Raw genomic sequence first — 461,373 nt, forward strand, 5'->3', positions numbered from 1 at the left:
GCGCCGGTCCAGGCCGGGACGCGACCACACGGCGCCCCAGGCGTGTTCGGTCACGAACTCCTGCATCGCCTCGGAGTCGGTGCCGCGGGAACGCTCGAACGCCCGCTCGACGAAGTCGTCACCCATCACTTCGCGCCGGATCTCCAGACCCGCCGTGAATCCCGGAGTGTGCTCGCCGTCGGACATGTTCATCGCTCCCTGCTGATCTGTCGCCGAACGGTTCGGCGACGAACGGATTCTATGCGGGCGTCCTCGGGGGAGCGGTGGGGGTGAGGATCGTCAGGAGCGACGCAGGACGGCGCGCAGTACGCCCACGACGGTTCCGCGGAGGAAGGTGAGGACGTCGAAGTGGTCGTCCCACACGGCGATCCGTCCGTCGCGCAACTCGAAGGTGCCGCACACCCAGAACTCGATGTTCACCGGCCCGAAGCGCAGGATGTCGGTGCGTTCGGTGAGCACGATGTTGCCGTCGGCCGCGATGTGATGGATGACGACGCCGAAGCCCACCGCAGGTCGCGCGAGACCGGCGAGGATCTTCCGGACCCGGGTCCCGCCGCGGATGGTGGGGAGCCAGGTGTTGTGCCACGCGATGTCGTCGGTGATCAGTGAGCCGGCGAGGTCGATGTCCTCCGCGGCCGTCGCCTCCAGGAAGTCGGTCACCGTCGCGACGGCGTCCCGCGCGGTGGTGGTCTGTGTGCTCATCGTTCTCCTCGGCGTCGGCTGCGTCGCATGGTAACGGCAGGAGCCCGGGGGTGGGGCGGATTCGTGGACGGCACGGAATCACCGGAAACCGGGTTGTGTCGCCGAGGAGTCGGGCACCCTGAAATCAGGTACCCGTCCTCTCAGTGACAGGAGCGAACCGATGAATCGAATTCCCCGACGCAGAGCAGCGTTGGTGGCGGCCGCGGCGGCGGTCGGACTGGTGGTCGCAGGTTGCAGCGACGACCAGTCGGCGGAGGACACGGTGGGCAGCGCGACCAGCGCGGTCCAGTCCGCCGCGGAGAGCGTGGCATCCGGGGCGGAGAGCGCCGTCGAATCGATCACGCAGGGCGACGATTCGCCGGAGGGCGACGAGCCCGCGGCCGATCAGTCCAGTGCGGTGCCGGGACCGGACGGCGAGCAGGTCGAACTCAGCGGACCGATCCTGCAGAAGTACGACGAGGTCGGCGGTGCGTCCAGCCCGCTCGGTGCCGCGACCGGCGAGCAGGAGGAGGTCGGCGACGGTTACGTCGCGGAGTTCGAGGGCGGCATCATCGCGTGGAGTCCCGACACCGATTCCCACATCGTGTGGGGTGAGATCCGCACGGCCTGGGAGGCCGCGGGCGGTGCCGGTGGTGATCTGGGATTCCCGATCAGTGACGAAGAGCAGAACGTCGACGGTGCCCGCAGCAACTTCCAGTTCGGGTACATCACCTGGTCGCCCGAATCCGGGACGGAGGTGGTCCAGGAGTGAGGTGACTCCCCGGATCGCTGAGCCCTCGCTGTCCGCTCACGTTTTCGCCATCCGCTACAGCAATTGCTGTAGCGGATGGCGAAATTCGTAGCTGATGCAGGCGGGGTCCGTAGGGACCCTGCGGGTCAGGACTCCTCGTCCACCCGCGTCATCGCCAGGACGTCGAGGCGGCGGTCCAGTTCCTCCTCGCTCAGCCGGTCGCCGACGAGGCCGCGGTCCACGACCGTCTGACGGATCGTCTTCTTCTCCCTCAGGGCCTCCTTGGCGACGGCGGCCGCCTCCTCGTATCCGATCGCGGAGTTGAGGGGAGTGACGATCGACGGCGACGACTCCGCCAGGGTGCGCAGATGCTCGACGTTCGCGACCAGTCCGGTGATGCAGCGATCGGCGAACAACCGGGAGACGTTGGCGAGCAGACGAATCGACTCGAGGACGTTGCGGGCCATCACCGGGATGTAGACGTTGAGTTCGAACGCCCCGGCCGCGCCGCTCCACGCGACGGTGGCGTCGTTGCCCACCACCTGTGCAGCGACCTGCGTAACCGCTTCGGGAAGAACGGGATTGACCTTACCCGGCATGATCGAGCTACCGGGCTGCAGATCGGGGAGCTGGATCTCGGCCAGACCGGTGAGCGGGCCGGACCCCATCCAGCGGATGTCGTTGGCGATCTTCGTCAGCGACACGGCGACGGTGCGCAGCGCGCCGGACACCTCGACCAGCGCATCGCGCGCGGCCTGCGCCTCGAAGCTGTTGCGGGCCCGCTGCAACTCCTCGAGCCCCGTGGTCTCGACGAGCACGGCCACCACGCGCGGACCGAAATCCGCCGGCGCGTTGAGACCCGTGCCCACCGCTGTGCCGCCGATCGGAAGTTCACCGAGGCGGGGGAGCGTCGCGCGGAGACGCTCGATCCCGGCCTCGATCTGGCGGGCGTAACCACCGAACTCCTGGCCCAGGGTCACCGGGACCGCATCCATCAGGTGCGTGCGACCCGACTTGACGACCGTGCGCCACTCCTTCGCCTTCTCGTCGAGGGCACCGTGCAGGTGCTCGAGAGCGGGGATCAGATCCTTGACCGTCGCCTCGGTCGCGGCGACGTGCGTCGCGGTGGGGAAGGTGTCGTTCGACGACTGCGACATGTTGACGTCGTCGTTGGGGTGGACCGTGACGCCGGCCTTCGCTGCGAGCGACGCGATGACCTCGTTGGTGTTCATGTTCGAGCTCGTACCCGAACCGGTCTGGAAGACATCGATCGGGAACTGGTCGTCGTATTCACCCGCGGCGATGGCATCGGCGGCCGCGACGATCGCCTCGGCCTTGTCGGGGTCGAGCAGCCCCAGGTCCTTGTTCACCCGGGCGCAGGCACTCTTGAGCAGACCCAGCGCGCGGATCTGCGCGCGTTCGAGTCCACGGCCCGAGATCGGGAAGTTCTCCACGGCGCGCTGCGTCTGGGCGCGCCACAAGGCGTCGACCGGAACCTGGACCTCGCCCATCGTGTCGCGTTCGATACGGAACTGCTGAGAAGACTGTTCGGTGTCGGTCATGTCCTCCACGTTATGCCGACGGAACGAACGAGGAGGGGCACTGCGACGAGAACTCGTGGCAGTGCCCCTCCTCGGGAGCGATCGGTGAGGATCAGGGCCGTGTGGATCAGGGCCGTGTGGATCAGGGCCGGGTGGATCAGGGCATGGGATACGGCGAGCCCGCGACACCGTGGAAGTCGATGGACGAGAACTCGCTGAGCTTCTGCAGGCGGTGGTACGCCTCGATCATGCGCACCGTGCCCGACTTGCTGCGCATGACGATCGACTGCGTCTCCGCGCCACCCGCGGAGTAGCGGACGCCGCGGAGCAGCTCACCGTCGGTGACGCCGGTCGCGCAGAAGAAGATGTTCTCGCCGGTGACGAGATCGTCGGTGGTGAGGACACGAGCAAGATCGTGACCGGCGTCGATCGCCTTCTGGCGCTCGGCGTCGTCCTTCGGCGCCAGTCGACCCTGGAGTGCGCCGCCCATGCAACGCATCGCGGCCGCGGCGATGATGCCCTCGGGGGTACCGCCGATGCCGAGCAGCATGTCGACACCCGAACCCGGACGAGCAGCGGCGATCGCGCCGGCGACGTCGCCGTCGGAGATCAGACGGATGCGGGCACCCGCCTCGCGCACCTCCTTGATGATCTGCGCGTGGCGTGGACGGTCGAGGATCGTCACGGTCAGGTCGGCGTGCGCGATGTTCTTCGCCTTCGCGACGCGACGGATGTTCTCCGCGATCGGGGCGGTGATGTCGATGACGTCGGCGGCCTCGGGACCGACGGCGATCTTCTCCATGTAGAACACGGCGGACGGGTCGAACATCGCGCCCCGCTCGGCCACGGCGAGCACCGCGATCGCGCCGGGAGCGCCCTTCGACATGAGGGTCGTGCCGTCGATCGGGTCGACCGCGACGTCGCACAGCGGACCGTCGCCGTTGCCGACCTCCTCGCCGTTGTACAGCATGGGCGCTTCGTCCTTCTCGCCCTCACCGATCACGACGACACCCTGCATCGACACGGAGCTGACCATGTGCCGCATCGCGTCGACGGCGGCGCCGTCGCCACCTTCCTTGTCGCCGCGTCCGACCCACCGGCCGGCCGCCATCGCCGCGGCCTCGGTGACGCGGACCAGTTCGAGCGCGAGGTTGCGGTCCGGAGCTTCGCGGCGTGGGGTGCTGGCCGTCATGGGCTACTGCCTCCTGGAGACTTTTCGGTCGACGCGGGTTGCGCCGGCAGAGGGAGCGGACGCCGAGGGTGTCCGCACGATCGGTGTGTGTCGCGTGGCTATTGTCTCATCACGGCCGATGCTGTGGGCTGTCGGACCCGCCCGGCCTGAACATGCCCGTTTCGTAGCTGTCAGACTGGACGCGTGGCATCCAAGAAACCTCGCATCCTGCAAGACGGTCGCGATATGGCGTGGTCGCTGATCCCGCTGCTCGTGCTGATCCTGTTCATCGCGGCGATCGCCAGCCAGTGCGAGTTCAAGCCCGGCGGGCCCACGGCGGGTCCGGTGCCGAGCTTCGACATCGATGCCGGCCTGAAGTACGACGCGGCGGAGCTCGGATTCCCGATCCGCCATCCCGAGGTGCCCGAGGACTGGCAGCCCAACTCCGGTAGCCGCAGCATCGTCTCCGGTGGCCAGGGAGGTGATTCGAGCACCGTCGGTTTCATCACTCCCGCAGGTCGCTACGTACGTCTCACCCAGTCGGATGCCGGTGAGGACGAACTGGTGCGATTCGTCGCCGGAGGTGCCCGCACCGCCACCGACACCCGTGCCGTCGAGGACCACGACTGGGTGGTTTACGGAGGCGAGGGTGTCGAGGCACTCTGGGTGTCCGACTTCGGCGACGTGCGCATCCTGATCGGTGGCTCGGGCGACGAAGCCGAGTTCACCACCCTGGCCACGGCCGCGGGCAGGGCCGAGCCGCTCGAACCCTGATCCGGGTCGGATCGGTCGAGGTCAGTCCTCGTACTCGTCGTCTTCGTCCTCGTCGTCCGCGAGGGAGAGGGCCTGCTCGACACGTTCGCGGGCGCCGGCGAGATGTTCCTCGCAGCGCTTCGCGAGCGCCTCGCCGCGCTCCCACAGCTGCAGCGAGTCGTCGAGGTCGAGACCGCCCTGTTCGAGCATCTTCACGACGTTGACGAGTTCGTCCCGAGCTCGCTCGTAGCCGAACTCCCGCACATCGGCGTTGGCGTCGTCGGTTCCCACGTTCGTCACTGTCCTGATCTTCCTTGTCGTTCGTGTCCCATGACGGCGGCGCGGGCCGCGCCGTCCGCCACGCGCACCCGCAGCTGGGTGCCGATGGGCATCTCGTCGAGTGTGCGTACCACTTCGGGGGCGCTGCCCGGCACGATCCGCTGGACCACGGCGTAGCCACGCGCCAGGGTCGCCGCGGGTCCGAGGGTCGCCAGCCGTGCCCGCAGGTGTTCGAGCGTCGACGACTGCGACGAGATCAGCCTCGTGACGTCGCGCCGTGCCGCGTGCTGCAGCCGCTCGATCTCCTCGTGCCGCCGGTCGAGATCGCGGAACGGATCGGCCAGGACGGGACGGTCGCGCAGCTGCGCGATCACATGTTCCTCGCGTCGGACCCAGTTGCGCAGCGCTGCCGCGGACCGTGCTCTCAGCTCGTCGACGAGATCGAGTTCGGCGACCGCATCGGGTACGACGCGCTTCGCGGCGTCGGTCGGGGTCGCCGCCCGCAGGTCGGCGACGTGATCGCAGAGCGGACTGTCGGGCTCGTGGCCGATCGCGCTGACCACGGGCGTCGTGCACGCGACGATGGCACGGCACAGCGCCTCGTCGGAGAACGGCAGCAGGTCCTCGACGCTGCCGCCGCCGCGGGCGAGGACGATCACGTCGACGTCCGGGTCCTTGTCGAGTGCTTCGAGGGCCTCGATGAGCTGCGTGACCGCGGTCGGACCCTGCACGGTCGCGTGGCGGACGTCGAACTGCACGGCCGGCCAGCGACGCTGCGCGACCGACAACACGTCGCGTTCGGCCGCGCTGCCACGGCTGGTGACCAGGCCGACGCGGCGCGGCAGGAAGGGGAGGGGGCGCTTGAGCCGCGGGTCGAACAATCCCTCGGCCGCGAGCAACACGCGCAGTCGTTCGAGCCGCGCGAGCAGTTCCCCGATGCCGATCGCCCGGATCTCGGTGACCCGCAGCGCGAGGCTGCCGCGGCCGGGCCAGAAGGTCATCTTCCCGAACATGATGACGCGGCTGCCCTCGGTGAGCGGCACCCCCGACTGCTGCAGAAGTTGCGGCGAGCAGGTCACCTGCAGGGACATGTCCACCGACGGGTCGCGCAGGGTCAGGAACGCCGTCCGCGTCCCGGGACGAGCGTTGATCTGGGTGATCTGCCCCTCGACCCAGATGGTGCCGAGCTTGTCGATCCACCCGGCGACCTTCTGCGCCACGGTGCGGACGGGCCAGGGCTGCTCCGCGGAGTTCGGGCGTGCCGCGTTCTGTCCGGCCGTCACTTGTTACGCGCGCTCGTGATCCGGTTCGACAGCATCGTCACGAACGGAGTACGCGCGGCGTGAGCATTCTCGTATTCGAGCAACGCTGTGAGCTCGTCCACCGACAGTGCGCGCAGTCGGGCGCGCAGCTGCGCGAGGGTCAGCGAGTCGTAGTCGAGGTATTCGACGATCTCGGAACGGTCGTCGGAGGCGACCTTCGTGTCCGTGGTCTCGCCGATCTTTGTGACCTCGGCGTCGGCGGACTTCGCGGCGGCCTTCTTCGGAGAAGACTTCTTGGCTGCCGTCTTCTTCGCGGGCCCCTTCGTCGTCGCGGTGCCCGCCTTCACCGGTGCGGCCGGCTCGGCCACGGGCGCATCGGCCTCGGTCGCCGGCGGGATCGAGTACAGGGCGAACCGGCCGGGAGCGCCGTTCGGGGTGTTGTTCGTCGAGGTCGTGGGCTCGTCCGAAGGGGCAGAGCCGTCGTCGTCGAAGGTCGCCCACTGTGCGGTCTCGCCGGGCTCCGCTCCGAAGATCTCGAAGAACTGGTCGCCCTTGATGGCGAGCGAGGTCATGACCTGCTGCACTCGCATCGTCGTCTGCAGGATCTGGCTCACCGTCGTCATCGGCAACGAAACGGCTGTGCTCGGCAGCTTGAGGGTCTCTTCGTACGCGGTGACAGCAACGCCGGCAGCCACCCGTGCCAGGAACGGTGGACGGATCATGCCCCAAGACTGCCCGATGATCGGCGTGATTGGTAGCCGGGGAGCACGTCGGCCGCGAGCTGGGAAGCCCCGCTCCGACGCGCCCCGTACTCTGGAGGTATGTCTGCGCCTGTTCCTCTCGAAGTCGGGATCACACGGTCCGCCGGTCCCTCCACCTCCGGAAAGCGCGTCCTGCTCGCCGAGCCGCGCGGCTACTGCGCCGGCGTCGACCGCGCCGTCGAGACCGTCGAGAAGGCGCTCGACAAGTACGGTGCGCCGATCTACGTCCGCAAGGAGATCGTGCACAACCGCCACGTCGTCGACACGCTCGCCGACCGCGGTGTGGTGTTCGTCGACGAGACCGACGAGGTGCCCGAGGGCGCCGTGCTCGTGTTCTCGGCGCACGGTGTGTCGCCCGCGGTCCACGAATCGGCCGCCTCCCGGCAGCTGCGCACCATCGACGCGACCTGCCCGCTGGTGACGAAGGTCCACCAGGAGGCCAAGCGCTTCGCCCGCGACGACTTCGACATCCTGCTCATCGGTCACGAGGGCCACGAGGAGGTCGAGGGCACCGCAGGTGAGGCCCCCGACCACGTGCAGCTCGTCGATGGCCCCGACGCCGTCGATTCGGTGACCGTGCGCGACCCGTCGAAGGTCATCTGGCTGTCCCAGACCACCCTCAGCGTCGACGAGACGATGCAGACCGTGCAGCGTCTGCGTCAGAAGTTCCCGCAGCTGCAGGATCCGCCGAGCGACGACATCTGCTACGCCACCCAGAACCGGCAGGTCGCGGTGAAGGCGATGGCACCCGAGTGCGATCTGGTGATCGTCGTGGGGTCGCGGAACTCGTCGAACTCCGTGCGGCTCGTCGAGGTCGCCCTCGGCGCGGGTGCCCGGGCAGCGCACCTGGTCGACTACGCCAAGGAGATCGATCCGGCCTGGCTCGAGGGCGTCGAGACCGTCGGCATCACCTCCGGTGCGTCGGTCCCCGAGATTCTCGTGCAGGGCGTCGTCCAGTTCCTCGACGAGCGCGGCTTCCACGACGTGCAGTCGGTGACGACCGCCAACGAGACCCTGGTGTTCGCCCTGCCGCGCGAACTGCGCGCGTCGCGTCGCTGAACCGGGTAGTTCCGTAGAGCGAAGACGACCGGTCACCGCCGTCCATCGGCAGGTGACCGGTCGTCTTCGTCGTGTGGGTCAGTCCTCGTAGCGGTCGCGGTACCGCACGCGCGGCGGCTCGTAGCCCTGCGTGGGTGCGGGGGAGGGCGCCGGCCGACCGGTCTCCGGATCGGGTGCCGGGCGGCGCCGCGGCTCGCGGACCTCCGGCGGCACCGGGTCCGCAGGTCGGGGAGCGCGAGCACGTCGAGGAGCGGGCTGCTCGGCGGCCGGACCTTCGGGACGGACGCGGCGACGCGGACGGGTGTCGGCGACCTCCCGGACCGACGCCTTCGCGGTCGGCGTGCTGCGGCCCGCGGCGGTGCGAGGTGCATCCGCAGGGGTAGCCGTCGCCGATCGTTCCCGGGCCGCACGCCTGGTCGGACGGTCGCTCGCAGCGCGGGTCGGCCGATCACCGGCGGCGCGGGCCGGGCGTTCCTTCGCGGTTCCGGCCTTCGCCGCCCGCGGCTTCGCCCGCTCTCGCGGCGCACGGGCACGTACCCCCGTGTTCTGTCGGGTCACGAAGATCCGGAAACCGCCGATCGCCAGAGCCAGGAGCGTCGCCACCAGCATCGCCGGAAAGCGGTTCACGAGCGGATAGGCGACGTTGAGCGCGAGATCCTTCAAACCGCCGGTGCTGTCGGGGGAGACGATCTCCTGGCCGATCGGCACCGCGAGGAGCAGCAGCAGAGGCGGCTGGGCCATGGCCGTGAACAGTCCGCGATAGCGCACCGCCACCACGGCCGCGACGCAGCCGAGCACATAGAAGACAGTGAACGCAGAGGTCAGCTCGTTCCCGCGTGCGCTGTCGAGCAGCACCCCGAGAAGCGTCGTTCCGGCTGCGATCGCCACGGCACCCCACCAGGGCACACCGGGCACCGTAGGCACCAACGACCGCATGTCGAGCGGCACCGCCGAACGTGCACGTTGGGTTGCAGACACAACGTAGACATTAGCGTGGCTGTGTCAGCTCGCTTCGTCGACAGGACCGTCCGCCACTGCTCTTTCTGCCAGAGTGCTGCGTCGCGGCCAGGCATCGACACGCTGCACCTCGGGCACCTCACCGTCGAATATTTCCAGGTCGTGGAGCTTGCGGGCAGTCACGCCCACGCGGGTGTCCATCGACGAGACCGTCATGTTGAACGAATCGACGGCCTTGCCGAGCTGGTTGCCGAGCCGATCGAGGTGGGAACCGACCACACCGAGCCGTTGGTACAGCTCACGGCCCAGCCGGTGGATGGTCGCGGCGTCGCGGGAGAGCGCCTCCTGCCGCCAGGTGTGCGCGATCGTGCGCAGCAACGCGACCAGCGTGGTGGGTGTGGCGAGGATGACGTTCCGGGCGAAGGCGTGCTCGAGCAGATCGGGATCGGCGCCGAGCGCGGCATCGAGGAACGGATCGCCGGGGACGAACAGCACGACGAACTCGGGCGTCGGGTCGAACGACTCCCAGTAGGCCTTGGCCGACAATTGGTCGATGTGGGTGCGCAGCTGGCGTGCGTGGCGCGTGAGGTGCCGGTCGCGCTCGTCGGGTTCCTCGGCCTCGGCGGCATCCAGATAGGCGGCGAAAGGCACCTTCGCGTCGACGACGATCTGCTTGCCCCCGGCGAGGTAGACGAGCAGATCGGGACGTACCCCGTCCTTGCTCACCTGGGTGTCGAAGTCGCAGTGCCGGACCATCCCGGCGAGCTCGACAACACGTTCGAGCTGGATCTCGCCCCATCGTCCGCGGATCTGCGGCGCACGCAGCGCGGTGACCAGCTGCTGGGTGCGGGTGGACAGCAGCTGCGACGCGCGGTGCATGCCCTCGACCTGCTCGCTCAGCCCGGCGTAGGCGTGCACGCGGTTGCGTTCGACGTGCTCGACCTGCCGGGCCAGCGCGCCCACGGCCTCGTTCAACGGGCCGACGAGCCGCGACACCTGGTCGCCGATGGCGCCGGACTGCCGGCGGGCGGCGTCCTCGCTCACCGCGGCCAGCGACTGACGCAGCTGCTCCTCGTTGTCGCGGAGGGCCGCCAGCTGAGCCTCGGCACGGGCTGCACGTTCGCCGTCGCGGGAGGCCCGCAACAGCCAGCCGAGCACCACCCCGAGACCGAGCGCGACGAGCAGGCCGAGTGCCGTGAGTGCTGTCATGTGGCGGATGATGCCTCATCGATGCGACATCCACCCGACATCCGGGGATGTCGGTCCTCTCCTCTACCGTCTGTCCCATGCGGATCCTGCACACCTCCGACTGGCACATCGGCCGCACCTTCCACGGTGTCGACCTGCTCGCCGACCAGGCGCGTGCGCTGCGGGCCATCGCCGATCTGGTGGCCGAACGCCGGATCGACGTGGTGGTCGTGCCGGGCGACGTGTACGACCGGTCGATCCCGAGTTCCGACGCGGTGGCCGTGTGCAACGCCGGCCTCGAGGCCATCCGTGAGGCAGGGGCGATCATCGTCGCCACCTCCGGCAACCACGACTCGCCGGTCCGTCTCGGTGCCGGCGCTGCCTTCGCCGCGCACGGGGGTCTGCACCTGATCACCCGCGTATCTCAGATCGACAGCCCTGTCGTCCTGCACGACGAGCACGGCCCGGTCTGCTTCTACGGCATCCCGTATCTCGAACCCGAGATCACCCGCGCCGAGCTCGGTGTCCCCGAGGCCCGCTCACACCAACAGATCCTCGACGCGGCGATGGAACGCGTGCGGGCCGATGCCGCGGGTCGCGACGGCCGCACGGTCGTCCTGGCCCATGCCTTCGTCGTCGGTGGCGAGCCCAGCGACTCCGAGCGGTCCATCTCCGTCGGCGGAGTCGAGACGGTGGCTGCGTCGTCGTTCGACGGTGCCGACTACGTCGCGCTGGGGCACCTGCACTCCCCGCAGACGGTGAGCGAGACGGTCCGGTACTCGGGGTCGCCGTTGCCGTACTCCTTCGGCGAGCGCTCGCACCGCAAGGCGGTCTTCGTCGTCGACCTCGACGCCTCGGGTGCGGCGTCCGTCGAGCGCGTCGACCTCCCGGTGATCCGCGAATTGACCCGTCTCGAAGGCGAACTCGACGATCTGCTCGCCGATCCCGCGCATGCTGCCGTCGAGGAGCACTACGTCTCCGCGGTGCTGATCGATGCGATCCGCCCGCTCGACGCCATGCGCCGCCTGCAGGAGCGGTTCCCGTACGCCGTGCACGTCGAATGGCAGCGACCGGCCGGATCCACGGAGGGCAACTACCGCGACAAGGTGCGCGGGCGCAGCGATCGCGACATCGCCGCATCGTTCCTCACCGATGTGCGTTCCGAACCGTCCGAACGCGAGCGCGGCTGGATCGACGAAGCGTTGAGGGAGGTCGACCGCCGACGCGGCATCGGCGACGAGACCGACACGCAGTGGCGGACGGACGTGCCGGCATGAGACTGCACCACCTCGAGATCACTGCTTTCGGTCCGTTCGCCGACACCGTCGAGATCGACTTCGACGAGCTCGGCGCCGACGGGTTGTTCCTACTGCACGGGCAGACGGGCGCGGGCAAGACGTCGATCCTCGACGCGGTCGCGTTCGCGCTCTACGGCACCGTCCCCGGTGCTCGCTCCGAGGGACGCCGGTTGCTGTCCGACCACGCACGGGTGGGTGCCGTGCCGACGGTCCGGCTCGAGGCGACCATCGCGGGTCGCCGTCTGGCCATCGAACGCAGCCCCGAATTCGAACGCCCGAAGAAGCGCGGCACCGGCACGATCAAGCAGCAGGCCAAGGCGAATCTCACCTGGCTCGACGGGTCGGGGGAGAACCTGTCCCGCGCCCAGGAGATCGGCGACGTCGTCAAGTCGCTGCTCGGGATGAGCGCCGAACAGTTCTTCCAGGTGGTGCTCCTTCCGCAGGGCGACTTCGCCCGGTTCCTGCGCGCGAACAGCGAGGAGCGCGGCAGGCTGCTCGAGCGTCTGTTCGACACCACCCGTTTCGGCGACGTCGAGCAGTGGTTCCGCGATCGTCGCGGTGCCGGAACGAAACTGCTTGCCGAGCAACAGAAGAAGGTCGAGGTCCTCGCGGCGAAGGTAGCCGCGTCCGCCGGGATCGAGGCGGGCGCCGACGCCGATCCGGTGGAATGGGCGGGCCGCCTGCTCGCCGAGGCCGCCGAGAACCGCGACGATGCCGCCGCAGCGCTCGCACGAGTCCGGGCCGTCGACGAGGCCAACCGGCGCAGGCTCGACGAGACCGTCGCTCTCGCCGACCGACTCCGCCGCCGCCGCGACGCCCTGAACATCCTCGCCGAACTCGAGCAGACGCAGACGCAGCGCGTCGCCGTGACAGCCGAACGCGACGCCGCGCATCGCGCGGTGAGCGTCGCGGTCGTCGATCGGGAGGCCGCCCGCCTCGCGCGCGAGGCCGATGCCGCCGTGGCGCGCGCCGAGACGGCCGCCGCGCCGCTCCGCAACGACGACGAAGGACGCGAACTCCTCGGGGCTGTCGGGCCGACGCCGTCCGCCGCCGACCGCGACATCATCCGACCTCGATGCGAGGAATGGTCCTCGGAGGCAGCGCGACTCGACGTCCTACTCGATCGCCGTCGTCGTCTCACCGAGCTCGAGAACGAACGCGAGAAGTTCGCCGGACGTCGCCGTGCCCTCACCGACGAGCGTCGGCAGGTGATCGACGAGCGCGCCGCGCTGCCCGAACGATCGACCGCCGCTGCTGATGCGGTCGCCGAGGCCGAACGCGCAGCCGCGATGCTTCCCGGGCTCTCCACCGCGCGCGACCGCGCCGCCGACGCGCTCGACGCCGCCACCGAACTGGCTTCGCGCCGAACCGAACTCGAAAGGCTCGAAGCTCGGGTACTGCAACTGCACTCCGAATTCAACGACGCGCGCGACGCGCACCTCGACGTCCGGCAGCGCCGGATCGACGGAATGGCAGCCGAACTCGCCGCGCGTCTCACCGACGGCGAACCGTGCGTGGTCTGCGGTTCCACCGAACATCCCGAGCCCGCGCGCCCGGCTCCCGACACTGCGACGAAGGCAGACGAGGAACGCGCCCACGCCGCCGAGCAACGCGCCGCCACCGCGCTGAGCGAAGCACGCGAGGCCGTCACCGAACTCTCCGGGATCGTCGCCGTCCTCCGACAGCGTTGCGGCGACGCCGAACTCGCCGAACTCACCACCGCCCACGCCGAGGCGGTCCGCGCCCACGACGAGGCCGCCACCGTCGTCGGCCGGCTCGACCACCTGCGCGCGGCGGTCGAGGACCTGCGCAAACTCGACACGGTGTTGGCCGAACAGGAGAAGCGGCTCGACGCCGAACTGTCCGAGCTCGCCCGCGAGGACGCGGTCCGTGCCGCCGAGATCACGGAGATCCGCGAGCGCATCGTCGAGGCCGTCGGCGACCTCGATCTGCTCGCCCCGCGACGGAAGACGGTCGCGGCGCTGTCCGCCGCGGCCACCGCGCTGCTCGATGCTCGCACCGCAGCCCTCCAGGCCCGCACGGCCGCCGACGAACGCGCCGCCGACGCCCGCACCGCGGCCGCCGAGGCAGGCTTCACCGATCTCGAAAGCGCCCGCGCCGCCGTCCGGACGCCCGAGCGACTCGCCGAGATCGACCGCGTCCTGCGCGCCGCCGACGACGAACGCGCGGTGGCCACCTCCACGCTGAACGACCCGGCGATCGCGGCTCTCACCGGCGACGAGGTCGCCGACGTGACGGCCGCGCGCGCAGTGGTGGACGACGGTGCCGCCGCGGTCGAGGCAGCCCTGAGCGCGGCCACCGAGGCCGAGCGCCGGCACCTCGACATCGAGAACTACACCCGGCGACTCGAGCGTGCCTGCGCCGAACTTGCCCCGTTGCTCGACGAACACGCCGAACTCTCCGCACTCGCCGACGTCGTCGCCGGGATGGGGTCGAACGCCAAGAAGATGTCGCTGCGCTCGTACGTGCTCGCGGCGCGACTCGAGGAGGTCGCCGACGCGGCCTCCGAACGCCTGCGCAGGATGTCCGGCGGTCGCTACGAGTTCGTGCACTCCGACGCGGCCGAGATCCGGGGTCGTCGCGGCGGTCTCGGCCTCGACATCCACGACGAGTACACCGGCGCCGTGCGATCGACGAAGACACTGTCGGGTGGCGAGTCCTTCCAGGCGTCCCTCGCGCTCGCCCTCGGCCTCGCCGACGTCGTCGCCGCCGAGGCCGGTGGGCTCGTGCTCGACACGATGTTCATCGACGAAGGGTTCGGCTCACTCGACGCCGACTCCCTCGAAGCGGTCATGGGTGTGCTCGACGAACTGCGCGCGGGAGGCCGTGTGGTGGGCGTGGTCAGTCACGTCGACGAGATGCGGCAGCGGATCCCGAGCAGGCTGCACGTCATCCGTGGCCGCTCGGGATCCACCGTCCGCGTCGCGAGCTGACCGCCCCTCAGTCCTCGGAGGCGGCCGGTGCCGGAGATGCCGGCTTCGGATCGGGCACCGAGGTGTCGCCGGGAGCAGGGAGTGCCTTCGTCTCGTCGTCCTCGCCTTCACTGGCGCGTTCGTCGATCTGTTCGCCGATGTAGCGGATGACCACCGCGGCCACCGCCGCGACCGGCACCGCCAGGAACGCACCGACGATCCCGAACAGCGACGATCCGGCCGTCACCGCGAGCAGCACCACGGCTGCGTGTAGGTTCATCGACCGCGACTGCAGCACCGGCTGCAGCACGTTCCCCTCGATCTGCTGCACCGCGATGATGAGGACCAGCACGATGATCGCGGTCGTGAAACCGTTGGCGACGAGTGCGACAAGCACCGCCAGCGCACCGGCGACGAACGCACCGACGATGGGAATGAATCCGCCGATGAAGGTGAGAATCGCCAGCACGGGTGCGAGCGGGACACCGAGGATCAGCAGGCCGATACCGATGAAGAGGGCGTCGATGAAGCTCACCAGGGCCTGCGTGCGGATGAACCCGCCCAGCGTGTCCCACATGCGGCCGAGTACCGCTTCGAGGTGACGTCCGGCGCGGCCACCGCTCACGCGGTGCAGCCACGGCACGAAGCGCGGGCCGTCCTTGATGAAGAAGAACGTCAGCACGAGGACGAGAGCGAGCGTGACGAGCAGCGAGCCCGCCGTGCTCACACCGGAGAAGACACCGCCGGCGATGGTGGCGGCACTGCCCTGCACTCGCTCGACCACCGCGTGGACGGCGTTGTCGAGTTGTTCGTCGCGCAGGTTGATCGGGGGTCCCTTCACCCATTCCTGCACGGTGTTGATGCCTTCGGTGGCCTTGTTGGCCAGGTCGGGCATCTGGGAGACCACCGACGGGACGATGCCGGCGATGATGCCGCCGACGATCGCGAAGAACATCACGAGGGTCAGGCCGGCCGCAGCAGCCGGAGGAACGCCGCGTTTGGTCATGAAGCGGGTGGGCGGCCACAGGATCGTGGAGACGACGATCGCCAGGGCGACCGGCAACACGATCACCCACATCTTCTCGATGATCCAGCCGATCACCACCGCACCGGCGGCGATGACGACCAGGCAGGCCGACCACTTGGCGAGCCAGATTCCGCCCGTGCCCAGCAGGCTCCCGCGGTCGGGTTCAGCCGACGGCTTCTCACTGCTGTTTCCGCTGGGCGCGGTCTTCGATTCGGTCAACGACGGTCCTTCCGACATGTATCGAGCTCGATACCGATCGACAGTCGCCAATCTACGGTCACCGAGCGCCGCGCGTGGTCCGGACGACACGCCGGAAACGGCGCTGAAGGGTCCCCGGCCGTGGCATTCTCGAAACGTGACGAACCGAACGGGCACGACCCGACGCCTGCGTGTACCTGCGGCGGTCGTGGCGATCGCCGCCGCCTTCGCGCTCACCGCGTGCAGCTCCGACGACAGTTCGAGCAATGAGGACGTGCGGTCGTCGGCGGATGTCGCCGTCACGAGCGTCCAGGAGCAGGCCGAAGGCGCCATCTCGTCGGTGCAGAGCATCGCGTCCAGCGCGGCCCAGCGGGCCGGCGACATCTTCGACAAGGCGAAGCTCGACATCTTCGTCGCGGCCTTCCGCACCGGCTATCCGCAGCTGTCGGCCGACCGGGAGACGCAGGACATCGAGTCCATCGTCACCGAGACCTGCCCGCTCATCGACGAGGGTGCATCCGACCAGGAAGTGAACGCGAAGGTCCAGGAGGTCGCGACCAACGGGTCGACCGCGCCAGACGAGGATCAGGCTGCGCGCATCGCGCAACTGGTGCGGGCGGCGTGCGGATGAAGTGAGTGGAGGGCGGCCGCGTAGAATATCGATTCCGTGAGCCTTACCCTCGGAATCGTCGGTCTTCCCAACGTCGGCAAGTCGACGCTGTTCAATGCGTTGACCAAGAACGATGTGCTGGCAGCGAACTATCCGTTCGCCACCATCGAGCCCAATGTCGGCGTCGTCGAACTGCCCGATCCGCGTCTGAACCGGCTCGCCGAGATCTTCGGTTCCGAGCGCATCCTCCCGGCCACGGTGTCGTTCGTCGACATCGCCGGCATCGTCAAGGGTGCTTCCGCCGGTGAGGGTATGGGCAACAAGTTCCTCGCCAACATCCGCGAGGCCGACGCCATCTGCCAGGTCGTGCGCGTGTTCGACGATCCCGATGTGGTCCACGTCGACGGCAAGGTCGACCCGATGGCCGACATCGAGGTCATCGCGACCGAGCTGATCCTCGCCGATCTGGAGACGATCGAGCGGGCACTGCCGCGGCTCGAGAAGGAGTCCCGGAAGAACAAGGAACTCGTCGCCCAACTGGAGGAGACGAAGAAGGCGCAGGCGATCCTCGAGGACGGCCGCACCATCTTCTCCGCCCAAGGCGAGGTGAAGAGCGAGCTGCTGCGCGACCTGCACCTGCTCACCGCCAAGCCGTTCCTGTACGTCTTCAACGCCGACGAGGCCGTCCTCACCAACGAGGAACGCAAGGAAGAGCTGCGCAAGGCCGTCGCACCGGCCGACGCCGTCTTCCTCGATGCCAAGGTCGAGTCCGAGCTCCTCGAGCTCGACGAGGACGAGGCGATGGAGCTGCTCGAATCCATCGGCCAGACCGAGGCCGGTCTGAAGCAGCTCGCGCGCGCCGGTTTCCACACGCTCGGCCTGCAGACCTACCTGACGGCGGGTCCGAAGGAATCGCGTGCCTGGACCATCCGCAAGGGTGACACCGCCCCCAAGGCGGCCGGCGTGATCCACACCGACTTCGAGCGCGGCTTCATCAAGGCCGAGATCGTCTCGTTCGCCGACCTCGACGAGGCCGGCTCGATGGCCGAGGCGAAGGCTCGCGGCAAGGTCCGCATGGAGGGCAAGGACTACGTCATGGCCGACGGCGACGTGGTGGAGTTCCGCTTCAACGTGTGATGGGGCTACGTCGCCCCAGGTGGGCAGCTCGCCAGCGCCACAAACGCGCTGGCGAGACGCACTTTCGGACTAGCGACTGCGTAACTGTGGCCACCGGCGGATTAGCCCCCGCTGGGGCTAAGACGGGGCTGGGCCATAGGCACGTTCCCTGACCCTGGATACCTACGGCGACTGGATCCCGGAGGCGGCGGCGCAGGCAACAACCGCCCGAGCCCGCTACCATCGCCCCGTCCGCCCCAGAACCCGAGGCGTCCAACGTCATCCAGCTATTCGGACGGCCTAATCGCTGAGTGCTTGGAAGTCGACGGCTACACCAGCGCTGTTCAACTCCTTTGCAAGGGGCAGCTTCCAGCCGCCGTGGGGGTCGAGCGTGATGTAGACGATGCCGTCAGTGTCAGATGGCCGCTCGACGCCTTCTTCGACGAGCAGAGCGACACGTGACCTGCTGAGCTTGCCGATGAAGTAGCCCAGCTCAAAAATCACGTTCTGGCGGGCGCGCGGTGACAGTGAACCTTCGTCACTCTTTCGCGCTCCAAGATCGTCCGCGCTTGCGATCACGACCGCAAATGCGGCCTCGCTGCTGGCACGTTCGAACTTCTCAATGATCGTGTCGCCCTGGTTTGGGTACTCGCTAAGGATCGTCGCCTTCACCCCAGTGAGGTCTCGAACCAGGCTTGCGACCTCCAGTTTTCGCACGTCATCGTGGCCGTGAACAACGAACACTCGGGTGCCACCCGGCGCGGCCTTCGCTGATGACGCAGGCTCATCCGCAGGGTCAACGAGCTCAATTTCCCCCTTGGCGGCCTTCAGCAATGCCACCGACTGTCGCACACCCGAAAACCTTGCACTGATATACGGCTCGTTGCCCATACCCGAGTAATAGACGCTTGGGGCGAACTTGACCGATACGAGCTTCTTGTACGTCGGATTGTCGATGCCTAGAGCGTTTCGGATCGCGACTTCATTCTGATGCTTCCATTGCTCTAGGTCGTCCACGTCGCCGTTGGAGTTTACAAGGTCCAGTTGCGCTTGGACGAGAGCGATCTTCTGTTCACGTTTCACACTAACGATCGTCCCACGTAGCCCTGACAGCCCGGACGAGGTTACCCCCGGCGGGTTGCACGTGAGTAGTACGCCCCACTCCTGGCCGATCCTCCCGGCGGGGAGAACGCCTCTACCAGGGGTTATAGGGCGCCCCCAGTCGGACTCGAACCGACGCTTGGCGGATTTCAAGTAAGCACTGCGAGCTATTTTCCTGCCCACGCCACCTGCGGTAATTCGGCGACGAACGAAGTAGTGTCGCAGGTAGAAGCACACACTGCCCTACCCCTGGCTACCGCAGGGCTACCTCTGAACCGCCCCCGAACTACCGCCGTTGGGTATCACGGCGGTCAGCCTGGCGCGTAGCCACCAGCAGGCCGTAGCCTGGCGTCAACCGGGCAGTGCCCGCCTCGCAATACCCCCGCATTACCCGCGTGACAGCGTCCGCGGACAGTTGAGCAAATCAGCAGTACCCAGTTCGGTCAGGGACCGGCAGCAATTACAGAACCGGAGCAGAGCTCGGTTCGCTCGCCCGTTAACTCTCGTACCGAATTGGAGCAATCAATGAACACCCACATTTCCCAGCTGTACGCCTGGGGCGGCGACCAGGGCTACGCCACCGAAGGCGACGTACTGGTCAACCAGACCGCCGACGGCGTGGACCTGAACGCCATCTGGACGCAGGCCGCGACGGCGATGTCGCTCTACAACCGCGAACGGTCCGCCTTGGCGGCACTCATCAGCTACCCGACGACCAACGTCGGCGACGCGATCCCGCAGCAGGCCGCCAGCGACAACTTCGAAGAAGCCTCCGAATTCGGAGAGCCTGTGGGACTGCGTAATTCGCCGGACGCGCTGATTCTCGGTTACGACTTCAAGGACTTCGACCTCGCGTCGCGCATGACGTGGAAGTTCCTGCGTTCTGCCACGGCGGAACAGGTCCAGACCGCGATCAACAGCGCGCTGGAGGCCGACAACCGTCTCGTGACCGGGACGCTGCTGCGGCGGCTGTTCAACCTGACCGAAGGCGCCAACGAACACCTGCACCGCGTCTTCGGGCTGTGGAACGGTACCGACGGTATGGCACCGCCCCCGCACGCCGGTCTGGAATTCCCCACCACGACGAGTCACTACCTCGCCAGCGGCAATGCGGCCATCGACCCCGGCGACCTGCTGGACGCGATCAACGCGGTGCGGCTGAAGGGCTTCGGCACTTCGGTGGATACGCGGCTGATCGTGCTGTGCCACCCCAACGAGGCCGAAGAGATCAGCACTTTCCGTGCAGGGGTGGAGGCCAACGGCGTTGTCAGCAAGTTCGACTTCATCCCGTCGGACAGCGCCCCGGCGTACCTGACGGCCGAGAACGTGGTCGGGCAGGTAGCGCCCGGTGAGTTCGGCGGTCTGGAGGTGCTCGGCAGCTACGGCCCGGTCTGGATCGTCCCGTCGTACTTCGTCCCTGCGGGCTACTTCGCCGTGGTGGCGACGGGCGGGCCGAACAGCGCCCGGAACCCCGTCGCGTTCCGCCAGCACACGAACCCCGCGTACCAGGGCTTGCGGATCATCCCGGGCCGCGACCAGCGGTACCCGTTGCAGGATTCGTTCTTCCAGCGTTCGTTCGGGTGCGGCATCCGGTACCGCAGCGCGGCGTGCGTCGTGCAGGTGACCACCGATCTCACCTACACCGCTCCCACGTGGGCGTGGTCCTGATGAGCTGGCGGACAGGTGCGTACGGTCCCGTTGAGGACCTTCCCGTCGCTGAGGGTCACCCCGACGCCGGCGAGTATTCCTGGGGTCCGGGGCTGACGCCCCAGGGCTTGGAGGACGCGCTGCCAGCAGACGGCGGGCGGTATCGCGGCAAAGCACCGAAGATGGCCGAACCGAAGGGGTTACGCGCCCTGGCCGACGAGCTGGAACGCCGGGGTAGCTGACATGGCCCGCCGACGGAATCAGCGCCGCGATCGGCTGGGTCGGTTCGCTGGCGCGGGGACCAAGGTCGCCACTACCGCGAAGGGCGCTCGCACTGCCGCCAAGTCCGCGACGAAGACCGGAGCGACGAAGGTCGCCACGGGCGTCGGCAAGAGCTACGTCAGCGGTAGCTTCAGTAAGAATCTCGTCGTGGGCCAGGGCGGCGAATACAAGGGCGTGAAGCTCGGCGCAGAGTTCAAGACGCCCAAGGGCCGGGGCGTGCTTGTGAAGGGCATCGTCGGCTATCACGGTAAACCGGACCGCCTCGTCGAGATCAAGCCCGAGCTGGACCTGAAGCAGAAGAAGCTGAGCGTCCACGCGACGCCGAACCCCAATCGGCGAGCGACGGCGGGCACGAAGCTCAAGCGGTAGCGGTTGACCTGCGGGGCGGGCCAGCCAACCACCCCAATCACGCCCGCAGCACAGCCCTGGCGACGCTCAGCTAGGTCTAAACGGCCACACAGCCCAGCGCCACGGCCGCCCAGACCGCCGCGCCCCGTTGGTTCCTTGCCTCTCCGGCGGGGCGCGGCACCCAACTTCACGAATAACTCCACAGACTCCGTGGATTACGCCGTACCCCGGCCCCCGCGGATACAAAGGCCGTCGGGCGTGAGCATGCTCTGGCGACGGCGCGAGCAAGCCCGGATCGACTTGTCTCCGGGTGGCTACTCCTGAAGACCCCGCGACGGAGTTCTCTCCGGTTCATCGTCGCGGGGTCTTCTGCTGTGTAAGTCGGAATCCCACCAGTCACACAAGCCCCATGCGTACCGCTCTTTGACTTCTTTTCGCGGACAGTCGTAGACCCGCGAGCAGTCCGAGGCCGTCAGCGTTGAGGTGAGACGGCAAATCACACTCCGCCTCAAGACGTCAAACCGGCGTCGTAATCGGTGGAATACGTTCCCTACCAGCATATTTGGCACGCACACCGCTTGCATAGCTGGGGCTACCTGTGCCATGCTTAGGCAGCACCACAGCGGCCACCACGGCGCAGGTGCGGCACCCATACGAAACGCAGCCCCCGCACGTAAACGTAAGAATTCTGGTCGACGCCTTTAACAAAGCGGTTCAATCGCCGGTCACCGCCCGGTCCGAGGCAGCATCGCGGCTCACCTTCTGAGCAGAGAAACGCGCACATCCCGAGAAACGATCATGGGAGACGCGCTGCGTTCTCTCGTATGCAACGGAAGGTTGACAATGAGCCAGCAATACGGACACGCCCACGCGGCCCGTCCCATCACTGCACCGCAGCGTCCAGCACGGCGAGCGCCGATCAATCGCGATGAGCTCTCGAACCTGCCGACGCGCAAAGGTCGTGCCGGGGCGGTCCTGTTCTTCCATGAGATCGGCGTGCAGGGGATCACCGACACCCGCATCCGCAACGCCACCGAACAGAAGGAGCTCCGGCGATTCAAGATCGCTGGTCAGAACTGGTACAGCGACCGAGACTTGTGGGATTTCCTGCAGAGCCTCGCTGAAGGCGGTCGTGGTACTCAGAACAGCAAGGGTGGTGCAGCATGAACGAGATTCTCGGTGACTGGACGCCCGAAGAACTGGCCGCGCAACGGGCTCAGGCCGATCAGGTGCTCGCGGTTCTGAAAGAGGCCGAGACGTACGACAGTCCACTCTGCGACGATAAGTTGCAGCGAGCGGTAGACCGCGTGATGGCAAGAATGCGCCGTGCCTGCACTACGGTCCCGGAGGAGCTTCGGGACGAGGACTTCCGCGGAGGTGGGGGCCGCGATCTTGCCCCACTCGTTGATCCGGCGATGCCGAAGTGGAGCAAGGACTTCCCCGAGCATGCCCCGGTCGTCCTCTTCAGCTGGAGGGCGGGAAACCGCTGGATCGTGCGTATTCCTCTCCGACCGAGCGATGTATTGGGGATGCCTACACCACCCACCGAAATGGAGTGCGTATGGCACAGAGGCCCTGTGACGGGTGAAGCGTCGTACCTCACCGTCGCACGCGGGCAGTACGTCATCGCTCTGGTGATCTGCGGGCGGTGTCGTCGGTCGCTTGATCGCAAGTACCCCGAAGCGTTGCGGTGGGCGGCAATTGGTCCAGGCACATTGCCCAACGTCCCGTAGGTGGCCTATCGCTGGTGCCCGGCTGGCCGCTGCCGGGCTTGCAGGGCTACCGGGCAACCCCGGCAGGGTGGTGGGTAAGTCAAGCGCCACAACGAGAAAGAGCGCGCCCGGTGTGAACCGAACGCGCCCTTCTCAAACGGAGAGCGGGGCCTTCTCCAGCTGACGGAGCCAGCAAGTTTCACCCTACCTCGTGTGACTTCCTTTGCTGAGTCTATAGTGTCGAATCTATTGTGCAGCAACGGCTTCTGATGAGCGCAGGTAGTAGGCTAAGGGGTGCCCCACAACGCAACGCCCGCCTCGGTGTAGCGACCAGGGCGGGCGTTGTCTTCAAGTTCCGAGGCTCCCATCTCGGATTCCATCGCCACCATCCAGAAAGCGACCGAACATGACCAATGCTACCAGCACGCCGGTATCGCAGGCAACTACCGGTACTGCGGAATCGTCAGCGGCAGAGTCGAATCCATTGCTGTGCATCCCCAATGTGAATGGGCTAACGCTTGCCGAAGCTGCCCTGGCCTACGCCTCGGCCGGATGGTTCTTGGTGCCGGTCAGGCCCGGTACGAAGAACCCTGGCAGTCTGCTCGGTGCCGAGTGGCCGGACAAGTCCTCCCGCGACGCGGAACAGATCGAGCAGTGGTGGGACGAGAACCCCGATTACGGAATCGCCTTGCACGTAGGGAAGTCCGGGGCAATCGTGTTTGACTTGGACGTGGAAGACCTGAGCGACCTCCCTGGTGAAATGCGGGAAGGGCTGCGAAAGGGGCGCTTCCAGAGCACTCGCAACGGAGCGAACGATCGCGGGCACTACGTGTTCGGTGTTCCTGCGGGAGAGTCGTACGGCAACTCTGCCGGGGCGTTTGTGTCGTTTGGAGAGGTGCGCGGCAAGAACGGCGTCATCATCGCGGCCCCGACTCCGCACGTCGACGCCGACACGAAGGGTGGTGGTTACCTGTGGCCGGAACCCGGCCCGCTGCCCCTCGTGAGCGAGGCACCGCAATTGCTCGCGTGCTTGCGTGCTGCTCCCGAACACGAAGCGCCGTTGCTCGCTCCCGACGAGATGAAGGCGTTCCTTGACACCTACACCCGCAGCGAGCGGATGCCTGCGTTCGCTGGCCTGATCAAGACGTTTGAGAGGGAGCTCAAGGAGCACGGTTCCCGGCACGGAGCAATGATCAACGCCTTGGCGATGGGGTTCCGTGAGGCGATCGCCGGGTCGTACCCGGCGAGTGACGTCTACACGACCGCGCAGAGGATGTTCAAGGAGTCGTTCGAGGACAAGGAACTCTCAGCGCGCGAAGGCCGTACGAGGCCCAGCCGGGACGAGTTCGTTCGTGGCGCTCAATGGGCGGCAGCGCAGGCGCTGCTCGTCGACCCCGAAGAGACGCTGGCCCGCCTGAACCGTGACGAGATCGCCCTCGAAGAACGAGTGGAGGCGTTCTGGACGGCGCGTCCGGAGCTGTCGGCAGTGCGTCAGTTCGCGCAGGCGCGGATGATCGCGCCGTGGGCGCTGTTCGGTTCTGCGATGATGCGGGCGCTGGCGGTGGTCCCACCGCGTGTGGTGCTGCCTCCATTGGTCGGCAGTCACGGCAGCGTGAACTCGTACGTTGCGCTGGTCGGACCGTCGGGCGCGGGTAAGAGCGTGACCCGCGCCGCGGCACGCGACCTGGTCCGGCTCAAGCTTCCCGGCGACGGGCGGCTTCATGCACCAAACGTCGGCAGCGGTGAAGGGATGGTGGATCAGTTCGCCGCGTACGACTCCAAGGCCAAGGAATTCGTTGGTCTTCGGACGCGGGTCATGTTCACAGTGGACGAAGTCGAGTCCCTTACCGCGCAGGGTGGCCGCAGCGGGTCCACGCTGTTCCCGACTATGCGCTCTGCGTGGACAGGCGATGCGCTCGGGTTCGCCAATCGTGATAAGACCAAATCGGTTTTCGTGGAGGCGCACCGATACAGGCTGACGATGATAATTGGAGCGCAGCCGACCAAAGCGCAGCCCCTTCTGGACGATGCCGACGGTGGCACCCCGCAGCGGTTTCTATGGATGCCGACCATCGACGCCGACGCGCCCGATGTTGAACCCGCCGAACCGGAACCGATCATCGTGGGTCCTTGGCCGCAGCCTAAAACTGGATTCTCGGTCGCCCATGCCGAGACGGGAGAGATCGCGTTGGTGACCGTCCCTGCTGATCCGAAGAGCTTCATCGTGCTCGCCGTCCCGGAAAGCGTGCGGGAAGACGTTCTGGCACAGCGAAAGAAGGTGCTGCGTGGTGATCCCGATGCGAACCCTCTCGACGGCCACGCATTGATGACGCGGCTCAAGGTGGCGGTCGGATTGATGGTGATGAACGGACGCTACGACAAGGTAGGCGACGAGGATTGGGATCTGGCCGGGGTCGTGATGGAGGTCAGTAATCGCACCCGCCGTGAGGTCGAGAAGGTAATTGCCTCCGAGGCGGCAAAGTCCAATCAGGCTCGGGGAGAAGCCGAAGGACAGCGTGAGCTCGCCAAGGTGGAGGTGTTGCAGAAGGACGGCCTCTCGCGAGTGTGTGATCGAATCATGAAGAAGCTGAAGGACGTCGGTGAGTTGAAGCGCTCGGATATGCCGGACTTTCTCGGTCGAGACAAGGGCTTGAAGGACGACGCTGCCGAACTCCTCGCGGCACGCGGCGAAGTGGAGCTCGTTCGCTACGAGGCCAAGAACGGTTCGCCGACATGGCTGATCAGGCTCGTGGAGAAGGAGTGATGGTGCGGGCGAACAGTGACCCGGCACAAGGGGGTACAGGGGTACGGGTACCCCCCATGCCCCGCGTCAACCCAAAATTAGGGTCCCCTTGAAAGACCAGGTAAGAGAGAGATTCATTCGTGGGAAGGCCCCTCAAGGGGTCAGATCGGAAAGGTAGCCGGGTACAGGTACCCATGTACCCCCTACCCGGTCCTAGTGGCAGTCACAGCCTCAACAACACACCCCGGCAATGTGCCGAAGTCGTTTCAAAGGAGCAGGCATGAGCACGGAACAGGCAATGGACGGGACGATGAGCTTTCCGCCGAAGGGGACCATCGGCCGGCCCCGTGAAGAGCGCGCCGTGGAAGGCGCGGTGCTGGTGTATCGGGCGGTAGTAAAATGTTCGGCGGAGGGGAAGCTGCCGAACGTGAAGACTATCTGCCAACACGCGGGAGTCTCAGCTACAGATCGTAATCCGTTGAATAGCGTGTACTTCTTCCACCTCGGGCGGACCCTGTGCGTGGAGGCGGGGCTGTTGACGGTGACGGCTCGTGGGCGTTCCCAGGTGTATTCGGCAGTGGGGCAGTCGCTTACCGACGTAGAAGTCGCATCGGCAGTCACGAAGGTCATCACTCCAGAAATGGTGGCGCTCCAACGGAAAGGTCGAAAGAGCCGAAAGGGTCGAAACATTATCAAGGGTAATCGTTTAACTGATAACGAGTTCACTTGGGACTTTGGCAACGGGGCGGCAGGTGAGGCCGGTTTTCCTGTTCCTCTGTCCGGTGAGACCGCGTCCCCGCAAGGTGCCCTGTGACGCGCCGCTGGGCGTGGGTGTACGAGGAGCTCGCCGACCTCCAAGCAGTGGACGCTGAGGAGCTGCGCCGCCAGGCCGAGGACGACCTGCCGCCCGCGCGGCCTGACCCTGAGCCGTACTCCGCCCCGGCTGACGAAGTAGTGGACCTGGGATTGATGAGCTACGAAGACGCCGTTGTTGAGCTGCGGCGTAGCACCCCACCACCGCGCCACCCCCGCGCCAGCAGGCGGCGCAGGTAGGCATCGCTGCCGCCCAGCCGTCGCCACATCGGAGTAACGGGGCGGCTGGGCGGTACCGGCAGGTAGGCGGCACAAGTCAACCGGCAGGGCGACATTGGCGACCGAAAACAACCGATTTGGGGCTGGATCAGGGCTATTGAAGGCGTCCGTTCAGTTGAACGCGCAGGTGAAAGCTCGACTCGGACAACGTGACTGACGTGTGAGCTGAACGTTTGACCCGGTAGGCTGTGAACAAACGTTGGACGGCAAGGGAGCGAAACATGACCAACCGCTATGCAATTCGTGAACAGACCACCGGACGATTCCAGGCGCGGTGGTACGACGACGGAGGTAAGCGCCGCAGCAAGACGTTCGGCACGCGGACTGAGGCGAAGCGGTTCCTGGAGAACATCAAGGCCGACCGCAACCGAGGCGACTACATCGACCCCAGCGATGCACGGCGCAGCTTCCGGGAGGTGGCGGAGCTGTGGCTGGGCAGCCGCAACCTGCGGCCGAAGACTGAGCAGTCGTACCGGACGATCCTGGAGCAGCGCATCTACCCCAGGTTCGCGGATAGGGCGGTGGGCAGCATCACCACGATGGACCTGGTCGCGTGGATTACGGACCTGTCGTTGCACGGTAAGCGGGTCGGTCATAACAACAAGCCAGCGAAGGCGGATTCGTCTCGGGCCGAACGAGACACGCGGTACCGGGAGCGAGCCGGCCGTACCTCAGCAGGGAAGCCGCTGGCCCCCGGCACGGTCCATAACGCCGTGCGAGTAATGCGGCAGGTGCTTGACGCCGCTGTGCGCGCCCGGTACCTACGCGGCAACCCGGCACACGGCCTTACCCGCGACGACTTACCCAAGGCTCACCGCGACACGACGTCGACGGCGTACCTGTCCGCGGCCCAGGTAGAGCGATTGGCCGTGGCGATGGAACAGACGAGCGGTGACGCCGCGTACGGGTTGCTGGTGCGGTTTGCCGCGCAGACGGGAATGCGAGCGGGGGAGTGCTGCGGCCTGCGATGGGAGAACGTGGACCTACTGCGCGGGCGCATCACTGTGGCGGAATCCATCAGCACCGTGAAGAACGGCGACTGGTGCGTCGTCCCGCCGAAGAACGGCAAGACGCGGGTAGTGCCAATCCCGCCTCCCCTACGCGACGCCCTGGCCGACCTGGCAGCCGAGCGCGCCAAGGCCGAAGCCTTCGCTCCCGAGGCGTACGTGTGGCCCGGACCCGACGGAGCGACCACACCGCTGAGCTGGGGCCGCGACTTCTACCTGAAGTGGTGGAAGACTGCCGTCGGCATGGCAGGACTGCCGAGCGCGCTCCGCTTCCACGACATGCGCCACACGACGGCAGCGTTGCTCATCGCGGCCAACGTCCCAGCGAAGGCGATCCAGGTACACCTGGGCCACTCATCGTTCAAGATCACGATGGACACGTACGGGCACCTGTACGAGGACGCCAGCGATCACGTCGCCAACGCGATGGGTGCGGCGTTCGCGGCCCCGGCAGCACCAGCGATGGGGAACGTGCGAGCGATCAGGGGCTAATCGCTTGGTGGCGTTATCTGGAGGAGTCGATATGTGTGGTGGACTTCGTTCGTGATCTCGTCTGTCACTCGTGATACCGCGATAATCGCGTCGTACTCGGCCGATAATGGGAAAATTCCAAATTTCGGCTGTGCGGCCTCGTCGATGAAGCCGGAAATGGTCTCGCCTGTTCGAGTGTCGGTTGCGGCAAATGTATTTCTTTTAGTATCGGCTCGGAAGATGAAAATTCGAGCGCGAATTGGTTCCTCTTCCTCATCGGGAGTGAGGTCATTTACGGTTTCGACCATATTCACCAGCTTCTCTTTTGAAAGGCGGGCTTCATGGTAAGTGGCGTCGTCATTTGCGAGTGCCATGACGGCAGGTCCGTCCATTCGGGCCACATGGGAAACAAATGTGCGGAAACTCTTGGCGGCCCTCGGCGTCAGGCTTCGGACTGCCTGCCGGAAATCGTCGGAACCTTCGTCCATTGCCAATGTGTCGACAATTGTTTTGGCGGCTTCCTCAAAGACTGATCCGAAGAGGTCAAATCGTCCTGTGGACCCAATATCGATGACTACACTTGCTGCTGAAAGGCTCACGATCTCACTTGCCGTTTGGCTGAGGATATCGTTAGGAATCCGTCCGCGTTGCCCCACATCGGATCCGAACGCGCGGACGGATTGGCCGACATTATCGAGAAGGTTCTGAGTGAGATTCAGGAGATTGCCTACCGCACGGGTGGGGGCAGTAGTGCGAGTCGAGAAGCTTGGATCAACTTCAATCCGAAACAGCGGTCGTCTCTGCTGGCGTGCTAACTGAGCGAGTTCTGTCCCAGGAATGGCGGGTGGAGCCGTATCGGTCTTAAGATCCAGGTAGTACCCATTTTCTGGGAGCCATTCCTCCGGAATGTCAGCACCGTGCCTCAACTCCGTTATCCTGTCTTGGAAGTCGCCGTCGGTAGGCATTTCTATGACAAATACCGGAGATTCTGGCTCTTTGAAAGCTGTGTGTGGTGATATTCCGCCGGAGCGAACTGTCCGGAAACGCTGTTCCGACACGGGTAGATAGAGCCACAGATCGCTCGTGTCCATCTCTTCTATCCATGTGGCGAGGTACTTCTGCCCGGTCGCCGACTGGCACGAGAAAAACCTCGGGCCATCGTAGAACTCATACGTCTCAATCAAGGTCAGGGATCCGAGTGAAGTGTTTCGTGGCAGCCAACTCATGTCAGGCTCTCGCTGTTCTCCCACGATATGTCCCCAAGTGGCCGCCACCACGTGAAGTGGCCCTGGTTCGATCCCGTCTGCTTCATCACGCCGGACCCTGTCACATCAACGCGGGCGAGTTTCTTCGTGCGCAGTGCTTTCGCAAACCGCAGCACCTTTGCGGCGGACGTCGGACTGTCGAAGACACTGTAACCGGCCGCCATGCATGGGTCGCCAAAATCGCGGTTCTTATAGCGGGGATGACCCCGGAGCTTGAGTTCAAGGTGGCTTTCGGTATCTTCCTCCGAAGACGGCGGCACTGTGTCCACGTAGCGAAGGTATGCACCCTGGGCAGGCCAAGCGTCTGATGGCGGGCATTGCTCAGGGTAGTGACCGGGCCAAGCGATGATCGGCTCATCGCCAGAACTCTCAGTCTGTGAAGTCATGCTGTGATTCTGGCACGTTGATCTTCGGCTGGTGTGATACGGGGCTAGAACGGGGCTAAGGACCCTGGTTCAAAGCATATTTCCGCAGGTAGATCAGCCAAACCGGCCACCCGCTAGCGTTCCGCTTCAACGTCTAGCACCACGACACTTCGGTGGTTTCAACCCCGCTCAGCGGGGTTGAAACCACCGAAGTTCGTTTCTATCGCCCCCGAACGCGGTGGTGGCGATCCTTTCGGCCAGAGCGGTGAGTTCCCGCTCGACGTCCTCAGGGGTCCCTGTCAGATCGATCGGGCAGCAGACGAGCCGCTTGTCGGCGTTGCGCACCGTCACCGTGCGGAGAGCGGTGGTGTCCTGCCGGCGGCAGTAGATCAGCATGCCTTCGGGCAGGTCCATTGCTGTTGTGTACGCGAGAAGCTGGTAGTAGTCCTGACTGCGGGCGCGCGCATCGTCGGTGAGCTTGTACTTGATGTCCGCGACGTAGACATGGCGTCCGCCGGGTGTACGGAAGACCATGTCCGGGAGCATGGTCACGCTGCGGCCGGTGCCCAAATGTACGGTCGGCTCGCCGATGACGTCGAGCGTGCCGCGCAGCATGCGCCGCAGCCGCTCGGTGATGAATCGCTGGAACAGGTCGTTCATGTCGACCATGAACGACGAAGCCTGCACCTTCCCGTGGACGTCGGTCAGCGTGAGGTTCGCGAGCACGAGACGAGCCAGCCGCAACGCCGGTGCGTAGTGCCGGTTGAGCCGCGTGAACGGAATCGAGTCGATCGACTCGGGGCGGACGTGGATGTCGTCTACGCCTTCGAGGGCGATCAACTGTTGCATGAGCCGTCGACGAGTGCCCGCGTCGATCAGTGGAACACGCAGCGCTGCCCGCACGGCGGAGCGAAGTGCCCGGTTCTCGGCGATGTTCTCCGAGAAGTCGTCGAACGAACAGGAAGTCGGGGTCAGCACACCCGGATTCCGGAACTGCCCGGTGAGGTTCGGCCGCCCGCGGAGAGCGACCAGTGCCTCCTCTCTCTGTTCGTATGAGCGAAGCACCCCGCGCCGTAAGGTGCCCTCCACCGTTCTTGCGAAGAACGAGATCACCGCCGGCAGTAGATTCGACGACGCACCGTACTCGAACGCCTCATTCCGCCATGCGTTGGCCGGCAGGCCCGGCTCGAGCAGCAGAAAGAGGTTATCCGGCTCGATCTTCGGTCTGATCAGCAGTTCGAGTCCGTCCGAGACGAGCGTGCCGACGTAGTTCTTCGCACTCACCCGCCAACGATCCCCGGGTAGGGGCTGGACGTCGACGTAACCGGTCTGTTGGAGTTCCTCGGCCTGGCGCCGGGTCAGACTCAGGCTCTCGTCCGATTGATGTTCGAAGAGGACCGACACGTCCGTCAGCTCCCTACTTCTCCGGAGGACTCACCTTCGCTGATGGACTCGGCTGCCAGATAGCTGAACCGGCTCCAGACCTGACCGAAGCGGAACCTGTTGATCCGTTCGGGATCGCCGAAGAACTGGTCCTCGATGAACGGCTCGACGTTGTATTCCCAAATACGGCGAAGGGCGTCGCGGTCGAGATTGTGCTTCATGAAGTGGCTCGAGCCGAGTTGCAGATGAGGTCCACCGAGTTCGCGCTCGAGTTCGTCGTTCACCTGTGCCACGAGCTCGCCCACCCACGCCGGCTCGCCTTCACATGCCAACCATCGATCTAGAACCCCCTTCAACGGCCCGCGGTTCGGGAAGAACGGAATGAAGTGGAACCGACGCCGCAGTGCCGCGTCGATCAGGGCGATGGAGCGGTCCGCCGTATTCATGGTGCCGATGAACCAGATGTCCTTCGGTAGTTCGAACGGATCATCGGGGCGGTAGAGGGTGCGCACCGGGGTGTTGCGGTACTCGAAGAGGAACAGCAGTTCACCCAGTACTTTCGGCAGGTTGGCACGATTGATCTCGTCGATGATCATGATGTGCTGGCGACCGGGTGCGTCCTGCGCCCGCGCCGCAAGCTCGGCGAGAGGACCCCTCTTGAGGCGATAGGTCATCACCCCGTCGGCGTCGGTCTCGGGACGGTACCCCTCGAAGAAGTCCTCGTACGAGGTGGACGGGTGGAACTGGACGATCGGGCGCCGCTCCGCGTCGGGCACCAGTGCCTCGGCGAGCTTGCGCGCGAAGTAGGTCTTGCCAGTTCCCGGCGGGCCGTAGAAGACGACCTGCTTTTTGTCCTCGAGCAGCGCCACGATGTCGTCGAGGAAGGACCGCTCGACGAGCAGTTCCTCGGCCAGCGCGTCGAGAGGATCGGAATCCGTCTCGTCCTGAGGCTGTTCGTCGCGTTCGGCCAGCCAGTAGAGGAAGGACCCGATGCCCAGCGGATCACCGGGAAAGTGATTGTCCAGGCGTGCGCGCAAAGCGTCGTTGGAATTCACCTGCAGTTCGCCGCGGGACGACAGCTGTGGTGTTTCGAGTCCAAGCAGCTTGAGCATCTTCAGCTTCCCCCGAGGACCCGTGTACGGATAGACGGTGATGAAACGTTCGGGATGTGTGATCGCCAGCATCTTCATGATTACCGACTCGCCGAGCCCTCGGACACGCAGGGCCTCGTCGTCGAGAACACGGTCGATGCGGGTAGCCGGCGGATCGCCGCCCCAGCAAAGGTACTTGAAGGTTTGGATGATCCGGCGGTACTCGGCCTCGTCTGCGTCGCGGATGCTGGTGTTGAGCACCGACATCGGCCCGGTGCTGCCGTAGCGGCCGGAATTCCAGATGCGCCGGAGTTCCGCGGGATCGGCAACCTGCAACTCGTCGACGTCGAGTAACCGGGCGAAGTCCCGGCGGTCGGCGATGTCCTGCTCGTGACCGGGAGTCGGATATCCCGCCGCCTCTTTGAATTCCGCCACGAGCGTTGCCAATTCGTCGTCCTGGGTAGAGGTACTCGTGGCTTCGCCGTTCAATTCGGCGATCAGCGGAGCCACTTGCTCGGTGGTACGCAGGATCTCCGCAGGCAGGTCCAGCGACGACAACTCGCTGCGGTCGAACCAGCGCGCGTAGACGATCTCGCCCGATCCGCCACCCACGAAACCCCGGTCCGTACCGACGATGGACCGGCCACCGGCGATGATCTCGTAATCTGGGAGGGGGTGACTCTCGATGATTCCTACCGCTTCCTCGGTGGCTCCTGATTCGGCGTGCGGGAAGGGACGCAGCCCCACAGCGAGTCCGTGACCGTTGAGCCAGATACGAACGGCAAGACCGTAGGTTCCGGGCACCCGCCAGTCGACCCACATGTCCCCGCGGGGCCAGATCTCGTCCCACATCGGCGTTGGCTTGAATGCTTTCAGTGTGCGACCCGCGGCCTGCGCGACATCGCCTTCGAGGGCAGCACCGATATGGCGCGCAACGGAGACCAGAACCCGGGCGTTGTCACGGTACAGTTCGGGATCGTCGCCACGTTCCTTGGCGCCCTCACGCAAAAGCGCACGATCGCACAGGACCTCGTCGATCACCGCTGGTCTGGTATCGGCCCACCAGGCTGCGACTTCCTCGAACCGGACTACGTCGCCGTCCAACTCCCTCGCGAAGCGATACAGTTCAGCGTAGCGCTCACCTTGATCGGGATATTCAGACTTTCCCGTGCAGAAGTCCACATACTCTGTGGATTTTGGCCACGCTACCGGCCAGGTCTCCGGGGCGTCGAGACCCCAGTAGTACGACGCGACGAACGGTGCGCGCTTCGGGCTCGGGTGCGCGCCCACCCGAATCTCTTCCAGATGGTCGGCCAGGACCCGGATCTTCCGCTCAGCATCGTCGAGGTCTATTGGGGTCGCCAGTGCGTCGACCAACACAGCGACGGATGTCTCCGGAGCGGGCGACATCTTGTTGATCTGGTTGATGATCATCTGCCCGGCCGCACCGCTGTACCCGGACTCGAAGCTTCCCACCCATCGTGAGTTCTCGGCTTGGAACGCGCCGAGGTTGCGGGTTCGCCGCAGTGTGTCGAGCAGCAGACGGGCCTCGTTTGCGTGGGAAGTCAGATTCCTGGCACGCCAGCCCGAACGGAAATCGAGCGCACCTTGTGCGTGCTCGACGTGGGCCATGTGCCATCGACGTCGAAACTCGAGTTCGCGCGCGTCGATTTCCGTGTGATCGACCATGTCCCACCTTTCAATCCGCGAGGAGTCTATCGGTGGGGTGCGACGAGCCGGTTGGGGCCGGATCGGCAGTCGTACATCATCGGATGTCGATGGTTCCGGCCCCGCCTATCCCTACGCGATCGGGATATCGGCATCGCCTCAGTACCTGTGCGGTCGAAATTCCTACGGCGCGGGACCACCGTCGTGAATACTCCTCCGGTATGCGCCCCGTCCGAACCGGTCTCTCCGTTGTATCGACGGTGGTGTTCGTGATCGCGAGCCTGCTGGTCGCGACGTCGGGAAGCAGTACCGCCGCACCGCTCGGCCTGCGGTACACGATGGTCGGGTTCAGCAGCACCAGCGACCGAGACATGGACGTCTACGAGTCCGTGGACGGCACACGGTTCGACCTCGTCCAGGCCTCGGCCTACCGGCCGCCGTCCGGACTGGTGCGCGACCCGAGTATCTTCCGGCATTCCGATGGCTTCTACTACGTCACCTACACGACGGCGGACGGCGCAAGTGTCGGCTTCGCCCGTAGCCCGGACCGCGTCGCGTGGACACACGTGGGGGAATGGCCCGTCCCGTTCTGTTGTGCTTTCCTGCCGGGAACGGGGGACGGCACCGGCTCCGCGAGCCTGCCGGGGTCGTCGGGGTCAGCGGGGTCGAGTGACGGACCGTCGTTGTCGCCGTTCACCACCAAGGCCTGGGCCCCCGAATGGTTCGTGGAGGGCGACCGCGTCCACGTGATCCTGTCGATGTCGACCGGCGGCGGCTTCGTGCCCTATCTGATGACCGCCCTCGACCCGTCGCTGCAGCGGTGGAGCTTTCCCGTGCCGCTCGACGGCATCGGCGCCGACCGCATCGACACCACGGTCGTGGAGGTCGGCGGGACCTATCACGCCTTCACGAAGAACGAGCACCGGAAGGTCATCGAGCACGCCGTCGCCCCGTCGGTGACGGGCCCCTACCGGTTCGTCGAACCCGGGGACTGGGGAACTTTCGTCGAGGGCCCGTCGGTGATCCAGCTGCCCGACGGCACCTGGCGGCTGTTCTTCGACGCCTACGACGAGGGCAAGTACTACTACTCCGACAGCCGGGATCTGAACACCTGGTCGCCGCGGCAGGAACTTCCCGGCCTGTCCGGAACCGTGCGGCACTTCACCGTGATCCGGGAAGCCGCCTGACACTTCGGTGTTCTCGACTGCGCGTGCTGCAGTCGAGAACACCGAAATCCAAGTCGGGGCACGTAGGCACGAACGTCGTCACCGCGAGTCAACCGTGCCGGGCGACGTCCTCGCAGAGGATGCTCGGCCACTGTGCGAGATCGGCCGGGGTGTGCGCGATCTCCAGCTTCGCGTGGGGGAGCAGACCCACCAGCGCCTCCGCCGTGGACACCGGGTGGGCGGGGTCGTCGATCCATGCCAGCACCGTCACCGGAATGTCGATGCCGGACACGGCCTCCGGATCGGGCAGGTCGCTCAGCGCGGCGCCCCGGAACAGCGACGGCAGCAGTTCCTCGGTGACGTCGGGGACGGTCTCCGGCGCGTCGACGGTGGCCGGTGGTCGTGGCGCGGTCAGATCGCGCGTGAGGAACGCCGCGAGTCCCTGCTGCTCGATGAGATCGGCGGCGGCCCGGTACTCGGCGGCCTTCGCGGCGCGGGTGGCCCAGGCGGTCGCCGGCACCAGCAGCGTGAGGCTGCTGAACCGCTCCGGATCCCTCACCGCCGCGTGCAACAGGGTCCCGGTGCCCATCGACGGTCCGACCCCGTGCACCCGCTCGCCGGGGAAGTAGTGGTCGAGCAACCGCAGCAGGTCGTCGGCGAGCACCGGCCAGCGGTAGTCCTCCGGCACCGCACGCCCGGTCGAGTGGCCGTGCCCCCGTGCGTCGTAGCGCAGCAGCCGGGTGCCGCTGAGCCCGCGGCCCAGGTCGAGGTCCATGAGGCGGTCGCGGTGGCGGCTCGAGGTCAGGCCGTGGAGTTGGACGACGGGGTGGCCGCCCTCGTCGCTCAGCTCCACGTCGAGTTCGGCCCCCGGCACACTGAAGGTCGGCACGTGGTCTCCCGATGTCGGAAAGCGGTTGCTGGGGAAGGCGCCTAGGATACCCGGCATGCGGCTGACAAATGTGGCGCACCTGCGCCTGCCGTTCGGCCGACTGCTCGGTTACGACGTGACCGTCGCGGGGCTCGGCCGGGCGCTTCCCGTGTCGTTCGATCAGCGGCGGCACGTCGGTGCGGGTGATCGTCCCGGCTCCTGGATGGCTCTGTCCTTCCGTCTGTTCGAGCCGGTCTCGTCCGACGATCTCGCGACCGCATGGCTGGCGGTGGTCGCGCGGCACGGCACCCTGCGCTCGGTGTTCACCCACGGCGACGACGGGGAGCCGCGCCTGCACGAGGCCGAGATCCGCCCGGGCGGCTGGGTCGAACATCCGATCGGCCCCGGTCAGGCCGTCAACGACGCTCTGCGGGACGTCCTCGACAGCGCATGTTCGCCCTACAACCGGCCGTCGCACCGGCTGTGCGTGCTCGAGACCGCCACGGAACCGACCGTCGTGGTCGCCGCCGATCACTCGCACGTCGACATGTGGTCCATGCTGGTGATCGCCCGCGACCTGCTCGCCGCCCTCGCCGCCGTGCGTGCGGGACGGGAACCGTCCCTGCCGTCGACACCGGCCTTCGCGGAACACACCCGGGCACTGCAGGACCGCGCGGCCGCACCTGCCGAGGTCCACGAGCGCTGGGCCGAGGTGCTCGCCGCCAGCGGCGACGTGATGCCGCGCTTCCCGCTCTCCCTCGGAGTGGCGAGTCTCCAACGCGAACGCGTGGAGGTGCGCGACGTGCTCGACGTCGACGACAGCGCCGCATTCTCCGCCCAGGCCAAGGACGACGGGGTGTCCACCCTCGCGCTGGTGGTCGCGGCCATGACCGAGGTGACCCTCGAACTGGCCGGATCCCCGTTACGGGCGGTGTTCCCGGTGCACAGCCGGTACGACGCCACCTGGCACGACTCCGTCGGCTGGTTCATCACCAATTCGGTGCTCGAATCGTCAGTCCCCGAACCTCGTGCGGCCGCGGACGCGGTCAAGGAGGCGGTCCGGCTCGGATCCTGGCCGCTCGAGAGCATCCTGCGCCCGTGGGACGGCATGCCGGAGGCCCCGGGCATGTTCGCGATCTCCTGGCTGGACCTGCGCCGGCTTCCCGTCCGGGTCGACGCCACCGGCCTCGAGGCCCAGTACGTCGGCGCGACCATCCGCACCGACGGCGTGATGCTGTGGTTCATCCTCGACGAGTCGGGTCTGCACCTGCGGTGCCGCTATCCCGACACCGTCGAGGCCCGACGGCACGTCGGTGGCTGGCTGGACCTGCTCATCGCCCGGTTGCAGGCCCGCGCCCGCGAATCGGTCGGCGGGCAGATCCGGTTGGGCGACAGGAGCTATCGGGTTCAACGTGCCGTCCGATCCGACGTACCGGCGATCGTCGGTTTGCTCTCCGGCGACGAGCAGGCCCCCTGCGACGGTGCGGAACTCGCCCGGTACGAAGAGGCCTACGACGCCGTCGCCCGCGACCCCTCGCACTATCTCGCGGTGGTGCGCGACGAGGTCGGCCGGATCGTCGGCACGATGCAGTTGACGATCGTGCCGGGTCTCTTCCGTGGTGGTGCCACCCGCCTGCTCGTCGAAGGAATTCGGGTCGCCTCGTCCGAACGTTCCCGCGGCATCGGCACGGCCATGCTCGAGTGGGCCCACGATCACGGCCGGAACCGGGGTGCCACGCTCGCACAGATCGCCGTAGACCCGGCCGACGAGCAGGCCCGGGCGTTCGGGGCGCGGCTCGGTTACGGCTGCACCCACGCCGGATTCGAGCGGGCGCTCTGACATCGGCCGGCTCGAGGGCCGAGGACTACGTCATGGCCGACGGCGACATGGTGGAGTTCCGCTTCGACATGTAGCGCGTCGTGTGCCGATCCGGATCCGTTCCGGCGGACGTGGGTGCGCCGCGCGCGACGAGGTGACGGACGACGTACTCCGCGTCCGCGCCGGCCCCGCCGACGAGCATCGACCGGAACGACGACTGGAAGCACAGACCGGTGAAGTACAAGCCGGGCACCGAGGGGACCACGCCGCGTTCCTCGCGCGGCCAGCCATCCGTGTCGAACACCGGTAGGTCGATCCAGTCGTAGTTCTGGCGGAATCCGGTGCACCACACAATATTCGCCACGTCGAGAATCCGGCCGTCGGACAGTACGGGACGGAGTTCGGTCACCCCGGTCACCCGCTCGGTGATCCGGGTGACGCCGCGCGCGGCCAACTCCCGCCGGCGGATCCGCAGCAGCGGCGCGCCGTGACGCCGTTCGTCCTCGCGAGCACGTCGTCCCATCGGGGTGCGCACGGACAACACATGGCCCCACACGAACCACAGGACCGGGAACAACACGCGCATCGCGGGACTGTCCACGCGCACCGGCAACTGCCCGGTGTCGCGTCCGCACAGGATCGTCGGATGGGACGCCGCCAGCTCGTAGGCGATCTCGCTGCCGGAATGGGAGGCCCCCACCACGAGTACCGGACCGTCACGCAACTGCGACGGATCGTGATACTCGCTCGAATGCAGCTGGACGATGCCGGGATCCAGTTCGGAGGCGAAGCTGGGGACGTGTGGGGTTCGACCGAACGTGCCCGTGGCCACGACGACGTTGTTCGCCTCGATCCGCGTGTCGCCGCAGTCGAGGACGAACCGGTCGCCGTCGCGGGAGAGCCGACGCACCCGGGTGCTGCCGAGCACGGGCAGATCGAACCGGGAGGCGTAGGACTCGAGATAGTCGGCGAGCTCGTCCTTGGTGGGGGAGCGGTGCGGGTCGCCCGGGAACGGCATGCCAGGCAGGCCGTCGTAGCCGGCGGGACTGTACAGCCGTAGCGAGTCCCAGTGGCAGCGCCAGTTGTCGCCGACGCGTCGGTTCGTGTCGACGACGAGGAACGGACGGCCACGACGGGCCAGGTGGTAACCGGCGGACAGGCCTGCCTGACCTGCGCCGACGACGACGGTGTCGATCTGCTGGGGTGCGCTGTGGACGGTCATGACGACTCCCCGAGGTGAGGGAACTACACCGACGACGTTAGGCACCGCTGCCCGTCTGCCGCGTCGGGAGGAATGCGCAATCGAAGGTGGCGACGTATGGGCAGTTCTACCCAGTCAGAGCAGACGATGCTCGTACGCATAGGCCGTCGCCGCTGCTCGTGAGGACACGTCGAGCTTGGTGAATATGTTGCTCAGGTGCCGGGCCACCGTCTTCTCGCTGATGACGAACTCGTGGGCGATGGCTCGATTCGTCCTGCCCGTGGCAACGGCGCGCAACACTTGGATCTCCCGGGGCGTCAGTCCGTTCCGTGCGTTCGCGAGCGCGGGAACGCGGAGCTCACGTAGATCCGGCAACGCGTGCAGGCCGTGGAATATCGATGCTGCCGAGTCGAATTCGAGGCGGGCCTCATCGTCGTCGCCGAGTGCGGCACAGCAGCGACCCTGCAGCACTCGTACCCGGGCGCGTTCGTAGGGTGCGCCGAGGTCACGCCAGTGCCTGCCGGATCGTCGCAACCGTGCGAGGGCGCCGCAGGGATCGCCTTCGGCGAGCAGGACCGCACCCTGTGCGTGGTCGGCCATCGCTGTCAGTGCCGGAGCATCCTGTGTCCGGGTCAGTGCCTCGAGTTCGTCGGCGCTGCGCCGTGCGGCGGCGACATCCCCGGTGGCGAGCACGATCTCCGTGTGGGCGGCGAGCATCCGCGGCCGGTCGAGATTCGAGGCTTCGCCGAGACCCCGGAGGATCCCGGCGACCGCTGCGGCGGTGTCACCCTGTCGCAGACGCAGCAGAGCCAGACCCGGCTGCACTTCCTGCCCGTACCTGCCCGCAGCTCGGTAGGCGGCGTCCGCCTCGGCGAACTCGCCGCGCAGACGGTGCAGTTCACCCTGTTCGTACAGGGCCATTCCCATCGCGGGTTGACCGGGCGGATCCGACAGTCGCTGCAGGGCGAGGCGGGCGAGGTCCATCGCCTGGGACCAGTCGCCCTCGAGTTGCAGCATCTGGGCGCGGTGGACGAGGCACTGTCCCCGGAACGGCACGAGGCCGGTCTGATCGTCGCACCAACGGCCGAGTGCCTGTGTCCACTCCTTCGCCCGTTGCAGATGATATGTGCCGTAACAGGTCTCGATGACCGCGCAGTACACCAGGCCGGAGACGACGGGTGAGACCTCGCCCAAGCCGACGGAGACGAGTACCTCGTCGAGTGTCCGCAGCCCGCCCTCGACGTCGCCCAGCAGGACTCGGCATTGTCCGATGCCCAGTGAGCCGAGGGCGAGGAGGTCGGCGTCGTGGCATGCCCGTCCGATGTGCTGGGCAGCGGTGAAGATCGGCAGGGCCTCGTTCGGACGGTTCGCGTACATCTCCTGAACCGCTCCGGGGATCATCAGAAAGCCGCTGGTCGCGCAGTCCGGTCGCTCGGCGACACCCGACTGTCGTGCTCGTTCCAGCCAACCTCCGGCCCGTGCCACCTCACCGCGTCCCATCAGAAGGAAGCACAGCCAGAAGGCACTGCGGCCCGCGCTCTCGGATTCTCCGGCTTCGAGATGTGCGGCGAAGGCGCGCTCGTACAGCGCGACGCTGTCGTCGTCGTGTCCCGTGAGGTATGCGGCTCGCGCGAACAGATCGAGGTCGTCCGCGGCCAGGGCGGCGAGTGTGTCGGCCCTGCGGAATCCGTCCAGGGCACGTGGCCACTCGCGCGCGCGGAACGCTGCCCGCGCGTGGTCCAGGACCGTCGACCTGCCCATGTCCGCTCCCGCGATCGAGCGCCGCCGACACCGGCTGATTGTGATCCTACGCCCGCGGATACGAAGGGACGCCGGTGTGCGCGCGGCTCACGACGGTCGCATGCCCGCCAGGACGATCGACACCAATCGCGGAACGAGATCCGGGGTCGCCGCGCGGATCGCCTCGGGTTGGGGGCGGGTGATCAGTCCGATGGCCAGGACCAGTTCCAGTGCGTGGAGGTCGGTACGCACGATGCCGGCGGCCCGCACCGCGTCGAGCAGCTCCTCGACCCCGGTGAGCGTCTGCGCCTGGGCGTCGCGCACCGATCCGGAGATCTCGTCCGTCACGAACTCGGCGAGGGTCGCGGAGAGGGCGCCCAGGTCGAGTTCGACCAGCCGCTGTACGTAGCCCACCCAGGCGTCCTCGGGGGATGAGCCGACCCGCTCCAGGGCTTCGGTGCCCGCTGCACGCATGTCGCCGAGGATCGCGAGCGCGACCTCGTCGGCCAGCGCGGCCCGGGACTCGAAGTTCCGGTAGAGGGTGGCGATGCCGACTCCGGCGGCCTCCGCGACCGCTTCGAGTGCGACGTCGCTGCCGTGGGCTGCGAACAGTCGACGCGCCTCCTGGACGATCAGCTGACGACGCTTCGCGGCATCGGCGCGCATCGGTTCCCTTCCTTCCGGACCGGGCTGTGAGGAACTTCGCTTGACATGTCCATCCTAACCGGAGGAATATTCTCCGATAGAAGTGGAGGAAAATCATCCACTTAACGATGGTCGGACAAGGAAGACGCGATGGCAGACGCCGCTACGACGACAGTTCCCGACGCGGGTGACTCCACCGCGCGCAAGCCTCACCCCGCGCTGGCGCTACTGGGGATGACATGCGGGCTCGGGGTGATCCTGGTACTCATGCTGCTGGTCTTCATCATGCCGTCGCTGAAGAGCGGACCACACGACCTGCAGGTCGGCATCGTCGGAACCTCCGCGGCAGCAGATCGATTCGAGACGTCGCTCGCGACGGCCGCCCCCGACGCCTACACCTCGCAGCGGTTCGCCTCCGAACAGGAACTGCGCGACGCCATCCACGACCGCGACGTCATCGGAGGGTTCGTCGTCGCCGAGTCGGGCGTCCGCACGCTGGTCGCCGGCGCGGGCTCGACCGCCATCTCCGGTTCGCTCGCCGGCACCGCGCAGGCGGTCGGCGGAGCGATCGGGACCGACGTGACCGTCGAGGACGTCGTCCCGCTGCCGGAATCCGACCCCACCGGTGTCGGTATCGGTGGCCTCGCCTTCCCGCTCGTCTTCGGTGGCATCGTCCCGGTCGTCGCATTCCGGAAGATCCTGCCGCGCAGCGACGGCTGGTACCTGACCGGCCTGCTCGTCTTCGCCGCAGTCGGTGGCATCGTCGTCGCGTCCATCCTCACCTTCGCCTTCGGAAGCATCGAATCGACCTTCGGGCCGGTCGCGGGATCCATGGCCCTCGGTATCGCCGCCCTTGCACTTCCGCTGGCCGGACTCCAGAAGGCCTTCGGTGCCAAGGGGTTCACCATCGGTGCGATGGCCATGATGTTCCTCGGCAATCCGCTGGCCGGTATCGCGACGACGTCGGCATGGTTGCCGTCCGGACTCGGCACCTTCGGTCAGATCCTTCCCCCGGGTGCTGCCGGAACCCTCGTGCGCTCGGCCGCATACTTCGACGGCGCAGGCGGACTCGCGGCACTCCTGACCCTCGTCACGTGGATCGTCGTGGGAGTGCTGCTCTACGTGGTCGGTATGCGACGTGCGGTGGGTGAGGAACCGGCAGAGCGTCCTTCCGCGCAGCTCGCGGCCTAGCGGACCACGTCGAGCGGTCCCTCCTCGGGCGTCGGCGGCTCGAACCGCTCGAAGTACTCCGTCGCCGTCTGCTCGGTCAGCGGCCAGTCGTCCGCCCACCTCCCGTGCCGGTTGCCGACCCGGCTCAGGATGGTCTCGAGATCCGTTGCGATGTAAACGGTCTCCGGCACGATGCCCTGCGGCGCGAGAAGTGCGCGGAACTCGTCACGTTGTCGCCGGAACCAGAATCCGAAGTCGAGCACGACATCGTTCCCCGCCGTGACATAGCGAAGCAAGCGCGCTTTCAGGTCTGCCGATACTTCGGCAACCACCTCGGCGGAGGGCATGGTCGTGATCCCGCGATCCCAGAACTCCACCTCGTACGACAGACGCGTCCAGCCCGCGCGCTCCAGGCGCTTGGCGTAGGTGGTCTTGCCTGCACCGGCCGGACCGCACATCATCACGACGCGAGGCACTCGGGTCCTGTTCACTGCCACCGGCCCGACGGTACACACCGCCACCGGCATCGAGACCGGTGATGCGTATCGCCGATCCGGATCGGATCGGACTCGATCCACACGCTCCTGGGCGTCAGGGCACGGTGAAGGTAGCGAAGCCCGGCGTCATCGGCGGACCGGGAAGGGGATGGAGTACGAGCGCGACCTGTCCGCTCCCCGTCGCCAGGGTGGCTTCCGGTGGGAAACCGTTCAATCCGTCCGACATCCGCGCAGTACCGGATGCGCCGGTCGTCAGGTTCAGCCAGTCGACCTGGGCGTAGATCAGGCATCCCCAACCTTCCGGCTTGCTGCCCGTGACGGTCACGCTCCCTTCGGTCTCGCCGATCCGGACGGCGCACCGGCTGGGCGGCACATCGAAGCTTCCACTGGGATTGCCGTAGGAAGCCGGGTTGATCTGGAACGGGACGGTCACCTCCGCGGCCGCAACCCCGGGCGTTGCAAGGGCAGAGGTCGCAACAGCGAATGCGCAAGCTCCGATGACGCGGGCGAGACGGGCCACAGGGTCTCCTTCGGGTGCCGGTCGGGTTCGCCCCATTCTCATCGGCTCGAACGGCCCCGTCCGCCGATCGGCCGAATTGCTGTTCCCGAGTCCGCTATGTCTTCGAGGCCTTCTCGGTCTTCGACGAGAGTCTGCCGATCACGGCGCTTCCGATGATGCCGACGACGATCATGCCGATCCCGACCGCGTCCGGTATCGAGTCGGTGACCCACCCGAAGATGCCCGCGACCAGCACGAAGGTCGGCAACCAGTCGATCAGCTTCAGGAGCGACGGGGCGGCTTCGGTCTCGCCCTGCGACGCCGCGAACTTCGCTCCGGCGTAGTCCGGGTAGAACTCGGTGAAGGAGACCGCGAAGAAGATCGCCGCGAGTTGGAGCACCCAGCCGGTCCAGAAGTTGCCAGGGTCGCGCATAACGGCGTCGCCGATGAATCCGACGATGGCGGAGAAGGTGAACGCACCGGCCCAGACCGCGGAGATCACGTAGTTGATCTTCATGAACAGGGGAGACGTCCAGTATTCCTGGGGCGTGTCCTCTTTCGCGTAGGGGAGTGTGAACGGCCTGCGTGCGATCAGGGTGGCGAAGACGAACACCGCGAGCGCGATGTTGGTGAGTTCACCGGCCCAGATCTCCATCCAGTCGATGACACCGTCCGAGGCGATGAGGCCCACCGCGGCCAGCACGGCGAAGAACGCCGCGCCGAACGTGTCGAGGGCGTGTATCTTGATGCCGCGTCGCGCACCCACCCACATCGTCAGCAGGACGAGGCCGAGAGCGAAACACACTGCTTCCTCGAACCGTCCCGGGGCCGACAGGACGGACATGAGGATCCACGGTGCGATTCCCGACAGTGGCGACCGGAGGTAACCGTCGACGACCATGGTCATGCCTACCAGGGTATTTCGTGAAGCCGCAGGCGTCGGAGTTTTCGAAGGATCGACCAGGATCCGCTCGGAGGCACTCAGTCCTGCGTGGTCGGTGCCTCGGCCAGGGTGCGCCGGGTGGCGAAGCGGCGCTCGGCGCCCGATAAGGGGTCGACGAATTCGAGTTCCCGCGCGAGCAATTGGAGGGGGAGCGAATGGTCGTCCGGTGTCTCGGGCAGCAGGACGGGATACCAATGGTCGCCGAGGATCCCGATACCGAGCGCCGCCAGGTGCACTCGCAGCTGATGCATCCGACCTGTGTGCGGGCGCAGCAGGGTGTGCAGGACGGCCCGCCCCGACCTGCTCACCCCGGATCCGAGCACCTCGATCAGCGTCTCCGAGTTGGGTTCGCGGGTGTCGTCGACGACGACGCGCAACTCACCGCGCCGCGCCTCGATGTGATTGCGGTACAGCACGGGGAGCGGGCGTCCCGCGATCTCCGGCGTTGCCGGATCCCACTCCGCCGGCAGTGTGGACACCGCCTCGTACACCTTGGTGACCCGGCGCTTCTCGAACAGCGACTGGTAGGCGCCACGGGTCTCGGGCCGGGCCGAGAACATCACCAGTCCGGCGGTCGCCCGGTCGAGCCGGTGGATCGGTGTCAGATCAGGGTTGTCGAGGCGGGTCCGCAACCGGACCAGCGCCGACTCGCGCAGGTAGCGCCCGCCCGGAGTGGTCGGCAGGAAGTGCGGCTTGTCGACCACGACGAGGTCGTCGTCGGCATACAGGATGTCCTCGTGGAACGGCACCGGTTCCTCGACGGGCAGATCGCGGTAGTACCAGACGAACCGGTGCTCTCCGAGTTCGGTGCTGCGACCGATCGGTTCTCCGTCGATGCCCACGATCTCTCCGTCGTCGAAGCGGCGGTAGAGATCGTCGGCGTCGAGATGGTCGAAGCGTGCGACGACGTACTCGGCGACCGTCGACCACGGACCGGAGGTCGGAACACGCAGTCGCGTGGGCCCGACCCCGTTCCTGACGGGCAACGGTGAGGGCATCGGCACGGGCACCATCCTCCCATCGGCTGCCACGTGAGCTGCGCCTCGGGCGACTGTGCGATCGGGGAGCGACGGTGTGATCAGAGCTTGTCGAGATCCACAGGCGGATAGTTGCCGTAGATGCCGTGGTCGAATCCCTGCAGGTAGCTGTGATGCTGGGCTGCGGCGTTCTGCGTCAGCTCGTGCGCGCGAGCGGCGTTCCGGGCGCGCGCCTCGCGATGCTGCTCGAGCAGATACTTCAGAACGAACCAGGCGACCGCTCCGACGACCGCGATCACCAGGATGCCGAGAAAGACCTCCCAATAGGAGATGACGAAACCGATCACGAGCAGGATGGCGAAGAACGCCAGGAACTCCCTCATCACGTCCTCTCAGGAGAAGCGGCTGCCGCTTTCGTCTGTTTCGCCGACTGTATCGCCGGGGACCGACACCGCGTTTCACAGATGCTCGTCGGGGCTGTCCGCAACCGCTCTGCCACCATGTCCGCATGACTGCACCGGCCCGGCTCGGTATCCCGACCGGCACGCTCGCACTGCTGGCAGCCCTGTACTTCGCGCAGGGCCTGCCGTACGGGTTCTTCACCCAGGCGCTTCCGGTGGTGCTCCGTGAGTCCGGTTTCTCGCTGATCGCGATCAGCGCGACGGGTGTGCTCTTCGCGCCGTGGGCGCTCAAGTTCCTCTGGGCGCCGTACGTCGACCACTACGGAACCCGGCGTCAGTGGCTGCTCTCGCTCCAGCTCGCGGCGTCGGCGGTGTCGCTGATTCTGGCGTGCCTCGACCTGTCGTCGACGCTGCGGTGGCTGCTCGTCGGCATCGCGGTGGTCAACGCCCTGTCGGCCACGCAGGACGTCGCCACCGACGGTCTGGCCGTGCAACTGCTCGGACCGAAACAGCGCGGGCTGGGGAACGGCATCCAGGTCGGCGCGTATCGCATCGGCATGATCGTCGGCGGGGGAGCACTGCTGTGGGTGTTCTCCCTCGCCGGTTGGCGCAGCCTGTTCCTCGCGATGGCATTCCTGCTGGTACTGACGACGATCCCGGTATGGCGACTGCCGCGCACGGAGCGACGGGCCACGCCGGATCGGGAACCGCGAAGCGCGACCCGCATGACGGTCGCGTGGTGGGCGCGTCTGCGCCGCCCCGGGATGCTCGCGTTCATCCTGCTCATCGGCGGCTTCAAGTTCGGTGACTCGATGGGCTCGGCGATGGTCGGCCCGTTCATGTCCGACTCGGGACTCACCCTCGGGCAGATCGCGCTGGTCAAGGGTGTGCTGTCCTCGGCAGGCGCTCTCGGCGGTGCCGCCCTCGGTGGGTGGCTGTGCTTCCGTCGCGGTCGTCGGCAGGCCCTGCTGATCGGTGGTGTCACCCAGACCGCGAGCCTCGCGCTGTACGTCGTCGCGTCGCTCGGCTACGGCGGGTTCGGGCTCATCGTCTCCGCGAGCCTGGCCGAACACGTCCTCGGTGGCGCCGCGACGGTCGCGGTGTTCACGCTCATGATGGACGCCGCGGACAGGGACCACGCCGGCAGCGACTACACCCTGCTCGCGTGCGCGATCGTCGTCGTGCAGGGCATCGCGGGATTCACCGCCGGTGTGGTCGGAGACGTGTTCGGTTATCCCGCGCTGTTCGGCACGAGTCTGGTGCTGTCGGGAATCGGATGTGCCGTCCTGCTGCTCGCTCTCGATCGGGGCATCGGGCCGACCGGGGTGCACGATGTGTGGCGGAGCGGCGCGGGGCAGGCGGCCTCGCGTCCCCGGTGATCCCCGGAACTGTCGATCACCGCGACCAGTACTGCAGCATCGGCTCCTCGGCGAGCACCGTCGACCCTTCGGAGATGACGAGAGCGCTCGACGAGATGCTGTACTGCACACCGGCGTTCGTGGCGGTGAAACCGTCACCCGAGGGTACGGGGTCGTCGATCTCGATCGCCGCACCGTCGTTCGTGCGGACACCCTTGTAGTAGTACCGTCCGGCCCCGGTCTCGCACACCACGACGAGCGAGTCGGCCGTCTGCCCGATGGCCACAGCGGGATTCGTGTGGTTGCACCGTGCCTCGGGGATGCCGACGAAGCCCTGGGCGTCGGTGTCCTCGGAGGCCGACACGGGCGGTAACGGCCGAGCGGGCCCGGCTGCGGGCGCGGGATTGCCGGTGGCCGTGAGTTCGAGATCCTCGATCCGCAGGGCCACGTCGCCCGGAAGCACGGTGACGTAGCTGTTGCCCTGCACGATGCTGTTGGCCGTGATGCACTCGAAGTCTCCGGTCAGGCACGACAACCGCTCCCAGTAACCGCCGAGCGAACCCGTCGGGCGTAGCGCGTATTCGCCGGGGCGATGTCCACCCCGACCTTCAGAGTGCCGTTGGTCGGGAAGCCGCTCGGGGTGAGGGACCGACTCGCCTGTGCTCGTGGGGCGGGCGGATCCGTTTCCGCACGCGGAACTGCGGACGGCGAGACGGTGACCGTCACGGTCGACGGGGGCGGGCTCGCGGCGACAGTGCTCTCCGGGTCCGTATCGGACGAGCGGGTCAGGACGACGACCAGCGCGGCAACTGCGGCGATGACGGCGACCAGCAGGGCACCGCCCACGAGCCACGGCCACTTCGGTCGTCGCGGCGGGGTCGGGGTGGGCCAGGGCGGCGGGGGAGCGCCGTAGCCGTAGCCGTACCCGTCCTGCGGAGGCTGCATCGACATCCGGATCCCTTCGCTGTCGCGGTGGTGTGCCTCCGGATATCGCTGCCGATGTCTCCTGCTGTTACGTCCGGTGGGGAGGCGCTATCCGGTGCGTTGCAGGTCGGTGCAGGGAAGGGCCAGTTCGGCGAGATCGTCGAGAGAGACGGGTAGCACCCGTGCGAGAGCGGCGATCGTCGCGAAGGCCGGCGTCGCCAGTCGTCCGGTCTCGATCTTCCGAAGGGTCTCCGGCGAGATGTCGGCGGCCCGGGCCACCTCGGTGAGCGTCCTGCTGCCTCGGGCTTCGCGCAGCCGACCACCCAGGCGTTTGCCGGCGGCCAGCTGTTCCGGGGTCAGGGGGAGTCGCACCATGACCCGCAGTCTAGCCGCGTCGGTATGAAAATACCGATCGTCGCGTTAGGGTGGTATTTAAATACCGTTCTGTGATCCTGAGGAGTGCCCCGTGTTGGAACTGAAGACCCCCGGTGAGATCGCGGCAATGGACGTGACCGGCACGTTCATCGCCGAGCTGCTCGACGATCTGACGGGCCGCGCCCGACCCGGCGTGAACCTGCTCGATCTCGAACAGCGCGCGCGGGACATGATCGAGGAACGCGGCGCGGTCTCGTGCTACTGGGACTACGCGCCCTCGTTCGGGCGCGGACCGTTCCGCAACGTCATCTGTCTGTCCGTCAACGACGCAGTGCTGCACGGGCTCCCGCACGACTACGTACTCCGGGACGGCGACCTGCTCAGCATGGACATCGCCGTCTCGATCGACGGCTGGGTCGCCGATTCGGCACGCAGCATCATCGTCGGCGCGGAACGTCCCGAGGACCGGCACCTCGTCGAGGCGACCGAGGTGGCGCTGGACGCGGCCATCGCCGCCGCGCTCCCCGGTAACCGCCTCGGAGACATCTCCGCAGCGATCGGCGCTGTCGCCGCCGAGTACGGCTATCCCGTCAACACCGAGTTCGGTGGTCACGGACTCGGCCGCACCATGCACGAGGATCCGCACGTGGCGAACACCGGACGTGCGGGTCGCGGGCTCGTGCTGCGTCCCGGCCTGACGCTCGCCCTCGAGCCGTGGTTCGCGGCGGGGACGGACAAGATCGTCTACGACCCCGACGGCTGGACCATCCGTTCCGCCGACGGCTCGCGCACGGCGCACAGCGAGCACACGATCGCGATCACCGAGGGTGGACCGCTGGTGCTGACGAAGCGAGAGCGTGTCACCGAATAGAGATGGCACCGAACAGCTCCGGACAGCAGGAACATTCGGAGTAGGGGAGCGGGCTTGCGTGCGGTCCGTTATGGTCGGTGCACCGACGGGCGAAAGGCGATGCCGATGCCGCTGTACGAGTTCCGATGTGCCGACTGCGGGCCGTTCGACGTCTCCCTCCCGATGAGCGAGGTCTCCGCGTCGACCCCGTGCCCCCAGTGTGCTCGGCAGGCTCGTCGTTCGCTCACCGCGCCCCGTCTCGGCCGCGGCGGTTCGGCGTCGATGCGCCTGCACGACGCCACGGCACGGACCGCATCCGAACCCGACGTCGTCTCGGGCGCCCTGCCGGGTGTGCCGAGGCGTCCGTCACGGCCGGTCACCACCGACCCCCGACACCGATCCTTACCACGTCCCTGATCGTCACAGCCCCTGATCCGTCACCGCTGCAGGAGGTCCCGTGCCCGACGTCGTGTTCCCCCTCGATTCGACCCGCCGGTTCACCGATCAGGAGAAGATCGGCCACAACCGCTGGCACCCGGACATCCCGCCCGTCGCGACGCTGAAACCGGGGGATTCCTTCCGCGTGCACTGCCGCGAATGGTTCGACGGTGAGATCCACAACGACGATTCCGCCGACGACATCCGCAATGCCCCGCTGCACATCGTGCACGCGTTGTCGGGACCGTTCGCGGTGGAAGGAGCCAAGCCCGGCGACCTGCTCATCGTCGACATCCTCGACCTCGGCCCGATCCCGCAGGAGGACTCGGGTCCGCTCGCCGGGCAGGGCTGGGGTTACACCGGCATCTTCGCGAAGACGAACGGCGGGGGATTCCTCACCGACCAGTTCCCCGACGCCTACAAGGCGATCTGGGACTTCTCCGGGCAGAAGGCGACGAGCCGCCACGTGCCCCACGTGTCGTTCACCGGCATCGTGCATCCCGGCCTGATGGGGACGGCGCCCTCGCACGAACTGCTGTCGACGTGGAACACCCGGGAAGCAGCGCTGATCGCGACGGATCCCGACCGCGAACCGGCGCTGGCGCTGCCGCCCGAACCGAACGGAGCCATCCTCGGCAGCCTGTCGGGCGCCGATTTCGACCGGGTCGCGGCGGAGGCGGCGCGCACCGCTCCGCCGCGGGAGAACGGCGGCAACCAGGACATCAAGAACCTCACGAAGGGAAGCCGGATCTTCTATCCGGTGTTCGTCGACGGGGCGAATCTGTCGGTCGGCGACCTGCACTTCTCCCAGGGTGATGGCGAGATCACCTTCTGCGGCGCCATCGAGATGGGCGGGTTCATCGACCTGCGCGTCGACCTGATCCCCGGTGGTATGGAGACCTACGGGGTGAGCGAGAACGCCATCTTCATGCCGGGCAACACCGACCCGCAGTACTCCGAGTGGCTCGCATTCTCCGGCACGTCCGTGACGCTCGACGGCGAACAGCGGTATCTGGATTCGCAATTGGCGTACCAGCGGGCGTGTCTGCACGCCATCGACTATCTGACGAAATTCGGCTACAGCCCCGAGCAGGCGTATCTCCTGCTCGGGGCTGCACCCATCGAGGGACGTTTGTCGGGTGTCGTGGACATTCCGAATTCGTGTGCCACGGTGTACCTTCCGACGGCGATCTTCGACTTCCCGGTCGCGCCCACCGCATCCGGCCCGGTGACGATCGATCCGGGTATCGGAGCGCCGCGTTCGTCGGCGTGAGGGCCGCGAAAATCGTTTGTCGGGTGTGAGCGCGGCGCGTACCGTCCTCGGGTCGGTACATACGCGAACGAAAGGTGGTTCCGGCCATGGACCCGCTCACCGAACGGGACATTCGAACATCCTTCGTCAACTGCTCCAAGGGTGATGCGAAGCGGCTTCCGGTGCCGCGCGATCTCGACGACCGGCCGTGGGACGAACTCGACTTCCTCGGCTGGACCGACCCGTCGTTCCCCGGACGCGGCTACATCGTCGTCCCTCGCGACGGCGAACTCGTCGGTGTCGCCATGCGGTTCGAACAGCAGGGCTCGGGCAAGACGCAGATGTGCACCATCTGCCTCACCACCCACACCCGGGGCGGCATCGCCCTGATGACGGCCAACAAGGTCGGCGATGCGGGGCGAGCGGGCAACGCTGTCGGGACGTACATGTGCATCGACCTGCAGTGTTCGCTGTACGCGCGCGGCAAGAAGAAGCCCGCTCTGGGAAGCCGGTACCGCGAGGATCTCGAGCCGGAGGAGAAGGCCGCGCGCGTCCGCGAGAATCTCGGGGCGTTCGTTGATCGCCTGTACGCCTGACGGGCGAACCCGGCCCTTTCAGTGCGATGCGGGGTTGCGCAGGTGCGCACGCTCCCCGTTCTGATCGAGGATCGTGAGGATCTCCACCGGTCCGTCGTGCGCGCTGATGGCGTGTGGCGTCATCGTCGAGAACTCGGCGGCGTTGCCCTCCTGGATGAGAATCGTCCGCTCGCCGAGTTGGAGCCGGGCGGTGCCGGTCAGGACGGTGAACCATTCGTGCCCCGGGTGCACCGGGAGTGTGTGGGCCGGCACCGGCTCCTGCTTCGTGATCCGCATCTTGGCGATGGTGACGCCGCCCAGTGATCGTTCCCGCGACAACAGCCAGGTCGTGTACCCCGGGGTGTCGCAGGGCTGAGGTCTGATCACCACGTCCTGGTCCTCGCCGGATTCGACGAGCTGGTCGATCGTGGTGTCGAGTGCCCGTGCGATGGGGACGAGCTGGTCGAGTGCGATCCTGCGACGGCCCGTCTCGATGCGGCTCAGGTTCGACGGGCTGATGTGGCACCGGGCTGCGAGAGCGTCGAGGGTCCACCCCTGCGCGAGCCGCAGGCTGCGGATGCGCTGGCGGATGAGTTGGTCCAGATCGGACGATTCTTGCTCCATAGGCAAGAGTGTATGCCGAAACTGGATGACGCGTTCTAGCGTGGAGTCATGCACCACCACGCCCATCACGGACACCACGCCGTACACGACCACGCGCACGACGAGTCGATGGCCGAGGTCCTCGACCTCGACGCCGCGATGCACCGGCCGTATTTCGAGTCGTTGCTCGACCGGGTCGCCGGACAACTCGACCGGGAGCCTCGCACCATCGTCGACATCGGCGCCGGGACGGGCACGGGAACACTCGCCCTGGCCCGCCGGTTCCCCGACGCGCAGCTCGTCGCACTCGACCGCTCCGCCGGGATGCTCGAACGCATCCGGAAGACCGCCGAACGCAACGGGTTAGGCGATCGGATCCGGACCGTCGAAGTGGATCTCGATGCGGGACTTCCGGCCGTCGGTGCGGTCGACCTCGCCTGGGCGGCACTGTCCCTGCACCACATCGAGGATCCGGATGCGACGCTCCGGCAACTCGCCGAGGCGATGACACCCGGGGGGACGGTGGTCGTCACCGAGATGGAGTCGCAACCACGATTCCTGCCCGACGACATCGGTATCGGTACGCCGGGACTCGAAACGAGATGCCACGACGCCGCGGCGTCCCGAGGGTGGAACAGGTGGCCCGACTGGAGCGCCAACCTGCGTCGCGCCGGGTTCGGGATGGTCGAGATGCGCCGCGACGAACTCGCCGTCGACGTCGACGACACCGCTCGGCGATACGCCCACGCAGTGCTGGGCCGGATGCGGACCGGTCTCGACAACGCCGTGTCCGACGAGGATCTCGACGCGCTCGAGCGGCTCGTCGGCGACGGTCCCGATTCGGTGCTGCACCGGGCAGATCTGGTGGTGCGTGGATCCCGAACCGTGTGGATCGCACGGGCAATCAAGGAGGAAACCCGATGAACACCCAGGAGAATCCCTCGAAGGACGATTACGACGTCGTCGTGATCGGCGGCGGCTCCGCCGGGCTGAGTGCCGCCACCGCGCTGGCACGCTCACGCCGCTCGGTGCTCGTCGTCGACGCCGGCGAACCGCGCAACGCCCCTGCCGCGGCCGCGCACAACGTGATCGGACACGAAGGCATCGCGCCGACCGAACTCCTGGCTCTCGGACGGAAGGAGGCCACCGGATACGGCGCCGAGATCCTGTCCGCACGAGCAGAATCCGCTCGTCGCAGCGACACGGGATTCGAGATCGGTCTCTCCGGTGGCACCACCGTGCAGGCACGTCGACTGATCCTCGCGACGGGACTGGTCGATGAGCTGCCCGACCTGCCCGGAGTCCGGGAGCTGTGGGGCAAGTCTGTCCTGCATTGCCCCTACTGCCACGGCTGGGAGGTCCGGGACCGGCGCATCGGCGTGATCTCCTCGGGGCCGATGAGCGTGCACCAGACCCTGTTGTTCCGCCAGCTCAGCGACGACGTCACCTTCTTCACCCACTCGGCGCCCGCCCTGGAGAGCGAGGCCCGCGACCAGCTCGAGGCACGCGACGTGCGGATCGTCGACGGCACCGTCGCGGAACTGCGAGCGGACGGCGAGGAGGTTCGTGCCGTGGTGCTCGAGGACGGCACCGAGGTCGAGGTCGACGCCGTGGTGGTCGCACCGCGTTTCGTCGCCCGCGCCGACCTGTACGAGCAGCTCGGCGGAACGGTCACCGACCATCCCGTGGGCACCCTCATCGAGACCGACCCGACAGGGAAGACCGCTCTGCCCGGCGTGTGGGCGGCGGGTAATTCGGCCGATCTCTCCGCGGTGGTCGTGGTCGCTGCAGGAGCCGGCGTGATGACAGGGGCGGCCGTGAACGCCGACCTCATTGCGGAGGAAACGGCCGCCGCGGTGGAGGAACGAGCCGCCCGCCAGGATGCTCGGGTCTAGCATCGCAACATGACGACGCCTCCGGGTGACCTCCCCGCGATCGGAGGTCCCGCGACCCGTGCGCTCCTCGCCGAAGGGATCGGAACCCTCGACGACGTCGCGCGGCATTCGAGACGGGAACTCGCGGCATTGCACGGGGTGGGGCCGAAGGCGCTCCGCATCCTCGAGGAGGCACTCGCCGCACGCGGACTCGCCTTCGCCGACTAGCCCTGTCGGGCATACGAGACGGCCGGGCGAGCACGATCACGTGCTCGCCCGGCCGATTCGAGATCTACGTCAGAACGGGTAGGGCGCAATGTCTGGACGCACCGTGACCCACTGGGTCTCGGTGAACGCCTCGATGTTCGCGGCCGGACCGCCGAAGCGGGAGCCGATACCGGATGCCCCGACTCCGCCGAAGGGAGCGTTGGCCTCGTCGGCGACGGTCATCTCGTTGATGTGGATCTTGCCCGAGTGGATGCGGTCGGCGATCTTCATCGCCTGTCCCACGTCACCGACGATGCTCACCGACAGGCCGTACTCGGACGCATTGGCCAGTTCGACGGCCTCGTCCGCGTCGGAGAACTTCGACACCGGAGCGACGGGACCGAAGATCTCCTGGCCCCAGGCGGGCATCTCGGTGGTCAGATCGGTCAGGACGGTGGGCCGGTAGAACAACCCCTCGTGCGTGCCGCCGGCAGCGAGAGTGCCGCCCGCGGCGACGGTGTCCTGCACGATCGTGTCGATGTTCGCCAGCTGGCGCTCGTCGATGATCGGGCCCAGATGCACCGGGCCGCCTGCGGGATCGCCGACGACGAGCGCATCCGCCTTCGCGGCGAGGGCGCGCACGTAGTCGTCGTAGACGGACTCGTGCACCAGGTGCCGGCCGGTGGTCATGCAGATCTGGCCCTGGTGGAAGAACGATCCCATCGCTCCGACACCGGCAGCGAGGTCGACGTCGGCGCCGGGGAGCACGATCATCGCGTTGTTGCCACCGAGTTCGAGGTGGGTGCGCTTGAGATGTTCCGCGCCCGCCTTGCCGACGTGGCGTCCGGCGGCGGTGGATCCGGTGAACGAGACCACCCGCACTTCGGGAGCGTCGACGGTCGCGGCACCGACGTCACCACCGCCGGGCAGCACCTGCAGCACACCGGCGGGCAGTCCGGCCTCCTCGAAGATCCGGGCCACGGCGACACCGCCGATGACGGAGGTCCGCGGATCCGGCTTGAGCAGCACCGCATTGCCGAGGGCGAGGGCCGGGGCGACCGAGCGCATCGCGAGCAGCAACGGGAAGTTGAACGGCGCGATCACCGAGACCACGCCGACGGGCAGGTGGCGCGCGATGGACCAGTGACCGTTGTCCGACGGCAGGTACTCACCGTGCGGGTGGGTGGGCAGCGCCGACGCCTCGAAGCACTCGGTGGCGGAACCGAACACCTCCATGGCGGCCTTGTCCGGGATGGACCCGGCCTCGCGGAGACCCCAGCCGATCAGTTCGTCGGCGTGCTCGCGGAACTTCTCGCCGGCGCGGCGGAGGATCTCCGCACGCTCGGACGGTGCGGTGGAAGCCCAGGACTTCTGCGCGGCGGCGGCAGCACGGGAGGCGGCGTAGACATCGTCGGCGTCGGCGAGGCCGATCTCGGCGATCTGTTCGCCGGTCGAGGGGTTGGTGACCTTCGTGGTCCCACCGTTACCGGGGCGCCAGCCGTCGAGATGGATCTTTCCCGTCCACAGGGCTTCGTCGAGCAAGGCCATAGGTTCTCCTCAGCATGGTCGTCGCCGTCCCGCGCGCGTGGGACACCGATGTGTTCCACGAGTGTGGGAGCGATGACGGCTCGCAGGATCGACTCTTCTCATTCAACGAGAAAGGCTGCGATATCCGTCGACGCACGATGAACGCCACGTGCACCGCTCCCCGGCCGAAGGGTCATGAGCGAGCACAATGATCCGAATGGATCTGGTTCTCATGGCAGTGGTCGGCATCGCCGGCATCGTGAGCATCGCGGTGTTCTCGCAACGTCTCGGAGTAGCGGCGCCGCTCGGTCTGGTGGTGGTCGGGGCGGTGCTGAGCTTCGTCCCGGGTGTCCCCGATGTGGAGATCGAACCGGAGCTGGTTCTCACCGTCATTCTTCCGCCCCTGCTGTACTCGGCCGCCCTGAGCATGCCGGCCCAGGACTTCCGCCGGAACTTCAAGGCCATCAGCGGACTCGCGGTCCTTCTCGTCGTGGTGACGACGGCGGGCGCGGGAGTGCTGTTCCATCTGCTCATCCCGGATCTCGGATGGGCCGCATGTTTCGCGCTCGGCGCGGTCGTCAGCCCCACCGACGCCGTCGCGGCCACCTCTATGGGGCGCCGGCTCGGCCTGCCGTCACGTCTGCTGACCGTGCTCGAGGGCGAAGGTCTCGTCAACGACGCGTCGGCGCTGGTCCTGCTGCGCTCGGCTATCGCCGCGATGGCGGGAGCGGTCTCGCTGTGGCAGGTCGCCGGGGACTTCTTCTACTCGGTCGTGGTCGCCACGGTCATCGGCATCGTCGTCGGGATCGTCAACGTCCGTATCCGAGGCCTGTTCCAGGACGCGGTGTTCAACACCGCCGCGTCGTTCATCCTGCCGTTCGTCGCCTTCGTGCCCGCGGAGGAACTCGGAGCCTCCGGCGTGCTGGCAGTGGTCGTCGCCGGGGTCGTCACGGGACATCTCGGCCCGAAATACCTGCGCGCCGCCGACCGCGTCACCGAGGAGGTCAACTGGCGGACCGTCGCCTTTCTGCTCGAATCGGCGATCTTCCTCCTCATGGGTCTGAGCCTCGAACATCTCCTCGACGAGGTCGACGCAGCGAGACTGTCGACCACGGAGGGACTGCTCATCGGCCTCGTCGCCAGCGCGTTCGTCATCGCGGTGCGCATGCTCTTCGTCGTCCCGCTCGTCGCCGTCCTCAAACGGGACGAGCGCAGAGCGGCGGAAGCGCTTCCGGTGCTCGAACAGCGCCGCGAGAAGATCGCGCAGCGCTTCGCCGACGCCGATGTTCCTGCCAGCCGGAGGGCATACATCGGACGGCGGTTCGACCGTGCCACCGCCGACGCGGACTTCCTCGTCACGGAGAAACTCGGATGGCGCGGCGGGGTGGTGCTCGCATGGTCCGGTATGCGCGGCGCCATCACGCTGGCAGCGGCCCAGTCCCTCCCCAGCGACACGCCCTACCGCGCCGAACTGATCCTCATCGCATTCGTCGTCGCCATGACGACGCTGCTGCTGCAGGGTCTGACCCTGCCGACGGTGATCCGGCTCGTGAAGATCCCGGCCGACGACCAGGAGCGTCTCCGGACCGAATACGGCACGCTGCTCGCCGAGCTCGCCGACGCCGGGGAGAAGGAGCTCGCCGGGTCGTCGTCCGGAGCCGATCCGCAGACCGTGGAGCGGGTCCGGGCGGACAGCCTGATCGGTGTGCGGGACGAGCGCGGCTCGTCGTCGCCGGATCCCGACCACGACGAACGGCGCGAGCAGTACATCCGGCTGCGGTTGCTCACCATCGCGGCCGAACGCGGGGCGCTGCTCGAGGCTCGGGCGCGCGGTACCTACAGTTCGCAGACACTCGGTGCGGCCCAGCGTCGCCTCGACCTCGAGGAGACGCGGTTGCAGGCGCTGAGCGAACAACCCTGACCGACGACCGCGCCACGCGGACGGGTCCGCGTGGCGCGTCGTGCATCGAGGGAGAGTCGTCAGCCTGCAGCGACGAGCCGGCTCTCTTCGGGGGTGGGTTCGGACGACAGGATCGCCGACTCGAGCAGCTTTTCCGCCTGCTCGTCGGACAGCGACATGCCGAGGGAGAGTTCGGCGAGTACGGAACTGTGTGCGGTCTTCAGCATGCCCTTCTCACCCGCCGACAGACCCTTCCGATGTTCGCGACGTGTCAGGTCGCGAACCACGGCGGCGGTGACATGGAGATCACCGACGTTCAGCTTCTCCCGGTTGTTCTTGAATCGACGCGACCATGTCTGTTCTTCGTGCTCGGTCGGAGCATGCAGGATCGCGAACAGCTCTGCGAGTTCGCTCGGGTCGTAGACGTTGCGTAGCCCGATCTCCTCGGCCTTCCCCACCGGCACGGCGACCATGAGGTCGGAGCGATGAATCTTCAGTTGCAGATACGGCACGGGCGCCTGCTTGATCGTCCGGGTGATGATCGCGGACACTGTGGCAGGTCCATGATGGGGGTGGACGACGATCTGTCCGGTCGAGAACTGCATACGACTTCTCTCTGTCGGTGGGTGTCACACCCGGCCGTCCGATTCGTAAGGGCACGAACGGAACCGCACGACCGTCGCATCACTGCAGCGTTCCGGGAACGAGGACTGATGCGGACGCGGGAAGGCTCATCCATTCGAATGATCGATCCGGAACCCGCGAGGCGACATCCCCCATCATCTCAGGTATGCCGCGCGCATGTTCGCTGTGGGGTGGGTCACAAGGTCTCGATGGTGGCCGGCGCCCTGCTGTCGAGCCACACGCGGGGGAAACATTTGACATGATCGGCGGGCCGGACGCGCCGGTGCGAACGCAGAGCAGGAGTGACAATTGGCCGAGGACGTCACCGAGAACAGGCCTCGTCGCCCGATCGGACCCCGGGTCGTACTCGTTCTGGCATTCGTCGTGGTGGTCACGGCCGCCGCGTTCGTCCTCACCCCAGTGCCGGGATCACTGGTGGTGCGGAAGGTGTTCGAACGCGACGCACGGGAGCAGACCGCAAAGCTTGCGGTGGACGCCCCGGAGACGGATTTCGTCGCCGACCTCCACTACCGGGAGGACGACCCGGACGCCTACCTCGACGTATACACACCGCCGGGGACCACCGAGGCGCTGCCGACGATCGTGTGGACGCACGGCGGCGCGTGGCTGTCGGGCAACCGCACCAACTACGCGGGCTACTACCGGCGTCTCGCGGCGGCCGGATTCACCGTGGTGTCGGTCGGCTACTCGCTCGCACCGGGCCACCGCTATCCGACCCCGGTGCGGCAACTCGTCGACGCACAGAGCTACCTGCTCGAGCACGCCGACGAACTGCACATCGACACCGAGCGGATCGTGCTCGCCGGTGACTCGGCCGGGGCGCAACTGTCCGCGCAGATCGCCGCGGCGATCACCGACCCCGACTACGCCGCGAACCTCGGTGTGGACCCGGCGTTCACTCCGGAGAACGTTCGGGGTGTCGTGCTCAACTGCGGCATCTACGACGTGTCCGTGATCGGTGGGAGCGGTGGGCTGATCGGGTGGGGCGTGGAGCAGGCGATGTGGGCCTACACCGGCGCCCGGGAGTTCGCCACTTCGGATGCGGCGGGCCAGATGTCGGTGTTGAACTCGGTCACCGAGAACTTCCCGGCCACCTACATCTCCGGTGGCAACGCCGATCCACTCACCGCCACCCAGTCCGAGAGGCTCGCGCGGCGGCTCACCGGACTCGGTGTGCAGGTGGATGCGTTGTTCTATCCGGACGACCACACACCGGAACTGGCACACGAGTACCAGTTCGATCTGTCGACACCGGATGCGCGTGCCGCGCTCGAGCGGACGATCGATTTCGTCCGCAAGGTCACGACGTAGCGCGCGCGGGGATCTCGGCGACGACGCGTTCGGCGAGCGGCCGCGAGGAGGCCGGGTTCTGGCCCGTGTACAGGACGCGGTCGACCACCACGTGCGGCTGCCAGGCGTCCGTGGACGAGAAGACCGCGCCGGCCTCCTGGAGGCGGTCCTGCAGCAACCAGGGTGCCTTGTCGGCCAGTCCTGCCTGGACCTCCTCGATGTTCGTGAACGCCGTCAGGCTGTAACCCTCGAACAGCCAGCGGCCGCCGGACTCGTGGGCGGTGAGCAGGGCCGCCGGGGCGTGGCACACCATCGCGACGACCTTGTCGGCCTCGACGAAATGCCGGACGAGTTCACCGAACCGCTCGTCGACCGCGAGGTCCTCCATCGGGCCGTGGCCACCGGGCACGAACAGCAGGTCGAAGTCCTCGGCCCGCTGGTCCTCGAGCACCGCGGTACCGGACAGCACCGGCTGCAGCTTCTCGAGCGCCGACTTCAACTCGGCCACACGGTCCTCGCCGCCCGCGGCGTCGGGTTCGAGACTGGCCTGGTCCACGACGGGCGTGCGGCCGCCGGGTGTGGCGACGGTGATGTCGTAACCGGCCTCGTCGAAGACGGTGTACGGCTCGACGAGCTCCTCCGCCCAGAAGCCCGTGGGGTGGCGGGTGCCGTCCTGCAACGTCCAATGATCGGCGGAGCTGACGACGAAGAGGATGCGGGTCATGGTGTGTCCTTTCGAATGAACGTAGAGGTCGCGTACCCGCTGTGAGCGGGGCCGACACGAGGAGTGACGACGATCGCCGGGCCCACGAGGGACCCGGCGATCGTGTGACGTGACTGTGGGGTGCGGCGGATCAGACGCCGACCACCTCCTGGGCGATGGCGGCCAGACGGGTCTGGGCCGCGGAGATCACGCCGTGTCGTGCCTTGTGCGCTTCCTCGTAGGCGACGATCGCCCGGATGTCCGCGGGTTCGGTCAGTTCCTTGACCGCCGCCACCGCCTTCGGGACGGTGAGATCGTCGTAGTTCCGGATCGGCAGCTCCTCCTCGGTGAGGACCCCCGAGGCGCTGCGTGCCTTGTGCAGGGCGTCGGCGGTGCCGTCCGCACCTTCACGACGGCTCACGCGCTCGGCCGTCTCGAGAGCCGCGTCGCGCGAGGCGCCGATCGTCTTGGCTGCGACGTCACCGGCATGTGCGCCGCGTGAGAGCAGCGATTCGATGCGGGGACGCGTCGAGCGGGCGACGTCGATCGCTCGATCGATGCTGCGCGCCGACCAGGTGACCGGCGTGTTGACCAAGCGCACCGCTGCGCCGGCCGCGGCCTGCAGAGGAGTGCGACGCAGAGCGGCAGGGCCGCCGAGCGCTTCCTCCGCGATGACGGTGGTGAGCCATTCGACCGTCGCCGTGTGGGCCGTGATCAGGCGGTCCGCCAGCGACACGATCGACTTGTGTCCGCCTGCGGTGGCCAGCGCCTTCACGTAGCGGGCGCGGTCGAGGAGCTGATGTTCGAGGGCGAGGTCGGACAGCAGTGCTTCGTCGAACGGCTGCGCCTGCTCGGTGAGGGTCTTCACCATGATGGCGGCGCGGCCGATGAACGGCCCGACCACATCGGGAAGTCCGCCCAGATCGCGGATCGCCTCTTCGATCGCCACCGCACGGATGCGGCAGTTCTCGGCGTTCTCGGTCAGCTCCTTGCGTACCGCTTCGGTTCGGGCCTGCGCGACACGCGTTTCGGCGACCTGGGTCTCTGCATGGGTCAGTTCGTGGAGAGTGCGCAACTGGGTGAGCAACGCGGGAGTTCGGTTCTCTGTCATCGTGCGTTCGCCTCCTTCGCACTGGAAGAGTCGGTGATCTACCGACGAATTCACATCCATCGAGAAAATGACGTGACAACTGTCGGCTACCCGACCCCCGGAACTGCTAACGTCTATGTGATCCATAACACACCCCCTGGTCGGGTTCGTTGCTGTAGTGACCACTCGGCGCACGTGAGTCACACCGGTTCCGGTTTGAGCCGGTTACTCGCGGGGAAACTTCGGAGCACACCTTGACGTGAGAGATCGAGGCCGGGACGAGGCGCGGTCCGCCTGACCACTCAGGTGACCGGCGACCGTGAGACGGCCGCAAGTAGTACGAAGGAAAGCGGGGACGACACGATGACCACGGCAGCACCCGTCATGCCCACGGACGTGATCACCGCTCCGGCGACGGTTGCTCCGTCGCAGCCGGCCGAGACTCCGGCGCAGACGATCGACGCGCGGCCCGTCGAGGCCCCGCAGCCGGTGGACATGGCCCCGCAGTCGGTGGACGCGACGCCGGACGAGGCGGACCCGCCGGTGACGGAGGAGCTGCCGGCTCTGCTCGAGCACCCCATCGCGGGTCTGCTGATGTTCGTCGTCCTCGCCGTCTGCGGATTCGCAGCCGCCGCGGTGGTCGCAGGATCCCTGGCGGCCGGGCTCGCTCTGGTGGCGGTCGTCGGAGGAGCGGCGGCGCCTCTCGTCGCTGTTCTCTGACGTGGCAGAACGTCACCGGTAGGCCCGTTTCGTCCAGATCCGGGCGGGAGGCTATCGTCTCCGGTCATGTCCAAGGAATTCGTTTTCACGTCCACGCTCGACCACAGCGTCGAACGCGTCCACGGCGCTTTGACCAGCGAGGACTTCTGGAACAGTCGGTTGGCTGCGAGCCGAACCGGCGTGGGGCAGCTCGAGGTCGGCTCCGGCCCCGGAACCTTCCGCGCGAAGGTCTCCGACCAGATCGACACCTCCGCTCTGCCCGCCGTCGTCCGGGGCGTGGTGCGAGGACCTCTGATCATCGAGCGCACCGACGAGTGGGGTGGACTCGAGGGCGGTGCGGCGCAGGGAACCCTCGCGGGCAGCACGTCGGGACTGCCGATCACGATCGCGGCCCGTTCGGAGCTGCGCGGCAACGCGGCCGGCGGCACCGAGATCGAGGTGCGTGGCGAGGCCACCGTCAAGGTCCCCGTCGTCGGCGGGCAGATCGAGGGCCTGATCGTCCAGCTCGTCGAGAACATCGTCCAGAACGATCGGACCGACATCGACAAGTGGCTGACCGAGAACTGACCCGAGGGGTCGCCTGATCGGTCGGCTCCCGATCGGTGGGCCGTCATCCGTTCCGATGCCGCCGTTCCTCTCCGGAGGTGCGGCGGCATCGTCGTTCCCGCAGGATTCGTCGACGACACACCGGGTCGGGTCGTTGATGAGTGGTGTGACCCGGGCCACCATCGGATCATGTCGATGCCGTGGGACGAGGACGGCGGCTACGCGTGGGAACGCCGCGAGGCCGGATACACCTGGGAGCAGATCGGCAGCGAACTCGGTTGCCCTGCTCATGTCGCACAGAATCTGGGGGAGCGATACCACGCGGATGTCACCGCCGAGATGACGAGGAACCAGCTGTCGCTGTTCGACATCTCGACGGAGACCTGACCGTTCCGGGCAGGTCCTGCCTGCCGACCCTCCGCCGCATGCACCCGCGACCTGCGGCGCAGTCGCCTGTCCGGGCGGTGTGATAAGCCGTACCCGACGGAACGAGCGACGACGAGGGAGAGCGACGCGTGCTGATACTGCACCGTGCCGAGCGCACCGGCATCCTGGCGGATGCGCTGGCCGAGGTGCTCGCCCAGCCCCTCGACGATCCGTTCGCGCGGGAGGTCGTCGCGGTGCCCGCGCGCGGTGTCGAAAGATGGCTCACCCAGCGGTTGTCGGGAATGCTCGGTTCCTCCGCCGGCGACGGGGTGGCCGCCAACATCGACTTCCCGTCCCCGTCCCGCCTCGTCGACGAAGCGCTCGCCGCGGCCTCCGGCATCACCGCCGACGACGATCCGTGGCATCCCTCCCGCATGTTGTGGTCGCTGCTCGGGGTGATCGACGAGTGCGTCGGCGAACCGTGGTGCGCCACCCTCGCGCGGCATCTCGGCCACGGCGCCGACGACCACCGGGCCGGACGCCGGTACGCCACCGCAGCGCATCTCACCGGCCTGCTCCGCAGTTACGGACTCCAGCGCCCCGGGATGATCGCCCAGTGGGCGGCGGGGAACGACACCGACGGCACGGGTGCGCCCCTCGACGACCACCTGCGTTGGCAGGCCGAGCTGTGGCGACGGCTGCGCGCCCGCATCGGGGTCGACAGCCCGTCGCAGCGACTCGACGAACTGTGCGGCCGGCTGCGCAACGACCCCGACGTCGTCGACCTGCCCGAACGACTGTCGATCTTCGGTCCGACCCGGCTCGACACCGCCCTCGTCGAGGTGCTGTCCGCGCTCGGGCACCACCGCGACGTGCACATCTGGCTCCCGCACCCGAGCCCGGTGATGTGGGACGGACTGACCCGCCGCCCGGCGTCGATGCGCCGCGCCGACGACCACAGTGCCCTCGGGGTGCAGCACCCGCTGCTCGCCGCGCTCGGCCGCGACGTGCGCGAACTCCAGAGCCGGCTCTCCGGCCTCGAGTGCACCGACGTTCCCCATCCCTCACCCCGGCCGCCGTCGACGCTCCTCGGCCGGTTGCAGGCCGATCTCCGCGACGACCGCGCCCCCGAACGCGGATCGGCCGCGCCCGACGGGACCGTGATGATCCATGCCTGCCACGGCCCCACCCGACAGATCGAGGTGCTCCGCGAGTGCCTGCTGCACCTGTTCCGCGACGACCCCACGCTCGAACCGCGCGACGTCGTCGTCATGTGCCCCGACGTCGAGACGTACGCGCCGCTCGTCCACGCCGCCTTCGGTGCCGGAGTCGGTGAGCATCCCGGCCACACGCTGCGGGTCCGTCTCGCCGATCGTGGCCTGCGCCGCACCGATCCGGTGCTTGCGGTGGTGTCCGAACTGCTCGCGCTCGCCGACGGCCGGGTCACCGCCAGCGAGGTCCTCGATCTCGCCGCTTCCGCCCCGGTGCGCCGCAAGTTCGGATTCGACGACGACGAGCTCGAACGCCTGCAGGAGTGGACCACCGAGACCGGTGCCCGTTGGGGTCTCGGCCCGTGGCAGCGCAAGAGCTTCGGTCTCGGCGACTTCATGCAGAACACCTTCGGGGCGGCACTCGACCGCATCCTTCTCGGTGTCGCCGCCGACGGAGCGGACGGGGAGTGGCTGTCGCTGTCACTGCCCCTCGACGACGTCGACAGCAACGACATCGACCTCGCCGGTCGGTTCGCCGAGTTCATCGACCGGCTGACGGTGGTGTTGCTCCGACTGCGCGGCCCGCATCCGGCGGCGCGGTGGTCGGACGAACTCGGTTACGGCATCGACCTGCTCACCGACGTTCCCACCGCCGACGCATGGCAGCTCACCCGCGCGCGGCGCGAGATCGGCGACGCCGTCGAGCATGCCGGCGACACGCGGTTGTCCCTGAGCGACGTCCGATCCATGCTCTCCTCCCGGCTCGCCGGGCGTCCGTCGCGCTCGAACTTCCGGACCGGCGAACTGACCGTGTGCACGATGGTGCCGATGCGCTCGGTGCCCCATCGTGTGGTGGTGCTCCTCGGTCTCGACGACGACGTCTTCCCCCGCACGGCCCACATCGACGGCGACGACGTCCTGACCCAGAATCCCTGTGTGGGAGAGCGTGATCCGCGCAGCGAGGACAGGCAGTTGCTCCTCGACGCGCTGATGGCCGCGGAAGAACGGGTGCTGTTGTTCCACACCGGCGCCGACGCTGTCACCGGAGCGCTGCGCCCACCGGCGATTCCGCTCACCGAGGTGCGCGACGTGGTGGCGACGATGACGGGCGTCGACGTCGACGACGAACGCATCGTTCGGCGACATCCCCTGCAGCCCTTCGATCCGCGCAACTTCCGGGCCGACGACCCGTTCGGGTTCGGTGTCACCGCACTCGCGGGAGCCCGTGCCGGGCAAGGAGGTTCGACCGCGCGCGACCGACCGGGCGCGCTCCTCGTCGACGATCTTCCGGCCCCGGCGCGCACGGATGTCGATCTCGACGAACTCGTCGCCTTCCTGACACATCCGACGCAGGGATTCCTCCGGCAGCGGCTGGGCCTGCGTATCCCCGACACCGACGAGGGCATCGCCGACGCGCTCGACGTCGAGCTCGACGGTCTCGCGCAGTGGCAGCTCGGCGACCGCATGCTCGAAGCGCGGCTGGCGGGCATGTCCGCGGGCGCCTTCCAGGACGCGGAGTGGCGGCGCGGCACGCTCCCACCCTTCGCGCTCGGCCGCAAGACGCTCGACGCGGTGAGCGACAACGTCGAACGCCTCGTGCACGCCTGCGCCGGTGTGCACACCGGGCAGGCCCGCACCGTCGACATCCGCGTGGATCTCGGCGACGGCCGTCGGCTCACCGGAACCGTCGGAGGTGTGCACGGCGAGGTGCTGGCCCGCAGCACGTATTCCAAGCTGTCCCCGAAACACCGGCTCGAAGCATGGATCCGGTTGCTCGCCGTCGTCGCCTCGGGTCATCCCGGGCAGTGGCGTGCGGTGACCACGGGACGCAGCCGCTCACGCTCGTATCCGGCCTGGCGCTCGACCCTTCTGGCTCCCGCCGATCCCGTCGCGCTGCTCGCCGCACTCGTCGATCTGCGCGACCACGGACTGTGCCGGCCGCTGCCGCTCGTGACGGGCGCGTCGGCCGAGTACGCCGATCGCCGCCACCGCGGTGATTCCGTGGAGATGGCACTGTCGGCCGCCGGGAAGGCGTTCGGTGGCGCGTTCGGCGACGGCAAGGACCGTCACGTGCAGTACCTGTACGGACCCGATGTGACGCTCGGCCGGCTCACCGCCGACGCGCCGGACGGCGTCGAGGCCGGCTGGTTCGACGACCCCAGCCGTTTCGGTGTGCTCGCCCGACGGTTGTGGGAACCCCTGCTCGCCTCCGAGAACCAGGGACGCCCGTGAGAGAAGGACACAGCGTGCCCGACACCGCTATCACCGATCCCCGCGACGCGGGCGGCCCGCCGCCGGCAGGCTTCGATCTGCTCGGCCCGCTCCCGAGCGGCACCACCGTACTCGAGGCCAGCGCGGGAACGGGAAAGACATATGCGATCGTCGGGCTCGCCACCCGGTTCGTCGCCGAAGGACACGCCCGCCTGTCCGACCTGCTGCTCGTCACCTTCAGCCGGGCCGCGACGCAGGAACTGCGTGAACGCACCCGGAACCGGTTCGCGCAGGTCGCCACCGCCCTCGCCGATCCCGACGGTGCACGGGCGAGCAACGACATGCTCGTCCGTCATCTCGCGAGCGAGGACGTCGACGCGCGGCGGGCCCGGCTGCGACAGGCGTTGTCCGACTTCGACTCCGGCACCATCTCCACCACGCACGGTTTCTGCCGCCGCATGCTCGACGAACTCGGCATCGCCGGCGAACGCGAACCCGACGTCACGGTCGTCGAGGACGTCGACGACCTGCGAGCAGAGGTCGTCGCCGATCTCTACCTGCGGCGCTACGGCAGGGGACAAGCCCCCATCACCTACGCCGAGGCGGCCGTCGCCGCGAAGGAGGCGATCTTCGACCCGCAGGCCGAACTCGCACCGAACGATGCCGACGGCACCGCGGCCGGTGAACGGGTGGAGTTCGCGCGAGCGGTCCGCGAGGAGGTCGAGCGACGCAAGCGCCGGCTCGGACTGCGCGACTTCGACGACCAGTTGTCCCTGCTGCACGCGGTGCTCGGCGATCCGGAGCACGGCGACGCCGCCTGCCGGCGGGTGCGCGCGCGTTTCTCCGTCGTCCTCGTCGACGAGTTCCAGGACACCGACCCCAAGCAGTGGGAGATCCTGCGCCGGGCATTCCACGGGCACAGCACGCTCGTGCTCGTCGGCGACCCGAAGCAGGCCATCTACGCCTTCCGCGGCGCAGAGGTGCTCAGCTATCTCGATGCCGTCTCCGAATCCGACACCTACTGCGAGCTGACCACCAACTGGCGCAGCGACGGCGATCTCGTCCGGGCGCTCGAACACGTCCATCTCGGTGCCACCCTCGGTGATCCGCGCATCGTGGTGAACCCGGTGAAGGCGGCGGCCGCCGATTCCCGGCTCTCGGGTATCGCGCCCCTGCGCGTGCGCCACCTGCCCCGTGCCGGTGCCGGTCCGCTCAACGACTGGGGTTTCCCGCAGAATCTCGACGGCCTGCGCGGGCGGGTCGCCCGCGACGTCGCGGCCGACATCGTGCGCCTGCTCGACGACGAGAACGTCACCGTCGACCTCGGTTCCGGCCCCGAACGCGTGCAACCCGGGCACATCGCCGTCCTCGTACGCAAGCACAAGCAGGTGACGCTCGTCCACGACGCTCTGACGAAGGCGAACGTGCCGTGCGTGGTCGCCGGGGGCACGAGTGTGTTCGCCACACCGTCCGCGCAGCACTGGCTGTGGGTGCTCTACGCGCTCGAGCAGCCCCATCGCGCCGATCGTGTCCGGCTCGCCGCGCTCACTCCGCTGCTGGGCCGCACGATGACCGACATCGATTCGGAGGGCGAAGCGCTGGTCGTGGAGGTCGGCGGACTGCTGCGCGAACTGAACGACGTCTACGCCCGTACCGGATTCGCCGCCGTCTTCGAGCGACTGGCGTCCTTCGGTTCGGTCGAGGCCCGCCTCCTCGACGAGCCGTCCGGGGAACGCACCCTCACCGATATCCGGCACGTCGCGCAGCTGCTCGAGGACGTCGCCTCGGCACAGTCGCTGGGGCTGGCCGCGCTCACCCGTTGGCTCGAGGATCGCATCAACGACCCCGACCGTGGTGGGGCCGACCGGATCCGGCGTCTCGACAGCGACGCCGCGGCGGTCCAGATCCTCACCGTGCACGGCAGCAAGGGACTCGAGTTCCCCGTCGTCCACGTTCCGTACGGGTGGGATGCCGCGAAGAACCCCGAGCCCGACAAGCTGCTGCTGCACGAGAACGGCCGACGCATCCTCGACGTGGGCGGCAAGAGCGGTCCCGGCTACGTCGCGCGGCGTCGTCAGCACGAACTCGAGGAGGCGGGGGAGGAACTGCGCCTGCTGTACGTGGCGGTGACGCGCGCGCAGTGTGCGCTCACTCTCTGGTGGGCGCCGTCCACTCCCACCTCGCGGTCGCCGCTGCACCGGTTGCTGTTCGCCCGCGAGCCCGGCTCGCCCGAGGTCGCCGCGGAGGGCCGGATCGGTCACGACGAGGCCATGGCCGAGGAATTCGAGCGGTGGGCTGTGCGCGCCGGTGGGGTCATCGCCGCCGAAGCGGTGGGGTCGCATCCGATTCCGGTGCTGCGCTGGACCCGCCCCCGAGTGGAGACCGGCCCTCTTGCCGCCGCCCGTTTCGATCGGGTCGTCGACGAGAACTGGCGCAGGACCTCCTATTCGGCGCTCACCGCCTCGGTGCACGATGCACCGGTGGTGAGCGGTGAGGTGGAGGAGCCGGTGACGATCGACGAGCCGGACGAGCCTCCGCTGAGCGCAACGGAACCCGCGTGGGAAGGCATCCCGTCACCGATGAACGGACTGCCGGGCGGCACCGTTTTCGGCACGCTGGTGCACGCCGTCCTCGAGGTCGTCGACACCTCCGCCCCAGATTTGGAGGCCGAACTGCTCGACTGCTGCCGCGAGACGGTGCGTCGCCAGATGTCGCCGATCGACCCCGCGCAGCTCGCGGCGGCGCTGCTCCCGGTGATGCGCACCCCGCTCGGGCCGCTCGGCCGGACCCTCGCGGATTTCGCTCCCTCCGACCGGCTCTCCGAACTCGACTTCGAGTTGCCGCTGACCGGCGGCGACAGTCCGGTGCCCGTCACCGTCACCCTCGACGCGGTCGGCGGGTTGCTGCGCCGGCACCTGCCCGCCGACGATCCGATGGCGGCCTACGCCGATCGGGTGCGCACCCTCGAACCCGTGCCGCTGCGGGGTTACCTCAACGGCAGTATCGACGCCGTACTGCGCACCGAGGGGCCGGCATTCGTCGTCGTCGATTACAAGACCAACCGGCTCGCGCCCGTCGACGAACTGACCACCGCGCACTACACCCGCGAGTCGATGGCAGCGGAGATGCTCCGCGCCCACTATCCGATGCAGGCTCTGCTCTATTCCGTTGCCCTGCACCGTTATCTGCGGTGGCGGATGCGCGACTACGACCCGCACGTCCATCTCAGTGGTGTGCAGTACCTGTTCGTCCGCGGCATGGCCGGACCGGACAGCCCATCCGGCAGCGGCGTGTTCGACTGGCACCCGCCGGCCGGCCTCGTCACCGACCTGTCCGACCTCCTCGCCGGAAAGGCCGTGATCTCGTGATCGAGTCCATGACCGACGTTCGGATCGCCCAGCGCGGCAAGGGCGCTCTGCGGCAGTTCAACGAGGTGGGCGCACTCTCCGCCGCCGACGTGCACGTCGCCCTGCGACTCGCGGCGCTCGGCGGCGAGGACGACCCGCACGTGCATCTCGCCACCGCGCTGGCGGTGCGCGCCGTGCGCTCCGGGTCGGTGTGCCTCGACCTCACGCGTTTCCGTGAGGTCACGGTCGAGGAGGACGCGGATGGTCATCCCGTCGTCGATCCCGCGAGCCTGCCGTGGCCCCGCGACGAGGACGTGCTCGCGGCGCTGCGTCGCAGCCCTCTCGTCGTCGGCGGCGACCGCGGGCCTCTGCGTCCGTTGCGTCTCGTCGACACCGCGGAAGGTCCGCTGCTGTATCTCGACCGGTACTTCCGGCAGGAGCAGACGATCCGCCGGGTGCTCGCCGAACGTACGGCGACCTTCCCGGACCTCGACGAGGAGCGCATCGCGGCGACGCTCGACGAGCTGTTCCACCATCCCGACGATCCCACCCGGCCCGCGTCGGCACCCGACCGTCAGCGCGTCGCGGCGGCGCTCGCGGCCACCCGCCCGACCGCGGTGATCGCGGGCGGACCGGGCACCGGCAAGACCCACACCGTGGCGCGGATCCTCGCGCTGCTCACCCGCCTGTACGGTCACGAACTGCGCATCGGCCTGGCCGCTCCCACCGGCAAGGCCGCTGCGCGCCTGCAGGAATCGGTGCGCGAGCAGGAGACCGAGCTGGGTCTGCCGCCGAATCTCACCGCCATGACCGTGCACCGCATGCTCGGCTGGCAGCGCGGCCGCACCCGCTTCCGCTACCACGCGGGCAATCATCTGCCGTACGACGTGATCGTCGTCGACGAGACGTCGATGGTGTCGTTGACGATGATGTGCCGCCTGCTCGAGGCGGTGCGTCCCGACACCCGGCTCGTCCTCGTCGGCGACCCCGACCAGCTCGCTTCCGTCGACGCCGGTGCGGTACTGGCCGACCTCGTGGGGCGACCGGTCGGCGGCGCCCTCGATCCGGTCTTCGAACGGGTCGTCGCCCGCGATCTCGCGGCCGCCGACGACCCTGCCGAAGCGGCCTTCACTCCGGCCGAACGCGCCCGGCTCGGCGGTGGGGTCGTGCGCCTGAGCCGCGGCCGCCGCTTCGGTGGTGCGATCGCCGAGCTGGCGGTGGCCGTCCGCAAGGGCGACGGCGACGCGGTGCTCGACATCCTGCGCAGCGGCGACCCGCACGTCTCGTTCGTGGCCCCCTCCGAGCTCGACGCCCTGCGCGACGACATCGTCCGCTCCGCCGCCGAGGTCACCAAGTCTGCCGAGACGGGGGACGTCGAGACGGCGCTGAAGCGGTTCGAGGAACATCGGTTGCTGTGCGCGCACCGCGACGGCCCGGCCGGTGTGCAGTGGTGGGCGAGGCAGGCAGCCGAGTGGATCGGGGAGGCCGCGGGGCAGCGCCTCGATCCCGAGAGCTGGTATCCCGGCCGGCCGTTGCTCGTCACCGCGAACGACCACGACATGCAGATCTACAACGGCGACACCGGCGTGGTCGTGCGTCGCGGCGACGAACTCGTCGCGGCGTTCGCACGCGGCGAGACGCCGTTCGAACTGCGCCCGAGTCAGCTGCCGGCGGTGAGCACCGTCTACGCGATGACGATCCACCGCAGCCAGGGCAGTCAGTACGGCACCGTCTCGGTGGTGCTGCCCGACTCCGGATCGGCGTTGCTCACCCGCGAACTGCTGTACACCGCGATCACACGTGCGCGGTCGCACGTGCGGATCATCGGAACCGAGGACGCGGTACGGGCGGGCGTGGCACGGCAGGTGCTCCGAGCGAGCGGGCTGCGGCGGGAGATCCGCGTGTAGCCGGTCGTCAGCGGTCGTCGACTTCCGCACCCGAGCGGGTGAGGACGAGTCCGGTCCCGACGATCCCGATGAGGCTGATGGCCAGTGCGACGGAGGGCCAGCCCTCGGTCTGCCAGTACACGTCCTCGAGCGTGATGAGCAGGGCTGCCTCGTCGACGATCAGTGCGAGGGCCACGCCGAGCGCGAGACCCATCCAGGTGCGGGTCTTCGGGGATCGGTCGACCATGCCGTAGATCGCCACTCCGGCGAGCAGCAGAATGCCCCACAGGTAGTGGTGGAGGTGCACACCGCCGACGCTCACGTCGCCGAAACCCCTCGTGTCGATCTGGATCAGCCAGGTCACGAGGCGGGCACCGCCGAAGGTCACGGTGAAGGCCAGCCATGCGAGGACGATCCCGCGGCGCGACGGGTCGATCTGACTCCATCGCCGCGGAAACGAGATGCGGGATCGGGTGTCTTCCGATTCGTTAGGGATGCTCACTATTCCTGTTTACACCCGCACGTCGTCGCGAGACCGTCTCCACCGGCGAACCGGACGTGGCATGCTCGAATCGGCGCGCACGACAGACGACGAACGAGCCGAGCGATGGACTGGTTGGACGCGGACGGGTACACGATCGGGCGGCTGCTGGCCACCCGTGGACTCGCGGCGCTGTACGCCGTGGCCTTCCTCGCGGCCCTGCTGCAGTTCCGGGCGCTGATCGGCGAACGCGGCATCCTTCCCGCCCCGCGATTCCTGTCTCTCACGTCGTTCCGGCAGTCGCCTAGCCTGTTCCACTGGAGATACTCCGACGGTCTGTTCACCGCGGTCGCCGCGGTGGGTCTCGTGCTGTCGGTGGTGACGATGCTCGGTGTCACCGAGCAGTTGCCGCTCGTGGTCTGCATGCTCGTGTGGTTCGTGATGTGGTTGCTGTACCTGTCGATCGTCAACGTGGGTCAGGTCTGGTACTCGTTCGGCTGGGAGTCGCTGCTGCTCGAGGCCGGCGTGCTCGCGATCTTCCTGGGCAACGCCGATACCGCGCCGCCGCTGCTCGTGCTGATCCTGCTGCGCTGGTTGTTGTTCCGGCTCGAGTTCGGTGCCGGGCTGATCAAGATGCGCGGCGACCGGTGCTGGCGCGACCTGACCTGTCTGTACTACCACCACGAAACCCAGCCGATGCCCGGCCCGCTCAGCCGGTACTTCCACCTGATCCCGCGGCCGCTGCACAAGGTGGAGGTGGCGGGTAACCATTTCACCCAGCTCGTCGTGCCGTTCGGGTTGTTCCTGCCGCAGCCGGTCGCCGGGATCGCCGCACTGATCATGATCGTCACGCAGTTGTGGCTGGTGACGAGCGGCAATTTCGCGTGGCTCAACTGGATCACCATCGTCATCGCGTTGTCGGTGGTGCCCGACAGTTTCTACGGGTTGCTGATCGACTCCACCACGACCTACGGTCCGACACCGATCGCGTTCACCGTCGTCGTGGTGGCGCTGACCGTGCTGGTCGCGGTGCTCAGCTACTGGCCGGTGGCGAACATGATGTCGCATCGGCAGGCGATGAACGCCTCGTTCAACAAGTGGCACTTCGTGAACACCTACGGCGCGTTCGGCACCGTCACACGCACCCGGCGGGAAGTGATCGTCGAAGGCACCACCGATGCGGTGGTGACACCGGCGACGGAGTGGCGCGAGTACGAGTTCAAGGGCAAACCGGGCGACGTGTACCGCAGGCCTCGTCAGTACGCGCCGTACCACCTGCGTCTGGACTGGTTGATGTGGTTCGCGGGGATCTCGCGCGACTACGCCGCGGGATGGTTCCCGCGGTTCGCGGGAAAACTGCTGGAGAACGATCCGGCCACCGTGAAACTGCTCCGGCACAACCCGTTCCCGGACGAACCGCCCCGTCTGGTGCGGGCCCGCCTGTTTCGCTACCGCTTCGCGACGCACGCCGAGCGACGCGCGACGGGCCAGTGGTGGATGCGGGACGAGATCGGCGATTTCATGATGCCGATGGCGCGGGACGACCTGCCCTGACCACCCCGAGCACCGCCGCGATCACCAGACTTCGCCGCCGGTCGCCGACACGGTGAATCCGTGGGCGTCCGTCTCGCACGTGACACCGGTCTTCTCGTCGACGGTGCACGTGAACGGATCGACGGTGAGAGTGCTGCCGTGCGGCAGCGTCTTCGGGGCACCCCCGAAATCCGTGAACGCGATGTCGCCGATGCTGACCCACTCTCCGGGACCGTCGCCTTCGAGCATCAGGGCGTTCGCGGGCACCAGCACGTCGGGCGCGCCGCTGCCGGGGACCCGGGGTGCACTCGTCGGCATCGTGCCCTGGCAGCCTGTCAGGGGAGCGGTGTGGACGAGGATGGCGCATCCGAACTGCCCGCCCGGGGACGCGAAGTAGTACACGCCCTCGCTGGTCGCGGCGTAGTCGTCGGGGTCGACCGGCTTCGGCGCGGCCGTGGTGGTCGTGGTCGTGGGCGGCGCCGACGAGGTGGCGGTGGTGGTGCTCGCCGGCTCGGTGGGTGCTTCGGATGCGGTGGCCTCACCCTCCACGCTCCGCGAACACCCTGCCGCGACGAGTGCCGCACCCGCGACGACGACGAAGCTGACGAGGCGTGCGCGGCGACTGATCATGCGGGGCAGCATAGCGAGCGCCGGGATCGACGCAAGTTCCGCTCCGATCGTCTCTGAGCCGGTGGCTTCGATCGGCTCAGAGCCGGCGCGTCACCCGCGCAGGTACGCCCGTCGCCACGACGTTCGGTGGCAGGTCTCGGGTGACCACCGCGCCGGCTCCCACGACGGTGTTCTCGCCGATCGTGACGCCCGGTCCGATGATCGCGCCACCGCCGAGCCACACGTTGTCGCCGATCGTGATGGGTTGCGCCGATTCCCACTTCGCGCGGCGGAGATCGGGATCGAGCGGATGAGTGGGGGTGAGGAGTTGCGCGTTCGGGCCGATCTGCACGTCCGAGCCGATCGTGATCGGCGCGACGTCGAGCATGATCGCGCCGAAGTTGACGAATGTCCCGTTCCCCACGGTGATCCGGTACCCGTAATCCACCTGCAGTGGCGGCCGGATCTCCACGTCGTCACCGATCGAGTCGAACAACTCCTCGAGCAGCGCGCGACGCGCATCCGGATCCGCTGCACTCGACGCGTTGTACTTTTCGGTCAGCAGCGCTGCCCGGAGTGCGTCGGCGGCGAGTTCGGGATCGTCGGCGATGTAGAGTTCGCCGGCCAGCATCCGTTCCTTCTGCTCGCCCACGGTGATCCTTCCGTCGCCGGGTCAGTCGCCCACCCGCTCTCCGGTGTCGACGTGGAACAGGTGCACCGTACCTTCGCGCTTGCGCAGGTGCACGGTGTCGGCGAGGCGTGCGGGGGTACGGACCAGGGCCCGCGCGACCACCTGATTGCCGGTGCCGGGCACCCGCGTGTACAGGTACGACTCGCTGCCGAGTTCCTCGACGAGTTCGACGACGGCTTCGACTCCCTCGTCGGCGATCTCGAAGTCCTCGGGCCGGATCCCGGCGGTGACTTCCTCGATGCCTGCGGAGTGCAGTCGCGCGATGCGGTCGCGTTCGACGGGGATGACGGTGCTGCCCACGACGACTCCGTCGTCGACGACCTTCGCGCGGAGCAGGTTCATGGACGGCGAGCCGATGAAACCGGCGACGAATGCGTTGGCGGGACGGTCGTAGAGTTCGGTGGGGCTGGAGAACTGCTGCAGCACTCCGTTCTTCAGGACGGCGACGCGATCGCCCATCGTCATCGCCTCGACCTGGTCGTGGGTGACGTAGACGGTGGTGGTGCCGAGACGGCGTTGCAGCGCCGCGATCTCGGTGCGGGTCTGCACGCGCAGCTTCGCATCGAGGTTCGACAACGGCTCGTCCATGCAGAACACCTGCGGCTCACGCACGATCGCGCGTCCCATCGCGACGCGCTGGCGCTGACCACCCGACAGCTTGGCCGGCTTGCGGTCGAGGAACTGGGTCAGGTCGAGGATCTTCGCTGCCTCCTCGACCTTGCGGCGACGCTCGTCCGCGCTCACACCGCGCATCTTCAGGGCGAATCCCATGTTCTCGGCGACCGTCTTGTTCGGGTACAGCGCGTAGTTCTGGAAGACCATCGCGATGTCGCGGTCCTTCGACGGAACACCGGTCATGTCCTTGCCGCCGATGGAGATCGACCCCTCGTCGATGTCCTCGAGCCCGGCGAGCATGCGCAGCGCGGTGCTCTTGCCGGATCCGGACGGTCCGACGAGGACCACGAACTCGCCGTCCTCGATGTCGAGGTTCAGCGAATCGACCGCGAAGGTGTCGGAGTTCTCGTAGATGCACGAGGCGTTGCGGTAGGTGATGTCGGCCATGGTGGAAGTCCTTGCTGGTAAAGGGAATCGGGTCTACTTGATGGCGCCGAACGACAGGCCGCGCACGAGCTTGTTCTGGGCGAGCCAGCCCGCGAGCACGACGGGCAGCGCCGCCATCGTCGCGGCGGCGGACAGCCGGGCCCAGTACAGGCCCTCACCGGTGATGAAGCCGACGAGGAAGACGGGGATCGTCTGCGCCTGGACGGCGGTCAGGTTGACGGCGAAGAAGAACTCGTTCCACGAGAAGATCACGCAGATCAGGGCGGTGGCGGCGATGCCGGGGGAGACGAGCGGCAGGATCAGCTCGCGCACCGCCGTCCACAGGCTCGCGCCGTCCATGCTCGCCGCCTCGAGCAGTTCGCCCGGGACCTCGAGGAAGAACGATCGCATCATCCATACCGCGATGGGCAGGTTCATCGCCGTGTACAGGATGATCAGGGCCCAGATGTTGTCGAGCAGGCCGACGTTCGCGACGATCACGTACAGCGGGATGATCGCGGCGACGATGGGCAGCATCTTCGTGCTGATGAAGAAGAACAGCACGTCCTTGGTCTTCTTCACCGGCCGCAACGACAGGGCGAAGGCCGCCGGCACGCCGAGCAACAGGACCAGCACCGTCGAGACGATCGTGGCGAAGGCCGAGTTGAGCAGGGCCGTGCCCACTCCGGTCTCGAACACCGCCCGGAACTGGTCGAGGGTGGGGGTGAAGAAGAACTTCGGTGGGTCGGAGTAGGCGTCGGCCTCCTGCTTGAAGGCGGTGAGCACCATCCAGAAGACCGGGAAGAAGAATCCGATGGCGGCGATCCACGCGACCACACCCCAGGGATTGAACTTGCGGTTCTTGCGTTTCCGGGCCGTGCGCATGACACGGCCGGTGGGTTCCGTGGTGTCCGAAGCCTGCGGCTCCGTGGCCGTGGTGCTCATGCCGCTTCCTCCTTGCCGGTGAACGATGTGAAGATCAGGCGCAGTGCGAAGGTGGCGATGACGATCGTGCCGATGACGACCACGACACCCATTGCCGCGGCCTGGCCGATGTCGAAGCCGAGGAACGCGCGCTGGTAGATGTAGAACGGCAGGTTGGAGCTGGCCGTGCCGGGTCCGCCCTGGGTCATCATGTAGATCGCGTCGAACGTGTTCACCAGGTAGATCGCGCCGAGAACGGTGCCGAGTTCGATGAACCGGCGCAGGTGCGGCAGCGTCAGTTCGCGGAACAGTGCGAACGCTCCGGCGCCGTCGACGCGGCCGGCCTCGAGGATGTCGCGGGGCATCGACTGCAGGCCGGCGAGGATGAGCAGCATCATGAACGGCGTCCACTGCCACACCAGCGCGACCATCACGGCCGGGAGCGGGAATCGGCTGATCCAGTCCACCTCGCCCACTCCGAAGGGGGAGAGTACGAAGTTGACGATGCCGAAGACTGGATCGAACATCGACGTCTTCCAGATCAGCGCACTGGCGACCGGGGTGACGAGGAACGGCGTGATGAGCAGGGTCCGTGCGATACCGCGTCCGAGGAACGCCCGATCGAGCAGGAGCGCGAGGAGCAACCCGAGTATCACGGAGATCAGGACCGTGCCGACGATGAGGATCACCGTGTTCAGGGTGACCTGCCAGAACTGGCTGTCCTGGAAGACGTCGACGTAGTTCTGGAGCCCGACGAACCGGCGGGAACCGGGGCTGACGAGGTTCCACGACTGGGTCGAGTAGTACAGCGTGAACAGGAACGGGATCTGCGTGACCACGATCGTGAAGATCAGGGCCGGGAGCAGGGGTCCGCGGCGGCGCCATCCTTCGGCGCGGGAGATCTGTTCCTCCTTCGCCTCCCGTACGGCGCGGATTCGCTCGTCGGCGTCCGGTGCGGGACGCTGCGCTGCAGGTGCGGTCATTGGTCCTTCTCCCGGTATGTCGCGCCGACGGCCTCGGCGTACTTCTGTGCCTGGTCGAGGGCTTCCTCGACGCTCTGCCGTCCGGCGATGGCGGCGCTGATCTGCTGGCTGACCCGGGTGCCGAGATCCTGGAACTCGGGGATGGCCACGAACTGGATGCCCGTGTACGGGACGGGGTCGACCGTGGGGTTCTGCTGGTCGGCTCCTTCGATGGATTCGAGGGTGATCGGGCCGTAGGCTGCGGCGGCTTCGGCGTATTCGGGGATCTCGTAGGTCGACAGTCGGCTACCCGGCGGCACCCGCTCCCAGCCGAGTTGCTCGCCGACGGTGCGCAGGTACTGCTGGTCGGTCATCCACGAGATGAACTTCCACGCGTCCTCGGTGTGCTCGCTGCTCGCGGGGATACCGAGCGACCACGTGTAGAGCCAGCCCGAGGGATCCTTCTCCTGGACGGGCGCGGCCGCGTAGCCGATCTTGCCGACGACGTTGCTCGACGCGGGATCCTCGAGAGTCGAGACGGCCGAGGTGGAGTCGTACCACATGGCGACCCGACCCTGCGCGAGTTGCGTTGCGCACTCGCTGAATCCGCTCGTCGCGGCACCGGGCTGACCGTACTCGCGGACGAGGTCGACGTAGAACTGCACCGCTTCGCGTACCTCGGGGCTGTTCAGCTGCGCGTTCCAGTTCTCGTCGAACCACCGTCCGCCGAAGGTGTTGATGACGGTGTCGAGCGGTGCGAGCAGTTCACCCCAGCCGGGCTTGCCGCGCAGGCAGATGCCGTTGATGTCGGGGCCGTCGAGTTGCGCTGCGGCCTCGGCGACCTCGGTCCAGGTCGGTGGATCGGACAGCGTGATGCCGGCCTGCTCGAACAGGTCCTTGCGATACATGAGGAACGACGATTCGCCGTAGAAGGGCACCGAGTACAGATCGCCCTCGTACGAGAGTGCGTCGCGCAGCGAGGGAATGATGTCGTCGGCGTCGTAGCCGTCGGTCTGCTCGATGTACGGCGACAGGTTCGTGAGCCAGCCGTACTCCGCCCATTGGGGCGTCTCGTAGTTGCTGATCATCACGACGTCGAACTCGCCGCCGCCCATCGCCGTGGACGCGGTGATCTTGGCGCGGGCCTGGTTCTCGGAGAGTGTGACGAACTTCAGGTCGATCTCCGGGTTCTCGGCCTCGAACTGCGACGCGAGTTGCTGTGCGTCCTGCATCTGGGAGTTCGACACCATCGCGATGGTGACGGTGCGGCCGGACGTACCGATCGATCCTGCACCGGCACAACCGGTCAGTGCGACGCTCAGGGCCACGGCTCCTGCCGCGGCCGCGCGGATGGATCTTCTTGCTGTAGGCACGATGGTCTACCTCATTTCGGTGGTGCCTCGTCCTTGGGGGTGTCGTTCTCGAGGGCGTGGTCGGGATGGTCGAGCAGGTACTGGGCGCACGCGATGTCGCAGACGAGCATGTTCGCGAGACCGCCTCGAAGAGCACCGAGTACAGCGCGGTGCTTGGACTGTCCGCCGGTGACGAGAATGGTGGCGGGGCAGTTGCGGACGTCGTCGAGGGGGACCGACATGGTGCGGGTCTCGAGTTCGCCGTGCACGGCGGTGCCGTCGGCGCGGAAGAACCGGCCGCCGATCTCACCGACCGCACCGAGGCCGTCGAGTTCGTGGAGCATCGCGGTGTCGAGGAAACTGCCCTCGAACAGAGTGGTCGAGGTCGACACCGCGCCCACACCGAAGATCATCACCTCGGCGCGACGTCCGACCTCGAGCGTGCGGGAGATCAGTGAGTCGGTGCGCATCGACGCGACCGTGGACGGATCGGCGTACAGCGGTGTGGGAAGCCGGAGCGGTTGTGCCCGAAGTTGTTCGGCGCAGCGGCCGAGGACGAACTCGGTGCCGGTCTGGTAGGCGCTCGTGGAGATGGATCCGTCGAGCTGGACGATCGTCGCGCAACTGGCGACACCCGACGGAAGGGCCTGTGCCACAGCGACGGTCTCCGGACCCCACGTGAATCCGAGGGTGTCGGAGGGGCGGAGGCGGCGGGTGAGCAGGCCGGCGGCGGCGCGTCCGAGGGCAGCGAAGCTCGCGGAGTCCTCGATCGGGCCGGCGTCGTCGACGCGGCGCCCGACCACGACGGCCTCGACGAGTCCGTAGCGCTCCTCGAGTGCCCGTTCGGTCTCGGCGTGCAGGTCGTCGCGCCAGGTGGGTGGCACGGTGACTTCGATGCGCACCAGACCCTGGGCGCGAGCGCGCGCGACGAGCCGGCCGGCGGTGGGGCGGGAGACGCCGAGGCGCTGCGCCACCTCCGCCTGCGTGAGGCCGTCGAGGTAGTAGAGCGTCGCGGCCCGCACGGCGAGACGGAGATCCTCGGTGGATACCGGGCTCTCCGTGTCCGGGATGTTGGTGGGGCCGGGGGCGGTCACGAGCTCTCCTTGGTGCGAGCAGTCTTCGTCGCGCTCCGTGAGCATCTGCTCAGGGGTGCGTGCATCTGCTCAGTACGTTAGCATCGGAGTGTGACCCACACAACAGTTCGCCCGACGCTCCCGGACACGATGCGTGCTGCCGTGCTTCTCGAACCGGGCCGCATCGAGATGCAGGAACGGCCTCTACCTGCACCGGAGCCCGGCGACGTCCTCGTCCGGGTGACCACCGTGGGGGTATGTGGCTCGGACGCGCACTACTACCGCGAAGGGCGGATCGGCGAGTTCGTCGTGACCGATCCGATCGTGCTCGGCCACGAGGCGTCCGGGGTCGTGGTCGCGGTCGGGGACGGTGTTCCGCAGAGCCGGATCGGCGAGCGGGTCTCCATCGAACCTCAACGTCCCGACCCGCTCACCGAGGAGACGCGCCGCGGCGACTACAATCTGTGCCCGCACATGCGCTTCTACGCCACGCCGCCCGTCGACGGCGCGCTGTGCGAGTACGTCACCATCGGAACGGCCTTCGCACATCCCGTTCCGGACACCGTGTCCGACGACGCCGCCGCGCTGTGCGAGCCGTTGTCGGTCGGCATCGCGGCCGTCCGCAAGGCCCGCGTCACCGCCGGCTCCCGCGTCCTCGTCACCGGCGCCGGGCCCGTCGGCATCGTCGTCGCCCAGGTCGCGCGCGCCTTCGGTGCGGTCGAGGTCGTCGTCACCGACCTCGACGAACGACGACGCGAGACCGCACTGTCGTTCGGGGCGAGCGCTGCGCTCGATCCCCGCGTCGACGACCCCTCGGCGCTGCGCGTGGACGCCTACATCGACGCGTCCGGTGCCCCCGCCGCCGTCGACTCGGGTATCCGCGCGGTCCGTCCCGGCGGCACCGTCGTCCTCGTCGGATCCGGCGCGGAGACGATGACCCTGCCGGTGCAGCTGGTCCAGAACCGCGAACTGATCCTGACCGGCGTGTTCCGTTACGCGAACACGTGGCCGACCGCGCTCGCGCTCCTCGGGGCGGGCCGGGTCGATCTCGACTCGATGGTCACCGCCCGGTTCCCCCTCGACAAGACCGCCGACGCACTCGAATCCGATCGGACACCCGGAAACATCAAGGCCGTCGTGGACGTGACCGATCCGGCGGGAAAGGACTGAAGATCCATGCACGTGAACGAGCAAACGCTTCCCGAGCTGGGTGTGCCCGTCCCGAGTTACAGTCGGGACGACGTCTCCGTCGGCATCGTGCACTTCGGTGTGGGCGGATTCCACCGCGCGCATCAGGCGATGTACGTAGACCGGCTCCTCGAACAGGGGAAGGCGAAGGAATGGGGTATCTGCGGCGTCGGGGTGCTCCCCGGTGATCGCCGTATGCAGGAGGCGCTCGCCGCCCAGGACCACCTGTACACGCTGGTGCTCACCCACCCCGACGGCACCTGGGAGCCGCGGGTGATCGGCTCCATCGTCGACTACCGTTACGCCCCCGACGATCCCGAGGCGGTGATCGAGCTCCTCGCGGCCCCGACCACCCGGATCATCTCGCTGACCGTCACCGAGGGTGGGTACAACATCCGTCACGACACCGGTGAGTTCGACGTCGACGATCCGGCCGTGCAACACGATTTGCGGTCCGGTGAACCCCCGGCCACCGTCTTCGGTCTCGTCACCGAGGCTCTCGCCCGGCGTCGGGAGCGGGCACTGCGCGCCCCGACGGTGATGTCGTGCGACAACATCGAGGGCAACGGAAGCGTCGCGCGCCGCGTCTTCACCGAATACGCGCGTCTTCTGAATCCCGATCTCGCAGAATGGATCACCGAGCACGTCCGTTTCCCCAACTCGATGGTCGACCGGATCACCCCGGTGACCACCGACGAGGTGGTCTCGACGCTCTCCGAACGCTTCGACGTGCAGGACCGCTGGCCGGTCGCCGCCGAACCCTTCACCTCCTGGGTGCTCGAGGAGGACTTCGCCGACGGGCGACCGCCCTTCGAGGATGCGGGAGTGCAGATCGTCGACGACGTCGCTCCCTACGAGCTGATGAAGTTGCGTCTGCTCAACGCGGGTCATCAGGGGCTCTGCTATTTCGCGTATCTCATGGGATACCGGCTCGTCCACGAGGCCGCACAGGATCCGCTCCTCGCCGGATTCGTCCGTGCCTACATGGACACCGACGCGACGCCGACCCTGAAACCGGTGCCGGGCATCGATCTCGACGAGTACAAGACCACCCTCATCGAGAGGTTCGCGAACCCCGAGATCCGGGACACGATCGCCCGCTTGTGCGCCGAGTCGTCCGACCGCATCCCGAAGTGGCTGGTGCCGGTGATCCGGGAGAACCTGGCCACCGGTGGTCACGTGCAGTCGTCCGCGGCGATCGTCGCCTCGTGGGCGCGCTACGCCGAAGGCGTCGACGAACAGGGGCAACCGATCGAGGTGGTCGACCGGCTCGCCGACACGCTCGTCCCGATCGCGCGACGACAACTCACGCATCCCACTGCTTTCATCGAGAACACCGAGGTCTTCGGTGATCTCGCGCAGAACCACCGCTTCGTCGACGCCTACACCTGGGCGCTCAACGCCCTGCACAACGACGGCGCCCGCGCCACCCTGAAAGAACTTCCGGGAGAGCCGGAATGAACGGCCACGCGCTCGTCGTCGGAGAAGCCCTCGTCGACATCGTCCACCGCGGCGGTGCCGAACCCGTCGAGCATGTGGGCGGGAGCCCGCTCAACGTCGCGCTGGGTCTGGGGCGGCTCGACCGGCCCGTGCAGTTCACGACACGCGTCGGCACCGACGCCCGCGGACGGCGGATCGTCGACCATCTCGCGGCCTCCGGTGTGTCGTTGACGCCGGGCAGCGCGGCAGCCGAGCGCACAGCGACCGCGCAGGCGGAGATCGACGAGAAGGGTTCCGCGAAGTACGAATTCGATATCGTCTGGGATCCGGTCGAGCCACCACCGTCGGTGGACGCCGTGCTCGTGCACACCGGATCCATCGCGACGGTGCTCGAACCCGGTTGTGAACTCGTCGCCGAACTCGTCGCGCAGCAGGCAGGAACGTCCACGGTGAGCTTCGACCCGAACGTCCGCCCGGCACTGATCGACGACCCGGCGTGTGGGCGGGAACGGATCGAACGCCTCGTCTCGCTCGCCGATGTGGTCAAGGCCAGCGACGAGGACCTGACGTGGTTCGCACCCGACCGCGATCCCCTCGACACCGCACGGGACTGGCTCTCGCGAGGGCCGGCGATCGTCGCGGTGACCCGCGGAGAACGCGGTGCGGTGGCGCTGTGTGCGGCCGGAACCGTCGAGGTGCCCGCCGTGCGGGTCGAGGTTGTCGACACCGTCGGGGCAGGCGACGCCTTCACCACCGGTCTGCTCGACGGATTGTGGACCTGCGGACTCCTCGGCGCCGATAATCGGGAACCGCTGCGCGGCATCGGGATCGACGACCTGCGTGACGTGCTCGACACCGCCGCGTGGACGTCCGGTCTGACCGTCGCGCGCGCCGGCGCCGACCTGCCCACGCTGGCCGACCGTACCGCGGCCCGGGAGGCGGCACGATGACGCTCGTCGCCGGGATCGATTCGTCCACCCAGTCGTGCAAGGTCGTCGTGTGCGACGCCGACACCGGAACCATCGTGCGCGAAGGTCGTGCTCCGCATCCGCCCGGCACCGCGGTGGACCCGCTGGAGTGGCGCGCCGCCTTCGATCGGGCATGTTCCGAAGCGGGCGGACTCGACGACGTCGCGGCGATCTCGGTGGGAGCGCAGCAGCACGGCATGGTCTGCCTCGACGACCGCGGCGACGTGGTCCGCGACGCGCTGCTGTGGAACGACACGAGATCCGCAGCGGCAGCAGCCGATCTCGTCGACGAGGCCGGTGGCTCGGCCGCGTGGGCCGAGGCCGTCGGGGTGGTCCCGCTCGCCGCGATCACCGTCGCGAAGACCCGCTGGCTCGCCGACCACGAACCCGGCAACGCCGACCGCACCGCGGCGCTGTGCCTGCCGCACGACTGGCTGACGTGGACGATGCGTACCGACCGCGACCTCGACCGGCTCGCCACCGATCGCAGCGACGCGAGCGGCACCGGCTACTTCGACGCGTCCACGGACACCTATCGCCGGGATCTGCTCGAACTGGCCCTGCGCCGGCCGAGTCCGATCCTTCCGCGGGTCGCCGGGCCGGCCGAGAGCGTCGGTGAGACGGTCGCCGGTGCCCTGCTCGGTCCGGGGGCCGGCGACAATGCGGCGAGCGCGCTGGCCCTCGACGTCCGCGAAGGCGATGTGGTCGTCTCGATCGGCACGTCGGGCGTGGTGTGCGCGGTGTCCACGACACCGGCCCGCGATGCGGACGGTTACGTCGCGGGATTCGCCGACGCGACCGGCCGGCATCTGCCACTGGTGTGCACGCTCAACGGGGCCCGGGTACTGGACGCCACCGCGACGATGCTCGGCGTCGACCACACCGAGCTCACGCGGCTCGCACTCTCGGCGCCGGCCGGCAGCGACGGACTCGTGCTGGTCCCGTATCTGGAAGGGGAACGTACCCCGAACCGTCCCGGCGCGACCGGCGCACTGCACGGGCTGCGGCTCGGAACGGCGACTCCCGCGCATCTCGCCCGCGCGGCGTTCGAGGGCCTGCTGTGTTCGCTGGCCGACGGCATCGACCACATCCGGGCGCAGGGCACCGAGGTCCGGCGGGTGCTGCTCGTCGGCGGTGGGGCGCGCTCGCAGGCGGTGTGCGAGCTGGCGCCGGCGGTGCTGGGCATGCCTGTCGACGTTCCCGAACCGGGGGAGTACGTGGCGCGGGGCGCGGCCCGACAGGCGGCGTGGGTGCTGCGCGGAGGCGACGAGCCTCCCACCTGGGAACCCGAACCGAGCCGCCACTACGAAACCGACCCGGCCCCGCACGTGCGGGAGCGTTACGCGGAGGTGCGGGATCTGACCGACCGCTGACGAACAGTGCTCAGGGAAGGTCCTCGATGCGCAGGCCCAGATGGGCGGCGAACTGTCCTGCCAGCGCTACGGCCTGGTGGGCGTCGATCGTCGCGCCCTTCATCCCGTCCATGTTGCGGATCGTGTCGATGCGCAGGCCGCGCAGATCGACCTGGTCGAGGGTTGCGCGGTCGACGTCGAGGACGCCGACGGAACAGTCCTCGAAGGCGACGCGGGTGAAGGTGCCCCCGCCCAGATCCAGTTCGTCGAGGATGCAACCGCGGAAGAGCACATCGCGTCCCGTGGCGGCCCGCAGATTGACCAGGCCGAGTTTCGAATCCGCGATCGTGACACTGCGCAGATCCGCATCGAAGAGGTCCAGCGCACCGATCCGGCTGTCCCGGATGTGCACGCGGTGCAGGCTGCTGCGCGGCGCGAACAGATTCGGTGCCTGCATGCGCTCGACCAGAATGTCGCGCAGGCGTGCGCTCGTGAGGTCGCTGTCGGCGACGATCGGTGCGACGAGTGAACATTCGGACAGGACGACCCCCGTCAGATCACGGCCCGTGAGGTCCGCGCCGGTGTAGCGCACGCTCTCGAAGATCCCGTGGGCGAGCAGCTCGTCGTCGTCCGCGTCGGTGAGGACACCGAGGTCCGGAGCGTCGATCCTCGGCGGGCGGGTGGTGGAACGAGCAGCCATGGTTCTCGGAGCCTCCGGATCGGTCGGGTGTCTGCCGTTCAGCTTCCCAACCCGTCGGGCTCGGGGGAACGCGGGGGACAGGCACGTCCCCGGTTGCGATGTGCTACTCGGCTACGCGGATCGACGCTGCTGGGCCGCCCGCGCTCGGTGCCGGCGCACCGCGGCGCGGTTCGCGCAACGCACGGAGCAGTACTGCTGGCGACCGTTGCGGGTGATGTCCACGACCACGGCCGAGCACGGGTTGGTCGGGATGCCCGCTGCGGCGCACCGATGGAGGCGGTGCATTCCGCGAGTGGTGAGGTGCAGTGCCGTGCCGACGCTGATCACCGCGCGCAGTACGTCGGGGAGCGGTTGGACCTCGTCGCGGTAGTGCAGGTGCCATCCCTCGCCGTCGTGATCGGTCAGTCGGGGATAGGCCGCTGCGGTGGCCATCTGCGCGTTGAGCAGGCGCGCACGTTCCCTGGGGTCGGACGCGTCGACGATGGCGAGCCAGTCGTCGATGACCTCGCGGGTGCGTGGATGGTCTTCGGGCGCGGTCGGGAAGTCCATGGTCATCCCCACCTCGCGCGTACGGGCCACGATGCCGTCCCGATCGTCGGGCCAGTCACCGGCCAGTGACGCCGCGAGGAGGACCGCATACTCGCCGTAAGGGTTGAGATGCATAAGACCATTACATCATGGTGGTGGACATGACCGCCATCGAAGCTCGGAACCCACAGGAATGCCCCGCCCGGACTCCCGCTCACGAACACGCGTGGAGCGTGGAGTCGAGCCACGCCACGTCGATCGGACAGGTGCTGTACGTGCGCTGCGTCGGATGCGGGACCCGGCGCGTCGATCTCGGCGGAGCGCCCTTCGTTCCGCCGACCGCGCTGAGTGCCGAAGTGTCCCTGAATGATTGAGTCACCGTCCGAGAACCGGGCGTGTGCAGATTCCCGTCAGAAATCGCCCTCGGCGACCTGGAAACACACCAGTCCCATCCGCCGCCACATGCGCACCACCTGATCGCGATCGTCGAGCACCGCGATGATGCGGTAGCGGTGCCGGATGTGACGGTCGAACAATTCGGCCTTGACGATCGAATCCTTCCGATTGTCGCCTGCCGGACGCATGTACAGCTCGTCGTAGGGGATGTCGTGCCGGGCGAGCCACTCCTCGGTCTCCGGTCGGCACACGCCGTCGCGTCCCGAGAGCAACACGATCGCGGCCCGGTCGGGGGCGGCGGCGAACGCCCGCACCGCGGCCTCGACCGCCGGGGAGACGGTGTCCTCACCCACCCTGTGCCAGTGGAAGGGACTCCGGTCGCTCATGTGCGCGAGCGTTCCGTCGATGTCGACGAGCCAGGCCGCCGGCAACGTCGGATCCTCGAAGTACCGCGCCGGCGGTGCGGGCGCGGTGCTCGGCGGGCGGTGCCGTTGCCTCCCCGGTTTCCTGCGATCGCGCGTCTTCTTCGTCACGGACGACGTATACCCACTCCTGCTCCGCGATGAGTATGCGAGCCGACCGAGGTCTGCCTTCGTGACAGGGGAACACATTCGACGACACGAGGAGTCACGATGCCCAGGATCACCCCGTGGTTGTGGTTCGACATGAACGCCGAAGAGGCCGCGAACTTCTACATCGGCATCTTCCCCAACTCCAAGATCGGTGAGATCACCCATTACACCGAGGAGTCCACCGGAGGCGACATCCCGGTTCCGCCGGGGACCCCGATGACGGTCGAGTTCTTCCTCGACGGCCAGGTCTTCTACGGACTCAACGGAGGACCGCAGTTCCGGTTCTCCGAAGCGGTGTCCTTCCAGATCGACTGCGCCGATCAGGAGGAGGCCGACCACTACTGGTACGCGCTGACCGCCGACGGCGGCGAGGAATCCGCGTGCGGATGGTTGAAGGACAAGTACGGCCTGTCGTGGCAGGTGGTACCGAAACGGCTGAACGAACTGCTCGCCGACCCCGATCCGGAGGTCTCGAAGCGCGTGACCGCCGCGATGATGAAGATGCGCCGGATCGACGTGTCGGCGCTCGAGGCCGCCGCACGCGGCTGATCGGCGCCCGAGCGCTGCGGTACGTTTCGGTGCATGACCACTCGCACCCAGCGGCTCGACGACCTGCCGTTCACCGGCAGACATCGCCGCCTGCTGACCGGCTCCGGCGTGGGCTGGGCCCTCGACGCCATGGACGTCGGGCTGATCTCGTTCGTCATGGCGGCCCTGGCGGTGCAGTGGGATCTGTCGTCGACGCAGCTCTCGTGGATCGGATCCATCGGCTTCGTCGGCATGGCGATCGGTGCGTCCCTCGGTGGTCTGCTCGCCGACCGCATCGGACGCCGGCAGGTCTTCGCCGCGACGCTGCTCGTCTACGGTCTCGCGACCGGTGCGGCGGCGCTGTCGACGTCGGTGGCGATGCTCATCGCCCTGCGGTTCGTCGTCGGACTCGGACTCGGCGCAGAACTGCCGGTCGCGTCGACGCTGGTCAGTGAATTCGCGCCCCGCAAGGTGCGAGGGCGCGTGGTCGTCGCCCTCGAGGCGTTCTGGGCGGTCGGCTGGCTGCTGGCCGCTCTCATCGGCTATTTCGTCGTTCCTACCAGCGACAACGGATGGCGGTGGGCGCTCGCCGTCGGTCTCGTCCCGGCCGCCTACGCCCTCGTCGTGCGGTTCGGCCTACCCGAATCGGTGCGCTATCTCGAAAGTCGCGGACGGCACGCGGAAGCCGAGGCGATCGTGCGGGACTACGAGCGCTCGGCCGGGGTCACCTCTGTTCCGGAGGACAGCGACGATACGAACGACAGCGACGATACGAACGACAGCGAACAGTCCGTCGCAGAAGTCGAGCGTGCACCCCGCGGATCGGTGTGGGCGCCGAACCTGCGCCGCCGCACCGCGGCGCTGTGGATCGTGTGGTTCGGCATCAACTTCTCGTATTACGGCGCGTTCATCTGGCTGCCGAGCCTGCTCGTCGCGCAGGGCTTCGACCTGGTCACCTCGTTCGGCTACACGTTGCTCATCACGCTCGCTCAGCTACCGGGCTACGGCGTCGCGGCGTGGCTGATCGAGGTGTGGGGACGCCGCCTGACGCTGGGGGTCTTCCTCGCCGGGTCGGCCGTCTCGGCGGGGTTGTTCGGGCTCGCCGAGACTCCGGGAACGATCGTCGCGGCGGGCATGGCGCTGTCGTTCTTCAACCTGGGCGCATGGGGTGCCCTGTACGCGATCGGACCCGAGCTGTATCCCACGCCGGTGCGGGGTGCCGGCACCGGTTCGGCGGCGGCCTTCGGGCGGCTCGCGTCGATCATCGCGCCGCTGCTGGTGCCGGTGCTGCTGGGCGCCGGCGGCAACGGTCTCGTCTTCGGTGCGTTCGCGGCATCGTTCGTCGTCGCCGCGCTCGCGGCGTTCACGCTGCCCGAGCGGGCCGGGACGGTTCTCGACGAGAGGTGACCTCGGGAACCGCCCCGGCCGGTGCTCAGAGACGCTCGCGCAGTTCGACCTTGCGGATCTTGCCCGAGGCGGTCTTCGGCAGGGCGCCGAAGACGATGCTGTCGGGAACCTTGAAACCGGCGAGCTGCGAACGCACGTGCGCGCGCAGTTCCGCCTCGTCGGCGCTCGCGCCGCTGCGCAGTGCCACGTAGGCGACGGGACGTTCACCCCACTTCTCGCTCGGCGCCGCGACGACGGCGGCCTCGAGAACGGCCGGGTGGCTGATGAGAGCCGCCTCGACCTCGACGGACGAGATGTTCTCGCCACCGGAGATGATGACGTCCTTCGCGCGGTCGCGGATCTCGATGTAGCCGTCCGGATGCATGACGCCGATGTCGCCGGTGCGGAACCAGCCGTCCGGCACGGCGCGGGCGGTCGCGTCCGGGTTGTTGTAGTAACCGAGCATCACATTGTTGCCGCGCAGCGCGATCTCACCGGTCGTCTCGCCGTCGGCGGGAACGTCGGATCCCATCGGGTCGACGATGCGGAGTTCGCCGGCCACGACGTTGCCCACGCCCTGCCGCGAGCGCAGCCGTGCCTTCTCGTCCTCGGGGAGGACGTCCCATTCCGAACGCCACTCGCAGATCGCCGCCGGACCGTACGTCTCGGTGAGCCCGTACAGGTGGGTGATGTCGAGTCCGAGCGCGGTGCAGCGCTCGATGAGGGCGGGCGCCGGCGGTGCGCCACCGATCGCCGCGACGACACGATGATCGATGCCGCCCGCGTTGGGGGCGTCGACCAGCGACGCGAGGACGGTCGGCGCGCCGCACAGGTGCGTGACGTTCTCGGTGCGGACGAGATCCCAGATCCGCTCGGGGTCGACCTTGGGCAGACACACGTGCGTGCCACCGGCTGCGGTGACGGCCCAGGTGAACGTCCAGCCGTTGCAGTGGAACATCGGCAGCGTCCACAGATAGGTGGATCCGCTGTCGAGTCCGAAGTGCGCGACCATCGCCAGGGCCTGCAGGTAGGCGCCGCGCGCGTGGTACATCACGCCCTTCGGATCACCCGTCGTGCCGGACGTGTAGTTCAGGGCGATCATGGTGCGCTCGTCGGCGAGCGGCACGTACCGGTGGCGGGCGGCGGCGAGCTTGTCCTCGTAGTCGTCGCCGACGACCGTGATCGACGGCAGATCGGCCGTCGCCTCGCGTGCCAGATCGGCCAGCGACTCCTCGACGAGCAGGACCCGGCTGCCGGAGTGCTCGAGAATGAACCGCAGCTCCGGCGCGGTGAGGCGCGTGTTGAGCGAGACGAGCACGGCGCCCGCGTAGAGCACGCCGTAGTGCGCCTCGAGCATCAGCGAGGTGTTCGGCGCGAGTACTGCGACACGGTCGCCGGGTTCGACGCCGAGAGCGTGCAGCATGCCCGACTGTCGCAGGCAGCGATCGCGCAATTCGGCGTAGGTGCGACGGACATCGCCGTCCACCATCGCGAGGTCGTCACGGAAGACCCGGGCGGAACGGTCGAGAAATGCCGTGGGCGTGAGTGTTTCGAAACTGAATTGCTCGGTCACGTCTGTCGGTGCTCCTTCGGATTACGTCGCGCGCGCACTCCCCATCGCGAACGATGATGCGCACACCTCCCCGTGTGCTGTGAGGGCATTGCTCATTCTTCCAAGAGCCGTTACCGATCTTGAACAGGGTCCATCCCTTTTCCGTACCGGCTGAACGCTCCGTCTGCCGTTGACCGGACCCGGAATCCGGCGTTCACTGAGAGGCACCGTGCCCGTCCACGAGAGAAGGCGAGCGGTATGAGTGCTCGGCAGAACGAAGCCCGCCGAACCTCCCGTCCAGTGCGGCGGCCGACCGCGACGCATGCGAGGACCCCGAGGACGGAGACCCCCGCCGAGCCTGTGCGGACGCGCAGCCGTCGACCGTGCGAGCCCGAGCCCACCGAGCGGCGTCGCACCCGCGAACCCGAGACCACCCCTCAGCGGCGCACCCGCGAGCCCGAACCCGCTGCACGGCGTCGGGACCGCGACTCCGGCTCGCGGCGCACCTCGACCCGAACCTCATCCCGATCGACCACTCGGACATCGACCCGTTCGGACACCACGCCCCGCTCTCGTGCGAAGCCGGCGCCTCCGAAGGAGAGACGACGACCGCGTCCGCCGGCGAACGACGCCCGGGCAGGGAAACCGACCCGCCCCGCACGTGAGCGGCCACGAACCGAGCAGGCACGGTCGGAACCCACATCGCTCCTCGAGAGGCTGAAGGATGCGCTGCGGACCGGTGTCCGTACCGCGCTCGGCGGGTTCCGGGGACTCGGGGCGGGACTGACCCGGAAGATCCGCGGATGGGTGGACTCGCTCCTCGGCGAGGTCACCAGCGGCGGCGTGGGACTGCAGGCGGTCCTCGCCGGCATCCGGGCCGCGCTGGAAGGCCGCAATCCGGCCCTCGCCGCACTGGGCGGGCTGATCTCCGGACTCAGCACCAAGGCGAAGATCGGACTGGCCGTCCTGATCGTGCTGGTGCTGCTGCTCGGACCGGTCCTGCTCGTGATCCTGTTGCTGGCCGTCCTCGTCGCGGCGGTGATCAGCGCCGTCCGGTCCGCGGGGGACTGATCTGCCGGAACGACCGGTCCGTCTGCCGTGAGCAGACGAACCGCCGGTTCGCGCCCGTCCGGGGTCAGGCTGGCTGCATGACGACCACCGAACCATTCTCGTACCGGGACCAACTGGCCGACAGGCTTTTCCGTCAGCGCATCCTGCGACTGACCGGGGAGGTGGACGACGAGATGGCCGAGCGCGTCTGCTCGGAACTCGTCCTGCTCGCCTCCGCCGACGACCGGCGCGACATCGTCCTGCATATCAACTCACCGGGCGGATCGGTCTTCGCCGGCCTCGCCATCTACGACACGATGCAACTCGTTCCCAACGACATCGTCACCGTGGCAGCGGGATTCGCCGCCAGCATGGGGCAGGTCCTGCTGGCGGCGGGCACGAAGGGCAAACGCGCGAGCCTCGCCCACAGTCGGATCATGATGCACCAGCCCTCGGCCGGATTCTCGGGGACGGCCGTCGACATCGCGATCCAGGCCGAGAATCTCGAATACATGAAACTGCAGTCGCAGCAGATCCTCTCGGACGCCACCGGACATTCGCTCGAGGAGATCGAACGCGACAGCGACCGCGATCGGTGGTTCACCGCCGAACAGGCACGCGAGTACGGCATCGTCGACACCGTCGTCGGGTCGCTGGCCGAACTGGCGCCGTTCGCCACGGGACGGCAGATGGGACTGGGACGATGAGCACCTACACGATCCCGAACGTCATCGAACGCACACCGGCGGGGGAGCGGTCGTTCGACGTCTTCAGCCGGTTGCTCAACGAACGCATCGTCTTCCTCGGTACCGAGATCGACGACGGGGTCGCCAACGTCATCATGGCGCAGATGTTGCATCTCGAGGCCGAATCCCCCGATCGGGAGATCGGCCTCTACATCAACTCACCCGGCGGATCGTCCACTGCGATGCTCGCGATCTACGACACCATGCAGTTCCTGCGCCCGAAGGTCGCGACCTACTGCATGGGACAGGCCGCGTCGGCGGCCGCCGTGCTGCTCGCGGCCGGAGCGCGCGGCCGTCGGCACGTGCTCGCTCATTCGCGGGTGTTGCTGCACCAGCCGTCGGCGCAGGGGCAGGGCACCATCTCCGATCTGGCCCTGCAGGCAGCGGAGGTGATGAGGGTGCGGGCCCAGACCGAGGAGATCCTGGCCGCGCACACCGGACGAGATATCGACCAACTGCGCCGCGACACCGACCGGGACCGAATCTTCTCACCGGCGGAGGCGGTCGCCTACGGCCTGGCCGATCACGTCATCGTCGACCGGGACGGATGACCCGTCACGTGGTCACACTGTGACGTAGTTGCACCGTCACGTGGTCACACTGTGACGTAGTTGCACCGTCACGTGGTCACACTGTGACGTAGTTGCACCGTCACGCGGCGCACAACTCGACGCCGGCGTGACCAGTGGTCCGGAGTGTGCGGTGCGCGGTCATCCGGCGGATCCCGCGCGCGAGCAGTTGCTCCATCGGAAGATCCAGCGCATCGCACACGGACCGCAGCATCTCGGAGGATGCCTCCTTGCGCCCACGTTCGACCTCCGACAGGTACTGCTTCGACATCCCGACCGTGCGGGCGACGTCCTCGAGGCTGCGGTCCTGATCGCGACGCTCGTCGCGCAGGATCTCACCGTAGATCTGACGGAGCAGACGGGGTTCGGTGCCGTCGGCTCCCCGCACGGGAGTCCGTGCAGCCCGTGCCGCCCTCGCGGCGGTCGCCCGTGCCGCCTTCGCGGCGGTGGCGAAGTCGATCACACGACCCTGCTCCGGCTCCATGCCGACCATTGTGCCGTCGATCCGGCGGCATCGGACCGGGTTCAGCCGAGGACGAACACCGCCCCGGCAGATGTGTAACGGGCCCGTAACCGCAGTTAACCGAACACATGACCTGGCGCCGATAACGTCGGCGCACCACGACGTATACAGCCGTGGATACAGGACAGGAGTTCGGGTGCCGACAGGATTGCACAGGCTTGCGGCTGCGCTCGACGCGCAGCTCGCGGACACCGACGCGGCATACGCCGCGACCTATCCCGGGACCGACGGTGCCCGCCAACCGGTGCACACCGTCTACGTCCCGGCCGACCGCTACGACGCCGGGATCGTGGCGGGGTGGGGAGTCGACGCGCTCGACGTCCTCGACACCCACATCGACGGACCCGCGGACCTCGCCGCGGTCACCGGCATCGAACCCGAACTGGCCGAGACGGTCCTCCCGCTCGTGGAGGCCAAACTGCGCACCGAACCGATCGAGGATCTGCGCATCGACTTCGAGGACGGGTTCACCCGCCCCGGCATTCCCGAGCACGAACGCGACGCCGACGAGGACGCCCACGTCGCCCGCGCCGCCGCCGAACTCGCGACCGATCCCGCCGCGACACCCTTCGTCGGCATCCGGTTCAAGTCCTTCGAGGCCGCCACCCGGCGCCGCGGCCTCCGCACGCTCGACACCTTCGTCGCCGAACTCACCGGAAAGTGTGCTCTCCCCGACGGATTCGTCGTGACGCTGCCCAAGGTCACCGCGCCCGAACAGGTGGCCGCCATGGTGACGGTCTGCGAACACCTCGAGGCCACCTACCCCCTCGCCGCACCCCTGCGGTTCGAGATCCAGATCGAGACGCCACAGGCGATCTGCGGACCCGACGGCACCGCGGCCGTCGCCACGATGATCCGAGCGGCCCGCGGACGCTGTTCGGGACTGCACTACGGCACCTACGACTACTCGGCCGCGTGCGACATCGCCGCGGAGTACCAGGCGATGGACCACCCCGTCGCCGACCACGCCAAGGCCACGATGCAGGTCGCGGCAGCGGGCACCGGGGTGCGGTTGTCCGACGGGTCCACCAACCGCCTTCCCGTCGGCACCCGCGACGAGATCCGTGCGGCATGGGGACTGCACGCCCGCCTGATCGACCGGTCGCTGCGCCGCGGTTTCTACCAGGGCTGGGATCTGCACCCGGCGCAGTTGCCCACCCGCTACGCCGCGACCTTCGCGTTCTATCGCCGGTCGCTGTCCACCGCCGCGGGACGCGTCGCGGCCTATCTCGACCCGGCCCTGTCGTCGGGATATCTCGACGAACCCGCCACCGCCCGTGCTCTCGCCGCCTTTCTCCTGCGAGGAACGAGCTGCGGAGCCCTCACCGAGAAGGAAGTATGCGATCGCACCGGCACGAATCTCGACCACCTGGCCCGGCTCGCGGGTCGACCGACGACGGTGACGCGATGACCACCGTGATCCGCGCGCGACGTGCCGTGGTGGGGGACGAGGAAGGCAGCTGCGCCGTCCACGTGCGCGACGGCCGCATCGTCGCGATCGAGGAATACGACGGTGCCGTTCCGGCCGATGCGCGGGAGATCGTCCTCGCCGACGACGAGGTGCTGCTCCCCGGCCTGGTGGACACGCACGTCCACGTCAACGAACCCGGCCGCACCGAATGGGAGGGCTTCGCGACGGCGACACGTGCCGCCGCGGCCGGGGGAGTGACGACGATCGTCGACATGCCCCTCAACTCCATTCCGTCCACCGTCGACGTGGCGGCCCTCGAGGTGAAGCAGAAGGTCGCGGCCGAGCAGGTCACCGTCGACGTCGGATTCTGGGGCGGTGCGATCCCCGGCAATCTTGCCGATCTCGAACCGCTCTGGGACGCAGGGGTGTACGGCTTCAAGTGCTTCCTCGCCTATTCGGGTCTCGACGAGTACCCGCCGCTGGACCGTGAGCAGATGATCGAGGCGATGCGCGTGATCGCCGGCTTCGGTGGCCTGCTCATCGTGCACGCCGAGGACGGACCGACCCTCGACGCGCAGGACCCGCCGGCCGGACCCCGATACGACGACTTCCTGTACTCGCGACCACCGGTCGCCGAGTCCCGTGCCGTCGCCCAGGTGATCGACGGTGCACGGCAGACCGGATGCCGCGTGCACATCCTGCACCTGTCGGACGCGGGAAGTCTTCCGCTCGTCGCCGCGGCGAAGGCCGAGGGCCTGCCCGTCACCGCGGAGACCTGCCCGCACTATCTGTCGCTGTTCAGCGAGGAGATCCTCGACGGCTCCACACATTTCAAGTGCTGTCCGCCGATCCGTGAGGCCCGCAACCGGGAAGCGTTGTGGCGCGGCCTGGCCGACGGCACGCTCGACTGCATCGTCTCCGATCACTCGCCGTGTCTGCCGGAGCTGAAGAAGTTCGTCACCGGCGACTTCGGTGAGGCATGGGGCGGTATCTCGTCGCTGCAACTCGGACTGCCCATCGTGTGGTCGGAGGCCCGCAAGCGCGGGCACACACTCGTCGACGTGGTGCGCTGGATGGCCGGCCGCACCGCCGACCTCGTTGGCCTGGCCGACCGCGGTGCGATCGCCGTGGGCAACAGTGCCGATCTGTGTGTCTTCGCGCCCGACGACGCCTTCGTCGTCTTCCCGGAGCGGCTGCACCACCGCAACGCCGTGACGCCCTACGCCGAACGCGCGCTGGCCGGGGTCGTGCGGCAGACCTGGCTCGCCGGTGAACCGCTCACCGTCACCCTCGGCGCCACCGACCCCGCACCGCGTGGTGCGTTGCTCTCCCGAAAGGAAAACCGTTGACCGAAGCAGATTTCCTGCAACTGCCCGATCTCGCCGCGCGATCGCTGGGCGGGGCCGTCGTGTTCGCGAACGACGAGTTCTTCGCGAGTCGCGAGAATCTGATCTCGCCGGGTGCACCCGATTTCGATCCGTCCGAGTTCGGGCACAAGGGAAAGGTGTACGACGGGTGGGAGACCCGGCGTCGCCGCGAACCCGGGCACGACTTCGCGGTGGTCCGGCTCGGCGTTCCCGGTGTCGTCGAGGGCGTCGTGATCGACACCGCCTGGTTCACGGGCAACTACCCGCCCTTCGCGTCCGTCGACGGGGTGGACCTCGTCGGCTACCCGACCGATCAGGAGTTGCTGGACGCGCCGTGGGAACCGGTCCTCGAGCGCGTGGCCCTGAAGGGCGACACCGCGAACGCCTTCGCGGTGGACGACGATCGGCGCTGGACGCACCTGCGCCTGAACATCTTTCCCGACGGCGGTGTGGCCCGCTTCCGGGTGCACGGGCATGCGCGCCCGGACCCGGCCTTCCTCACGGGCACGATCGATCTCGCAGCCCTCGAGAACGGTGGCGACGTCGTCGCGTGCTCGAACCGTTTCTATTCGTCGCCGCGCAACATCATCGGCCTCGGTCGCTCGCGGCACATGGGGGAGGGCTGGGAGAACGCCCGGCGCCGCGACGACGGCAACGACTACGTGGTGATCCGTCTCGCCGGGCCGGGCTGCGTCGACCACGTCGAGATCGACACCTCCTATTTCGTCGGCAACGCACCGGGAGCGGCGCGCCTGAGCGGAATCCCCAGCGGGGACGCGATGTCCGACGAATCGTCCTGGGTCGAACTCGTCCCGCGGACCGCACTGCTGCCGGACTGCCGGCACCGTTTCCGCGTCGATTCGCCGACGCCGGTGGAGTTCGTGCGGCTCGACGTCTATCCCGACGGTGGCATCGCCCGTCTGCGCGTGAACGGTCGACTGACCTAGCTCCGATGCGGGTGCGGTGAGCGGTTTCTTACCCGCGCGAAACACGATGACTCGAGCCCGAAAACTTCGGCCCCCAAGCTGTATCCGGCACCGTATACAGCACTGCATCCGAAATGGGAGCGATCACATGACCTCACCGCACCCCGTCGACGCGCGACTACCGTTCCTCCGGCAGTTCGCGTTCGGCCTCCAGCATGTCCTGATCATGTACACCGGATGCATCACCGTTCCGCTGGTCTTCGGCGCGGCCGTCGGACTCGACCGCGACACCATCGCGATGCTCATCAGCGCCGACCTGCTGATCGCCGGTCTGATCACCATCGTCCAGAGCCTCGGTGTCGGCAAACTCGTCGGTGTCCGCCTACCCATCGTCTGCGGTGCGACCTTCGCCGGCCTGACGCCGATGATCCTCATCGCGAAGGAATACGGCCTGCAGGCCGTCTACGGCTCCATGCTGATCGGCGGCATCGTCGGTCTCGCCCTGGCCTGGCCGTTCGCCAGGATCATCCGGTTCTTCCCGCCGCTCGTCACCGGTGTCGTTCTCACCGTCGTCGGGATCTCGCTCATCGGCGTGGCAGGCGGGCTGATCGTCGGCACCGACCCGTCGTCGCCCACCTTCGCCTCGCCCACCAACATCGCCCTGGCCGTGCTCGTGATCGTCGTCGCCGTCGCCTTCCTGTGCCTCGGGCGTGGCATCTGGGCCCAGCTCGGAGTGTTGATCGCCCTTGCCGTCGGCACGGTCGTCGCGGTTCCGCTCGGCCTGATCGACCTCGGCGGCGTGGCGGGCTCGTCGTGGGTGGGTCTGCCCGCTCCCTTCCACTTCGGCGCTCCCGAATTTCCGATCACCGCCGTCGTCGCCATGAGCATCGTCATGGCCGTGGTCTTCGCCGAATCCACCGCGAGCATGCTCGCCGTCGCCGAGATCACCGGTAAGCGCGTCAGCAAGGGCGACATCGCCCGCGGACTCGCCGGTGACGGAGCGTCCGCTGTGCTCGCGGGTGTCTTCAACGCCTTCGTCGACACCGTCTTCACCCAGAACGTCGGTGCGGTGGCCACCACCCGTGTGTACAGCCGCTACGTCACCGCCACGTCGGGTGCGATCCTCGTGGTCCTCGGCGCGCTGCCGAAGGTGAGCTCGGTGGTCGCGGCGCTGCCGAAGCCGGTGGTCGGCGGTGTCGGCCTGATCCTGTTCGCCACCGTCGCCCTCGTAGGCATCAATACGCTGCGCTCGGTGGACCTGTCCGACCGCATCAACTCCACGATCGCCGCCGTCGCAGTGGGTGTGGGTCTGCTGCCCGAACTCGCCGAGGGCATGTTCGAGCGCTTCCCGTCCGCCGCGCAGATCCTGCTCGGCAGCGGCATCACCCTCGCCGCGATCGCGGCGTTCTCGTTGAACCTGCTGTTCAACCACACTCGTCTCGGGACACTGGCTCGCGCGTCCCGGTCCGGCACACCGGCCCCCGTCACCTCGGCCGGTACCACCTCTCCCCACGGAGTTGCCCATGAACCAGTCGCCGTCTGACGCCTTCGTCGTTCCCGCCGTCGACATCGGCCCGTACGTCCGGGCCGGCGAGGAAGCCGAACGCGCTCGTGTCGCCCGTGAGATCGACGAAGCCTGCAGCCGTGTGGGATTCGTCCAGATCCTCGGACACGGCATCCCCGATCCGGTGGTCGACGGCCTCGCCGCCGCCCTCGACGACTTCTTCGGTCTGCCGATGGACGACAAGCAGCAGTACCGGGTGGTCGGCGCGAACCGCGGATACAGCCCGCCGAAGAGCGAGTCGCTGAGCCTGAGCCTCGGCGTCGAATCCGCCAGCCGTATGAACGATTTCTTCGAGGCATACAACGTCGGCGTGGAGGCCCGGTCGTTCCCCCACCTGGACCTGTCGGAGGACGACTACGGAATCAACGTCTGGCCCGACGTCCCCGGCTTCGAGGACCGCGTGCAGACCTATTTCACCGAGGCCTCGCGGGTCGCGCGGACCCTCACCCGGATCTTCGCCGACGCACTCGGGCAGGCCCCCGACTACTTCGAACGGCTCACCGACCACTCGATCGATGTGCTGCGCATGAACAACTACGCGCTGCCCGAGGGCACCGTCGACCTCGACGGCGACCTCACCGGCATGGGCGAGCACACCGACTTCGGGATCGTCACCGTGCTGTGGGCCGACCGGGTCGCAGGGCTGCAGGTGCTCGGCTCCGACGGCATCTGGCACGACGTCGAACCGCTGCCCGGAGCCCTACTGGTCAATCTCGGTGATCTCACCGCCCGCATCACCGACGACCGGTGGATGTCGACGCTGCACCGCGTGAAGCCGCCGATCGTCGACGGCAGGATCCGGCGCCGTCGTTCGGTGGCGTTCTTCCACGACGGCAACGTCGACGCGGTGGTCTCCACCCTGCCCGAGTATGCGGGCCCGGAACCCTACGAACCCATCCTGATCCGCGACCACATCAAGGCGAAGCTCGCCGGGTCGCGGCACGGCAAGGCCAACACCGCCGCAGTACGGGAAGCCGCCCGTGTGCTGGCGGCGACGGGGGAGAACCGCGCGTGAGTCATATCGTGCTCGTGCACGGCGCCTGGGCCGGAAGCTGGGTGTGGGACACGCTGCTCGAACCGCTCCGCCGGGCCGGGCACGTCCCACACCCGCTCGCGCTTCCCGGTGTCGGATCATGGGGCGCCGACGACGTGACGCTCGACGACGTCGCCGCGGTCGTGGCCGACCACGTTGCCGGACTGGATGGCCCGGTGATCCTCGTCGGTCATTCCGGTGGCGGCATCGTCGTCACGCAGGTCGCGGAGATGCTGCCGGAGCGCGTCGCCAGGGTCGCCTACGTGGCGGGGATGATGCTTCCGTCCGGGGCCGACTTCGGGATGCTGTGCGACGGCATCGGTCTCGACGCGCCGGTGGGTATCTCACGCTGGCTCGAACCCACCGAGGACGGTCGCGGGACGGTCGTGCCCCCGGAGGCCGGCGCGGCGGTGTTCTTCCACGAGGCGGATTCGACCGACGCGATCGGAGCCGCACGCCGACTCGTGCCACAACTCGAAACCGCCCGGCTCATGGCACCCACCTGGACGCCGGAACGATTCGGCAGCCTGCCACGCCTGTACATCGAAGCGACACTGGATCGTTCGGTTCCGCTCGTCACCCAGCGGGAGATGCAACGCCTCACCCCGGGTGCGCAGGTCGTGTCGCTCGAGTCCGACCACGCACCACAGCTGTCCGCCCGCGACGACCTCGCGGCGGCGCTGGTGGAGTGGTGCGCGGAGCGCGTCCGAACATAGGCCGGATCTGTCGAACGAGACCGACGTCGTGTGCGAAATCCGTCGGGAAATCGCACACAACGTCGGTCTCGTTCGGCCTATCGGATGGTCTCGGGGTCAGTCGCCGCCCTTGTACTCGACCTCGAACTCACCGGCCATGATCTTCTCGCGGTACTCCTCGAACAGCGCCATCGCCTCGGGCGAGATCTTGTCGACGAAGGCCGGATTGATGACCACGTCCAGACCGCCCTCGGTGATGTCCACCTCGTAGTACTTCGCCGGGTCGACGTTGCCGGCCTCGACGTCGGCGATCATCGCGCGGAGGACCTCGTCGAGATTCCACACGACGGATGAGACGACGTTCTCGGGTGCCAGCGGGGTCTGATCCATTGTGTAGCCGGCGACGCCGACACCACGCTGCTTGGCACCCTCGATGGTGGCCGCGTCGACGCCGCACGTGGAGAACTGGTCGGCGCCCTGGTCGACGAGGGCGTTGACGGCCTCGAGAGTCTGGGCCGCCGCGTCGGACCATCCGCCGATGTAGGACGGACGCAACTGGATCTCGCCGGGGCCCTTGTAGGTCAGGCGGGCACCGTCGGCGAACGCCTCGATCTGGGCCTTGCACACCGGGATCTCGAAACCGGCGGTGCCGGCGAGGATGCCGGTCTTCGTCAGGTCGCCGGCGAGGATGCCGGTAAGAAATGAACCCTGGTAGAACGGCTGGCTGTAGTCGGCGAGGTTGGCGGTGATGTCGCCGAAGCCGCCGGGATAGGCGAACAGCACGTCGGGGTAGTCGGCGATGATGCCCTTGATGGGTTCGCCGTAGTTGAACGAGTGGCCGACGATGAGCTCGTTGCCGTCCTCCGCGAGATCGGTGACGATCTGGGCGATCTGCTCCGAGGTCGCGCCCGAATCCTGCTGCACGACCGTCAGATCGATGAGGCCTTCCACTTCGAGCTTCTCGGCGCCCTCGACCATGCCCTGATTCCAGCCGACGTCGTTGACCGGACCCGAAGTGATGATCGCGGCCTTGACGACCCCGTCGGCCGAGCCGCTCCCACCGGAGTCGGAACTCGAACACCCGGTCACGGCGGCTCCGACGACGGCGGCGGCCGCCACAGCGGTACCCAATTTCTTCACGTGGTTCTCCTCGGGGAAGGGAGGGCTCGCGACTACGAGCCCCATGACTGACGGGAAAGCTGACGGGAAAGCTATTTCGCGGGGACGAACGGGACGCCGAGCGCCTTCGGGGAATTGCTGCGCGAGAACCACACGGTGGTGGCGATGACCGCGAGCAGCGTCACGGCGTACGGCATGGCCTGGAACAGCTCGTACGGCACCGACGTGGCCTGCCCACCCGAGGCGGCCTGCACGCGCAACTGGAAGGCGTCGACGAGACCGAACATGAAGCCACCGGCGATGGCGCCGAGCGGATTCCACCGCGCGAGGATGACGACACCGAGCGCGATCCAGCCGCGACCACCGGTGATGCCGTCCTGGAAGAAACCCAGACCGTCGATGACGAGCGCGCCGGCCATGCCCGCTGCGGCCCCGGAGATCAGCAGCGTGCTCCACCGGGTGCGGGGGACGGAGACACCGACCGAGTCGGCGGCCTCGGGGCTCTCACCGGCCGCGCGGATCGACAGGCCGAAAGCCGTGCGGGTGAGTACCCACCACAGGACGACGACCAGCGCGAGCGCGAGGTAGACGAGCGGCGACTGTGAGAACACGATCGGGCCGAGCGCCGGCAGGTCGGACAGCACCGGAAGATCGAGGGGCGTGGTGCCCTGGATGCGCGGCGGTGTGCCGGTCACGCCGAACACCTGCAGGTACAGGAAGGACGCGAGTCCGGTCCCGAGGATCACCACCGAGATGCCCGTGATGATCTGGTCGACGGCCATCGTGATCGTCAGATAGCCGACGATCGCGGCGATCACCAGGCCTGCAGCGGCACCGGTGGCGGCGCCGAGCATCGGTTGCCCGGTGTAGTACACCGTCACGAACGCGATGATCGCACCGACCATCATCTGCCCCTCGATGCCGAGGTTCATCAGCCCCGAGCGCTCGGCGAGGCACGCGCCGGCGGCGGCGAGGATGATCGGCACCGCCAGGCGCAGCGCGGCGGTGAACAGCGGGACGAGCGCACCGGCGCCCAGGACATCGGACCAGTTCATCGGGCACGCTCCACGATTCGGTTGGCGAGCAGCACCGTCACGATCATCACTGCCTGGACGACGGTGCCGATGGACGCGGGGATCTCCTGGGTGCGCTGCACCGCCTGGCTACCGAGGGTGAGCCCGGAGACCAGCGCCGCGGCAAGGACGATGCCGAACGGATTGCGGCGCCCGAGCAACGCCACCACGATCGCGGTGAACCCGATCCCGGACGAAATCGCCAGGGACAGGCGGAACTCGCTGCCCAGCAACATGATCGCTCCGGCGATACCGCCGAGGGAACCGCTGATCAGAGCGGAGGTGACCACGGTGCGGGCGACGGAGATGCCGTTGGCCTCGGCGACGCTCGGGCTCTCGCCGACGATCTGCGACGCGAAACCGAACCGGGTCGAGCGCATGAGCCACCACACCAGCGGAACGGCCGCGATCGCGACGAACACACCGATGTGGATGCGGGTGCCGGGGATGGTCGCGAGCGCTGCCCAGTCGGGGATGCGCTCGGACTCGGGGGTGAAACCGTTGGGGTTGGCGAGGGGTTTGCGCACCGCCCACGCCAGTGTGTAGAAGACGAGGTAGTTGAGCATGAGCGACGAGATGATCTCGTTGACCCCGAGCCGCGCCTTCAGCACACCCGCGATGCCGCCGATGCACGCACCTGCGGCCGCGGCGGTGACGGCGACGATCGGGATCGCGATCCAGCTCGTCCCCAGCGGCATGCTCAGCACCACGGCCGTGGCGGTGATGGCGCCGACGTCGTAGTGTCCCTGCGCGCCGATGGTGATGAAGCCGGTGCGGTACGCGATCGCGTAGCCGAGCCCCATGAGCACGAGCGGCGTCATACCGGTGAGCAGGCGACCGAGCTGCGTGTCGCCGCCGAGTGCAGCGTCGAGCATTGTCGCGTAGGCCTGCCCCGGATCACCGCCCGCGAGGACGATGAGGATCCCACCCGCCGCGAGGCCGACGGCGACGGCGAGCAACGGCACCCCGATGGTGGTCGCGAGGCCCCGGATCCGCGACGCGGTGGGCGGCTCGGGTGGCGTCGTCACCGGTGGGCTGAGTGTGGCGGTCATGCTGCGGCCTCCTGGAATCCGCCCATGGCCGAGCCGAGGGCTTCGCGGTCGAACGGGCCTTCGTCGAACTCGGCGACGATCCGTCCGCGGTAGAGCACGACGATCCGGTCGGCGAGGCTGCAGATCTCGTCGAGATCGGACGAGATGAGCAGGATCGCGGCGCCCCGGGAGCGGTGTTCGACGAGGGTGTCCCACACGAATTCGGTGGCACCGATGTCGAGACCGCGGGTGGGCTGGGCGACGACGAGGACGTCGGGCTCACCGTCGAGGACCCGACCGAGCACCACGCGCTGCGCGTGCCCACCGGACAGGGTGCCGGCGAGCGTGCGCGGGCTCTGGGCCTTGACCGACAGTGCGGCGATGATGCGCTCGGCGCGTTCACGGACGGCGGTCCGCGACAGGCGTCCCCAGCGACGCGCGAGCGGGGGATCGGTGTAGCTGTCGATCGCGAGATTGGTATCGATCCCCAGCGACTTGATCAGTCCTCGGGTGTAGCGGTCGGCGGGGACGATGCCGACACCGGCCTCGCGCATCGCGCGGGGGGACGAGGCGTCGATCTCGCGTTCGGCGACGACGACCGCGCCGGTGGAGTCGGGGGCGAGCCCGGACAGGACGTCCTCGAGGGCGGACTGACCGTTGCCCTCGACTCCGGCGACGGCGACGAGCTGCCCGGATGCGACCCGGAGGGTCACGTCGTGCAACTGATCGGGGACGGACACGCCGACCAGTTCGAGCTTCCGGCTCCCGGCCGGTTCGGTGGCCGCGCGGCAGATGCCCAGTCCGACCTCGCGGCCGACCATGTCGCGGGCGAGTTCGGCGGTGGTGACGCTCTCGGCGCCGTCTCCGCGGATGGGGCGTTCGGCGACGAGCTGCCCTCCTCGCAGCACACCGACCCGGTCGGCGGCCTCGAGGACCTCCTCCAGATGGTGGGTGATGAGCACGATCCCGACGCCGCGTTCGGTGGCGAGTCGGCGGACCTGTGCGAGCAGTGAATGCACCTCGGCCGGGGCGAGATTCGCGGTCGGTTCGTCGAGCAGCAGGTAACCGGCGCCCAGGTGCAGGGCACGCAGGATCTCGACGCGCTGCTGCTCGCCGACCGACAGGTTCTCCACGCGTGCGGTGGGGTCGCAGGCGAGACCGGTGTCTTCGGCGAGGGCGGCGATCTCAGCCTCTGCGCGCCGCAGACGTTTCCGGCCGATCACTCCGGGGGACCGGCCGAGCAGGAAGTTCTCGGCGACCGTCATGCTCGGCACGAGCATGAAGTGCTGGTGGACCATGGCGATCCGCTCCCGGCCTCCGTTGGTGAGCGACTTTCCGTCCACCGCAATGGAACCGGAGTCCGGCGGGAGCAACCCGGTGAGGATGCGCATCAGGGTCGACTTGCCGGCGCCGTTCTCGCCGAGCAGCGCGTAGACCTCGCCGGGCCGCACATGCAACGACACGTCGCGCAGGACGGTGTTCTCACCGAAGGACCGGTGGATACCACGCATCACGACGCCCTCGGCGGAAACCGATTCTGTCGCTCCCGCGGCGGTGGTGATGCTCGCGGGCGAAGTTGCTGTCACCATACGGTGGGACCTTCCGAGTAATCGCTCTGTGTTAAGTCGAGACGATCCAGGTTCGTAATTGAGCGGCCGTGTCCGATTCATGACGATTGTGTTTCGGGCGGCGGGAGGAGATGAATTTCGTGATGCCGACGGAGAGTGCAGTGCCGGAACAGGATCGCGTCGCCAGGGTGGGCAGCGTCATCCGCTCCGTTCGCAGGCAGGAGGGCCTCACCGCGCGGGCGCTGGCCTCGCGCGCCGGGGTCAGTCAGGCGTTCCTCAGCCAGGTCGAACGGGGCCTCAACGCGCCCTCGCTCGCGACGCTGTACAGGATCGCCGACGCGCTCGGACGGTCGCCGTCGGACTTCCTCGATCCGGCTCCTGTCGACGACGTACTGGTCGTGCGTGCCGAGGGACGTCTCGCGCGGGCGGTGACGGGAACCCCTGCTGCACCGGTGACCTGGATGGCCCGCGGCAACAGAGCGATCGCCGAGGTGTACCAGTACGAGATCGGTCCGGACGACGACATCGCCGGTTGGTTCCGCCGCTCGGACGATCTCGTGCTGGTGATGACCGGCGGACGGCTCGAGGTGGAGGTACGCGGGCGCCCCGCGGTCGAGCTCGCGGAGGGGGACTGCCTGTTCGCCGCGGCGGGGACCGAGATGCAGTGGCGCCATCGGGGTTCGGAGACGGCGCGTCTGGTGTTGTGCGTCGGTACGCGGCCCGAGAATCCGTAACACGGTCCTCACCGCACCGAGACGGATCCGCAGTATCGCAGGAATTAACTCAGAGCGATCATCCGTCCGCTCTGTCCAGGAGTCACCCATGGAATCCCTGCCCCTCATCGATCTGCGTCCGCTGCGCGACGGGAGTGATCCGCGTGCCGTCGCCGACGCGCTCGACGCTGCGTGTACCGACCTCGGGTTCTTCGTCGTCACCGGTCACGGACTCGACCCCGACCTCCGCGCGGCGACGATGGAGCAGGCGCGGCGCTTCTTCGCGCTGCCCTTCGCGGAGAAGATGGAGATCGCGATCGCGAAATCCACCTGCCACAGCGGATACGTTCCGCCGAAGACCGAGACACTCGACCCCGTCGTCGGAGCCGACGGCAAGGAGGCCTTCGACATCACCACCGACCGCGCGGCGGATCATCCCGAGGTGGTCGCGGGCACGCCGCTGCACGGTCCGGCGCAGTGGCCGGCCTCGCTGATGCCCGACTTCAAGAGTGTCGCCGACGAGTACGCGAAGGCGTGCCTGGACATCAACGCCCACCTCATGCGCGGTCTCGCACTCGCTCTCGGTCTTGACACCGACGCCTTCGTGCCGATGTTCACCGACCCGCTCGCGTCGCTCCGTATGCTGCACTACCCACCCGTTCCCGTCGGCGACACCGCACTCGGCATCGCGCCCCACACCGACTACGGCTCGTTGACCCTGCTCGCCCAGGACGACATCGGTGGGCTGCAGGTCGCCGCGCGAGGTGGCGGGTGGATCGACGTGGTGACCCCGCCCGACGCGCTGATCGTCAACCTCGGCGACATGATCGCCCGGTGGACCAACCACCGCTACGTCTCCACCCGTCATCGTGTGCTGAATCCCACGCACGGGCACCGTTATTCGCTGCCCTGTTTCGTCACCCCGGACTACAACGCCGTGATCGAGGCGATCCCGACCTGTGTCGAACCGGGCGCGGAGCCGATCCACCCACCGATCGGGGCCGGCGAGTACCTGCAATCGCGGTTCGAAGCGACGCACGCGTACCTCGGGGCCCCGACCGACGGTCAGATCGACAAGCACACCGTCTTGGTCTCCAAGTAGTTCTCCAGTCCGGCGGCGCCGTTCTCGTAACCCCAGCCGGACTGCTTGTGGCCACCCTTGACCAGTTCGGGGGAGAAGTAGGAGTGGCAGTTGATCCACACGGTGCCGGCGCGGATCGCGTCGGCCACCCTGTGGGCCCGCGACAGATCCGACGTCCACACGCTCGCCGCGAGACCGTAGTCGGTGTCGTTGGCCCAGGTGATCACTTCGTCGGGGTCGTCGAAGGGGGTCACCGTCACGACCGGGCCGAAGATCTCCTCGCGCATCATCGGCAGATCCGGGGCGGCGTCGACCACCACGGTGGGCTCGTAGAAGCTGCCGGTCTCGCCCACCATACGACCACCCGTCACGACCGTGGCCCCCGCGCGGACTCCGTCGTCGACGTAGGACGCCACCGTGTCGCGGTGCCGCAGGCTCACCAGCGGACCCAGATCGGTGTCGTCGTCGAGTCCGTGGCCGAGCCGCAGGGTGTCCGCAGCAGCGGCGAGACCGTCGACGACCTGCTCGTAGACGCGCCGCTCGGCGTAGATCCGGGAACCGGCGACGCACACCTGCCCGCAGTTGGCGAAGATGCCGCGCGTGAGACCGGGGATCGTCAAGGGCAGATCGGTGTCGTCGAAGACGACCGCCGGGGACTTGCCGCCGAGTTCGAGGGTGAGTCGCGAGAGGTTGCGTGCCCCGGCCGAGGCGACGAGCTTCTTCCCGACCTCCGTGGACCCGGTGAACGTCACCTTGTCCACCCCCGAGTGTTCGGCCAGCATGCGTCCGACCTCGCCGCCGCCGGTGAGGATGTTGACGACCCCGTCGGGAATTCCACTCTGCGCGAGCAGTTCCCCGAACCGCAGGGCGGTCAGCGAGGTGTCCTCGGCCGGCTTGAGCACGACGGTGCATCCCGCGGCGAGCGCCGGCGCCAGCTTCATCGCGGCCATGAGCAGCGGCGAGTTCCACGGCACGATTGCGGCCACCACACCGACCGGTTCGCGCACGGTGTGCGCCACGACCTTCCGTCCCGGAGATGCGTAGGTGATCGACGGCGTGACGGTGGTCCCCGTGATCTTCGTGGCCCATCCCGCGTAGTAGCGGAACTGTTCGGCCGCGGAGGGAATCTCGGCGAATCGGGAGGTTGCCCAGGCCTTCCCCTGGTCGAGGGTCTCGAGTTCGGCGAGTTCGTCGGCATGGGCGTCGATGGTCTCGGCGATCCGCCACAACACGCGTGCGCGGGCCGCGGGGGTGCACGATGCCCATTCGTTCTGCAAAGCGCGGCGCGCGGCGGCGACCGCGGTGTCCACCTCGCCGGCTCCCGCCGACGCGAGTGTCGCGAGCGGTACGCCGGTGGCCGGGTCGATCGTCTCGAAGGGTTCGCCGGAACCGGGGACCCACCGGCCGTCGACGAGCAGCGATTTCGTGCCGTCGCGGAGGAAGTCGGCACAGTACCGGGGGAGGGCGGCGGTGATCACGTGTCTGCTCCTCGGGTATGGACGGGACGGAACGGCAGGGCGCCCCAACGCAGTCCCTTGGCCTTGAGCCAGCGCCGGTAGGTGACCGACGAGGCGTCGGCGCGGGTGGGGATCTCGTCGCGCGGATCGAGCGGCAGCAGCAGCGGACGCTGGTTCTCGACGATGATGCGGTCCTGCAGGAAGATCACCTGCTCGAACTGCACCAGCTCGGTGTGCGTGGAATCCGGGTCGACGAGGTACATCACCGGCTGTGCGCGGCACAGGGTTTCGTCGATCGGCTGGATGAACAGGGCGATCGCGTCGAGACGGGTGGGATCGGAGGGCGAGACCCGGTAGAGTATCACCTGATACGGATTCGGGACGCGGTAGGTCAGCTGTGCGAACGTGCCCTCGGAGGCCGCGGAGATCTGCGGCTGGAAGAACGTGCAGTCGGTGGCCCACACCTCGTCGGTCTCCCGGCGGATCTCCCACTTGTAGCGTGCGACCTCCGTGGCGGCCTCGCCGCCGAGGATGCCGGTGTGCACGAACGGGAAGTGCGCCATGTCGAGGAAGTTCTCGACCACCCGGCCGGGGGACGACCGGAGCGTGACCCACCCGCACGGCACGTAGCGCCGGTCGGGTTCGTCGGCCTCGTCGATGGGGAAGACGTCCTTCTCGGGGGTGCCGAGCGTGGTCCACACGAACCCGTATCGGCGTTGCACGGGAAGCACGGCGTCGCCGTCGTGCACCGTCGGTTCGCCGTCGGCGTCGACGCTGCACTCGATGTCGGCGCCGAGCAGGCGGGTGCGCACGACGGCCTCGGCGACCTCCTGTTCGGAACAGACCGGATACCACTGGTTCAGCACGACCGGGTCGTCGCAGCGTGTGGTGATGCTGGTCGTCACGACAGTCTCCTCTCGGTTCCGGTGATCAGCGCGGCCGCGCGCTCGGCGAGGGCGATCACGGGGGCGTTGGTGTTGCACGACGGGAGCACCGGGATGACGGAGGCGTCGACGACGCGCAGTCCGTCCACGCCGTGGACGCGCAGGTCCGGGTCGACGACGGCGTCGGGTCCCACGCCCATCGCGCACGTGCCGCCCGTGTGGAAGAAGGTCGCGCAACTCGCGCGGACGAAGGCCTCGGCGTCGGCGCGGCCGGGACGACGGTCCGGTGCAACGGGTGCCTCGACCAGATCCTGCAAGGCGGAGGTCTCGGCGAGGTCGAAGATGCGGTCGAGGCCGGCGACGAGGGCGTCGAGGTCGCGGGGATCGGACAGATAGCGCGGATCGATGATCGGTGCTGTGCCCGGATCCGCGGACCGCAGCGTCAGCTGTCCGACGCTGTAGGAACGCATGAGACCCGGGGAGATCGCGAAGACGTCGCCGGTGACGTCGTAGCGTGCGGCCACCTCCGGGGTGGCGTGCGCACCCTGGACGACGAAGGCGTGCAGATCGGGTAGGTCCAGCGACGGGTCCGAGCGCCAGTTCAGGATTGCCCCGCCGCCGTTGTCGCGGGCCGGTCCGAGTGGGTTGCGGGCCCGGAAGTTCACACCCATGAGCAGGGGGTGGTCCTGGAGGTTGCGTCCGACACCGGGAAGTGCGGTGTGGACAGGGATTCCGTGTTCCTGCAGGTGCGCGGGATCGCCGATCCCGGAGAGCAGCAGCAGGTGCGGGCTCGAGATCGCCCCGGCGCAGAGCAGGACTTCGGTGTCGGCACGGACCACGGTGTCCGTGCCTTCACTGCCGTACCGCACACCGACACACCGGTCGCCGTCGAACACCAACCCCGACACCGTGACGTCGGTGCGCACGGTGAGATTGGGCCGGGTCCGCGCCGGATCGAGATAGGCACGGGCCGTGCTGACGCGATGGCCGTCGTCGATCGTGAGGTTCGCCAAGGAGGCGCCCTCGATGTCCGGTCCGTTGCAGTCGTCGAGCACGGCCATGCCGAGTTCGGCTGCGGCGTCGAGCAATCCGGCGGCGATGGGATGAGGGTCGGTGGGTCGGGTGATGCGCACCGGGCCTCCGGCGCCGCGGAAGGCGGTGGCGCCGCCCTCCCAGTCCTCGGCACGGCGGAACCAGGAGAGCAGCGACGCGAAGTTCCAGCCCTTCGCGCCGGCGGTCTCCCACGCGTCGTAGTCCGAGGGGTGCCCGCGATACCAGAGCATCGCGTTGAGGCTGCTCGATCCGCCGAGAACCCGGCCGCGGGGGATGGGCACGGCGCGACCGTCGAGCAACGGGTTGGGCGCGTAGCTGTGCCCCCAGTCGTAGTCGCCGCCGAGCAGTCCCGCCCAGGTCGCCGGCGCGTCGATCGAGGGGAGGCCGGCGTGGTCCGGTCCTGCCTCGAGGAGCAGCACGGTGGTGTCGGGATCCTCGGTCAGGCGGGCGGCGAGGACGCACCCCGCCGACCCGCCACCGACGACGACGTAGTCGAATCCGTCAGTTGTGTTCACTGGGACCCATGATGGTGATGCCCTCCGTCGCCTCCACGTGGCGAACGAAGATGTACTTGTCCTCCCGGCCGTCGCTGTGCTTGCGCTTGATGCCCGGCTGCACGACGCTCGAGACCTTCGCGACGAGCACGTACGGCTCGTCGGCGGACAACCCTGCGACGCAGTGCTTGTCGAACTCTTCGAGGGTCTCCGCGGTGTAGGCCTTCTCGATTCCCGCTCCGCGGGCGATCGCGGCGATGTCGACCTTGCCCTTCGCCGTGTGGGTCGGTGGCCCACCGATGGACTGGTAGCACTCGTTGTCCCACACCACCGTGAACAGGTTGCGGGGCTGCTCGTTGGCGAGGGTTGCGAGGATGCCGAGGTTGAACAGCATGCCGCCGTCGGTGTCGAGCGAGACGATGCGGCGGTGGGGCAGGCCCACCGCGAGACCGAACGCCTGCGGGGTCACGCAGCCGAGCTGCTGCTGGAACAGGCTGGCCTCACGCATGTGCGGGGCGGCGTTGTACCACTCGTCGACGCTTGCGCCGAGGGAGAGGATGACGAGTTCGTTCTCGAGCCGGGCGGCGAGTGCCTGCATGCACTCGAATCGGGTCATGCGCATGGTGGTCATCGGACGAGTCCTCCTCCGAGGGCGATGGCGGAATGGTGGTAGGCGGAGTAGGACCACTCGAACGCGTCGTGGATGGCGCGTTCGATCGCGTCCTCCTCCCGCACGATGCGGTACGGGATGCGCAGGGCGTCGAGGATCGGCTCCATCGTGATGCCGTGCGGCACGGCCCACCAGTTGTTCTCGCCGAGTTCGCCGCGGTAGCTCATGAGCATGATCACCGGGATGCCGGCACCGAGGCCCATGCGGGCGAGGGGTTCGACGGACGCACGCAGGCCGGAGTTCTCCATGATGAGTGCGGCACGCTTGCCGGACAGGAAGATTCCGCCGCAGATCGCGGCGCCCTCACCCTCGTTGGTGACCTGGATGGTGCGGATGGTGGGGTGCGCGTCGAGGGCGGGGTAGAGCTCCTTGAACAAGGAGTCGGGCAGGTAGCACACGGTGGTGACGCCGGCCTTCTCCAGGCCGCGGATCACCGCGTCGACGGTGGACTGTTGCATGTGGCGTCCTTTCGGAATGTGGGCAGTCGGAAAGATCAGGGGAAGACGGGGATTCCGGGCATCTCCACGAAACCGGGGAGCTGCTTGATGCGCCGGATCCAGCTGCGCAGGGCCGGGTAGCGGTCGTGGTCGATCCCGATGTCCCGGCTCAGGGCAGCGGCGGGGAACAGGGCGATGTCGGCGACGGTCGGCAGGTCGGCGGCCACCCACGCTTCGTCCGTCGTGCGGGCGGCGAGAAGGTCGTCGAGCGACTGGACCACCGCACGAGCGGCCGTGGTGTCGACGGGATCCGTCGTGTACAGCGACTGTTCGCGGCAGGAATAGAACTGTTCGAGCGGTCCGGTTGCGAAGTCGATCCAGTCGTCGGACGTTGCGGACCATACGGTTCCGTCGGCGAGGTGGACGAGGACATCGACCGAGCCGACGAGCGCCGTCGTTCCGGTCTCGAACACCGGAAGTTCGCCGGTGGGGGTGAGCTCGCGGTAGGGCGATTCGAGATGGGCGCCACCGGGGAACACGTCGACCGGTTGCACCCGATGTTCGACGCCGAGCAGCGCCAGCGCCAGTCGCACCGAGTAGCACCGAGGGTCGAGCGGGAAGTCGTGCAGCACTGGGACGCTCACGAGGCCACCACCTCTCGAGCGGACGACACGGAGTCGCGGAGTTCGTGCAGCCGCAGGACGAGGGCGTTCACGGTGTCGGCCGGGACAATGCCGGCGGCGACGACGTGCACGGCCGTGGTGTGCGCGTCGATCGTCTGGATGCCGGCGATCACGTCGGTTCCGTCGATCATGCCGGTGGCGACGGCACCTGATCGGTCCAGGCCGAGGAGGGAGAGAGCGGTATCCGGATCGCCGTCGATCCACACCGACCGGACCGGGGTGATCGCCGTGTCGGGAACGTCGGGTGCGTCGCCGGCATCGGTGGGTGCCACCCACACGAATCCGGCGCTCTCGACGGTCCGATACTGCTGCGGCTTCACGGTTTTCGGCGGCTCCATCCGTGGGTGGGCAGGGACGTGCCTGCACGCGCCGGCGCCGTCGAACTGCCACCCGTGGTAGAGGCAGACGAGGCGGTCCTTGCGGACGAATCCGAAGGACAGGCGCATGCCGCGGTGCGGGCAACGGTCGGCCCACGCGTGCACGGCGCCGTCGGTGCCGCGCCACAGCGCGACGGAGTCCCCGTCGACGGTGGTGCCGGTCGCGGTGCCGGGCTCGATGTCGCGCGCGAGAGCGACGGGAGTCCAGACGGTCATGGGGTCGGGTTCCTCTCGGTCGAAGTGAGATCGAGGACGACATTGGTGCCGGGGGCGAGGGCGCAGGCCGTTTCGAGGGCGTCGACGAGGTCGGGTTCGCCCTCGGTGCGCAGCTCGATGAGATGCCGGGTCGCCGTGACGACGGTGGCACGTACCTGCAGCAGATCGGCGCGGGCGGCGACGAAGTCCGCCATGGCTCCCGGATCGAATCGTCCTACCAGCGTGAGGGTGGACGAGATCGTGCCGCACATGTCAGCAGTGGGTGCGCCGGCCGTGGAAGGGGCTCGGTGTGGGGGAACATCGCATGGAAACCTCCGGGGACGTGGGGTGCTTCGTCTGCGACGGCCCTCGCGCCCGTCACCGGAGAGTCCTCCTCCGGAGGGGAGCTCCGGATCGTTCACCGGCACTGGGCCGGACGGACATCATCGGTTCGATTCCCGATGTGGTTCAGTACTTTACACAGCGCGGTGGGTCGAAACGACCCCGCTGCATCAACTTCGTGTTACAGCTGCGTTGCGTGTCCGGCCGTACAGCGAACGAGACCGATGTCGTGTGCGAAATCCGGCCGGAAATCGCACACAACACCGGTCTCGACGGGTCGGGGTCACTGCATGAGGCGCCAGATTCGGTCGCGGGAGAGCGGCAGCTCGTGCGGTCGCACCCCGATGGCGTTCCGCACGGCGTTCGCCAACGCCGGGGCCACCGGGTTGAACGGGGCCTCGCTCATCGACTTGGCGCCCATCGGCCCGAGTTCGTCGTAGGTGTCGGCGAAGTAGACCTCGGTACGCGGGACGTCCGCGAACTGCGGAATGTGGTAGTTGCGCAATACATCCGTCGTCACACGACCCGCGTCGTCTGTGATGATCTCCTCGTACATCGACGCACCGAGCGCCTGCGCAGCGCCGCCTTCGATCTGCCCACGGCACTGCTCGGGGTTGAGGACGGTGCCGGCATCGGCGGCCTGGACCGAGCGGAGGATTCGCACCTCACCGGTGCGGATGTCGACGGCGACGCGGAAGGCCTGCACGTTGAACGACAACGACCGCGGCAGACCGCCGTGCCTGCCCTCGGCCCGCAACCGGCCACCTGCGACCTCCAGTAACTCTTCCGGCGTGACGAGACGATCGCCGCACCGCATGCCGTCGACCTGCAGTTCGGCCTGCTCCGGGTCGGTGGCGGTCAGCTCCGCGGCGGCCTTGGCCATCCGGCGTCGCAGTTCGTGGGAGGCTGCCAGCAGGGCCTTCGATGCGACGACCGTGCCCGACGAACCGAACGCGCCGGTGTCGTGGGTGGTGACGTCGGTGTCGGACTGGTGGACGACGATCCGGTCGGGGGTGGTGCCGAGCGCCGTGGCCGCGATCTGGGTGTGGATCGTGGTGGTGCCGTTGCCGAACTCTGCGGTGCCCACCCGGGCGAGATACCGGCCGTCGGGCAGAAGTTCGATCGATGCCTCGGAGATGTGCCCGTTGGGCGGGTTGGTCGCGATCATCGCGAGCGCCATGCCCTCGCCGATCCGCCAGTGATCACCCGTCGGCGCGGGCCGGCCACCGGTGCGCGCCATCGCGCGTTCGGCAAGATCGAGGCACTGGTCGAGTCCGTAGCTGCCGTACGTCAGGTCGGCGCCCTCGGGATGCGCGGCAACCAGCGGGTCTCCCGGCACGATGATGTTGCGGCGCCGGAACTCGTACGGGTTGATGCCGAGCTTTCCGGCGAGTTCGTCCATGGCGGACTCCACGGCGAAGATCACCTGGCCGAGGCCGTAACCGCGGAAGGCGCCCGACGGCCGGTTGTTCGTGTACACGGATTCGGCGTCGACGCGCTTGTTCGGGCACCGGTACACCGCGATCGACTCCGTGCAGCCGTGGAACATCACCCCGGGGGTGTGGTTGCCGTAGGCGCCCGCATCGGCGAGCACGTCGATCGCGAGGGCGGTGAGGACGCCGTCGGCGTCGGCGGCGAGGGTGACGTCGACCCGCATGGGATGCCGGCACGGAGCGACGGTGAGCTGATCGGAGCGGGTGAACTCCCACTGCACCGGGCGTCCCGTCTTCAGGACCGCCGCCGCGACGACGTCCTCAATCAGCATCTCCTGCTTGGCGCCGAAACCGCCGCCCACCCGGGCCGTGTGCACGCGCACCCGGTCCCGGTCGAGTCCGAAGATGTGGCACAGCTCGTCGCGCACCAGGAACGGAACCTGGGTGGAACTGCGGATGACGAGCCGTCCCGTCTCGTCGAGATGCCCTATGGCTCCGTGCGTTTCGAGGTGGGTGTGCTGGACGCGGTGGGTCTGCCAGCGTCCCTGCACCACCACCGCAGCGGAGGCGACCGCCGCGTCGACGTCCCCGCTGCTGCCGTGAATCGCGGCGACGACGTTGCGTCCGGGATCGGCGATGCGCGCGTCGGCGGACTTGTCGGCGTGCAGCAGGGGAGCACCCGGCTGCCGGGCCTCGTCGGGATCGAGGACGAAGGGCAGCTCCTCGTACTCGACGTGGATCGACTCGAGCGCCTGGTGCGCGATCGCCGGGCTTTCGGCGACCACCGCAGCGACCCGCTGTCCCCGGAAGCGCACGACCCGGTCGAACAGGTAGGTGTCGTCGGGATCGTCGTTGCGGTTCTCGTGACGGGCCGTCGAATAGGCGGTGGCCGGGGCGTCGCGGTGGTACAGCACCGCGTGGACACCGGGGAGCGCCTCGGCGGCCGAGGCGTCGACGGAGACGATCCGCGCATGGATGTGGGGGCTGCCGAGGACGGCGATGTGCAGCAGACCCTCGACGGTGGTGTCGAGGGTGTACGGCTCGGTACCGGTGACGACGCGCGTCGCGGCAGGCGCGCGCTGCGAGCGGCCGCACGACGGGCCGTCGACCTGTTCGACGTTGGTGCGCGACCGCAGGGCGTCCTCGATCGAGCGGTAGCCGGTGCACCGGCACAGGTTGCCCTTCAGTCGTTTCGGCAGGTCGTCGAGATCCTCGTCGGTGAAGGTGGACGCGGTGACGATCATGCCGGCGGTACAGAAGCCGCATTGGAAACCGGCGGCGTCGGCGAACTGTTGTTGGACGGGATGCAGGTCGCCGGGGGTGCCCAGACCGGCGACCGTGGTGACCTCGCGACCCTCGACCCGCACGGCCGGGACCACGCAGGAGTGGACGGGTTCGCCGTCGAGCAGGACCGAGCACGCGCCGCAGTCGCCGGCGTCGCAGCCCTTCTTGACCTCGAAGTGTTCGGTCTCGCGCAACAGGGTGCGCAGGCACTGGCCGGGCCGGGGGTCGACGTCGCGTTCGCGGCCGTTGACGGTGAGTTTCACGGCTGAACCTCCGTTTTCGGCAGTGCAGTGTTCGACAGTTCGGTGCGGATCTCTTCGGCGAGAACCGCGGTGACAGCACGCCGCCAGTCGGCGGCGCCGTGCGCATCGGTGTAGTAGCTCGTCGCGGGGATGAGACGGGCCAGTGCGTCGGACAACGCCTGTGTCGACGGGACTTCCGTGAACCGCAGGAGATATGGACGCACCGTCGACGCGGTGATCGACAGCGTGACACTGCCGTCGTCGTCGCGGCGTCCGATCACGACGGCCCCCGAACGTCCCAGCGGAGAGAGGGCGATCTTGCGGAAGACCGTGCGGGAATTCAGAACCCGCAGAGGAATCCGGATGCTCCGCAGGATCTCTCCGGGTGCGAGGGCGTTGGAGGCGACTCCGAGGACGAAGTCGGCCACCGGGATCCGCCGTTCGCCGCCGTCGATCGTCCAGATCACCGCGTCCGCGTCGAGTGCGGTCGCCAGCGAGATCATGGCACCGGCGGGGAAGGACAGGCAGATGTTGCCGCCGACCGTGGCGCGCTTCCAGATCTTCCACGACGCCAACAGTGCCTCGGCGCACTGCCGGAACAGCGGTGCCGCAGTATGTTCCGTCTCGTCCGAGAGTGCGGCCATCTGTTCGACCGTGCAGGTCGCGGCGATCTCCAGGGCATCGGGATGCCGGGTCACCGCGGGCCAGTCGAGACCGGACAGGTCCACGAGTCGGTGCAGGTGCGGTTGCGGTTCGGAGAACAGCCAGGTGCCGCCGCCGAGCGGGGCCGCGCCCTTCTCGAAGGTCAGATCGGCGCGGTCGCGGGCGATGTCGTAGGCGGTGATGTTGTGCAGATCCATCGCCTTCACCCCGCCTTGGCGACCAGCGCGGCGTGTTCCGCCGCGACCTGCCGTGCCACGACGTTCTCGTCGACGGTGCGGACCTCGTCGCGGACGACCACCTCGCGGCCGTTGATCAACAGCAGTTCGAGAGGAGGTGTGCTGCCGAGGACGAGGGCCGCGACCGGGTCGGCGATGCCGGAGTGGGCGAGGCCGTCGATCCGCCACAACGCCAGATCGGCGAGCTTGCCGGGCTCGATCGATCCGATCTCGTCCTCGCGTCCGAGGACCCGGGCGCCGCCGATGGTGGCGAGTTCGAGGCTCTGCCGCACCGTCATGGCGCGGGGGCCGCTGCGGGCACGGGCGAACAGTGCGGCGTGGTGGGCCTCTTCGAGCATGCAGCACGACTCGTTGCTCGCGGCACCGTCAACGCCGAGGCCGAGCGGCACGCCCGCGGCGTAGAGGTCGGCGGCGCGGGCGATGCCGGCACCGAGCCGGGCGTTCGAGGTGGGGCAGTGGGCCGCACCCGTACCCGACGCGGCGAGCACACCGATGTCACGGTCGTCGAGGTGCACGGCGTGCGCGTACCAGACGTCGGGTCCGGTCCAGCCCAGCGACTCCATGTACTGCACGGGCTTGCATCCGAACTTCTCGAGGCAGAAGTCCTCCTCGTCGAGGGTCTCGGCGAGATGGGTGTGCAGCCGCACCCCGAGATCGCGGGCGAGCAGTGCGGACTGCTTCAGCAGCTCACCGGTCACCGAGAACGGTGAGCACGGCGCGAGCGCGACCCGCAACATCGAATCGAACGACGGATCGTGCCAGCGGTCGACGGCCTCACGGCTGCCCTCGAGGATCGCGTCGATGTCCTCGACGATGTGATCGGGCGGCAGACCCCCGGCGCTCGCACCGAGGTCCATCGACCCGCGGCAGGGATGGAAGCGGATACCGACCTCGGCCGCTGCGGCGATCTCCGCGCCGAAGACGTCACCGCCCTCGCGGGGCACGACGTAGTGGTGGTCGGTGCTGGTCGTGCATCCGGTGCGCACCAGATGCGCGAGTGCGCCCTTGGCCGCGACGTGCACGGCGTCGGCGTCGATGCCACCCCAGACTGGATAGAGGGTGGTGAGCCATTCGAACAGGGTGTGGTCGGCGGCGAGCCCACGAGTGATCCATTGGTACAGGTGGTGGTGGGTATTGATCAGACCGGGGGTGAGCACGCACCCGGTGCCGTCGACGATCTGCGCATCGTCGTAGCCGGTCGGTTCGCCCGACCCGACCGCGACGATCCGGTTGCCGGAGACGACGACATAACCGTCGCGGTGTTCGGCGCGAGCGGCGTCCATGCTCACCACGTGTGCGCCGCGGATGACGAGCGGCCGGGTGGTGGGATGCGCGTGCATAGTCGACTCCTCGGATCGTCGGGAGTCTTCAGTCAACTGCGCCGAACAGATGTACCTCTGCGGCAGCACGCACGAAACACCTCGGAAATCCGCGGCTCGTACTGTGCGATCGTCCAAGACCGTCACCAGGAGGTGAACATCGTGCTTCTTCGAGATGTGGTGGAGGCGCCGGGGCTCGGAATCGGTGTACTGCACGGCGACGCGGAGGCCCTGAGCCGTCCCGTGCTGCGCGCGTGCACCACCGACATGCCCGACCCCACGCGCTACGTCAGCGCAGGCTCGCTCGTGTTCACCGGCCTGGTGTGGCGGCGCTCCGCCGAGGACTCCGACCTGTTCGTCAAACGGCTCGTCCGAGCGGGGGTGACGGCGATGGCCGCCGGCGAGGCCCTGCACGGCCGCGTACCCGACGACGTGGTCGAGGCGTGTGCACGACACCGCATGCCGCTGCTGGTCGTGCCCGACGAGATGCCGTTCAGCCGGGTCATCGAGTACATGACCGGGCAGATGGCCGGGGCCCGGATGGATCGTCTGCAGACGGGACTGGCGCGGCAGCGGCAATGGCTCGCCGCCGTCGCCGACGGTCGGAGTGTGGGGGAGCTGCTCGACGGACTCGCGCAGCAGCTCGGGGTGGAATCGGCGCTGATCACCTCCACGGGAGTGACCGTCGCGGGAGGCGCCGAGCTCGACGAGACCGAACTCGACCGGATCACCGCAGCCGCGCTGACCGCCGACCGCTTTCCACTGCGGCTCGCGGGCGACCTCACCGTCCTGCCGGTGGGACGCGGACTGACGGACCGGATCGACGCGTGGTTCCTGGTGATCCGGCACGACGAGAGCGGACCGGAGTGCGTCGAGGCGTTCTCCGAGCTCGCCGCGGTGGTCGCTCTCGATCGGATCCGGCGCGACGAACGGCGCCGGGTGGCATGGGAGATCACCGACCGGACCCCGACCGTGCGCGCTGCGGACTCGCGGGTCGCGGTGGTGGCCGAGGCCGAGGGCCGGATCTCGTCGGACGTCCTGCGCGGTCTCGTCGAGGACGTCCTGGACGGAGCGGTCACGTCGATCGACGCGGCGAACAGGGTGGTCGCCCCGGCGATCGGCAGCGACGTCGATGTGGCACGGCTGTTGAGCCGACGCCTCGGGCGTCTCGCGCCGGCGTTGCGCGGCGACCGGATGTTCGTCGGTGTCGGCGGGCAGAGTTCCGACGACGACCCGGCGGGCGCGGTCCGCGCGGCATCGTCGGCATGCGCTGCAGCACACAATGATCCGGGTCCGGTGTCGGTGCGACGCGCCGAACTCGATTCGGCGCTCGACCTGTTGTCGACCCTGCCCGACGAACTGCGGCGTGCCTACGCCGACCGGCTGCTCGGGGATGTCGTCGAACACGACCGGCGCACCGATGCGGGTCTGCTCGCGACCCTCGAGGCATTCCTCGACTGCGACGGATCGTGGCGGCGCACGGCCGATCGACTGCACGTGCACCTGAACACGGTCCGCTACCGCATCGGACGGGTCGAAGCGCTCACCGGGCGTTCCCTCGCGCGCACCGGTGACCGCTTCGACCTGTATCTCGCGCTGCGTTCCTTGGAACCCGCGCTCGCGTGAGCGACATCCGTCGTGGCCGCGTGAGCGACATCCGTTGTCGCGCCGCGTGAGCGGTCACATGATGCCGGTGTAGGGCTCCCAGGCGATGCCGGCATCGGGGGCGTCCTCGCGCAGCACGCTCGCTTGGATGAGTCCGTAGGGCCGGTCGTCGGCGTGGAAGACCTCACCGGCGTTCTCGACTCCGAAACGTGCCAGGTCGTAGAGGAAGTGGTGCTTGTTCGGTGCGGACAGGCGGATCTCGGCGATCGATGGGTACCGCTCGAGCACGGCGCGGCCGATCTCGTACAGGCTCTGCTGCAGGGCCTTCGAATGGAGGTTCGCGAACACCTCGAGGAGGGTGGCGCGCACGCCCGCGTACACGGTGTCCCAGTCCACGTCGGTCGACGCGAACCGCCAGCGCGCCTGGAGACTCGTCGCCATGATGCGATCCTCCGCCGGTTCGAGAACCGTGTACGGGTCGGTGAGGAAGCCCTGGAACTCCGAGCCGGTGGACTTGAGGACGACGAGATCCTTCAGACCGCCGACCACCCATTCGCGTCGGTCGGTCCCGGTGCCCTCGACGGTGATCGCGGCGGTGCGGACCTCGGATCCCTTGCGCGTCCAGGTGTGGTCGTGCTCGGCACCGTCGACGACGACCCGCTCCCAGGCGTACTCCTCGATCTCGATGCGCGCGGAGCGGACGGGTTCGACGTCGTCGACGAAATGCCGCGCGAGCGCGAGACCGTACTCCTCGATGAACTCGACGCCCTTCTCCTTGGCGTAGGAGTAGATGGTCTGCTTCTGACTGTCGGTGGGCAGCACCGTGCCCTGATCACCCTCGAGATGCGCGGCGTCGAAATCGCCGTGCAGGCAGGACGAGACGTTCAGGTCGCGGATCTCGTGCCGGTCGGTGTCACGCACGATGCGCACCACCCGGTTCTCGGCCTTGCCGTAGCGGTGCGGTCCGAGGACGATCTTGCCGGTCAGTTCGGTCATGGTGGTCAGCTCCCGCGGTAGGTGGAATACGAATAGGGCGACAGGAGGAGCGGCACGTGGAAGTGGCTGCTGCCTTTCGGGATGCGGAAGGTGACGGTCACCTCCGGATAGAAGGACGCGACTTCGCGGCGCGAGAACCAGTCGCCGGTGGCGAAGGTCAGGTGGTAGGTGCCCTCGGGCAATGGATCGGTGAAACCGGTGAGGCGGCCGTCGTCGTCGGTGACGCCGGCGCCCAGCGAGGTTCCGTGCGTGTCGGTGAGGGTGACGTGCAACCCCACCGCGGGTGCACCGGCCGTCGCGTCGAGGACGTGGGTACTCAGGGTGTTCATGCGCGGCTCCCTGCGGTCTCGATGACGATCCGCTCGAGGCGGAGCCGGGTGATCTCGGCGAGCGCCGCACGCATCTCGGCCTTCTCGCTCTCCGGGTCGTTGCCGAGGCGACGTTCGAGGATCTCCAGCAGTTCCGGCGCCGTGCGGCCGGCGGCGCGGACGAGGTAGACGTGCCCGAACCGTTCCTCGTATTCGCGGTTGCCGGCGGCGAGCCGGTCGAGGATGTCGGCGTCGGCCGTGGCGACGGCGGACTGCTCGCGACGGGAAGCAGCGTGTTCGCTGCGTTCGCCGATGCGCGGGTGGCCGGCGAGAGCGTCGGCGAGGTCGTCACCGTCGAGGTTCTCGGCCGCGGCAGCGGCGGTGGTGAGCAGCACGGTGCGTGAACCGAACGGGCGCGCCGCGACGACGGAGTGCGCCCATGTCCGGCTCGAGCAGCAATCGAGCAACAGTGCGATGGCCTCGTCCTCGGGCATCGCATCGAACCGGGCCGTTGTGAGCTGCACGGACCCTCCTTTCGTCGGTGCATTCGATACTGTCCGGTGGGCGTGCGGCGGGGGAGGTGCAAGCGCTACAGAGTTCGGTTCGCCGCGGGTGCGCCGGTTGGATGATCGGCCAACGAGGTGGTTGCGTCTTGAACGTTTTTCTGGAATAGTTCCAGTTATTGGATTTATTCCAGAAAAAGTGGGCGACCCAGATGGGGTCGCAGGGTTGAAGGAGTGATCACATGTTCACCGCCGACCGTCCTCGAGCAGTGACGCTTCCGCCGGTCGTGCTCGGCGGACTGCGGCCTCTCTACCGGCAGATGGTCCGCAACAACGTTCCGGCCGCATCGTTCGAGCACACCGCCGGACGGGCCGTCTTCGAGGTCTGCCTGATCGCAGGAGAGCACGGCCCACAGCTGCAGGTCCGCGCCCGCGACTTCGGGATCGACTTCACGCTCGCGATGACTACGCACTTCCGTATCGCGCCCGTGATGAGCGACGACCAGTACCGCGCACTGTGCTCGGTACTCGCACCCGGCGCCGAACCGGCACCGGGCATCGTCCTCGACTTCCTGCAGCAGGTGGTCGTGCAGTCGCCCGCGGTGCTCGCGCGGACGCATACCTGCGCTGCCTGACGAGCACACGACGGTTCGAGCCCGGTGGGATCACTCCCGCCGGGCTCGACCCGTATCGGAGCGGGCGTCAGAGCAGAGCCGTGTCGAGCGTGGTGATCGCCTCGGGATCCGCGATCACCTCGAGCGCCACGATGCGACCGTCCTCGACGGTGAAGCGGAACACCGACCGCACGATCCCGCCCGGCGCCCACGCCGCCCCGGGCACACCGTCGATCGTCGCGGGCACCGCGCCGCGTGCGCGGCCGTGGAAGGCGTGTGCCACCGCGTCGGCGCCGCGCAGTTCCGGCTCGAGTGCGGGGCCACCGTGCAGCCGGCCCGTCTCGGCGTTCGCTGCCGCCATGGTGTCGGCGCGGAGCACCACGTCGGGATCGAGCACCGCGAGCAGATCCTCGAAACGACCCTCGCGGGCCGCGACGAGGAAGGCGTCGACCACCCGACGCGGATCCCCGGCACCCGCCGACGCCGTACGTGCACCGCGCACGCGCCGCCGCGCACGACTGGCGAGCTGACGCGTCGCGGCAGCGGATCGGCCCACGACGGGCGCGATCTCGTCGAACGGCATGCCGAACATGTCGTGCAGCACGAAGGCGAGACGTTCGGCGGGACCGAGCGCGTCGAGGACCACCATCATCGCGATACCGATCGAATCCGCAAGCACCGCCTCGTCTTCCGGCGCCTCGGAGCTGTCGTTCCGTCGAGGCGGTTCGACGGGTTCGCCGACGACGATCTCGTGACGCGCCGAACGTGCGCGCAGCATGTCGAGACACACGCGGCTCATCACGGTGGTGAGCCAGCCGCCGAGATTGTCCACGGCGTCGGTGTCGGCGCGGGCAACCTTCAACCACGTCTCCTGCACCGCATCGTCCGCCTCCGCAGCCGACCCCAGCATCCGGAAACCGACCGCGCGCAAGCGCTCGCGGTGTGCGTCGAACTCCCTCGCCAGAAATTCCTCGTCCATCGTCGTCACATTCTTCCGTCGGGATCCGTCAAGGAAGTGACGGATCCCGAAGAACCGATGTGACAGGAGCAGACGATGGAAGCACGAATGAACAATCCCGTGATGGTGCTGCCCGGCACCCTCGACGCGTTGCAGGCCGCGGGCCGGACCTACGAGAACACCGGGCTCCCGGCCCGCACGGTCCACCTGGTGCACCTGCGGGCCAGCCAGATCAACGGGTGCAGCTTCTGCGTGGAGATGCACACGCGTGAAGCACTGGACGACGGGGAGAGCATCGAGCGGCTCACGGCGGTCGCGGCCTGGCGCGAATCGCGACGGTTCACCGAGGCCGAGCGCGCCGCACTCGCGCTCACCGAGGCCGTCACGCGGATCGCCGACCGACCCGAGTCCGTCTCCGACGAGGTGTGGGACGCCGCGGCCGACATCTACGACGAGAAGCAACTGGCCGCGCTGGTCATGCAGATCGCGACGATCAACATGTGGAACCGGGTCAACGCCACGATCCGGCAACCGGCCGGAGTGGCACCCCGGAGCTGACATCACGAACGGCCCGGCAGGAATCCTGCCGGGCCGTTCGGGGTAGTGCGTCTACAGCGAGCCGGGTCTACAGACCGGGGCGCTTGCCGACCGTGAGCGTGACCTCGCCGGTGTGCGCGAAGAAGTCGTTGCCCTTGTCGTCGACGACGATGAAGGCGGGGAAGTCCTCGACCTCGATCTTCCAGACCGCTTCCATGCCGAGCTCTTCGTACTCGACGACCTCGACGTTCTTGATGCAGTCGAGCGCCAGGCGCGCGGCCGGGCCGCCGATCGAACCGAGGTAGAAGCCGCCGTACTTGTGGCATGCGTCGGTGACCTGCTTGGAGCGGTTGCCCTTTGCGAGCATCACCATCGAGCCGCCGGCGGCCTGGAACTGGTCGACGTAGGAGTCCATGCGACCGGCCGTCGTCGGGCCGAACGAGCCCGACGCGAGACCCTCGGGGGTCTTCGCGGGACCGGCGTAGTAGACCGGGTGATCCTTCAGGTACTGCGGCATCTCCTCGCCGCGGTCGAGGCGCTCCTTGATCTTCGCGTGCGCGATGTCGCGCGCGACGACCAGCGGACCGGTGAGCGACAGGCGCGTCTTGACCGGGTGCTTGGACAGCTCGGCGAGGATCTCCGGCATCGGCCGGGTGAGGTCGATCTTGACCGCGGCACCCTTGCCGGTGCCCGAGACGCCCGACGTCTCGGCGTCGAGCTGGCTGTCGGTGACCTCGGGCAGGAACTGTCCGGGGTTGAATTCGAGCTGCTCGAGGAAGACACCCTCGGGGGTGATCTTGGCCTTGGCCTGGCGGTCGGCCGAGCAGGAGACGGCGATCGCGACGGGCAGCGACGCGCCGTGGCGCGGCAGGCGGACGACGCGGACGTCGTGGCAGAAGTACTTGCCGCCGAACTGCGCGCCGATGCCGATCTTCTGGGTGAGCTCGAAGACCTTCTTCTCGAGTTCGAGATCGCGGAAGCCGCGGCCCGTCATGGCGCCCTCGGTGGGCAGCTCGTCGAGGTAGTGCGCCGAGGCGTACTTGGCCGTCTTGAGCGCGAACTCGGCGGAGGTGCCGCCGACGACGATCGCGAGGTGGTAGGGCGGGCACGCCGCGGTGCCGAGCGAGCGGATCTTGGCCTCGAGGAACTGCATCATCGAGTCCGGGTTCAGGATGGCCTTCGTCTCCTGGTACAGGTACGACTTGTTGGCCGATCCGCCGCCCTTGGCCATGAACAGGAACTTGTAGGCGTTCTCGTGGCCCTTCGCGGTGTCCGCGTACAGCTCGATCTGCGCCGGCAGGTTGTTGCCCGTGTTCTTCTCGTCCCACATCGTCAGCGGGGCGTTCTGCGAGTACCGCAGGTTCAGCTTCGTGTACGCGTCGTACACACCCCGCGCGATGGACTCCTCGTCGTCGCCCGGGGTGAGCACCTGCTGGCCGCGCTTGCCCATGACGATGGCGGTGCCGGTGTCCTGGCACATGGGCAGCACGCCGCCGGCGGCGATGTTCGCGTTCTTCAGGAGGTCGAGTGCAACGAACTTGTCGTTGTTCGACGCCTCGGGATCGTCGAGGATGCTCGCGAGCTGCTTCAGGTGATCCGTGCGCAGGTAGTGGGAGATGTCGTGCAGCGCGGTCTCGGTGAGCAGGCGCAGGGCCTCGGGCTCCACCTTCAGGAAGGTGCGGCCGTCGGGTCCTTCGACGGTGGACACCCCCTCGGTGGTCAGCAACCGATACTCGGTGGGGTCTTCCCCGATCGGCAGCAGGTCCTCGTAGAGGAAGTCGGCCATTGTTTCTCCTGGAAGAGGGCTGATGATCGCCGTACACGTTAGCGGCGCCGACGCAAGGCCTTGACAACGGGGCATGTGACGGACTCGACCTGCAGGCTGAATGTGACCTGCATCTCGCAACTTTCGGCGGCGTGTTTATGTCGCCGACAACCGGAAATCCCGAAAAGAAGTCGAGGCCGGAGTGTTCGCAGTCACGGCGGCCGGCAGGCCCCGAACCGTACACTTGACCGGATGTTCGAGAGTTTCCGGAGGGATCGCACGTGACCGTAGAAATCGAACGGTTGCCCTCGCCCGAGACCGGACGCCTGCCGTCGCTGGCCTGGCTTCCCCGTTTCCACGCCTGGATCGATGTCGCCGTCGTGATCGCGGTGCTCGTCACCACCAACCTGATCGCCCACTTCACCACGGCGTGGGCGTCGATCGCGACCGTGCCGATCGCAGCATGCGTGCTGGTCGTGATGATGCGTCGACGCGGCATGCGCTGGTCGGAACTCGGCCTCTCACCCCGGCACTGGAAGAAGGGGACGCTCTACTCGGTAGCAGCCGTGGCCCTCGTCCTGGCGGTGGTGGCGATCGGCATCGCCCTGCCGTTCACCAGGCAGTTCTTCCTCTCCGAGCGCTACGCCACGATCTCCGGTGCCCTCGTCGCCTCGATGATCATCATCCCGCTCCAGACCGTCATCCCCGAGGAACTCGCCTTCCGCGGGGTGCTCCACGGAACCCTCGAGCGCGTGTGGGGCGCACGCGGGGTCTTCGCCGCGGGATCCCTGCTGTTCGGCCTGTGGCACGTCGCCTCGTCGTTCGGTCTCACGGCGGGTAACGCCGGCCTCAGCGCCTTCCTCGGCGCCGGGCTGCTCGCGCAGATCGCCGGCATCGTCGGCGCGGTGATCGCGACCGCCGCCGCGGGCTTCGTGTTCACGTGGCTGCGTCGCCGCAGCGGCAGCATCCTCGCGCCCATCGCGCTGCACTGGTCGCTCAACGGCGCCGGTGCCCTCGCCGCCGCGCTCGTCTGGCACGCCACACTCAACTGATGGCGCTGGCGGTCTGTCTCCTGTTCGACACCGAGACCGACCGCGCGATCCGGCGCCTGTGGGGCCGGCTCGAGGAGAGCGGTATCCCGACCCTGCTCACCCACACGCACCGCAAGCACGTGCCGCACCTGTCGTACGCGGTGCTGCGGACCTACGACCGGGCCGCCGTCGTCTCGGCTCTCGAGGACATACCCGACGGGGGACCGGTCCCGGTCTACATCGACACGCTCGGACTGTTCCGGCGCGGCCGGGCGTCGCTCGTGCCCGCCCCGTCGTCCGAACTCGTGCAGCGGCAGGACCGCGTCGTGCGTGTCGTGGAGACGACAGGAGCGGACCTGCACCGCTACTACGTCCCGGGGCGCTGGACCCCGCACTGTTCGCTGAGCCCTCGAACCCGGCGCGAGGAACTCGACCGTCTCGGTGCGGTCGTCTACGACGTGCTGCCGATCGAAGCGACACTCGATCGCGCGGTGCTGATCGACACCGCCACCGGCGAGCACACGCCGCTACGGATGATCCCCTGAGGGAAACTCACTCCTCGGGGTTCTCCACCCACGGCCCGTACGGGGGCGGGCCCTCGCTCTGGATCTGCAGGCCGAAGTGCGGACAGTGCTTCCACACGTAGCCGTGCAGGACGTGTTCTTCCGACGTCGCGGTGTTCATCAGTACGAGGTCGCCGCTGGGGCGGTGTTCGAGGGCGAAGCCGGACTCCCGCTGGTCGAGAACCCACCATTTCGCAGGGCTCATGTCGGTGTCCTCCGCATGATCCGCTCGGCAGAAGCGCACCTCCACGTTAGCGCGGAAACCGTTCGTGATCGGCCGATTCGGCGATCACGAACCGCTCAGCGCCCGGGCCGTCGCATCGTCGGCGGGATAGAACGCCTCGATCGCCAGTTCCGAAACCGTCACGTCGAGCGGGGTCCCGAAGAGGGTGGTCGTGCTGAAGAACGACAACTCGCCGGCCTCGGTCCGCAACCGCATCGGCACGACCAGCGAATGCGGTTCGACCTCGTCGACCGGATCGTCGCAGGGATAACCGGCGAGTTCGTCGTACAGGCGCAGCAGGACGGGGTCGGCGGTCGCACCGATCTGATGTTGCAACCGGTCGAGCAGATGAGCGCGCCACTGTCCGAGATCGACGATGCGCGGCGCCAGTCCCCGCGGGTGCAACGTCAGTCGCAGTACGTTCACAGGCGGCTCCAGCAGTTCCGGAGCGCACCCCTCGACGAACACCCCGACGGCGTCGTTGGAATCGACCATCGTCCAGTGCCGGTCGACGACGAGGGCGGGAAAGGGGCGATGCGACGACAGGATTCGCGTGATCGCGTCGGATATCGCCGCCATCGGCAGGTCGCCGAGACGATGCTCGGGGTAGACGGGCGCGTGTCCCGCCGCGACCAGGATGGTGTTGCGTTCGCGCAGCGGGATGTCCAATCGGTCGCTCAGTCTCAGGACGGTCGCGCGCGACGGACGGGACCGGCCGGTCTCGACGAAGCTCAGATGCCGCGACGAGATACCGGCGGTGTGGGCCAAGGACAGTTGGCTCAGGCCGCGCCGCTCGCGCCATGCCCGCAGCAGCGCTCCGGCGTGGGGAGTGTCGACCGTGGTCATGCACCCGACAGTAGAGCCGGAGGGGAACGGCCACCATTACTTCCCGGGTAATCGATTCCGCGCACGACGAGGCGCAGGGTGGTCCCCATGAACGCATACGCAGTAGCTCATCTCCGCAACGTCGACCTCAACGACGACATCGCCGGGTACCTCGGGGCCATCGACGACACCCTCGCCCCGTACGACGGGCGGTTCCTCGTCCACGGCGTCGATCCCGTAGGGATGGACGGACCCTTCGAGGGGAACGTCGTGATCATCGAATTCCCCGACGTCGACCGTGCCCGGTCCTGGTACGAATCCCCGGAGTACCAGGCGATCCTCCCGCTCCGCACCGAGAACTCCGAGGGATGGGCGGTCCTCGTGCAGGGCACACCGCCCGGCTACCGCGCCACGCACTTCCTCGACAAGGTGTTCGGCGCCCAGCGGTAGGCGGACGGGCTGCAGTTCAGGGCAGGATGCCGGCCGCCCGGGCCGGTTCGGCGTAGGCCCGCGCCAGCGACTCCACCGTCTCGTGGGCGTTCAACCCGCTCGGATTGGGCACCACCCACAACGGGACGTCGCCGATCGTGTCGTCCTGCCGCCCGGCCTTCGCCTTGCGCCGACCGAAGGCCGCGCGGTAGGCGGTGATGCCCGCGACCGCCACGGCACGAGGGCGGAACTCCGCCACCACATTCGCCAGGTGGCGTCCGCCCTCACGCAATTCCTCGTCGGTGAGTTCGTCGGCGCGGGCCGTCGCGCGCGGCGCCAGGTTCGTGATGCCGACACCCCGCTCGAGCAGGTGATCGCGGTCGGCGTCGCTCATGCCGGCCGATGCGTCGATCGGCCGGTCGACGATGCCGGCGCGGAACAGGGCGGGGTAGAAGCGGTTTCCGGGCCGCGCGAAGTGGGCTCCCGTCGCCGCGGTCCACAGTCCCGGGTTGATGCCGACGAACAACAGGCGGCAACCGGGCGCGACGAGATCGGGGATCACCGCATCGCGGAAGGACTCGAGTTCGGCTCGTGTGAAACCCATCCACCCAAACTAGCCGGAGCGACGCTCAGTCCGACGGGAGCCAGGCGCCGTGCAGACCGGCCGGGACACGGATCGGCAGACGGACCCGCGCGATCGGGCCCGATGCCGGGTCGGATGCGGGGAAGATCAGGAACCAGCTCGACATGTCCTCGCGGTCGGTGGCGATGGTGCCCCAGTGGTCCGCCGCGTCTCCCGGCATCAGGATCGGCTCGCCGGGAGCGAGGCTCTCGTGCGTCCACACCGATTCCGTACCCGCCTGTACGTCGAACCAGCACAACGAATCGGCCGCTCCCGGAGGTAGATTCGAGGATCCGCTCTTGCCGATCGTTGCCACCACGCGGTGACCGAGGGTTGTGGACCGGTCGTCTATACGCGGGAACTCCATGTCGCGCTCGCACAGGACGGTCCGCGTGATCCCGTTCCGTCCGATCACCGCACGGCTCAGGGTGGACCGGTTCGGTTCCCTCTGCCGGGTCAACCCGCCGGGATAACACCATTCGACGTAGTCGAGCGCGACGTCGCCGTCGGGCAGGTCGAAGGCGTTGGCGGTGTGCCACATCCAGAACGTGTCGGTCGAGAACCACCGCACCGCACCGCCGTCGCGGGGGACGAGCGCGACACGCACTCCGAGATCCGGCTTCCAGTCGAGCGGCGACCCGCCGGAGAAGATCTGCGAGAGATCGAACACCAGCGGGGCCAGGACCAGGACGACGTAGGTCGGCGTCAGCGCCATGTCGTGGATCATCAACGGCCGGTCCATGCCGTCGATCGGGGTGGGCGCGCGCGTCACCGTCCCGTCCGGTGCGATCACAGACCAGGTCAGGTACGGCGGGTCGAGCATGTAGCAGAAGGCGACCATCTCGCCGGTGTGCGGATCGATCTTCGGGTGCGCGGTCAGACCGACCGGCAGGGTTCCGTCGAAGGTCTCGCGTCCGAGCGTCTCGAGGTCGGAACCCAGGGTGTACGGCGGCGCCGCCTCGGCCATCGCCATGAGCCGCCCGCCGTGCCGGACGATGTTGATGTCCGGCAGCTCGCGCATAGTGTTCGCCAGCTCCGGCCCGACCTCTTCCTCGGGAGGGAAGTACGGATCGGTGATGCCGGCCCACAGCGCGCGACCGGCCTTCTCCTCCGCGACGACCTGCGGGGTCCGCACGAACCTGTTCGTGTAGCGCGCGGTGTCCTCGACGATCTGCACGCGGTGGACCATGCCGTCGCCGTCGATGGGGTAGACGTAGTGACCGATCGGGTCGAAGCGCGGATTGGGTCCGTTGCGGAGATAACTTCCGTGCAGATCGGCGGGGAGTTCCCCCTGGACCTCGAGATCACGGACGTCCACTTCCTCGCGTTGAGGCGCGAACAGGCCGCTGAGGTGCGGATGGTGTGCCGGATCGACAGGCGCCGGACGTTGCATGGCGACTCGCTTCGGTGGAGGCGAAATTCTTCCGTGGGGAAATCGTAGGACCGGGGAGAGCGATCGGTTCGTGATTCGGCGCGCCCGATCCGGCAGCCACGGACAGCGGCCGTGCATCGGATAGGGTTGTTGCCTACGTGCAGGACCGATAGTGCGGCCGCACGGCCGCGACGTTAGGGGAAGGTGTGCAGCGCCGGAACGCGATCGGAAACTCCGTCCGGAACACCGGAGGTGGCGAGGCCACGTTGCCGCCGTACACGGATCTTCTCTGGCCGACCGTGCAGGCGGTGATCGAACTCGGCGGATCCGGTGTCATCGAGGAGATCGATTCCGCCGTGATCGCCCGGACGGGACTGTCCGAGGCCGCACAGGCGGTACTCCACGGTGACGGCCCCGGAACGGAGATCGAATACCGGCTGGCCTGGGCCCGGACCTACCTCAAGGGCATGGGTCTGCTGTCGAACACCCGCCGCGGTGTGTGGAGCGTGACCGACCGTGGCCGCGCCGTGCGTGAGTCGGAGATCAAGCCCATGCAGGTCGCGTACACGGCCGAGAAGCGTCGCAAGCGCATGGTGCGGAACGTCTCGCAGGGTGCCCAGGTCGTGCCGCTCGCAGCCGCCCCCGAGGATCCCGAACTGTGGCGCGAGCCCGTCCTCGGTGCCGTCGCCGACCTGTCGGAGGACGGTTTCGAACGCCTCGCCACCGCGGTGCTGCGCGCGGCCGGATTCACCACCCTGACGATTCCGGCCCCGGGCGGATCCCACGCCCCGGAGGGCGCCGGTCACGTCGAGGGCACCGGTGTCCTGCGCGTGTCGCTGCTGAGCTTCTCGGTGTTCTTCCGTTTCCTGCGGGCACCGGAGAAGGCGGGTGCCGACGTGGTCCGCGAGTTCCGCGCCGCGATGGTCGGGCGGGGCGAGAAGGGTCTGCTCGTCACCACCGGATCGTTCACCGAGGACGCGCGCGCCGAAGCCCACCGGCACGGCGCCCCGCCGATCGATCTCGTCGACGGCGACGGGTTGTGCGATCTGCTCAAGGAGCACGGTCTCGGTGTCCGTTCCACGGTGCGGACGGTCGAGGACGTCTCCCTGGTGCCGGCCTTCTTCGCCGAACTGTCCGGCCGCTGACCGCGTAGCGCCGTCGCGGATATCGCCTGCCGCAACCTGTCGAATTCCCCGTGTGGCCGGTGGGACGCCTGTGATTGTGATGCAATACGGCGGACGTACAGACGGCATTACGAAGGACAGGTTGCGATGAGCCTTTCGCGGCGGGACATGTTGCGGTACGCGACGCTCGGATCGGGCGTCGCGTTGATCTCTGCGCTCGGCGCACCGGGCCTGGCCCAGGGACGCCCGGTGCTCGGGACCATCATCGACTACTCGGCCGCCGTGCCGTCGCCGTCGTCGATCCGCGCCGCCGGCCATATCGGCGCCATCCGGTACGTGTCCGATGCGCGACCCGATGCCGCGTGGATGCGCGCCAAGCCGCTCACCGGACGGGAAGCGGACGCGCTGCTCGACAGCGGACTCGAAGTGGTCTCGTGCTACCAGTACGGCAAGGCCGCGACCGCCGATTGGCTCGGTGGTTACGAGGCGGGTCTGAAGCACGCCCGGCGCGGCCTCGACCTCCACTACGCGGCCGGTGGCCCGGAGAACCGGCCGATCTACGCCTCGATCGACGACAACCCGACCTTCGAGCAGTTCACGCTCCAGGTCGTGCCGTATCTGCTGGGCTGGCAGGAAGTGGTCGGCGCCGGAAATCTCGGTGTGTACGCCAACTCGCCGACGATCGACTGGGCGTCGGCGGTCTCCCTCGGGTCCTTCTACTGGCAGCACGACTGGGGCACGCCCAAGGGCTACGTGCATCCGCGGGCGAACCTGCACCAGATTCCGGGCGAGGTCCGGATCGACGGCATCGGCGTCGACATCAACCACGTGCTCACGTCCGACTACGGCCAGTGGTCGCTCGCCGGCAGCGCACCGAGTTCCGACCCGGGACTGCTGGGCAGCTAGCGATCGGGCCGGGGCTCGTCGACGGGTCGCACGGAGCGGCCCGGCGGCGGGATGAGGATCGTGAAGACCAGCCCCACCACAGCCGCCCCCATCGCCACCAGGAAGGTGGCGCGGAACCCTTCGAGGGCGGGCACCACGGAGTCGCCGATGCGCTGGGTCATCGCTGCCAGCATCACGCCCACCACCGCTGCGGCACTCGTCGTGCCGATGGACCGCATCAGGGTGTTGAGGCTGTTGGCCGCGGCGGACTCGCGTAGCGGCACGGCACCCATGATGAGTGCGGGCATCGCGGCGTAGGCGAGGCCTATACCGGCGCCGATGAGCATCGACGCGCCGACGATGTGCCAGACCTCCTGGTACAGCACGTACGCCATCAGGTATCCGAGGCCTACGAGCACCGTGCCGCAACCGAGGGTCACGCGCGCGCCGAACCGCGTCGTGATGCGCGCCGACACGGGGGACAGCGCCATCATCACGAGCCCCGCGGGGGCGAGCGCGATACCGGCGGTGACCATCGTCTGCCCGAAGCCGTAGCCGGTCTCCGTCGGTGCCATCAGCAGCTGCGGGAACGCCAGGATGTTCGAGTACATCGAGAAGCCGATCGCGACCGACGCGAGATTCGTCATGAGGATCGGCCGGCGAGCCGACAACCGAAGGTCCACGAGAGGTCGCGGTACCCGCAGCTCGTACAGGCCCCAGCCGACGAACACCACGACTGCCCCCGCGAGCATCCCGAGCGTGGCCGGGGCGGTCCATCCCCAGTCGTTGCCCTTGGTGACCGGCAGGAGCAACAACACGAGGGCGACGGAGAGCAGCAGCGCCCCGGTGATGTCGAATCGTCCCGGATTGCGGTGCGACGACTCGGGCACGACGAACAGGATCGCGGTGATACCGACGAGGCCGAGGACCAGCGACGCGACGAACAGCATGTGCCAGTCGGTCGCCTGGGCGACGAAGGCCGCGGCCGGCAACCCGATCGCACCGCCCACACCCATCGTGGCACTGATGGTGGCCATGGCGCCCGGGAGTCGTCGGGAGGGCAACTCGTCGCGCAGGATCGCGATACCGAGCGGGATGGCGCCCATCGCGGCGCCCTGCAGCGCCCGACCGACCACGAGCGGGACGAGGGTCGCCGCGATCGCGCAGACCGCCGAACCGAGCACCATCAGTGAGAGCGAGGTCAGCAGCATCCGGCGTTTGCCGAACATGTCGCCGAGGCGACCGCTGATCGGGGTGACCACCGCGCCGGCGAGCAGGGTCGCCGTCACGGCCCAGGACGTGTTCTCGGGAGTCGCGCCGACGAGCACCGGCAGTCGGGGGAGGATCGGGACGATCAGGGTCTGCATGAGCGCGACGCTGATACCGACGGTCGCGAGGACCGGCACGATGCCGCGCGGGGCAGGAACCTCCCTGGTGGAGAGCGGTGTCTCTACGGCCATGCGGCTCCTCTGTCCGGGGCCGGGGGTGACGCGGCCTACGACGACAATTTGTGCGCAATACGAACGATGCTGACATCGTGTCTAACACGGCAGGACCGTCGATCCCTAGTGGCCTCCCGCCGTCCGGCCGCTGAACGGTCGTTCGACCGGGCTCCCGGAATCAGGACTGACAGTGCCTGTCGGGCTCGGATTCGTCGACGGTGATCGAGAGCGGCGGATGCTCGTCGGGTGCGGCATGATCGCCGCGCCACGCCAGCAGCGACCAGCGCGACAGCCCGGACAACGCCGAACCGAGACTCGCGAACGACAGTGAGGACAACGCCGAACCGAACGACCCGACCGAACCGACGGACAGGATCGACCCGCAGCTACCGATCGACAGGATCGAGTACGAGGAACCGATCGACAGGATCGACCGCTCGGAGGCGATCGACAGGATCGAGCGGTGGGAGAGGAGCGAACGGCGGGAATTCACGGACGCGTGCCGCAGACGACGCTGCTTCGACGGGATGCGCGACGCGAGGAAGGCCATGCACCGGTCTATCACGCCCGACGGTGACGGGGGAAGAGACGGCGGTGGTGGTGGAGGAACGACGGTGGTGGAGGAACGACGAAGGCCGCCGGGAGGACTCCCGGCGGCCTTCGATGCATTCGAAGTGAGCTGCGTTCGAAGTGAGCTGCATTCGAAGTGAGCTGCGTTCGAAGTGAGCTGCGTTCGAAGTGAGCTGCGTTCGAAGTGAGCTGCGTTCGAAGTGATCAGGGAACGGCGACGAGACCCACGGTGGGGAGGAAGGTGCACGAACGCGGATCGGCGCCCTCGTCCTGCGTGGTGATTCCACCGGAGATCACGGCCAGGACCTGACCCGAACCGGTATCGGCGATCGTGCTCAGCGTGGTCGGGCCGTCGGGGTTGATCTTCGCGTCGTTGGTGAGCGGCTGCGTGCCCGTGCGTCCGTTGGAGACGTTGACCCAGCTCAGGGTGAGCGGCTGCTGCTGCTCGCCGGCGGCGGGGGCGGTGCCCAGCGCGGTGAAGACGAAGCCGGTCTGGCCTGCGGCCGGTCCGGGAGGGGGAAGGTGGGACGGACCCGCGACCGCGAGGGCGGTGCCCACGGAGTCCTGGCTGTCGCCGATGCAGCCCTTGCCGATCGTCGGGTAGAGGAACTGCGAGATCACCACGGCACCGGGCTCGGGGAGGTCGGGTCCGCCGCCGCCGCTGCCGTCGAGGAAGGTGATGACCCGCTGGAGGGTGCTCTTCACCGACTCGGGGAGCTCGGAGTTCTCGAGCAGTTCCTTGGCCTGCGCGAGCAGGTCGTTCTTGCCGTCGGCCGCGTCGGCGACGTCGGCGGGGCCCGCAGCCGCACCGATGATCGCGGGCGCGAGGGAAGCCAGTGCCTCGACCTCTTCGGGGTTCGCCCGGACCCCGGCGAGCAGGTCGGTCAACGACTCGACGGAGAGATCGGCGGGAATCTCGAACTGGGGCAGTTCGACGAGCCCTGCCAGATCCGGCAGCACGGGTGGCGCCGGTTGCGCGACGGCCTGCGTAGGCACGGCCAATCCCGCGGTGGCGGCGAGTGCGCACAGCGTGAGCGCCCGTCGCATTCCTCGAGTACGAAGCACTGTTCCCCATCCTTGTCGTTGAAGCATTCGGACGTTCGGGACGAACGACCGCATGCTGACGGCTCGAGGGGACACTCTATGGACCCCCCGCACACGGGACAAGCCTGCCGTTTCGGAACGGCGCGCCCATCGCTGGTTCGGGATTCTAACCACGGGGTGTTCCGTTCCTCGGATCCTGTCGAACATAACGCGTCCGACCTGAGAAGATTGTGACTGTAGATGAAATCGTTACGGGAGTGAACTCCGGTTCGTTTGCATGCCTATCGGAACGGTAATCTCCTTCGCCGGGTCCGGTTCACCGGACGGACGTTCGACGGGAGAGGCCGCACCGCAGTGCCACGAGGGTTTCCTTCGCACCGGATGTGGTGGTGCGCGGCGTTACTGGTGCTGTCCGTCGTCGTCCGCGTGGCCTGGGGATTCATCACTCCCAACGGGATGAACCTCGTCGACCTGCACGTCTACGTCGACGGATCCGCCGCTCTGCTGCAGGGCGACCTCTACGGGTTCACCTATTCGGAGGACACCCCCGACTTCCCCCTGCCGTTCACCTATCCACCTTTCGCCGCGCTCGTCTTCCTGCCCCTGCACCTGATCCCGTTTCCGGTCCTGGGGGTGGCCTGGCAGCTGCTCACGGTCGCGGCGCTGTTCGCCGTCGTGTCGATCTCCCTCGAACTCGTCGTGGGTGCGAGGGCGCGGAGCAGGTCGTGGATCGGTGTCGCGATGCTGTGGACGGCTGCGGGAATCTGGACCGAGCCGGTACGTACGACCCTCGACTACGGCCAGATCAACGTCTTCCTCGTCCTCGGCGTGATGCTCGCGGCCCGCAGTTCCCGATGGTGGCTGTCGGGTGGGCTCGTCGGCGTGCTCGCCGGCATCAAGCTCACCCCCGCCATCACCGGCCTGTACTTCCTCGCGCAACGGCGCTGGCGGGAGGCGGCCTTCTCGGCGGTGGTCTTCGTGGGAACAGTCCTGGTGAGCCTGCTCGTGCTCGGATCCCAGGCCGCCACCTACTTCGGTTCCCTCTTCGGCGACGCGGATCGGATCGGGCCGGTCGTCTCGGTGTGGAACCAGTCGCTGCGCGGAGCGCTCGGTCGTCTCGCGGGTGAGGACGTCGGGCTCGGCCCGGCGTGGCTGTGCGGCGTCGTCGTCTGCGCGGTCCTGGCTTTCGCGGCGTGGCGGTCGCTGGGACCGCTGCCCGACGGAACACAGGATCGCCTCGGCACGCTGTTGATCGTCCAGCTGTTCGGTCTGCTCGTCTCGCCCATCTCGTGGGTCCACCACTGGGTGTGGGTGGTCCCGTTGCTGCTGTGGCTGGTCTACGGCCCGTTGGCGCGGTCCCTCGGGGCTCGCATCGTCGCCGCGTGCTGGGCCGCGGTCACGCTGATCGGCGTTCCGTGGGTGCTGAGCACGGCGCAGAACTCGATCTGGGACGTCGAACGTCCCGCCCCGCTCGCCTGGCTCGGTGCCGTCAACGTGGTCGGCGTCCTGGCCGTCTACGTCGTCGTGATCCTTGCGGGTCGGCGGCGCGGGAGACGGGACGAGCCGGCGACTACAGGCCCGAGCGCCGTGCCTCCTCGTCGATCCGACGCGCAAGAGCCGGATCCGACTCCGTGATGCCACCGGCGGAATGCGTACTCAATGCGAAGGTCACCTTCCGCCACCTGATGTCGATGTCCGGATGGTGATTCGCCTCCTCGGCGACGACGGCCACCCGATCGACGAGCGCGATCGCGTCGGGGAAGGTGGGCGCTTCGATGGTGCGGACCAGGGACTGTCCCGCGCGGTGCCAGTGCGGCAGCTCGGCCAGCGCGGCGTCGATCTCTCCGTCCGTCAGCAGCTGGGACATGACTCATTCTGGGACGATGCAGGTCATGTCTGCAAGCACATCGTCTGCGAGTACACCGGCGCCCGACGGGCACGTCGTGGCCGGCGCCGTCATCAGGGACGGACGCGTGCTGCTCGCCCAGCGCACGCGACCCGTCGACCTCGCGGGCCTGTGGGAGTTGCCCGGCGGCAAGGCGGAACCGGGGGAGAGCGTGGAAGCGGCGCTCGTGCGGGAGTTGCGGGAAGAACTCGGTGTCGAGGTACGCGGTGCGGAGCGGCTGGGGGTCGCGGTGCCGCTGGCCGGAGGTCGCGAGTTGTGTGCCTACAGGGTCGAACTCGTCTCGGGTGATCCCGAGCCGCTGGACCATGCGGCGTTGCGGTGGGTCGACGCGGACGAACTCGGGAAGGTCGATCTCGTCCCCGCCGATCGTGCGTGGATCCCGGACCTACGCGAACATCTGCAGCGCTGAAGGTCGGGCGGCGCGCGCCTTGTGGTCAGGCGGCGCGTGCCTTGTCGAGATACTTGCGCAGCTCCTTCTTGCTCAGGCCGTCGTTCTCGACCTTCCTCATGCGCATGACGACGACGGGGCATTTGAGGCACCGCGTCTTCTTGCGGCAGCACTTCTTCTTCGGCTTCAGGCCCGCAACCTTGCTCGCCTTCACCTTCCCCATACGTTCCGCCTGCCTTCCACGGTCCTGCGCGCGGTGAATCCACCGGCGGGCCGAAGGTTAGCATTCCCTTACTTGTGAGCCAAGGGGTGCATGTGGTGTCGGATTCGGTGCTCACGTCTCCCCTGGGAGTGTCGAGCGTCACCCCGAGCGTCGCCGACCTGCGGGTATCGGATGAGGTAGAAGCGCCGACCGACAAGGGCCCTGTAAAGTGTATTGATGGCCGCAGTGCCTGCACGCCGAAGATCGGACGGGGTAGGTAGCTCGCAATCTCGCGTCGCGGCCATCTAGACGAACGCCGTACGGGCGAGGTGCCGACCGGGTCCAGTGCCGTGTGGCCGGACTACAGCCAGGAGAGCTATCGCGTGAGCACCGCTGATTTTCGGAACGTCGCCATTGTGGCGCACGTCGACCATGGAAAGACCACTCTCGTCGACGCCATGTTGCGCCAGTCGGGCGCGTTCGCCGAACGTGCGGAACTCGTCGACCGGGTCATGGACTCGGGCGACCTCGAGCGCGAGAAGGGCATCACCATTCTCGCGAAGAACACCGCGGTGCACCGTCACCACCCGGACGGCACCGTCACTGTCATCAACGTCATCGACACCCCCGGCCACGCCGACTTCGGCGGTGAGGTCGAGCGCGGCCTGTCCATGGTCGACGGCGTCGTCCTGCTGGTCGACTCCTCCGAGGGCCCGCTGCCGCAGACCCGCTTCGTGCTCCGCAAGGCGCTCGCCGCGTCGCTGCCGGTGATCCTCGTGGTCAACAAGACCGACCGCCCCGACGCCCGCATCGCCGAGGTCGTCGAGGAGAGCCAGACCCTGTTGCTCGACCTCGCGTCCGACCTCGACGACGAGGCCGCCGAAGCCGCCGAGCTCGCCCTCGGGCTGCCCGTCCTCTACGCCTCCGGTCGTGAGGGCAAGGCCTCGAAGAAGCAGCCCGAGAACGGTCAGGTCCCCGACGCCGAGAACCTCGACGAGCTCTTCGAGGTCCTCATGGAGTGCATCCCCGCACCCAAGGGAGATCCGTCTGCGCCGCTGCAGGCCCACGTCACCAACCTCGACGCCTCCGAGTTCCTCGGTCGTCTCGCGCTGCTGCGCATCCACCAGGGTGAGCTGCGCAAGGGCCAGACCGTCGCGTGGATGCACGCCGACGGCGTCAAGAACGTCAAGATCACCGAGCTGCTCAAGACCGTCGGTGTCGAGCGCCAGCCCGGCGAGGTCGCGGTCGCCGGCGACATCGTCGCCGTGGCCGGTATCCCGGAGATCATGATCGGCGACACCCTCGCCGATTCGGAGAACCCGGTGGCGCTGCCGCGCATCACCGTCGACGAGCCGGCCATCTCGATGGTCATCGGCACCAACACCTCGCCGCTCGTCGGCCGGGTCAAGGGCCACAAGCTCACCGCCCGCATGGTGAAGACGCGGCTCGACTCCGAGCTCGTCGGCAACGTGTCGCTGCGCGTCCTCGACATCGGACGCCCCGACGCGTGGGAGGTGCAGGGCCGAGGCGAACTCGCCCTCGCCATCCTCGTCGAGCAGATGCGCCGTGAGGGCTTCGAGCTGACCGTCGGCAAGCCGCAGGTGGTCACCCGCACCATCGACGGCAAGCTGCACGAGCCCTACGAGGAGCTGACCATCGACAGCCCCGAGGAGCACCTCGGCGCCATCACCCAGCTGCTCGCGAACCGCAAGGGCAAGATGGTCCAGATGACCAACCAGGGCACCGGTTGGGTCCGCATGGAGTTCATCATCCCGTCGCGCGGTCTGATCGGTTTCCGCACCGACTTCCTCACGGAGACCCGCGGCACCGGCATCTCGAACGCCATCTTCCACGGTTACGCGCCGTGGGCCGGCGAGATCCGCGCCCGCCACACGGGTTCGCTCGTCTCCGACCGTGCCGGCTCGGTCACCCCGTTCGCGATGATCCAGCTCGCCGACCGCGGCACGTTCTTCGTCGAACCGGGCAGCGACACCTACGAGGGCCACGTCGTGGGCATCAACCCGCGCGCCGAGGACCTCGACATCAACGTCACCCGCGAGAAGAAGCTCACCAACATGCGCTCCTCGACCGCCGACGTGATGGAGACGCTCGCCAAGCCGATCGAGCTGACCCTCGAGGCCGCGCTCGAGTTCTGTGCTGCGGACGAGTGCGTCGAGGTCACCCCGGAGGACGTGCGCGTGCGGAAGCTGCACCTCTCGCAGACCGACCGTGCGCGTGCGCGGTCGCGGGAGAAGGCCCGTAACAAGTAGTCCAGGTGTGGGGTGGCCCCGGCGAGCGCATGCTGGCCGGGGCCACCCACGTACCACCTGCCTCACGGAAGGAGCCCGAGTGTCGCGTACGCGCGCTCGCCGCCGACTGATCGGGGCGACGGCCGGCCTGGCCGTGGCTGCGCTGGTCCTCACCGGCTGCACCGCCGACCCGCCGCCGCCCATCGAGCAGACGGAGCCGACCACGACTCCCGCTCCCGCTCCGAAGCGCAGCACGGTGGTGGTCGCGATCGACGAGGTCGGCTCGGGTTTCAACCCCCACCTGCTCGCAGACCAGTCGCCCGTCGCGAACGCCGTCGCCGAACTCGTGCTCCCGAGTGCCTTCCGTGCCGTGCCCGATCCGGAGAACCCCGCTGCCACCCTGTGGGTTCCGGACGACTCGCTGCTGCTGTCCGCCGAGGTCACCGACGAGGCGCCGTTCACCATCACCTACCGCCTGCGCGACGAGGCCCAGTGGTCGGACGGAGCGCCCATCGCCGCCGAGGACTTCCGGTATCTGTGGCGGCAGATGATCACCCAGCCCGGCGTGGTCGATCCCGCCGGCTACCGCCTCATCGACGACATCCGATCGTCGGGCGGAGGCAAGACCGTCACCGTCACCTTGCGCGAGCCGTATCCGGCGTGGCGCGAACTGTTCACCAATCTGCTGCCCGCGCACCTGGTCAAGGACACTCCGGGTGGCTTCTCCACGGGCCTGTCCGAGACGATCCCGGTGTCCGGCGCGCGATTCCACGTCGACAACGTCGACCGCGGGCGCGCCGAGGTGCTGCTCGAGCGCAACGACCGGTTCTGGGGCACCCCGGCCGGACCCGACGAACTGCTCATGCGCCGCGCCGGTACCGACGCCCAGGTGACCGAATCGGTGCGCAGCGACGACGCCCAGGTGGTCCAGAGCGCGGGTGGTGTCGCTCTCGAAGCGCAGCTCGCCGCTGTGCCGGGTGTGCGGACCGGCGTCCAGCTCCAGCCGCGCACCCTCGAGCTGACCCTCAACACCCGTACCGCCGAACTCGCCGACCCCGGAGTCCGGCGAGGCGTGCTCGACCTGCTCGATCCCGAGCTGCTCGGACTCGTTGCGACGGCGAACAGCACCGAGGTCGTGCGGGCGCGGGCCCAGGTGCTCGCGCCGTCCGATCCGGGATACACCGACACGATGCCGCCGCGGCTGCCCCGAGAGCAGGCCCTCGGCCGTCTCGCCGCTGCCGGATATCTGCCCGTCCCGCCCGCCGCGCCCCCGGTGCCGGCGGACCCGGACGCACCAAACCCCGGAACTCCTGAGACCGAGGGGTCCGAGACCGAGACCTCCGAGACGACATCCGAGACCGCGGCGCCGACGAGCGCGACTCCCGAACAGGGAACCACGAACGCTCCGGCTCTACCCGAAGGCACCCTGGCCCGCGCCGGCGTGCCGCTGACGCTGGTCGTGGGCGTGCCGGAGGGCGACGAGACCGCCCGCGCGGTCGCACGCACCGCCGTCGATCTGTGGCGTGGCGCCGGGATCGACGCGTCCGTCGACGAACTGCCCCCCGACGAGCTGTACGGCGAAGCCCTCGTCGAGGGCAGCGTGCATGCGGTCGTCGGCTGGATGCGTGCGGGTGGAGATCCCGCCACCGCCGCGCTGTCCCGATTCGGATGTGTCCCCGTGGCCGCAACACCCACCGCGGCGGGGGAGGCCCTGCCGACCACGCCCGGGTCCGACCTCCCGGCGCAGCCCGACGCCCCCGGGACGACGGCCGCCCGGCCGTCGGACCCCGCGACCACCACGCTCGACGAGGACGACGTCGAGGAACGTGAGGACGCGCTCGCAGCGCAGCTCGAAGCCCCGAGCAACCTCTCGGGTGCATGCGATCCGGGTCTCGAACCCGACCTGCTGGCGGCGCTGAACGGTGCCACCGATCCGGCGAAGGTCGTCGCCGACGCACAGACCGGGCTGTGGGATCTCGCCGTGAACCTGCCGATCCTGCAGGACCGGGCCGTCGTCGCCGCCGGTCCGGGCGTCGAGAACGTCTCGCTGACAGCCGCTGTCGCCACCGGTATTCTCGGCGACGCCCATCTGTGGGGAAGGACCACACCGTGACCGATACTCCGGGCGCCGTCCCCGATGTTGCGGATCGACGACTGCTGCTCGTCCACGCCCATCCCGACGACGAAACGCTCACCACCGGCGGGACCATCGCCAGGTACGTCGCCGAGGGCGTCGAAGTCACCGTCGTGACCTGCACGCTCGGCGAAGAGGGCGAAGTGATCGGCGACGAGTGGGCCCAGCTCACCGCCGACCGCGCCGACCAGCTCGGCGGATACCGCATCCTCGAACTCACCCGGGCGCTCGGAGCTCTCGGTGTCGAGCGCCCGCGCTTCCTCGGCGGTGCCGGGCACTGGCGAGACTCGGGGATGGCGGGCACCCCGTCCGCCGCCGATCCCCGCGCCTGGGTCAACGCCGACCGCGAGGAAGCGGTCGAGGCGCTCGTCGCCGTGATCCGCGAGACGCGTCCGCACGTGGTCGTCACCTACGACCCGTTCGGTGGCTACGGGCATCCCGACCACATCGCGGTGCACGAACGGGTGACCGCGGCCGTCGAAGCGGCCGGCACCGAGGAGTACCCGTCCGCGGGGGCGGCGTGGACCCCCGCGAAGGTGTACTGGACCGTCGCCGAGCGGTCCGCGCTCGAACGCGGCATCGCCGCCATGGGCACGCTGCCCGAGGGCTGGCGCCGACCGGAGCCCGGCGAGTTGCCGAGCGTGCCCGACGACGAGGTCACCACCGTCGTCGACGTCCGCTCGGTTCTCGACGCGAAGCGGACCGCGATGGCCGCCCACGCGACCCAGGTGCTGGTCGCGGAGGACGGCGAGCAGTTCGTGCTCTCCAACCTCGTCGCCCAGCCCGTCTTCGACCAGGAACACTTCGTGCTCGTGCGCGGGCAGCTCGGCCTGACCGACTCCACGGGACGGGAGGACGACCTCTTCTCCGGCATCGGCTAGTGTGATCCGCGTCATCCACGAGGCTATAGGTGGCCCACATCACCAGGTCTCGTGCACCACGCAGGCACACCGTGCAGGGGGTTGTCGATGTACAACTGGTCCGTCCAGAACCAGATCGTCGCGTTCGTGGATTCGCTGAGGCCGTACGCCGACGAGATCCGGGCCGACTACTGGCACGCTCTGTACTCCTTCGCCGACCAGCAGAGCGCCCTGCTCACCATGCTCGGCTACCCGCCGGTTCCCTGACGTCCCGTGCGTATACCGCGGACCCCGGTTGCGCTCGTGCGCGTCCGGTAGCGCACCATCGAAGCATGACGGTCGATCCAGCAACCGCTGCACCCATCGCGTCACCGGCGGACGTCCGACCCCGCCGGGGGCTCGTCGCGCTGCTCGTGCTCGACGGTGCGCTGTGCGCCCTGTTGTCGGTCTTCTATCTCGGCCTGTACATCGCCGGGGTGCCCTTCCCGATCACCATCCTGCTGGCCGGACTCGCGAACCTGCTCCTGGTGGTGGCCGTTCGCGCCGAGACCGGTTCCCTGCGCAGCGCGGCCCTGCCGCTGCTGGCCTGGACCGGGGTCTTCCTCGTCTGCCTCGCGGGCGGCCCGGGCGGCGACCAGCTCGCGCTCGGCGACTGGCGGACCCTGTTGCTGCCCGTGGCCGCGCTCGCCCCCGCCGGCGGGTACCTGTTCTCCGCTCGCATCAAGGAGATCACCCAGGCGGTAGGAGGGACGCAGCCCGCGCCGCGTCCCTGAGCACGTCGGTCACCATCTCCTTGGTCAACCGGCCGGTGAAGGTGTTCTGCTGGCTGACGTGATAGCAACCGAACAGATGCAACGGGTACTCCCGCGCCTCGGTGGGAGCGAGCAGCACATGTGCGCCGTGCCCGAACTTCGGACGGGGAACCGGGATCGCCCACCCCGCAGCCGACAGGACGGGCAGTAGCGCCTGCCACCCGAACCCGCCGAGGACGACGACCGACCGCAGTGTGGGAGAGAGCAGGTCGAGTTCCTGTTCGAGCCAGTGCCGGCAGGTGTCGCGTTCGACGACCGTGGGGCGATTGGCCGGTGGCGCGCAGTGCACCGGCGATGTGATGCGCGTGCCGAACAGTTCGAGACCGTCGCCGATGTGTGTCGCGGTCGGTTGTGATGCGAGTCCCGCGTCGTACAGGGCCGCGTACAGCACGTCACCCGACCGGTCTCCCGTGAACATCCGTCCCGTGCGGTTCCCGCCGTGCGCGGCGGGGGCCAGCCCGACGATCAGCAGGGACGCATCGGCCGGACCGAAGCCCGGGACGGGCCGGCCCCAGTACTCCTCGTCGCGGAAGGCCGCTCGTTTCTCCCGCGCGACCTGCTCACGCCACGCGACCAGCCGCGGACATGCGCGGCAGTCGACGAGCGCATCGTCGAGTTCGGCCAGCGTTGCCGGGGGAGTGCCGTGCAGGGGGCCTTGTCCGGACGTGGGGTTCATCGGTCGATCCATGCTTCTCCCATACCCGGTGTGACCTCCTGGACAAGCGCCCACGCCTCGTCCACCGGAATATCGATCACCTCGTAGCGTCCCGCACCCGCCGGTGTCGCCGCGACGACGGTCGCGAGACCCGCACGGCGCTGGAAGAAGGTCTGCCGCACCGTCCAGCCGATCACCCCGTCCGCATCGAGGCAGATGCGCTGCCGGTCGATCGAGCCGCTGCGGGCGACGAGATGACCGTCCACGACCGCGTGGCCGAGACCCCGATAGCGGTCCTGCGCCAGCGCACATGCCCCCGCGGCCAGCACCACGACCACCGTGGCGATCACGGCGACCGGCACGTGCCGGTCGGTGACGGTCAGGGCGACGAGCCCGGCAGCGATCACGACGGCCACCGGCCACAGCGTGCGCGTGTAGCGGCGACGACGGGCACGGGGACCGTGGCTGCGCAACGGAACTTCGAGCGGCAACCGCCCGGTGAGCACCTCGGCCGCGACCCGCCGGACCTCCTCGTCGGGAGCCGACGGCAGGACCAGCGACGAACCGCCCTGCTGCGCGGTCCTGCCCGTCATGACGGCGTCGAGCCGTGCGGCACCGACGAGCCGCAGTGCCAGCGGCTCGCGCAGCGCGACCCCGCGGAGCCGTGCCCGGTCGAGGGTGGTGTGCCGGGTCGTGAGCAGGCCGTGCGCGATGCGCAGGACCCGGTTGTCGTCGGTCACCCGCAGATCGCCGTAGAGCAGCAGGTACCGCACGCACGCTGCCGGGCTGGCGACGAGCACGACGACCAGCACGAGGATCACGAGTGCGACGATCAGACCCAGATCCTCCGCGGTCTCCACCGCGCGGCGGACGACCTGCGATTCGGCGATCCACTTGCCGAGCCCGAACTGGAAGGCTGCACCGGCGATGGCCGCGACGGCGAGCAGTCCCGTCGTGGAGAACGGCGCGTAGCGCACCCACGCCGGGTCGAAACGCGCCAGCTGACGCTCGGTGACAGCAGGGGCCGGGGTCGCCTCTGCCGGCAGGTCGTCCTGCTGGCCGCTCCTCAACAGGACGGCACGAAGTTCGGGTACGGCCGCGATCGGGATGCCGTTGAGTTCGAACCGGTTGCGGTCGGCACCCCCGCTCTGGCCCGTGCCGATCTTCACGAGTGCGAGACCCAGCACGCGGTGCAGGAGGCGTTGCTCGACGTCCACCGACCGGATACGGCTGCGGGGGATCGACAACTCGCGTCGTTGCAGCAGACCGCGGCGGAGTTCGACGTGCTGAGGTCCCACACGGTAGGTGGTGGTGAACCAGCGCAGCAGACCGACCAGCACGAGCACGCCCGTCGCCGCGAGGCCCCACACGGGATTGCCGCTGGTGGTCCCGATGACGAACGACCCGGCGAGGACGGGCAGCAGGCGCAGGATCTCCTCGATCGGGTGGATCAGCAGCATCCGGCGATCGAGGCGCGACCACGGCACCTCCTCGTCCGTCCCGGCCACGGGCACGAGGGCGTCGTTCATGTCGCGTCCGTCTCCGAGCTCGCCGCGAGCGCGGTCAGGCGAGCGACGGTCTCGTCGGCGACCCGGCTGTCGAGCCCGACGATCTCCACCGCACCCGCCGCCGAGGCGGTGGTGACGGTGACGGTGGTCAGATCGAGCCACCGGTCGAGCGGTCCCCGCTCGGTGTCGACGGTCTGGATCCGGGAGATCGGTGCGATGCGGTGCTCCTGCGTCCACCAACCCGAACGCGTGTAGACCGCAGTCTCGTCCATTTCCCAGCGATGGACGCGGTATCGCCAGACCGGCACCACCGCGACGTGCAGTCCACCGAGGACGACGGTCGCGGCCGCGGCGGCGACGTGCCACCCGGCGCCCACCGGCGCGACGAGCACCCACACGACCTGCACGACGACCAGCGGCAACCACATCAGCGCTGCGCTCACGGCCCACAGCACACGCGCCTTCGGGCTCGGCCGCCACGACGGTTCCCTCATCACCACGCTCGTCGCCGCCGTGTTCTCGGCCGGCCCCGCCGGCGCGTTTTCGGCCGGCCCCGCCGGCGAACTCTCGTCGTCCTCCACCCGCACCTCCTGCTCCATCGGGCCCCGTGTCCGGTTCCACGCTAGGCTGGGATCCGTAGAACCCGGCCGGACTCGCCCGATCCGACCTCGCGATCGGGCCCTATCAGGAGGAGATCGCAATGACGGAGTCGAATGCGCTCGGCATCGAGATCCAGTCCGACAACGATTCCGAGGCCGACCGGCTCGAGCAGGCCACTCCCGTCTACGACGATCCTGCCGACGACCTGCCTTCGGACGTACCGCTCGAAGCCGATGCGGCAGACACCTACGAGCAGTACCGCGAAGTCCCCGCGGACGACGACTACCCGCACGAATAGACCCCGAAGTGGCATGGGGGTGTTCGTAGGCGCATGATCGGGCGCATGACCGATTCCGCAGACGACACCCCGCAGTCCGCGATGCTTCCGACCCCCACCGTGCGTCCCGGCGCCGCGTCCCGATCCACGGCAACCCCCTCGGGGATGCGTCGAGCGCTGCGCCGGGCTCGCGACGGGGTCGCACTGAACGTCGACGAAGCGGCGGTCCTGCTGCAGGCCCGGGGCGCGGATCTCGAGGATCTCTGCGCGTCGGCGGCGCGGGTGCGCGATGCCGGCCTCCTCGCGGAGGGACGACCCGGCACGGTCACCTATTCGCGCAAGGTCTTCGTCCCCATCACCCGGCTGTGCCGGGATCGATGCCACTACTGCACCTTCGTCACGGTCCCCGGCAAGCTCCGCGCCGAGGGTCACGGCATGTACCTCGAACCCGACGAGATCCTCGAGATCGCCCGTCAGGGAGCCGAACTGGGGTGCAAGGAAGCCTTGTTCACACTCGGCGACCGGCCCGAGGAGCGGTGGCCCGAAGCGAAGCAGTGGCTCGACGAGCGCGGCTACGACTCCACCCTCGACTACGTGCGCGCGATGGCGATCCGGGTTCTCGAGGAGACCGGTCTGTTGCCGCACCTCAACCCCGGGGTGATGAGCTGGGCCGAGATCTCGCGGCTGAAGCCCGTCGCCCCGTCCATGGGCATGATGCTCGAGACCACCTCCGAACGGTTGTTCACCGAGAAGGGGCAGTGCCACTACGGCAGCCCCGACAAGGATCCGGCGGTGCGGCTGCGGGTGCTCACCGATGCGGGCCGCCTCGCGGTGCCGTTCACCACCGGCATCCTCGTCGGTATCGGCGAGGACTTCACCGAGCGTGCCGAATCGATCCACGCGATCCGCAAGTCGCACAAGGCATTCGGTCATATCCAGGAAGTGATCGTCCAGAACTTCCGCGCCAAGGACGACACCGCGATGCGTGATGTCGACGACGCCGATCTCGACGAGTTCCTCGCCGCGATCGCCGTCGCGCGGCTCGTCCTCGGGCCGGGCATGCGCATCCAGGCCCCGCCGAATCTCGTCTCGCTCGACGAGTGTCGTGCGCTGCTCGGGGCGGGTGTCGACGACTGGGGCGGGGTCTCGCCGTTGACGCCCGATCACGTCAATCCCGAGCGGCCCTGGCCGAACCTCGACACCCTGGCGCGCCTGAGCTCCGAGGCCGGCTTCGAACTCACCGAGAGGATCGCCGCGCAGCCGAAGTACGTGCTCGCCGGGCAGCCGTGGATCGATCCGCGCATCACCGCCCACGTGCACGCCCTCGCCGATCCGGCCACGGGTCTCGCACGCGAGGTGATCCCGTCCGGACTGCCCTGGCAGGAGCCCGACATCGACTGGGAGTCGTCGGGCCGGGTCGACCTGAACTCCGAGATCGACGTGACGGGACGCAACACCGAGCACCGCTCCGATCTGGGGAGCGCCTTCGGCGACTGGGAAACCGTCCGCGAACAGGTGCTCGAACTGGGTGCCTCCGCGCCGGTGCGGCTCGACAGCGACGTGCTCTCGGCGCTGCGCTCCGCGGAACGGGATCCGGGCGGATGCTCCGAAGCGGAGTACATCGCCCTCGCCAACGCCGACGGCGCCGGTCTCGAAGCGCTCGTGGCGCTCGCCGACCAGCTGCGCCGCGACACCGTCGGCGACGACGTCACCTACGTCGTCAACCGGAACATCAACTTCACCAACATCTGCTACACCGGCTGCCGGTTCTGCGCCTTCGCACAGCGCAAGGGCGACGCCGACGCGTTCACCCTCTCGGCGAGCGAGGTCGCCGACCGGGCGTGGGAGGCGCACGTCGCCGGCGCCACCGAGGTGTGCATGCAGGGCGGCATCGACCCGGAGCTGCCGGTGACCGGCTACGCCGATCTCGTCCGCGCCGTCAAGGCACGGGTGCCGTCGATACACGTCCACGCGTTCTCGCCGATGGAGATCGTCAACGGTGTCGCACGCAGCGGCACGTCGATCCGGGACTGGCTCACCGAACTTCGTGAGGCCGGGCTCGACACCATCCCGGGCACCGCCGCGGAGATCCTCGACGACGAGGTGCGGTGGGTGCTCACCAAGGGCAAGCTCCCGACCGCCGAGTGGATCGAGGTGGTCACCACCGCGCACGAGGTGGGACTGCGCTCGAGCTCGACGATGATGTACGGACACGTCGACCAGCCGCACCACTGGGTGGGCCACCTGAACGTGATCCGCGGGATCCAGGAGCGCACAGGTGGATTCACCGAGTTCGTGCTGTTGCCCTTCGTGCACCAGTCCTCGCCGCTGTATCTGGCCGGCGCGTCGCGTCCCGGACCGACCATGCGCGACAACCGTGCCGCGCACGCGCTCGCCCGGGTCATGCTGCACGGCCGGATCGACAACATCCAGACGAGCTGGGTCAAGCTGGGCGTCGCCGGGACGCAGGCCATGCTCGAAGGCGGGGCGAACGACCTCGGTGGCACGCTCATGGAGGAGACGATCTCGCGCATGGCGGGTTCGCAACACGGCTCGGAGAAGACCGTCGCCGAACTCGTCGCGATCGCCGAGGGCATCGGGCGTCCGGCGCGCCAGCGGACCACCGCGTACACGCCGATCGAGCTTCCGGTCACCTCGGGCTGACCCGTCACCGCGGGCGGCACTCCGAAGTAGGGGACCCTTACTCCGGAGTGCCGCACGGGCACGGGGGATACTGGAGGACCGTGGGCGCCGAGGGCGCCCGCTCGGGCGAGACCGCGCAGGTCGGCGGGCTTACAGAGAGGCAGGGAGAACAGCAGTGACGTACACGATTGCGGAACCGTGCGTGGACGTGTTGGACAAGGCATGCATCGAGGAGTGCCCCGTCGACTGCATCTACGAGGGCGGTCGCATGCTGTACATCCACCCCGACGAGTGCGTCGACTGCGGTGCGTGCGAGCCCGTGTGCCCCGTCGAAGCGATCTTCTACGAGGACGACGTCCCGGACGAGTGGTCCGAGTACGTCAAGGCCAACGTCGATTTCTTCAACGATCTCGGCTCGCCCGGTGGCGCCGCGAAGCTCGGCAAGGTCGACTACGACCCGCCGTTCGTCAAGAACCTCCCTCCCATGGGCGAAGAGTGACGAACGGACCGGTGGAACTTTCGTGAGCACGCGTGTCCGCCGTTCGGTGGCGAAGAGCCTGCCGGACTTCCCCTGGGATTCCCTGACCGACGCGAAGGCGAAGGCAGCGGCGCATCCCGACGGCATCGTCAACCTGTCGGTGGGCACACCGGTCGACCCGGTCGCCCCCGTGATCCGGGAGGCGCTCGTCTCGGTCGCCGAGGAACCGGGCTACCCGACCACGCACGGCACCGCCGAACTGCGGCGGGCGGCCGTGGGTGCGCTCGAACGTCGCTACGGCATCACCGGTCTCGACGACTCCGCGATCCTGCCGGCGATCGGCACCAAGGAGATGATCGCCTGGCTGCCGTCGCTGCTCGGCCTCGGTGCCGACGATCTCGTCGTGATCCCCGAGCTGGCATACCCGACCTACGAGGTGGGCGGCCTGCTCGCCGGTGCCCGCATCATCCGCGCCGACGGGCTGACCCGCCTCGGCCCCGAGGTCGCCTCGCTGGTCTTCGTGAACTCGCCGTCGAACCCCACCGGAAAGGTGCTCGGGCCCGACCACCTGCGCAAGGTGGTCGACTGGGCGCGCAGCCGCAACGCGATCGTCGTCTCCGACGAGTGCTATCTCGGGCTCACCTGGGAGGGTGAGGCCCTGTCGATCCTGCACCCGAGCGTGTGCGGGGGTGACCACACCAACCTCCTCGCGGTGCACTCGCTGTCGAAGACCTCGAATCTCGCGAGCTACCGGGCCGGTTTCGTCACCGGCGACGCCGACCTCGTCGCCGACCTGCTCGAGGTCCGCAAGCACTCCGGCATGATGGTGCCGCTGCCGATCCAGGCCGCGATGACGGCGGCACTGAACGACGACGAGCACGAGAACGCCCAGCGCGAGAAGTACCGCAAGCGGCGCGAAGTGCTTCTCGACGCGGTGCGCGGTGCCGGCTTCACCGTCGACCACTCGCAGGCGGGCCTGTATCTGTGGGCGACGCGCGGTGAGGAATGCCGCGCGACCGTCGACTGGTTCGCCGAACGCGGCATCCTCGTCGCACCCGGCGAGTTCTACGGTCCCGGAGGCGTCCTGCACGTGCGGATCGCGCTCACCGCGACCGACGACGCCATCGACGCCGCCGCTGCCCGACTGCGCGGATAGAGCGCAGCCTCCGGCTCCGCTGTGCCGATAGAGCGCGCCGACCCACCGCCCGGTGAGTGGCTCACCGGTAGATTGACCCCGTGAGTTCGTCCGGTGAGGATCCGCTGCTGTGGGTGCTCTATGTCGTCGTGGTGGCGATCGCTGCGGCGAGCGCGTCACGCTCCCACTCGGGAAGCACCGCGCACGCGACGACGCGATCGTTCTGGTGGCCTCCGCCGGTCGCGGCGACGATCCTGTGGTCGGTGGTCGCGGTGGCCTCGCTCGCGCGACTGGTCTTCCCGGGACTGCTCGACGTCTTCCGGCGGCAGCCGGTCCGCACCCGGGACTCGGGGGAGTGGTGGCGCGTCCTCACCGCCGGCCTGATCGAGGACGGCGGTGTGCTCCTCACCGTCGTGAACCTGCTGTTGCTCGCGGTGGTCGCCATCGCGATCGTGCGGGTGTGGGGGTGGTACCGCGCTCTCGGGTTGTTCGTGGTCGGCCAGGTGCTGTGGGGGTTGTTCACCACCTTCGTCTTCCCGTCCGACGGCGCGGGAACGACCGGCGCGACGCTCGCGGCGGCCGCGACCCTCGCGGGGCTGTGGCCGGTCGTCGGAGCGACCCGCCCGTTGCTCGTCGCCTCCGCGGCGACCTTCCTTCTCGGCGTGGTCCTCGTGATCGCGGGTGACGCGCACGGCGTGGCCGTCCTCATCGGGATGCTGCTGGGCGCGGTCATGGCCACCGTGCTTCCCCCGGTACATCTCGCGCGGGCATCGGTGTCCGCGGCGCGCGGCGACATCCACACCTGACCACCTCTGCGAGACCGCGGCATCGATATGGAATCGTGGCTGTCGTGTCTGCACTGCTTCGTTCGCTGAACCCGCTGGCCGTCGCGCGCGGCGACGATCTCCCGGACGCCGTCCGTATCGACGGCCACACCTTCTCCCGCAGCGATCTGCTCGGCGCGGCCACCGCCGTCGCGGCGCGGGTGGCGCGCGCCGATCGGGTGGCCGTGCTCGCGACTCCGAGCGCGACCACCGTCGTCGCCGTGACCGGTGCCCTGCTCGCCGGGACGACCGTGGTGCCGGTGCCACCGGACTCGGGGCCCGCCGAACTCGCCCACATCCTGACGGACTCGGGCGCGCAGGCCTGGCTCGGTCCGGCGCCGGAGGTGCAGCATCCCGACGTTCCGCAGTTGCCGAGCCTGCCGGTCCGCCTGCACGCCCGCGACTGGCACCACCTGCCCGAGCCGAATCCGGCGCGAATCGCGTTCGTGCTCTACACCTCCGGTACCATCGGCGCCCCGAAGGGCGTGCTGCTGAGCCGCCGGGCGATCGCCGCGGGCATCGACGCTCTCGCCGAGGCATGGGCCTGGACCGAGCGCGACACGCTCGTGCACGGCCTGCCGCTGTTCCACGTGCACGGACTCGTGCTCGGCGTGGTCGGGGCCCTGCGCGTGGGCAGCCGGCTGATCCACACCGGGAAGCCGACCCCGCAGGCCTACGCCGAGGCACAGGGATCCCTCTACTTCGGGGTGCCGACGGTGTGGACACGCGTCGTCGAGGACGAGGACTCCGCCCGTGCGCTCAGCGGCGCGCGACTGCTCGTCTCCGGAAGTGCGCCGCTGCCGGTGCCGGTCTTCGAACGACTGCGTGAGCTCACGGGCCTGGTCCCGATCGAGCGTTACGGCATGAGCGAGACGATGCTGACGCTCAGCACGCGGGTCGACGGCGAACGCCGTCCCGGCTGGGTCGGCACGCCCGTCGCCGGGGTCGAGACGCGACTGCGCGACGAGCAGGGCCGCGACGTGCCCCACGACGGGGAGAGCATCGGTGTCCTGCAGGTGCGCGGGCCGATGCTCTTCGACGGCTATCTGAACAGGCCCGAGGCCACCGCGGCCGCGTGGACCGAGGACGGATGGTTCGTCACCGGCGACGTAGCGGCCGTCGACGAGGGCGGATTCCACCGCATCGTGGGCCGCGAGTCGACCGACCTGATCAAGACCGGTGGGTTCCGGGTGGGTGCGGGGGAGATCGAGACCGTTCTGCTCGGGCATCCCGCTGTGCGGGAGGTGGCCGTGGTGGGCCTGCCCGACGACGACCTCGGTCAGCGGATCGTCGCGTTCGTGGTGCCCGCCGCCGACGGCGCCCAGGTCGACGAGTCGGAACTGATCGACCTTGTCGCACAGCAGCTTTCCGTGCACAAGCGGCCCCGGGAGGTGCGTGTGGTGAGCGACCTTCCACGCAATGCGATGGGCAAGGTGCAGAAGAAGAAACTGGGCTGACAGGGTCGGTGGGGAGCGCCCGCGGGCAGGTTCCTGTTACCGGAACTTCGTGGAAAATCGGTCACAGGGGTTGCATGTGTCACACTGCGAGGCGGATTCTCTACTGCACCGTATGTAGATCTACTCACTTCGATGGGGGTTCGAGGGATGTCTGTAACGGATCAGGTCCGGGTACCCGGGCACGACCGTCGGGGGGACGGTGACAACGCTCCGCTCTTCCTGGTGGACGGGAAGCCCGCGTCCGTTCCGCTGCGCGATCTGCCCGCCGTGGCTCGCAAACTCGTGGCGCACTTCGCCGACAACGTGGCGCCGTGTTCGCTCCGACCGGGCGAATCGCTGCGCGGTGACGTCACCGAGGTCACCGTGCGCTGCCTGCGCATCGCGATCCATCTCCTCGACTCCGGAGAACTACCCTCCGACGCGGAGCTCGCCGACCTGCGCAGCAGCGCAGCCCAGTGGGCCCGCGCCGGCTTCCGGCTCGAATACATGCTCCGGATCTATCACGAAGGCATCCGTCTCGGTTGGGAGCTGGTCACCGATCGGGCCCGGGAGGGCGATGTCTCCTCCGTCGCCGACGCGTCCCGCCTGTGGATGGCGCTGCTCGAGAAGGTCACCGTCGCCGCGACCACCGGTTTCGTCGCCGAACTCGACGCCATCCGACGTGAACGCGACGTCGCCGCGCAGGAACTGGTCACCGCGCTGCTGAGCGGGCAGGACGCCGCGGCCGTGGCGCAACGCTCCGGGCTGGTGCTCGCCGATACCTACACCGTGCTCGCGGTCTCGCTCACCCGACATCCCGACGAACGCAATCCGCACGTGCGGCCGGAGGTCGTCGCGCGGCGCACCCTGCGCCGGGTCGAGACCGAACTCGAGGCGATCTGCGAGGGCCGCCACCTCGCGATGCTCGGCCCCGAGGGCGGCACCGTCCTGCTCCCCGAATCGCCCTCGACCGAGGCGATCGAGGAATTCCGGCAGCGCATCGAGACCGTCGCGGGGGTGTCCGTCACGATCGCTCTCGTCCACGCCCCCGTCCGGGAGGTGCCCACTGCGGCGAAGCAGGCCCACGAACTGCTCGATCTGGTGCGACGGCTCGGCCGTGCGGTCGGGGCCTATGGTATGCAGGATCTGGCGCTCGAATACCAGCTCACGCGGCCCGGTCCGGCGCGCCGTCACCTCGCGCGCGTCCTCGACCCGCTCGACGAATCACCCGAGCTCGTCGAGACACTGGAAACGCACATTGCCCACGACCTGAGCCGCCAGCTCACGGCCAAGACCCTGCACGTCCACGCGAACACCGTCGACTACCGCCTCAAGCGGGTCGCACAACTCACCGGATTCGACCCCACCCGGCCCTCCGGACTGCGCCAGCTGCAGGCGGCGCTGATCGCTCGACGACTCGAACTGGAGAGCTCCGAACAGGGCTGATATCGCGTCGGATTCGGCTTCCCGAGGCCTGCCGGTCTATATCATCGGTTTCGGGCGACCGAGGGGCGTCACCCGGAGTGAGCGCGAGGGGGCCGACGCATGGCGGGGGAGTCCGGACCGTCCGAGTCGGATCCGCCGAGCCGTCGTGGCGGCATGAGTGGGGATGCACGGCCGGGCAGGGGTCGGGCGCGCTGGTTCGTCGTCGCCGTGATCCTCGTCCTCGCGGCCGGATCCGTCGCCTTCTTGTTCGTGGAGCGGCGGAGCGGGTGCGACGACTCCGAGCGCTACACCGTGGCGGTCACCGCCGACCTCGCGCCGGTGATCGAGGAGACCTCGGTATCCGGATGTACGGAATTCGAGGTCGTCGAACAGGAACCGGGGGAGGTGTCGGCGCGACTGGCGACCGACGACGTCCCCGACCTGTGGCTCCCGGCGGGCGGTTGGTGGGCGTCGTGGGCGGGTGAGACCGCCACGGGCCCGGTGCGCACGGTGTCGACACCGCTGGCCACCACGCCGCTCGTGATCGCGGGTGCGCCGGGCACCGTCGAACCGGCGGCCGACTGGCAGGAGGCCCTGTCCGATCCCGGTCTCGTCTTCGGCAATCCACTGCGTTCCGGTCCCGCGGCAGGTGCCATCCGCGCCGTGCTGGCCGAGGCCGCCGACGATCCCGTCGCGATGGGCACGGTCCGTCCCGTCATGGCGCCGCTCGCCGAGCGGGAGGGGGTCCGTGACGAGGAGGTACCCACCGGATCGATGCTGCTCGAGGAGACCGTCGCCGATGGCGGGACGGTGGTGAGCACCGAACAGCAGGTCGAGACCTATCGCAGCGTCCACGAGCGCGAACTGGGCATCGAGGTACCCGCCACCGGGACGCTGCTCGTGGACTATCCGGTGGTCGTGACGGCGCGCGGAGAACGGCACGACGCCGCGGCGGCGGCCGCGACGGCGCTGACCGACGCGCTGCACACGTCCGAAGGACTCGACAGGCTGACCCGTCACGGTTTCCGGGACGGAGGCGGACGACCCCTACCTGACCGCCGCGGTGTGGGAGCGGTGCCGGTGCTCGAACTCGACGACGAGACCGTCGCCGAGGAGGCGATGAACGTGTGGGCGTTGCAGGCGCTTCCCGTTCGCACCGTGTTCGCGGTGGACGTCTCCGCGTCGATGAACCGCAATCTCGGCGACGAGAGCCGGATCGAACTGGTCCGGCGCGCCGCGACCGCCGCCAACGAGGTCCTGCCCGGGAACGTCTCGGCGGGCCTGTGGTTCTTCGGCGGGGGAGTGAGTGACTACGCCACATTGCCGAACGACCGCGCCGAGGCCCCGGGGGACTACATCGTGGCGGCACCGATCCGGCGCTTCGATGCGGTGGTGGACGACGGTACCCAACGCGACCTGCTCACCTCGCTCGTCGCGCAGATGGCCGGTACGGCCGACGAGACCACCGCGCTCTACGACACGATCCTCGCGGCCTTCCGGTACGTGCAGGACAGCTACGATCCGCGCGCGGCCAACAGTGTCGTCGTGGTGACCGACGGCGCCGACAACGGCTCCGCGATGTCGAAGGACGAACTGCTCGCGGTCCTCTCGAACGAGAACGATCCGTCCAAGCCGGTCCGGATCGTGACGATCGGACTCGGTGAGGACGTGGACACCGCGACCCTCGAGCAGATCGCCGCGGCGACCGGAGGGGTGAGCTACCGGACGAGCGATCCGCTCGACATCACCGAGCTCGTGCTCACTGCGCTGGCCGATCGGACGGGTGGCTGACCGTCTTGTCGTCGTGGGTGCGGTGCCAGAGCAAGCCGAGCGCCGTGATGATCAGGAACAACACGAAGGTCGATGCGAGCTGGACCCGGGCCGCGCTGTCGGACAGCATCAGCACGATGAAGCCGATGAGCATCGCGAGCGTGAACCAGCTGAGATAGGGGAACAGCCACATGCGCAGGCGGATGGTGCCTTCGCGCTCGAACTTGCGGCGCAGCCGCAGATGCGAGACGACGATGAACAACCAGATCGCGATGAGCGCCGATCCGACCGCGTTGAGCAGGATCCCGAGGATGGTGTCGGGCAGCAGCCAGTTGAGCCACACGCTGACGAAGCCGAAGAACACCGAGACGAGCACCGCGTTGCGGGGCACTCCGTGGTGGGTGAGCTTGCTGAGCCAGGCCGGTCCGTCGCCGCCGCGTGCCAGCGAGTAGGCCATGCGGGAGGTGCCGTAGACGTTGGCGTTGAACGCCGACAGCAGCGCGATCACCACGACGAGTTCCATGAAGCCGGACACGTAGGGGATGCCGGCGATGTCGAGCACCGAGACGAACGGGGAGGTCTCGCCGCTCGCCGCGGTCCACGGCAGCACGAGCACCATGATCGAGATCGACCCGAGGTAGAAGACCGAGATCCGCCAGACGACACTGCGCACGGCCGTCGCGATGGACCGTTCCGGATCCTTCGATTCGGCCGCGGCGATCGTGACGATCTCGATGCCGCCGAACGCGAAGGCCACCGCGAGCAGACCGGCCGCGACACCGGCGATCCCGTTGGGCGCGAAACCGTCGCCGTCGCCGAGCAGGTGCGTGGTGCCGACGGGTTCGGTGCCCGGAAGCAGACCGAACACGAGCAGGATGCCGATCACCAGGAACCCGAGGATGACCGCGACCTTCAGTGCCGCGAACCAGAACTCGAACTCACCGAAGTTGGCGACCCTCGCCAGATTGACCACCGCGAAGAAGGTGACGAACACCAGCGCGACCACCCATTGGGGTACGCCCGGCAGCCACGACTGCACGATCGCGGAGGCGCCGGTGATCTCGACACCGAGCACCATGATCAGCATGAACCAGTACAGCCACCCCATGCTGAATCCGGCCCAGCGGCCGATTCCGATGCGCGCGTAGTGCGAGAACGAACCGCTCACCGGCAGCGCGGCACCCATCTCGCCGAGCATGCGCATCACGAAGATGATCATCACGCCGGCGAGCAGGTACGAGACGATGATGGCCGGACCGGCTGCGGCGATACCCACTCCGGAACCGAGGAACAGGCCCGCGCCGATGGCGGAGCCGAGTCCCATCATGGTCAGATGGCGGACCTTCAGGCCGCTCCCGAGATGTTCGACCTCGGACGCGGGCCGCTGGGTTTCACTCACAGTTTCTCGGTTCCGAATCTGTTGTGGGTGCAGAGTCAGTCGTTGGCGTGCAGAGCCGCGTTCAGTTCGACTCCGCTGCCCTTGTTCGGCACGACCTCGACCGCGCCGCTCACCGAGTTGCGTCGCAGCAGGAGGTTGGATGCGCCGCTGAGGGTCGCGGCCTTGACGACGGTGCCGTCAGGGCCGGTGACCTTGGTACCGGCGGTGACGTACAGGCCGGCCTCGACGATGCAGTCGTCGCCGAGCGAGATGCCCACGCCCGCGTTCGCGCCGAGCAGGCAGCGCTTGCCGACGGAGATGACCTCCTTGCCGCCACCGGAGAGGGTGCCCATGATCGAGGCGCCTCCACCGACGTCGGAACCGTCGTCGACGACGACACCCGCGGAGATGCGGCCCTCGACCATCGAGTTACCGAGCGTGCCGGCGTTGAAGTTGACGAAGCCCTCGTGCATCACGGTGGTGCCGGACGCGAGGTGCGCACCGAGGCGGACGCGGTCGGCGTCGGCGATGCGAACACCGGCGGGAACGACGTAGTCGACCATGCGGGGGAACTTGTCGACACCGAAGACGGTCACCGGTCCGCGGATGCGCAGACGGGAGCGCACGGTCTCGAAGTTCTCGAGCGAGCACGGGCCGTAGTTGGTCCACACGACGTTCGCGAGCATGCCGAAGATGCCGTCGAGGTTGAGTCCGTGCGGCTGGACGAGACGGTGCGACAGCAGGTGCAGGCGCAGGTAGACGTCGTGAGTGTCGACGGGCGGCTTCGACAGGTCCGCGATGTCGGTGCGCACCACCACCTGCTGGACCTCGCGCGCCTCGTCGTGACCGGCGAGCAGGGCGAGATCGGACGGGATGTCCGTGCCCTCGAGTCGCGTCGTTCCGGTTTCGCTCGGCTCGCCGAGGGCGGGTGCCGGGTACCACGTGTCGAGGACGGTGCCGTCCTCCGTGATGTTCGCGATGCCTACTGCTGATGCTCCGTGTGCACTCACGGGTGAGAAGCGTACGCGAGGCGGTCCCGGGCCTGTGTCCCCCCTGAGAAAATCGTGTGCGGGGTCTGAGGAGCAGGCGCGTTTCGTATCGTGCAGGTATGCCCGTACCGCAGCTGGACCTGCACGCCGACCCCGTCGAACTGACCGCCGCGCTCGTCGACATCCCGAGCGTGTCGCAGGACGAGACGCTCATCGCCGACGCCGTGGAGACGGCCCTGCGCGAGCAGACCGACGGCTTCGAGGTCGTGCGCAACGGCAACTGTGTCCTGGCGCGGACGAACCGCGGACTCGGCAGCCGCGTGATGCTCGCCGGTCATCTCGACACCGTCCCGATCGCCGACAACGTGCCGTCGCGGCGGGACGGCGACCTGCTGTGGGGATGCGGAACCTCCGACATGAAGGCCGGCGACGCCGTTTTCCTGCACCTCGCCGCGACCGTCACCGATCCCGCGCACGACCTGACGATCGTGATGTACGACTGCGAGGAGATCGCGGCCGCGTACAACGGGCTCGGACGGATCGAGACCGAACTGCGCGACTGGCTCGACGCGGACGTCGCGATCCTCGGCGAACCCACCTCGGGGGAGATCGAGGCCGGCTGCCAGGGCACCCTGCGGGTGCGCATCACGACCGACGGTGTGCGGGCGCACTCGGCGCGCTCCTGGCTGGGTGACAACGCGATCCACAAGCTGGCTCCCGTGCTCGACCGGCTGGCCCGCTACGAGGCACGGTCGGTCGACATCGACGGCTGTGTGTACCGGGAAGGACTGTCGGCGGTGCGTATCGAGGGTGGTGTCGCAGGGAACGTGGTGCCCGACGCGGCCGCACTCGACGTGAACTTCCGGTTCGCCCCGGATCGCAGCCCCGACGACGCACTCGCGCACGTCCGCGAGGTCTTCGACGGTCTGGCGATCTCGATGGAGCTCACCGACATGTCGCCCGGCGCGCTGCCCGGACTGTCGAACCCCGCCGCGGCCGCGCTCGTCGAGGCCGCGGGCGGGAAGTTCCGGGCCAAGTACGGCTGGACGGACGTCTCGCGGTTCGCGGCGCTGGGGATTCCGGCCGTCAACTACGGGCCGGGCGATCCGAACCTCGCCCACAAGCGCGACGAGCACGTCGAGGTGGGGCGGATCACCGAGGTGACCGCCGTTCTGCGCTCCTATCTCACCCGATAACGTGGCCGCCATGTCCGGCGAGAACTCCCCATCCGAACGCGGCTCCCGACGCGAGGTCGTGCACCAGGGTCCGGTGCAGCTGCGCGGCTCTCTCGCCCGCGAGGTCACGACGATGGACCAGCGGCTGCTCGACCGTCGCGGCCCGTCCGACTGGGTGCACACCGATCCGTGGCGCGTCCTGCGGATCCAGAGCGAGTTCGTCGAAGGCTTCGGTGCGCTCGCCGAGGTGCCCCGCGCCGTCACGGTCTTCGGATCGGCACGGACTCCGGCCGATCACGAGGAGTACGAGATCGGCCGCGAGCTCGGCGCCGCACTCGTCCACGCCGGATACGCCGTCGTCACCGGTGGCGGCCCGGGCGCGATGGAGGCGGCCAACCGCGGTGCCAGCGAGGCCGGGGGACTGTCGATCGGACTGGGGATCGAGTTGCCCTTCGAACAGGGCCTCAACGAGTGGGTCGATCTCGGGCTGAACTTCCGGTACTTCTTCGCGCGCAAGACGATGTTCGTGAAGTACTCGCAGGCGTTCGTGTGTCTGCCCGGCGGTTTCGGGACACTCGACGAGCTGTTCGAGGCACTGACCCTCGTGCAGACCCGCAAGATCACACAGTTCCCGATCGTGCTGTTCGGATCGGAGTACTGGAACGGGCTGGTGGGCTGGCTGCGAGAGACCCTGGTCCGCGGCGGCAAGATCTCGCCCGCAGATCTGGACCTGCTCTTCGTCACCGACAGCGTCGAGGAGACGGTGGACATCATCCTCGAGGCGCATCGCGGTGAGGACGAGAACGAACTGTACGGAAACGGGAGTGGATGGTGACCGAATCTCTGTCGGTCTGTGTGTACTGCGCGTCGGGACCTGTCGACCAGAAGTTTCTCGAGCTGGCCGCCTCGGTCGGCACGGAGATCGGCCGACGGGGCTGGCAGCTGGTCTCCGGCGGCGGCAACGTGTCGATGATGGGAGCGGTCGCCGACGCGGCCCGCGCGGCCGGTGCGCACACGATCGGGGTCATCCCGAAGGCTCTCGTGCACCGCGAGGTTGCGGACGTCGACGCCGACGAGTTGATCGTCACCGAGACGATGCGCGAGCGCAAACGCATCATGGAGGACCGCGCCGACGCCTTCCTGACCCTGCCCGGCGGCATCGGAACCCTCGAGGAACTGTTCGAGACGTGGACGGCCGGGTATCTCGGTATGCATGACAAGCCGGTCGTCCTGCTCGATCCCACGGGCCACTTCGACGGCCTGCTGGGCTGGCTCGGGTCGATGGTCGACACCGGCTTCGTCGCGCAACGCGCACTCGACGGTCTCGCGGTCACCACCGACCTCGCCGACGCGCTGGACCGTTGCGCTGCTCCGTACGCGACGGTCTGAGGTGTTCCACTTCGCCGCGCGCTTATCTACTCTTCGGTAAGTTCGGGGGAACGCCGTGGGTGTCGCCCGAGCAAGCCCGCCCGTCCCCGACGTCGCCGTGAGGAAATCTGTCGTGACCACTCGATCCGATCGAGACCATGCCCCCGTCGTGTCCCTGCCCGGACTCGTCTCGAAACTGCCCCGGATGGCTACCGATCTCCCCATCGTGCTGCGCGGAGCAGCCGGCATGCTCCGGAAGCCGACCGCCCGCGAGACGATCGGGTCGGTCTTCCAGAAGCTCGCCGAGCGTCACCCGGAGCGGCCCTTCATCCGCTTCGAGGGCGACTCCATCGGGTACGGCGAGGCCAACGCGCAGGTCAACCGGTACGCCGCGGTGCTCGCCGATCGCGGTGTCGGCAAGGGCGACGTCGTCGGCATCCTCATGGGCAACCGGTCCGAGACCCTGCTGGTCACCCTGGCCGCGGTCAAGCTCGGTGCGGCCGCCGGCATGCTCAACATCAACCAGCGCGGCGAGGTGCTCGAACACAGCCTGTCGCTGCTCGACAGCGCCGTCCTCGTGATCGGCGAGGAGTGCGAGGAGGCCGCCGACTCCCTCGGCGGCGAACCGCAGGCCCGCACCGTGCTGCGCTTCGACGATCTCGACACCGCCGCCCGCGACGCCGACGCGTCGAATCCCGCAGTCACCGAGGAGCTGCAAGCGTCCGAGACGGCCTACTACATCTTCACCTCCGGCACGACCGGACTGCCGAAGGCCAGCCGCATGACGCACTTCCGGTGGCTGAAGTCGATGTCGGGCCTGGGCAGCCTCGGCGTGCGCCTGCGCCGGACCGACGTCCTGTACTCCTGCCTGCCGCTCTATCACAACAACGCCCTCACGGTCGCGTTGTCCTCGGTGCTCGCCGCCGGCGCCACGCTCGGGCTCGGTCGGAAGTTCTCGGCGTCCAACTTCTGGAACGACGCGGAGCGCAACGGCGCCACGGCCTTCATCTACATCGGCGAGATCTGCCGCTACCTGCTCAACCAGCCGCCGCGGGAGGACGACGCCGACCACGGGATCCGCCTGGCCGTCGGTAACGGTCTGCGCGCAGAACTGTGGGACGAGTTCACCGAACGCTTCGGCATCGACCGCGTCGCGGAGTTCTACGGCGCGAGCGAATGCAACATCGCCTTCATCAACGCGCTCGACCAGAAGCGCACCGCCGGCATCTGCCCGCTGCCCTACGCCGTCGTCGAGTACGACCCCGATTCCGGGCAGGCACGTCGCGGCGACGACGGCCGGTTGAAGAAGGTCGGCAAGGGCGAGGTCGGACTGCTCCTCGCGAAGGTCACCTCCCGCGCACCCTTCGACGGGTACACCGATCCCGAGGCCACCGAGAAGAAGCTGCTCCGCGACGCGTTCTCCGACGGCGACGTCTGGTTCGACACCGGCGACCTCGTCCGCAACCAGGGCTGGATGCACGTCGCGTTCGTCGACCGGCTCGGCGACACCTTCCGGTGGAAGGGCGAGAACGTGGCGACCACGCAGGTCGAGGCCGCGGTGTCGTCGCACGAGACGATCGCCGAGGCCGTCGTCTACGGCGTCGAGGTCGACGGGGCCGACGGCCGCGCCGGGATGGCCGCGATCACCTTGAAGGAGGGCTCCGAGCTCGACGGAGCGGCACTCGCGAAGTCGCTGCACGACGCGTTGCCGGACTACGCGGTCCCGCTGTTCGTCCGCATCGTCGACGAGCTCGAGTACACGACGACCTTCAAGAGCAGGAAGGTCGATCTGCGCAAGCAGGGCTACAGCGAGACCGGTGAGGACGAGCTGTACGTCCTCGCGAGTCGCAGCGAGGGTTACCGGCCGATCTTCGACGGCTTCGTCGACGGCGTCGCGCGGGGAGAATTGCCCGGTCGCTGAGCATGTCAGGATGGGATCATGAGCGGCCCCGCGACCGATGTCGACGAGCAGACCCCCGTGACCCGTCCCGGTCCGGCACCGTCCACCCTGTGCGGGCGCCCCGTCGCCACCGACAGGGCGCTCGTCATGGCGATCGTCAACCGCACCCCGGACTCGTTCTACGACCGGGGAGCGACCTTCGAGGACGACGCGGCGCTCGAGGCCGTCGACCGTGCGGTGGCCGAGGGTGCCGACCTCGTCGACATCGGCGGGGTGAAGGCCGGGCCGGGTGAGGTCGTCGACAGCGACGAGGAGATCCGGCGCGTCGTGCCGTTCGTCGCCGCGATCCGCGAGCGCTATCCGGATGTGCTCATCAGCGTCGACACCTGGCGCAGCGAGGTCGCGCGTCGCGCTGTGGGCGAGGGTGCCGATCTGATCAACGACACGTGGGCCGGTGCCGATCCCGAGCTCGTCGCGGTCGCCGCGGAACTCGGGGCCGGTATCGTCTGCTCCCACACCGGCGGCGCCGTCCCGCGCACCCGCCCGCACCGTGTGCGGTACACCGACGTCGTCGGGGAGGTGGTGGCAGAGGTCGTCGCGGCTGCGGATGCCGCCGCCCGCGCCGGCGTCGCGAGCGACTCGATCCTCATCGACCCGACCCACGATTTCGGAAAGAACACCCATCACGGACTCGCTCTGTTGCGGCACGTGGACGTTCTTGTAAAAACCGGGTGGCCTGTGCTTATGGCGCTGAGCAACAAGGACTTCGTGGGGGAGACTCTGGGAGTCGAACTCGCCGACCGGTTGGAGGGCACATTGGCAGCGACAGCTCTGGCGGCAGCGGCCGGCGCACGAATGTTCCGGGTACACGAGGTGGCAGCCACACGTCGGGTGGTCGACATGGTCGCGGCGATCGCGGGCACACGCCCGCCGGCGCGCACGGTGAGGGGGTTGGCATGAGTGCACCTGCACGCACGTGGAACGAGGTCAACAGCTGGGATCGGCCCGCCTGGTCGATCGACGAACTGATCGCGGCCAAGGCCGGCCGCACGGTGACCGTGGTGCTGCCCGCTCTCAACGAGGAGGAAACCGTCGCGGGTGTGATCGACACGATCCACCCGCTGCTCGGTGGTCTCGTGGACGAACTGGTGGTCCTCGATTCGGGTTCCACCGACGAGACCGCCACCCGGGCGCGGGCGGCGGGCGCCCGCGTCATGTCCCGGGAGGAAGCGGTGCCGGGCATCGAACCGGTCCCCGGCAAGGGGGAGGTGCTGTGGCGGTCGCTCGCGGCGACCTCCGGCGACATCATCGCCTTCGTCGACTCCGATCTGATCGATCCCGATCCGGCCTTCGTGCCGAAACTGCTCGGACCCCTGCTGCTCGGCGACGGTGTGCACCTCGTCAAGGGGTACTACCGGCGGCCGCTGCGCACCGGTGGGGGCGAGGACGCCCACGGCGGTGGCCGCGTCACCGAGCTCGTCGCACGGCCGCTGCTCGCGGCACTGCGACCGGAGCTGACCTGCGTGCTGCAACCGCTCGGCGGTGAGTACGCGGGGACGCGGGAACTGCTCGAGTCGGTCCCGTTCGCACCCGGTTACGGGGTGGAGATCGGGTTGCTGCTCGACACCTACGACCGGTTCGGTCTCCACGCGATCGCGCAGGTCAACCTCGGGGTCCGCAAGCACCGCAACCGGCCGCTGTCCGAACTCGGGGCGATGTCCCGGCAGATCGTGGGCACGATGCTCGCGCGCTGCGGGATCCCCGATTCGGGTGCGCCGCTCACCCAGTTCCTGGTGGAGGGCGATGCGTTCGTGCCGTTCGACACCTCCGTCGATCTCACCGACCGCCCCCCGATGGTGACGGTCACCGGCTGACCCGACCGTCCGGCACCGGTCCCGGCCGGTGTCGGCCGCTCGTGCCAAGATCGGAGCATGCTCACGGTTCTGCTGTACGTGCTCGTGATGGCGGGCGTCGCCGCGGTGCTGTTCTTCGTCGCGAGCGCCGTCTTCGGCCGGGGCGAGACGTTGGCGCCGCTGCCTCCGGGCACCACCGTCACGGTGTTACCGGCCACCGACGTCACCGGCACCGACATCCGCGACCTGCGGTTCCAACAGACCGTGCGGGGTTACAAGATGAGCGAGGTCGACTGGGCGCTCGACCGTCTCGCCCGCGAGGTCGACGATCTGCGGGTCCGCCTCGCCGACGCCGAGGCCCGCGCAGAGGAGCCGTCGGTCGACGGCACCGGAAAGGGCGGCGGGGCAGAAGACGTCGGAGCAGCCGACGTCGGAGCAGCCGACGTCGATGGGGAGAACGTCGCCGAACGGGCTTCGTCGGAGTCGACGGGGGAGTCACGATGACGGCAGACGGGCAGGGGCCAGTGGGCGATACCGACGACCGCGTGCGGTGCCCGTGGGCCGTCGACGGTCCCGGTTCGTCGCTCTACCGCGACTATCACGACTACGAGTGGGGCCGGCCGCTCCACGGCCGCGACGAGATGTTCGAGCGGCTCTCCCTCGAGGCATTCCAGTCGGGACTGTCGTGGCTGACGATCCTGCGCAAGCGGGAGGCCTTCCGCGCGGCTTTCCACGGCTTCGACGTCGAGGCGGTCGCCCGCTTCACGGAGGCCGACGTCGAGAGGTTGCTCGCCGACTCCGGCATCGTGCGCAACCGCCGCAAGATCGAGGCGGTGATCGCCAACGCGCGGGCCGTGCTCGAACTGCCCACCGATCTCGACGAGCTGCTGTGGTCGTTCGCACCGCCGCGACGCGCGCGACGTTCGGTAACGGTCGAGGAGATTCCGGCGGTGACGCCGGAGTCCACGGCGATGGCCCGTGAGCTGAAGCGCCACGGCTTCCGTTTTGTGGGCCCTACCACTGCGTATGCGCTGATGCAGGCTACCGGAATGGTCGACGATCACCTCGAATCGTGCTGGGTGTCACTCGACTCGTAGAACCCGGAGGAGTGTCTTACCCAGGAGTCAGCTACGCGCACGTATTCCGGATAGGGAAGAATGAGAAGGTGCGCGTCGCCGCGACCGGCGATGCAACCACACGGTAACCCACGCGCCCGGCGGTCGGGTGCAGATTTGGAGGGAGCAGAGGATGGCGGCCATGAAGCCCCGGACCGGGGACGGTCCCCTCGAAGCAACCAAAGAGGGACGAGGAATCGTCATGAGGGTTCCACTCGAGGGCGGCGGACGTCTGGTCGTCGAGCTCACGCCGGAAGAGGCTGCGGCACTCGGCGACGAACTCAAGAGTGTCACCAGCTGATCGGCCCCTCTCAGGGCACTCCGGGCCCCGCGCTCCTCGGCGCGCGGGGCCCGGTGTCGTCCTGAGAACACGCTCGGAGGCGCGATGCTCGCCGACGTGATCGATCTTCTCGCGTGCCCTCACTGCGAGTCCGCGCTCGACCTCGACGACAACGTCGTGGTGTGCGATCGCGGGCACAGCTTCGACGTCGCCCGCCAGGGCTACGTGTCGCTGCTCGCCGGCGGTTCGACGCCGTTCACCGGCGACACCGCCGACATGATCGCGGCCCGCGCCGACTTCCTCGGTGCCGGGCACTACGACCCGATCCGGCGCGCGGTGGCCGACGCATGCGTCGACACCGCCGATACGGTGGACACCGATGCAGTGGTCACAGCCGCCGACGCTGCGATCCTCGAGGTCGGGGCCGGTACGGGGCAGTACCTCGCGTCCGTGCTCGACGCCCTGCCGGCGGCGCGCGGCATCGGGCTCGACGTCTCCAAGCCCGCGGTGCGGCGCATCGCCCGCAGTCATCCCCGGACCGGAGCGATCCTCGCCGATGCGTGGCAACGACTGCCCGTGAAGTCGGCGTCGCTCACCCACGTGCTGTCGGTGTTCGCGCCCCGCAACGCCGCCGAGAGTCATCGCGTGCTCGTCCCCGGAGGCACGCTCGTCGTCGCCACGCCCACCTCGGAGCATCTGCGCGAACTGGTCGCGTTACCCGGCATGGTGAGTGTGGACGACCGGAAGACGGAGCGGCTCTCGTCCGCGCTGTCGGGACGTTTCGAGCAGACGGGACGGACGGACGTGCGTTTCACGGCCGCACTCCCGCGCGACGTGCTCGGTCTCGTCGCGGGGATGGGACCGTCCGCCCATCATGTGACGTCCGACCGGCGTGCGGAGTTGCTGGCCTCCCTGCCCGACCCGTTCGACGTGACGGTCTCGGTCACCGTCACTTCGTGGCGACGGATCGAGACGGCCGACGAACCTAGCGCGCCGTGAGCACCTGCTGGTAGACGGCGACGGTCTGACGGGCGATCTGCGCCCACGAGAACTCGCTGACGGCGCGGTCGCGTCCGGCCCGGCCCCACCGGGCGGCACGGTCGCGATCGCGCGCGACGTCGTCGATCGCATCGGCGAGCGCACGCTCGTAGGTCTCGGTGTCGAACGCGTCGTAGTGCACCAGTCGCCCGGTGATCCCGTCCTGCACGACCTCCGGGATGCCTCCCACGTCGGACGCCACCACGGCGGTCTCGCAGGCCATCGCCTCGAGGTTGACGATCCCCAGCGGCTCGTACACCGACGGACAGACGAAAACCGTCGCCGCCGAGAGCAGTTCGCGGACCGATTCGGTGGGCAGCATCTCGCGTACCCAGTGCACCCCGTCGCGGGCGTCCTGCAGGGCGGTCACCGCCCGTTCGGTCTCCGCGGTGATCTCGGGGGTGTCGGGCGCGCCGGCACACAGGACGAGCTGGATGTCGGGGTCGAGATGGTGCGCTGCGGCGATCAGATGCCCGACGCCCTTCTGCCGGGTGATGCGGCCGACGAACACGACGATCGGACGATCAGGATCGAGACCGATGCGGGTGACGACGGACTCGTGGCCGGGCTCGGCCGGACCCGGATGCCAGACGGTGGTGTCGATCCCGTTGCGTACCACGTGGACCCGAGCGGGATCGACGAAGGGATAGGCGTCGAGCACATCGAGGCGCATCCCGTCGCTGACCGCGATGATCGCGTCGGCGTACCGGACGGCGTTGCGCTCGGACCAGGAGGAGATGCGGTAACCGCCGCCGAGCTGCTCGGCCTTCCACGGCCGTCGCGGCTCGAGGGAGTGCGCGGTGAGGATGTGCGGGACGTCGTGGAGTTCGGCGGCCAGATGACCGGCCAGCCCGGTGTACCAGGTGTGCGAGTGCACCACGTCGACTCCGGCCGCGGCGTGCGCCATGCGCAACCCGGCCGACAGGGTCGTCAGGGCGGGATTGGCATCGCGCAGTGCCGGGTCGGGGGAGTGCACGAACGCGGTATCGCGCGGTGCGCCCGTGCAGTGCACGTCGACCTCGACCAGTCGACGCAGTTGTTCGACGAGTTCGGTGACGTGGACCCCGGCCCCGCCGTACACCTCAGGCGGATATTCCCGCGTCATCATTGCCACCCTCACCGCCTCAAAGTAGCGGGCCGCGCAGGTTCCGGCCACCCGGCCCCGACACTCCGAAGGGCGTCGAGATCGCGCTTCGCTGGCGGCGGCCTGGGTCGGGGGATAGGTTGAAGCGTGTGAGGAGCCAGCCCCATGTGCTTGGAATCGTTCTCGCCGGCGGCGAGGGCAAACGTCTGTATCCGCTGACCGCGGACAGAGCCAAGCCGGCAGTGCCGTTCGGGGGCGCATACCGCCTCATCGATTTCGTGCTCAGCAATCTCGTGAATGCCGGTTACCTGCGCATCTGCGTTCTCACGCAGTACAAGTCGCACTCCCTCGACCGGCACATCTCGCAGACCTGGCGCCTGTCCGGCTTCACCGGTGAGTACATCACCCCGGTGCCGGCCCAGCAGCGGCTCGGTCCACGCTGGTACACCGGCAGCGCCGACGCGATCCTGCAGTCGCTCAACCTGGTCTACGACGAGGATCCCGAGTACATCGTGGTCTTCGGCGCCGACCACGTGTACCGGATGGACCCCGAGCAGATGGTGCGCCAGCACATCGAGTCGGGCGCCGGTGTCACGGTCGCCGGTATCCGCGTCCCGCGCAGCGAGGCATTCGCGTTCGGCTGCATCGACAGCGACGAGAGCGGCAGGATCACCCAGTTCCTCGAGAAGCCTGCTCATCCGCCCGGGACACCCGACGACCCCAACGTCACGTTCGCGTCCATGGGTAACTACGTCTTCACCACGAAGGTCCTCGTCGAGGCGCTGCGGGCCGACTCGGAGAATCCCGACTCCGACCACGACATGGGTGGCGACATCATCCCCGCGCTCGTCGAGCAGGGCGAGGCCCACGTCTACGACTTCAACGACAACGTCGTCCCGGGCGCGACCGAACGCGATCGTGCCTACTGGCGCGACGTCGGTACGCTCGACGCCTTCTACGACGCCCACATGGACCTCGTGTCGGTCCACCCGATCTTCAATCTCTACAACCGGCGCTGGCCCATCCGCGGTGCCGCCGAGAACCTGCCGCCCGCGAAGTTCGTGCAGGGCGGTCTGGCGCAGGAGTCGATCGTCGGCGCCGGCAGCATCCTGTCGGCCGCCACGGTCCGCAACTCGGTGCTCAGCTCGAACGTCATGGTCGACGACGGCGCGACCGTCGAGGGCAGCGTGCTCATGCCCGGTGTGCGCATCGGCAAGGGTGCGGTCGTGCGACGAGCGATCCTCGACAAGAACGTCGTCGTCGGCGACGGCGAGATCATCGGCGTCGACCTCGAGCGCGACCGTCAGCGGTTCGCGGTGAGCAACGGCGGTGTCGTCGCCATCGGCAAGGGCATCTGGATCTGAGAGCGTGCTGCCCGCCCCGGAGGCGTGCCGCGCGGATCAGCTGAGGCGCACCGCGCAGAGCAGGCCGTCGCCGAGCGGCAGGACCACCGGAGCGAGCCGCTCGTCGTCGGACACCGCGCGGGTCGCCTCGCGCACCGCGAGCACCGTCGCGTCGCGGGCAGCGGGGTCGGCGACGCGTCCGTCGAGCAGGGCGTTGTGCAGCACGATCACTCCACCCGGCCGGAGCAGACGCACCCCTTCGCGCACGAAGTGCGGATGGTCGGCCGGGGTCGCATCGACGAAGACCATGTCGTAGCCGGAGTCGGCGAGTCGCGGCAGCACATCCAGCGCGCGGCCGTTGATGAGCCGGGTGCGCGACGCCACGACACCCGCCTCGCGGAAGGCGATCTTCGCGGCCCGCTGATGCTCCGGCTCGCTGTCGATGGTGGTGAGCACGCCGTCCTCGCGGAGGCCGTGCAGCAACCACAGTCCGCTCACACCCGCACCGGTCCCGATCTCCACTACCGTCCTGGCGTCGAGCATGCGGGCGAACATCGCGAGGGCGGCTCCGACGGAGGGGGACACCGGGTCGGCGCCCAGATCTTCGGCACGGTCACGCGCCGCGGCGAGCTCGTCGTCCTCGACGACGATGTTCTCGGCGTGGGTCAGGATGCGATCGGCGTTGGTCTGCACCCCACTGAGGCTATCCTCGGCGATTCGTTCGCGCAGGCAGGCGCGCACGGAGTGGTGCCGCCAGTTGTGTGATTTAGACGGATGAACACGCCCGAACCGGTTTTCTCAGGGACGTTTCAGGTTACTCATACGGCGGCCACATCGCCGCGAGGAAAACTGACAATCGACGAACCGGACGATCGCACCGGTTCACGACTTCGAGGACGCACCGCTCTCGGGGAACGTTCCTGTGAAGGAATATTTCCTGCAGGTCGAGTGTTGTAGGCCCCGAAGCCAGTACCACTGCGGTCCCGACGAGGAGGATCCACCGATCCACATGACCCGAGCCCACACTGTTCCCGAGAACGACGCCTCGGCGCTCGACGCTGCCCTCGAGGCGGACCTGAGCGGCACCGCGGCGTTCGACGCCACCGGGGACCGCGCGGCCATGCCGTCGTGGGACGAACTCGTTCGTGAGCACGGCGACCGCGTCTACCGCCTCGCCTACCGTCTTTCCGGCAACGCCCAGGACGCCGAGGATCTCACGCAGGAGACCTTCATCCGCGTCTTCCGGTCGTTGCAGAACTACCAGCCCGGCACTTTCGAGGGTTGGTTGCATCGCATCACCACGAACCTCTTCCTGGACATGGTGCGCCGCCGGAACCGCATCCGGATGGAAGCGCTCCCGGAGGACTACGATCGTGTACCGGCCGCAGGGCCGAACCCCGAGGAGATCTACCACGACGCGCGTCTCGGCGCCGACCTGCAGTCCGCTCTGGACTCGCTCGGACCCGAGTACCGTGCCGCGGTGGTGCTCTGTGACATCGAAGGTCTGTCCTATGAGGAGATCGGTGCCACACTGGGGGTGAAACTCGGTACGGTGCGTAGTCGTATCCACCGAGGCCGCCAGGCACTCCGCGAGTACCTGCGCGAGCATGGAAAGGTCGAAAACGGTCGCGTCGATGCGGGGTAGCCGCCGGGAGGTAGTGATGACGATGGTGCAACCACCTCGCAGGTTCGGCTCCACGGAACATCTCGCCAGCGAGGCAGTTGCCGCATTCGTCGACGGCGAACTGCGCATGGCGGCCTACATGCGGGCCGCCCAGCATCTGTCGATGTGTCCGGAGTGTGCCGCCGAGGTCGAAGCCCAGCAGCAGGCCCGCCACGCATTGCGGTCCGCTGCCGATCACGTACCGCGTATGCCGAGCTCGCTACTCGGGACGCTCAGCAACATCCCGTCCCACCTGTGCGACCCGACCCCGCGCCCTCAGGCGGAGGAAGGCTTCGCCGCGCGCCGCTGGTCCATTCTCCGGCGCCGGTGACCGGACGGGCGGTAACAGGTGATCCGATGCCATCGGTGATACTGGGCTGCGTGACGGACCTAGACGGGGGAGACGGGCACGCGTGACGGCCGAATCTGCGCAGCACACCGGACGACGGGCCGGCGACGATCCTCGTCGCGACGACGAGCTGCCCCATGCCTCGTCGGGTAAGGACTCCTCGGGCGGAGGCTCGTCCGGCAGAGGCTCGTCCAGCACCGCCTCGTCGGGTCTGCCCGACGGAGCGATCACGCGCCCCGACGACGCTCCCCGTCTCGAACCGCGGCCCGTCTACCGGCCCACCGTCGACCCGACATCGGCCCGTGTCTTCGGGCGCCCGGCCGGCGCCGAGGGATCGTTCGACTCCTCGGCCCATCCCCGCATCGTCGACCCGCGCGTCCAACAGGCACCTCCGACCGATGCGATCCTGGCCGAGGCCTACGGGCGGCCGTCCGACGCCGACGAGACGCTCCAGCGTCCCCCTTCGCAGCCCGCGGCCGAGACCGAGGACGACACCGAACCCGATCCCTGGCGCGACCCCGACTCAGCGGTGCGGCTCGGTCCGCCCCTGGCAGGGCAGACCGAGGAGAAGGAACTTCCCCCGGCTCCCGGACTGACCCTTCGTGAGGTGTTGTTCGACCGCCGCGTCCAGCCGCGCGCACTCGCAACCCTGGCCGCGGTGGCCGTCGTGATCGGAATGGTCGGCGGACTCGTCGTGGCACTGGCGACCGCCGACAACGGCTCGCTGACCAGTCGCGGAGTGACGCTGAGCCAGTCGGGTCCCGACGAGGAACTGCCCACCGGCGCGGTCGCGCGGGTCGCCGACACCGTGCTGCCCGCGGTCGTCTCCATCCAGACCACCGTCGGCGGCGACGCCGGCACCGGCTCGGGTGTGGTCATCGACGGCGCCGGTTACATCGTCACCAACAACCACGTCATCTCCATGGCCGCCGGCAATCCCGACGCGAAGGTGCAGGTCACCTTCGACGACGGTACGAAGGTGCCCGCATCGATCGTCGGACGCGACATCAAGACCGACCTGGCCGTGCTCGCCGTCGAGGACGTCGACAACCTGGTCGTCGCCGAACTGGGCCGATCCGAGGACGTCCAGGTGGGCGAGGACGTCGTCGCGGTCGGTTCGCCGCTCGGCCTGAGCAAGACCGTCACCCGCGGCATCGTCAGTGCGCTCCACCGGCCCATGCGGCTGAGCGGACAGGGCACCGACACCGACGCGGTGATCGACGCCGTCCAGACCGACGCCTCGATCAACCCCGGCAACTCCGGCGGCCCCCTCATCGACATGGAGGGACGCGTGATCGGCATCAATTCCGCGATCAAGTCGGAGACCGGCGGTTCGGTGGGTCTGGGCTTCGCGATCCCCATCGACGACGTCACCGAGGTGGCGCAGGAACTGATCCGCACCGGTGAGATGCAGCACCCGGACATCGGCGTGAACGCGCGCTCGGTCGTCAACGACGTCGCGAGCGGCGCGGAGGTCGCCAACGTCCGTCAGGACAGCCCCGCCCAGCGCGCCGGCATCGTCGAGGGCGACGTCATCGTCAAGGTCGGCGACCGCGAGGTCACCAGCGCCGACGAGCTCGTCGTCGCGGTCCAGCAGCAGGAGATCGACGAGCCGGTCACCGTCCAGCTCGTGCGCAACGGCCGCCTCGTCGACGTCGAGGTCACCCCCGTCTCCGACTGACCCATCGCCGTCGAGTTGTGTGACCTTCCCCGTAGGTGATGCGATCCGGACGCGACCACGTACCCTGGATGCGTGTTCGGCAACATCGGTTGGGGCGAGTTCCTGGTACTCATCGTGGCGGCCCTCGTGGTTCTCGGCCCGGAGCGCCTGCCCGGCGCCGTCTCGTGGGTGGCCAAGTCGCTGCGTCAGGTACGCGACTACGCCACGGGTGCGCGCGACCAGCTCAAGCAGGAACTCGGGCCGGAGTTCGACGACCTGCGGCAACCGCTGTCGGAGCTGAACCAGTTGCGCGGCATGACACCGCGGGCAGTGATCACGAAGCATCTGCTCGACGGCGACGACTCGCTCCTCACCGGCAATTTCGACAAGCCGTCCTCGGCGGTCCCGGGAACGCCCACCAACGGCGCGGCCCGACCGAACCTGTCGAAGCCGCTCGCGCCGGACGAGAAGCCCCCGATCGACCCCGACGCCACCTGACAGCTTTCATACGACCGAGCCCCCGCCGTGAAGCACGGCGGGGGCTCGGTCGATGTCGGGTCCTTACAGATGGCGCGTGGTGTCGATTCCCAGCGACATGCCGGCCAGTCCGCGCTTGCGCACCGCGAGCTTGTCGGAGACCTCCTTGAGCGCCACCGCGGGCGCCGAGTCGGGCGCCGCGAGGACGATCGGAGTTCCGGCGTCGCCGGCCTCGCGCACGGCCGGGTCGAGCGGGATCTGGCCGAGCAGCGGCACCGTCGCACCCACTGCGCGGGTGAGACGTTCGGCGACTGCCTGACCGCCGCCGCTGCCGAAGACGTCCATGCGGGTGCCGTCGGGCAGCTCGAGCCACGACATGTTCTCCACGACGCCGGCGATACGCTGACGTGTCTGCAGCGCGATCGAACCGGCACGCTCGGCGACCTCGGCGGCGGCCTGCTGCGGCGTCGTCACGACGAGGATCTCGGCGTTGGGGATCAGCTGCGCCACCGAGATGGCGACGTCGCCCGTGCCGGGCGGCAGGTCGAGGAGCAGGACGTCGAGGTCGCCCCAGAAGACGTCGGCGAGGAACTGCTGCAGCGCGCGGTGCAGCATCGGGCCGCGCCACACCACCGGGGTGTTGCCCTCGGTGAACTGGGCGATGGAGATCATCTTCACGTCGTGCGCGACCGGCGGCATGATCATCCGCTCGACCTGCGTGGGCTTCGCGGAGGTGCCGAGCATGCGGGGGATCGAGTGACCGTAGATGTCGGCGTCGAGCACACCCACCGACAGTCCGCGCGAGGCCATGGCCGCGGCGAGGTTGACGGTGACCGACGACTTGCCGACACCGCCCTTGCCGGAGGCGACCGCGTAGACGCGTGTCAGCGATCCGGGCTGGGCGAACGGGATGACGGGCTCGGTGGAGTCGCCGCGCAGCGACTTGCGGAGCTCGGTGCGCTGTTCGTCGTTCATCACGTCGAGGGTCACTCGCACCTCGCCCACGCCTGCGACGTCGGCGACGGCCTTGGTGACGCGATCCGAGATCTCGGTGCGCATGGGGCACCCGGCGGTGGTCAGGTAGATGGCGACGTCGACACTGCTGTCGGCGCCGATCTCGATGCTCTTGACCATTCCGAGATCGGTGATGGGCTTGCGGATCTCCGGGTCCTGGACCCGTGCGAGCGCACTGCGGACGTCGGACTCACTGACTGCCATGACGCCCATGGTAGGCGGCGGGCCACTCGCGACCGGATACGGGTCGACGGTGACCCGGCAACCCTTCCGATCCCTAGTGGATACGGGGGAGATCCGCGGGGCTCGGGTCGATTCCGGTGGAGTACGCCGTCGACCAGGCGAGCACGTTCGCCACGTAGGCCATCGAGTTGTTGTAGCGGTGGATCGCCTTCGTCGAGTGCGCGATGTTGCGCATGTCGAGGCCACCGTCGCACAGGTACTTCGCGGTGGTGAGCGTCGAGTCGTACAGGTTCTGGGGATCGGCGACACCGTCGCCGTTGCCGTCGCCCGCGTACTGGTTCCACGTGGTGGGTATGAACTGCATCGGCCCGACAGCGCGGTCGTAGACGGGGTCGCCGTCGAGGACGCCGCCGTCGGTGTCGTGGATGACGGCCTGACCGGGCAGGCTGCCGTCGAGCGGCAGTCCGATGACGGGCTCGAGCAGGTTGCCCTTGTCGTCGGCGCGACCACCGTTGGCGTGTCCGGACTCGACGCGGCCGATGCCGGCGAGGAGCGTCCAGTGCATGCCGCAAGCGGGATTCTCCTCGGCGAGGATGCGCTCGGCGTTGCGGTAGGCGGCGTAGTTGATGCCGGGGATGCCGAGGGGGCCCTCGTGAAGGACCTCGGGCTCGGGTTCGGGCTCGGGGGCGGCCTTGAAGGTGCGCACGGGTGCCGGTTCGGGCTCGAGCATGATCGTCTGCACGGCGGCGACCGCTTCGGGAATCGCGTTCGCGAGGTCGGCCGTGTCGGTCGACGACGCCGTCGGCTCGGTCTCGTGGTGAGCTGCACCCATCAGCGATCGCGGCGACGCACCCGCGGTGGTCGCGGCTGCGGCGACCAGTCCGACCGGAACGAGTCCGGTCATCGCGATGACGGAATTTCGCCGAAGCTTCGAATCCGACGGTTTGGCGTGGCGGCCCAATGGATAACCCTCCCTCGGGTGCCTCGGAACGAGACACCTTCGTTACGTGCCGGGCCGAGGCTACAGCATTCGATGCTTTTCCGTTACTCAAACGTGATGTAACGGAGGTGTATGGGCACTGCTGTGGCCCATCCGTGCTGGTCCGGATGGGTCGGGTGGGGTGAAAGAAAAAGATGACGACACGCGTGTCGCGCGTGTCGTCATCTCACGTGTGTGCCGGGAGTTATTCGCAGAAGGCAGGCACCAGGCAGGGGAGTTCGGGCAACTCCGGCATCGGCGGCGGAGTCGGGATGTTCTGTTCGGGTGCCTGCTGAGCCGGAGTGTCGGCGGACGCTTGCTGGGCCGGCTGAGGTGTCGCCTCCGGAGCAGGCGCGGTGACCGCCGGAGCCGGTGCGGGGGCCGCGACATCCGCGGCGTTCGGAACGGGCCGCGCCGGGATCGGAGCGAGATCGGCGGGAGCCACCTCGGCGGCCTTCGAATACGCACCGGACCAGTGCCGGACGTTCGCCAGATAGTCCGGTGACGGATCGACCGACGCCACCGCCCGCGCCTCCCCGTCCGGCTCGCGCAGGTTTCCGCCCTCCGCGCACATCCGGGCGCCGGTGGCCAGGGTCGCGTCGAAGATGTTCTGCGGATCGGCGGTGCCGTCCGCGTTGCCGTCGGCGGAATACTGCTCCCACATCGCGGGGGCCAGGCGCATCGGCCCGAGCAGCCCTTCCGGGGTGACGACCGGCGTGGTCAGCGTGCCCAGGATGTCGGTGCGTCCCCCGTCCGCATGCCCGGAACTCAAGCGCCCGACGGCGGCGAGCAGATTCCACGGCAGGCCGCACTCGGGGGAGTCGATGGCCAGCTGCATCTCGGCCGCGCGGTAGGCGTAGAAGACGAGTTCGGGGATCGCGAGCGGCCCGTCGCCGAGAACCGCCGCACCTCCCGCCGCGGCCAGGGCGTCGGGCGGAAGCTGGGCGAGCGGGTCGCTCGGGCTGCGCAGCGGTTGCGCCTCGCGCACCTCGCCGGGAAGCACGCCCACCGCCGGGGCCGCGCTCGGTTCGGTCTCGGCGGACGTCGTCTCGGCCACCACCGTCGCCGACGACGCGGTCGCCGCGAGTCCGGCAGCGACGATCACCGGCATCGCCAACGCGACCCTCCACCGCACGCGATCACCCTCCTCCGGTCGTCCGTCCGACTGCTGTGACGAAGGTTACAGAAGGATGTCGGGTTGTGTGCAACCGGGCGTGCCGGACAACAGGACGTCGGGGCACTCCGTCGGTGGCGAGGCGCGATCAGCGACGGGGCGCGCGAGTACGCGGAGGACCGACATCGTCCTCGTTCTCGTCCTCGACCAGCAGGGCGCGCAGGTCGTCGAGTTCGCGACGCAGATAGTCGCGGGTCGCGACCTCGCCCACCGCGAGTCGCAGGGCCGCGAGTTCGCGTGCCAGGAACTCGGTGTCCGCCTTCGTCTGCTCGGCGCGGGCGCGGTCCTCCTCGAGCGACACGCGGTCGCGGTTCTCCTGCCGGTTCTGCGCCAGCAGGATCAACGGCGCGGCATAGGCGGCCTGCGTCGAGAAGGCCAGGTTGAGAAGGATGAAGGGATAGGGATCCCACTGCAGTCCGACCGCGGTGATGTTGAGGGCGATCCACACGATGACGACGATCGTCTGGATGGCGAGATAGCGGCCCGTTCCGAGGAACCGGGCGATCGACTCGCTGACCCGGCCGACCGCCTCGGCGTCGAAGTTGAACCGGAACCTCGACGACTGGGGTGTCTCGAGGCGCGAGCGGCCCTGCGTGCTGCGGTCACTCATCCTCGATGTCCTCCTCGCGCCAGTCCTCCGGCAACAGATGGTCGAGCACGTCGTCGACGCTCACCGCGCCGAGCAGGTGCCCCTCGTCGTCCACCACCGGACCGCAGACCAGGTTGTACGTCGCGAAGTACCGGGTGACGGTGGTCAGGGCGTCGTCGGGGGCCAGGCGCGGCAGGTCGTCGTCGACGACCCCTCCCACCAGGCTTGCGGGCGGTTCCCGGAGCAATCGTTGCAGATGGACGCAGCCGAGGTACTTGCCGGTGGGCGTCGCTGTCGGCGGCCGCACGACGAAGACCATCGACGCCAGGGCCGGACTCAGATCCGGATTGCGGGCGCGGGCGAGCGCTTCGGCCACTGTGGTGGCCGGCGTCAGCACCACCGGCTCGGGGGTCATCAGACCACCGGCGGTGTCGGGGGAGTGCTCGAGCAGGCGGCGCACCGGCTCGGAATCCTCGGGGTCCATGCGTTGCAGGAACGACTCGGCGTCCGTGGCCGGCAGCTCGCCGAGGAGGTCGGCGACGTCGTCGGGATCCATCGCCTCGAGCACCGCGACCGCCCGGTCGAGACCGAGCTGGGTGAGCAGGTCGGTCTGGTCGTCGGAGGGCAGCTCCTGCACGATGTCGGCGAGACGTTCGTCGTCGAGCGCCGCGGCGACCTCGGTGCGTCTCTTGATCGGCAGGTCGCGCAGGGCGTTCGCGACGTCCGGCGGGCGCATGTCCTCGAACTGCAGGAGCAACTGCGCGACACCCTGTCCGGGCATCGACAGCGCCTGCTGGGTGAGTCCGTGCACGTGCGGCCATTCAACGATGTGGATGGGGGAGCGGCGCGCGAGCCGGCCGCGATGGCGGCGCACCGCGACCCGGGCGACGACCCAGTCGCGGGTGCGCATGAGCTCGAGCCCCAGATCCACCACGACGGCGTCGACACCCATCAGGTCCGGCAGCTCCGGGTCGTCGACGCGCACACGCGAATCGAGGACCTGACCGAGGGCGAGCACTTCCGAGGGCCGTTGCGTGAACCGGCGCAGACTCACGTTGCCGGTGACGAGGGTGACCGCGCCGGGCTCGATCGCGGTCACGCGCAGCATCGGGACGAAGATCCGCTTGCGGGTGGGCAGTTCGACGACGAGCCCCAGCGCACGAGGAGGCTGACGCCCGATCCGTATGGTCAGCACGACATCGCGGACGCGGCCGATGGACTCGCCGTCGGGGCCGAGAACGACCAGTCCGGCCAGCCGCGCGACGAAGACCTTGCTCACTGCTGCCATGATTGCCAGGCTAGAGCGTGCCCACGCTGTTCCCGGAACTCGGAGGTCTGGTCAGGTCATGTCGTTTTCGTTCAGGCCCCGGAGGTCGGTACTCGCGGTTCCCGGCAGCAGCCGGAAGATGATCGACAAGGCCAAGGGCCTTCCCGCCGACGAGATCTTCCTCGATCTCGAGGACGCCGTGTCGCCGCTGGCCAAGGAACAGGCCCGCAGCACCATCGTCGATGCTCTGAACGAGGACGGCTGGGGCGACCAGATCAAGGTTGTGCGCGTCAACGACTGGACCACCGACGCGACCTATCTCGACGTCGCGACAGTCGTCGGTGGTGCCGGCGCGAATCTCGACGCGATCCTGCTGCCGAAGGTGCCCGACGCGAGCCACGTGAAGGCGCTCGACCTGCTCCTCACGCAGGTCGAGAAGGCCCACGGTCTCGAGGTGGGACGGATCGGTATCGAACCGCAGATCGAGAACGCCATCGGGTTGACGAACATCAACGAGATCGCGACGGCGAGCCCGCGCGTGCAGACGCTCGTGTTCGGTCCCGCAGACTTCATGGCGAGCATCAACATGCGCACCCTCGTCGTCGGTGAACAGCCCGAGGGTTACGACGTCGGCGACGCCTACCACCACATCCTCATGACGATTCTCATGGCCGCGCGTGCGCACGGGCTGCAGGCCATCGACGGTCCCTACCTCCAGATCCGCGACGTCGACGCCTTCCGCCGGTCGGCGCAGCGCACCGCCGCCCTGGGCTTCGACGGCAAGTGGGTGCTGCACCCGAGCCAGATCGACGCAGCCAACGAGGTCTTCAGCCCCCGGCAGGAGGACTACGACAAGGCCGAGCTGATCCTCGACGCCTACGAGTGGCACACCTCGGCCGAGGGTGGTGCTCGCGGTGCCGCGATGCTCGGTGACGAGATGATCGACGAGGCGAGCCGGAAGATGGCTCTCGTGATCTCCGCGAAGGGCCGCGCCGCCGGGTTGCAGCGCACCCAGAAGTTCGAGCCGCCGACCTCCTGACGGGAACGACCAGGAAAAAGAACATATCGGGCGAACCATTGCGGCGTGCCGGTCCCCGTCCAGGCAGAATGGAGACCGGCGCCGCGACCGTCGGCGTGCATCGCGAAGGAGCCGAAACGACATGACGAATCCCCTCGGACCCGGTCGCCAGGTACCCGGTCTGCCGACACCTCCCACGGGCTGGCCCGTCGGTTCGTACCCGACCTATGCCGAGGCGCAACGCGCGGTCGACCACCTGGCCGATCAGAACTTCTCCGTCGAGGACGTCACCATCGTCGGTGTCGATCTCATGCAGGTCGAGCGGGTCACCGGTCGGCTCACGTGGCCGAAGGTGATCGGCGGCGGCATCGTCTCGGGTGCATGGCTCGGCGTGTTCTTCGGGCTGCTGCTCGGCATCTTCTCCACCGACTTCCTCGGCCCGCTGCTCGTCGGCCTCGTCGGCGGCATCATCTTCGGCCTCATCTCGGCGAGCATCCCGTACGCCGCGACCCGCGGCCAGCGCGACTTCTCGTCCACGATGCAGCTCGTCGCCGGCCGCTACGACGTGCTGTGCCAGCCGCCCACCGCCGAGAAGGCACGCGACATCCTCGCCAAGCTCGCCATCTGATCGTCACGCGGTCGCGCGTTCGCCGAGAACGGCACTCGTCGCGACCGGCCTCGCGCCACTACTGTCGATCCCATGCCCGACCTCGATTCGGTGGCCGACGCCCTCTACGGCCTCGACCCAGGAGACTTCGTGGCGGCCCGCACCGAATTCGCGGCGCAGGCACGCGAAGCGGGCGACCGCGAGCTGACGGCGGCCATCGGCAGGCTGCGCAAACCGACGGTCGCGGCCTGGATGGTCAACCTGCTCGCCCGCGAACGGGCCGACGAACTCGCGGCGCTGCTCGACATCGGATCCGCCCTGCGCACCGCGCAACGACGACTGTCCGGCAGCGAGATGCGGAAACTGTCGGAGCAGCGACGCCGGGTGGTCGCGGCACTCGAACGCGACGCGGGACGGCTCGCCGCCGACCGCGGCCGCACCGTCTCGGAGAGCGCACTGCGCGAGGTGGGGCGCACCCTCAACGCCGCACTGTCGGATCCCGACATCGGGGAGCAGGTCCGGCAGGGTCGGCTCGACGCGATCGTCGAGTCCGACGGCTTCGGCGACCTGTCGGCGATGCCGCTCACCGTCATCCGCGGCGGGTCCGACGAGAAGGACGAGGACGACCGAACCGCAACGGACAAGGCCGGGCGCAAGAGCAGAGGCGAGCGCGGACCCACCGAGCGTGAGAAGGCGGAACAGGCGGCGCGCGACGCGGAGATCGACGAGGCCGCCGCCGCTCTCGACTCCGCGCACAGCGCGGCCGAGGAAGCGCGCGAAGCGGCGTCGGCAGCCGAACGGGAGCTGGCCCGTCACGAAGAGGAGGTCGCCGAGCTGCGGGCGAAGCTCGAACACGCCGAGCAGCAACGCACCTTCGCGCGCCGTGCCGCCACCGAGGCCAAGAAACGGGTGGTCGCCGCCGAACGGGCCGTCTCGGCCGCCGAGGCCCACCTCGCCCGGACGAAGAACTGACCCGTCAGGAGTGCGCCTCGGTCCGCGCGACGAACCTGCGCTGCCAGGGAGTCTCGACCGCACGCGGATGGTAGTGCCGCCGAACGAAGTCGACCGCCTCCTCCGGGGACAGGCCGTCGAGGACGGCGAGGCACGCCAGCGCGGTGCCGGTGCGGCCGCGTCCACGCCCGCACGCGATCTCCACCCGCTGCCGTCCCGCCCGGATCCACGCCTCGTACAGGACGGCGAGAGCCTCCTCCGGGTCGCGGGGTGTGCGGAAGTCGGGCCAGTGGATCCACCGCGACTCCCACTCGAACGGTGCTACCGGGGGACGGCCGAGGAGATACACCCCGAAGTCGGGAAACGGCTCGTCGAACACCGGTCGACGCATCCCGCGTCCCCGCACGAGTCGGCCGGAGGGCAGTTGCAGCACCCCGGTGTCTGCTGGATCCCACTCGCGTCGCACGCTGGAAACCTACCCGCCCGGGGCCGGTGTACCGAACGTCACGGCCGTTCACCCGCGCTGCAAGTTCGCGCTCGATAGTGTCGTTCCATGGGTGAGCGAACGGAACCGGAGATCAGAATTCTGGACTCGGAAGCCGAACTGCGGGAGGCGTCCGCGCTGTTCCGCACGGCGATGGTGGGCCTGCCGTCGTGGCCCGAGGTTCCCGACGGGACCGTCGGCCGCTACCTCGAGGCCGGTCGCACGTGGGGTGCCTTCCTCGACGGCATGCTCGTCGGGACCGTGGACGCCACGAGCGGAAAGCTGACCCTGCCCGGCGGCGCCCGGGTGCCGCACGCGGCGGTCACCCACATCGGTGTGCTGCCCACCCATACCCGTCGCGGCGTGATCTCCGGACTCGTGCACCGGCAGTTGAGCGACGCGCGGGACCGCGGCGAGATCCTCGCGACGCTGCGTGCTTCCGAGGCGACCATCTACGGCCGGTTCGGTTACGGCGTCGCCTCGACCTCGGTGTCCGTCGACGTCGACGTGCGTCGTGCCGCGCTGCGTCCCGACGTGCCCGAATTCGGAGCGGTGCGCCTGCTGAGCTATCCGGATGCGTGGGACGTGCTGGCGCAGATACATTCCCGTCATCTGCCGCCGCGTCCCGGCATGATCGACCGGTCGGAATACTGGTGGAACTCGCGCCGGTGGCGGGCCGACTCGCTCACCGATCCGATGTACGTGGCGGTGCACGGCGAGCCGGGGCAGGAGGACGGCTTCGTCCGGTACCACCCCGTCGACACGCAGGGGTGGTTCACCAGCCGCAACCGCACCGTCGTGGTCGACGACTTCTTCGCCCCCTCGCCCGGGGCGTACGCCGGCCTGATCCGGTTCCTGCTCGACCTCGATCTCGTCGACACCCTGCGGTTCGCGGCGCTTCCGCAGGACGACCAGCTCCCGCTCATGCTCGGCGATGCGCGTGCCGTGCACTTCCGCTCGGTGTCGGACGAGACGTGGTTGCGCATCCTCGACGTCGATCGGGCACTGTCGGCGCGGAGTTACCGAGGGTTCGGCTCGGTGACCGTCGAGGTGACCGATCCGCTGCTGACCGACAACGCCGGTGTCTTCGAGATCTCCGCCGACGGCGTGGCGCGCACCGCGGGACCGGCCGATCTGACCATCGACATCGCCGACCTCGGTGCGCTCCTGCTGGGCCGGCAGGGCTGGCACCGGATGGTCGACGCGGGTCGCGCCCGGGTGCACCGACCGGAGGCCGTCGACACCGCTGACCTGCTGTTCTCCTGGCCCCAGGCACCCTTCTCGGGGACCTCCTTCTGACCTCGTCGTCGTGCCGATTCCGCTCCGGTTGTACGCCCTGCTCGTTTTGCTACGGCTGGCCGGTACGGGCGATATCGTCGGATCATCAGGTCCCCGATGCGAGCGGAGTCGCGCATGAGACGGTCGGGCAAGAGACGGCGGACGAGCCGGGCGTTCACAGCTTCTGCGGCCGCGGTGCTCCTGGCGTCGGGACTGGCCGCGTGCGGCAGCGACGACGAGGGTGTCGTCCTGTCCTTCTACACGGCCGCCGACGGTGCCGAGCAGTACGCGCAGGCCGCGGAGGTGTGCACCGAGCAGGCCGGCGGCCGATATCGCGTGCAGCAGAGGACACTTCCGAAGAACGCCGACGACCAGCGACTGCAGTTGGCGCGGCGGCTGACGGGTAACGACCCGGGGCTCGACCTCATGACCCTCGACGTCGTGTGGACCGCCGAGTTCGCCGAGGCCGGGTGGGCGCTGCCGTTGCCCGACGATGTGGCCGCCGCGGTGTCGGAGGGCACCCTCGAAGGTCCCCTCGAATCGGCGACCTGGCAGGACCGGCTGTACGCCGCGCCGCTCAACACCAATACCCAGTTGCTCTGGTACCGAAAGGATCTCATGCCGGACGGGCAACCTCCGGAGACCTGGGACGAGATGATCGAGATCGCGAGCGGCCTCGCAGAGGAGGGCCGGCCGTCGTGGATCGGTGTGCAGGGCCGGCAGTACGAGGGGCTGATGGTGTGGTTCAACACCCTGCTCTCGAGCGCCGGCGGTTCGGTCGTGGGGGAGGACGGTGTCACCGTCACCCTCACCGACAACGACGCCGCGGTGACCGCGCTCGACATCATGAAACGCGTCGCGACGGCGCCCGGCGCCGATCCGTCCCTGAACCAGGCCGACGAGGCGGCCGTCCGTCTCGGCATGGAGAGCGGGCGCACGGCATTCCAGGTCAACTGGCCGTTCGTCCTGCCGGGCATCCTGGAGAACGAAGCGGCCCTGCCCTTCATCGACGAGAACGGCAACGTCACCTCGCAGGACACCGGCAACACGGTCCTGACCGTCGACGGTGAGCAGAATTTCCTTCCCGCCCCGTACCCTTCGGTGATCCCCGGCGAGCCCGCCCAGGTCACCATCGGCGGGTTCAACATCGCCGTCGCCCGCACGAGCACCCACCCCGACCTCGCGTTCGAGGCGATGCAGTGCCTGCGCAACGAGGAGAACCAGCGCAACAACGCCATCGGTGGCGGCGTGCCGCCGACGCTGGCCGCGCTGTACGACGACCCCGAATTCCAGGAGGCCTATCCGGCCTGGCGTGAGGTCCGCGCCGGTCTCGAGAACGCCGCGGTGCGTCCCGCTTCACCGGCCTACCAGAGCATTTCGACGCTGGTGACGGCCACCCTCAACCCGGTCGACCAGATCGATCCGCCCCGCACCGTCGAGGAACTCGCCGAACAGGTGCAGAAGGCGGTCAATTCGGAAGGACTGATCCCGTGACCGCCGTCGAATCGAAACCGACCGACGAGACCCCGAAGGAACCGTCGACGAAGACGAAAGCAGCGTTGTCGGAGGGGAAGAAGGCCGAACGACGACTCGGTCTGCTGCTCGTCGCGCCCGCCGCGATCGTGATGCTCGCCGTGACGGCCTATCCGGTGGGATACGCCGTCTGGCTCAGTCTGCAGCGCTACGATCTGCGGTTCCCCGACGAGCGCCGCTTCGTCGGACTGTCGAACTACGTCGCGGTGCTCAGCGACGGATTCTGGTGGCAGGCCTTCATCGTCACCTCGCTCGTCACCCTGGTCTCCGTCGCGATCGAGTTCGTGCTCGGTCTGGCGATCGCTCTCGTCATGCACCGCACGATCGTCGGCAAGGGCATCGTGCGCACGGTGGTGCTGATCCCGTACGGCATCGTCACCGTCGCCGCCGCCTACAGCTGGTACTACGCGTGGACCCCGGGCACGGGTTATCTCGCGAATCTGTTGCCCGACGGCAGCGCCCCACTCACCGACCAGATTCCGTCCCTGGCGATCATCGTGCTCGCCGAGGTGTGGAAGACCACGCCGTTCATGGCGCTGCTCCTCCTCGCCGGCCTCGCACTCGTCCCCGACGATCTGCTCAAGGCGGCACAGGTCGACGGCGCCGGGGCGTGGACGCGTCTGGTGCGGATCATCGTGCCGCTGATGAAACCGGCAATCCTCGTCGCCCTGCTCTTCCGCACGCTCGACGCCTTCCGCATCTTCGACAACATCTACGTCCTCACCCGCGGTGCCAACGGCACAGGGTCGGTGTCGATCCTCGGCTACGACAATCTGTTCCGGGCCTTCAACCTCGGCATCGGGTCGGCGATCAGCGCCCTGATCTTCCTGTGCGTCGCGATCATCGCGTTCGTGTTCATCAAGTTGTTCGGTGCATCCGCGCCCGGCTCGGACGAAGGGGGCCGATGATGGCCGAGACCAGGAAACGGACCCTGTCGTGGTCGGCGGTGAACCTGATCGTCCTGCTCTACGCACTCGTTCCGGTGCTGTGGATCGCGAGCCTGTCGTTCAAGCCGCCCGGCACCATCCAGGACGGCCGGTTCATTCCGCAGCAGTGGACGCTGGACAACTACCGCGGCATCTTCCGCACCGACGCGTTCACGAGCGCCCTGATCAACTCCATCGGCATCGGCCTGATCGCCACGGTCATCGCGGTGATTCTCGGGACGATGGCGGCCTACGCGATCGCCCGGCTCGACTTCCCCGGTAAGAAGATCCTGGTGGGCGTGGCGCTGCTCATCGCGATGTTCCCCCAGATCTCCCTCGTCAGCCCGCTGTTCGAGATCATGCGCGGCCTCGGACTGTTCGACACGTGGGCGGCGCTGATCCTTCCGTACATCACCTTCTCGCTGCCGCTCGCGATCTACACCCTGTCGGCCTTCTTCAAGGAGATCCCGTGGGAACTCGAGAAGGCCGCGAAGATGGACGGCGCGACACCGGGTCAGGCGTTCCGGAAGGTCGTGGCTCCGCTCGCCGCTCCCGGCATCATCACGGCGGCGATCCTGGTGTTCATCTTCTGCTGGAACGACCTGCTGTTCGCGATCTCGCTGACCTCCACCGAGCGGTCCATCACCGCACCCGCCGCGATCGCGAACTTCACGGGTGCCTCGCAGTTCGAGGAACCGACCGGGTCGATCGCGGCGGCCGCCGTCGTCATCACGATCCCGATCATCGTGTTCGTCCTGATCTTCCAACGTCGAATCGTCGCCGGACTGACCTCCGGCGCAGTGAAGGGATAACTACCGTGGCCGAGATCGTGCTCGACAAGGTGACGAAGGAATATCCGGACGGAGCGAGGGCCGTCAGCGACGTGGATCTCGAGATCGCCGACGGCGAGTTCATCATCCTCGTCGGTCCGTCCGGGTGTGGAAAGTCCACGACGCTCAACATGATCGCCGGTCTCGAGGACATCTCCGACGGCGAACTGCGCATCGCAGGGGAGCGGGTCAACGAACGGGCGCCGAAGGACCGCGACATCGCGATGGTCTTCCAGTCCTACGCGCTGTATCCCCACATGTCGGTGCGCGACAACATCGCGTTCCCGCTCACCCTCGCGAAGGTGCCCAAGGACGAGATCGGCCGCAAGGTCGACGAAGCGGCCCGGATCCTCGATCTCACACAGCATCTCGACCGTAAGCCCGCCAACCTGTCGGGTGGTCAGCGGCAGCGCGTGGCCATGGGGCGGGCGATCGTGCGCAGCCCCAAGGCGTTCCTCATGGACGAGCCGCTGTCGAACCTCGACGCCAAGCTGCGCGTGCAGATGCGCACCGAGATCGCACGACTGCAGAAGCGTCTCGGGACCACGACGGTGTACGTCACGCACGACCAGACCGAGGCGATGACGCTCGGCGACCGTGTCGTCGTGATGCGCGGCGGGCTCGTGCAGCAGGTCGGGGCGCCGCAGGAGTTGTACGACCATCCGCAGAACCTGTTCGTCGCCGGATTCATCGGGTCGCCGTCGATGAACTTCGTTCCGGGACAGATCGAGAACGGTTCGATCCGCACCTCGTTCGGTGAGTTCCGGTTGCCCGACGAGCGGTGGGAGACCGTGCGCCGCAACAATCCGTCGCGCGAGGTGGTCGTCGGTATCCGTCCGGAGCACTTCGAGGACGCCGACCTGCTCGACCCGGCCCAGCGGGAGGCGGGCGTGACCTTCTCCGCCGAGGTCGACGTGCTCGAGTCGATGGGCTCCGACAAGTTCGCGTACTTCTCGACCGAGGGTCCGGGCGTGCACTCGAAGGACCTCGACGAACTCGCCGCCGACGCCGGCGCCGACATGTCGGCCGAATCGCTGGTCGCGCGGTTGTCGGTGGAATCGCAGGCCACCAAGGGCGGGACCGTGCAGTTGTGGTTCGACCCGGCGAAGATCGCGCTGTTCGATCAGGAGACCGGCGCGAACGTCACCCTCTGACGAATACGAACCTCGGTGGATCCGACCCCGGAAAGCGGGGCCGGATCCACCCAAGTCGTCAGCGGGGTGCGCGGCTGCGGAGCTCGTCGACGATCTCCTCGCTCCACACGTGCCGCCGCACGAGCCGGTACCGCTCGCTCGCGATCCACAGATAGACCTCGGCGTCGGTGCGTGAGCGCAGCATTCCCGCCTCCCGGGCCATCGCGACGACGGGAACGAACTCCTCCTCGTACCAGCGACGCGCGACCTCCTCGCGGGTGAGGTACTCGCCGAGATCCTGCATGAGCCGGAAGCCCCACGCCTCGACGGCCTCGGCCAGTTCGGCGTACCCCCACGGGTCGGACACGCGGATCGCATCCTGCGCCGCGCCATGGAGGGGGACGCGGCCGAGGAACATGCGGAAGTGGTCCTTGCGCACGAGATCGGGGCGGGCCGTGATGCCCTCCGCGGGCACCTTCGTGGTGATCTCGGTGACGTAGGCGTCGATGGTGCGGTCGCCCTGCGCGTAGGCGATCGACACGCGGTGGTGCCCGTCCTGCACGAAGTGCATCGGCCCCACCCGGTACACCGAGATCGGGGGGATGGCCTCGCCGCGACGCCGCGCGGCCGCGATGCGTTCCCAGCGTGCACGCAGACGCGCCGAGGTGGGGCGGAAACGGCGGTCGAAGTCGTCGGCGCGGTCGACGCTGCCGACGATCGAGGCGACCTCGATGATCTGCAACCCGAGGCGCCGCTCGCCGATACGCCCGAGGGCGGCGACGACGTCGTCGAAGGGCAGCACCGTGTTGACGTCGGCCGGTTCGCGGCGCAGCCATGCGATCAGCCGGGCGTACTCGGCGCGCCGGCGTTGCCGGGCGAAATCGTCGCCGGCATCGGAGACCGGAAAACCGGTGTCGCGAGCCACGCTTCGACGGTACCGGGCGGTGCACCGGTCCGGGTGGGAACCGCATGTGCGGGACGGGGGCTACATTGCAGGGGTGACCGACGCAGTTCTCGCCACCGTCCGCAGCCACCTCACCGAGCACCTGACCGCGCCGGGTGATCCGGAACCGGAATCGGCGTCGGTGACCTTCCTCGGTCTCGAACCGATCGAGGTCCTCCGTTTCCGCGGCTCCGAACTCCTGCGGTACGCGACCCTGGGGTGTTCCCGGCACCCGATGGGCGACCCGACCGACATGGTGGCCGACCCGACGCGCGGGCCGCGTGCCGAACTGGTCCTCAGCCTGCGCGACAACGAGGGCGTCACCGCCGGCGTCCACCGCACCCTTGCGGTGCTCGCGGCGCTGCCCGCCGTGGAGGGCGTGGTTCTCACCGACGACGCCCTGCTCGATCTCGGGGAGCCGCTGTGGCCGGGTGCCCCGTTCACCGCGGTGTTGCTCGAGGCGGCCGACGTGCCGTCGCTGGAGTTGCCCGAGCCCTCCGACCCGGTCCACTTCTTCGAGGCCCGCCCGATCACCGGTACCGAGGCGGCCTGGAAGCGGCTGAAGGGAACCGAGGCGCTGCGCGAGGCGTGGGAGGAAGCGGGCATCGACCTGAGCGACCCGCGCCGGGCGCAAGCACGTCTGTGACCGTCCCGGTTCTCACCGACCGCGCGCTCGGACGCGCCACGCTGGCCCGCCAGCACCTGCTGCGGCGGAGCAGCACGGATGCCCTGTCGATGATCGGGCACCTGCTCGGGTTGCAGGCCCAGGCACCCCTCGCCCCGTATTTCGCGCTGTGGACCCGCATACGGAACTTCCGGCCCTACGCCTTGTCGGACCTGCTGGAGTCGCGTGCGGTCGTCCGGATCGCATTGATGCGCGGCACCGTGTTCGCGGTCTCCGGCGCCGACGCGCACGCGCTGCGCCCGTGGGTGCAGCCGGTGCTCGACCGGGGCGTCGACGCGAACAAGGCCCACCGCATCGGACTCGAGGGTCTCGACCGGTCGGCGCTCGTGTCGGTCGCCCGGGAACTGTTGGCCGGCACCCCGATGAGTCAGGCCGAGCTGCGACCGTTGCTCGCCGACCGGTTCCCCGACCAGGATCCGGCTGCGCTGGCACACGCGGTGCGGTGCCTGCTCCCGCTCGTGCAGGTGCCGCCGCGCGGATTGTGGGGACGAGCGGGACAGCCTCGCCTGGCACACCTCGACGAGTACGTGGGCCCGCCGCCTGCGCTGCCCGGTCCCGATCGGCTGATTCTGCGGTATCTGGCCGCCTTCGGCCCCGCGAGTGTCAAGGACGTGCAGACCTGGTGCGGCCTGACCCGGCTCGCCGAGATCGTCGGCCGACTCCGCCCGTATCTCGTGGTGTTCCGGGACGAACGCGGAACGGAACTGTTCGACCTTCCCGACGCGCCGCGACCCGACCCGTCGACCCCTGCACCCGTACGGATCCTCGCGCCGTTCGACAACGTGCTCCTCTCGCATGCCGACCGCACCCGCTTCGTCTCGGAGGAGCTCCGCAGGCGCATCATGGCGGAGAACGGGATCATCGCACCCCTGTTGCTCGTCGGAGGCACGGTCGCCGGTAGCGCCCGCGTGACGACCGACCGGAAGGCCGCCGCCGTGGAGATGACGCTGTGGCGGACGGTCGCGGCGTCCGCGCGGTCGGCGCTCGAAGCCGAGGGCATGCGACTGCTGAGGTTCGCGGCACCGGGGGTAGAGACACACGACGTGCGGTTCGTCGACGCCCGCTGAGCCGTCCCGCCCGTCGAGTTGTCCCCGGCCCGCTGTCAGCCCTGCGGCACGACCACCCCGAGCGATCCGGCACCGAGGCACACGGTCGTGCCGGGAGCGGACGAGCGCGCCTGCAACGCCGACCCGTCCCCGGAGACGCGGACGTACACCGTCCCGAGTCCTTCGGAGACGGGGACCGGAACGGATGCGTGGCCGGGGAAGCCGAGGTCGATCGTGCCGTCGGCGGAGGCCCGGTAGTTCACCTGCACGGTCCACTCCCAGTCGCCCGCGGGGGAATCGAGCGGCACGGCCGTGACGGCGTCGGTGGTGACGCGATGGCCGCAGTCGGGCTCGGGGCCGGGCGGGACGAGGCGCAGCGGCAACAGGTCGGCGGGAGTGCGGTGGCCGAGATCGTCGAGGACCCACAGGTCGGTCGCGTGGTCGCGGATGTCGGACCGGTCGGGCAGCGCGGAGAAGACGGACCCCACCAGATTGTGCGGGTAGGTGACGGGCAGCAGGATCCATACCGACACCGGGTGATCGAGCACGGGCTCGTCGGGCCGGGCCGTGAGCGCCGCCTTCGCCGCCCCGAGATAATCGCCCGTCGGATTGTCCGACCAGCTGCGCGCGAACGTCACGGTCGACCACAGGGAGCCGACGGTGAACACGGCCGCGCAGATCCAGGCGGTCGCACGCACGGCACGAGGACGGGACGTCGTGCCTCGTCGCGGGGCGCGCAGGATCAGCGCCGCGGCGATCGCGACGACCACGGCGGAGTCGGCGAAGTAGCGCAGGGTGCGTGCGAGTTCGTAGGTGGTCTCCGGGCCGAAGCGGGTGCTGATCATCGCCGCGAGCGAGGCCAGGATGTAGGCGATCACCGCGAGCCACACGGGCCCGGTCCGCCGTCGCCGGCGCACCGTCCACGCCGCGGCGCCCGCGACAGCGAGCCACGCGACCACGACGAGCACGAGCGGGGGATCGGCCCAGGGCGGGCTCGGATTCCACCGCTCCCACTCCCAGGGACCACCGAGCAGCGACGGCAACAGTCCGTAGGAGATGCCGTGATGGGTCAACCCGGCCACCATCGACCACGGCGGGATCCCGAACCGGGGTTCGACGATCGTCGAGTAACAGACCGCCCACACGACCAGCACGGCCGCCGAGCCGAGCCACAACGGCCGGGCCTGCGCCCACGTGCTGCCGATCGGCCGAACGAGTCCGTCCACGTGACGTGCGAGGGCGACCGTCGCGAACGCGGCGAACGGAACGAGGACCGACTTCTCGAAGAACACCAGCGCCACGGCGGTGACGACGAGGGCGCTCACGATATGACGGCGCCGGCCGGTCCTGCTGTACTGCAGCGCATCTCCCGCGACCCAGGACAGCGCCGCCTGCAGCGGCAACGCGTTGAGTGCGGCGGCCCACCACGCGAAGGCCGGAAGCGTCAGCGGCGTGAGGAGATAGAACAGCAGCGGCCCCCACAGGGCGCGTCGCGGTCCGAGCAGCAGCCAGAGCACCCGCAGCACCGCCAGCGACGCGAGCAGCTGACCGATCACGAGCGAGGCCGCCGCCGGCCACCACTCCAACGGTGCGATCGCCGTGGCGATCCCGGCCACGAGGAAGGCGGCGGGCATCAGGTGACCGTCGTGGTCGTACCGCAGCAAGACGTCGGACAGCAGCGGATACGACCCCGCACGCCCGACGAGGATCAGGTCGTCCCAGTAGAACTCGCCGGTCGCGGCCACCACGGTCCGGAGGATCGTCTGCAGCAGGATCAGCGCGAGAGCGACGGCGAGCACCTGGCGCCGCGGCGATCGCGCTGCCTGCGCAGCGCGTCTCGATGGACGGTCGAGTTCGGTGATCAAAGCCAGTTGTTGCGCCTGAAGGTGACGAACAGTCCCACGGTGATCGCGACGATCGCAGCGAGTACGACGTAATAGCCGTACTCCCACTGCAGTTCGGGCATGCGATCGAAGTTCATGCCGTAGATCCCGGCGATCATCGTCGGCACGGCGGCGATCGCGACCCACGCGGAGATCTTGCGCATGTCGGTGTTCTGCTGCACGGTGACCTTCGCGATCGCCGCGTCGAGCAGCGTGCCGAGCGTCTCGTCGAAGGCAGCGATGCGATCGGACACCGTCGTGTGATGGTCGGCGACGTCGCGGAAGTACCGCCGGACGTCCTTCGGGATCGGGTTGCCCGGCGCCCGGATGAGTTGCTGCAGCGGCTCGGCGAGCGGCACGACGGCCCGGCGCAGCTGCACGATCTCGCGCTTGAGCATGTAGATCTGGTCGACGGCGATCCGCGTGTCGGGGGTGAACACGAGTTCCTCGATGTCGTCGACGTCGGGCTGCACGGCCGTGGTGACGGCGAGATAGGAGTCGACCACGTGGTCGGCGATCGCGTGGAGCACGGCCGCCGGACCGCGGGACAGATGATCGGGATCGCGTTCGAGGCGCTTGCGCACGTGCGACAGCTCGGAGTGGTCGCCGTGCCGCACGCTCACGATGAAGTCGGGGCCGGTGAACAACATGATCTCGCCGGTCTCGACGATGTCCTTGGTGGTCGTCACCGACTCGTGCTCGATGTAGCTGACGGTGCGCAGCACCAGGAACAGCACGTCGTCGTAGCGCTCGAGCTTCGGCCGCTGATGGGCGTGGACGGCGTCCTCGACCATCAGTTCGTGGAGTCCGAAGGTGCGCGAGACGTTCGACATCTGCTCCTCGTCGGGGTGGTGCAGCCCGAGCCACACGAAACCCGTACCGCGCCGACGTACCTCCGCCACGGCCTCGGTGTGGGTGTAGCGGCCGGGCAGGCGGTGCCCGTCGACGTAGACCGCGCAGTCGACCACCGTTTGCGCGGTGGGGACGGTGGGAGCCGGGGGAGTGGGACCGCGACGGGTGGCACGAGAAGGCTGATGCGGCATGTTGTCCTTCCTCACGGCATGCCGCTGGGATGCGGCCCGGTCGCAGGCCCGCGACGCGGCGGTCGCCCGTCGGGGACCGGGCGGGGCAGCTGCAGTCATGCTAGCCCGCCGACCTGACAGACTGGTGGCGTGCGTATCGATCTCCACACCCACTCCTCCGCGTCGGACGGCACCGACGCTCCTGCGGAACTGGTCCGTGCCGCTGCCCGGGCGGGTCTCGACGTCGTGGCCCTGACCGACCACGACACCACCGCGGGATGGGACGAGGCCGCGGCAGCCCTGCCGACGGGCCTGCGTCTCGTCCGGGGGATGGAGATGTCCTGCACGGGACGCGGGGAGGACGGCGCCCCGGTCGCCGTGCACCTGCTGGCCTATCTGTTCGACCCGCACGACGCTGTCTTCGTCGCCGAGCTCGAGCGGCTCCGCGGTGAACGGGTGTCGCGGATCCGGGCGATGGGTGTGCGGATGGCGGACGACGGTCTGCCGATCGACATCGACGCGGTGCTCGCCGACGCGGGCCCTGCCGCGGGCCGGCCCCATCTGGCGCGAGCGCTCGTCACCGCCGGTGTCGTGCCCACGGTGGGCGACGCGTTCACCGAGCTGCTGTCGCCGCGCGGCCGCTACTACGTGCCGAAGGCCGACACCCCGCTCGCCGACGCCGTGAAGATGGTGACGGCCGCGGGCGGTGTGCCGGTGGTCGCGCACGCTCGGGCGCGTGCGCGCGGACGGCTCCTCGCCCTCGACCACATCGAGGAACTCGCCGAACTCGGACTCGGCGGTGTCGAGGCCGATCACCCCGATCACAGCGAGCAGGACGTGCGGACGATGCGCGACCTCGCGCGGTCGCTCGGGGTGGTCGTCACGGGATCGTCCGACTATCACGGCGACAACAAGGACGTGAGGCTCGGCAGCTTCACCACGGCTCCGGCGGCGTACGAGGCGCTGCTCGACCGCGCGACCGGCGTCGAGGTGCTCGAGGGATGAGGCGACGCGGTGCGCGGTATCCGGACGAGGAGTACGGGTTGCCGGACGACGAAAATTACTACGACAGTGAGTACTACAACGAGCCGTATTACCCGGACGACGGGTACTACGCCGATTCCTGTGAACCCGCACCGCGCCGCGCGAGTCTGCCGGTCCGCGTTCTCCGTGCCCTCTCGGGTGTGGTGTGCGGAGCGGTGCTGGTCCTGACTCTCGTGGTGTGCGGGGCCCAGTACCTCGCCGGCGACCGCGGTTTCCCGGGTCCGGGCACCACCTCGGTCGCCGCGCACGTCGTCGCCGCGCTCGTGGCCCTGATCGCCCAGGTGACGGCGGATCGGCGCTCGGGTGGCGCAGCACTCCTGTCGAGCCTTGTGGTGATCTTCACTGCATCGATTCTGATGATCACCCAGTGGTGGGGATGACGGCCCGGAGTGCCATCCGGGCTACCCGTCGGTAGCCGTCGTGTAACTGCGGAAATTCATGTCGATGCGCCCACGGCGGGGTGTTCACGGCACGTAAACTCACAGGTGAGGCGACAAAACCGTGAGACCTTCGCAATCGATGCCGATTTGATTGTTCGTCTGCAAAGGTGGCAAACTTGCGGCAATCCGAAAGCCGGAATACCCCGGAATCGGACGAAGGATGGCAGACCCACCCAGGGCTAGATCACCCAGGGCTCGATGCCAGGGCCACCCGCCCCGGCTCCATCACGTTCCGGAAGCCGTACAGCGTTGTACAGCGGCAGTCGTGATCGCGCCCGGAAGCTTCAACCCAATGTCCTTGGCGAAGCAGTGCAACTCGATGCATACACGTGTGTGAAATGCATTGAAATGCGGTGTTTTCGCAGCAACCGAGTCCAGAGGTCGACTCGGCACACGCAGGAGTGTCATCGTGTCAATTGTGTCTGATGCACCTACCCCTCAGAAGCTCGAGTTGACGGACGAGGAGATCTTCTCGAGTCACGTCGACGGCAAGCTGTCGGTCGAGCTGACCGCACCGCTCGAGAACCAGCGCGATCTGTCGATCGCGTACACCCCCGGCGTCGCCCAGGTCTGCCGGGCCATCGCCGCCGACGAGACCCTCGTCGACCGATACACCTGGACCAACCGCCTGGTCGTCGTCGTCTCCGACGGCACCGCGGTCCTCGGTCTCGGCAACATCGGCGCACGTGCCTCGCTTCCGGTGATGGAAGGTAAGTCCGCGCTGTTCAAGAAGTTCGCGGGCCTGAACTCCATTCCGCTGGTGCTCGACACCACCGATCCCGACGAGATCGTCGAGACCCTCATCCGGCTGCGTCCGTCCTTCGGCGCCGTCAACCTCGAGGACATCTCGGCTCCGCGCTGCTTCGAGATCGAGAAGCGCGTCATCGAGGCGCTCGACTGCCCGGTCATGCACGACGACCAGCACGGCACCGCGATCGTCGCACTCGCCGCACTCAAGGGTGCGCTGAAGGTGCAGGGCCGCGACATCGCCGACCTGCGCATCGTGATCTCCGGCGCCGGTGCTGCCGGCGTGGCGTGCACGAACATCCTGCTCGCCGCCGGTGCACGCGACGTGGTGGTCCTCGATTCGAAGGGCATCATCTCCGCCGACCGCGCCGATCTCGGTGAGATCAAGGCCGATCTGGCCTCCCGCACCAACCCCGAGGGCCGCAAGGGCGGCATCGCCGAGGCGCTCGACGGCGCCGACGTCTACCTCGGCGTGTCGTCGGGCACCGTGCCCGAGGAGATCGTCGCGACGATGGCCGACGACTCCATCATCTTCGCGATGTCGAACCCGGATCCGGAGATCCACCCCGACATCGCCCACAAGCACGCCGCGATCGTGGCGACGGGTCGCAGCGACTTCCCGAACCAGATCAACAACGTGCTGGCTTTCCCCGGTGTGTTCAAGGGCGCGCTCGACGCAGGTGCCCGCCGCATCACCGAGGGTATGAAGCTCGCCGCTGCCGAGGCCATCCTCTCGGTCGTCGGTGACGAACTGGCCGCGGACAAGATCGTCCCGAGCCCGCTCGATCCGCGCGTGGCGCCCGCCGTCGCCGAGGCCGTCGCGGCCGCGGCGAAGGCCGAGGGCGTCACCGACTAGGGATTCGTTCCCTGCGAGATCGCACCGAACGCCCCGATCCGAACCGCACAAGGGTTCCGGACCGGGGCGTTCGGCGTCCCGGCAGGCCGAGCGGTGGGCAGGTGCGGATCGTGGCGCACCGGTGGGCGACAATGACCGCCGTGGCGAACGAAGCGAGACGGATCCGGCCGGTCGCGGCGACGGCGCTCACCGCATGCGCGGCGGCGGCCGTGCTCCAGGGATGCGCGTCGCCCGTCCTCGACGAGGCGGCACCGTCGACGACGGTGATCGTCGGGGCGGGGGAGCGGCCCGACGAGGAACTGCTCGCGCAGCTCTACGCGGGAGCACTGCGCGGCAGCGGGATCGACGTGCAGGTCCGTTCCGATGTCACCGACCCGCCCGCAGCGCTCGACGCCGCCGACCTCACGCTGATCCCCGGCTACACGGGAAGGCTGCTCGCGTCCTACGACCCCGGTGCCGACGCGACCGACGCCGAGGACGTCTTCGAGGCGCTGGCGCGTGCACTGCCCGACGAACTGACGATCTCCGACTACGCCTCGGCGCAGGACCGCGCGGTGCTGCTCGCCGACCGCGACCGCCTCACGCAATGGTCGGCGAGCCGCGTGGCCGACCTCGCCGACCGCTGCGCCGATCTGACGTTCGCGGTGACCGAGGACTTCGAATCCGCCGGTGGACTCACCGCGCTCGAACGCGCCGACTGCCGACCGCGCGAGGTGCGGCGGATCGACGATGCGCAGTCCGCCGCCGTCGCATCGGAACCCGACACGGTCGTCGGAACCACCACGACGTCGCCCGCCCTCGCGGAGATCGACGCGGATTCGCCCGTGAGCACCGTGCCCGACGCCCCCGACCGCAACCCGCAGGACGACGCGGAGGCCGACGACGCGCCTGCACCGGTCCTGCCGGCCCAGAACGTCGTCCCGGTCTTCCGCAAGGGCACCCTCGGCGAGGCACAACTCGACGCGCTGCGGACCATCGCCGGTGAGCTCACCACGAGCGATCTCACCGAACTGCGCGCGCGAGTCGACGAGGGAGACGATCCCGAGGCCGTGGCCCGCGAGTGGATCGACGAACACGCCGGAGCGTGAACGGCAGCCCGTGTGTGTGAACGGCAGCCTGTGTGTTCAGCCCGCGCGAGTGCCCATCCGGTCGCGGAGGAAGACACCGAAATCGGCGATCGCCGCGGCGGCCTCGGGAACGAGCGACGCCTGCAACGGCGCGACGTGCCACAGCTCGGGTTGCTCGACGAGGGTGACGTCGACGCCCGCCGCCCGGAGCTTCTCGGCGTACTGCCGCACCTGCGGGTAGAACATCTCCGCGGTGCCCACCTGGATGAGAGTCGGCGGCAGACCCGTGGGATCGGCGTGGATGGGCGCGTAGCCGGGATCGGTGGGATCGCCGTCGGCGAGATACGCCTCGGCCGAGGAGTACACCCAGCCCTTGTTCAGAACGACGTCGTTCACGTCGGGCAGGTCGCGGGTGGCCGGATCGGTCCACGGCGACAGCAATCCGAGCGCGGGCGGGGTGATGCCGTGACGGTCGACGAGCCGGTGCGTGGTGGCCGCGGCGAGACCACCGCCCGCCGAGTCGCCGGCGATCGCGATACCGGACACCTCGAAGCCGTGCTCGCTGACGAGTTCGAGATAGGCCGCCTCGGCGTCGTTCAGCGCCGCCGGATAGGGATGCTCGGGAGCGAGCCGGTAGTCGAGGACGTACACGGCCGACCCGGCCGCGGCCGCGAGATGCGCCGCGAGCGAGCGGTGCGTGGCGAGCGACCCGCCGGTGTACGCACCGCCGTGCAGATACAGGATCGCGGTGGTCCGCTCGGTGGCGCCCACGGTGATCCGTTCGGCGGGGCGTCCCGCCAGACGGATCGGGCGCACCACGGTGTCCTTCGGGAGGAACTGCAGCGGCGCCGCGAGATCGAGCAACCGGCGCTGCGTGGCGAACGACCAGCGCGGCGACAGCAGGGCACGGAAGAGAGGACGCAGGGCGGTACGCGCCACCCGCGGTGACATCTGGGGTGTCGGAGGCATGCCGCAGCCTATCCCTTCGGCACGACCCGGGAGGTCACGGTGGCGACGACACGCTGATAGGCCGGTCCGGCGACGCGGACGAAAGCATCGAGCAGCTTCGCGTCGGCGCCGATGAGTACGCGCGCCTTGTTCTTCCGCACACCGGTCAGGATGGTCTTCGCAGCGTCCTCGGGGGTCGTGCGTGCGAGCTTGCGGTCGAAGAACTCCGCGAAGGTCGCCTGGTCGTCGCCGTCCGGGACGGCGGCGTTGCGCGCGATCGCGGTCTTGATGCCGCCGGGATGCACACACGTGACCTGCACGGGATGCCGCGCGACGAGCATCTCCTGCCGTACCGCCTCGGTGAAGCCGCGCACGGCGAACTTCGCCGAGTTGTACGCCGCCTGGCCCGGGATGCTCAGCAGGCCGAACAGGCTCGAGACGTTGATCAGGTGACCGTCGCCCGACGCGATGAGATGCGGAAGGAAAGCCTTGGTGCCGTTGACGACTCCCCAGAAGTCGACGTCCATCACGCGCTCGATGTCCTTGAACTCGGTGCGCTCGAGATCGCCGTGATAGGCGATGCCCGCGTTGTTGTACACCTGGTGGACCGCACCGAAGTGGGCGGCGACCTGCTCGGCGTACTCGAGGACCTTCTCGCGCTGGGTGACGTCGAGATGGTCGGCCTTCACCTCGGCGCCGAGTTCCCGTGCGCGACGCGCGGTCTCCTCGAGCCCGGCGGTGTCGACGTCCGAGATCGCCAGGCGGGCACCTTCGGCCGCGAGGGCGAGGACGAGGGCCCGTCCGATCCCGGACCCCGCGCCCGTGACGACGACGACCCGGCCTGCGAAATCACTCATCGAACTGCTGCCTCTCGGGACGTGCGCTCCTGCGCGGGAAGGTCGGTGGCGACGGGGAGATCCGACTCGGCGACGCTACGGTACGCCTCGAGGTCGAATCTGCGGGTGATACGGCGGAATTCGAAGGTGAATCCCGGCCACAGCGTGGTGTTGTTGCCGTGCTTGTCGAGATACCAGCTCGCGCACCCGCCGTTGTTCCACACGCTCGACCGCAACGCGCGCTGCAGGTCGCGGTTGTACTCGTCCTGCACGTCCTCGCGGACCTCGACCGTGCCGATGCGGTTGCGGTCGAGCGTGCGGATCGCGTCGACGACGTATTCGAGCTGCGACTCGATCATGTACACCATCGAGGTGTGGCCGAGTCCGGTGTTCGGGCCGACGAGGAAGAACAGGTTGGGGAAGCCGGCGACCGAGCTGCCCTTGTACCCCCGCATGCCGGTCTCGTCGAAGACCTCGGCGAGCGAGCGGCCGTCCTTGCCGAAGATGCCGGCGAAGGTCGGGGAGTCGGTGACGTGGAAGCCGGTCGCGACGACGATCGCGTCGACCTCCCGCTCGGTGCCGTCCTTCGCGACGATGCCGCGCGGGGTGACGCGGGCGATGCCGTCGGTGACGAGGTCGACGTTCGGCCGGTCGAGGGCGGGGTAGTAGTTGTTCGAGATCAGCATGCGCTTGCAGCCGATGCCGTAGTTCGGCGTGACCTTCCGCCGCAGTTCCTTGTCGCGGATCTGACGGCGGATCTGGATGCGCGCGGCGAGTTCGAGCGGCTTCATGAAGGCCTGTGCCTTGGCCAGGCCCACGACCTGCGTCTCGCGGGCGGTGTACTGCAGGGCGCGCGAGAGGCGCTGGAAGCCGGGGATGTGGCGGAAGGCGAACCGCTCGGGTGCGGTGTACTCCCGGTCGAAGCGGGGGAGGATCCACGGTGCCGTGCGCTGGTACACGTCGAGTCGGCCTACGGTGCCCGCGATGGCCGGCACGATCTGGATGGCGGAGGCTCCGGTGCCGATGACCGCGACGCGCTTGCCGGCGAGGTCGGCGTCGTGGTTCCACCGTGCCGAGTGGAAGATCTCGCCCTCGAATCCGGAGATGCCCTCGATGTCGGGCAGCGACGGCTCGCACAGCGCGCCGACCGCGGAGATCACGACCTTGGCGCTGTACTTCCCGCGCGTGGTGGCCACGTCCCAGCGGTGCGTCGTGGTGTTCCAGCGGGCCGTCTGCACGTCGCACCCGAAGACGGTGCGTCGCCGCACGTCGTACCGGTCGGCGACCGAGCGGATGTACGCCTGGATCTCCGGCTGGGGAGAGAAGGAGCGCGTCCAGCCGGGGTTGAGGGCGAACGAGTAGGAGTACAGGTTCGACGGGACGTCGCATGCCGCGCCGGGGTAGGTGTTGTCGCGCCAGGTGCCGCCCACCTCGGAGGCGCGTTCGAGCATGAGGAAGTCCTTGCCCGCCTGCGACAGTCGGATGGCCGCGCCGAGCCCGGCGAACCCGCTGCCGATGATCAGCGTGTCGACCTGACGGAACTCCGCGTCGGCGACGGTATCTGTTACCGGAAGACTCATGTACTTGAGGCTAGAGCGTTCCAGTGACCTGGTCAACACTTGTTGACCATAATTCAATAACGGTGTTTGCATGGTGGACGTGGCAGAAGACAGTCCCGCACCCCGTCGAACCCGCCTCGGTCCCGCCCAACGCCGGGCCCAGCTGATCGAACAGGGCCTCGAGCTGCTCGCCGACCGGCCCCTCGAGCAGATCTCCGTCGACGAGGTCGCCGAACGGGCCGGAGTCTCGAAGGGGCTGCTGTTCCACTACTTCACCTCGAAGCACGACTACCACGTCGAACTCGTGCGATGCGTCGGCCGGGATCTCGTCGAGTACACCGCACCGGACGAAGACCTCGAACCGATCGAGATGCTGCGGGGCACGCTCGTCGCGTACGTCGACTACGTCATCCGGCGCCGCGACATGTACATCTCGATCCTGCGCGGAGCGACCAGCGGCGACCCCGACATGCGGGCGGCCTTCGAGGACACCCGCACGGCACTCGTCGACCGGACCGTCGCACACCTGCCTGCCATCGGCATCGAGCCGACGCCGGCCGTACGACTCGCCGTGCGCGGCTGGGTGGCCTTCGTCGAGGACACGACCATCGCGTGGCTACGCGACCCCGAACTCACCCGCGACGAGTTCGTCGAACTGGCCATCGCGGCGCTGTCCGGTGTTGCGCTGGCCGCGCATTCGCTCCACTCTCCGGCCGGCGGGGCTCTCAGCGATCGTTTCCGGGAAGATACTCCTGCAGCTTCGTCTTGACGCCCTGTTTCACGAAGCCCCAACGGTTCTCGTCACCGGCGAGCACGGCCTTGGCGACGTCGGTGAACTGTTCCCACGTCGCGTGCGGCGGGATCGGAGGCATGTCCGGATCGGTGTACACGTCCAGCACCGTCGGGCGATCCGCGGCCAGCGCGCGATCCCAGGCCGCGCCCATCTCGTCCGAGGACTTCACGGTTTCGCCGCCCAGCCCGAGGCCGCGCGCGAAGGCGGCGTAGTCGACATCCGGAAGCGACTGGGACTCCGCGAATTTCGGTGCCCCACCCATCGCACGCATCTCCCACGTGACCTGGTTCAGATCGTTGTTGTGGATGATCGCGACGACGAGCCGCGGGTCGGCCCACTGCTGCCAGTACCGCTGGATGGTGATCAGCTCGGCCATGCCGTTCATCTGCATCGCACCGTCGCCGGCGAACGCGACCACCGGGCGGTCGGGCTGTCCGAACTTCGCGCCGATCCCGTACGGCACCGCCGGACCCATCGTCGCGAGTGTGCCCGACAGCGAACCGCGCATGTCGCCGCGGAACCTCAGTTGGCGCGCATACCAATTGGCGGCCGAACCGGAATCCGCGGTGACGATCGCATCGTCCGGCAGTCGCGGTGAGGCCTCGGCGAACATCCGCAGCGGGTTGACGAACTCGGTCTCGACCTCGGCCTGCTGCCCCATGAGCTGCCACCAGCGCTGCACGTTCTGCTCGATACCCTCGCGCCACGACCGGTCCTCCTTGCGGTGCAGCAGAGGGATGAGCGCGTCGAGTGCGGCGGTGGCATCCGCGACGAGATTGACCTCGTTCGGATAGCGCATCCCGATCATGTTCGGGTCGATGTCGATCTGCACGCAGCGGGCCTGGTCGTATTCGGGCAGGAACTGGCTGTAGGGGAGGGACGAACCGACGATGAGCAGCGTGTCGCAACCGGTCATCATCTCGTGGGTGGGCCGCGTGCCCAGCAACCCGATCGATCCGGTGACCCACGGCAACTCGTCCGACAGCACGTCCTTGCCCAGCAGGGCCTTCGCCACCCCGGCGCCCAGCAGATCCGCGACCTGCCCGAGTTGAGCACGGGCATCCCGGGCGCCGCTGCCGACGAGCATCGCGACCTTGTTCCCGGCGTTGAGGACCTCCGCCGCCCGTCGGATCGCGTCGTCGTCCGGCGCAATGCGGGGGCGGTCGAAACCGACACTCGACGGCACCATCTTGAACTCGTGGCCGGGCGGGGAGTACTCGAGTTCCTGCACGTCGCCGTGGATGATCACGGCCGTGGGCGTGCGGTAGGCGATGGCGGTGCGCATCGCCCGATCGAGGACGTTCGGCAATTGCTCGGGCACCGTCACGGTCTCCACGAACGCCGACGCCACGTCCTTGTACAGCGTGTGCAGGTCCACTTCCTGCTGGTACGACCCGCCCATCGCGGAGCGGTCCGTCTGACCCACGATCGCCACCACCGGGACGTGGTCGAGTTTCGCGTCGTACAGGCCGTTGAGCAGATGGATCGCGCCCGGACCGGAGGTCGCCATGCACACTCCGGGCCGGCCCGTGAACTTCGCGTAGCCGACCGCCTCGAAGGCACTCATCTCCTCGTGCCGGGACTGCACGAAGACCGGGTCGTTGCCGGTGCGCGTCCAGGCGGCGAGGATCCCGTTGATGCCATCGCCGGGATATCCGAAGACGTGGTCCACCCCCCACGCGCGCAGGCGGTGCAACAGGTAGTCGGCCACGGTCGGATTCGCCATCGGTAGCTCCTCGCAGGACGCGATCGGGGGTCCTCCGAAGGGTGCCCGCCGCGCCCGGTCCGAAACCCACCGGAAAAGGCGTGAGCCGGGTCGGTCGCCCCTTGCGGGGACGAACCGACCCGGCTCACATGAGAACCGTCAAGGGCCCGAAGGGTCCGAAACGGAGCTTCTAGCGACCGAAGGCCTTCTCGATGATCTCCTGCTGCTCGACAGCATGGACCTTGCTCGAGCCGGACGACGGTGCCGACATCGCACGACGCGACACGCGCTTGATGCCGCTGAGCTTCTCGGGCAGCAGTTCCGGCAGCGCGAGGCCGAGGAACGGCCAGGCACCCTGGTTCGCCGGCTCCTCCTGCACCCAGAAGAACTCGGTGGCGTTCGGGTACTGCTCGAGCGTCTCGGCGATGCGGCGACGCGGCACCGGGTACAGCTGCTCGATGCGCACGATCGCGACGTCGTCACGACCTTCCTTCTGCTTCTTCGCCAGCAGCTCCCAGTAGATCTTGCCGGAGGTGAGCAGCACGCGGGTGGCCTTCGTGCGGTCGGCCGTGCCCTCCTCGTAGGGGACCTCTTCGAGCAGCGAACGGAACTTGCCCTGCGTGAAGTCCTCGACGTTGCTGACCGCGGCCTTGTTGCGCAGCATCGACTTCGGCGTGAATACCACCAGCGGGCGGCGGATGCCGTCGAGGTGATGACGACGCAGCAGGTGGAAGTAGCTCGCCGGGGTGGACGGAACCGCGACCGTCATCGAGCCCTCGGCGCACAGCTGCAGCCAGCGCTCGATACGGCCCGAGGTGTGGTCGGGACCCTGGCCCTCGTGGCCGTGCGGCAGCAGCAGCACGACGTCGGAGAGCTGACCCCACTTGGCCTCACCGGACGAGATGAACTCGTCGATGATGGACTGCGCGCCGTTGACGAAGTCGCCGAACTGCGCCTCCCACAGCACGAGCGCGTCGGGGTTGCCCACCGAGTAGCCGTACTCGAAGCCCAGGCCCGCGAACTCGGTCAGCGCCGAGTCGTAGACCATGAAGCGGCCGCCGTTGCCGGCCTGGTTGGCCAGCGTGGCGAGCGGGCTGTACTCGTCGCCCGTCTTGCGGTCGATGATGACCGAGTGACGCTGCGTGAACGTGCCGCGACGCGAGTCCTGACCGGCCAGGCGCACCAGGGCACCCTGCTCGGCCAGCGAACCGAACGCGAGCAGCTCGGCGAACGCCCAGTCGATCTTGCCGTTGCGCGACATCTCGCGACGCTTCTCGAGCACCGGCTTGACGCGCGGGTGGACGCTGAAGCCCTCGGGCGCCTCGGCGAAGGCATCGCCGATCCGCTCGAGCACCGACCGGTCGACGGAGGTGTCGAGACGCTTCGGCGGGGTCTGGTCGAGCTCGACCGACTCCGACGGCTCCGGCGGGTACTTCTCGAGTTCGCGGACCTCGTTGAAGACCCGTTCGAGCTGTCCCTGGTAGTCGCGCAGGGCGTCTTCCGCTTCCTTGAGCGAGATGTCGCCGCGGCCGATCAGGGCCTCGGTGTAGCTCTTGCGGACGCTGCGCTTGGTGTCGATCACGTCGTACATCGCCGGCTGGGTCATCGACGGGTCGTCGCCCTCGTTGTGACCGCGGCGGCGGTAGCAGATCATGTCGATGACGACGTCCTTGTGGAACTTCTCGCGGAAGTCCACGGCGAGCTTCGCGACCCACACGCAGGCCTCGGGATCGTCGCCGTTGACGTGGAAGATCGGCGCGCCGATCATCTTCGCCACGTCGGTGCAGTACTCGGACGAACGCGAGTGCTCGGGCGCGGTGGTGAAGCCGACCTGGTTGTTGACGACGATGTGCACGGTGCCGCCGGTGCGGTAGCCGCGCAGCAGCGCGAGGTTCAGGGTCTCCGCGACGACGCCCTGGCCGGCGAACGCAGCGTCGCCGTGCAGCAGCAGCGGCAGGACGGTGAAGCCGTCCTCACCCTTGTCGAGGATGTCCTGCTTGGCGCGGACGAGGCCCTCGAGCACCGGGTTGACCGCCTCGAGGTGCGAGGGGTTCGCGGTGAGCGAGACCTTGATGTCGTTGTCGCCGAACATCTGGATGTAGGTGCCCTCGGCGCCGAGGTGGTACTTCACGTCGCCGGAGCCGTGCGCAGCGGCCGGGTTCAGGTTGCCCTCGAACTCGGAGAAGATCTGCGAGTACGGCTTGCCGACGATGTTCGCGAGCACGTTCAGGCGACCGCGGTGCGGCATCGCGATCGCGACCTCGTCGAGCGTGTGCTCGGCGGCCTGGTCGATGATCGCGTCCATCATCGGGATGACGGACTCGGCGCCCTCGAGCGAGAAGCGCTTCTGGCCGACGTACTTGGTCTGCAGGAACGTCTCGAACGCCTCGGCGGCGTTGAGGCGGCTCAGGATGTACTTCTGCTGGGCGACCGTCGGCTTGACGTGGTGCGCCTCGACCCGCTCCTGCAGCCACTGCTGCTGCTCGGGCTCGAGGATGTGGGTGTACTCGACACCGACGTGGCGGCAGTACGCATCGCGCAGCACCGACAGCACGTCGCGCAGCTTCATCTTCTGGCGGCCGTGGAAGCCACCGACGTTGAACTCGCGATCGAGATCCCACAGCGTCAGGTCGTGGGTCGTGACGTCGAGGTCGGGATGCGACCGGAACTTGTCGCGCACGAACTGCAGCGGATCGGTGTCGGCCATGAGGTGGCCACGGCTGCGGTAGGCGGCGATGAGCTCGAGCACACGGGTGTGCTTGTCGACGAGGCCTTCCGGCACGTCCTTGCGCCAGCGGACCGGCTCGTAGGGGATGTGCAGGGTGTGGAAGATGCCGTCGTAGAAGTCGTCGCTGATGAGCAGCTCGTGGATCTTCTTCAGGAACTCACCCGACTCCGCGCCCTGGATCACGCGGTGGTCGTAGGTGGAGGTGAGCGTCAGCAGCTTGCCGATGCCCATCTCGGCGATCCGTGCGTCGGACGCACCCTGGAACTCGGCCGGGTACTCCATCGCGCCGGCGCCGATGATCGCGCCCTGGCCCTGCATCAGACGCGGGACCGAGTGCACGGTGCCGATGCCGCCCGGGTTGGTCAGCGAGATCGTGACGCCCGAGAAGTCGTCGCCGGTGAGCTTGCCGTCGCGGGCGCGGCGCACGATGTCCTCGTAGGCCGAGTAGAACTGCGCGAAGTTCATCGTCTCGCAGTTCTTGATGGCCGCCACGACCAGCGAACGCTGGCCGTTCTTGCCCGGCAGGTCGATCGCGAGACCGAGGTTCGTGTGCGCGGGCACGACGAGGTTCGGCTTGCCGTCGACCTCGGCGAAGTGGTTGTTCATGTTCGGGAACGCCTTGACCGCCTGGACGATCGCGTAACCGAGGATGTGCGTGAACGAGACCTTGCCGCCGCGGGTACGCGCGAGGTGGTTGTTGATGACGATGCGGTTGTCGAACATCAACTTCGCGGGGACCGCGCGAACACTGGTGGCCGTCGGGATCGACAGCGAGGCGTTCATGTTCTTCGCAACGGCAGCAGCGGCGCCGCGAAGAACCTTCTTCTCCTCGGTGGCCTGGCCCGACGGGGCAGCGGCGGGCTTGGGAGCCGGCTTCGCGGGTGCGGCCTGGGCCTTCGGCTGCGCCGCAGTCTTGGTCTCCGCCTTCGGGGCAGGCTTGGCCGGTGCGGCCTTGGTCTCGGCCTTCGGTGCGGGCTTGGTGGGGGCCGAAGCAGAGGAACTCGGCGCAGATGCTGTGCTCGGCGCGGGCTTCTCGGTCGTGGCGGTGTCGGAACCGTTGGTACCTCCGGCCACCGCAGCTTCCGGCGAATAGTCGGTCAGAAATTCGTGCCAACTCGCGTCCACGGACGAAGGGTCGTCCTGGAAGCGCTGGTACATCTCGTCAACCAACCACTGGTTCTGTCCGAACTGTGATGTAGAGCTGCTGCTCACGGCAGTTGTTCGCCTCGTTTCTTTCTTCGGTACCCGATCGGAGCGCCTGTGAATATGAGGCTAGCCCGTGGCATGTGACGATCCGAACTGACCGCGCATGTCGGTGGGCTACCTCACAATCTGGTGCGATGGGGTCTCCATCGATGACGGTTCTCGAGAGCCGATTATTCCCTCTAAGGTGCATCGGCGCAGCGCGCACCCCGTTACAAACGTGAGGACGATCTCATGTTCGATCCTTCCGTCGACGAAGTGAGCAAGGCCTCGGGCTCCTCCGGAACGAGACCACCGGTAGCGAGTTGCCACAAAGTGGTGTACAGACCTCCCGCCCGGCGGAGCTCGTCGTGGGGCCCGCACTCGACGATACGGCCGTCGTCGACCACCACCACCAGATCGGCGCGCGCGGCGGTCGCGAGACGGTGCGCCACGACCACGGCCGTACGCGAGCGGGCCACCCGCGCACCCGCCTCGAGCACCGCTTTCTCGGTGGCGGGATCGAGGGTCGCGGTGGCCTCGTCGAGCAACAGCAGATCGGGATCCACGAGTTCGGCGCGCGCGAGCGCGATGAGCTGACGCTGGCCGGCCGACAGACCCTGACCGCGCTCACCCACCGGATGGTTCATGCCTCCGGCGAGTCCGGCGATCATCTCGAGCGCTCCCACGGCGCGCGCGGCCGATTCGATCTCCTCGCGCGTCGCGTCGGGCCGGCCGTAGGCGATGTTGGTCGCCACCGTGCCCGTGAACAGGTGCGCCTCCTGCGGCACCACACCGAGCCGGCCCCGGTAGTCGCGCAGGCGGTAGCGGCGCAGATCGGTGTCGTCCACCCGCACCGAACCGGACGTCGGATCGTAGAACCGGGCGAGCAGTTTGACGACCGTCGACTTCCCGGCGCCGGTGCGGCCCACCAGGGCGACCGTCGACCCGGCCGGGATCGACAGGTCCACATCGCTCAGCGCCTCGCGATCGGCCTCGCTGTAGCGGAAGCCCACCTGTTGCAGATCGACATCGCCGCGGAGGTGCCCGGTGATGGCGACCGTGCCCTCCTCGGCCGACTCGAGCGAGCTCTCGGTCCGCAGCAGGTCGCCGATCCGGCGCAGACCGACCCGCGCCTGCTGGTAGCCGTCGAAGACCTGGGACAGCTGCTGGATGGGCGCGAACAACAGGTTCAGATACAGCACGAACGCGATCAGCACACCCGGGCCGACGGCCCCCGAGGCCACCTCGCGGGCGCCGACGAAGACGACCGCCGCGAGCGCCAGATCGGACAGGAAGGCGATGAACGGGAAGTACAGCGAGATCGCCCGCTGCGACCGCAGGCGACTGCGCCGATAAGCCTCCGCACGCTCGGCGAAGCGGCGTGCCGCGGTCTCCTCCCGGCGGTAGGCCTGGGCGGCGCGCAGGCCGGTGACGTTCTCCTGGAAATCCGCGTTCACCAGGGAGATGCGTTCGCGGGACTGCGCGTACGCCGTCCCCGAGACCTTCCGGAACCACAGGGTCGCGCCGACCAGCACGGGCAGCACCGCCAGTACCACCAGAGCCAGCGACAGATCGGTCGCGATCAGCGCGATCGAGATACCGGTGAGCGTCAGCACCGCCACGACCGCGGTGGACAGACCGGTCTGGATGAACTGCGACAGTGCGTCCACATCGGTCGTCATCCGCGTCATGATCCGGCCCGACAGCTCACGTTCGTAGTAGTCGAGTCCGAGTCGTTGCAGGTGCGCGTACGAGCGCACACGCAACCCGAACAGCACCCGTTCGCCCGCCCGCGCGGTGAGCACGGTGAGGATCGCCACCACGAACCAGCCGAGCAGCGCGAGCACCACACCCGCTGCGGTCGCCTGCCACAGCCGGGACGGATCGCCCGGGGTCACCCCGCGGTCGACGGCGTACCGCACCAGTGACGGGAACGCGATGCTCGTCAGCGACTCCACCGCCAGGCACAGCACGACGACCGCCAGCAGGGCGCGCACCGGACGCAGCGTCGTCCACAACCGGAACTGCGGGTCGGGCAGGCGCAGGGCCTCGGACTGCAGGGCCGGGTCGCGTCCGGGGGTCTCGGTGGCCGGGGGAAGCGCGTCGACGGCCGCGCGCAGTTCCGGGGTGGGAGCCACCGCGCCGAGCGCACCGGACACCGGCCCGCCGCGGCCACCTCCACCCGCCGGTCCACCGCGACCTCCACCGACCGCCGGAGGGTTCCGGACGGTCCCGGACGCCTCGTCGTCGTCCGGTTCCTCCGGCCACAACTCACCGGCCGGAACCGGGCGTTCCGGTGCCGGTGGGGCGTCGTCGTCGGTCGAGAGCAGACGCCGGAAGACGGGACTGCGCTCGTCGAGTTCGTCGACCGTCCCGATGTCGACGATGCGCCCCTCGTCGAGCACGGCGACCCGGTCGGCGAGTGCGAGCGTCGACCGTCGATGGGCGAGCACGAGGGTCGTGCGGCGCCGGCCCGCCCGCAACGCACCGTAGATCGCGGCCTCCGTCTCGGCGTCGACCGCCGAGGTCGCATCGTCGAGGATCAGCACCCGCGGATCGACGAGCAGAGCCCGCGCCAGCGCGACCCGCTGCCGCTGCCCGCCGGACAGGGTCAGGCCGCGTTCACCGACGACCGTGTCGTAGCCCTCGGGGAGGGCCTCGACGAAATCATCGGCGCGTGCCGCCGCGGCCGCGGCGCGGATCTCGTCGTCCGACGCGTCGGGCCGCCCGAGCGCGATATTGGACGCGACGGTGTCGGAGAACAGGAACGGCTCGTCGAAGACGAGGCCGACCGCGCCGCGCAGGTCGTCGGCGCGGAGCGTGGCGATGTCGATGTCGCGGCCGTCCGAGGTCAGGCACACCGACCCGCGGTGCGGAGCGTAGAAGCGGGGGAGCAGCAGCGACAGCACGGTCTTGCCCGACCCGGCCGGACCGACGATCGCGACGGTCTCGCCGGGCGCGATCTCCAGGTCGAGGCCGCGCAGCACGTCCCGGTCGTCGTCGAAACCGAACGTGACGTCCTTCAGGTGCACCCCGAGCGGGCCGTCGGGCAGCTCGACGGGATGCGGGGGATCGGCGACGTCGGGTTCGGTGTCGATCACCTCGTACACCCGCTCGACGGCGGCGCGGGACAGCTGCGCCATGATCACGACCTGCGAGAGGGTGCGGGTGGTCGCCGTCATCGTCGCCACATAGGCGGTGAACGCGACGAAGGTGCCCACGGTGATCACGCCCTCGAGGGCGAGCCACCCGCCGAGTGCGATGGTGGCGACGAGCCCGAACTGGGGGATCGCACCCATCGGCGCCGAGAACCAGGCGTTGATCCGGGCCGCGCGCAGACGCTCCGCGTACAGCCTGCGACCGTGCTCCTCGAGCTGGTCGACGGCATGCGACTCCTGCCCGAAGCCTTTCACGACCCGCACGCCCGTGACCGTCTCCTCGACGTGCTGGGCGAGATCGGCCGCGCGCTGCTGTGCCGACCAGGTCGCGGCGAACAGCTTCGGGCGCACGACCCGGACGATGCCCGCGATGATCGGGACGATGATCACCGCGACCAGCGTGAGCAGCGGCGAGAGCGTCGTCATGATCACCAGCGCGAGCACGAACTGCAGCAACGCACCCGCCGACATCGGCACCATCGCGAGCAGGCCCTGCACGAGTTGCAGGTCGGTGATGGACCGCGAGACCACCTGACCCGTGCGGATGCGGTCCTGACCGTGGCCGTCGAGACGCTGGAGCGAGCCGAGCAGGCGCAACCGCAGGTCGTGCTGCACGTCGAGCGACAAGCGTCCGGCGAGCATGCGACGTCCGTACTGGCAGCCGAACCGGATCACCGCACCGACCGCGATCGCCGCCGCGACCAGACCGATCAGACGCAGGTCGTCGGCGGGCACATCGCCCTGCCCGGTCGCGCTGTCGACCGCCACCTTCGTCAGCAGCGGGAAGGTGATGTCGATCAGAGCGGCGACGACGGTGACGGCCAGCGCCCCGACGGCTGTTCGGCGGTGTTTCAGGCATTCGGCGACGAGCCGGGAAATCCATCCCGGCGAACGCGGAATCGGGTCGTGTGCCATCGAACCGACATTAGCGCCGAGCGACGACAGGGCAGGTCGGAGCCGCTCGGCGAGGGTCGGAGACGCAGGTCGCCGGAGGTGTCAGACGACGTCGGCAGTGCGGGCCCGCCACCAGCCGAGTCCGCCCAGCACCACGGTCCAGAGGACCAGGAGCAGCGGAGCCGCCGGCCACGTCATCTCCAGCGTCACGTCCTCGGGCATCGACACCGCCGAGAACAGCACGTACCAGGTGACCTGCGCCGGCAGGTACGACGCGATCGCACCGAGCCCGAGACCGTGCAGGACGACCGAGACCATCAGCTCCCCGAACGGCACCCACGCGCAGATCGCGAGCACGCTGCCCGTCGTCGACCGTGTGAGCAGACCCAACCCGGCTCCGATGAGCGACCACATCAGTGCGCAGAACAGGCCGATGCCCATCACCTTGACGACCGATCCGAGGTCGGCACCGTCGAAGCCCCCACCGAACAACACGAGCGTCGCGGCCGCCGCGACTTCTGTGACGAGGCAGTACAGCAGCCCGATCACGGCGACGGTCGCGAACTTCACGCCGACGACCCGGTCGCGTCCGCGTGCGGTGAGGAAGGTCGTCACGATCGTGCGGTGCGCGAACTCGCTGCCCGTTGCCACTGCGCCGAAGATCGCGGCGAACAGGAACACCAGCGACAAGGAGAGCGAGATGCCGACCGCGGCTGCGACGGCCTCGGCGAAACCGTCACCGAAGCCGAGTTCGAGTTGCCGCGCGACCGGCAGCGTCAGCGCCCCGCAGAACAGACCCACCAGCAGCGGTGCGATGCCGAGGATCCACCAGTAGCGCAGGCTCAGGACCTTGCGGAACTCGGCGGTGAGAAGCGCGGTCATGCGGTGGGACCTCCTTGCCCGGTCGGCGGTCGGTTCGGCTGCCCCCACTGCGACTGCGGGTACTGCTGTGCGTTCGGATACTGCTGGGCACTCGGGTACTGCTGTGGGATCGGGTATTGCTGGGACTGTGGGTACTGCTGGGCCTGCGGATACTGCCCGCCCGGCGGATGGTGCGGGCCGTGCCCCGGATACTGCGCGACCGGCGCGGCCGCGTAGCGCCCCGCCGTCATCGCGAGGTAGACCTGCTCGAGATCGACGTGCTCGACACTCGTTCCGAACAGCGTCACCTCCGCGGTCGCGGCGAACTCGGCGATGCGGTCGGCAGACACACCGACCACCGCGAGCCGTCCGTCCTGCTGCACCTGCGCGTCGGTGTGCCCGGCCGCGGCGAGAGCGGTCGCGAGGCGGGCCGGATCGGAGGCCGCGACGAACACCCGCGAGCGGTAGGCGTCGCGCAGGTCGGTCATCGAGGTCTCCGCAACGAGGTGACCGTTCGCGATGATGACGAGACGGTCGGCCATCTGCTCGATCTCCCGCAGGATGTGGCTCGAGATCAGCACGGTCCCGCCGTTGGCGGCGAACGCCCGGAGGAAGTCGCGCAGCCAGGCCATGCCCTCGGGGTCGAGTCCGTTGGCCGGTTCGTCGAGCACGAGATACCGCGGTTGCCCGAGCAGGGCCGTGGCCAGGGCGAGTCGCTGCCGCATGCCGAGGGAGAACTCGCCGATGCGACGCCTCGCGACCGCCCCCAGACCGACGAGATCGAGCATCTGCCTCGCCCGCTCGTCGGGCACGCCGATCGCGGCGCAGTAGACCTGCAGGTGCGTCAGCGCCCGGTGCTTCGGGTGGGCGCTGCGCGCGTCGAGCACCGCTCCGACGACCTGTGCGGGCTGCTGCAGGGAGGTGAACGGCACGCCGTCGACGAAGGCGTTCCCGGCGCTCGGCCGGACGAGGCCGAGCATCATGCCGAGCGTGGTGGTCTTGCCCGATCCGTTGGGGCCGAGGAAACCGGTGATCGAACCCGGCGGCACCGTGAACCACAGATTCGATACGGCCGTGTGGTCACCGAACGTCCTGCTCAGGCCCTGGACGGCGATCCCCGCGCCCGGCGTCCCCGAGGGCACCCGGGGATCGGGTGTGCCGTACGGCGGTTGCGCTGACGGTGCTGTCACGTATTCCGACCCCCGCGTCGTCGAGATGTGGGTGCGGCTCGTGCCGCGGTCGCCGTGAGCTTACGGGTCAGCCGAGGAAGGGCAGGACGGCGTCGAGGAATTCGCGGGGCGCGTCGAGCTGAGGACAGTGCCCGGCGTCGGGGATGATCACCACCCGTCTCCGGCCGCCGGACTGCACCCGTCGCGCCGCGTGAGCGGGCGTCAACCGGTCGCGAGCGCCCCACACGAGCAGGGCCGGCATGTCGAGGGCGTGCACCATCTCCGGGATCGGCAGCCGGCCGAGTTCGCCGATCGCGTGCCGGCCCACCGTCAGCAGCGTGTCGACCTGTTCGCGTGTCGCGTAGTTCGCCGCGAACGCCGTGCGCGCCGCCCGGTCGAAGGTGCCGCGCCGGTGCACCGCGGCCCGCGCGTACAGGGCGCCCATGGCCTGCTGCATCACCGGAGCAGGCAGTGGGCGCAGCAGCAGACGCGACAGTTCGACCGGCATGCGCGCACCCCGCGTCCACCACCGCGGGATCCCGGCGAGACCCGGCATGTCGGCGAGCACCACGCGATCGACCCGGGACGGGTGGACCGACGCGAACACCAGCGCGGTGACCGCACCGAGCGAGTTCCCGACCAGTGACACCGGTTCGGGAACGTCGTCGACGAGGTCGGCCAGGACGTCGACGTAGTGGTCGAGCACGGGTGTCTCCCAGTGCTGCGCGCTGCGTCCGAAACCGGGCAGGTCGACCGTGAGCACCCGGTGCCGTTCGGCGATCGCCGGCGCGACCTTGCACCACGTACCGCCGTGATCGGAGAAGCCGTGGAGCAGGACGACGGTGCGTGGTCCCGCACCGGACTCCCGTACGAACACCTTCCCGCCGGCCGGCACGGTCAGTCCTTCGTGACCGGAACACCGGCGTCGAGCGCCGGTGCCTCTCCGCTCGCCGGGAGGACGGGTCGGGCGGCGGGCCACGCGGTCGGAGGCGGACCGAAGGCGTCGCGTGCGTTCTGGATCGTGCGCTTGCCCAGCGTGCGGTTGCCCACGCCACCGATTGCGGCACCGATACCCGCGGGGACGAGCTTGCCGATCAACAGCGGACTGCGCTTGGCGAAGTACCGGCGGATGAACTTCTTGACCAGGGAGTTGTTCAGCGTCTTCAGCTGAGTCCCACCCGCGCCGCTGGTCAGGGCCTTGGGCCAGTTGCGCAGTGACGCTCCCGTTGCGGTCGCGACGATCTCCCGGCCGGCGTCGCCGAGCGAGACGGCGAGCACCAGCGCGCGGCGCTGTTCGTGGCTGTGGGGCTCGATCCCGTGCACCGACGCGATGGCCAGGGTGAGCAGCGCCGACGCCTCGAAGAAGAAGGCCGTCTCGGCGCCCACCGCGCCGATGGCCGCGAGGGTCCCGACGCCGGGGAAGGCCGCGGTCGCACCCGCCGCCGACCCGCTACCCGTGACGCTGAGGAGGAACTGCTTCTCCAGACGCTCGATGATCTGCGCCGGGGACTCGTCGGGGTGTGCGCGCCGCATGAGATCGACGTACTTGGCCACCGCAGGACCCTGCAGTCTCGCGCCGTTGTCCAGCATCTTGACGATGAAGGCCTCTGCGATGCCTGGTTTGCTGCTCATCGTGCCCCTGTTCTCCGGTGCTCTTGTCTTCCGGACCGCTCTCACTACCCTGGTGCCATGACCGGGTCCGCAGTCGGTGTGTCGGACGGCGCCAGGCGGCGTCCGGCGCCCCTGCTGACACCCTACGTACGGTCGTACGAGGGGTATCGGCTCGACGGTTTCCCGCCGGGGACCCACCTGGGTATGCCCTCTCCGGAGGTCACCGTAATCCTCACGATCTCCGAATCCGTCGAACTCTCGCGGGGCGACGGACGGTCCCCGGAACGTTTCGACGCGCTCGCCGGAGGACTGTCGACGCAGCCGGTGCAGATCGTCCACCACGGACGGCAGCACGGCATCCAACTCTCGCTCACCCCCGCAGGTGCCCGCGCACTGCTGGGCGTGCCCGCTGCCGCGCTCGGCCCGTGGGCCGTCGATCTCGAGGACGTCATCGGCGCCGACGGCCGGGAGCTGTTCGACCGGATCTCCGCGACCGCATCCTGGGACGAGCGGTTCGCCGTCCTCGACAGGATTCTCACCCGTCGCGTGGTCCGCGCGCGGTCGACGAGTCCGGACGGGCACCTCGTCCACGCATGGCACCTGCTCGTGGCGGATCCGGCGCGCCCGGTCCGCGCCGTCGCGGACGAACTCGGATGGAGCCGGCGACACCTCGCCAACCGGTGTGCCGCCGAGTTCGGACTGTCCCCGAAGGACGTGGCCCGGGTGGCGCGCTTCGACCGGTCACGACGGATACTGCGGGCCGACCCCGGCCGCCGCCTCGCCGACGTCGCCGCGGAGTGCGGCTTCTACGACCAGGCGCATCTGGCCCGCGACTGGCGCGATCTGGCAGGCGTCCCGCCGTCGCGGTGGCTCGAGGACGAGGTGTTCCCATTCGTCCAAGACGACGAAGGCGTTCCGGGCCGACACTCGGAGACATGACGAACACAACGAATTCCACGCAACAGTCGGCCACTCTCGCACCCACCGGCGACTCGGTGTGGCCGTGCTTCGCCTACACCGACGCCCGGGGCGCGATCCGCTTCCTCGTGGACACCCTCGGGTTCGCCGAAGCGGAGGTCTACGGGGAAGGGGACCGCGTCGACCACGCCGCCCTGCTCTGGCCGCACGGCGGAGGGGTCATGCTCGGCTCGACCGGTCGCGGGTCGCCGCTCGACCAGCACGCCGACAGGGGCACCGCCTATCTCGTGCTTCCCGACGACGCGACCGTCGACGCCCTGTACGAGAGGGTCCTCGCCTCGGTGCAGGCCGAGGACCCGGCGGTCCGCGCGACCGTGACCGTCGAACTCCGCGACGAGGACTACGGATCGCACGGCTTCACGTGCCGCGACCCCCACGGCGTCCATTGGACGATCGGCACCTACCGGCCCCGTCGGCCGTAGGAAGCTCCTCACGGAGCAGGGGCACGGATCAGCGGGCGATCGCGCCGTGCCCCTCGGGGACCACCTCGCTCGGGCGCGGCGGGGGCGGCGGTGTGCCGTCCCCGAACGCCCGCCCGCCGAGCGCCTCACGGCCGTGCGGATCGAGCCAGTTCGACAGGTCCGGTCCCTTCGGGACGATGCCCGTCGGATTGATGTCGGTGTGCACGAGGTAGTAGTGCTGCTTGATCTGTACGAAGTCGACGGTGTCCCCGAAGCCGGGCGTCTGGAACAGATCCCGCGCGTAGGCCCACAACGCAGGGAAGTCCACCAGCCGGTTCCTGTTGCACTTGAAGTGCCCGTAGTAGACGGGATCGAACCGGACGAGCGTGGTGAACAGGCGCACGTCGGCCTCGGTGATGGTCTCGCCCACGAGATAGCGCTGCACCCCGAGGCGTTCCTCGAGCCAGTCGAGGCGGGCGAAGAGCCGGTCGAAGGCCTTCTCGTAGGACTCCTGCGAACCCGCGAAACCACACCCGTACACGCCGTTGTTGACGTCCTGATAGACGAGCTCGGCCACCTCGTCGATCTCGTCCCGCAGCTCCTCCGGATACAGATCCGGGGCACCCTCGCGGTGGAACTGCGTCCACTCGGTGGAGAAGTCGAGGGTGATCTGCGGGTAGTCGTTCGTCACGACCTGCCCGGTGGGCACGTCGACGATGGCCGGGACGGTGATGCCCCGGTCGTATCCCGGGAAGCGCGCGAAGTATGCGTCCTGCAGGCGCGGGATGCCGAGGACGGGGTCGACCCCACCCGGGTCGAGGTCGAACGTCCAGCTGCGCTCGTCGTGCGTGGGGCCGCACAGTCCCAGCGACAGGGCGTCCTCGAGACCGAGCAGTCGCCGCACGATGAGGGTGCGGTTGGCCCACGGGCACGCCCGGGCCGCGATGAGCCGGTACCGCCCCGACTCGACGGGATAGCCGTCGCGCCCGTCCGCGGTGATGCGAGTGGGGATGTAGTTGGTGTCGCGGGTGAACTCCGCACCCGGCTCGACGTACTTGTTCTCGGTCACCTACGCATCCTTCCGCACACTCTTCACTTCTCGGGTGGAACCCGAACCGTCACGAGGGTTCCCCAGATGTCGTATCCCGACACCGCCGCGACCGTGCGGGCACCGCGGTTGTCGCGGCGCATGCGGGCGAGCGGGACGAGTCCGGCGTCGAGCGCGTCGTGGGTCGCCAGCGTCGCGACGGTCGACGCGAGTCCGAGCCGGCGTGCTGCCGGTGTCGTCAGCACCCGCACGTCGGCCATCAACGACCCGAGTTCGCTGTACGCCGCGCCGGCGAGGGGCCGGTGGTCGTCGTCGAGCAGTACGAACACGCGCGACGGTCCCGTCGGCGACAGCTCGGCCTCGGTGACGTCGTCGGGCGGGCAGCACCGCAACAGTTCGGCGAGGTCCTCGGGGTCGTCGGAGATGAGCGGGTTCTCCACGCGTGTCGCGTCGATCCAATCCGTGCACAGGGCGAGGATCTCCGTGCGCCCCGCGTGGCCCGCGACGACGAGTTCGGCGTTCGGGGCGTCGATCTCGGCCGGGTCGGGTTCGGCCGCGAGGCGGGAGACCGCGGTGTCGGGGCCGACGATCGCGGTGGTGCGTCCCACGGCGAGCAGTCGGACGTCCCGGACCGAGTCGTCGATCCGCGTGACGCAGCCGGGTTCGACGAAGGCGCCGTCGGGTAGGCCCAGTGCACGACACCACGCGAGGGCGGCGATGCTCGAGATGTGCGGGTCCACCCAGCTACCGTAGACCGCCGACGAGGGGAGAGGCCCGGTGAGCGACGACAGCGAGGTGGGCACACACGACCGCGCATCCGAGGTGGACACGCGCGACCGCGCGTTCGAGGTGGCCGTGGAGATGTCCGACGGTGCCCGCTGGGCGGCGTTGGGCGCACTGTGCCTGGGCTTCTTCATGATCCTGGTGGACAGCACGATCGTTGCCGTCGCCAACCCGGCGATCATGCGGACCTTCGGGGCCGACATCGCCGCCGTCGTGTGGGTCACGAGCGCCTATCTGCTCGCCTACGCGGTCCCGCTGCTCGTGACGGGCCGCCTCGGCGATCGCTTCGGTCAGCGCCGGGTCTATCTCTGTGGGCTCGTGCTGTTCACGATCGCGTCGCTGTGGTGCGGTTTCTCGTCGACGATCGAGATGCTCATCGTCGCCCGCGTGTTCCAGGGATTCGGTGCGGCGCTCATGTCGCCGCAGACCATGGCCGTGGTGACGCGGATCTTCCCGCGTGAACGGCGCGGGACCGCGATGGGCCTGTGGGGCGCTGTGGCCGGGGTCGCGACACTCGTCGGGCCGCTGGCCGGCGGTGTCCTGGTCGACGGCCTGGGCTGGGAGTGGATCTTCTTCGTGAACGTGCCCGTCGGGATCGTCGGGTTCGCGCTCGCCGTGCGGTACGTGCCCGTGCTACCCACGAGCCCGCACCGGTTCGACGTGCTCGGCATGCTGCTCAGCGGTGCCGGACTGTTCTGTCTCGTGTTCGGGATCCAGGAGGGCAATTCCTTCGAGTGGACCTCCCGCGTGTGGGCGCTGATCGGGCTGGGCATCGTCCTGCTCGTCGTGTTCGTCGTCCAGCAGTCGCGCAACCGCGGTGAACCGCTCGTACCGCTGTCTTTGTTCCGGGACCGCAACTTCGGGCTGGCGAACATCGGCATCGCGACGATGGGTTTCGCCATCACCGGCGTCATGCTGCCGATCATGTTCTACGCCCAGTCGGTTCGCGGTCTGAGTCCGACGGGCGCCGCGATGCTCATGGTGCCGATGGCGGTCTTCAGCGGTGTGCTCGCTCCGCTCGTGGGCAGGCTCGTCGACCGGGTCCATCCGCGGCTGATCGCCGGCACCGGCTTCTCGCTGCTCACCATCGGGCTGGGTTGGCTCGCGCTGGTGATGACCCCGGACGCGGAGATCTGGCAGTTGCTGCTGCCGATCGCCGTGATCGGGGTGGCGAACGCGGGCATCTGGTCGCCGCTCTCGGCCACCGCGACGAATGGTCTCGCACCGAGCCGGGCGGGTGCGGGCTCCGGTGTGTACAACACGACGCGTCAGGTCGGTGCCGTGATGGGAAGTGCCGCTCTCGGCGCCATGATGGCGGCGCGGTTGACGGCCAACGGCGTCGGCGGGGGAGGAGGATCGGCGGAGATGGAGACGACCGGTTCCGTCCTGCCGGAGCCCCTGCATGAACCGTTCGCCGCGGCGATGGCCGAATCGTTGTGGCTGCCCGCCGGCATCCTGCTCGTCGGGCTCGTGGCCGTGCTCGCCTTCGACCGGCCCGCGAGTCAGAAGGAACAGCGTGCCGCCGAGGAGCGTTCGGCGGCAGCGAGCGCCTGACGGACCTCGCATCGACCCCCGCGGCGCCGCTCGAGGTGTCCGTGACCCGCCGTTTCCTCACATGGTTGTGATCCACGCCATATAGTGCAGGCACGCACGCCGGGTGGGAGGTGGCATGTCGGTGGCCGTAGTGGAAATTCCTGCAGGGAGTCGTTGGCTCCGGGACGATCGGGTCACTCGCCGCGACAGCGGCATCCTCCAGTACGACTGCCTGGAGCCGTGCCTCGCCGAGCTGCTCGACCGGAGTGCGCTGCGCTTCGCGAACCGCGTCGCGGTGGTCGACCGGTGCGGCCGCACACTTACCTACCGCGAACTGTGGGCCGCCGCTGCCCGCGTCGCCGGTGGCCTCCTCGATCAGGGTGTCGGTCCCGCCGACCGGGTGGTGGTCCACCAGCCGAACGGGGTCCGCTGGCTCATCGGTTTCCTGGGCGTGGTCCTCGCCGGGGGTGTCCCGGTGCTTCCCGACCCGAGTTGCAGCCCCGAGGAGGCCGCGGAGATCGAGGTCCACAGCGGGGCGGTGCTCACCCTCGACTCCGATCTGCCCGACGGCGTCGCCTTCCTCGACGGAGGCGCGTCACCGGACGAACTCGCGGTGCTCTACTACGTGCGCGTCGCCGGTGGTGGACTGCGCGGCGTCGAACTGACCAACACCAACGTGCTGTCGACGATCGAGGCGGTCGCCCACGCGATGGATCTCGTCGGTGACGGCGTACGGACGGTGCTGACGGCGCCGTTGTCCACGGCAGCCGGATGCAGCGTCCAGTTGCTGCCCACCCTCGCCTTCGGGGGAACCGTCGTGGTCTCGGGATCCCGTGTGATCCGCGCACCGTGGCGCCATCTCCGCGCCGCCTTCCCCGCCTCGCGCTTCGTACGGGGATGGGGTGTCGCCGAGACCGGCGGGATCGGTCTGCTGCTCCCTTCGGAACACCGCGCCCGCCATCCCCGCAGTGTCGGTGTGCCGTTCGGAGGGATCGAGGTCGCGCTGCTCGGACCCGACGCCGAACACGGCACCGGCGAACTGCTCTGCCGCGGACCGAGCGTGGCCCGCCGCTACTGGTGCGATCCGTGCGCCACGGACGAGGCGTTCACGGACGACGGCTGGTTCCGCACGGGCGATCAGGTGCGCATCGACGACGAGGGCTTCGTCGAGCAGATCGCCGTCCGGGTGTCGTGAACCCTGGAACAGGTTCTCGTCGGGTATACAGCCTGTAGCCGGGTGAACCGGCATTTTCCGTAGTGGAGAGGTGTGTCCATGTCCGACGTAGTCCTGCTCGAACGACGCGATCGCGTTCTCGTCATCACCATCAACCGGCCCGAGGCGCGCAACGCCGTCAACGCCGCCGTGAGCCACGCGCTCGCCGAGGCGGTCGACCAACTCGACAGCGACGACTCCCTGTCTGTCGGCGTGCTCACCGGCGCCGGCGGCACCTTCTGCGCGGGCATGGACCTCAAGGCATTCGTCGCCGGCGAGAACGTGGTCGTACCCGGCAAGGGTCTCGGCTTCACGGAGGCGCCGCCGCGCAAACCGCTCATCTCCGCCGTCGAAGGATTCGCCCTCGCCGGCGGAACCGAACTCGTCCTGGCCACCGACCTCGTCGTGGCCGCGAAGGACGCGAAGTTCGGCATCCCGGAGGTCAAGCGCGGCCTCGTCGCCGGTGGCGGCGGCCTACTGCGCCTGCCGTCGCGCATCCCCTACCAGAAGGCCCTCGAACTCGCCCTCACCGGGGACGCGTTCACCGCCGAGGAAGGCTACGGATACGGTTTCGTCAATCGCCTCACCGAACCCGGTGGGGCACTCGAGGGCGCATTCGAACTGGCCGAGCGCATCACGGCGAACGGACCGCTCGCCGTGGCGGCGACCAAGGAGATCATCGTCCGCTCGGCCGACTGGTCGAGCGAGGAGGCGTTCGCGAAGCAGATGGAGATCATGGCGCCCGTGTTCACCTCGGAGGACGCACGTGAAGGCGCCACTGCCTTCGCCGAGAAGCGGCCTCCCGTGTGGAAGGGACGCTGATCGCCGGACACTCGAGTTGAGGGAACGAGAGATGGTGAGGATCGCGTGACCGACGGATTCGCAGAACTGCACGTGCACATCGAGGGCACGCTCGAACCCGAGTTGATCCTCGCCCTCGCCGAGCGGAACCGCGTCGAGCTGCCCTATCGCGATCTCGACGATCTGCGCAGTCGCTACGAGTTCACCGATCTACAGTCGTTCCTCGACCTGTACTACGCGAACATGGAGGTCCTGCGCACCGCGCAGGACTTCGCCGACCTCGCCCGCGCCTATTTCGCTCGCGCGGCGCGGGCGGGCGTCACCCGCGCGGAATTCTTCTTCGATCCGCAGGCCCACACCTCGCGCGGTGTTCCGCTGCACGAGGTCGTGGCCGGACTCTCCGACGCCGTCGCCGGGGCACACCGGGAGTTCGGGGTCGACGCGGCGATGATCGCGTCGATCGTGCGCGATCGCCCTGTGCCCGAAGCACACGAGGTGTTCGGCGAACTGCTGCGCCTCGGCGCGCCGATCATCGCGCTCGGCCTGGACTCCGCGGAGGTGGGCCACCCGCCGTCGCTGTTCGAGGACGTCTTCGCGCGGGCACGGGCCGAGGGTCTCCACATCACGGCGCACGCGGGGGAGGAGGGACCGCCGGAGTACGTGTGGCAGGCGCTCGACCTCCTCGGTGCCGAGCGCATCGACCACGGCATCCGCTCGCTCGAGGATCCCGAACTCGTCGCGCGCCTGGTCGACGAGAGTATTCCGCTCACCGTCTGCCCGTTCTCGAATGTCCGTCTCCGCGTGGTGGATACGCTCGCCGACCATCCGTTGCGTCGCATGCTCGAGGCGGGCCTGTCGGTGAGCGTGCACTCGGACGATCCCGCCTATTTCGGCGGCTACGTCGACGACAATCTCGCGGGGCTGAAGGACCGGCTCGGCCTCACCGAGGCCGAACGGGATGTGCTCCGGCGCAATTCGTGGGACGCCGCCTTCCTCTGAGCCCGCCCGGGAGGGTCCGCCCGTGCGTCACTCGCCCAGGACGCGGCGCAGATACGGGTTCGTGAAGGCTCGCTGCGGATCCACGCGGTCGCGCACGGCGAGGAAGTCGTCGAAGCGGGGATAGAGCTCGCGCAGATCGTCGACGGTCAGGGAATGGAGCTTGCCCCAGTGCGGACGTCCCTGTGCGGCACGCAGGATCGGCTCGACTCCGTCGAAGTAGGCCGTGTGGTCGCGCCGATGGTACTGGTGCACGGCCACATAGGCGGTGTCGCGGCCGTGGGCCGTGGACAGCCACACGTCGTCACCCTGCGCGAACCGAACCTCCACCGGGAAACCGATACGAACATCCTTGCGCTGCAGCCACGCATCGATCTCGCGCAGGACCTCGGGCAGATGCTCGGCGGGGAGCGCGTACTCCATCTCCCGGAACCGCACCCGGCGGATGGAGGCGAACACCCGGTAACTGCGGTCGACGAAGGTGCGCGGGGACAGCGCCCGTGACGCGACCCGGTTCAGCGCCGGAATGGTGGCGGGAACCCGCGTGCCGACCTGCTGGAAGAGCGCGAAGGCGCCGTTGGAGAGCAGTTCGTCGTCGAGGAGGGTGCGTATCCGCCCGACCGGCTGCACCGGTGCCTCACCGGGAAGGCGGGTGTTGCGTTTGACGAGCACCCCGTCGGTGTGCGGGAACCAGTAGAACTCGAAATGGTCGACGCCGCTGCGCAGTTCGTCGAGGGCCTCGAGTGTCGTCCGGAGCGACGACGGCGATTCCTCCGCGCGCAGGCGGAATGCGGGGACGCAGTCGAGCGTCACGGTCGCGAGCACGCCGAGGGCGCCGAGTCCGAGCCGCGCGGCCTCGAACAGGTCGGGTTCGTGTTCGGGGGAGCAGTCCACGATCCTGCCGTCGGCGAGCACGATCGTCGCACCGCACACGGCTGCCGCCAGTCCGCGGAAGGTCGCGCCGGTGCCGTGGGTGCCGGTCGAGATCGCGCCGGCGACGGACTGGACGTCGATGTCGCCGAGATTCGGTACGGCGAGGCCCCGCGCCCACAGCAGGTCGCTCAGGTCGTGCAGTCGTGTCCCGGCCCGCACGGTGACACGTGCGCCGGTGGCCGACGGTTCCACCGCGACGAGACCGGACATCCGGTCGAGCGAGATCAGCGTGCCGTCGGTGACGGCCGCGCCGGTGAACGAGTGCCCGGCGCCCACGGCCTTGACGTGTTCGCCCAGCTCGGAGGCGCGGACGACGACGCGCGCGAGGTCGTCGGTGCTGCCGGGGGTCTCGAATCGGCGAGGTGCCGCACTCTCGGTGCGAGCCCAGTTGTGCCAGGTGGCCATGCCTCATCTTCGACCTGGACGAGCGTCCAAGTCAACACCTCCTCGCGAACCTTTCCCGACCTCTACCATCAGGGTCATGCCGAATCGGTTGCCTGCTGACGAGCGCCGCGCCCAACTCGTGGGTGCAGCACTGGAACTGGCGGAAGGCGGGGGAGTCGGAGCCGTCACGGTCCGCGCCGTCGCCGAGAAGGCCGGAGTGTCACTGGGCGTCGTCCACTACTGTTTCGACAGCAAGGAAGCCCTCGTCGTCGCGATGGCGAACGCCGTCGTCGGCGAACTCGCCGGGGCCATGCACGCGGCCTTCGACGTGCCCGAGGACACGCAGCAGACGGGCGGCGTCGACTGTCTCCGCTCGATGCTCCACACCGGCCTCCGCTCCATGTGGTCGGCGATCGAGTCCACACCGGGGCTGCAGACCCTCACCTACGAGATCACCGCCTACTCGCTCCGGCAGCGCACCGACGGTAGTCCCGCCAGCGGCGACATCGCCGTGGAGCAGTACCGCCTCATGGACGAGCAGGCCCGGCTGTTCCTCGACACGTGCGCCGAGCGATGCGACGTCGAATGGTCGCTGCCCACTTCGACGCTCGCACGACTGTCGCTGTCCGTGCTCGACGGAGTCGTGCTCCGGTGGCTCGTCGATCGGGACGGCGACGCGGCCACGACCGAACTGGGAGTCGTCGCCGACATCATCGCGACCCGTGCCGTAGAACGTTCCTGACCCCACCCGACCTTCCGAAGGGATCGCCCGTGCTCCGTGCGGCTTCCGCTCACGACGACGCCCTCGACCGGGTGCAGGCGGCGACGGCCGACCTCGACCCGCCGTTCGCCGCCGTCGATCTGCCCACCCTGCGACGCAACGCCGACGACCTGATCCGCCGCGCGAACGGTGTGCCCGTGCGGGTCGCGAGCAAGTCGGTGCGCTGCCGCGCCGTCCTGTCCGAGGTCCTGGGTCCGGAGCTGACCGCCCGCGGTGGCTTTCGCGGCATCATGACGTATTCGCTGCGCGAGGCACTGTGGCTCGTCGAGCGCGGCGCCCGCGACATCCTGATGGGATATCCGACGGTCGACCGGACGGCGCTCGGGCATCTCGCGGCGTCGTCCGAAGCGGCACAGGCGATCACGCTCATGATCGATTCGGCGGAGCACCTTCGCATCATCCGTGGGGCAGCTCGTGAGGCACCGGGGAAGAACGACTTCCGCCCGAGGGTCTGCCTGGACATCGATGCGTCGCTGCGAGTGGGTCCGGTCCACCTCGGGGTGCGGCGTTCGCCGATACGCACTCCCGAGGCCGCGGCCGAGCTGGCCCGGCGCGCCGAGGCCGCCGGGTTCGACGTCGTCGGCGTGATGTTCTACGAAGCGCAGATCGCGGGTCTGCCCGACTCGTCGCTGCCGGTCCGGCTCGTCAAGGGCCTGTCGGCGCGGGAACTCGCCTCGCGCCGTCGTGCCGTGGTGGACGCGGTCCGAGCGGTCGTCGGCGAACTCGAACTGGTGAACGGCGGGGGCACCGGGTCGCTCGAGGTGACCACCGCCGACCGGGTCGTCACCGAGGCCACGGCGGGATCGGGACTGTACGTCCCCACCCTGTTCGACGGCTACCGCGCGTTCACACCGGAACCGTCGATGTTCTTCGCGCTGCCCGCCGTGCGGAAACCGGCACCGTCGATCACGACGTTGTCCGGCGGCGGATACATCGCGTCCGGCCCACCCGGGGCCTCACGGGTCCCGCGTCCGGTCCGTCCCGAGGGCCTGAAGCTGCTGGGGACGGAAGGCGCGGGGGAGGTGCAGACCCCGGTGCGTGGTCGCGCGGCCGCGTCGATCCCGATCGGGGGACGGGTGTGGTTCCGGCACGCGAAGGCCGGCGAACTGTGCGAGAGATTCGACCGGGTGTACCTCGTCGACGAGCACGGACGCACCGAGGTGCCCACCTACCGCGGCGAGGGCGGCTGCTGGTGACCTCTCGCCTCCGGCGAGAATGAGTCCATGCCGTTGACGTTCTTCCCCGGATCGGTCGGCCGGGTCCACTGGCGGTCCTGGCCGGTCGACGACGCGCGTGCCGGTGTCGTGTTCGCCCACGGCTTCGGGCAGCACACCGGGCATTACCACCGCTTCGCGTCCGGTCTCGCGGCCCACGGCATCGCACTGTGGGGACTCGACCTCGCCGGACACGGGCTGTCGGAGGGAGAGCCCGGCTCGCCGGGCGATGTCGGCCTCCACGCCGAGGACTTCGGCGTGCTCGCCGGGATCGCCGCCGGGTCGGGTCTGCCCCTGGTGGCGATGGGGCATTCGCTCGGTGCGGCGACCGTCCTGACGGCGCTGGCGCCCGACGCGTCCATCGACACCCGTTTCGCGGCCGTCGTCCTGTGCGGCACACCGCGCACCGCGGCGCTGCCGGCGACGGCCGAAGCCCTTCGCGCGAGCGACCTGCCGGTCCTGCTGGTCCACGGCGTCGACGACAGGCTCGCCCCGATCGATCCGGTGCGCGACTGGGCGGCGACGGTGCCGCGGACGCAGTTGCTCGACTATCCCGATGCCGGGCACGACCTGCTCCACGAACCCGTCCATCGCAGGGTGACCTCGGACGTCGCCGAGTTCGTGGGCGGCCTGTCCGTCTGACCCCTCGGAAGACGACCGGGCCCCTCGCGGTTTGCGAGGGGCCCGGTGGTGTTCGAGCGTCAGTTGTAGATCGCTGCGATCTCGGCGCCGTGCTTGTCGTGGATGATGTTCCGCTTGAGCTTGAGCGTCGGGGTCAGCTCACCGCTCTCGATGCTGAAATCGGTCTCGAGGATGCGGTACTTGCGGATCGACTCGGCCTTCGAGACCTTCTTGTTGGTCTCGGCGACGGCCTCGTCGATCTCGGCGATCAGGTCGGGGTTCTTGATCAGTTCCGCGACCGTCGTGCCCGCCGGCAGGCTGTGGCGCTCGAGCCAGCCCGGCAGTGCCTCCGGGTCGAGGGTGATCAGCGCGCCGACGAAAGGCTTGGAATCGCCGACCACGATGACCTGGCTGATCAGCGGGTGGGCACGCAGCGAGTCCTCGAGGACCGCCGGCGCGACGTTCTTGCCGCCTGCGGTGACGATGAGTTCCTTCTTGCGGCCGGTGATCGAGATGAAGCCGTCCTCGTCGATCGCACCGATGTCGCCGGTGTGGAACCAGCCGTCGCGGATGGCTTCATCGGTGGCCTTGTCGTTCTGCCAGTAGCCGTCGAACACCTGGGGGCCCTTGAGCAGCAGTTCGCCGTCCTCGGCGATCTTCGCGGCGCAGCCGTTGAACGGCTTGCCGACGGTGCCGATCTTCTGGGCGGCGGGGGTGTTCATGATGATGCCGCCGGTGGTCTCCGTCAGGCCGTAGCCCTCGTAGATGGTGACGCCGACGCCGCGGAAGAAGTGGCCGAGGCGTCCACCGAGTGCGGCACCGCCCGAGACGGCCCGGGTGACGTTGCCGCCGAGTGCGGCCTTGAGCTTGCCGTAGACCAGCTTGTCGAAGACGAAGTGCTGGATCTTCAGGGCGAGGCCGGGGCCGCCGTTCTCGAGTGCCTTGCTGTACTCGATCGCGACGTCGGAGGCCTTCTCGAAGATCTTGCCCTTGCCGCCGTCGTAGGCCTTCTGCTTCGCCGAGTTGTAGACCTTCTCGAACACGCGGGGCACCGAGAGGATGAAGTTCGGCTTGAAGACCGCGAACTGGTCGAGCAGCGTCGACAGGTCGGAGGTGTGGCCCACCGTGACCTTGCTGTCGAAGGCTGCGAAGGAGATCAGGCGAGCGAAGACGTGCGCCATCGGGATGAACAGCAGGGTGCGCTGACCCTCGTGCATCGAGTCGGGCAGGGCGAGACCGCACGCCGCGGACTCCGAGGCGAAATGGCGGTGCTTGAGCTGCACGCCCTTCGGCCGGCCCGTGGTACCGGAGGTGTAGATGAGGGTCGCAGCGGATTCGGCCGTGACCGAGTTGCGCCGTTCCTCGACCTGCTCGTCGGTGACCGCCGCGCCGCGTGCGATGAGCTCGTCGACCGCGCTCTTGCCGCCCGGCGCGGGCTCGATCTGCAGGACCTCGCGCACCGTCGGGGCGTTCTCGGCGACCTCGCGGACGGTGTCGACGTGACCGGAGTTCTCGACGATGAGCAGCTTGGTCCCGGAATCCTCGAGGATCCACTGGGCCTGGTCGGCCGACGATGTCTCGTAGATCGCGACGGTGGCACCGCCTGCGGTCCAGATCGCGTAGTCGAGGAGCACCCACTCGTAGCGGGTCGCCGACAGCACCGCGACGCGGTCGCCGAGCTCGATGCCCGATGCCATCAGGCCCTTCGCCACGGCGCGTACCTCGGATGCGAACTGGCGCGCGGTGACGGGAACCCACTTGCCGTCGACCAGTCGCTCGAACGGCACGAACTCCGGCGACTCCTTCTCGTGGCGGAAGACGCTGTCGGCCATCGACGTGTTCTCGGGGATCGAGAACGACTGTGGCACGGCAATCTCACTCACTGTGACCCCTCCATCGTTAGATACTGTCGGTGTGCATTGCATCACATGTCGTTGGGAAATGCATTACCCCTCGGACCGGTTTGCCCTTTTTTTACAGTCCGATAAGCAGTGATCTACGTAACAATGCTACCCGCCGGTAACGAGGATTACCACTATCGGATAGTCTCGTCGATTTTTCCGGTACCGGAAGTACCAGGATCACGGAGGAGTCGGACGGCCTCGTCGTCGCCGAGCTGGTGGAAATCGGCGTAAGCAGCGCCGACGCTGTCGGTGTCCACCGGCGTCCAAGGGCAGATCACCTCGTCGGCCACTCCGCCCACGCGGCGCAATGCCTCCGGTGAGGCCACCGGTACGGCGAGGACCACCCGGGTGGCACCCGACGCGCGCGCGGCGAGACAGGCGACCGCTGCTGTCGCGCCCGTGGCCACCCCGTCGTCGACGATGACCGCCGTGCGGCCCTCCAGTGGTACGCGGGCGCGACCGGCACGCAGGAATGCGGCGCGGCGCTCGAGTTCGGCGAGCTCGCGCCTCTCGATGTTGTCCACGGATTCGGGAGCTATCCGCCCGCGCCGGATCACGTCCTCGTTGAGGACGCGGAAGACGCCTTCGCCTGCCGGACCCTCGGCGATCGCGCCCATCGCGAGTTCCGGATGCCAGGGCACGCCCAGTTTGCGGACGACGAGGACGTCCAGCGGTGCGTCGAGGGCGGCGGCGAGTTCGCGGGCGACGGGGATGCCGCCACGGGGAAGCGCGAGAACCACCGGGTCGGCGTCGCGCAGGTGCCCGGCCGACCGGGCGAGTCGCCGGCCCGCCTCCTCGCGCGTGGCGTACCGCACACGTCCAGTATGGGACGGTCCGTCCGGGCGGGCGAGCATTCGCCGCCCGGACGGACCGAGGGTGATCTCAGTCGAGCTCGCCCGACAGGTAGGAGTGGTAGGCGGGCAGATCGAGCTGACCGTGGCCGGACAGGCCGATCACGATCACCTCGGGCTCGGTGAGGCCCCGTGCGTACTCCGCGGCCGCGGCGATCGCGTGCGACGACTCCGGCGCCGGCACGATGCCCTCGTTGCGGGCGAAGAGCACCGCCGCGGAGAAGGCGTCGGTCTGTGCCACGGACCGTCCCTGCACGTAACCGAGCTCGACCGTGTGGCTGAGCAGCGGCGCCATGCCGTGGTACCGCAGCCCGCCGGCGTGGATCGGGTCGGGGATGAAGTCCTGGCCGAGGGTGTGCATCTTCAGCAACGGCGTCAGGCCCGCGATGTCGCCGTGGTCGTAGCGGTACTCACCGCGGGTGATCGACGGGCACGCCGAGGGCTCGACGGCCACGACGCGCGTCGTCGCCCGCTCGTGGATGACCTCGCGCAGGAACGGGAACGACAGGCCGGCGAGGTTCGAACCGCCACCTGCGCAACCGAAGACCACATCTGCCTGGTCCTCGCCCGCGGCCCGCAGCTGTTCCACGGCCTCGAGGCCGATGACGGTCTGGTGCAGCACCACGTGATTGAGCACGCTGCCGAGGGTGTAGCGGGCGGCGGCGTCCTTCACCGCGACCTCCACGGCCTCCGACACCGCGATGCCGAGCGAGCCGGGAGTGTCCGGATGTTCGGCGAGGACGGCGCGACCGGCCTCCGTCAGATCGGACGGGCTGGGATGAACTGTGCCGCCGTAGGTCTCGATGAGGAAACGGCGGTAGGGCTTCGAGTCGTAGGAGGCGCGGACCTGCCACACCTCGAGATCGATACCGAACTTCGCGCACGCGAAGGACAGGGCCGAACCCCACTGTCCCGCACCTGTTTCCGTTGTCAGTCGGGTGACGCCGTCGAGCGAGTTGTAGTACGCCTGGGCCACCGCCGAATTCACCTTGTGGCTGCCCACCGGGCTCACGCCCTCGTACTTGACGTAGATGCGGGCCGGGGTGCCGAGTGCCTTCTCGAACGAGTGGGCGCGGAACAGGGGAGTGGTGCGGTAGCCGGCGTAGACCTCGCGCACGGCCTCCGGGATCTCGATGTCGGTCTCGGTCGACAGCTCCTGCTCGATCAGCCCCGAGGCGAACAGCGGCGCGAGATCGTCGGCGGTGATCGGCTCGCGGGTGCCGGGGTGCAGGTGCGGCGGCGGGGCCACCTCGAGGTCGCCGACGATGTTGTACCAGTGCGTCGGAATGCCCGAATCGGCGACGGACGGGGATGTCGCGGACACGTGCGAGGAAGGGGGAGCCGTCACTGTGGAATCCTTCGGTCGGGGACACGGAACCCGCCCAGTGTGACGCGCCCCGGATGGAGGCGGCGGCGTGGGGTGTGCCATTATTCGCGCGCTCGAGCCCAGGTCGTAGCCGGGTCCGGGCGCGAAGAGGTGGGTCCATCCGATAAACTGCTGGTCAAATGAGTGAAATTCAAGACGCCCCCGACCAGGAGACCGCAGCTCTCACGTTTGCCGATCTCGACATCGATGCCCGTGTGCTGCAAGCTCTTTCGGACGTGGGTTACGAGTCCCCGTCGCCGATCCAGGCGGCGACCATCCCACCGCTGCTGGAGGGACGGGACGTCGTCGGTCTCGCTCAGACCGGCACCGGCAAGACCGCCGCCTTCGCAGTGCCGATCCTCTCGCGTATCGACACCTCCGTGAAGCGGCCCCAGGCGCTGGTGCTGGCGCCCACCCGAGAGCTCGCGCTGCAGGTCGCGGAGGCTTTCGGTAAGTATTCCGTCCATATCCCGGGCCTGAACGTCCTGCCCATCTACGGCGGCCAGGCGTACGGTGTACAGCTGTCCGGTCTCCGCCGCGGCGCCCAGGTCATCGTCGGTACCCCCGGACGTGTGATCGATCACCTCGCCAAGGGCACCCTCGACATCTCCGAGCTCGAGTTCCTCGTCCTCGACGAGGCCGACGAGATGCTCACCATGGGCTTCCAGGAGGACGTCGAGCGCATCCTCGCCGACACCCCCGACACCAAGCAGGTCGCGCTGTTCTCCGCGACCATGCCGGGCGCGATCCGCCGGCTGTCGAAGCAGTACCTCAAGGATCCGCAGGAAATCACCGTCAAGTCGAAGACGACGACGTCGGCGAACATCTCCCAGCGGTGGGTCCTCGTCTCCCACCAGCGCAAGCTCGACGCGCTGACCCGTGTCCTCGAGGTCGAGACCTTCGAGGCGATGATCATCTTCGTGCGCACGAAGCAGGCCACCGAGGATCTGGCCGAGCGGTTGCGCGCCCGCGGTTTCTCCGCGGCCGCGATCAACGGCGACATCGTGCAGGCCCAGCGCGAGCGCACGATCAACCAGCTCAAGAACGGTTCGCTCGACATTCTCGTCGCCACCGACGTCGCCGCGCGTGGTCTCGACGTCGAGCGCATCAGCCACGTCGTCAACTACGACATCCCGCACGACACCGAGTCGTACGTGCACCGCATCGGCCGTACGGGCCGCGCCGGCCGTACCGGCGACGCCCTGCTGTTCGTCGCTCCGCGTGAGCGGCACCTGCTCAAGGCGATCGAGCGGGCTACCCGTCAGCCGCTCGCCGAGATGCAGCTGCCCACGGTCGAGGACGTCAACGCCCAGCGCGTGTCGAAGTTCAACGACTCGATCACAGAGGCGCTCACCTCCGATCACCTGCAGCTGTTCCGCACGTTCGTCGAGGACTACGAGCGCGAGCACGACGTGCCGCTCGCCGACATCGCCGCCGCACTGGCGGTCCTGTCACGCGACGGCGAGTCGTTCCTCATGGAGGCCGAACCCGAGCCGGTCGCACCGCCGCGCCGCGACCGCGAACCGCGCGAGCGTCCGCCGCGTCGCTTCGACGACGGGCCGAAGGTCGGTCGCGACGGCCAGGAGATGACCACCTACCGCATCGCCGTGGGCAAGCGTCACCGCGTGCAGCCCGGTGCGATCGTCGGTGCCATCGCCAACGAGGGCGGACTGCGCCGCGGCGACTTCGGGCACATCAGCATCCGTGCCGATCACAGCCTTGTCGAGCTGCCGAAGGATCTGTCGCCGCAGACCCTCGACGCGCTGCGCTCCACCCGCATCTCGGGTGTGCTCATCCAGCTGCAGCCCGACTCCGGCGCACCGACCGGACGTCCGAGCTCGTATCGCGGACGCGACGACCGTCGCGGCGACGATCGACGCGGGGGAGACCGGCGCGATCACGGCAAGCGCGACCGCGGCGGCAAGCGTGAGTACGGCGACAGCCGTGGTGGCCGTTCCGGCGACTTCACGCACCGCAGCGACCGCAACGACCGTGGCGGTCGCGGCGGCTACCGCGACTGACGTCGGTCAGCTCACTCGCTGCGCCAGGACGTCGACGGTGGCGCCGTCGATCGACTCGCGGATGATGTCGGCGTGCCCGGCGTGGCGAGCCCATTCCTCGATCTGATGCAGGATCAGGAACCGGACGGTGAACGGTTCGCCCTGATCGAGCCACTGCGCGACGTCGGGGGAGATCTCCACGACCCGGCCGAGGTCAGCTTCGGCGCGAACCGTCGCGGCGAACCGTTCGGCCTCGGCGTCGAGGCGGGCGAGCTGGTCGGCGACCGTCTCGCTCTCCTCGACCCGCCACCCGGCCTGCCACGCCGCGACCGGGTCGGCATCGCGAGTATTGTCGCCGCGGATCCGGCCGTCCGTGGCGGTGAGACCGTCGACGAGATGGTTGACCAGCGATGCCAGGCTCATCGACGATGCGCTCGGCGCGCTGCGGGCCTGATCCTCGGTCAGGCCCGACAGCGCGTTGCGCAGGGCATCGAATTGGTTGGAAAGCAGCTTCAGCAACAGATCGTGTTCTGGGGTGCTCATGCGTCGAGTATGGGTGCTCCCACCGACACCTTCGGCCCCGAATCGGCGAACTGCGTGCGGTACAGCTCCGCGTAGCGGCCACCCGCCGCCAGGAGATCGTCGTGGTTGCCGCGTTCGACGATGCGCCCGGCCTCGACGACCAGGATCTCGTCGGCTGCGCGGATGGTCGACAGGCGGTGTGCGATGACCACCGACGTGCGACCCTCGAGCGCCTCGGTCAACGCCTCCTGGACGGCGGCCTCCGAGGTCGAATCGAGATGGGCGGTGGCCTCGTCCAGGATCACCACCCGTGGATGGGCGAGCAGCAGCCGCGCGATCGTCAGCCGCTGACGTTCACCACCCGAGAGCCGGTAACCGCGTTCGCCGACGACGGTGTCGAGTCCGTTCGGCAGCGACGCGATCAGGCTCTCGAGGCGGGCGCGGCGCAGGGCGTCCCACAATTCGTCCTCCCCGGCTTCGGGGCGGGCGAGCAGCAGGTTGTTGCGGACCGTGTCGTGGAACAGGTGACCGTCCTGGGTGACGAGCCCGACCGTCGCGCGGATCGAATCGGCGGTCAGCTCGCGGACGTCCGCTCCGCCGAGCAGCACGGCACCGGAATCGACATCGTAGAGTCGCGGGATCAGTTGTGCGATGGTCGATTTCCCGGCACCGGACGATCCGACCAGTGCGACCATCCGGCCCGGCTCCACGCGGAACGACACATCGTGCAGCACCTCTTCGCCGCCCCGGGAATCGAGCACCGCCACCTCCTCGAGGGAGGCGAGCGAGACCTTGTCGGCGGACGGATACGCGAAGCCGACATCCCGGAGTTCCACCGAGACCGGACCGTCGGGAACCGGCCGGGCGTCGGGCGACTGCTCGATCAGCGGCTTCAGGTCGAGGATCTCGAAGACCCTCTCGAAGCTCACCATCGCACTCATGACGTCCATACGGGCGCTGGCCAGCGCCGTCAGCGGCGAGTACAGGCGCGTGAGGAGCATCGCCATCGCGACCACCGCACCGGGATCGAGCTGATCGCGCAGCGCATAGAAACCACCGAGGCCGTAGACGAGCGCGAGCGCGAGCGCGGACACGAGCGTCAGGGCCGTGACGAACACGCTCTGCAGCATCGCGGTGCGTACCCCGATGTCGCGGACCCGCTTCGCCCGGACGGCGAACTCCCTCGACTCCTGTGCCGGACGGCCGAACAGCTTGACCAGGGTGGCGCCCGGTGCCGAGAACCGTTCGGTCATCTGCGTGTTCATCACCGAGTTGTGGTTGGCCGCCTCCCGGCTGAGCTGCGCGAGCCGAGCGCCCATGTGCCGGGCGGGAACCACGAAGATCGGGAGTAGCAGCAGTGCGAGAAGTGTGATCTGCCAGGAGATCCCGATCATCACCACCAGGGTGATCGCGAGGGTGACGATGTTGCCGACCACGCCGGACAGGGTGTCGCTGAAGGCGCGCTGCGCACCGATGACGTCGTTGTTCAGGCGTGAGACGAGCGCGCCCGTACGGGTCCTCGTGAAGAAGGCGACCGGCATGCGCTGCACGTGGTCGAAGACCGTGGTGCGCAGATCGAGGATGAGGTCCTCACCGATGCTCGCCGACAACCAGCGGTTCGCGATCCCGAGGCCGGCCTCGACCAATGCGATCGCGGCGATGATCACCGCGAGCAGCACCACGACCGAGACCGCGGCGCCGTCGACGATCGCGTCGATCACCCGCCCGGCGAGCACCGGTGTCGCGACACCGAGCGCAGCGATGGTCACGCTCAGAGCGAGATAGAAGGTGATGTTGCGGCGGTGCGGCCGGGCGAACTCGGCGATCCGCCGCAGGCTCGCTCGGGAGAACGGCCTGCGGTCGCTCTCGGCGTGCATCGCGTTGTACATCGCGTTCCACGCGGTGACTTCCATGCTCATGGTGTGGGCCTCCTCGGGTCGCAGCCGAGGCTAGGACCTCGAGTGCGCTCGAGGTCAAGCCTAGGCTCGCACCACGACAGGACGAGGCGTCAGCGAGCCACGTCGATCACCACGCGCGTCGGCCCGGTGAGGGAGTACACCGAGAACGGGGTGCCGTGCGCGGCGACGCCGATGAACGACTGTGTGACACCTTCGAAGACACCGGACCCGCTGACCTCCACCACAGATCCGCCGGCTTCGGCGAGCACGGGATCCGGGCCGTCGTACTGCTCGACACCGCTGTCGAACGGATAGGCCGAGCCGTCGATGAGCACCTGCAGCACGGCGTCGCCGGCGACGGGGACCTCGTTGCCGCTGCCCTGCTGGAACGCCTCGTCGACGTAGCCGACCCGCCATCCCGGCGTGCCCTCGCCGCCGAGTTCGTAGACCACGCGGTCGAAGCCCTCGTGACGTCCGGTGCGGATGTCGACGACGGTGAGCTTCGCGCCCTCTCCGGCCGGGGAGACCTTCTCGCGCGCGTCGCGCGGGACGTCGGCGGAGGTGGTGGTCTCGGGAGCCGTGGACGTCGGCGTGTCGACCGAGACGGCGGGGGAGGGCGCAGGCTCGTCGTCGCCGGCGGAGCATCCCGCCAGGACCAGTGCTGTTGCGGTGACGGCCAGAGCGAGACGGGTGTGCTTCATGGGGCTCATGGTACGTCGGAGCTCCCGACCGGCCCTCGACGCTCGCGGGGGTTGACCGGATCGAGACGTGAGGCGCACAATTCATCCGAGGATGATTTCAACACTCGATGAATTGAGTGGACCATGAACATCGACCACATCTCCGACGCCGTCGACATCCGCGACCTGCACGTCCGGCGCGGCACCCACCGAGCCCTCGAGGGCGTGAGCGTGCGCGTCCCGCGCGGCTCGATCACCGGACTGCTCGGGCCCTCCGGCTGCGGGAAGACCACCCTGATGCGCACGATCGTCGGCACCCAGATCGTCGAGTCCGGCACGGTCACCGTGCTGGGCCTGCCCGCGGGCAGCGCCGAACTGCGCCGCCGCATCGGTTACGTCACCCAGTCGCCGAGCGTCTACCCCGACCTGACCGTCATCGAGAACGTCTCCTATTTCTCCTCCCTCTACGTGCGGAAGGGCTCCGCGGTCACCGACACCGTCGCGGCGGTCGGCCTCACCGACCACGCCGCCGACCGCACGTCGGCCCTGTCCGGCGGCCAGCTCGGACGGGTGTCGCTCGCATGCGCGCTCGTGGGCGATCCCGAACTCCTCGTGCTCGACGAACCCACCGTCGGGCTCGATCCGCTGCTGCGCGCCGAACTGTGGGAGCACTTCCGTGCGCTCGCCGACCGCGGCACCACCCTGCTCGTGTCGAGCCACGTCATGGACGAGGCCGACCACTGCGACGAGCTCGTCCTCCTGCGCGAGGGCCGGCTGATCGCCCAGCTGACCCCCGTCGAACTGCGCGAACAGACGGGGGAGACGGGCCTCGAGAACGCCTTTCTCCGACTCATCCGGAACCGGACGGGAGCACGACCGTGAGCGCCGTCATCTATGCCACCACGACCACCCGCATCCTGCGTCAACTGCGGACCGACCATCGCACCGTCGCGATGATCGTGCTCGTCCCGAGCCTGCTGATGACGCTGCTGTACTTCATGTACCAGAACGTCCCCACCGGCCCGGGCGGCGTCTCGCTGTTCGACCGGATCGCCGTCACGATGCTCGGGATCCTCCCGTTCGTCGTCATGTTTCTGGTCACCTCCATCGCGATGCAACGCGAGCGCAGTTCGGGCACCCTCGAACGGCTGCTCACGACACCGCTGACGAAACTCGACCTGCTCGCCGGCTACGGCAGCGCCTTCTCGCTCGCGGCGGCCGTCCAGGCCGGCCTCGCATGTGTGGTGGCCTTCTGGCTGCTCGACGTCACCAGCGCCGGATCGGTGCTGTGGGTGCTGGTCGTCGCGGTTCTCGTCGCCGTCCTCGGTGTCTCCCTGGGGCTTCTGTGCAGTGCCTTCGCCCGCACCGAGTTCCAGGCCGTGCAGTTCATGCCGGTGATCGTCATCCCGCAGTTCCTGCTGTGCGGGCTGCTCGTCGCCCGGGACGATCTGCCCGACTGGCTCCGCTGGATCAGCAACGTACTGCCGTTGAGCTATGCCGTGGAGGCCCTGCAGGAGATCACCGTGAACCCGGGCGTCACCGGCGTCATGGTGCGGGATCTGGTCGTCGTCGCGGCGTTCGCCGCCGCGGCCCTCGCGCTCGGTGCGGCGACACTCCGCCGCCGCACCCCGTGACGAGCGAGGCCGGGACGCGCCGCCCCGGCCGCCGCCCCGGCAATTCGGGCGCGCGCGACGACATCCTTTCGAGCGCCCGGGAGTTGTTCGCCGCCAACGGGTTCGACAAGACCACGGTGCGTGCGGTCGCAGCCCGTGCCGGGGTGGACCCGGCGCTCGTACACCACTACTTCGGCACCAAGCTGCAGCTGTTCACCGCGTCCATCGCGCTGCCCGTCGATCCGCGCGACGTCCTCGCTCCCGTGTACGCGGCCCCGCCCGAGGACCTCGGTCGTGCTCTCGTGGCCGCTCTTCTCGGTGTCTGGGACTCCCCGCACCGCGACGCGGCCGTGGCGATGTTCCGGGCGCAGATCGCCGGCGGCGACAGCGGCCTGATCCGCTCGTTCCTGCTGGAGGTCGCGCTCGCGCCGCTGTTCGAGCGCATCGATCGTCCCGTCGGTACCGGCAGGCTGCGGGCCGAACTGGTGGCCACCCAGATGACCGGGATCATGCTGGTGCGCTACATCATCGGGCTCGAACCGCTCGCGTCGATGCCGTCGGAGCAGCTCGTCGGGATCGTCGCCCCCACCGTGCAGCACTATCTGACCGGCGATCTGCCCGGGATGTGACGATCGACCGGATCACCACGGCACGACGCCGTGGCGGTCGACGAACAGGCCCTCGAGGGTCTCGGCGAGGCAGGCGGCCAGGATCGCGTCGGTGCCCTCCTCCACCGACTGGGTGCCGGAGAAGCCGTTGAATGCCGTCGCGGTGTATCCGGGGTCCACGGCCACGACACGCACCTCGGGCAATGCCTTGGCGTACATCAACGTCACCATGTTGAGGGCCGCCTTCGACGACGTGTACACCAGGCCGGGCAGGGTGGATTCGATCCGCTGCGGATCGGAGGTGACGGCGAACGACCCCATGCCGCTCGACACCATCACCAGCCGGGGCGTCGCCGACCGGCGGAGCAGCGGCAGGAAGGTGTGGGTGACGCGGACCGGTCCGAGCAGGTTCACCCCGAAGACCGGAAGGAAGTCGGCGGGAACGGTGTCGACGGGATCGCCGAAGTTGCCGAGGATCCCGGCGTTGTTGACGAGCACGTCCAGGCCTGTCGCCGACGTGCTCACGACATCGTGTGCGGCGGTGACGGATTCGCCGTCGGTCACGTCGAGTTCGACGACCCGCAGATCGGCGTCGGGATGGTCGGCCCGGATCTTCGCGGCGGTGTCCTCGCCGGCGCGGGTGTCGCGCACGCCCATCCAGACGGTATGACCGGCTGCGGCGAGGCGACGAGAGGTCTCGGAACCGAGGCCACCGGTGGCGCCGGTGAGGAGAACGGACAGGGACGGTTGCGTGGAATTCTGCGTTGTCATGGCTTCCACCATCGGAGCATGCGGCGGCCCGTGCCAGGACGTGTCGATCGTGGGATCGGCGGTCCTACCCATACCGCCCGACCGGAGGCCATGCTGGTCGATGTGAGTATCGATCGCACCGAGCTTGCAGCAGCGCTCCGGCGGGCCCGTGAACGAGTGGATCCGGGCGACGTCGGGTTGCCCTCCGGCCGGCGCCGCCGAACTCCCGGGCTCCGCCGCGAAGAGGTCGCGATGCTCGCGGGGATCAGCGTCGACTACGTCGTGCGCCTCGAACAGGGGAGAGGCCCGGTCCCGTCGGTGCAGGTCCTCGGCGCTCTCGCCCGGGCGCTGCGACTCGACCTCGACGGGCGGAACCAGCTGTTCCACCTCGCCGGGGTCTCCCCACCCGGACCGGGCACGATCGACATGCACGTCCGACCGAGCGTGCTGCGCCTGATCGACCGGTTCGCGGACCTGCCGGTGGTGGTGATGAGTGCGAAAGGGGACGTACTCGCGTGGAACGCGATGGCGTCGGCACTGCACGGCGACTGGTCCGCCGTGGCGCCCGACCGGCGCAACATCCATCGGCTGCGGTTCCTGCCGGACGACGCGGACCCACCGCTCAGCAGCGTCGGCGTCACCGAGGCGGAGTTCGCAGCGACGGCGCACCAGTCGGTCGCGAGCCTGCGGTCCGCGGCAGCGCGTTATCCGCGCGATACGGGACTGCACGAGCTGATCGACGAACTGCGGAGCGGATCCGAACACTTCGCGGAACTCTGGGCGACGGCCGAACCTGGAGGGTGGCGCACGCACACCAAGACCGTGAACCACCCGGCCCTGGGTCCCATCGTCCTGGACTGCGACACCCTGCACGTGCCCGACGTCGACCAGTCCGTCATCGTCTACTCGGCCGTGCCCGGTACACCTGCGGCAGAGTCGCTCGCGTTGTTGCGCGTGGTGGGTACGCAACAGTGGGGCGGTACGCAACAGTGGGGCGCCGAGTCGTCCCGCCCGTAGGGACCTGCGGTCGGATTCAGCCGCGGGATGCGTGCTCGCGCAGGAAGGCGATGTCCTCGGCGAGCCCCTCCGCCGGCGTCTCGAGCACGATCGGTGCGTCGGCCTGCACCGCGATCTCCGCGAGCAACTGCGGATCGATCTGCCCGTCGACGAGATTGGCGTGCCGGTCGCGGGCCGAATCGAACTCGTCCCGCGAATTGTTCAGGTGCACCAGGTCGATGCGGCCGGTGACCGCGCGCACCCGTTCGACGACGCCGACGAGATCCTCCCCGGCCGCCCAGGCGTGGCAGGTGTCGAGGCAGAAACCGGGACCGTAGTCGCCGATGGCGTCCCACAGACGTCCGATCGCGTCGATGTAGCGGGCCATCGCGAAGTCGCCGCCCGCGGTGTTCTCGACGAGGATCGGCACCCCGAACCCGCCCTTGTCCTCCTGTCGTTCGAACAGCTTGCGCCAGTTCTCGACCCCGGCGGCGACGTCCTCTCCGGCGCGCACGTGCCCGCCGTGGACCACCAGCCCGAGCGCACCGATCCGCGCGGCGGCCTCGGCGTGGTCGGCGACGGCCTTGCGCGACGGCATCCGCACCCTGTTGTTCAGGCTCGCCACGTTGATGACGTACGGCGAGTGCACCACCACGTCGACGTCCGACGCGAGGATCTCCTCGGTGCGCGGATGCTCACCGGGTTTCGTCCACTTCTGCGGGTCCGACAGGAACACCTGCACCAGATCGGCACCGAGATGTTCGCCCTGACCGATGGGATCGTCGTCCTGCCGGACGTGCGCACCTATCCGCATGTGCCACAGGTTAGGGGAGTGTCCCGCCGACCGGGACCGCAATACGCGCACGCGCCCGGAATCTGCTCGACTCGTCGCATGGGCACACTCGAGGGCAGGGTCGCGCTGATCACCGGCGCGGGGCAGGGAATCGGTCAGGGGGTCGCGTTCGCGCTCGCCCGCGAAGGCGTGGCCATCGCGGTCACCGGCCGGACCGAATCGAAACTGGTCGACACCGCCGAGCAGATCCGCGCCTTCGGTGGCACCGCGGAACCGATCGTGTGCGACATCGCCGATCCGGATGCGATCGCCGCTGCGGTGGACCGGACGGTGGGGGCCTTCGGCGGTGTCGACATCCTCGTCAACAACGCGAGTTTCAACCCGCTCGGGCCGCTGCTCGACCTGAAGCCGCGCGTGCTGGAGAAGGCGTACCGCTCGGGTCCGCTCGCGGCGCTGCACGCCATGCAGCTCGTCCACCCGATCATGAAGGAACGCGGCGGCGGGTCGATCGTCAACATGGTCACCTCCGCGGCAGTGCGCTGGGACGTGAGCGGCTACGGCGGCTACGCCTCCACAAAGGAGGCGCTGCGGTCGCTCACCCGCACCGCGGCGTCGGAATGGGGGATCGACGGCATCCGCGTCAACGCCATCGCCCCACATGCCCTGTCGCCGGGACTGAAGTGGTGGACGGAGACGAACCCGGAGGAGGCCGCCGAGTTCGTGAAATCCATCCCGCTCCGCCGCATCGGCGACCCAGAGGAGGACATCGGGCGCGCCGTGGCGTGGATTGTGAGCGACGACGCACGCTATCTCACCGGCGCGACGATCCCGCTGGACGGAGGCCAGGCACGCTGGGCCTGAACCACAGACCCGGCATACGCCCGTATCCCCGAATCGAAGATCGGGGTCCTCCCCGATGGTGCAGTGGTCCCGGCACCGGGAAGATAGGTGCATGCCACTGCACTCGGCCCCAGCAGCCCGCGCCCAGGACCTGAAGAAGATCTACGGAACCGGAGAAACCGCGGTTCACGCCCTCGACGGTGTGACCGCGGATTTCGCCGCCGGTGAGTTCACCGCGATCATGGGTCCCTCCGGATCGGGCAAGTCGACCCTCATGCACTGCCTCGCAGGTCTCGACAGCGCGACCTCCGGAGCGGTCTTCATCGGCGACACCGATCTGACGACCCTGTCCGACAAGGGGATGACCCAGCTGCGGCGCGACCGCATCGGCTTCGTCTTCCAGGCGTTCAACCTCGTCCCCACCCTCACCGCCCTCGAGAACATCACCCTCCCGGTGGACATCGCGGGCCGCAAGGTCGATCAGGAATGGCTCGACACCGTCGTCACCCGTCTCGGTCTCACCGACCGTCTCGGACACCGTCCCGGCGAACTGTCCGGTGGCCAGCAGCAGCGTGTCGCGTGCGCGCGTGCCCTCGCGGGCCGGCCCGAGATCATCTTCGGCGACGAGCCGACCGGCAATCTCGACTCCCGCTCCTCCGGTGAGGTGCTGTCCATCCTGCGGGCAGCCGTCGACGAGTTCGACCAGACCGTCGTGATCGTCACCCACGATCCGCGTGCCGCCGGCTACGCCGACCGCGTGGTGTTCCTCGCCGACGGACGCATCGTCGACGAGATGCGCGAACCGACGGCCGAACGAGTGCTCGACAGGATGAAGCAGTTCGATCCCGCCTCCGCGGCTCCCGTGGCGGAATAGGAGACACTGCGATGAGTGGGAATCCCATCCGCAGGGTTGCCCTGCGCAACCTCGCCGCGCACAAGGTGCGGCTCGCCCTGACCGTGCTCTCCGTGGTGCTCGGCACGGCCTTCATCACCGGTTCGTTCGTCTTCACCGACACCCTGCAGCGCACCTTCGACGACATCTTCGGCGACGTCGCCCAGGGCGTCGACGTCCGCGTCAGCACCGAGCAGTACGGCACCAGCGGTGTCCCGATCGAGGCCGTCGACCAGGTCGCCGCCCTCCCCGGCGTCGAGCGCACGTCCCCGTCGATCGGTGGCGGCATCATCGTCCTCGACTCCGAGGGTGCCGCGATCCAGACCGGAGGCGCACCCGCCGAGGGTTACGCCTACATCCCGCCCGACCGTCTCGTCGGCGAGCCGGAGACCTTCGTGGCAGGCGGACCGCCGGCGGAGACCGGGCAGATCGCGCTCAACGAGAGTGCGGCCGAACGCGGCGATCTCGCGATCGGCGACAGCACGACCGTGCTCACCATCTCGCAGGGCATGGTGCCGGTGACCGTCAGCGGCATCTACGAACTCGAGACCGACACCGGCGGCTACATCGGTGCGTTGTTCACCGAGGAACAGGCCTCCCAGCTGTTCACCGACGGCCGGCACGTCGGCTTCCTCGACGTCGCGGGCGACGGTTCGCTCTCGCCCGAGCAGCTGCGCGACGAGATCGCGGCGGCGCTGCCCGACCTGAAGGTACAGACCGGAGCCGAGGTCACCGAGGAGACCAAATCGCAGGTCGCCGAGGCCCTGAACTTCCTCAACTACTTCCTGCTCGCGTTCGGCGCGATCGCACTGCTCGTCGGCACGTTCATCATCTACAACACCTTCTCGATGATCGTCGCCCAGCGACTGCGCGAACTGGCCCTGCTCCGTGCGATCGGGGCGAGCCGCAAGCAGGTCGGCCGGTCGGTCACCCTCGAGGCCTTCGTCGTCGGTCTGATCGGCAGCATCATCGGTATCGCCGCGGGCGTCGCGCTCGCCTACGGTCTGCGCGCGGCACTGAACGCCGCGGATCTCGGACTGCCGTCGGGCCCGCTGCAGTTGTCCCCGCGCACCGTGATCGTCGCGCTGCTCGTCGGCGTGGTCGTGACGATGATCAGCGCGTACGCCCCGGCGCGGCGCGCCACCCACGTTCCGCCCGTCGCCGCGATGCGCGAGGAGTCCACGGCGACCGTCGAATCGCTGCGCATCCGCACGATCATCGGTGTGCTCTGCGCGATCGTCGGTGCGGCGCTCGTCGTGGTGGGCGCACAGCAGGTCGGTGGCGGCGCGGCTGCGACGGTCGGTATCGGTGCCTTCCTGCTGATCCTGTCGGTGCTGTTCGCGGCGCCGGCGTTGTCCCGGCCCGTCGTGAACGCGCTCGGTGCGGTCTTCGCCCGGCCCTTCGGGGCGATCGGCCGGCTCGCGCGCACCAACGCGACCCGCAATCCGCGTCGCACCGCCGCGACCGCCTTCGCCCTCACCCTGGGCCTGATGCTCGTCTCCGTCATCGGTGTGTTCGGGTCGTCGGCGAAGGCCAGTGTCGACGCCCTCGTCGACAACGGTGTCGAAGCGGACTTCATGCTCACCGGGCCGCAGATGTTCGGCGTCCCGGCCCCCGCCGCCGAGGCGGTCCGCGGGGTGGACGGCATCGAGGAGGTCGTGCCCGCCTACGGTGTGCAGGCCAAGATCGACGAGGACTTCGAATTCGGCACCGGAGCCGGCGGACCCCTCCAGGACGTTCTCGACCTGGACATGGTCGCGGGCGCCTTCGAGGTGACCGGGGACGAGATCCTCGTCTCGCAGACCTCGGCGGACGACCACGGCTGGGAGGTGGGCTCCACCGTTCCGCTCACCAGCCGCGACGGCGACACCGTCGACACCACGGTCGCCGGCATCTTCGCCGACAACCAGCTGATCGGTCCGTGGGTCGTCTCGCAGCAGCTGTTCGAGCAGTTCACGCCGCCGAACAACCGGTCGGCGCTCGTGGTTCTCATGAACACCGTCGACGGTGCCGATCCGGAGACCGTGCGCGCGTCGATCGAAGAGGCGGTCAAGGACTACGTGATCGTGCAGGTCCTCGACCGTGAGCAGTTCAAGGGACAGCAGGCGCAGCAGATCGACATGCTCCTCGCGATCCTCTACGGCCTGCTCGCCCTCGCCGTGGTCATCGCCATCCTCGGCATCGTCAACACCCTGGCGCTGTCGGTGGTGGAACGGCGGCGGGAGATCGGCATGCTCCGCGCGGTCGGTATGCAGCGCGCCCAGGTGCGTCGCACGATCTACCTCGAGTCGCTGCTCATCGCGGTGTTCGGTGCGGTCGTGGGTGTCGTGCTCGGTCTCGCGTTCGGCTGGGCGTTCGTGCGTACCCTCGCCGATCAGGGACTCGACATCATCTCGGTGCCGTGGTCGCAGGTCGTCGGCATGCTCGTGGCATCCGGCATCATCGGTGTCCTCGCGGCGCTGTGGCCGGGCCAGCGTGCGGCGAAGACCCCGCCGCTCGAGGCGATCAGCGACATGTAGGCAGAAAGTACCTGCGGACACGAGTTGTCCACAGGCAGTGGAGTTGTCCACAGCGACCGGCCCGCGGAGCGATCCGCGGGCCGGTCGTCGTCGGTGCCCCTTATGCTTCCGCGGCAGGGGGTGGTGGTGTGCGGGTGGACGATCTGGCGGGGTGGGATCCGGAAGCGCTCGAGCGCACGGCGACCGAGCTCGCGGCATGCGCCGACGCCGTCGACGCCGTAGCCGGCGACGTCGTGCGGTCGGCGTCCTTCGGCGACGCCTGGAGCGGCGCGGCGCACGACGCAGCGATGTCCGCATTCTCCTCGTACGAGCGGGATCTCGCGGCACAGGCAGAGGAGTATCGGCGCGTGTCCGCGTGCGCGCGATTCGTGGTGCCGCGACTTCGGGCACTGCATGCCGAACTGCACGAGTTGCAGACCAGGGCTGCTGCACGAGGTTTCACACTCGAGACCGACGAACTGCTTGCAGCGTCGCTGCGATCGCTGCTCGTCCGCGCCGATGGACTCGACCGTGAGGCCGCCGCTCGGCTGGGATCCGAATCGGATTTTCCGGCACCGGTTCTCGGCGAACAGGATCTCCTCCACACCGCGATTCCGCGGTCCGAATCGACGACGCTGCCGACCCTGCCGGATCCTGCGGCCGGCCCCGTGCAGGTCGCGCAATGGTGGAACGGGCTCGACGAGGCGGCACGCACCGCGCTGGTCGCCGAACACCCCGAACGGATCGGCGCTCTCGACGGAATACCCGCCGCGGCTCGCGATCTCGCCAATCGTGCTCTGCTCGCCGACGAACGCCGCCGCCTCGAATCCGTCGCGACGCAGCTGCGGGCCGAGCTCGACGCGATGTTCCTCGGTGGCGCCGTGATCGACCGTCTCGGTATCACCGGACTGTTCACCCACGCCGACGCGGGACTCGAACAGACGGAGCGGAAGATCGAAGCCCTCGACGCGATCGACGCGACCCTCGCCCACGGCGACCGGCAACTGATTGCCCTCGACCTGTCCGGGCGCGAAGCGATGGCGGCCGTGGCCGTCGGGAACGTCGACACCGCCGACCACCTGGCCGTCTTCGTCCCCGGCGCCGGCTCGACCGTGCAGGGCAATCTCCAAGGCTACGACGCCCAGGTCGCGGCACTGCGCGATGCCGCTCGGCTCCACCTCACCGACCACACCGACGGCGATCCCTCCGTCGCTGCGGTCACCTGGCTGGACTACCAGGCGCCCCAGTGGGGATGGGGTCTCGCGTTCACCGAGCGCAGCCCGGTCTCCGACCTCGCCGCCCGGATCGCCGCGCCTCGTCTCGTCGACTTCCTCGACGGCGTCGCGGCCTCGCGCCCCGACGACCCGCATATCACCACGGTCGGGCATTCCTACGGGGCCGTCGTCTCCGGACTGGCGCTGAGGGAGACCGGCGCGGCCGACGCCGCGGTGTTCGTCGGAGCTCCGGGAATCGGGACCGGCGACGTGACCGACCTGCGGATCCCACCCGGCTCCGCCTATCTCGTCGAAGCCGAGTGCGACATCGTCGCCGACGTCGGAACCTTCGGTGGCGACCCGAGCTTCCTCGACGGCCTGACACATCTTCCGGCCGGTCCAGGCACCACCGCCGCCGGCACCCCGCTCGCGGGCATCACCGGCCACAGTTCGTATCTCATCCCCGGAACGTCGAGTTCCCACCACATCGCCGGTGTCGTCGCGGGCACCGCAGAACGGAGTACGCCGTGACCTCTGCGTGGAGTTCCCGGCTCGGGGCGTGCGTCGTCCTGCCGGCATCACTGCTCGCCGCGTGCACCACCACGGTGACACCGGTCGCGATGCCCGAACCGGTCGCCACGACCAGCGCGGGCGCGGTCGAGTTCTACACCGCCGTGCAGCGCGACGTCCTCACCGCACTGTCCGCCGAGTTCCCCGGTGTCCGATTCGAACCGAAGTACGCGAGCACCACCGCGGGATGCACGCTACCCGACGGCACCTCGGGCCTGACGGTGCACCTTCCGATCCACGGATCGGGCCGGCCGGTACCGGTCGACGAACTCGACCGCGCCGCCAGGGTCTTCGAGGACACCGCCGCGCGGGCGGGCTTCCACGGTCGTCATGTGCTGCCCCCGGACACCGGTTTCGCCATCCGGATGTTCGCCGCCGACGGCTCGTACATCACCTTCGGCAGTTACGTCGCCGCCACCGTCGGACTCACCGTCGGTTGTTACCGGGAGTAGCTGCAGATGTCGGTTAGGCTCGTCCGAGCGACGGCCGCTCGGGCCGTCGTGATTCGTGCTTGCAGCCGTGGAGGGACGAACAGATGCGCCCGATGCTCGGCATCTCCGTCGACGACGGTGAAGTGTGCGCGGTCCTCGTCGACGCCGACGTGCCGAGTCTCGGTCCGTTCGACTCCCAGCGAGGCTTCGGCACACCCGGGGACACACCGGCCGAGGCCGCCGCCGCTGCCGCCTCCACCATGGCGGAACGCGCCGCCGCGGCGTCGCTGACACTGTCCGCGGCCGCGGTGGTGACCGGACCCGAGAACGACGACGACGCCGAACCGGTCACCGAGGCCGTACGAGCCGTGCTCGGCATCGACGTCGACACGGTCCTGCTCGACGAAGCGCGGCTGGCCTTCCTCGCCGGCGCACCGGAACTCGCCGAACTGCCGATCCTGGCCCTGCACACCCGCACCTACGGCGTCGAATCCGCATCGATGGTCGACGTCCCCTCGCGCACGGTGCTGTCCACGGTCAGCCCCGACGGCGACGAGTTCGGTCCCTACACACAGTCCCTGCCCGAGGCGATGGACGAAGCGGTCGCCCGCGCCGGAACCTCGCCCGACGCCGTGGTCTTCCTCGATCTGCGTCCCGGTGATGCCCGTCCGGCACGAGAACTCGCCACCGTCCTCGGTGTTCCCTTCGTGACTCCGCACGGAGTGCCCTGGCACCGCGCGACCGGTGCCGCGCTCGTCGCATCTGCTCGTCGCACCCCGGCGGTCGTCGCCGCGCCCACGAACCGCCGTCGCGGCACCGTCCTGCTGGCCACGCTCGTCGCGCTCGTCGCCCTGCTGGGTGGGGGACTGGCCGTCGCGGTGAGCAGCGGCGTGCAGGCGGAGCGCTCCGCACCCGGACTGCAGACCGCCGTGGCGCCTCCGCCGTCGCCGGTGCCGTCGCCCGACCGCACACCCGTCGCCGATCCGTGCTCCCAGGCGCGACCGGCATCGTGGCCGGCCCACGCGTCCGATCCGGTCGATCCGGGGCCGACACCGGAGACACCCACCGAGATCCCTTGTGGCAGCGCACCTCCCACCGCTCCGTGACCGACCGAACGTGACCGGGTGCGGCCCTCGGGCGCGCAGTGTCGAAAGGCGCGGCCCTCAGGCGCGCAGTGCCCGACCGGCGCGCGTCAGCGCCTCCGCATCGGACGCGACGACGACATCCTCGAACCGTTCGCGGTAGTCGCCGAGATCGTCGCCGACGGACCCGACCACCGCGACCACCGGAACGTCGCCGCAGCGCGCGAGGATCACGGAGACGATCTTGCCCGCCCGCGACTGGCCGTCGAGCCGTCCCTCACCGACCACCACGAGATCGGCCGTGCGCACGGCGTCGTCGAATCCCACTGCGTCGAGCACGAAGTCGGCTCCCGACCGCAGTTCGGCGCCGAACCGCGACCACATGCCACCGGAGAAACCACCGGCCGCTCCGGTGCCGTCGACCTCCCGCGGGTCGAGGGGGAGCGTCAGCGCCGTCTCCTCGAGGCGGCGCGTGAGCAGTGCGACGGCAGCCGCGTCGGCGCCCTTCTGCGGCCCGAAGATCCGTGCCGCATCGGTGTAGCGCGTCGTCACGTCGGACAGCACGGTCACGCGGGTGTCGCCGAGGCCACCCCGCTCGTCGATCGCGGCGATCGCGCCCGCACCGCCGTCGGTCGTCGCCGATCCACCGGCCGCGACGACGATGTGCCGTGCTCCGCGCCGGGCGGCTTCGGCCATGACCATGCCGGTGCCGTAGGTGTCGGCGGTGACGGCGTCGCGCGGACCGTCGTGCGGGGTGGTGATGCCGCTCGCCGTCGCGAGTTCGACGACCGCTGTGCCGTCCGGGGACATCCCCAGCAGCCCGCGGCACGGTGCACGCCACGGATTGACGGCCTCCACCTCGATCCGGGCCAGCCCGAGCGGCCCGGCGAGCGCGTCGAGAGTGCCCTCGCCGCCGTCCGCGACGGGCATCCGGATCGCGGTGTGCCCGGCGCTCTCCACCCCGGTGGCGATCGCGTCGGCGACCTCGACCGCGGTGTAGGTGCCCTTGAAGCTGTCGGGGGCGATCAGGATGCGGGTCACCGGAGCACCCAGTCGAAGGCCTCGGCCTCGGAGCGGGCACCCTGCCGGGCACGCGAGCGGTTCGGTTCGTCCAGTTCGGCGACGATGTCCTCGCCGAGACGGACCAGGGCGCCGAAGACCTCCGGATCCAGCCACGACGGTCGCGTCGCGAACAACAGGTCCTCGCTCGCGGTGTTGCCACTCGCACCCGGCGCGAACGGGCAGCCGCCCAGGCCGGCGAGCGCGCCGTCGACGACGGTCGCCCCGGCGTCGATCGCGGCGAGGCTGTTGGCGACACCGAGGCCCCAGGTGTCGTGACCGTGGTAGACGATCCGCCGGTCGGGGGATTCGGCGGCCAGTCGCGCGACCAGCGACGACACCTGCCCGGGCACGGCCTGGCCCAGGGTGTCGGCGACGACGATGTCGGCGGCTCCGTCGGTGCGCGGGTCGCAGGCGATCTCCACGACCCGGTCGGGGTCGACCGGCCCGTCGAACGGGCACGTGAACGAGGTGGCCAGGCACAACTGGATGCTGCCGCCGGCGGTGTGGGCGCGTTCGATCGCCGCCGGCATCGCGGCGATGCTGTCCTCGGTGTCGCGGCCGATGTTGGCGCGGTTGTGGGCGTCGGAGACCGAGAAGCAGTACTGGAAGCGGCGGGCACCGGCCGCGATCGCCTTCTCGACGTGGCGCGGGGTGGCGACCCAGATCCAGCAGCGGTCGAGTTCCTCCTCGGTCAGCGCCGCGACGAGGTCGAGGGTGTTCGCCATCGGCGGCACGAGGTCGGCACGCGCCAGGGAGCCGATCTCGAGTTCGGGCACGCCCGCCGCGAGCAGCGCCCGGACGATCTCCACCTTGCGTTCGGTGGGGAGCAACTTGCCGGTCAGCTGCAGTCCGTCGCGCAGCGTCACGTCCCGCAGGATCACGTCCGCGCGTGCTCGGTCACTCGTCGGTCCCGCCACAGTTTCCGCCTCCCCGTCGTGTTCCTGCCGACCCCACCGTCTCGAACCGCACCAGTATGCCCCGGTCACCGTGCGGGCACGATCCGTCGACACACCGACGGACTTTCGCGAGGACTGTGACAGATGACACTATCCTCACCGTTCTGATCGTGAATTGCCGGAAGGTGCGGGGAAATGGCTTCGGTCCTGGGAAAAGTACTGCTCTGGATCGCTCTGCTGGGGGGACTGGCCGGGGCGATGATCGCCGTGTGGGCGCTCCACGTGAACGGGTTGGTGGCCTCGCTCATCGTCGCGTCGGTGACGGGACTCGTCCTGCTGCGGTTGCGTCCGGAGGCGCGCGACGACTCCGACTCCGACATTGCGCTCACCTGAGCGGTCGACATTGCGCTGACCTGAGCGGTCGACATTGCGCTCACCTGAGCGGTCGACACTGCGCTCACCTGACGGGGAACAGGGTGTTCGGACTGTAGGGTGAGAACCGGCGCCCGGGTCGAGGGCGCCTCGCGTGGACGCGCTGCACGAGCGCGGCGTCGACGCCGGAGAGGGGGCCCGCGGCCTCCGCCGGGCGTGGAAGAGGAGCATCGGTCAGTGTCGCTGTGGTCTCGTGCCTTGTCGTCGGACGAACTCGACAGTCGTCGCTGGGTGGATCTGATGCCGTGGATCGACCGCTACGGCTCGGCCCGCACCGCCGCCCTCGGGGCGCTCGTGTCGTCGCCCCGCTGGTGGGAGAACGAGTCGCCCGCCGAGACCTGCGAGCACACCGAGATCCCCGAACTGTGCGCCGAACTCGCCCACATCTACGTCACCGACCACCCGGAGCTGCGCTTCGCGGACGGTCTCCTGCGTGAGGACGAAGTGCCCGTGGCCGCACTCGATCTCGGTCCTGCCGCCGCGACCCTCGTCGCGCGCCTTCCACACGCACCCACCACGGCCGAATTGTTCAGTCGCAGTCCCGCCGACCTGCTCGGGATCCGCGGCGCCGACCGCGACGCGGTGGAGGAGATCGTCTGCGCCGCGCTCGTCGCGACGGTGCTCCGCGAACCGGCCACGCTCGAAGCCGACCCGCGTGCCGCGCGGGTGCCCGCCGCGGCGCTGCTCCTCGATGATCTGGCGGCGCTGGCGCGGTGGAGTCGTGTGTGCGGCCGGGACGACGCTCCTCTCCTGCAGGCCGTCATCGACGACGGGGCGCCGGAGGAGATCCAGGACGCCGCGGCCCGCCTGCGGGCACTCACCGCCCGCGACCTGCCGGTGGCGACGCCGGCCGATCCGATCGGCGAACTCACCGACTACCTGAAGGGGTTGCCCGAGGCGGAACGCACCGCCTTGCGCCGCCGCGTCCACGACGGCGTCGCCGACCCGGCCGCGCCGTCCACCTTCCCGTTCGGCACGGCGGTCGGCGACCTGCTCGCGGCGTTGCGCGTCGACGTGCGGCCGGTGGCGGCCTTCGACCGGATGGTGCGCACCCGCCCGGTGCTGGGCCGGACCGTCCCGGGCTTCGACGTGCCCCTGTGGCGGGTGCTGCACCGCCTCGACGACCGTTTCGAGGTCGCGGACGGGTGGATCGCGGTACCGGACCTGCCCGACGCAGAGAAGCAGACCCGGGGACTGCTCTCGGAGTTCGAATCGGCGAACGGTGTGGTCGAGCCCGCCGCCGTGAAGGCCGTGTGGTCGCTTCCCGACGACGAGTTCGAGGCGTGGACCCGGTACTGCGGCACGACGACCTTCGAGGGCCGTCTGCTGTCTCCGCCGGACGGGCTCGCCGGTCGCGCAGCCCAGGTCCTCGAGGTGCTCGGCGACCCGCTGACCGCCGACACGCTCGTCGCGCGCATGGGGGTCAACGCCGACGTCCACACCCTCGTCTCCGAACTCGCCGACGACGAGCGCTTCACGTCCGACGGCGAGCGCTGGGCGCTCGCCGAATGGGACGTCGACGTGGTCACCGCCATCCGCAACCGCATCGCGCGGCTGGTCGATGCCCGTGGCGGGAGCGCCGATCGCGACATGGTGGTCGCCGCGCTCGTCGACCGGTTCGGTGTCTCCGAGGATTCCGCCCGGACGTTCACGGCCGGAGGAGATTTCGAGGTCGTCGACGGCCGGGTCCGGCGTCGTCACCGCGCGCACGTCCCGATCGCCGTGCCCGAGCGCACGCGCCGCCTCTACCGGCTGGGCGAGGCCTGGCGCCTGCGGATCCCCGCGACCCGCGACCACCTGCGGGGTGCCGAGTTCACGGTTCCGTCCGCCGTCGCGGCGATCGCCGGGTGCGCGCCCGGTGGGCACGTGGTGCTCCCGTCCCGTCTGGGTGGTCAGACACTGCGCTGGACGGGACCGGTGCCGCGTCTGTCCTCGATCCGCCGGTTCCTCGAGGACGTCGGGGTGGAGGAGGACAACGAGCTGCTGCTCGAGGTCCGCACCGACGGCCGGTTCGACGTCCTGCCGCTGCGTACCGTCGCCGACAACGCCGAACCGTTGCGCAAGGCGCTCTCGCTCATCGGCCACACCGAACCGGAGACCGTCCCGGAGGAGCGGATCGCGTCGGCCCTGGCGTCCGCTCTCGGCCTCGACGGGGAGTCGCGCCCGCGCCGGATCCTGTCGGCGTACCGGGCCCGCAGGGAGACCGAAGTGGTCGCCCTGCTCGAACAGGCCTGGGTGCGCGTCCCGAACTGACTCGGAGGACGTGATGCATCCGGCCCTCGGACGTAGCACGATTGGGGAATGGCCGACACGTCGAAACCCTCCGCTGCAGTCCCCACCGCCCCCGACGCGGTCCTCGAGGCATTGCGGGGAGCCGTCGCGTCGGTGGAGGCCGCCGTCGTGCGTCTCGAAGGCGACGATGCGGCGCCCGGAACCGTCGACCGCGTCCTCGACCTGGCCGGGGCAGAGCCGGCCGGCGACATCGTCGCGACCCACAATGCGCTGACCAGGGCGGCGTCGCTCGTCGACCACACGGGCGGGCTGCCCGACCGGGACTGGCAGGCGATCGCCGACCTGGGACCGGTCCTCGCCCGGACGGCGACGCGTCTGCGCGGGCACGTCTCGTCGTCGCTCGACGATCTCGGACTGGATGCGGCGGTGGGCGAGCACGTCGAACTGCTGCAGAAGGTCGCGGTGGAGGAGGCGCTGGGGGAGACGATGCAGTTGCTCGTGATCATCGAGGACTGCCTGTTCCTGTGGCACCGCGTGCACCTGGCGCGCACGCCCGACCCGGAACTGCGCGACGCGCTGGCCTCCGCGCGGCAGGTCCTGGCCGATCACTTCACGCAGGACGCCGAACTGCTGCGCCGCGCCCGGGCCGCGCTCGCCCGGTTCGCGGAGGGCACCCCGATCGAGGTCGTCCGCCGCCTGTCGTCGGGACGGACGACGAAGGTGCTTGCGGGTCTGCGTCAGGACTTCGACGACTTCCGGTGGGCGTGCCGCGCCGACGAGGCGGGCTGGCTCGAGGGCGAGGACCCGGTGATCGCCGAGGCCCTGGACTCGATGAGCAGCCCGCTCAAGGCGGTCGGGGGAGTCCTCGGCGATGTGTTCGAACGCGGCCGGGCGCGGGTGACGGAGACGTGGAGTCGTTCCGACGCTTCCGGATCCGACGCTTCCGAATCCGACGAAGCCCCGGCCACCGGATCCGACGACCGGCAGTAGCGGCCACCGCACCGCTGCGGGGAGATCGCCCGGTTTGAATACCTAGATCTGCTAGGGTCACCGTTATCCATAGAACTTCTAGGTATGAGGGCGACATGTTCATCGAGAAGGATCTGGTGGCCGCGTCCGCCACTCCGCTCGTGCTCGGCATCCTCGCCGAGGGCGAGTCGTACGGGTACGCGATCATCAAACGCGTCAACGAGTTGTCACAGGGCCGGATGCAGTGGACCGACGGGATGCTCTATCCCCTCCTGCACCGTCTCGAGCGGGCAGGACACGTCTCCGCCACCTGGCGTGTCGCCGACAACGGGCGACGCCGCAAGCACTACGCCATCACCGACGCGGGCCGCGAGGTCCTCGCCGAGCGCGCGGCGCAGTGGACGGTCGTCGCCGAGGCCCTGCACCAGGTGTGGCAATCGGCCCAGTTGCCTCCCGCTGCCGCACCGGGGTGGTCGTGATGACACTCGACGCGCACCTCGAGGATCGGATCGCCGGCTGGCGCAGCTACGTCGCCGATCACCGGGTCATCTCGTCCTCGGACATCGACGAGATGGAAGATCATCTCCGGGAACAGATCTCGGATCTCGTGTCGGTCGGATTGACCGCCGACGAAGCATTCCTCGTCGCGGTCGGCCGAATGGGTGGTCTCGACGAGGTCTCCCGAGAGTTCGCCCAGGAGCACTCCGACCGGCTGTGGAAGCAGCTCGTCCTCACCGGTGTCGGTCGCGGTGAGGAATCCGGAACTCCGCGGCGCCGTAAAGAACTCGCGGTCGTCCTCGCCTGTGCGCTCGGTGCCGGTCTCGCCGTCCGGGCCGGATTCGAATGGCTCCCCGAGACCGCGCTGCTGCGCAACGCCGCCGTGCTCGTGCTGCCCTTCCTCACGCTGTATTTCGCGTGGAAGCGGGAGATGAGCGTGAAGAGCAGTGCGCTCCTTGCCCTTCCGTTCGTCCTCGCGGCGATCGTGCTCGATGTCTTCCCGTTCGAACCGGGCGGCGCCACCGAGATCATCGCGGCGATCCACGCCCCTGTGGCCCTGTGGTTCGTCGTCGGAGCCGCCTACGTCGCGGGGCAGTGGCGATCCCACCGTCGTCGCATGGACTTCGTGCGTTTCACGGGGGAGTGCGCCGTGTACCTGGCGCTGCTCGCGCTCGGCGGCGGCGTGCTCATGGGACTGACCGCGGGTGCCTTCAGTGCCCTGGGAATCGACATCGAACCGTTCTTCGAACAGTGGATCCTCCCGTTCGGGCCGGCCGGAGCGCTCGTCGTCGCGGCCTGGCTCGTCGAGGCGAAACAGCAGGTCGTGGAGAACATCGCTCCCGTTCTCACCCGGGTGTTCACACCCGTCACGATCCTCATGCTGGTCGCGCTGTTCGTCGCTGTGATCGCGTCCCACAGCGTCCTCGACGTCGATCGGGGCCTGCTGATCCTCATGGACCTGATCCTCGTGCTCGTCCTCGGGCTCCTGCTCTACTCGATCTCCGCCCGCGACCCGCACGCCGCACCGGACGTCTTCGATCTGCTGCAGGTCGTGCTGATCGCCGCCGCGCTCGCCGTCGACCTGCTGATGCTCACCGCGATGGCGACCCGCATCGCCGAGTTCGGTTTCACCGCGAACAAGGTCACCGCGCTCGGCCTGAACCTCGTCCTCCTGGTGAATCTGGTGTGGGCGGCGTGGCTCGGCATCTCGTTCCTGCGGGGCCGCACCGGCTTCGCGGCGGTCGAGCGGTGGCAGATGCGGTACCTGCCCGTCTACTGCGGTTGGGCGGCACTGGCGGTCGTCGCGATCCCGCCGCTGTTCCGGTTCATGTGAGCGCTCTCCACGCGGGACTACGGTAGGACCATGCCCAGGACGGACGCGGTGCCCACGTACACGATGAGGCAGCTCGCGGCGTTCGTCGCCGTCGCCGAGTGGGGCACCATCACCGCGGCCGCCGACGCGATGCACATGTCCCACTCGGCGCTCTCGTCCGCGATCACCGACCTGGAGAAGGCCCTCGCCGTCAAACTCCTCGTCCGGCAACGTGCCCGGGGCGTCAAGCTCACACCGACCGGTCACGCGGTGCTCGAGCGGGCGAAGATGCTGTTGCACCACGCGAGCGAACTCGAGAGCGATGCGCGGTCGGAGGCGGGCGACATCGTCGGTCCGGTGGCGGTGGGGTGTTACCTCTCCCTCGCGCCGACGTTGTTGCCCGCCCTCATCGCCGAGTTCACCCGCGCGCACCCGCGCGCCGACGTCGACTTCCGCGAGGACACCCAGAACCGTCTGCGGATGCTGCTCGACTCGCACGAACTCGACGTGGCCTTCCTCTACGACCTCGATCTCGAACCGGGACTCGAGACGGTCACCCTCGACGTCCGCGAGCCGATGGTGCTCGTCTCGGCCGATCATCCGCTCGCCGGGGCCTCGCAGGTGCGTCTGCACGACCTCGCCGACGAGCCGATGGTGCTCCTCGACGCCCCGCCCAGTTCGGGGCACGCCCTACGGGTGTGCGCGGAGGCCGGTTTCACCCCGTCCATCGCCTACCGGACCCAGACCTTCGAGACGGCCCGATCGTTCGTGGGCCGCGGACTGGGCTGGACCCTGCTCGTGCAGCGACCCGCCGTCGACGTCACCTACGAGGGCCGGAAACTCGTCCTGCTGCCCGTCGTCGATCCGGTCCCGGAACCCGTGCCGGTCGTGCTCGCGTGGCGCAAGGACGCCCTTCCGAGCCGTGTTGCCCAAACTTTCATGGACTTCGTCGTCGACGTCGCGAGGACCTCACAGGCCCTCTGACGTGGCCGAACGTCCCTATCCACGGAATTTCCGAGGATATTCACCGACTTTGTGCGCTTTGCAAACGATGTGACCGCTCTCATGATTGGTCCCACTGCGTCCGAACGCTCGTTAATCGGATGCCTCGGATCGACCGCCGGAGAGGGCACTGAACATGACCGTCCTTGACTCGACGCCGCAGACGTCGGCAAGAGCCGCACGCAAAGCCGCGCTCGGCAGCTTCGTCGGTACCGCCATCGAGTGGTACGACTTCTTCATCTACGGCACCGCCGCGGCACTCGTGCTCGGCCCGCAGTTCTTCCCCGGCTCGTCCGAGGTGGCCGGGACCCTGGCCGCCTTCGCCACGCTCGCCGTCGGCTTCATCGCCCGCCCCATCGGCGGCGTCGTGATGGGTCACTTCGGCGACCGCATCGGCCGCAAGTCCATGCTCGTCGTCTCGCTGCTGCTCATGGGCTTCGCGACCGTGGCGATCGGCGTGCTCCCGAACTACGCGGCCATCGGCGTCGCGGCACCGATCCTGCTCGTCGCCCTGCGGTTCATCCAGGGCCTCGGCGTCGGCGGTGAGTGGGGCGGAGCGGTGCTCGTCGCCACCGAGAACGCCCCCGCAGGCAAGCGCGGCCTCTACGGCGCGGCACCGCAGATCGGTGTGCCGGCCGGTGTGCTGATCGCGAACCTCGTGTACCTGCCGCTGACCGCCTTCCTCAGCGAGGAGACGTTCAACGCGTGGGGCTGGCGCATCCCGTTCCTCGCCTCGGCGGTGCTCGTCTTCGTCGCCATGTGGATCCGCCTCGGTCTCGAGGAGAGCGCAGAGTTCAAGGCCGCCAAGGACGCCCCCGCGGCCGAGGAGAAGCTGCCGATCCTCGAGGTGCTCACCCAGCACTGGAAGACCGTGCTGCTCGCCGGCGGCACCTTCATCGCCACCAACGGCATCGCCTACGCCTACATGGTCTACGTCCTCAAGTACGGCGAGGCCACGCTCGGGTTCAGCAAGACCACGATGCTCGCGCTGCTGATCGCCTCGTGCCCGTTCTGGATGGCCGGCATGGCCTTCGCGGCCTGGCGCTCCGATCTCGTCGGACGGCGCACCGTCTACATCCGGTCCTCGGCCGGCCTGGTCGTCGCGGCCGCCCTGTTCTTCCCCCTGATGGACACGGCGCTCCTGCCGGTCATGCTCGTCGCCATGGTCGGCCTCGGCTTCACCCTCGGCTGCTGTGCCGGTCCGCAGTCGGCACTGTTCGCCGAACTGTTCCCCGCCAAGATCCGTTACAGCGGTGCGTCGCTCGGCTACCAGATCGGCGCGATCCTCGGCGGCGGTCTCGCACCGATGGTGGCGACCTCCCTGTTCGCCGCGACGGGCACCTCGATGTCCATCACCGGCTACTTCGTGCTGATCGCGCTGATCAGCCTCATGAGCATCCTGCTGCTGCGCGTGCCGTCCGCCGGATACGCGAACATCACCGACTCCCGCCGTTCTCCCGAGGAAGGTGTCTGACCATGTCGACCTACTACCAGCCGCCGAAGTACCCCGCGTCGGAGTTCGAGTCGATGACTCCCGCCGACGAGACGCTGCCCGTCGTCGTGGTCGGTGCCGGACCGGTGGGCATGGCCGTCGCCCTCGGACTCGCCCAGCGCGGTGTGCCCGTCACCATCCTCGAGGCCGCCGATCAGGTGTCCTTCGGCTCGCGCGCCATCTGCATCTCCCGCCACAGCCTCGAAGCCGCCGCGCGCCTCGGCTTCGGCGAGGAGCTCGAGAAGATCGTGCTGCCGTGGGTCGGCGGTCGCAGCTTCTACCGCGACCAGCAGGTCCTGCACTTCCAGATGCCGCAGCGTGACTTCGACGTCCGTCCGCCCATGATCAACGTCTCCCAGTCGGAGTTCGAACAGATCATGGTCGACACCATCGAGCAGAACCCCCTCATCACCCTGCACTGGCAGGCGCCGATCGCCGGGATCCTGCGCGGCGAGGACGAGGTCACCCTCGAGGTCGACACCGCCGCCGGCAAGCGCCACCTGCGCGCACGCTGGGTCGTCGCCGCCGACGGTGGCCGCAGCCGCATGCGCGAACTCGCAGGCCTGCGCCTGCAGGGCACCAGCTACGAGGGTCGCTACGTCATCGCCGACATCCACTGGGAGTCCGATCTCCCCGCGGAGCGCATGGTCTGGTTCGACCCGCCGAGCAACCCCGGCTCGACGATCATCATGCACAAGCAGCCCGGCAACATCTGGCGCATCGACTACCAGCTCGACCCGTCCGAGGACGCCGAGATCGAGACGCAGGAGGAGGCGATCCGCGCCCGCATCACCAAGCACCTCGACTGGCTGCAGAACGACCTGCCGTGGACCCTCGAGTGGAAGGGCTTCTACAGTGCCCGCGCACTCGCCCTCGACGAGTTCACCCACGACCGTCTCCTCTTCGCCGGTGACGCGGCCCATCTCGTGCCGATCTTCGGTGTGCGCGGGCTCAACTCGGGCATGGAGGACGCCGAGACCCTCGCGTGGCAGCTCGCCGCGGTCGTGAACGGCAACGCCGAACCCGCCCTGCTGAAGGCGTACTCGTTCGAACGCCACAACGCGTGGGAGCAGAACGTCGCCAACGCCGGCAAGTCCACGCTCATCATGAGCCCCGGCAGCCACGGCTACCGCACGACGCGCGACGCGATCCTCGCGCTCGCCGTGGGACGCCCCGAGTTCGGTCACCTGATCAACCCGCGTCAGTCCAGCGCCACGCACGCCCGCCTGTCGCCGCTGACCTGGTCGGTCGCCCCCGGAACCGAGGGTGTGCTGCCGGGTGATCCCGTCGAGGATCGCCGGATCCGCATCGCCGGTCGCGAGACGTCGCTGAACGACGCGCGCGGCACCGGATTCGCCGTGCTCGGTGTGGGCCTCGACGCCGCGGGCTCGGCCACGCTCGCCACCGCCGCAACGAGCCTGGCGCAGGCGCTCGCCCCCGAGAGCGTCGCGGCCCTGGCCGTCGACAGCGCAGAGGTGGACGGTGTGACGCTCCTCGACGCGCCCGATCTCGTCGAGGCACTCGGCGCGATGGCCGGTGAGGCTTTCGTGATCCGCCCCGACGGTCTGCTGCTGTGCCGTGTGCCGGTCGCCGACCTGGACGGTGTCGCGGCGTCCCTGCGCTCCGGTGCCGCTCCTGCCGGTGCGGAACTCCCGGCCCGGCCCGCCGAGCAGGTCACCGAGGACGATCAACGACGTGAGAACGTCTGGCTCGGTCTGTCGACCGCCCTGGACCAGGCCGCCGAGGACGACCGCGAGGGCTTCCTGGCGCGACTCGCGCTGGTGCTCGGCTCGCAGGTCGACCGCCGGCAGTTCGAGGAGGCCATCGCGGCCGCCGCGGACACCTCGCCGCTGCGCGTGGAGGAACTCGCCCCGCAGGCCTGAGCGATCACATCGCTCGTATGTCCGCCCCCGGTTGCCCCCTGCTACCGGGGGCGGACTGCTGCGCGGGGAACTACCTCAGCGCGTCGAGTGCCTCGTCGATCGGGACGTCACCGTTGTTGAACTCGATGGTGCGGCCCACCGTCTCCGGCCGCTCGAGCACCGCTGCGGCGACGGCCGCGACATCGGCGCGCGAGACCTGTCCCTTGTCGCTCGCCCCGTGCCCCTCGATCTCGATGCGGCCGGTGGGCGGGTCGAGGGTCAGCGCGCTCGGACCGAGGATCGTCCAGTCGAGGTCGGTGCCCCGCAGATGGGCATCCGCGGCCGACTTGGCCTCGGCATAGGCATAGAAACTGTTGTCCTCGGGGACGCCGTGGTCGGGGCGGGCCCCGAAGTACGAGACCATCACGTACCGGCGGACCCCGGCCTCCTGTGCAGCGGTCATCGAGGCGATCGCCGCGTCGCGGTCCACCGCGTAGGTGCGTTCGGGATTCCCTCCGCCCGCGCCCGCGGACCAGACCACCGCGTCGTGGCCGCGCAGCAGCTCGGTGATCTCGGCGATGTCCATCTTCTCGACGTCGGCGACGACGGGCGTGCCACCGGCAGCGCGGACATCGTCGGCGTGATCGGGATTGCGGATGAACGCACTGGTCTCGTGACCGGCGTCGGCCAGCAGCCGCTCGAGATGCAACGCGACCTTGCCATGTCCTCCGAAGAGTGCGATTCGTGCCATGGAGACCTCCTGACGATGAAGTGGTTCCCGTGCAGCATGCCCCGAACCGGTCACCGCGAACCGTGACGTCCGACGCCGGGCACCCGATCAGGCGATGCGTTCGAGTGCGCGGTCGACGAGATACTCCGCGATCGCCATCGACGAGGTGGCCCCGGGCGACGGGGCGTTGCGCAGGTGCACGACCCGTCCGTGCCCGGTGACGACGAAGTCGTCCTCGAGACCTCCGTCGGCGTTCATGGCCTGGGCGCGGATGCCACGTGGACCCGGCCGCACGTCGTCGACGGTCAGCCCGGGCATGTACGCGGCCGCATCGGCGACGAACCGTCGAGTGCTGCTCGCCGTGCGGAGTTCCCGGCCCGCTGCGGGCAGGTTGTGGGCGGCGAACCGCCAGAAACCGGGCCAGGCGACGGCATCACGCAGATCGCGCCACGATCCGCGCCCGCCGCGATAGGCCTCGCGGCCGGGGGAGAGGAAGGCGTTCGGTCCCACCATCACCTCGCCGTCGATCCGGCGGGTGAGATGCACACCGAGGAACGGGTAGCGGGGATCGGGCACCGGATAGATCAACCCGCGCACCTTCGCCGCCGCGTCGGGCTCGAGCAGCAGATAGTCGCCGAGGAACGGGACGATCCGCGGGTCGTGGGTGCCGCCCGAGGTGTGGGCGAGGCGGTCGGACTGCAGTCCCGCGCACGTGATCACCAGATCGAAGGCCGGTTGATCGCCCGGGACGTCGACGACGACCTGCTCGCCCGCCTCGCGGATCGACGTCACGGCGGTACCGGTCCGTACTGTGCCGCCCGCGGCGACGACGTCGTCCGCGAGTGCGCGGGTGACGGCGACGAAATCGATGATCGCCGTGTGCGGGGAGTGCAGGGCTGCGATCCCGACGGCGTGCGGTTCGATTGCGGTGATCTCGTCGGCGCCGATGCGCCTGATGCCGGGGACCCCATTCGCCGTGGCCCGCGAGAAGATCGCATCGAGCCGGCCGAGTTCCGATTCGTCCAGAGCGACGACGACCTTGCCGCACTCGTCGTAGGGCAGGCCCTTCTCCGTGGTGAACGTCTGCAACAACTCCACTCCGCGCCGGCACAACTGCGCCTTGAGGCTGCCGGGTGTGTAGTAGAGGCCGGCGTGGACGACACCGCTGTTGTGCCCCGTCTGATGCGCGGCGAGCCGATCCTCCTTCTCGAACAGAGTGACGTCGGCGTCCGAGAGGGCGAGTTGCCGGGCGGTCGCGGCACCGATGATTCCCCCACCGACGACTGCGACGCGAAGGTTGCGAGTACTCAAGGGCCGCTCCCTGTTCTCCGCGGATCGTGAGGTCCGTCCGCAGTCCGGCGAGTATATGCCGCACCGCTGTGACGTCAGGGTCGTTCCGGAACGGTCGGCGAATCCCCCGAGTGAGGGTTGGTCGAGGTCACGAACACCGGTCGGGACCGAATTCACTTCGGATATACGGCAAATGCCGCCCCCGATCGGTGGATCGGGGACGGCATTGTCCGGAACGGGACGAATTGCTCAGCGCCGTTGTGGGATCAGTGCTCAGTGCTCAGCGGTTGCGGTCGGAGCTGTAGCCCCAGAGCCAGTCCGTGTACTTGTAGCTCGAGGTGTCGCGGGTGCGGAACAGCTCGTTGCGGGCCTCGCGGCCGGCACCGTCGAGGTGCCACAGGTCGCCCCACATGCGTCCGGTGGTGAGGATGCGGTTGCAACGCGGTGCGCGTTCGGCGTTGACGTCCTTCAGGATCTTCGGCCAGTTCGCGCTGTCGCCCTGCAGGTCCTCGGCGGCGTAGTCGGCGAAGCACTTCGCATCCTCGAGTGCCATGACGGCACCGGAGGCGAGGTACTGCAGAGGCGGGTGCGCGGCGTCGCCGAGCAGGATCATCCGGCCGTCGACCCAGTTGTCGATCGGGTTGCGGTCGAACATCGGCCACCAGCGATCGGTCCACAGGTACTTCAGCGCGGTCTGCACGCTCTCGTGGCAGTGGTCGTAGGCGTGCGCGAGTTCCTCGGGGCTGCCCCACTTCTCCTCACCGCGGAGGAACGCCGGGGACTGGAAGACCGCGACCTGGTTGAGCATCTCGCCCTGGCGCAGCGGGTACTGGATGAAGTGGCAGCGCGGGCCGATGTAGCCCACGACGTCCTCGATCTCCTCCTCGAGCGGAACCTCGTTCATCGGGAAGGTGCCGCGGAAGGCGACGTAACCCGAGCCGACGGGCTGGTCGTCGGACAGCTTCGGACGCAGGCGTGAGTGCAGGCCGTCCATACCCAGTGCGACGTCGCCGACGTGCTCCTCGCCGTTCTCCAGGACGACCCGCACGGTGTCGCCCTCGGTGATCACGTCGGTCACCGTGGAGTTCGTCCGCAGATCCGCGCCGGCCTTGCGGGTCGCCTCGACGAGCACCGAATGCAGATCCGAGCGGTGCACGACGAAGTACACGCCGCCGTAGTGCTGCTGGTAGTCGCGTCCGAGATCGACCTTCGTGAGGATCTCCGCGGTCACGGCGTCACGGAAGACGAGGTTCTTGGGCAGCACGCCCTTCGCGATGACCTCGTCGTAGACACCGAGCGACTGCAGGATGCGCGAGCCGTGCGGGCCGATCTGGAGCCCCGCGCCCACCTCGCCGAACTCCGGGGCACGCTCGAACAGCGTGACCTGGGCGCCCTTCTGCGCGAGGGCGAGGGCATTGGCGACACCGCCGATGCCGCCACCGGCAATGAGAACTCGAGCGTCCTTCAGATCGGACATGACACTCCTTCGGATCGTGTGAAGCAGAGGGGAACGGGGCGCGGTCGGCGCATATCGATCGCGGCGTGGTCGGCCGCGGTGCGATCAGTGCGTGGGGACCGGGCGGAGCGATTCGTGGCGGGCGGGGAACTTCTTCCAGATCACCGTCAGCAGCAGCGACGAGACCAGGGCGCTGACACCGAAGAGGACGAAGTTCGAGTGGGCACCGAGGCCGGCGGCGAGCAGCCAGCCACCGATCTGCGGCGCAGCGACGGCGCCGATGCGTCCGACGCCGAGTGCCCAGCCGAGGGCGGTGCCGCGCAGGTGGTCGGGGTAGTAGGACGCGACCGCGGCGATGATCAGAGCCTGCGTGCCGTGAGTGCCCACACCGGCGAGGACGAAGATCAGGTAGACCGCGGCGACCGGCGGGTCGAGCAGCAGGGTCAGCAGGGCGACGCCGGCGATGAGCGCGGCGACGATGCTGGTGGGGACCGAACCCCAGCGGACGCCGCCCCAGGCGGTGATGAACGAACCGGCGACCGCGCCGAGGTTCAGGGCCAGGGAGAACGTGAGGGCGTTGCCGAGATCGGTGCCCTCGCCCTGCATGAGCTTGGGCAGCCAGGTGCCGAGGCCGTACCAGGCGAGCAGGGTCACGACGGTGACGGCCGCGAACATGATGCTGATGGTGCGGAAACGGGAACCGAGCAGTTCCTTGAAACCACCTGCGGAGTTGTCCGGATGGCTGTTCGAGACGGCGTGCTTCGGCAGCACCTTGATCGCCAGCGGGACGAGGACGAGCAGCGGGATCAGTGCGAACGCGAACATCGGACGCCAGCCCCAGTTGGGGATCACCGGGATGCCGATGAGAGCGGCGATCGAGCCGCCGATCGGGACGCCCGACATCATCATCGTCGCGACCGCGGCGCGCCACTTGTCCGGCACCAGTTCGGCGGCGAGGGCGTTCGAGGTCGGTACGAGTCCGCCGAGTCCGATGCCGGCGACGAGGCGCAGGAGACCGAAGATCACGGGCCCGGGCGCCACCGCGCACAGGGCGGTGAAGACGGAGAGGACGACGACGCAGCCGATGACGGCGTTCTTGCGTCCGATCGCGTCGGAGAGTCGACCGGCGAGGACCGCGCCGATCATCATGCCCACGAACGCGAGGCTTCCGAGGGTCCCGGCGGTGGAGGCGCTGATGCCCCACTCGCCCTGGAGGCTGGATATGACGTTGCCGTAGACGATGAGGTCGTAGCCGTCGAAGACGACGAACAGCCAGCAGACGATCACCGCCATGACGTGAGCACGGGGGAGCGTGATGTTGCCTCCGGCCCGCGTCGGTGAAGCCTCGTTCTCCAGATGCATTCTTCAACGGTGGGCGTGCGCCGCCCGGCGATGCAATAAAGTTCTGCTATGCAGAACAAGCCGATGGGCACGATCCGCAAGCCGACCTACATGCTCGAGTCGGTCGACAACGCGTTGCGGCTGCTGCAGTTGCTCCGCGATGCGGGTGCGATCCGGCTCAAGGATGCGGCCGCGGAACTCGGTACGGCGCCGTCCACCGCGCACCGTCTGCTTGCGATGCTCGTCTACCGGGGCTTCGCCGTGCAGGACGAGAAACGGATGTACCACCCGGGGCCGGCGCTCGGCGTCGGCCCGGCGAGTCAGGGGTGGACGCGGGACTTCACCGACCTCTGCCGCCCGCACATGGAGGCCCTCGCCACGCTCGCCGACGAGACCGTCAACCTCGTGATCCGGGTGGGATCGCAGGCGCGCTTCCTGTGGACGGCGGAAGCGGCATCGATCCTGCGTGTGGGCGATCGCCGAGGTCAGGTGCTTCCCGCCGAGCTCGCCGCGGGCGGACGCATCCTCCTGGCCGAGCTTCCCCGCACGGTGCTCGAGCAGCTCTACCTGCGACCCGCGGACGAGCCCCACATCAGCCAGGGGCCGAGCCCCGCCTACGAGACCGACCGCCGGATGGCCATCGGGGAGTTCGAGGAGTTCGCGCACGAACTCGAGGCGGCACGCAAGCTGGGTTTCGCGGTCAACGTCGAGCAGACGGAGGAGGGTGTCGCTGCGATCGGGGTGGCGATCCGCAACGGCCGGGGTACTGCGATCGGTGCCCTCACGGTGGCCGTGCCGGTCACCCGCTACCGGCAGCATCTGCGCGGAAGGCTCGTCGCGCAGATGCAGGCGGCGGTGCGGGGCATCGAGGTCGACGTCGCCGATATCGCCGGTCCGGACGTCCAGAATTCCACTGTGCAGAAATAGATGGATTCCTCGGTTCCGGCGCCCCTACTTTGGAGACAACGCCGGACAAGGAGATTTCATGACTGCCACCGAGCCTGTCGATCCCGAGCTCCAGAAGCTGTACGACGACTTCGAGACCGAACACCTCAACCCGTTGTGGACGCAGATCGGCGACCTGATGCCGATGGTCCCGACGTCCAAGGCCGTCCCCTTCGTCTGGCAGTGGTCGACCCTGTACCCGCTGGCCCAGCGCGCCGGAGATCTCGTGCCGGTCGGCCGCGGCGGTGAGCGTCGCGCCATCGCGCTCGCGAACCCGGGCCTCGGCGGCGTCCCGTACGTCACCCCCACGCTGTGGGCGGCGATCCAGTACCTCGGCCCGAAGGAAACCGCCCCCGAGCACCGCCACTCCCAGAACGCCTTCCGCTTCGTCGTCGAGGGCGAGGGCGTGTGGACCGTGGTCAACGGCGACCCGGTCGCCATGCGCCGCGGCGACTTCCTGCTCACCCCGGGCTGGAACTTCCACGGCCACCACAACGAGACCGATCGGCCGATGGCGTGGATCGACGGCCTCGACATCCCGTTCGTGCACTACACCGACACCGGCTTCTTCGAGTTCGGCTCCGACGGTGTCACCGACGAGGGCACCCCGGACATCTCCCGGTCCGAGCGACTGTGGGTCCACCCCGGTCTGCGCCCGCTCGTGGGTCTCGACCGCAAGACCAGCTCGCCGATCGCGTGCTACCGCTGGGAGCACACCGACCGCGCGCTGAACGAGCAGCTCGCCCTCGAGGACGAGGGTTACGCCGCCACCCCGGAACCCGGCCACGCCGCCGTCCGCTACACCAACCCCACCACCGGCGGCGACGTCATGCCGACGATCCGCGCCGAGTTCCACCGACTGCGCGCCGGGGCACACACCCGCGCCCGCCGCGACGTCGGATCCGTGGTCTTCCAGGTCTTCGACGGTGAGGGCCGCTTCCATCTCGCAGACAAGAGCCACGACGTCACCAAGGGCGACATGATCGTCGTTCCGTCCTGGGTCGAGTGGTCGCTCGAGACCGACAGGGGTGTCGATCTCTTCGCCTTCTCCGACGCGCCGATCGTCGAACGTCTGCACTTCAACCGCACCATCATCTCCGAAGGAGCCTGAACCCCATGCGTCTCGCCACCCTCCGCCTCGACGGCGGCACCGCCGCCGTCCGCGTCGACAGCGACTCCAGCGCCACCGTCATCGACGGCTACGCCGACCTGTCCGCGCTGCTCGCCGATCCGAACTGGAAGGCGGTCGCCGAACAGGCATCCGGAAAGACCGTCGACCTCGGCTCCGCCGACTACGCCCCGGTCGTCCCCGCCCCGGGCAAGATCGTGTGCGTCGGCCTGAACTACGCGACCCACATCAAGGAGATGGGCCGCGACCTGCCGGAGTACCCGACCCTGTTCTCGAAGTTCAAGGAAGCCCTCACCGGCCCCTACGACGACGTGGTCGTTCCCGCCTACGCGGGCTCCCAGCTCGACTGGGAGGCCGAGCTCGCCGTGGTCATCGGCAAGCAGGCCTACCAGGTCTCCGAGGCCGACGCCGCCGAGTACATCGCCGGCTACTCCGTGATCAACGACTACACGATGCGCGACTACCAGTACCGCACGCTGCAGTGGGATCAGGGCAAGACCTTCGAGAAGACCAGCGGCTTCGGTCCCTTCCTCGACACCGATTACAAGCTCGGCACCGCCATCGAGACCCGCCTCGAGGGCGAGGTCATGCAGTCGTCGAACACCAACGACCTGGTGTTCACCCCGGCCAAGCTCGTTGACTACATCTCGCACATCGTGACCCTGCAGCCCGGTGACGTCATCATCACCGGCACCACCGGCGGTGTCGGCCACGCCCGCAAGCCCGCGCGCTACATCGGCAACGGCGAGGTCTGCGAGGTCACCATCGAGGGCCTCGGCACCGTCCGGAACAAGACGATCATCAAATAGGAGAAGCCGACCGTGGGATTCAACGATCTCGACCTGTCCGAGCGACTCCTCATCGCCCGGCGCGGCACGGCCTACCTGTCTCAGCGCCTGGCCGAGCTGACCGACGACGAACTCGACGGTCCCACCCTGCTCGAAGGGTGGACGCGCCGGCATCTCGTCGCGCACATCGGCTACAACGCCGCGGCGCTGTGCCGGCTCATGGACTGGGCGGCGACCGGTGTCGAGACACCGATGTACTCCTCCACCGAACAGCGGGCTCAGGAGATCGCCGAGGGCGCCACGCTGAATCCCGCTGCCCTGCGGAACCTGTTCTCGCACACCGTTGCCCGTCTCGACGAGAAGTGGCGGCACCTGCCGGAGACGGCGTGGCAGGCACAGGTGCGCACCGCGCAGGGCCGGCTCGTGCCGGCCGAGGAGACCGCCTGGATGCGCACGCGCGAAGTGTGGATCCACGCCGTCGATCTCGACAACGGTGGACGCTTCGGCGACTTCCCGCCCGTCGTCCTCGACTCCCTGCTCGACGACATCGTCGGAATGTGGCGCAAGAAGGATCTCGGTGCGGGCATCGCGCTCGAGGTCGAGGGACGCGACGCGGTCCGCGTGAACGGTGACGCCGAGACCACCCACGCCGTCCGGGGCGATCTCGCCGGTGTCGTCCGCTGGGCGGCCGGTCGCGGAGCAGTGGGGGTCACCGGCGGAGAACTCACGCCGCCGCGGTGGCTCTGAGGTTCCCGCACGTACCGATGACGAAGGCCCTTCCGTCCCGAGGACGGAAGGGCCTTCGCCCGTTCATCGGACGGAACGGTCAGCGCGGATCGCGCTCGCAACCGATCCCGTCGTTGTCGCGATCGAGACGCGGTGCATATCCCGGGTCGTTGCGGTGGACCGGAGCAGCACCCGCGTTCCATGCCTCGGTGCAGTTCTTGAACCCGCCGCTCGGTGCGGCCGGAGCCGGACGGGGAGCCGGGGGAGCAGGGGCGACCTGCGGAGCCGCCTGGGGTGCAGGCGGGGCTGGGGGAGCCGGAGGTGCCGGCGGCGGAGCGAACGGATTGAACGATCCGCTCGGAACGAGATCGGCGATGCCCTTCGGGAGCAGATCCACGAGAGGGAAGGCGGTGGCGGTCGACGGTGCGGCGACCGTCAGAGCCACACACCCCAGCGTCGCAGCGACGATGCGGCGGAACTTCATGCGCGAGGCCTTTCTGTACTTCGTCCGGATCCGATTTGCCGGATCCGATCGAAATGTCGGCCTGAGTGTCGCAGGTGTTACGCCGCCCGGTCGCAGACGACGATCGGCCCGCTCGCGACCGGATGTCGCGAACGGGCCGATGTACTCCGGGCCTGCCGGGGGACGGCCCGGATGCCTGTCGTACGCCGGGATCAGCCGGCGTGTGTCACCTGCCGGCTCAGCCGGCGTCGATCACCTGCCGGCTCAGCCGGCGGCGATCACCTGCCGGCTCAGCCGGCGTCGGTCATTTCGAACGGCACGACCACCTTCGGGTCGATCCGCATGACGGTGTAACCCGCCACCGCACCCGCGCCGAAGCCGGGAGCGAAGATACGCACCGGTTCGGTGATGACCCCGTCGCGGACGGCGTCGTGGATCGCGAGCGGGATGCTCGCCGACGACGTGTTGCCGACCTTCTCGATGTTGAAGTACAACCGGTCGGCCGAGAGTCCGGCGTTCGCGGCGAGCTCGATGACCATCGTCTTGTTCGCCTGGTGGGGAACGATGAGATCGATGTCGTCGAGCAGCGAACGTTCGGCATCGTCGGGGGACGGGAGCGCCTTGATCTCGTCGAGCATCTGAGTCAGGTAGCGACCGGCGAGCGTCTTCACCTCGGGTCCGTAGACCGTGATGAAGTTGTCGAAGTCCGGATTCGGCCAGATGATCGAGTTGACCTCGCTCGTCGGGCCGCTCGCGTAGCTGTTGAAGAACTCGAGATCGGGAGCCTCGCCCTCGGCGGCCGGCGAGATCACCATCGCCGCGGCGCCGTCACCGAAGATCATCCGGGACGGCCGGACGGTGCCGATCTTGTCCGAGAACTTCTCGACGCACACCACGAGGACGGGACGCTTGACCTGCTGCAGGATGCGGGTCGCCTCGGCCAGGCCGTAGGGCATTCCCGCGCACGCCGCGATCAGGTCGAACGAGGCGTGGGTCTGCCCGATGCCCAGTTCGCCCGAGATCCACGTGGCCAGCGACGGGATCAGCCGGCCGCTCGTGCACGTGCAGGTGATGACCGCACCGATGTCCTGCGGGCCGACACCGGCGTGGGCGATCGCCTGCTTCGCCGCCGTCAGGGCCAGGTCCTCGAAGGTTCCCGAGGTGTACCGGCGCTGCTCGATCCCGGTCTTGGCCGTGATCTCGTCGGCCGACATGGGCGACCAGTTGTAGGCGGTGTTGCGGATCAGGTCCTCGTTGGTGCACACCTGGTCGCCATGGGCGACGGCGATCGCATCGATGCGCGGTGCGATCGCGAACTCCGAACGCACGTCGACGGCCGGGTACGGCGCAGACGGGGCGACCGGTTCGTGCCGCGTGTACGAGGTGGCCTTGCGGGTCTTCCCCGACATGGCCCGGTTGATGAACCGCTGGACCTCCCGATTGCGCGGGTGGGAGACCACGACGTAGTCGTCGTCCTTCAGGTCTGCGACCCGGACGAGTTCGAGTTCGCTTCCCTCCCAGGGCTGCTGGTTGTGCAAAACCATCGACCAGCGGCTCAGGGCCTCGAGCTCGGCGACGTCCTCGTGGCAATCGAGGATCTCGTCGTATCCGAAGACGGGGTGGTTCGGATCGTAGTGGCGGACGCGCAGAGTGATGTTCTCAGGGTCGGAGATCAACTGCGTCACAGTCGGTTTGACCGAGGGTAGGTCGCCGGCGAAGTGGCGACGCGAACCGAACACCGCGAAGAGCCGATCGAAGATGCGGTCCTCGGCGGCACTGTCCCAGGCGCGGGGGAGACCGCGGTAGGCCTGCTCGACGGCACCCAACCGCTCCTCGGCCTCGGGCCAGGGAGTCAGGCGGGGCATGTAGACGTCGTCGCGGTTGCGGGGCACGTCGCCCCAGCGGGTGACGCGCCGCTCGAACATCATGAGGGTGAAACGGTCGGCCCAGAAGACATTGAGGGCCATGTCCCGCATGATCTCGAACTTCGAACCGTACTTGCCCAGTTCGTGCCGGGAGAGGATCTCCGAGACCGTGGGTGCCTTGGTGTCGAAGTCGCGGCGGATGACGGCGTCGAGGTGGTCGACGCTGCTCAGCGTGGAGAAGTCGAGTTCGGGAATGAAATTGGAGGGGAAGACTATTCGGCCGTGCCGATTGAGCTCGAATGGCTGCATGTGCGAGGGGACCGTTCGATGAGAAGTAGTGGGTGGGGAGGCCGGATCACATGTCCAGGCCGCCGTTGACGCCCCACACCTGACCGGTGATGTACGAGGAGGCGTCTGCGGCGAGGAAATGCACGACCCGGGCGATCTCCTGCGGGTCGGCGAGGCGCTTCACGGGGATGGTGTCGGTGATGCGCGCGAGAACCTTCTCGGGGATGGCCTCGACCATCTCGGTGGCGACGAAGCCCGGGGTGACGGTGTTGACGGTGACGCCGATGCTGTTCGGGTCCAGCTTGTCGTTCTTGGCCAGGTAGAAGGCCGCTTCCTTGGCGAGGGTCTTGGTGAGACCGAACAGGCCGGCCTTCGATGCCGCGTAGTTGGCCTGACCGATGTTGCCGGTCTCGCCGATGACGGAGGAGACGTTGACGATGCGTCCGGTGCCACGCTCGAGCATGTGCCGCAGTGCGGCCTGTGCCAGGTAGAACGCGCCCGAGAGGTTCACGCCGATGACGGTGTCCCAGTCCTCGTCCTGCATCTTCAGCACCGTGCGGTCGATGGTGATGCCGGCGTTGTTGATCAGGATGTCGAGACGGCCGTGCGTTTCGATGACCTCGTCGATGGTGCGTCGGCAGTCGTCGGCGTTCGCGACGTCGCCGCGGTGCACCGAGTAGCGGACGTCCTTGCGACCGGTCTCGTTCAGGTCTGCGAGGAACTGATCCGCCTGGGCGGTGTTGCGTCCGTAGCCTGCGGCGACGGTGGCGCCCTGGCTCGCCAGGCTGCGGCTGATCGCCGCACCGATGCCTCGCGTGCCGCCGGTGACGAAGGCGACGCGTCCGCGGAGCTTGTTTCCGCCGGCAGCGATCTGAGAGCTGGGTTCGATGGTGCTGGTCATGCTGATCTCCTCGCTGTGCGAGGGGGCGAAGGGCGCGGCTGGTCGCCGACGTCGCGCAAACGCCCCCTGCGCGTTGATATTCCCTGTGGAGGAGCACGTTTCGAATCCCCCTGACTCGAACGCGTGTCCCCTGAAACGAGCCGCCATCGGCTCGTAACTCCCTGCGGCGACAATCATGCAACACCTCGATCATGTTGTCACCAGAAACAATTCGGACTCCGAAAACGCACCGATTTGTCCGATTGGGTCGAGAACATTTGCACTGCAACAGTATTCGTCCGAAAAAAGTGGTTACCGCGCGGTACGAACATGCTGAATGTTCGCACCCGCCATGGACATACAACCTGCACGAATTCGAGTGTTCCAAAATGGCACAACGTACTACCGGCAAGTCAGGTACGACTGTGTGCGCATGGCGTGAACGCGAGGATGTCCAATGAAGTATCCGGAATATGTTGCAGGAGAAGGTATTCGGAGACTGCTCGCGTGCGGGGAATGTCGTCGGGCGCTTCTCGGTGTGCTACGCACTCCGTGCCGCCGGAGTTCAACCGGGGTGAGTCTCCGTGTATTCCCCGAGTGAAAACGCGCCACACCTCATATCGGTGTGATTCTCGACACTAAGGTAGGGAATTGTGTCGAAGACCAGCTCTACGCGGCGGTGAGAGGATGGCCCCGTGAGCAGCACTCGTCTTGTAGAAACACCGGTGGCCCATCTCGAGGTACGTGTCGACGGGGAAGGACCGGCAGTCGTCCTGCTTCCCTCCCTCGGACGCGACTCCTACGAATTCGATCCGATCGCGAGCGACCTCGCGGCAGCGGGATTCACCGCCCTCCGCCCGCAACCCCGAGGTATCGGCAGCAGCCGCGGACCCATGACCGGCCTCGATCTGCACGACCTCGCGGGCGACGTCGCCGCCGTCATCGAGTATTTCGACGCAGCACCCGCTGTGGTGGCCGGGCACGCATTCGGGCACTACGTGGCCCGGGTGCTCGCCGCCGACCGGCCCGAACTCGTCCGGGGAGTCGCCGTGCTCGCCGCCGGCGCCCGCCGGTTCCCGGCCTCGCTGACCGAGCGTGTCGCCAAGTGCTCCGACCTGTCGCTTCCCGACGACGAACGGCTCGTGCACCTGCGCGATGTCTTCTTCGCCGAAGGACACGATCCTGCGGTGTGGCTCGACGGGTGGTGGCCCGACGCGATCGTCTCGCAGCGGGCGGCGATGGCAGCGACCGACAAGGAATCGTGGTGGACGGTGGCACCGTCACCTCTACTCGACGTACAGGCGGGAGAGGACGTCTTCCGGCCCGCGGAGACCCGAGGTGAGCTCGTCGACGAGTTCGGGAGCGAACTCGTCTCCACGGCCGTCGTGCCGGGGTGTGGGCACGCCCTCGTCCCGGAGGCTCCTCACGAGGTGGCCCGGATCCTGGCCGACTGGATCCGTACGCGTCTCGGATGAAGATTTCGTCATCCTCGGCTCATCGGCTCCTCATCGTCGTGCGCCAGAGTTACCGGTGACCAGGACGAGCACCGAGTCGAGGAGAACGATCATGGCGATGAGCCGCACCGCATGGGCCGTGACCGCTGTAGCGGTCGCGACGACGGCCGGCGGCCCCGACGGAAGCATTCGTGCGGACGTCGGCCCGGACAGGGACGCGGGGCCGGGAGACGGGCCCACCGACATCCCGTACATCGATGTCACGACGTGCGACGCGTGATTCGAGGACTGGGACGACACAGTGCCGGACCACGTCGAGGACTTCTGCGACGAGCGGGACGACCGCTGCGACGATGTGCACGACGACGACCACGACGCCCGGGACGACGACCACGACGACTGGGACGACCGACCGGCACGACGGCCCTACGACGACGAGACCCCACCGGAAGTGTTCCGGTGGGGTCTCGTTCTACCTGCGTGTGTTACGCGAGCGTGCGTGCCATGCCGCGTTCGACGGCCGCGATGATCTGCGGCCGCAGCTCGACCGCCGGCACGATCGCGTCGACCGAGCCGACCTGCTGTGCGCGCTGGATGTTGTGGATCGCCTCGAATTCGGCCGCCACCTCACCGAGCTTCTCCGACCGCACGGCGGTGCGCAGAGCGGTGAGCTCGACGCCCAGACGCGCCTTGTCGCCGTCCTCCGCGGCCCGCAGCTGGGCCTCGAGTTCCACGACCCGCGGATCGCTCGCAGTGCGCTTGTTGACGTCGCGGGTGAAGACCACCGCGGCCGCCGGAGCGCCACCGAGCACCGAGGCGAACGAACCCTCCACGGCGAGGACTTCCATGTTCTCGTTCAACGCGCCCGAGAACACCACGAAGGCACCACCGTGGTAGCGGGAGACCACGACGAACACGATCGGACCGTCGAAGTTGACGATGGCCCGGCCGATCTCGGCGCCGTACTCGAGCTGCAGGTTGCGCAGCGACTCGGGGGAGCCGTCGAAGCCCGACAGGTTGGCGAGCACCACGAGCGGGCGGTTGCCGCTCGCCGCATTGATCGCCCGCGCCGTCTTCTTCGACGACTTCGGGAACAGCGTGCCCGAGGTCCACTGGTCCGGTCCGTCGGCCGGGAACCAGCCCTTGCGCGGGATCGCGCGGGACTCGATGCCGATGACCGTCACCGGGTTTCCACCCAGGTGCGCGTCGAACACGACCGAGGTGTCGGCGTCGGCCATGTCGGCCCACCGTTCGAGCACCGCGTGGTCCTGGTCGACCACCGAACGCATCACCGTGCGGATGTCGAACGGCTTCTTGCGATCCGGGTTGGTCTCGGACGAGAAGATGTCGCCCACGGTGGTGAAGTCGCTGGACGGATGCACGTGCGGGTACACGCACACGTTGCGGTCGACCGGGTCGGAGGACACGGCCTTGCGCGGGAAGCGCTCGCCCGGCGCGACGTAGGCGTGGGCGTAGTGCGCGAACAGCGTCTCGATGGCGGCACTGAGGTTCGGAGCCCAGTACTGCGCCTGGCCGTTGGGGCCCATGACGCGGTCGTAGCCGCCGATGCCGAAGTTGTCCTCGGCGGAGACGCCACCCGAGTAGTCGAGTGACTGCTTGCCGGTGAGCACCATCGCGCTGTCCGGGGTCATCACGAGGATGCCCTTGGTGTGCATGAGCATCGTCGCCTCGGCGTTCCAGTACGGCTGCGCGCCGACGTTGATGCCGGTGACCACGACGTTGATCTCGCCGCCGTTCTGCGTGAACGTGATGATGCGACGCAGGCCGCGCGACACCCAGTCCATGTTCTCGGTACCCGAGCCCATGGAGATCGTCGCGCCGGACGACAGTGCGAACCACTCGACGGGAGCGTTCAGGCTCTCCGCCAGGTCGATCGCGGCGACCACGCGGGAGCACTCGGCCTCCGCGACGGTGCCCAGCGCCTTGGTGGGATCACCGAACAGCGCGACGCGCTTCATGCCCTCGGGGTACCGCGGGGTCGGGGTGTCGACGACACCGACGATCAGACCCGCAGTGTTGCGGCCGTAGGGGCGGTCGACGGGCACGAGGGTGCCCTGCTCGTCGAAGTCGTACTCGACGAAGGTGCCCTCGCCGCCGGTGAGCAGCGGGATCAGCTCGTACGGGTAGACGGTGCCGCGGGCACGGGACCGCTGGACCTTCTGGGTGTACTCGTCGAGCGGCTTCAGCGGCTCCTTCGGCGGCTCGGTGACCCGCACGATGACGCCCGCACCGGAGCGGTACGAGAAGCGCAGGGCGACCTCGCGTGCCGGCTCGTCCTGGCGATCACGCCACGACCCGATGACGGTGATCTCCTCGAGGCCGGCACCCACGGTCAACGGCGCGGCGTTGCGGCCGATGCGACGCAGATCCTCCATGTCGAGATCGACGGCGGGCCACACGTAGAGCACCACGCGGTTCGCGTCGAGACGTCGCCCGCCGCGGTTGGCCTGGGCGCGTCGCATGCCGTCGAGCGAGCTCGCGAGAGCGCGTTCGAAGGCCGGCAGTCCGACGATGCGGCCGGACTCGTCGCGCTGCGGCGTCAGGTCGCGCACCTCGGCGAGGGCGATGAACCGCTCGTCGGACGGATTGTCCTGCGACACCAGGTGATACAGGTAGGTGTCCGGGTTGGCGGGCAGGCGGGTGCCGTCGAAGTTCTTCAGGCGCCACAGATCCAGACGCTGACCCGTGAGCGGGTGGATGTCGCGGATGTTGGTCTCCTCCGCGTATCCGGTCTCGTAGGGGCGGAAGGTGAACACGTGCTCTTCGGCCGTGTCGGTGTGGCAGACCGTCACGGTCACGCGACGGGCCGCGCCGGTCACCGGGCGTGCGGCGAGTTCGGCGCGCAGTGCGTCGGCCTGGGCGTCGGCATCGGCCGGAGCGTCGTCCCACGCGAGATACAGGTCGATCACCAGGTTCTTCGTGTCGGGAACCGATGCCGCCGACTCCTCGACGGCGGCGAGCAGCGAGGCGAACTCGGCGTGCGGTGCCTCCGCGGAGATCAGGTACAGGCGGGTGCCGCGCAGATCGAAGTTGCCGGTGACGAACTGGTGCCCGGCGACCGTGCACGAGCAGACGTCCTCGAGGGTGCGGATCTTGTACGCCCGTCGGGTGATGACCTCGAGCAACGGACCCGGAACGGTCTCGGGACGCGTGATCTGCTGTGCGAGAAGGTCGATCAGCGGCTCGGGGGTAGCGACCAGCGACTCGATGCGCTGCGCGTAGTCCGCCGCCTGCGCATGCTCGGCGAGGTACGCGAGCGAACCGCGGACCCCGTCGTAGACCTGCTCGCGGGCCTTGCGGATCACGGGTTCCTCGAAGTAGCGGTATCGCAGGTTGCGGGCGGTGTCACCGATGACGGGGAACCGGACCTGGGTCGCGACGATCAGACGGTCGAGGACCTCGTTGAGTTCGTGGGAGATGCCCACCTCGGTGTCGTCGCGTTCGATCCAGCGGTCGAGCAGCGCAGTGACCACGGGAACATGGGCTTCGATGCGCTCGAGTGCGAGGAACAGCCGGTAGACGGCCTCCTCGAGATCCGGGGTGCGATCGAGTTCGAGGACGTCGTAGTGCCGCAGGGCCCGTGCGAGGCGAGCACGGAAGCTGTCGGGCAGCCCTCCGACCTCGACGTCGAGCGACTGCAGGTAACCGTGGAAGAACTCGCGGGGGCTGTGCACCCGATCGTCGCTGTTCTTCTCGTCCTCGGTCGGGCGGTTGCGCGACAGTTCGCACACGTCGGCGAACGTCGTGAGCAGCGCCAGTTCGGCGCGGACGATATCGCACGAGTCGACGGCGCCGGAGAGCTGCTCGTAGTCGGCGATCAGGGCCGCGGTGCGCTTGGCGGACACGTCGTATCCGGTGACCAGCGCGGCCAGCGAGTCGAGGCGGGCAAGGGCGTCGGCGGCGACGTCGTCGCTCAGCGAGGGCGCCGGTGCGGCGAACTCCACCCGCTCGACGGCTTCGGTGACGACCTCCTCGACGATCTGGTCGACCCGCAGGAGCGGGGCACCCGCGTCGACCTGGGCGTTGACGACGGCCAGGATTTCGCGGACCTTCCCGGCGAAGGGGGCGCGGACCGCGGTCTCCATCTTCATCGACTCGAGCACGACGAGGGTCTGACCGGCCTCGACCTCGTCACCGACGGCGACGGGGACCGCGACCACCACGGCGGGGGCGGGTGTGCGCACCACACCGGCCTCGTCCTGGCTGATCTGGTGGCTGATGCCGTCGACCTCGACGAGGAAGTGGGCCGGACCGGCGATCGACACCACGTTGTGGCGGCGTCCGCCGAGGGTCAGGCGCGACTCGTAGTCGCCCAGCCGCTCGACGTCGACGTCGAACTCGGCGGAACCGGTGTCGACCCGGTAGCGGTGCGGGCCGACCTGGCCGACGACGAGCTCGTAGGCCTGGCCCTGGTAGCTCAGCTCGATCTTGCGTCCGACGGCGTGTCCGGCGCGCGGGCGACCGCCGCGGGCCGAAGCGAGGAAGGCGGAGCGCTCGCGGGCCTCGTCGGTGTCGTAGACGTCGACGGCCGTCGCGATCAGAGCGACGTCGGCGACCTTGGACGGACCGGTCTCGGTGCCGGCACCGGTGCGGTCGAGCCAGCCGGTGTCGGCGGAGGCGTCGATGACCTCGGGACGGTCGAGCAGATCGAGCAGGAACGACTTGGTCGTCGTGCCGCCGTCGAGGACGACGGTGGTCTCGCGCAGAGCGGTGCGCAGGCGGGCGAGTGCCTCGTCGCGGTCGCGGCCCCACGCGATGATCTTGGCGACCATCGAGTCGTAGTCGGGCGGGATGATGTCGCTCTGGGCGATGCCGGTGTCGACACGCAGGCCGGAGCCGAGCGGGAACTTGAGCAGCTGCACGGTGCCGGGGGCGGGCGCGAAGCCGTTGGCGGCATCCTCGGCGTTCAGGCGGGCCTCGACGGCGTGACCGAACTCGGAGGGGCACTCGCCGGGCAGCTTCTCGCCGGAGGCGACGAGGATCTGCAGCTTCACGAGGTCGATGCCGGTCGTGGCTTCGGTGATGGGGTGCTCGACCTGGAGGCGGGTGTTGACCTCGAGGAAGGTGAAGATCTTCAGGTCGGGCTGGTAGAGGTACTCGACGGTGCCGGCACCGGCATAGCCGGCGGCGCGGACGAGATCGGCCGAGACCGTGCGCAGGTGGTCGGACTGCTCCTTGGTGAGCAGCGGCGAGGCGGACTCCTCGATGACCTTCTGGTTCTTGCGCTGGATCGAGCAGTCGCGCACACCGGGAGCCCACACGTTGCCGTGCTTGTCGGCGATGACCTGGACCTCGACGTGGCGCGCGTCGGTGACGAGACGCTCGATGAACACGACGGGGTCGCCGAAGGAACGCTCGGCCTCACCCTGGGTGCGCTCGAGGGCGAGCTCGAGCTCGTCCTCGGCGTAGACCTTGCGGATGCCACGGCCACCGCCGCCGGAGCGGGCCTTGATGATCAGCGGGTAGCCGATGGCCTGCGCGTGGCGGCGCGCGTCGGCGCGGGAATCGACGGGTCCACCGGACCACGGTGCGACGGGAACACCGACCTTCTCGGCGAGGAGTTTCGCCTCGACCTTGTCGCCGAGCAGACGCATGGCGTCGGCGGAGGGGCCGATGAAGGTGATCCCGAGACGGGCACACAGCTCGGCGAAGGCGGGATCCTCGGCGACGAAGCCCCAGCCGACCCAGACGGCGTCGGCCTTCGCCTCGAGGAGCGCGCGCTCGAGTTCTGCATGATCGAGGTAGGGGGTCGCCGCCGTCGTCGACGGACGGAGGGTCACTCCTTCGTCGGCCTGACGGACGAACATCGCCCGTCGTTCGGCGTCGGTGTGCAGAGCGATCGTCTTGATGTCGTAGCCGTGCTCGGAGTTGAGCTCCCGGACTGCCCGGATGAGGCGTACTGCCGCCTCACCTCGATTGACCACTGCGATCCGCTTGAACATACTCGTTGCCACCGTTCTCCATGGTTTGTGCACGCATCGGGCGCGCGTCTCGAAGCTCCACCCCAATGAGGAGGTCAAACTAACCGGTCCTACGTTCCACGTCTCGTGTTGGCGACGCGAGCGGGAACATGTAGCGGTCGGCTCCTCGTGGTTGGCATGGGCATGCGTGTTCGTCGTCGATCCACCGGGCAACATCCGCGGTGTCCGAAGGACCGTTTCGAACAGATCTCCGCAGCTACGGCCGTCGGTTGCGACGGTCACGTCCCCCTGGGCGAAGGCTCCGTTCGGATAACAGCATGGAGGAAACATGAGGGTTTGTCACGTTTTGCTCCCGTCCGGGCCGATCGGCGGTCTTCTCGCGGTCGAGTTCTCTCACAGGTATTCGCGCGCAGGGGCTTTCGCTCGGAGGTAGGCGCCGGGACGGGGGTCTGCGGTTTCGCGTGCCGCCGGTACTGTGGAGTAACACCGATCGGTAACTTTCCGGGGCCTCCGCCGCCCGCCTCGGGCGACCCCTCGTTCCTGCTGGTACGCACCGGTTTTCGCGCACCCGGAATCGGGGCATGATCCGGGATCGGACAAATCGCTCCGGCCCGCCTCGAAAATGCTGTGACATCCGTCACGGGGTGCGAAAAGGCGAAGGTCTCAACCGAACCGGAGCGCGGCCGTCGACGTGTCGGATCGTGACCTTCGAGCGCCCGGGATCGGGGCCGTTACCGGGCATTTCTCCGAGCTCGCGCGGAATCTGGAACAGTGGACAGTACATGCCTGCGGACGAGCCGCGAGGAGGATCCCCGTGTCCGAAGCCGATCGACCCCACCTCCCGGGGCGCGACGACGCGCCCGGCCGGGACATCCCGTCGGTGGACCGGCGGACACGCATCGCCGGGCAGGTCCGCCGGTGGTGCGAGACCGGCAGCATCGAAGGCAGGCACGCTCCGCTGTCGGATGCCGCGGCGGTCGCACTGGCCGCCGGCTACCTCGACGAATCGGCACGTGCGGTGCTGGCGAACCGCCGGCGCGTCGGGCGCCGGCTGCCCACCCTCGACGGATTCGGTGAGCTGCGCCGCCTGTCCGACGAGCACGCCCGCCTCCGCGCACGCATCGACGGCCTGCGCCCCGGCGCTGCGCGACTCGCACTCGAATACCGGGCCAACGAGCTCGGCAAACGCATCCGGGCGGCGCGGCAGACCGTCGTGCACTCGCCGCTGCACTACGCCCAGGGCGTCCGCGCCGTGCGCCGCGACCGACGCGACGGCCTGCATCTCGAGATCGAACAACGCGAGGCGCTGTTCGCCGCACTGCAACGCACCCCGGCACCCCTGCCCGTCACGCCCGTCGAGCAGGCCCGGGGAGTGGTGCTCGGTGTCGCCGTCGACCGCGTGGGTCGCTGGTCCGAACGCACCCCGCTGGCCGAGACGGGGCGTCGCGTCGCCGAACGGCTCGGACGCGAGGTGCCCTCCGGTGACGACCGCTTCGTCGACCGCTACGACACCCTGCTCTTCCTCGCCGGTTCCCTGTACGACCGCATCGAGGCGTCGGCGGCGTGGCGTTCGGAGTACTTCGAGGTCCAACGAGCCCAGCTCGATCTCGCCGAGGAGCTCACCCAGATCGCGGTGGACACCGTCGCCCTGCGCGACCTGCTCGACGAGTTGCAGTCCGCGATCCGATCGGCGCTCGAGGCGCGGTCCGGTCTCGAATCCCGTGTGGCAGCGCTCGAACCGGTATGGGATCAGATCCTTGCGCGCGTCACCGCGCTCGCGCGCATCGGCGACCTGCTCACGCGGGCGGAGGACCGTCTGCATCTCACACACATCGCGCAGCGGACCGCGAGTCTCGACCAGCGGATCGACGACCTGATCGGCAGGTCGGGCGTGCGCGAGTTGTCTGCCGAGAACACCGATTTCGTCGGCGACCAGCTCGGCGCTGCAGCCGAACCGATGGTCGCGCTCCGCAGTGCTCTGTGGACGGACATCGCCGAGCTCACCGCAAAGGAGTAACTCGGAGTTACTGTCATCTGTCACATCGATTCGGCTGCGCTTCGGGTCGTATCCCCGAACTCGTGGAAAGTGACCGTCTTCACTGGTGCATTTGTCCGAACCGGTGGTAGCTTCCTCGCGTCCTATCGGGGGTCGATACACAGGGGGGCGCGGTGGCGTCGCGGTTCGTGCGTACGGGTTTTGCGCTGGCTGTCGCTGCGGCGCTGGGGGTCTCAGGTTGTTCGGGGGCGACGAGCGTGTCCGTCGTCGACGACCCGCAGCTCGAGGCCGAGTTCGAATCGGTGCTCGTCTCCGGACAGTCCCGCACGCTCGGGGAGGTCGCGGCCGCAGCGGGTGTCGAGTCGTGGGACCGGATGTACTACTTCCGCGTCCCGGTGCTGATGAGCGAACTCAACCGCGTGATGCACACCCCCGGAGTCACCTGGCGGAACATGCCGGGATCCGATGCCGAAGGGCTCATCGTCTTCGTCTCGGAGGGGCAGATCGTGCGCGCGGTCGCCGACCGCGAGCCGCCGCTGTACCTGAGCGGTTTCGCGACCTCCGATTCGTACGTCACGCCCGACGAACTTGCCGGCATGCCCCGTCTCGCGGTCGAGTCGAGGGGCCGCTGACTCGGCAGCTGCCACCCGGCTGCCTCGTATGTCCGCCTTCGGGTAGTTTTGCTCGCGATATCGAGTAATGAAGTTCTTTCCCGAAGAGGTGTGGGGTGGCACTGGTAATCGCGACGATCAACCTGAAAGGTGGCGTCGGCAAGACCACGACGACGGCCGCTCTGGGCGAATTCATGGCGGCGGAGTTCGGGCAGCGGGTGCTCATGATCGATCTCGACCCGCAGACCAACCTCACCACGATGATGGTGGGGGAGGAGCGCTGGCAGGAACTGAACGAACTCGGTCTGACCCTCGCGACGCTCTTCCGTAAGGCGATCACGCCCCACGCCGACGCGTTCGACATCGAGAAGGCCGTCCAGAAGAACGTCTCGCCCGTGCGAGCGGTCCGTGATCTCGACCTGCTCGCGTCGTCGCTGGATCTCATGGACATCCAGGAGGGTCTCACCCACCAGCAGTACGCGGATCCCGGCTCGCACCGTCCCGTCGAGGTACTGCTCTCCGCTGTCCGGCCCATCGCCGACCGGTACGACTACATCCTCGTCGACTGCCCGCCGAATCTCGGGATCCTCACCCTCAACGGGTTGCGTCTCGCCGACGGTTATCTCATCCCGACGATTCCCGACATCCTGTCCACCTACGGAATTCCGCCGCTGCAGAACAAGATCCAGGAATTCGCGAAGCGGACCGGCCACACGGTGCGGGAGATCGGCCTCGTCATCACGAAGTACCGCAGTGCCTCGAATCTGCACCGCACGATCATCGAACAGCTCCAGCGCGATCCCCGGATCGCGAACGTCGTTCCCGCCTGGGTGCCCGAGGCCAATCAGATCGCGGCGTCCGCCGAGTTCGTGCCCTACGGCACGCTCAAGCGCAAGTACGGCAACACCGGTCAGTACGACGCACTGAGAATCCTCACCGAGACGATCATGATGAATGCGCAGGTGTACCTGTGACGAATCCCGGCACCGATACCGACATGGCACAGGCACGTCTACGGGTGCGCATCGGCGAGGCGAGCTCGGCGTTGCTCCGCCTCGACGAGGCGGCCCCCGGTACGGCCGGCGCGCTCGTCGCGCTCGTGCAGGTGATCGCCGACGAGGCGGCACGCACGCCGCGCTTCGCGAAGGCGCTCGCGGGAGCGCTGTCGGTCACCGCGGACCCGAGCGTTCCGGCCCCTGCCCCCGCCCCTGCTGCGCGGCCCGCCGCGGCCCGAACCTCGCCACGTCGTAGCCGTCGCGCACCCGGGGCCTTCGACCCGTTCGCGGTGTACCGCGAGAGCGGGGAGGCGACTCTGCGGGAGAGGCTGGCGTCCCTCGGGGTCGAACAGCTCAAGGACATCATCGCCGAGCACGCGATGGACTACGACAAACTCGCGATGCGCTGGCGTACCCCCTCCAAGCTGCAGGACCGCATCGTCGAACGGGTCAAGGCGCTCACCACGAAGGGTGATGCTTTCCGGTGATCGGTCACAGTCGGTTCTTCTTCTGCTCGTAGCAACGTATGGTCGCAGCAGACCTCCGGTCTCGACGAGACCGCGCAGGACGTGGGCACATCGAGCGTCGATCCCGAGTCACCGCTCGGTGTGCGCACCGAGAAGAGGAGTCGATATGGGGGACATCGTTCGACAGGGAGTCGTGGCCTTCGTGGCCGAGGTTCTGGCGCGCGGCGGCCGGGCCGAGCCGATCCCGGGACAGCGGGACGTCCGAGTGCGCGGTGCGGACGGATCGGAACGTGTGGTGAGGGTGTGCTCGACGGCGAGCGATCCGTGGCTCGCGCGACGCCGCGACGGGATTCCCGCCGCCGACGGTGGAGGCGTGTCGCACTGGGTGTTCGTCGATCTCGCACCCGAGGTACCGGCGTTCTACGTCGTGGACGCGGACGATATCGAGGGAGGGATCGAGGAGGAGGTCGCGCTCTGGCTCGCCGACCGCCCCGGCCGCACCCCGACCGGCAGTCATCCCATCCAGCGCAGCAATGTCGTTCACGGTCAGGACAATTGGGATCTTCTCGGTCTCGACGTCGTCAAGGATCCTCGGCACGACGCAACGCCGGTGCCGGCAGCGGCCGTCCGCGTCGAACGTCCGGCCGCACCGGCGGTCACCGACCCCGAGACCGACGACGAACGGCTCGCGGTGGTCGCCGACATCGGGGGTTACCGCGTGCAGGGGCGCCTCGATCAGGCCTCCGGGACGCTCGAGATCACCCGGGGACCGATGGAGGGCCGCCGCTTCCCGGACGCCGCGGCAGCCGCACAGGCGCTCGCCACCTTCTTCGACGACCCCGAGACCGTTCCCGACGCCGATGCCTTCTGGCGGAGCGAGATCCTCAGGTGAGAACGCATGCCCGATAGCGACTTCGGCGAGAACTGAGGCAGCCGAGCAGCGTCAGGCCACGACGTACTTCTCGTTCTCGCGGACCCACAGCACGCCGTCGCCTGCTGTGGGTCCTTCCTTCTCGAGCGCGCGCTTGAGGATCTTGTTGGTGGCCGTGGTGGGCAGATCCGCCGCAATCCGTACGTATCTCGGCCACGCCTTGGGGGAGAGGTCGGCCTGCTCGGAGAGGAAATTCTCGAATTCCTCTGGGACGAGCGATGTCTCGTCGCGCAGCACGATTGCGGTCATGATCTGGTCGCCCACGTGGTCGTCGGGCACACCGTAGACGGCGACGCGGCTCAGCTGCGGCAGTCGTTGCAGGATCCGCTCGATGGGCGCGGCAGCGAGGTTCTCACCGTCCACCCGCATCCAGTCTGCGGTGCGACCGGCGAGGTAGATCCAGCCGTCCGCGTCCTTGTAGGCGAGATCTCCCGACCAGAACATGCCGCCACGAAGACATTCGTTCGTAGCGGCCTCGTCGTTGTAGTAGCCGGTGAAGAATCCGGCGCCCTGCGTGTTCACGAGCTGACCGACGGCCTTGTCGGCGTTGATCAGGGCGCCGTTGTCGTCGAACTCCGCGAGGGCACAGGGGGTGAGGGTCTCCGGATCGTAGACGTCGACCCCTGGCAGTCCTCGACCGATCGATCCGGGTGGGGTGCCTTCGTCGCGGGTGATGATCACCGCGGCCTCGGTCGACCCGAAACCGTCCCAGACGGTGCAGTCGAAGCGTCGGCCGAACTCCTCGATGTCGCGGTCGGTGGCCTCGTTGCCGAACGCCACCCGGAGGGGGTTGTCGATGTCGTCGGGTCGTTCGACGGTCGCCAGGATGTACGCGAGAGGCTTGCCGACGTAGTTCATGTAGGTCGCGCCGTAGCGGCGCACGTCGTCGAGGAAGTGCGAGGCGGAGAACGACGCCGGTGCCATCGCCGCGCCGCTGCGCAGCGACACGCACCACCCGGCGAGGATCGCGTTGGAGTGGAACAACGGCATCGACAGGTAGACGACGTCGTCGCTCGTGATCGAGAACCGCGGGACGAGCGTGCTGCCCGAGAACAACACCATCATGTGGGCGAGCATCACCGGTTTCGGATCTCCGCTCGTTCCCGAGGTGAAGATCAGCATGAACGGATCGGTCGGCCCGACCTCCCGGTACGGCTCGAGCGGACCGGCCCCGTCGACGAGCGCCCGCCACTCGGGGCTCGCGACGTCGAAGACGGTGACGTCGCCGAGATCCAGGCCGTCGAGCAGAGGGGCGTGCTCGGCGTCGGTCAGCAGGATCTGGCAGTCCGCCCGCAGGATGTCGCGGGCCAGACCCTCACCGCGTCGGGTGTTGTTGATACCGACGAGCGGGAACCCCGCGAGCCCGGCCCCGGCGATCGCATGGAGGAAGGCGGGGGTGTTGCCGAGCAGCGCACCGACGTGCACCGGCCGGTCGCGGTCCATCAGCGACAGCAGGGCCGCCGCCTGAGCGGACGCCTCCTGCAGGTGCTCGCGCCAGGTCCACCTGCCGGTGTCGTGGACGATGGCCGCGGTGTCGTTCTCGAGCAGGTCGCGGAGTGACTGCTGGACGGTCTCTGCCATGGCTACCTCGGATTCGCGAAGGGAAGGGATCGGCGAAGACGGATCCCTCGGGGTTACTGCGCAGCGAGATGTCGGGTCAGGAAGTGGATCTGATGCTCGACGGCCCGATCGAACCAGTCCTTGCCGGGCCAGACGTCGAAGTGGTCGCACGGATAGTGACGTACCTCGGCACGAGCGCGGAAGGCTGCACGCGCCGCGGCGTGCGGGGGAGCGCTGCGATCGAAGTCCGCGATCTGCACGAGGACGGGACATGCGACGGACGACGCGTGTCGCGCGGGCCGGTAGGTGCCGAGCGACAACACGACGTCGGCGTCGATCTCGTTGCGCCAGGTCGGGCCGGCCAGGGAGAGGTAGTCCTCGTGGTAGCCGTCCAGTGACAGGGCGGCGACCGTGCCGGGTGGTCCCACGATCGGGATGGTGGTCGACGAGCGCCGCGCAATCGATCCCACCCGGCTGCGGAGACCTGTCGCCGTCGAGCGGGCGAGCGCAGAGGGCGCGTGATGCCGTGCGGCGAGAACCCCCGCGGCCGGTCCGTCGACGAGTGGCGTCACGGACACGACCGCTGCGACGTCCCGGTCCTGGGCCGCGACGGACAGGACGTGTCCGCCCGACAACGACACGCCCCACAACACGGTGCGACGGGGATCGGCCCCGTCCAGTCGACGCGAAGTGGCGACGGCCGCGCGGTAGTCGGCGATCTGGCCCGCGACGTCGACGCGCTGTCGGTCGGTGCCTCCGGACTCACCGAATCCTCGGTAGTCGAACGCGAGCACGTGCATGCCCGCAGCGGCAAGCCGCGCGGCGAACGGGGCGAGCCCGGAGTCCTTCGTCCCGCCCAGACCGTGGGCCATGACCACGACCGGCGCCCCGTCGGCGCTGTCGAGCACGTCGGATCCGGGAGTGAAGTGCCAGGCGTGGACCCTCTCGCCCCCGGAGGGGAAGGTCAGTGAACGCGGGTGCACGAGGCGTCCTCCTTCGATACCCGCCCGGCGCGGGCGATTCCGGCGGGCAGTTCGCGCGTCCGGATGTCGAACTCGTAGGCGAAATAGTCGAGTTGCTGCGTGTGCCGAGGGCGGTCGAGCATGTGCCCGGTGAACTTGCGCTGATCCTCGACGATGACGCGACGCATCTCGTCCTCGGACGGAAGGGCGTAGCGGCCGATCGCATAGGCCGCGATCAGTCGCGCCTGGCATTCGACGAACGGGAACAGAGTGGGCGTGGCCTGAGCGAAACCGGCGAACGTGAGGTCGGGGATGCCCGGCGCGAAGATCCGCTTGTACAGCGCGATGTGGTTGTCGGGTGCGCTGAGGAACTCCGGATCGAAGAACGGGAAGGTGATGTTGTACCCGGTCGCGTAGATGACGACGTCGAACTCCGCCGACGTTCCGTCCACGAAACGGACCGTGTGGTCGTCGAACCGTTCGATGTCGGGTTTCGCGACGATGTCGCCTGAGCCGAGACGGAGTGGCAGTTCGACCGACTGCGTGGGGTGCGCCTCGAAGAACTTGTGATTCGGGGTGGGCAGCCCGTACCGCTCGGGACGTCCCGACAGCAGCGGCTGGCCCCACTGCGCGACCTTCCGTTGCCACGACATCGGGATGTACGGAACGGTGCGGTAGAACTTGTCGGCCGGCCGGCCGGCGATGTACTTCGGGACGATCCACGCACTCGACCGCGTCGACAGCGTCACCTCGGTCTGCAGCGCCTTCGACGACAACTCCACGGCGATGTCGGCCGCGCTGTTGCCGAGCCCCACAACGAGAATGCGCTTGCCCGCGAAATCCATCGGGGTGCGCGGGTCGATGTAGTGGTGGGAGTGGAGCGACTCGCCGGCGAAGTGCCCGGGGAACTCCGGCACTCGGGGATCCCAGTGGTGACCGTTGGCGACGACGAGGAATTCGAACGCGCGTGTGCTGCCGTCCTCGAGGTCGAGTTCCCATCCGCCTTCGGGCCGCCGTCGTGCGTGCCGGACGCCGTTACGGAACTCGATGTTCCCCCGCAGTCCGAAGGCGTCGGTGTAGCCGTCGAGGTACTCCTTGATCTGCGTGTGGTGCGGGAAGTCGGGATAGGACTCCGGCATCGGGTAGTCCTTGAACGACAGCTGGTGCTTCGACGTGTCGATATGCAGCGAGCGGTACGCGCTGCTGTGGCCGTTGGGATTGCCGAAGGCCCAGTTGCCGCCCACACGGTCGGAGCTCTCGAAGCAGGTGTAGGGCACCCCGTAGTCGCACAGCATCTTTCCCGCGGTCAACCCGCTGATACCGGCGCCGATGACCGCGGTGGTAGGTGCCGACATGGTGTCCCTTCGACGCGGTGGTGCAGGTGATCGGAGCGACGACCTACAGTGACGACGGTCACAATGTAGAACACGTTCTCCTCCGTGTATACGGGACGTTCCGCTCGCCCCGTCGTCGCGTCGTAATTCGGTCCGCGAACCCGGTGCGTAGGTGTGATGGAACGCATACTCTGGGTGCACCTGCAGCATCGCGGGTGGTGATCGTCGCGCGCGTCGATCCCGTCCGCGCCGCACCGTTGCCGCCGCACGGCGGCTCGAGGAGGCCCGATGAACGCGGTTGTCGCTCCCGTCAAGCCCACGCGGCCCTATCCGCCGCGAGCGAAGTCCAAGGGGGCGGTCCTCCATGACCTGATCACCACCACGGACCCGAAGACGCTCGGGCTGATGTACATCTTCACCTCGTTCGCGTTCTTCCTGTTCGGTGGCCTGCTCGCCCTGTTGATGCGCGCGGAGCTCGCGGTGCCAGGCTTGCAGTTCCTGTCGAACGAGCAGTACAACCAGCTGTTCACCAACCACGGCGGCATCATGCTGCTGATGTACGCGACGCCGGTCGTGTTCGGATTCGCCAACTACATCCTGCCGCTGCAGATCGGTGCTCCCGACGTCGCTTTCCCGCGACTGAACGCCTTCAGTTACTGGCTGTTCCTGTTCGGAGCACTGACCGTGGCCTTCGCGTTCATCACTCCCGGCGGCGCCGCCGACTTCGGCTGGACGTCCTACATGCCGCTGGCCGACGAGATCCATTCACCCGGCATCGGCGGCAACCTGTGGTTCCTCGGCCTGATCGTCATGGGTCTGGGTACCATCCTCGGCGGCGTCAACATGATCACCACCGTGGTGTGCATGCGCGCACCGGGCATGACCATGTTCCGGATGCCCATCTTCACGTGGAACATCTTCATCACGATGATCCTCGTGCTCCTCGTCTTCCCTCTGCTTGCCGCCGCCTTCATGGGCGCCTTCGTGGACCGTGTGATCGGCGGCAACATCTACGACCCCGCCACCGGTGGGGTGATCCTTTTCCAGCACCTGTTCTGGTTCTTCGGTCACCCCGAGGTGTACGTCATCGCGCTGCCGTTCTTCGGCATCGTCTCGGAGATCTTCCCCGTCTTCTCCCGCAAGCCGATCTTCGGCTACAGCGGCCTCGTCTACGCAACCATCGCCATTGCCGCGCTGTCCATCGCCGTGTGGGCGCACCACATGTACGCCACCGGTGCGGTGCTGCTGCCGTACTTCGCGTTCATGACCTTCCTGATCGCCGTCCCGACCGGTGTGAAGTTCTTCAACTGGATCGGCACGATGTGGAAGGGCCAGATCACCTTCGAGACACCGATGCTCTTCGCGGTCGGCTTCATCGTGACCTTCCTCTTCGGTGGTCTGACCGGTGTCATCCTCGCGAGCCCGCCGCTGGACTTCCACCTGCACGACTCGTACTTCGTGGTGGCGCACTTCCACTACGTGCTCTTCGGCACCATCGTGTTCGCGACCTACGCCGGCATCTACTTCTGGTTCCCCAAGATGACCGGCAGGTTGATGGACGAGCAGCTCGGCCGCTGGCACTTCTGGCTGACCTTCATCGGCTTCCACACCACCTTCCTGGTGCAGCACTGGCTCGGTAACGAGGGCATGCCGCGTCGTTACGCCGACTACCTGCCCTCGGACGGGTTCACCACCCTGAACACGATCTCCACCATCGGTGCGTTCATCGTCGGTGCCTCGACGCTGCCGTTCGTGTGGAACGTTTTCAAGAGCTACCGCTACGGCCAGGTCGTCACGGTCGACGACCCGTGGGGTTACGGCAACTCGCTCGAGTGGGCGACGACCTGCCCGCCCCCGCGGCACAACTTCTACGAGCTGCCGCGGATCCGTTCGGAGCGTCCCGCCTTCGAGCTGCACTATCCCGACATGGTCGAGCGGATGCGTGCCGAGGCGCACGTGGGTCCGGGTAGCGACAAGCACGAGGTGAATGTGCTCGAGGGCGCCGACCGCACGCCGGGCGACATCCCCCGGGAGTGATCGACAGAGGTAGCTCCGCGCATCGAACGAACCCGCCGAGGGACGGAGTCGAGCGAACATGACCGCAGTCGAACCCGGCGGGAGCGTGCCCGCCGAGGTGGATGTCCTGATCGTCGGCGCCGGTATCTCCGGCATCGGCACGGCCTACCACCTGAAGACGAAGAGACCGGGGACGAGCTTCGCGATCGTCGAGGCACGCGACGCGCTCGGCGGCACATGGGACCTGTTCCGATATCCCGGTGTGCGCTCCGACTCCGACCTGCACACCCTCGGGTACGAGTTCAAGCCGTGGCGGAAGAAGCACGCGTACGCCGGAGGCGGCGAGATCCTCGGCTATCTCCACGAGACGGTGGACGAACACGGACTCCGTCCCTACCTGCACCTCGGGCACCGCGTCGTCGGTGCGTCCTTCTCGTCCGATACCGGCAGGTGGACGGTCACGCTCCTGCGCACGAGCGACGACACCACGCTCACGGTGACCTGCTCGGTCTTCTTCTCCGCGACCGGCTACTACGACTACGACGAGGGGTACAGCCCCGAGTTCGAAGGCAGCGACGACTTCCGCGGCACGATCGTCCATCCCCAGCACTGGCCCGAGGATCTCGACTGTGCGGGCAAGCGAGTCGTCGTCATCGGAAGCGGCGCCACCGCGGTGACGCTCATTCCGGCGCTGGCCGGCGTCGCCGAGCACGTGACGATGCTGCAGCGTTCCCCGTCCTACGTCCTGGGATGGCCGAAGGAGAACAAGGTCGCCAACGCGTTGCGACGCGCACTCCCGACATCAGCGGCCGACCGCGCCGTTCGTTCCCTGAGCATCCGCCTGCTGCACGAGATGTACCGGACGAGCCGGCGCGCGCCGAACCTCTTCCGCCGTCTCCTGCGCCTGCGGATGACGAGTGTGCTGCCCGACGACTATCCCGTCGACGTGCACTTCAATCCGTCGTACGACCCGTGGGATCAGCGTCTGTGCGTCGCGACCGACGGCGACCTCTTCCATGCCATCGCCACCGGCGAGGCATCGGTGGTCACCGATCGGATCGCCCGGTTCACACCCACGGGGATCGCCCTCGAATCGGGGCGCGAGATCGAGGCCGACGTCATCGTCACCGCGACCGGCCTGAAACTGGTGCCGTTCGGGAGGATCGAAGTCGACGTCGACGGCGTCCCGGTCGACTGGCACGAATGCGTCACCTACAAGGCGACGATGCTCACCGGCGTGCCGAACTTCGCCTTCGCGTTCGGCTACACCAACTCGTCGTGGACCCTCAAGGTCGACCTCACCGGCCATCATCTGTGCCGGTTGCTCGACCACATGGACGACCAGGGCTACGACGTCGTCACCCCGATCTGCGACGATCCGGCCGTCGGCGGAGGGCCGTTCTGGGATCTCACGTCGAACTATCTCCGGCGCTCGGCCGACGTGTTCCCCACATCCGGGGAGAGCGGCCCGTGGTCGATGGAGCAGAACTACTATCTCGACCGCAGACGGCTGCGCCGCGAACCGGTCGACGATCCCGCCCTGCGTTTCACGCGGGTGGCCGAGCCGGCGGGTTCATCGAGCCCAGCAGGTCGCCGGGAACCCCCACCACGAGTGCCCGGGCAGCGCTCGTCACCGCCGCAACGTCGCTGACGCCGAGAACCGTCAGCGACGCCGTCGCCAGCGCTTCGGGGAGCCCGGCATCGACGTCGCCGTCGTCGGCCCGCATGCCGATGACCGATTCGACGATCCGGAACGGCAGATGGGTGCGAGGATCGCCGTCGCCGACGATCTGCGCCGCCAGGATCCGGTAGCGCTCCATCAGGTGCCGACGTTCCTCCCGGAACCGATCGAACGGTTCGGTGCGAAGTTCCGGAAGGTGGTAGAGCGCACCGAGATTCCATCTGCCCGCGGACAACTGGGCCGTATCGAACCAGGCGAGCGCACACAGGCGCACCTCGGGCGGCAGCGCGGGGTCGAGATTGTCGTCGAAATCGAGGGTCGGTTCGACGGTGTCCTCGAGCAACGCCACGAGGATGTCGTTCTTCGTCGCGAAGTGGTTGTACAGCGATGCCTGCCGGATCCCCACCGCCTCGGCGATCGTGCGTGTCGACGTGGGGGAGAACCCGCGGGTGGTGAACAGCTCCGCAGCGGCGTCGAGGATCTCGGCACGCGCGGTCGGCCCGGGCCGTCGCGGGGCGTGGAGGCGGGGGCGTCCTGGTCCTGCATGGGTCACCCCTCCACTGTGACACGACGAAAGGTGCTGCAGCATCACGGTCTTCGTGCGTGAAGTTTTCGTCACACGTACGAAACACGCGTCACGGACTCGTTACGCCGTGGACATTCCCCGAAGATGCGCAATGGGAAAACTGTCGATCGACAGTTTCCCCGGACCGCCGATCGGAGCACCATGACCGAGACCCTCGCGACCGCCACCACGCACGCTGCTCGCGCCCATGCCCGAGCGCAGGCAGGAACCGTCACCGACGCCATGCCGATCGTCCCGGCATCGTCGTGGCCGGCTCCGCCCAGCGGTCGCGCAGCGTCGATGACCTGGGCCGAGACCGTCCCCGGTGGCCGCTACACCAGCAAAGTCCTCGCCCGCGGCACCCGCCTGCGCCTGCGGGACGTCCACGGCACCGCCTGCGCCAACATCCTGCTGTTCCGCGCCGACGCCCCGCACGAGCGGCTCAACGTCGCCGACACGGTGAAGGTGCCGTGGCAGGCCTATCTCGGTGTCGGGCACCCACTGCTCTCCGATCAGGGCCGCGTCCTCGCCACGATCGTCGCCGACACCTCCGGACGCCACGACGCGCTGTGCGGCACCACTCATGTCGCGGGGAACACTGCGAAATACGGTGAGGGATCGCTTCATTCGAGCTCTCCTGCGGGTCGCGAACTGTTCACGGTCGCCGCCGCCAAGCACGACCTGCAACCGCGCGACCTGCCGCCCTCACTGTCCTTCTTCCACGGTGTCCGCGTCGAGGAGGACGGCAGCCTCGTCAGCACCGGCAACGCCGGTCCCGGTGCCGCCGTCGACCTGCTGATCCACCTGCCGGTGATCGCCCTGATCGCGAACACCGCACACCCGCTCGACCCGAATCCCGAGTTCACCACCGGCAGCCTCGAAGTCCTCGCCTGGCGAGCACCCGGCGAACTGAACTCGCTGCCGAACACCGACCCCGAGTACCAGCGCGCCGTGCTCAACACCGACGACGCCTGGGCCGCCGCCACGTCCGAAACGGAGATCCGCCGATGACCATCACCGCCGACACCGCAGACCTCGCCCTCGTTCCCGGTCGCGTCGTCCTCGACGAGATCGTCGGACTCCGCGGCCCGTGGTCGGCCGTCGTCGCCGCCGGCGACGTACTCACCATCGTCGACCTGCACGGCAACCAGGCGGTCGACACCCTCGTCTACGACGCAGCCGACCACACCCGCCGCTACAGTGCCGCTGCCACCGTGGCCGCCCAGCAGAACCTCTTCCTCTCCACCGGTTCGGTGTTGCGCGACGCCGACGGTGAGCCGCTGATGACGCTCGTCGCCGACGAGGTGGGCAACCACGACACCGTCGGCGGTGCCTGCTCGCAGGAGTCCAACACCCTGCGCTACGGCCACCACACCAAGCACCAGCACGCCTGCGTCGAGAACTTCCTCATCGAAGGCGCCAAGTGGGGACTGGGCAAGCGCGACCTCGTCTCCAACATCAACTTCTTCATGAACGTGCCGGTCGAGGCCGACGGCACCCTCGGCATCGTCGACGGCCTGTCCGCACCCGGCAAGCGACTCGCGATCCGCGCCGAGCGCGACGTGCTCGTCCTCGTCTCCAACTGCCCTCAGATCAACAACCCGTGCAACGGCTTCGACCCCACGCCGGTCCGCATGATCGTCACCCGCGGGGAGTGAGGAAGCCATGACCACCAAGATCACCGTCGAACGCCCCGGGATGCTCACCACCGTCCAGGACTATCCCGGACGCACCGGTTACTGGCAGATCGGTGTGCCGCCCTCGGGCCCCATGGACGACCTGTCGTTCCGCCTCGGCAACGTCGCGCTCGGCAACGACGAGGGCGCCCCTGGCCTCGAGACCGCCATGGCCGGCCCCGCCCTGCGGTTCACGGAGGAGACCGAGGTGTGCGTGACGGGTGCGCCCGTCACCGTGCGCGTCGACGGGGCCGCCGTCCCGCAGTGGCGCCCGGTCACCGTCCCGGCGGGCGGCCTGCTCGACGTCGGAGCTGTCTCCGGGCCGGGCCTGCGCGTCTACGTCCTCGTTCGCGGTGGTCTCGACGTCCCCGAATTCCTCGGCAGCGCATCGACCTTCACGCTCGGCACGTTCGGCGGTCACGAGGGTCGCACGCTGCGCGAGGGTGACGTCCTCGTCGTGGGGGAGAACGCTCCCGGTACGAGCGCGCCGGTCCCGTCCGAGCACGTGCCCGCACTGAGCACGCGCTGGGAGATCGCGGTCACCGAAGGTCCGCACGGCGCACCGGAATTCTTCACCCGCGCCGACATCGACGGCCTCTACGCCACCGACTACGAGGTGCACTTCAACTCCGACCGCACCGGCGTGCGGCTCATCGGCCCCAAGCCCGAATGGGCGCGCACCGACGGCGGCGAGGCGGGCCTGCACCCGTCGAACATCCACGACAACGCCTACTCCGTCGGCGCACTCGACTTCACCGGCGACACCCCGATCCTGCTCGGCCCCGACGGTCCCAGCCTCGGCGGGTTCGTGTGCCCGGTGACCGTCGTGGCCGCCGACCGTTGGAAGCTCGGCCAGCTCGCTCCCGGCAACACGGTCCGGTTCGTGCCCGTGAAGTCGCAGCACACCGCCTCCCGTCGCGAACTCGGCGTCGCGCGTCGCGCCGGACTGTCGCTGGTCACCTCGGCCGGTGGCGACGGTGACGACGGAGTGCTCACCCGCCGCGACGGCCACACCGCCGTCACGTATCGCCGCAGCGGCGACGACAACGTCCTCGTCGAGTACGGCGACATGACCCTCGACCTGGCGCTGCGGGCCCGTGTGCACGCACTGCATCAGCGTCTCGAGGCCGACCGCCCCGCGGGCCTGCTCGAACTCACCCCGGGCATCCGGTCGCTGCAGGTCAAGGTGGACCCCGATGTGCTGTCCGTGCCGACCCTGCTCGGTCTGCTCGGCGAAGTCGAGGACACCATCGGCGACAGTGACGAACTCGAGGTCCCCAGCCGCCAGGTGCGACTCCCGCTGTCCTGGGACGACCCGGCGACCCGCGAGGCAATCCAGCGCTACATGCACGGCGTGCGCTCCGACGCCCCGTGGTGCCCGTGGAACATCGAGTTCATCCGCCGCATGAACGGCCTCGACACCGTCGCCGATGTCTTCGACACCGTCTTCGCCGCCGACTACATGGTCCTCGGCCTCGGTGACGTCTACCTCGGCGCCCCGGTCGCGACGCCGCTCGACCCGCGGCACCGTCTCGTCACCACCAAGTACAACCCTGCCCGCACCTGGACCCCCGAGAACGCCGTGGGCATCGGCGGCGCCTACCTGTGCATCTACGGCATGGAAGGCCCCGGCGGCTACCAGTTCGTCGGCCGCACCACCCAGGTGTGGAACCACCGGCACCCGCAGCCGGCCGGCCCGTTCGAGGACGGCACCCCGTGGCTGCTGCGCTTCTTCGACCGCATCTCGTGGTACCCCGTCGACCCCGACGAACTGCTCGATCTGCGAGCGGATCTCGCTGCGGGTCGCGGTGGGGGAGTGGAGATCACCGACGGCACCTTCTCCCTGGCCGAGCACCGGAAGTTCCTCGCGGACAACGCTGCTTCGATCGGCGAGTTCCAGGCGACGCAGTCCGTCGCCTTCGGTCAGGAGCGCGCGCGGTGGAAGGCGAACGGTGTCTGACGGGAATCGTGCCGAAAACCGTTGATCCGAAGTACATCTGACCGAAGAGATCTTTACAGCGACGTCACATCGGGTGCGTAAGGTTCCCTGTGAACGGTGTTCGTCACCCCGTCGCCTCGCCGGGGCCGAGATCATTCGGCTCGGCCCCGCACAAGCCCTCTACTCGCTCGGACGCGAAGCACAACGAAGCGCTCCTGCCGTCTGACCCTCTCCTTACGGAGCTGCCATGATCATCACCGGTGTCGCCGTGTGCCTCGTCGTCCTTCTCGGGGCCGGCTTCTACTCCACCCGCAAGGTCCGCGGGGAGGCCGGGAACTTCCTCCTCGCCGGCCGTTCCCTGAGTGCCCCCGTCCTGGCCGTCCTGCTCATGTCCCAGGTCGTCGACTCCAACGCGACGCTCGGATCCGCCGACCTCGCCGCAGGATTCGGCTTCTGGGCGGGCGCGGCGATGCCGCTCGGCATGGCCGTCAGCATCCTGCTCGTCGGAGTGTTCTTCGCGAAACGTCTGCGCGCCACCGGCGTCGTGACGCTGCCCGAGTTCTTCGCGCGCCGCTTCGGCCGCGGCACCGAGATCACCGCCTCGGCGCTCACCGTCGGCAGCTTCGGCATCCTGCTCGCCGGCAACCTCGTCGCCCTCGGGTACCTGCTGCAGTACTTCCTCGGCCTGAACTACACGGCCGCGGTGCTGGTGATCATCCCGTTCGTGCTCGCCTACACCATGGCCGGTGGCATGTTCGCCAGCGTCTACACCGGTCTCGTGCAGTTCGCCGTCATGGCGGTCGGCATCGTCTCGCTCCTCGCCTGGACGGCCTTCGGGCCCGGCTTCACGCACGGCGAGGGCCTGGGCATCGGCGATATCGGTCAGCTCACCGATCCGGCGCAGGGGGCCGCGATCAACTGGGCGACCATCACCGCCCTCGGTCTCGGCAACCTCGTCGCCATCGACTTGATGCAGCGCGTCTTCTCCGCCAAGTCCCCGGCCGCTGCCCAGCGTGCCTGTTTCGGTGCGGCGACCGGCATCCTCGTCCTGTGCGTGCCGCTGTCCTTCGTGGCCCTCGCTGCGGTGTCCATCGTCGGCGACACGGCGGGTGCGCCGATCCTCTACGTCCTGCTCGGTGAGTACACCCCGAAGGTGCTGTCGGTCCTGGTGCTGTCCGGTCTGGTGACGGCCTCGCTGACCACCATCAGCGGCGTGCTGCTGTCCACCGCAACGGTTCTGGTGCGCAACGTCCTCCGGGTCGGTGGCGAGAACGCCGCGATGTCGTCGGACGTCATGAAGGCCACCCGCCTGCTCATGCTCCCGATGGCAGCCTTCGGTGCCCTCGTCGCCCTGCGGGTCCCGCAGACCGGCATCCTGCTCACCCTCACCTTCGACCTGCTGCTCGCCTCGCTGGTCGTGCCGTTCATCCTCGGACTGTTCTGGTCGCGCGGTGACGGCCGCGCCGTGGCCGTCGCGGCGATCGCCGGCATCACGGTGCGCGCCGGCTTCTTCGTCCTCACCCCGACGATCTACGGCGTCGACAACACCCTGCTGTACATCCCGAACTCTCTGGTCACTTCGAGCGTCGACGGCTGGACGACCTTCCTCGGCTTCCTGGTCTCGCTGGTCGCATACGTGACCGTCGCGCTGGTGCGCCGTCCGGTCCCGACGATCACGGTGCCGGAACCCGTCGTCGTCCCCGCGAAGCAGCCGGTCGCGGTGTAGTTCGCGCGCCGAACCGGGGCTTGCTACCGCAACACGCGGGGCGAGCCCCGGTTCAGCGCGTCAGCTTCGCAGCGCGACGCGCAGCCTGCCGGAGTCTCTCCGCCACGACGTCGAACCGCTCCAATTCCGCCCAGGTCCAGCGCACCACTTCGTAGCCTGCGTCGCGGATCGCGTCCTGCCGGAGCTTCTCGTCGAACACATCGCGCGGATCGGAATACTTGATCCGCCCGTCGAACTCGCCGACGACGCCGTTCTCCCAGAAGAAGTCGACGCGGTAGCGTCGCCCGTTTCCGCCCACGATCTCGTACTGGAGGATCGGTCGCGGCAGTCCTGCTTCCGCAATGCGTAGACGCGACAGCGATTCGCCCGCACTCTCGCTGCGACCGTCCAGGAACGGCACCACCGTGCGGGCGCGGGCGAGTCCGTGGCGAGTGCGGGCATCGACCAGCTCGCGTGAAACCTGTTCACGCATTCCGGGATGCAGACGAAGCGCGGAATCACCGGCAATGACGGCCTGCTCCTTCGGGAGCGTGCGTGCAAGGTCGACGACGGTCCGTGCGACCGAGGTGACGGACACTCCGTCGACGACCGCCACGTCACCGAGTTCGGTCGGATGCACATGGATCTGAGAAGTGACGCGACCGCGCCGCGTAGCGGGCCGGGAGATGTGGACGAGATCGAGCGGGACATCCCAGAGTTCGAGGCCGTGCAGGGCTGCAGCCGACGTGTGGCTGAGTGCTTCTTCGGGGCCGAGGGTCGCTCCGACATGTCGGGCACGGACACGGTGGACGCCAACCGGCCCGAGGGCGTCGACGTCGCAACGGTGCAGATAGCAGCCGCGCCCGACCCGTACGAGTGCGCCGGTGCGAACGGCAGTGCGGATGTCGGTGTCCGAGAGACCCGCGACGGTGAGCGAGGTGTTGGTGAGGATGTTCGGATCTGTCACGACGACGATCCTGCGCGGGACGACACCCACCGAACCCGCCACGACCTCCCGATCCGGCGCACCTGTGGATCGATCGTGGGGTTGGGGACAAACCGGAGTTCGAAGGGCGTCGACGCGCCGAACCGAGGTTCGCGCGTGCTACAGCGGCGGCGAATCCCGGTTCGGCGCGTTTTTCTACTTCTCGAAGACGATGTCCTCGATGAGCGTGTGCTGCTCCACCGCGGAGGGTGCCTGCATGCCCGGCGCCTGGTCGTCCGAGTGCGACGCCTTGAACGAGTCCGAACGCAGCCATGCGAGGAAGTCGTCCTTGGAATCGAACTCCATGGTGGACACATAGGGCAGGCCGTCGGCTGCGGGACGCATCAGCGTCGTGCGGTTGAGGCCCGGCACTCCGTCGAGCGTCGAACGCATGCTCTCGACGAAGACCTTTTCGAATGCTTCGGTGGTGTCGGCAGGAACGTCGATGCGGTTGGTGATGACGTACACGGTGACCCTTTCTGAGAAGTCGTGGCGGACCCGGGAGCCCTCGGAAATTATAACGACACCCTGTCGAGAACCTGCGGTCCGTGCCCGCTCACGATGCGCGGACCGGTGAAGCCACCCCGACCGACATCTCCCAGAACTGCGCGTAGCGACCGCCGCGACGCACCAGTTCGTCGTGGGTTCCCTGCTCGACGATCCGTCCCCGGTCCAGGAACACGATCCGGTCGGCGTCGCGCACGCTGTGCAACCGATGCGCGACCATCAGCACCGTCCGTCCCGCCGTGAGCCGCTCCAGGCCGGCGCGGACGACCGCCTCGTTCTCCGGGTCCAGGGCGGACGTCGTCTCGTCCAACAGGACGATCGGCGCGTCCTTGAGCAGTGCTCGCGCGATCGACACCCGCTGCCGTTCCCCGCCGGACAACATCGCGCCGCCTTCACCGACCCGCGACGACCAGCCGTCGGGTAGGCGTTCGATCACCTCGTCCAACCCTGCGGCACCACCGGCGGCGCGCACCTCGTCGTCGGTCGCATCCGCACGTCCGAGCCGCACGTTCTCCTCGAGGGTCTCATCGAACAGGTAGACGTCCTGGAAGACCACCGCGATCTGCGACATCAGCACGTCGGTCGCGATGTCCCGCACGTCCACTCCGCCGATCCGCACGGACCCCGCATCCACGTCGTGGAATCGTGCGAGCAGTTGCAGCAGCGTGCTCTTCCCGGCGCCGGACGGCCCGACCACCGCGAACCGTCGGCCCTGCGGCACCGCCAACGACAACCCGTCGATCACCGTACGACCGTCCCGCCGGAAGGCCACGGAGTCGAACTCGATGTCGTGACCGTGCGGTCGCATCGGACGAGCCGGCTCGGGGAGGGGAGGGGTGCTCAGGAAGGCGTCGAGTCGTGTCAGTTCGCCGCGGGCGGCGCGCAGCTTTCCGCCGATCTCCGACAGTGACAACAACGGTTCGGCGCAGCGACCTGCGAGGACGACGAGTGCCAACATGTCCGGCACCGCGAGACTCCCGCCGATCGCAAGGTAGGTGCCCAGTGCCAGCAGCGCGGTGAACGCCGCCTGCACGGTGACCGTCGTGCCGACGATGCCCGGCACGGCCGCGAGCGTCGAACGTCGCGAAGCACGCCGGATACCGTCGAGCGAGTCATCGAGCAACCGGAAGCGTTCGGCGGTTCGCCCGCCCGCGCGTAGGACAGGCTGTGCCTGAAAATATTCGACGACGCGAGCGGTGGCCTCGTGATCGCGTGCGGCGCGTTCGATATCGGTCGCCGCGGTGGTGCGCGCCGACCACATCTGCACCGCGGTCACCACGGGGATCGCCGCGGCGGCCGCCAGGCCCATCCGCAGGTCGTAGGCGGTCATCACCACCACGATGGTCAGTGGGGTCAGGCACGCCGAGACGAACGGCGCGAGCATGTGGGCGATCACGCTCATCGATTGCAGGACACCGCGACTCGCCGTCGCCGACAGTTCGCCGACCCGGTCGGCGCGATACCAGCCGAGCGGCAACCGTACGAGTTGGTCGCCCAGTCGGTGATAGACGCCGCGCAGCAGGGAGGTACCGACGCGGAAGCTCGACAGGTCGCTGACGTAGCGCAGCACCGCGTAGACGGCGACCGACGCTCCGAATCCGATCAGCCAGGGTCCGATGTCCGAGGGGGTGTCCCCGAACAGGATGCGCAGCACCGGGACGAGGAAGGCGTACGACAACCCCTCGGCGATCGCGCATCCCACCATGAGCGCAAGAGTCCGGCGCAGCGGGCCGGCGTGTTCGCGTCCGAGTGTGCGGAACAGTGTGGTGATCATCGTGCTCTGCTTCCTTGCAGGTCGGAACCGACGGATGGGTACAGGGAGCCATTACGGACGAGAACGTCCTCCGGTGATCCCTGTTCGACGATTGCCCCGTCCTCGAGAACCACGACCGTGTCCGCCCCGGTGATCGTCTCCGAGCGGTGCGTGACGGTCAGGATGGTCCGGTTGCCGCGCAGACGGGCGAGGGCGGCGTGGATCGCACCTTCGGTCCGGGGATCGGCGAAGGCCGTCGCCTCGTCGAGCACCAGCACCGGTGCATCGGTGAGCAGTGCCCGAGCGAGCGACAGGCGTTGTCTCTCCCCGCCGGACAGTTCGACCTCCTCGCCGAGGATCGTGTCGTATCCGTGGGGCAGTTCGACGATCCGTTCGTGGATGTCGGCCGCAACGGCTGCGCGGACCACGTCGTCGCGGTCGGCGTGGGGCACGGCCAGGGCGATGTTGTCGGCGATCGACGCGCGCAGCAGGCGAACGTCCTGGAAGACACACGAGATCGTGCGGTAGAGCGTCCTGCTTCCGACCTCCCGCAGGTCGACGCCACCGAGGGTGATCGTGCCGTGGGTCGGGTCGAAGAAGCGCAGCAACAGTTTCGCCAGGGTGGACTTCCCGCTGCCGGACGGACCCACCAGCGCGGTGACCGTCCCCGGTTCCAGGGTCAGGTCGATGCCCCGGAGGACCTCGTGCGCATCCGGATAGCCGAACCGGACGTCGTGCAGGTCGATCCGGTGCCCGGTCGGCGTAACCGGCCGCTCGGGTTCCGGCACCGGTGGCACGTCCAGCACCTCCCGGATCCGCTCGACGGCGCGCCGGGCGGCCAGGATGTCGTCGAATCCGTGGCCCAACGCCGCGATCGGGGCGGTCAGCCCCACGCCGAGGAGCACGAAGGGCAGCAGATCCGCCGCGGGCATACTGCCGCCCGTGATCAGGATGGAACCGCCGATCAACACGGTCAGGAGCACGAACGGCGGTGAGAGGGCGAGTTGCATTCCCGCTGCCACGCCGGACACGCCGCGGACCCATCGGGTGAAGGTCGAGACGAAATCGTCTGCCGCCGAGACGAATCTGTTCCGGGACCGGCGGGCGTTCCCGAAGACCTTCACGACCGAGATGCCGTTCACGAATTCGACGACCACATCGGCGATGCGTCCCATCGCTTCGTCGAACTCCTCCTGCTCCCGGCGTCGGGTCGCCGTGGACAGCAGGGGAACCAGCGACATGGCCAGGACGATCGGGATCATGGTGATCAGCGTCAGCCGCCAGTCGACGGTGAACAGGTAGACCGCCGACACGGCCGGAACGAGGAAGGCGTTGACCATCTCGCCGGGCGTGTGCGCGATGAACGGGTGCACGGCGGAGACGTCGTCGCCGACGACCTTCGCGAGTTCGCCGGTCCGGCGGCGGGAGAACCAGCCGATCGGGACCCGGCCGAGGTGACGTGCGAGTTCGCGGCGGAACGCCAACTGCACGGAGCCGTCGAGGCCGTGTGCGAGTCCGGATCCGATCGATGTCAGGACGAGCCGGGCGAAGAGTCCGAGTGCGCCGACAGCGACGGCGGTCCACGCGCGGGACTGGTCGACCGGTCCCGGCGCGAGGAGGGTTCGGCCGACCTCGGCGACGGCGAGAAGTGGAACGAGACCCGCGATACCGCCCGCGGCCTGTAGGGCAACGCTCGCGGTGAACCTGCCGACGAACGGCCGTAGCAGCGACGACAGTGTTCGCCGCGATGCCGAGTCCCTTTCGGAGAAGGATGTTTCGGTGGATGTCATGATGTCCGCGCTTTCGTCGGTCTTCGGTTCGGGGCGACGTCGCCGGTAGGCTCGGCGGGCGCGCCGGTCCGGGGGAGAACGGTGAATGCGATCACGGCAGCGACGACGAGAAGCACTGCACCGAAGGCGAATCCGAGTGCGTAGCCACTGTTCATGCTCTCGGGCGTCGCGAGCGTACCGATGCGGTGGTGTGCAGCGGTACCGAGAACGGCGAGTCCGAGCGACGCGCCGATCTGCCGCGACGTGTTGAGAAGTCCGGAGGCCGTGCCCATCTCGTGTGTGGCCACCCCCGAAGTTGCGACCGATACCACCGGACCGAGGCAGAGTCCGAAACCGATGCCGACGACGACGGCCGGTCCCAGAACGTCGGTGACGAACGATCCGTCGGCGCTGATCAGACCGAACCATGCGAACCCGGACGCGCTGACGAGTCCACCGGCCACGAGGAGTGTGCGTGCTGCCACGCGGTAGCCGAGCTTGACGGCGACCACCGATCCGGCGATCACGCCCACGGCCACCGGCAGGGTCATCAACCCCGTGGCGGCCGGGCTGTTGCCGAGCACCTGCTGCAGATACAGCGAGACGAAATAGAACGCCGACCCGATGGTGGCGCCCACCAGCAGGTTGAAGGCGTTCGCCCCGCTCACCGACCGATTGGTGAAGAGGCCGAGCGGGATCAACGGGTCGCGGCGGGTGGTCCGCTCGACGTGGACGAACACCACCAGGAGGGCGATCGCCGCGGCGAGGGTGACCAGCGTGATCGTCGAGGTCCACCCGTGGTGGTCGGTGCGTACGAGTGCGAACACCAGGGCTGTCGTTCCTGCGGTGCCGAGAATCGCGCCGAGCACGTCCGGGCGACCGCGCCGCGCGGGTACTCCGTCGGCTCCCACGCCCAGACAGGTCAGTGCGAGTGCTGCAGCCGCCATGGGCACGTTGACGAACATGACCCACCGCCACCCGGCGTATTCGGTGAGGACGCCGCCGAGGACGAGACCGAAGGCGGCACCTCCGGCGTTCATGGCGCTCCATATCCCGAAGGCACGGACCCTGGCGCGACCCTCGGAGAAGGTCGACGACAGCAGTGCCAACGCGGCCGGCGCGAGGGCCGCAGCCCCGACACCCTGCATCGCTCGTGCGGCGACGAGGTGGCCGGGTACCGCAGCGAACCCGCCGAGCAGCGAGGCGAGGCCGAACACGCCCAGTCCTACGAGGAGAGTGCGCTTGTGCCCGTAGAGATCGGCCGCGCGTCCTCCGAGGAGGAGCAGACCGCCGAAGAACAGTGCGTAGGCGTGGATCACCCACGTCGCGCCCACCGGATCGAAGTGCAACCCCTCGGTGATCCGGGGGAGTCCGATGTTCGCAACGGACAGATCCAGCGACACCATGAACTGCACCGTTGCGACGGCTGCAAGGGTGTATCCGGGCCTCGTTGCGTCAGTCATGCCGGTCGGCCCTTTCGGTCGGGGGCAGGACCCAGGCGGCCATGACCGCGGTGATCCCCGGCAGCAGTGGGATCACCAGCAGGGTGACGCCCAGCCACAGCGGGACGATCGGGTCGTAGTGTTCGCCCGCGTATCCGACGTCGAACAGCAGCACGCACGTTCCGACCACGAACAGTGTCGTCACCACCGCGCGGACTGCGACGTCCTTCTTCGCGCTCCACAGCGCGCCGAGCCAACCGGCCAGGCCGAGGACGCCCACGATCACGAGGTACCCGGCGATCGCGTTCCGGTCGAGGTTCACATTGTCGGGTCCCCATTCGGGATATGCGTTCTGTACGTGTTGTTCGATCGATCCGATCATCCACACGTCCAGCAGTGGGAGTGCGATGCAGAGGATCTGCAGGCACGCGCCGATCGTGAGGGCCTGGACAAGGTTGGGCCGGCGTTTCGTCGTACGAATCTCGGTATGGACGGTCATGCCGGACTCCTCTCTTACGGTGTATGACTTACGTCGGCGATGCTAGTCTTACGGCGTAAGAGTGGTCAAGGAGGTTTCGTGGGACCGACGCGCGCACAAGGTCGACATGCCGGGCTGACCCGGCAACAGGTGCTACATGCAGCGGTGCAGATGGTCGACCGGGACGGTGCGGCCGCGCTGTCGATGCGGAAGCTGGCACGTGAGCTGGACGTGGAAGCGATGACGCTGTACCACCACGTGAAGAACAAACAGGGACTCGAGGACGCCATCGTCCAGTACGTGATGGACGAAGCGCTCACCGGAGCCGAGACCGACGCTCCGTGGCGGGCAGTCCTCGAGGGCTACGGCCGTGCCTTCCATCGCGGCTTGCTCGCGCACCCCGGGGCAGTACCGTTCTTTGCGTCCCGCCCGGCGGTCACCCCGGGCAACGCCATGCACCTGGAGAAGATGCTCGAGGTGTTGCGGGACGCCGGATTCACGCCGCAGGATGCGCTCCTCGTGATCCAGACACTGGCTGCCATCGTGCTGGGCCAGCACAGCGCACCACCGGCAAACGACGGCGATCCGGGCATCGATACCGAAGCCCTCGCCGAGTTCCCGTTGTTCGCCGAAGCGATGGGGTTCGGTGTGCCGTCCGTGGAGGCGCGGGTGGAGTTCGCGCTGCAGGCGTTCATCGCCGGGTTGGAGGAACCGAGCAGCGCCGCAATATAGTTCGCGCGCCGAACCGGGGTTCGCTACCGCAACACGCGGGGCGAGCTCCGGTTCGGCGCGTCGGCTTCGTGACGTGGCCACACTCGGCACAGAGTTGTCTGGGATGGGAACCGCGACGTAGGAGGATCGAACGGCTCAGGCGCCGGGGCGACTCGCGACCACAGCGTCCTTGGTTGTGGGATTGCTGATCGTCGGATCCGGGCTCCAGCCGAGGATCGGCGGCACGAAGACGCACTCCAGCGGCCCTGCCGAACCCGGATCGAGCGCGTCGAGGACGAACCATGCCGCGTTCGGGTCGTTGACGATGCCGGCATGTTCGACGAAGTCGTTCGCGCAGTGGTCCTGCAGCACGATGTTTGTCGCGTTGGGCGCCTCGCGGTAGCCACTGGTGTGCGGGAGGACGATCTCCTCGTAGCGGGTCATGATGTTCGTGTACGTCACCTCGTCGGCGTAGACGCCGGCCTCCTGGATTGTGTGGATCCAATCCGATCCGGCAAGGACCTGCGGGCACGCACCGCATCCGACGAAGTGGGCGAGATTCTCCACGTCCTGCCGCACACCGACGTGCTCGAACAGTTCGAACGACGCCGCGAGCAGGAAGGCGTGGCTGCCCTCGTAGACCGGTCCGAGCGAAATGTAATCGTCGACCTTCTCGTTGCCGCCGAGGAACTTCACGTACCAGACGGGCATCAGGGTGCCCTGCGAGTGACCCACGAGGTCGACCTTCTCCGCGCCGGTCGCGACAAGGACCTCGTCGACGAAATCGGAGAGCTGCTGTGCGCTGTCCTCCATCGGCAGCAGCCCACCGACGGAATTCAACGGCCAGGGGAGGTCGGCATGGTTGCCGTAAGTGAGAGCGAAGACGCAATAGCCCTCGTTCGCGAGAAGAGGCCCGAGATACGACCAGTTGTTGTGCCGGTTGAGCACCGTGCCGTGGACGAGCACGACGGGATCCGGGTGTTCCTCCGACGGGACGCAGTCCCAGTCGTTCGTGCCGACCGCGCTTCCGTTCGGGTCGCCGAACTCGTGGGCGAAGCCGTCCAGGAACGTCTTTCCGACGGGCAGGGGAGGAGCGGGCTCCTCCGCGGCTGCCGTTCCCGCCCCGACCACAGTGAAGGCGACCGCGAGTGCCGCGGCGGCCCATGAACGTATCTGCATTCCCATCCCCCCGAAGTATGTGGATGGGCAAGGAAGTTAACAGAAATTCGTCCTACTGGGGGAGCGTGGTTCCCGCGAGCGTCAGCCCTCGGTGTCTTCCGGGGAGCGCGCGGACTCCACTGCAGCAGTCATGGAGCCGAGGAACTCCCGCACGACCTCCAGTTGCGGCTCGGAGAAGGACTCGAGCGCGGCGGAGGCCCGGGCGAAGAGCGGGCCGAAGAAATCCCAACCGAGTTTCTCGGCGGCCGGGGTCACGCGCAGGATCACGCGTCGCCGGTCGTCGCTGTCGCGATCCCGCCTCACGTGGCCGGCCCGTTCGAGCCTGTCGACGAGTGCGGTGACCGATGCCGTGTTGAGCCGCAGGTGCTCGGCGAGCCAGCCGGGTGTCGCGATCTCCCCGGCCCGCTCCCGGTCGAGAAGTCCGATCAGTGCTCGCAGATCGGTGGGGTGCAGCGCGTGTTTCTGTGCGAATTCGGCGCCGAGCAGATCGAGTTGCACCGTGAGCGCGCGCAACCGGTGGATCATGTCGAGTCTGCCGTCGTCCGTCATGTCACCTCCGCCTCTCGACAGACTCTACTCGCCCACCTAGTATCTCGATCATCGAGATATTCGACGGTGGAGGTTCCGATGCTCCGGTCACCACGCAGATCGTTCGACGAGTCCGACGAGGGCCGCGCCTTCCACGCCGCGTACGACGCACTTCTCGCGAAATGGCCGCACGGCACCGTGATCCACGATCTCGACTCCCGTTTCGGCACCACCCGCGTCACCGAGTACGGCCCGCCCGGCGCACCGCCGGTCCTGCTCCTCCCGGGCGCCGGCGCCACGTCGATGGTCTGGTTCGCCAACGCCGCGGCACTGGGGGAGGCTCACCGGCTACTGGCCGTCGACATCATCGGCGACGTCGGACGCAGCGTCACCGGCGGTGATCCCGTCCGCAGCGTCGACGATCTGCTCGAATGGCTCGGCTCCGTCGCCGATGCCCTCGGAGTGACGCGGTTTGCGGTCGTCGGTCACTCGTACGGCGCGATGATCGCGCTCGCGGCAGCCGTTCGCGCACCCCACCGGGTCGACCGGCTCGTGCTGCTCGATCCCAACTCGTGCTTCGCCGGGATGCGGCCCGGATACCTCCTGCGGGCGCTTCCCGTCCTCCTGCGGCCCACGGCCGCCCGCGAACGGGCATTTCTCGGGTGGGAAACCCGAGGGGCACAACTCGATCCCGACTGGATCACCTTGATGGCGCTCGGCGCGGAGCATTTCCCGACCGCGAAGACGATCGTGCCCCGGCGGCCGTCACCCGAAGAGCTTGGGCGGTGCACGGCCGAGACCACGGTGGTGCTCGCGCCGTTCGGGCGCGTCCACGACCCCGACGAGGTGGGCCGCGCAGCGCGGAAGGCGCTCCCGTCCTGCCGGGTCGTCACCCTCACCGCCGGTACCCATCACACCCTGCCGATGTCCCCGAGCGACGAGATCGACACCGTGCTACGGGATGCGCTGGGGACCGGTGCTCCCGCCGATCGGAATTGTGATCCAGATCACCGATGAATGTCGGATTGTTCGTTTCCGCAGGTCACCACGTAGTAACGGACTGTTCGCCGCAGGTTCGGGGTCTCGATGTGAGCCGGAAGTCGTGGAGCCGTAGAAACACACTCGCTACGGTTGAAGGCGACGAAGTGCCCCGAAACGGGCGAATGGAAGTGAGAGATCATGGGCAGTTCTCCGGCCCCTGAGCGAATTGCCGAATACCCCAGACCTTCGCACACGCTGCTCCATCTCACCGACACCCATCTCGTCGGTGGAGACGAACTCCTCTACGGCACCGTCGACGCCGACACCCGCCTCGGGCTGATCCTCGACGACATCCGTGCCTCCCGGGTCCGACCCGACGCCCTGGTGTTCACCGGCGACCTCGCCGATCGCGGCCAGCCCGATGCCTACCGCAAGCTCCGCGGACTCGTCGAACCACTGGCCGCAGCACTCGACGCCGAGATCGTGTGGGCGATGGGCAACCACGACGACCGCGCGACCTTCCGTGAAGAGCTGCTCGACGAAGCGCCCCTCGGCGCACCGATCGACGCCGTCCACGCCGTGGGCGGACTTCGGATCGTCAGCCTCGACACCTCGGTCCCGGGCCACCACCACGGTGAGGTGACCGACGACCAGCTCGCCTGGCTGGCCGACGAACTCGCGACACCCTCGCCTTTCGGTACCGTTCTCGCACTGCATCATCCGCCCGTGCCGAGCGTGTTCGACATGGCCGTCCTCGTCGAACTGCGCGACCAGGCCGGTCTGGCCGAAGTACTGCGCGGCACCGATGTCCGCGCCATCCTCGGCGGTCATCTGCACTACTCGACCTCGGCCACGTTCGCGGGCATCCCGGTGTCCGTCGCCTCGTCGACCTGCTACACGCAGGACCTGAACGTCCCGGTCGGTTCGCAGCGCGGGCACGACGGCGCGCAGGGTTTCAACCTCGTGCACGTCTATCCCGACACGATCGTGCACTCCGTGGTGCCCAGCGGAAGCTACGCCACCGCCGGGCAACCCCACACGGCCGAGGACGCGGCGCGGTGTCTGGCCGAGGCCGGCATCCGCATCCCCGAGAACCCCGACCTCACCGTTCGGATCTAGCCGACGTCCGGTCGGCCCGGGTGGTCGGTCTCCCAGGGCGCCGGAATCGGGTAGTACCGCTCCAGGAACTGCGTGACCTTCGCGGTGCGCAGCTCCAGGTCGACCTCGGGCGTGCTGCCGTCGTTGAGGCAGAACAGGTCGAGATTGCGACGCGCCAGGATCGTGTCCAGATGTCGCAGACCGGACTTCACGGTGGTGTCGACGTACTCCACCTTCGCCGTGGTCTGCTGCACCGCGCGGCCGGTCAGCAGCGTGTAGTAGTGGTAGAAGGAGTTCGTCACCGAGATGTTGTCTGCCGCCCGGAACGGGCTCGCCGCCGTCGCAGCGAACTCGTCCGCGAACTCGCGTTCCATCTCCGCCATGATCGACCTGCGCAACGGGACCGGCGTGTGTTCGAGGTGCCGAGTGATGGTGACCCCGAAGCGATCCTGCAGGAGCTTGCGGTTCATGCGGGCGGAGTTCTCGAATCCGCTGCGCGACGGGTCGTTCCGGCCGAGCCCGATCCGCACGTCGCACTCGATGAACTTGCTGACACCCCCGCCGGAGAAGAACAGGCTCGGGCTCACCCGGCGACCGAAGAACATGTCGTCGTTCGAATACAGGAAGTGCTCGGACAGCCCCGGGATGTGGTGCAGTTGCGACTCGACCGCCATCGAGTTGTAGGTGGGCAGCGCCGACGGGTCGGCGAAGAACTCCTCGCTCCGCACGAACGTCACACGCGGGTCGTCGGCGAGCCACGCCGGTCGCGGCGAGTCGGTGGCGACGAAGATCCGCCGCACCCACGGCGCGTACATGTGGACCGAACGCAGGGCGTACTTGAGTTCGTTGATCTGCCGGTAGCGCGCCGGCGAGTCGTCGCCTTCGCCGACGACGTAGTTCTGCATCAGCTTCGCGCGCTTGGCCTGGAACGACTTCGACGACCCGTCCACCCACGAGAACACGAGGTCGATCTCGAACGGGATGTCGCCGGGGTGGCGGTCGAACATGCCCTCGATCGTGGGCCACAGCTGTCCGTACCGCTCGACCGTCGTCCGGCGCATCTCGTCGCGCAGGGCGGTCGTGCGGGTGAGAGCGTTCGGACGAGGCATGATCACCTCGTCGTCGGTGTAGGTCCACAGCTCGATGTCCACGCCGTTCGACGCGCCGTACCGCAACCCGCTCCTCAGTTCGACCCGCGGGCGGAACAGCCGGAACACCCGGTCCTTCCTGTCGCGCGAGAGCTGTCCGTCCGCCACCGGGACCGGGCGCCGTTTCAAGCCGACGGCCTTCGAGTAGAACGGCTCGTCGGCACACCCCTCGGCGAGAGCGGTGCGCAGCCTCTTCCGGTCGGCGCGGTCGATCGCGAGGATCGGGCGGTCGCTGTCGTCGCGCACGAGCAGGTAGTCGATGTGCGCCCGGTCGAGGACGCGGCGCAGGAACAGCGCGTCCTCGATCTGCGCCTCGTCGGGCGTGGTGGTGGTGATCGGGATGGCGTAGCGATCCTCGAACCACACCACCTCCTCGTGCCTCGCGGGGCCGCGGACCGTGGCGCGGCCGAGCGGGGGAGCGTCTCCGACCTTCTGAGAAAGGGAGACGTAGGGAGCGTTGTGTGGGGCCGGCGTGTGCGTCGGAATCTCCTTTCACGAGTCGGGACGGGAACAGCCATTTTAACGTCGATCTGAGCTAAGTTCTCGCGTAGGCGATGTGACGATCCTGTGAACGCCGACCCTGCCGGCTCTCGAAGGCCGAACCGGCGCCGTGTAGCCTGTCCGCAGGACTCGACACGGGGTGCCGGAAACGGCTGAGAGAACACCCGTCGAACCTGATCTCGATTATGCGAGCGAAGGGATGCCGAGCCGGCGCCGGGCCACAGGTCTGTCGCCCTCACGCACCCTTCCCCACACAGGGAAGGCACAGAAGATGTCATTGCAGAACCAGGTCGTCCTCGTCACCGGCGCCGGTCGCGGCCTCGGCCGCAGCATCGCGCAGGCGTTCGCCGACGAAGGAGCCGCCGTCGTCCTCGACTACCGGCGCAGCGGCGAGGGCGCTCACGAACTGGCCGACAAGATCGGACCCGAGCGGGCGGTCGCGCTGAAGGCCGATGTCACCGACCGCGCCGACGTCGAAGCGCTGTTCACCCGGGCCCGCGAGCACTTCGGACGTCCCGTCACCACGGTCGTCAACAACGCCCTGCCCGATTTCTCCTTCAACGGCGACGCTCGGCCCAAGGCAGACGAGATCGGATACGACCGGTTCGGAGCCCAGTTCGACGGTGTCGTCGGCGGCGCGGTCAACATCATCCAGGCGGCTCTGCCGGGCATGCGCGAGGCCGGTGGCGGCAGCATCGTCAACATCGGCACCAACCTGTTCCAGCACCCCGTCGTCCCGTACCACGACTACACCGCCGCCAAGGCCGCGCTGCTGTCGCTGACCCGCACCTTCGCCGCCGACCTCGGCCCCGACGGGATCCGCGTCAACATGGTCTCCGGTGGTCTGCTGCGCACGACCGACGCATCGTCGGCGACGCCGGAGGCGGTGTTCGACCTCATCGCGTCGTCGACGCCGCTGCGGAAGGTCACCACCCCCGAGGATTTCGCGGCCGCGGTGCTGTTCTTCGCATCCGACTGGTCGCGGGCCGTCACCGGGCAGAACCTGGTGGTCGACGGGGGACTGGTGATGAACTGATGCCCGGACCACGCACCCTCCACCTCAACGCCTTCCTCTACGGCGTCGGGCACCACTCTGCGGCATGGCGCCATCCAGGCTCCGCCGCCGAACGCATCGGCGACATCACATATTTCGAGGAGCTTGCCCGCACCGCCGAACGAGGACGCCTCGACGCCGTGTTCTTCGCGGACGGTCACAGCGTCAACCCGAAGTACACGGCGGGCACCACCTGGTTCCTCGAACCCCTCACCGCGCTGGCGGCTATGGCGCGCGCGACCGAGCACATCGGTCTGGTCACCACCGTCTCGGCAAGCTTCTTCACGCCGTTCCACGCGGCACGGATGCTGGCCTCGCTCGGCCACATCAGTGGTGGCCGCGTAGGAGCCAACATCGTCACCTCGATGTTCGACGAGGAAGCGCGCAACCACGGATTCGACTCCCTACCGCCGCACTCCGAACGGTACGCGCGGGCCGAGGAATTCATCGAGGTGCTCTGTGCGCTGTGGGATTCCTGGGACGACGGCGGTGTCCTCGTCGACCGGGCGGGTGGCAGGTTCCTCGACTCCGACGCGATCCGTCCGATCCATCACCGGGGCAAGCACTTCCGCGTCGACGGTCCGCTGACCGTGCCGCGGTGCCCGCAGGGCCGCCCCGTGCTGTTCCAGGCCGGAGCATCGGAGACCGGCCGCAACCTCGCGGCCCGTCACGCCGAGGCCGTCTACTCGGTCGCGTGGGACATGACCGCGGCGCTCGAGTACGCCACCGACCTGCGTGCACGCATCGCCTCCGTCGGCAGGGACGCCGGTTCGGTCGCCATCCTGCCGGGGCTCGTGACCTACGTCGGCCGCACCGAAGACGAAGCGTGGGCGAAGAAGGCGGAACTCGACGCTCTGCTCGACATCGACGCCGCTCTCGCCCAACTCGGAGTCTTCACCGGTCAGGACTACACGCGCCACGATCTCGACGCTCCCGTCGGAGACCTGCCGCCCATCGAGGAGTTCACCGGTCCGCAGGGCCGCTATGCGACGGTGCAGCGCATCATCGAGACACGCCGCCCGACCTTGCGCGAGCTGCTCGGTTACCTCGCAGCGGGTGGTGGCCACGCGACGATGATCGGCACCCCCGAATCCGTCGCCGACAGCATCGAGGAATGGTTCACCGCGGGCGCCTGCGACGGTTTCAACCTGATGTGTCCCGCCTATCCGGATTCCCTCGACGACTTCGTCGACCTCGTGGTCCCGGAACTGCAGCGCCGCGGCCTGTTCCGGACCGAATACCCCGGGTCGACCCTGCGCGACTCGCTCGGTCTGAAGGCGGTGTAACAGAGCGCGAACCGGTCATCGGAGCGGGTTGTAGAGCGCACCGATGACCGTTTCGCGCTCTGGAGCTCCCGACGACGGTACGAGCGAGCGACGTGACGCGCAGACCGTCCACGTCGACGACGTCGCCGTCCAGGTCGGCGGTGTGGATGTGCAGATCGTCGCTCGCCCGGCAGCTGCGCGTCGGCGGACGCGCGACGTGGATGCGGCCCAGCGGCGCGTCCCACACGTCGAGGCCGTGGACGACCGCGGCCGTCACATGACCGAGCGCCTCGTCGGCGTCGAGACGGGAAGCGACGAGGCGTGCCCGGGCGAGGTGAACTCCGGCGGGGCCGAGGCCGTGCCTGCCCACCGGACGCCGGTACGATCAGCCTCCCGGCGTCGGCGCGGGTGCGCTCTCCTCTGCGTCGGGAGCGCGTGCCGGATCGCCCGGCGCCTGATAATCGGAGCCGTAGAAGATCGGCAGGATGCCCTTGACGAGGGTCAGCGCCGAACCTTCACCCGACGGCACCGTCGACAGATTCGTGGCGATGACGATCGTCAGATCGGTGTCCGGGTCGTGGCCCATGAAGGTCATGAAGCCAGGAAGCTGCCCGTCGTGTCCGAGCAGCGGACCGAACCGGGCCATGCCGAGCCCGTATCCGGCGGTTCCCCCGCCCACCGACTGCACGCTGTCGAGCCGGGTCTGCTGCATCTGTTGGTCGAGCAACCCACCGTCGACCAGCGCCTTCACATAGCTGGTCATGTCGTCGACGGTGGAGATCGCAGCGCCCGCCGTCCACGCCCAGGAGGGATTGTCGTCGGTCACGTCGTTCGGCTTCAGTGTTCCTGCGACCGCCGCGGCCTGCTGGTCGTCCGGCAGTTCGAAGGTGTCGATGGTGGAGACGTTGGTGCCGAACATGTAGCCCTGCGGATGCGGATCCGGGATCGACGCGTCCTCGATCGCCGGGAACGAGGTGTTCCCGAGTTCGAGCGGAGCGAAAATGCGCTCGTCGAACGCATCCGCCACCGGCATGCCCGTCAGTTCCTCGATGACGAGTCCGAGCAGCACCGTATTGGTGTTGCTGTATTCGAACTGTTCCCCGGGCGGGAAGTTCACGGGTCGAGAGAACGCGATCTGCAGCAACTCCTCCTGCGTCCACGCTTTCTCGGGTTCGCGGTCCAGTGTCGCGTTGAACTCCGGGTCGAAGGTGTAGCTGTACAGGCCGCTCCGCATCTCGGCGAGCCGAGCGATGGTGATCGTGTCGCCGTTCGGGACACCGTCGATGTACTTCGAGACCGGGTCCTCGAGCGACATGCGACCTTCCTGCACCAATTGCAGGATGGCGGTGACGGTCATCGTCTTCGTGTTGCTGCCGATACGGACATGGTCGTCGGCGGAGATCGGATCGTCGGTGTCGAGGGTGGACGTGCCGAAGGTACCGGTCCAGTCACCGCGGTCGGGGGAGCCGATCTGTATCACCGCGCCGGGAATGGCGTTGTCGCGCATCAACTGGTCGATGGTGGATTCCAACTCGGCCACGTACGCGGGTTGCGCTTGATCCGCCGGGGTGGAGGAAGGATCCGTACCGGACTCGGTGTCGCCGGAGCTACACGCCGAGGTTGCCAGTAGGGCGACCGCCGTGATCGACGCTGCGAGTGTCTTCATAGGTCGTCTGCTTTCGGGATCTGGGGCCCAGAGAACGGGGTTTCTGTGACGTTGTCACGGAATTCGTGTATTTCCCGATGTGGAGACGAATTTTCACCCTCTCGAAGGAGGGCGGTCGATTTTCGAATGCGGAGAGCGATCAGATCTTTCCGAGATCCGGTGCCACGGCCTTCTGCATGTCCTCGTAAGCGCGGTCGGCGTCGAGCGTGGGCGCGATGATGAGCAGGCGGAGACGGAGTTCGCCGCTGCCGTAGACGTACATCAGGCCGGAAGGTTGATCCGGAGCGGGGCCGACGATGTCGATTCCGTCCGGAGCATCGATGCCTCGCTGGGACACGCTGAGCGCATTCCAGTCGAACGCGATCCGCTCGGTTCGTCCCAGGCGTGGGGTCAGTGCGGACACCAGATCGTGCAACTCGGCGGTGAGATTGTCGCCTCGCGGCCACCATGCACCGTCGACGCCGGGGGAGTGCTCATCGGGGTCGCGGAGAAGCAGACGCACCGTGCGAGTCGGGACGTCGAAGGGCTGTCCGCCGTCGGCGGCGGCCTGGAAACGTCCCAGGCCGCGGCCGGTGAACGGGTGTCGTGGGCTTTCTGTCATGTCACACTCCGGTGCGGGAAACGGATCGAGGTCAGTAGAGGCATCCGATGTCCGCTTCGGTGGGTGAGGCGTGACCTCCCTCGCTGTCCCAACTCTGCAGTGCTTCGGAGGTGCCGGAGACGGCTCGGCTCGCGGCGGTCAACAACTCCTCCGCAGTGAGCATGTTCGACCGTTCCGACGCTCGATAGAGCAGCGCCCGAGCGGATACGGGGTCGGTCTCCGGCGGTACGACCACCAGAATGCGACGAGTTCCGTCCAGGCTGCGGACACCGAGTGTGCCGACGGACTGGTAGTGATACCCGTCGAGACGGACGGGATGGTCCTTGACGCGTCTGCGCCCTTCGATGGGCTGCCACGCAGTCATGCAGTAGGTGAGACGGGCGAGTACGCCGGCTCGGCCCGCCAGCAGCGTTTCGAGTCCGTCGAGTTCGGCGGACAGGTCGTCCGAGTGCGGCCACCAAGCCCCGTCCACGGGACGCATGGTCGGGTGCCCGGGTGTCAGCGACAACCGCGCCGGAGGCGTGGATGCGTGGTGAGAGGGCGAAGAAATGGGTCGATCCGAACGGAGTCGGTCGTGGTGCAGCGTCATGGCGACGCTCCTGACTAGGCCGCTCAGCGGCCTGCTCATTGGACGGTGACGACGAGAGCGGATGGTCTCGTGCTCACCGACATCTCCCAGCCTACCCGCGTCGCGATCGCGAGCGGTCGGTGCATGCTCGAACATTACGGTTGCCGTCGATGGATCCGTGCAGCTTGCCGAGACCATCGACTCTGCAGCCACCGGACTCGACCACATCCACGAAGCGGCCGCTCGTGGACGCGGCATGGTGCTGGCGTTGCTGCACAGGCGGTAACTGGGACCTGGCGGGAGTGTGGATTGTCCAGAGGGCCGGCACACCGACCGTCGTGGCCGAGCGGTTACAACCGGAATCACTGTTCCGGCGCTTCGTCCGGTTTCGTGAAGGCCTGGGATTCGAGATCGTTCCGCTCACCGGTGGCACACTGCGCCACCGTTGGAACAGCTGACCGCCCGGGTTCGACAGGGACGGATAGTCGGGCTGCTCGGTGAGCGTGATCTGTCCGGAACCGACGTGCCGGTTTCCTTCTTCGGTGAACCGGTGTGCATGCCGCCCGGTCCGGCTCGGCTTGCGATCGACACCGGTGCGCCTCTGCTCCCCATGCGCTGCTGGTTCACCACCGACGGGTGGGGGTTCCACGTCGACGCGCCGATTGCGACCGTCGGCGGTGTGCAGGCCACGACCCAGGCCCTGGCCGACCGGTTCGCCGCCCATCCGGCCGACAGACGCATGCTGCAACCGGTATGGACCGCCGATCGGCGTGTCCACGGCGATGCGCGATCCGGATCGAGTCGATTCTGCTGCACTCCGGTCGCGTACACGGAGGCGTAGGCTCGGCTGTATCCGACGGCATCATGCGCAAACCACCCAGTTGCGCCATGCCGGAGTCGACGAGCCGGTCTTCCCGGAGGCCACGACGGGAGCGTCCCATGACGCCAGCACCTCGGTCCACGCCATCCCTACCGCCGCGCACGCCTACCCCGACCCCGCGAGTGCATCTACGTACGGACCCGAAGGATTACATCGACGCCACCTGGTGGCCGCGAACGAACAACCTTGCCACCGAACTTCCCGATCTGATCACCGCACTGCAGCTACGGACAGGCCCGATATCCCGCGTCGTCTACGACCCGAGTGCCTGGTCTCCTACCGACTCGCCGTTGATCGTGGGCGAGCGCCGCGTCCGCCTCGACCCGTACCCGTTCGAGTTGTCCGACACCGTGTATGTCTACGGAGTCAACGGCAGTGTGATGGTGCTGCAGGCCGTTCGCCCGATCGGCTCGATCGAATCGTAGCCTCCGAAGGCAACGGCCGGAGATGCTCGTTGCCCCGAAAGGTTCCGATCCCTGTATCGCTCGTGGCACCCTGAAATAGGACCGAAACCGTCGGCGAAAGGCCTGACTGTGAAGGCACTGGTATTTCACGGACCGGGAAAACGATCGTGGGAGGACGTTCCCGCCGCAACCATCCAGGACAGTACCGACGCGGTGGTGCGGGTCGACGCGGTCACCATCTGCGGCACCGACCTGCACATCCTCGGAGGGGATGTGCCCGAGGTGACCGACGGCCGGATCCTCGGCCACGAGGCCGTCGGCACCGTGGTCGAGGTGGGGGACGGAGTGCAGACACTCGCTCCCGGCGACCGAGTGCTCGTCTCGTGTATCACCGCGTGCGGTACGTGCCGCTTCTGTCGCGAGAGCCGGTACGGGCAGTGCCTCGGAGGCGGCGGCTGGATCCTCGGGCACCTGATCGACGGCACCCAGGCCGAACTGGTCCGAGTTCCGTACGCCGACAATTCGACCCACCGCATTCCCGACGGCGTGAGCGACGAGCAGATGCTCATGCTCGCCGACATTCTGCCCACCTCCTACGAGGTCGGCGTACTCAACGGCTGTCTTCGACCGGCCGACGTCGTCGTCGTCATCGGAGCCGGACCCATCGGACTCGCCGCGATCCTCGCCGCACGACTGTTCAGCCCGAGCCGCATCGTCGCCGTCGACCTCGCCGACAGTCGCCTCGACGCGGCGAAGGCGTTCGGGGCTAACGTCGTGGTCAACAGCGGTCGCGAGGACGCGGCGGCCGTCGTCCGAGATCTCACGGGAGGTCTCGGCGCCGATGTCACCGTGGAGGCCGTCGGCTATCCCGAAACGTTCGAGCAGGCGGTCGCGCTCGTCAGGCCGTGCGGACACGTCGCGAACATCGGCGTGCACGGTAAGCCCGCGACGTTGCACCTCGAGGACATCTGGATCAAGAACCTGACGATCACCACCGGCCTCGTCGACACCTATTCGACGCCCACCCTCATCGGTCTCGTGAGCAGCGGTCAGCTCGACACGTCACCGATGATCACGCACCGGTTCGCGCTCGACGAGTTCGAACAGGCCTACGACGTGTTCTCCCGCGCCGGCGAAACCGGTGCGTTGAAGGTGCTCCTCACCGCCGGTTCGTGACCGGCCCTGCACTCACTTCTGCTGGTTGACCACATCGAGAAGTTGCTGGATCTGCTCCGGCTCGACCCCCGGAGCGAATCCGGCGAGACGACCGAGCGGCATCGACGCCGCCATCTTCAGGACGCTCTCGTCGATCCCGACGTCGCCACCTATCGAACCGAACGCCTGCAGGACGATCTCGGCGGCCTCGGGGTTCTGGAACAGTTCTCCGAGAGACGATTCCATCGTCAGCGGAATCCGCACCGAGTCGCCCTCCACGTCGACGGTGAGCGTCTGCCGGATGTCGCGACTCGATGCGCCGATCTCGAGGCTGTACGTGCCACCTTCGACCACCCAGGAATCGACGCGGGTGTCCCAGTAGGCGAGGTCGTCGCGTCGCACATGCACGGCGACCAGCTGCGATTCACCGGGATCCAGACGGACCTTGGTGAATCCCTTCAGCTCTCGTGGTGCCCGTGCAACCGAGGAGTCGGGCACACCGACGTAGACCTGCACGACCTCGGCACCCGCACGCTCACCGGTGTTGGTGACGGTGACGTGCACCGTGAGATCACCGTCGGATTCCACTGCGGCATCGGCGTATTCGAAGGTCGTGTACGACAGGCCGTGGCCGAACGGGAACGAGACATCGAGGCGACGCGCGTCGTACGAGCGGTATCCGACGAACAGCCCTTCGCCGTACCGTACGTGGCCGTGCTCGCCCGGGAAGTTCGTGTGTGCCGGGGTGTCCTCGAGACGGATCGGGACGGTCTCTGCGAGTCGCCCACTCGGATTCACCTGCCCGTAGAGCACGTCGGCGACCGCACCGCCACCGGCCTGCCCGAGCAACCACCCTTCGACGATCGCAGGAACACGATGGGCGAAGCCGCTCAACCGCACGACACCACCGTTGGACAACACGACGACGACCTTCGGGTTCGCCACCAGCACCGCGTCGAGCAGTGCGATCTGGCTGTGCGGGAGTTCGAGATCGTCACGGTCGAAGCCCTCGGATTCGAGTTCGGCGGGTACACCGAGGAACACGACCGCGATATCGGCGTCTGCGGCACGCTTCACCGCCTCGTCGACGAGTGCGGCCGAGTCCGATCCGTCGAGCGCGTAACCGGCGGCGAAGGGAACGTCCCGGCCGGACAGCGACCGGATCTCGTCGAGCGCGTTGTCGAGGCGCGTCGGTTCGATCCGGGACGATCCGGCGCCCTGGTAGCGCGGCGTGCGGGCCAGTTCGCCGATCACCGCGATGTTCGCGTCGGTGGCGAGGGGAAGCAGGTCGTTCTCGTTGCGGAGCAGCACGATGCTCTGCCCGGCCACCTCGCGTGCGAGGGCGTGATGGGCATCGGCGTCGAAGGTCGCGCGGGGATCGGACGCAGCGACGGCCTTCTGCACCAGTTCGATCACCCGCGCGGCTGCCGTGTCGAGGACCGATTCGTCGACCGTGCCCGCCCGTACCGCCGCGACGATCTCGGCGTCCGTACGACCTCCTGTGGACGGCATCTCGAGATCCAGACCTGCCGCGAGGGACGCGACGCGGTCGTCGACAGCACCCCAATCGCTCACGACCAGACCCTCGAAACCCCACTCGTCGCGCAGGACGTCGGTGAGCAGCCACGGGTTACGGGACGAGTACACCCCGTTGATCCGGTTGTACGAGCACATCACCGTCCACGGCTGCGCGTCGCGCACGACCCGCTCGAAGGCACGCAGATAGATCTCCCGCAGTGGCCGCGGGTCGACGTCGGCGGAGACCCGCATCCGGTCGGTCTCCTGGTTGTTCGCCGCGAAATGCTTGAGCGACGCACCGACACCCTGCGACTGCAGGCCGCGCACGAGCGCGGCGCCCAGAACACCGGAGAGCAGCGGGTCCTCAGACAGGTATTCGAAGTTCCGCCCGCACAGCGGGGAGCGCTTGATGTTGATACCGGGCCCGAGCAGGACACCGACCTGCAGTGCACGGGCCTCCGCGCCCAACGCCGCGCCGACGCGCTCGAGCAACTCCGGGTCGAAGGAACACCCCAGCGCGACGGCAGGCGGGAAGCAGGTCGCGGGCACGGACGAGTGCAGACCGAGATGGTCGCCCTCGGCGGTCTGTTTCCGCACACCGTGTGGCCCGTCGGTGAGCATGATCGAGGGGATATTCTCGCGCGCAATCGGTTCGGTGTGCCAGAAGTCGAGGCCGCTGGTGAGCGACGCCCTCTCCTCGACGGTCAGTCGCGCCACGATCTCGAGGGGTGAGCGGAGGGCCGGTTCGGTCATGAGACTCCTTCTCCAAGCGCGGTCGGATCCATCCTGGTCGAGTCTCGATCATGTCCGATCGCGCCGGTGAAGGCGCGGGCAAGTTCCTCCATCACGTGCGGCCACGGAATCCGCTCCTGCTCGAGGCGGAGTCGTTCCACGCGCAACCGCGTGAAGACCTCATTTTCCGCGGGCGTCAGTCGCATCGGCACGTGCGAGCTGGGGGACGGTTCCTCTACCGCGAGAGCACTCCACGCTTCCAGGGTGTGGAGGTCCATGAGGAAACTGCGCACGTCAGGCAGGTAAGCGCGGAAACGGTCGAGAATCACGAAGCCGTGCGTGTCGAGATCACCCCAGTAAACGACATCCGAGTCGGCGAGCCAGGATAGTGCGGCCAGTTCGTGCACTGCGTAACCACTGCCGTGTACGGCCACGGTGCCCGGCAGATCAGGCAGCGCATGGAGGCCCTCTTTGTTCTCGAGGACCAGTATGCGCTCCGGGTGGAGCGGCAACTCGGCGAGCTCGTCCAGCGGCGCTGCACAATGTCGCGGTGCCGTGGGTAGCAAGGTGCGGTCACAAACCGCAATTTCGCACAATCGAGGCACCGAACGCACACCGAGGTCACGATTCCCCACAGCGCCTTCGAGAAGTACCTCGACCAGTCCGCGATGCCGCGAAATCCACTTGGTATCCACACCGGGCACCGGAAGCTGCCGAATGAAAACGTCCGAAGCCGGATGGTCGGCCAGCCACCGGACCACGCCGACAAGGCGCACGAAGTCGGCTTCGCCGAGTTCGAGCCACCGTGAAAGCGTCGAGCCGATCGCGTCGGCAAGCGCGGGGGTACCGGGTGCCAGAATCTCCACCAACTGCACCCGCCGGGCGGTGAGCCTGTGCCATTCGGACATCCGGCCTGCCGCGGCGGCAATCTCACCGGGACCTGCAAACACGACCCGCACCGGCACATCCTGCGTGCCGAAGCTCGGCCAGCGCCGCGTCTCCCAGTGCACGCGACCGATTCCGCGGTGCATCTGCCAGGCGCGCACCCATGCGACCACGGCGTCGGGATCCTCCGCGACCTGCCGTTCCGAGGGTGGGTGCAACGCAATCGACAGTGAATCGGATTCGGCTGCAATTGGATCGGCCACCCACTTGCTGCGACGATTCCGGTAGGCCGTCTCTGCCCTGGTACTTACGGCTGACGGCGGCACGCACACTGTACTCACTCGCGGGGCTCCTCCGCGCTGCGGATCGGCAACAAGGCCAGCTGCGAGTACTTCTTGTCCCTGATGCTCACCGCGGCCACCCCATCAATGTAATCGTCGAGGGTTTGCAGCAACTTCAGCGGCGTCGCGAGCACCATATGGAAACCGAATCGGGTGAACACGTCGAGTGCTCGCCGCGTGTACGCAGGATCTGCACGGTCGAATGCCTCGTCGAGGATCACCGTGCCGTAGCGCGGCAACTCTTCCCCCGATGCCGCCAGCTGATAGCGCAGGGCGGCGGCGAGACAGAAGAACACCAGTTTCTGGGCCTGCCCACCCGACAGGCCGGAGCTGGAGTCGTGGAAATTGACGTCCACGCCCTCCCCGTCGACCTCGACTCCGATGAAGCCGACGTGCAGGCGGGTGTCCAGTACCAACTGCCGCCAGCGCCGGTCGGCGGGTTCGCCCGAGTCGAGGCGTTCGAGGATCCGCTCCATCTGTTCGAACCGTTGCTCGGCGGCGACCCGGTCCTCTTCCTTGAACGAGCCGCTGACAATGCGCTGCAGTTCCGCGAGGAAATCGGCCGCGGCAGGCGAACGCCGATCCTTCACATCGATCCGCAGAGTCCGGTCGGTGTCGAACGGAGAACGCCGGAGCGATTCGTTCACCGGCTCGATACGGGAACGGATCTCGCCCGGTGCCCTGCGGATCGCGCGGGCCAGCTCTCCGATGTTGCGGCTCGATTGGTCGTTGAGTAGCCGGAAGAACTCGTCCTCGTATGCGGGTAATCCGTCGTTGCGCAGTCGAGTGAGCACCGCGAGAGCATCGTCTACGTACTCTGCGTCGGAGCGCATCTCGGCGCGTCGTGACTCCCATTCGGCGAGATAGGCGGTGAGGATCGCGGTGATGCGCCGCTCGGCGTCCGTGGTTCTCGTGAGCGCCGCACGGTGCTCGTCCGTGATGGTTCGTCCGACGGTATGCAGTAACCGGTCGATGTTCTCGCTCGTCGGTCGACGTGCGGCAGCATCGAAGCGTGCGCGGATGCGCTTGTCGATCCCGTCGGGAACCGCCGAATCGGCGTGTGCTTCCACTTCTGCAAGCCGCTGCCGAGTGTGCTCCACATCGCCACGGTGGCGTTCGAGACCGGATCCGGCTGCGGTATACGCTGCGCGGGCCTCCTTCTCCTCGGTTTCCGCACGGGCAAGATCGAGCGTGAGCGAGGCGTACTCGGCATTGCCCTGCAACCATCCCTCGAGTCGATGCTCGATCGCGCCAACCGCTGCCTCGGCCGCTTCGACGTCGATGTCGGCCCAGGTCGTGTCGAGGATGATCTCCGCCGCGTGTCGACGCTGCTGTACCGTGCACTCTGCGTGCTCGAGCAACTCCTGCCGACGTTGCAGGCGGGCGATCTCGGATTCGACCTCGCCGATGCGGCGACGCAGATCGGAGAGCTTGGTTTCGTTGTCGAACCCGAGCACCCATCGGCTGCGGTCGTCGACGCGGTACCTGTCGTCCTTCTCGTGCCGCTCGCCGCCGTGCTTGACCTGACCGGCCCGGGTCACGCCGCGCGGCACACCTCTCAGGTCGTCGACGGTCGCCACGCACGCATAGTCGAAACGCTCGGCGAGGTGGTGCTGCAGCCACGCTGCGAGCGGTCCCGGCCGCACGTCCAGTTTTCGAACCAGCGATTCGTCACCGCTCGCCGGGGTGGCAGGTCGGCCGGAACGAGTACGCACCCGGCGGTACACCAACCGGGTGCCGAGATGCTGCGCGTCGACCACTGCTGCAACGCGTGAATAGTATTCGTCGGGTACGAGCATCGTGCGAGCAAGCCCGCCGAGTACGCGCTCGATGGGGCCGGTCCACTCGGCATGCTCGGAGCGCACTTCGAGGAGTTCGCCCGCGAAGTGCAACATGTCTTCGCTGAGACCAGCTGCGGTGCAGACCAGTTCGCGTATCCGCAGTAGAGCGGGATCGAGATTGGAGCGTCGCCGGGCGAGCAGCTCTCGGTCGGCGATGAGTTGTCGGTGTTCGGAACGCAGTGTGCCGAGTGCTCGCACCACCTCGTACACATCGTTTCTGCGTGTACCGACTGTCGCGTCGAGCTCACGCAACTCCGTTTCGAGCTGGGCTCGCAGATGCGCGAACTCCTCAGCGGTGGTCGGTGCCTCTGCTTCCCACGATCCGACGGCGGTGTCGAACCTGCTCCGTGACTGTACGGTCCGAGTCAGGTCGGCTTCCGCCGCGTCGCGTTGCAGCCTGAGAGTGGACAACCGTCCACCGTCGGTGGTTTCGAGCCGCACCCGCAGATCGAGGGTGCGCTCGGCCGCGCGCTCGGCTTCGACCGAGGTCTTGTCGACGGCAGTCTGCAACAGTCCGATCTGTGCGTAGGCCTCGTCGAGCTTCTCTCGCAGCAGATCCACCGTCATCCGGGCATGCACGGCGTCGAGGTGGTCGTTCTCTTCCTGTAGTTCGCGTTGTTGCTGGAGGCCTCGGCGGCGAACCTCCGCGAGACCGACAAGGGGATCGAGTGCCTCGACTTGCCGACGCGCGTCGACGACGACACGGTGCGCCTCGCGCAGGTCGCGGAACTGGGACGTCGCGCGATCGGCCATCGCGAAGGTGTCGGGTTCGTCGAGCATGTAGTCGCGCAGCAACTGATCGAGACTGTTCAGACTCTTGGCCGACAGTGTTCGGTGCAACAACCGTTGGGCCGCCTCCGACGAAATGCCCAGCTTCGCGCGGAAGGCGCGAGCGAACGCCGTGTAACTGGGATTGACAGTAGCCCCGGGCCAACGCTTTCGGATGCCCCGGGTGTCGATACCGCGGCCGGCGAACGGCTCGAGATCGATCAGGTCGAAATCAAAATCGAAGATCAGATGCAGGTGAGAGACATCGTTGTTCGCGTTGGCTCCACGCCGCAGGTGCATGAGCTTGACGAGCGTCACGGGCGCGGCACCGTCGCCGGTGCGGTAGGTGAGCGCGACGGCACTCCAGGTGGCGCCCGTACGTAGATAGGAAGCGGTCAGGGAGTCGGTATCGACATCGGCTTCGCGCCGCCACGCACCGCGGATGTAACTGACGAAGTTGCGCCCGGAACCGGCCGCGGATTCCTGCGCGGCCGCGTTGAATCGGACACTGCCGCCCGGCATGAGCACCGTGGAGATCGCATCGATGAGAGTGGATTTTCCGGATCCCGACGCGCCGGTGATCAGGAAACCCTTGCGCGCAATCGGAATGTCGTGGTGACCGTGTAAGGTTCCCCAATTCACCACCTGCACGCGGGCAAGCCGGAACTGGGACGGGTGGGGAGGGGTGGCCGTCACGGCTGACTCTCCGCGACGATGTGCCGGAACTCCGCTTCCACAGCAGCAACCTGATCGGCATCGAACAACTGCCGCAACACCGGAGAGACTTCCATCCGACCCTCCGTCGACGTCGACGCGAGAAGGCTGTACTTCTTCAACTTCTCCCACGAAGCGTTGACCCTGCGCCGGAAACCGGCCGGGTCGGTACTCGTGGCCGCACGGTACATCTCGAGCTGCCCGGCCATTTCGTCGAAATCGACGATGACCCGATCACCGGGTTGTGCGCGGAGGAGCAGCTGCCGCAGCGACAACAGCATCACGGTGTCCATGAATGTCAATCGCTCGGTGCGCAACACTGCGGGGGCCTTGTGATCGCCGGTTTCGGCGGGACGGGTGAATGCGAGCTGTTCGTCCTCGTCGACGACGAGATCGAGAAACACATCGGCCAACCGAGAACGCAGCACGTGCTCGTCGCGGATCACCGTCCGCCACACCTCGGGATGCTTGCCGGCGGTAATGAGCGGACCCTTGAGGAGCTGGACCAATGCGCGCCGGGTGTCGAGTTCGAGTTCGCCGGTGTCGCCGGGATACAGCCCGGTCGTGGTGTCGGTCATAGGCTGTCCTGTTCCAAGGTGGTGAAGGCAGGATCGGTGGGATCGAACAGATGCCGGCGTACCGTGGCCACCCGTTCGACGCCGGATGGGGAGCTCCAGCAAATCTCCTCATCGCCCTCCACGCGGTGTCCGTGCTCGACGGCGAGAACCAGAAGCCCGATGGCGCTTGCCAACCCTTGGGTTGCGGGATGTTCGCGCAGGACCTCGCCGATCGTCGCGCTACCGCGCACGCGCAGTGTGGCCGCTATGCTACCGACCAGCTCGTCCATGTCGATTTCCGATTCGCGGACGATCCGCCGCAGATCGTCGAGGTCGACCTCACCTGGCGTCTGCGACACCACCGGTTCGGACACCAGATCGTCTGCGGGATTGTGCAACTGTAATGCCGCGACCGATTCGATACTCATGCCGATCCGCACCAGGTCGAGGTCGAGCGGTTCATAAGGCTTGCGGTGGGGTGCCACCTGCAGAGCGTGCTGTTGCGCCGAGCGCAACAGACGTTGCAATCGGCGATGTTCCTCGTAATGGCGGGACTGCACGAAATGCCGCAGTGAGCGTGACAGCGACGTCATCGTCGCATGCACTTCGCCACCTGCGTCCTCCATCTCGGTGAGCAAGGATCGGAACCGATGACGTTGCTCGGGAGACAGGCTTCGGGCGAACGGACGAGTCAGTACTGCCTCGATCCAGTCGTCGAGCTGTGCAGACCGTTCAGGATCGATGATCATGTCGTAGAACCCGGTGAAGCTGCGTCCTGCATCGGAACTGCCGATGAGGTCGACACCTCGGAAGACCTCGCCCAGAGTGTCGCCGCGGTCGCCTTCGTCGTCGAGGATCCGTGCGCGCAACTCGCGATTGAGCCCTTCGAGTTCGGCCCGTACTCGTGCGAAATCCCCGGGGATCTCGCCGGCAAGCGCGAGGATCTCCGACACGCGTTCCGCGGCCCGTGGGCCATCGAGGACAGGGAAGTCGCCGGATTCCACCGCTGCGATCTGCCGGTCGAGTGCGTCGCGCTCGGCCCGCAGCGTTGCCAGACGGGTTTCGCTCCGTGGGTCCGAATCGCGAGCCAGCGCCTGCAACTGGCTCGACAGGGTTGTCAGTCGTGATTCCGTGATCGAACTGGTGTCGGTCGTCAGTTGCGCAACGAAATTCAGTGCGACGAATGCGGACTCGGTCGGCTCCAGCGTCTCTTCGCGCGAGCCCGTATCGGCACGTCGGAGCAGAAATCCGGCGCGCACCCAATCTGCGCAGTAGGCCTGGGCGGTGCGTGGAAGGTCGAATCCCTGGTCGCGGAGGTCCTGCAGGTCTGCGTCGAGGCGGGCGAACAGTTCGGGGGCGGGAAGTCGCCGGGTTCCCCGATCGAAGTGTCGTCCCAGCATCCCGAGGATTGCGGGGGCGTGGTCGGCGCGCAGCAGCGTCCACGCGGCGTGCTGATCGCGCAGCCGCGTCAGGCGGTACAGGTCGGCAGTCGACACAGCTTCCCTCTCGCTTCGATCGCGCCCATGGTGGCACACGCCTACGACAACCGTCTCCTACGGGATCGGCTCGGTGTCGGGGCGGTGACGACAGTGTCGGTAACAAGGGCCACAATGTCCGACCGTGTCGGTTTTCGTCGGGGGATGAAAGCGATCGGAGGATGACGTGATCGAAGTGCACGCACCCGCGGAGGGCGCCGTGACGTTGCCCCGCGACCATCGATGGGTGGTGGTCGACGTCGAAACCTCGGGTGTGCGGTCCAACGCCCACAGGGTCCTGAGCGTGGCCGCCCTTGTGTTGCGCGAGGACGGCTCTGTCGAGCAGGAGTTCTCGACCCTCGTCGACCCCGGCTGCGACCCGGGACCGGTGCACATCCACAACCTCACGCGGGAGCGCCTCACCGGGTCGCCGCGCTTCGAGGACATCGCCGGTGAACTGGCCGGGATTCTCGACGGCGCCACGATCGTCGCCCACAACGCGTCGTTCGACTACGGATTCCTCGACGCCGAGTTCCGTCGGGCCGGCACGTCGCTGCCGGCGGAGCACCGTCTGTGCACGCTCGCGTTGTCGCGCCGACTCGAACTCGACGTCCCCAACTACCGGCTTGCCACGCTCGCGCAGCACTGGCAGGTCCAGCAGCTGCAGGAGCACGACGCCTACGACGACGCGCGGGTCCTGTCGGAGATCTTCCTGCGCAGCGCCGCGATGGCCGACAACCTGCAGTTGCCGTTGCCCGTCGTCAACTGCCGCAGCCGCAAATCGGTGTATCCCGCCTCCGTCCCGCGAGTCGCGTGCGAGTGGAAGAACCCGGGTCGCCTCGGCGACGACGGCCTCGTCCAGGGCATGAAGGTCGTGATCAGCGGTTCCACCGTCACGCCGCGTGTTGCGCTCGCGAACCGGCTGACCGAGGCCGGACTCGACGTCATGAACAATGCGAGCAAGCAGACCAGCGTCGTGGTGTGCAACGACCCCACGGTGCAGACCGCCAAGGTCCGCAAGGCGATGGCCGAGGGCATCCCCGTGATCAGCGAGCAACAGCTCGAGGATCTCCTGACGCGGGTGCGGCCGGGTGAACCGAAGGTGGCGACGGTCGTCGACATCATTCCGCCGCCGGAACCGCAGGTCGCGGTTGCGCCCCCGGTCCGGCCGTTGACCGGACAGAAGCCCAAGCTGTGGACCGGACGCAAGGTGCTGCTGCTCGGTGGCACGCACCTGCAGGCGGTCATGATGCGCTCGCGTCTCACCCAGCTCGGTGCCCGCCCGGCCCTCAACTTCACGGCCGCCGTCACCGACGTGCTCGTGCTCGACGGGGGAGAGGCCGACAAGCGGATGGCGCGGGTCACGGCGCGGGAGCTGCCCGTCCTCCGGCCCGACGACGTCGATGCCGCGGTGGAGAAGGGCGTCGTGCCCCCGCACATGCGTGTGGAGTCGTGGCTGACGGCGCCGGTGCTGTCGCGCGGCGAGGTGATCGACCTGCCGACCGCCAGTCACCGCTGGGCGGTGAACGTCGCGTGGAAGGCCGAGACGGCCGGCGACGAGTTCGATCTCGACGTCGTCGCCTTCCTGCTCGGGGCCGACGAAAAAGTCGACACCGACGACGATTTCGTCTTCTACAACAACCCGCTCTACGACGACGGTGTCGTCGAACTGACCATCGACGGTTCGAGCGAGCACTGCATCCGCGTCGACCTCGCGGAGCTTCCCGCCGAATGCGAACGCATCGTCATCGCCGCGGCCATCGACGGCAACCGCACCTTCGGCGAACTCGGCGCGGTGTCGGTCGGAGTCGACAGCGACAGCGGCACCGCCGCGACGTTCGTGCTCGACGCCGGCACCACCGAACGCACCATGGTCCTCGCCGAGATCTACCGCCGCGCCGGCAAATGGCGGCTGCGCGCGGTGGGACAGGGGTACGACGACGACCTCGCGGCCCTCGCACGCCGGTACGGGGTGGATGTCGACGACTGACCTCTGCTTCGTCACGCGGGCGGGGATCGCCTGAGCGCTGGGGAGCGCGAAGTGGTCATCGGTGCGCGTTATTGCGCGCTCTGATGACCATTTCCCGCTCCGCTGTCGGGGTCGGTGGCGGCGAGTTGGCGGGCCCAGTCGGATTCGGTGTCGAGGAAGGCTTCTCCACCGGCGGCGAAGGCGTCGCGGAGTTGGGTGAGCACTTCAATGAATTGCTCGACGCGCTCTTTGGCCGACTCGGGCATTCCAGCTGCCTTGCGGCGATATCCGGCGGCGAGCTGCTGTGCGGAGTCGAAATCGCCGAAACCATGAGTTGCACTCAGGGCGTCCGCTGTTCGTCTCGTGCTCCGGAACTCGGAAAGCATGACGTTGCAGATCCTGACAATCTCGTCGACAACTTCTGGTTCAAGCCTTGTGAAGTCGGGCATGCGCACCTGCCAGTCTTGTTCAGTTCTGAATGAAGGGCTCGATCGTAGAAACGGTCTGTTCGAATCCGTCGCACCATTCGGACTGCGGGACTGGTCCTGAATGGTCTTTCTGGTAGAGCCTGCTCAATATCACTATGCCAAAGTTTGTTTCGAGGACGTACCTGCATGTTTCGACATTGCCCGGATCGACCTCGAGTAATGCTGGTCGCCCGTTGATGGTGGTTGGAACGGCCGCAAGGCCGTTCTTGTCACGTTCTTCTTCCAGCGTGACATTGCCGGATAGGACGTTCAGGTCGTAACGAGCCAGGACCCCGGGGACGCTGACAGTTCCTTCATAAGCGCAGCCGAGGAATGTGTACGTCCCCATCGGCATGTCCGCGACTTCCTTCTTCGCCGCGTCGTACCCGGCGGCGTTCATGACGTCGTCGGGGATGTCGTAGCAGGGGTCGAAGGTGACCGGTGGTCGGCCGGAGTCGTCGGTGATGCGCGGGGTGCGGGTGGTCGACGTGGATGCTTCGTCGCTCATCACGTCGTCTGCAGCGCTCGGGCTGCACGCCGTCGCCACGACCGCGAGTGCTGCGAGCGCGACTGTTCCCCACCTACCCATGCGACCCCCCGATCGATTCGTCGGGAGACGCTAACACAACGGATCGGTCGGGCACTCCGGCGCGCGAAGTGGTCACAAGAGCGCGTTGTTGCGCGTTCCGATGACCGATTCCCGCTCCGCGCGCAGACAAAGCAACGGTGCTGTGCTTCACAAGATCAGTTTGATTGTGACTGCAATCGCATCTACTGTCTGCATCGTTCCGAATAGTAGAACGACGTTCCGAACTGCGAGGCCGCTATGACCCACTCCGCCGCTGTCACCACCGACGAGAACCGTCGATCCGTCTTGGGGCGCGCATTCGACATCCTCGAGTGCTTCACCGACGCCGAGCCGGAGCAGACGATCGGGTCGCTGTGCGCGGCGACCGGCCTCCCGCCGGCGACCGTCCATCGGATGCTGGCCAGCCTCGTGGAGTGGGGAGCCGTCGAGCGCGCAGCGCGCGGCAAGTACCGCCTGGGTATGCGGCTGTGGCGTCTCGGCTGGGGTGTCCCCGGCGCTCGAACCCTCAAGGACGTCGCACGCCCGCACCTGGTCGACCTGCACACCAGCACGCGGGAAGCCGTTGCCCTGGCCTCCCGCGACGGGGACAGCGTGGTGCTGGCCGACGTCATCGCCGGTAGCTCCACTCGCACGGGCCGGATCCTTCCTCGGCGCCTGGACCTCGTGAACTCGGCGCCCGGATCGGTCTTCATGGCCTACATGTCCCCGGACGAGGTGTCGGAGCTGACTGCCCGCACACAGCACGACCACAACGACGCCTTCCGTCTGCGTCAGGAGCTGTGCGAAATCCGGCGCACCGGAGCAGCCGTCGTCCAGAGCGCCGACGGTATGTACTGGATCGCGTCGCCGGTGTTCGCGAAGCCTCGGGAAGTGCGGTCGGTCGTGTGCATCGCGGTGCATCGCCCTCGGTTCAACATCGGTGCGCTGGTCCATGCCGTGGTCGACACGGCGCGCGCCGTCAGCGACGGTCTGCCTCCTTCTCTCCGTTCGGTGGGCTGAGGTGTCCGTTCTCGACAAGGCCGTGCAGCTCGTCGACACCCTCGGTCGCGCTCCCGGGCCGATGCGTCTCGGGGCGCTCGCCGAGGAGATCTCCATTCCCAAGTCGTCGGCGCACCGGCTCCTCGTCGAACTCGCACGTCTCGGCCTGGTTCGCAGATGCGGCGACGGCGAGTACACGATGGGGTACCGGCTGGTCGAATGGGGGAGACTCGCCGACAGGTCCATCGGAATCCGCGACATCGCTGCACCCGTGATGGCGACCTTGCGCGACCAGGTCCGTGAGAGCGTGCACCTCTACGTCCGCGACGGCGACTCGCGTGTCTGCGTCCATGCCGTGGAGGGCCCGTACGCGCTGCGCCCGGTAGCGGTCCTCGGACGGGCGTTGCCACTGGGCTACGGGGCGGCGGGGAAGTTGCTCCTCGCCTATGCCGACGATGCGACGGTCCGCAGGGTGTCCCGACAGCTCCCCGTACACCGCAACAGAACTCTGCCCACGCGCGACGACCTCGCGGCGATCCGGTCCGGTGGATGGTCCGTCTCCGTCGACGAGATGGAGGACGGGCTCACCTCTCTTGCCGCGCCGATCTCCACGCCGGGTGGGGGAGTACCGGTGGCTCTGGCCATCGCCGGCGCCACCACCAGGATCGCGCCGGACAGATACGACGAGGTCCGCGCCCTCATCGTCGACGCCTGCCGTGAAATAGCTTCGCGCAGCTCCTGAACGGTGCTGCCGGACCGGATTTCGGCAATCTCGCGAAGTGTGCCGCATATCGGAACGATCCGATGGAAGGGCCTCGATTGGGATGTGACGCTCATTACCAAGAGCCGCGCACCTCTTCTTGCGGCACACAAGCTGAGACGAAAGGGGCAGTTATGCCAGCCCACCTCTCGGAGGCCGAAACCAGCCGGTACATCGACACTCCCCACGGGAAGATCCACCTGCACCAGGCCGGTGCGGGGCATCCGATCGTGATGCTGCACGGCAGCGGCCCCGGTGCCACCGGTTGGAGCAACTTCAACCCCAACATGGCGCAGCTCGCCGAGGACTTCCAGGTCATCGCGCCCGACATGCCGGGCTGGGGAAAGTCCGACTCCGTCACCTACGAGGATCGCGACCATGTCACGTCCGCGATCCACCTGCTCGACGCGCTCGGAATCGAGAAGGCCGCTTTCGTCGGCAACTCGATGGGCGGCGCCACCTCGCTGAAGGTTGCTGCGCGCCATCCCGATCGCGTGTCGCACGTCGTCTCGATGGGTGCCGGCGCCCCCGGCCCGCGCATCTTCAGCCCGGGCAACGGACCTTCGGAGGGTCTCAAGGTTCTGCACCGCGGCTACCGCGATCCGTCGCCGGAGACGATGCGCGCGCTGGTCGACATCATGACCTTCGACAAGGAGTTCGCGACCGAGGAGCTGGTTCTGCAGCGCTCGGAGAACGCCCGCGCACGCCAGGACCACCTCGACAACTTCGCTGCCGGCCTGGGTCGTCCCCGCCGCGGTGAGGCGTCGATGGACGAGATCGCGTCGATCAAGGCTCCCACGCTGGTCATCCACGGTCGCGACGACCGAGTGGTGCATTTCGAAGCCGGCCTCCGCCTGGTCTCGATGATCTCCGACTCGCGTCTGCTGCTCCTCAACCGGTGCGGCCACTGGGCGCAGCTCGAGCACGCCGACGAATTCAACCGCGTCGTGCGCGATTTCATCCTCAACACCGCCCCGAACGCCTGAGACCGGAGAGACAACGATGAGCGAACTGGTGCAGCGGGTCGAGGAACTCGCAGACTTCTTCGAATCCCAGGCCGAGGAATCCGACAAGATCGGTCACCTCACCGAACCCACCCACAAGACCCTCCGTGAGGTCGGCATCGTCCGTGCCTTGCAGCCCAAGGACTTCGGCGGATCGGAACTCCACCCGCGTGAGTTCTTCGAGGCAGTGCTGGCGGTGGGAAGCCGCTACGCGTCGGCTGGATGGGTCTCGTCGGTCGTGGGCGTCCACTCCTTCGAACTGGCGCAGGGAACGCGTCAGGTTCAGGAGGAGATCTGGGGCGAGGATCCCGACACCTGGGTGGCCTCGCCGTACGCTCCCATCGGGCGGGCACGTCGCACCGAGGGTGGCTGGATCTTCTCGGGACGCTGGCCGTTCTCGTCGGGCACCGACCTGTGCGACTGGGTCGTCCTCGGCGGCATGCTCACCGACGACGACGGCAATGTCCGTCCGGACGGTCTGCGTCACTTCATCATTCCCCGCAAGGACTACACGATTCTCCACGACTCGTGGGACGTCGTCGGTCTCAAGGGCACGGGCAGCAAGGACGTCGTGATCGACGGAGCCTTCGTGCCCGACCACCGGCTCATCGACCCCGAGGACCTCGGTTCCGGAGCAGCCGCACGCCAGGCAGGTCGCGGCGACGTGGCGCTGTACCGGATGCCGTTCCACTCGATGTTCAGCGGCGCCATCACCGCCGGCACGCTCGCTGCCGCCGAAGGCGCTCTCGCACACTGGATCAACTACACGCGCACCCGTGTGTCGGCCCGCGGCGTCACCGCTGCGACCGACCCGCGTCAGCTGCACGCCCTCGGCGAAGCGGCATCGGACCTGCAGGCAAGCCGCATGCAGTTCCTCGCCGACATCGATCGCCTGTACGAGGTGGCGCAGTCGGGCAAGCCGATCGACATCGCTCTGCGGGCCGAGGTGCGACGTAACCAGGCACGCGTGTCTCGACGCGCGGGTGCTGCCGTCGACAAGCTCGTCTCCCACGCGGGTGGCTCCGCGATGCGGATGGACAACCCGATCCAGCGGTTCTGGCGCGACATGCACATCGCCCTCGGGCACGGCGCGAACGTCGCCGAGCCGATCTACGAGGCTGCGGGCACCATCACCTTCGGTGGCGAACCCCCGAAGAACGTCCGGATGTGACGAAGCGGGGGACGGTGCGCACCGTCCCCCGCCTCGAGAAAGCGCTCAGATCTGCGAGCTCGTGTTCCGACCGCGAGCAGCCGAGATATCTGCTGCCGCACGACGAACGAGCATCTCGGTCCGGTCCCACCGGACACCTGCGGTCGGTCCGGACACCGACACGGCCGCTTCGATCGTCCCGTGAACGATGATCGGAGCAGCGACGCAGACGAGTTCGCGTGAGAGCTCTTGACGGTTGTAGGCGACGCCCGATTCCCTGATCCGTTTCAGCTCGGACATGAAACGACGCGGATCGGTGATCGAGTGCGGCGTGAAACGAGGCAGACCGGCGTCGAGTGCAGTACGGACGTCCTCGGAACTGCCGAAAGCGAGAAGTGTCTTGCCGAGTGCCGTGCAGGATGCGGGATGACGTTGGCCCGGCATCGTGAGAACCACAAGGTTGTTCGGGCCCTGGACCTTCTCGACATGCAGGATCTCGGGACCGTCGAGGACAGCGAGATGAGCCGTGAGACCGGTAGCCGTGTGGAGGTGACTGAGGAAATGACTTGCCGTGTCGCGCAGACCGTTCGGACGGCACATGCTGTAACGTGCGCCGAGTTCGAAGCAGGACAGCCCCAGTCGGTATTTCGTACCGTTGCGGGCGACGAAACCGGACTGTTCGAGCTCGGCGAGCAGACGGAAGGCCGTCGACTTCGGCACATCGGCGCGACGCGCGAGTTCGCTCAGGCTCATGTCGGCGCGAGCCTTGCGGAATGCGTCGAGCAGCTGCAGCGCCTTCGCCACCGACGTCATCTGGCGGCCGGCGCGCTCCTCGCGGGACCCATTGTGGGTGTCGTCGAGAACGGTCAACGGTTCCTCCACTCAGTGATGGACACGATCGAATCGCTTGCCATGCGGTCCACGTTAAGGGGCGGCCCACCCGGATTTCGTGGTTGCAATCACCCAATGGAATTTCGGTTCCCCCGCCGCCCCGGCCCTGGCAGATTCAGCAGCATTCGTTGCGGTGCTGCCGGTGCCGACCGGGCCTGATGTCGACGAACGGACGAGCAGTCCCGCCCCCTCGACGCCCGTTCCCCACCTGTACAGCGACTTCTTCCCAAGGAGCCCCATGAACATCACGAAGTTCCCGCGCCCGCTCAAGGTACTGGCCCTCGGCGCACTGGCCTCGCTCGCGCTGACCGCGTGCGGCGGATCCAGCGACGCCGACACCGCCGGCGACGGCACCGTGCGCGTCGCCGTGTTCCCGAGCTTCAACGCCCTCGGACCGCGTACCGCCGACCTCGAAGGAGTCTTCGACAAGCACGGCCTCGACGTCGAGCTCGTCACCGTCGCGACGCCCGGCGAGGCCACCCCTCAGCTGCTCGGCGGGAAGATCGACTTCGCCCTCATGGACATGGTCAGCCCGATCATCGCCAAGACCGAAGGTGTCGACCTCGTGATGGCCGCTCCGGGAGCCGTGGGAGCCCCCACGAAGGACGACGGTCTGACCAGCGGACGTTTCTGGGTCCGGGCGGACAGCCCCATCCAGAGCGTCGCCGACCTCGAGAACGCCACCTTCGGCATCCCGCAGACCAAGGGGCAGCTGTGGCTCGACGTGCGTGAGGCCATCGACAACGCGGGCGGTGACTCGTCGAAGACCGAGTTCGTCGAGGTGCCCAACACCCTCGCCGCACTCCGCTCCGGCAGCGTCGACGTCGTCACCACGGCGGAGCCCTCCGGCACCGCCACCCTCAACGACCCGGATCTGCGCGTCCTCGATCACTTCGTCAACGCCGGCGGCGACCTCTCGTACGCCTACGTGACCACCCCGCGCTACGCCGCGGAGAACGCCGAGAACGTCGAGAAGTTCCGCGACGCGGTCGTCGAGGCCAACACCATGCTCGCCGAGCAGGACGGTCTGGCCGCCGAGGTCGCCGCGACCTACATCGAGGTCGATCCCGCGATCCTGTCGCAGGCCATCTACCCGAAGTTCCCGACGACCCCGATCACCGAGGACAACATCAACTCCACCCTCGACCGGATGGTCCGTTACGGCCTGGTCCAGGAGGCGGACGCTCCCGCTCCCGGCGACATGATCGTGGGTGGCTGACATGAGCCCCACCGCCACCGCGAATGCGCCCGGGGCAGCTCGGGAGGTGACCCCACCGCGCCCCGCCGGTTCGATCGGACGCGCCGCAGCACGCAAGCGCAAGACTATGTCCGCGCGGCTCACCTCCGCTGCCGGCAAGCTCGTCGCCCTCGCGATCGTCGTCGTCGCCTGGCACGTGTTCGTCACCGGACCGGGCAAGGCCTCGGGCATCCCGACGCCACTCCAGCTGATCGAGACCGGCGCCGACCTCGTCGTCACCGGCCAGTACTGGGACGCCGTCGGCAACACCCTGCTGACCGCCCTGATCGGCTTCGGGCTCTCGGTGCTGATCGGCGTTCCGCTCGGTTTGGTCAACGGCACCTACCGCAAGGTCGAGCAGAGCACCTCGTTCGTCGTCGACTTCGGACGCACGATCCCGGGTGTCGCGATCCTGCCGCTGGTGCTGCTGCTGTTCGGCGGCACTCGCACCATGGCCGTCGTCCTGGTGATGTTCAGCGCCGTCTGGCCGATCCTCGTCCAGTCGACCTACGCGGCGCAGCAGTTGTCGTCGCAGATGAAGCAGGTGGCCCGGGCGTTCCGCCTGTCGCCGACGAGCCGGATCCGGGACATTTACCTCCCGTCGTCGATGCCGTTCCTCATGACGGGCCTGCGTATCGCCGCGACCATCAGCCTCCTGATCACGATCTCCGCCGAGTTCCTCGGTGGTGCGGACGGCATCGGCCAGCGCCTCTACCAAGCCCTGACCGTCGACGACACCCAGCGGATGTTCGTCTACGTGTTCACCGCCGGTGTACTCGGTATCTGCCTGAACCGTCTTCTCGTTCTCGCGCAGAGCCGCGTGCTGTGGTGGCACCCGTCCGAAAGGGTGAACAAGCCGTGACCGTCGTACGCCGCCTCGCATGGGAGCTGTGGCTCCCCGTCCTGCTCATCGCACTGTGGGCAATCTTCAGTGCCACCAGCACCGACCCCTACTTCCCGCCGCTGTCGGAGATCCTCGACAAGTTCGCCGACGTGTGGTTCTTCGAGGGCATCCGCACCGAGATCTGGCCGAGTCTGCAGCGACTGTTCGTCGGCTTCGCACTCGCCTGCGTCGCCGGTGTCGGCCTCGGACTGGCGCTCGGCGTCATGACCCGCGTCGACAACGCGGTGCGACCCATCGTCGAATTCCTCCGGGCCACACCGGGCGTCGCGATCCTTCCCGTGATGATCCTGCTGCTCGGCCTCGGTGACTCGATGAAGATCGCCATCATCGCCCTCGTCGCGACCTGGCCGATCCTGCTCAACACCATCGACGGTGTCCGCTCCGTCGAACCCGTTCTGCACCAGGTGACCGCCAGCTACCGCATCACGCTCGGGGACCGGATCCGCTTCGTGATCCTGCCGGCCGCGTCGCCGCAGATCTTCGCGGGTGCACGTACCGCACTGGCGATCTCCATCGTCGCGATGGTCGTCGCCGAGATGGTCGGTACCCCCGGCGGCATCGGCTACTACATCCTCGACGCACAACGTGGATTCAAGATCACCTCGATGTGGGCGGGCATCATCGCGCTGGGGATCCTCGGCTACCTGCTCAACAAGCTCTTCGCGCTCGTCGAGCGTCGCGTGCTGGCCTGGCATGCGGGCATGACCGCGCACAACCGTGGAGGCAAATGATGACCACTACCGAAGCGACCAAGCCCGAGACCCGCACGGGTACGGTGCTCGAAGTACGCGGTCTCGGACACAGCTACGGCGGACCGCAGATCTTCGAAGGCCTCGACTTCACCGTCGGCAAGGGTGAATTCGTGTGCATCGTCGGCCCGTCCGGCGTCGGCAAGAGCACCCTGCTGCAGTGCCTGACCGGACTCATCCGCCCCAGCGAAGGCGACATCCTCTTCGAGGGCAAGCGCGTCACCGAACCCCCGGAAGGCCTCGCGATCGTCTTCCAGGACTACAGCCGGTCGCTGATGCCGTGGCTGTCGGTCATCGACAACGTCGCCCTGCCGCTGCGCTCGGCCGGCGTCAAGAAGGCCGAACGCCTCAAGCAGGCACGGCAGGCGCTCGTCGAGGTCGGCCTGAGCGATGTCGCCCAGGCGTACCCGTGGCAGCTGTCCGGCGGCATGCAGCAGCGCGTCGCCATCGCCCGCGCCCTCGCGTCGAACCCGCGCGCGATCATCATGGACGAGCCGTTCGCCTCCGTCGACGCGCAGACCCGCGCCGACCTCGAGGACCTCGTGCTGCGTGTCCGCGACCATCTCGGACTGACGGTCATGCTGGTCACCCACGACATCGACGAGGCCGTCTACCTCGCCGACACCGTGCTCGCACTGTCCGGTCGTCCCGCGCGCGTCACCGCGATGCTCCCGATCGACCTGCCGCAGCCGCGCGACCAGCTGTCGACGAAGGCACTGCCGGAGTTCGCCGACCTGCGCGCCGAGGTCTACACCCTCATCCGCAACCCGGCGACCGCGTAGGGGAGAGGTCATGCAGATCCACGGCACGATCGACCCCGCGCGCTTCCGCCAGACCCTCGGGCACTATCCGACCGGCGTCGCGGTCATCACCGCGATCGACGCCGACGGGCAGCCCGTGGGCATGGTGGTCGGTTCGTTCACCTCGGTGTCGCTGGACCCACCGATCGTGGCGTACCTGCCCACCCGCGAGTCGCGCACCTACGCGCGGCTCCGCACGAGCAGCCACTTCTGCGTCAACGTGCTCGCCGCCGACCAGCGTGAACTCTGCGGGCGGTTCGCCGCCCGCGGCGACGACAAGTTCGCGGGTGTCGAGTGGACGCCGGCGCCGTCGGGATCCCCCATCCTCGACGGAGCCGTCACCTGGATCGACTGCGAGGTCGCCGACGAACTCGAAGGTGGCGATCACTTCATCGTCATGGGCCGTGTGCAGGACCTCGACGTGGCCCGCCCGACGCTGCCGCTGCTGTTCTTCCAGGGCGGATACGGAAGGTTCTCCCTGCCGACCTCCGTCGCACCCGCCGACCCGGAACTCATCCGGGGCGTGCGCATGGCCGAGGCGGCCCGCGGCGGACTCGAAGCGCTCGCCGCGGGCGTCGGCGCGGACTGCGGTGTGCTCGCACGCGTCGGCGACGAAGCGGTCTTCGTGATGACCGAGAACCATTCCGGTGATCCCGATGCCGTCGAGATCGGACAGCGGATTCCTCTGATCCCGCCGCTCGGCACCGTCTTCCACAGCCAGGCCTCCGACGACGAAGTGCAGCAGTGGCTCGGCCGTGCCGGAAGGAACGACGACACAGCAGCTTTCGTCTCGAACCTCGAGAAGGTCCGTGACCGCGGCTACTCGATGTCGCTCATGCCCGAAACCGAGCTCGCTCGCGTGTCCGTGATGAACGACTACTCGGGATGCGACGTCCTGCCCGAGCACGACCGCCGGATGAAGCAGATGATCTCCGGCACCGCGTCGCTGTACGAACCCGACATCGACCCCGACGGCACGTACGACCTGCACTCGGTCGTCGTCCCCGTCCCCGACCCTGAGGGACGCACCCGCATCGCACTGCGACTGTCCCGGCTTCCGCGCGCCGCGTCCGGTGACCAGGTGCTGCGCTGGATCGACGATCTGCGATCCGTCGCCGCCGACACCGCCGAGGCTCTCGCCGCGCGCACCCCATCGACCAAGGAGAAATGATGAACGCTCGAGTCAGGGCACTGGGATACGCGGTCGTCCGCGCGAAGGACCTCGACGAGTGGGTTTCCTTCGGTTCCGAACTCCTCGGCCTGCAGGTCGCCTACCGCGACGACGACCGGATGCTGATGCGGATGGACGAGTACGCCTACCGCCTCGACGTGCGGCGTTCCGACGACCCGGGTGTCACCGCGCTCGGCTGGGACGTCGGCGGACCGGAAGCTCTCGAGGAACTGTCGAAGCGCCTCGTCGACGCCGGCTACCACGTCGAGTCGGTGGACTCCTCGGTGATCGAGGAGCGGCAGGTCATGGACCTCGTCCGATTCCGCGACCCCGAGGACGTCATCGATCACGAATTGTTCTGGGGTCTGCGCAACGCCCTCGACAAGTTCGTCTCACCCACGGGTGCGAACTTCGTCGCGAGCGACCTCGGTTTCGGGCACGCCTTCCAGGCGCTGCACGGTGATGCGAAGGTCTACGACCGTCTGTTCCGGGACATCCTCGGTTTCCGGCTCAGCGACCACATCGACATGCCGGGCTCGGTGGGCACCTTCCTGCACTGCAACCCGCGCCACCACTCGTTCGCGTACGCCCATGCGCCGCACCGGAACAAGGGCATCGGGCACCTGATGTTCGAGATCGACGACCTCGATCTGCTGGGTCGCCAGTGGGACAAGGTGGAGGACAGCGACATCCCGATCCTCTCCACCCTCGGCAAGCACACGAACGACAAGATGATCTCGTTCTACGTCCGCAGCCCTTCGGGTTTCGGCATCGAGTACGGTGTCGGCGGCATTCTCATCGACGACGACAACTGGCTCCCCACCTGCTACGGCTCCGCCCACTACTGGGGTCACCGCCGCCCGCAGGGGTAGTACTCGACTCTGTGCAGTCGTAGGAGCGCGGAATGGTCATCGGTGCGCGTTATTGCGCGCGCTGGTGACCGTTTCGCGCTTCGTCGTCGTGGTCGGTGGCGGTGCTGGGGCGACTTCTCGCTGCATCCGCTCGCGGAATTGCCATTTGCACCTGTCACAGCTGTAGCGAATGACGAATCGGCGAGCGGATGGAAGTCGTATCGGCTGTTCCCCTTGCCTGTTCGACCTGGATCGATTGTCGGCCGGACGCCGACACGACTGCTCGGGCGCGAAGGTGGTCGGCGGTGCACCCTATTGCGCTGGTGACCTTTTCGCGCTTCGCTGCCGGGATCGGAGGGGTACTGGGCATCTTCTCACTGCATCCGCTCGCGGAATTGCCATTTGCACCTGTCACAGCTGTAGCGAATGACGAATCGGCGAGCGGATGGACGTCGCATCAGCTGTTCCCCTTGCCTGTTCGACCTGGATCGGTTGTCGGCCGGACGCCGACACGACTGCTCGGGCGCGAAGGCGGTCGGAGGTGCGCGTTATTGCGCGCTCTGATGAGCATTTCCCGCGCTGTTGTCGGGGTCGGTGGCTGCGAGTTGGCGCGCCCAATCGGATTCGGTGTCGAGGAAGGCTTCTCCGCCGGCGGCGAAGGCGTCGCGGAGTTGGGTGAGGGCGTCGATGAATTGCTCGACGCGTTCTCTGGCCGACTCGGGTGTCCCTGCGGCTTTGCGTCGATAGCCTGCGGCCAATTGCTGAGCGGAGTCGAAGTCGCCAAAACCTTGGGGGTTGCTCAGCTGTGACGTGATCTCCTTGGCTTCCCTGAACTCGCGGAGCATCTCTTCGCAGATCCTGACGATTTCTTCGATGACATGTGGTTCGAGTCGCGTGAAGTCGGGCATGAACGCTGTTCGTCCTTTCTGATCGATTATGCACCGACAAGAGGCTCGACCGTCTCAACGAATTCATCGAGGCCGGCGCACCATTCGTCCACTGGTACCGGTCCAGCGTGATCCTTGTGGTAGAGCCGGTTGAACAGAATGATGCCGAAGTTGGCTTCGAGGACGTACGTGCACTCGTCGTTGCCGTTCGCTCCTACCTCTCGTAACGCTCGGCGTCCATTGATGGTGGTCGCTGTTGCAACAGCGCCGTTCTTTTCGAGTTCTTCTTCGAGCGTCACGTTGCCGGCCATAATGATCAGCCCGTAGCGGGCAAGTACCCCAGGGATATGGACGGTTCCGGAGTAGCGGCAACCGAGGAAGGTATGCGTCCCCATCGGCATGTCCGCGAGCTCTTTCTTTGCCGCGTCGTACCCGGCCGCATCCATGACGTCATCGGGGATGTCGTAGCAGGGGTCGAAGGTGACCGGCGGTCGACCGGAGTCGTCGGTGATGCGCGGGGTGCGGGTGGTCGACGTCGTCGTCTCGTCTCCTGTGGCATCGTCCGCGGCGCTCGGACTGCAGGCCGTCGCGACTGCCGCGACTGCTGCGAGCGTGACGATTCCCCACCTGCCCATGCGACCCCCCGATCGATTGTCGGGCAGACGCTAACACAACCGCTCCGCTACCGCGTCAGTCCTGCTCGACCCCGCGCCAGAACTCGGGCAGCTCCGAGTTCAGTCGATCCTTCGCCTGCATGGGGAGCGAGTGCGTCGTGTCGGGGAAGACCAGAACCTCGGCATCGGCGAGTTGCCGTGCCCGATCGGCTGCTTTCTCACCTCCGACGAGCGAATCACGTTCAGCGATAGCGACATAGGTGGGCATATCCAAAGTCCCAAGCTCGTCGTCGCTCAACGGTGACGGTGTCGGCAGGGCGGCGGAGAAGTGCTGTGAGCCCTCCGAGATCATCGCCGCCATAGCGTCGTCGGAGTCGTAGTCGTCGACACCGCCGACCTTCGCGAGTGCCGTGTCCCGCCAACTGGTCGGGAGGCCCGGCAGTGTCGATACCGACGCCCAGAACAGCATTCGGGCAGGGGGATAGCCGAAGGTGAACACCGGCTCGAGCAATGTCAGCGACCGGACCTTCTCGGGGAACTGTTTCGCGTAGGACGCCGCGCTCGCCCCGCCGAAGGAATGTCCGACGACATGCGCGGTCTCCACGCCGAGCCCGGAGAGCGCGTCATCGATCCACAGCGCCTGGTCGTCGGTGGAGGTCAACGGTGCGGCCTGGACGGACAGGCCTGCGTCACCGAGCGCATCGAACGCGAGAACGCGGTGCTCGGGAAGAAAGCCCGGGAGATTCTCGCCCCACATCGGCACGCCAGACGCCCGGCCCGGAACGAGGACGACGGGAACGGAGTCGGCCGTCTGCGGCGACGTCCATTCGTAGACGCGGACCGTGCCGAACCGGGTGGGGACGTCGTGAACCTCGGAAGGTGTCGGCAGCGTGGACATCGCTCGCTCATAGGTGGCGACGTAACTGTCCCGACCGTCGGCGCTGCGGAAGTGGCCGACGCCCGGCGCGCCGAAGAAGAACTGGTAGGCGGCGACCAGGCCAACGACTGCGAGTACCGCGACCACTACGAGACCGGCGCGCCGAAGAACTCTCCTCGATCGAATGTGCTGGGTCATCGGGACCCCCGATTGTCGACGTTGCAATATGTTCATATTGTATCGTGTGATCATGCCGAGAGTCGTCGACCATGCGCAACGCCGTCGGGAGATCGTGTACGCGCTGTGGGCGGTCATCCACGAGCGAGGAATCGACGGCGTGACGTTCCAGGCGGTGGCGGCCGCCGGGGGAGTGTCGATCGGCCGGATCCAGCATTACTTCGATTCCAAGGAACACCTCATCCGCACCGGCGCCGAGTACATGGTCGCCGAAGCCGAAAAACGCTACGAACGAGCCGAATCCGATCCACGGGAAGCCCTCGTCGCCCTTCTCGCTCAACCCGTCCCCACGGACGAGGCCGGACGTCTCGGTGTGTCCGTCTGGTACGCCTACCTCGCCAAGTCCGCGAGCGATCCTTGGATCCGCGCGTTCCTGGAGGAATCGACACGAGGAACGAGAGAGGAAGCCGGACGACTCCTCGAAGAACTGGGCATGCCTCCCGACAGAGCCCGAACGGAAGCCCTACGCCTCGTCGCGCTCGGCAACGGCATCACCCAAGCCGTCCTCGTCGGGGTCACGGAACCGCCTGACGGCATCGCTCTGATCACCGACGAGGTGGCCCGAACGACCGCCTGAACCCTCGCCGTGATTGCCGCGCGGCGGAACGGGCTACCCATTCGGGTAACCACCGGAAACATCGCAGTCGGGAGGCACGTTCATGAGTGACGACAGTTTCGGCGCACGCGACACCCTGAAGGTCGGCGACACCGACTATCGGATCTATCGCATCGACAAGGTCCAGGGTTCGGAGCGATTGCCCTACAGCCTCAAGGTGCTGCTGGAGAACCTGCTGCGCACCGAGGACGGGCGGCTCGTCACCCGGGAGCAGATCGAGGCCGTCGCGGGTTGGGATCCGAAGTCGACGCACAACCCGGAGATCCAGTTCTCCCCGGCACGCGTCCTCATGCAGGACTTCACCGGCGTGCCGTGCGTCGTGGACCTCGTCGCCATGCGCGACGCCATGACCCAGCAGGGCGGCGACCCGAAGCGCATCAACCCCCTGATCCCCACCGAGCTGGTCATCGACCATTCGGTGATCGCCGACGTCTTCGGCACCGAGGACGCCTTTCGGATCAACACCGACCTCGAGTTCCAGCGCAACCGCGAGCGCTACGAGCTGCTGCGCTGGGCGCAGGGAGCGTTCGACGACTTCAAGGTGGTCCCGCCCGGCACCGGCATCTGCCACCAGGTGAACCTCGAGTACCTGGCCCGCGTCGTCTTCACGCGGGAGGACGAGGACGGCGGGCTCGTCGCCTATCCCGACTCGCTCGTCGGTACCGACTCGCACACCCCCATGATCAACGGCCTCGGCGTCGTCGGCTGGGGTGTCGGCGGCATCGAAGCCGAGGCGGCGATGCTGGGACAGCCGGCGTCGATGCTGATCCCGCAGGTCGTCGGCTTCAAGCTCACCGGCGAACTGCAGGAGGGCACCACGGCGACCGACCTCGTGCTCACCGTCGCCGAGATGCTCCGCAAGACAGGCGTGGTCGGCAAGTTCGTCGAGTTCTTCGGTCCCGGTGTCGCCAACGTGCCGCTCGCCAACCGCGCGACCATCGGCAACATGAGCCCCGAGTACGGCTCGACGATCTCGATCTTCCCGATCGACGACGCGACCCTCGACTACCTGCGCCTCACCGGTCGCGACGACGAGCAGATCCGACTCGTCGAGGCGTATGCGAAAGAACAGGGTCTGTGGCACGACCCCGATCGCGAACCCGACTACAGCGAGGTCGTCGAACTGGATCTGTCGAAGGTCCGGCCGTCCATCGCCGGCCCGAAGCGGCCCCAGGACCGCATCCCCGTCGCCCTCGCCCCCAAGGCCGTGACCTCGCTGCTCAACGGTGAGGAAGTGCCCGACGTCGTCTCCCGCATCCAGGACTCGGGTGTCGACGAGGGCGTGCTCGAATCATTCCCCGCCAGCGACCCGGTGTCGGTGCGCAGCGAGGACTCCCGCGACGAACCGCGCGACCCGGTGCCCGACGACGCCGACACCTCGGCGCCGCCGTCGAAGAAGGTCCCGGTGCGGGTCGGGGACGGCGACGAGTTCGAACTCGACAACGGACACGTGGTGATCGCGGCGATCACATCGTGCACGAACACGTCGAATCCGTCGGTGATGATCGGTGCGGCGCTGCTCGCCAAGAAGGCCGTGGAGAAGGGGCTGCGGAGCAAGCCGTGGGTGAAGACCACGCTGGCTCCGGGGTCGCGGATCGTCACCGACTACTACGAACGCTCGGGTCTGACGCCCTATCTCGACAAGCTCGGCTTCAACCTCGTCGGTTACGGCTGCACGACCTGCATCGGCAATTCCGGCCCGCTTCCCGACGAGATCGCGGCCGCGATCGACGAGCACGACATCAACGTCTCGGCCGTCCTGTCGGGCAACCGCAACTTCGAGGGACGCATCCATCCGCAGACGAAGATGAACTTCCTCGCGTCGCCGCCGCTGGTGATCGCGTACGCGCTGGCCGGGTCGATGCTCGTCGACCTCTTCAACGACCCGCTCGGCACCGACAGCGAGGGCAACGACGTCTACCTGCGCGACATCTGGCCCACGACGCAGGAGATCCAGGAGGTCATCGACGACGCGGTGCGCGCTGAGATGTTCGAGACCGGCTACCAGGACGTCTACACCGGTGACGAGACGTGGCGGAACCTCGACGTGCCCGACAGCGAGGTGTTCGAATGGAAGGACGAGTCGACCTACGTGCGGCGTCCTCCCTACTTCGAGGACATGTCGTCGGAACCCGAGCCGCTGCGCGACATCGAGGGCGCGCGGGTACTCGCGCTGCTCGGCGACTCCGTGACCACCGACCACATCTCGCCGGCCGGTGCGATCCGACGCGACAGCCCCGCGGGTCGCTACCTGCAGGAGCACGGCGTCGAGCAGGCCGACTTCAACTCCTACGGGTCGCGACGCGGCAACCACGAGGTGATGATCCGCGGCACCTTCGCCAACATCCGGCTGCGCAACCAGTTGGTGCCGGACGTCGAGGGCGGCGTCACCCGCTATCTGCCGACCGACGAGCAGATGAGCATCTACGACGCCGCGCAGAAGTACGCGGAGGACGGCACACCGCTGGTCGTGCTCGCGGGCGCGGAGTACGGGTCGGGTTCGTCGCGTGACTGGGCCGCCAAGGGCACGCTGCTGCTGGGTGTGCGCGCGGTGATCGCGCAGTCGTACGAGCGCATCCACCGCTCCAACCTCATCGGTATGGGCGTGCTGCCGTTGCAGTTCCCGGAGGGCGAGTCGGCGCAGAGCCTCGGCCTGACGGGGGAGGAGGAGTTCACCATCACCGGTCTGGCGGGCACCGACGAGATCCCCGAGACCGTGCACGTGAAGGCGGGGGACACGGAGTTCGACGCGACGGTGCGCATCGACACCCCGGCCGAGGCCGAGTACTTCCAGCACGGCGGAATCCTGAAGTACGTGCTGCGTAAGCAGCTCGCGCAGTAGGCAGCGACAGACGGGGGCTCGTGGCTACTGCGCCGCGAGCCCCCGTTCCGCTGCGGCGGTGCGCACCGCATCGATCACGAGGCGCAGCGGCGGCCGTTCCGACGCGACCCCGCGATGCGCGATGGAGATCGTGCGCACGAGCGGTTCGGTCAGCGCCACCACCTCGACCCCGGGTGGGCTCAACGTCAGCCCGAGATCGGAGACGAGCGTGACGCCCAGCCCCGCGGCGACCATCGCCAGCGCCGTCGCCTGCTCACCGACCTCGTGATTGATCCTCGGCTCGAACCCCGCCCGTTGGCACGCGAGGCTCACCGCGCGGCCGAAGTGCGAGTTCGGGCCGGCCAGCACCCACGGGTGCTCGGCGAGGTCGGCGAGGGCGATGGTGCCCGCCGGCACCGTCCCGGGAGGCACCGCGGCGTGCAACCGCTCGACCGCGATCACCACCTTGGTCAGCTCCGGATCCCACAACATCGGGTAGCCGGAGTATTCGATGACGAACGAGAAGTCCAGCGAGCCGTCACGCACGGCGCCGGCGGTCTCCTCGGGGGCGAGCTCTCTCGTGCGGACCTCGATGCCGGGGTGCTCGTCGGCCAACAACGCCAGCGCACTGGGGATCAGAGTGGATGCGACGGAGGCCCACACACCGGCGGTCAGGCGCGCGCTGACCCCGTCGCGGGTCTGTTCGAGCGCGGTGGTCGCCCGCTCGACCGATTGCAGGATCTCCTCGGCATGTTCGGCGAGCAGCACGCCCGCCTCCGTCAATTGGACCCGACGTCCCCGGCGCTCGAAAAGCTTTGCGCCGACGTCCCGTTCGAGCTGGGTGAGCTGTTGCGAGACCGCCGAGGTGGTGTAGTGCAGGGCGAGCGCGGCGGCCGTGACGGTACCTCGACGATGCAGTTCTCGAAGCATCCGTAACCGGCGCAGGGACAACTCCATGCCGTCAGCGTAGGGCGCGTCCGGGGACCTGCAACCGCTGTGAGTTCGCGTTGTGTAGAAATCGTGAACTCTCACCTTCGAGTTTCGTAACTGGACGCCCCGCGCTGGCCCCGGGCACGCTGGCGTCACCGGCCGAATCGACGTAACGACGGCTCTGACGAACGGGGGACCGCATATGACCACCATGGCAGCACGCGTCGACGCGGTGGATACCCGCAGGGACGAACCCTTCATGCGTCTCACCTGGACCGACCCGGTGACAGGTGCGCACGGTTATCTCGTCGTCCACACCCTGGTGGGTGATCTGGCGACCGGCGGCACCCGCATGCGGGCCGGGTGCACGATGTCGGAGGTCGAGGACCTGGCGCGCGGCATGGCCGCGAAGACCGCGGTGTTCGACCTGCCGGTGGGCGGCGCGAAGGGCGGGGTCGACTTCGACCCGAAGGATCCCCGTGCCGTCGATGTGCTGCAGCGCTTCTGCCAGGCGATGCGTCCCTGGTTGAACGCGCACTGGGTCACCGCCGAGGACCTGGGCGTTCCCCAGCACCTCCTCGACGAGGTCTTCGAGCGGCTCGGTCTGCACCAGTCCTTCCACGCCGCGATCAGCCGCGCGGCGGACCCGGCGATCACCCTGGACCGGGTACGCACCTCCCTGAACGCGCCGGTCGACGGCGGCTTCCTGCTGGGCGACGTGATCGGTGGTTACGGCGTCGCGCAGGCCTGCATCGCCACCGCGAACGCATATCGCTGGGCGCCGGCAGAGACCACCGTCGCGATCCAGGGGATCGGCACGATGGGCGGCGGCGCCGCCTGGTACCTGCATGAGGCGGGCATGCGCGTGACCGCGGTCGCCGATGCTGCCGGAACGCTGTATTGCGCTGACGGACTGGATATCCCGGCACTGCTCGACCTGCGGGACGAGTACGGGGAGATCGACCGGTCCCGCGTCCCGTCGCATGTCGAGCAATTGCCGCGCGACGCGGTGATCGGCATTCCCGCCGACGTCTTCGTCCCCGCCGCCATCTCCTACGCCATCACGGCGGAGAACGTCGGCCGGGTCGCCGGGCGGGTCGTGATCGAGGCCGCGAACTCTGCGACGACGCCGGACGCCGAAGCCGTGCTCACCGGCCGCGGCATCCCGGTGATCCCGGATTTCGTCGCCAACGCCGGTGCGGTCGCGTGGGCGTGGTGGGTGCTCCTCGGGTGGGTGGGGACCGATCCTGAGGATTCGTTCCAGCGCCTGCGCAGCGAGATGCTGACCAAGATCACGTTGCTGGTCGAGCGGTGGGCGCTCGATCGGGTGCCGCCGCGGCAGACGGCACGCGAACTCGGCGCGACCAACCACGCGCCGACGGCCTCGCGCACGATCATCATCCCCTGACATTCCACCCTCACCCAGTTTCTGCAGGTCAGCGCCTCGAAAGTGAGGATCGGCGGAAACACCGGCGGGCGTCGTCCGGGTCCGGAAACGCGCATGTCGATCAAGACTTCTAAGGTGGACATACCCGTCCCCCGTGGACGGGCGGAAGGACGTCCGCAAGGGTGAGTGGAGTGCGCGTGGAGTCAGGCGAGAGCGAACCCGAATTGAGGGATCGCGTGCAGCGCCTGCTTGCCTTCCTGGCCGAGCTCGTCAAGGCCCGCAGTGCGCCCGTCCGTGTCGTCGACAAACACCGTGCCGTGATGTCCCTCGAAGAGGGAAACATCAGGGCCGGCCTGCGAGCTCATGCCGCATCGGGCGACATCGTCCTGCGCGCGCGTCGCGCTCAGCTCGAAGAGCCCCCGCGCCCGCCCGCCGAGCTCGCGAAGTACGTGCACGGGGACATCGCGGATTCCGCCGTCGAGCCCGAAGTCGACCCGCAGGCCCTCGGTATCGAGGGGCTCGACGCCTGGCTGACGGAATGGCGGATGTGGGCGGTCGTCGATCGCGAGCGACAGGCCGCCTCGCATCTGTATTCCTTCTTGCAGCGAGCCATGCTCGACCTCGAGGATCAGCCCGAATCGCTGGAGCTCGTCGTCGCGTCGGGTCTGCTGCACCTCTCCGAGGGTGTGGCGGGCGCGCGGGTCCACACGCACCTGATCACCCAAGCCGCGCTCATCGAGCGACAGGGCGACTCCGGCGACCTGGTGGTGCGGTTGAGTCCCAGCGCCGGACCGTCGCTCGAGGACGTCCAGCTCCTCACCGGTCTGGAGGTCTTCGACCCGACGAGTGTCCGTGAGCTGCACGACGCGCTCGTTACCCAGGTCGCGTCGCCTCTCGACCCCGCGGCTCGCGCGTTCCTGAAGTGTTGGGCCGAGCGTGCGCTCACGGTGCCGGTCGATGTCGTCGATCGTGCGGACGAAGCGTCGTCGTCGGATGCGTTCGTGACGCCGTCGCCGGTGCTCGTGCTGCGCAAGCGTGGCGCGCATGCGCTCATCGAGTACTACAGCCGCATGACCGAGGCGGCCGCCGACGAGTCGAACCCGGTGCCGCTCGGGCTGGCGCAGCTCGTCGAAGCGATCGAACCGGCCGACCGCGTCGCATGGCTCGACCGCATCGGCACGCCGTCGACCGAGTTCACCGGCGAGCAGTTGCTGCCGCTGCCCGCGAACGAGGAACAGCGCGACATCATCGACCGGCTCGCCGGCGACAGCGGTGTCGTGGTGGAAGGACCTCCGGGTACGGGCAAGACCCACACCATCGCCAACATCGTCGCGGCGCTGCTCGCGCGCGGACAGCGTGTGCTGGTCACCAGTGAGAAGGCGCAGGCGCTGCGTGTGCTCCGGGAGAAGCTCCCGTCCGAGCTGCAGGAACTGTGCGTGGCCGTCACCGACCCGGTGCACGGCGGCACCGTGGAACTCACCCGCAGTGTCAGCGAAATCGCCATCCGCAAAGCGCAATTCAACGTTCGGCGCGCGCAGGAACGCATCGACGAGCTCACCACGCACCGCAACGACGCCCTCGACCGTCGTGCGACGCTGATGGAACAGATCCGGCAGGCACGCGCGGAGGAGACCGAGGTCCACGCCGATGTCGCCGCCGGCTACGAGGGAACGGCCGCGTCGATCGTCCGGCGGGTCCGCGCGAACGAGGCCAAATACGCGTGGTTGCCCGCGCCTCTGCTCACCGACACCTCGCCGCTGACGGTCGACGAACTCGTCACCCTCCACTCGCTGCATCAGCGGTCGAGCGTCGAGCGGGCGCGCCGTCGCCAACAGCGCTTCCCCGAACTGTCCCTGCCCACCCAGAGGGAACTGCAGTACGCGTGCGCCGCCGTCTCCCAGGCATCGAGCGGCACGACCAACGGTGAGACGCAGGGATTGCTGCGGATCCTCGAGGGTGCGTCGCTCGAAGCACTCGGCCGTATCCGCGACCTGTGCGAGCAGCTGCAGGGTGCCCTCGAGGACGCGGATCGGCTCGACGCCCGGATCCGGCGCGTCGCCGACGACGTCCTGTCGGGCCGCGCCCAGCACCTGTGGGGGAAGACCGCCGAGCTCGCCAGGCTCGTGCAGGCCGCGCAGGAAGCCGACCGGATCGTCGGCGCCAGCTCCGTGGACATCGCGGTGACGGGACGACAGGCCTTCGAGGCGTACGACGCGCTCGCCCGCAAGCTCGAGGCAGGCGACACGTGGCGCAGCGGATTCAGCCGGTTCCGACGCAGCGACGAGCAGTCCGCCGTCGAGGCGCTCGGGGAGATCGCGACCGTCGAGGGCGTCGCGGCCACCACCGCCCAGACGGCGCGCATCGTCGCCGAACACCTTCGTGCGCTCGAGGCGATCCGGGTCGCGCGGGTCGTCCTCCGCGACCTCGGTATCGACATCGAACTCGACGAGTCGCGCAGCCGCGCGGTCGGCACCCTCGCGTTCCTCGACCGCGACCGTGCCATCGTCGACAATCTCGTGGCCCGGGTGCACGACGTCGAATCGGCACTCCGCGACGTCCATCCGGGAGCGCCGCGGATCACGAGCGTCGAGCAGGCGCGGTCCACCGCCGAGTCGGCGCGGACCATCGCCGCCGCGGGCACGGCGGAAGCGAGCAAGAACTGGCTCGAATCCATCGGCATGTACGTGCGGGGTCAAATCTCCGGGGGAGCGTCGCCCGAAGGACGCGCGCTGGCCCGAGCCTTCCACGACGCCGATTTCGACGCGATCAACGCGGCTCTGGACGCGTGGGACCGGGCGGCAGGGGAGCAGCGTGAGGAGCTGGAACTCGTCTCCCTCCACGCGCGCCTGACCACCGCGGCACCGGCTCTCGCGCAGGCTCTCGCGGAGAATCCGTTGAGCCTGGCCTGGCCAGTTCGTCTCGCCGACATCGAGGAAGCGTGGGCGTGGCGACGCGCGGACGAGTGGGTGCGACGCTTCCAGGAGCGCACCGACGACGGACAGTTCGAACGCGACCTCGACGCACTCGAGACGGACATCGCGCGACTCACGACGGAACTCGTCGAGGAGAAGGCATGGAGCGCATGTCTCGACCGCACCACGGCCGAGCAGGTGCAGGCACTCCATTCGTACCGCGATCACATCGCGAGCATCGGTAAGGGCACCGGCCGCTATGCGGAGCGTTATCGGGCGGCGGCACGCGAGGCCATGCAGGTCGCGCAGGGTGCAGTGCCCGCCTGGGTGATGCCGTTGCAGCAGGTCCTGGCTTCGATTCCGCCCGAACAGAATTCGTTCGACGTCGTCATCGTCGACGAAGCGAGCCAGACCGACATCAGCAGCCTGTTCCTGCTGTGGCTGGCGCCGCGCGTGATCGTCGTCGGCGACGACAAGCAGTGTGCACCGAGCGCGGTGTCGCTGGGTGCACTCGACGGGGTGTTCAGCCGTCTCGACTCGTATCTGCCCGACATCCCGAACTACCTGCGCGACAGCTTCACTCCGCGATCGAGCCTGTTCTCGTTGCTGCGGTCGAGGTTCGGCAGCATCGTCCGGTTGCGCGAGCACTTCCGGTCGATGCCGGAGATCATCGCGTGGTCGAGCGACCAGTTCTACGCCGACGACCCGCTCGTGCCCATGCGGCAGTACGGCTCCGATCGTCTGCAGCCGCTGCGCACCACGCTGGTCGAGGACGGCGCCGTCACCGGGCAGAACTCGACGTTGACGAACTACGCCGAGGCACACGCCCTCGTCGACACGCTCGTGAAGTGTGTCGAGGACCCCGCCTACGACGGCAAGACCTTCGGTGTGGTGGTGCTGCAGGGACAGTTGCAGGTCGACATCATCCAGAACGAACTGCTCGAGCGACTCACCCCGGAGCAGTGGGAGGAACGCAGGCTCCGCGTCGGCACGCCCCCGGACTTCCAGGGCGACGAACGGAATGTGGTGTTCCTGTCGATGGTCGTGGCGCCCGAACAGAACATCGCGGCGTTGACGCGGACCGAATACCAGCGACGGTTCAACGTCGCCGCCTCGCGTGCCCAGGACCAGCTGTGGCTGTTCCATTCGAGAACCATCGACACGCTGCGTCGCACCGACCTGCGGTACTCGCTGCTCACCCACATGCGGACGACGTCCCCGCGGCCGGCCGAGCCGATGCCCGACGGCGTGACGCGCGACGAGCGGCACAACGCGTTCGACAGTCTCTTCCAGCAGGATGTCTTCCTCGACATCGCCGCTCGCGGCTATCACGTGAACCCGCGGGTCGAGGTGAACGGTCACTTCATCGATCTCGTCGTGACGGGGGCGGCAGGCAAGCTGGCCGTCGCCTGCGACGACGAGCAGTGGCACACCAGCCCCGACCGACAGAACGCCGATCTGGAGCGGGAGCGTGAACTGCACCGCAGCGGCTGGAAGTTCTGGCGGGTGCGGGAATCGGAGTACTACCTCGACCCGGTCGCGGCCCTGTCAGGACTCTGGGAGGAGCTGGAGCGCCGCGGAATCACGCCCGGTCGCGTGGATATGCGATCGATCGCAGCGACGGATGTTTACTGAAACAACTCGGTAGCATCGGTTATCGACCGGGAACGTTACAGTGCGTCTTTTCACGCCCCTTCTTCAGCGAAGTGCACGGATTCCTGATATTTATTGATGCGCAACGAGTCTCGTTGCACATAATTTCCCCCTGCGACAGGAGTCCCCCATGGAAGAACTTCAGGCCCTCATCGAGCTGGCGAAGCTGCTCGGCCCGTTCATGGAGCTCATCGGCAGCATCAGCAGCCTCAGCGGCCAGTAATATTCGGGCAGCGAAGAATCCCCGAAGGTGTTGCCTTCGGGGATCTTTCGTGTGTGTCTAGGGGGTGCCGCTCTCACCGCTCACGTGCACATATGCGACACCTCTCCGCGGCAGGGGCCGCGTCGACGAACTATCTGTACCCGTGAATCGACATACTCCGGTTCGCATTCCTGTGTCGATTCACAAGCAATATCGACGTTCTATCACGGGGTGGGGAAATAAATGTGGAGGAAACTCGATCCGTCGGATTAAAAATGAGGGTGAATTCGCGTCGTCACCCATCCGACAGTGCGTCGAAGACAGCCGCCACCCGCGATTCGTCTTCGATTCCGAGGATGTCCGCCCAGAAGAACGCCGCCTCGGCGGTGTAGGTGTGGCCGTGGCCGCCCGGTACTTCGGCGGCGAACACCATGTCCAGGGTGACCTGCCAGAAGGTGACGAAGGGAATCCACGACATCCCTTGGTCGATGTCGGCGCCGCGTTCGTCGCGCAGCCAATCGGGGCGGTGCCGAACGAGTTGGGAGGACCACCAGACGATCGGATCGCTGGGGTGCTGCCAGTACACGATGCGGGGAGATTCCCAGTCGCGCAGGCCGTCGAGATCGGTGAGGTCGTCGGGGGTCGCCGCGAATCGTACGTTCTGTCCGCCGTAGATGACCGGAAGAATTTCGCGGCTGCCGGGATCACGCGAATCGGTGATGCGCCGCCACTGCTCCGTGAAATTCGGCGTGCCCACCCACAGTGCGCCGTCGGTTCGGGTGATCATGTCCTGCACGCCGGCGAACGCCGATTGGCCTCCGTACGAACCCAGCGACTCGCCGAAGACGAGCAGCTTCGGCCGGGTAGTCGGATCGAGAACACTCCACCTCGCGTACACCGCTTCGAACAGCGCACGACCTGCATTGCGCGGCGAGACCCGGTCGGCGAGAAAGGCCAAGGGGCTGGCCAGGAACGAATACTGCATCGCCGCGATAGCAGAGTCACCGTCCGAGAGGAATTCCAGCGCAGCGGCGACGTCCTGGTTCACCCAGCCCCGGCCGGTCGTCGTGGCCACTGCCAGGTACTCCCGGTCGAAGGCGCCGGTGCGATCGAGTTCGGCGACGACATGGGACGCGAGTACCTCCATCTCGTCGAACTCGGTGTAGCGGTCGAGGCTGTCCAGCGAGCGGTAACCGGCGTAGACCCGGATCGGCATCATTGCGGGTTCACCGGTCACCGCGGTGATCTCCTCCGGAGACGGACCACCTGCGACGAACGTGCGCCCTTCACGTCCCAGCGAATCCCACCGTTCGAGCGACGCGTCGGAGCCGGATCGCTCCGGCGCCTGCGGCTGCTCGACTCCGTCGGCGGTGCCTTCGTCGACGGCCATCGCCGAGCCGTTGGCGATACGCGCGATCTGGACCGACAGCAGACCCTCGACCGCCCAGAACACGAGGAGCCCCACCAGCACGACACTCACGATGCGCGCCAGAGGTGCCGGCAACACGCGGACGACAAGCCCGGTGACCCACTGTGCCACGCGCCGCAAACCACGACCGATCACGAGCAGAAGCAGCGCCACGACCACGGCGACGAGCAGCACACCCGGATAGTCCCAGCTACTGCCGGGTTCCATCTCGACGAGTTCGCGGCTGATGTCCTGCCACCACGAACCGAGGACGAGGAAGGTCGGCACCACCACGACGGCGGCCAGCGCGAGCAGATACCAGCCGACCTTCTTCACGGTCGCCGACCAGCTCGTCTCGACGCCGCACTTGCGGACGATCCACGCGAGGAGCACCCCGATGCCGTAACCTGTGATAACGCTGATGCCGGTCGCGACGCCCTGCAGGTACCAGGGGCGTGGAAGCAGGGACGGCGACAGCGACCAGCAGTAGAACAGCAGCGCGACGGCCAGACCGACCGGATGGAACCGTCCCAACCATCGCAAGGTTCTTTCCCTCAACCGAGCCGGGAACGACGGTTCGGGCTCAGGAAGCGCGGGTGGTGTATCGAGGGTCGTGGTCATCGGCGGTCGCTTTCGTCGGAACCCAAGGTGCGCAGGAAGGCAGGGCGAGGTGACGGAATGCGAAGCCGTGATGGAGAAGGTAGCAGATGAGCAGGATGCGTGCCGTGTTCGTCTACTCGTCCGCGGTGTTCAATTGTTCGACGGCATCGGCGATGCGCTGGGTGTCGGCGAACGTCCATCCCTCGGGGGACGTCACCGCGGCCCAGCCGTAGGGGATGAGGTCCTCGTAATTGTGCCCGTGACCGACGGGCGGCGAGGTGCCGACCATGATGTCGGCCGCGACCTGAGCGAACGTGACGATCGGGTACCACCGCATCGACGGTGAGCGATCCGCGCCCGGAGGTTCGGCGAGCCAGTCGGGTCGCTCGAACAGCAGGCCCGGTCCCCACCACACCACCGGATCGGACGCGTGCTGCAGATACAGGATCCGCGGGTCGCTCCACGGTCCGCGCTGGTCTTCGAGCGTCTGAACGTCGGAGGCGAACCGCACCGCGACGCCGTCCTCGTAGACGGGAAGGACCTCGGGGCTGCCGGGATCTCGATGGTCGACGATGCTGCGCCACAGCTGGTTCGAGTTCGGAGGTCCGACGAACAGCGCGCCGTCGATCTTGCTGCGCATGTCGTCGAGGCCGTCGAAGGCCGCCTCGGCGGATTGAGATCCCAGGCTTTCGCCGTAGACCACCAGTTCGGGTCGCTGATCCTCCGGCAGTTCCGACCAGCGTTCGTGGACCCCGTTGATCAGTGCGTTACCGGCGGCCTTGGCAGCGGAACCGTCGACGAGGAAAGAAATCCAGCTCGGCAGGAACGAGTACTGGAGTGCGGCGATCGCCGAGTTGCCGTTGTAGATCATCTCGATCGAGTCGGCGGCGAACGGATTCACCCAACCGGTCCCGGTGGTACCGGCGACCACGAGGATCTCGCGTTCCCAGGCTTTCGTACGGTCGAGTTCGTCGAGGATCAGCTGCACCTGTTCGTCGGTGGTGCCGTCGGCTTCGAGTCCCGCGTACACCCGTATGGGTTCGAGCGCGGGAGTGCCGTTCAGCTCGGTCAGCTGCTCGGCGGTCATCCCGCCTGCGACGAACGTGCGTCCCTGACGACCGAGGCTCTCCCACGACGACGGAGATGCCGGGCTGCCCGACCGCTCGGGAATCCGAGGCTGCTCCACGCCGGGGTCGGTGCTGTTGTTGTCGTCGGCGAAGACGATGCGTGCTGCCATAGAACTGCTTGCGAGCAGAACCTGGTCGACGAAGACGACCACCGCGAGCACGAGGATGACCGGCGCGAGGACGCCGGCCGCGGCGACCGGAACACGCAGGCGGGTCGCGAGAAACTCCGCGAAGCGTCGTCCGACCCACCGCAATCCGCGTGCGATGTAGAGGAGGGCGGCGAAGATCGCGATGCTCACCAGACCGGTGCGCAGGTACGCGAAGCCCGTCGTGGCCTCGATGCCCATGAGGGCGCGGATCTCGTTCTGCCATCCCGCCGCAGCGAACAGACTCCCCAGAAGCGTTCCCACCGCGACGAGAGCGACCACCACCTCGGCGATACGTCGGACCGTGTGGCGCCGGCGCCACCACGTGAGGCGTGGAGCGATCCATCGCCGCGCGGGGAAGGCGACGAGCACACCGATGCCGTACCCGACGATGCCCGTCACGCCACTGATGAGTCCCTGGAAATACCACTCACGGGGAATGAGGGAGGGGCTCAGGCTCCACGCGAAGAAGAACAAGGCGACGACGAGACCGACGAAGTCGAGGCCGAAGACGGAGAGGTGGCGTCGACCCGTATTGCCTTCGCGCGGAGTTGTCTCGTCTGTATCGACTTGCGTGCTCACGGGAGTGACCCTAACCCCGTCGGTTATCCACCGCGGGCCGAGCGAAGCCGGCGCCTAGTCGCATTGAGCTCCGGTTCGTGCACTGCTCGGCGCGGCGTATCCGGATCCTGACGCCGCCGCCAGCGCCATAGTGCAGGCATCCCGGCTCGGCGATGAGGATCCGTTCGACGGCTGGGACCTGCGGAAGGTGGACGACACCTTCTAGGCAGTCGATACGGGAGTCCGCAAGCAAGTCGTTCTAGCCGCTAATGGTTCAATAGGGAACAATCGACCGATGCGTCTTGATATCGCCGGCGCGTGGTCTCTGATTGGGTGGCCAGGAGGATTTGTGAGTGACGGCTCGTGGAGCGGCGACGATTTCGGTGCTCGTCTCCGTCGCGAGGCAATGGCATGGTTGACCATCCGCACAAACGACGGCCTCGATCCGATCAGTCGCCAGGACCTCCTCGACTTCACGATCGACGGGAAGATGTTTCGGCTCATGGACCCGACGCGAGGGATTCGGAAGCCGAAGGAGCTTTCGTCCGCCCTATCCATCAGTACGACGTACCGCGCGCCGGGTACGAGGCGTCCGTACGAGGATCAGGTCGGCTCGGACGGGCTCCTGCGCTACAAGTGGTCGACGACCGACCCGAAAAACATGGACAATCGTGGTTTGCGCGCGGCCATGAACGAGGGCGTGCCGCTGATCTGGTTCTACGGCGTCGGTCCGAGTTTGTTCCAGCCCATCTATCCGGTATTCATCGTGGCGGAAGAACCCGACGAACACCAGTTCGTCGTCGCCACGGAAGTGGCTCGTGATCTCCATCGTCCCGATTCCCAAGCAGAGGAGCAGCTTCGGCGTTATGTCGTGGCTGAGACGAAACGTCGGCTCCATCAGCCGGTCTTTCGTGCAACTGTGATGCGCGCATATGAAACGCGATGTGCGGTCTGCGCTCTCGGTCATAGTGAGCTGCTGGATGCTGCGCATATCGTGCCCGACTCGCACGAAGCAGGTATTTCGTCGGTGACCAACGGGCTTGCTCTGTGCAAGATTCACCACGCCGCATACGACGTGAACATTCTCGGTATAACGCCGGATTTGGTCGTCGAGATCCGGAAGGATCTTCTCGACGAGATCGACGGCCCGATGCTCGAACACGGCCTCAAGGAACGGCACGGACAAAAGCTTATGGTGGTTCCGCCGGCTCGCAATGAGCGTCCCGATCGAGAACTCCTGGCGATCAGTTACGAACGTTTCCGCAGCGTTGGGTGAGGATGAGGAGCCGGAGCGGTAGACGCGCTGCGCAACCCAGTTCGCTCGAGTGACATTCGATGAGTAAAGGGTGTGCAAGGGCTGGACCCTCGCACACCCTCATCTCATTGGTTGTTCGCTGACGGATCAGATCGGTCGAGGCTCGTGACGCCGCAGAATTCGGTCACGCGGTCCAGCGTGTGCTCGTCGCGGAGCCTGCGAACCGAATTCTGATTCGCGCACAAAGCGGCCTCGCGCAGTGCAGACTGGGGTAAGTCCCGCGGAGTGGTGGAAATCCGCTGAGCGCATCCGGCCCGGTCCGCGATTACGACCTCGTCAAGCAACTCCGCACTTGGAAGCGACGGGTGTGTTCAGGGTCAACGAGCCTGCCTACAGCCATTCGTCCACGCCGCCATGGCCAGAGCACGTGCCACGTCGATTCTGGCTGAACGAATACGTGCCATCTGCGCAGCGGGCCGATGCTCCAGCCGGAGCTGTGGGCGCCTGGACAGGGCCGGGAATGCAGTTGCCGTTCACATTGACGTAGCTGTTCGCTCCGCAACCGCCGCTGTAACCGCTGTCGGGAGCGGGAGCGGGAGCAGGTGCAGGAGCAGGCGCTGGTGCCGGTTCGATCTCGACCGGCGGGGGAGGAGCGACGAACGCAGCCGCGGGCGGAGGTGTGTACTGCTCTGTGGTCGGCGCGGGCTCGGTAGTCGTGGGCGTCGGCGTCGGGGCAATGCCGCCACACGAAAGCAATTCACGCTCGAGCGCTTGGTGTTCCGTGGTCGTAGTCCACAGCTGGTAAGCGGCCTTCACCTCGACCTGCCGTGCTGCATACGTGCAGCGGTATCCCTCGTTCGGTGGCAGCCATGCAGAGGCGTCTCTGTCGCTCTTCTCCGTGCTGACGCTCTGTGCGACTGCCTGAAGGTTGCGAGGATCGTTGGCCAGGTCCCGGAGGGTCTCGGCACCGAGTTCGTACGCACCCTTCTGCCATGCATCGCTCAGCGAGACGACGTGGTCGATGACGACATCGTCGAAGACGGCCGAATCACCTGTGTAGACGTCTTCGAGCGTTCCGGTACGGACTGTGCACGCAGACTGCGGATCGAGTGATACGGCCGTCAGGTCGCGGCGGAGGATGTCGTTACGCGTGTCGCAGCCATTGTGGCCACCGTCCACTGCCACGTCGTCGGACCATTCTTCGCCGAAACGAGTGAGGTCGAACTGGGCGGCAGGTGCTTCATCGCGGACGCGGATCGTTGCGAGAGTCTTCAGCGCTTGCGTTGCGCGATCGCTGTCGACCAACTCAAAACTGGCCGGTGCCGGTAACGGCTCCGGTGGCGGCGTCGTCGTAGTCGATGTGGAGGAGGAGACCGGTGCGGCAATAGCGGAAGTCTGCTCGGCAGCGGGCGTTTCCGGCTCACGTTCGGGCTCCGGGGCAGTAGCGCCAGCGAGTATGAAGCCGGGGATGAGGGCCCACGCCGCCCATTTGTAGCGCGCAGGCCGGGTGCGGTCTTCGCGCAGGTACATGACGCCTGCAGCGATCGCAAGGAGTCCGAAGACTGCCATGCCCCACGCTCCTGTGAAACCGGCCAATGCAAATATCGCGCCGAGCACGATCGCGATTACAGCGATGAGCTTTCCCAGGCGAGTGCGTGCTCCCCGATCATGTTGGGACGTTCGGGAGGGATTCGTCGACATGGCTACACCTGCTCGACGCGGAAGCAGGTATGGATGACCGCGGCAAGAATGGCATGCGCGGGGGTGGAGTAGAGCATGTGTATACCAATTCATAGGGGCCGGCAATGGACGCCGAACCGGTGCACTTGCTTGTTTCGGCGGCAGCGTGAAATTCGTTACGCCATGTCCGAAAAGACGGAATTCGCGCTACTCGGAGCTCATTCGAACCGCTGTAAGACTGCTTACGCGACGCGAGCGATGCGGCACCGACACTTTACTGCACGTCCGTACTCGTCGTCCGGTAGCCATCCGTACTCATCGCAGTTGTCGCACTTCTCCGGGACGCTGCGTGGGACGGTCAATTCTTGCCACATCCGCACCCACGCTTGTGCGTACTTCATGGGGTTCTCCGGACGATGGACTGCTCTGGCTGCTGCGACCAGCTTCGCGGTGCCGTGGGTTTCGATCAGATTCTCGATTGCAGCTGCCGCCTCAGGCTTGAGGTACGCGAATGTCGCCATCAATCCCGCTTGCTTGCAGGCTGTTGCCAGACCTGCCACGGCCGGAGTGAGCGGAGCATTGGACGCCGGTGGGGTGCGGTTGGTTTTCGTTCTTGGTTCATCAGTACTGATAAGAGCGCCTGGCATACCGTTGTCCGCGCGACCGCGCGTCGGCTTTTCAGGCTCCGGGCCGGTGCGCGGCTCCTCGTAGATCGTCTGGATGGTGATCCACTGTCCGCGCTCGTTCTGGATCTTCTCTCGGATCAAGTAGCCGAGCTCCGCCAGCTCCCGCAGGGTAGAGCGGATGGCGTCGCGCCCCTCCTTCGGTGATTGACCGGCTATCAAGTCGGATCGAGTACGCCAGTCGTCCGGCTTCGACAAGAGCCAGATGAGCACGCCACGGGCGCGGAAGGACAAGCGTTCGTCGTTGATGACGGCATTGCTGAGGATGGTGAAGTTGCTGGCCAGGCGCGGTCCACGACGCACGCCGCCAGCCAGGGTATTCTGGCCCACGTTCGACTCCCTATAAGTCGGACATCCGGCCCGTCGGGAGTTGCCGCTCCTGGCGGGCCTTCTTCACTTGTGACGCCACGCGGATCGGTGACGATCTTGAGATCTTGGCACTCCTCTGGTTGTGCGCGCAAGGAAAAACTTCGAAGTCGCTTCAGTGCAACGGTTTACATGATCACGTGGGCCGTGACATCTCTGCGTCGGTCGTCATCGAGTATTTCTCCCGGAGTTAGGGAGCCGATCGGATCCAGTTGCACGCTTCTCGATGCCGGCCGATTGCCGCCGCGTCCGGGTGATGAGCGGAGCTTTTCGGTACGCGAAGCCGCTTGCCGGCCAATGCGGCGTACTCGCTGCCCGCGAGTCGGGGAGCCACTTCGATGGTGAGGTCGCTGCGCACCGTCCACAGTTGCAAGTCGAACAAAGTGTGGAGGTCGGCGCGGAGAAGCAGACCATTGGTCACATGGTTGCTGTGCTCTCCGAAGTAGCGGTCGATATGGGCTGCTTCCAGGACCGCCTCGACGTCGCATCCCGTGACTGCGCAACGACGTTCATAGGCTGCAAGCAATGCGCGACGGAACTTGGGCTGACCATATCGCACAGCAATGGCTCGTTGAGCGCGCTTACGGACGTCGTCGCCCTTCTCGTAGGTGGGAAGGCTGGCGGGCAGCTCTACATCGACGACGGGGAAGTGGGCGAAAGCAAGATCGGCTTCCGCGCCGAACAGAGAGCGCAAGCGACTTTCGGCAGACGGGTCGGACACTTGGTTGGCTCCGGCCTGCGCCGCGAGATTCCTTCCGAGCAACTTCTGTAGCTGAGCCCAGGTGGGCGATGAAACTACGTCCTCACTGATTGTGTCGAACTCGAATCGGTGGGTGTAACCGCCGGTCCGAACGTCGCTCCAGTGCGCGGGTTGCGAGCTCGGGGTGATTTCGTATAAACCGGAAGTCGCTCGTGCGCGTGCGACAAACCCATTGCCCTGACCCGTGATCCAGAAGTAGATGTCGTCACCGGGCACAATCTTCCTGAAGTACGACGGGCTGCGGACGTCCCAGAAGCCGTCGTCTCGTGCGTAATCCCAGTGTTGTGGTGTCTTCTCGTTGATCTTTACGATCCAGCTGGTCATTGCCCATGCGCCTTCTCAGGTTCGCATCGGGTGGGGGCATGTCCTGCTGCGGAAGCCCGTCGGGCCGTGCTCGGTGTTCGGTAGTCGTCGTGAGGTGTCAGTCGGAGATCAGTTCGCGGAGCGCATCTCGCGTTTCGGCATCGGTCGAGTAAAGGACGGTGCCGATCATTCCGCGGGTGAGCAGCACCTTGTAGACGTTGCGGACCAACCTGTCGAAGCGCACGTCGGAAATTCGTGTTCGGTTCTTGAAATCGGGATCACGGTTCGCCTCGCGAACCGTCGTGAATCGTCCGTTACGCCAGACCAGATCGGGTCCGAGGATGACTCCGTTCCAGTCGTATTCGAAACCTTGGGCCGTGTAAACGCAACCGACCTGGCCGAAGCCACCCTCCTCGGTTGCCCACAGCGCAGCCGGGGGAGCGTCGCCGATTCGTCGGTCGCTCTTGCTGTTCCACGGACGTGCCCAGCTGCCGATCCGAACGTCGGGGACCAGATTCCCGTCCTTGTCTGCGTTGCTCCACGGCCAGCAGTAGCCCGCCGTCATCCGCGCCGAATATCCGCGATCCCTCTGCTGGGAGAGAAGGTGCTCCATCTCCTCGGGGCTGTCGGCAACGCGGACGGTGAATTGGGGATCACCTTTCCACTCGAACGGCCCTCCGTCTTCGAGGTCGAGTAGCCGCTTCACCCACAGCAAGTACTCTTCGCTGCCTCCGCAGCGGAACTGTTCCCCCAGGTGGATGTGCTGTGTCTCGAGCCCCAGTGAGGCTGCGTAATGTTCGATCTGGGCATAGGACCCCATCTCCCCGGGACGTACGACCTGGTGCTCGTCGAGAAGAAAGACGGGGACGCGCGCGGCCGCGATGAGTTCGTCGACCTGCGGTCGGTCTGTCCGGAGTTCGGCTCGTGTGTAGCGGTCGACGGAGGTCTCGCGGATGCGGTGCGCCTCGTCGAGGATGAGTACGTCCAGTCCGTTGCGATCCGCCGTCATGAACTGGTTGAAGTACTTGAACATCTTCTGCACGCGCGGCGCGCGGTGCCCCGCAACCTTCCGCAGGGTTTGTGTGAACGATCGGGACCCTGTCGCATGCAGCACGGTTCGGCCGCGCCGGGCGAGCTCACCGAGGAGCGATAACGCCACGACGCTCTTGCCGCTACCGGGACCACCGGTGACGATGATGACGCGCTTTCGATCGGCGGCGCGAGACTGCTCCACCTCGTGAAGCACGAGGTCGACGGCGAGTTGCTGATTGCCGAGCAGATGGAACTGTGGCCGGTCGCGTACTTCCGCGGCGGCAACCTCGAGGAGTTGCTGTGAAGGGGCGATCGCCGACTTCATCAGCGCGTCGCCGGCGGCGTAGCCGGGCGTGGGTGCGAGGCGGTTCCGGAGGAACTCGATCATGTCTCCGCGATCGGCGGCGGTGAACATGCGCCCGGTGACGCTCATCGGGTACGAGAGCAGATCGGTGACAGCCCCCGGATCGGTCGCGTTGTGCAGATATGCGATACCTGCGAGAGCATCCGGCTGATCCGCCACCGTACGGGCGAAGTCCGCGAGGTAGTCGCAGTAACCCTTCACCTGTGCGGCGGGGTGCAGCTTCGGTCCTCCGGGCATCCCGGCCACCTCGACAAGCTCGGGATTGTCCTCGTACCGACGCGCCGCAGACCATTGCTTCAGCTCGACGACCACGTACGAAGCCGCACCGGTCTGTGGATGGGTCCCCGCGAGGACGACGTCCGCGCGCTGGGACGTCAGCGGCAAATGATATTCGAGCAGCATCTCGACGTCGTGGAGACCAGCGTCGACGAGGTCGCGAGCGAGAACAGGCAGGCTCCGTGTCCAGGACCTCTGCTCGGCTTCCCCGGCACGTCGTCCCGTGCGGAACAGCATTTGCTCCAACAACTGCTCCGCGAGTGATTCAGGACGATCGAGGTCGACGATCCGGCGGGCGGTAGTACGAAGCAGCGTCACAGTCAGGTCCCCAAGGCAGCACGAATCCACTCGTGCGGGTGGGGGCATGTCCGTGGCTGCTCATCGCAGCGGAAGTCCGTCGGGCCGCAGGACAGAACTATATCGGTGAGAGCGGCCGCGGGTCGTTCAGGGCGCGTGCGGTTGGTACGTCCCGGACGATCTCCACAGCAACGAGCCGGCAGGCAAGGCCGCATACACGCCGTGAGCAGCCGACGCCGTCCGCTTGTGCAGGACCGGGATGCGGGTAAGGCTGGAAATCTCGGACAAGGATTGTCGTTCCAGGGCTCGTGTCACGTGGTCCTGCACCGGGATGCTCGCCGACTTGTCGAGGTTGCATCGTGCGTCGGTTGCCACCAGGTTGGCAACACCGTCGATGGGGATCATCGACCAAGGCACAACGTGATCGATGTGGACATCGGATTGCAGACGGCCGTCGCAGTAGAAGCAACGACCTGACTGCAGGTCACGGAGTGGGTCGACGAGAGCACGCAGTGCTGTGCGGTCGGTGCCGAAGAGAAACCCGTCGATGTCCTCGGCGTCGAGTTCGGCGCGATTGAGGTCGATGACGTCGTGCGCCCACTCGGAGCGCACGAAGGTCCTGAGCAGTACGGATGTCCGTCGTAAGCCTTCGGGAACTCCTGGTCGCAGCACGATGACGGCGATTCGGTCGACGTCGCTCATGGTCATCTTCTTGTGGAAGCCCGCCGCGTCGTACATGAACTCGTCGCGGGTAGCGCTGTGAGGAACGCTCTGCAGGTGCGTAAGTGGCTGTTGCGCGATCGTCAGCCGTACGGAGCGAACGAGTCGTCGATAGACCGGATGGGCGGACTCGCGAGCTACCTCCGCGGTGCGAAGCCCGTCGAGTATCAGGACGTCTCTGGCTTCTGCGATTCGATCAGGGATCGAACGTCCGCGCCTGACCTGAGTAAGCCGTCCGTGGCGGTGGAACGACCGGACCTGATTCCAGTAATAGCCGATGACCCGATGAGTGATCTCGTCGATCGGAACAGTGAGACTCCCGTCGGGAGCAGCGGTGTTCTCGACGCAGATGTCGACGAGCGCCATGACGGTCGCGAGCTTGTACGTCGAATTGCGGCGGCCGGCCTCGAGCAGTTGCACGACACGGCCGGCGACGTCGAGGGGGTCAAGTGCCGCAAAGCTCATCCCGGCACAATATCCGCCGCTCGAGCCTGAGGCTTTCGCGCTACGAATTCTGAACCGGAGGTCGTGCGGTGAGGGCGTTCGGCCGATGCGGTTCTCCTGTCAATCCGAATCGCTCATCGAAGATATCCTGCGACGTGAGCCATCTATTGCTCGGCTCAAGCATGGGGCGAGCAGCATCGTGACATTGGCCATTTTTTGTGGGGTGGATCCGAATGGAGATAGGGACGAGCGGCCGGCAATGATCGAACCCGAATTCGATACGTAGACGATAGGGGAGTGCAGTGGGCTTCCTCGCGCCCTGAGCCGAGGTTAGCTCGCGTTACGCGCGGGGCGAGTCTCGGTTCAGCGCGTGAGAGATAGGCGGGCGCAGGCGACTCGGACGGCATGGGGGTTCTGATTACGACCCCTTCCACCACGACGTGTACACGCGACCGTCGTTGCCGCAGATGACAGCGTCGAGGTTCTTCGGGCCCCGCGCGATCGCCGTCACCTTGCGACCTGCCGGGAACACCCCGCCGATGTTGCGCCATCGGTCGCCGATGCCGGACCAATCGCCGCCCTGGTACCACCACGACGTGTAGACGCGGCCGTCGTTGCCACAGATGAACAGGTCGATGCTGTCGCGGGACTTGGCAACCGCGCTTACCGGCGCGCCTCTCGGGAAGACGCCGCCGATGTTCCGCCACGTGTTGTTCACGCCCGACCAGTCGCCACCCTGGTACCACCAGGAGGTGTAGACGCGGCCGTCGTTGCCGGTGATGAACGCATCGAGGTTTCCGGCACTGCGTGAGGTGACCGCGACGGGTGCGCCCGGTGGGAAGAAACCGCCGATCGAACGCCAGCGGTCGCCGATGCCGGACCAGTCGCCGCCCTGATACCACCAGGACGTGTACACACGTCCGTCGTTGCCGGTGATGAACAGGTCGATGCTGTTCGAGGACTTGGCGATTGCGGTGACCGGTGCGCTCTTCGGGAACACGCCACCGATGTTGCGCCAGTTGTTGTTGATGCCGGACCAGTCGCCGCCCTGGTACCACCAGGAGGTGTAGACGCGGCCGTCGTTGCCGGTGACGAACAGATCGAGATTGCCGGGGCTCCGTGAAGTGACCGAGATGGGAGCGCCCGGAGGGAAGAATCCGCCGATGGAGCGCCAGCGGTCGCCGAGGCCCGACCAGTCGCTGCCGTAGTACCACCAGGACGTGTAGACGCGTCCGTCGTTGCCGGTGATGAACAGGTCGATGCTGTTCGGCGACTTGGCGATCGCGGTGACCGGCGCACCCTTGGGGAAGACACCACCGATGTTCCGCCATCGATCACCGATACCCGACCAGTCGTTGCCCTGGTACCACCACGATGTGTAGACGCGACCGTCGTTTCCCGTGATGAATGCGTCGAGATTGCCGGCGCCACGTGAGGTGACGGACAGCGGTGCCCCTGGCGGGAAGACGCCGCCGATGTTGCGCCATCGGTCACCGATGCCCGACCAGTCGGGATACAGCGCGTGCACCGCGGTGATGTCGCCGCGCGACAGTCCGTTCCGTTGCCCCATCACCACACCGGGCGGTAGCGGGACTCGCGGCACGATGGTGGGTTGCCCGTTGGAGCTGAACGCGGTCGCCGAATAGTGCATGACGGAAGCGAAGTCGTATGCGCCGATATCGTCGCCGTCCGTGATGTGCTGGTCGAAATTGTGCGCACTGGCGGGATCGATGTTCGCGAACCGGATCTCGACCAGAGTGTTGCGGTCCTCGCGGCTCTGTTCGTGCCACAATCCCAGCGCGTGGGCCATCTCGTGGACGACGGTGCCGACAGGGGCATTGGCGGTGATCTCGATGTCCTGACGACCACCGCGCATACCGACCGGTGACCGGCTCGCTGTGCTCGGGCGGAACCGAACGAAGTTCGCGTGGCCCGCACGCGCGATGAACCGTATTCGGGTGTTGACATTCCAGTGCGCTACCGCATCCGTGATGCGCTGGGCGTTGGGGAATGAGGGGTCGACCTCGAACGGGACGGTCGCGTTCGGCCAGCGCAGGTGAGCTCCCGTGACGCCGATGCCCTCGGGACCGGCCTGTGCTGCGACCTCCTCGACCGTACCCAGCACGATGTCGCCTTCGAACACGGCCAGGCCGTCCACGTCGGCGTACCGGACTTCCCGATCACCGTCGGCGGTGTGGACGACGGCCGTGCCGGCGACCGGTCCCGATTGATACTCGCCGGTGTCGCCGTAGTCCTCGGCGTGGGTGAGTGGTGCTTCGTAGATGGACATGGGATGTGTTCCTTCCGTGGGGTGCGAACCGTCCCGGTCGGGAGTCGATTCGTTCGGTACGGGATCCGATGACCTTCTCCCGTAGAGGTTGTGATCGCAGAGTCGTCAGGTGACCATGCCGACCGGCACCGTGAGCGGACCGGCGTCACCGGTCACCGGCACCGGTATCGACCGGGTCGACAGCAGATCGCCGACCGCGACCACACCGTCACCGACCAGGTCGACGTGGCAACGCAACGACAGTGCCGTAGCAGCAGACACTTCCGGTACATCGAGTACGAAGGGGATACGCCCCCCGGGCCGCACGGGAATGCCTTCCATCTCGACACTCGCCAGCACAGGCGCAGTCCCGTCCGCGTACGACACGTCCCTGACCTCCACCACGACCCGCGCCGTCGTGGTGGGTGCATCGGTCGGAATCGTCACGACTCCGCGGACACGCCTCACGCGTCCTCACATCGGTTGAGCCGTCACCAGTGGATGGCGGCCACCGAATCCAGTGGCTCGGTGATCGCCTCCACCGCGACCTGCAGATCCGCATCTCGCAACGCCTGCGGGAACCGCAGCCGGGCGCGTTGTTCGATCTCGGCCAGCGGAACCTGGAAGACCCGGAACTCGTCGAGGTCGAGCACCTCGAGCTGGTCGAGGTTCTGGCTCAGCAGGAAGCCTCGGGCCTCGAGCTCGCCGTTCTCCATGAACACGAGCACCTTCCAGAACTCGCGGGGGATCTTCACCCTCCTGAACTCGCGGTCATCGTCCGCGAACACCGGGCCGCCGAACGCCGACACCTTGAGGTCGTCGACGTCCACGTCGGCGAAGACCGCGTCCTCGAGCTTGCCCCAGACGCCGTCGCGGGCGCTCTGGTTGAAGTCGTCCATCTGCGGGGTGATGTTGGTGTAGAAGAACGAGTCCTTGTTCGCCTTCGTTGCTTCGCTCAGGCTGCCCCACAGCAGGTCGGCTCGTCGTGCGAGGTGCCCGCGATCGAGCCGGTTCGCTCGGTACAGCTCGTTGCCGACCTGGGCGTCCGCTGCCAGACGTGGATCGTTGACGAAGTCGATGTTCTTTCGGCTGACCTTCTTCATGGATCCGCCGTCGATGTTCCACGCCACCCAGGCCGCGAACCGGCGCGACTTCCGCATCGCCTGCGAGAAGTGCGTGTAGTGCAGCACCTCGGACCCGTCGTTCGCCTTCGCGATGTCGGGCTTCACCTCGGCCGTCACGTCGGGAAGCGGGACGGGTGTCGACAGGAAGTGCGGGTCGTAGCCGACGGCCGCGACCGCCTCTTCCGACACGGGCGGGGTGAGGGTCACGCCCAGCTTCTCGAAGACGGACTGCGGCAGGCACCCCAGCGCGTGCTCGTCGGCGCTGCCGTTGGCCTCCCCGGCGAAATGCAGTCCGGCCAAGACCGTTGTCGCCGCGCCGGTTCCGGACCGGAACATCCATGCCGATCCCGAGTCGCCGCCGCTGCTGATCTCACCGTCGGCTGCCGGGTGCGTCGGGTCGGGTCCGATCTCGAACCCACCGATGGACTTCGTGCCGAGCCCGCAGATCTCCGGATCGAACTGCCGATCCTTGACCGTCGCCACGGCACAGTCCCCGGCCGGCCCAGGTGCGACCGCACGAGTCGTCCTATCCGGTTGTCGTCGCGTCTTCCGGGGCGGCGTCGCTGCTTCCGGGGCGCGATGGAATGCGGGTTCGTACGACCGCTCGATCACATCGGTCAGAACCTTCACACCGTTCACGGTGATGCTCTCGGGAAGCGGGGAGGTGCCCAATGCTTCGAGAGCTTCGGGCTCCGATACCTTCTCATTCACTGTGAACTGCACGGCGAGCTCGCCGGTGGGTTTGCCGTCCACATGCTTGTATCCGACGCCGACGGACGAGACGTTCGGATCATCGAGGTAGTCGGCGCCCTTGTTGCGGAAGAACTTTCGCGCAGCGACGGTGAGTTCGTCCTTCTCGGGGCGGGGTGTGCGATTCGTCGGACAGGGAGAGTGCAGCGGCCTCGGCTTCGTCCAACAGCCGCCACTGTCCGGGTTGCGTACTCATTCTCGGGACTCCGAAGCGCGGGTAGTGGTGTACTCGAATTCGAGATGACCCATCACTCGATTTTTGTGTAATGAACCCCGCTGAGCGGGTCGAATCCACCGAGGATCGTCGAAGGAGTGACCGCATGCGTCCGACCGGCATCACCACGAACATCAACGTCCCGGACATCGGGGAGGCGCGGAGTTTCTACGCGGACTATCTGGGGTTGAGCGTCGAAGAGATGAACCTCGGGTGGGTCGCGCGGTTCGCCACTCCGGATGGTCGTGCCGTGGTCCAGTTGGTCAGTGGCGACGAGACGGCTCCCGTGGACTCGGCGATTTCCGTCCACGTCGGCGACGAGGTGGAAGCGGCCTACGAGGAAGCGCAGCGTCGAGGGTTCGAGATCGTGTATCCGCTGACGACGGAGCCGTGGGGAGTGCGGCGGTTCTTCGTGCGCGCACCGGACGGCACGGTCGTGAATATCGTCAGCCACTCCGACGACCCGCGGTAAGGGGACGAGGACGCCGTTCCAATCCGGTGTTCTCGACGGCGAATATGTCGGTCGAGAACACCAGATCCTCCGGCTCGTCGCGCCGTCGCGTGCGGAGGCGAGGAAGTACCCAGTCCTGTAGCACGTCGGCATATATCTGGCGCATCGTCTGATGCGGACACTGATTTGTGTGGGCTCGACCCCGGATAGCGGGGCCGGATCCACATTAATCAGCTCAGGCCGAGGTCGATGGCGACGAGCCCTGCCTGCGTGCGGTTGTGGACGTCGAGCTTGGTGTACACGTGCTCGACATGATTGCGGGTCGTCTTGTGCGCGATGCCCAGCTCGTCGGCGATCTGCCGGTTCGAATAGCCCAGAGCGACGAGTCTGAGGATCTCCACCTCGCGACCCGTCAGTCCCGCAGGCCAGGGCGCGCGTCGCTTCGTCGGGTGCCCGGCCGCGAGCAGTACGGCCTCGACCGCTTCCGTGTCGAACAGGCCTGCCTGCGCGTCGCGGCACATCCGGGCCGCCGCGGCCTCCGCCGTCAATGCTTTGCGGTGCGGTCTAGCTTCTCGTAGCCGCTGGTAGGACTCCGCGGCGGCGAGGATCCGCGCCGTCACGCCCAGGTCGGCAGCTCGGAGTCCGCCGGGATATCCGGAGCCGTCGAGCCGCTCGCGGTGCGTCACTGCGACGGCGACGACGGGTTCCAACCCTCCGACGCGGCTGAGGATCCGTCCGGTCAGATACGGATACAAGCGGACCCGCTCCCATTCCGCGGTGGTGAGCGGACCGACCTTCTCCCAGATCTGATTGGGCACACCCATCCGTCCCAGTCCGTGCACGAGACCCGCGCGGTAGAGGAGTTCGACCTCGGCGACCGGAAGTCCGCGATGCCGGCCCGCAGCTGCCGCCAGATCCGCGACGCGTCTCGAATGCCCCAACAGGTAAGGACATTTCAGGTCGACGAAATCCGCCATTGCGCGCAGCATCTCGTCCAGTTCGGGTCTGCTCAGGATGTAGTCACGATCGGATGCCTGGGTGAGCGCCGCCGACCATGCGTCCTGTTCGAGCACACCTGCCGTGATGGCGTCGACGTCGTCGACGAACACCTGCGCCACGCGCGGGCCGAACTGGGTTCCGCTTCGCGCACGAGCGACAGTGACCGCCTGCGCGGACCCACCGAGACGGACGTACACCTCGGCGACGTCGGCCAACTGCACGATCTGCATCTCGACAGGAATCTCGTCACCGCGAACGCCAGAAGGTAGCCCCGCACCGTCCCAGCGCTCGAAGGTGAAGGTCAGCATCGCGCTCACCCGAGGGTCCAGCCCGACGCGATCGGAGAGAACACTTGCGGACCCGCAGTGGGACCGGATGAGATCGGACACCTGCCGGCGCGCGGTGAACAGGAAGGCCGTGGCGTGGAGGAAGCGCTCGGCGTACGGCAGTCCCCGCCCGCTGTGCCCCATCAGCATGCGGAAGAAGGGGAGTCCCGTCATGTCCACCGCGTAGGTATCGGCGCGGAACGCGATGTCGTCGCCGAACATCCGAGCCAGTTCGTGGGAGTCCGCGTGGCATCCGATCCAGGCCACCAGGTTGGCGTAGAAGACGACGTCCCGCTGGTCGGCGCTCAGTCCCATCCGGTCGGCGATGCGCGTGGCGATCACTGCCGAGCGCAGCATGTGCTCCATCGGCTGACCGAGACCCAGATCGATGGCGAGGGACAGCGCGGCGACCAGTTCCGCCCGTCGCGGACCGTCACCCGTGGACGTCATGGAATCAGTGTCCTCGCACGATGCCCGGTCCGAAAGATGAGGCAGCGGCCTCATGACGTGCGGACGCCGCGAGCACAGGATCGAAGTACCCGCAATCGAGGAGGACGACATGACCATCACCCCGCACGCAGCCGCCCAGCAGTCCTGCGAACTGCCCCGGGTTTCCGGGGAGCGTTTCGCCGGCTACGCCGTGATCGGCGCGCCGTTCGCGAGCGGCCACTATCTCGCGCTGCGCAGATTCCCGACCAACAGCATCGGCGACGGCTTCACATCCGTGTGGCACCGCGACCCGGACGGCACATGGACGGTGTACAGCGACGTCCCGGCCGAGCTGAGCTGCCCGCGCTATCTCGGTCGCGCGCTGAGCCGGACCGAGCAGACCGACGTGCGCGCCGAGTGGACCGGCCCGGCCGACCTGCACGTGACGGTCGGTACCGAACTGGAGTGGGACCTCCGGATGACCACCTCGCCGGCGACCACCGTCATGAACGCGGCGGGCAGTCTGATGCCCGACTCCCTCTGGCACAGTCCGACGGTGCTGGCCGCGATGGGTCGCGTCGCCGGACCGGTGCTCGGCGCCGGCCGGATGCGACTCGGTGGGCACCTGCCGAACGGGCAGTGGTTCCGGGCCAACCCGCGGCAACTGTGGGCCGCGCACACCGAGCGTGCCGTCGTCCGTGGAGTGGATCTCGGACCGGAAGGTCCACTGACCCAGCAGGACCGCTTCGGCGACTTCCGGCTCCCGCAGCGGGGATTGTTCGCGACGGTGCAGGTCTGGCTCGAACCGTACGACGCCCGGCGCCACCACCCGGCACGTCCCGACACGGTGTATGCGGACGGCGAGTGATCGGTGGGTGTTCCCGGCGGTAACAGCCTCTGGGGCAGAAGTGCCGCAAGGTTTCGTTCGAAAGTCGAGGCAACTCTTGCGCAAATGACACACAATGGATTTCGGTAACGAGTCGTCAAGTGGGAAAGGCAATTCAAGGTCAATTCACCCGCCCGCTCCGGTCTGGCTGACACTTGCGGGAGGCCTGGCGTTTTCGGGATGCGCGATGATCGAAGCAGTCTTGGGAATCCATGCGAGAGACTACGAGCCCGTCGAGGTTCGATCCGTCCCGCCCACACGGACGGACGACGACGCAGGGGGCGGCGTAGAACTCGGAAGACTGCTTGCCGTAGCGACTTTGACTCCTGCGCAGGCCGCGCTGCTCGTCACGGATGCGGTCGATCAACTCGAACTCGCGCACGCCCGGGGCCACCATCCGATCCGCCTCCGAGGCGACGCAGTGATGGTGTCCGAGGGCGGTCAGCTCACCATCGACTGTGTCAAGAATGCACGATCCTGGGACGAGGTGCGCGACGCGACGGCGGGTCTTCTTCGCCGAATCGTGACGAATTGCCGCAACGAAGCGCTCGGGGAGCGAGTGGAGGTGGCGATCGCCGAGTCGACGGATCTCGTTGGTCTGGCGAGACGCGTTCGTTATGCTGCCGCAACCGAATTCGACGACCCCGAGGTCGAAAGGAAACGATCGCAGATCGCCGCGCTCGTCTCGGTGGTGAAGGGAAATGCTCGTCCGGTGGACGGTACGGCGGAGTGGACGAACGTGCCGCGCCTGACGGAAGAGAGGACCTTCGTCCCGAATCGCCGTCGCCCGCCGGCGGGAAAAGTGTGGCATCGCAAGAAGCGACGGCTGCCGCGACGCCGGACCGTCATGGCGCTGGTCGCGATCATCGCGCTCGTCGGGCTGGTGTGGGTGGCTCCCACGGCGTGGACGGAACTGAATCGAGGCTGGCACACCCTTCTCGATCCCGTGGAGTCGTCGATGGACGACCGGATCGATCCGGTGTCACCACCGCCACCGGTGCCCGACGTCGCGCCGGGAGCGCCCGTGCCGGGGCCCGTCGGCACCGGTCTTCCCGGCAGCGCCGGACCGATCACGCGGGTCGCCGCGAGCTTCGCGAACGGTCCGTGCGAGCCGGGAGAATCGTGCACCGTCCGCGTCGACGTCGGGCTCGACCCCGCGGCGAATATCGGTGCGGTCACGTGGAATCTGACCGTCTACGACCGATGTACGGGCGTGACACTGCCGGGCGGGGCGATCACCCTGCCGGTGCCGGCGGGAAGCCCGGAGGCCTACGGCATCGGAAGCGTCGACATGCCACCCGGGTCGGCACTCGCCGTCGCCGCGGTCACCACCGTTCCTGCAGCGGCCGCGTCCGAGCCGGTGTACGTTCCCACCGAGAATGCCGCCTGCGTGCCCGGGGGCTCTCGTGACGGCGGATAGGCACCCATCCGATCCTTGGCTCGTCGCGGCGTCCGTCGCTCTGGTCGCTCTCGGCATGCTCAACATGATCTCGACGGGCATGTCGTCGCTCGCAGTGCGTCACGCCGTGCTCGCCGCCGTGGGGCTCGGTGCGATGTGGATGACCTCGCGCATGCGGATCGCCGCTCTGAGCCGTTTCGGGTGGGCGCTGTTCGCCGCCTCGGTGGTCCTGCTCGCGGCGGTGCCGCTGGTGGGTATCGCGACCAAGGGCGCTCAACGCTGGCTCGATCTCGGCGTGTTCACCCTGCAGCCCTCCGAGATCGCCAAGCTCGCGCTGGTCATGGTTCCCGCCGCAATACTGGCCGGTGGGTACACGCTCGGCAGGTTCGTCGGTGTCCTGATCGTGTCGGCGGTGCCGATCGCCCTGGTAGCGCTGCAACCCGACCTTTCGACCGCCGTGGTGCTCGTGGCGACCGTGCTGCTCATGCTGATCCTGGCGAGAGTCCCATTGCGGTCGCTGTTCCCGCTGTTCGCGCTCGGGCTCGCGTCGCTGCCGATGGCCGTGTTGTTCCTGCGTCCGTACCAGCTCGAGCGGATCCACGTCTTCCTGTCGAACGACGCCGACCCGCAGGGATCGGGTTGGGCGGCGTGGCAAGCGGACATCGCGATCGGCAGTGCGGGGTGGTGGGGTCTCGGGCGCGAACCGGACTACGATCTGCGGGCGCAATATCTCCCCGAGTCGGAACACGACCTGGCCTTCGCGAGTCTCGTGTACGGGTGGGGCCTGGTGGCCGGCATCGCCGTCGTGGCGGCCGTCGTGATCATCGTGTGGCGTTCCGTGGTCGCCGCCCGCGTCGCACGCACTCGGGAGGCGGCACTCGTCGCAGCGGGCATCGGCGGTGTGTTCGGGCTGCATACCGTGGTGTCGGTGGCCCAGAGCCTGTCGCTGTTGCCGCACACCGGCATGCCGATCCCGATCTTCAGCTACGGAGGCACCGCCTCGATCATCGGGTTCGTCTCGATCGGCTTGGTGCTCGCGGTGCGCCGCGACGGCGTGACCCGGCCGCTGTGGGTGACCGAACCAAAGAAGCGCCGTCTGCCGCGCGGAGTGTCGGTGGGTGCGCTGACGCTGACGGCCTCGCTCGCCGCGATGTCGGTCTTCGCGTGGCAGATGCAGACCGCGCACGGCACCGAGTTCCGCGCGACGAGCGACACGCAGATGCTCCGCTGCATCCGTCTGCCCGCCGAGCGTGGTCAGATCCTCGACCGGACCGGCGTTCCCGTCGCGACGAACGTCGCCGAGTACACCGTCGCCGTGGTCGCCCGGATGTTCGCCGAAGGTGCCCCGTCGGCGCGCTACGAACTCGCCGCCCTGCTCGGCATGCCCCCCGAGAAGCTCGACGAGGAACTGCGGAGCAGTACCAGCGGGGAGATCCAGGTCGTGCTGGGACGTGTCGGGCCCGAACAGGCCCGGACGATCGTGGACGCTCAGCTGCCCTGGGTGCTCGTCTACCCGACGGGGCGCAGGCAGTACCCGCACGGAGAGGTGCTGGCGTCGCTCCTCGGGTACGTCGGTATCGCGGACGAGCAGGACATGGAGCTGTGGCCGACACTCGCGCTCGGATCACGGGTCGGCAAGGCCGGGCTCGAGCGGCAGTACGACGCGTTGCTGCGCGGCGTCGACGGCAGGCAGTGCGTCTACGTCGATCCGTCCGGGCGCCCGGTGGGCACGGGGGAGCGGGTGGATCCGATCCGCGGCCACGACCTGCGGTTGCATCTCGACCTCGGCATGCAGCGGGCCGCGACCGACGCGCTCGCCCAGACGGTGCGCACCAGCGGCGGCGACCTCGGCGCCGCGGTCGTGATGGACGCCCGCACCGGCGCGGTGCTGGCGCTGGCCAGCGTTCCCGGCTACGACAACAACGTCTACGGACCCCCGGCCGACCTCGCCGCGATCGCGGCGCAGACCGCGGCATCGGGTCCGGGCCGCATGCTCAACCATGCGGTGCAGACGGCAGCACCACCGGGGTCGACGTTCAAGATCGTCACAGCGTCGACGAACGCGGCGTTCGACGTGCTGTCCCCGGATGCCTTCCTGGCGGGTGGTGCGGCCTACACCTACGGCGGTCACACCTTCGCCAATTGGCAGCCGATGGGCCCGAACAACCTGCTCGGGGCGATCCAGTGGTCCGACAACGTCTACTTCTACCAACTGGCCGACCTTCTCGGTCCCTACCGCATCGCGCAGATCGCTTCCGAGCTCGGCGCGGGTGCCCCCTCGGGGATCGATCTGCCGGCCGAGTCCGCAGGCTTCCTCGGTACCCCGGACAACGTCGAGAGCATCGGAGGTGCCTGGTATCCGGGTTCGACCCTGCTCATGGGTATCGGCCAGGGCACCGTCACGGCCACGCCGATCCAGGTCGCGCGGTGGACGGCGGGTATCGCGTCGGGTCAGATGGTGACCCCGAAGCTCGCCGCCGCCTACGGACCCGGCGACGCGGTCCCGATTCCCACCGAGCAACCTCGGCCGTTGTCGTTCGCCGACAAACTCGAACCGGTGCGCGCCGGCATGCGGGCGTCGGCCTCGGCCGGCACTGCTGGTCAGCTCGCGAGCCTGCCGGTCACGGCCGCCGCCAAGACCGGCACGGCAGAGGATCCCTCGGCACCGGGCAAGGGGCTCAACGCCTGGTTCTCCGCGGTCGTACCCGCCGAGTCGCCGGAGGTCGTGGTGACAGCGCTGGTGCGCGGTGGCGGTTTCGGATCGGCCACCTCGGGACCGGTCGTCAAAGGTCTGCTCGAGCGTTACCTCGCGCAGCTCCGGACGCCGAATCCCTGACAGGTCAGGCGGCGTAGGCGGCGATCACGTCGGCGTGCTCGATGCACGAGGTCGCGCCCTCGGCGACGCAGGTGAGCGGACGCTCGGCGGTCTTCACCGGCAGGCCGAAGGCCTCCTCGAGCAGTTGCGGCACGCCGCGCAGCATCGATCCGCCGCCGATCGCCAGGATGCCTTCGGCCATCACGTCGCTGATCGCGCGCGGCGGCAGGTCGTCCAGGCAGCTCGACAGCGTCTGCACGATGCTCATCGTGGTGGGCCGGACCGCATCCATGATCTCTTCGGTCTCGAGTGTCACCAGACGCGCGCGGCCGGTCGCGGCGTCGCGACCTTCCACCACGAGCGACCGTTCGTCGGCGGTCTCGGGCGCACCCACCTTGGCGCGCTCGGCAGTGAGTTCGCCGACGATGATCTGGTGTTCGGCGCGGAGATACCGGAGGATCGCGCTCGTCAGGTCGTCCCCGGCGATGCGGCAGCTACGGTGCGACAGGACACCGCCGTAGCAGAGAGCGGTGACTTCCGAAGTGCCACCGCCGATGTCGACGACGAGATGGGTTCGGGGCTCGAGCGGGTCGATCCCGCACCCGATGGCACCGGCGACCGGCTCGGGAATCAACCCGACCTTCCGCAGACCGGCCTCGTGTCCGACCTCGAGCAGCGCACGACGCTCGAGCGGCGTGGCCCCGGCGGGAGCTGCGATGACGCCCACGGGCCGGATGCCGTAGCGGCGGCGCGGGGCGAGCTGGGCGAGCACGGCCGTGACGAATGTCCGTGCCGTTTCGAGATCGACGATCACCCCGTCGCGTATCGGGTGGACGGGGGTGATCCCGCCGGGTGTGCGGTCGACGAGGTCGCTCGCCTCCTTGCCGATCGCGAGCGCGCGGCGCGGTTCCTTCGTCCGAACCATCATCAGCGACGGTTCGTTGAGGACTATGCCCTCGTCGGGAGTTCCGACTACGGTGTTGGCTGTTCCGAGATCGATACCGAATCCACGCACGTCGGCCTCCGAGAGGATCCCAGCGAAATTTTCCGGATGGTGTCCAGCGGCATCGTGATGATGTCGTGTACCGCTCAGGTTACCGCCGCCGAATTCCGTTACGCGCGTTGTTCACCGGAATGATATGCCGCGTTGTGCCGCTGAGTGCCCCGCTCGTCTCGGATGACCGGATCAGGCGGGATCGAGTTGCAGCACAACCTCGACACGACCGCGTTCGTCGCGTGTCGCGACGGCGTGACCGGTGCGTTCCTCCTCGTCGAGCTCGATGCTCATGGGAGCACCGACGCCGAGAAAGTTGCGCCACCAGGACTTCTCGTCGGGCATCGCGACGCCGATCGTCACGGAGTCGCCCGAACGTCGGTAACTGATCGGCAACGTGATCGTCCTGCCGGATTTTCGACCCGTGTACGTGATCGGTGCGACATAGTTACGGATCCGGTTACCGATGACGGGTAGACCGGCGGCTCCCATGACCATGGAGTTGAAGGGACCTGCGAGACGGAACAGTGAACCGGCAATTGTCATGTCTACCTCCCGCAGACACGGTACGGGAAGGCGTAACCGTCCGACATCGGTTCGACTTCGGCCGGCCCACGACGATCTTCGCGCAGTGGGCCGGTGCGCACGTCGACGAGTTCCGCTGAGGTCTACTCCTCTGCCGGCCTCTACCCCTCTTCGGAAGCAGTGCTGGGAGGAGCCGGTATCACCGCGGTCGTCAGGGTGATGCGCATCCGGTCGTCACCGGTATCCGTGCGATACGGGGCGAGGATGTCGGCGAGCCTGCTCTGGATCTCCGCGAGATCGTCGGTCGTGACGTAGAGCGGGGTGGTCCCGAAACCCAGATAGTCCCGCAGGCTCCGATCGTCGTCCCCGATGAACTTGTCGAAGCTCTCGCCGAGCGCACCCAGGAAGGTGACGAAGGCATTGCGCAGTTCGGCGTCGCTCATCGCCGCGAGGTCGTCGTGGCCGACGTGTGCCATGCGGTCGCCGAGCGCGAGGGTGCGTTCTACGGTTCCACGCACGCGACGTTCGTCGACGACGGTGACGATCTCGGCGTCGATCAATGCTGCGACGTGCCGGTAGAGCGTGGCCTGGGTGACGTCGGGTAGTGCCGACCGGAGTTCGCTCGTGGTCAGCTGCCGTCCTCCGAGTTGCTGCACGATCCGCAGTCGAACCGGATGCAGCACGACTTCCGCGATCGGGGACGTCTTCGCCATCGGTACCTACCCATCATTGTTATCACCATGATAATGTTCTCAGTGCTGTAGTCAGTTTACCGTCGACGGAAGGTCCGACGTCATGGCCGAAACGACATACGACAACGCAACCCTCCACCTGTCCTTCTCTCGGTGGGAAGCCTTCATGGTCCGCCGATCCGCGATGGAGGTGCCGATCTCGGCGATCACCGGCGTGGAGGTCCTTCCGGGATGGACGTCCGAGATCCTCGGCATCAGATCGGGCATGGTGATCTCCGGCTTCTTGAAGGTGGGCACCTTCCGGCACCCGCGCGGCATCAAGCGCCTGGTCGCCATGAAGCGAGGTCATCCGGTGCTGCGTGTCGCGCTGGGTGGCCCGGGCGTCGAGTTCGACGAACTTCTCCTGAGCTCTCCGGAGGCGTACACCCTCGCGGACGCCCTGCGCTCGGCCGGGGTCCGATGAGCGGCGGCCTCAGTCGGTGAGTTCCGCGAACAGGGCCCGCGCCGCCTCCACGGTCGCGTTCTCGTCGCCGGCGATCACGGCGGCGACCAGAGCGGTGTGTTCCGGTTCGAAGCCGAGACCGGTGACGCGGACGTGCCGGTCGATGGTCCGCCGGATCGACGGGAGCAGCGAGTCGTAGAACTCGAGGTACACCGCGTTGTGGCTGGCCTCGACGATGCCGCGGTGCAAGGCGACGTCGGCGGCCACCGCGGCGTCGGTGTCGGATCCGGCGAACAGCCGGTTGCGTTCGGCGAGCAACTGCTCGAGCCGGGCCACGTCGTCGGGGGTGCGTCGTCGCGCGGCCAGGACGGCGGCGGTGACGTCGAGTGCCTGCCGCAGTTCGAGGACGTCGCGTTCGTGGGCGGTGGCGAAGTATTTGCCGAGGGTGCCGGTGACGTCGGAGGTCGCGATGACATAGGTGCCCGAGCCCTGGCGGCGTTCGAGCATGCCGGTGTGGACGAGTGCCTGCACGGCCTCGCGGACGGTGTTGCGTCCGGTGCCGGTGAACTCGCACAGCTGCGGTTCGGTGGGGATCTTCTCGCCCACCTTCCAGCGACCGCTGCAGATCTCACTGCGCAACTGCTCGGTGACCTGCTCGATCAGGTTCGTCCGCTGAACAGGTTTTCCCAAAGTCATCCCATCATCCTATGATTTCCGGTGTGAGTCTTCTGCGTGGCCGGCTGCTGGTGTTCTGTGCGATCGCGATGTCGGCCCTCGTGCTGAGACTTGCGGTCACCTCGTTCAGCCCGCTCGCCGCGCAGATCAGTGAGGAGATCGGCTTCTCGTCCACGGTCGTCGGTGTCTTCGGCATGATCCCGACCGCGATGTTCGCGGCCTTCGGACTCGCCACCCCGGCGCTCGGCCGACGATGGGGACTCGAACGCACCGCGCTGATCGCGATGCTCATGGCCGGCGTGGGCATGGCGACCCGCGCGCTCATGACCGACACGTGGTCGCTGCTGCTCCTGTCGGGTCTCGCGCTCGGTGGGATGGGCATCGGCAACGTCGTCATCCCTCCTCTGGTCAAGCGCTACTTCTCCGACACGCTGGCACTCGTCAGCTCGGTATACATCGTCGGCGTGCAGCTGAGCACCATCGTGCCCGCTTTCGTCGCGGTTCCCCTCGCCGACGCCTTCGGCTGGCGCGTCTCGCTCGGGGTGTGGGCGCTCGTCGGATTCGCCGCGGCCGTCCCGTGGGTGTGGGTGCTGCTGCGTCATCGGAATGCCGATACCGGGGAGGTGGCTCCCGTCGACCCGAAGACTGACGGCAGAGTGTGGCGGTCGCCGGTGGGCTGGGGGATGGCCGGCATGTTCGGCATGACCTCGCTCGTCACCTACTCGATGTTCACGTGGATCCCGGACATCCTCGCCGACGCCGGAGCCAGTCCCGCCTTCGGAGGCGCGATGGTGGGACTGTTCGCCCTGCTCGGGTTGGTCTCCGCGTTCGGCGCTCCGTCGCTGTGCGCGCGGATGGAGAATCCGTTCCCCGTGGTCGTGGCGTGCGCGTCGTGCTTCCTCATCGCGTTCGCCGGTCTGTGGATCGCGCCGATGAGCGCGCCCATCTTGTGGATCGTCCTGCTCGGACTCGGGCCGAGCACGTTCCCGATGGCCCTGACGCTCATCAACCTGCGCTCCCGCAGCCATGCCGGATCCGCCGCTCTCTCGGGATTCACCCAGGGCGTCGGCTACACCGTCGCGTGCCTGGGCCCGCTGCTGTTCGGAGTCTTCCACGACCTCACCTCGGGCTGGACGGCCTCGTTCGCCTTCATGACGGTCGCCGTCGCGGTGCTGGTGACCGGCGCCTATCAGGCATGCAAGCCGCGGGTGGTCGAGGACAGCTGGAACACCCGCCCGATCTCGGTGGGTTAGACACCGCTCAGCGGGGTTCAACCCACCGAAATCGGCTACAGGGCGACGTACTTGGTCTCGAGGTACTCCTCGATCCCTTCCGTGCCCCCCTCGCGTCCGAAACCAGACTCCTTGATGCCGCCGAAGGGCGCGGCGACGTCGGAGATGACGCCACGGTTGACGCCCACCATCCCGGCCTTCAATGCCGACGCGACATGCATCGTCCGGCCGAGGTCGCGGGTGTAGAAGTAGGCGGCCAGCCCGTACTCGGTGTCGTTCGCCGCGGCGACGGCCTCGTCCTCCGACGTGAAGGTGGTGAGGGCGACGACGGGACCGAAGATCTCCTCCCGCAGCACCCGCGCGTCGGCGGGCACCCGATCGAGGACGGTGGGCGGATAGAAGGTGCCCGGACCGTCGGGGACGACGCCACCGGTGAGCAGGCGGGCGCCGCGCTCCACCGCGTCGACCACCAACTCGTGCACCCGGGCGCGCTGCTTCGAGGTGATGAGCGGACCGAGATCGGTGCCCTCGTCGAGACCGTGCCCGACCGTCACCGACTCCATCCGCGCGACCAACTTCGCGGTGAACTCCGCCGCCACCGATTCGGCGACGTAGAAGCGGTTCGCGGCGGTGCACGCCTCACCGCCGTTGCGCATCTTCGCGGCCATCGCGCCGTCGACCGCGGCGTCGAGATCGGCGTCGTCGAACACCACGAACGGCGCGTTGCCGCCGAGTTCCATGGAGGTGCGCAGCAAGTGGTCGGCGGACTGCCGGACCAGCAACTTGCCGACACCGGTGGAGCCGGTGAAGGTGATCTTCCGCAGGCGCGGATCGGCCAGGAGCGGTTCGGTCAGAGGCGCGGCGTCGGAGGTGGGCAGGATCGACAGCACGCCGTCGGGCAGACCTGCCTCGGCGAAGACCTGCCCGAGCAGCAGCATCGTCAGTGGAGTCTCGGCTGCCGGTTTGACGAGAATCGTGCAGCCCGCCGCCAGGGCCGGGCCGATCTTGCGGGTCGCCATGGCCAACGGGAAGTTCCACGGCGTCACCGCGAGCACCGGGCCCACCGGCTCCTTGGTGACGAGGATGCGGCCCGTGCCGGCGGGCGACGTCGTCGTACGCCCCCCGATCCGCACGGCCTCCTCGGCGTTCCAGCGGAGGAACTCGGCCCCGTACGTCACTTCGCCGTGCGCTTCGGCGAGGGTCTTGCCCATCTCCGAGGTGATCGTGCGGGCGAACTCGTCGGCGCGGTCCATCACGAGGTCGAACGCCTTGCGGAGGATCTCGCCGCGTTCCCGCGGCGGGGTCGCCGCCCACGACTCCTGGGCGGCGACGGCCAGGTCGAGGGCGCGCGCGCCGTCGGCGGGGGAGGCGTCGGCGACCTCGGCAAGGAGCTTGCCGGTCGCGGGATCTTCGACGGGGAAGGTCGCGCCGGTGAAGGACTCGGTGAGCGTGCCGCCCAACCACATCAGGGCGGTCACTGTGCCGCTCCCACGAGAACACCGGCGGTGGCGCGCACGGCGTCGGCGAGGACGTCGAGACCGTCGACGAGCAGGTCGTCGGAGATCACCAGCGGTGGCAGTAGACGGATGACGTTGCCGTAGGTGCCGCAGGTGAGCAGGATGACGCCCTCGGCGAGCGCCCGGGCCGCGATCGCCGCGGCGGCCTCCGGGTTCGGATCGCGGGTACCGGGATGCACGAGTTCGACCGCGAGCATCGCCCCGCGCCCACGGACCTCCCCGATCACCTCCACCTCGTCGGCCAGGGCCTGCAGTCGCGGCACCGCGATCTGTTCGATCTGCCGGGCCCGCCCGCACAGGTCCAGCTCGGCCATGCGGTCCAGGGTCGCCAGCGCCGCGGCACACGCGACAGGGTTCCCGCCGTAGGTGCCGCCGAGACCGCCGCCGTGGACGGCGTCGATGAGGTCGGCCCGACCGGTCACCGCCGCCAGCGGCATCCCGCCGGCGACACCCTTGGCGATGGTCACCAGGTCGGGGACGATGCCCTCGGCGTCGCTCGCGAACCACGAGCCGGTGCGGGCCAGGCCGGTCTGCACCTCGTCGGCGACGAAGACGATGCCGTTGGCGTTCGCCCAGTCGACCAGCGCGGGCAGGAACCCCTCGGCGGGGACGATGAAGCCACCCTCCCCCTGGATCGGTTCGATGACGATCGCCGCGACGTTGTGCGCACCGACCTGCTTGTCGATCTGGTCGATCGCCCGCTGCGCGGCCTGCGCACCGCTGATCGGGGTGCCGTCGTGGGCGAGGCCTTCGCGGAAGGGATAGGACGCCGGGACGCGGTGGACGTCCGCGGCGAACGGACCGAAACCGTCCTTGTACGGCTTGTTCTTCGCCGTCATCGCCATCGTGAGGTTGGTGCGGCCGTGGTAGGCGTGGTCGAAGACGACCACGGTGCGGCGGCCGGTCGCGACCCGTGCGATCTTGACGGCGTTCTCCACGGCCTCGGCGCCGCTGTTGAACAGCACCGTGCGCTTGGCGTGGTCACCTGGGGTGAGCTCGGCGAGCTTCTCGGCCACGGCGATGTAACCCTCGTAGGGGGTGACCATGAAGCAGGTGTGTGTGAAGTGCGCGGCCTGATCCTGGATCGCCTTCACCACCACCGGATCCGACGCGCCGACGGACGTGACCGCGATGCCGGAGCCGAGGTCGATGAGGGCGTTGCCGTCGACGTCGAGGACGATGCCGCCGTCGACGTCGGCCGCGTAGACGGGCACGGACGACGCGACACCCGCGCCGACGGCATTGCGGCGACGCTCGGTGAGCGCGGCCGAGCGCGGGCCGGGTAGCTCGGTGACGAGCCGGCGTTGCTGGGGGACGCGGTATTCGATCTCGGGCATCGACGGGCCTTTCGGTACAGCAGGAGGGGGAGGGGATCAGCTTTCGGCAGGGCGGTCAAGCCTTCGGCAGGGCCATGGCGGACAGCAGTTCGTAGCCGACGTGCGCGGCCGCGATGCCGGTGATCTCGGCGTGGTCGTAGGACGGGGAGACCTCCACGATGTCGGCACCGACCAGATTGGTGCCGGCGAACGCACGGAGCATGCGCAGCAGCTCGCGGCTCGTCAGGCCGCCGGCCTCGGGAGTGCCGGTGCCCGGGGCGTGCGCGGGGTCGAGGACGTCGATGTCGACGGAGACGTAGACCGGGCGGTCGCCGATGCGGGCGAGCATCCGCTCGATGGCCGCGGCGACACCGTCGATCTCGATCTCCGGCGAGGTGACGGCGGAGAAGCCCAGCATCTTGTCGTCGGACAGGTCCTTGTCGCTGTAGAGGGGGCCGCGGGTACCGACGTGCATGCTGGCCTCCTTGTCGATCAGGCCCTCCTCCGATGCGCGGCGGAACGGCGTGCCGTGGGTGATCGACGCACCGAAATAGGTATCCCAGGTGTCGAGGTGCGCGTCGAAGTGCACGACGGCGACGGGGCCGTGGCGACGCGCGACCGAGCGCAGCAGCGGCAGGGCGATCGTGTGGTCGCCGCCGATGGTGAGCAGGCGCGTGCCGTCACCGGTGAGGGCGTCGGCGCCGCGCTCGATGTCGGAGACGGCCTCGTCGATATCGAACGGGTTGCACGCGATGTCGCCGGCGTCGGAGACCTGCATCTCCGCGAACGGGGAGACGTCCAGTGCCGGGTTGTAGGGGCGGAGCAGCTTCGACGAGGCGCGCACGTGGGCCGGGCCGAGACGCGCACCGGGCCGGTAGCTCACGCCGGTGTCGAAGGGAACACCGACGATGGCGACGTCGGTGCTGGTGACCTCGTCGAGGCGAGGCAGTCGCGCGAAGGTGCCGGGCCCGTTGTAGCGGGGGATCTGCGAGGCGTCGACGGGTCCGATGGGAGTCATGGGAAGCAGTCCTTCTTCTATGGGAGGAATCAGTCGGTGTAATCGGGCGCGATGCGGTCGAGCAGGCGCAGCATCGCGGCCCACGCGAGGTCGGCGCCCGGATCGACGAAGTCGTCGTTGGTCTCGGTGCCGGTGAACTGGCGGGCGCTGCGTTCACACACCTCCGGCGGGGGAAGCACGAGAGGTCCGGTCGCGGCGGCCGTGACCTGGATCTCGCAGGCCCAGTTCAGATAGAACATGCGCAGGAAGGCCTGGGCCGGGGTGCTGCCCACGGTGAGCAGACCGTGGTTGCGGAGGATCATGACGGGATGGTCGCCGAGGTCGGCGACGAGGCGGGTCTGCTCGTCGAGGCTCAGCGCGACACCCTCGTAGTCGTGGTAGGCGACGCGGTCGTAGAACTCCATCGACATCTGGTTGACGGGCAGCAGACCGTGAGTGGTCGCCGCGACCGCGCAGCCCGCCCGGGTATGGGTGTGCAGGACGCAGTGCGCGTCGGGGCGGGCCGCATGGATCGCGCCGTGGATGACGAAACCGGCCGGATTGACCAGTGCACCGGTGTCACCGACGGGCATGCCGTGCGGATCGACCACCACGAGATTCGACGCGGTGATCTCCTCGAACAGCAATCCGTAGGGGTTGATGAGGAACCGCGGTTCGGGCCCGGGCAGCCGCAGCGAGATGTGCGTGAAGATCAGGTCGGTCATCCCGAAGTGCGCGACCAGCCGGTACACGGCGGCCAGTTCGCGGCGCAGTCTCAGTTCCTCGGTGCGGGCGACGGTGCCGGTCACAGGTCCAGCACCGCCGTCGAGATCGGCCGGGACACGCAGGGGAAGAAGCACTTTCCTTCCTCGCGCTCGTCGTCGAGGAGGATGTTGTCGCGGTGGTCGATCTTCCCGGACAGCACACCCACCTCGCAGCTGCCGCACGTGCCTTCGCGGCACGACCACATGACGTCCGCACCGGCACGCTCGAGCGCGTCGAGGACCGATTCGTCCTCCGCGACCTCCACGACCGGTCCGTCCGCGCCGAGCTGCACCGAGCACGCCGACGACGGCGCGGCGTCTTCGGATGCCGGAGCGGACCCTGCCGGAGCGGGAGCTGCCGGGGCGGGCGAGAACGACTCGATGCGCAACGCCTCGGCCGGAAGCAGTTCCGTCAGTTCGGTGAGCATGCGTTCCGGCCCGCACGAGTACACGAGCGCGTCCCCGGTACCGGCCGCGAACAGTGTCGGCAGGTCGAGCCGCCGGCCCTCGGCGGAGGGGTGGAGGTGGACGGGCACGCCGGTCGCGGCGAGGCGCTCGACGAACCGCGCCGGAGCCTGACCCGAGTAGGCGTAGTGCACGCTGACGGTCGCTCCACGCGCGGCGGTCGCCTCGATCATCGGCAGCAGCGGGGTGATCCCGATACCGCCGGCGACGAAGACGTAGGCCGGGGCGTCCTCGAGCGGAAAGTGCTGACGCGGGCCCTGCACGCGCAGGATGTCACCGGGACGCAGCGTCGAGTGCACATGGGCCGAGCCCCCGCGGGAGTCGGCGGCGGCCCGCACCGCGACCGTCCAGCTGCGCAGGTCGGCCGGGTCCCCGCACAGCGAGTACTGGCGGGTGAGTCCCGGGGTCAGTTCCATGTCGACGTGGGCGCCGGGATCCCAGGCCGGCATCGGATCCCCGGCCGGGTCGGCGAGGGTCACCGACAGGATTCCCTCTGCCTCCCAGGTGATTCCGGTGACCCGCACGGAGCGGGTGCGCGGGGTGCGGTCGGTGGAACGCTCGAGCAGGGCGGTCATCGGTAACCTGCTTTCGTTGCGACGCGGTCCTGGAACAGTGCGGTGATCTGATCCCAGTGCGAGACCAGGTTCGTCGAGTCGGAGCCGGGGGAGTTGCGGCCGATCTGCAGGCGGTGCAGCATCGGCATGTCCTGCTCGTTGACCTCCCACAGCACGTCGCACAGCTGCGACCGCGTCTCGGCGAAATCGTCACCGGCGGCGGAGGAGTCGACGAAGATCGCCATGTACTCGACGGTGCGATCGGGGGCGACGGGGTGGTAGCCGATCACCTGGAACCAGTCGGCCTCGAGGAAGACCAGGGCGTTGGGGAACAGGCAGAAGATGTCCTGGCGTTCGAGGCGGTCGGCGGGGACGTCACCGAGCCAGGGCAGCGACTTCGCGGTCTTCTCGGCCTTGCCGGCGGCGCCGCGCGGATAGCTGCCGCCGATGATGTCCGGGTGCAGTGCCACATCGTCGACGTCGAGGGAGGCCGTGACCGGCCCGACCTGCGGGTGCACGAACGGCAGGTGGTAGAAGTCGAGGAAGTTCTCGACGACCAGCTTCCAGTTCGCGTCGACCTCGAACTTCTTCTCACCGGCCAGGTGGAGGCGATCGAAGTCGATGTGCGACCAGCGGCCCAGCACGGGCTCGAGCTTCGCGGCGAAGTCGTCGGCGCAGGCCTGCGGATCGGTGTCCGTCGCCGACAGATCGACGAAGATCATCCCGGCCCAGGTGTGGCTCGCGACCAGCAGCAGGCTCAGCCGCTTCTCGACCTCCGGGTCGAGCTTCGAGCGACGCTCACGCGTGTAGTAGGGGGCGGCGGCGAGCGTGCCGTCGAGCTTGAACGACCAGCAGTGGTAGGCGCACTGGATGCGTCCCTGCACGACCATCGGATCCTCGGTCAGCGCCATGCCGCGGTGCCGGCACGAGTTGTGGAACACGCGGATGCGGCCGTCCTCGCCGTGTACGAGCAGCAGCGGCTTGCCGCCGATGGTGACGGGATGGACCGCGCCGGGTTCGGCGACCCAGTGGGCGTAACCGGCCCACACCCAGCCCGACGAGAAGACGCTCTTCTGCTCGTGGGCGAACTCCTCGGTGCCGGTGTAGGCGCGGGCAGGGATGATCGCGCGTCCGGTGGGCAGCTCGGGCAGCGGGCCGTCGATCACGACGTTGCCGGTCGAGGTGGTGGTGCGCTCCGGCAGGGGGAACTGCGAGGTGCTCATCGTGACGCTCCTGAGGTCGTGAGGGTGGAAGTGCGGCCTGTGGACCCGGTCGCGGATGCGGCCTCGGCGAAGGCGGCGACGGCCCGGTCGCGCAGGGTCAGGGTGTCGGCCCACCGGTCGGACAGCTCGACGCCGTCGCGATCGGTGATGGCGTAGGGGGTGGTGCCGAGTTCGGTGCAGAACATGACGGGCTCGTCGCTGCCGGCCCGGGCGCGGCGTTCGAGGATCGCGGTGAACGCGCGGGTCCACCAGCCCGTGAACAGCTCCTCCCATTCGCGGTGCTGGGGGAAGCCGAGCGGGATCTGCACCTGGCAGCGGGTCGCGACGCGGCCCTGGACCGATTCGGCGCGGGCGAACAGGGCCTCGATGTGCCCGTCGATCTCGGGGGTCGGCGTCGACGGGATCTCGCTGCCGGCCACATAGTGCGACAGGTCGATGGCCAGGTTCACGGCGGGGTCGATGTCGTCGAGCAGGCGCGTGGTGCGGCGCATGTCGTCGGTGAGGGTGTTGCGGTGGGTCTCGAGTTGCATCGCGACACCGGCAGCCTCGGCGGTGCTGTGCCAGCGATGGACGGCGTCGATCACCACGCTGTCGTCGGGGTCGAAGACGCAGCCGCACACGACCATCCGATCCGCGCCGATCGTCTCGGCGTAGCGCAGTGCGGCGTCGAGATCGGTGTCGTCGCGCAGGAACGCGAAGACCGCCGACCGCAGGTCGCGCTCGCGGAGCAGGGGAGCGAGGCTCCCGGCTTCGGGCTTGCCGCGGGCGCCGAGATCGACTGCCGCACCGTCGAAGTTCTCCTCGACGAGGCGATCGAGCTGCTCGGGCAGGGTCCAGGGAGTGCCGCGCCAGGGCAGATCCTCCATGGCCCACAGGGACTGGAACATCTCGAGCCGGGGGCTCATGCGATCACCTCGTACGGGTCGTTGACGGAACGGGAAGGTGCGCCGGTGCGGTACCACTCGACGACGTTCGCGGCCTGCATGCGGATGTACTCGCGGGCCGTGCGGTCGGACAGATACGCCACGTGCGGGGTGAGCAGGACGTTCGGGTGTTCGGCGAGGCGGTCGCCCGGCACAGGTGGTTCGACGTCGAGCACGTCGAGGGCGGCCCCGGCGAGGTGGCCGGCGTCGAGTGCGTCGGCGAGTGCGCCGGAGTCGACGATGCCGCCGCGTGAGACGTTGATCAGCCACGCGCCCGGCCGCATCGTGGCGAGCAGATCGGCGTCGAACAGCTTCTCGGTGGAGTCGTCGAGCGGGAGGTGGATGGACACCACGTCGGAGCCGGCGACCACCTCGGCGAGCGAGGCGGGTGTCACCCCGGACGGTAATGCACGACCGGCCCGGTCGTAGCCGAGGATCGTCCCGACCGAACCGGACGCGAGGGCGGCGACCTCGCTGCCGATGCGGCCGAGACCGACGAGGCCGAGGGTCGTCTCGGCGAGGCTCCGCGGAGGATACTGCGGACGGTCGAGCCAGCCGCGCTGCCCGCCGAGGGCGAAGAAGTCGAGCCGGCGGACGGCGGCCAGGGTCAGGGCCCAGGTGTGGGTGGCGACCTCGGTGGAGGCGACATCCCCGACCGTCGCCACCCAGACGTCGCGCACGGTGGCCGCGGCGACGTCGATGGAGTCGTAGCCGCGCGAGAGCATCGAGACGATTCCCACCTGCGGGAGCCGGTCGAGCAGGGCGGCGTCGACGGGGGCGTAGCCGACGAGCAGGGCGGACGCATCCGCCGCGGCGGCGGCGATCGTGTCGGAGTCGCGGGTCTCGAGCACACGCACCTCGAATCCTTCGGCCTCCAGCAGGGCGATGCCCTCCGTGGGGTCGAGGTCGTCGAGATCGGTGTAGACCGCGATCGGGGATGCCATGAGGTGCTCCGTCTGGGTCGTGACAGTGGATGTGGGAAATCAGTGGATGTGGGAGAGGAATTCGCGGGTGCGCTCGTGCTCCGGAGCGGTGAAGAACTGCTCGGGCGGAGCCTGTTCGACAATGACGCCGCTGTCGAACAGGGCGACCTCGTCGGCGACGCGACGGGCGAACCGGGTCTCGTGGGTGACCACGATCATCGTCATGCCCTGCTGGGCGAGGTCTTCCATGACGGACAGGACCTCGTTGACGAGCTCGGGGTCGAGAGCCGAGGTGGGTTCGTCGAACAACATCACGGCCGGATCGAGGACCAGGGCCCGGGCGATCGCGACGCGCTGCTGCTGGCCACCCGACAACTCCGACGGGTAGTGCCGCATGCGCTGCGACATGCCCACCCGTTCGAGCATCCGCTCGGCCCGGTGCACGGCCTCGCCCTTCGCAACGCCGTGCACCTCGGTGAGTCCGAGCGTGACGTTGTGGAGCACGTCGAGATGCGCGAACAGGTTGAACTTCTGGAAGACCATGCCGATGTTCGTGCGTTCGCGGGCGAGCTTGCGCTCGGGGAGCGGGATCGATCGCCCGTCCCGTCCGGACTCGACACCGATCTCCTTGCCGTGGAGCAGGATCGACCCGGCGTCGGCGGGTTCGAGCAGCGACATCAGGCGCAGGATGGTGGACTTGCCGGAACCGGAGGGCCCGAGCACGGCCTTGACCTGCCCGGCTTCGATGGAGAAGTCGACGCCCTTGAGGATCTCGTTGCTGCCGTAGGTCTTCCGCAGACCGATCGTTTCGAGCAGTGCGATGCTGGTCATACTGTCACCGTCTCCTTCGTCGTGCCGGCCGTCGGGGCGGTGGTGACCCCGGACGAGACCCAGCGGTAGCGGCGCTCGATCAGCGTCTGCACACCCATCAGCGCGGTGACGATGACGAGGTAGTAGACGAGTGCGGCGCTGTAGTACTCGGCGTAGCGGAAGGTGTTCGACACCCCGACCTGCGCCGTGGTGAGCAGCTCACGCAGGGAGATGACCGACGCGAGCGAGGTGTACTTGAGCATCGCGATGAACTCGTTGCCCGTCGGCGGCAGCGCGACCTTGACGGCCTGCGGCAGCACGACCTTCAGCATCACCTTGTGCGGGGGCAGGCCGATGGCGCGGGCTGCGAGGCGCTGGCCGTCGTCGACGCTGAGCAGCGCCGACCGCAGGATCTCCGCCATGTATGCGGCCTCGACCACCGCGAACCCGATGAACGCCGCGAGGAAGGGACTGAACCAGTTCTCCCGCAGGGCGGGGAACAATTGGGGGCCGGCGTTCCAGATGATCAGCAGCACCAGCAGGGTCGGGATGGCGCGGAAGAACCACACGTACGCTCCGCCGACGGTGCGGGCGAGGCGGTTGTCGCTGATGCGCAGCAGGGCGACGCCGAAGCCGATCAGCGTCGCGAAGAGCATCGACGCCGCCGCGAGCGCGACCGACAGCCAGGCTCCACGGAAGAACTCCGAGGAGGTCAGCGCGGAGAGGAAGATCTCGAAGTCGAAGGTCATGATGTCAATCCGTCACGACGCGCTCGGGATCGAGACCGTACTCGACGGCGATCTCCTGCAGGGTTCCGCTCTCGGCGAGCGTCCTGATGCCCTCGGCGACAGCAGGACTGAGCGGCGAGTCCTTCTTGGTGAAGACACCGAACTTCGTGTCGACGGGGAAGACGTCCGGCACCGCGGTGAGGGCACCGCCCGACTTGTTCACCATCTCGACGACGGCGACATCGGTCTCGATGAGGGCGTCGGCCTTGCCGTTGGTGACGGCGGCGACGGTCTCGGCGGTCTTGGGGTAGGCCTGGACGGTGATGCCGGGCAATCCGGCCGCCTCGAGTTCCTCCGACAGGGCGCGGATGGTCAGCTCGTTGCTTCCGCCGCCCTGCACGGCGACAGTCTTGCCCGACAGATCCTCCGAGCTGGTGATCGAGGTGTCGCCGCTGCGGACGAGCAGGCCCGGGCCGGTTTCGAGGAAGGCGGCAGCGTCGGCGACCTCGAGGCGCTCCGGGCTCATGTAGAGCGCGGTCCACAGGATGTCGCAGCGACCGGCCTGCAGGCCGGGCATGAGGCCGTCGAATGCGGTGATCTGCCACTTCGCCTCGACCTCCCAGAGGTCGGCGAGAGCGCGGGCGCCGTCGGAGGTGAATCCGATCGGGGTGCTGGTGTCGCCCTCGGCGTAGTACTCCATCGGGGGGTACTCGGGGTCGGTGCAGAAGGTGACCTCACCGGCACGGGCGAGGCCGGCAGGGGCCGCGCCGTCGGCCTCGGTGCCGCCGGATCCACCGCCGCATGCACTGACGAGCAGGGCGAGGCCGGTGCCGGCTGCGAGCAGTCCTACTTTTCTCATCGTTCGATCTCCTGTGGGGGCGGGGGATGTAGAGCAACGAGATCGGCGCTGGTCTGTGCTCGTTCGGTTGGTTCGAAACATATGGAGTGGGATATGTTCTGTCCAAGTCGAGAACAGAGCAATCAACGTCACTTGTCGATTTTCGGGAAACTCGAACTGCCTTCGACCTTGACCAGTGGATCGGAAAGATGGAGAGAACTGCTGATGAGGAAAGTTCCGTTGGCCCGGATCTCGTTTGTAAACATCCGATGACATCGCCCGTAACATTTCCGGTGCAGGACCTCGATGCGCGCATCGTCGAAGAGCTGCGACTCGACGGCCGCATCGGGCGCAACGAGCTCGCGGCCAAGCTCGGGGTCTCCCGCCCCACGGTGTCGAAGAGGCTGAACGCCCTGCTCGAGAGCGGCCGGGTCAACGTCGTCGGCATCGTCCATCCCTCGACGATCGGGCTCGACGCCCTCGGTCACGTCTCCATCGCGGTCGACCGGCCCGTGCGGCAGGTCGCGGCGCGGATCGCCGAGCTGCACGACGTGCCGTACGTCTCGCTCACCAGCGGCAGGTATCCGCTCATCGTGGAGATCCGCACGGTCGGCGCAGCGCGGCTCGCCTCGTCCCTCGAACGGATCCGCGGCATCGACGGTGTGCGGGAGACGAACACGCTCACCTACACCGATCTGATCGTCGACATCGGCCGGCCCGACAAGGTGCCCGTCACCAACCTCGACTCCCTCGACGTGCGGCTCCTCGGCGTGCTGCAGGACGACGGACGCGCCTCGTACACAGAACTGGCGGAGGCCACCGGAACGTCGCCGGGCACCGCGCGCATGCGCGTCCGGCGACTGATCGACGACGGTGTGCTGCGCATCGGCGCCCTCACCGGCGGGCAACACCAGACGGAAGTCGCGGTGGGTTTCGGAATCCGTGCGAGCGGCCGCATCTCGGACCTGGCGGCGGTCATCGAGGACTTCCCGGGTGTGAACTTCCTCGCGAGCACCATCGGCCGGTTCGATCTGTTGGGTACCGTCCATGCCACGCGACTCGAGGACGTCGTGTCGTCGCTCGACACCGTCCGCGCGCTCAGATCCGTTCTCGAACTCGAAAGCTGGGTCCACTTCCGCACCGTGAAGGAGCGGTACAACAACGTCCCGGTGCTCTCGACCATCCAGGAGGAATCCCCGTGACGATCGAACTTCCCTACGCCGCGATACCGGTGCGCGGTCGCGTCGACTCCGAGGCGTCCGCGGTGGCCGTCACGGCTCTGCTGCTCGCCGGCGTCGTCACCGGCGGCACGGTGATGGTGCGCGAACCCCTGCTGCTCGACGCCGGCACCGTGCGCCGGCTGCGAGCGGACGTCGCGACCACCGGCGCGTACGTCGTCGCCTCCGCCGACGGGCTGACGGCGACGACCCGCTCCACCGCCGGGGAGCTTCCGCAGTTCGAGGCGACCGTACCTGCCGATGTGCTGCCGCTCTACGCGGTCGCCGCGACCCGGGCGGCCGGAGCCTGCGTGCTGTCCGCCGACGACGGATCCGCCCCGGCGTGGGCTCCGCTGCTCACGCAGCTCGGCCTGGCTGTGTGCGTCGAAGGCGACTCGCTCGTCGTCTCACCCGGACTCGGCGGACCGGCCGGGGCGGTCGACCACGACGGAGACGTGCGGGTCGTGCTGACGGCGCTGCTGGTCGCGTTGTCGAATCCGGGGGTGTGGGTCGTCGACGCGGCTCCGCTCGACCTGTTCCCGGGCTTCCTCGACCGGTGGCGGTCGCTGCTCGAGGCGGACGAATATCTCCTGCCCGGCAGCGCACTGCTGCCGTCGGACTACGTCCTGAGGTCCTGACCGGGCACGCCTCGGGAACGTCCCATTCAGCGGGCGCCGGATTGGCTCGCTCCGTGCGTATTGACAGAGTTTCGGTGACGCGCATCACACCCTTCCGGGTGCCGGTGCTGCGCCACGACCTGTCCCTACGATCTCAGGAGCGCCGAATGGAGCAACCTGCGTCGACCTCGGTCGAGGAAACGAATACGGCCTCGGCCGTTCCGCACTCGACGGCCGGTGACCGCTCGCAATTGCGGAAGGTCACGCTGTCGAGCCTGCTGGGCACCACCATCGAGTACTACGACTTCCTGCTCTACAGCACCATGGCCGCCCTGGTCTTCGGCGACCTGTTCTTCCCGTCGTCGAACTCCGCGGTGTCCACCATCGCTGCCTTCGGAACCCTCGCGGCCGGCTACGTCGCGCGGCCGCTCGGCGGCCTGGTGTTCGGGCACTTCGGCGACCGGCTGGGACGCAAGTCCATGCTCGTCATCACGATGGTGATGATGGGTATCGCGAGCTTCGCGATCGGCATCCTGCCCACCTACGAGCAGATCGGCGTACTGGCTCCCATCCTGCTCGTGACGCTGCGGGTCGTGCAGGGCATCGCCGTCGGCGGCGAATGGGGCGGTGCGGCACTGATGGTCGCCGAGCACTCCGACGATCGCCGGCGCGGGCTGTGGACCGGGCTCATGCAACTCGGGTCGCCGATCGGATTCCTGCTGTCGACGGCGGCGGTCATGCTCGCGACCCTGCTGCCGGACGAGTCCTTCGAGTCGTGGGGCTGGCGCATTCCCTTCATCGCGAGTGCGGCGCTGCTGGTGATCGGCCTCTACATCCGGATGAGCGTGGTCGAGAGCCCGGTCTTCGAGGAGGCCGCGGAGAAGTCGAAGGCTGCGACGAACGAGAAACCGCCTGTCCTGCAGTTGCTTCGACAGCCGCGTCCGCTGATCCTCGCGTGCGCGGTGGGTATCGGACCGTTCGCCATGACAGCACTCATCACCTCGCACATCATCTCGTACACCACCTCGATCGGGTACGACTCGTCGACGATCATGCAGATCCTGATGTTGATGCCGATCGTCTCGATCGTCGCCATCCCGGGCTTCTCGGCATTGTCCGACAGGGTCGGGCGGCGCGCGGTGAGTCTCACAGGTGCCGCGGTGGCCGTGCTCTACGCCTTCCCCCTGTACACGATGATCGACTCCGGTTCGGTCGCGCTGCTGACCGTCTCCCTGTTGATCGCGCAGTCGGTGCAGGCCGCCATGTACGCGCCGCTCGCGCCGATGCTGTCGGAGATGTTCGGCACGAACGTGCGCTACACGGGTGTCTCCTTCGGCTACCAGTTCGCCAGCCTCATCGGTGCCGGCTTCACGCCGATGATCGCCGCGAGCCTGCTGGTCGCCTCCGACGGGTCGAGCCTGCCGCTGAGCATCATTCTCGCGGGCACCGCCTGCGTCACGATCCTCGCCGCCTGGACCGCCTCGGAAACGAGCGGAAAGAACCTGGCCGGTAGCGGGTCGGAGTAGGACTCGGGTCGATTCGTGTGGGTCGGACCCCGCTCGGCGGGGTCCGACCCACACGACTGCTCGGGGCTGTTCTACTGGAGGCAGACGCCGAACAGAGGAGGACCTCCCATGAGCGACACCAAGCCGAACACCGTTTCGCCGGAGTGGTTGTACGAGCAGCTGGGCGACGAGGACCTCGTCATCGTCGACGCCACCGTGCACCTGAGCATGCCGCCGGACGGATCGGTGCACATCGAACCGGGATTGACGACCTACCTCGAGGAACACATCCCCGGCGCGGTCTACGCCGACCTGTTCACCGACTTCTCCGACCACGAAGCGCCGCAACCGTTCACCGCGGCGTCGTCGGAGCGCTTCGCGATCGCTGCCGGTGCGGTCGGCATCGGGGAGGGTCGCCGCGTCGTGCTCTACGACCAGAAGAACGGCATCTGGGCCGCGCGGCTGTGGTGGCAACTGCGGCTCGAAGGTTTCGACGACGCCGCGGTACTCGACGGGGGTCTGCCCGCCTGGAAGGCCACCGGCTATCCGGTCTCGGACGAGCAGGTGGTCCCGCACGGCGCGACCTTCACTCCGCATCATCGCCCGGAGCTGGTGCGGTCGACGCAGGAGATCGCAGCGTCGCTCGACGACCCGCACACTCTGATCATCAATGCCCTCGATCCCGCGACCTATCGTGGGGAGAGCGCGTCCTATCCGCGCCGCGGCCACATTCCCGGAAGTATCAACATCCCGTTCGCCGACCTCGTCGACTCGCAGACCGGACGGTTGAAGCCCGCGACGCAGCTGCGGGAGATCTTCGAGAAGGCCGGTGCCCTGGATCCGGACGTGAAGCCGGTGACCTACTGCGGGGGTGGCATCGCCGCGTCGGGTCTGGCGCACGCGCTCGCGGCCGCGGGCCGGCCGGATGTCGCGGTCTACGACGGTTCGCTCAATGCGTGGACAGCCGACGACTCCCTGCCGCTCGTGGAGGGCCCGGATCCCCGCTGATTCCTGAACTTCGGTGTTCTCGACCTCGTCCAGCGCGGTCGAGAACACCATGGTTTCGGTTTCTGGCTTCCCCCTTTCACGTTATACCGGATCCTCGGCTCTCATGAGGATCGAAAATTCGGTTCATACTCGCCCGCACAGCATCGAATCAGCAGGTGGGGAGCCGAAATGGGATACGTACTGAATCTTCGGGACATCGACCGGTCGTCGGTGTCGGCGGTCGGTGGCAAGGGGGCAGGACTCGGAGAACTGCGGCGCATCGAGGGCGTCGACGTGCCGGAGGGCTTCTGCGTGACGACGGACGCCTTCCGGAAGGTGCTCTCCGAAGCGCCACATCTCGACGACCTGCTCGAGCAGCTCTCGCGGGTCGCGGCCGACGATCGCGCCGCGATCGCGGCGCTGAGCGCTCGGGTCCGGCAGGTCATCGAAGGATGTGCAATTCCGGACGATCTCGCCGCGGAGATCGCAGACGGTCTCCACGAGCTCGGTGACGACGAGCCCGTCGCCGTCCGCTCGAGCGCGACCGCCGAAGACCTGCCCACGGCTTCCTTTGCGGGGCAACAGGACAGCTATCTGAATGTCGTGGGCGCCCCGGAAGTCATGAGGCGCATCGGCATGTGCTGGGCGTCGCTGTTCACCGAGCGTGCCGTCGGCTACCGGTTGCGCAACGGCTTCGGCCACCGGAAGGTCCACATGGCCGTGATTGTGCAGCGGATGGTGCCGGCCCAGGCGGCGGGGGTCCTCTTCACCGCCGATCCGATCACCTCCGACCGCACGGTGACCCGAGTGGACGCGGGATCCGGGCTCGGTGACCGGTTGGTGTCGGGCCTGGTGAACGCCGACGCGTACACCGTGCGGGCCGGCGACATCGTGGACAGGACGCAACGGCAGGACGTGCCGGTGCTGACGGACGCGCAGATCGGGGAACTCGTGCGGCTCGGCCGGCGCATCGAAGCACATGCCGGATGCCCGCAGGACATCGAATGGTGCCTGGCGGACGGCGGTTTCCGGATCGTGCAGAGCCGCCCGATCACGACGCTGTTCCCGATCCCGGAGGCCGGCGACGACGCGAACCGCGTGTACGTCTCCGTCGGTCACCAGCAGATGATGACCGACGCGATGAAACCGCTGGGCATCTCGGTGTGGCAGCTCACCAGCCGCGCTCCCATGCGCCACGCGGGCGGACGCCTGTTCGTCGACGTCACCTCGATGCTGGCCTCACCCAGCCGGGGGCCGGGAATCGCGGCGGCGCTCGGCACGTCCGACCCGCTCATCGGCGATGCACTGCAGACGGTTCTCGACCGGCGGTTCGTCCCCCTGCGCCCCGACGACGATGCGAACGGCGCTCCGGTCGGGTTTCCGTCAGCCCCAACAGAACTCGATCCGGATATCGTCACAGAGCTCATCGCGCGCGGCGAAGCCTCGGTGGCAGAGTGCGGACGTGTCATCGCAGGTAGATCCGGACCGGCACTGTTCGATTTCATCCGCGCCGACATCGGGGAACTGCAGGACAGGCTGTTCGATCCGCTCGGCGGACAGGCCATCATGGCGGGAATGGAGGCCGCGGGACGGTTGAACACTCTGATCGAAGAGTGGCTGGGGGAGCGGAACGTCGCGGACGTCATCAGCCGATCGGTTCCTCACAATGTCACCGCCGAGATGGGGCCGGCGTTGCTCGATGTCGCCGACGCGATCCGCCCGTACCCGCAGGCGGTCGACTTCCTGAGGCAGGTCGCGGCCACGGGTGTCGACGACGAACTCTTCCTCGACGCACTGGAACGGTGTGAAGGCGGCCCGCACGTCCGAGCGGCCTTCGACGGCTTCCTCGCCCGGTACGGCATGCGATGTGTCGGAGAAATCGACATCACGCGCCCCCGCTGGAGCGAACAACCGACGGCACTCGTCCCGACGATTCTGGGAAACATCGAGAACTTCGAACCGGGAGAAGGCCGGCGGCGGGTCGAACGCGGTCGGCAGGAGTCGCAGCAGAAGGAGGCGGAACTGCTCGAGCGGGTGCGTGCACTGCCGGACGGAGACGGCAGAGCGGACGAGATCAAGACCCTGATCGACCGCATCCGCAACTTCGCGGGCTACCGGGAATACCCGAAGTACGGCATGGTCGCCCGCTACTTCCTCTACAAGCAGGCGCTCCTGCGTGAAGCCGCGACTCTCGTGGAGGCGGGAGTGATCGACGGGGAAGAGGACATCTTCTACCTGCGCTTCGACGAACTCGACGAGGTCGTGCGAACGCCGCGGCCGTGCGGTGAGCTCGTCGCGGAACGGAAGGATGCCTTCCGCTCGTTCGAAGCACTCACACCGCCCCGGGTGCTGCTGTCGACCGGGGAGATGCTCTCCGGCGCGTACCGGCGGGAGGATCTGCCCGAGAACGGGCTGGCCGGGCTGGCGGTCTCGGCCGGGGTCGTCGAGGGGCGCGCGCGGGTGGTCACCGACATGTCGCAGGCCGACCTCGCGCCGGGCGACATTCTCGTCACCGCCTACACCGATCCGAGCTGGACCCCGTTGTTCGTCGCGGTCGATGCGCTGGTGACGGAGGTCGGAGGGTTGATGACCCACGGCGCGGTCATCGCGCGCGAGTACGGGTTGCCGGCCGTCGTGGGTGTCGAGGGCGCGACCCGCATCATCCGCGACGGGCAGCGTATCCGCGTACACGGCACGGAAGGGTACGTCGAGATCCTGACCTGAGCCGCGGCGGCGGGACATGTGAGGATTGTCGTCGTCACGGAGCGGAGGAGGGCGTCGGGTGAAGAGCGTCGAGGCGGTCGAGAGCAGGACGTTGCCGGTCTACGAGGCCGGCGAGATCGACGTGCCCTTCGTCATCGCGGGCATGGACGAGCTCGTCTCCCGCGAGACCCGCTTCGAGGCGCATTCGCATCCGACGCACGAACTGCTGTGGAACGACCGGGGTGCCTCCACCGCGACCATCGGTTCGCGCACATGGACGATCACCCCGACCATGGGCCTGTGGATTCCGGCGGGCCTGCTGCACTGGGGTGTCCTGCCCGCCGGAACCTGGTACCGCACCGCGCATTTCGGGATCAACTCGGCCCCGTCGTTGTCCGACGGACCGGTGGCGGTGGAGATGACATCCCTGCTGCGACTGCTGCTCGACCGGCTGACGGACGATCGTCTCGGCAACGACTCGCGCTCGCTGACCGAACGCATGGTGATCGACGTGCTGGCGCCGGCCGAGAACGAACTGATGGTGCAGGTGCCCTCGTCGCCGGTCGTGCGGCCGATCGTCGAGGCGATCGCCGAGGACCCGAGCGATCCGCGGACGCTCTCGGACTGGGCGGCCGAACTGGGTGTGAGCACCCGCACCATCACTCGCACCTTCCGGTCGGAGACCGGCCTGAGTCTCGGGCGCTGGGTCGCGGCGGTGCGTGCCCAGAGAGCGGTGATGTTGCTCGGTCACGGCACCGACGTCGACGACGTCGCCGAGCAGGTGGGCTACCGATCGGCGAGTGCGTTCGGTGCGGCCTTCCGCCGGGTCACCGGCACGACGCCCGGGGTGTTCCGCGTCGGCTGATGTCCCGATCGCTACAGGAGCTGTCCCGATCGAGCGATTGCGTCGGATTCGGGCGAACATTACGGTTTAGGCAAACCTCGCCTAACTGCCGCCGGTGGTAAGACCGAGGGCCCTACCCCGTACGAGAGTGAGTTCTGCCTCCATGCGTTCGAAGCGCTTTCTGACGATCGCCGCCGCATCCGTCGCGGTCGCCCTCGGTCTCACCGCCTGTGGATCCGACTCCTCGGAGACCACCGACTCCGGCACCGCCGGTTCGGGTGAGTACCCCCTCACCATCGAGCACGCGCTCGGCACCGTCACCCTCGACGCGAAGCCCGAGCGCGTCGCCACGGTCAACTGGGCCAACCACGAGGTGCCGCTGGCCCTCGGGGTGGTGCCGGTAGGTATGGCGGCCGCCAACTTCGGCGACGACGACGGCAACGGCATGCTGCCGTGGGTCGAGGAACGTCTCGAGGAACTCGGCGCCGAGACCCCCGTGCTGTTCGACGAGACCGACGGCATCGACTTCGAGGCTGTGTCCGATACGAACCCCGACGTCATCCTCGCCGCCTACTCCGGTCTGACGCAGGAGGACTACGAGACCCTCAGCGAGATCGCTCCCGTCGTCGCGTACCCCGAAGCTCCTTGGGCCACCTCGTGGCGCGACATGATCGAGCTCAACAGCGCCGGGCTGGGTATGGCCGAGGAGGGCAAGGAGCTCGTCGCGAGCCTCGAGCAGGAGATCTCCGACGCGGCCGCCGCCCACCCCGAACTCGAGGGTAAGGCGACGATGTTCCTCACCCACGTCGACACCGCCGACCTGAGCCAGGTCAGCTTCTACACCGCCAACGACACCCGCGCCGCCTTCTTCGAGGACCTCGGACTGGCCACCCCGAAGAGCGTCGCGGACGCCTCCACCGACGACGCCTTCTCCAAGAAGGTCAGCGCCGAGCAGGTCGACGTCTTCGACGACGTGCAGATCATCGTCACCTACGGCGACCAGGAACTCGTCGACGCGCTCGAGGCCGATCCGCTGCTGTCGCAGATGCCCGCCGTCCGCAACGGCTCGATCGTCTTCCTCGACGGCTCCGGCCCGCTCGGTACCGCAGCGAACCCGACGCCGCTGGCGATCTCCTGGGTCCTCTCCGACTACGTCCAGCTGCTCTCCGACGCAGCTGCCAAGACGAACGCGGAGTGACCGCACTACACGACGAGTCGATGCCGAGCGCCCCCGAGAAGGGGCGCTCGGCCATCGGCAATTCCGTCTGGCTTCTCGTTCTGCTCGGTGTGCTCGTCCTGCTGGTGATCGCATCGATCACGATCGGTTCGCGCAACGTCGACTGGGCCGACATCGTCGCGGCCCTCGGCGGCGCCACCGACAACATCGGTCAGGGCGCGATCGCCAAGCGCATCCCGCGCACGGTGCTCGCGCTGCTGGTCGGCGCGGCGCTCGGTCTCGCCGGTGCCGTGATGCAGGGGGTGACCCGTAATCCCTTGGCGGACCCGGGCATTCTCGGCGTCAATATGGGCGCCTCGCTCGCCGTCGTGATCGGCATGGCGTGGTTCGGACTGTGGACGCAGACCTCGATCATCTGGATCGCGATCATCGGTGCCGCCGCTGCTGCGGTGTTCGTCTACACGATCGGGTCGCTCGGGCGTGGGGGAGCGACACCCCTCAAACTCGCCCTCGCCGGTGCCGCCACTTCGGCGGCGCTCGCGTCGTTCGTCACCGCCGTGATCCTGCCGCGCGGCGACATCGCCGGCAGCGTGCGGTCGTGGCAGATCGGCGGCGTGGGCGGCGCGAACTACGACGCCATCTCCCAGGCCTTGCCGTTCTTCGTCGTCGGCTTCGTCATCTGCCTGCTGTCGGCGCGCAGCCTCAACTCCCTCGCGCTCGGCGACGACATGGCCGCCGGACTCGGGGAACGCGTCGCTCTCGCCCGCGGCATCGCCGCGCTCGGCGCTGTGCTGCTGTGCGGAGCGGCGACCGCCATCGCCGGCCCCATCGCATTCGTCGGTCTCGTCGTGCCGCACCTGTGCCGGTTGCTCATCGGCATCGACAACCGATGGCTGCTGCCCTTCTCCGCTCTCGTGGGAGCGGGACTGCTGACCGCCGCCGACGTCGTGGGCCGCATCGTGGCGCGACCCGCCGAGATCGACGTCGGCATCATCACCGCGCTCATCGGAGCGCCCTTCTTCGTGTACATCGTCCGACGGCAGAAACTGCGCGAACTGTGACCGCCACACTCGAGACCATCGACACCGGCATCGACGACCTCGCCGCGAGCCGGATACGGCGCGGACGCCGGCGCCGCCTCGTCATCGCCGTGCTCGCGTCGCTCGTGGTCGTGGCCTTCGTAGCGAGCCTGATGTTCGGACGGACCTTCTACCCGCCCGCGGACGTGTTGCGCGTCGTGCTCGGACAGGACGTGGCGGGCGCGAACTTCACCGTCGGCCGACTGCGGCTTCCCCGCGCGGTCCTCGCGGTGGTCGCCGGCGTCTGTTTCGGCCTCGGCGGCATCACCTTCCAGACGATGCTGCGCAACCCGCTCGCGAGCCCCGACATCATCGGGATCAGCTCCGGCGCGAGTGCTGCTGCGGCCTTCGCCATCATCGTGCTCGGATTCGGTGGCACCGGGGTATCGGTCGTCGCGATCGTCGCGGGTCTGGCGGTGGCCCTGCTGATCTACGGCCTGTCCTATCGCGGTGGGGTGGCGGGCACGCGCCTGATCCTCATCGGCATCGGAATCGCGGCCATGCTCGACAGCGTCACGTCCTATCTCCTGAGCACCGCGGCGACGTGGGACCTGCAGGAGACGATGCGCTGGCTCACCGGCAGCCTCAACGGTGCGACGTGGGGTGCGACGGTGCCCGTGATCGTCGCCCTCCTGGTGCTGGGGCCGGTACTGCTCGTGCAGACCCGCAACCTGTCGATGGTCCAGCTCGGCGACGACGCGGCGCAGGCCCTCGGCGTGCGGGTCGAACGCACCCGCGTATTCGCGATCGTCTCGGCGGTCGGACTCATCGCGTTCGCGACCGCCGCGGCCGGACCCATCGCATTCGTCGCCTTCCTGTCCGGTCCGATCGCCGCGCGGATCGTGGGGCGTGGCACGTCGTTGTTCGTCCCGGCGGCACTCGTCGGGGCGCTGCTCGTGCTTGTCGCGGATTTCGTCGGCCAGTACGCCTTCGGCACGCGCTACCCGGTGGGCGTGGTGACGGGTGCGCTCGGCGCGCCCTATCTCGTCTACCTCATCATTCGTTCCAATCGCGCGGGAGGCTCGCTGTGACCGCAACGCACACCCTGATCGCCGAGAACCTCGAGCTCGGCTACGGCAACCGCACCGTCGTCGAGAATCTCGATCTGAAGGTGCCGCCGGGACGGATCACGTGCATCGTCGGCGCCAATGCGTGCGGGAAATCGACGTTGCTGCGGTCGATGTCGCGGTTGCTGTCGCCGCGCGGCGGCCACGTCCTGCTCGACGGCAAGGACGTCCACCGCCTGCCCGCCAAGAAGCTCGCCCGCACGCTCGGGTTGCTGCCCCAGTCGCCGATCGCACCCGAGGGCATCGTCGTCGCCGACCTCGTGGGCCGCGGCCGACATCCGCACCAGCGGGTGCTCTCGCGCTGGAGCCGGGAGGACGACGCGGCAGTGGCCGATGCGCTCGCCGCCACCCACACCACCGAACTCGCCGAGCGTTCCGTGGACGAACTGTCGGGCGGTCAGCGGCAGCGCGTGTGGATCGCCATGGTGCTGGCGCAACAGACCGACCTTCTGCTGCTCGACGAACCCACCACCTTCCTCGACGTGAGCCACCAGGTGGAGGTCCTCGACCTGCTCACCGACCTCAACCGCGACCGCGGCACGACGATCGTCATGGTCCTGCACGACCTCAATCTCGCCGCGCGATACGCCGACCATCTCGTCGCGATGGCCGACGGCAGCATCTACGCATCGGGAGATCCCTCCGAGGTGCTCACCGGCGAGACGGTGAAGGCGGTCTTCGGTCTGGACAGTCGCGTGATCTCCGATCCGGTCTCCGGCAAGCCTCTCGTCCTGCCCGTGGGGCGGCACCACATCATGTGACCGTCCATCCGCTACAGCATTGGTCATCCGCTACGACAATTGTTGTAGCGGATGGCAATAGTGGTAGCGAATGCGCGAGGGAGGTCGGAGGGGTCGATCCTGTGTTCTCCGCGTGAACCCTGCTCTCCCGCCGTCGTGTCCCTACAATCCGGGGATGGGGAACAGGTCGGTCACCAGTTACGACGTTGCTCGCCGCGCAGGGGTGTCGCAATCGACGGTCTCGCGTGCCCTGCGCGACGACCCGCGCGTCGTGGAGAAGACCCGCCTGCGCATCCGGGCCCTCGCGAAGGAGATGGGATACGTCCCGCACGTCACGGCCCGGAGCCTGATCACCCGGAAGTCGTCGACCATCGGGATCGTCAGCGGCGACCTGCACAACCCCTCGTACCCGACGCTGGTGAACACCCTGCAGGACTGCTTCGCCCGCAACGACTACCGGGTTCTGCTCATGAGCGACCGCACCGAGGGTTCGCTGGAGAAGGACATCCTCGCGTTGCGTGGGGGACTGGTGGACGGCGTCGTGTTCATCTCCTCGCGCCTCGATTCACCGATCGTCTCGGAGATCGTCGACTGGAACATTCCCCTGGTGATCCTCAATCGTGACGTCGACGGAGTGTACGCAGGGCGGGTCGACCGCGTCACCTCGGACAATCTGGGAGGCGGCCGGCTCGTCGCCGATCATCTCGCTACGATGGGTCATTCTCGAATCGGTCTGATCTCGGGTCCGCTGCAGAATCCCAGTATCCGGCTGCGCGAGTCGGGATTCCTCGAAGGCCTGAAAGACGTCGGAATTCTCGTCGAGGAGCGTCATGTGCATCGTGGGCCGGTGGACGCGACCACGGGACTCGAGGGTGGTCTGGCTCTACTCGGCGCCGAGGATCGGCCGACCGCGGTGTTCTGTGCCACCGACTACATTGCATACGGAACGCTCGACGCGGCGAAACGATTGAATCTCGAGGTGCCGACCGACGTCTCGATCGTCGGTTACAACGATCTGCAGCAGTCGAGCTGGGCGATCTTCGATTTGACGACGGTGCATCAGCCCTTGGAGGAGATGGCTGCGGCTGCGGCGGACCTCCTCCTTGCACGGATCGACGGGGCTGCGGGCGATCCTGTGCACCGGAACTTCGGGGTGGAGTGGGTGGAGCGGGGGAGTGTTGCGCCGTGTCCGCAGCAGTGTGCAGGGCCCGTCGCTGATCGTTAACGTGGGCAACAATTCTGTTACCGAGGGGCACGAATCCGGCAACAACTGCTGCATACATTCGAATGCACAGCGAGTCGGGCAGTGTGGCCGGATCGCGTCCTCGAATCTCCCCGCCCTCAGGAGTGCGTGACATGGAAATCGGCGTGTTCATCCCCATCGGTAACAACGGCTGGCTCATCTCCAAGAGCGCCCCGCAGTACATGCCCTCGTTCGAGCTCAACAAGACGATCGTGCAGAAGGCCGAGAAGCACGGCCTCGATTTCGCGTTGTCGATGATCAAGCTCAAGGGTTTCGGTGGGGAGACCGAGTTCTGGGACCACAACCTCGAATCCTTCACGCTCATGGCCGGTCTCGCGGCCGTCACCGAGAAGATCAAGCTCTTCGCCTCCACTCCGATCCTCACCCTGCCGCCGGCGATGGTCGCCCGGATGGCGTCGACGATCGACTCGATCGCTCCCGGCCGGTTCGGCGTCAACATCGTGACCGGTTGGGCACCCAACGAATACACGCAGATGGGTCTGTGGCCCGGTGACGAGTACTTCGGCTACCGCTATGCGCAGGCCACCGAGTACGTGACGGTGATGAAGCAGTTGTGGGCCGATGGCGTCAGCAACTTCAAGGGCGAGCACTACACGATGGACGAGTGCGTCCTGTCGCCCGCCCCGTCCGGAGGCGGGGTGCCGATCGTCGCGGCGGGACAGTCCAAGAGCGGCATGAAGTTCGCCTCCGAGATGGCCGACTTCAACTTCATCATGGGCACCGGGATCAACACCCCGACCGCGATCTCGGATTCGGTGGCGACCCTCGTCGACGCGGCCGCCGGGACCGGCCGGGACGTCGGTGCGCTGACTCTGTTCATGATCATCGCCGACGAGACGGACGAAGCGGCACAGGCGAAGTGGCAGGACTACCACGACAACGCCGACCTCGCCGCACTCGGATACATGGCGGATCAGTCCGCTGCCGACGCCACCGCCGACGATTCGTCGACGGCGAAGACCATCTCGCTTCCCGAGGGCGCGGTGAACTTCAACATGGGCACTCTCGTCGGTTCCTACGAGACGGTGGCGAAGATGCTCGACGAGGTCGCGGAGCTCGAGGGCATCAAGGGCATCATGCTCACCTTCGACGACTTCGTCGAGGGCATCGAGAACTTCGGTACCCGTATCCAGCCTCTGATGAAGAGCCGTAACACCATCCAGGCCGCCGCAGCCTGACACGGGCGCAGACGGACAACACCGTCGTCGCCTGACGAGCAGATCATCGACCAGGCCCCCGGCCGGTTCGAACCACGACGGGACTCGATCCTCTCGACGTGGTTCTACCGCCGGGGGTCTGCTCTGCGCTGTCTGCCGTGCCGTCGATGCCGGATCCGGGTTCCTCTCGTCCGGACTGCCGCGACCGGACGAGAGGAACGAATGACGTTCACACGCCGGAGGTGTCCATTCCGGCCACGGTGCGGTAGATGCCGGCCGAGACGTGGAGAAGTTGTCCCGTGATGAAGCGGGCTTCCTCCGAGGCGAGGAAACGCACGGCGTTCGCGACATCGATCGACTCGACGGCTCGCCCCATGGGGGAGGGGGACACCAGTCGACTCAGGGTTGTCGGCTCCAACGCGTTCAGCTTCTCGTTCGCAATCAGTCCGGGCACAACCGAATTGACTGTGATTTTGTGGCGGCCGAGCTCGAGCGCCAGGGTGCGCGTCAGCCCGTCGGTGGCGGCCTTGGAGACGGCGTAGTTCGCGTTCTGCGCGCTGCCGGTCGCACCGATCGAGGTGACGTTCACGATCCGGCCGAATCCCTGTTCCATCATGGATGGAACGACGGCCTGTGCACACCACCAGGCGGTCCGGAGATTGGCGTCGAGCGTAAACTCCAGATCTTCCCGCTGCAGTGACGCGAACGCACCCGTGCGCATACCGCCGGCGTTGTTCACCAAGATCTCCACAGGTCCGAGTTCCTTTGTGGCTCTGCGGACCACGTCTGCGGCACCTTCCCGGTTGTCGATGGTGCCCTCGATCACATGTACCTCGGTCAGGGTTTCGAGCTCGCTCACGAGCCGGGTGATCGACGGATTCGATCTCCGTACCTGAAGGGCGACCGACGCGCCTCCCTCCGCAAGTACGCGTGCGATCACCGATCCGGTATGTCCTCCGGCAGCTGTCACCAGCGCGACATGTCCCTTCACCTGCATCCTGTATTCCCTTCGACGGCAAGAAGTTAGAAGTACTTCAGTATCGAAGCACGCATCGGTACCCACGTCGAACGACTTCTCGACCGGTGAGACGGTCATCCCCACATGTCGAGGGGTGTTATCAACATGCGATGCAAGATCGTCCCGGTTTATTAACTCCTAGGAAATCGATTCCCGGAAAACGGGGTGCAGAATCGTGTGCATGCGAATCCCCATGCAAGCGAATGCTGTCCGCATGTCCCTTCCTTCCGCCCGATGAAGCCACACGTCCAGTACCGGCATATGAGCGAGTCGGCCTGGATCGATCTCGGGGCAGGTTTCCGATGCCGCGAACTCAACCGTGACGAGAACGAGGACGCGACGATTTCGCTGTTCGAGGTTCCTGCCGGATGGTCGGACAGCGAGATCCGTTTGGGCTACGGCGATCTCGAAGTGTTCGTCCTCTCCGGAGAACTCGCCTTCTCGGACGGGGTGGTGGGGGTTGCGGGGAGTTACCACCGCTGGTTCTCCGATGATGGTTCCACCGCTGCTGTACGACCGGAGGGTCCCGCGACCGTACTCGTTCAGCGGGCGCTGGGCGCCATTCCCTCGCGAGCAACTGAAGGCGTTGTGCTCCACATGGATCCGGTCGACTTCCAGTGGCGAGGCCACGGGCGGGGCAGGAACAGGTCCGAGATGGCCGTCCTCCGCGAGGATTCGCACACGGGAGCGCAGACATACGCACTCAGACTCCCTCCTGGATGGGTCGGACGCGCGGGGCAGCACTTCCATACTGTGTCGGAGGAGGCATTCATCGTCGCCGGCGACGTCGCCCTCGAAGACGAACCGGTGTACACCTCGGGAAGCTACCTCTTCCGCCCCCCTCATGTGGTGCACGGTGCTCGCGAGCGCAGTGAGACCGGATGCTTCGCGCTCACCTGGACAAGTGGGCCAATAGATTTCAATTACGTGACCGTCGAAGGTCCGATGGCCGTACCGAGTGGAATCACGCGCTCGGGCGGATGCTTCGGAATTCACTCGCACCAGACCGATTCGGAGAACCACACGTGATCGTTTCAAATCTCGGACCGGCCGCGCGTCGGCGTGTGCTCAGCTGGACCGCCGTGGCCACGGCCCTCACCTTTGCGGTGAGTGGCTGTGCGGGTGCCGGTGGGGCGACCACCACGAGCGGAGCATCGAGCGACAGTCAACTCACCATGTCGGTGCCGGCCGTGCCCAACACCCTGTACCCGCTGATGGAGCCGGTCGCTGCCCAGTTCGCACATCTCCCGATGCTGAGCAGCCTGCTGCAGTACGAACCCCAGGAACGCGGCGAGACAGTGCTGCCCGGGGTGGACCAGGTGGTTGCCGGACTGGCGGAATCCTACGAACTCGTACCCGAAGGACTGGTTCTGAAGCTGCGCGACGCAACTTCGGCTGCCGGGAACCCGCTTACCGCGGAGGACGTCGCCTACACCTTCGAGCGAGCAGTGGCCGTGGAGGACTCCATCGGGAAGTTCCTGATGACAACCGGCGGCATCGATCCGACCATGCCTGTCACAATCCTCGACGAGGACACCGTCCGGTTGAACGGGGCGGTCACGCCCCTCGTCCTGTTCGCCATCACCTACTACTATCCCGGGATTCTCGACAGCACCGTCGTGAAGGAACATGCCACGGACGACGATCCGTGGGCGACGGAGTGGCTACGGACGAACAGCGCCAACTTCGGCCCGTACACGGTGGAATCGTTCCAACCCGGCGAACGCATCGTCTATACGGCCAATGAGAACTACTGGGAGGGCGAGCCGCCCTACGACAGCGTCGTGGTACTGAGTGCCGGAGCCCAGTCGCCCGTCCAGCTGCTCAAGTCCGGGTCCGCCGACTTCGCGGCCCGCGTGCCGGGCAACGTCTACGAGGAGATGAGGGACGTCGATGGCTTCGACACCTACGTCTCTCCTTCACTGAGCCAGCAGGTGGTCGTGCTCAACAAGAAGGCAACTCCGGCTCTCGGGAACGTCGACGTGCGCCGAGCCCTCTCCATGGCGGTCAACCGCCAGCTCCTCGCCGACACCGTCTACAGCGGCACAGCGGAGCCTGCTGAATCGGTGTTGTCGTCCAGTGTGCCGGGCGTGGGCGGCGAGACCGGCAAGTACTTCTCGTATGAGCTGGAGGAGGCCAAGCGTCTGATGGCGTCGACGCCCTTCGCAGACGGCTTCGATCTGTCCCTCACCGTCAGCGCCGGCTCCGCACCGGGTGTCGATGCGAACAGTGTCGCGATCGCCCTGCAGTCCGCATGGAAGGAACTGGGTGTGAACGTGCAGATCGAGAACATCGGCAGTGCATCACGCTTCTCGGAAGTACAGACGACGTCTTCGTTCGAGGCATTGCTCACGAGTGAGGCGCCGGCTGCTGCCGACATCGCCTACGCCATGAGCCTGCTGCACACCGCGGGTGGGCCCTTCAACTACGGCTTCGACGACGACCCCGTCGTCAACGACCTGATTGCACAGGCGGTCGCCCAGCCTCTCGGTGAGGAGCGCACCCGGCTGGGTGTCGAGGCCGTCGCGGCGTGGAACGAGACGATGGGATCTATTCCGCTGGTGGACACAGGAATTGCCTATGTCGCGGCCGACGGTACCTGCGGACTCGCCACGTACCCCTATCTCGCGCCGCTCGCCTACCGTTTGTCGCCCTGCTGAACGCAGGACCGGCACCAACGCGACGAAAGGGAACGACAGTGACTGATCGGACCGTCATCGTGCGGACCGCCGATATGGAGTGGGCACCGGTGCCCAACGCCCCCGGCCTGTTCACCAAACTGCTCCGTGCACGCCCGGGAGGCGGACGCACCGCGCTCCAGAGGATCGACACGAACGAGGGCTATACGCCCCCGACCCGCGCTCACTTCCACAATGTCTACGAAGAGATCATGTGCGTGAAGGGCGCCATGAGCTTCGACTCGGTGATGTGGCTCGAACCGGTCGACTACGTCTACCACCCACCACGCACGGTCCACGGTTTCATGAGTGCGCTGAAGGAGGAAGCCTGGTTCCTCTCCCGGGTGGGCGGCACCCTCGACTTCAATTACATCGACGAACCCCTCGCCCGCGAGGCGTACGCGGTCGGCCGGTACCCGGAGACGAGACCGCTCGTCTACGCACCCCGGCCGCTCGGGAGCGAGCAAGGGGACGGCGGAGTCAAGGCGATTCCCTTGAGCGTCGACACGGCGAGCGGTGTGGGAAGCCGGGTGGTGGAACTGGCCGCGGGCGCGACCTACGACCTCGGGGGCCACGATCACGCGGACGTCGAATTCTTCGTGGTGACCGGAGCCGTGACATACAGGGGCGCCGACCTGGAGGAGGGAACCTTCGTGTTCTCACCCGGGCGATCCTCAGGGAACGAGCCCCTCGTCGCCGCCGCCGAAGGTGCCGTGGTGTACGTGACCTTCCTGCCGAATGAGGACGACTATGCGTAGAGCCGTGATAGCACGACCCGGCGTCGTCGACGTCGTGGACGTACCCATCCCCACCATCACCGACAACCAGGTGTTGGTCCGCGTCGTTCGGTTCTCGCCCTATGGGACCGACATCGAGATCGCCGCGGCCCGCGAGCCCCGCTATCTGCGGGACTCCTATCCCGTCGGATTCGGTGTGGACTTCGCAGGCGTCGTCGAGCAGGTGGGCTCCGCGGTAGAGCGCTGGTCGGTCGGTGACCGCGTCACCGCAGCGGGCCTACCGGCGTGCGGGACGTGCCGTATGTGTATGGCCGGCCGGACGAACCTGTGCCACGGCTTCATCGCGGGCGAGTTCCCTCGCCAGGAGGTCGCGCAGGAGTTCGTCGCTGTGGACGCGTCGCATCTCACCCGTATCCCCCTCGGCGTGGATCTCGACGATGCGGCGATGCTGTCCGGGGTGATGACCGCGGTCAACGGCTTCGACCTCGTGCACACCGAGAAGGACGAGGATTGCGTCGTGATCGGTCTGGGCGCTATGGGGCTGGCCGCAGTGGCGGTCGCCGTGGCCCTGGGTTGCCGTGTCGTCGGAGTCGGCGTGGGGGAGGAGAACCGACGGATGGCAAGCGAACTCGGCTGCCACGACATCATCGACGTCCCCGAGCGCAACTTCCCGATCCGCGACGCGATACACGAGCTGCTGCCGGACGGACCGTCGGTGGTCTACGAATCCACCTGCAGCGACTGGGGTATCGCCCAGTCGTTCGAGGTGTGCGGTTACGGCGGTCGAATTGCTCTCCTCGGCGGGGGATCATTGCCCGTCGACGGATGGGCGCTGATCGAACGGGAACTGACGGTCGTCGGTGTCCGAGCGGCCCCGAACAAGGAGAAGTCGCTGCATCTGCTGGAACAGGGCTCCATCGACCTGAAACCGACCATCGCGCGGCGGATCACGCTCGAGGAGCTCCCCGAGGTCTTCGACGGATGGATCAATCGGACCCCGGATCGGGTGAAAGGAAGGGTGATGGTGGATGTCGCAAACGGTTGATCGCACCGCCCTGCCGGCGTCCACGGCGCCGGACATCCCCGACGTAACACCGGAGTCTCCGGCCCGAGGCTCCGTAGTGCTCCGTATGTGGCAGCGCCTGCCCTGGGGCGTGCGCTACTTCCTCGGACGTCTCGCACTCGTACCGGTGACCCTGTTCGCGCTGTGCACCTTGGCATTCGGGCTTGTGAATCTGATCCCAAGCAATCCCGCCGGTGTCCTCCTCGGCGACTTCGCCACGCCCGACGAGATCGCCCGGGTCAACGCCGAACTCGGTCTCGATCAGAGCCTCTGGGCCCGCTATGTGGAATTCCTGAAAGCGCTGGCGGGTGGCTCCCTCGGTGAGTCCTACTTCACCGGCGAGTCGGTTACGGCTGCACTCGGTGCCCGCGTGGCCTCGACGCTCGAACTCGTCGTCGGCGCCTGGATCGTCGCCCTCGTGCTCGGCACCGCCCTCGGTGTGGCCATGGCGTATTGGAAGTCGCCCGTCGCACGATCGTCGATCAGCACGGGTGTAGCACTGATCCAGGCGATCCCGGACTTCGTCCTGGGTATCCTGGGCAGCCTCGTCTTCTTCTACTTCCTCGGTGTACTGCCGCTCCCGCTGGGACAGCTCCCGATGGCGGCATCGTCACCTCCGGCCATCACGGGCGCTGCGTTCCTGGACGCCGTGCTCACCGGTGACTGGAGCACGGCGGGCGCCGCAGCCCAGCAGATGGTCCTGCCCATTGCGGCGCTCGGGATCTCTGGCAGCGTCGTGTTCGCCCGGGTGGTGTACGCGGCGGCCTCGGAGGCCTTCGCGTCATCGCATACCGCGTTCGCCCGAGCACGTGGAATCGGTGAATCGACCGTCGTCCGCCTCGCAGTGCGTGCCTCGCTGCTGCCGGCGGTGGCAGCGAGCGGAATCGTGGTCGGCAGCCTGATCGGCGGCAGCGCGGTGGTCGAGGTCGTCTTCAACTGGCAAGGCCTCGGCCAGTGGGGCGCCGAGGGCGCGCTCGAGGCCGACATCCCGGTGCTCGAGGGCTACATCATCGCCGGTGCAGGCTTGGCGTTGCTCGCGTACATCGTCGCCGACATGTCCATGTACTGGCTCGATCCGAGAGTGCGGGTGAAGAGATGAAACGTCCCGATTCGAGTGTCGTCGTCGCCGTCGTCGTGGTGGTCGGACTCCTGCTGGCGGGCTTCGGCCCCTTGCCCTTCGACCCGCGGGAACCGCACCTCGAGGCGATCCTGACCGGTCCCGGTACGACCCACTGGTTCGGAACCGATCGCAGTGGCCTCGATGTGTTCTCCGTGACACTGGCCGCGACCGCGGAGATCCTGCCCATCGCACTGGTGGGCACCCTGGTCGGCGGAGTGCTCGGCGTGGTCCTCGGTGCTCTTGCGGCCTCGGTCCTGTCGGGCCGGGAGTCGGGCTCGTCCGGCCGCAGTGAATGGCTCTTGCGCGTACTCGACATGATGCAGTCGTTACCCGTCGCCGTCCTGATGATCATCGTCGTCGGCATAGGGGGGCGGGGCACCAACGTCGCCGGGGTGATCGCCGCCCTCGCACTGGTCAACATCCCGTTGTTCGCGAAGGTCACCTACGCCCAGGCGCTGTCGGTGGTCCACGAACCGTACGTCGTCGCGGCGCGCGGATACGGTGCCTCCCGCACGCGGATCGCGCTGCGGCACATCCTGCCCGGGGTGTCGGGCATCATCGCAAGCCAGTTCTCGCTGTCGATCGGCAACGCGATCATCGCCCTTGCAGCCCTGGGCTTCCTCGGTATCGGTATCGCCCCGCCGGATCCGAGCTGGGGTGAACTCATCCGTCAGGGATCGGAGGAGGTGGCCAGCGGGGTCTGGTGGCTGCTGGTCTTCCCGACCGCCACGATCTGCGCTCTCGTGCTGGCATTGAACGCCCTGGCACGCCGCCTCTCGACCAGGAAGGGGCTCGCCCATGCCTGAATCCGCCGTGCTCGGCACCCCGTCGAGCTTTCTCGGCACGCAGACGGAGCCCGTACTGTCCGTCTCGCACCTGAACGTCACCTATCCGGGACAGAAGCCCGGCAACCGCGCGGTGGACGATGTGTCCCTCGAGCTGCACCGCGGCGAGATCGTCGCCGTGGTGGGGGAGTCCGGATCCGGCAAGTCCACCCTCGTCCGGTCCGTGATCCGGCTGCTGCCGGCCTCGGCCGACATCCAGGGAACGATCGGTGTCGTCGCGCGGGACGGCACCCGATACGACGACCTGCTCGCACTCCCGGACCGAACGTTGCGGCAGGTCCGTGGCAAGGTCGTGGGATTCGTCCCCCAGAGCACGTCCGGGGCGCTGAATCCGGTGATCTCGATCCGTCGCCAGTTCGAACTCACCTTGCGGTCCGAGCGGTTGACCAGGAAGGAGATGCGCGAACGCGCAATCGAGGCATTGTTCGACGCCGGGGTCCGGGACTTCGATCTCGTGTGGCAAGCCTATCCCCACGAACTGAGTGGTGGTCTCGCCCAACGGGTCGTGATCGCACTGGCCATCTGTAAACGACCGAGTGTCCTGCTCGCGGACGAACCCACCACCGCTCTGGACCCGATCGTCCAGGCCGACGTGTTGGCACGTCTGCGTCACACGGTGATGGAGACCCGCTCGGCGGCTCTGCTGATCACCCACGACCTCGGTGTCGCAGCACGCTACGCCGACCGCATCGTGGTGATGCTGCACGGCCGCGCCGTCGAATCCGGCGCGGTGAGCGACGTCGTCGCCGATCCGCAGCACCCCTACACCCGCGAACTCCTCGCCTCCGGTATGGGCCGCGGCGCGGATCTGCTCGGGACCGGGGAATCGGCACTCGGTGACACCGACCAGAAGGAGGCCGATCGATGACGACGGTGAAACTCGACCCCGCCACCGGTGTCGCCGACGAGGCGCAGCGGACCCCGAGCTGTGCGGTATCCCTCCGGAACGTCACCAAGCGCTACCGCAAGGGAAACCGGGACATGCTTGCGCTCGACCGCGTCGACCTGACCATCCGGGCGGGGGAGCGGCTGGCGCTCATCGGCGAGAGCGGTTCGGGCAAGTCCACCATCGGAAAACTCGTCCTCGGACAGATCCAGGCTGACGAGGGAGAGGTGAACGTCCTCGGAACCGGCACACTCGGCGGCAAGGAACGCGCCGGGCAGCTGGCCCGTCGTGTGGGTTTCGTGTTCCAGCAACCTTTCGATTCGCTCGACCCACGGATGAAGGTCGGCTCGTCCCTGGCCGAACCCCTGCGTATCCACCGACGCGACCTGTCGAAGGCCCAGATCACCGAGCGGGTGTCGGACGGCCTCGCCGCCGTGGGGCTTCCCCGCGAGTTCGTCTCCCGCTATCCGGGACAGTTGAGCGGTGGTCAGGCGCAACGCGTGTGCATCGCACGAGCGTTGATGCTCCAGCCGGACCTGCTCGTCCTGGACGAACCTACCTCGGCGCTGGATGCGACGAGCCAGCGTGAGGTGCTCCGCCTGCTGTGCGACCTGCACAGCGCGCGGGAGATCGCATGGCTGTTCATCACTCACGACCTGCGCGTCGCCGAGGCGATCACCGACACGACGGCCGTCCTGCGTCACGGAGTCATGGTCGAGTACGGCCCGACCGTGGACGTACTGGGAAATCCCTCGACGGACTACGCCCGGCGCCTGATCGACGCCAGCCTCGGGTCCGGACTCCACGCCCCGGAGCGCGGTCCCGTCGCAGGAGGTGTGGCGCTGTGACCACGCAGGAGACGCATCGAGCCGGCGCCCGGGTGTGCTACGACACGAGCGGGTCCGGGTGGGAACCCCTGCCGGACAATGACGGATCGTGGACGGTGCTCCGCCGATCCCCGGACGGAGCCGTTCTGTCGGCGCTCGTACACCTGGCACCCGGATTCGAGCGCACCCACCGGATGCGTGCCGGGGAACTGCCGACGATCGGCTACGTTCTCGACGGCTCGATCCTGCTGCGGGGAACGCAGTGCGACCGCGGCACGATGGTGGCCCTGCGCCCCCGCGGCGACGAGGAACTCACCCTCACCAGCAGCGGCGGCGCCACCATGGTGCTCATCCGCCGCCCCGATCACGGCGCCTGCCCGGGTCTCGACGATCACAGGGAGACCGTACTGGTGGCGACGCCGGAGGATATGCCGGTGGTCGAGTCGATCGTGGCCGGGAAGAAGACGGGCATCACCCGCAGGGTCATGTGGGTGGACTCGACCCTCGGTGGCGACATCCGCGAGCTGACCGTACCCCCGGGATTCGTCGGAGCCGGCCGCGGTCACCATCCCTGCGGCGAGGAGATCCTCTGTCTCGACGGAGCGATCACCGCGGACGAACTGCACGAGATGAAGCAGGGCTGGTATCTGTACAACCCCGCCGAGTACGTACACGGCGGGCACGAGTTCTCCGAACACGGAGCGAGGTTGCTCGAATGGCACGACGGAGCCTGGGATCTCGTCCTCGACCCCGCGTGACCGGTGATCGCGGCGGCACCCGACCGGGGTGCGTGGCACCGCGACACGAAGGGCATCGACACACAGTTCGTAAGCGACGTGGAGGAGTGCGCACATGGTGACGAGGAACGTCGTCGATACACAGAAACGACCCGAGAAGACGGCGCGGACGTCCGGGAGCAGCTCCGAGAGCCACCGCCGCCGGCTGGGTGTACTGCTCGGCTTCACCGAGGAACGTCATACCCAGACGGTCCAGGAGATCGCTGCGCGCGTGGACATCCCGGTCAGCTCGGCATACCGCTATGTCGGCCAGCTCCGGGAGGTCGGTCTGCTGGAGGAAGCCGAGTTCGGTGGCTACCGTGTCTCTCTGCGCGCGGTCGAGCTCGCCCGGGCTGCGCGGGCCGGCTCGGCAGGCATCGTCGAGGTGACGCGGCCGGTGCTCGAGCGACTGACCCGCGAGTACGGCGAAACCTCGCTCCTCATCCGACGAATGGGACATGCCGTGGTTGCGGTGGACATGGAGGAGACCCGGTCTTCCGTCCGGCTGGCGTTCGAACGCGGACGGCTCATGCCCCTGCACCAAGGCGCCGCCGCGCGCGTGCTCCTGGCGGCCATGAAGCCGAAGGAACGCGCCGAGTACTACGCCTCGATCTACTCCTTCGGCGCGAACCCGGATCTGCCCGGCGATGCCGAACTCGCCGAGATCGCCGAGCAGGGATGGGCCGAGAGCTTCGGCCAGATCGAGGAAGGCATCTGGGGATGCGCCGCCGCAATCAGGGCACGCCGCCAGGTCGTCGCCGCACTGAACATGGCGGGGCCCATCTACCGATTGGACGAGAACCGACGCGAACAGGTGAAGGCCGCGGTCCGGGAGGCCGCGGAGGAGATCAATGCACACCTGGCACGCATCGAGTTCTGAGGTCCGACCCCGGCCGGACGATCACTCGATGACACTTTCTGCACGCGAATCTAGGAGTATTTCAATGGGACTGGATGTCACCGGCTACCGAGCGAAGATCGGAGTGGTGGTGCCCTCGACGAACACCGTCGTCGAACACGATTGCGCGCTACTGGCGCCGCACGGCGTGACCTTTCACGTAGGCCGCTCCTATGTTGAACAGCCGGCGATGGACGACCACGAGACGTTCATGGGGCTCCAGAAACAGATCAACGACTCGACCGCCGTGGCGTTGCGCGACGTGATGACAACGCAACCCACCCACATCATGATGGGCATGTCGGCCCCCACCTTCTGCAACGGTGTGGCCGGCAACGAGGAGTTCCGTAGCCGGGTCACCGAACAGGTGGGAGGACTGCCCGTCACGACGGGTGCATCCGCCTGCAGGGCCGCGCTCGAAGCGCTCAAGGTCAAGCGGATCGCGGTGTTCTCGCCCTACCAGCCGGTCGCAGATGGATGGGTCGACCAGTACTTCGGCGAGGCGGGCTTCGACGTCCTTCACGTGACGGGTCTGCGTATCCCCTCGGCCACCGCGATCGCCGAGGTGGGGCCTGAACATATCGTCGACGTACTTCGGCGGATCGACGGACCGGAGGTCGAGGCGATCGTCCAGGTGGGAACCAACCTCTCGATGATCCGCGTCGCGGATCAGGCCGAGCACTGGCTCGGCAAGCCGGTGATCGCGATCAATGCGGCCACCATCTGGCACACGCTGCGGACGGCAGGGTTCGACGACACCTGGGGTGGCGCCGGGACGTTGCTGCGGCACCACTGACGGATATCTCTCGAAGGAGCTCGACAGAATGATGCAGGATACGAACCCGGCCGAACTCGATGCCGATGTCATCGTGGTGGGTGGCGGCCCGGTCGGCACCACCACCGCGCTCAAGCTGGCCCGCGGAGGGATGCGTGTGATCGTGCTGGAGGCACGGGAAGCGAACCTCTTGGAGGGCCGCGCCACCACCTTCCACCCTCCGACGTTGGAGATGCTCGAATCCATCGGCCTTACCGACGAACTCGTGCGGCGCGGTCTCAGGGCGCCCTACTACCAGTTCCGTGATGCGAAGCTGGGCAAGATCGTCGAACTCGATTTCGGCGTCCTGCACGAGGACACGCGTTACCCGTACCGGCTGCAGCTCGAGCAGAGCCACCTCACGCAGCTCGCCGTCGAAGCGCTGGAAGCGCATCCACTCGCCGATTTCCGGACCGGGTCCCGTGTGGAGTCCGTCGCGCAGCTGTCCGGCTGTGTCGAGGTGCACGTCGACAGTGGCGAGATCCTCCGGGCACGCCATGTCATTGCGGCCGACGGAATGCGCAGCGTGGTACGGACCGGTCTGGGACTCGGCTTCAGCGGACACACATACCCGGAGAGATATCTGGTGCTCTCCACCAACCTGCCCCTGCACGAGATCCTGGACGATCTCGCCGCGGTCAATTACGTCGCGGACCCGGAGTCCTGGCACGTGCTCCTCCGTAACCCGGCGGGGTGGCGGATCCTCTTCCCGGCTCCGCCCAGCGCAGGAACCGACGAGGAGGTGCTCGGCGATGACCACGTCCGCCGTGAACTTCGGCGCGTCCTGCCGGAAGCCGACCTGCCCGACCTCGAGCGCGTAACACTGTACGAGGTGCACCGTAAGGTCGCCGAACGATTCAGGGTCGGGGACATCTTCCTGGCGGGCGACGCCGCACACGTCAACAACCCGCTCGGCGGCATGGGCATGAACAGCGGTATCCATGACGGCATGCTGCTTGCCGAGATCCTGCTCGCCGGAGCCGACTCCGACGCCTTGGACCGGTGGGCGGAGAGCCGGCGGGCAGTCGCGCTCGAATTCGTCGGTGAGGAGACGGAGGGCAACTGGGAGGCTCTCCGAGAGGACGACGAGGAACGCCGAGCTCAGAAGAGAGAGGAATGGCGCGCGCTCGAAGCGGATCAGACCGCTCAGCGGGAGTTCTTGCTGCGTTCGTCCATGTTGGCCAGTCTGAAGTAGAAGAGGTTCCCGAGCCGCGGGCTGCTCTTGCAGCCCGCGGCTCGTCTCGTTTCGTGCCCCGGCTGCACTGATCGTTAACGTGGGCAACAATTCTGTTACCGAGGGGCACGAATCCGGCAACAACTGCTGCATACATTCGAATGCACAGCGAGTCGGGCAGTGTGGCCGGATCGCGTCCTCGAATCTCCCCGCCCTCAGGAGTGCGTGACATGGAAATCGGCGTGTTCATCCCCATCGGTAACAACGGCTGGCTCATCTCCAAGAGCGCCCCGCAGTACATGCCCTCGTTCGAGCTCAACAAGACGATCGTGCAGAAGGCCGAGAAGCACGGCCTCGATTTCGCGTTGTCGATGATCAAGCTCAAGGGTTTCGGTGGGGAGACCGAGTTCTGGGACCACAACCTCGAATCCTTCACGCTCATGGCCGGTCTCGCGGCCGTCACCGAGAAGATCAAGCTCTTCGCCTCCACTCCGATCCTCACCCTGCCGCCGGCGATGGTCGCCCGGATGGCGTCGACGATCGACTCGATCGCTCCCGGCCGGTTCGGCGTCAACATCGTGACCGGTTGGGCACCCAACGAATACACGCAGATGGGTCTGTGGCCCGGTGACGAGTACTTCGGCTACCGCTATGCGCAGGCCACCGAGTACGTGACGGTGATGAAGCAGTTGTGGGCCGATGGCGTCAGCAACTTCAAGGGCGAGCACTACACGATGGACGAGTGCGTCCTGTCGCCCGCCCCGTCCGGAGGCGGGGTGCCGATCGTCGCGGCGGGACAGTCCAAGAGCGGCATGAAGTTCGCCTCCGAGATGGCCGACTTCAACTTCATCATGGGCACCGGGATCAACACCCCGACCGCGATCTCGGATTCGGTGGCGACCCTCGTCGACGCGGCCGCCGGGACCGGCCGGGACGTCGGTGCGCTGACTCTGTTCATGATCATCGCCGACGAGACGGACGAAGCGGCACAGGCGAAGTGGCAGGACTACCACGACAACGCCGACCTCGCCGCACTCGGATACATGGCGGATCAGTCCGCTGCCGACGCCACCGCCGACGATTCGTCGACGGCGAAGACCATCTCGCTTCCCGAGGGCGCGGTGAACTTCAACATGGGCACTCTCGTCGGTTCCTACGAGACGGTGGCGAAGATGCTCGACGAGGTCGCGGAGCTCGAGGGCATCAAGGGCATCATGCTCACCTTCGACGACTTCGTCGAGGGCATCGAGAACTTCGGTACCCGTATCCAGCCTCTGATGAAGAGCCGTAACACCATCCAGGCCGCCGCAGCCTGACACGAACGACGGGTGGGAGCGCGAGCGTCGAGCCGCGCTCCCGCCCGTCATCCCATTTCCAGGAGGTTCCTCTTGACTTCGCGCACCCTCGACGTCGCCATCGTTCAGGCCGGCGAACTGACCGAGGACCTCCTCGGCAACCTTGCCGGGCTCGCCGCCCTCGTGCGCGCGGCAGCCGCACCCGACGGCGACGGCACCACGCCCGACCTGGTGGTCCTGCCCGAACTGATCACCACGCCCTACTTCTGCACCAGCCACGAGGTCGACCGCACGGCCTGGGCCGAGACGATCCCCGGCGACGCCACCGACCTGTTCGGCGCACTTGCGCGAGAACTCGGCTGCGCCATCGCCTTCGGTGTCTTCGAACGTACCGCCCACGACGTCACCCACAACTCCGTCGTGATGATCGACGCCACCGGCGAGATCCTGAGCTGGCGCACCCCCGACGGCGGAACACTGCCCGCCTACCGGAAGCTGTCGCTGCCGGCGAGCAAGGTCGGCGACGTCGACATCGACGAGAAGTACCACTTCGCGCCCGGGCAGGCACCCGCGACCGTCGACGCGTTCGGCACCCGCTTCGGCTGCGTCATCTGCTACGACCGCACGTTCCCCGAGAACTGGGCGGTCGCCCGTGCCCTCGGCGCCGAGGTGATGCTCGCGATCGTCTCGTCGCTCGGTACTCGCGAGGACCTCTTCCTCGCTGAACTGCAGACCCGCGCCCTCGAATCGCAGATGTGGATCGTCGCGGCCAACCGTGCCGGTCCGGAGACCCTCAACGGGGTGACGGTCGACTACTTCGGCCTGTCGTGCGTGATCGCCCCCAACGGTGCGATCGTCGCCCAGGCCCCGGCCCATCGTGCGGGGGAGACCTTGCGGTTCACCCTCGATCTCGACGCCGTCCCCACGCAACGTGCCGCCTTCCCGTTGACCCGGGACCGGCGCCCGGACGTAATGCGCCTTCTCGCCGATCTCACTGCGGGCACGGTGCGGCCGGCCCCGCTGCCCCGGCCGGCCTCTGCGACGACGGAGGTGCTCCGATGACCGCCACCGACTATCCCGACCTCACCGCCGCGTCCGCCACGACCGTCGACGACCTGCTCCCACAGGCCCGCGCCGACATGGAGTCGCTGCTCGAGGCGGGGCGGCGCGCGCCCCTGGCCCCGGTGCCGGACGGTCCGGCCTGCGAGCCCGCCCATTCCACGGCATTGCTGGCGGCGAGCCCAGTCCCCGCATCGCCGATCGAGGTACCTGCTCCCACCGTCCGCACCGGCGCACCCGTGTACGAACTCGGCGTCCTCGACCTGCTCGCTGCCTACCGGTCCGGCGCGACCACCCCCACCGACGTCCTCGCCGCGCTGCGAGCCCGATGGAGCGACCCGGAACTGTCCGGAGGGGCCGTCCTCGCCGTGATCGACGGCGCCGACGACGCGGCCGCGGACTCGGACCGGCGATGGAGCGATGGCACCGAGCGCCCACTCGAAGGCATATTCTTCGCCGTCAAGGACATCATCGACGTGGCCGGGGCGCCCGTCACCGCAGGCTCACGCACCACCGGTGACCGCATCGCGGCGACCGACGCAACGGTCGTAGCGCGCCTCCGCGCGGCCGGAGCCATCCCCGTGCTCATGACCGCCACCACCGAGTTCGCCTGCGGTGCACCGCACAACGCCCGCTACGGTGCCGTGACCAATCCGTGGGACCGGAACCGGTGGACCGGTGGATCGTCGACCGGTTCGGCCGGCGCCCTGGCCGCGCGGCTCGTCCCGCTCGCTCTCGGCACCGACACCGGCGGATCGATCCGGGTGCCCAGCGCCCTGTGCAATCTCACCGGCATCAAACCGACCTACGGTCTCGTGCCGCGCACCGGCGTCGCGTCGCTGTCGTGGACCCTCGACCACATCGGTCCCATGGCACGCTCTGCCGCCGACCTGCGGATCGCCCTCGATGTGCTCGCCGGGCCGGACGGATACGACCCTGCCGCGGTACCGAAGGAGACGGCGCAGCAGGTGCAGGACGGACTCGTCGCCGCGGGAACCGCCGCGGCACCGTCCCTGGCCGGTCTACGCCTCGGCGTCCCCACGACCTGGTTCACCGACCTGTGTGACGCCGGCGTACTCGCCGCGTGGGAGTCCGTCGTGGACACCTTCCGTACCCTCGGCGCGGAGATCGTGCCCGTCGACATCCCGGACGCCCACCGCCTCCACGACGACGTCACGATCGTCATGACCTGCGAGCTGGCCTCCAACCAGGAGGGCGCCCTGGAGAAGTTCGCGCTGTACGACATCGGCACCCAGGTGCGGATCGCGCGCGGACTCGTGCCCTCGTCGGTGGACTATCTGCGGTCGGTGCGCCGACGCACGCTCGCCCAGCAGGAGACGATCGAAGCCTTCGACACCGCCGGCATCGACGTACTCGTCACGCCGGGGATCGGCGCCACGGCGGCGCGGTTGTCGGACGTGACGATGGAGATCGACGGGGCGCGGTACCCGATGCAGACGATCGTCGGCCGCAACACCGGCCTGTTCGACTATCTCGGCCTGCCCGCCGTCATGGCGCCCGCAGGCTTCTCCGACGGAATGCCGGTCGGCGTGCAGTTGGTGGGACGGCCGTGGGCGGACGACACATGCCTGCGCCTGGCGCAGGTGCTGCAGTCCGTCACCGACGTCCACGACCGCCGTGCCGATGGATAGTCTCACCGCCCGACGTCATCCACATCCGTGGCGGGTCTTCGCAGCCACCAGCATCGGCGTCGTCGCCGTATTCATCAGCTTGAGCGGACTGACCGTCGCGCTGCCCACCGTCACTCGCGAATTGGATGCCTCCGGCGCCCAGTCCACATGGATCCTGCTCGGTTACATGTTGGTTACCACAGCACTGATCCTGGTGTTCGGCAGACTCGCCGACATCCTCGGTCGTCGGCCGCTCTACCTGGCCGGTCTGGTCACGTTCACCGTAGCCACAGGTCTGTGTCTGCTCGCACCGTCGGCGGGATGGCTCATCGCGGCGAGAGTGCTTCAGGGGGTCGGAGCCGCGGCCGTGGTCACCAACAACACGGCTCTGCTCACGGACACCTTCCCGCCGCGACTGCTCGGCCGCGCGCTGGGCTGGAACGCGACCGTCGCGGCCGTGGCTCAGGTCGTCGGACCACTCATCGGCGGAGCGGCCACGGCGGCCCTCGGATGGCGGGGTCTGTTCGTCGTAGTACTGCCCGTCGGAATGGCGGCCATCGTCGCGTCGTTGTGGGTGATTCCGCGTAGTTCTCGCACGAGTGGTACCCGGGAATCCTTCGATCTGACCGGTGCCGTCCTGTCCACTGCGCTGCTCACCACCATCGTTCTGGCCCTCACCCCGGGGGCCGGTTCGATCCCTTGGCTCCCGTGGGTAGGTGGGGGCGCGAGTCTCGTCCTCGCGACAGCCTTCGTCGTTGTCCAGGTACGCCGAGCCCATCCCCTCGTCGACCTGTCGCTCTTCAGGGAGCGTGGGATAGCCCTGGTACTCGTCGCGGTGCTCGTGAATGCGGTCGCAACCTACGCCGTCACATTGCTCGTCTCCCTGTACGGGCAGGCGGTGAACGGTATATCCGCCGTCGCCGCAGGAGCGCTGGTGATGCCCGTAGCGTTCGGTACCGTAGTCGCCGCCGCAGCAGCCGGTTCGCTCATGTTGCGCTTCAGTCCCCGAATTCTCACCGCAATCGGGATGGCGCTCAACGCAGTCGGGTTGGTCGGCGTCGCCCTCGTCCTGTCCGACGATGGCGCAGCGCTTGCAGCGACCGCGCCCTTCCTGTTCGTTCTCGGATGCGGGTCAGGGCTGTTCATGACACCGAGTACCAGCGCGCTCATGTTGACGGCGCCGCCGGACCGCCGCGGGATCGCCAACGGTCTGCGGTCGACGTTGCAGAACGTCGGCTATCTGCTCAGTACCGCACTCGCTCTGGTCTTCGCCACGGTCGGGCTCAGTGCTACCGCCCGTCAGGCAGCCTACGGTGGCACACTCGGTGCGCTCGGTAGTGATGAAGTGGCCCGTTTCGTCGACAATGTTCGTCTCGTGAGCCTCGCGCTCGCCGCGGTCGCCGTCGTTGGAGTCCTCGTCTGTCTGTCTTTTCCCCGCCGCAACGTCACTGCGGCGGTTCATCCACTCGAATCCGTCACCCCACTCAAGGAGTCAGCTTGACCATCGCAGATCGCATCGAACAGGCCGCAGACTACGCCCGCGCCGGCTTCGGACAGGAACTTCGGCCGGGGAAACGTCCTGCCCTCGTCCTCGTCGATCCCGCACGTGCGTACATCGACCCGGAATGCCCTCTCTACGCGGGTGTGGAAACCAATGTCGAAGCCATGAAGACCCTGCTCGCAGCTGCGCGTACGGCAGGAATCCCCGTGGTGGTCACGGAGGTCCGCATACGGGCCGACGGAGCCGATGCCGGAGTCTTCTTCAAGAAATCGGGCACACTCGTCGCGTTCTGTGAGGGAAGTCCCTACGGGGAGTTCATCGAGGGACTCGAACCCACCTGTGCCGAAATGCTGGTGACGAAGAAGTACCCCAGCGCCTTCTTCGGCACCACTCTCAACTCACACCTGACCTCACTCGGAGTGGACACGGTGCTCATCGCGGGATTGTCGACGAGCGGTTGCGTGCGAGCGACCACTCTGGATGCCATGCAACACGGTTTCATTCCGATCGTGGTCGAAGAGGCTGTAGGAGACAGGGACTCGTCCATCCACAACTCGAACCTGTTCGACATGCAGCAGAAGATGGCCGAGGTGTGGTCGCTGGCGCGAGCACAGGAGTACCTGGCGGAGATCTCGACCCTCCCCGACGCAGATCACGTGTGCAATTAACACGAACGATCCAAGGATGTCGCCGCGTGCAACACGTCGCGGATACATTCGAAGTCATCACCTTTCGAGCCAGTCCCCGCAACGACGCGGTCGCTTCTTCTTCGGCACACTCCTCATCTCCCAGGAGAATCCATGCGTCATTCCCTTCCCGGCCGCGCCGCAATCGCCGCGCTCGCCTTCTCGGCCGTCTTCGGTCTCGCCGCGTGCAGCAGTGACGGATCGGGTGGCGGCGACGTGTCGGACGCCGACGTCACCGCCGGAATCGAGTACGCCCGCGCCCAACTCGCCCTGTACGAGGCGGACCCGGAGTTCACGCTCGAGGCCGAGCCGTTCCCGATGAAGGACATCGCCGGCAAGACGATCTTCGCGATCCCCACCAACAGTGAGAACCCGTACAACGTCGCCGTCGACGAGGAATCGAAGAAGGTCGCCGAAACCTACGGCGCCACCTGGATCGAGTACACGAACCAGGGCCAGCCCGCCCAGTGGGCCACCGGTGTCGAACAGGCCGTGAATCAGAAGGTCGACCTCATCATCCTGTCGCAGGGTGTCGACGCATCCCTCATCAAGCCGGCACTCGAAAAGGCCGACGCTGCCGGGATTCCCGTTCTGCTCACCCACACCATCCTGCGCGGTGAACCGGTGCCCGCCGACCTCGAAGGACTGATCGACGCCACCACCGACGCCCCGCTCTCCGAGGCCAACCGGCTCACCGTCGACTGGATGATCGATCGCACCGAAGGCGAGGGCAACGCGCTCATCATCACCTCCAACGAGGTTCCCCCGGCCAAGGCCGAGGTGGCCGCGATGGAAGACGAGATCGCGCAGTACTGCCCGAAGTGCACCTACAAGATCGTCAACGTCCCGGTCACCGAGTGGGCCACCAAGATCCAGTCCGAGGTGCAGTCCGCACTCTCCGCCGACCCGAACATCAACTTCATCCTGCCCATCTACGATTCGATGTCGCTCTACGCCCAGTCGGGCATCAAGGCCGCGGGCAAGACCGGCCAGGTCGAGATCTCCTCGGTCAACGGCACCCCCGCCGTCCTCAAGATCCAGCAGGACGACGGCATCGTCACCATGAACGTCGGTGAATCCATTCCGTGGCTCGCGTGGGCGACGATGGACCAGGCCGGTCGCCTCCTGCTCGGCTACGACCCAGTCCCCAACGGTGCGCAGGAGACCCCGCTCAAGCTCATCACCGCCGACAACATCGACGAGACCGGCACCCCGCCGCAGCCCGACAAGGGATACGGCACGGCCTACGTCACCGGTTACGAAGCACTGTGGGGGCCCAGTGACCAGTCCTGATCCCATCGTCAACATCGTCGGTCTGTCCAAGACCTTCGGTGAGCACACGGTGCTGAAGAAGGTCGGCCTGACGATCCACGCCGGCGAGGTGCACGGCCTACTGGGGGAGAACGGTTCCGGCAAATCCACGCTCATCAAGGTCCTGGCCGGCTTCCACGCCCCCGACCCCGGCGCCGCGCTGCAGGTGCGCGGCAGGGACGTGACACTGCCGGTCCCGGCCGGCGGATTCCGCGACCTCGGCATCAGCTTCGTCCACCAGGACCTCGCCCTCGTGCCCGATCTGTCGGTGGTCGAGAACCTCCGCGTCGGACCCGTCGTGGCCGGATCGAGGCCGTGGATCTCGTGGCGGCGCGAGAAGCGCACCGCCCGAGCACTGTTCGAGCGCTTCGGACTCCACATCGACCCCGAGGCACCGGTGTCGAGCCTGAACGAGACCGAACGTGCCCTCCTCGCGATCCTGCGGGCGACCGAGGAACTGGGAGAGCGCCGCACCCTGCTCGTGCTCGACGAACCCACGGTCTTCCTGCCACGCGAGGGCACCGACCTGCTGTTCGCCGTCGTCCGCGAGATCGTCGCCGACAAGAAGGCCGCCGTCCTGTTCGTCTCCCACGACCTCGACGAGGTGCTCGACCACACCGACCGCGTCACCGTGCTGCGCGACGGGGTGTCGCAGGGCACGCACCGCACCCGCGACCTCACCGCGACCTCGCTCATCGACCTCATCGTCGGACGCAGTCTCGACTCCGCCGACCCGCGCGTCGCCGGACCCGTCCGCGACTTCGAGGACGTACCGGCCCTCGCCCGGATCGAGGACCTCGAGACCACCACCGTCGACGGCGTCGGGTTCGACGTGCGGCCCGGGGAGGTCATCGGACTCACCGGCATCGCCGGCTCGGGCTACGACGACGTGCTCCCCGCCCTGTACGGGGCGCGGCAGGCCCATGGCGGGCGGCTGACGGTCGGCGACGACAGCGTGGACCTGCCCGCGATGACACCGATCGACGCGCTCGCCCGAAAGGTCGTCTACGTGCCGCCGGACCGCAAGGTCGAAGGCAGCGCGCCCGAACTGACCGTCGCCGAGAACGTCACCCTGCCCGTGCTCGGTACAGGCTTCGTCAAACCGCGAGCGCTGAAGGACATCGCGACCGCGCTTGCCGAGCACTGCGACGTCCGGCCACGGGACCCGCAGGCCGTCTACGGGTCGCTGTCCGGCGGCAACCAGCAGAAGGCTCTGCTCGGCAAGTGGCTCCAGACCGACCCGGTACTGGTGCTTCTCGCCGAACCCACCCAGGGTGTGGACATCGGTGCCCGCGCCCGCATCTTCGAGATGTTGCGGGAGACCGCGCGTGGGGGAGCGGGCATCGTCGTCGCCAGCTCCGACTACGAGCAACTGTCGGTCCTGTGCGACCGCGTCCTCGTCTTCTCCCACGGGCACGTCGTCGCCGAACTCAGCGGCGACAACCTCTCCAAGCACCACATCTCGGACAGTGTTCTCGGCTCGACCCGACAGGAAGTGAGCGCCTGATGTCCGTCACCATCGACAAGACCACCTCCGCGAAGACCGGCTCGCCCGAAGCGGATTCCGCACGTCCCCGCCGCTCTCTCGGGCCCATGTTCGAGAAGTACGCGCTCGTCCTGGCGCTGATCGCCGTCGTCGTCGTGTTCAGTGCGCTGCGACCAGAGACCTACCCGACCGCCAACAACCTGCAGAACATCCTCGGTTCCCAGGCCGTCCTGCTCGTCCTGGCCCTGGGACTGATCGTCCCGCTCACCGCCGGTGAGTTCGACCTGTCGGCCGTGTCGACGATGTCGCTGGCCGCCATGACGATCGCGGTACTGAACGTGCAACACGGCTGGTCGCTGCTGCCGGCCATCGCTGTCGCCGTGCTCGCGTGCCTCGTCGTCGGCCTGATCAACGCACTGCTGGTCGTGCGATTGCAGATCGACTCGTTCATCGCGACCCTCGGCAGCGGCACCGTCGTCCTCGGTGTGGTGCAGTGGATCTCCGACTCGACCTCGGTCACCGGTGTCGACGCCGCGCTCGTCGACGCGACCATCGGCACCCGCATCTTCGGAGTGTCGCTGCAGTTCTACTACGCCCTCGCCCTGGTGCTGATCATGGCGGTGGTCTTCCAGTACACCCCGATCGGACGCCGACTGCTCTTCGTCGGGCGCGGTGCCCAGGTGGCCCGGCTCAGCGGCCTGCACGTCGACCGCATCCGCGGGGGTGCGCTCGTCACCTCCGCTTTGGTCGCGGCTCTGGCCGGGACCGTCTACGCCGGCATGCTCGGTGGCGCCGATCCGTCCTCCGGCCAGTCGTTCATGCTGCCGGCCTTCGCGGCTGCCTTCCTCGGCGCCACAGCGATCGTCCCGGGCCGCTTCAACGCGTTCGGCACGCTGGTCGCGGTGTACTTCCTCGTCGCCGGGGTGGTCGGCCTGCAGATGCTCGGTGTCGCCAGCTTCGTCCAGCAATTGTTCTACGGTGGCGCATTGGTGGTCGCGGTCGCGCTGTCCGGCGCGGTGCGGCGCCGCACGGCGTCACGCTCCACACGCTGAGACGGGCCGCGAGATCGTCGAATGCGAGTGCCTCGTCGTATTGCGCGGCTGTCACGGTTGCGCAACACGGCGGGGCACTCGTCCCGTATCAGGACGAACGCTCCGGAACCCCGCTCCGAGGACTCGCGCAACGCGCGCGTTACCGCTACGGAACCGAATCGCTGCCGCTCGCCGACGACACTTCACACGCCACCGCGGACATGCGGTCACCCAGTTTCGGAAAGAAAAGGCGGAAGACATGTTTCATCTCGGATGGTTTCTCGGAAGCGGCTTCGGCATCCAGCCCTGGAACCCGGCCGGCGGCGACGGTGTGTACACCGGCGCGAACATGCGGGACTGGATGAAGCCGGACCTGTACGTCGATCTCGCGGCCTCGCTCGAGCGCGCCTGCTTCGACTACATCCTCATCGAGGACACCGCGATGGTCGAGGACAGCTACAACGGTTCCGCGGAGGTGTCGCTCCGACGGGGCTTCATGGCACCGAAGAACGATCCGATGCCCCTCGTGCCCCTGATGACCCAGCGCACCAAGCACATCGGCATCGTTCCCACCGTCTCGACGATCCAGTACCACCCCTATCTCGCAGCCCGCCTCTACACCACGCTCGACCACCTCACCGAGGGCCGGGTGGGCATGAACGTCGTCACCTCGGTGACCGACCGCGTGGCCCAGAACTTCGGCTTCGAGCAGCATTTCGACCACGACGAGCGGTACCGGATGGCCGAGGAGTGGGTCGACGTCGTCAAGCAGCTCCAGCACTCCTGGGATGTCGACGCCGTGGTCGCCGACGACGTGAACGGCATCTACGCCGACCACACCAAGGTCCATCCCATCAACTTCGAGGGCAAGTACTTCCGTTCGCGCGGACCCCTCAACACGATCCCCGGTCCGCAGCGCGACATTCCCGTCGTCTCGGCCGGCGGTTCGGTGCCGGGCCGCGAGCTCGCCGCCCGCCACGGCGACACGCAGATGGCGATGTGCAAGACCGTCGAGGACATGAAGGCCTACCGGGACGACATCCACCGCAGGATGATCACCCACGGCCGCAAGCCGAGCGACATCAAGTTGCTGTTCCTCGCCACCCCGATCGTCGCCCCCACGGACGCCGAGGCGCAGGAGAAGGCCGAGGCGCTGCGCCGGTACCGGTACACCGATGCCGCGGTGGAGTACAACCTCTGGAACATGAGCTACACGAGCGGTGGACGCATCGACTTCGGGGCCATCGACCTCGACACCCCGGTCGCCGACATCGACCTGTCCAAGGGCAACGGCGAGCGCTCCTCGATCGCCAACCTCTTCCAGGACACCGAGGGCAAGACCCTGCGGCAGGTCGCGGCGGAATCCTTCCAGATCACGGACCTCGGTCTCGTCGGCAGCCCCGACACCGTGGCCGCGAAGATGGAGGAGATCATGGACGAGGTCGGGGGTGACGGCTTCCTGCTGTACTCGCCGATGACCCGCCACAGCATCGCGGAGATCGCCGACGGACTCGCACCCGCACTGAAGCGTCGCGGAGCGATCCGCGACGGATACACCTACACGACCCTGAACGAGAACATCCACGAGTTCTGATCCGGTGGCACCGGTCGAGGACCGCATCCACCCGATGCGGTCCTCGACCGGTTCGACACCTCCGCTGTCCACCGGCCCGTAGTTTCCGGAGACCGAGAAGTATGAGAGAGAACGTCATCATGAGAGAGCGAGCCACGCATCCTCGCGCGGTGGGTGGCTCGGCCGGCAACCGCAACACCCTCTCGCGGCGCGTGCACGACATGTTGCTGGCCTCGGTGCATCACGGCATCTACGCCGAGGACCAGGTGCTCGTCGAGGATCAGCTGATCGCCCACCTCGACGCGAGCCGCACCGCCGTCCGTGAGGCACTCCGGAAACTGGCGGACGAGGGAGTCGTCGAACGGCATCCGCGCAGCGGCACGATCGTGGTGAACACGGGAGTGCGGATCGCGTTGGAGGACATCCGCCTCGCCGACGGACCGCCGGACGAGATGGACATCGTCATCACCGAACAGCGCACGGTTCCCAGCACCTCACTGCTCAGGACCCGGCTGTCGACCTCGGATCGTCGCCTGCGGATGGTGGAGAACACGTTCGCACTGAAGGGTGCGGTGATCGGTATCCGCACGGCGTATTTCCGGTGCTCCTTCGAAGCGGTGAGTTACGACGGGCGCGCGGCGATGAGCGAGGTCGCGGCGCGATTCTTCGGACGGACCGTGTCGCGGATCGATACCTCGATCGGAGCGACGACCGCCGATGCTCGCACCGCCCGGATCCTCGGGATCGCCGAGGGTTCCGCGGTCGTCGTACGCAACCAGACCTTCTACGACTCCCACGAGCGCCCCATTCAGATCGCGTTCGACCACTACCGCGCCGATCGTGTCACCTTCGTCCACGGGCGCCCGTCAACCGCAGCGGTCGCCTCGCCGCACCTGCACGCGACGACAGGCGGTCGGCGGACGGATCGTCACGGGGCCGAGCCGGTGAAGGGGGAGTAGACGCTTCACGCGGGCCGTCGACTCCGAGCGGTTGCGGCCACGATCGCGGTGAGGTCCGGACGATAGTGGGTCCAGCAGATGTGCCGCGAGATCCCGTCCGCGTCGTACATGGTCATCTCGCGCATGAGCACGGTCGAACCGGTCTCGACGGCGAGCACCGTGGCGGTGCGGTCGTCACAACGGACAGCCTCGATCACACTGCGGTAGCCGCCGTAGGGTCGGCCGAAGAGAGCGGCGAAGGAGTCGGCCACCGGTGGAATACGATCGCGCCGGTCCAGGGCGCTGATCGTCTCGCTGTAGCGTGCGAAGTCGACCTGCGCCGAGTATCCGACGTGGAGATAGACCGGGGTCCCGCCGCACGAAGCGAGCTGCTCGATAAGAGCGACGGGACCCCTTCCGATGCTCAGCGCAGCCCGGATGGGAGGCGTGGACTCCGTGATCCGATGGGACATCTCTTCCACCCGGAACTCGTGGAGGAGGTCCGGGTCCACCAACGGGTTGGGGAGCAGCTCACCGGGATGGAGCGTGTAGCGCGGCAGGTTTCCCGCGGCACGCTCGAAGCGGATCCTGAGACCGGACGTTGTTCGTGGATCCTGTGACATCTGCGCCCTTTCCGTCGGGGGAGTCGATCGACGATCCGCTCACTGGGAGGATGAGGCGGACCGATCGATCTCGATGAAGTCGAGCACGTTGTCCGTCCGATGCGCGAATCCCGTCACGTCGCTCTTGAACACATGCAGCGGAGCAACATTGGCGATCTGCACCATGGGTCGGTCCTCCTGCCATACCCGTTCGGCCTGGTTCCAGTGGACCGCTGCCTCCGGGGAGAGGGAGTCGCCGGCGGCGATTCCGGCCTCCACCGCTGTGTAGTAGTCCGGATTCTCCCAACTCGAAATGTTCCGACCCGGATTGTTCTTCGGGTACGACAGGAGTAGCGAGTAGGGCGGCGATTCGAAGGACACCGACATGTCCCGCAGCAGAAGGACCTGGAACGCCTTGTTTCCCTGTCGATCTGCCAGGGTGGCGGCGGGCAGGACCTCGATCTGTGTCTCGAAGCCCGCCGCCTTGCCGAACGACTGGATCTGCACCGCCACGTCCTGAAGATCCGGGACGGCCGAACTCGCCAGGATCGTGAACTTCACCGGCGTGGAGACTCCGGCCTCGCGGAGGATCTGCAGTGATCGATCCGGATCGTAGGTCTGGGGTTCGAGCCCTTCCGTCGACCGATTCGGCAGATTGGGATCGAGGAGTCCGACGACGGGCTTCGCGCGTCCCTGGTAGACCTGCTCGATGATCTGGCCGTAGGGAATCGCGTGCGCGAAGGCCTGCCGGACGGCCTTGTTGTCGAAAGGAGGAGTCTGCGTCTGCATGTACGCCCAGGTGAAGTTGTTGGTTTGGGTGTCGAAGGTCGAGAACTGGGGATCCGCCGCCATGGATGCCACATCGGCGGGCAGGACCTGCACCGCGATATCGACGGCACCCGTCTTCAGCATCGAGGCGCGGCTTCCGGCGTCGGGGACCACGCGCTGGACGATCCGGTCGACGGGAGGCTTGCCGAGCACGAATTTCTCGTTGGCGACATACGTGATCTGTTGGCCGTCCTCGTAGCTCTCCATGAGGTATGGACCGAACCCGAAGTTGCCGTTGAGGTTCGACCACTGGACCGCATACGGATCGTCCGGTGTGGCATGGGACTTCAGCAGCGTGCTGTCGTAGATCTCTCCCGAGATCTTGGAAATTACAGCCAACAGCGGGAATCCGTGTCCGGCCTCGGCAACGGTCCAGGACACCGTGTAGTCGTCGATCCTGGTGAGTTGGGTAGCCGGATCGGTGATGGCGGGCAGCGAGATGGACGGGGCGATGCTGGTGGAGTTCCACTTGCGTTCGTACGACCAGACCACGTCGTCGGCGGTGAAGGGGTTGCCGGCAGGACTGACGACGTCGCGCCGGAGATGGAAAGTGTAGGTCCGGCCGTCGGGTGAAACCTCCCAGCTCTCTGCAAGGACACCTTCGTGCCGGTAGAGATCCTGGCGCATCGCACCGGGGTCGTCCGGATCCTGGATGTACGGATTGCGTATGAGGCCTGCGCCGGTGAGCTGGGTGAACTCGAATCCCTCGTAACCGCCGGGCTTCGCGTCGAACGCCAGTCCGCCGGGCATTGACGCGATTGCCTCCACCAGAGTTCGGGTGCCGTTCTGGTCGGAGGCCTTGCTCGACGCGCACGCCGTGCCGAAGGTGCCGAGTGCGATGGCCAAGAGGCTGCCACGCAGAACGGTACGACGGTCGACCTGTGCGTCGAGGAACGAAAGCGGATGTCGGGTAGGCATGAGGGGCTCTCCTGAGGGGATGCGAGCGGAACTGTACGAATCGAAAGGGGAGGGGATTACGCTCTGCGTCGACGGAGCAGTTCGTTGAAGCCCACCGACACGGCCGCGATCGTCAGGCCGAGGGCGAAGGCGGGGAAGGCGGCGGGCCACCATCGGCCGACCGTGGCGTCACTTGCTCCTCGGGCGAGCATCGCTCCCCATTCCGGGGTGGGTGGTGCCACGCCGGCGCCGACGAAACCGAGGGCCGCGGTCACGATGATCGCCACGGCGAAGATGACGGAGCAGTTCTCCACCGCGGACGAGATCGAATTCGGCAGGACGTGTCGTAGTGTCAGCCCGAGTTCGGATTGCCCACCGCTGCGGGCGGCATCCAGATAAGCTTCGGACCGGACCCGGAGGACCTCCGTGCGGACGAGCCGGATCTGGATGGGTGCCAGCACGACGGACAGGGCGATCATCAGGGTTCCGGTGCTCACGCCGAAGAACGCAATGATGACGAGACCGGTGAGAACCGCGGGGATCGCCTCGACCAGGTCCACGAGACGAGCAGCTCCCCGGGACACCCATCCGACGGGACCCCGCCGGGACTCGTTCATACCGATCACCAATCCCACGATGCAGCCGATTGTGGTCGCGGCAACGGTGACGACCAGCGCGATGGTCAGGTTGAGGCGGGTGGCCGCGAGCGTGCGTGAGAAGATGTCCAGCCCCGACGAATCGGTGCCGAACCAGTAGGTGCCGTCCGGTGCCTGCGAGGACGGGCCGACCACCACCTCCGGATCGAATCGGAGAAGTAACGGGGAGGTCAGAGCGACGAGGGTGAGGACGAGGAGAGGTACCACCTTCGCCCAGCGCAGGTGGCGGAGGTACTGCACGACGCGTGCGGTGCGCGACGGAAAGAACTCGGCAGTCAGGGACGTTGCTGGAACCGTCATGTCACCCTTCCGTTCTCACTCCCGGCCTACGCCGAGGATCGATCAGCATGTTGGTCACGTCGACGAGGAGGAACACCAGGAGCGACAGGGTGGCGACGGTCAACAGGAAGCCCTGCATGACGACGACGTCGCCGCTGTTGACCGCGTCGAGCGCGTACTTTCCCATCCCCGACAGCCCAAAAAGGGTTTCGAGGATGACGGTGCCGCCGAGGAGGTATCCGAAGAGCGTGCCGGCCATTGTGACGGACGCCGGTGCGGCACGGCGATAGATGCTCTTGACCACCGTCCGGGTGCTCGCCCCGGAGGCGATCCGGAACCTGGTTGCCGTCGCGTCGGCCTCCTTGTCGAGCGCCGAGACGAGCACGCGGATGAGCAACGCGGAGTGCGCCGCGCACATCACCACGACCGGTAGGGCCAGATGTGCCAGCGTGGACCAGAACGCGTCGGGGCGACCGGCGAGCAGCGCATCCACCAATGGAAACCCAGTGGTCGTCGGCGGAGCGATCTCATCGACGTCGAGACGTCCCATGGGGGCAGGGACGATCTGCAGGGTCGCGTAGAACAGCAGGATACCGGCCACGGCCAGCACGTATTCCGGCACAGCGCCGGCGGCTCGAGCATAGCCGCGGATGATGTGTGCGATCACCGACCGGTGGTGGAAGACCGCGATATACGAGGCCGCGATGCTGAGGAGAATCGAGAGTCCGAGTCCGAGCAGTGCGAGTTCGAGTGTCGCCGGGAGCCTTGTCTGCAGCTCGTCGATCACGGGCCTGCCGTTGACGATCGACTCGCCGAGATCGAGGTTCACGATTCCGTGCAGATAGCTCGTCAACTGCTGGAACATCGTTCCGTTCAAGCCCATGCGTTCCTGCATCGCGGCGTACGACTCGGGGGTGTAATTCTGGCCGAGCATCGCCCGGATCGGATCACCGGGCATCGACCGCACCAGCAGGAAGGTGAGGACGACGAATACGAACACGTGCACGGGAAGCGCGAGTACACGGGTGATCCACCATCGGTTCCGGTGCAGATACCGCAGGACGGAGTGGGAGGATCGGGTCGATTTCTCGGGGGCGTCGGTTCCCGCCGCGCGCAGCGGCTTTTCGGCAGGAGTCAGGGCGATGCTGGTCATATCGGTTGCACCTGTTCGATTTCCGCCCCGTACGCGGTGAGCAACGACCGTGTGTACGGGTGCTGTGGACGGCGGAGCACATCGAGGGTGGGCCCCTGCTCGACGACCTTGCCGTGATGCATGACCGCCAGTTGCTCGGTGATGAACGCGGTCGCAGGTAGACCGTGCGACACGAAGACCAACCCCGCTTCGTTGGTGATGCAGTACTCCTTGAGGAGATTGAGAATCGAGCCCTGCACCGAGACGTCGAGCGCGGACACCACCTCGTCGCAGATGAGCAGCTTCGGTCCGACGACGAGTGCCCGGGCAATCGCGAAGCGCTGGCGTTGACCACCCGAGACCTGGCTCGGGTAGCGCTTCGCCAGTTCGACCGGAAGGCTCAGTTTCTCGAGCGTGTCGAGGGCGGTGCGCAGTGCCTGACTCCGTTCGAAGGAGTACAGCGTGACGAGAGGTCGCGCGACGGACTCGATCAGGGTATGACGGGGATCGAAGGACGACGTCGTGTCCTGGGCGATGAACTGGACCGCGCGCCGGAACGCGAGCCGGCCGGCGCGACTGCGCAGCTGGAGCGGGAGAGGTTGCCCGGCGAACTCCACCGAGCCCGTCGTGGGAGTGTCGAGGCCCGCGAGCATCCTCGACACGGTGGACTTCCCCGAACCGGACTCGCCCACGATGCCGAGGCGTGTGGTCTCGTCGATGGTGAATGTGAGGCCGTCGACGGCCGTGTGCTGACGCAGCGCCGAACCGAAGACTCGCGTGACGTCGGTTGCGGTGAGGTCGACCCGGTCGGGTGGGTCCACCGCGGCCGAGCTCATGCGACGTCCTGTTCTGCGTGCGCCATGACTTCTTCCAGGGTCGGAAGGAAGTCGCGACCCGCCGTCGCCATGGTGGGAACGCACTCGAGCAGGCCGATGGTGTACGGATGGCGCGCCTCGTGTTCGATCCGGGAGGACGGTTGTTCCTCGACGATCGCTCCGTGCCGCATCACGCAGATCCGGTCGGTGTACTCGAGGCAGAGCCGGAGGTCATGGCTGACGATCAGCAGCGAGGTGTCCGAGGACTCGGTCAGTTCGAGGAGCAGTTCCATCGTGGCGCGGGCCAGGGAGGCGTCGAGGGCGCTCGTCGGTTCGTCCGCGAGCAGCAGCTGCGGCTGCGAGGCGAGGGCGATCGCCATCATGACCCGTTGCCGCATTCCGCCGGAGAGTTCGTACGGTTTGGCCTTCATCACGCGTCGGGTGTCATTCAGGCCGACCTTGATCAGCCATTCCGCTGCCCGGTCGTGGATCTCCGCCTTCGGCCGCTTCTCGGCTGTACGCAGTACTGCACACAGCTGACTCCCGATCGAATAGACGGGGTCCAGGGAGGTCATCGCGTCCTGGACCACCATGGCCATGCCGGGGATGCGGCACGGCAGTCGCGAGAGATGTCGTAATGGTATGGGGTTGCCGTCGAAGGTGGCGCGATCGGCGGTGATCGCGATACCGGGCTGTACCAGGAATCCGGCCATGGCCATCGCGAGAGTTGTCTTCCCGGAACCGGATTCCCCGACCAGAGCGACTCTCTCGCCTCGGTCGATGCGGATGTCGATTCCTTCGATGGCGGGTGTGCTGTCGGGTCCGCCGTAGCGGACGGTCAGGTTCTCGATGTCGACGAGCGTGTCCGTGGGTCTCTCGCCCCCCGGCTCGATGTCCATCGATCTCGGTGTGTCCATCAGTGTCGATCCATGAGGGGCCATGAGTCACCTACTCCTGTGCTCGCTCGAGGCGATGTGGTGACCCGTCGACGTTGACGCGGTCGTGAGATCTGTCGATCGAATCTGTTCCGATTCGGGGCGTTCCGGTAGTCGGAGAAGAGCACGCAGCAGCTTCGCCGGCGGCCGCGAATAGAGTGTCGGAGTCGTGCATTTCGAATACCGGTACCGCCGGTAACGGTCCCATTGCGCTACTCGGTCCGCACCGGTGGTGCTGGTCACTTCATCGAGTTCCGTCGACGATCGCCACACGATCTCCACGGAAATGGGTGAAGCTGACCTGCCGGACCGCGCCATCCCGGTCCGTGTGGACGAGCCTGCGGAGGATCAACGGTTGTCCGAGCGGTATCTGCAGATCGGATGCCATGTCGGTGTCCGCGGAGGTCGCCGTGATGGTCGCCGAGATCTGTTCGCCACCGCACGCTTCCTCGGGTTCGTCGTGAGGAATACAGATGAGTCGGCGGTAGATCGGTTCGCCGGCGAGGACCGCGAGCTGTTCGACGAGGAGGACTGCGGCCGGCAATCGCCCGTAGTCGATGCGGAGCGGACCTATGCCGGTATGAACTTCGTGGCCGAGACGGTGGATCGTGACCGGGCCGTCGTTCCCGGTCACGCCGGGGAGCACATCGTCGACGCGGCATTGAAGAATCCGACGTGTCTGGGCCGTTCCTCGTTTGGGAGAACGTGCCAGCAGGCCTTCGTCGGTGAGGCGCCGGAGAGCCGCGCGTACCGCATTGCGCCCGGCTCCCAACTCGTCGACGAGACGGCTCTCGAGCAGAGTGCCGGCGGCGACCGGACCCTCTCGGATCAGCGAGCGGATCTGCTCGTAGGCGAACCGCACGTCGGTGTTCCGTCGTGCGACCGAGGCGGCGGTGACACGACGGTGCTCCCGGCCGGCTCGGGCGAGTTGCTCGAAACTGCGTGGTGGCAACGCTTCCCCTTCTTTCGTCAGAACTCGAGCAGGTTCTCCCGGAACGTGTTGTGCGTGTAGTCCGAGCGGATCAGGCCGCGTCGACGCAGAACCGGCGCGAGCCCGTCGGCGATCTCGGTGACGTTCTTGCGGGTGACCGGGGCGGCGATGAGGAAACCGTCACCGCCCGCATAGTCCATCACCTCCTCCATCTGGTCGGCGATCGTCGCGGGTGATCCCACCAGTTCGACGGATTCGACCGTTCGATGATTGGCGGCGATCTCTCGGAGTGTCCTGCCTGACTTGGCGAAATCCGCCATTGTGCTCTGGTGCCCGTTGTTGCCGCTGAGGTCCGGCATAGGGGCATCGAGGTCGAACTTCGAGAAGTCCATACTGGTGAAGTACGACATCGCGGCCAGATTACCGCTGATGTTCGCCGCCTGCGCGGCACGCATCTGTGCCTGCTTCTCCTTCGCCTCCGCATCGGTCTCCGCGATGATGGGCGAGACGAGGTACAGCACCTTGACGTCGTCCGGTTTGCGGCCGTGGTCGATCATGCGCTGGGAGATGTCGTCGCGATAGGCCTTCATCGCCTCGGCGCCGACAACCGCGGAGACGATCGTGTCGGCGTGTGCGGCACCGAGATCGCGGCCGGCGGGCGAGCCTCCCGCCTGGCACACGACCGGACGGTGCTGGGGTCCCGGTGGCAGATTGAGGGGGCCCCGAGTCCGGTAGAACTCGCCTTCGAAGTTCGCGGGTTTGATCTTGGTGTGATCGGCGAAGACCCCGGTCTCGGTGTCGAGTTGTAGCGCACCCTTCTCCCAGGTGTTCCACAACGCGGTGACGGCCTGCATCCACTCGTCCGCCATCTCGTAGCGCTTGTCGTGGTCGATGTGCTTCTCGAGCCCGTAGTTCTGCGCGGCCTTGTGCGGGCTGGCGGTCACGATGTTGACGCCGATCCGTCCCTGCGTGAGGTGGTCGAGAGTCTGATAGAGCCGGGCGGCGAGGAAGGGTGGGTAGAAGGTGGTCGCCACCGTGGCGATGAGACCGATCTTCTTGGTCGCCTGTGCGACGAGAGGCATGAGGGGTAGCGGATCCATGCGTACGGCCTGCCCGGCGCTGACAGAGCTCTCGAAGGTGCCCTGGTAGATGTCGGGAAGGACCGAGGAATCCTCGAACATCATGTAGTCGAAGCCCGCTCGCTCGAGGGCACGCGCGGTGTCCACGAAGAGCTCGGGCCGTCCGACGTCCGCGGCAACATTGCCGGACCAGGGCTGGTTCCAGCCGTAGACGCCGAAACCGGTGGTGAGAAACCATCCGAGGTGGAACATGAGATCTCCTTGGGGTCGGGTTCAGAACGAGAGAAGGTTTTCGCGGAAGGTGCCGTAGTCGTAGCTCGAACGGATCAGGTCGCGACGACGCAACTCGGGTGCGAGGCCGTCGGCGATGGCGCTGACATTGCGCCGGGTGACGGCGGAGGCGATGAGGAATCCGTCGCCGCCTGCGTACTCCATGGCCTCGGCCATCTGGTCCGCGACGGACGCCGGGGTGCCGACGAGTGGGATGGAGTCCTTGACGCTGCGGGTGAGCGCGACCTCCCGCAGAGTCTTGTCCTCGCCTGCCTTCTGATAGTCGGCGACGGTGCTCTGGTGCCCGTTGGTACGTGAAAGGACCTCGGGGAACGGGGCGTCGAGATCGAATTGCGAGAAGTCGAGGCCGCTCACATAAGACATGCCGGCCAATGCTCCTTCCACGTCGGACGCCGCGGCCTCGCGGCGACGCTGCGCAATGGCTTGCGCCTCCGCGTTGCTCTCGGCCAGGATCGGGTCCACGAGGAAGAGCACCTTCACGTCGTGCGGATCCCGCCCGTGAGCGACCATCCGTGCGGAGATGTCCTCGCGGTAGGCCCTCATCGCCTCGACCCCCACGACTGCCGAGACGATGGTGTCGGCGTGTTCGGCGGCGAGTTCACGGCCGGCGGGGGAGCCTCCGGCCTGGCACACCACGGGACGCCGTTGAGGGCCGGGAAGAGTATTGAGCGGTCCTCGCGAACGGTGGAAGCGGCCCTCGTAGTGGATCGGATGCACCCTGGTGTGGTCCACGTAGACGGTGCGATTCTCGTCGGTGCCGAGCGCATCGGGTTCCCACGACTCCCACAACCGGGACACGACCTGCATCCACTCGTCCGCCATGGCATATCTCAGGTCGTGCTCGATGTGTTCGTCCAGACCGTAGTTCTGCGCCGCCGCATGAGGGCTCGCCGTCACGAGATTCACGCCCACGCGGCCGTGGGTGAGGTGATCGAGCGAGGACATGAGGCGGGCCGCCAGGAAGGGCGGGTAGAAACTCGTCGCCATCGTGGCGATGACCCCGATGTGTTCGGTGTGGCGGGCGATGAGGGACACGAGGGGCAACGGGTCGTATCGCACGACGGCGTTCTTCAGCGAGTGGGCGTAGGACCCCTGATAAATGTCCGGCAGGACCGAGGAGTCTTCGAGCATCATGTAGTCGAATCCGGCGCGTTCGAGGGCCGCGGCGGTCTCGAGGAAGAGCTCCGGGTTGCCGATGTCCGCACGAATGTTGCCGGACCACGGCCCCTTCCAGTCGTAGACGCCGAATCCCGTGCTCAGGAACCATCCCATGTGAAACATGTCGAGTCCAATCTCCTCGGGGGTCAGAAGGCGAGCAGGTTCTCGCGCAGAGTGTGGTAGTCATAGTCGGCGCGGATCAGACCGCGTCGTCGGAGCTCGGGCGCGAGCCCGTCCGCGATCCTGTGGACCGTGCGGGGGATGATCGGCGCCTGTACGAGGAAGCCGTCACCACCGACTTCGGCAGCCACTTCCGACATCTGATCGGCGACGGTGGGTACGGATCCGACGAAGTTGAAGGCTCCCGTGGATCGGGTGCTGACGATCTCGCGCAGGGTGCGGCCTTCCGAGTTGCGCAGGTGATGGGCGGTCGTGGCGCGCGCAGCGTTGGTCTCGATCTCCGGAACGGGTGCGTCGAGATCGAACTTGCCGAAGTCGATCCCGCTCGAGAACGACAACATCGCGAGGTTCGCTTCGATGTTCGCCTCCGAGGCCGCCCGCATCTGCGCGTCCTTCTCCTGTGCGGCACGGTCGGAGTCCTCGAGGACGAACGAGGCGAGGAACAGGATCTTGACCGAGTCGGGGTCCCTGCCGGCTTCCTGAGCGAGCTCGCGGACGGTCTCGCGGAACTTCTTCATCGTGGGCACGTCACCGGCCTGGGCGATGATCGTGTCGGCATGTCGTGCACCGAATGTCATGCCGGCTTGTGACCCTCCCGCCTGACACAGGACGGGCCGCAACTGGGGACTGGGCGGCAGGTTCAGCGGTCCCCTGGTCCGGTAGTAGGTGCCCTCGAAGTTCGCGTAGTGCACCTTGTCGGCGGAGGCGAACACGCCATTCGCCTCGTCCAGCGTGAGGGCGTCTCTCTCCCAACCGTCCCACAGTGCGGTCGCGGCACGGACCCACTCGTCGGCCATCTCGTACCGGAGGTCGTGTTCGTGATGCTGTTCGAGTCCGAAGTTCTGGGCAGTCCGATCATTGTGTGCAGTAACGAGATTGATTCCGAACCGACCCCCGCTCAGGGTGTCGAGGGTCGAGGCGAGTCGTGCCGCGAGGAAGGGTGGGTAGAACGACGTGGTGACGGTGGCGATGAGACCGATGCGTTCGGTTTCCCGGGCGATCGGAGCGATGAGGGTGAGCGGATCGTGCTTGGGCGCGATGGAGGCGTTGGACAGTGCGTACTCCATCGATCCGCGGAAGGCATCCGGAATGAACGAGCCGTCCTCGAACATCATGTAATCGAATCCGGCACGTTCGAGTGCCTTGGCCGCTTCGATGTAGAGTTCCGGCTCGATCCACAGATCCGATCCGTTTCCGTTCCACGGATCTCGCCAGTTCTGTACCGTGTAGCTGAGAAACCAGCCCATGTGAAACATCAGATCGCTCCTCTCTCTGTGGAATTCAGCGTCCCTGTGGAGTTCAGTCCACAGGCGTTGCTTTGCGTTTGGGCTCCTCCTGTATGTCGGCCGTATTGCGCCGATGCCCCGGATGTGAAGAACGTGAGTGCCGCCAGTGCGCCGAGTATCGGGAGCAGCATCCCGAGGGCGGTGGACACTCCGGCGGACATCATCCCCAGCGCGGGAGCGACGAGTGCGCCGACCGAGAACTGGGCGACACCGACGAGAGCGGAGGACGGCCCGGCGTGCTCGGGGTGCCGGTCCATCGCCATTCCCGTCAAGGGGGGCACCAGAACCCCGTGGAAGAAGATGAGCAGGGTGAAGGAGAACCACAGCACGGGGACCGGAGCCTGCGCGACGAGGACGGTGCAGCAACCGATTCCGATCACCGATTGGGCGACGAGTCCCCAGGAGACGATGGTTCTCGAAGGGATGCGATCGACGAGGCGGGCAGTGGTCTGTGTCCCTATCAGAAGCACCAGGGCGTTCGAAGCGAAGACCAGGCTGAACTGCTGCGAGGTGAGTCCGTAGTCCTCCTGGAAGACGAACGACGCGCCGGCGAGATAGGTGAGCCCAACCCCGCAGACCATGGCGAGCGTCGCGGCGCACCGGACGAAGTGCCGATCCGCGAGGACGGTCCGGTACCCCGTGAGTGAGGCAGGGGTGCGTCCGCCGGCTGGATCCGGTGCTGCCGGTGCCAGCGCACGTGTCTCGGGAAGGAAGAGCGCGACACCGATCAGGCATGCCGTCCCCATGGCGGTGATCAGCCAGAAGATCGCCCGCCAGTCGGACCAGCCGACGATTACCGCGCCCACCACGGGGCCGGTCAGAGGAGCGAGAGTCGTCATCGCGGCGAGGTGGGAGTAGAACTTGGTGAGGCGTGTTCCCTCGAAGAGGTCCCGACCGACCGACCGGGCTGCTACCAGGGCGACGGCTGCCGTGAGTCCCTGGCACACGCGGAACGCGATCAGGATCCCGACGTTCGGTGCGAGGGCGCAGGCTGCGCTCGCCACACAGTACGAGGCGGCGGCGATGAGAACCGGCATTCGGCGTCCGAACGTCTCCACGATCGCTCCGCCGGCCAGTTGACCGAGGATCAGGCCGATGAGCAGAGCCGTCAACGTGAGCTGGATGGTGGACACCCCCGCGCCGAGGTCTGCGCTCATCTCGGGGAAGGCGGGGGTGTAGGCGTCGAGGGAGAAGGGGCCTAGCCAGGACAGTGCGCCGAGGACGACGACAGCGCGTCGATAGGTCATCGGAGGGCGGCGAACGGTGGACGTCATACGGGATGGGAACCTTCCTGGTGGGATGCTGCGTGCATGGGCTCCTGGCGGCGGCAGACCACGCCGTCCGGGAAGCGGGTGCGGTTACCGGGGTCGAAGAGGGGGAGGGGGAGGGGGAGGCAGTTCGCCGAACGGATCCTCCGATACGCCGCGAGGACCTCGTAGATGTTCTCGGACATCCCGATCGGGTGGTTCTCGGTGAAGTTGCGCAAGTGGAAGTAGACGTCGGAGATTGCGATCGTTCGCGGACCTCCTCCGTCGCCGAGAGGGTCGACGTCGATCTCGAGGCAGAGCGACGCGCGGTGGTGGCCTCCGGTCCACCAGGCCCGAATGCCCGGTGCCAGGGTGGTCTCGTCGCGGATCAACCGGAGTGAAGCGCGACCGGCACCGGTGAGATAGGAGACGGCATCGGCGGGCAGTGTCGTCTCGGGACGGTCGTGGGGATGATCGGGGCAGGAACGGAAACTGTCCCATCCCGCTCCGGCCATCCAGATCGTGGCGTTGGGGAACGACATGATGTGATGCGAGGTGTAGAGGCCGAGCGGGGTCAGGATCATATCGGTCACGTCCTCGGGACGGATCCCGTAGCGCGCGAGCACACTCGGCGGGGAGGGCCCGTCACGACCGATCACGGTCCCCATCGAGGCGCGGTAGGCGGCGTTCGTCTCCGAAAGGTCCTCGGGAAATCCTGTATTCACCAGAACGATGCGATTCTCGCCGGTGATGAGAACACACTGGAAATCCAGCTCGTGCCGTATCAGATGATCCCGTCCCCAGAAGACCATGGAGCCCGGGAAATCCCCGCGGCCCGACGAGATCAATCGGATGTCGTATCTTCCGGTCAACGTGGCCGAGAAAACCATGGGTGCTCCTGACGGCCTCGAAGACCGATGTCGATTCTTGTGGAATATCGATTCGTGCAGCGTGTCGGCGTGATGCGGATACCGGCCGACAACCGGAACTGTGGGTGTCGATGGTTGCCGTACCGGAATATCGCGGTAACGGCCGCATTGCGCCTTGCTCCCCGGCCGCAGGATCCTGTTAACCGGAACACATGCGTGGGGCGAAAGTCCTTCGTAACCCGTGCGAAACGACCGTCGGATAGAAAATGCACGTCGGGCGTTGAGCCCGGTCGGTGTTCCAGGAGGCACAGTGCAGCAGGACATGCGTCGCGACGATTCATCAGTGCGAGGTTCGACGAATCAGACACGCCGCGCATACGGCTTGATCCGATCGTTGATCAGGTCGGGTTTTCTCGTCGACGACGAACAACTCGTCGAGGACCGCCTCGTCAAGACCATGGGTATTCCGCGGGCCCGGGTCCGGGAGGCACTCCAGCAACTCGCGGCCGACGGACTGGTGGAACGGCGCCGGCGTACGGGAACCCGAGTGCGGCAGGAGTATTTCCAGGTCCCCGTCGATGACATCCTGCCATGGCACACCCCGCCCGGTTTCGCGGTGCGGCAGACCGACAATCGCGTGGTGCCGTCGGGGCCGTCCATCAGGACGCGGCTCGGAACCCACGACACCCGTGTGGGACTCGTCGAGCACGTCTTCGAACACGTGACGAGTTCCGGCGTGGAACCGTTGGGGGTGCGGATGGCCTACTACCGCGAGCAGTACGAGCAGCCCAAGGTGTGGCAGCGTTGCCCGAGTCTTGCCGACGCCTTCGCGCTGGTCTACGGCGTCCCGTTGGGCAAGGTGGACACCGTGATCGATGCCGTCGCCTGCGACACGGACACCGCCCGCGTACTCGGCCTGCGCGAGGGTTCCCCCGTACTCATGCGCGAACAGCTCCTGCGCGATGTGGAGGGGACCGTGCAGGAGTACACCTTCTCGTACTACCGGGCCGATCGCGTGTCCTTCCCGCTCGGCACGGCACCCGAACGGGTGGGACAGTGACCCGTACCTGACGATCGGCTCGGGAGGACGTGCCCGCATTCCGAAAGGAATGCGGGCATCTTCCTTTTCAGGGGAGTGCCGCCCCGGCGAATAGGGGAGCGCTCTCGGCGGATTGACCGGATGCCGGATCGAGCCCGGACCGGCCGACCCCGTCGACCTGCACGAATCGCTCACCGGATGCAGCACCCGGGAGGGTTACACGGCGAAATCGACGCGCAAATGCGTCGACCAGGCGGCGAAATCGATGCCGCGTTGACTGAGCGTCGTCACTGAGGCGAACGAGTTGTGGTGTCGCCGTGAACTCGATCCCGTGCCCGGCCGATGGACTGCATCGCGGGCGTGTAGCTGGAACCGGAGAACGCATGAAATCGCTCAAGCATACGGCCGTCGGGGCCCTCTTCCTCGGTGCGTCGCTCGCACTGTCCGCCTGCACGGCGGCCACCGACGTCGGATCGGACGACACTTCGGACAGGACCCTCTCCGCCTCGGCGCAGGAATGCGTCGACGGCGTGCAGGCGCGTCTCGCCGCCGCGACCGCTCCGTCCGAACTGATCGCCCCGACCGCACCCCTGGACCTCGCCGCGCTCCAGGGCGACACCATCTGGTTCATCACCGTGACGATGAACCAGTTCTCGGTGGACATGGTCGAAGGTGTCGAGGAAGCCGCCGAGGCCGCCGGGATGAAGGTGGTCCGCTTCGACGGTCAGGGCATGACCAACCGCTTCAACGAAGGCATCGAACAGGCCGTCGCGCAGAAGGCGGCCGGCATCATCCTGGTCGGTATCGATCCGAGCGTGGTGTCGTCGGCGCTGGCCTCCGCCGAAGCCGCCGGCATCCCGGTGCAGAACACCCTCAACTCCGATCCGGACGACGCGGTCCCGTCGGGCATGTACGGCAACCTCACCGCGGACTTCAGCGCCGACGGGGCAATGGCCGCCGACTGGGTCATGGCCGACAGCGGCTGCGCCGGGAACCTGGCGATCATCTCGTCCACCTCGGTCACCGTGTGGGACTACCTCGCCCAGGGTGCGAAGTCGCAGATCGAGGCGGAATGCCCCGACTGCACCGTGACGATCATCGACGTCGACGTCGCCAACGTGGCGACCGACGTCGGCAGCCAGCTGCAGACCACGCTGCAGCGCCAACCCGACATCGACTACATCTTCCCCGTGTGGGACAGCGCCGTGACCTACGTCGACCCCGTGCTGGCCGCGGCCAACTCCAAGGCCAAGGTGCTCAGCCGCGACGGTCTGCAGCCGAACCTCGACGCGATCGCGGGCGGTTCCGGCCAGGACATGGACATCGCGACCCCGCCCGCCGGCTGGATCGGCTGGCTGGCCGTCGACGACCTTGCCCGCGCGATCCTCGGTGAGAGCGCCCCGGGCTACGTGATCCCGACCCGCGTCGTCGACGCCGACAACGTGGGTGATGCGAGCGTCGAGTCGATCGCGCCCGAATACTCGGACTACCAGGCGGCATTCGTGTCCGCGTGGTCCTCGGCTCAGTAATCGGCCGAACAGGAGATCCCATGACGACTTCCGCCACGACCCCCGACACGACGCTCACGGAGACGGTATCCCCCGTGACGAAGAGTTCTTCCCGCTTCGACGGGGCGTTCGAACGCTGGGCCCTCGTCGGCGCACTCGGACTGCTCGTCCTGCTGTGTGTCGCCACCCTCCCTCAGTTCCGCACGGCATCGTTGTTCACCACGATGCTCAACGCCCAGTCACTGGTGCTCCTGCTCGCCCTGACCGCGACGATCGTGCTTCGGCTCGGAGATTTCGACCTGTCCATCTCGCAGACGATGGTGGCGACAGCAGCGATCGTGGCCGTGATGACGAAGAACGGCTATCCGGCCTACGTTGCGATCCTCACCGCCCTCGCCCTCGGCGCGCTGGTAGGAGCCATCAACGCACTCATCGTGGTGCGTGTGGGTGTCGACTCGTTCGTCGCCACACTCGGCTCCTACACGGCGCTGGCAGGTTTCGCGTACCTGATCACCGACAGCCGGATCGTGGCCGGCGTCCCCGACGGTTTCGTGAACTTCTCCCGCTCGCAGTTGCTCGGCCTACCGATGATCACCTGGTACGCCTGGGTGCTCGTGGTGGTCCTCTGGTACGTCTACCAGCGCACGCCGCTCGGCCGGTACACGGTCTTCATCGGGGGCAACCGCGCCGCGGCACGGTTGGCCGGCATCTCCGTCGACCGCATCCGGACCTCGGCGTACATCGTGTCCGGTCTGATCGCGGCCTTCATCGGTATCTGCTTCGCCGGATACTTCGGAGCGGTCGACCCGAGCGTCGGCGCCCAGTACATGCTGCAGCCCTTCGCGGCGGCCTTCCTCGGCGCGACCGCGATCACCGTGGGCCGGTTCAACGCGTGGGGCACCGTCGCTGCCCTCTACCTGCTGACCGTCGGCATCACCGCACTCCAGTTGCTCGGCGCGCAGACCTGGGTGACCAACGTCTTCTACGGACTCGCGCTCATCGTGTCCGTCACTGCCGCCAAGCTGGTCGGCAAGCGCCGGGCAGGAGCCCGGACATGACGGCACTCAACGTGGTCGGCCTGCGCAAGTCCTACGGCGGCGCGGTCGCGCTCGACGGCCTGAACCTGCACGTCCGCCCCGGCGAGGTCCACGCTCTGCTCGGCCAGAACGGTTGCGGCAAGAGCACACTGGTGAAGTCGCTGACCGGGGTGGTGACGCCGGACGAGGGTTCGGTCGAGGTGTTCGGCCGCACCCTGACCGTGCCGGTGGATGCTCCGCACGAACACGGCATCGCCGTCATCCACCAGGACATCGGGCTGGTCGACGACATGACCGTGCTCGAGAACCTGGGAGCGAACGCCCGATACGGTGCCCGCCTGCTGGCCCCGGTGCGGGTCGGACGGGAGAAGGCCGTCTACCGGGAACTGATGAACCGGCTCGGATTCGACTTCCCGCTCGACGCCCAGGTGTCGACCCTCAGCCCCGCCGAGCGCGCCCTGCTCGCGGTGGTGCGGGCCATGCGCCTGATGGACGGCAACACCGACGAGCAGCTGTTCATCCTCGACGAGCCGACCGCCGCTCTGCCCCGTCCCGAGGCGTCCCGGCTGCTCGCGCTCATGCGGCGCGTCGCGGACACCGGTGCCGGCGTGATCTTCATCAGCCATCGGCTCGCCGAGGTCATGGAGGTGTGCGACCGCGCGACGGTGATGCGCGCCGGCCGCGACGTCGTCGAGGTCGCGATCGAGGACACGAGCCGCTCCGAACTCGTCGCCCACATGCTCGGCCGGCGCATGGACGACTTCTACCCGGCCCCTCCCGGCGTGGAGTTCGGCGCCCCGCGCCTGACGGTGCGGGGACTCACCGGCCGGCGCGTCACGGACGTCGATCTCACGGTCCGCGCCGGCGAGGTCGTCGGCGTCACCGGCCTTGCGGGCATGGGGCAGGAGGAACTGCCGATGCTCCTGGCCGGGGACGAGAAGCCCACCGCCGGAACCGTCGTGGTGGACGGAACCGAACTGCGCGCGAGTGATCCGCGGCAGGCGATCGACCACGGGATGACCCTCGTCCCGGGGAACCGGCTGCGTGACGGATGCTGGGTGGAAGGCACCGCCGAGGAGAACGTGATCCTTCCCGTGGTGCACCGGCACCGGCGCTGGAAAGGGCTGGACATCAACGCGATGCGTGAGCGTGCCGCCCGGCTGATGACCGAGGTGAACGTCCACCCGAACCGGCCCGAACTGCCGATGTCCGCCTTCAGCGGCGGCAACCAGCAGAAGGTCGTGTTCGCGAAATGGCTGCAACTGGACCCCAAGGTCCTGCTCCTGGACGAACCGACCCAGGGTGTGGATCCCGGCTCGGCCAAGGACCTGCTCGCCGACGCGATGGCAGCAGCGACGAAGGGCGCGGCGGTGGTGGTGTTCTCCGGTGAACACGAACTCCTCGCGGCCGTGTGCCATCGGGTGCTGGTGCTCCACCACGGCCGCCTGATCGACGAACTGTCCGGTCCGCGATTGACCGAGCAGCAACTGCTCGAAGCGTGCGAGTCCCCGGCGGACGACGCACTCCTGGCAACCCACTGACCCCGCCGTCGGATCCCGACGGCACCGACTCCGGGTCCCGCGACAACGGGACCGCGTTCGACGAAGAGAAGGACCACGAACATGACTGCAGATCCGTTCCGTCTCGGCTGGTTCGGCAACCTTGCTGCCCCCGAATGGAAGTCGCCGTACAGCGGCATCGACGCCACCACCAACTACTTCAACGGCCGCTTCTACGTCGACATGGTCCGGAACCTCGAGCGGGCCGGCTTCGACTTCCTCATGATCGAGGACTCGCTCATGGTGAGCGACATCTACCGCGGCACCGCCGAGATCGAACTCAAGCACGCCCGCTACGCACCGAAGATGGACCCGGTTGTGGCAGCCTCGATGCTCGCCGCCGCCACCGAGCACATCGGCATCATCGCCACCGCCTCGACGACCTTCTACCACCCCTACCAGCTGGCGCGGCAGTTCGCGACACTCAACAACCTCACCGGTGGCCGAGTGGGCTGGAACATCGTGACCTCCAGCGAGGACCTCGCCGCCCAGAACTACGGCCTCGACAAACTGCCGGAACACGATCTCCGGTACGAAATGGCCGAGGAGTTCGTCGACGTCGCGATGAAGCTGTGGGGATCGTGGGAGGACGGTGCGATCCTCGCCGACCCGGAGAGCGGCTACTACGCCGACTACAAGAAGGTCCATCCGATCCACCACGAAGGTCGCTTCTACAAGTCGCGCGGACCGCTGAACGTTCCTCCGGGACCGGGTGGGCGTCCGGTCTTCTGCCAGGCAGGCGGATCGCCGCGCGGACGCGACTTCGCCGCCAAGCACGCCGACATCATCCTCACCATCCCGCACGGCGTGGAGGGAGCGAAGGAATACCGCGCCGACATCCGTGCCCGAGCGGCCAAGTTCGGCCGCAATCCCGACGACATCAAGGTGTTCTCGGTGGTGTACCCGATCGTCGGTGAGACGGAACAGGAGGCCAAGGAGAAGAACGCCGCCTGGTACGCCCGCAAGGAACACAACTTCGAGGTCCAGATGGCGCACTTCGCGGCGACCATGGAGATCGACTTCTCCCAGTTCGACCCGGATCAGCCGATCCCCGACGACGTCTCGACCAACGGCCACCAGAGCCAGCTCGAGGTCTGGCGCAAGCAGCTCGGCGGTCGCACCATCCGCGAGGGCTTCAGCGGAATGCGCGTCCAGACCACCGAGATGGTCGGTACCCCGGATTCGATCGCCGCGCAGATGGACGAGTTCATGCAGGAGGTCGGTGGCGACGGTTTCCTCATCTACGGACAGCCCATCAGCCGCCAGTCGATCGCCGAGATGACCGACGGTGTCGCTCCCGCGCTGCAGCGCCGCGGCCTGTTGCGTACCGACTACGCCCACTCCACGCTGCGCGAGAACCTCCGCTCGTTCAGCTGATGATGTATCGCATCTATGTCGACACGCCGTGCGGGCAGGTTCACGCCCGCACGGCGGGGTCGGGCCCCGAGGTCGTGCTCCTGCTGCACCAGACGGCCTCGTCGTCGGAGATGTACGAGGCGTTCGCCGCGAGGTTCCTCGAGGCCGGTCACGGCGAGCGCTACACGCTGATCGCCCCGGACACTCCGGGCTTCGGGATGTCCTTCGCCCCACGTGAGCAGTACGCCCTGCAGTGGTGGGCCGACGACATGATCGCGCTGCTCGACGCCCTCGGTGTCCAGCACGCGCACCTGCTGGGGCATCACACCGGCGCCGCGATCGCAGCGACGATCGCAGCGCGTCACCCCGGCCGGACCGCGAGTCTGGCGATGATCGGAGCGGTGGCCATGTCGCCCGAGGACCGTGCCCGCTGGCACGCCCGGGTCACGGCGATGACGCCGGCCGCCGACGGTGCACATCTGCTGACGGCCTGGGAACAGGTCGGAACGATCGATGCGGACCTCGCGTTCGCGCCGGACGTCACCCTCCGGCATCGCGAGGTGGTGGACAAGCTCCGGGCCGGAGTGCGTTGGCACGAAGCGTATCTCGCGGTCTTCTCCACCGATGTCGGTGCTCTGCTGGAGGCCGTCGCGGCCCCGGCGCTCCTGCTGTGTGGCACCTCCGACGTGCTCCATCCCTACGTCCCGGAAACGAGGCGGGCGATCCCACACGCACGGTACGTCCCCCTCGAGGGCGGCGGATACATCCTCGACCAGGATCCCGCCACGGTCCTCGAGCACTACATCGAATTCCTCATCGACGTCTCCGAGGAGGTCGAATGCCCACCAGCCCGATAGCCGTGTGGTTCCTCGAACCCGGCAACGCTGCGACGATGCTCCGCACCGTCCTCCACCTCGATCTCGCCGGTGCCGATGCGGTGGTCCTTCCCGGCGAGGCGGACTGCCCGGAGGCGTTGTTGCTCGCTGCGGCTGCCTCACGGCGTGCGCCGCGGATCGGTCTCGTCGCGGAGATCTCGCCGTGGAGCCAGCCGCCTTTCCTCACCGCCCGAGCCCTGGGCACGCTCGACGCCCTGACCCGCGGCCGCGCGGGATGGTTCGTCTCCGGTCGCGACACCGGCACCACCTGTTCCGACGACAGTGGACGCTGGTCGGCCGGCACCGCGACCGCGGCGGAACGGCAGGACGCGCTCGCCGACTATCTCGCCGCGACCGCTGCGCTCGGCAACTCGTGGGAGCCCGACGCTCTCGTCGCGGACGTGCCCTCCGGGCGGTACGTGGATGCCGACTGCGTCCATGTCACGAACTATCACGGTCCCTACTTCTCCACCCGCGGTCCGCTGAACGCGCCCCGCCCACCACAGGGACGCGCGGTGCGCTTCGCCGAATATCGGCCGAACGCAGCAGAATCGGACGTCGCCGACGTTCTCGTCGTCGGATCCGAGGAGGACATTCCCGCCGCGCGGGCGAGCGCGGATCGCGTGTTGTTGAAAGTCGCGGGGGAGGCCGCGGCCGCACCCCCGGTGACCTCGGCCGACGGCTACGCCTTCTGCGGCCTCACCGCCGACCGGCTGCTCGGGCAGGTGCTGCACGAAACGCTCCCGGCGCTCGTGCCCGTTCCGAGGGGTGGTCTCCTCCGCGACCGATTCGGTCTGAGCGCATCCGATTTCGAGTTCGTCCCGTATCACGCCGAACAGGAGGTACCGGTATGAACGAGCCGATGACGCTCGGATGGTTCGTCAACTACATGCCCACCGGATGGAACCGGCCCTGGGCGGGACCGGATCCGCGGGCATGGACCGGCGGCAGCTTCTACGTGGACATGGCCAAGGCCCTCGAACGCAGTTGCATCGACTTCGTCATGCTCGAGGATTCGAGCGTCGTTCCGGAGAACTTCGGTGGTGACATGGTCGCGGAGTTCAAGGCCACCGTGAAGGCCCCCAAACACGATCCGCTTCCGCTGGCGGCGGCCATCTCCCAGGAAACCAGCCGCCTCGGTGTGGTGACCACCATGAGTACGAGCCTGTACCCACCGGATCGGCTGGCGCGGATGCAGGCGACGCTCGACGAACTGTCCGACGGCAGGAACGGGTGGAACATCGTCACCTCGTTCGAGGACCTCGCGGCGCGGAACGTCGGGCTGGAGAAGCTGTGGGAACACGACGAGCGCTATCTCCGCGCCGACGAGTACCTCCGCGTGACCTCCGAGATGTGGTCGGGTACCGACGGAATCGACTTCGATGGCCGCTACTACCGGGTGAACGGCCCGTCCGCCCCCATGAGTCGGCAGGAACGGCCGGTCCTGTGCCAGGCCGGTGGATCACCCGCGGGCATGGATTTCGCAGCCGAATGGGCCGATCTGATCGTCTCCGTCCCGGTGGGCATCGACGCCATGAAGAAGTACCGGGACGGCATCCGGGAACGGATCGAACGCAGCGGCGGCGATCCGGACCGGTGCCGGGTGCTCTACATGGTCACACCGATCCTGGGGGAGACCGACGCCGAAGCGGCTGCGAAACGCGACCGCATGTACTCGCCGGAGTCGGACAACTTCCTGCGCCGGATCGTCCAGCTGTCCAACATCTCCGAGATCGACTTCTCGACGTACGATCTCGATGCACCGATTCCCTCTGACGCCACCACCAACGGGGCACAGAGCATCCTCGACACGATGAAGCGGCTGACCGAGGGATCCTCGCTCCGGCAGGTCCTCGGAAGCACCGGCGAATCGACCTCCCTCGACCTGGTCGGAACGCCGGCGACGGTCGCGGACCGCATGGAGGAAGCGATGGAGATCGTCGGCGGCGACGGTTTCCTGCTCTTCCACGGTGGGGGAGGCCTCATCACCCGGCGTTACCTCGACGAGGTGCTCGACGGTCTGGTCCCCGAACTTCAGCGCCGCGGACTCGCCCGGAACGAATACGCGGAGGGCACGTTCCGGGAGCGCCTCGCCCGGTCGGTCCCCACCGGCGGATAGATCGAGTTTTCCGCGGTATCACTGCCGCGTCGCACAGTTTCCGCAGGTGAACGGTCTGCGGGGGCGATGTGCAACGGCGCAATATGTACGCCACATTCCGGTCGCACTCCCGACACAGACGTCGGGTCGAATATCCGGTGACGGGCGGAAAGCCTCGCCCGAAAGGAGATCCACATGAAGGTCACTGTCGTTGCCGGTAACCCGAAGCCCGGCTCCCGTACGCTCGACGCCGCCACCGTGCTGGCCACCGCGCTCACCGGGGAGGCCCCCGATCACGTGGTCGACGTCGTCACCCTCGGTCCGGGCCTGCTCGGCTGGGGCGACGACGCGGTGAAGGAAGCGGTCGAGACCGTCGCCTCCTCCGACCTCGTGGTCTTCGCCAGCCCGACCTTCAAGGCCACCTACACCGGCATCCTGAAGCTGTTCCTCGACCAGTTCGCCACCGGTGACGGACTGCGCGACGTCACGGCGGTGCCGCTCATGCTCGGTGCCGGCCCGGCCCATGCGATGGCACCCGACCTGCTGCTCAAGCCCGTGCTCGTCGAGCTCGGCGCTACCTGCCCCGCCGCGGGGCTGTACCTGATCGATTCCACCTACACCACCGACACCCGGATCGCCGAGTACGCCGAGCGCTGGGCGCCGGTGCTGCGATCCACCATCCGGACGGAGGCACGATGACCACCCTCGCCCTCGACGGCGCCGCCCTGCGCCGCGCGTTCGCCCACGTCCCCTCCGGTGTCGTCGCGATCTGCGCCGACACCGGCAGCGAACGGATCGGCATGGCCGCAAGCACTTTCGTTCCCGTCTCGCTCGATCCGCCGTTGGTGGCGTTCTGCGTGCAGAACAGTTCGACCACCTGGCCGAAGCTCGAAGCGCAACCGCGCCTGGGCATCAGCGTCCTGTCGTCCGAGCACGACATCGCGGCCCGGGTGCTCGCAGCCAAGAACGGCGACCGATTCGCGGGTATCGAGACCGAGACCCGTGACAGCGGAGCGTTGTTCATCGACGGCTGCGGTGTGCGAATGGACGTGTCGATCGAACAGCAGGTGCCGGCCGGCGACCACGCGATCGTCGTGCTGCGCGTGCACGAACTGTTCTGTGACGAAGCCGATCACGCGACGGAGCCGATCGTCTTCCACCGCAGTTCGTTCCGACGTCTGGTGGCATCGTGAGCCGCATCGAGGCGGCGCTCGAGGCGTTGCGGGCGGGTAAGCCGGTCCTCGTCTCGGATGCCGCCGACCGGGAGAACGAGGGCGACGTCATCCTCTCCGCCCAGCACGCGACCGCGGAGTGGATCGCGTGGACCGTCCGGCACACCTCGGGTCTGTTGTGCGCCCCGATGACCGGTGCCCGCGCCGACGCCCTGGACCTGCCGGCGATGGTCGCCGACAACCAGGATCCGAAGCAGACCGCCTACACCGTCACGGTCGACGCCGCGCGGGGCGTCACCACCGGCATCAGTGCCGCGGATCGTGCGACGACCCTGCGTGTGCTCGCCGATCCGACGGCCACCTCGCGCGATCTGATCCGTCCCGGCCACATCCTGCCGTTGCGGGCCCGCCCGGGTGGAGTGCTCGAGCGTCCCGGTCACACCGAAGCCGCCGTCGACCTGTGTGCACTCGCGGGTCTGCCGCAGGTCGGTGTGATCGCCGAACTCGTCTCCGACGACGGATCGATGATGCGCATGCCGGAGATCGAAGCGCTGGGCGCGCAGTACGACCTTCCGGTGCTCACGATCGAGGAGTTGATCCGCTACCGCGCGGCGCATCCGTTTCCGTCACCGGTGGTGCCGTCCGGACGAGTCGTGAGGGCCGACGAGGCATCGATGCCGACCCGGTTCGGAACCTTCCGTGCCGTCGGCTATCTCGACCGCCACACCGGTGCCGATCACATGGCGCTCATCGCCGGACCGCTGGGTGACGCCCCGCTGGTCCGGGTGCATTCGGAGTGCCTGACGGGTGAGTCGTTCGCCTCGCAACGCTGCGAATGCGGCCCCCAGCTGGATACCGCGCTGGAACGGATCGCCCAGGAAGGCGGCGTCCTCGTCTACCTGCGCGGACACGAGGGCCGGGGGATCGGCCTGCTCAAGAAGCTCGCGGCCTACCGACTGCAGGACGGCGGCTTCGACACGGTCGCAGCCAACCTCGAACTCGACGAACCGGCAGACGGACGCGAGTACGGCGGTGCCGCCGCGATACTCCACGATCTCGGCATCGGCTCGGTTCGACTGCTCACCAACAACCCCGCCAAGATCGCCGGGCTCGAGGACAACGGCATCGTCGTCGCAGGGCGGGAGCCGCTGCACGTCGGCGTCGCACCGGCGAACGTGCGGTATCTCGAGACGAAGCGGCGGCGGATGGGGCACATGCTGCCCGCGGCGCAGAACTGAATCGGATCCTCGCTGCACGAACCGAGGTTCGCCCCTGCTGCAGCAGGGGCAAACCCCGTTTCGGCGAGCGAAGTTCGATTTTCGTCGGCGCTACGGAAATTGTTGTGGGAGCGACGGTGCGGGTCCTAGCGTGACCTGCATGCGGACGCAGCAGCGAATCACAGTGCTCGGCGCCGGCGGGCGTGCGGGAAGTGCGATCACGCGAAGGGTGCTCGGGGAGGGGCACCGGGTCACCGCGCTCGTCAGATCGGGTGCCCGTCATCCGTGGCTCGAGGGGAGCGGCGTCACCGTCGTCGAGGGTGACGCGACCGATCCGGCCGACGTGGCGCGAGCCGTCACGGACGCGGACGCGGTGATCAATGCAGTGACGCCCTTCTCCGCCCCGCCGGCGTCGTTCGACGGCTTCGACGAATCCTTCTACGAGCGCGTGATCGGTGCGATCCTCGCAGGCATCCGCTCCGGCGCGGTACGCATCGTGACGGTGGGACTGTCGGCCGATCTGCGGCTGCCGGACGGTCGCGTGGTGGCGGACGATCCCGAACTGTTTCCGCCCGCGCTGCGACCGTTCGCCCGCGCGCACGCCCGGGAGCGACTGGCCCTCGAGGCGGCCTCGTCGACGCCGGACTGGCTGATCGTCGTCCCTCCGGCCGGGCTGTCCGCCGAGGCACGGAGCGACGGATATGTGCTGGCCGAACCGGTCTTCTCGGATGCAGCTCTCTCGTACGACAGCCTCGCCGCAGCGGTCGCCGACGAGGCGGTGCGGCCGACGCGTCGCGGGAGCGCGTTGGTGCTTCCGCGCACGCAGGGATAGGCGTGGATCGATCCTCGCTACACGAACCGAGCTTCGCCCCTGCTGCAGCAGGGGCGAATCCCGGTTGGGCGAGCGAACCCTCATTGCGCACTCGTTCGGCGACTCGATCCTCCTGCGCTCGACCCCGGCGATCACGCCACGGTGACGCTGCGTGCGTCCTACGGTTGTCGGCATGGGCACGCCCGGCCTCGACCAGTGGGTCCTCCACGTCGACCTCGACCAGTTCATCGCCGCGGTCGAGGTGCTGCGCAATCCGGAGTTGGCGGGCCGGCCGGTGGTGGTCGGCGGTCGCGGCGATCCCACCGAGCGCGGAGTGGTCTCGACCGCGTCGTACGAGGCGCGCGAGCACGGGGTCGGGTCGGGGATGCCGCTGCGGATCGCCGCGCGCAAGATCCCCGACGCGGTCTTCCTGCCTGTCGATGCCGACACCTACAACGAGGTATCGCAGGTCGTGATGGACACCCTTCGCGGCTTCGGCACGGTCGTCGACGTGCTCGGCTGGGACGAAGCGTTCATGGGCGTGCAGACCGACGATCCGGAGGCGTTCGCACGCGAGGTGCAGGCCGCGGTGCTCGACGCGACCGGGTTGCACTGTTCCGTCGGGATCGGCGACAACGTCCTGCGCGCGAAGATTGCGACGGGTTTCGGGAAGCCCCGCGGGATCTTCCGGCTGACGCGCGACAACTGGTTCGCAGTGATGGGGGAGCGCTCACCCGATTCGTTGTGGGGCATCGGTTCGCGCACGGTGAAGAAGCTCGATGCCATGGGCATCCGCACCGTCCGCGAGCTGGCTCGGGCTCCGGTCGACGAGATGGCGGCGCGGTTCGGACCCAAGATCGGTCCGTGGCTCGTCGGCCTCGGCGCCGGTGCGGGCTCGACGGAGGTGTCGGCGGAACCGTGGGTGGCGCGGTCACGTAGTCGGGAGACGACCTTCCAGCACAACGTCGGCGACTGGAACGCGATCGTCGGGTGCGTACGCGACCTCGCGGCGCGGGCCGTCGATGACGTC

At 67.9% G+C, this 461,373-nt stretch carries 413 protein-coding genes, 1 pseudogene and 1 riboswitch (2 of these 415 cut by a window edge); of the genes and pseudogenes, 226 read left to right on the top strand and 188 right to left on the bottom strand.

Annotated features, from left to right (window positions below):
• A protein-coding gene (locus U9J23_RS05840) for a carboxymuconolactone decarboxylase family protein (protein WP_059381615.1) crosses the window boundary here: on the bottom strand, window positions 1-186 show its 5' end (the start). It extends 243 nt beyond the left edge of the window; only the first 186 of its 429 coding nucleotides appear in the window; its start codon is at window positions 184-186; its stop codon lies beyond the left edge, outside the window.
• 93 nt (window positions 187-279) lie between these two features.
• Window positions 280-702 carry a limonene-1,2-epoxide hydrolase family protein gene (locus U9J23_RS05845; RefSeq protein ID WP_059381571.1) on the bottom strand — a complete coding sequence of 141 codons (423 nt, stop codon included), beginning with the start codon at window positions 700-702 and terminating at the stop codon, window positions 280-282.
• Window positions 703-862: 160 nt separating this feature from the next.
• On the opposite strand from U9J23_RS05845, the gene U9J23_RS05850 reads away from it, so the two are divergent.
• Complete coding sequence (locus tag U9J23_RS05850) at window positions 863-1,453, top strand: LGFP repeat-containing protein (RefSeq protein ID WP_226949770.1); 591 nt, start codon at window positions 863-865, stop codon at window positions 1,451-1,453.
• A 125-nt stretch (window positions 1,454-1,578) separates the two neighbouring features.
• Here U9J23_RS05850 and U9J23_RS05855 read toward each other — a convergent pair whose 3' ends face one another.
• Together U9J23_RS05855 and glpX are read right to left on the bottom strand one after the other, a co-directional pair.
• Complete coding sequence (locus U9J23_RS05855) at window positions 1,579-2,994, bottom strand: class II fumarate hydratase (RefSeq protein WP_059381614.1); 1,416 nt, start codon at window positions 2,992-2,994, stop codon at window positions 1,579-1,581.
• 136 nt (window positions 2,995-3,130) lie between these two features.
• Complete coding sequence (gene glpX / locus U9J23_RS05860; RefSeq protein ID WP_059381569.1) at window positions 3,131-4,165, bottom strand: class II fructose-bisphosphatase; 1,035 nt, start codon at window positions 4,163-4,165, stop codon at window positions 3,131-3,133.
• A 183-nt stretch (window positions 4,166-4,348) separates the two neighbouring features.
• Here glpX and U9J23_RS05865 point away from each other — a divergent pair, with 183 nt between their 5' ends.
• Window positions 4,349-4,918 carry a DUF4245 domain-containing protein gene (locus U9J23_RS05865; RefSeq protein ID WP_106200453.1) on the top strand — a complete coding sequence of 190 codons (570 nt, stop codon included), beginning with the start codon at window positions 4,349-4,351 and terminating at the stop codon, window positions 4,916-4,918.
• Window positions 4,919-4,939: 21 nt separating this feature from the next.
• Here the strand turns inward: U9J23_RS05865 and U9J23_RS05870 are convergent, their stop codons facing one another.
• The 3 genes from U9J23_RS05870 to U9J23_RS05880 are packed head-to-tail and all read right to left on the bottom strand — an operon-like array spanning window position 4,940 to window position 7,160.
• Window positions 4,940-5,197, bottom strand: a complete 258-nt coding sequence (locus tag U9J23_RS05870; RefSeq protein WP_059381567.1) for an exodeoxyribonuclease VII small subunit — start codon at window positions 5,195-5,197, stop codon at window positions 4,940-4,942.
• The gene (gene xseA, locus U9J23_RS05875; RefSeq protein WP_326601836.1) at window positions 5,194-6,459 is read right to left on the bottom strand and encodes an exodeoxyribonuclease VII large subunit; all 1,266 of its coding nucleotides are present in this window, start codon (window positions 6,457-6,459) and stop codon (window positions 5,194-5,196) included. Before xseA ends, U9J23_RS05870 begins: the two co-directional genes overlap by 4 nt.
• A complete protein-coding gene (locus U9J23_RS05880; RefSeq protein WP_059381565.1) occupies window positions 6,456-7,160 on the bottom strand; it encodes a lipid droplet-associated protein in 705 nt (234 codons plus the stop codon). Before U9J23_RS05880 ends, xseA begins: the two co-directional genes overlap by 4 nt.
• Window positions 7,161-7,259: 99 nt before the next feature.
• On the opposite strand from U9J23_RS05880, the gene U9J23_RS05885 reads away from it, so the two are divergent.
• Window positions 7,260-8,258 (top strand): 4-hydroxy-3-methylbut-2-enyl diphosphate reductase, encoded by a 999-nt coding sequence (locus tag U9J23_RS05885; protein WP_016693940.1) that lies wholly within the window; start codon window positions 7,260-7,262, stop codon window positions 8,256-8,258.
• 78 nt (window positions 8,259-8,336) lie between these two features.
• On the opposite strand, the gene U9J23_RS05890 is transcribed toward U9J23_RS05885, so the two are convergent.
• Both U9J23_RS05890 and U9J23_RS05895 read right to left on the bottom strand, forming a co-directional pair.
• Entirely contained in the window at window positions 8,337-9,206 is an 870-nt protein-coding gene (locus U9J23_RS05890) for a DUF6542 domain-containing protein (protein WP_059381564.1), read from the bottom strand.
• Between the two features lie 54 nt (window positions 9,207-9,260).
• The gene (locus U9J23_RS05895; RefSeq protein WP_016693938.1) at window positions 9,261-10,424 is read right to left on the bottom strand and encodes a DNA recombination protein RmuC; all 1,164 of its coding nucleotides are present in this window, start codon (window positions 10,422-10,424) and stop codon (window positions 9,261-9,263) included.
• Between the two features lie 77 nt (window positions 10,425-10,501).
• Here U9J23_RS05895 and U9J23_RS05900 point away from each other — a divergent pair, with 77 nt between their 5' ends.
• Both U9J23_RS05900 and U9J23_RS05905 read left to right on the top strand, forming a co-directional pair.
• Window positions 10,502-11,680, top strand: a complete 1,179-nt coding sequence (locus U9J23_RS05900) for a metallophosphoesterase family protein (protein ID WP_272267798.1) — start codon at window positions 10,502-10,504, stop codon at window positions 11,678-11,680.
• On the top strand, window positions 11,677-14,655 hold the full coding sequence (locus U9J23_RS05905; protein ID WP_326601841.1) for an SMC family ATPase: 2,979 nt from the start codon (window positions 11,677-11,679) through the stop codon (window positions 14,653-14,655). Before U9J23_RS05900 ends, U9J23_RS05905 begins: the two co-directional genes overlap by 4 nt.
• A gap of 7 nt (window positions 14,656-14,662) precedes the next feature.
• On the opposite strand, the gene U9J23_RS05910 is transcribed toward U9J23_RS05905, so the two are convergent.
• Entirely contained in the window at window positions 14,663-15,898 is a 1,236-nt protein-coding gene (locus tag U9J23_RS05910; protein WP_060651802.1) for an AI-2E family transporter, read from the bottom strand.
• 118 nt (window positions 15,899-16,016) lie between these two features.
• Between U9J23_RS05910 and U9J23_RS05915 the strand changes: the two genes are divergently transcribed.
• Both U9J23_RS05915 and ychF read left to right on the top strand, forming a co-directional pair.
• Window positions 16,017-16,490, top strand: a complete 474-nt coding sequence (locus U9J23_RS05915; protein ID WP_230823772.1) for a hypothetical protein — start codon at window positions 16,017-16,019, stop codon at window positions 16,488-16,490.
• A gap of 36 nt (window positions 16,491-16,526) precedes the next feature.
• Window positions 16,527-17,606, top strand: coding sequence for a redox-regulated ATPase YchF (gene ychF, locus U9J23_RS05920; RefSeq protein ID WP_059381562.1), 1,080 nt, complete (start codon window positions 16,527-16,529; stop codon window positions 17,604-17,606).
• A 279-nt stretch (window positions 17,607-17,885) separates the two neighbouring features.
• On the opposite strand, the gene U9J23_RS05925 is transcribed toward ychF, so the two are convergent.
• Window positions 17,886-18,668, bottom strand: a complete 783-nt coding sequence (locus U9J23_RS05925; protein WP_326601845.1) for a nucleotide-binding protein — start codon at window positions 18,666-18,668, stop codon at window positions 17,886-17,888.
• 543 nt (window positions 18,669-19,211) lie between these two features.
• Here U9J23_RS05925 and U9J23_RS05930 point away from each other — a divergent pair.
• From U9J23_RS05930 to U9J23_RS05960, 7 genes are all read left to right on the top strand, one after another.
• Window positions 19,212-20,354: a hypothetical protein gene (locus U9J23_RS05930; RefSeq protein ID WP_326601847.1), complete on the top strand. Its 1,143-nt coding sequence runs from the start codon at window positions 19,212-19,214 to the stop codon at window positions 20,352-20,354.
• A 222-nt stretch (window positions 20,355-20,576) separates the two neighbouring features.
• Window positions 20,577-20,984 carry a hypothetical protein gene (locus U9J23_RS05935; protein WP_326601849.1) on the top strand — a complete coding sequence of 136 codons (408 nt, stop codon included), beginning with the start codon at window positions 20,577-20,579 and terminating at the stop codon, window positions 20,982-20,984.
• A gap of 822 nt (window positions 20,985-21,806) precedes the next feature.
• Window positions 21,807-22,130, top strand: coding sequence for a hypothetical protein (locus U9J23_RS05940; RefSeq protein ID WP_326601851.1), 324 nt, complete (start codon window positions 21,807-21,809; stop codon window positions 22,128-22,130).
• The gene (locus U9J23_RS05945) at window positions 22,127-22,696 is read left to right on the top strand and encodes a hypothetical protein (protein WP_326601853.1); all 570 of its coding nucleotides are present in this window, start codon (window positions 22,127-22,129) and stop codon (window positions 22,694-22,696) included. Before U9J23_RS05940 ends, U9J23_RS05945 begins: the two co-directional genes overlap by 4 nt.
• A 385-nt stretch (window positions 22,697-23,081) precedes the next feature.
• The gene (locus U9J23_RS05950) at window positions 23,082-25,439 is read left to right on the top strand and encodes a bifunctional DNA primase/polymerase (protein ID WP_326601855.1); all 2,358 of its coding nucleotides are present in this window, start codon (window positions 23,082-23,084) and stop codon (window positions 25,437-25,439) included.
• Window positions 25,440-25,698: 259 nt separating this feature from the next.
• On the top strand, window positions 25,699-26,232 hold the full coding sequence (locus U9J23_RS05955; RefSeq protein WP_326601856.1) for a hypothetical protein: 534 nt from the start codon (window positions 25,699-25,701) through the stop codon (window positions 26,230-26,232).
• Window positions 26,233-26,731: 499 nt separating this feature from the next.
• Window positions 26,732-28,009 carry a tyrosine-type recombinase/integrase gene (locus U9J23_RS05960; RefSeq protein WP_326601858.1) on the top strand — a complete coding sequence of 426 codons (1,278 nt, stop codon included), beginning with the start codon at window positions 26,732-26,734 and terminating at the stop codon, window positions 28,007-28,009.
• Here U9J23_RS05960 and U9J23_RS05965 read toward each other — a convergent pair.
• The 4 genes from U9J23_RS05965 to U9J23_RS05980 form a co-directional block, all read right to left on the bottom strand.
• On the bottom strand, window positions 28,006-29,214 hold the full coding sequence (locus U9J23_RS05965; RefSeq protein WP_326602852.1) for a DUF6575 domain-containing protein: 1,209 nt from the start codon (window positions 29,212-29,214) through the stop codon (window positions 28,006-28,008). The two genes, U9J23_RS05960 and U9J23_RS05965, sit on opposite strands and share 4 nt — an antisense overlap.
• Complete coding sequence (locus U9J23_RS05970; protein ID WP_326601860.1) at window positions 29,211-29,522, bottom strand: hypothetical protein; 312 nt, start codon at window positions 29,520-29,522, stop codon at window positions 29,211-29,213. The genes U9J23_RS05965 and U9J23_RS05970 overlap by 4 nt, the downstream gene beginning before the upstream one ends.
• Before the next feature lie 285 nt (window positions 29,523-29,807).
• Entirely contained in the window at window positions 29,808-31,022 is a 1,215-nt protein-coding gene (locus tag U9J23_RS05975) for an McrC family protein (RefSeq protein ID WP_326601862.1), read from the bottom strand.
• A gap of 5 nt (window positions 31,023-31,027) precedes the next feature.
• Window positions 31,028-33,781: an AAA family ATPase gene (locus U9J23_RS05980; protein ID WP_006550677.1), complete on the bottom strand. Its 2,754-nt coding sequence runs from the start codon at window positions 33,779-33,781 to the stop codon at window positions 31,028-31,030.
• A 200-nt stretch (window positions 33,782-33,981) separates the two neighbouring features.
• On the opposite strand from U9J23_RS05980, the gene U9J23_RS05985 reads away from it, so the two are divergent.
• A complete protein-coding gene (locus U9J23_RS05985; protein WP_039957861.1) occupies window positions 33,982-34,947 on the top strand; it encodes an arabinofuranosidase in 966 nt (321 codons plus the stop codon).
• Between the two features lie 88 nt (window positions 34,948-35,035).
• Here U9J23_RS05985 and U9J23_RS05990 read toward each other — a convergent pair whose 3' ends face one another.
• Entirely contained in the window at window positions 35,036-35,815 is a 780-nt protein-coding gene (locus U9J23_RS05990) for an alpha/beta fold hydrolase (protein ID WP_326601868.1), read from the bottom strand.
• A 55-nt stretch (window positions 35,816-35,870) separates the two neighbouring features.
• On the opposite strand from U9J23_RS05990, the gene U9J23_RS05995 reads away from it, so the two are divergent.
• Window positions 35,871-37,634, top strand: coding sequence for a GNAT family N-acetyltransferase (locus tag U9J23_RS05995; RefSeq protein ID WP_326601869.1), 1,764 nt, complete (start codon window positions 35,871-35,873; stop codon window positions 37,632-37,634).
• A 25-nt stretch (window positions 37,635-37,659) separates the two neighbouring features.
• Here U9J23_RS05995 and U9J23_RS06000 read toward each other — a convergent pair whose 3' ends face one another.
• The 3 genes from U9J23_RS06000 to U9J23_RS06010 form a co-directional block, all read right to left on the bottom strand.
• Window positions 37,660-38,835, bottom strand: a complete 1,176-nt coding sequence (locus tag U9J23_RS06000) for a flavin-containing monooxygenase (RefSeq protein WP_326601871.1) — start codon at window positions 38,833-38,835, stop codon at window positions 37,660-37,662.
• A 114-nt stretch (window positions 38,836-38,949) separates the two neighbouring features.
• A complete protein-coding gene (locus U9J23_RS06005) occupies window positions 38,950-40,575 on the bottom strand; it encodes a helix-turn-helix domain-containing protein (protein ID WP_085468896.1) in 1,626 nt (541 codons plus the stop codon).
• A gap of 87 nt (window positions 40,576-40,662) precedes the next feature.
• Window positions 40,663-41,220 carry a TetR/AcrR family transcriptional regulator gene (locus U9J23_RS06010; protein ID WP_326601874.1) on the bottom strand — a complete coding sequence of 186 codons (558 nt, stop codon included), beginning with the start codon at window positions 41,218-41,220 and terminating at the stop codon, window positions 40,663-40,665.
• 129 nt (window positions 41,221-41,349) lie between these two features.
• On the opposite strand from U9J23_RS06010, the gene U9J23_RS06015 reads away from it, so the two are divergent.
• Window positions 41,350-42,390 carry a hypothetical protein gene (locus U9J23_RS06015; RefSeq protein WP_059381559.1) on the top strand — a complete coding sequence of 347 codons (1,041 nt, stop codon included), beginning with the start codon at window positions 41,350-41,352 and terminating at the stop codon, window positions 42,388-42,390.
• On the opposite strand, the gene U9J23_RS06020 is transcribed toward U9J23_RS06015, so the two are convergent.
• From U9J23_RS06020 to U9J23_RS06040, 5 genes are all read right to left on the bottom strand, one after another.
• Window positions 42,387-42,866 (bottom strand): AAA family ATPase, encoded by a 480-nt coding sequence (locus U9J23_RS06020; protein ID WP_231921804.1) that lies wholly within the window; start codon window positions 42,864-42,866, stop codon window positions 42,387-42,389. The genes U9J23_RS06015 and U9J23_RS06020 overlap by 4 nt on opposite strands.
• 94 nt (window positions 42,867-42,960) lie before the next feature.
• Window positions 42,961-43,386, bottom strand: coding sequence for a hypothetical protein (locus U9J23_RS06025; protein WP_080968177.1), 426 nt, complete (start codon window positions 43,384-43,386; stop codon window positions 42,961-42,963).
• A gap of 94 nt (window positions 43,387-43,480) precedes the next feature.
• On the bottom strand, window positions 43,481-44,272 hold the full coding sequence (locus tag U9J23_RS06030; protein ID WP_059381558.1) for a hypothetical protein: 792 nt from the start codon (window positions 44,270-44,272) through the stop codon (window positions 43,481-43,483).
• Between the two features lie 74 nt (window positions 44,273-44,346).
• Window positions 44,347-45,321, bottom strand: a complete 975-nt coding sequence (locus U9J23_RS06035; RefSeq protein WP_085468893.1) for a pseudouridine synthase — start codon at window positions 45,319-45,321, stop codon at window positions 44,347-44,349.
• Window positions 45,322-45,386: 65 nt separating this feature from the next.
• On the bottom strand, window positions 45,387-45,668 hold the full coding sequence (locus tag U9J23_RS06040) for a hypothetical protein (RefSeq protein WP_059381556.1): 282 nt from the start codon (window positions 45,666-45,668) through the stop codon (window positions 45,387-45,389).
• 125 nt (window positions 45,669-45,793) lie between these two features.
• Between U9J23_RS06040 and U9J23_RS06045 the strand changes: the two genes are divergently transcribed.
• Window positions 45,794-47,065: an MFS transporter gene (locus tag U9J23_RS06045; RefSeq protein WP_059381555.1), complete on the top strand. Its 1,272-nt coding sequence runs from the start codon at window positions 45,794-45,796 to the stop codon at window positions 47,063-47,065.
• Window positions 47,066-47,081: 16 nt separating this feature from the next.
• On the opposite strand, the gene U9J23_RS06050 is transcribed toward U9J23_RS06045, so the two are convergent.
• The 3 genes from U9J23_RS06050 to U9J23_RS06060 form a co-directional block, all read right to left on the bottom strand.
• Entirely contained in the window at window positions 47,082-47,579 is a 498-nt protein-coding gene (locus U9J23_RS06050; protein WP_059381554.1) for a hypothetical protein, read from the bottom strand.
• Entirely contained in the window at window positions 47,567-47,989 is a 423-nt protein-coding gene (locus tag U9J23_RS06055) for a hypothetical protein (RefSeq protein WP_326601881.1), read from the bottom strand. Before U9J23_RS06055 ends, U9J23_RS06050 begins: the two co-directional genes overlap by 13 nt.
• A gap of 87 nt (window positions 47,990-48,076) precedes the next feature.
• Complete coding sequence (locus U9J23_RS06060) at window positions 48,077-48,343, bottom strand: helix-turn-helix domain-containing protein (RefSeq protein WP_016693921.1); 267 nt, start codon at window positions 48,341-48,343, stop codon at window positions 48,077-48,079.
• 91 nt (window positions 48,344-48,434) lie between these two features.
• On the opposite strand from U9J23_RS06060, the gene map reads away from it, so the two are divergent.
• From map to U9J23_RS06080, 4 genes are all read left to right on the top strand, one after another.
• A complete protein-coding gene (map, locus tag U9J23_RS06065; protein WP_006550663.1) occupies window positions 48,435-49,214 on the top strand; it encodes a type I methionyl aminopeptidase in 780 nt (259 codons plus the stop codon).
• A 105-nt stretch (window positions 49,215-49,319) separates the two neighbouring features.
• Complete coding sequence (locus tag U9J23_RS06070) at window positions 49,320-49,610, top strand: FmdB family zinc ribbon protein (RefSeq protein ID WP_272267829.1); 291 nt, start codon at window positions 49,320-49,322, stop codon at window positions 49,608-49,610.
• 40 nt (window positions 49,611-49,650) lie between these two features.
• The gene (gene fmdA / locus U9J23_RS06075; RefSeq protein ID WP_039586368.1) at window positions 49,651-50,904 is read left to right on the top strand and encodes a formamidase; all 1,254 of its coding nucleotides are present in this window, start codon (window positions 49,651-49,653) and stop codon (window positions 50,902-50,904) included.
• 86 nt (window positions 50,905-50,990) lie between these two features.
• The gene (locus U9J23_RS06080) at window positions 50,991-51,479 is read left to right on the top strand and encodes an FBP domain-containing protein (RefSeq protein WP_272267832.1); all 489 of its coding nucleotides are present in this window, start codon (window positions 50,991-50,993) and stop codon (window positions 51,477-51,479) included.
• Between the two features lie 18 nt (window positions 51,480-51,497).
• Here the strand turns inward: U9J23_RS06080 and U9J23_RS06085 are convergent, their stop codons facing one another.
• Window positions 51,498-52,082, bottom strand: coding sequence for a helix-turn-helix domain-containing protein (locus U9J23_RS06085; RefSeq protein ID WP_272267833.1), 585 nt, complete (start codon window positions 52,080-52,082; stop codon window positions 51,498-51,500).
• A 48-nt stretch (window positions 52,083-52,130) separates the two neighbouring features.
• Here U9J23_RS06085 and U9J23_RS06090 point away from each other — a divergent pair, with 48 nt between their 5' ends.
• The 3 genes from U9J23_RS06090 to U9J23_RS06100 are packed head-to-tail and all read left to right on the top strand — an operon-like array spanning window position 52,131 to window position 54,163.
• Entirely contained in the window at window positions 52,131-52,985 is an 855-nt protein-coding gene (locus U9J23_RS06090) for a class I SAM-dependent methyltransferase (RefSeq protein ID WP_085468890.1), read from the top strand.
• On the top strand, window positions 52,982-53,956 hold the full coding sequence (locus U9J23_RS06095) for an NAD(P)/FAD-dependent oxidoreductase (RefSeq protein ID WP_085468889.1): 975 nt from the start codon (window positions 52,982-52,984) through the stop codon (window positions 53,954-53,956). The genes U9J23_RS06090 and U9J23_RS06095 overlap by 4 nt, the downstream gene beginning before the upstream one ends.
• 9 nt (window positions 53,957-53,965) lie before the next feature.
• Window positions 53,966-54,163, top strand: coding sequence for a helix-hairpin-helix domain-containing protein (locus U9J23_RS06100; protein ID WP_085468888.1), 198 nt, complete (start codon window positions 53,966-53,968; stop codon window positions 54,161-54,163).
• 69 nt (window positions 54,164-54,232) lie between these two features.
• On the opposite strand, the gene U9J23_RS06105 is transcribed toward U9J23_RS06100, so the two are convergent.
• On the bottom strand, window positions 54,233-55,690 hold the full coding sequence (locus U9J23_RS06105; protein ID WP_326601890.1) for a benzaldehyde dehydrogenase: 1,458 nt from the start codon (window positions 55,688-55,690) through the stop codon (window positions 54,233-54,235).
• Between the two features lie 196 nt (window positions 55,691-55,886).
• Here U9J23_RS06105 and U9J23_RS06110 point away from each other — a divergent pair, with 196 nt between their 5' ends.
• Window positions 55,887-57,590, top strand: coding sequence for a cation:proton antiporter (locus tag U9J23_RS06110; RefSeq protein ID WP_326601893.1), 1,704 nt, complete (start codon window positions 55,887-55,889; stop codon window positions 57,588-57,590).
• 59 nt (window positions 57,591-57,649) lie between these two features.
• Here the strand turns inward: U9J23_RS06110 and U9J23_RS06115 are convergent, their stop codons facing one another.
• On the bottom strand, window positions 57,650-58,174 hold the full coding sequence (locus tag U9J23_RS06115; RefSeq protein ID WP_085468885.1) for a CarD family transcriptional regulator: 525 nt from the start codon (window positions 58,172-58,174) through the stop codon (window positions 57,650-57,652).
• Between the two features lie 328 nt (window positions 58,175-58,502).
• Here U9J23_RS06115 and U9J23_RS06120 point away from each other — a divergent pair, with 328 nt between their 5' ends.
• Window positions 58,503-59,525: an alpha/beta hydrolase gene (locus U9J23_RS06120; protein ID WP_326601895.1), complete on the top strand. Its 1,023-nt coding sequence runs from the start codon at window positions 58,503-58,505 to the stop codon at window positions 59,523-59,525.
• Here U9J23_RS06120 and U9J23_RS06125 read toward each other — a convergent pair.
• Both U9J23_RS06125 and U9J23_RS06130 read right to left on the bottom strand, forming a co-directional pair.
• Complete coding sequence (locus U9J23_RS06125; RefSeq protein ID WP_326601897.1) at window positions 59,515-60,228, bottom strand: type 1 glutamine amidotransferase domain-containing protein; 714 nt, start codon at window positions 60,226-60,228, stop codon at window positions 59,515-59,517. The two genes, U9J23_RS06120 and U9J23_RS06125, sit on opposite strands and share 11 nt — an antisense overlap.
• Before the next feature lie 130 nt (window positions 60,229-60,358).
• Window positions 60,359-61,318: a hypothetical protein gene (locus U9J23_RS06130; protein WP_026061507.1), complete on the bottom strand. Its 960-nt coding sequence runs from the start codon at window positions 61,316-61,318 to the stop codon at window positions 60,359-60,361.
• A gap of 342 nt (window positions 61,319-61,660) precedes the next feature.
• Here U9J23_RS06130 and U9J23_RS06135 point away from each other — a divergent pair, with 342 nt between their 5' ends.
• From U9J23_RS06135 to recD, 6 genes are all read left to right on the top strand, one after another.
• Window positions 61,661-62,017 carry a hypothetical protein gene (locus tag U9J23_RS06135; protein ID WP_230823797.1) on the top strand — a complete coding sequence of 119 codons (357 nt, stop codon included), beginning with the start codon at window positions 61,661-61,663 and terminating at the stop codon, window positions 62,015-62,017.
• Between the two features lie 66 nt (window positions 62,018-62,083).
• Window positions 62,084-62,584 (top strand): DUF2505 domain-containing protein, encoded by a 501-nt coding sequence (locus U9J23_RS06140; protein ID WP_059381544.1) that lies wholly within the window; start codon window positions 62,084-62,086, stop codon window positions 62,582-62,584.
• Between the two features lie 168 nt (window positions 62,585-62,752).
• Window positions 62,753-62,950: a hypothetical protein gene (locus U9J23_RS06145; protein WP_059381543.1), complete on the top strand. Its 198-nt coding sequence runs from the start codon at window positions 62,753-62,755 to the stop codon at window positions 62,948-62,950.
• Window positions 62,951-63,078: 128 nt separating this feature from the next.
• A complete protein-coding gene (recC, locus tag U9J23_RS06150; protein WP_059381542.1) occupies window positions 63,079-66,372 on the top strand; it encodes an exodeoxyribonuclease V subunit gamma in 3,294 nt (1,097 codons plus the stop codon).
• 14 nt (window positions 66,373-66,386) lie between these two features.
• A complete protein-coding gene (locus U9J23_RS06155) occupies window positions 66,387-69,719 on the top strand; it encodes a UvrD-helicase domain-containing protein (protein ID WP_326601902.1) in 3,333 nt (1,110 codons plus the stop codon).
• A gap of 8 nt (window positions 69,720-69,727) precedes the next feature.
• Window positions 69,728-71,605, top strand: coding sequence for an exodeoxyribonuclease V subunit alpha (gene recD / locus U9J23_RS06160; protein WP_085469003.1), 1,878 nt, complete (start codon window positions 69,728-69,730; stop codon window positions 71,603-71,605).
• Window positions 71,606-71,612: 7 nt separating this feature from the next.
• On the opposite strand, the gene U9J23_RS06165 is transcribed toward recD, so the two are convergent.
• A complete protein-coding gene (locus U9J23_RS06165) occupies window positions 71,613-72,086 on the bottom strand; it encodes a hypothetical protein (protein ID WP_326601904.1) in 474 nt (157 codons plus the stop codon).
• 105 nt (window positions 72,087-72,191) lie between these two features.
• Here U9J23_RS06165 and U9J23_RS06170 point away from each other — a divergent pair, with 105 nt between their 5' ends.
• Window positions 72,192-73,619 (top strand): lipase maturation factor family protein, encoded by a 1,428-nt coding sequence (locus U9J23_RS06170; protein WP_085468879.1) that lies wholly within the window; start codon window positions 72,192-72,194, stop codon window positions 73,617-73,619.
• Window positions 73,620-73,640: 21 nt separating this feature from the next.
• Here the strand turns inward: U9J23_RS06170 and U9J23_RS06175 are convergent, their stop codons facing one another.
• The 7 genes from U9J23_RS06175 to U9J23_RS06205 form a co-directional block, all read right to left on the bottom strand.
• Window positions 73,641-74,228, bottom strand: coding sequence for a hypothetical protein (locus U9J23_RS06175; protein ID WP_272267870.1), 588 nt, complete (start codon window positions 74,226-74,228; stop codon window positions 73,641-73,643).
• A 76-nt stretch (window positions 74,229-74,304) separates the two neighbouring features.
• Window positions 74,305-74,859 carry a sugar O-acetyltransferase gene (locus U9J23_RS06180; protein ID WP_229580440.1) on the bottom strand — a complete coding sequence of 185 codons (555 nt, stop codon included), beginning with the start codon at window positions 74,857-74,859 and terminating at the stop codon, window positions 74,305-74,307.
• A gap of 21 nt (window positions 74,860-74,880) precedes the next feature.
• A complete protein-coding gene (locus tag U9J23_RS06185; RefSeq protein ID WP_016693896.1) occupies window positions 74,881-75,960 on the bottom strand; it encodes an ABC transporter ATP-binding protein in 1,080 nt (359 codons plus the stop codon).
• Between the two features lie 33 nt (window positions 75,961-75,993).
• Entirely contained in the window at window positions 75,994-76,884 is an 891-nt protein-coding gene (locus U9J23_RS06190; RefSeq protein ID WP_016693895.1) for a carbohydrate ABC transporter permease, read from the bottom strand.
• On the bottom strand, window positions 76,881-77,846 hold the full coding sequence (locus U9J23_RS06195; protein ID WP_016693894.1) for a carbohydrate ABC transporter permease: 966 nt from the start codon (window positions 77,844-77,846) through the stop codon (window positions 76,881-76,883). Before U9J23_RS06195 ends, U9J23_RS06190 begins: the two co-directional genes overlap by 4 nt.
• A complete protein-coding gene (locus U9J23_RS06200) occupies window positions 77,843-79,198 on the bottom strand; it encodes an ABC transporter substrate-binding protein (RefSeq protein WP_226949777.1) in 1,356 nt (451 codons plus the stop codon). The genes U9J23_RS06195 and U9J23_RS06200 overlap by 4 nt, the downstream gene beginning before the upstream one ends.
• Window positions 79,199-79,209: 11 nt before the next feature.
• Window positions 79,210-80,271 carry a sugar-binding transcriptional regulator gene (locus U9J23_RS06205; protein WP_442802269.1) on the bottom strand — a complete coding sequence of 354 codons (1,062 nt, stop codon included), beginning with the start codon at window positions 80,269-80,271 and terminating at the stop codon, window positions 79,210-79,212.
• A 129-nt stretch (window positions 80,272-80,400) separates the two neighbouring features.
• Here U9J23_RS06205 and U9J23_RS06210 point away from each other — a divergent pair, with 129 nt between their 5' ends.
• From U9J23_RS06210 to U9J23_RS06225, 4 genes are read left to right on the top strand one after another with little or no spacing between them, the layout of a single operon-like run.
• Entirely contained in the window at window positions 80,401-81,420 is a 1,020-nt protein-coding gene (locus U9J23_RS06210) for an NAD(P)-dependent alcohol dehydrogenase (RefSeq protein ID WP_272268008.1), read from the top strand.
• 6 nt (window positions 81,421-81,426) lie between these two features.
• The gene (locus U9J23_RS06215) at window positions 81,427-82,899 is read left to right on the top strand and encodes a mannitol dehydrogenase family protein (RefSeq protein ID WP_326601911.1); all 1,473 of its coding nucleotides are present in this window, start codon (window positions 81,427-81,429) and stop codon (window positions 82,897-82,899) included.
• A complete protein-coding gene (locus U9J23_RS06220; RefSeq protein ID WP_059381531.1) occupies window positions 82,896-83,828 on the top strand; it encodes a carbohydrate kinase family protein in 933 nt (310 codons plus the stop codon). The genes U9J23_RS06215 and U9J23_RS06220 overlap by 4 nt, the downstream gene beginning before the upstream one ends.
• Window positions 83,825-85,219, top strand: coding sequence for a xylulokinase (locus U9J23_RS06225; RefSeq protein ID WP_059381530.1), 1,395 nt, complete (start codon window positions 83,825-83,827; stop codon window positions 85,217-85,219). The genes U9J23_RS06220 and U9J23_RS06225 overlap by 4 nt, the downstream gene beginning before the upstream one ends.
• A 10-nt stretch (window positions 85,220-85,229) precedes the next feature.
• On the opposite strand, the gene U9J23_RS06230 is transcribed toward U9J23_RS06225, so the two are convergent.
• The 3 genes from U9J23_RS06230 to U9J23_RS06240 all read right to left on the bottom strand — a co-directional run bounded on the left by U9J23_RS06230 (window position 85,230) and on the right by U9J23_RS06240 (window position 87,355).
• Window positions 85,230-85,898: a pentapeptide repeat-containing protein gene (locus U9J23_RS06230; RefSeq protein ID WP_085468873.1), complete on the bottom strand. Its 669-nt coding sequence runs from the start codon at window positions 85,896-85,898 to the stop codon at window positions 85,230-85,232.
• Between the two features lie 111 nt (window positions 85,899-86,009).
• Window positions 86,010-86,561, bottom strand: coding sequence for a CGNR zinc finger domain-containing protein (locus U9J23_RS06235; RefSeq protein ID WP_085468872.1), 552 nt, complete (start codon window positions 86,559-86,561; stop codon window positions 86,010-86,012).
• Window positions 86,562-86,836: 275 nt separating this feature from the next.
• Complete coding sequence (locus U9J23_RS06240) at window positions 86,837-87,355, bottom strand: phosphatase domain-containing protein (RefSeq protein WP_085468871.1); 519 nt, start codon at window positions 87,353-87,355, stop codon at window positions 86,837-86,839.
• 99 nt (window positions 87,356-87,454) lie between these two features.
• On the opposite strand from U9J23_RS06240, the gene U9J23_RS06245 reads away from it, so the two are divergent.
• Together U9J23_RS06245 and U9J23_RS06250 are read left to right on the top strand one after the other, a co-directional pair.
• Window positions 87,455-87,943, top strand: a complete 489-nt coding sequence (locus tag U9J23_RS06245; RefSeq protein WP_326601914.1) for a VOC family protein — start codon at window positions 87,455-87,457, stop codon at window positions 87,941-87,943.
• Window positions 87,944-87,976: 33 nt separating this feature from the next.
• Window positions 87,977-89,329 (top strand): MFS transporter, encoded by a 1,353-nt coding sequence (locus U9J23_RS06250; RefSeq protein WP_326601915.1) that lies wholly within the window; start codon window positions 87,977-87,979, stop codon window positions 89,327-89,329.
• Between the two features lie 25 nt (window positions 89,330-89,354).
• On the opposite strand, the gene U9J23_RS06255 is transcribed toward U9J23_RS06250, so the two are convergent.
• Entirely contained in the window at window positions 89,355-90,881 is a 1,527-nt protein-coding gene (locus U9J23_RS06255) for an AMP-binding protein (protein WP_442802270.1), read from the bottom strand.
• A gap of 786 nt (window positions 90,882-91,667) precedes the next feature.
• Between U9J23_RS06255 and U9J23_RS06260 the strand changes: the two genes are divergently transcribed.
• The 3 genes from U9J23_RS06260 to U9J23_RS06270 all read left to right on the top strand — a co-directional run bounded on the left by U9J23_RS06260 (window position 91,668) and on the right by U9J23_RS06270 (window position 93,207).
• Window positions 91,668-91,931 (top strand): hypothetical protein, encoded by a 264-nt coding sequence (locus U9J23_RS06260; RefSeq protein ID WP_229567498.1) that lies wholly within the window; start codon window positions 91,668-91,670, stop codon window positions 91,929-91,931.
• A gap of 77 nt (window positions 91,932-92,008) precedes the next feature.
• Complete coding sequence (locus U9J23_RS06265; RefSeq protein WP_326601919.1) at window positions 92,009-92,617, top strand: ClpP family protease; 609 nt, start codon at window positions 92,009-92,011, stop codon at window positions 92,615-92,617.
• A complete protein-coding gene (locus U9J23_RS06270) occupies window positions 92,614-93,207 on the top strand; it encodes a ClpP family protease (protein WP_160874873.1) in 594 nt (197 codons plus the stop codon). The genes U9J23_RS06265 and U9J23_RS06270 overlap by 4 nt, the downstream gene beginning before the upstream one ends.
• Before the next feature lie 100 nt (window positions 93,208-93,307).
• Here the strand turns inward: U9J23_RS06270 and U9J23_RS06275 are convergent, their stop codons facing one another.
• The gene (locus U9J23_RS06275) at window positions 93,308-93,718 is read right to left on the bottom strand and encodes a helix-turn-helix domain-containing protein (protein ID WP_326601923.1); all 411 of its coding nucleotides are present in this window, start codon (window positions 93,716-93,718) and stop codon (window positions 93,308-93,310) included.
• A 166-nt stretch (window positions 93,719-93,884) separates the two neighbouring features.
• On the opposite strand from U9J23_RS06275, the gene U9J23_RS06280 reads away from it, so the two are divergent.
• The 6 genes from U9J23_RS06280 (at window position 93,885) to U9J23_RS06305 (ending at window position 100,765) form a co-directional block, all read left to right on the top strand.
• Window positions 93,885-95,159 carry a DUF6986 family protein gene (locus tag U9J23_RS06280; protein ID WP_059381522.1) on the top strand — a complete coding sequence of 425 codons (1,275 nt, stop codon included), beginning with the start codon at window positions 93,885-93,887 and terminating at the stop codon, window positions 95,157-95,159.
• Window positions 95,156-96,508 carry an allantoinase AllB gene (gene allB, locus U9J23_RS06285; RefSeq protein WP_059381521.1) on the top strand — a complete coding sequence of 451 codons (1,353 nt, stop codon included), beginning with the start codon at window positions 95,156-95,158 and terminating at the stop codon, window positions 96,506-96,508. The genes U9J23_RS06280 and allB overlap by 4 nt, the downstream gene beginning before the upstream one ends.
• Window positions 96,505-97,473 (top strand): allantoicase, encoded by a 969-nt coding sequence (gene alc / locus U9J23_RS06290; protein ID WP_106200404.1) that lies wholly within the window; start codon window positions 96,505-96,507, stop codon window positions 97,471-97,473. Before allB ends, alc begins: the two co-directional genes overlap by 4 nt.
• Before the next feature lie 127 nt (window positions 97,474-97,600).
• Window positions 97,601-98,995, top strand: a complete 1,395-nt coding sequence (locus tag U9J23_RS06295) for a uracil-xanthine permease family protein (protein ID WP_059383036.1) — start codon at window positions 97,601-97,603, stop codon at window positions 98,993-98,995.
• Window positions 98,976-100,031, top strand: a complete 1,056-nt coding sequence (locus U9J23_RS06300) for an isopenicillin N synthase family dioxygenase (protein WP_059383035.1) — start codon at window positions 98,976-98,978, stop codon at window positions 100,029-100,031. Before U9J23_RS06295 ends, U9J23_RS06300 begins: the two co-directional genes overlap by 20 nt.
• Window positions 100,028-100,765 carry an alpha/beta fold hydrolase gene (locus tag U9J23_RS06305; protein WP_059383034.1) on the top strand — a complete coding sequence of 246 codons (738 nt, stop codon included), beginning with the start codon at window positions 100,028-100,030 and terminating at the stop codon, window positions 100,763-100,765. Before U9J23_RS06300 ends, U9J23_RS06305 begins: the two co-directional genes overlap by 4 nt.
• A gap of 96 nt (window positions 100,766-100,861) precedes the next feature.
• Here U9J23_RS06305 and U9J23_RS06310 read toward each other — a convergent pair whose 3' ends face one another.
• From U9J23_RS06310 to U9J23_RS06325, 4 genes are all read right to left on the bottom strand, one after another.
• Complete coding sequence (locus U9J23_RS06310; protein ID WP_229580421.1) at window positions 100,862-101,884, bottom strand: BMP family protein; 1,023 nt, start codon at window positions 101,882-101,884, stop codon at window positions 100,862-100,864.
• A 71-nt stretch (window positions 101,885-101,955) separates the two neighbouring features.
• Entirely contained in the window at window positions 101,956-102,918 is a 963-nt protein-coding gene (locus U9J23_RS06315) for an ABC transporter permease (RefSeq protein WP_059383032.1), read from the bottom strand.
• On the bottom strand, window positions 102,915-103,988 hold the full coding sequence (locus U9J23_RS06320; RefSeq protein ID WP_145708290.1) for an ABC transporter permease: 1,074 nt from the start codon (window positions 103,986-103,988) through the stop codon (window positions 102,915-102,917). The genes U9J23_RS06315 and U9J23_RS06320 overlap by 4 nt, the downstream gene beginning before the upstream one ends.
• Entirely contained in the window at window positions 103,985-105,556 is a 1,572-nt protein-coding gene (locus U9J23_RS06325; protein WP_326601929.1) for an ABC transporter ATP-binding protein, read from the bottom strand. Before U9J23_RS06325 ends, U9J23_RS06320 begins: the two co-directional genes overlap by 4 nt.
• Window positions 105,557-105,696: 140 nt before the next feature.
• Between U9J23_RS06325 and U9J23_RS06330 the strand changes: the two genes are divergently transcribed.
• Window positions 105,697-106,269: a helix-turn-helix domain-containing protein gene (locus U9J23_RS06330; RefSeq protein WP_186455382.1), complete on the top strand. Its 573-nt coding sequence runs from the start codon at window positions 105,697-105,699 to the stop codon at window positions 106,267-106,269.
• Between the two features lie 88 nt (window positions 106,270-106,357).
• Window positions 106,358-107,350, top strand: a complete 993-nt coding sequence (locus U9J23_RS06335) for an isopenicillin N synthase family dioxygenase (RefSeq protein ID WP_326601931.1) — start codon at window positions 106,358-106,360, stop codon at window positions 107,348-107,350.
• Here U9J23_RS06335 and U9J23_RS06340 read toward each other — a convergent pair.
• The 11 genes from U9J23_RS06340 to U9J23_RS06390 form a co-directional block, all read right to left on the bottom strand.
• Window positions 107,314-108,807: an aldehyde dehydrogenase family protein gene (locus tag U9J23_RS06340; protein WP_229580419.1), complete on the bottom strand. Its 1,494-nt coding sequence runs from the start codon at window positions 108,805-108,807 to the stop codon at window positions 107,314-107,316. The two genes, U9J23_RS06335 and U9J23_RS06340, sit on opposite strands and share 37 nt — an antisense overlap.
• Window positions 108,804-109,691 carry an aromatic ring-hydroxylating oxygenase subunit alpha gene (locus tag U9J23_RS06345; protein ID WP_229580417.1) on the bottom strand — a complete coding sequence of 296 codons (888 nt, stop codon included), beginning with the start codon at window positions 109,689-109,691 and terminating at the stop codon, window positions 108,804-108,806. The genes U9J23_RS06340 and U9J23_RS06345 overlap by 4 nt, the downstream gene beginning before the upstream one ends.
• Window positions 109,688-111,238, bottom strand: coding sequence for a GMC family oxidoreductase (locus U9J23_RS06350; RefSeq protein WP_194699077.1), 1,551 nt, complete (start codon window positions 111,236-111,238; stop codon window positions 109,688-109,690). Before U9J23_RS06350 ends, U9J23_RS06345 begins: the two co-directional genes overlap by 4 nt.
• A complete protein-coding gene (locus U9J23_RS06355) occupies window positions 111,225-111,848 on the bottom strand; it encodes a thiamine pyrophosphate-dependent enzyme (RefSeq protein WP_016693650.1) in 624 nt (207 codons plus the stop codon). The genes U9J23_RS06350 and U9J23_RS06355 overlap by 14 nt, the downstream gene beginning before the upstream one ends.
• Window positions 111,845-112,345 (bottom strand): thiamine pyrophosphate-binding protein, encoded by a 501-nt coding sequence (locus U9J23_RS06360; RefSeq protein WP_016693649.1) that lies wholly within the window; start codon window positions 112,343-112,345, stop codon window positions 111,845-111,847. Before U9J23_RS06360 ends, U9J23_RS06355 begins: the two co-directional genes overlap by 4 nt.
• 35 nt (window positions 112,346-112,380) lie before the next feature.
• The gene (locus tag U9J23_RS06365) at window positions 112,381-112,968 is read right to left on the bottom strand and encodes a glutathione S-transferase family protein (protein WP_194699078.1); all 588 of its coding nucleotides are present in this window, start codon (window positions 112,966-112,968) and stop codon (window positions 112,381-112,383) included.
• Entirely contained in the window at window positions 112,965-113,600 is a 636-nt protein-coding gene (locus U9J23_RS06370) for a Rieske (2Fe-2S) protein (protein ID WP_194699079.1), read from the bottom strand. Before U9J23_RS06370 ends, U9J23_RS06365 begins: the two co-directional genes overlap by 4 nt.
• A complete protein-coding gene (locus U9J23_RS06375; RefSeq protein ID WP_085468850.1) occupies window positions 113,597-113,851 on the bottom strand; it encodes a hypothetical protein in 255 nt (84 codons plus the stop codon). Before U9J23_RS06375 ends, U9J23_RS06370 begins: the two co-directional genes overlap by 4 nt.
• Before the next feature lie 353 nt (window positions 113,852-114,204).
• Entirely contained in the window at window positions 114,205-116,901 is a 2,697-nt protein-coding gene (locus U9J23_RS06380; protein ID WP_085468849.1) for a molybdopterin-dependent oxidoreductase, read from the bottom strand.
• Window positions 116,898-117,740: an FAD binding domain-containing protein gene (locus U9J23_RS06385; protein WP_326601940.1), complete on the bottom strand. Its 843-nt coding sequence runs from the start codon at window positions 117,738-117,740 to the stop codon at window positions 116,898-116,900. The genes U9J23_RS06380 and U9J23_RS06385 overlap by 4 nt, the downstream gene beginning before the upstream one ends.
• A 5-nt stretch (window positions 117,741-117,745) precedes the next feature.
• Window positions 117,746-119,119, bottom strand: a complete 1,374-nt coding sequence (locus U9J23_RS06390; protein WP_085468847.1) for an 8-oxoguanine deaminase — start codon at window positions 119,117-119,119, stop codon at window positions 117,746-117,748.
• Window positions 119,120-119,260: 141 nt separating this feature from the next.
• Between U9J23_RS06390 and U9J23_RS06395 the strand changes: the two genes are divergently transcribed.
• Complete coding sequence (locus tag U9J23_RS06395) at window positions 119,261-120,724, top strand: PucR family transcriptional regulator (protein ID WP_231921810.1); 1,464 nt, start codon at window positions 119,261-119,263, stop codon at window positions 120,722-120,724.
• A 54-nt stretch (window positions 120,725-120,778) separates the two neighbouring features.
• Here the strand turns inward: U9J23_RS06395 and pucL are convergent, their stop codons facing one another.
• Genes pucL through uraD form a run of 3 tightly spaced genes read right to left on the bottom strand, consistent with a single transcriptional unit; the run spans window position 120,779 to window position 122,531 of the window.
• A complete protein-coding gene (pucL, locus tag U9J23_RS06400) occupies window positions 120,779-121,699 on the bottom strand; it encodes a factor-independent urate hydroxylase (RefSeq protein WP_145708260.1) in 921 nt (306 codons plus the stop codon).
• A 5-nt stretch (window positions 121,700-121,704) separates the two neighbouring features.
• A complete protein-coding gene (uraH, locus tag U9J23_RS06405; protein ID WP_059383015.1) occupies window positions 121,705-122,028 on the bottom strand; it encodes a hydroxyisourate hydrolase in 324 nt (107 codons plus the stop codon).
• On the bottom strand, window positions 122,025-122,531 hold the full coding sequence (uraD, locus tag U9J23_RS06410) for a 2-oxo-4-hydroxy-4-carboxy-5-ureidoimidazoline decarboxylase (RefSeq protein WP_080968297.1): 507 nt from the start codon (window positions 122,529-122,531) through the stop codon (window positions 122,025-122,027). The genes uraH and uraD overlap by 4 nt, the downstream gene beginning before the upstream one ends.
• Before the next feature lie 221 nt (window positions 122,532-122,752).
• Between uraD and U9J23_RS06415 the strand changes: the two genes are divergently transcribed.
• Complete coding sequence (locus U9J23_RS06415) at window positions 122,753-123,145, top strand: hypothetical protein (RefSeq protein WP_059383014.1); 393 nt, start codon at window positions 122,753-122,755, stop codon at window positions 123,143-123,145.
• Between the two features lie 67 nt (window positions 123,146-123,212).
• On the opposite strand, the gene U9J23_RS06420 is transcribed toward U9J23_RS06415, so the two are convergent.
• Window positions 123,213-124,103, bottom strand: coding sequence for a sigma-70 family RNA polymerase sigma factor (locus tag U9J23_RS06420; RefSeq protein WP_059383013.1), 891 nt, complete (start codon window positions 124,101-124,103; stop codon window positions 123,213-123,215).
• Window positions 124,104-124,178: 75 nt separating this feature from the next.
• On the opposite strand from U9J23_RS06420, the gene U9J23_RS06425 reads away from it, so the two are divergent.
• On the top strand, window positions 124,179-124,640 hold the full coding sequence (locus tag U9J23_RS06425) for a carboxymuconolactone decarboxylase family protein (protein ID WP_230823849.1): 462 nt from the start codon (window positions 124,179-124,181) through the stop codon (window positions 124,638-124,640).
• A gap of 67 nt (window positions 124,641-124,707) precedes the next feature.
• Here U9J23_RS06425 and U9J23_RS06430 read toward each other — a convergent pair whose 3' ends face one another.
• Entirely contained in the window at window positions 124,708-126,405 is a 1,698-nt protein-coding gene (locus U9J23_RS06430) for a fumarate hydratase (RefSeq protein ID WP_272267915.1), read from the bottom strand.
• Between the two features lie 281 nt (window positions 126,406-126,686).
• Here U9J23_RS06430 and U9J23_RS06435 point away from each other — a divergent pair, with 281 nt between their 5' ends.
• Together U9J23_RS06435 and U9J23_RS06440 are read left to right on the top strand one after the other, a co-directional pair.
• Window positions 126,687-127,436, top strand: a complete 750-nt coding sequence (locus U9J23_RS06435; RefSeq protein ID WP_272268010.1) for a CPBP family intramembrane glutamic endopeptidase — start codon at window positions 126,687-126,689, stop codon at window positions 127,434-127,436.
• Window positions 127,436-127,960, top strand: coding sequence for a 2'-5' RNA ligase family protein (locus U9J23_RS06440; protein WP_059383009.1), 525 nt, complete (start codon window positions 127,436-127,438; stop codon window positions 127,958-127,960). The genes U9J23_RS06435 and U9J23_RS06440 overlap by 1 nt, the downstream gene beginning before the upstream one ends.
• Window positions 127,961-127,967: 7 nt before the next feature.
• Here the strand turns inward: U9J23_RS06440 and U9J23_RS06445 are convergent, their stop codons facing one another.
• Both U9J23_RS06445 and U9J23_RS06450 read right to left on the bottom strand, forming a co-directional pair.
• Complete coding sequence (locus tag U9J23_RS06445) at window positions 127,968-128,183, bottom strand: hypothetical protein (protein ID WP_059383070.1); 216 nt, start codon at window positions 128,181-128,183, stop codon at window positions 127,968-127,970.
• Window positions 128,184-128,267: 84 nt separating this feature from the next.
• Window positions 128,268-129,047 (bottom strand): helix-turn-helix domain-containing protein, encoded by a 780-nt coding sequence (locus U9J23_RS06450; RefSeq protein WP_059383008.1) that lies wholly within the window; start codon window positions 129,045-129,047, stop codon window positions 128,268-128,270.
• Between the two features lie 87 nt (window positions 129,048-129,134).
• Here U9J23_RS06450 and U9J23_RS06455 point away from each other — a divergent pair, with 87 nt between their 5' ends.
• Window positions 129,135-129,476 (top strand): DUF1330 domain-containing protein, encoded by a 342-nt coding sequence (locus tag U9J23_RS06455; protein WP_059383007.1) that lies wholly within the window; start codon window positions 129,135-129,137, stop codon window positions 129,474-129,476.
• Window positions 129,477-129,492: 16 nt separating this feature from the next.
• Here the strand turns inward: U9J23_RS06455 and mug are convergent, their stop codons facing one another.
• Entirely contained in the window at window positions 129,493-130,059 is a 567-nt protein-coding gene (gene mug, locus U9J23_RS06460) for a G/U mismatch-specific DNA glycosylase (protein WP_059383006.1), read from the bottom strand.
• A 25-nt stretch (window positions 130,060-130,084) separates the two neighbouring features.
• A complete protein-coding gene (locus U9J23_RS06465; protein WP_229582443.1) occupies window positions 130,085-131,470 on the bottom strand; it encodes a carotenoid oxygenase family protein in 1,386 nt (461 codons plus the stop codon).
• Window positions 131,471-131,655: 185 nt separating this feature from the next.
• On the opposite strand from U9J23_RS06465, the gene U9J23_RS06470 reads away from it, so the two are divergent.
• Together U9J23_RS06470 and U9J23_RS06475 are read left to right on the top strand one after the other, a co-directional pair.
• The gene (locus tag U9J23_RS06470) at window positions 131,656-132,594 is read left to right on the top strand and encodes a winged helix-turn-helix domain-containing protein (protein WP_085468840.1); all 939 of its coding nucleotides are present in this window, start codon (window positions 131,656-131,658) and stop codon (window positions 132,592-132,594) included.
• Between the two features lie 126 nt (window positions 132,595-132,720).
• Window positions 132,721-133,479, top strand: a complete 759-nt coding sequence (locus U9J23_RS06475; RefSeq protein WP_059383003.1) for a DUF1906 domain-containing protein — start codon at window positions 132,721-132,723, stop codon at window positions 133,477-133,479.
• On the opposite strand, the gene U9J23_RS06480 is transcribed toward U9J23_RS06475, so the two are convergent.
• The 3 genes from U9J23_RS06480 to U9J23_RS06490 all read right to left on the bottom strand — a co-directional run bounded on the left by U9J23_RS06480 (window position 133,476) and on the right by U9J23_RS06490 (window position 136,517).
• The gene (locus U9J23_RS06480; RefSeq protein ID WP_326601952.1) at window positions 133,476-134,918 is read right to left on the bottom strand and encodes an MFS transporter; all 1,443 of its coding nucleotides are present in this window, start codon (window positions 134,916-134,918) and stop codon (window positions 133,476-133,478) included. The genes U9J23_RS06475 and U9J23_RS06480 overlap by 4 nt on opposite strands.
• 160 nt (window positions 134,919-135,078) lie before the next feature.
• The gene (locus U9J23_RS06485; protein WP_174479641.1) at window positions 135,079-135,450 is read right to left on the bottom strand and encodes a hypothetical protein; all 372 of its coding nucleotides are present in this window, start codon (window positions 135,448-135,450) and stop codon (window positions 135,079-135,081) included.
• Window positions 135,451-135,674: 224 nt separating this feature from the next.
• A complete protein-coding gene (locus tag U9J23_RS06490) occupies window positions 135,675-136,517 on the bottom strand; it encodes an Rv1157c family protein (protein ID WP_085468839.1) in 843 nt (280 codons plus the stop codon).
• Between the two features lie 378 nt (window positions 136,518-136,895).
• Here U9J23_RS06490 and U9J23_RS06495 point away from each other — a divergent pair, with 378 nt between their 5' ends.
• The gene (locus tag U9J23_RS06495) at window positions 136,896-138,149 is read left to right on the top strand and encodes a mannosyltransferase (protein WP_059383000.1); all 1,254 of its coding nucleotides are present in this window, start codon (window positions 136,896-136,898) and stop codon (window positions 138,147-138,149) included.
• Here the strand turns inward: U9J23_RS06495 and U9J23_RS06500 are convergent.
• On the bottom strand, window positions 138,085-138,381 hold the full coding sequence (locus U9J23_RS06500; protein ID WP_006550586.1) for a 4a-hydroxytetrahydrobiopterin dehydratase: 297 nt from the start codon (window positions 138,379-138,381) through the stop codon (window positions 138,085-138,087). The genes U9J23_RS06495 and U9J23_RS06500 overlap by 65 nt on opposite strands.
• A 25-nt stretch (window positions 138,382-138,406) precedes the next feature.
• On the opposite strand from U9J23_RS06500, the gene U9J23_RS06505 reads away from it, so the two are divergent.
• On the top strand, window positions 138,407-138,829 hold the full coding sequence (locus U9J23_RS06505) for a (deoxy)nucleoside triphosphate pyrophosphohydrolase (protein ID WP_059383068.1): 423 nt from the start codon (window positions 138,407-138,409) through the stop codon (window positions 138,827-138,829).
• Between the two features lie 25 nt (window positions 138,830-138,854).
• Here U9J23_RS06505 and U9J23_RS06510 read toward each other — a convergent pair whose 3' ends face one another.
• Window positions 138,855-139,031, bottom strand: coding sequence for a hypothetical protein (locus U9J23_RS06510; RefSeq protein ID WP_095092009.1), 177 nt, complete (start codon window positions 139,029-139,031; stop codon window positions 138,855-138,857).
• A 362-nt stretch (window positions 139,032-139,393) separates the two neighbouring features.
• On the opposite strand from U9J23_RS06510, the gene typA reads away from it, so the two are divergent.
• The 5 genes from typA to U9J23_RS06535 all read left to right on the top strand — a co-directional run bounded on the left by typA (window position 139,394) and on the right by U9J23_RS06535 (window position 145,026).
• On the top strand, window positions 139,394-141,280 hold the full coding sequence (gene typA, locus U9J23_RS06515) for a translational GTPase TypA (RefSeq protein ID WP_059383067.1): 1,887 nt from the start codon (window positions 139,394-139,396) through the stop codon (window positions 141,278-141,280).
• A gap of 79 nt (window positions 141,281-141,359) precedes the next feature.
• The gene (locus U9J23_RS06520; RefSeq protein WP_272267938.1) at window positions 141,360-143,372 is read left to right on the top strand and encodes an ABC transporter family substrate-binding protein; all 2,013 of its coding nucleotides are present in this window, start codon (window positions 141,360-141,362) and stop codon (window positions 143,370-143,372) included.
• Window positions 143,351-144,274, top strand: coding sequence for an N-acetyl-1-D-myo-inositol-2-amino-2-deoxy-alpha-D-glucopyranoside deacetylase (gene mshB / locus U9J23_RS06525; protein WP_059382998.1), 924 nt, complete (start codon window positions 143,351-143,353; stop codon window positions 144,272-144,274). Before U9J23_RS06520 ends, mshB begins: the two co-directional genes overlap by 22 nt.
• Before the next feature lie 87 nt (window positions 144,275-144,361).
• Window positions 144,362-144,520, top strand: coding sequence for a hypothetical protein (locus tag U9J23_RS06530; protein WP_016693616.1), 159 nt, complete (start codon window positions 144,362-144,364; stop codon window positions 144,518-144,520).
• A gap of 65 nt (window positions 144,521-144,585) precedes the next feature.
• The gene (locus U9J23_RS06535) at window positions 144,586-145,026 is read left to right on the top strand and encodes a hypothetical protein (protein ID WP_326601963.1); all 441 of its coding nucleotides are present in this window, start codon (window positions 144,586-144,588) and stop codon (window positions 145,024-145,026) included.
• Here U9J23_RS06535 and U9J23_RS06540 read toward each other — a convergent pair.
• Genes U9J23_RS06540 through U9J23_RS06550 form a run of 3 tightly spaced genes read right to left on the bottom strand, consistent with a single transcriptional unit; the run spans window position 144,983 to window position 147,827 of the window.
• Window positions 144,983-145,741, bottom strand: a complete 759-nt coding sequence (locus tag U9J23_RS06540; RefSeq protein ID WP_106200393.1) for a uracil-DNA glycosylase — start codon at window positions 145,739-145,741, stop codon at window positions 144,983-144,985. The genes U9J23_RS06535 and U9J23_RS06540 overlap by 44 nt on opposite strands.
• Window positions 145,738-147,249 (bottom strand): PH domain-containing protein, encoded by a 1,512-nt coding sequence (locus U9J23_RS06545; protein ID WP_059382995.1) that lies wholly within the window; start codon window positions 147,247-147,249, stop codon window positions 145,738-145,740. Before U9J23_RS06545 ends, U9J23_RS06540 begins: the two co-directional genes overlap by 4 nt.
• Window positions 147,246-147,827 carry a PH domain-containing protein gene (locus tag U9J23_RS06550; protein WP_272267948.1) on the bottom strand — a complete coding sequence of 194 codons (582 nt, stop codon included), beginning with the start codon at window positions 147,825-147,827 and terminating at the stop codon, window positions 147,246-147,248. Before U9J23_RS06550 ends, U9J23_RS06545 begins: the two co-directional genes overlap by 4 nt.
• 101 nt (window positions 147,828-147,928) lie before the next feature.
• On the opposite strand from U9J23_RS06550, the gene U9J23_RS06555 reads away from it, so the two are divergent.
• The 8 genes from U9J23_RS06555 (at window position 147,929) to U9J23_RS06590 (ending at window position 157,837) form a co-directional block, all read left to right on the top strand.
• On the top strand, window positions 147,929-148,126 hold the full coding sequence (locus U9J23_RS06555) for a hypothetical protein (protein ID WP_059382993.1): 198 nt from the start codon (window positions 147,929-147,931) through the stop codon (window positions 148,124-148,126).
• A 45-nt stretch (window positions 148,127-148,171) separates the two neighbouring features.
• Window positions 148,172-150,769, top strand: coding sequence for a bifunctional FO biosynthesis protein CofGH (locus tag U9J23_RS06560; protein WP_085468998.1), 2,598 nt, complete (start codon window positions 148,172-148,174; stop codon window positions 150,767-150,769).
• A gap of 154 nt (window positions 150,770-150,923) precedes the next feature.
• Complete coding sequence (fdxA, locus tag U9J23_RS06565) at window positions 150,924-151,247, top strand: ferredoxin (RefSeq protein WP_006550573.1); 324 nt, start codon at window positions 150,924-150,926, stop codon at window positions 151,245-151,247.
• 22 nt (window positions 151,248-151,269) lie between these two features.
• A complete protein-coding gene (gene dapC, locus U9J23_RS06570; RefSeq protein ID WP_229580409.1) occupies window positions 151,270-152,382 on the top strand; it encodes a succinyldiaminopimelate transaminase in 1,113 nt (370 codons plus the stop codon).
• An 80-nt stretch (window positions 152,383-152,462) separates the two neighbouring features.
• Complete coding sequence (locus U9J23_RS06575; RefSeq protein ID WP_059382992.1) at window positions 152,463-153,167, top strand: hypothetical protein; 705 nt, start codon at window positions 152,463-152,465, stop codon at window positions 153,165-153,167.
• Between the two features lie 44 nt (window positions 153,168-153,211).
• A complete protein-coding gene (locus U9J23_RS06580; RefSeq protein WP_085468997.1) occupies window positions 153,212-154,642 on the top strand; it encodes an acyl-CoA synthetase in 1,431 nt (476 codons plus the stop codon).
• Window positions 154,643-154,789: 147 nt separating this feature from the next.
• Entirely contained in the window at window positions 154,790-156,067 is a 1,278-nt protein-coding gene (locus U9J23_RS06585) for a PucR family transcriptional regulator (protein WP_228524764.1), read from the top strand.
• A gap of 153 nt (window positions 156,068-156,220) precedes the next feature.
• Complete coding sequence (locus U9J23_RS06590) at window positions 156,221-157,837, top strand: substrate-binding domain-containing protein (protein ID WP_272267960.1); 1,617 nt, start codon at window positions 156,221-156,223, stop codon at window positions 157,835-157,837.
• Here U9J23_RS06590 and U9J23_RS06595 read toward each other — a convergent pair.
• Together U9J23_RS06595 and dapD are read right to left on the bottom strand one after the other, a co-directional pair.
• On the bottom strand, window positions 157,806-159,143 hold the full coding sequence (locus tag U9J23_RS06595) for an amino acid permease (RefSeq protein ID WP_220577881.1): 1,338 nt from the start codon (window positions 159,141-159,143) through the stop codon (window positions 157,806-157,808). The two genes, U9J23_RS06590 and U9J23_RS06595, sit on opposite strands and share 32 nt — an antisense overlap.
• Before the next feature lie 107 nt (window positions 159,144-159,250).
• Window positions 159,251-160,204, bottom strand: coding sequence for a 2,3,4,5-tetrahydropyridine-2,6-dicarboxylate N-succinyltransferase (dapD, locus tag U9J23_RS06600; protein ID WP_059382988.1), 954 nt, complete (start codon window positions 160,202-160,204; stop codon window positions 159,251-159,253).
• A 98-nt stretch (window positions 160,205-160,302) separates the two neighbouring features.
• Here dapD and dapE point away from each other — a divergent pair, with 98 nt between their 5' ends.
• The 10 genes from dapE to U9J23_RS06650 all read left to right on the top strand — a co-directional run bounded on the left by dapE (window position 160,303) and on the right by U9J23_RS06650 (window position 168,873).
• Window positions 160,303-161,379 carry a succinyl-diaminopimelate desuccinylase gene (dapE, locus tag U9J23_RS06605; RefSeq protein WP_145708237.1) on the top strand — a complete coding sequence of 359 codons (1,077 nt, stop codon included), beginning with the start codon at window positions 160,303-160,305 and terminating at the stop codon, window positions 161,377-161,379.
• A gap of 10 nt (window positions 161,380-161,389) precedes the next feature.
• Window positions 161,390-162,193, top strand: coding sequence for a TIGR00730 family Rossman fold protein (locus U9J23_RS06610; protein ID WP_085468995.1), 804 nt, complete (start codon window positions 161,390-161,392; stop codon window positions 162,191-162,193).
• Window positions 162,187-162,747, top strand: a complete 561-nt coding sequence (locus U9J23_RS06615) for a TIGR00730 family Rossman fold protein (protein WP_059382986.1) — start codon at window positions 162,187-162,189, stop codon at window positions 162,745-162,747. The genes U9J23_RS06610 and U9J23_RS06615 overlap by 7 nt, the downstream gene beginning before the upstream one ends.
• 148 nt (window positions 162,748-162,895) lie before the next feature.
• Window positions 162,896-164,647: a long-chain-acyl-CoA synthetase gene (locus tag U9J23_RS06620; protein WP_085468835.1), complete on the top strand. Its 1,752-nt coding sequence runs from the start codon at window positions 162,896-162,898 to the stop codon at window positions 164,645-164,647.
• 18 nt (window positions 164,648-164,665) lie between these two features.
• Window positions 164,666-165,586, top strand: a complete 921-nt coding sequence (gene folP, locus U9J23_RS06625) for a dihydropteroate synthase (protein ID WP_059382984.1) — start codon at window positions 164,666-164,668, stop codon at window positions 165,584-165,586.
• Window positions 165,583-166,500 (top strand): glucosyl-3-phosphoglycerate synthase, encoded by a 918-nt coding sequence (locus U9J23_RS06630; RefSeq protein WP_059382983.1) that lies wholly within the window; start codon window positions 165,583-165,585, stop codon window positions 166,498-166,500. Before folP ends, U9J23_RS06630 begins: the two co-directional genes overlap by 4 nt.
• A 57-nt stretch (window positions 166,501-166,557) precedes the next feature.
• A complete protein-coding gene (locus U9J23_RS06635; RefSeq protein ID WP_059382982.1) occupies window positions 166,558-166,983 on the top strand; it encodes a DivIVA domain-containing protein in 426 nt (141 codons plus the stop codon).
• The gene (locus U9J23_RS06640) at window positions 166,980-167,576 is read left to right on the top strand and encodes a DNA-3-methyladenine glycosylase I (RefSeq protein WP_059382981.1); all 597 of its coding nucleotides are present in this window, start codon (window positions 166,980-166,982) and stop codon (window positions 167,574-167,576) included. Before U9J23_RS06635 ends, U9J23_RS06640 begins: the two co-directional genes overlap by 4 nt.
• Before the next feature lie 151 nt (window positions 167,577-167,727).
• The gene (locus U9J23_RS06645) at window positions 167,728-167,895 is read left to right on the top strand and encodes a DUF3117 domain-containing protein (protein ID WP_006554284.1); all 168 of its coding nucleotides are present in this window, start codon (window positions 167,728-167,730) and stop codon (window positions 167,893-167,895) included.
• Between the two features lie 84 nt (window positions 167,896-167,979).
• Window positions 167,980-168,873 (top strand): putative RNA methyltransferase, encoded by an 894-nt coding sequence (locus U9J23_RS06650; protein ID WP_059382980.1) that lies wholly within the window; start codon window positions 167,980-167,982, stop codon window positions 168,871-168,873.
• Here the strand turns inward: U9J23_RS06650 and glgA are convergent.
• A complete protein-coding gene (gene glgA, locus U9J23_RS06655; RefSeq protein WP_085468994.1) occupies window positions 168,860-170,032 on the bottom strand; it encodes a glycogen synthase in 1,173 nt (390 codons plus the stop codon). The genes U9J23_RS06650 and glgA overlap by 14 nt on opposite strands.
• 113 nt (window positions 170,033-170,145) lie before the next feature.
• Here glgA and glgC point away from each other — a divergent pair, with 113 nt between their 5' ends.
• Complete coding sequence (glgC, locus tag U9J23_RS06660) at window positions 170,146-171,360, top strand: glucose-1-phosphate adenylyltransferase (protein ID WP_037190186.1); 1,215 nt, start codon at window positions 170,146-170,148, stop codon at window positions 171,358-171,360.
• A gap of 36 nt (window positions 171,361-171,396) precedes the next feature.
• Here the strand turns inward: glgC and U9J23_RS06665 are convergent, their stop codons facing one another.
• Window positions 171,397-172,032, bottom strand: coding sequence for an O-methyltransferase (locus U9J23_RS06665; RefSeq protein ID WP_006554288.1), 636 nt, complete (start codon window positions 172,030-172,032; stop codon window positions 171,397-171,399).
• 316 nt (window positions 172,033-172,348) lie between these two features.
• Between U9J23_RS06665 and sigE the strand changes: the two genes are divergently transcribed.
• From sigE to tatB, 4 genes are all read left to right on the top strand, one after another.
• Window positions 172,349-172,984 (top strand): RNA polymerase sigma factor SigE, encoded by a 636-nt coding sequence (gene sigE, locus U9J23_RS06670; protein WP_059382979.1) that lies wholly within the window; start codon window positions 172,349-172,351, stop codon window positions 172,982-172,984.
• A 16-nt stretch (window positions 172,985-173,000) separates the two neighbouring features.
• The gene (locus U9J23_RS06675) at window positions 173,001-173,333 is read left to right on the top strand and encodes an anti-sigma factor family protein (RefSeq protein WP_059383061.1); all 333 of its coding nucleotides are present in this window, start codon (window positions 173,001-173,003) and stop codon (window positions 173,331-173,333) included.
• A gap of 82 nt (window positions 173,334-173,415) precedes the next feature.
• Complete coding sequence (locus U9J23_RS06680) at window positions 173,416-175,032, top strand: S1C family serine protease (RefSeq protein ID WP_095092010.1); 1,617 nt, start codon at window positions 173,416-173,418, stop codon at window positions 175,030-175,032.
• Window positions 175,033-175,104: 72 nt separating this feature from the next.
• Complete coding sequence (gene tatB / locus U9J23_RS06685; RefSeq protein WP_059382978.1) at window positions 175,105-175,509, top strand: Sec-independent protein translocase protein TatB; 405 nt, start codon at window positions 175,105-175,107, stop codon at window positions 175,507-175,509.
• Between the two features lie 63 nt (window positions 175,510-175,572).
• Here the strand turns inward: tatB and U9J23_RS06690 are convergent, their stop codons facing one another.
• The 5 genes from U9J23_RS06690 to U9J23_RS06710 form a co-directional block, all read right to left on the bottom strand.
• A complete protein-coding gene (locus tag U9J23_RS06690; RefSeq protein ID WP_059383059.1) occupies window positions 175,573-176,706 on the bottom strand; it encodes an Mrp/NBP35 family ATP-binding protein in 1,134 nt (377 codons plus the stop codon).
• A 73-nt stretch (window positions 176,707-176,779) separates the two neighbouring features.
• The gene (locus U9J23_RS06695) at window positions 176,780-177,646 is read right to left on the bottom strand and encodes a lytic transglycosylase domain-containing protein (RefSeq protein WP_059382977.1); all 867 of its coding nucleotides are present in this window, start codon (window positions 177,644-177,646) and stop codon (window positions 176,780-176,782) included.
• A gap of 223 nt (window positions 177,647-177,869) precedes the next feature.
• A complete protein-coding gene (locus U9J23_RS06700) occupies window positions 177,870-178,799 on the bottom strand; it encodes a hypothetical protein (protein ID WP_326601988.1) in 930 nt (309 codons plus the stop codon).
• Between the two features lie 127 nt (window positions 178,800-178,926).
• The gene (locus tag U9J23_RS06705; RefSeq protein WP_059382975.1) at window positions 178,927-179,448 is read right to left on the bottom strand and encodes a DUF1003 domain-containing protein; all 522 of its coding nucleotides are present in this window, start codon (window positions 179,446-179,448) and stop codon (window positions 178,927-178,929) included.
• Window positions 179,441-180,715 (bottom strand): magnesium transporter MgtE N-terminal domain-containing protein, encoded by a 1,275-nt coding sequence (locus U9J23_RS06710; RefSeq protein ID WP_085468831.1) that lies wholly within the window; start codon window positions 180,713-180,715, stop codon window positions 179,441-179,443. The genes U9J23_RS06705 and U9J23_RS06710 overlap by 8 nt, the downstream gene beginning before the upstream one ends.
• 58 nt (window positions 180,716-180,773) lie before the next feature.
• Between U9J23_RS06710 and U9J23_RS06715 the strand changes: the two genes are divergently transcribed.
• The 3 genes from U9J23_RS06715 (at window position 180,774) to U9J23_RS06725 (ending at window position 183,291) form a co-directional block, all read left to right on the top strand.
• On the top strand, window positions 180,774-181,733 hold the full coding sequence (locus U9J23_RS06715; protein ID WP_326601991.1) for an HpcH/HpaI aldolase/citrate lyase family protein: 960 nt from the start codon (window positions 180,774-180,776) through the stop codon (window positions 181,731-181,733).
• 121 nt (window positions 181,734-181,854) lie between these two features.
• A complete protein-coding gene (locus tag U9J23_RS06720) occupies window positions 181,855-182,340 on the top strand; it encodes a general stress protein (RefSeq protein ID WP_006554299.1) in 486 nt (161 codons plus the stop codon).
• Between the two features lie 72 nt (window positions 182,341-182,412).
• Window positions 182,413-183,291, top strand: a complete 879-nt coding sequence (locus U9J23_RS06725) for a hypothetical protein (protein ID WP_326601994.1) — start codon at window positions 182,413-182,415, stop codon at window positions 183,289-183,291.
• Window positions 183,292-183,295: 4 nt separating this feature from the next.
• On the opposite strand, the gene U9J23_RS06730 is transcribed toward U9J23_RS06725, so the two are convergent.
• Complete coding sequence (locus U9J23_RS06730) at window positions 183,296-183,736, bottom strand: protein-tyrosine phosphatase family protein (RefSeq protein WP_059382971.1); 441 nt, start codon at window positions 183,734-183,736, stop codon at window positions 183,296-183,298.
• A gap of 87 nt (window positions 183,737-183,823) precedes the next feature.
• Between U9J23_RS06730 and U9J23_RS06735 the strand changes: the two genes are divergently transcribed.
• The 5 genes from U9J23_RS06735 to U9J23_RS06755 all read left to right on the top strand — a co-directional run bounded on the left by U9J23_RS06735 (window position 183,824) and on the right by U9J23_RS06755 (window position 189,475).
• The gene (locus tag U9J23_RS06735) at window positions 183,824-185,053 is read left to right on the top strand and encodes a GNAT family N-acetyltransferase (protein WP_326601997.1); all 1,230 of its coding nucleotides are present in this window, start codon (window positions 183,824-183,826) and stop codon (window positions 185,051-185,053) included.
• Window positions 185,054-185,167: 114 nt separating this feature from the next.
• Window positions 185,168-186,526, top strand: a complete 1,359-nt coding sequence (locus tag U9J23_RS06740) for an ABC transporter substrate-binding protein (RefSeq protein WP_189637378.1) — start codon at window positions 185,168-185,170, stop codon at window positions 186,524-186,526.
• A gap of 65 nt (window positions 186,527-186,591) precedes the next feature.
• Entirely contained in the window at window positions 186,592-187,473 is an 882-nt protein-coding gene (locus U9J23_RS06745) for a carbohydrate ABC transporter permease (protein ID WP_326602859.1), read from the top strand.
• A complete protein-coding gene (locus tag U9J23_RS06750; protein WP_006554305.1) occupies window positions 187,473-188,303 on the top strand; it encodes a carbohydrate ABC transporter permease in 831 nt (276 codons plus the stop codon). The genes U9J23_RS06745 and U9J23_RS06750 overlap by 1 nt, the downstream gene beginning before the upstream one ends.
• A gap of 5 nt (window positions 188,304-188,308) precedes the next feature.
• On the top strand, window positions 188,309-189,475 hold the full coding sequence (locus U9J23_RS06755; RefSeq protein WP_326602001.1) for an ABC transporter ATP-binding protein: 1,167 nt from the start codon (window positions 188,309-188,311) through the stop codon (window positions 189,473-189,475).
• Between the two features lie 58 nt (window positions 189,476-189,533).
• Here U9J23_RS06755 and U9J23_RS06760 read toward each other — a convergent pair whose 3' ends face one another.
• The gene (locus tag U9J23_RS06760) at window positions 189,534-190,379 is read right to left on the bottom strand and encodes a hypothetical protein (protein WP_059382968.1); all 846 of its coding nucleotides are present in this window, start codon (window positions 190,377-190,379) and stop codon (window positions 189,534-189,536) included.
• 73 nt (window positions 190,380-190,452) lie between these two features.
• On the opposite strand from U9J23_RS06760, the gene U9J23_RS06765 reads away from it, so the two are divergent.
• Together U9J23_RS06765 and U9J23_RS06770 are read left to right on the top strand one after the other, a co-directional pair.
• A complete protein-coding gene (locus tag U9J23_RS06765) occupies window positions 190,453-191,043 on the top strand; it encodes a suppressor of fused domain protein (RefSeq protein ID WP_016692018.1) in 591 nt (196 codons plus the stop codon).
• Window positions 191,040-192,149 (top strand): winged helix DNA-binding domain-containing protein, encoded by a 1,110-nt coding sequence (locus tag U9J23_RS06770; RefSeq protein ID WP_059382967.1) that lies wholly within the window; start codon window positions 191,040-191,042, stop codon window positions 192,147-192,149. Before U9J23_RS06765 ends, U9J23_RS06770 begins: the two co-directional genes overlap by 4 nt.
• A 35-nt stretch (window positions 192,150-192,184) precedes the next feature.
• On the opposite strand, the gene U9J23_RS06775 is transcribed toward U9J23_RS06770, so the two are convergent.
• Window positions 192,185-193,993, bottom strand: a complete 1,809-nt coding sequence (locus tag U9J23_RS06775; protein ID WP_326602005.1) for a hypothetical protein — start codon at window positions 193,991-193,993, stop codon at window positions 192,185-192,187.
• The gene (locus tag U9J23_RS06780; RefSeq protein ID WP_326602007.1) at window positions 193,990-195,054 is read right to left on the bottom strand and encodes a magnesium and cobalt transport protein CorA; all 1,065 of its coding nucleotides are present in this window, start codon (window positions 195,052-195,054) and stop codon (window positions 193,990-193,992) included. The genes U9J23_RS06775 and U9J23_RS06780 overlap by 4 nt, the downstream gene beginning before the upstream one ends.
• Window positions 195,055-195,183: 129 nt before the next feature.
• Here U9J23_RS06780 and U9J23_RS06785 point away from each other — a divergent pair, with 129 nt between their 5' ends.
• The 4 genes from U9J23_RS06785 to U9J23_RS06800 all read left to right on the top strand — a co-directional run bounded on the left by U9J23_RS06785 (window position 195,184) and on the right by U9J23_RS06800 (window position 199,208).
• Window positions 195,184-196,038: a PHP domain-containing protein gene (locus U9J23_RS06785; RefSeq protein ID WP_059382965.1), complete on the top strand. Its 855-nt coding sequence runs from the start codon at window positions 195,184-195,186 to the stop codon at window positions 196,036-196,038.
• Entirely contained in the window at window positions 196,035-196,457 is a 423-nt protein-coding gene (locus U9J23_RS06790; RefSeq protein ID WP_059382964.1) for a hypothetical protein, read from the top strand. The genes U9J23_RS06785 and U9J23_RS06790 overlap by 4 nt, the downstream gene beginning before the upstream one ends.
• A 469-nt stretch (window positions 196,458-196,926) precedes the next feature.
• Complete coding sequence (locus tag U9J23_RS06795) at window positions 196,927-198,120, top strand: NAD(P)-dependent malic enzyme (RefSeq protein WP_085468820.1); 1,194 nt, start codon at window positions 196,927-196,929, stop codon at window positions 198,118-198,120.
• Window positions 198,121-198,251: 131 nt separating this feature from the next.
• Window positions 198,252-199,208, top strand: coding sequence for an ABC transporter substrate-binding protein (locus tag U9J23_RS06800; RefSeq protein ID WP_059382962.1), 957 nt, complete (start codon window positions 198,252-198,254; stop codon window positions 199,206-199,208).
• Between the two features lie 36 nt (window positions 199,209-199,244).
• On the opposite strand, the gene U9J23_RS06805 is transcribed toward U9J23_RS06800, so the two are convergent.
• Genes U9J23_RS06805 through U9J23_RS06815 form a run of 3 tightly spaced genes read right to left on the bottom strand, consistent with a single transcriptional unit; the run spans window position 199,245 to window position 202,551 of the window.
• Window positions 199,245-200,156, bottom strand: coding sequence for an alpha/beta hydrolase (locus U9J23_RS06805; RefSeq protein ID WP_272267997.1), 912 nt, complete (start codon window positions 200,154-200,156; stop codon window positions 199,245-199,247).
• Window positions 200,157-200,164: 8 nt separating this feature from the next.
• The gene (locus U9J23_RS06810; RefSeq protein ID WP_059382960.1) at window positions 200,165-200,992 is read right to left on the bottom strand and encodes an SDR family NAD(P)-dependent oxidoreductase; all 828 of its coding nucleotides are present in this window, start codon (window positions 200,990-200,992) and stop codon (window positions 200,165-200,167) included.
• Window positions 200,989-202,551 (bottom strand): flavin-containing monooxygenase, encoded by a 1,563-nt coding sequence (locus U9J23_RS06815; protein ID WP_326602013.1) that lies wholly within the window; start codon window positions 202,549-202,551, stop codon window positions 200,989-200,991. The genes U9J23_RS06810 and U9J23_RS06815 overlap by 4 nt, the downstream gene beginning before the upstream one ends.
• Window positions 202,552-202,621: 70 nt before the next feature.
• Between U9J23_RS06815 and U9J23_RS06820 the strand changes: the two genes are divergently transcribed.
• Window positions 202,622-203,299, top strand: coding sequence for a TetR/AcrR family transcriptional regulator (locus U9J23_RS06820; protein WP_326602015.1), 678 nt, complete (start codon window positions 202,622-202,624; stop codon window positions 203,297-203,299).
• Here the strand turns inward: U9J23_RS06820 and U9J23_RS06825 are convergent.
• The 7 genes from U9J23_RS06825 to U9J23_RS06855 all read right to left on the bottom strand — a co-directional run bounded on the left by U9J23_RS06825 (window position 203,256) and on the right by U9J23_RS06855 (window position 216,655).
• Window positions 203,256-205,049, bottom strand: a complete 1,794-nt coding sequence (locus U9J23_RS06825) for a thiamine pyrophosphate-requiring protein (RefSeq protein ID WP_059382957.1) — start codon at window positions 205,047-205,049, stop codon at window positions 203,256-203,258. The genes U9J23_RS06820 and U9J23_RS06825 overlap by 44 nt on opposite strands.
• A gap of 169 nt (window positions 205,050-205,218) precedes the next feature.
• Window positions 205,219-208,968: a multifunctional oxoglutarate decarboxylase/oxoglutarate dehydrogenase thiamine pyrophosphate-binding subunit/dihydrolipoyllysine-residue succinyltransferase subunit gene (locus U9J23_RS06830; protein WP_080968289.1), complete on the bottom strand. Its 3,750-nt coding sequence runs from the start codon at window positions 208,966-208,968 to the stop codon at window positions 205,219-205,221.
• 203 nt (window positions 208,969-209,171) lie between these two features.
• The gene (locus U9J23_RS06835) at window positions 209,172-213,014 is read right to left on the bottom strand and encodes an ABC transporter ATP-binding protein (protein WP_326602018.1); all 3,843 of its coding nucleotides are present in this window, start codon (window positions 213,012-213,014) and stop codon (window positions 209,172-209,174) included.
• An 81-nt stretch (window positions 213,015-213,095) separates the two neighbouring features.
• Entirely contained in the window at window positions 213,096-213,875 is a 780-nt protein-coding gene (locus tag U9J23_RS06840) for an ABC transporter permease (protein ID WP_059382954.1), read from the bottom strand.
• On the bottom strand, window positions 213,872-214,996 hold the full coding sequence (locus tag U9J23_RS06845; protein WP_059382953.1) for an ABC transporter ATP-binding protein: 1,125 nt from the start codon (window positions 214,994-214,996) through the stop codon (window positions 213,872-213,874). Before U9J23_RS06845 ends, U9J23_RS06840 begins: the two co-directional genes overlap by 4 nt.
• A 115-nt stretch (window positions 214,997-215,111) precedes the next feature.
• On the bottom strand, window positions 215,112-215,918 hold the full coding sequence (locus U9J23_RS06850) for an alpha/beta fold hydrolase (protein ID WP_059382952.1): 807 nt from the start codon (window positions 215,916-215,918) through the stop codon (window positions 215,112-215,114).
• A 2-nt stretch (window positions 215,919-215,920) separates the two neighbouring features.
• Window positions 215,921-216,655, bottom strand: a complete 735-nt coding sequence (locus U9J23_RS06855; protein ID WP_059382951.1) for a hypothetical protein — start codon at window positions 216,653-216,655, stop codon at window positions 215,921-215,923.
• Window positions 216,656-216,712: 57 nt separating this feature from the next.
• Here U9J23_RS06855 and U9J23_RS06860 point away from each other — a divergent pair, with 57 nt between their 5' ends.
• Complete coding sequence (locus U9J23_RS06860) at window positions 216,713-217,573, top strand: AraC family transcriptional regulator (protein ID WP_059382950.1); 861 nt, start codon at window positions 216,713-216,715, stop codon at window positions 217,571-217,573.
• Window positions 217,570-218,034 (top strand): VOC family protein, encoded by a 465-nt coding sequence (locus U9J23_RS06865; protein ID WP_059382949.1) that lies wholly within the window; start codon window positions 217,570-217,572, stop codon window positions 218,032-218,034. Before U9J23_RS06860 ends, U9J23_RS06865 begins: the two co-directional genes overlap by 4 nt.
• A 28-nt stretch (window positions 218,035-218,062) precedes the next feature.
• Here U9J23_RS06865 and U9J23_RS06870 read toward each other — a convergent pair whose 3' ends face one another.
• Together U9J23_RS06870 and U9J23_RS06875 are read right to left on the bottom strand one after the other, a co-directional pair.
• On the bottom strand, window positions 218,063-219,082 hold the full coding sequence (locus tag U9J23_RS06870; RefSeq protein WP_085468818.1) for a glutathione S-transferase family protein: 1,020 nt from the start codon (window positions 219,080-219,082) through the stop codon (window positions 218,063-218,065).
• A gap of 23 nt (window positions 219,083-219,105) precedes the next feature.
• The gene (locus U9J23_RS06875) at window positions 219,106-219,801 is read right to left on the bottom strand and encodes a hypothetical protein (RefSeq protein ID WP_059383054.1); all 696 of its coding nucleotides are present in this window, start codon (window positions 219,799-219,801) and stop codon (window positions 219,106-219,108) included.
• 121 nt (window positions 219,802-219,922) lie between these two features.
• On the opposite strand from U9J23_RS06875, the gene U9J23_RS06880 reads away from it, so the two are divergent.
• From U9J23_RS06880 to U9J23_RS06895, 4 genes are all read left to right on the top strand, one after another.
• A complete protein-coding gene (locus tag U9J23_RS06880) occupies window positions 219,923-221,398 on the top strand; it encodes a DHA2 family efflux MFS transporter permease subunit (RefSeq protein ID WP_059383053.1) in 1,476 nt (491 codons plus the stop codon).
• 130 nt (window positions 221,399-221,528) lie between these two features.
• Window positions 221,529-222,572: a class I adenylate-forming enzyme family protein gene (locus U9J23_RS06885; protein ID WP_085468817.1), complete on the top strand. Its 1,044-nt coding sequence runs from the start codon at window positions 221,529-221,531 to the stop codon at window positions 222,570-222,572.
• A 78-nt stretch (window positions 222,573-222,650) separates the two neighbouring features.
• On the top strand, window positions 222,651-223,412 hold the full coding sequence (locus U9J23_RS06890) for a crotonase/enoyl-CoA hydratase family protein (RefSeq protein WP_106200362.1): 762 nt from the start codon (window positions 222,651-222,653) through the stop codon (window positions 223,410-223,412).
• Window positions 223,413-223,457: 45 nt separating this feature from the next.
• Window positions 223,458-224,390, top strand: coding sequence for an adenosine deaminase (locus tag U9J23_RS06895; RefSeq protein WP_059382945.1), 933 nt, complete (start codon window positions 223,458-223,460; stop codon window positions 224,388-224,390).
• A 27-nt stretch (window positions 224,391-224,417) separates the two neighbouring features.
• Here the strand turns inward: U9J23_RS06895 and U9J23_RS06900 are convergent, their stop codons facing one another.
• Window positions 224,418-225,725 (bottom strand): D-arabinono-1,4-lactone oxidase, encoded by a 1,308-nt coding sequence (locus U9J23_RS06900; RefSeq protein WP_059382944.1) that lies wholly within the window; start codon window positions 225,723-225,725, stop codon window positions 224,418-224,420.
• 76 nt (window positions 225,726-225,801) lie between these two features.
• Here U9J23_RS06900 and U9J23_RS06905 point away from each other — a divergent pair, with 76 nt between their 5' ends.
• Genes U9J23_RS06905 through U9J23_RS06915 form a run of 3 tightly spaced genes read left to right on the top strand, consistent with a single transcriptional unit; the run spans window position 225,802 to window position 228,341 of the window.
• Window positions 225,802-226,446 (top strand): TetR/AcrR family transcriptional regulator, encoded by a 645-nt coding sequence (locus U9J23_RS06905; protein ID WP_059382943.1) that lies wholly within the window; start codon window positions 225,802-225,804, stop codon window positions 226,444-226,446.
• Between the two features lie 29 nt (window positions 226,447-226,475).
• Window positions 226,476-227,681, top strand: a complete 1,206-nt coding sequence (locus U9J23_RS06910) for an alanine racemase (RefSeq protein WP_272268005.1) — start codon at window positions 226,476-226,478, stop codon at window positions 227,679-227,681.
• Between the two features lie 27 nt (window positions 227,682-227,708).
• Window positions 227,709-228,341, top strand: coding sequence for an alpha/beta hydrolase (locus U9J23_RS06915; protein ID WP_085468814.1), 633 nt, complete (start codon window positions 227,709-227,711; stop codon window positions 228,339-228,341).
• Between the two features lie 59 nt (window positions 228,342-228,400).
• Here the strand turns inward: U9J23_RS06915 and U9J23_RS06920 are convergent, their stop codons facing one another.
• The 3 genes from U9J23_RS06920 to U9J23_RS06930 form a co-directional block, all read right to left on the bottom strand.
• Window positions 228,401-230,203 carry an AMP-dependent synthetase/ligase gene (locus tag U9J23_RS06920; protein ID WP_085470471.1) on the bottom strand — a complete coding sequence of 601 codons (1,803 nt, stop codon included), beginning with the start codon at window positions 230,201-230,203 and terminating at the stop codon, window positions 228,401-228,403.
• A 152-nt stretch (window positions 230,204-230,355) separates the two neighbouring features.
• Window positions 230,356-231,039 (bottom strand): phosphoribosyltransferase, encoded by a 684-nt coding sequence (locus U9J23_RS06925; protein WP_272269364.1) that lies wholly within the window; start codon window positions 231,037-231,039, stop codon window positions 230,356-230,358.
• 67 nt (window positions 231,040-231,106) lie between these two features.
• A complete protein-coding gene (locus tag U9J23_RS06930; RefSeq protein ID WP_059382938.1) occupies window positions 231,107-232,423 on the bottom strand; it encodes a TrpB-like pyridoxal phosphate-dependent enzyme in 1,317 nt (438 codons plus the stop codon).
• 158 nt (window positions 232,424-232,581) lie between these two features.
• On the opposite strand from U9J23_RS06930, the gene U9J23_RS06935 reads away from it, so the two are divergent.
• The gene (locus U9J23_RS06935; protein ID WP_059382937.1) at window positions 232,582-234,462 is read left to right on the top strand and encodes a DEAD/DEAH box helicase; all 1,881 of its coding nucleotides are present in this window, start codon (window positions 232,582-232,584) and stop codon (window positions 234,460-234,462) included.
• Between the two features lie 6 nt (window positions 234,463-234,468).
• On the opposite strand, the gene U9J23_RS06940 is transcribed toward U9J23_RS06935, so the two are convergent.
• From U9J23_RS06940 to U9J23_RS06950, 3 genes are all read right to left on the bottom strand, one after another.
• Window positions 234,469-234,984, bottom strand: a complete 516-nt coding sequence (locus tag U9J23_RS06940; protein WP_033097321.1) for a mycothiol transferase — start codon at window positions 234,982-234,984, stop codon at window positions 234,469-234,471.
• Window positions 234,981-236,882: an ABC transporter ATP-binding protein gene (locus U9J23_RS06945; protein ID WP_085470469.1), complete on the bottom strand. Its 1,902-nt coding sequence runs from the start codon at window positions 236,880-236,882 to the stop codon at window positions 234,981-234,983. Before U9J23_RS06945 ends, U9J23_RS06940 begins: the two co-directional genes overlap by 4 nt.
• An 89-nt stretch (window positions 236,883-236,971) precedes the next feature.
• Entirely contained in the window at window positions 236,972-237,562 is a 591-nt protein-coding gene (locus tag U9J23_RS06950; protein ID WP_059382935.1) for an AMIN-like domain-containing (lipo)protein, read from the bottom strand.
• Between the two features lie 123 nt (window positions 237,563-237,685).
• Between U9J23_RS06950 and U9J23_RS06955 the strand changes: the two genes are divergently transcribed.
• Genes U9J23_RS06955 through U9J23_RS06965 form a run of 3 tightly spaced genes read left to right on the top strand, consistent with a single transcriptional unit; the run spans window position 237,686 to window position 239,783 of the window.
• Window positions 237,686-238,423, top strand: coding sequence for an ABC transporter ATP-binding protein (locus U9J23_RS06955; protein WP_272269359.1), 738 nt, complete (start codon window positions 237,686-237,688; stop codon window positions 238,421-238,423).
• Window positions 238,420-239,175, top strand: a complete 756-nt coding sequence (locus tag U9J23_RS06960; RefSeq protein WP_059382933.1) for an ABC transporter permease — start codon at window positions 238,420-238,422, stop codon at window positions 239,173-239,175. The genes U9J23_RS06955 and U9J23_RS06960 overlap by 4 nt, the downstream gene beginning before the upstream one ends.
• Window positions 239,172-239,783: a TetR/AcrR family transcriptional regulator gene (locus tag U9J23_RS06965; RefSeq protein WP_059382932.1), complete on the top strand. Its 612-nt coding sequence runs from the start codon at window positions 239,172-239,174 to the stop codon at window positions 239,781-239,783. Before U9J23_RS06960 ends, U9J23_RS06965 begins: the two co-directional genes overlap by 4 nt.
• 12 nt (window positions 239,784-239,795) lie before the next feature.
• On the opposite strand, the gene U9J23_RS06970 is transcribed toward U9J23_RS06965, so the two are convergent.
• On the bottom strand, window positions 239,796-240,533 hold the full coding sequence (locus U9J23_RS06970) for an SDR family NAD(P)-dependent oxidoreductase (RefSeq protein ID WP_226949782.1): 738 nt from the start codon (window positions 240,531-240,533) through the stop codon (window positions 239,796-239,798).
• Window positions 240,534-240,635: 102 nt separating this feature from the next.
• Between U9J23_RS06970 and U9J23_RS06975 the strand changes: the two genes are divergently transcribed.
• Complete coding sequence (locus tag U9J23_RS06975; RefSeq protein ID WP_231921815.1) at window positions 240,636-241,529, top strand: helix-turn-helix domain-containing protein; 894 nt, start codon at window positions 240,636-240,638, stop codon at window positions 241,527-241,529.
• Between the two features lie 16 nt (window positions 241,530-241,545).
• Here the strand turns inward: U9J23_RS06975 and U9J23_RS06980 are convergent, their stop codons facing one another.
• Window positions 241,546-242,322 (bottom strand): deoxyribonuclease IV, encoded by a 777-nt coding sequence (locus U9J23_RS06980; protein ID WP_085470465.1) that lies wholly within the window; start codon window positions 242,320-242,322, stop codon window positions 241,546-241,548.
• A 78-nt stretch (window positions 242,323-242,400) separates the two neighbouring features.
• On the opposite strand from U9J23_RS06980, the gene U9J23_RS06985 reads away from it, so the two are divergent.
• From U9J23_RS06985 to U9J23_RS07010, 6 genes are all read left to right on the top strand, one after another.
• Window positions 242,401-243,162: an SDR family NAD(P)-dependent oxidoreductase gene (locus U9J23_RS06985; protein ID WP_085470464.1), complete on the top strand. Its 762-nt coding sequence runs from the start codon at window positions 242,401-242,403 to the stop codon at window positions 243,160-243,162.
• 91 nt (window positions 243,163-243,253) lie between these two features.
• Complete coding sequence (locus U9J23_RS06990; RefSeq protein ID WP_026061094.1) at window positions 243,254-244,015, top strand: ABC transporter ATP-binding protein; 762 nt, start codon at window positions 243,254-243,256, stop codon at window positions 244,013-244,015.
• Window positions 244,016-244,026: 11 nt separating this feature from the next.
• Entirely contained in the window at window positions 244,027-246,552 is a 2,526-nt protein-coding gene (locus U9J23_RS06995; protein WP_059382928.1) for an ABC transporter permease, read from the top strand.
• Between the two features lie 134 nt (window positions 246,553-246,686).
• A complete protein-coding gene (locus tag U9J23_RS07000; protein WP_326602033.1) occupies window positions 246,687-248,276 on the top strand; it encodes an alpha/beta hydrolase in 1,590 nt (529 codons plus the stop codon).
• Window positions 248,273-248,767 carry an LppA family lipoprotein gene (locus U9J23_RS07005; RefSeq protein WP_272269351.1) on the top strand — a complete coding sequence of 165 codons (495 nt, stop codon included), beginning with the start codon at window positions 248,273-248,275 and terminating at the stop codon, window positions 248,765-248,767. Before U9J23_RS07000 ends, U9J23_RS07005 begins: the two co-directional genes overlap by 4 nt.
• 83 nt (window positions 248,768-248,850) lie before the next feature.
• Window positions 248,851-249,852 (top strand): hypothetical protein, encoded by a 1,002-nt coding sequence (locus U9J23_RS07010; protein ID WP_106200359.1) that lies wholly within the window; start codon window positions 248,851-248,853, stop codon window positions 249,850-249,852.
• A 57-nt stretch (window positions 249,853-249,909) separates the two neighbouring features.
• Here the strand turns inward: U9J23_RS07010 and U9J23_RS07015 are convergent, their stop codons facing one another.
• Both U9J23_RS07015 and U9J23_RS07020 read right to left on the bottom strand, forming a co-directional pair.
• Complete coding sequence (locus U9J23_RS07015; protein ID WP_272269348.1) at window positions 249,910-250,869, bottom strand: glycerate kinase; 960 nt, start codon at window positions 250,867-250,869, stop codon at window positions 249,910-249,912.
• Window positions 250,866-251,771 carry a hydroxymethylglutaryl-CoA lyase gene (locus tag U9J23_RS07020; RefSeq protein ID WP_272269373.1) on the bottom strand — a complete coding sequence of 302 codons (906 nt, stop codon included), beginning with the start codon at window positions 251,769-251,771 and terminating at the stop codon, window positions 250,866-250,868. The genes U9J23_RS07015 and U9J23_RS07020 overlap by 4 nt, the downstream gene beginning before the upstream one ends.
• A gap of 210 nt (window positions 251,772-251,981) precedes the next feature.
• On the opposite strand from U9J23_RS07020, the gene U9J23_RS07025 reads away from it, so the two are divergent.
• From U9J23_RS07025 to U9J23_RS07060, 8 genes are all read left to right on the top strand, one after another.
• Window positions 251,982-252,179 (top strand): hypothetical protein, encoded by a 198-nt coding sequence (locus tag U9J23_RS07025; protein ID WP_085470460.1) that lies wholly within the window; start codon window positions 251,982-251,984, stop codon window positions 252,177-252,179.
• Window positions 252,180-252,395: 216 nt separating this feature from the next.
• Window positions 252,396-254,471, top strand: coding sequence for a hypothetical protein (locus tag U9J23_RS07030; RefSeq protein WP_272269345.1), 2,076 nt, complete (start codon window positions 252,396-252,398; stop codon window positions 254,469-254,471).
• Between the two features lie 48 nt (window positions 254,472-254,519).
• Window positions 254,520-255,440 (top strand): hypothetical protein, encoded by a 921-nt coding sequence (locus U9J23_RS07035; RefSeq protein ID WP_272269343.1) that lies wholly within the window; start codon window positions 254,520-254,522, stop codon window positions 255,438-255,440.
• Window positions 255,441-255,535: 95 nt separating this feature from the next.
• The gene (locus tag U9J23_RS07040) at window positions 255,536-255,898 is read left to right on the top strand and encodes a PadR family transcriptional regulator (RefSeq protein WP_085470457.1); all 363 of its coding nucleotides are present in this window, start codon (window positions 255,536-255,538) and stop codon (window positions 255,896-255,898) included.
• A complete protein-coding gene (locus tag U9J23_RS07045; protein WP_085470473.1) occupies window positions 255,898-257,250 on the top strand; it encodes a permease prefix domain 1-containing protein in 1,353 nt (450 codons plus the stop codon). Before U9J23_RS07040 ends, U9J23_RS07045 begins: the two co-directional genes overlap by 1 nt.
• Before the next feature lie 30 nt (window positions 257,251-257,280).
• Window positions 257,281-258,213 (top strand): LysR family transcriptional regulator, encoded by a 933-nt coding sequence (locus U9J23_RS07050; RefSeq protein ID WP_106200357.1) that lies wholly within the window; start codon window positions 257,281-257,283, stop codon window positions 258,211-258,213.
• A gap of 154 nt (window positions 258,214-258,367) precedes the next feature.
• Window positions 258,368-259,705, top strand: a complete 1,338-nt coding sequence (locus U9J23_RS07055) for an MFS transporter (RefSeq protein WP_326602042.1) — start codon at window positions 258,368-258,370, stop codon at window positions 259,703-259,705.
• Between the two features lie 2 nt (window positions 259,706-259,707).
• A complete protein-coding gene (locus U9J23_RS07060) occupies window positions 259,708-261,606 on the top strand; it encodes an FAD-dependent monooxygenase (RefSeq protein WP_106200355.1) in 1,899 nt (632 codons plus the stop codon).
• Window positions 261,607-261,676: 70 nt separating this feature from the next.
• Here the strand turns inward: U9J23_RS07060 and U9J23_RS07065 are convergent, their stop codons facing one another.
• From U9J23_RS07065 to U9J23_RS07080, 4 genes are all read right to left on the bottom strand, one after another.
• Entirely contained in the window at window positions 261,677-262,336 is a 660-nt protein-coding gene (locus U9J23_RS07065) for an SDR family oxidoreductase (RefSeq protein WP_106200354.1), read from the bottom strand.
• A gap of 87 nt (window positions 262,337-262,423) precedes the next feature.
• Window positions 262,424-263,626 (bottom strand): L-2-hydroxyglutarate oxidase, encoded by a 1,203-nt coding sequence (lhgO, locus tag U9J23_RS07070; protein WP_326602047.1) that lies wholly within the window; start codon window positions 263,624-263,626, stop codon window positions 262,424-262,426.
• Between the two features lie 259 nt (window positions 263,627-263,885).
• Window positions 263,886-265,082 (bottom strand): FAD-dependent monooxygenase, encoded by a 1,197-nt coding sequence (locus U9J23_RS07075; protein WP_106200352.1) that lies wholly within the window; start codon window positions 265,080-265,082, stop codon window positions 263,886-263,888.
• 84 nt (window positions 265,083-265,166) lie between these two features.
• Entirely contained in the window at window positions 265,167-266,354 is a 1,188-nt protein-coding gene (locus tag U9J23_RS07080; protein ID WP_106201566.1) for an MFS transporter, read from the bottom strand.
• Between the two features lie 117 nt (window positions 266,355-266,471).
• Here U9J23_RS07080 and U9J23_RS07085 point away from each other — a divergent pair, with 117 nt between their 5' ends.
• The 4 genes from U9J23_RS07085 to U9J23_RS07100 are packed head-to-tail and all read left to right on the top strand — an operon-like array spanning window position 266,472 to window position 270,011.
• Window positions 266,472-267,329 (top strand): IclR family transcriptional regulator, encoded by an 858-nt coding sequence (locus U9J23_RS07085; RefSeq protein ID WP_272269329.1) that lies wholly within the window; start codon window positions 266,472-266,474, stop codon window positions 267,327-267,329.
• Window positions 267,330-267,387: 58 nt separating this feature from the next.
• The gene (locus U9J23_RS07090) at window positions 267,388-268,458 is read left to right on the top strand and encodes a cupin domain-containing protein (protein ID WP_059382914.1); all 1,071 of its coding nucleotides are present in this window, start codon (window positions 267,388-267,390) and stop codon (window positions 268,456-268,458) included.
• A gap of 5 nt (window positions 268,459-268,463) precedes the next feature.
• Window positions 268,464-269,285: a fumarylacetoacetate hydrolase family protein gene (locus U9J23_RS07095; RefSeq protein ID WP_059382913.1), complete on the top strand. Its 822-nt coding sequence runs from the start codon at window positions 268,464-268,466 to the stop codon at window positions 269,283-269,285.
• Between the two features lie 12 nt (window positions 269,286-269,297).
• Window positions 269,298-270,011, top strand: a complete 714-nt coding sequence (locus tag U9J23_RS07100) for a maleylpyruvate isomerase family mycothiol-dependent enzyme (RefSeq protein WP_059382912.1) — start codon at window positions 269,298-269,300, stop codon at window positions 270,009-270,011.
• Between the two features lie 79 nt (window positions 270,012-270,090).
• Here U9J23_RS07100 and U9J23_RS07105 read toward each other — a convergent pair whose 3' ends face one another.
• From U9J23_RS07105 to U9J23_RS07115, 3 genes are all read right to left on the bottom strand, one after another.
• Window positions 270,091-270,474 carry an excalibur calcium-binding domain-containing protein gene (locus tag U9J23_RS07105; RefSeq protein ID WP_059382911.1) on the bottom strand — a complete coding sequence of 128 codons (384 nt, stop codon included), beginning with the start codon at window positions 270,472-270,474 and terminating at the stop codon, window positions 270,091-270,093.
• 269 nt (window positions 270,475-270,743) lie between these two features.
• On the bottom strand, window positions 270,744-272,627 hold the full coding sequence (locus tag U9J23_RS07110; protein ID WP_059382910.1) for a ketoacyl-ACP synthase III: 1,884 nt from the start codon (window positions 272,625-272,627) through the stop codon (window positions 270,744-270,746).
• A gap of 46 nt (window positions 272,628-272,673) precedes the next feature.
• Entirely contained in the window at window positions 272,674-273,507 is an 834-nt protein-coding gene (locus U9J23_RS07115; RefSeq protein ID WP_106200346.1) for a 3-oxoacyl-ACP reductase family protein, read from the bottom strand.
• A 674-nt stretch (window positions 273,508-274,181) separates the two neighbouring features.
• Between U9J23_RS07115 and U9J23_RS07120 the strand changes: the two genes are divergently transcribed.
• On the top strand, window positions 274,182-274,961 hold the full coding sequence (locus U9J23_RS07120; RefSeq protein ID WP_106200344.1) for an alpha/beta fold hydrolase: 780 nt from the start codon (window positions 274,182-274,184) through the stop codon (window positions 274,959-274,961).
• 97 nt (window positions 274,962-275,058) lie between these two features.
• Window positions 275,059-275,220 (top strand): hypothetical protein, encoded by a 162-nt coding sequence (locus tag U9J23_RS07125; RefSeq protein ID WP_189637380.1) that lies wholly within the window; start codon window positions 275,059-275,061, stop codon window positions 275,218-275,220.
• 205 nt (window positions 275,221-275,425) lie between these two features.
• On the opposite strand, the gene U9J23_RS07130 is transcribed toward U9J23_RS07125, so the two are convergent.
• Window positions 275,426-280,903: an ATP-binding protein gene (locus U9J23_RS07130; RefSeq protein ID WP_326602864.1), complete on the bottom strand. Its 5,478-nt coding sequence runs from the start codon at window positions 280,901-280,903 to the stop codon at window positions 275,426-275,428.
• A gap of 793 nt (window positions 280,904-281,696) precedes the next feature.
• On the opposite strand from U9J23_RS07130, the gene U9J23_RS07135 reads away from it, so the two are divergent.
• The 5 genes from U9J23_RS07135 to U9J23_RS07155 all read left to right on the top strand — a co-directional run bounded on the left by U9J23_RS07135 (window position 281,697) and on the right by U9J23_RS07155 (window position 285,843).
• Window positions 281,697-282,899 (top strand): hypothetical protein, encoded by a 1,203-nt coding sequence (locus U9J23_RS07135; protein WP_272269323.1) that lies wholly within the window; start codon window positions 281,697-281,699, stop codon window positions 282,897-282,899.
• Between the two features lie 236 nt (window positions 282,900-283,135).
• Window positions 283,136-283,510, top strand: a complete 375-nt coding sequence (locus tag U9J23_RS07140) for a hypothetical protein (protein WP_006553960.1) — start codon at window positions 283,136-283,138, stop codon at window positions 283,508-283,510.
• 95 nt (window positions 283,511-283,605) lie between these two features.
• The gene (locus U9J23_RS07145; RefSeq protein WP_272269320.1) at window positions 283,606-284,463 is read left to right on the top strand and encodes a ParA family protein; all 858 of its coding nucleotides are present in this window, start codon (window positions 283,606-283,608) and stop codon (window positions 284,461-284,463) included.
• Window positions 284,460-284,972, top strand: coding sequence for a hypothetical protein (locus tag U9J23_RS07150; protein ID WP_106200338.1), 513 nt, complete (start codon window positions 284,460-284,462; stop codon window positions 284,970-284,972). Before U9J23_RS07145 ends, U9J23_RS07150 begins: the two co-directional genes overlap by 4 nt.
• A gap of 145 nt (window positions 284,973-285,117) precedes the next feature.
• The gene (locus tag U9J23_RS07155; RefSeq protein ID WP_326602057.1) at window positions 285,118-285,843 is read left to right on the top strand and encodes a hypothetical protein; all 726 of its coding nucleotides are present in this window, start codon (window positions 285,118-285,120) and stop codon (window positions 285,841-285,843) included.
• 51 nt (window positions 285,844-285,894) lie between these two features.
• Here U9J23_RS07155 and fadD1 read toward each other — a convergent pair whose 3' ends face one another.
• From fadD1 to U9J23_RS07170, 3 genes are read right to left on the bottom strand one after another with little or no spacing between them, the layout of a single operon-like run.
• Window positions 285,895-287,463 (bottom strand): fatty-acid--CoA ligase FadD1, encoded by a 1,569-nt coding sequence (fadD1, locus tag U9J23_RS07160; protein ID WP_272269317.1) that lies wholly within the window; start codon window positions 287,461-287,463, stop codon window positions 285,895-285,897.
• Between the two features lie 53 nt (window positions 287,464-287,516).
• Window positions 287,517-288,425 carry an alpha/beta hydrolase gene (locus U9J23_RS07165; protein ID WP_442802271.1) on the bottom strand — a complete coding sequence of 303 codons (909 nt, stop codon included), beginning with the start codon at window positions 288,423-288,425 and terminating at the stop codon, window positions 287,517-287,519.
• Window positions 288,407-289,759, bottom strand: coding sequence for a flavin-containing monooxygenase (locus U9J23_RS07170; protein ID WP_272269315.1), 1,353 nt, complete (start codon window positions 289,757-289,759; stop codon window positions 288,407-288,409). The genes U9J23_RS07165 and U9J23_RS07170 overlap by 19 nt, the downstream gene beginning before the upstream one ends.
• A gap of 267 nt (window positions 289,760-290,026) precedes the next feature.
• Here U9J23_RS07170 and ctaD point away from each other — a divergent pair, with 267 nt between their 5' ends.
• Together ctaD and U9J23_RS07180 are read left to right on the top strand one after the other, a co-directional pair.
• Window positions 290,027-291,775, top strand: coding sequence for an aa3-type cytochrome oxidase subunit I (gene ctaD, locus U9J23_RS07175; RefSeq protein WP_268655407.1), 1,749 nt, complete (start codon window positions 290,027-290,029; stop codon window positions 291,773-291,775).
• Window positions 291,776-291,833: 58 nt separating this feature from the next.
• Window positions 291,834-293,405: a flavin-containing monooxygenase gene (locus U9J23_RS07180; RefSeq protein WP_272269185.1), complete on the top strand. Its 1,572-nt coding sequence runs from the start codon at window positions 291,834-291,836 to the stop codon at window positions 293,403-293,405.
• Here U9J23_RS07180 and U9J23_RS07185 read toward each other — a convergent pair.
• Window positions 293,302-293,988 (bottom strand): TetR/AcrR family transcriptional regulator, encoded by a 687-nt coding sequence (locus U9J23_RS07185; protein WP_080968286.1) that lies wholly within the window; start codon window positions 293,986-293,988, stop codon window positions 293,302-293,304. The two genes, U9J23_RS07180 and U9J23_RS07185, sit on opposite strands and share 104 nt — an antisense overlap.
• A 174-nt stretch (window positions 293,989-294,162) precedes the next feature.
• Here U9J23_RS07185 and U9J23_RS07190 point away from each other — a divergent pair, with 174 nt between their 5' ends.
• The 4 genes from U9J23_RS07190 to U9J23_RS07205 all read left to right on the top strand — a co-directional run bounded on the left by U9J23_RS07190 (window position 294,163) and on the right by U9J23_RS07205 (window position 299,341).
• On the top strand, window positions 294,163-295,011 hold the full coding sequence (locus U9J23_RS07190) for an urea amidolyase associated protein UAAP1 (protein ID WP_059382894.1): 849 nt from the start codon (window positions 294,163-294,165) through the stop codon (window positions 295,009-295,011).
• Window positions 295,008-295,658, top strand: coding sequence for an urea amidolyase associated protein UAAP2 (locus U9J23_RS07195; RefSeq protein ID WP_019288136.1), 651 nt, complete (start codon window positions 295,008-295,010; stop codon window positions 295,656-295,658). The genes U9J23_RS07190 and U9J23_RS07195 overlap by 4 nt, the downstream gene beginning before the upstream one ends.
• 7 nt (window positions 295,659-295,665) lie before the next feature.
• Window positions 295,666-297,636 (top strand): 5-oxoprolinase/urea amidolyase family protein, encoded by a 1,971-nt coding sequence (locus tag U9J23_RS07200; RefSeq protein ID WP_326602067.1) that lies wholly within the window; start codon window positions 295,666-295,668, stop codon window positions 297,634-297,636.
• Window positions 297,637-297,862: 226 nt separating this feature from the next.
• The gene (locus tag U9J23_RS07205) at window positions 297,863-299,341 is read left to right on the top strand and encodes a sodium:solute symporter family protein (RefSeq protein ID WP_326602068.1); all 1,479 of its coding nucleotides are present in this window, start codon (window positions 297,863-297,865) and stop codon (window positions 299,339-299,341) included.
• 52 nt (window positions 299,342-299,393) lie between these two features.
• Here U9J23_RS07205 and U9J23_RS07210 read toward each other — a convergent pair whose 3' ends face one another.
• From U9J23_RS07210 to U9J23_RS07235, 6 genes are all read right to left on the bottom strand, one after another.
• The gene (locus U9J23_RS07210; RefSeq protein WP_059383048.1) at window positions 299,394-300,287 is read right to left on the bottom strand and encodes a type IV toxin-antitoxin system AbiEi family antitoxin domain-containing protein; all 894 of its coding nucleotides are present in this window, start codon (window positions 300,285-300,287) and stop codon (window positions 299,394-299,396) included.
• A gap of 174 nt (window positions 300,288-300,461) precedes the next feature.
• The gene (locus tag U9J23_RS07215; protein WP_059382891.1) at window positions 300,462-300,773 is read right to left on the bottom strand and encodes an antibiotic biosynthesis monooxygenase family protein; all 312 of its coding nucleotides are present in this window, start codon (window positions 300,771-300,773) and stop codon (window positions 300,462-300,464) included.
• An 88-nt stretch (window positions 300,774-300,861) separates the two neighbouring features.
• Window positions 300,862-302,586 (bottom strand): ABC transporter ATP-binding protein, encoded by a 1,725-nt coding sequence (locus tag U9J23_RS07220; protein WP_272269196.1) that lies wholly within the window; start codon window positions 302,584-302,586, stop codon window positions 300,862-300,864.
• Window positions 302,583-304,355: an ABC transporter ATP-binding protein gene (locus U9J23_RS07225; RefSeq protein WP_085470369.1), complete on the bottom strand. Its 1,773-nt coding sequence runs from the start codon at window positions 304,353-304,355 to the stop codon at window positions 302,583-302,585. The genes U9J23_RS07220 and U9J23_RS07225 overlap by 4 nt, the downstream gene beginning before the upstream one ends.
• Window positions 304,352-305,797, bottom strand: a complete 1,446-nt coding sequence (locus U9J23_RS07230; RefSeq protein ID WP_159418820.1) for an MFS transporter — start codon at window positions 305,795-305,797, stop codon at window positions 304,352-304,354. Before U9J23_RS07230 ends, U9J23_RS07225 begins: the two co-directional genes overlap by 4 nt.
• Window positions 305,790-306,275 carry a hypothetical protein gene (locus tag U9J23_RS07235; RefSeq protein ID WP_159418819.1) on the bottom strand — a complete coding sequence of 162 codons (486 nt, stop codon included), beginning with the start codon at window positions 306,273-306,275 and terminating at the stop codon, window positions 305,790-305,792. The genes U9J23_RS07230 and U9J23_RS07235 overlap by 8 nt, the downstream gene beginning before the upstream one ends.
• Before the next feature lie 78 nt (window positions 306,276-306,353).
• Here U9J23_RS07235 and U9J23_RS07240 point away from each other — a divergent pair, with 78 nt between their 5' ends.
• Entirely contained in the window at window positions 306,354-306,986 is a 633-nt protein-coding gene (locus U9J23_RS07240; protein WP_326602074.1) for a TetR/AcrR family transcriptional regulator C-terminal domain-containing protein, read from the top strand.
• Between the two features lie 135 nt (window positions 306,987-307,121).
• Here U9J23_RS07240 and U9J23_RS07245 read toward each other — a convergent pair whose 3' ends face one another.
• Together U9J23_RS07245 and U9J23_RS07250 are read right to left on the bottom strand one after the other, a co-directional pair.
• On the bottom strand, window positions 307,122-308,144 hold the full coding sequence (locus U9J23_RS07245; RefSeq protein WP_442802272.1) for an esterase/lipase family protein: 1,023 nt from the start codon (window positions 308,142-308,144) through the stop codon (window positions 307,122-307,124).
• Window positions 308,145-308,225: 81 nt separating this feature from the next.
• Window positions 308,226-308,693, bottom strand: a complete 468-nt coding sequence (locus U9J23_RS07250; RefSeq protein WP_326602078.1) for a MarR family winged helix-turn-helix transcriptional regulator — start codon at window positions 308,691-308,693, stop codon at window positions 308,226-308,228.
• A 78-nt stretch (window positions 308,694-308,771) separates the two neighbouring features.
• Between U9J23_RS07250 and U9J23_RS07255 the strand changes: the two genes are divergently transcribed.
• Both U9J23_RS07255 and U9J23_RS07260 read left to right on the top strand, forming a co-directional pair.
• Entirely contained in the window at window positions 308,772-309,689 is a 918-nt protein-coding gene (locus U9J23_RS07255) for an alpha/beta fold hydrolase (protein ID WP_326602080.1), read from the top strand.
• Between the two features lie 162 nt (window positions 309,690-309,851).
• Window positions 309,852-310,772, top strand: coding sequence for a phosphodiesterase (locus U9J23_RS07260; RefSeq protein ID WP_145708809.1), 921 nt, complete (start codon window positions 309,852-309,854; stop codon window positions 310,770-310,772).
• Here the strand turns inward: U9J23_RS07260 and U9J23_RS07265 are convergent.
• Entirely contained in the window at window positions 310,769-312,265 is a 1,497-nt protein-coding gene (locus tag U9J23_RS07265; protein WP_326602083.1) for a stealth family protein, read from the bottom strand. The two genes, U9J23_RS07260 and U9J23_RS07265, sit on opposite strands and share 4 nt — an antisense overlap.
• A gap of 260 nt (window positions 312,266-312,525) precedes the next feature.
• A riboswitch (TPP riboswitch) is annotated at window positions 312,526-312,617 on the top strand.
• Window positions 312,618-312,671: 54 nt separating this feature from the next.
• Here U9J23_RS07265 and U9J23_RS07270 point away from each other — a divergent pair.
• Both U9J23_RS07270 and U9J23_RS07275 read left to right on the top strand, forming a co-directional pair.
• The gene (locus U9J23_RS07270; protein WP_059382882.1) at window positions 312,672-313,436 is read left to right on the top strand and encodes a 3-oxoacyl-ACP reductase; all 765 of its coding nucleotides are present in this window, start codon (window positions 312,672-312,674) and stop codon (window positions 313,434-313,436) included.
• Window positions 313,436-314,740 carry an LLM class flavin-dependent oxidoreductase gene (locus U9J23_RS07275; RefSeq protein WP_272269213.1) on the top strand — a complete coding sequence of 435 codons (1,305 nt, stop codon included), beginning with the start codon at window positions 313,436-313,438 and terminating at the stop codon, window positions 314,738-314,740. Before U9J23_RS07270 ends, U9J23_RS07275 begins: the two co-directional genes overlap by 1 nt.
• A gap of 364 nt (window positions 314,741-315,104) precedes the next feature.
• On the opposite strand, the gene U9J23_RS07280 is transcribed toward U9J23_RS07275, so the two are convergent.
• From U9J23_RS07280 to U9J23_RS07290, 3 genes are all read right to left on the bottom strand, one after another.
• Window positions 315,105-316,385, bottom strand: coding sequence for a serine hydrolase domain-containing protein (locus U9J23_RS07280; RefSeq protein WP_272269215.1), 1,281 nt, complete (start codon window positions 316,383-316,385; stop codon window positions 315,105-315,107).
• 139 nt (window positions 316,386-316,524) lie between these two features.
• Window positions 316,525-316,986, bottom strand: a complete 462-nt coding sequence (locus tag U9J23_RS07285; RefSeq protein WP_064060096.1) for a DUF5994 family protein — start codon at window positions 316,984-316,986, stop codon at window positions 316,525-316,527.
• Window positions 316,987-317,017: 31 nt separating this feature from the next.
• Window positions 317,018-317,710, bottom strand: a complete 693-nt coding sequence (locus U9J23_RS07290; RefSeq protein WP_326602089.1) for a DUF5994 family protein — start codon at window positions 317,708-317,710, stop codon at window positions 317,018-317,020.
• A 2-nt stretch (window positions 317,711-317,712) separates the two neighbouring features.
• Here U9J23_RS07290 and U9J23_RS07295 point away from each other — a divergent pair.
• The 3 genes and pseudogenes from U9J23_RS07295 to U9J23_RS07305 all read left to right on the top strand — a co-directional run.
• Window positions 317,713-318,395, top strand: a pseudogene (locus tag U9J23_RS07295) (phosphatidylinositol mannoside acyltransferase); the annotation flags it as partial.
• 161 nt (window positions 318,396-318,556) lie between these two features.
• The gene (locus U9J23_RS07300) at window positions 318,557-318,859 is read left to right on the top strand and encodes a DUF5994 family protein (protein WP_064060094.1); all 303 of its coding nucleotides are present in this window, start codon (window positions 318,557-318,559) and stop codon (window positions 318,857-318,859) included.
• A 108-nt stretch (window positions 318,860-318,967) separates the two neighbouring features.
• The gene (locus U9J23_RS07305; protein WP_129978083.1) at window positions 318,968-320,014 is read left to right on the top strand and encodes a zinc-dependent alcohol dehydrogenase family protein; all 1,047 of its coding nucleotides are present in this window, start codon (window positions 318,968-318,970) and stop codon (window positions 320,012-320,014) included.
• Window positions 320,015-320,026: 12 nt separating this feature from the next.
• Here U9J23_RS07305 and U9J23_RS07310 read toward each other — a convergent pair whose 3' ends face one another.
• The 5 genes from U9J23_RS07310 to U9J23_RS07330 are packed head-to-tail and all read right to left on the bottom strand — an operon-like array spanning window position 320,027 to window position 328,845.
• Window positions 320,027-322,264, bottom strand: a complete 2,238-nt coding sequence (locus tag U9J23_RS07310; RefSeq protein ID WP_272269225.1) for a glycoside hydrolase family 3 C-terminal domain-containing protein — start codon at window positions 322,262-322,264, stop codon at window positions 320,027-320,029.
• Window positions 322,261-323,469, bottom strand: coding sequence for a DUF3322 domain-containing protein (locus tag U9J23_RS07315; protein WP_081314447.1), 1,209 nt, complete (start codon window positions 323,467-323,469; stop codon window positions 322,261-322,263). The genes U9J23_RS07310 and U9J23_RS07315 overlap by 4 nt, the downstream gene beginning before the upstream one ends.
• On the bottom strand, window positions 323,466-326,774 hold the full coding sequence (locus U9J23_RS07320; RefSeq protein ID WP_277371297.1) for an ATP-binding protein: 3,309 nt from the start codon (window positions 326,772-326,774) through the stop codon (window positions 323,466-323,468). Before U9J23_RS07320 ends, U9J23_RS07315 begins: the two co-directional genes overlap by 4 nt.
• Window positions 326,771-327,370 carry a DUF4194 domain-containing protein gene (locus U9J23_RS07325; protein ID WP_272269233.1) on the bottom strand — a complete coding sequence of 200 codons (600 nt, stop codon included), beginning with the start codon at window positions 327,368-327,370 and terminating at the stop codon, window positions 326,771-326,773. The genes U9J23_RS07320 and U9J23_RS07325 overlap by 4 nt, the downstream gene beginning before the upstream one ends.
• Window positions 327,367-328,845, bottom strand: a complete 1,479-nt coding sequence (locus U9J23_RS07330; RefSeq protein ID WP_064061965.1) for a DUF3375 domain-containing protein — start codon at window positions 328,843-328,845, stop codon at window positions 327,367-327,369. The genes U9J23_RS07325 and U9J23_RS07330 overlap by 4 nt, the downstream gene beginning before the upstream one ends.
• A 166-nt stretch (window positions 328,846-329,011) precedes the next feature.
• On the opposite strand from U9J23_RS07330, the gene U9J23_RS07335 reads away from it, so the two are divergent.
• Entirely contained in the window at window positions 329,012-330,814 is a 1,803-nt protein-coding gene (locus U9J23_RS07335; protein ID WP_326602100.1) for a TerD family protein, read from the top strand.
• Between the two features lie 68 nt (window positions 330,815-330,882).
• Here U9J23_RS07335 and U9J23_RS07340 read toward each other — a convergent pair whose 3' ends face one another.
• Together U9J23_RS07340 and U9J23_RS07345 are read right to left on the bottom strand one after the other, a co-directional pair.
• Window positions 330,883-331,242 (bottom strand): hypothetical protein, encoded by a 360-nt coding sequence (locus tag U9J23_RS07340; protein WP_326602102.1) that lies wholly within the window; start codon window positions 331,240-331,242, stop codon window positions 330,883-330,885.
• Between the two features lie 19 nt (window positions 331,243-331,261).
• Window positions 331,262-331,849, bottom strand: a complete 588-nt coding sequence (locus U9J23_RS07345; RefSeq protein ID WP_326602104.1) for a DUF3558 domain-containing protein — start codon at window positions 331,847-331,849, stop codon at window positions 331,262-331,264.
• Window positions 331,850-332,086: 237 nt separating this feature from the next.
• Here U9J23_RS07345 and U9J23_RS07350 point away from each other — a divergent pair, with 237 nt between their 5' ends.
• From U9J23_RS07350 to U9J23_RS07365, 4 genes are all read left to right on the top strand, one after another.
• Window positions 332,087-332,848, top strand: a complete 762-nt coding sequence (locus U9J23_RS07350; RefSeq protein WP_088896752.1) for an IclR family transcriptional regulator — start codon at window positions 332,087-332,089, stop codon at window positions 332,846-332,848.
• Between the two features lies 1 nt (window position 332,849).
• Window positions 332,850-333,569 (top strand): IclR family transcriptional regulator, encoded by a 720-nt coding sequence (locus U9J23_RS07355; RefSeq protein ID WP_326602107.1) that lies wholly within the window; start codon window positions 332,850-332,852, stop codon window positions 333,567-333,569.
• A gap of 152 nt (window positions 333,570-333,721) precedes the next feature.
• Entirely contained in the window at window positions 333,722-334,573 is an 852-nt protein-coding gene (locus tag U9J23_RS07360; protein ID WP_326602109.1) for an alpha/beta fold hydrolase, read from the top strand.
• Window positions 334,574-334,589: 16 nt separating this feature from the next.
• Window positions 334,590-335,762 carry a hydroxylase gene (locus U9J23_RS07365; protein WP_326602111.1) on the top strand — a complete coding sequence of 391 codons (1,173 nt, stop codon included), beginning with the start codon at window positions 334,590-334,592 and terminating at the stop codon, window positions 335,760-335,762.
• 45 nt (window positions 335,763-335,807) lie between these two features.
• Here the strand turns inward: U9J23_RS07365 and U9J23_RS07370 are convergent, their stop codons facing one another.
• Window positions 335,808-336,611: an IclR family transcriptional regulator gene (locus tag U9J23_RS07370; protein ID WP_326602113.1), complete on the bottom strand. Its 804-nt coding sequence runs from the start codon at window positions 336,609-336,611 to the stop codon at window positions 335,808-335,810.
• 259 nt (window positions 336,612-336,870) lie between these two features.
• Here U9J23_RS07370 and U9J23_RS07375 point away from each other — a divergent pair, with 259 nt between their 5' ends.
• Genes U9J23_RS07375 through U9J23_RS07400 form a run of 6 tightly spaced genes read left to right on the top strand, consistent with a single transcriptional unit; the run spans window position 336,871 to window position 342,365 of the window.
• Window positions 336,871-337,851: an ABC transporter substrate-binding protein gene (locus U9J23_RS07375; protein WP_059382870.1), complete on the top strand. Its 981-nt coding sequence runs from the start codon at window positions 336,871-336,873 to the stop codon at window positions 337,849-337,851.
• Between the two features lies 1 nt (window position 337,852).
• Window positions 337,853-338,731 (top strand): ABC transporter permease, encoded by an 879-nt coding sequence (locus tag U9J23_RS07380; protein WP_326602116.1) that lies wholly within the window; start codon window positions 337,853-337,855, stop codon window positions 338,729-338,731.
• A complete protein-coding gene (locus tag U9J23_RS07385; protein ID WP_229567656.1) occupies window positions 338,728-339,504 on the top strand; it encodes an ABC transporter permease in 777 nt (258 codons plus the stop codon). The genes U9J23_RS07380 and U9J23_RS07385 overlap by 4 nt, the downstream gene beginning before the upstream one ends.
• Window positions 339,504-340,304, top strand: coding sequence for an ABC transporter ATP-binding protein (locus U9J23_RS07390; protein ID WP_016694258.1), 801 nt, complete (start codon window positions 339,504-339,506; stop codon window positions 340,302-340,304). The genes U9J23_RS07385 and U9J23_RS07390 overlap by 1 nt, the downstream gene beginning before the upstream one ends.
• Window positions 340,305-340,314: 10 nt before the next feature.
• Window positions 340,315-341,493: a flavin reductase gene (locus U9J23_RS07395; protein WP_326602120.1), complete on the top strand. Its 1,179-nt coding sequence runs from the start codon at window positions 340,315-340,317 to the stop codon at window positions 341,491-341,493.
• Window positions 341,493-342,365 carry a VOC family protein gene (locus U9J23_RS07400; RefSeq protein ID WP_326602123.1) on the top strand — a complete coding sequence of 291 codons (873 nt, stop codon included), beginning with the start codon at window positions 341,493-341,495 and terminating at the stop codon, window positions 342,363-342,365. The genes U9J23_RS07395 and U9J23_RS07400 overlap by 1 nt, the downstream gene beginning before the upstream one ends.
• A gap of 527 nt (window positions 342,366-342,892) precedes the next feature.
• Here the strand turns inward: U9J23_RS07400 and U9J23_RS07405 are convergent.
• From U9J23_RS07405 to U9J23_RS07415, 3 genes are read right to left on the bottom strand one after another with little or no spacing between them, the layout of a single operon-like run.
• A complete protein-coding gene (locus tag U9J23_RS07405; protein WP_145708823.1) occupies window positions 342,893-343,252 on the bottom strand; it encodes a hypothetical protein in 360 nt (119 codons plus the stop codon).
• A gap of 26 nt (window positions 343,253-343,278) precedes the next feature.
• Window positions 343,279-343,866 carry a DUF3558 domain-containing protein gene (locus U9J23_RS07410; RefSeq protein ID WP_229580355.1) on the bottom strand — a complete coding sequence of 196 codons (588 nt, stop codon included), beginning with the start codon at window positions 343,864-343,866 and terminating at the stop codon, window positions 343,279-343,281.
• Between the two features lie 55 nt (window positions 343,867-343,921).
• Window positions 343,922-344,920: an alpha/beta fold hydrolase gene (locus tag U9J23_RS07415; protein WP_272269265.1), complete on the bottom strand. Its 999-nt coding sequence runs from the start codon at window positions 344,918-344,920 to the stop codon at window positions 343,922-343,924.
• Between the two features lie 52 nt (window positions 344,921-344,972).
• On the opposite strand from U9J23_RS07415, the gene U9J23_RS07420 reads away from it, so the two are divergent.
• Together U9J23_RS07420 and U9J23_RS07425 are read left to right on the top strand one after the other, a co-directional pair.
• Complete coding sequence (locus U9J23_RS07420) at window positions 344,973-345,536, top strand: TetR/AcrR family transcriptional regulator (protein WP_272269267.1); 564 nt, start codon at window positions 344,973-344,975, stop codon at window positions 345,534-345,536.
• Between the two features lie 82 nt (window positions 345,537-345,618).
• The gene (locus U9J23_RS07425) at window positions 345,619-348,417 is read left to right on the top strand and encodes an aconitate hydratase (protein ID WP_272269268.1); all 2,799 of its coding nucleotides are present in this window, start codon (window positions 345,619-345,621) and stop codon (window positions 348,415-348,417) included.
• Window positions 348,418-348,441: 24 nt separating this feature from the next.
• Here the strand turns inward: U9J23_RS07425 and U9J23_RS07430 are convergent, their stop codons facing one another.
• Window positions 348,442-349,353 (bottom strand): LysR family transcriptional regulator, encoded by a 912-nt coding sequence (locus U9J23_RS07430; RefSeq protein ID WP_272269271.1) that lies wholly within the window; start codon window positions 349,351-349,353, stop codon window positions 348,442-348,444.
• 175 nt (window positions 349,354-349,528) lie between these two features.
• Here U9J23_RS07430 and U9J23_RS07435 point away from each other — a divergent pair, with 175 nt between their 5' ends.
• Together U9J23_RS07435 and U9J23_RS07440 are read left to right on the top strand one after the other, a co-directional pair.
• Window positions 349,529-350,734 carry a glutamate dehydrogenase gene (locus U9J23_RS07435; protein WP_326602129.1) on the top strand — a complete coding sequence of 402 codons (1,206 nt, stop codon included), beginning with the start codon at window positions 349,529-349,531 and terminating at the stop codon, window positions 350,732-350,734.
• Window positions 350,735-350,904: 170 nt separating this feature from the next.
• Entirely contained in the window at window positions 350,905-355,260 is a 4,356-nt protein-coding gene (locus U9J23_RS07440; RefSeq protein WP_326602131.1) for an AAA domain-containing protein, read from the top strand.
• A gap of 515 nt (window positions 355,261-355,775) precedes the next feature.
• Here U9J23_RS07440 and U9J23_RS07445 read toward each other — a convergent pair.
• Entirely contained in the window at window positions 355,776-357,509 is a 1,734-nt protein-coding gene (locus tag U9J23_RS07445; RefSeq protein WP_229580348.1) for an alpha/beta hydrolase, read from the bottom strand.
• Window positions 357,510-357,621: 112 nt separating this feature from the next.
• A complete protein-coding gene (locus tag U9J23_RS07450) occupies window positions 357,622-359,343 on the bottom strand; it encodes an alpha/beta hydrolase (RefSeq protein WP_229580347.1) in 1,722 nt (573 codons plus the stop codon).
• 274 nt (window positions 359,344-359,617) lie between these two features.
• Here U9J23_RS07450 and U9J23_RS07455 point away from each other — a divergent pair, with 274 nt between their 5' ends.
• Window positions 359,618-360,598, top strand: coding sequence for an HNH endonuclease (locus U9J23_RS07455; RefSeq protein WP_326602134.1), 981 nt, complete (start codon window positions 359,618-359,620; stop codon window positions 360,596-360,598).
• A gap of 369 nt (window positions 360,599-360,967) precedes the next feature.
• Here U9J23_RS07455 and U9J23_RS07460 read toward each other — a convergent pair whose 3' ends face one another.
• From U9J23_RS07460 to U9J23_RS07495, 8 genes are all read right to left on the bottom strand, one after another.
• Window positions 360,968-362,146, bottom strand: coding sequence for a DUF3761 domain-containing protein (locus tag U9J23_RS07460; protein WP_326602136.1), 1,179 nt, complete (start codon window positions 362,144-362,146; stop codon window positions 360,968-360,970).
• Between the two features lie 353 nt (window positions 362,147-362,499).
• Entirely contained in the window at window positions 362,500-363,270 is a 771-nt protein-coding gene (locus U9J23_RS07465) for a helix-turn-helix domain-containing protein (protein ID WP_229583539.1), read from the bottom strand.
• Window positions 363,271-363,496: 226 nt separating this feature from the next.
• Window positions 363,497-364,390, bottom strand: a complete 894-nt coding sequence (locus U9J23_RS07470; RefSeq protein ID WP_326602139.1) for an HNH endonuclease — start codon at window positions 364,388-364,390, stop codon at window positions 363,497-363,499.
• A gap of 97 nt (window positions 364,391-364,487) precedes the next feature.
• Window positions 364,488-366,359, bottom strand: coding sequence for a DUF2075 domain-containing protein (locus U9J23_RS07475; RefSeq protein WP_326602867.1), 1,872 nt, complete (start codon window positions 366,357-366,359; stop codon window positions 364,488-364,490).
• 126 nt (window positions 366,360-366,485) lie between these two features.
• Complete coding sequence (locus tag U9J23_RS07480; protein ID WP_326602140.1) at window positions 366,486-367,523, bottom strand: HNH endonuclease domain-containing protein; 1,038 nt, start codon at window positions 367,521-367,523, stop codon at window positions 366,486-366,488.
• Between the two features lie 397 nt (window positions 367,524-367,920).
• Entirely contained in the window at window positions 367,921-369,792 is a 1,872-nt protein-coding gene (locus U9J23_RS07485) for a M12 family metallopeptidase (protein WP_326602141.1), read from the bottom strand.
• Between the two features lie 105 nt (window positions 369,793-369,897).
• On the bottom strand, window positions 369,898-370,218 hold the full coding sequence (locus U9J23_RS07490) for a hypothetical protein (protein ID WP_326602143.1): 321 nt from the start codon (window positions 370,216-370,218) through the stop codon (window positions 369,898-369,900).
• A 44-nt stretch (window positions 370,219-370,262) separates the two neighbouring features.
• Window positions 370,263-371,378 (bottom strand): DNA/RNA non-specific endonuclease, encoded by a 1,116-nt coding sequence (locus U9J23_RS07495; RefSeq protein ID WP_326602145.1) that lies wholly within the window; start codon window positions 371,376-371,378, stop codon window positions 370,263-370,265.
• 587 nt (window positions 371,379-371,965) lie between these two features.
• On the opposite strand from U9J23_RS07495, the gene U9J23_RS07500 reads away from it, so the two are divergent.
• A complete protein-coding gene (locus tag U9J23_RS07500; protein WP_059383600.1) occupies window positions 371,966-372,331 on the top strand; it encodes a VOC family protein in 366 nt (121 codons plus the stop codon).
• A gap of 209 nt (window positions 372,332-372,540) precedes the next feature.
• Here the strand turns inward: U9J23_RS07500 and U9J23_RS07505 are convergent, their stop codons facing one another.
• Complete coding sequence (locus U9J23_RS07505; RefSeq protein WP_326602148.1) at window positions 372,541-374,085, bottom strand: HD domain-containing phosphohydrolase; 1,545 nt, start codon at window positions 374,083-374,085, stop codon at window positions 372,541-372,543.
• A 109-nt stretch (window positions 374,086-374,194) separates the two neighbouring features.
• On the opposite strand from U9J23_RS07505, the gene U9J23_RS07510 reads away from it, so the two are divergent.
• The 3 genes from U9J23_RS07510 to U9J23_RS07520 all read left to right on the top strand — a co-directional run bounded on the left by U9J23_RS07510 (window position 374,195) and on the right by U9J23_RS07520 (window position 379,185).
• Window positions 374,195-374,932 carry a hypothetical protein gene (locus U9J23_RS07510; protein ID WP_231912045.1) on the top strand — a complete coding sequence of 246 codons (738 nt, stop codon included), beginning with the start codon at window positions 374,195-374,197 and terminating at the stop codon, window positions 374,930-374,932.
• Between the two features lie 337 nt (window positions 374,933-375,269).
• Complete coding sequence (locus tag U9J23_RS07515; RefSeq protein ID WP_326602152.1) at window positions 375,270-376,370, top strand: hypothetical protein; 1,101 nt, start codon at window positions 375,270-375,272, stop codon at window positions 376,368-376,370.
• Window positions 376,357-379,185 (top strand): FtsW/RodA/SpoVE family cell cycle protein, encoded by a 2,829-nt coding sequence (locus U9J23_RS07520; RefSeq protein ID WP_442802273.1) that lies wholly within the window; start codon window positions 376,357-376,359, stop codon window positions 379,183-379,185. Before U9J23_RS07515 ends, U9J23_RS07520 begins: the two co-directional genes overlap by 14 nt.
• A gap of 4 nt (window positions 379,186-379,189) precedes the next feature.
• Here U9J23_RS07520 and U9J23_RS07525 read toward each other — a convergent pair whose 3' ends face one another.
• The 3 genes from U9J23_RS07525 to U9J23_RS07535 all read right to left on the bottom strand — a co-directional run bounded on the left by U9J23_RS07525 (window position 379,190) and on the right by U9J23_RS07535 (window position 381,396).
• Complete coding sequence (locus U9J23_RS07525; protein ID WP_016692119.1) at window positions 379,190-380,179, bottom strand: rod shape-determining protein; 990 nt, start codon at window positions 380,177-380,179, stop codon at window positions 379,190-379,192.
• Between the two features lie 171 nt (window positions 380,180-380,350).
• Window positions 380,351-380,704 (bottom strand): hypothetical protein, encoded by a 354-nt coding sequence (locus tag U9J23_RS07530; RefSeq protein ID WP_326602158.1) that lies wholly within the window; start codon window positions 380,702-380,704, stop codon window positions 380,351-380,353.
• A 140-nt stretch (window positions 380,705-380,844) separates the two neighbouring features.
• Complete coding sequence (locus tag U9J23_RS07535; RefSeq protein WP_060654406.1) at window positions 380,845-381,396, bottom strand: helix-turn-helix domain-containing protein; 552 nt, start codon at window positions 381,394-381,396, stop codon at window positions 380,845-380,847.
• Window positions 381,397-381,478: 82 nt separating this feature from the next.
• On the opposite strand from U9J23_RS07535, the gene U9J23_RS07540 reads away from it, so the two are divergent.
• Window positions 381,479-381,838: a hypothetical protein gene (locus tag U9J23_RS07540; protein ID WP_059383608.1), complete on the top strand. Its 360-nt coding sequence runs from the start codon at window positions 381,479-381,481 to the stop codon at window positions 381,836-381,838.
• Between the two features lie 9 nt (window positions 381,839-381,847).
• Here the strand turns inward: U9J23_RS07540 and U9J23_RS07545 are convergent, their stop codons facing one another.
• Window positions 381,848-382,513 carry a FadR/GntR family transcriptional regulator gene (locus U9J23_RS07545; RefSeq protein ID WP_016692114.1) on the bottom strand — a complete coding sequence of 222 codons (666 nt, stop codon included), beginning with the start codon at window positions 382,511-382,513 and terminating at the stop codon, window positions 381,848-381,850.
• Window positions 382,514-382,524: 11 nt separating this feature from the next.
• Between U9J23_RS07545 and U9J23_RS07550 the strand changes: the two genes are divergently transcribed.
• The gene (locus U9J23_RS07550; protein ID WP_326602163.1) at window positions 382,525-383,745 is read left to right on the top strand and encodes a CynX/NimT family MFS transporter; all 1,221 of its coding nucleotides are present in this window, start codon (window positions 382,525-382,527) and stop codon (window positions 383,743-383,745) included.
• 35 nt (window positions 383,746-383,780) lie between these two features.
• Here the strand turns inward: U9J23_RS07550 and U9J23_RS07555 are convergent, their stop codons facing one another.
• From U9J23_RS07555 to U9J23_RS07605, 11 genes are read right to left on the bottom strand one after another with little or no spacing between them, the layout of a single operon-like run.
• Window positions 383,781-385,190: an NAD-dependent succinate-semialdehyde dehydrogenase gene (locus U9J23_RS07555; RefSeq protein WP_059383715.1), complete on the bottom strand. Its 1,410-nt coding sequence runs from the start codon at window positions 385,188-385,190 to the stop codon at window positions 383,781-383,783.
• Window positions 385,191-385,198: 8 nt separating this feature from the next.
• Window positions 385,199-386,578 (bottom strand): 4-aminobutyrate--2-oxoglutarate transaminase, encoded by a 1,380-nt coding sequence (gabT, locus tag U9J23_RS07560; protein WP_059383611.1) that lies wholly within the window; start codon window positions 386,576-386,578, stop codon window positions 385,199-385,201.
• A gap of 55 nt (window positions 386,579-386,633) precedes the next feature.
• Window positions 386,634-387,575: an agmatinase gene (speB, locus tag U9J23_RS07565; RefSeq protein ID WP_059383612.1), complete on the bottom strand. Its 942-nt coding sequence runs from the start codon at window positions 387,573-387,575 to the stop codon at window positions 386,634-386,636.
• A gap of 29 nt (window positions 387,576-387,604) precedes the next feature.
• Complete coding sequence (locus tag U9J23_RS07570) at window positions 387,605-388,363, bottom strand: class II aldolase/adducin family protein (RefSeq protein WP_326602166.1); 759 nt, start codon at window positions 388,361-388,363, stop codon at window positions 387,605-387,607.
• Window positions 388,360-389,358 (bottom strand): PDR/VanB family oxidoreductase, encoded by a 999-nt coding sequence (locus U9J23_RS07575; protein WP_326602168.1) that lies wholly within the window; start codon window positions 389,356-389,358, stop codon window positions 388,360-388,362. Before U9J23_RS07575 ends, U9J23_RS07570 begins: the two co-directional genes overlap by 4 nt.
• Window positions 389,355-390,560: an aromatic ring-hydroxylating oxygenase subunit alpha gene (locus U9J23_RS07580; protein WP_326602169.1), complete on the bottom strand. Its 1,206-nt coding sequence runs from the start codon at window positions 390,558-390,560 to the stop codon at window positions 389,355-389,357. The genes U9J23_RS07575 and U9J23_RS07580 overlap by 4 nt, the downstream gene beginning before the upstream one ends.
• A complete protein-coding gene (locus tag U9J23_RS07585) occupies window positions 390,557-391,465 on the bottom strand; it encodes a sugar phosphate isomerase/epimerase family protein (protein ID WP_326602170.1) in 909 nt (302 codons plus the stop codon). Before U9J23_RS07585 ends, U9J23_RS07580 begins: the two co-directional genes overlap by 4 nt.
• On the bottom strand, window positions 391,462-392,427 hold the full coding sequence (locus U9J23_RS07590; protein ID WP_326602172.1) for a C-terminal binding protein: 966 nt from the start codon (window positions 392,425-392,427) through the stop codon (window positions 391,462-391,464). Before U9J23_RS07590 ends, U9J23_RS07585 begins: the two co-directional genes overlap by 4 nt.
• Before the next feature lie 39 nt (window positions 392,428-392,466).
• On the bottom strand, window positions 392,467-393,237 hold the full coding sequence (locus U9J23_RS07595; RefSeq protein ID WP_326602174.1) for an amino acid ABC transporter ATP-binding protein: 771 nt from the start codon (window positions 393,235-393,237) through the stop codon (window positions 392,467-392,469).
• A complete protein-coding gene (locus U9J23_RS07600; RefSeq protein WP_059383619.1) occupies window positions 393,234-393,965 on the bottom strand; it encodes an amino acid ABC transporter permease in 732 nt (243 codons plus the stop codon). The genes U9J23_RS07595 and U9J23_RS07600 overlap by 4 nt, the downstream gene beginning before the upstream one ends.
• Window positions 393,966-393,969: 4 nt before the next feature.
• Complete coding sequence (locus tag U9J23_RS07605) at window positions 393,970-394,803, bottom strand: transporter substrate-binding domain-containing protein (RefSeq protein ID WP_059383620.1); 834 nt, start codon at window positions 394,801-394,803, stop codon at window positions 393,970-393,972.
• 272 nt (window positions 394,804-395,075) lie between these two features.
• On the opposite strand from U9J23_RS07605, the gene U9J23_RS07610 reads away from it, so the two are divergent.
• The 12 genes from U9J23_RS07610 (at window position 395,076) to rutA (U9J23_RS07665) (ending at window position 409,160) form a co-directional block, all read left to right on the top strand.
• Entirely contained in the window at window positions 395,076-395,984 is a 909-nt protein-coding gene (locus U9J23_RS07610) for an Lrp/AsnC family transcriptional regulator (RefSeq protein WP_230825270.1), read from the top strand.
• Complete coding sequence (locus U9J23_RS07615; RefSeq protein ID WP_272269394.1) at window positions 395,981-396,637, top strand: hypothetical protein; 657 nt, start codon at window positions 395,981-395,983, stop codon at window positions 396,635-396,637. The genes U9J23_RS07610 and U9J23_RS07615 overlap by 4 nt, the downstream gene beginning before the upstream one ends.
• A gap of 146 nt (window positions 396,638-396,783) precedes the next feature.
• Entirely contained in the window at window positions 396,784-398,142 is a 1,359-nt protein-coding gene (locus U9J23_RS07620) for an MFS transporter (RefSeq protein WP_230825265.1), read from the top strand.
• Window positions 398,143-398,250: 108 nt separating this feature from the next.
• A complete protein-coding gene (locus U9J23_RS07625) occupies window positions 398,251-399,129 on the top strand; it encodes a sulfurtransferase (RefSeq protein WP_241387397.1) in 879 nt (292 codons plus the stop codon).
• A gap of 168 nt (window positions 399,130-399,297) precedes the next feature.
• On the top strand, window positions 399,298-401,832 hold the full coding sequence (gene ppsA, locus U9J23_RS07630) for a phosphoenolpyruvate synthase (protein ID WP_326602181.1): 2,535 nt from the start codon (window positions 399,298-399,300) through the stop codon (window positions 401,830-401,832).
• Between the two features lie 58 nt (window positions 401,833-401,890).
• Window positions 401,891-402,676, top strand: a complete 786-nt coding sequence (locus U9J23_RS07635; RefSeq protein WP_230825258.1) for an AraC family transcriptional regulator — start codon at window positions 401,891-401,893, stop codon at window positions 402,674-402,676.
• 142 nt (window positions 402,677-402,818) lie between these two features.
• Entirely contained in the window at window positions 402,819-403,853 is a 1,035-nt protein-coding gene (locus U9J23_RS07640; protein WP_145691965.1) for an iron-siderophore ABC transporter substrate-binding protein, read from the top strand.
• Between the two features lie 20 nt (window positions 403,854-403,873).
• The gene (locus tag U9J23_RS07645; protein WP_272269388.1) at window positions 403,874-404,893 is read left to right on the top strand and encodes a FecCD family ABC transporter permease; all 1,020 of its coding nucleotides are present in this window, start codon (window positions 403,874-403,876) and stop codon (window positions 404,891-404,893) included.
• Window positions 404,890-405,942, top strand: a complete 1,053-nt coding sequence (locus tag U9J23_RS07650; RefSeq protein WP_442802274.1) for a FecCD family ABC transporter permease — start codon at window positions 404,890-404,892, stop codon at window positions 405,940-405,942. Before U9J23_RS07645 ends, U9J23_RS07650 begins: the two co-directional genes overlap by 4 nt.
• Window positions 405,939-406,739 (top strand): ABC transporter ATP-binding protein, encoded by an 801-nt coding sequence (locus U9J23_RS07655; RefSeq protein ID WP_272269377.1) that lies wholly within the window; start codon window positions 405,939-405,941, stop codon window positions 406,737-406,739. Before U9J23_RS07650 ends, U9J23_RS07655 begins: the two co-directional genes overlap by 4 nt.
• 154 nt (window positions 406,740-406,893) lie before the next feature.
• Complete coding sequence (locus U9J23_RS07660) at window positions 406,894-407,943, top strand: LacI family DNA-binding transcriptional regulator (RefSeq protein WP_272269376.1); 1,050 nt, start codon at window positions 406,894-406,896, stop codon at window positions 407,941-407,943.
• A 131-nt stretch (window positions 407,944-408,074) separates the two neighbouring features.
• Window positions 408,075-409,160, top strand: coding sequence for a pyrimidine utilization protein A (rutA, locus tag U9J23_RS07665; RefSeq protein WP_272270188.1), 1,086 nt, complete (start codon window positions 408,075-408,077; stop codon window positions 409,158-409,160).
• A 208-nt stretch (window positions 409,161-409,368) separates the two neighbouring features.
• On the opposite strand, the gene U9J23_RS07670 is transcribed toward rutA (U9J23_RS07665), so the two are convergent.
• Window positions 409,369-410,235 (bottom strand): SDR family NAD(P)-dependent oxidoreductase, encoded by an 867-nt coding sequence (locus U9J23_RS07670; RefSeq protein ID WP_326602869.1) that lies wholly within the window; start codon window positions 410,233-410,235, stop codon window positions 409,369-409,371.
• An 87-nt stretch (window positions 410,236-410,322) separates the two neighbouring features.
• Between U9J23_RS07670 and U9J23_RS07675 the strand changes: the two genes are divergently transcribed.
• The 22 genes from U9J23_RS07675 (at window position 410,323) to U9J23_RS07780 (ending at window position 434,507) form a co-directional block, all read left to right on the top strand.
• Entirely contained in the window at window positions 410,323-411,186 is an 864-nt protein-coding gene (locus tag U9J23_RS07675) for a cupin domain-containing protein (RefSeq protein ID WP_326602185.1), read from the top strand.
• Window positions 411,183-412,817 carry an ABC transporter substrate-binding protein gene (locus tag U9J23_RS07680; RefSeq protein WP_272270092.1) on the top strand — a complete coding sequence of 545 codons (1,635 nt, stop codon included), beginning with the start codon at window positions 411,183-411,185 and terminating at the stop codon, window positions 412,815-412,817. Before U9J23_RS07675 ends, U9J23_RS07680 begins: the two co-directional genes overlap by 4 nt.
• Before the next feature lie 38 nt (window positions 412,818-412,855).
• Window positions 412,856-413,593 carry a cupin domain-containing protein gene (locus tag U9J23_RS07685; protein WP_272270090.1) on the top strand — a complete coding sequence of 246 codons (738 nt, stop codon included), beginning with the start codon at window positions 412,856-412,858 and terminating at the stop codon, window positions 413,591-413,593.
• A gap of 4 nt (window positions 413,594-413,597) precedes the next feature.
• Window positions 413,598-414,617: a zinc-dependent alcohol dehydrogenase gene (locus U9J23_RS07690; protein ID WP_272270087.1), complete on the top strand. Its 1,020-nt coding sequence runs from the start codon at window positions 413,598-413,600 to the stop codon at window positions 414,615-414,617.
• On the top strand, window positions 414,601-415,734 hold the full coding sequence (locus U9J23_RS07695; protein WP_272270084.1) for an ABC transporter permease: 1,134 nt from the start codon (window positions 414,601-414,603) through the stop codon (window positions 415,732-415,734). Before U9J23_RS07690 ends, U9J23_RS07695 begins: the two co-directional genes overlap by 17 nt.
• The gene (locus U9J23_RS07700; RefSeq protein ID WP_272270081.1) at window positions 415,731-416,561 is read left to right on the top strand and encodes an ABC transporter permease; all 831 of its coding nucleotides are present in this window, start codon (window positions 415,731-415,733) and stop codon (window positions 416,559-416,561) included. Before U9J23_RS07695 ends, U9J23_RS07700 begins: the two co-directional genes overlap by 4 nt.
• Window positions 416,554-417,468: an ABC transporter ATP-binding protein gene (locus tag U9J23_RS07705; RefSeq protein ID WP_272270079.1), complete on the top strand. Its 915-nt coding sequence runs from the start codon at window positions 416,554-416,556 to the stop codon at window positions 417,466-417,468. Before U9J23_RS07700 ends, U9J23_RS07705 begins: the two co-directional genes overlap by 8 nt.
• Entirely contained in the window at window positions 417,465-418,334 is an 870-nt protein-coding gene (locus tag U9J23_RS07710) for an ABC transporter ATP-binding protein (protein ID WP_272270077.1), read from the top strand. Before U9J23_RS07705 ends, U9J23_RS07710 begins: the two co-directional genes overlap by 4 nt.
• The gene (locus U9J23_RS07715; RefSeq protein ID WP_272270075.1) at window positions 418,331-419,071 is read left to right on the top strand and encodes a cupin domain-containing protein; all 741 of its coding nucleotides are present in this window, start codon (window positions 418,331-418,333) and stop codon (window positions 419,069-419,071) included. Before U9J23_RS07710 ends, U9J23_RS07715 begins: the two co-directional genes overlap by 4 nt.
• 94 nt (window positions 419,072-419,165) lie before the next feature.
• Window positions 419,166-419,969, top strand: a complete 804-nt coding sequence (locus U9J23_RS07720; protein ID WP_272270072.1) for an IclR family transcriptional regulator — start codon at window positions 419,166-419,168, stop codon at window positions 419,967-419,969.
• Window positions 419,970-419,997: 28 nt separating this feature from the next.
• Window positions 419,998-420,783: a maleate cis-trans isomerase family protein gene (locus U9J23_RS07725; RefSeq protein ID WP_326602191.1), complete on the top strand. Its 786-nt coding sequence runs from the start codon at window positions 419,998-420,000 to the stop codon at window positions 420,781-420,783.
• Window positions 420,784-420,811: 28 nt separating this feature from the next.
• Entirely contained in the window at window positions 420,812-421,996 is a 1,185-nt protein-coding gene (locus tag U9J23_RS07730) for an FAD-dependent oxidoreductase (RefSeq protein WP_272270068.1), read from the top strand.
• Window positions 421,997-422,205: 209 nt separating this feature from the next.
• A complete protein-coding gene (gene rutA, locus U9J23_RS07735) occupies window positions 422,206-423,291 on the top strand; it encodes a pyrimidine utilization protein A (protein WP_272270188.1) in 1,086 nt (361 codons plus the stop codon).
• A gap of 72 nt (window positions 423,292-423,363) precedes the next feature.
• Window positions 423,364-424,332: a carbon-nitrogen hydrolase family protein gene (locus tag U9J23_RS07740; protein ID WP_272268983.1), complete on the top strand. Its 969-nt coding sequence runs from the start codon at window positions 423,364-423,366 to the stop codon at window positions 424,330-424,332.
• On the top strand, window positions 424,329-425,981 hold the full coding sequence (locus tag U9J23_RS07745) for an amidase (protein ID WP_272268982.1): 1,653 nt from the start codon (window positions 424,329-424,331) through the stop codon (window positions 425,979-425,981). Before U9J23_RS07740 ends, U9J23_RS07745 begins: the two co-directional genes overlap by 4 nt.
• On the top strand, window positions 425,974-427,461 hold the full coding sequence (locus U9J23_RS07750; RefSeq protein WP_272268981.1) for an MFS transporter: 1,488 nt from the start codon (window positions 425,974-425,976) through the stop codon (window positions 427,459-427,461). The genes U9J23_RS07745 and U9J23_RS07750 overlap by 8 nt, the downstream gene beginning before the upstream one ends.
• On the top strand, window positions 427,458-428,129 hold the full coding sequence (locus tag U9J23_RS07755) for an isochorismatase family protein (RefSeq protein ID WP_272268980.1): 672 nt from the start codon (window positions 427,458-427,460) through the stop codon (window positions 428,127-428,129). Before U9J23_RS07750 ends, U9J23_RS07755 begins: the two co-directional genes overlap by 4 nt.
• Window positions 428,130-428,261: 132 nt before the next feature.
• Window positions 428,262-429,440: a sugar ABC transporter substrate-binding protein gene (locus U9J23_RS07760; RefSeq protein ID WP_326602197.1), complete on the top strand. Its 1,179-nt coding sequence runs from the start codon at window positions 428,262-428,264 to the stop codon at window positions 429,438-429,440.
• Window positions 429,427-430,965: a sugar ABC transporter ATP-binding protein gene (locus U9J23_RS07765; protein ID WP_272268978.1), complete on the top strand. Its 1,539-nt coding sequence runs from the start codon at window positions 429,427-429,429 to the stop codon at window positions 430,963-430,965. The genes U9J23_RS07760 and U9J23_RS07765 overlap by 14 nt, the downstream gene beginning before the upstream one ends.
• Window positions 430,965-431,996: an ABC transporter permease gene (locus U9J23_RS07770; RefSeq protein WP_272268977.1), complete on the top strand. Its 1,032-nt coding sequence runs from the start codon at window positions 430,965-430,967 to the stop codon at window positions 431,994-431,996. The genes U9J23_RS07765 and U9J23_RS07770 overlap by 1 nt, the downstream gene beginning before the upstream one ends.
• 238 nt (window positions 431,997-432,234) lie before the next feature.
• Window positions 432,235-433,569, top strand: coding sequence for an NtaA/DmoA family FMN-dependent monooxygenase (locus tag U9J23_RS07775; protein WP_016692094.1), 1,335 nt, complete (start codon window positions 432,235-432,237; stop codon window positions 433,567-433,569).
• Window positions 433,570-433,688: 119 nt separating this feature from the next.
• Window positions 433,689-434,507, top strand: a complete 819-nt coding sequence (locus U9J23_RS07780) for a GntR family transcriptional regulator (protein WP_228526342.1) — start codon at window positions 433,689-433,691, stop codon at window positions 434,505-434,507.
• Between the two features lie 5 nt (window positions 434,508-434,512).
• Here U9J23_RS07780 and U9J23_RS07785 read toward each other — a convergent pair whose 3' ends face one another.
• The 12 genes from U9J23_RS07785 to U9J23_RS07840 form a co-directional block, all read right to left on the bottom strand.
• Window positions 434,513-435,109: a UTRA domain-containing protein gene (locus U9J23_RS07785; RefSeq protein ID WP_085469528.1), complete on the bottom strand. Its 597-nt coding sequence runs from the start codon at window positions 435,107-435,109 to the stop codon at window positions 434,513-434,515.
• 39 nt (window positions 435,110-435,148) lie between these two features.
• Window positions 435,149-436,834, bottom strand: coding sequence for an ABC transporter substrate-binding protein (locus U9J23_RS07790; protein WP_179161802.1), 1,686 nt, complete (start codon window positions 436,832-436,834; stop codon window positions 435,149-435,151).
• A gap of 56 nt (window positions 436,835-436,890) precedes the next feature.
• On the bottom strand, window positions 436,891-437,769 hold the full coding sequence (locus tag U9J23_RS07795) for an ABC transporter permease (protein ID WP_085469530.1): 879 nt from the start codon (window positions 437,767-437,769) through the stop codon (window positions 436,891-436,893).
• Between the two features lies 1 nt (window position 437,770).
• Window positions 437,771-438,901 carry an ABC transporter permease gene (locus tag U9J23_RS07800; protein WP_085469531.1) on the bottom strand — a complete coding sequence of 377 codons (1,131 nt, stop codon included), beginning with the start codon at window positions 438,899-438,901 and terminating at the stop codon, window positions 437,771-437,773.
• Window positions 438,898-439,716: an ABC transporter ATP-binding protein gene (locus U9J23_RS07805; protein ID WP_085469532.1), complete on the bottom strand. Its 819-nt coding sequence runs from the start codon at window positions 439,714-439,716 to the stop codon at window positions 438,898-438,900. The genes U9J23_RS07800 and U9J23_RS07805 overlap by 4 nt, the downstream gene beginning before the upstream one ends.
• Complete coding sequence (locus U9J23_RS07810) at window positions 439,713-440,612, bottom strand: ABC transporter ATP-binding protein (protein WP_228526343.1); 900 nt, start codon at window positions 440,610-440,612, stop codon at window positions 439,713-439,715. Before U9J23_RS07810 ends, U9J23_RS07805 begins: the two co-directional genes overlap by 4 nt.
• A gap of 262 nt (window positions 440,613-440,874) precedes the next feature.
• Window positions 440,875-441,582: a GntR family transcriptional regulator gene (locus U9J23_RS07815; RefSeq protein ID WP_085469534.1), complete on the bottom strand. Its 708-nt coding sequence runs from the start codon at window positions 441,580-441,582 to the stop codon at window positions 440,875-440,877.
• 17 nt (window positions 441,583-441,599) lie between these two features.
• Window positions 441,600-442,892 carry an NtaA/DmoA family FMN-dependent monooxygenase gene (locus tag U9J23_RS07820; protein WP_085469535.1) on the bottom strand — a complete coding sequence of 431 codons (1,293 nt, stop codon included), beginning with the start codon at window positions 442,890-442,892 and terminating at the stop codon, window positions 441,600-441,602.
• A gap of 21 nt (window positions 442,893-442,913) precedes the next feature.
• A complete protein-coding gene (locus U9J23_RS07825) occupies window positions 442,914-444,212 on the bottom strand; it encodes an NtaA/DmoA family FMN-dependent monooxygenase (protein ID WP_085469536.1) in 1,299 nt (432 codons plus the stop codon).
• A gap of 23 nt (window positions 444,213-444,235) precedes the next feature.
• Window positions 444,236-445,525 (bottom strand): NtaA/DmoA family FMN-dependent monooxygenase, encoded by a 1,290-nt coding sequence (locus U9J23_RS07830; protein ID WP_085469537.1) that lies wholly within the window; start codon window positions 445,523-445,525, stop codon window positions 444,236-444,238.
• The gene (locus tag U9J23_RS07835; RefSeq protein WP_085469538.1) at window positions 445,525-446,829 is read right to left on the bottom strand and encodes a multidrug effflux MFS transporter; all 1,305 of its coding nucleotides are present in this window, start codon (window positions 446,827-446,829) and stop codon (window positions 445,525-445,527) included. The genes U9J23_RS07830 and U9J23_RS07835 overlap by 1 nt, the downstream gene beginning before the upstream one ends.
• On the bottom strand, window positions 446,826-447,692 hold the full coding sequence (locus U9J23_RS07840; protein ID WP_272268975.1) for a hypothetical protein: 867 nt from the start codon (window positions 447,690-447,692) through the stop codon (window positions 446,826-446,828). The genes U9J23_RS07835 and U9J23_RS07840 overlap by 4 nt, the downstream gene beginning before the upstream one ends.
• Before the next feature lie 301 nt (window positions 447,693-447,993).
• Here U9J23_RS07840 and U9J23_RS07845 point away from each other — a divergent pair, with 301 nt between their 5' ends.
• The 13 genes from U9J23_RS07845 to U9J23_RS07905 all read left to right on the top strand — a co-directional run.
• Window positions 447,994-448,731, top strand: a complete 738-nt coding sequence (locus U9J23_RS07845; protein ID WP_080597656.1) for a UTRA domain-containing protein — start codon at window positions 447,994-447,996, stop codon at window positions 448,729-448,731.
• 362 nt (window positions 448,732-449,093) lie between these two features.
• A complete protein-coding gene (locus tag U9J23_RS07850; protein ID WP_272268974.1) occupies window positions 449,094-450,239 on the top strand; it encodes a sugar ABC transporter substrate-binding protein in 1,146 nt (381 codons plus the stop codon).
• 20 nt (window positions 450,240-450,259) lie between these two features.
• Window positions 450,260-451,276, top strand: a complete 1,017-nt coding sequence (locus U9J23_RS07855) for an ABC transporter permease (protein ID WP_016692089.1) — start codon at window positions 450,260-450,262, stop codon at window positions 451,274-451,276.
• Entirely contained in the window at window positions 451,273-452,796 is a 1,524-nt protein-coding gene (locus tag U9J23_RS07860) for a sugar ABC transporter ATP-binding protein (RefSeq protein WP_016692088.1), read from the top strand. The genes U9J23_RS07855 and U9J23_RS07860 overlap by 4 nt, the downstream gene beginning before the upstream one ends.
• Window positions 452,797-452,877: 81 nt before the next feature.
• On the top strand, window positions 452,878-454,191 hold the full coding sequence (locus U9J23_RS07865) for an NtaA/DmoA family FMN-dependent monooxygenase (protein ID WP_085469544.1): 1,314 nt from the start codon (window positions 452,878-452,880) through the stop codon (window positions 454,189-454,191).
• Entirely contained in the window at window positions 454,191-455,027 is an 837-nt protein-coding gene (locus tag U9J23_RS07870; protein WP_326602212.1) for an alpha/beta fold hydrolase, read from the top strand. The genes U9J23_RS07865 and U9J23_RS07870 overlap by 1 nt, the downstream gene beginning before the upstream one ends.
• Window positions 455,009-455,899, top strand: coding sequence for an LLM class flavin-dependent oxidoreductase (locus U9J23_RS07875; protein ID WP_272268971.1), 891 nt, complete (start codon window positions 455,009-455,011; stop codon window positions 455,897-455,899). The genes U9J23_RS07870 and U9J23_RS07875 overlap by 19 nt, the downstream gene beginning before the upstream one ends.
• Window positions 455,896-457,164: an LLM class flavin-dependent oxidoreductase gene (locus U9J23_RS07880; protein ID WP_326602215.1), complete on the top strand. Its 1,269-nt coding sequence runs from the start codon at window positions 455,896-455,898 to the stop codon at window positions 457,162-457,164. The genes U9J23_RS07875 and U9J23_RS07880 overlap by 4 nt, the downstream gene beginning before the upstream one ends.
• A gap of 174 nt (window positions 457,165-457,338) precedes the next feature.
• Window positions 457,339-457,842 (top strand): NADPH-dependent FMN reductase, encoded by a 504-nt coding sequence (locus U9J23_RS07885; protein WP_016692083.1) that lies wholly within the window; start codon window positions 457,339-457,341, stop codon window positions 457,840-457,842.
• A complete protein-coding gene (locus tag U9J23_RS07890) occupies window positions 457,839-458,336 on the top strand; it encodes a flavin reductase family protein (protein WP_006552859.1) in 498 nt (165 codons plus the stop codon). The genes U9J23_RS07885 and U9J23_RS07890 overlap by 4 nt, the downstream gene beginning before the upstream one ends.
• Entirely contained in the window at window positions 458,333-459,553 is a 1,221-nt protein-coding gene (gene ribB, locus U9J23_RS07895; RefSeq protein WP_085469548.1) for a 3,4-dihydroxy-2-butanone-4-phosphate synthase, read from the top strand. The genes U9J23_RS07890 and ribB overlap by 4 nt, the downstream gene beginning before the upstream one ends.
• 139 nt (window positions 459,554-459,692) lie before the next feature.
• Window positions 459,693-460,364 (top strand): NAD(P)-dependent oxidoreductase, encoded by a 672-nt coding sequence (locus U9J23_RS07900; protein WP_326602221.1) that lies wholly within the window; start codon window positions 459,693-459,695, stop codon window positions 460,362-460,364.
• A gap of 172 nt (window positions 460,365-460,536) precedes the next feature.
• A protein-coding gene (locus tag U9J23_RS07905) for a DNA polymerase IV (protein ID WP_326602223.1) crosses the window boundary here: on the top strand, window positions 460,537-461,373 show its 5' portion. The gene runs 222 nt beyond the window's last position; 837 of the gene's 1,059 nt are visible here — the first part of the coding sequence; its start codon is at window positions 460,537-460,539; its stop codon lies beyond the right edge, outside the window.

This window comes from Rhodococcus sp. PD04, assembly GCF_035918275.1.
Taxonomy (GTDB): Bacteria; Actinomycetota; Actinomycetes; order Mycobacteriales; family Mycobacteriaceae; genus Rhodococcus; species Rhodococcus rhodochrous.

Bases quoted from the DNA above. Each gene is read 5' to 3' on its own strand.
- U9J23_RS05845 (WP_059381571.1), bottom strand. From the start codon at position 702: ATGAGCACACAGACCACCACCGCGCGGGACGCCGTCGCGACGGTGACC.
- U9J23_RS05850 (WP_226949770.1), top strand. From the start codon at position 863: ATGAATCGAATTCCCCGACGCAGAGCAGCGTTGGTGGCGGCCGCGGCG.
- U9J23_RS05855 (WP_059381614.1), bottom strand. From the start codon at position 2,994: ATGACCGACACCGAACAGTCTTCTCAGCAGTTCCGTATCGAACGCGAC.
- glpX (WP_059381569.1), bottom strand. From the start codon at position 4,165: ATGACGGCCAGCACCCCACGCCGCGAAGCTCCGGACCGCAACCTCGCG.
- U9J23_RS05880 (WP_059381565.1), bottom strand. From the start codon at position 7,160: ATGATCCGTCCACCGTTCCTGGCACGGGTGGCTGCCGGCGTTGCTGTC.
- U9J23_RS05885 (WP_016693940.1), top strand. From the start codon at position 7,260: ATGTCTGCGCCTGTTCCTCTCGAAGTCGGGATCACACGGTCCGCCGGT.
- U9J23_RS05895 (WP_016693938.1), bottom strand. From the start codon at position 10,424: ATGACAGCACTCACGGCACTCGGCCTGCTCGTCGCGCTCGGTCTCGGG.
- U9J23_RS05900 (WP_272267798.1), top strand. From the start codon at position 10,502: ATGCGGATCCTGCACACCTCCGACTGGCACATCGGCCGCACCTTCCAC.
- U9J23_RS05905 (WP_326601841.1), top strand. From the start codon at position 11,677: ATGAGACTGCACCACCTCGAGATCACTGCTTTCGGTCCGTTCGCCGAC.
- U9J23_RS05910 (WP_060651802.1), bottom strand. From the start codon at position 15,898: ATGTCGGAAGGACCGTCGTTGACCGAATCGAAGACCGCGCCCAGCGGA.
- U9J23_RS05930 (WP_326601847.1), top strand. From the start codon at position 19,212: ATGAACACCCACATTTCCCAGCTGTACGCCTGGGGCGGCGACCAGGGC.
- U9J23_RS05935 (WP_326601849.1), top strand. From the start codon at position 20,577: ATGGCCCGCCGACGGAATCAGCGCCGCGATCGGCTGGGTCGGTTCGCT.
- U9J23_RS05940 (WP_326601851.1), top strand. From the start codon at position 21,807: ATGAGCCAGCAATACGGACACGCCCACGCGGCCCGTCCCATCACTGCA.
- U9J23_RS05945 (WP_326601853.1), top strand. From the start codon at position 22,127: ATGAACGAGATTCTCGGTGACTGGACGCCCGAAGAACTGGCCGCGCAA.
- U9J23_RS05950 (WP_326601855.1), top strand. From the start codon at position 23,082: ATGACCAATGCTACCAGCACGCCGGTATCGCAGGCAACTACCGGTACT.
- U9J23_RS05955 (WP_326601856.1), top strand. From the start codon at position 25,699: ATGAGCACGGAACAGGCAATGGACGGGACGATGAGCTTTCCGCCGAAG.
- U9J23_RS05960 (WP_326601858.1), top strand. From the start codon at position 26,732: ATGACCAACCGCTATGCAATTCGTGAACAGACCACCGGACGATTCCAG.
- U9J23_RS05965 (WP_326602852.1), bottom strand. From the start codon at position 29,214: ATGAGTTGGCTGCCACGAAACACTTCACTCGGATCCCTGACCTTGATT.
- U9J23_RS05980 (WP_006550677.1), bottom strand. From the start codon at position 33,781: ATGGTCGATCACACGGAAATCGACGCGCGCGAACTCGAGTTTCGACGT.
- U9J23_RS05985 (WP_039957861.1), top strand. From the start codon at position 33,982: ATGCGCCCCGTCCGAACCGGTCTCTCCGTTGTATCGACGGTGGTGTTC.
- U9J23_RS05995 (WP_326601869.1), top strand. From the start codon at position 35,871: ATGCGGCTGACAAATGTGGCGCACCTGCGCCTGCCGTTCGGCCGACTG.
- U9J23_RS06000 (WP_326601871.1), bottom strand. From the start codon at position 38,835: ATGACCGTCCACAGCGCACCCCAGCAGATCGACACCGTCGTCGTCGGC.
- U9J23_RS06005 (WP_085468896.1), bottom strand. From the start codon at position 40,575: ATGGGCAGGTCGACGGTCCTGGACCACGCGCGGGCAGCGTTCCGCGCG.
- U9J23_RS06010 (WP_326601874.1), bottom strand. From the start codon at position 41,220: ATGCGCGCCGATGCCGCGAAGCGTCGTCAGCTGATCGTCCAGGAGGCG.
- U9J23_RS06015 (WP_059381559.1), top strand. From the start codon at position 41,350: ATGGCAGACGCCGCTACGACGACAGTTCCCGACGCGGGTGACTCCACC.
- U9J23_RS06030 (WP_059381558.1), bottom strand. From the start codon at position 44,272: ATGACCATGGTCGTCGACGGTTACCTCCGGTCGCCACTGTCGGGAATC.
- U9J23_RS06035 (WP_085468893.1), bottom strand. From the start codon at position 45,321: ATGGTGCCCGTGCCGATGCCCTCACCGTTGCCCGTCAGGAACGGGGTC.
- U9J23_RS06040 (WP_059381556.1), bottom strand. From the start codon at position 45,668: ATGAGGGAGTTCCTGGCGTTCTTCGCCATCCTGCTCGTGATCGGTTTC.
- U9J23_RS06045 (WP_059381555.1), top strand. From the start codon at position 45,794: ATGACTGCACCGGCCCGGCTCGGTATCCCGACCGGCACGCTCGCACTG.
- U9J23_RS06055 (WP_326601881.1), bottom strand. From the start codon at position 47,989: ATGCAGCCTCCGCAGGACGGGTACGGCTACGGCTACGGCGCTCCCCCG.
- U9J23_RS06060 (WP_016693921.1), bottom strand. From the start codon at position 48,343: ATGGTGCGACTCCCCCTGACCCCGGAACAGCTGGCCGCCGGCAAACGC.
- U9J23_RS06070 (WP_272267829.1), top strand. From the start codon at position 49,320: ATGCCGCTGTACGAGTTCCGATGTGCCGACTGCGGGCCGTTCGACGTC.
- U9J23_RS06080 (WP_272267832.1), top strand. From the start codon at position 50,991: ATGGACCCGCTCACCGAACGGGACATTCGAACATCCTTCGTCAACTGC.
- U9J23_RS06085 (WP_272267833.1), bottom strand. From the start codon at position 52,082: ATGGAGCAAGAATCGTCCGATCTGGACCAACTCATCCGCCAGCGCATC.
- U9J23_RS06090 (WP_085468890.1), top strand. From the start codon at position 52,131: ATGCACCACCACGCCCATCACGGACACCACGCCGTACACGACCACGCG.
- U9J23_RS06095 (WP_085468889.1), top strand. From the start codon at position 52,982: ATGAACACCCAGGAGAATCCCTCGAAGGACGATTACGACGTCGTCGTG.
- U9J23_RS06100 (WP_085468888.1), top strand. From the start codon at position 53,966: ATGACGACGCCTCCGGGTGACCTCCCCGCGATCGGAGGTCCCGCGACC.
- U9J23_RS06105 (WP_326601890.1), bottom strand. From the start codon at position 55,690: ATGGCCTTGCTCGACGAAGCCCTGTGGACGGGAAAGATCCATCTCGAC.
- U9J23_RS06110 (WP_326601893.1), top strand. From the start codon at position 55,887: ATGGATCTGGTTCTCATGGCAGTGGTCGGCATCGCCGGCATCGTGAGC.
- U9J23_RS06115 (WP_085468885.1), bottom strand. From the start codon at position 58,174: ATGCAGTTCTCGACCGGACAGATCGTCGTCCACCCCCATCATGGACCT.
- U9J23_RS06125 (WP_326601897.1), bottom strand. From the start codon at position 60,228: ATGACCCGCATCCTCTTCGTCGTCAGCTCCGCCGATCATTGGACGTTG.
- U9J23_RS06130 (WP_026061507.1), bottom strand. From the start codon at position 61,318: ATGACAGAGAACCGAACTCCCGCGTTGCTCACCCAGTTGCGCACTCTC.
- U9J23_RS06135 (WP_230823797.1), top strand. From the start codon at position 61,661: ATGACCACGGCAGCACCCGTCATGCCCACGGACGTGATCACCGCTCCG.
- U9J23_RS06140 (WP_059381544.1), top strand. From the start codon at position 62,084: ATGTCCAAGGAATTCGTTTTCACGTCCACGCTCGACCACAGCGTCGAA.
- U9J23_RS06145 (WP_059381543.1), top strand. From the start codon at position 62,753: ATGTCGATGCCGTGGGACGAGGACGGCGGCTACGCGTGGGAACGCCGC.
- recD (WP_085469003.1), top strand. From the start codon at position 69,728: ATGACCGACGTTCGGATCGCCCAGCGCGGCAAGGGCGCTCTGCGGCAG.
- U9J23_RS06170 (WP_085468879.1), top strand. From the start codon at position 72,192: ATGGACTGGTTGGACGCGGACGGGTACACGATCGGGCGGCTGCTGGCC.
- U9J23_RS06175 (WP_272267870.1), bottom strand. From the start codon at position 74,228: ATGATCAGTCGCCGCGCACGCCTCGTCAGCTTCGTCGTCGTCGCGGGT.
- U9J23_RS06185 (WP_016693896.1), bottom strand. From the start codon at position 75,960: ATGGCCGACATCACCTACCGCAACGCCTCGTGCATCTACGAGAACTCC.
- U9J23_RS06190 (WP_016693895.1), bottom strand. From the start codon at position 76,884: ATGAGCACCACGGCCACGGAGCCGCAGGCTTCGGACACCACGGAACCC.
- U9J23_RS06195 (WP_016693894.1), bottom strand. From the start codon at position 77,846: ATGACCGCACCTGCAGCGCAGCGTCCCGCACCGGACGCCGACGAGCGA.
- U9J23_RS06210 (WP_272268008.1), top strand. From the start codon at position 80,401: ATGCGTGCTGCCGTGCTTCTCGAACCGGGCCGCATCGAGATGCAGGAA.
- U9J23_RS06215 (WP_326601911.1), top strand. From the start codon at position 81,427: ATGCACGTGAACGAGCAAACGCTTCCCGAGCTGGGTGTGCCCGTCCCG.
- U9J23_RS06220 (WP_059381531.1), top strand. From the start codon at position 82,896: ATGAACGGCCACGCGCTCGTCGTCGGAGAAGCCCTCGTCGACATCGTC.
- U9J23_RS06225 (WP_059381530.1), top strand. From the start codon at position 83,825: ATGACGCTCGTCGCCGGGATCGATTCGTCCACCCAGTCGTGCAAGGTC.
- U9J23_RS06230 (WP_085468873.1), bottom strand. From the start codon at position 85,898: ATGGCTGCTCGTTCCACCACCCGCCCGCCGAGGATCGACGCTCCGGAC.
- U9J23_RS06235 (WP_085468872.1), bottom strand. From the start codon at position 86,561: ATGCATCTCAACCCTTACGGCGAGTATGCGGTCCTCCTCGCGGCGTCA.
- U9J23_RS06245 (WP_326601914.1), top strand. From the start codon at position 87,455: ATGCCCAGGATCACCCCGTGGTTGTGGTTCGACATGAACGCCGAAGAG.
- U9J23_RS06250 (WP_326601915.1), top strand. From the start codon at position 87,977: ATGACCACTCGCACCCAGCGGCTCGACGACCTGCCGTTCACCGGCAGA.
- U9J23_RS06265 (WP_326601919.1), top strand. From the start codon at position 92,009: ATGACGACCACCGAACCATTCTCGTACCGGGACCAACTGGCCGACAGG.
- U9J23_RS06270 (WP_160874873.1), top strand. From the start codon at position 92,614: ATGAGCACCTACACGATCCCGAACGTCATCGAACGCACACCGGCGGGG.
- U9J23_RS06275 (WP_326601923.1), bottom strand. From the start codon at position 93,718: ATGGTCGGCATGGAGCCGGAGCAGGGTCGTGTGATCGACTTCGCCACC.
- allB (WP_059381521.1), top strand. From the start codon at position 95,156: ATGACCACCGTGATCCGCGCGCGACGTGCCGTGGTGGGGGACGAGGAA.
- U9J23_RS06295 (WP_059383036.1), top strand. From the start codon at position 97,601: ATGACCTCACCGCACCCCGTCGACGCGCGACTACCGTTCCTCCGGCAG.
- U9J23_RS06300 (WP_059383035.1), top strand. From the start codon at position 98,976: ATGAACCAGTCGCCGTCTGACGCCTTCGTCGTTCCCGCCGTCGACATC.
- U9J23_RS06315 (WP_059383032.1), bottom strand. From the start codon at position 102,918: ATGAACTGGTCCGATGTCCTGGGCGCCGGTGCGCTCGTCCCGCTGTTC.
- U9J23_RS06320 (WP_145708290.1), bottom strand. From the start codon at position 103,988: ATGACCGCCACACTCAGCCCACCGGTGACGACGCCACCCGAGCCGCCC.
- U9J23_RS06325 (WP_326601929.1), bottom strand. From the start codon at position 105,556: ATGGTGACAGCAACTTCGCCCGCGAGCATCACCACCGCCGCGGGAGCG.
- U9J23_RS06335 (WP_326601931.1), top strand. From the start codon at position 106,358: ATGGAATCCCTGCCCCTCATCGATCTGCGTCCGCTGCGCGACGGGAGT.
- U9J23_RS06355 (WP_016693650.1), bottom strand. From the start codon at position 111,848: ATGACCACCATGCGCATGACCCGATTCGAGTGCATGCAGGCACTCGCC.
- U9J23_RS06360 (WP_016693649.1), bottom strand. From the start codon at position 112,345: ATGCAACAGTCCACCGTCGACGCGGTGATCCGCGGCCTGGAGAAGGCC.
- U9J23_RS06370 (WP_194699079.1), bottom strand. From the start codon at position 113,600: ATGACCGTCTGGACTCCCGTCGCTCTCGCGCGCGACATCGAGCCCGGC.
- U9J23_RS06375 (WP_085468850.1), bottom strand. From the start codon at position 113,851: ATGTGCGGCACGATCTCGTCCACCCTCACGCTGGTAGGACGATTCGAT.
- U9J23_RS06385 (WP_326601940.1), bottom strand. From the start codon at position 117,740: ATGGATCTGCACAACATCACCGCCTACGACATCGCCCGCGACCGCGCC.
- U9J23_RS06390 (WP_085468847.1), bottom strand. From the start codon at position 119,119: ATGCACGCGCATCCCACCACCCGGCCGCTCGTCATCCGCGGCGCACAC.
- pucL (WP_145708260.1), bottom strand. From the start codon at position 121,699: ATGACCGAACTGACCGGCAAGATCGTCCTCGGACCGCACCGCTACGGC.
- uraH (WP_059383015.1), bottom strand. From the start codon at position 122,028: ATGAACACCCTGAGTACCCACGTCCTCGACGCGACGGCCGGTGCACCC.
- U9J23_RS06415 (WP_059383014.1), top strand. From the start codon at position 122,753: ATGTTCACCGCCGACCGTCCTCGAGCAGTGACGCTTCCGCCGGTCGTG.
- U9J23_RS06420 (WP_059383013.1), bottom strand. From the start codon at position 124,103: ATGGACGAGGAATTTCTGGCGAGGGAGTTCGACGCACACCGCGAGCGC.
- U9J23_RS06425 (WP_230823849.1), top strand. From the start codon at position 124,179: ATGGAAGCACGAATGAACAATCCCGTGATGGTGCTGCCCGGCACCCTC.
- U9J23_RS06430 (WP_272267915.1), bottom strand. From the start codon at position 126,405: ATGGCCGACTTCCTCTACGAGGACCTGCTGCCGATCGGGGAAGACCCC.
- U9J23_RS06440 (WP_059383009.1), top strand. From the start codon at position 127,436: ATGGCGCTGGCGGTCTGTCTCCTGTTCGACACCGAGACCGACCGCGCG.
- U9J23_RS06445 (WP_059383070.1), bottom strand. From the start codon at position 128,183: ATGAGCCCTGCGAAATGGTGGGTTCTCGACCAGCGGGAGTCCGGCTTC.
- U9J23_RS06450 (WP_059383008.1), bottom strand. From the start codon at position 129,047: ATGACCACGGTCGACACTCCCCACGCCGGAGCGCTGCTGCGGGCATGG.
- U9J23_RS06455 (WP_059383007.1), top strand. From the start codon at position 129,135: ATGAACGCATACGCAGTAGCTCATCTCCGCAACGTCGACCTCAACGAC.
- mug (WP_059383006.1), bottom strand. From the start codon at position 130,059: ATGGGTTTCACACGAGCCGAACTCGAGTCCTTCCGCGATGCGGTGATC.
- U9J23_RS06465 (WP_229582443.1), bottom strand. From the start codon at position 131,470: ATGCAACGTCCGGCGCCTGTCGATCCGGCACACCATCCGCACCTCAGC.
- U9J23_RS06475 (WP_059383003.1), top strand. From the start codon at position 132,721: ATGAGCCTTTCGCGGCGGGACATGTTGCGGTACGCGACGCTCGGATCG.
- U9J23_RS06480 (WP_326601952.1), bottom strand. From the start codon at position 134,918: ATGGCCGTAGAGACACCGCTCTCCACCAGGGAGGTTCCTGCCCCGCGC.
- U9J23_RS06485 (WP_174479641.1), bottom strand. From the start codon at position 135,450: ATGGCCTTCCTCGCGTCGCGCATCCCGTCGAAGCAGCGTCGTCTGCGG.
- U9J23_RS06490 (WP_085468839.1), bottom strand. From the start codon at position 136,517: ATGCGACGGGCGCTCACGCTGTGCGCACTCGCCGCCACCGCGGGATTG.
- U9J23_RS06495 (WP_059383000.1), top strand. From the start codon at position 136,896: ATGTGGTGGTGCGCGGCGTTACTGGTGCTGTCCGTCGTCGTCCGCGTG.
- U9J23_RS06500 (WP_006550586.1), bottom strand. From the start codon at position 138,381: ATGTCCCAGCTGCTGACGGACGGAGAGATCGACGCCGCGCTGGCCGAG.
- U9J23_RS06505 (WP_059383068.1), top strand. From the start codon at position 138,407: ATGTCTGCAAGCACATCGTCTGCGAGTACACCGGCGCCCGACGGGCAC.
- U9J23_RS06510 (WP_095092009.1), bottom strand. From the start codon at position 139,031: ATGGGGAAGGTGAAGGCGAGCAAGGTTGCGGGCCTGAAGCCGAAGAAG.
- U9J23_RS06530 (WP_016693616.1), top strand. From the start codon at position 144,362: ATGTACAACTGGTCCGTCCAGAACCAGATCGTCGCGTTCGTGGATTCG.
- U9J23_RS06535 (WP_326601963.1), top strand. From the start codon at position 144,586: ATGACGGTCGATCCAGCAACCGCTGCACCCATCGCGTCACCGGCGGAC.
- U9J23_RS06540 (WP_106200393.1), bottom strand. From the start codon at position 145,741: ATGAACCCCACGTCCGGACAAGGCCCCCTGCACGGCACTCCCCCGGCA.
- U9J23_RS06545 (WP_059382995.1), bottom strand. From the start codon at position 147,249: ATGAACGACGCCCTCGTGCCCGTGGCCGGGACGGACGAGGAGGTGCCG.
- U9J23_RS06550 (WP_272267948.1), bottom strand. From the start codon at position 147,827: ATGGAGCAGGAGGTGCGGGTGGAGGACGACGAGAGTTCGCCGGCGGGG.
- U9J23_RS06555 (WP_059382993.1), top strand. From the start codon at position 147,929: ATGACGGAGTCGAATGCGCTCGGCATCGAGATCCAGTCCGACAACGAT.
- U9J23_RS06560 (WP_085468998.1), top strand. From the start codon at position 148,172: ATGACCGATTCCGCAGACGACACCCCGCAGTCCGCGATGCTTCCGACC.
- U9J23_RS06585 (WP_228524764.1), top strand. From the start codon at position 154,790: ATGTCTGTAACGGATCAGGTCCGGGTACCCGGGCACGACCGTCGGGGG.
- U9J23_RS06590 (WP_272267960.1), top strand. From the start codon at position 156,221: ATGAGTGGGGATGCACGGCCGGGCAGGGGTCGGGCGCGCTGGTTCGTC.
- U9J23_RS06595 (WP_220577881.1), bottom strand. From the start codon at position 159,143: ATGATGGGACTCGGCTCCGCCATCGGCGCGGGCCTGTTCCTCGGTTCC.
- dapE (WP_145708237.1), top strand. From the start codon at position 160,303: ATGCCCGTACCGCAGCTGGACCTGCACGCCGACCCCGTCGAACTGACC.
- U9J23_RS06610 (WP_085468995.1), top strand. From the start codon at position 161,390: ATGTCCGGCGAGAACTCCCCATCCGAACGCGGCTCCCGACGCGAGGTC.
- U9J23_RS06615 (WP_059382986.1), top strand. From the start codon at position 162,187: ATGGTGACCGAATCTCTGTCGGTCTGTGTGTACTGCGCGTCGGGACCT.
- folP (WP_059382984.1), top strand. From the start codon at position 164,666: ATGAGCGGCCCCGCGACCGATGTCGACGAGCAGACCCCCGTGACCCGT.
- U9J23_RS06630 (WP_059382983.1), top strand. From the start codon at position 165,583: ATGAGTGCACCTGCACGCACGTGGAACGAGGTCAACAGCTGGGATCGG.
- U9J23_RS06635 (WP_059382982.1), top strand. From the start codon at position 166,558: ATGCTCACGGTTCTGCTGTACGTGCTCGTGATGGCGGGCGTCGCCGCG.
- U9J23_RS06640 (WP_059382981.1), top strand. From the start codon at position 166,980: ATGACGGCAGACGGGCAGGGGCCAGTGGGCGATACCGACGACCGCGTG.
- U9J23_RS06645 (WP_006554284.1), top strand. From the start codon at position 167,728: ATGGCGGCCATGAAGCCCCGGACCGGGGACGGTCCCCTCGAAGCAACC.
- U9J23_RS06650 (WP_059382980.1), top strand. From the start codon at position 167,980: ATGCTCGCCGACGTGATCGATCTTCTCGCGTGCCCTCACTGCGAGTCC.
- sigE (WP_059382979.1), top strand. From the start codon at position 172,349: ATGACCCGAGCCCACACTGTTCCCGAGAACGACGCCTCGGCGCTCGAC.
- U9J23_RS06675 (WP_059383061.1), top strand. From the start codon at position 173,001: ATGACGATGGTGCAACCACCTCGCAGGTTCGGCTCCACGGAACATCTC.
- U9J23_RS06690 (WP_059383059.1), bottom strand. From the start codon at position 176,706: ATGGCAGTCAGTGAGTCCGACGTCCGCAGTGCGCTCGCACGGGTCCAG.
- U9J23_RS06705 (WP_059382975.1), bottom strand. From the start codon at position 179,448: ATGAGTGACCGCAGCACGCAGGGCCGCTCGCGCCTCGAGACACCCCAG.
- U9J23_RS06710 (WP_085468831.1), bottom strand. From the start codon at position 180,715: ATGGCAGCAGTGAGCAAGGTCTTCGTCGCGCGGCTGGCCGGACTGGTC.
- U9J23_RS06715 (WP_326601991.1), top strand. From the start codon at position 180,774: ATGTCGTTTTCGTTCAGGCCCCGGAGGTCGGTACTCGCGGTTCCCGGC.
- U9J23_RS06720 (WP_006554299.1), top strand. From the start codon at position 181,855: ATGACGAATCCCCTCGGACCCGGTCGCCAGGTACCCGGTCTGCCGACA.
- U9J23_RS06725 (WP_326601994.1), top strand. From the start codon at position 182,413: ATGCCCGACCTCGATTCGGTGGCCGACGCCCTCTACGGCCTCGACCCA.
- U9J23_RS06735 (WP_326601997.1), top strand. From the start codon at position 183,824: ATGGGTGAGCGAACGGAACCGGAGATCAGAATTCTGGACTCGGAAGCC.
- U9J23_RS06740 (WP_189637378.1), top strand. From the start codon at position 185,168: ATGAGACGGTCGGGCAAGAGACGGCGGACGAGCCGGGCGTTCACAGCT.
- U9J23_RS06750 (WP_006554305.1), top strand. From the start codon at position 187,473: ATGGCCGAGACCAGGAAACGGACCCTGTCGTGGTCGGCGGTGAACCTG.
- U9J23_RS06780 (WP_326602007.1), bottom strand. From the start codon at position 195,054: ATGCCGCATCAGCCTTCTCGTGCCACCCGTCGCGGTCCCACTCCCCCG.
- U9J23_RS06790 (WP_059382964.1), top strand. From the start codon at position 196,035: ATGAGGCGACGCGGTGCGCGGTATCCGGACGAGGAGTACGGGTTGCCG.
- U9J23_RS06800 (WP_059382962.1), top strand. From the start codon at position 198,252: ATGACCGCCGTGGCGAACGAAGCGAGACGGATCCGGCCGGTCGCGGCG.
- U9J23_RS06805 (WP_272267997.1), bottom strand. From the start codon at position 200,156: ATGCCTCCGACACCCCAGATGTCACCGCGGGTGGCGCGTACCGCCCTG.
- U9J23_RS06810 (WP_059382960.1), bottom strand. From the start codon at position 200,992: ATGAGTGATTTCGCAGGCCGGGTCGTCGTCGTCACGGGCGCGGGGTCC.
- U9J23_RS06815 (WP_326602013.1), bottom strand. From the start codon at position 202,551: ATGAGTCTTCCGGTAACAGATACCGTCGCCGACGCGGAGTTCCGTCAG.
- U9J23_RS06820 (WP_326602015.1), top strand. From the start codon at position 202,622: ATGGTGGACGTGGCAGAAGACAGTCCCGCACCCCGTCGAACCCGCCTC.
- U9J23_RS06825 (WP_059382957.1), bottom strand. From the start codon at position 205,049: ATGGCGAATCCGACCGTGGCCGACTACCTGTTGCACCGCCTGCGCGCG.
- U9J23_RS06835 (WP_326602018.1), bottom strand. From the start codon at position 213,014: ATGGCACACGACCCGATTCCGCGTTCGCCGGGATGGATTTCCCGGCTC.
- U9J23_RS06840 (WP_059382954.1), bottom strand. From the start codon at position 213,875: ATGACCGCGCTTCTCACCGCCGAGTTCCGCAAGGTCCTGAGCCTGCGC.
- U9J23_RS06855 (WP_059382951.1), bottom strand. From the start codon at position 216,655: ATGAGCAGCAAACCAGGCATCGCAGAGGCCTTCATCGTCAAGATGCTG.
- U9J23_RS06860 (WP_059382950.1), top strand. From the start codon at position 216,713: ATGACCGGGTCCGCAGTCGGTGTGTCGGACGGCGCCAGGCGGCGTCCG.
- U9J23_RS06865 (WP_059382949.1), top strand. From the start codon at position 217,570: ATGACGAACACAACGAATTCCACGCAACAGTCGGCCACTCTCGCACCC.
- U9J23_RS06880 (WP_059383053.1), top strand. From the start codon at position 219,923: ATGTCCGACGGTGCCCGCTGGGCGGCGTTGGGCGCACTGTGCCTGGGC.
- U9J23_RS06890 (WP_106200362.1), top strand. From the start codon at position 222,651: ATGTCCGACGTAGTCCTGCTCGAACGACGCGATCGCGTTCTCGTCATC.
- U9J23_RS06900 (WP_059382944.1), bottom strand. From the start codon at position 225,725: ATGGCCACCTGGCACAACTGGGCTCGCACCGAGAGTGCGGCACCTCGC.
- U9J23_RS06905 (WP_059382943.1), top strand. From the start codon at position 225,802: ATGCCGAATCGGTTGCCTGCTGACGAGCGCCGCGCCCAACTCGTGGGT.
- U9J23_RS06915 (WP_085468814.1), top strand. From the start codon at position 227,709: ATGCCGTTGACGTTCTTCCCCGGATCGGTCGGCCGGGTCCACTGGCGG.
- U9J23_RS06935 (WP_059382937.1), top strand. From the start codon at position 232,582: ATGAGTGAAATTCAAGACGCCCCCGACCAGGAGACCGCAGCTCTCACG.
- U9J23_RS06940 (WP_033097321.1), bottom strand. From the start codon at position 234,984: ATGAGCACCCCAGAACACGATCTGTTGCTGAAGCTGCTTTCCAACCAA.
- U9J23_RS06945 (WP_085470469.1), bottom strand. From the start codon at position 236,882: ATGAGCATGGAAGTCACCGCGTGGAACGCGATGTACAACGCGATGCAC.
- U9J23_RS06950 (WP_059382935.1), bottom strand. From the start codon at position 237,562: ATGAAGCACACCCGTCTCGCTCTGGCCGTCACCGCAACAGCACTGGTC.
- U9J23_RS06955 (WP_272269359.1), top strand. From the start codon at position 237,686: ATGAACATCGACCACATCTCCGACGCCGTCGACATCCGCGACCTGCAC.
- U9J23_RS06970 (WP_226949782.1), bottom strand. From the start codon at position 240,533: ATGACAACGCAGAATTCCACGCAACCGTCCCTGTCCGTTCTCCTCACC.
- U9J23_RS06980 (WP_085470465.1), bottom strand. From the start codon at position 242,322: ATGCGGATAGGTGCGCACGTCCGGCAGGACGACGATCCCATCGGTCAG.
- U9J23_RS06985 (WP_085470464.1), top strand. From the start codon at position 242,401: ATGGGCACACTCGAGGGCAGGGTCGCGCTGATCACCGGCGCGGGGCAG.
- U9J23_RS06990 (WP_026061094.1), top strand. From the start codon at position 243,254: ATGCCACTGCACTCGGCCCCAGCAGCCCGCGCCCAGGACCTGAAGAAG.
- U9J23_RS06995 (WP_059382928.1), top strand. From the start codon at position 244,027: ATGAGTGGGAATCCCATCCGCAGGGTTGCCCTGCGCAACCTCGCCGCG.
- U9J23_RS07010 (WP_106200359.1), top strand. From the start codon at position 248,851: ATGCGCCCGATGCTCGGCATCTCCGTCGACGACGGTGAAGTGTGCGCG.
- U9J23_RS07025 (WP_085470460.1), top strand. From the start codon at position 251,982: ATGGCTTCGGTCCTGGGAAAAGTACTGCTCTGGATCGCTCTGCTGGGG.
- U9J23_RS07035 (WP_272269343.1), top strand. From the start codon at position 254,520: ATGGCCGACACGTCGAAACCCTCCGCTGCAGTCCCCACCGCCCCCGAC.
- U9J23_RS07040 (WP_085470457.1), top strand. From the start codon at position 255,536: ATGTTCATCGAGAAGGATCTGGTGGCCGCGTCCGCCACTCCGCTCGTG.
- U9J23_RS07045 (WP_085470473.1), top strand. From the start codon at position 255,898: ATGACACTCGACGCGCACCTCGAGGATCGGATCGCCGGCTGGCGCAGC.
- U9J23_RS07050 (WP_106200357.1), top strand. From the start codon at position 257,281: ATGCCCAGGACGGACGCGGTGCCCACGTACACGATGAGGCAGCTCGCG.
- U9J23_RS07055 (WP_326602042.1), top strand. From the start codon at position 258,368: ATGACCGTCCTTGACTCGACGCCGCAGACGTCGGCAAGAGCCGCACGC.
- U9J23_RS07060 (WP_106200355.1), top strand. From the start codon at position 259,708: ATGTCGACCTACTACCAGCCGCCGAAGTACCCCGCGTCGGAGTTCGAG.
- U9J23_RS07065 (WP_106200354.1), bottom strand. From the start codon at position 262,336: ATGGCACGAATCGCACTCTTCGGAGGACATGGCAAGGTCGCGTTGCAT.
- U9J23_RS07075 (WP_106200352.1), bottom strand. From the start codon at position 265,082: ATGTCCGATCTGAAGGACGCTCGAGTTCTCATTGCCGGTGGCGGCATC.
- U9J23_RS07080 (WP_106201566.1), bottom strand. From the start codon at position 266,354: ATGGCGGTGATCGTCTGCTGGCTGTTCGTCGTCTTCGACGGCTACGAC.
- U9J23_RS07085 (WP_272269329.1), top strand. From the start codon at position 266,472: ATGCAGAACAAGCCGATGGGCACGATCCGCAAGCCGACCTACATGCTC.
- U9J23_RS07090 (WP_059382914.1), top strand. From the start codon at position 267,388: ATGACTGCCACCGAGCCTGTCGATCCCGAGCTCCAGAAGCTGTACGAC.
- U9J23_RS07095 (WP_059382913.1), top strand. From the start codon at position 268,464: ATGCGTCTCGCCACCCTCCGCCTCGACGGCGGCACCGCCGCCGTCCGC.
- U9J23_RS07105 (WP_059382911.1), bottom strand. From the start codon at position 270,474: ATGAAGTTCCGCCGCATCGTCGCTGCGACGCTGGGGTGTGTGGCTCTG.
- U9J23_RS07110 (WP_059382910.1), bottom strand. From the start codon at position 272,627: ATGCAGCCATTCGAGCTCAATCGGCACGGCCGAATAGTCTTCCCCTCC.
- U9J23_RS07115 (WP_106200346.1), bottom strand. From the start codon at position 273,507: ATGACCAGCACCATCGAACCCAGCTCTCAGATCGCTGCCGGCGGAAAC.
- U9J23_RS07125 (WP_189637380.1), top strand. From the start codon at position 275,059: ATGAGCCGCACCGCATGGGCCGTGACCGCTGTAGCGGTCGCGACGACG.
- U9J23_RS07130 (WP_326602864.1), bottom strand. From the start codon at position 280,903: ATGTTCAAGCGGATCGCAGTGGTCAATCGAGGTGAGGCGGCAGTACGC.
- U9J23_RS07155 (WP_326602057.1), top strand. From the start codon at position 285,118: ATGGGGGACATCGTTCGACAGGGAGTCGTGGCCTTCGTGGCCGAGGTT.
- fadD1 (WP_272269317.1), bottom strand. From the start codon at position 287,463: ATGGCAGAGACCGTCCAGCAGTCACTCCGCGACCTGCTCGAGAACGAC.
- U9J23_RS07170 (WP_272269315.1), bottom strand. From the start codon at position 289,759: ATGTCGGCACCTACCACCGCGGTCATCGGCGCCGGTATCAGCGGGTTG.
- ctaD (WP_268655407.1), top strand. From the start codon at position 290,027: ATGAACGCGGTTGTCGCTCCCGTCAAGCCCACGCGGCCCTATCCGCCG.
- U9J23_RS07180 (WP_272269185.1), top strand. From the start codon at position 291,834: ATGACCGCAGTCGAACCCGGCGGGAGCGTGCCCGCCGAGGTGGATGTC.
- U9J23_RS07190 (WP_059382894.1), top strand. From the start codon at position 294,163: ATGACCGAGACCCTCGCGACCGCCACCACGCACGCTGCTCGCGCCCAT.
- U9J23_RS07195 (WP_019288136.1), top strand. From the start codon at position 295,008: ATGACCATCACCGCCGACACCGCAGACCTCGCCCTCGTTCCCGGTCGC.
- U9J23_RS07200 (WP_326602067.1), top strand. From the start codon at position 295,666: ATGACCACCAAGATCACCGTCGAACGCCCCGGGATGCTCACCACCGTC.
- U9J23_RS07205 (WP_326602068.1), top strand. From the start codon at position 297,863: ATGATCATCACCGGTGTCGCCGTGTGCCTCGTCGTCCTTCTCGGGGCC.
- U9J23_RS07220 (WP_272269196.1), bottom strand. From the start codon at position 302,586: ATGATCACCACACTGTTCCGCACACTCGGACGCGAACACGCCGGCCCG.
- U9J23_RS07225 (WP_085470369.1), bottom strand. From the start codon at position 304,355: ATGACATCCACCGAAACATCCTTCTCCGAAAGGGACTCGGCATCGCGG.
- U9J23_RS07230 (WP_159418820.1), bottom strand. From the start codon at position 305,797: ATGACTGACGCAACGAGGCCCGGATACACCCTTGCAGCCGTCGCAACG.
- U9J23_RS07235 (WP_159418819.1), bottom strand. From the start codon at position 306,275: ATGACCGTCCATACCGAGATTCGTACGACGAAACGCCGGCCCAACCTT.
- U9J23_RS07245 (WP_442802272.1), bottom strand. From the start codon at position 308,144: ATGCAGATACGTTCATGGGCCGCCGCGGCACTCGCGGTCGCCTTCACT.
- U9J23_RS07250 (WP_326602078.1), bottom strand. From the start codon at position 308,693: ATGACGGACGACGGCAGACTCGACATGATCCACCGGTTGCGCGCGCTC.
- U9J23_RS07255 (WP_326602080.1), top strand. From the start codon at position 308,772: ATGCTCCGGTCACCACGCAGATCGTTCGACGAGTCCGACGAGGGCCGC.
- U9J23_RS07260 (WP_145708809.1), top strand. From the start codon at position 309,852: ATGGGCAGTTCTCCGGCCCCTGAGCGAATTGCCGAATACCCCAGACCT.
- U9J23_RS07270 (WP_059382882.1), top strand. From the start codon at position 312,672: ATGTCATTGCAGAACCAGGTCGTCCTCGTCACCGGCGCCGGTCGCGGC.
- U9J23_RS07275 (WP_272269213.1), top strand. From the start codon at position 313,436: ATGCCCGGACCACGCACCCTCCACCTCAACGCCTTCCTCTACGGCGTC.
- U9J23_RS07280 (WP_272269215.1), bottom strand. From the start codon at position 316,385: ATGAAGACACTCGCAGCGTCGATCACGGCGGTCGCCCTACTGGCAACC.
- U9J23_RS07285 (WP_064060096.1), bottom strand. From the start codon at position 316,986: ATGACAGAAAGCCCACGACACCCGTTCACCGGCCGCGGCCTGGGACGT.
- U9J23_RS07290 (WP_326602089.1), bottom strand. From the start codon at position 317,710: ATGTTCGAGCATGCACCGACCGCTCGCGATCGCGACGCGGGTAGGCTG.
- U9J23_RS07310 (WP_272269225.1), bottom strand. From the start codon at position 322,264: ATGACCGAACCGGCCCTCCGCTCACCCCTCGAGATCGTGGCGCGACTG.
- U9J23_RS07325 (WP_272269233.1), bottom strand. From the start codon at position 327,370: ATGACCGACACCACGACCGGGCTGTATCCCGGCGACACCGGCGAACTC.
- U9J23_RS07340 (WP_326602102.1), bottom strand. From the start codon at position 331,242: ATGCCCGACTTCACAAGGCTTGAACCAGAAGTTGTCGACGAGATTGTC.
- U9J23_RS07345 (WP_326602104.1), bottom strand. From the start codon at position 331,849: ATGGGTAGGTGGGGAACAGTCGCGCTCGCAGCACTCGCGGTCGTGGCG.
- U9J23_RS07350 (WP_088896752.1), top strand. From the start codon at position 332,087: ATGACCCACTCCGCCGCTGTCACCACCGACGAGAACCGTCGATCCGTC.
- U9J23_RS07360 (WP_326602109.1), top strand. From the start codon at position 333,722: ATGCCAGCCCACCTCTCGGAGGCCGAAACCAGCCGGTACATCGACACT.
- U9J23_RS07365 (WP_326602111.1), top strand. From the start codon at position 334,590: ATGAGCGAACTGGTGCAGCGGGTCGAGGAACTCGCAGACTTCTTCGAA.
- U9J23_RS07375 (WP_059382870.1), top strand. From the start codon at position 336,871: ATGAACATCACGAAGTTCCCGCGCCCGCTCAAGGTACTGGCCCTCGGC.
- U9J23_RS07380 (WP_326602116.1), top strand. From the start codon at position 337,853: ATGAGCCCCACCGCCACCGCGAATGCGCCCGGGGCAGCTCGGGAGGTG.
- U9J23_RS07390 (WP_016694258.1), top strand. From the start codon at position 339,504: ATGACCACTACCGAAGCGACCAAGCCCGAGACCCGCACGGGTACGGTG.
- U9J23_RS07395 (WP_326602120.1), top strand. From the start codon at position 340,315: ATGCAGATCCACGGCACGATCGACCCCGCGCGCTTCCGCCAGACCCTC.
- U9J23_RS07400 (WP_326602123.1), top strand. From the start codon at position 341,493: ATGAACGCTCGAGTCAGGGCACTGGGATACGCGGTCGTCCGCGCGAAG.
- U9J23_RS07405 (WP_145708823.1), bottom strand. From the start codon at position 343,252: ATGCCCGACTTCACGCGACTCGAACCACATGTCATCGAAGAAATCGTC.
- U9J23_RS07410 (WP_229580355.1), bottom strand. From the start codon at position 343,866: ATGGGCAGGTGGGGAATCGTCACGCTCGCAGCAGTCGCGGCAGTCGCG.
- U9J23_RS07415 (WP_272269265.1), bottom strand. From the start codon at position 344,920: ATGACCCAGCACATTCGATCGAGGAGAGTTCTTCGGCGCGCCGGTCTC.
- U9J23_RS07420 (WP_272269267.1), top strand. From the start codon at position 344,973: ATGCCGAGAGTCGTCGACCATGCGCAACGCCGTCGGGAGATCGTGTAC.
- U9J23_RS07425 (WP_272269268.1), top strand. From the start codon at position 345,619: ATGAGTGACGACAGTTTCGGCGCACGCGACACCCTGAAGGTCGGCGAC.
- U9J23_RS07430 (WP_272269271.1), bottom strand. From the start codon at position 349,353: ATGGAGTTGTCCCTGCGCCGGTTACGGATGCTTCGAGAACTGCATCGT.
- U9J23_RS07435 (WP_326602129.1), top strand. From the start codon at position 349,529: ATGACCACCATGGCAGCACGCGTCGACGCGGTGGATACCCGCAGGGAC.
- U9J23_RS07445 (WP_229580348.1), bottom strand. From the start codon at position 357,509: ATGACCACGACCCTCGATACACCACCCGCGCTTCCTGAGCCCGAACCG.
- U9J23_RS07455 (WP_326602134.1), top strand. From the start codon at position 359,618: ATGCGTCTTGATATCGCCGGCGCGTGGTCTCTGATTGGGTGGCCAGGA.
- U9J23_RS07460 (WP_326602136.1), bottom strand. From the start codon at position 362,146: ATGGCAGTCTTCGGACTCCTTGCGATCGCTGCAGGCGTCATGTACCTG.
- U9J23_RS07470 (WP_326602139.1), bottom strand. From the start codon at position 364,390: ATGACCAGCTGGATCGTAAAGATCAACGAGAAGACACCACAACACTGG.
- U9J23_RS07480 (WP_326602140.1), bottom strand. From the start codon at position 367,523: ATGAGCTTTGCGGCACTTGACCCCCTCGACGTCGCCGGCCGTGTCGTG.
- U9J23_RS07485 (WP_326602141.1), bottom strand. From the start codon at position 369,792: ATGTCCATCTACGAAGCACCACTCACCCACGCCGAGGACTACGGCGAC.
- U9J23_RS07500 (WP_059383600.1), top strand. From the start codon at position 371,966: ATGCGTCCGACCGGCATCACCACGAACATCAACGTCCCGGACATCGGG.
- U9J23_RS07505 (WP_326602148.1), bottom strand. From the start codon at position 374,085: ATGACGTCCACGGGTGACGGTCCGCGACGGGCGGAACTGGTCGCCGCG.
- U9J23_RS07510 (WP_231912045.1), top strand. From the start codon at position 374,195: ATGACCATCACCCCGCACGCAGCCGCCCAGCAGTCCTGCGAACTGCCC.
- U9J23_RS07530 (WP_326602158.1), bottom strand. From the start codon at position 380,704: ATGACAATTGCCGGTTCACTGTTCCGTCTCGCAGGTCCCTTCAACTCC.
- U9J23_RS07535 (WP_060654406.1), bottom strand. From the start codon at position 381,396: ATGGCGAAGACGTCCCCGATCGCGGAAGTCGTGCTGCATCCGGTTCGA.
- U9J23_RS07540 (WP_059383608.1), top strand. From the start codon at position 381,479: ATGGCCGAAACGACATACGACAACGCAACCCTCCACCTGTCCTTCTCT.
- U9J23_RS07545 (WP_016692114.1), bottom strand. From the start codon at position 382,513: ATGACTTTGGGAAAACCTGTTCAGCGGACGAACCTGATCGAGCAGGTC.
- U9J23_RS07550 (WP_326602163.1), top strand. From the start codon at position 382,525: ATGATTTCCGGTGTGAGTCTTCTGCGTGGCCGGCTGCTGGTGTTCTGT.
- U9J23_RS07555 (WP_059383715.1), bottom strand. From the start codon at position 385,190: ATGTGGTTGGGCGGCACGCTCACCGAGTCCTTCACCGGCGCGACCTTC.
- gabT (WP_059383611.1), bottom strand. From the start codon at position 386,578: ATGCCCGAGATCGAATACCGCGTCCCCCAGCAACGCCGGCTCGTCACC.
- speB (WP_059383612.1), bottom strand. From the start codon at position 387,575: ATGACTCCCATCGGACCCGTCGACGCCTCGCAGATCCCCCGCTACAAC.
- U9J23_RS07575 (WP_326602168.1), bottom strand. From the start codon at position 389,358: ATGACCGCCCTGCTCGAGCGTTCCACCGACCGCACCCCGCGCACCCGC.
- U9J23_RS07580 (WP_326602169.1), bottom strand. From the start codon at position 390,560: ATGAGCACCTCGCAGTTCCCCCTGCCGGAGCGCACCACCACCTCGACC.
- U9J23_RS07585 (WP_326602170.1), bottom strand. From the start codon at position 391,465: ATGAGCCCCCGGCTCGAGATGTTCCAGTCCCTGTGGGCCATGGAGGAT.
- U9J23_RS07590 (WP_326602172.1), bottom strand. From the start codon at position 392,427: ATGGCATCCCCGATCGCGGTCTACACCGATCTCGACGACCTCGACCCC.
- U9J23_RS07595 (WP_326602174.1), bottom strand. From the start codon at position 393,237: ATGACCAGCATCGCACTGCTCGAAACGATCGGTCTGCGGAAGACCTAC.
- U9J23_RS07600 (WP_059383619.1), bottom strand. From the start codon at position 393,965: ATGACCTTCGACTTCGAGATCTTCCTCTCCGCGCTGACCTCCTCGGAG.
- U9J23_RS07605 (WP_059383620.1), bottom strand. From the start codon at position 394,803: ATGAGAAAAGTAGGACTGCTCGCAGCCGGCACCGGCCTCGCCCTGCTC.
- U9J23_RS07620 (WP_230825265.1), top strand. From the start codon at position 396,784: ATGGAGCAACCTGCGTCGACCTCGGTCGAGGAAACGAATACGGCCTCG.
- U9J23_RS07625 (WP_241387397.1), top strand. From the start codon at position 398,251: ATGAGCGACACCAAGCCGAACACCGTTTCGCCGGAGTGGTTGTACGAG.
- ppsA (WP_326602181.1), top strand. From the start codon at position 399,298: ATGGGATACGTACTGAATCTTCGGGACATCGACCGGTCGTCGGTGTCG.
- U9J23_RS07640 (WP_145691965.1), top strand. From the start codon at position 402,819: ATGCGTTCGAAGCGCTTTCTGACGATCGCCGCCGCATCCGTCGCGGTC.
- U9J23_RS07645 (WP_272269388.1), top strand. From the start codon at position 403,874: ATGCCGAGCGCCCCCGAGAAGGGGCGCTCGGCCATCGGCAATTCCGTC.
- U9J23_RS07660 (WP_272269376.1), top strand. From the start codon at position 406,894: ATGGGGAACAGGTCGGTCACCAGTTACGACGTTGCTCGCCGCGCAGGG.
- rutA (WP_272270188.1), top strand. From the start codon at position 408,075: ATGGAAATCGGCGTGTTCATCCCCATCGGTAACAACGGCTGGCTCATC.
- U9J23_RS07670 (WP_326602869.1), bottom strand. From the start codon at position 410,235: ATGACCGTCTCACCGGTCGAGAAGTCGTTCGACGTGGGTACCGATGCG.
- U9J23_RS07695 (WP_272270084.1), top strand. From the start codon at position 414,601: ATGTCGCAAACGGTTGATCGCACCGCCCTGCCGGCGTCCACGGCGCCG.
- U9J23_RS07700 (WP_272270081.1), top strand. From the start codon at position 415,731: ATGAAACGTCCCGATTCGAGTGTCGTCGTCGCCGTCGTCGTGGTGGTC.
- U9J23_RS07705 (WP_272270079.1), top strand. From the start codon at position 416,554: ATGCCTGAATCCGCCGTGCTCGGCACCCCGTCGAGCTTTCTCGGCACG.
- U9J23_RS07710 (WP_272270077.1), top strand. From the start codon at position 417,465: ATGACGACGGTGAAACTCGACCCCGCCACCGGTGTCGCCGACGAGGCG.
- U9J23_RS07720 (WP_272270072.1), top strand. From the start codon at position 419,166: ATGGTGACGAGGAACGTCGTCGATACACAGAAACGACCCGAGAAGACG.
- U9J23_RS07725 (WP_326602191.1), top strand. From the start codon at position 419,998: ATGACACTTTCTGCACGCGAATCTAGGAGTATTTCAATGGGACTGGAT.
- U9J23_RS07730 (WP_272270068.1), top strand. From the start codon at position 420,812: ATGATGCAGGATACGAACCCGGCCGAACTCGATGCCGATGTCATCGTG.
- rutA (WP_272270188.1), top strand. From the start codon at position 422,206: ATGGAAATCGGCGTGTTCATCCCCATCGGTAACAACGGCTGGCTCATC.
- U9J23_RS07745 (WP_272268982.1), top strand. From the start codon at position 424,329: ATGACCGCCACCGACTATCCCGACCTCACCGCCGCGTCCGCCACGACC.
- U9J23_RS07750 (WP_272268981.1), top strand. From the start codon at position 425,974: ATGGATAGTCTCACCGCCCGACGTCATCCACATCCGTGGCGGGTCTTC.
- U9J23_RS07760 (WP_326602197.1), top strand. From the start codon at position 428,262: ATGCGTCATTCCCTTCCCGGCCGCGCCGCAATCGCCGCGCTCGCCTTC.
- U9J23_RS07770 (WP_272268977.1), top strand. From the start codon at position 430,965: ATGTCCGTCACCATCGACAAGACCACCTCCGCGAAGACCGGCTCGCCC.
- U9J23_RS07775 (WP_016692094.1), top strand. From the start codon at position 432,235: ATGTTTCATCTCGGATGGTTTCTCGGAAGCGGCTTCGGCATCCAGCCC.
- U9J23_RS07780 (WP_228526342.1), top strand. From the start codon at position 433,689: ATGAGAGAGCGAGCCACGCATCCTCGCGCGGTGGGTGGCTCGGCCGGC.
- U9J23_RS07785 (WP_085469528.1), bottom strand. From the start codon at position 435,109: ATGTCACAGGATCCACGAACAACGTCCGGTCTCAGGATCCGCTTCGAG.
- U9J23_RS07790 (WP_179161802.1), bottom strand. From the start codon at position 436,834: ATGCCTACCCGACATCCGCTTTCGTTCCTCGACGCACAGGTCGACCGT.
- U9J23_RS07795 (WP_085469530.1), bottom strand. From the start codon at position 437,769: ATGACGGTTCCAGCAACGTCCCTGACTGCCGAGTTCTTTCCGTCGCGC.
- U9J23_RS07800 (WP_085469531.1), bottom strand. From the start codon at position 438,901: ATGACCAGCATCGCCCTGACTCCTGCCGAAAAGCCGCTGCGCGCGGCG.
- U9J23_RS07805 (WP_085469532.1), bottom strand. From the start codon at position 439,716: ATGAGCTCGGCCGCGGTGGACCCACCCGACCGGGTCGACCTCACCGCA.
- U9J23_RS07810 (WP_228526343.1), bottom strand. From the start codon at position 440,612: ATGGACACACCGAGATCGATGGACATCGAGCCGGGGGGCGAGAGACCC.
- U9J23_RS07820 (WP_085469535.1), bottom strand. From the start codon at position 442,892: ATGTTCCACCTCGGATGGTTTCTCACCACCGGTTTCGGCGTCTACGGC.
- U9J23_RS07825 (WP_085469536.1), bottom strand. From the start codon at position 444,212: ATGTTTCACATGGGATGGTTCCTGAGCACGGGATTCGGCGTCTACGAC.
- U9J23_RS07830 (WP_085469537.1), bottom strand. From the start codon at position 445,525: ATGTTTCACATGGGCTGGTTTCTCAGCTACACGGTACAGAACTGGCGA.
- U9J23_RS07835 (WP_085469538.1), bottom strand. From the start codon at position 446,829: ATGACGTCCACCGTTCGCCGCCCTCCGATGACCTATCGACGCGCTGTC.
- U9J23_RS07840 (WP_272268975.1), bottom strand. From the start codon at position 447,692: ATGGTTTTCTCGGCCACGTTGACCGGAAGATACGACATCCGATTGATC.
- U9J23_RS07845 (WP_080597656.1), top strand. From the start codon at position 447,994: ATGCGTCGCGACGATTCATCAGTGCGAGGTTCGACGAATCAGACACGC.
- U9J23_RS07850 (WP_272268974.1), top strand. From the start codon at position 449,094: ATGAAATCGCTCAAGCATACGGCCGTCGGGGCCCTCTTCCTCGGTGCG.
- U9J23_RS07855 (WP_016692089.1), top strand. From the start codon at position 450,260: ATGACGACTTCCGCCACGACCCCCGACACGACGCTCACGGAGACGGTA.
- U9J23_RS07860 (WP_016692088.1), top strand. From the start codon at position 451,273: ATGACGGCACTCAACGTGGTCGGCCTGCGCAAGTCCTACGGCGGCGCG.
- U9J23_RS07865 (WP_085469544.1), top strand. From the start codon at position 452,878: ATGACTGCAGATCCGTTCCGTCTCGGCTGGTTCGGCAACCTTGCTGCC.
- U9J23_RS07870 (WP_326602212.1), top strand. From the start codon at position 454,191: ATGATGTATCGCATCTATGTCGACACGCCGTGCGGGCAGGTTCACGCC.
- U9J23_RS07875 (WP_272268971.1), top strand. From the start codon at position 455,009: ATGCCCACCAGCCCGATAGCCGTGTGGTTCCTCGAACCCGGCAACGCT.
- U9J23_RS07880 (WP_326602215.1), top strand. From the start codon at position 455,896: ATGAACGAGCCGATGACGCTCGGATGGTTCGTCAACTACATGCCCACC.
- U9J23_RS07885 (WP_016692083.1), top strand. From the start codon at position 457,339: ATGAAGGTCACTGTCGTTGCCGGTAACCCGAAGCCCGGCTCCCGTACG.
- U9J23_RS07890 (WP_006552859.1), top strand. From the start codon at position 457,839: ATGACCACCCTCGCCCTCGACGGCGCCGCCCTGCGCCGCGCGTTCGCC.
- U9J23_RS07900 (WP_326602221.1), top strand. From the start codon at position 459,693: ATGCGGACGCAGCAGCGAATCACAGTGCTCGGCGCCGGCGGGCGTGCG.